The sequence below is a fragment of the Undibacterium sp. WLHG33 genome (assembly GCF_049544815.1).
In the GTDB taxonomy this organism is placed as follows: Bacteria; Pseudomonadota; Gammaproteobacteria; order Burkholderiales; family Burkholderiaceae_D; genus Undibacterium.
In genome coordinates, this window is the sequence record NZ_CP186697.1 from 1725638 (window position 1) to 2187010 (window position 461373).

The 461373-nt window shown below is 49.6% G+C and carries 401 protein-coding genes, 13 tRNA genes, 4 pseudogenes and 2 riboswitches (2 of these 420 only partly in view); of the genes and pseudogenes, 247 read left to right on the forward strand and 171 right to left on the reverse strand.

Going from position 1 to position 461373, the window contains the following annotated elements:
• From gspL to ACOTSW_RS07945, 9 genes are all read left to right on the forward strand, one after another.
• On the forward strand, positions 1-1027 hold the 3' portion of the coding sequence (gspL, locus tag ACOTSW_RS07905) for a type II secretion system protein GspL (RefSeq protein ID WP_423682037.1). 227 nt of this gene lie to the left of the window's left edge; only the last 1027 of its 1254 coding nucleotides appear in the window; the start codon falls outside the window, past its left edge; its stop codon occupies positions 1025-1027.
• The gene (gene gspM, locus ACOTSW_RS07910) at positions 1027-1527 is read left to right on the forward strand and encodes a type II secretion system protein GspM (protein ID WP_423682038.1); all 501 of its coding nucleotides are present in this window, start codon (positions 1027-1029) and stop codon (positions 1525-1527) included. Before gspL ends, gspM begins: the two co-directional genes overlap by 1 nt.
• Positions 1528-2319: a type II secretion system protein N gene (gene gspN / locus ACOTSW_RS07915; protein WP_423682040.1), complete on the forward strand. Its 792-nt coding sequence runs from the start codon at positions 1528-1530 to the stop codon at positions 2317-2319.
• Between the two features lie 38 nt (positions 2320-2357).
• Positions 2358-4493, forward strand: a complete 2136-nt coding sequence (gspD, locus tag ACOTSW_RS07920) for a type II secretion system secretin GspD (RefSeq protein ID WP_423682041.1) — start codon at positions 2358-2360, stop codon at positions 4491-4493.
• A gap of 6 nt (positions 4494-4499) precedes the next feature.
• Entirely contained in the window at positions 4500-5927 is a 1428-nt protein-coding gene (gspE, locus tag ACOTSW_RS07925; RefSeq protein ID WP_423682042.1) for a type II secretion system ATPase GspE, read from the forward strand.
• Between the two features lie 5 nt (positions 5928-5932).
• A complete protein-coding gene (gene gspF / locus ACOTSW_RS07930; RefSeq protein ID WP_423682043.1) occupies positions 5933-7153 on the forward strand; it encodes a type II secretion system inner membrane protein GspF in 1221 nt (406 codons plus the stop codon).
• Between the two features lie 11 nt (positions 7154-7164).
• A complete protein-coding gene (locus tag ACOTSW_RS07935; RefSeq protein WP_423682044.1) occupies positions 7165-7764 on the forward strand; it encodes a type II secretion system protein N in 600 nt (199 codons plus the stop codon).
• A complete protein-coding gene (locus ACOTSW_RS07940) occupies positions 7761-8576 on the forward strand; it encodes a uracil-DNA glycosylase (RefSeq protein WP_423682045.1) in 816 nt (271 codons plus the stop codon). Before ACOTSW_RS07935 ends, ACOTSW_RS07940 begins: the two co-directional genes overlap by 4 nt.
• Positions 8577-8680: 104 nt before the next feature.
• Complete coding sequence (locus ACOTSW_RS07945; protein ID WP_423682046.1) at positions 8681-9913, forward strand: HD-GYP domain-containing protein; 1233 nt, start codon at positions 8681-8683, stop codon at positions 9911-9913.
• 74 nt (positions 9914-9987) lie between these two features.
• Here ACOTSW_RS07945 and ACOTSW_RS07950 read toward each other — a convergent pair whose 3' ends face one another.
• Positions 9988-10968 (reverse strand): NADPH:quinone oxidoreductase family protein, encoded by a 981-nt coding sequence (locus ACOTSW_RS07950; protein ID WP_423682047.1) that lies wholly within the window; start codon positions 10966-10968, stop codon positions 9988-9990.
• A gap of 108 nt (positions 10969-11076) precedes the next feature.
• On the opposite strand from ACOTSW_RS07950, the gene surE reads away from it, so the two are divergent.
• The 21 genes from surE (at position 11077) to ACOTSW_RS08055 (ending at position 32572) form a co-directional block, all read left to right on the forward strand.
• Positions 11077-11814, forward strand: coding sequence for a 5'/3'-nucleotidase SurE (gene surE / locus ACOTSW_RS07955; protein ID WP_423682048.1), 738 nt, complete (start codon positions 11077-11079; stop codon positions 11812-11814).
• Complete coding sequence (locus ACOTSW_RS07960; protein ID WP_423682049.1) at positions 11811-12650, forward strand: protein-L-isoaspartate(D-aspartate) O-methyltransferase; 840 nt, start codon at positions 11811-11813, stop codon at positions 12648-12650. Before surE ends, ACOTSW_RS07960 begins: the two co-directional genes overlap by 4 nt.
• A gap of 45 nt (positions 12651-12695) precedes the next feature.
• Entirely contained in the window at positions 12696-13622 is a 927-nt protein-coding gene (locus tag ACOTSW_RS07965) for a peptidoglycan DD-metalloendopeptidase family protein (RefSeq protein ID WP_423682050.1), read from the forward strand.
• Positions 13623-13754: 132 nt separating this feature from the next.
• The gene (gene rpoS / locus ACOTSW_RS07970; RefSeq protein WP_423682051.1) at positions 13755-14804 is read left to right on the forward strand and encodes an RNA polymerase sigma factor RpoS; all 1050 of its coding nucleotides are present in this window, start codon (positions 13755-13757) and stop codon (positions 14802-14804) included.
• Between the two features lie 130 nt (positions 14805-14934).
• Positions 14935-16272, forward strand: a complete 1338-nt coding sequence (gene rlmD / locus ACOTSW_RS07975) for a 23S rRNA (uracil(1939)-C(5))-methyltransferase RlmD (protein WP_423682053.1) — start codon at positions 14935-14937, stop codon at positions 16270-16272.
• 138 nt (positions 16273-16410) lie between these two features.
• Entirely contained in the window at positions 16411-16836 is a 426-nt protein-coding gene (ndk, locus tag ACOTSW_RS07980; protein ID WP_423682054.1) for a nucleoside-diphosphate kinase, read from the forward strand.
• Between the two features lie 88 nt (positions 16837-16924).
• Entirely contained in the window at positions 16925-18082 is a 1158-nt protein-coding gene (gene rlmN, locus ACOTSW_RS07985) for a 23S rRNA (adenine(2503)-C(2))-methyltransferase RlmN (RefSeq protein WP_423682055.1), read from the forward strand.
• 23 nt (positions 18083-18105) lie between these two features.
• Positions 18106-18885: a type IV pilus biogenesis/stability protein PilW gene (gene pilW / locus ACOTSW_RS07990; RefSeq protein ID WP_423682057.1), complete on the forward strand. Its 780-nt coding sequence runs from the start codon at positions 18106-18108 to the stop codon at positions 18883-18885.
• Positions 18878-19879, forward strand: a complete 1002-nt coding sequence (locus ACOTSW_RS07995) for a helix-turn-helix domain-containing protein (RefSeq protein ID WP_423682058.1) — start codon at positions 18878-18880, stop codon at positions 19877-19879. The genes pilW and ACOTSW_RS07995 overlap by 8 nt, the downstream gene beginning before the upstream one ends.
• A gap of 2 nt (positions 19880-19881) precedes the next feature.
• Complete coding sequence (gene ispG / locus ACOTSW_RS08000) at positions 19882-21156, forward strand: flavodoxin-dependent (E)-4-hydroxy-3-methylbut-2-enyl-diphosphate synthase (RefSeq protein ID WP_423682059.1); 1275 nt, start codon at positions 19882-19884, stop codon at positions 21154-21156.
• Between the two features lie 12 nt (positions 21157-21168).
• On the forward strand, positions 21169-22530 hold the full coding sequence (hisS, locus tag ACOTSW_RS08005; protein ID WP_423682060.1) for a histidine--tRNA ligase: 1362 nt from the start codon (positions 21169-21171) through the stop codon (positions 22528-22530).
• 14 nt (positions 22531-22544) lie between these two features.
• A complete protein-coding gene (locus ACOTSW_RS08010; protein ID WP_423682061.1) occupies positions 22545-23195 on the forward strand; it encodes a YfgM family protein in 651 nt (216 codons plus the stop codon).
• An 11-nt stretch (positions 23196-23206) separates the two neighbouring features.
• Entirely contained in the window at positions 23207-24352 is a 1146-nt protein-coding gene (bamB, locus tag ACOTSW_RS08015; RefSeq protein WP_423682062.1) for an outer membrane protein assembly factor BamB, read from the forward strand.
• 6 nt (positions 24353-24358) lie between these two features.
• Positions 24359-25699, forward strand: coding sequence for a ribosome biogenesis GTPase Der (gene der, locus ACOTSW_RS08020; RefSeq protein WP_423682063.1), 1341 nt, complete (start codon positions 24359-24361; stop codon positions 25697-25699).
• 141 nt (positions 25700-25840) lie between these two features.
• Positions 25841-26077, forward strand: a complete 237-nt coding sequence (hfq, locus tag ACOTSW_RS08025) for an RNA chaperone Hfq (RefSeq protein ID WP_186883535.1) — start codon at positions 25841-25843, stop codon at positions 26075-26077.
• A 38-nt stretch (positions 26078-26115) separates the two neighbouring features.
• Positions 26116-27246, forward strand: coding sequence for a GTPase HflX (gene hflX / locus ACOTSW_RS08030; protein ID WP_423682279.1), 1131 nt, complete (start codon positions 26116-26118; stop codon positions 27244-27246).
• 30 nt (positions 27247-27276) lie between these two features.
• On the forward strand, positions 27277-28530 hold the full coding sequence (hflK, locus tag ACOTSW_RS08035) for an FtsH protease activity modulator HflK (protein WP_423682064.1): 1254 nt from the start codon (positions 27277-27279) through the stop codon (positions 28528-28530).
• Positions 28530-29432 (forward strand): protease modulator HflC, encoded by a 903-nt coding sequence (gene hflC / locus ACOTSW_RS08040; protein WP_423682065.1) that lies wholly within the window; start codon positions 28530-28532, stop codon positions 29430-29432. Before hflK ends, hflC begins: the two co-directional genes overlap by 1 nt.
• A gap of 115 nt (positions 29433-29547) precedes the next feature.
• A complete protein-coding gene (locus ACOTSW_RS08045; protein ID WP_423682066.1) occupies positions 29548-30699 on the forward strand; it encodes an ATP phosphoribosyltransferase regulatory subunit in 1152 nt (383 codons plus the stop codon).
• A gap of 3 nt (positions 30700-30702) precedes the next feature.
• Positions 30703-32016 (forward strand): adenylosuccinate synthase, encoded by a 1314-nt coding sequence (locus ACOTSW_RS08050; protein ID WP_423682068.1) that lies wholly within the window; start codon positions 30703-30705, stop codon positions 32014-32016.
• 13 nt (positions 32017-32029) lie between these two features.
• Positions 32030-32572 (forward strand): phosphoribosyltransferase, encoded by a 543-nt coding sequence (locus tag ACOTSW_RS08055; protein ID WP_423682069.1) that lies wholly within the window; start codon positions 32030-32032, stop codon positions 32570-32572.
• Positions 32573-32698: 126 nt separating this feature from the next.
• Here the strand turns inward: ACOTSW_RS08055 and ACOTSW_RS08060 are convergent.
• Both ACOTSW_RS08060 and ACOTSW_RS08065 read right to left on the reverse strand, forming a co-directional pair.
• Positions 32699-32783: transfer RNA gene (locus ACOTSW_RS08060), tRNA-Leu, on the reverse strand.
• A 150-nt stretch (positions 32784-32933) separates the two neighbouring features.
• A tRNA-Leu gene (locus tag ACOTSW_RS08065) sits at positions 32934-33018 on the reverse strand.
• A gap of 152 nt (positions 33019-33170) precedes the next feature.
• Between ACOTSW_RS08065 and rnr the strand changes: the two genes are divergently transcribed.
• From rnr to cysE, 3 genes are all read left to right on the forward strand, one after another.
• Positions 33171-35642, forward strand: a complete 2472-nt coding sequence (gene rnr, locus ACOTSW_RS08070; protein WP_423682070.1) for a ribonuclease R — start codon at positions 33171-33173, stop codon at positions 35640-35642.
• 21 nt (positions 35643-35663) lie between these two features.
• A complete protein-coding gene (rlmB, locus tag ACOTSW_RS08075; protein ID WP_423682071.1) occupies positions 35664-36407 on the forward strand; it encodes a 23S rRNA (guanosine(2251)-2'-O)-methyltransferase RlmB in 744 nt (247 codons plus the stop codon).
• 93 nt (positions 36408-36500) lie between these two features.
• Entirely contained in the window at positions 36501-37241 is a 741-nt protein-coding gene (cysE, locus tag ACOTSW_RS08080; RefSeq protein ID WP_423682072.1) for a serine O-acetyltransferase, read from the forward strand.
• Between the two features lie 2 nt (positions 37242-37243).
• Here the strand turns inward: cysE and ACOTSW_RS08085 are convergent, their stop codons facing one another.
• From ACOTSW_RS08085 to fliF, 14 genes are all read right to left on the reverse strand, one after another.
• Entirely contained in the window at positions 37244-38773 is a 1530-nt protein-coding gene (locus ACOTSW_RS08085) for an NAD(P)H-hydrate dehydratase (RefSeq protein ID WP_423682073.1), read from the reverse strand.
• Between the two features lie 16 nt (positions 38774-38789).
• Entirely contained in the window at positions 38790-39611 is an 822-nt protein-coding gene (gene fliR, locus ACOTSW_RS08090) for a flagellar biosynthetic protein FliR (RefSeq protein ID WP_423682074.1), read from the reverse strand.
• 10 nt (positions 39612-39621) lie between these two features.
• Positions 39622-39891, reverse strand: coding sequence for a flagellar biosynthesis protein FliQ (gene fliQ, locus ACOTSW_RS08095; RefSeq protein WP_186883524.1), 270 nt, complete (start codon positions 39889-39891; stop codon positions 39622-39624).
• A gap of 8 nt (positions 39892-39899) precedes the next feature.
• Positions 39900-40667 (reverse strand): flagellar type III secretion system pore protein FliP, encoded by a 768-nt coding sequence (gene fliP / locus ACOTSW_RS08100; protein ID WP_423682280.1) that lies wholly within the window; start codon positions 40665-40667, stop codon positions 39900-39902.
• 7 nt (positions 40668-40674) lie between these two features.
• Entirely contained in the window at positions 40675-41109 is a 435-nt protein-coding gene (fliO, locus tag ACOTSW_RS08105) for a flagellar biosynthetic protein FliO (protein ID WP_423682075.1), read from the reverse strand.
• Positions 41109-41549, reverse strand: a complete 441-nt coding sequence (gene fliN, locus ACOTSW_RS08110) for a flagellar motor switch protein FliN (RefSeq protein ID WP_423682077.1) — start codon at positions 41547-41549, stop codon at positions 41109-41111. Before fliN ends, fliO begins: the two co-directional genes overlap by 1 nt.
• Positions 41542-42546 (reverse strand): flagellar motor switch protein FliM, encoded by a 1005-nt coding sequence (gene fliM, locus ACOTSW_RS08115; RefSeq protein ID WP_423682078.1) that lies wholly within the window; start codon positions 42544-42546, stop codon positions 41542-41544. Before fliM ends, fliN begins: the two co-directional genes overlap by 8 nt.
• A 4-nt stretch (positions 42547-42550) precedes the next feature.
• Positions 42551-43054, reverse strand: coding sequence for a flagellar basal body-associated protein FliL (fliL, locus tag ACOTSW_RS08120; RefSeq protein ID WP_423682079.1), 504 nt, complete (start codon positions 43052-43054; stop codon positions 42551-42553).
• A 213-nt stretch (positions 43055-43267) separates the two neighbouring features.
• A complete protein-coding gene (locus ACOTSW_RS08125; protein WP_423682080.1) occupies positions 43268-44605 on the reverse strand; it encodes a flagellar hook-length control protein FliK in 1338 nt (445 codons plus the stop codon).
• Positions 44606-44626: 21 nt separating this feature from the next.
• Positions 44627-45070: a flagellar export protein FliJ gene (gene fliJ, locus ACOTSW_RS08130; RefSeq protein ID WP_423682081.1), complete on the reverse strand. Its 444-nt coding sequence runs from the start codon at positions 45068-45070 to the stop codon at positions 44627-44629.
• Positions 45071-45102: 32 nt separating this feature from the next.
• Entirely contained in the window at positions 45103-46485 is a 1383-nt protein-coding gene (gene fliI / locus ACOTSW_RS08135) for a flagellar protein export ATPase FliI (RefSeq protein ID WP_423682083.1), read from the reverse strand.
• Between the two features lie 5 nt (positions 46486-46490).
• Complete coding sequence (locus tag ACOTSW_RS08140; protein WP_423682084.1) at positions 46491-47180, reverse strand: flagellar assembly protein FliH; 690 nt, start codon at positions 47178-47180, stop codon at positions 46491-46493.
• Positions 47173-48168: a flagellar motor switch protein FliG gene (gene fliG, locus ACOTSW_RS08145; protein WP_423682085.1), complete on the reverse strand. Its 996-nt coding sequence runs from the start codon at positions 48166-48168 to the stop codon at positions 47173-47175. Before fliG ends, ACOTSW_RS08140 begins: the two co-directional genes overlap by 8 nt.
• Positions 48161-49870 (reverse strand): flagellar basal-body MS-ring/collar protein FliF, encoded by a 1710-nt coding sequence (gene fliF, locus ACOTSW_RS08150; RefSeq protein ID WP_423682086.1) that lies wholly within the window; start codon positions 49868-49870, stop codon positions 48161-48163. Before fliF ends, fliG begins: the two co-directional genes overlap by 8 nt.
• Positions 49871-49894: 24 nt before the next feature.
• Here fliF and fliE point away from each other — a divergent pair, with 24 nt between their 5' ends.
• Positions 49895-50428 (forward strand): flagellar hook-basal body complex protein FliE, encoded by a 534-nt coding sequence (gene fliE / locus ACOTSW_RS08155; protein WP_423682087.1) that lies wholly within the window; start codon positions 49895-49897, stop codon positions 50426-50428.
• A gap of 28 nt (positions 50429-50456) precedes the next feature.
• On the opposite strand, the gene ACOTSW_RS08160 is transcribed toward fliE, so the two are convergent.
• From ACOTSW_RS08160 to ACOTSW_RS08195, 8 genes are all read right to left on the reverse strand, one after another.
• Positions 50457-51215: a flagellar brake protein gene (locus ACOTSW_RS08160; protein WP_423682088.1), complete on the reverse strand. Its 759-nt coding sequence runs from the start codon at positions 51213-51215 to the stop codon at positions 50457-50459.
• 21 nt (positions 51216-51236) lie between these two features.
• Positions 51237-51557: an EscU/YscU/HrcU family type III secretion system export apparatus switch protein gene (locus tag ACOTSW_RS08165; RefSeq protein WP_423682281.1), complete on the reverse strand. Its 321-nt coding sequence runs from the start codon at positions 51555-51557 to the stop codon at positions 51237-51239.
• Positions 51544-52707 carry a flagellar hook-length control protein FliK gene (locus tag ACOTSW_RS08170; protein ID WP_423682089.1) on the reverse strand — a complete coding sequence of 388 codons (1164 nt, stop codon included), beginning with the start codon at positions 52705-52707 and terminating at the stop codon, positions 51544-51546. Before ACOTSW_RS08170 ends, ACOTSW_RS08165 begins: the two co-directional genes overlap by 14 nt.
• A gap of 5 nt (positions 52708-52712) precedes the next feature.
• Entirely contained in the window at positions 52713-53048 is a 336-nt protein-coding gene (locus ACOTSW_RS08175) for a flagellar protein FliT (protein WP_423682091.1), read from the reverse strand.
• A gap of 6 nt (positions 53049-53054) precedes the next feature.
• Positions 53055-53525: a flagellar export chaperone FliS gene (fliS, locus tag ACOTSW_RS08180; RefSeq protein WP_423682092.1), complete on the reverse strand. Its 471-nt coding sequence runs from the start codon at positions 53523-53525 to the stop codon at positions 53055-53057.
• Positions 53526-53555: 30 nt separating this feature from the next.
• Positions 53556-55571 carry a flagellar filament capping protein FliD gene (fliD, locus tag ACOTSW_RS08185; protein ID WP_423682093.1) on the reverse strand — a complete coding sequence of 672 codons (2016 nt, stop codon included), beginning with the start codon at positions 55569-55571 and terminating at the stop codon, positions 53556-53558.
• A 102-nt stretch (positions 55572-55673) separates the two neighbouring features.
• Complete coding sequence (locus ACOTSW_RS08190; protein ID WP_423682095.1) at positions 55674-56048, reverse strand: flagellar protein FlaG; 375 nt, start codon at positions 56046-56048, stop codon at positions 55674-55676.
• An 83-nt stretch (positions 56049-56131) separates the two neighbouring features.
• Entirely contained in the window at positions 56132-57619 is a 1488-nt protein-coding gene (locus ACOTSW_RS08195; RefSeq protein ID WP_423682096.1) for a flagellin, read from the reverse strand.
• Positions 57620-57966: 347 nt separating this feature from the next.
• On the opposite strand from ACOTSW_RS08195, the gene ACOTSW_RS08200 reads away from it, so the two are divergent.
• The 8 genes from ACOTSW_RS08200 (at position 57967) to ACOTSW_RS08235 (ending at position 66099) form a co-directional block, all read left to right on the forward strand.
• On the forward strand, positions 57967-60171 hold the full coding sequence (locus ACOTSW_RS08200) for a tetratricopeptide repeat protein (RefSeq protein ID WP_423682097.1): 2205 nt from the start codon (positions 57967-57969) through the stop codon (positions 60169-60171).
• The gene (gene rfbF / locus ACOTSW_RS08205; protein ID WP_423682099.1) at positions 60168-60938 is read left to right on the forward strand and encodes a glucose-1-phosphate cytidylyltransferase; all 771 of its coding nucleotides are present in this window, start codon (positions 60168-60170) and stop codon (positions 60936-60938) included. Before ACOTSW_RS08200 ends, rfbF begins: the two co-directional genes overlap by 4 nt.
• Positions 60902-62032: a CDP-glucose 4,6-dehydratase gene (rfbG, locus tag ACOTSW_RS08210; RefSeq protein WP_423682100.1), complete on the forward strand. Its 1131-nt coding sequence runs from the start codon at positions 60902-60904 to the stop codon at positions 62030-62032. The genes rfbF and rfbG overlap by 37 nt, the downstream gene beginning before the upstream one ends.
• Positions 62033-62245: 213 nt before the next feature.
• Complete coding sequence (locus tag ACOTSW_RS08215) at positions 62246-62809, forward strand: dTDP-4-dehydrorhamnose 3,5-epimerase family protein (RefSeq protein ID WP_423682102.1); 564 nt, start codon at positions 62246-62248, stop codon at positions 62807-62809.
• Complete coding sequence (locus ACOTSW_RS08220; RefSeq protein ID WP_423682104.1) at positions 62806-64032, forward strand: methyltransferase domain-containing protein; 1227 nt, start codon at positions 62806-62808, stop codon at positions 64030-64032. Before ACOTSW_RS08215 ends, ACOTSW_RS08220 begins: the two co-directional genes overlap by 4 nt.
• Before the next feature lie 11 nt (positions 64033-64043).
• A complete protein-coding gene (locus ACOTSW_RS08225; protein WP_423682105.1) occupies positions 64044-64532 on the forward strand; it encodes an acyltransferase in 489 nt (162 codons plus the stop codon).
• Entirely contained in the window at positions 64529-65353 is an 825-nt protein-coding gene (locus tag ACOTSW_RS08230; protein WP_423682107.1) for an NAD-dependent epimerase/dehydratase family protein, read from the forward strand. Before ACOTSW_RS08225 ends, ACOTSW_RS08230 begins: the two co-directional genes overlap by 4 nt.
• Positions 65350-66099 (forward strand): cephalosporin hydroxylase family protein, encoded by a 750-nt coding sequence (locus ACOTSW_RS08235; protein ID WP_423682108.1) that lies wholly within the window; start codon positions 65350-65352, stop codon positions 66097-66099. The genes ACOTSW_RS08230 and ACOTSW_RS08235 overlap by 4 nt, the downstream gene beginning before the upstream one ends.
• A 155-nt stretch (positions 66100-66254) precedes the next feature.
• On the opposite strand, the gene ACOTSW_RS08240 is transcribed toward ACOTSW_RS08235, so the two are convergent.
• Together ACOTSW_RS08240 and ACOTSW_RS08245 are read right to left on the reverse strand one after the other, a co-directional pair.
• Positions 66255-67904, reverse strand: coding sequence for a GGDEF domain-containing protein (locus ACOTSW_RS08240; RefSeq protein ID WP_423682109.1), 1650 nt, complete (start codon positions 67902-67904; stop codon positions 66255-66257).
• Positions 67905-67949: 45 nt separating this feature from the next.
• Positions 67950-68597 (reverse strand): response regulator, encoded by a 648-nt coding sequence (locus tag ACOTSW_RS08245; protein WP_423682110.1) that lies wholly within the window; start codon positions 68595-68597, stop codon positions 67950-67952.
• A gap of 217 nt (positions 68598-68814) precedes the next feature.
• Here ACOTSW_RS08245 and greB point away from each other — a divergent pair, with 217 nt between their 5' ends.
• Both greB and ACOTSW_RS08255 read left to right on the forward strand, forming a co-directional pair.
• Positions 68815-69363, forward strand: a complete 549-nt coding sequence (greB, locus tag ACOTSW_RS08250) for a transcription elongation factor GreB (RefSeq protein WP_423682111.1) — start codon at positions 68815-68817, stop codon at positions 69361-69363.
• 59 nt (positions 69364-69422) lie between these two features.
• Positions 69423-70790 carry a DUF3422 family protein gene (locus ACOTSW_RS08255; protein ID WP_423682112.1) on the forward strand — a complete coding sequence of 456 codons (1368 nt, stop codon included), beginning with the start codon at positions 69423-69425 and terminating at the stop codon, positions 70788-70790.
• A 317-nt stretch (positions 70791-71107) separates the two neighbouring features.
• Here ACOTSW_RS08255 and ACOTSW_RS08260 read toward each other — a convergent pair whose 3' ends face one another.
• From ACOTSW_RS08260 to ACOTSW_RS08275, 4 genes are all read right to left on the reverse strand, one after another.
• Positions 71108-73402 (reverse strand): RelA/SpoT family protein, encoded by a 2295-nt coding sequence (locus ACOTSW_RS08260; protein ID WP_423682113.1) that lies wholly within the window; start codon positions 73400-73402, stop codon positions 71108-71110.
• 54 nt (positions 73403-73456) lie between these two features.
• Positions 73457-73660, reverse strand: coding sequence for a DNA-directed RNA polymerase subunit omega (gene rpoZ / locus ACOTSW_RS08265; RefSeq protein ID WP_423682114.1), 204 nt, complete (start codon positions 73658-73660; stop codon positions 73457-73459).
• A gap of 41 nt (positions 73661-73701) precedes the next feature.
• Entirely contained in the window at positions 73702-74346 is a 645-nt protein-coding gene (gene gmk, locus ACOTSW_RS08270) for a guanylate kinase (protein WP_423682115.1), read from the reverse strand.
• 120 nt (positions 74347-74466) lie between these two features.
• Positions 74467-75369, reverse strand: a complete 903-nt coding sequence (locus tag ACOTSW_RS08275) for a YicC/YloC family endoribonuclease (protein ID WP_423682282.1) — start codon at positions 75367-75369, stop codon at positions 74467-74469.
• 143 nt (positions 75370-75512) lie between these two features.
• Between ACOTSW_RS08275 and ACOTSW_RS08280 the strand changes: the two genes are divergently transcribed.
• From ACOTSW_RS08280 to ACOTSW_RS08320, 9 genes are all read left to right on the forward strand, one after another.
• The gene (locus tag ACOTSW_RS08280) at positions 75513-76526 is read left to right on the forward strand and encodes a serine/threonine protein kinase (RefSeq protein WP_423682116.1); all 1014 of its coding nucleotides are present in this window, start codon (positions 75513-75515) and stop codon (positions 76524-76526) included.
• Between the two features lie 72 nt (positions 76527-76598).
• Positions 76599-77540 (forward strand): PP2C family protein-serine/threonine phosphatase, encoded by a 942-nt coding sequence (locus ACOTSW_RS08285; RefSeq protein ID WP_423682117.1) that lies wholly within the window; start codon positions 76599-76601, stop codon positions 77538-77540.
• Between the two features lie 2 nt (positions 77541-77542).
• Positions 77543-78286, forward strand: a complete 744-nt coding sequence (gene rph / locus ACOTSW_RS08290; RefSeq protein WP_423682118.1) for a ribonuclease PH — start codon at positions 77543-77545, stop codon at positions 78284-78286.
• 10 nt (positions 78287-78296) lie between these two features.
• Positions 78297-78881 carry an RdgB/HAM1 family non-canonical purine NTP pyrophosphatase gene (rdgB, locus tag ACOTSW_RS08295; RefSeq protein WP_423682119.1) on the forward strand — a complete coding sequence of 195 codons (585 nt, stop codon included), beginning with the start codon at positions 78297-78299 and terminating at the stop codon, positions 78879-78881.
• Complete coding sequence (hemW, locus tag ACOTSW_RS08300; protein ID WP_423682120.1) at positions 78882-80141, forward strand: radical SAM family heme chaperone HemW; 1260 nt, start codon at positions 78882-78884, stop codon at positions 80139-80141.
• Positions 80142-80145: 4 nt separating this feature from the next.
• Positions 80146-80904 (forward strand): HDOD domain-containing protein, encoded by a 759-nt coding sequence (locus ACOTSW_RS08305; RefSeq protein ID WP_423682122.1) that lies wholly within the window; start codon positions 80146-80148, stop codon positions 80902-80904.
• A 99-nt stretch (positions 80905-81003) separates the two neighbouring features.
• The gene (locus ACOTSW_RS08310; RefSeq protein WP_423682124.1) at positions 81004-81333 is read left to right on the forward strand and encodes a hypothetical protein; all 330 of its coding nucleotides are present in this window, start codon (positions 81004-81006) and stop codon (positions 81331-81333) included.
• The gene (locus ACOTSW_RS08315; protein WP_423682126.1) at positions 81333-83348 is read left to right on the forward strand and encodes a putative bifunctional diguanylate cyclase/phosphodiesterase; all 2016 of its coding nucleotides are present in this window, start codon (positions 81333-81335) and stop codon (positions 83346-83348) included. The genes ACOTSW_RS08310 and ACOTSW_RS08315 overlap by 1 nt, the downstream gene beginning before the upstream one ends.
• Before the next feature lie 61 nt (positions 83349-83409).
• Positions 83410-83499: transfer RNA gene (locus ACOTSW_RS08320), tRNA-Ser, on the forward strand.
• Positions 83500-83805: 306 nt separating this feature from the next.
• Here ACOTSW_RS08320 and ACOTSW_RS08325 read toward each other — a convergent pair.
• Positions 83806-84504, reverse strand: a complete 699-nt coding sequence (locus tag ACOTSW_RS08325; protein ID WP_423682127.1) for a hypothetical protein — start codon at positions 84502-84504, stop codon at positions 83806-83808.
• Between ACOTSW_RS08325 and ACOTSW_RS08330 the strand changes: the two genes are divergently transcribed.
• The 4 genes from ACOTSW_RS08330 (at position 84496) to ACOTSW_RS08345 (ending at position 90121) form a co-directional block, all read left to right on the forward strand.
• Complete coding sequence (locus tag ACOTSW_RS08330) at positions 84496-86562, forward strand: glycohydrolase toxin TNT-related protein (RefSeq protein WP_423682128.1); 2067 nt, start codon at positions 84496-84498, stop codon at positions 86560-86562. The genes ACOTSW_RS08325 and ACOTSW_RS08330 overlap by 9 nt on opposite strands.
• Before the next feature lie 526 nt (positions 86563-87088).
• The gene (locus tag ACOTSW_RS08335) at positions 87089-88351 is read left to right on the forward strand and encodes an RHS repeat domain-containing protein (RefSeq protein WP_423682129.1); all 1263 of its coding nucleotides are present in this window, start codon (positions 87089-87091) and stop codon (positions 88349-88351) included.
• A gap of 15 nt (positions 88352-88366) precedes the next feature.
• Positions 88367-88972 carry a DUF416 family protein gene (locus tag ACOTSW_RS08340; protein WP_423682130.1) on the forward strand — a complete coding sequence of 202 codons (606 nt, stop codon included), beginning with the start codon at positions 88367-88369 and terminating at the stop codon, positions 88970-88972.
• Between the two features lie 501 nt (positions 88973-89473).
• On the forward strand, positions 89474-90121 hold the full coding sequence (locus ACOTSW_RS08345; RefSeq protein ID WP_423682131.1) for a hypothetical protein: 648 nt from the start codon (positions 89474-89476) through the stop codon (positions 90119-90121).
• Between the two features lie 94 nt (positions 90122-90215).
• On the opposite strand, the gene ACOTSW_RS08350 is transcribed toward ACOTSW_RS08345, so the two are convergent.
• The 10 genes and pseudogenes from ACOTSW_RS08350 to ACOTSW_RS08395 form a co-directional block, all read right to left on the reverse strand.
• Complete coding sequence (locus tag ACOTSW_RS08350) at positions 90216-90413, reverse strand: hypothetical protein (RefSeq protein WP_423682132.1); 198 nt, start codon at positions 90411-90413, stop codon at positions 90216-90218.
• 165 nt (positions 90414-90578) lie between these two features.
• Positions 90579-90824 carry a hypothetical protein gene (locus tag ACOTSW_RS08355; protein ID WP_423682133.1) on the reverse strand — a complete coding sequence of 82 codons (246 nt, stop codon included), beginning with the start codon at positions 90822-90824 and terminating at the stop codon, positions 90579-90581.
• 438 nt (positions 90825-91262) lie between these two features.
• Positions 91263-92453, reverse strand: a complete 1191-nt coding sequence (locus tag ACOTSW_RS08360; protein ID WP_423682134.1) for an ABC transporter permease — start codon at positions 92451-92453, stop codon at positions 91263-91265.
• Positions 92435-93916, reverse strand: a complete 1482-nt coding sequence (locus ACOTSW_RS08365; protein WP_423682135.1) for an efflux transporter outer membrane subunit — start codon at positions 93914-93916, stop codon at positions 92435-92437. The genes ACOTSW_RS08360 and ACOTSW_RS08365 overlap by 19 nt, the downstream gene beginning before the upstream one ends.
• On the reverse strand, positions 93913-94848 hold the full coding sequence (locus tag ACOTSW_RS08370; protein WP_423682136.1) for an efflux RND transporter periplasmic adaptor subunit: 936 nt from the start codon (positions 94846-94848) through the stop codon (positions 93913-93915). Before ACOTSW_RS08370 ends, ACOTSW_RS08365 begins: the two co-directional genes overlap by 4 nt.
• Before the next feature lie 11 nt (positions 94849-94859).
• Positions 94860-95560: pseudogene (locus ACOTSW_RS08375) on the reverse strand (ABC transporter ATP-binding protein).
• Between the two features lie 192 nt (positions 95561-95752).
• Positions 95753-97147, reverse strand: coding sequence for a heavy metal sensor histidine kinase (locus tag ACOTSW_RS08380; protein WP_423682137.1), 1395 nt, complete (start codon positions 97145-97147; stop codon positions 95753-95755).
• A gap of 6 nt (positions 97148-97153) precedes the next feature.
• Complete coding sequence (locus tag ACOTSW_RS08385) at positions 97154-97828, reverse strand: heavy metal response regulator transcription factor (protein WP_423682138.1); 675 nt, start codon at positions 97826-97828, stop codon at positions 97154-97156.
• A 198-nt stretch (positions 97829-98026) separates the two neighbouring features.
• Complete coding sequence (locus ACOTSW_RS08390; RefSeq protein WP_423682139.1) at positions 98027-99151, reverse strand: flavin monoamine oxidase family protein; 1125 nt, start codon at positions 99149-99151, stop codon at positions 98027-98029.
• A complete protein-coding gene (locus tag ACOTSW_RS08395; protein WP_423682141.1) occupies positions 99148-99816 on the reverse strand; it encodes a cupin domain-containing protein in 669 nt (222 codons plus the stop codon). Before ACOTSW_RS08395 ends, ACOTSW_RS08390 begins: the two co-directional genes overlap by 4 nt.
• 249 nt (positions 99817-100065) lie before the next feature.
• Between ACOTSW_RS08395 and gcvA the strand changes: the two genes are divergently transcribed.
• Positions 100066-101001: a transcriptional regulator GcvA gene (gene gcvA, locus ACOTSW_RS08400; protein ID WP_423682142.1), complete on the forward strand. Its 936-nt coding sequence runs from the start codon at positions 100066-100068 to the stop codon at positions 100999-101001.
• A gap of 7 nt (positions 101002-101008) precedes the next feature.
• On the opposite strand, the gene ACOTSW_RS08405 is transcribed toward gcvA, so the two are convergent.
• The 4 genes from ACOTSW_RS08405 to wrbA are packed head-to-tail and all read right to left on the reverse strand — an operon-like array spanning position 101009 to position 103862.
• Positions 101009-101443 (reverse strand): DUF4124 domain-containing protein, encoded by a 435-nt coding sequence (locus ACOTSW_RS08405; protein WP_423682143.1) that lies wholly within the window; start codon positions 101441-101443, stop codon positions 101009-101011.
• A gap of 28 nt (positions 101444-101471) precedes the next feature.
• Positions 101472-102878 (reverse strand): FAD-binding oxidoreductase, encoded by a 1407-nt coding sequence (locus ACOTSW_RS08410; protein ID WP_423682144.1) that lies wholly within the window; start codon positions 102876-102878, stop codon positions 101472-101474.
• Positions 102871-103254 carry a DUF2069 domain-containing protein gene (locus tag ACOTSW_RS08415; RefSeq protein WP_423682145.1) on the reverse strand — a complete coding sequence of 128 codons (384 nt, stop codon included), beginning with the start codon at positions 103252-103254 and terminating at the stop codon, positions 102871-102873. The genes ACOTSW_RS08410 and ACOTSW_RS08415 overlap by 8 nt, the downstream gene beginning before the upstream one ends.
• Positions 103251-103862: an NAD(P)H:quinone oxidoreductase gene (gene wrbA, locus ACOTSW_RS08420; protein ID WP_423682146.1), complete on the reverse strand. Its 612-nt coding sequence runs from the start codon at positions 103860-103862 to the stop codon at positions 103251-103253. The genes ACOTSW_RS08415 and wrbA overlap by 4 nt, the downstream gene beginning before the upstream one ends.
• 76 nt (positions 103863-103938) lie before the next feature.
• On the opposite strand from wrbA, the gene ACOTSW_RS08425 reads away from it, so the two are divergent.
• Entirely contained in the window at positions 103939-105198 is a 1260-nt protein-coding gene (locus tag ACOTSW_RS08425) for a YihY family inner membrane protein (RefSeq protein WP_423682147.1), read from the forward strand.
• On the forward strand, positions 105188-106243 hold the full coding sequence (locus tag ACOTSW_RS08430; RefSeq protein ID WP_423682148.1) for a GNAT family N-acetyltransferase: 1056 nt from the start codon (positions 105188-105190) through the stop codon (positions 106241-106243). Before ACOTSW_RS08425 ends, ACOTSW_RS08430 begins: the two co-directional genes overlap by 11 nt.
• Before the next feature lie 17 nt (positions 106244-106260).
• On the opposite strand, the gene ACOTSW_RS08435 is transcribed toward ACOTSW_RS08430, so the two are convergent.
• Together ACOTSW_RS08435 and ACOTSW_RS08440 are read right to left on the reverse strand one after the other, a co-directional pair.
• Positions 106261-107679, reverse strand: coding sequence for an undecaprenyl-phosphate glucose phosphotransferase (locus tag ACOTSW_RS08435; protein WP_423682149.1), 1419 nt, complete (start codon positions 107677-107679; stop codon positions 106261-106263).
• Between the two features lie 14 nt (positions 107680-107693).
• Complete coding sequence (locus ACOTSW_RS08440; RefSeq protein ID WP_423682150.1) at positions 107694-108650, reverse strand: glycosyltransferase; 957 nt, start codon at positions 108648-108650, stop codon at positions 107694-107696.
• A gap of 234 nt (positions 108651-108884) precedes the next feature.
• On the opposite strand from ACOTSW_RS08440, the gene ACOTSW_RS08445 reads away from it, so the two are divergent.
• From ACOTSW_RS08445 to ACOTSW_RS08465, 5 genes are read left to right on the forward strand one after another with little or no spacing between them, the layout of a single operon-like run.
• On the forward strand, positions 108885-109820 hold the full coding sequence (locus ACOTSW_RS08445; RefSeq protein WP_423682151.1) for an SLBB domain-containing protein: 936 nt from the start codon (positions 108885-108887) through the stop codon (positions 109818-109820).
• On the forward strand, positions 109820-111271 hold the full coding sequence (locus ACOTSW_RS08450) for a Wzz/FepE/Etk N-terminal domain-containing protein (RefSeq protein WP_423682153.1): 1452 nt from the start codon (positions 109820-109822) through the stop codon (positions 111269-111271). The genes ACOTSW_RS08445 and ACOTSW_RS08450 overlap by 1 nt, the downstream gene beginning before the upstream one ends.
• On the forward strand, positions 111264-112202 hold the full coding sequence (locus ACOTSW_RS08455) for a polysaccharide biosynthesis tyrosine autokinase (protein WP_423682154.1): 939 nt from the start codon (positions 111264-111266) through the stop codon (positions 112200-112202). The genes ACOTSW_RS08450 and ACOTSW_RS08455 overlap by 8 nt, the downstream gene beginning before the upstream one ends.
• 19 nt (positions 112203-112221) lie before the next feature.
• Positions 112222-113160, forward strand: a complete 939-nt coding sequence (locus ACOTSW_RS08460; RefSeq protein ID WP_423682155.1) for a glycosyltransferase — start codon at positions 112222-112224, stop codon at positions 113158-113160.
• A gap of 22 nt (positions 113161-113182) precedes the next feature.
• Entirely contained in the window at positions 113183-114232 is a 1050-nt protein-coding gene (locus ACOTSW_RS08465; protein ID WP_423682156.1) for an acyltransferase family protein, read from the forward strand.
• Here the strand turns inward: ACOTSW_RS08465 and ACOTSW_RS08470 are convergent.
• Positions 114229-115548 (reverse strand): O-antigen ligase family protein, encoded by a 1320-nt coding sequence (locus ACOTSW_RS08470; protein ID WP_423682157.1) that lies wholly within the window; start codon positions 115546-115548, stop codon positions 114229-114231. The two genes, ACOTSW_RS08465 and ACOTSW_RS08470, sit on opposite strands and share 4 nt — an antisense overlap.
• A gap of 104 nt (positions 115549-115652) precedes the next feature.
• Between ACOTSW_RS08470 and ACOTSW_RS08475 the strand changes: the two genes are divergently transcribed.
• Positions 115653-118076 carry a hypothetical protein gene (locus ACOTSW_RS08475; protein WP_423682158.1) on the forward strand — a complete coding sequence of 808 codons (2424 nt, stop codon included), beginning with the start codon at positions 115653-115655 and terminating at the stop codon, positions 118074-118076.
• A 41-nt stretch (positions 118077-118117) separates the two neighbouring features.
• Here the strand turns inward: ACOTSW_RS08475 and ACOTSW_RS08480 are convergent, their stop codons facing one another.
• From ACOTSW_RS08480 to ACOTSW_RS08505, 6 genes are all read right to left on the reverse strand, one after another.
• A complete protein-coding gene (locus ACOTSW_RS08480) occupies positions 118118-118621 on the reverse strand; it encodes a hypothetical protein (protein ID WP_423682159.1) in 504 nt (167 codons plus the stop codon).
• A 331-nt stretch (positions 118622-118952) separates the two neighbouring features.
• Positions 118953-120038: a DUF262 domain-containing protein gene (locus ACOTSW_RS08485; RefSeq protein WP_423682160.1), complete on the reverse strand. Its 1086-nt coding sequence runs from the start codon at positions 120036-120038 to the stop codon at positions 118953-118955.
• A 96-nt stretch (positions 120039-120134) separates the two neighbouring features.
• Positions 120135-121883, reverse strand: a complete 1749-nt coding sequence (locus ACOTSW_RS08490; RefSeq protein WP_423682161.1) for a glutamine--tRNA ligase/YqeY domain fusion protein — start codon at positions 121881-121883, stop codon at positions 120135-120137.
• A gap of 472 nt (positions 121884-122355) precedes the next feature.
• Positions 122356-123681, reverse strand: a complete 1326-nt coding sequence (locus ACOTSW_RS08495) for a diguanylate cyclase (RefSeq protein ID WP_423682162.1) — start codon at positions 123679-123681, stop codon at positions 122356-122358.
• Entirely contained in the window at positions 123678-124661 is a 984-nt protein-coding gene (locus ACOTSW_RS08500) for an ABC transporter substrate-binding protein (RefSeq protein ID WP_423682163.1), read from the reverse strand. Before ACOTSW_RS08500 ends, ACOTSW_RS08495 begins: the two co-directional genes overlap by 4 nt.
• A 17-nt stretch (positions 124662-124678) precedes the next feature.
• Complete coding sequence (locus ACOTSW_RS08505) at positions 124679-126724, reverse strand: TonB-dependent receptor plug domain-containing protein (protein ID WP_423682164.1); 2046 nt, start codon at positions 126722-126724, stop codon at positions 124679-124681.
• A 265-nt stretch (positions 126725-126989) separates the two neighbouring features.
• On the opposite strand from ACOTSW_RS08505, the gene dnaE reads away from it, so the two are divergent.
• From dnaE to ACOTSW_RS08535, 6 genes are all read left to right on the forward strand, one after another.
• The gene (gene dnaE / locus ACOTSW_RS08510) at positions 126990-130508 is read left to right on the forward strand and encodes a DNA polymerase III subunit alpha (RefSeq protein WP_423682165.1); all 3519 of its coding nucleotides are present in this window, start codon (positions 126990-126992) and stop codon (positions 130506-130508) included.
• A 4-nt stretch (positions 130509-130512) separates the two neighbouring features.
• The gene (locus ACOTSW_RS08515) at positions 130513-131862 is read left to right on the forward strand and encodes an O-antigen ligase family protein (protein WP_423682166.1); all 1350 of its coding nucleotides are present in this window, start codon (positions 130513-130515) and stop codon (positions 131860-131862) included.
• A 169-nt stretch (positions 131863-132031) separates the two neighbouring features.
• On the forward strand, positions 132032-133777 hold the full coding sequence (gene msbA / locus ACOTSW_RS08520; RefSeq protein ID WP_423682167.1) for a lipid A export permease/ATP-binding protein MsbA: 1746 nt from the start codon (positions 132032-132034) through the stop codon (positions 133775-133777).
• A gap of 156 nt (positions 133778-133933) precedes the next feature.
• Complete coding sequence (waaF, locus tag ACOTSW_RS08525; protein WP_423682168.1) at positions 133934-134989, forward strand: lipopolysaccharide heptosyltransferase II; 1056 nt, start codon at positions 133934-133936, stop codon at positions 134987-134989.
• Positions 134982-135575 (forward strand): Crp/Fnr family transcriptional regulator, encoded by a 594-nt coding sequence (locus ACOTSW_RS08530; RefSeq protein WP_423682170.1) that lies wholly within the window; start codon positions 134982-134984, stop codon positions 135573-135575. The genes waaF and ACOTSW_RS08530 overlap by 8 nt, the downstream gene beginning before the upstream one ends.
• Positions 135576-135682: 107 nt before the next feature.
• Positions 135683-136642, forward strand: coding sequence for a DUF808 domain-containing protein (locus ACOTSW_RS08535; protein WP_423682172.1), 960 nt, complete (start codon positions 135683-135685; stop codon positions 136640-136642).
• A gap of 141 nt (positions 136643-136783) precedes the next feature.
• Here the strand turns inward: ACOTSW_RS08535 and ACOTSW_RS08540 are convergent, their stop codons facing one another.
• Complete coding sequence (locus ACOTSW_RS08540) at positions 136784-138664, reverse strand: PHA/PHB synthase family protein (RefSeq protein ID WP_423682174.1); 1881 nt, start codon at positions 138662-138664, stop codon at positions 136784-136786.
• A 187-nt stretch (positions 138665-138851) separates the two neighbouring features.
• Between ACOTSW_RS08540 and ACOTSW_RS08545 the strand changes: the two genes are divergently transcribed.
• The 8 genes from ACOTSW_RS08545 (at position 138852) to ACOTSW_RS08580 (ending at position 149277) form a co-directional block, all read left to right on the forward strand.
• Positions 138852-140183 (forward strand): TolC family protein, encoded by a 1332-nt coding sequence (locus ACOTSW_RS08545; RefSeq protein WP_423682175.1) that lies wholly within the window; start codon positions 138852-138854, stop codon positions 140181-140183.
• Between the two features lie 119 nt (positions 140184-140302).
• Positions 140303-141415: an HlyD family secretion protein gene (locus ACOTSW_RS08550; RefSeq protein ID WP_423682176.1), complete on the forward strand. Its 1113-nt coding sequence runs from the start codon at positions 140303-140305 to the stop codon at positions 141413-141415.
• A 14-nt stretch (positions 141416-141429) separates the two neighbouring features.
• Positions 141430-143442: an ATP-binding cassette domain-containing protein gene (locus ACOTSW_RS08555; protein ID WP_423682284.1), complete on the forward strand. Its 2013-nt coding sequence runs from the start codon at positions 141430-141432 to the stop codon at positions 143440-143442.
• Entirely contained in the window at positions 143439-144593 is a 1155-nt protein-coding gene (locus tag ACOTSW_RS08560) for an ABC transporter permease (protein ID WP_423682177.1), read from the forward strand. The genes ACOTSW_RS08555 and ACOTSW_RS08560 overlap by 4 nt, the downstream gene beginning before the upstream one ends.
• 17 nt (positions 144594-144610) lie before the next feature.
• Complete coding sequence (locus ACOTSW_RS08565; protein ID WP_423682178.1) at positions 144611-145768, forward strand: ABC transporter permease; 1158 nt, start codon at positions 144611-144613, stop codon at positions 145766-145768.
• Positions 145769-145807: 39 nt separating this feature from the next.
• Complete coding sequence (gene fabI / locus ACOTSW_RS08570) at positions 145808-146587, forward strand: enoyl-ACP reductase FabI (protein WP_423682179.1); 780 nt, start codon at positions 145808-145810, stop codon at positions 146585-146587.
• 60 nt (positions 146588-146647) lie between these two features.
• Positions 146648-148072: a bifunctional enoyl-CoA hydratase/phosphate acetyltransferase gene (locus ACOTSW_RS08575; RefSeq protein WP_423682181.1), complete on the forward strand. Its 1425-nt coding sequence runs from the start codon at positions 146648-146650 to the stop codon at positions 148070-148072.
• Positions 148069-149277 carry an acetate/propionate family kinase gene (locus tag ACOTSW_RS08580; protein WP_423682182.1) on the forward strand — a complete coding sequence of 403 codons (1209 nt, stop codon included), beginning with the start codon at positions 148069-148071 and terminating at the stop codon, positions 149275-149277. The genes ACOTSW_RS08575 and ACOTSW_RS08580 overlap by 4 nt, the downstream gene beginning before the upstream one ends.
• On the opposite strand, the gene ACOTSW_RS08585 is transcribed toward ACOTSW_RS08580, so the two are convergent.
• The 9 genes from ACOTSW_RS08585 to ACOTSW_RS08625 form a co-directional block, all read right to left on the reverse strand.
• Complete coding sequence (locus ACOTSW_RS08585; protein ID WP_423682184.1) at positions 149263-150300, reverse strand: acyltransferase family protein; 1038 nt, start codon at positions 150298-150300, stop codon at positions 149263-149265. The two genes, ACOTSW_RS08580 and ACOTSW_RS08585, sit on opposite strands and share 15 nt — an antisense overlap.
• A 16-nt stretch (positions 150301-150316) precedes the next feature.
• Positions 150317-151783, reverse strand: a complete 1467-nt coding sequence (rng, locus tag ACOTSW_RS08590) for a ribonuclease G (RefSeq protein ID WP_423682186.1) — start codon at positions 151781-151783, stop codon at positions 150317-150319.
• Positions 151784-151795: 12 nt separating this feature from the next.
• On the reverse strand, positions 151796-152413 hold the full coding sequence (locus tag ACOTSW_RS08595) for a Maf family protein (RefSeq protein WP_423682187.1): 618 nt from the start codon (positions 152411-152413) through the stop codon (positions 151796-151798).
• A gap of 18 nt (positions 152414-152431) precedes the next feature.
• Entirely contained in the window at positions 152432-152902 is a 471-nt protein-coding gene (gene rlmH, locus ACOTSW_RS08600) for a 23S rRNA (pseudouridine(1915)-N(3))-methyltransferase RlmH (protein WP_423682189.1), read from the reverse strand.
• An 89-nt stretch (positions 152903-152991) separates the two neighbouring features.
• Positions 152992-153696 (reverse strand): ribosome silencing factor, encoded by a 705-nt coding sequence (rsfS, locus tag ACOTSW_RS08605; RefSeq protein WP_423682190.1) that lies wholly within the window; start codon positions 153694-153696, stop codon positions 152992-152994.
• Positions 153696-154373, reverse strand: coding sequence for a nicotinate-nucleotide adenylyltransferase (locus tag ACOTSW_RS08610; RefSeq protein WP_423682191.1), 678 nt, complete (start codon positions 154371-154373; stop codon positions 153696-153698). Before ACOTSW_RS08610 ends, rsfS begins: the two co-directional genes overlap by 1 nt.
• Entirely contained in the window at positions 154364-155263 is a 900-nt protein-coding gene (gene hemF / locus ACOTSW_RS08615; protein WP_423682192.1) for an oxygen-dependent coproporphyrinogen oxidase, read from the reverse strand. Before hemF ends, ACOTSW_RS08610 begins: the two co-directional genes overlap by 10 nt.
• Positions 155264-155358: 95 nt before the next feature.
• Positions 155359-156633 (reverse strand): phosphoribosylamine--glycine ligase, encoded by a 1275-nt coding sequence (gene purD / locus ACOTSW_RS08620; RefSeq protein WP_423682193.1) that lies wholly within the window; start codon positions 156631-156633, stop codon positions 155359-155361.
• A gap of 1 nt (position 156634) precedes the next feature.
• Complete coding sequence (locus tag ACOTSW_RS08625; RefSeq protein WP_423682194.1) at positions 156635-157360, reverse strand: YebC/PmpR family DNA-binding transcriptional regulator; 726 nt, start codon at positions 157358-157360, stop codon at positions 156635-156637.
• A gap of 497 nt (positions 157361-157857) precedes the next feature.
• Between ACOTSW_RS08625 and ACOTSW_RS08630 the strand changes: the two genes are divergently transcribed.
• The 4 genes from ACOTSW_RS08630 (at position 157858) to ACOTSW_RS08645 (ending at position 162153) form a co-directional block, all read left to right on the forward strand.
• Positions 157858-158769: a DMT family transporter gene (locus tag ACOTSW_RS08630; RefSeq protein WP_423682195.1), complete on the forward strand. Its 912-nt coding sequence runs from the start codon at positions 157858-157860 to the stop codon at positions 158767-158769.
• Between the two features lie 8 nt (positions 158770-158777).
• Positions 158778-159752: a quinone oxidoreductase family protein gene (locus tag ACOTSW_RS08635; RefSeq protein ID WP_423682196.1), complete on the forward strand. Its 975-nt coding sequence runs from the start codon at positions 158778-158780 to the stop codon at positions 159750-159752.
• 10 nt (positions 159753-159762) lie between these two features.
• A complete protein-coding gene (locus ACOTSW_RS08640) occupies positions 159763-159900 on the forward strand; it encodes a hypothetical protein (protein WP_423682197.1) in 138 nt (45 codons plus the stop codon).
• A gap of 75 nt (positions 159901-159975) precedes the next feature.
• Complete coding sequence (locus ACOTSW_RS08645) at positions 159976-162153, forward strand: DUF1631 family protein (protein WP_423682198.1); 2178 nt, start codon at positions 159976-159978, stop codon at positions 162151-162153.
• Positions 162154-162163: 10 nt separating this feature from the next.
• Here the strand turns inward: ACOTSW_RS08645 and ACOTSW_RS08650 are convergent, their stop codons facing one another.
• Positions 162164-162793 (reverse strand): DUF4136 domain-containing protein, encoded by a 630-nt coding sequence (locus ACOTSW_RS08650; RefSeq protein ID WP_423682199.1) that lies wholly within the window; start codon positions 162791-162793, stop codon positions 162164-162166.
• Positions 162794-163091: 298 nt separating this feature from the next.
• Between ACOTSW_RS08650 and pepN the strand changes: the two genes are divergently transcribed.
• From pepN to ACOTSW_RS08700, 10 genes are all read left to right on the forward strand, one after another.
• Complete coding sequence (gene pepN / locus ACOTSW_RS08655) at positions 163092-165770, forward strand: aminopeptidase N (protein ID WP_423682200.1); 2679 nt, start codon at positions 163092-163094, stop codon at positions 165768-165770.
• Between the two features lie 127 nt (positions 165771-165897).
• Positions 165898-166899: a class 1 fructose-bisphosphatase gene (locus ACOTSW_RS08660; RefSeq protein ID WP_423682201.1), complete on the forward strand. Its 1002-nt coding sequence runs from the start codon at positions 165898-165900 to the stop codon at positions 166897-166899.
• Between the two features lie 233 nt (positions 166900-167132).
• Complete coding sequence (tolA, locus tag ACOTSW_RS08665) at positions 167133-168101, forward strand: cell envelope integrity protein TolA (protein ID WP_423682202.1); 969 nt, start codon at positions 167133-167135, stop codon at positions 168099-168101.
• A 9-nt stretch (positions 168102-168110) separates the two neighbouring features.
• Entirely contained in the window at positions 168111-169394 is a 1284-nt protein-coding gene (gene tolB, locus ACOTSW_RS08670; protein WP_423682203.1) for a Tol-Pal system beta propeller repeat protein TolB, read from the forward strand.
• A gap of 33 nt (positions 169395-169427) precedes the next feature.
• On the forward strand, positions 169428-169964 hold the full coding sequence (gene pal / locus ACOTSW_RS08675) for a peptidoglycan-associated lipoprotein Pal (RefSeq protein ID WP_423682204.1): 537 nt from the start codon (positions 169428-169430) through the stop codon (positions 169962-169964).
• 103 nt (positions 169965-170067) lie between these two features.
• The gene (gene ybgF / locus ACOTSW_RS08680) at positions 170068-170841 is read left to right on the forward strand and encodes a tol-pal system protein YbgF (RefSeq protein ID WP_423682205.1); all 774 of its coding nucleotides are present in this window, start codon (positions 170068-170070) and stop codon (positions 170839-170841) included.
• A gap of 71 nt (positions 170842-170912) precedes the next feature.
• A tRNA-Lys gene (locus tag ACOTSW_RS08685) sits at positions 170913-170988 on the forward strand.
• A 54-nt stretch (positions 170989-171042) separates the two neighbouring features.
• Positions 171043-171118: transfer RNA gene (locus tag ACOTSW_RS08690), tRNA-Lys, on the forward strand.
• 155 nt (positions 171119-171273) lie between these two features.
• Positions 171274-172182 (forward strand): class I SAM-dependent methyltransferase, encoded by a 909-nt coding sequence (locus ACOTSW_RS08695; RefSeq protein WP_423682206.1) that lies wholly within the window; start codon positions 171274-171276, stop codon positions 172180-172182.
• A gap of 97 nt (positions 172183-172279) precedes the next feature.
• A complete protein-coding gene (locus ACOTSW_RS08700) occupies positions 172280-173737 on the forward strand; it encodes a Ppx/GppA family phosphatase (RefSeq protein WP_423682207.1) in 1458 nt (485 codons plus the stop codon).
• Between the two features lie 153 nt (positions 173738-173890).
• Here the strand turns inward: ACOTSW_RS08700 and ACOTSW_RS08705 are convergent, their stop codons facing one another.
• The 13 genes from ACOTSW_RS08705 to ACOTSW_RS08765 form a co-directional block, all read right to left on the reverse strand.
• The gene (locus tag ACOTSW_RS08705; RefSeq protein WP_423682208.1) at positions 173891-175624 is read right to left on the reverse strand and encodes a methyl-accepting chemotaxis protein; all 1734 of its coding nucleotides are present in this window, start codon (positions 175622-175624) and stop codon (positions 173891-173893) included.
• A gap of 727 nt (positions 175625-176351) precedes the next feature.
• On the reverse strand, positions 176352-178487 hold the full coding sequence (locus tag ACOTSW_RS08710) for a TonB-dependent siderophore receptor (protein ID WP_423682210.1): 2136 nt from the start codon (positions 178485-178487) through the stop codon (positions 176352-176354).
• A gap of 58 nt (positions 178488-178545) precedes the next feature.
• A riboswitch (TPP riboswitch) is annotated at positions 178546-178644 on the reverse strand.
• 127 nt (positions 178645-178771) lie between these two features.
• Positions 178772-179656 (reverse strand): EamA family transporter RarD, encoded by an 885-nt coding sequence (rarD, locus tag ACOTSW_RS08715; RefSeq protein WP_423682212.1) that lies wholly within the window; start codon positions 179654-179656, stop codon positions 178772-178774.
• Between the two features lie 146 nt (positions 179657-179802).
• On the reverse strand, positions 179803-180690 hold the full coding sequence (locus ACOTSW_RS08720; RefSeq protein ID WP_423682214.1) for a cobalamin-binding protein: 888 nt from the start codon (positions 180688-180690) through the stop codon (positions 179803-179805).
• Positions 180690-181529: a pantoate--beta-alanine ligase gene (panC, locus tag ACOTSW_RS08725; RefSeq protein WP_423682215.1), complete on the reverse strand. Its 840-nt coding sequence runs from the start codon at positions 181527-181529 to the stop codon at positions 180690-180692. The genes ACOTSW_RS08720 and panC overlap by 1 nt, the downstream gene beginning before the upstream one ends.
• A gap of 34 nt (positions 181530-181563) precedes the next feature.
• Complete coding sequence (locus ACOTSW_RS08730; protein WP_423682216.1) at positions 181564-182418, reverse strand: segregation and condensation protein A; 855 nt, start codon at positions 182416-182418, stop codon at positions 181564-181566.
• Positions 182419-182441: 23 nt separating this feature from the next.
• Positions 182442-182651, reverse strand: a complete 210-nt coding sequence (locus ACOTSW_RS08735; protein ID WP_423682217.1) for a DUF3460 family protein — start codon at positions 182649-182651, stop codon at positions 182442-182444.
• Positions 182652-182798: 147 nt separating this feature from the next.
• On the reverse strand, positions 182799-183380 hold the full coding sequence (locus tag ACOTSW_RS08740) for a TIGR00730 family Rossman fold protein (RefSeq protein WP_423682218.1): 582 nt from the start codon (positions 183378-183380) through the stop codon (positions 182799-182801).
• Positions 183377-184048, reverse strand: coding sequence for a TetR/AcrR family transcriptional regulator (locus tag ACOTSW_RS08745; RefSeq protein WP_186885105.1), 672 nt, complete (start codon positions 184046-184048; stop codon positions 183377-183379). The genes ACOTSW_RS08740 and ACOTSW_RS08745 overlap by 4 nt, the downstream gene beginning before the upstream one ends.
• 65 nt (positions 184049-184113) lie before the next feature.
• Entirely contained in the window at positions 184114-184626 is a 513-nt protein-coding gene (locus ACOTSW_RS08750) for an RDD family protein (RefSeq protein WP_423682220.1), read from the reverse strand.
• A gap of 3 nt (positions 184627-184629) precedes the next feature.
• The gene (locus ACOTSW_RS08755; protein ID WP_423682221.1) at positions 184630-185313 is read right to left on the reverse strand and encodes a DUF3106 domain-containing protein; all 684 of its coding nucleotides are present in this window, start codon (positions 185311-185313) and stop codon (positions 184630-184632) included.
• Positions 185314-185315: 2 nt separating this feature from the next.
• Positions 185316-185732, reverse strand: a complete 417-nt coding sequence (locus tag ACOTSW_RS08760) for a DUF3619 family protein (protein WP_423682223.1) — start codon at positions 185730-185732, stop codon at positions 185316-185318.
• Entirely contained in the window at positions 185729-186301 is a 573-nt protein-coding gene (locus ACOTSW_RS08765; RefSeq protein WP_423682224.1) for an RNA polymerase sigma factor, read from the reverse strand. Before ACOTSW_RS08765 ends, ACOTSW_RS08760 begins: the two co-directional genes overlap by 4 nt.
• Positions 186302-186828: 527 nt before the next feature.
• Between ACOTSW_RS08765 and ACOTSW_RS08770 the strand changes: the two genes are divergently transcribed.
• The 28 genes from ACOTSW_RS08770 to ACOTSW_RS08905 all read left to right on the forward strand — a co-directional run bounded on the left by ACOTSW_RS08770 (position 186829) and on the right by ACOTSW_RS08905 (position 215367).
• Complete coding sequence (locus ACOTSW_RS08770; RefSeq protein ID WP_423682225.1) at positions 186829-188544, forward strand: acetolactate synthase 3 catalytic subunit; 1716 nt, start codon at positions 186829-186831, stop codon at positions 188542-188544.
• 1 nt (position 188545) lies between these two features.
• The gene (gene ilvN / locus ACOTSW_RS08775; protein ID WP_423682226.1) at positions 188546-189037 is read left to right on the forward strand and encodes an acetolactate synthase small subunit; all 492 of its coding nucleotides are present in this window, start codon (positions 188546-188548) and stop codon (positions 189035-189037) included.
• Positions 189038-189094: 57 nt separating this feature from the next.
• Positions 189095-190111 (forward strand): ketol-acid reductoisomerase, encoded by a 1017-nt coding sequence (ilvC, locus tag ACOTSW_RS08780; RefSeq protein ID WP_423682227.1) that lies wholly within the window; start codon positions 189095-189097, stop codon positions 190109-190111.
• A gap of 672 nt (positions 190112-190783) precedes the next feature.
• Complete coding sequence (locus ACOTSW_RS08785) at positions 190784-191512, forward strand: SIMPL domain-containing protein (RefSeq protein WP_423678715.1); 729 nt, start codon at positions 190784-190786, stop codon at positions 191510-191512.
• A gap of 113 nt (positions 191513-191625) precedes the next feature.
• Positions 191626-192492 (forward strand): CDP-diacylglycerol--serine O-phosphatidyltransferase, encoded by an 867-nt coding sequence (pssA, locus tag ACOTSW_RS08790; RefSeq protein WP_423678716.1) that lies wholly within the window; start codon positions 191626-191628, stop codon positions 192490-192492.
• Positions 192493-192848: 356 nt separating this feature from the next.
• A complete protein-coding gene (locus ACOTSW_RS08795) occupies positions 192849-194387 on the forward strand; it encodes a 2-isopropylmalate synthase (protein WP_423678717.1) in 1539 nt (512 codons plus the stop codon).
• Positions 194388-194505: 118 nt separating this feature from the next.
• On the forward strand, positions 194506-194775 hold the full coding sequence (gene rpsO / locus ACOTSW_RS08800; RefSeq protein WP_423678718.1) for a 30S ribosomal protein S15: 270 nt from the start codon (positions 194506-194508) through the stop codon (positions 194773-194775).
• 218 nt (positions 194776-194993) lie between these two features.
• Positions 194994-197138 (forward strand): polyribonucleotide nucleotidyltransferase, encoded by a 2145-nt coding sequence (pnp, locus tag ACOTSW_RS08805; protein WP_423678719.1) that lies wholly within the window; start codon positions 194994-194996, stop codon positions 197136-197138.
• A gap of 100 nt (positions 197139-197238) precedes the next feature.
• Positions 197239-198219 (forward strand): NAD(P)H-quinone oxidoreductase, encoded by a 981-nt coding sequence (locus tag ACOTSW_RS08810; RefSeq protein WP_423678720.1) that lies wholly within the window; start codon positions 197239-197241, stop codon positions 198217-198219.
• Positions 198220-198422: 203 nt separating this feature from the next.
• Positions 198423-199172 carry a triose-phosphate isomerase gene (gene tpiA, locus ACOTSW_RS08815; RefSeq protein WP_423678721.1) on the forward strand — a complete coding sequence of 250 codons (750 nt, stop codon included), beginning with the start codon at positions 198423-198425 and terminating at the stop codon, positions 199170-199172.
• A 44-nt stretch (positions 199173-199216) separates the two neighbouring features.
• Positions 199217-199582 carry a preprotein translocase subunit SecG gene (gene secG, locus ACOTSW_RS08820; RefSeq protein ID WP_423678722.1) on the forward strand — a complete coding sequence of 122 codons (366 nt, stop codon included), beginning with the start codon at positions 199217-199219 and terminating at the stop codon, positions 199580-199582.
• Between the two features lie 85 nt (positions 199583-199667).
• Positions 199668-199752 (forward strand) — tRNA-Leu (locus ACOTSW_RS08825).
• A 109-nt stretch (positions 199753-199861) separates the two neighbouring features.
• The gene (locus ACOTSW_RS08830; protein ID WP_186885119.1) at positions 199862-200221 is read left to right on the forward strand and encodes an NADH-quinone oxidoreductase subunit A; all 360 of its coding nucleotides are present in this window, start codon (positions 199862-199864) and stop codon (positions 200219-200221) included.
• Positions 200222-200227: 6 nt separating this feature from the next.
• Positions 200228-200704, forward strand: a complete 477-nt coding sequence (locus ACOTSW_RS08835; protein WP_186885120.1) for a NuoB/complex I 20 kDa subunit family protein — start codon at positions 200228-200230, stop codon at positions 200702-200704.
• Between the two features lie 29 nt (positions 200705-200733).
• On the forward strand, positions 200734-201330 hold the full coding sequence (locus ACOTSW_RS08840; protein WP_423678723.1) for an NADH-quinone oxidoreductase subunit C: 597 nt from the start codon (positions 200734-200736) through the stop codon (positions 201328-201330).
• The gene (locus ACOTSW_RS08845) at positions 201330-202583 is read left to right on the forward strand and encodes an NADH-quinone oxidoreductase subunit D (RefSeq protein WP_423678724.1); all 1254 of its coding nucleotides are present in this window, start codon (positions 201330-201332) and stop codon (positions 202581-202583) included. Before ACOTSW_RS08840 ends, ACOTSW_RS08845 begins: the two co-directional genes overlap by 1 nt.
• Positions 202584-202619: 36 nt before the next feature.
• Complete coding sequence (gene nuoE / locus ACOTSW_RS08850) at positions 202620-203108, forward strand: NADH-quinone oxidoreductase subunit NuoE (protein WP_423678725.1); 489 nt, start codon at positions 202620-202622, stop codon at positions 203106-203108.
• Positions 203108-204403 carry an NADH-quinone oxidoreductase subunit NuoF gene (gene nuoF / locus ACOTSW_RS08855; RefSeq protein WP_423678726.1) on the forward strand — a complete coding sequence of 432 codons (1296 nt, stop codon included), beginning with the start codon at positions 203108-203110 and terminating at the stop codon, positions 204401-204403. Before nuoE ends, nuoF begins: the two co-directional genes overlap by 1 nt.
• Positions 204404-204435: 32 nt before the next feature.
• A complete protein-coding gene (gene nuoG / locus ACOTSW_RS08860) occupies positions 204436-206742 on the forward strand; it encodes an NADH-quinone oxidoreductase subunit NuoG (RefSeq protein WP_423678727.1) in 2307 nt (768 codons plus the stop codon).
• On the forward strand, positions 206742-207812 hold the full coding sequence (nuoH, locus tag ACOTSW_RS08865) for an NADH-quinone oxidoreductase subunit NuoH (protein ID WP_423678728.1): 1071 nt from the start codon (positions 206742-206744) through the stop codon (positions 207810-207812). The genes nuoG and nuoH overlap by 1 nt, the downstream gene beginning before the upstream one ends.
• A 12-nt stretch (positions 207813-207824) precedes the next feature.
• Positions 207825-208313, forward strand: a complete 489-nt coding sequence (nuoI, locus tag ACOTSW_RS08870; protein ID WP_186885127.1) for an NADH-quinone oxidoreductase subunit NuoI — start codon at positions 207825-207827, stop codon at positions 208311-208313.
• Positions 208314-208329: 16 nt separating this feature from the next.
• Positions 208330-208962 (forward strand): NADH-quinone oxidoreductase subunit J, encoded by a 633-nt coding sequence (locus ACOTSW_RS08875; RefSeq protein ID WP_423678729.1) that lies wholly within the window; start codon positions 208330-208332, stop codon positions 208960-208962.
• A gap of 1 nt (position 208963) precedes the next feature.
• A complete protein-coding gene (nuoK, locus tag ACOTSW_RS08880; RefSeq protein ID WP_186885129.1) occupies positions 208964-209272 on the forward strand; it encodes an NADH-quinone oxidoreductase subunit NuoK in 309 nt (102 codons plus the stop codon).
• 84 nt (positions 209273-209356) lie between these two features.
• Positions 209357-211402 carry an NADH-quinone oxidoreductase subunit L gene (gene nuoL, locus ACOTSW_RS08885; protein WP_423678730.1) on the forward strand — a complete coding sequence of 682 codons (2046 nt, stop codon included), beginning with the start codon at positions 209357-209359 and terminating at the stop codon, positions 211400-211402.
• A gap of 26 nt (positions 211403-211428) precedes the next feature.
• Positions 211429-212922, forward strand: a complete 1494-nt coding sequence (locus tag ACOTSW_RS08890) for an NADH-quinone oxidoreductase subunit M (RefSeq protein ID WP_423678731.1) — start codon at positions 211429-211431, stop codon at positions 212920-212922.
• A gap of 86 nt (positions 212923-213008) precedes the next feature.
• A complete protein-coding gene (gene nuoN, locus ACOTSW_RS08895; protein ID WP_423678732.1) occupies positions 213009-214484 on the forward strand; it encodes an NADH-quinone oxidoreductase subunit NuoN in 1476 nt (491 codons plus the stop codon).
• A gap of 12 nt (positions 214485-214496) precedes the next feature.
• The gene (locus tag ACOTSW_RS08900) at positions 214497-214808 is read left to right on the forward strand and encodes a DUF2818 family protein (RefSeq protein WP_423678733.1); all 312 of its coding nucleotides are present in this window, start codon (positions 214497-214499) and stop codon (positions 214806-214808) included.
• The gene (locus tag ACOTSW_RS08905; protein WP_423678734.1) at positions 214801-215367 is read left to right on the forward strand and encodes an NUDIX domain-containing protein; all 567 of its coding nucleotides are present in this window, start codon (positions 214801-214803) and stop codon (positions 215365-215367) included. Before ACOTSW_RS08900 ends, ACOTSW_RS08905 begins: the two co-directional genes overlap by 8 nt.
• Positions 215368-215447: 80 nt before the next feature.
• On the opposite strand, the gene ACOTSW_RS08910 is transcribed toward ACOTSW_RS08905, so the two are convergent.
• Positions 215448-216089: a CoA transferase subunit B gene (locus tag ACOTSW_RS08910; protein WP_423678735.1), complete on the reverse strand. Its 642-nt coding sequence runs from the start codon at positions 216087-216089 to the stop codon at positions 215448-215450.
• Between the two features lie 18 nt (positions 216090-216107).
• The gene (locus tag ACOTSW_RS08915) at positions 216108-216809 is read right to left on the reverse strand and encodes a CoA transferase subunit A (protein WP_423678736.1); all 702 of its coding nucleotides are present in this window, start codon (positions 216807-216809) and stop codon (positions 216108-216110) included.
• A 186-nt stretch (positions 216810-216995) separates the two neighbouring features.
• On the opposite strand from ACOTSW_RS08915, the gene ACOTSW_RS08920 reads away from it, so the two are divergent.
• Complete coding sequence (locus tag ACOTSW_RS08920; protein ID WP_423678737.1) at positions 216996-217556, forward strand: LuxR C-terminal-related transcriptional regulator; 561 nt, start codon at positions 216996-216998, stop codon at positions 217554-217556.
• A 294-nt stretch (positions 217557-217850) separates the two neighbouring features.
• Here ACOTSW_RS08920 and ACOTSW_RS08925 read toward each other — a convergent pair whose 3' ends face one another.
• Positions 217851-218627 carry an SDR family oxidoreductase gene (locus tag ACOTSW_RS08925; protein ID WP_423678738.1) on the reverse strand — a complete coding sequence of 259 codons (777 nt, stop codon included), beginning with the start codon at positions 218625-218627 and terminating at the stop codon, positions 217851-217853.
• 358 nt (positions 218628-218985) lie between these two features.
• Between ACOTSW_RS08925 and ACOTSW_RS08930 the strand changes: the two genes are divergently transcribed.
• The gene (locus ACOTSW_RS08930; protein ID WP_423682285.1) at positions 218986-220614 is read left to right on the forward strand and encodes an electron transfer flavoprotein-ubiquinone oxidoreductase; all 1629 of its coding nucleotides are present in this window, start codon (positions 218986-218988) and stop codon (positions 220612-220614) included.
• Positions 220615-220671: 57 nt separating this feature from the next.
• Here ACOTSW_RS08930 and ACOTSW_RS08935 read toward each other — a convergent pair whose 3' ends face one another.
• Entirely contained in the window at positions 220672-221466 is a 795-nt protein-coding gene (locus tag ACOTSW_RS08935; protein WP_423678739.1) for a 3-hydroxybutyrate dehydrogenase, read from the reverse strand.
• 183 nt (positions 221467-221649) lie between these two features.
• Here ACOTSW_RS08935 and ACOTSW_RS08940 point away from each other — a divergent pair, with 183 nt between their 5' ends.
• The 12 genes from ACOTSW_RS08940 (at position 221650) to ACOTSW_RS08995 (ending at position 233206) form a co-directional block, all read left to right on the forward strand.
• On the forward strand, positions 221650-222474 hold the full coding sequence (locus ACOTSW_RS08940) for an alpha/beta fold hydrolase (protein ID WP_423678740.1): 825 nt from the start codon (positions 221650-221652) through the stop codon (positions 222472-222474).
• Positions 222474-222824, forward strand: a complete 351-nt coding sequence (locus ACOTSW_RS08945) for a RidA family protein (RefSeq protein WP_423678741.1) — start codon at positions 222474-222476, stop codon at positions 222822-222824. The genes ACOTSW_RS08940 and ACOTSW_RS08945 overlap by 1 nt, the downstream gene beginning before the upstream one ends.
• 8 nt (positions 222825-222832) lie before the next feature.
• Positions 222833-225067, forward strand: a complete 2235-nt coding sequence (locus tag ACOTSW_RS08950) for a RelA/SpoT family protein (protein WP_423678742.1) — start codon at positions 222833-222835, stop codon at positions 225065-225067.
• A gap of 146 nt (positions 225068-225213) precedes the next feature.
• Positions 225214-225290, forward strand: a tRNA-Val gene (locus tag ACOTSW_RS08955).
• A 217-nt stretch (positions 225291-225507) separates the two neighbouring features.
• Positions 225508-227418: a threonine--tRNA ligase gene (gene thrS, locus ACOTSW_RS08960; RefSeq protein ID WP_423678743.1), complete on the forward strand. Its 1911-nt coding sequence runs from the start codon at positions 225508-225510 to the stop codon at positions 227416-227418.
• Between the two features lie 70 nt (positions 227419-227488).
• On the forward strand, positions 227489-228010 hold the full coding sequence (gene infC, locus ACOTSW_RS08965; RefSeq protein ID WP_423682286.1) for a translation initiation factor IF-3: 522 nt from the start codon (positions 227489-227491) through the stop codon (positions 228008-228010).
• A gap of 156 nt (positions 228011-228166) precedes the next feature.
• Positions 228167-228364, forward strand: coding sequence for a 50S ribosomal protein L35 (rpmI, locus tag ACOTSW_RS08970; protein WP_038493025.1), 198 nt, complete (start codon positions 228167-228169; stop codon positions 228362-228364).
• Positions 228365-228393: 29 nt separating this feature from the next.
• Positions 228394-228753, forward strand: coding sequence for a 50S ribosomal protein L20 (rplT, locus tag ACOTSW_RS08975; protein WP_186885142.1), 360 nt, complete (start codon positions 228394-228396; stop codon positions 228751-228753).
• A 124-nt stretch (positions 228754-228877) separates the two neighbouring features.
• Entirely contained in the window at positions 228878-229894 is a 1017-nt protein-coding gene (gene pheS, locus ACOTSW_RS08980; RefSeq protein ID WP_186885143.1) for a phenylalanine--tRNA ligase subunit alpha, read from the forward strand.
• Positions 229895-229943: 49 nt separating this feature from the next.
• On the forward strand, positions 229944-232370 hold the full coding sequence (gene pheT / locus ACOTSW_RS08985) for a phenylalanine--tRNA ligase subunit beta (protein WP_423678744.1): 2427 nt from the start codon (positions 229944-229946) through the stop codon (positions 232368-232370).
• A 41-nt stretch (positions 232371-232411) separates the two neighbouring features.
• A complete protein-coding gene (locus ACOTSW_RS08990; RefSeq protein WP_186885145.1) occupies positions 232412-232825 on the forward strand; it encodes an integration host factor subunit alpha in 414 nt (137 codons plus the stop codon).
• A gap of 9 nt (positions 232826-232834) precedes the next feature.
• Positions 232835-233206: a MerR family transcriptional regulator gene (locus ACOTSW_RS08995; protein ID WP_423678745.1), complete on the forward strand. Its 372-nt coding sequence runs from the start codon at positions 232835-232837 to the stop codon at positions 233204-233206.
• Positions 233207-233321: 115 nt separating this feature from the next.
• Here the strand turns inward: ACOTSW_RS08995 and ACOTSW_RS09000 are convergent.
• The 12 genes and pseudogenes from ACOTSW_RS09000 to glyA all read right to left on the reverse strand — a co-directional run.
• Positions 233322-233912, reverse strand: a pseudogene (locus ACOTSW_RS09000) (methyl-accepting chemotaxis protein); the annotation flags it as partial.
• A gap of 1761 nt (positions 233913-235673) precedes the next feature.
• Complete coding sequence (locus ACOTSW_RS09005; RefSeq protein WP_423678746.1) at positions 235674-237551, reverse strand: potassium transporter Kup; 1878 nt, start codon at positions 237549-237551, stop codon at positions 235674-235676.
• A 361-nt stretch (positions 237552-237912) separates the two neighbouring features.
• Positions 237913-238200, reverse strand: a complete 288-nt coding sequence (locus ACOTSW_RS09010) for a hypothetical protein (RefSeq protein WP_423678747.1) — start codon at positions 238198-238200, stop codon at positions 237913-237915.
• 79 nt (positions 238201-238279) lie between these two features.
• On the reverse strand, positions 238280-238780 hold the full coding sequence (locus ACOTSW_RS09015) for a hypothetical protein (protein WP_423678748.1): 501 nt from the start codon (positions 238778-238780) through the stop codon (positions 238280-238282).
• A 429-nt stretch (positions 238781-239209) separates the two neighbouring features.
• Positions 239210-239845 carry a hypothetical protein gene (locus ACOTSW_RS09020; RefSeq protein WP_423678749.1) on the reverse strand — a complete coding sequence of 212 codons (636 nt, stop codon included), beginning with the start codon at positions 239843-239845 and terminating at the stop codon, positions 239210-239212.
• 79 nt (positions 239846-239924) lie between these two features.
• Positions 239925-240428 (reverse strand): gamma-glutamylcyclotransferase family protein, encoded by a 504-nt coding sequence (locus ACOTSW_RS09025; protein ID WP_423678750.1) that lies wholly within the window; start codon positions 240426-240428, stop codon positions 239925-239927.
• A gap of 294 nt (positions 240429-240722) precedes the next feature.
• Positions 240723-241292 (reverse strand): hypothetical protein, encoded by a 570-nt coding sequence (locus ACOTSW_RS09030; RefSeq protein WP_423678751.1) that lies wholly within the window; start codon positions 241290-241292, stop codon positions 240723-240725.
• A gap of 716 nt (positions 241293-242008) precedes the next feature.
• Entirely contained in the window at positions 242009-242695 is a 687-nt protein-coding gene (locus ACOTSW_RS09035; RefSeq protein WP_423678752.1) for a response regulator, read from the reverse strand.
• A complete protein-coding gene (locus ACOTSW_RS09040; RefSeq protein ID WP_423678753.1) occupies positions 242692-244257 on the reverse strand; it encodes a DUF4118 domain-containing protein in 1566 nt (521 codons plus the stop codon). The genes ACOTSW_RS09035 and ACOTSW_RS09040 overlap by 4 nt, the downstream gene beginning before the upstream one ends.
• A 163-nt stretch (positions 244258-244420) precedes the next feature.
• A complete protein-coding gene (locus ACOTSW_RS09045) occupies positions 244421-245176 on the reverse strand; it encodes a sulfite exporter TauE/SafE family protein (protein WP_423678754.1) in 756 nt (251 codons plus the stop codon).
• 8 nt (positions 245177-245184) lie between these two features.
• The gene (nrdR, locus tag ACOTSW_RS09050) at positions 245185-245655 is read right to left on the reverse strand and encodes a transcriptional regulator NrdR (protein WP_423678755.1); all 471 of its coding nucleotides are present in this window, start codon (positions 245653-245655) and stop codon (positions 245185-245187) included.
• Between the two features lie 92 nt (positions 245656-245747).
• On the reverse strand, positions 245748-246998 hold the full coding sequence (gene glyA, locus ACOTSW_RS09055) for a serine hydroxymethyltransferase (RefSeq protein WP_423678756.1): 1251 nt from the start codon (positions 246996-246998) through the stop codon (positions 245748-245750).
• Positions 246999-247128: 130 nt separating this feature from the next.
• Positions 247129-247262: riboswitch (ZMP/ZTP riboswitch) on the reverse strand.
• A gap of 232 nt (positions 247263-247494) precedes the next feature.
• Here glyA and ACOTSW_RS09060 point away from each other — a divergent pair.
• The 11 genes from ACOTSW_RS09060 to ribA all read left to right on the forward strand — a co-directional run bounded on the left by ACOTSW_RS09060 (position 247495) and on the right by ribA (position 263701).
• On the forward strand, positions 247495-248247 hold the full coding sequence (locus ACOTSW_RS09060; protein ID WP_423678757.1) for an SDR family NAD(P)-dependent oxidoreductase: 753 nt from the start codon (positions 247495-247497) through the stop codon (positions 248245-248247).
• Positions 248248-248415: 168 nt separating this feature from the next.
• The gene (ybgC, locus tag ACOTSW_RS09065; protein WP_423678758.1) at positions 248416-248817 is read left to right on the forward strand and encodes a tol-pal system-associated acyl-CoA thioesterase; all 402 of its coding nucleotides are present in this window, start codon (positions 248416-248418) and stop codon (positions 248815-248817) included.
• 78 nt (positions 248818-248895) lie between these two features.
• Positions 248896-249588, forward strand: coding sequence for a protein TolQ (gene tolQ / locus ACOTSW_RS09070; RefSeq protein WP_423678759.1), 693 nt, complete (start codon positions 248896-248898; stop codon positions 249586-249588).
• Positions 249589-249604: 16 nt separating this feature from the next.
• Entirely contained in the window at positions 249605-250048 is a 444-nt protein-coding gene (locus ACOTSW_RS09075) for a biopolymer transporter ExbD (RefSeq protein ID WP_423678760.1), read from the forward strand.
• 6 nt (positions 250049-250054) lie between these two features.
• On the forward strand, positions 250055-251977 hold the full coding sequence (locus tag ACOTSW_RS09080; protein WP_423678761.1) for an autotransporter assembly complex protein TamA: 1923 nt from the start codon (positions 250055-250057) through the stop codon (positions 251975-251977).
• Between the two features lies 1 nt (position 251978).
• Positions 251979-256286 carry a translocation/assembly module TamB domain-containing protein gene (locus ACOTSW_RS09085; RefSeq protein WP_423678762.1) on the forward strand — a complete coding sequence of 1436 codons (4308 nt, stop codon included), beginning with the start codon at positions 251979-251981 and terminating at the stop codon, positions 256284-256286.
• A 344-nt stretch (positions 256287-256630) separates the two neighbouring features.
• A complete protein-coding gene (locus ACOTSW_RS09090; RefSeq protein ID WP_423678763.1) occupies positions 256631-258220 on the forward strand; it encodes a methyl-accepting chemotaxis protein in 1590 nt (529 codons plus the stop codon).
• Positions 258221-258358: 138 nt separating this feature from the next.
• A complete protein-coding gene (gene ilvD, locus ACOTSW_RS09095; protein ID WP_423678764.1) occupies positions 258359-260224 on the forward strand; it encodes a dihydroxy-acid dehydratase in 1866 nt (621 codons plus the stop codon).
• Between the two features lie 789 nt (positions 260225-261013).
• Entirely contained in the window at positions 261014-262045 is a 1032-nt protein-coding gene (locus tag ACOTSW_RS09100) for a SphA family protein (protein WP_423678765.1), read from the forward strand.
• A 42-nt stretch (positions 262046-262087) separates the two neighbouring features.
• Positions 262088-262702: a chalcone isomerase family protein gene (locus tag ACOTSW_RS09105; RefSeq protein ID WP_423678766.1), complete on the forward strand. Its 615-nt coding sequence runs from the start codon at positions 262088-262090 to the stop codon at positions 262700-262702.
• Between the two features lie 366 nt (positions 262703-263068).
• Positions 263069-263701 (forward strand): GTP cyclohydrolase II, encoded by a 633-nt coding sequence (gene ribA / locus ACOTSW_RS09110; protein WP_423678767.1) that lies wholly within the window; start codon positions 263069-263071, stop codon positions 263699-263701.
• Between the two features lie 381 nt (positions 263702-264082).
• Here the strand turns inward: ribA and ACOTSW_RS09115 are convergent, their stop codons facing one another.
• From ACOTSW_RS09115 to zwf, 4 genes are all read right to left on the reverse strand, one after another.
• The gene (locus ACOTSW_RS09115) at positions 264083-264925 is read right to left on the reverse strand and encodes an HDOD domain-containing protein (protein WP_423678768.1); all 843 of its coding nucleotides are present in this window, start codon (positions 264923-264925) and stop codon (positions 264083-264085) included.
• A 187-nt stretch (positions 264926-265112) separates the two neighbouring features.
• A complete protein-coding gene (locus ACOTSW_RS09120; protein WP_423678769.1) occupies positions 265113-266009 on the reverse strand; it encodes an SIS domain-containing protein in 897 nt (298 codons plus the stop codon).
• 13 nt (positions 266010-266022) lie between these two features.
• On the reverse strand, positions 266023-266703 hold the full coding sequence (pgl, locus tag ACOTSW_RS09125) for a 6-phosphogluconolactonase (protein ID WP_423678770.1): 681 nt from the start codon (positions 266701-266703) through the stop codon (positions 266023-266025).
• Positions 266704-266707: 4 nt separating this feature from the next.
• Complete coding sequence (gene zwf / locus ACOTSW_RS09130) at positions 266708-268168, reverse strand: glucose-6-phosphate dehydrogenase (RefSeq protein WP_423678771.1); 1461 nt, start codon at positions 268166-268168, stop codon at positions 266708-266710.
• 390 nt (positions 268169-268558) lie between these two features.
• Between zwf and edd the strand changes: the two genes are divergently transcribed.
• The 4 genes from edd to ppc all read left to right on the forward strand — a co-directional run bounded on the left by edd (position 268559) and on the right by ppc (position 276087).
• Positions 268559-270409, forward strand: coding sequence for a phosphogluconate dehydratase (gene edd, locus ACOTSW_RS09135; RefSeq protein ID WP_423678772.1), 1851 nt, complete (start codon positions 268559-268561; stop codon positions 270407-270409).
• Between the two features lie 122 nt (positions 270410-270531).
• Positions 270532-271191, forward strand: coding sequence for a bifunctional 4-hydroxy-2-oxoglutarate aldolase/2-dehydro-3-deoxy-phosphogluconate aldolase (gene eda, locus ACOTSW_RS09140; RefSeq protein ID WP_423678773.1), 660 nt, complete (start codon positions 270532-270534; stop codon positions 271189-271191).
• 210 nt (positions 271192-271401) lie between these two features.
• A complete protein-coding gene (gene pgi / locus ACOTSW_RS09145) occupies positions 271402-273036 on the forward strand; it encodes a glucose-6-phosphate isomerase (protein WP_423678774.1) in 1635 nt (544 codons plus the stop codon).
• A 294-nt stretch (positions 273037-273330) separates the two neighbouring features.
• The gene (gene ppc / locus ACOTSW_RS09150) at positions 273331-276087 is read left to right on the forward strand and encodes a phosphoenolpyruvate carboxylase (protein WP_423678775.1); all 2757 of its coding nucleotides are present in this window, start codon (positions 273331-273333) and stop codon (positions 276085-276087) included.
• A gap of 117 nt (positions 276088-276204) precedes the next feature.
• Here ppc and ACOTSW_RS09155 read toward each other — a convergent pair whose 3' ends face one another.
• Complete coding sequence (locus ACOTSW_RS09155; protein WP_423678776.1) at positions 276205-277329, reverse strand: ABC transporter substrate-binding protein; 1125 nt, start codon at positions 277327-277329, stop codon at positions 276205-276207.
• A gap of 163 nt (positions 277330-277492) precedes the next feature.
• Here ACOTSW_RS09155 and mobB point away from each other — a divergent pair, with 163 nt between their 5' ends.
• The 3 genes from mobB (at position 277493) to ACOTSW_RS09170 (ending at position 278888) form a co-directional block, all read left to right on the forward strand.
• Positions 277493-278020 (forward strand): molybdopterin-guanine dinucleotide biosynthesis protein B, encoded by a 528-nt coding sequence (gene mobB / locus ACOTSW_RS09160; protein WP_423678777.1) that lies wholly within the window; start codon positions 277493-277495, stop codon positions 278018-278020.
• Positions 278021-278085: 65 nt separating this feature from the next.
• Positions 278086-278286, forward strand: coding sequence for a YjfB family protein (locus ACOTSW_RS09165; protein WP_423678778.1), 201 nt, complete (start codon positions 278086-278088; stop codon positions 278284-278286).
• 164 nt (positions 278287-278450) lie between these two features.
• Positions 278451-278888 carry a hemerythrin domain-containing protein gene (locus ACOTSW_RS09170; protein ID WP_423678779.1) on the forward strand — a complete coding sequence of 146 codons (438 nt, stop codon included), beginning with the start codon at positions 278451-278453 and terminating at the stop codon, positions 278886-278888.
• 6 nt (positions 278889-278894) lie between these two features.
• Here ACOTSW_RS09170 and ACOTSW_RS09175 read toward each other — a convergent pair whose 3' ends face one another.
• Positions 278895-279113, reverse strand: coding sequence for an RNA-binding S4 domain-containing protein (locus ACOTSW_RS09175; RefSeq protein ID WP_190480015.1), 219 nt, complete (start codon positions 279111-279113; stop codon positions 278895-278897).
• Positions 279114-279453: 340 nt separating this feature from the next.
• Between ACOTSW_RS09175 and ACOTSW_RS09180 the strand changes: the two genes are divergently transcribed.
• The 5 genes from ACOTSW_RS09180 (at position 279454) to ACOTSW_RS09200 (ending at position 283868) form a co-directional block, all read left to right on the forward strand.
• Positions 279454-279711: a DUF2282 domain-containing protein gene (locus ACOTSW_RS09180; protein WP_423678780.1), complete on the forward strand. Its 258-nt coding sequence runs from the start codon at positions 279454-279456 to the stop codon at positions 279709-279711.
• A gap of 38 nt (positions 279712-279749) precedes the next feature.
• Entirely contained in the window at positions 279750-280640 is an 891-nt protein-coding gene (locus ACOTSW_RS09185) for a DUF692 domain-containing protein (protein WP_423678781.1), read from the forward strand.
• Positions 280627-281418, forward strand: coding sequence for a putative DNA-binding domain-containing protein (locus ACOTSW_RS09190; protein WP_423678782.1), 792 nt, complete (start codon positions 280627-280629; stop codon positions 281416-281418). Before ACOTSW_RS09185 ends, ACOTSW_RS09190 begins: the two co-directional genes overlap by 14 nt.
• A gap of 237 nt (positions 281419-281655) precedes the next feature.
• The gene (locus ACOTSW_RS09195; protein ID WP_423678783.1) at positions 281656-283182 is read left to right on the forward strand and encodes an alpha/beta hydrolase family protein; all 1527 of its coding nucleotides are present in this window, start codon (positions 281656-281658) and stop codon (positions 283180-283182) included.
• 14 nt (positions 283183-283196) lie between these two features.
• Positions 283197-283868, forward strand: a complete 672-nt coding sequence (locus tag ACOTSW_RS09200; protein WP_423678784.1) for an OmpW/AlkL family protein — start codon at positions 283197-283199, stop codon at positions 283866-283868.
• Between the two features lie 64 nt (positions 283869-283932).
• Here the strand turns inward: ACOTSW_RS09200 and ACOTSW_RS09205 are convergent, their stop codons facing one another.
• From ACOTSW_RS09205 to ACOTSW_RS09215, 3 genes are read right to left on the reverse strand one after another with little or no spacing between them, the layout of a single operon-like run.
• On the reverse strand, positions 283933-284937 hold the full coding sequence (locus ACOTSW_RS09205) for a diguanylate cyclase (RefSeq protein ID WP_423678785.1): 1005 nt from the start codon (positions 284935-284937) through the stop codon (positions 283933-283935).
• Positions 284938-284953: 16 nt separating this feature from the next.
• Positions 284954-285808 carry an HDOD domain-containing protein gene (locus tag ACOTSW_RS09210; protein ID WP_423678786.1) on the reverse strand — a complete coding sequence of 285 codons (855 nt, stop codon included), beginning with the start codon at positions 285806-285808 and terminating at the stop codon, positions 284954-284956.
• A complete protein-coding gene (locus ACOTSW_RS09215; RefSeq protein ID WP_423678787.1) occupies positions 285805-286125 on the reverse strand; it encodes a hypothetical protein in 321 nt (106 codons plus the stop codon). The genes ACOTSW_RS09210 and ACOTSW_RS09215 overlap by 4 nt, the downstream gene beginning before the upstream one ends.
• A gap of 226 nt (positions 286126-286351) precedes the next feature.
• On the opposite strand from ACOTSW_RS09215, the gene ACOTSW_RS09220 reads away from it, so the two are divergent.
• Complete coding sequence (locus ACOTSW_RS09220) at positions 286352-286999, forward strand: DUF1345 domain-containing protein (RefSeq protein ID WP_423678788.1); 648 nt, start codon at positions 286352-286354, stop codon at positions 286997-286999.
• Between the two features lie 8 nt (positions 287000-287007).
• Here ACOTSW_RS09220 and ACOTSW_RS09225 read toward each other — a convergent pair whose 3' ends face one another.
• Entirely contained in the window at positions 287008-287448 is a 441-nt protein-coding gene (locus tag ACOTSW_RS09225; protein ID WP_423678789.1) for a hypothetical protein, read from the reverse strand.
• A gap of 201 nt (positions 287449-287649) precedes the next feature.
• Between ACOTSW_RS09225 and ACOTSW_RS09230 the strand changes: the two genes are divergently transcribed.
• Positions 287650-288888 carry a nucleoside recognition domain-containing protein gene (locus ACOTSW_RS09230; protein ID WP_423678790.1) on the forward strand — a complete coding sequence of 413 codons (1239 nt, stop codon included), beginning with the start codon at positions 287650-287652 and terminating at the stop codon, positions 288886-288888.
• A 51-nt stretch (positions 288889-288939) separates the two neighbouring features.
• Here ACOTSW_RS09230 and ACOTSW_RS09235 read toward each other — a convergent pair whose 3' ends face one another.
• The 3 genes from ACOTSW_RS09235 to ACOTSW_RS09245 form a co-directional block, all read right to left on the reverse strand.
• Positions 288940-290703, reverse strand: a complete 1764-nt coding sequence (locus ACOTSW_RS09235; RefSeq protein WP_423678791.1) for a M14 family metallopeptidase — start codon at positions 290701-290703, stop codon at positions 288940-288942.
• Positions 290704-290825: 122 nt separating this feature from the next.
• The gene (locus tag ACOTSW_RS09240; protein WP_423678792.1) at positions 290826-292139 is read right to left on the reverse strand and encodes a TRZ/ATZ family hydrolase; all 1314 of its coding nucleotides are present in this window, start codon (positions 292137-292139) and stop codon (positions 290826-290828) included.
• Positions 292140-292328: 189 nt separating this feature from the next.
• Complete coding sequence (locus tag ACOTSW_RS09245; RefSeq protein WP_423678793.1) at positions 292329-292973, reverse strand: hypothetical protein; 645 nt, start codon at positions 292971-292973, stop codon at positions 292329-292331.
• 877 nt (positions 292974-293850) lie between these two features.
• Between ACOTSW_RS09245 and ACOTSW_RS09250 the strand changes: the two genes are divergently transcribed.
• Together ACOTSW_RS09250 and ACOTSW_RS09255 are read left to right on the forward strand one after the other, a co-directional pair.
• On the forward strand, positions 293851-295638 hold the full coding sequence (locus ACOTSW_RS09250; protein WP_423678794.1) for a PAS domain-containing sensor histidine kinase: 1788 nt from the start codon (positions 293851-293853) through the stop codon (positions 295636-295638).
• Between the two features lie 134 nt (positions 295639-295772).
• Positions 295773-298007 (forward strand): TonB-dependent receptor plug domain-containing protein, encoded by a 2235-nt coding sequence (locus ACOTSW_RS09255; protein ID WP_423678795.1) that lies wholly within the window; start codon positions 295773-295775, stop codon positions 298005-298007.
• 63 nt (positions 298008-298070) lie between these two features.
• On the opposite strand, the gene ACOTSW_RS09260 is transcribed toward ACOTSW_RS09255, so the two are convergent.
• On the reverse strand, positions 298071-298559 hold the full coding sequence (locus ACOTSW_RS09260; RefSeq protein WP_423678796.1) for a pilin: 489 nt from the start codon (positions 298557-298559) through the stop codon (positions 298071-298073).
• A 168-nt stretch (positions 298560-298727) separates the two neighbouring features.
• Between ACOTSW_RS09260 and pnuC the strand changes: the two genes are divergently transcribed.
• Positions 298728-299318, forward strand: a complete 591-nt coding sequence (pnuC, locus tag ACOTSW_RS09265; RefSeq protein WP_423678797.1) for a nicotinamide riboside transporter PnuC — start codon at positions 298728-298730, stop codon at positions 299316-299318.
• Positions 299306-299842, forward strand: a complete 537-nt coding sequence (locus tag ACOTSW_RS09270; protein ID WP_423678798.1) for an AAA family ATPase — start codon at positions 299306-299308, stop codon at positions 299840-299842. The genes pnuC and ACOTSW_RS09270 overlap by 13 nt, the downstream gene beginning before the upstream one ends.
• Before the next feature lie 71 nt (positions 299843-299913).
• Here the strand turns inward: ACOTSW_RS09270 and rpoD are convergent, their stop codons facing one another.
• A complete protein-coding gene (gene rpoD, locus ACOTSW_RS09275) occupies positions 299914-302805 on the reverse strand; it encodes an RNA polymerase sigma factor RpoD (protein ID WP_423678799.1) in 2892 nt (963 codons plus the stop codon).
• A 482-nt stretch (positions 302806-303287) separates the two neighbouring features.
• On the opposite strand from rpoD, the gene ACOTSW_RS09280 reads away from it, so the two are divergent.
• The 6 genes from ACOTSW_RS09280 to ACOTSW_RS09305 all read left to right on the forward strand — a co-directional run bounded on the left by ACOTSW_RS09280 (position 303288) and on the right by ACOTSW_RS09305 (position 308967).
• Positions 303288-304004, forward strand: coding sequence for a c-type cytochrome (locus ACOTSW_RS09280; protein WP_423678800.1), 717 nt, complete (start codon positions 303288-303290; stop codon positions 304002-304004).
• 199 nt (positions 304005-304203) lie between these two features.
• Positions 304204-305526 (forward strand): c-type cytochrome, encoded by a 1323-nt coding sequence (locus ACOTSW_RS09285; protein WP_423678801.1) that lies wholly within the window; start codon positions 304204-304206, stop codon positions 305524-305526.
• Between the two features lie 100 nt (positions 305527-305626).
• Positions 305627-306523, forward strand: a complete 897-nt coding sequence (locus ACOTSW_RS09290) for a hypothetical protein (protein WP_423678802.1) — start codon at positions 305627-305629, stop codon at positions 306521-306523.
• 188 nt (positions 306524-306711) lie between these two features.
• The gene (locus ACOTSW_RS09295) at positions 306712-307137 is read left to right on the forward strand and encodes a hypothetical protein (RefSeq protein ID WP_423678803.1); all 426 of its coding nucleotides are present in this window, start codon (positions 306712-306714) and stop codon (positions 307135-307137) included.
• Positions 307138-307330: 193 nt separating this feature from the next.
• Positions 307331-308092 (forward strand): GNAT family N-acetyltransferase, encoded by a 762-nt coding sequence (locus tag ACOTSW_RS09300; RefSeq protein WP_423678804.1) that lies wholly within the window; start codon positions 307331-307333, stop codon positions 308090-308092.
• Positions 308093-308097: 5 nt separating this feature from the next.
• Entirely contained in the window at positions 308098-308967 is an 870-nt protein-coding gene (locus ACOTSW_RS09305; protein WP_423678805.1) for a UDP-2,3-diacylglucosamine diphosphatase, read from the forward strand.
• 72 nt (positions 308968-309039) lie between these two features.
• Here ACOTSW_RS09305 and ACOTSW_RS09310 read toward each other — a convergent pair whose 3' ends face one another.
• Both ACOTSW_RS09310 and ppk1 read right to left on the reverse strand, forming a co-directional pair.
• Positions 309040-309519 (reverse strand): SixA phosphatase family protein, encoded by a 480-nt coding sequence (locus ACOTSW_RS09310; protein WP_423678806.1) that lies wholly within the window; start codon positions 309517-309519, stop codon positions 309040-309042.
• Positions 309519-311729, reverse strand: coding sequence for a polyphosphate kinase 1 (gene ppk1 / locus ACOTSW_RS09315; protein ID WP_423678807.1), 2211 nt, complete (start codon positions 311727-311729; stop codon positions 309519-309521). The genes ACOTSW_RS09310 and ppk1 overlap by 1 nt, the downstream gene beginning before the upstream one ends.
• Positions 311730-311927: 198 nt before the next feature.
• Here ppk1 and pstS point away from each other — a divergent pair, with 198 nt between their 5' ends.
• From pstS to ACOTSW_RS09360, 9 genes are all read left to right on the forward strand, one after another.
• Positions 311928-312971 carry a phosphate ABC transporter substrate-binding protein PstS gene (gene pstS, locus ACOTSW_RS09320; protein WP_423678808.1) on the forward strand — a complete coding sequence of 348 codons (1044 nt, stop codon included), beginning with the start codon at positions 311928-311930 and terminating at the stop codon, positions 312969-312971.
• 217 nt (positions 312972-313188) lie between these two features.
• Positions 313189-314133 carry a phosphate ABC transporter permease subunit PstC gene (gene pstC / locus ACOTSW_RS09325; RefSeq protein WP_423682287.1) on the forward strand — a complete coding sequence of 315 codons (945 nt, stop codon included), beginning with the start codon at positions 313189-313191 and terminating at the stop codon, positions 314131-314133.
• Complete coding sequence (pstA, locus tag ACOTSW_RS09330; protein WP_423678809.1) at positions 314133-315005, forward strand: phosphate ABC transporter permease PstA; 873 nt, start codon at positions 314133-314135, stop codon at positions 315003-315005. The genes pstC and pstA overlap by 1 nt, the downstream gene beginning before the upstream one ends.
• Before the next feature lie 13 nt (positions 315006-315018).
• A complete protein-coding gene (gene pstB / locus ACOTSW_RS09335; RefSeq protein ID WP_423678810.1) occupies positions 315019-315798 on the forward strand; it encodes a phosphate ABC transporter ATP-binding protein PstB in 780 nt (259 codons plus the stop codon).
• A gap of 38 nt (positions 315799-315836) precedes the next feature.
• Complete coding sequence (phoU, locus tag ACOTSW_RS09340) at positions 315837-316547, forward strand: phosphate signaling complex protein PhoU (protein WP_423678811.1); 711 nt, start codon at positions 315837-315839, stop codon at positions 316545-316547.
• Between the two features lie 17 nt (positions 316548-316564).
• Entirely contained in the window at positions 316565-317251 is a 687-nt protein-coding gene (phoB, locus tag ACOTSW_RS09345) for a phosphate regulon transcriptional regulator PhoB (protein WP_423678812.1), read from the forward strand.
• Between the two features lie 177 nt (positions 317252-317428).
• A complete protein-coding gene (gene phoR / locus ACOTSW_RS09350; RefSeq protein WP_423678813.1) occupies positions 317429-318724 on the forward strand; it encodes a phosphate regulon sensor histidine kinase PhoR in 1296 nt (431 codons plus the stop codon).
• Between the two features lie 163 nt (positions 318725-318887).
• On the forward strand, positions 318888-319934 hold the full coding sequence (locus ACOTSW_RS09355; RefSeq protein WP_423678814.1) for an HD domain-containing phosphohydrolase: 1047 nt from the start codon (positions 318888-318890) through the stop codon (positions 319932-319934).
• A 158-nt stretch (positions 319935-320092) separates the two neighbouring features.
• Positions 320093-323671, forward strand: a complete 3579-nt coding sequence (locus ACOTSW_RS09360) for a PAS domain S-box protein (protein WP_423678815.1) — start codon at positions 320093-320095, stop codon at positions 323669-323671.
• 1 nt (position 323672) lies between these two features.
• Here the strand turns inward: ACOTSW_RS09360 and ACOTSW_RS09365 are convergent, their stop codons facing one another.
• Positions 323673-324737, reverse strand: coding sequence for a YeiH family protein (locus tag ACOTSW_RS09365; protein WP_423678816.1), 1065 nt, complete (start codon positions 324735-324737; stop codon positions 323673-323675).
• A 129-nt stretch (positions 324738-324866) separates the two neighbouring features.
• On the opposite strand from ACOTSW_RS09365, the gene ACOTSW_RS09370 reads away from it, so the two are divergent.
• On the forward strand, positions 324867-325784 hold the full coding sequence (locus tag ACOTSW_RS09370; RefSeq protein WP_423678817.1) for a LysR family transcriptional regulator: 918 nt from the start codon (positions 324867-324869) through the stop codon (positions 325782-325784).
• A 48-nt stretch (positions 325785-325832) separates the two neighbouring features.
• Here the strand turns inward: ACOTSW_RS09370 and ACOTSW_RS09375 are convergent, their stop codons facing one another.
• The 4 genes from ACOTSW_RS09375 to ACOTSW_RS09390 form a co-directional block, all read right to left on the reverse strand.
• Positions 325833-327671, reverse strand: coding sequence for an aminopeptidase P family protein (locus tag ACOTSW_RS09375; RefSeq protein WP_423678818.1), 1839 nt, complete (start codon positions 327669-327671; stop codon positions 325833-325835).
• A gap of 78 nt (positions 327672-327749) precedes the next feature.
• Positions 327750-328229, reverse strand: coding sequence for a GNAT family N-acetyltransferase (locus ACOTSW_RS09380; RefSeq protein ID WP_423678819.1), 480 nt, complete (start codon positions 328227-328229; stop codon positions 327750-327752).
• A gap of 12 nt (positions 328230-328241) precedes the next feature.
• Positions 328242-330287, reverse strand: coding sequence for a methionine--tRNA ligase (metG, locus tag ACOTSW_RS09385; RefSeq protein ID WP_423678820.1), 2046 nt, complete (start codon positions 330285-330287; stop codon positions 328242-328244).
• A 200-nt stretch (positions 330288-330487) separates the two neighbouring features.
• Positions 330488-331528: a hypothetical protein gene (locus ACOTSW_RS09390; protein WP_423678821.1), complete on the reverse strand. Its 1041-nt coding sequence runs from the start codon at positions 331526-331528 to the stop codon at positions 330488-330490.
• 274 nt (positions 331529-331802) lie between these two features.
• Between ACOTSW_RS09390 and ACOTSW_RS09395 the strand changes: the two genes are divergently transcribed.
• Together ACOTSW_RS09395 and ACOTSW_RS09400 are read left to right on the forward strand one after the other, a co-directional pair.
• Positions 331803-333044, forward strand: a complete 1242-nt coding sequence (locus ACOTSW_RS09395) for a flippase (RefSeq protein ID WP_423678822.1) — start codon at positions 331803-331805, stop codon at positions 333042-333044.
• Between the two features lie 76 nt (positions 333045-333120).
• Positions 333121-334095: a glycosyltransferase family 2 protein gene (locus ACOTSW_RS09400; RefSeq protein ID WP_423678823.1), complete on the forward strand. Its 975-nt coding sequence runs from the start codon at positions 333121-333123 to the stop codon at positions 334093-334095.
• A gap of 37 nt (positions 334096-334132) precedes the next feature.
• On the opposite strand, the gene ACOTSW_RS09405 is transcribed toward ACOTSW_RS09400, so the two are convergent.
• On the reverse strand, positions 334133-334582 hold the full coding sequence (locus tag ACOTSW_RS09405) for a thiol-disulfide oxidoreductase DCC family protein (protein WP_423678824.1): 450 nt from the start codon (positions 334580-334582) through the stop codon (positions 334133-334135).
• A gap of 225 nt (positions 334583-334807) precedes the next feature.
• Between ACOTSW_RS09405 and apbC the strand changes: the two genes are divergently transcribed.
• Together apbC and ribD are read left to right on the forward strand one after the other, a co-directional pair.
• Positions 334808-335896 (forward strand): iron-sulfur cluster carrier protein ApbC, encoded by a 1089-nt coding sequence (apbC, locus tag ACOTSW_RS09410; RefSeq protein WP_423678825.1) that lies wholly within the window; start codon positions 334808-334810, stop codon positions 335894-335896.
• Between the two features lie 18 nt (positions 335897-335914).
• Positions 335915-337024, forward strand: coding sequence for a bifunctional diaminohydroxyphosphoribosylaminopyrimidine deaminase/5-amino-6-(5-phosphoribosylamino)uracil reductase RibD (gene ribD, locus ACOTSW_RS09415; RefSeq protein WP_423678826.1), 1110 nt, complete (start codon positions 335915-335917; stop codon positions 337022-337024).
• 178 nt (positions 337025-337202) lie between these two features.
• Here ribD and ACOTSW_RS09420 read toward each other — a convergent pair.
• The 3 genes from ACOTSW_RS09420 to ACOTSW_RS09430 all read right to left on the reverse strand — a co-directional run bounded on the left by ACOTSW_RS09420 (position 337203) and on the right by ACOTSW_RS09430 (position 338400).
• Positions 337203-337279, reverse strand: a tRNA-Pro gene (locus ACOTSW_RS09420).
• Positions 337280-337366: 87 nt separating this feature from the next.
• A tRNA-Pro gene (locus ACOTSW_RS09425) sits at positions 337367-337443 on the reverse strand.
• 72 nt (positions 337444-337515) lie between these two features.
• Positions 337516-338400 carry a pseudouridine synthase gene (locus ACOTSW_RS09430; RefSeq protein WP_423678827.1) on the reverse strand — a complete coding sequence of 295 codons (885 nt, stop codon included), beginning with the start codon at positions 338398-338400 and terminating at the stop codon, positions 337516-337518.
• 59 nt (positions 338401-338459) lie between these two features.
• Between ACOTSW_RS09430 and ACOTSW_RS09435 the strand changes: the two genes are divergently transcribed.
• The 18 genes from ACOTSW_RS09435 to ACOTSW_RS09520 all read left to right on the forward strand — a co-directional run bounded on the left by ACOTSW_RS09435 (position 338460) and on the right by ACOTSW_RS09520 (position 353675).
• Positions 338460-338987 carry a DUF3305 domain-containing protein gene (locus tag ACOTSW_RS09435; RefSeq protein ID WP_423678828.1) on the forward strand — a complete coding sequence of 176 codons (528 nt, stop codon included), beginning with the start codon at positions 338460-338462 and terminating at the stop codon, positions 338985-338987.
• Between the two features lies 1 nt (position 338988).
• Complete coding sequence (locus ACOTSW_RS09440) at positions 338989-339618, forward strand: DUF3306 domain-containing protein (protein ID WP_423678829.1); 630 nt, start codon at positions 338989-338991, stop codon at positions 339616-339618.
• Positions 339593-341650, forward strand: a complete 2058-nt coding sequence (locus tag ACOTSW_RS09445) for a 4Fe-4S binding protein (protein WP_423678830.1) — start codon at positions 339593-339595, stop codon at positions 341648-341650. Before ACOTSW_RS09440 ends, ACOTSW_RS09445 begins: the two co-directional genes overlap by 26 nt.
• A 42-nt stretch (positions 341651-341692) precedes the next feature.
• On the forward strand, positions 341693-342301 hold the full coding sequence (locus tag ACOTSW_RS09450) for a TorD/DmsD family molecular chaperone (protein WP_423678831.1): 609 nt from the start codon (positions 341693-341695) through the stop codon (positions 342299-342301).
• A 272-nt stretch (positions 342302-342573) separates the two neighbouring features.
• Positions 342574-342765: a hypothetical protein gene (locus ACOTSW_RS09455; RefSeq protein ID WP_423678832.1), complete on the forward strand. Its 192-nt coding sequence runs from the start codon at positions 342574-342576 to the stop codon at positions 342763-342765.
• 15 nt (positions 342766-342780) lie between these two features.
• Positions 342781-345741, forward strand: coding sequence for a formate dehydrogenase subunit alpha (locus ACOTSW_RS09460; RefSeq protein ID WP_423678833.1), 2961 nt, complete (start codon positions 342781-342783; stop codon positions 345739-345741).
• A gap of 17 nt (positions 345742-345758) precedes the next feature.
• Positions 345759-346394: a formate dehydrogenase FDH3 subunit beta gene (gene fdh3B / locus ACOTSW_RS09465; protein ID WP_186898039.1), complete on the forward strand. Its 636-nt coding sequence runs from the start codon at positions 345759-345761 to the stop codon at positions 346392-346394.
• 3 nt (positions 346395-346397) lie between these two features.
• The gene (locus ACOTSW_RS09470; RefSeq protein WP_423678834.1) at positions 346398-346631 is read left to right on the forward strand and encodes a hypothetical protein; all 234 of its coding nucleotides are present in this window, start codon (positions 346398-346400) and stop codon (positions 346629-346631) included.
• A 14-nt stretch (positions 346632-346645) separates the two neighbouring features.
• Complete coding sequence (locus ACOTSW_RS09475; protein WP_423678835.1) at positions 346646-347785, forward strand: formate dehydrogenase subunit gamma; 1140 nt, start codon at positions 346646-346648, stop codon at positions 347783-347785.
• Positions 347786-347802: 17 nt separating this feature from the next.
• Entirely contained in the window at positions 347803-348162 is a 360-nt protein-coding gene (locus ACOTSW_RS09480) for a hypothetical protein (protein ID WP_423678836.1), read from the forward strand.
• Between the two features lie 138 nt (positions 348163-348300).
• On the forward strand, positions 348301-349164 hold the full coding sequence (locus ACOTSW_RS09485) for a formate dehydrogenase accessory sulfurtransferase FdhD (protein WP_423678837.1): 864 nt from the start codon (positions 348301-348303) through the stop codon (positions 349162-349164).
• Positions 349165-349317: 153 nt separating this feature from the next.
• On the forward strand, positions 349318-350718 hold the full coding sequence (gene gltX, locus ACOTSW_RS09490; protein WP_423678838.1) for a glutamate--tRNA ligase: 1401 nt from the start codon (positions 349318-349320) through the stop codon (positions 350716-350718).
• Between the two features lie 72 nt (positions 350719-350790).
• Positions 350791-350866, forward strand: a tRNA-Ala gene (locus ACOTSW_RS09495).
• A 48-nt stretch (positions 350867-350914) separates the two neighbouring features.
• Positions 350915-350990, forward strand: a tRNA-Glu gene (locus ACOTSW_RS09500).
• A 68-nt stretch (positions 350991-351058) separates the two neighbouring features.
• Positions 351059-351134: transfer RNA gene (locus tag ACOTSW_RS09505), tRNA-Glu, on the forward strand.
• Positions 351135-351192: 58 nt separating this feature from the next.
• Positions 351193-351268, forward strand: a tRNA-Glu gene (locus ACOTSW_RS09510).
• A 382-nt stretch (positions 351269-351650) separates the two neighbouring features.
• On the forward strand, positions 351651-353252 hold the full coding sequence (locus tag ACOTSW_RS09515) for a methyl-accepting chemotaxis protein (protein ID WP_423678839.1): 1602 nt from the start codon (positions 351651-351653) through the stop codon (positions 353250-353252).
• A gap of 12 nt (positions 353253-353264) precedes the next feature.
• Positions 353265-353675, forward strand: a complete 411-nt coding sequence (locus tag ACOTSW_RS09520; RefSeq protein ID WP_423678840.1) for a bacteriohemerythrin — start codon at positions 353265-353267, stop codon at positions 353673-353675.
• A 100-nt stretch (positions 353676-353775) separates the two neighbouring features.
• On the opposite strand, the gene ACOTSW_RS09525 is transcribed toward ACOTSW_RS09520, so the two are convergent.
• Positions 353776-354810 carry a sulfate ABC transporter substrate-binding protein gene (locus tag ACOTSW_RS09525; RefSeq protein WP_423678841.1) on the reverse strand — a complete coding sequence of 345 codons (1035 nt, stop codon included), beginning with the start codon at positions 354808-354810 and terminating at the stop codon, positions 353776-353778.
• A 227-nt stretch (positions 354811-355037) separates the two neighbouring features.
• Between ACOTSW_RS09525 and ACOTSW_RS09530 the strand changes: the two genes are divergently transcribed.
• From ACOTSW_RS09530 to ACOTSW_RS09545, 4 genes are all read left to right on the forward strand, one after another.
• Entirely contained in the window at positions 355038-356612 is a 1575-nt protein-coding gene (locus tag ACOTSW_RS09530; protein ID WP_423678842.1) for a thioredoxin family protein, read from the forward strand.
• A gap of 208 nt (positions 356613-356820) precedes the next feature.
• Positions 356821-357843, forward strand: a complete 1023-nt coding sequence (locus ACOTSW_RS09535) for a methionine ABC transporter ATP-binding protein (protein WP_423678843.1) — start codon at positions 356821-356823, stop codon at positions 357841-357843.
• Positions 357843-358502 carry a methionine ABC transporter permease gene (locus ACOTSW_RS09540; protein WP_423678844.1) on the forward strand — a complete coding sequence of 220 codons (660 nt, stop codon included), beginning with the start codon at positions 357843-357845 and terminating at the stop codon, positions 358500-358502. The genes ACOTSW_RS09535 and ACOTSW_RS09540 overlap by 1 nt, the downstream gene beginning before the upstream one ends.
• A 31-nt stretch (positions 358503-358533) precedes the next feature.
• Complete coding sequence (locus ACOTSW_RS09545) at positions 358534-359343, forward strand: MetQ/NlpA family ABC transporter substrate-binding protein (protein WP_423678845.1); 810 nt, start codon at positions 358534-358536, stop codon at positions 359341-359343.
• 113 nt (positions 359344-359456) lie between these two features.
• Here the strand turns inward: ACOTSW_RS09545 and ACOTSW_RS09550 are convergent, their stop codons facing one another.
• From ACOTSW_RS09550 to gloB, 3 genes are all read right to left on the reverse strand, one after another.
• Positions 359457-360032, reverse strand: coding sequence for an elongation factor P (locus ACOTSW_RS09550; RefSeq protein ID WP_423678846.1), 576 nt, complete (start codon positions 360030-360032; stop codon positions 359457-359459).
• A 120-nt stretch (positions 360033-360152) separates the two neighbouring features.
• On the reverse strand, positions 360153-361340 hold the full coding sequence (earP, locus tag ACOTSW_RS09555; RefSeq protein WP_423678847.1) for an elongation factor P maturation arginine rhamnosyltransferase EarP: 1188 nt from the start codon (positions 361338-361340) through the stop codon (positions 360153-360155).
• Between the two features lie 66 nt (positions 361341-361406).
• On the reverse strand, positions 361407-362192 hold the full coding sequence (gene gloB / locus ACOTSW_RS09560; RefSeq protein ID WP_423678848.1) for a hydroxyacylglutathione hydrolase: 786 nt from the start codon (positions 362190-362192) through the stop codon (positions 361407-361409).
• 8 nt (positions 362193-362200) lie between these two features.
• Here gloB and ACOTSW_RS09565 point away from each other — a divergent pair, with 8 nt between their 5' ends.
• Positions 362201-362962: a class I SAM-dependent methyltransferase gene (locus ACOTSW_RS09565; protein WP_423678849.1), complete on the forward strand. Its 762-nt coding sequence runs from the start codon at positions 362201-362203 to the stop codon at positions 362960-362962.
• A gap of 2 nt (positions 362963-362964) precedes the next feature.
• Positions 362965-363411, forward strand: coding sequence for a ribonuclease HI (rnhA, locus tag ACOTSW_RS09570; RefSeq protein ID WP_423678850.1), 447 nt, complete (start codon positions 362965-362967; stop codon positions 363409-363411).
• Positions 363412-363533: 122 nt separating this feature from the next.
• On the opposite strand, the gene ACOTSW_RS09575 is transcribed toward rnhA, so the two are convergent.
• From ACOTSW_RS09575 to ACOTSW_RS09620, 10 genes are all read right to left on the reverse strand, one after another.
• Complete coding sequence (locus ACOTSW_RS09575; protein WP_423678851.1) at positions 363534-364175, reverse strand: CatA-like O-acetyltransferase; 642 nt, start codon at positions 364173-364175, stop codon at positions 363534-363536.
• A 159-nt stretch (positions 364176-364334) separates the two neighbouring features.
• Positions 364335-365270 carry a transaldolase gene (gene tal / locus ACOTSW_RS09580; protein WP_423678852.1) on the reverse strand — a complete coding sequence of 312 codons (936 nt, stop codon included), beginning with the start codon at positions 365268-365270 and terminating at the stop codon, positions 364335-364337.
• A 22-nt stretch (positions 365271-365292) separates the two neighbouring features.
• A complete protein-coding gene (gene selD, locus ACOTSW_RS09585; RefSeq protein WP_423678853.1) occupies positions 365293-366351 on the reverse strand; it encodes a selenide, water dikinase SelD in 1059 nt (352 codons plus the stop codon).
• Between the two features lie 182 nt (positions 366352-366533).
• Entirely contained in the window at positions 366534-367967 is a 1434-nt protein-coding gene (locus tag ACOTSW_RS09590) for a DEAD/DEAH box helicase (RefSeq protein ID WP_423678854.1), read from the reverse strand.
• Between the two features lie 356 nt (positions 367968-368323).
• On the reverse strand, positions 368324-369442 hold the full coding sequence (gene bcsZ, locus ACOTSW_RS09595) for a cellulose synthase complex periplasmic endoglucanase BcsZ (RefSeq protein WP_423678855.1): 1119 nt from the start codon (positions 369440-369442) through the stop codon (positions 368324-368326).
• A 317-nt stretch (positions 369443-369759) separates the two neighbouring features.
• Entirely contained in the window at positions 369760-370554 is a 795-nt protein-coding gene (fabI, locus tag ACOTSW_RS09600) for an enoyl-ACP reductase FabI (protein WP_423678856.1), read from the reverse strand.
• Between the two features lie 613 nt (positions 370555-371167).
• Positions 371168-372883, reverse strand: coding sequence for an ABC transporter ATP-binding protein (locus tag ACOTSW_RS09605; RefSeq protein WP_423678857.1), 1716 nt, complete (start codon positions 372881-372883; stop codon positions 371168-371170).
• A 9-nt stretch (positions 372884-372892) separates the two neighbouring features.
• Positions 372893-373999: an ABC transporter permease gene (locus tag ACOTSW_RS09610; protein WP_423678858.1), complete on the reverse strand. Its 1107-nt coding sequence runs from the start codon at positions 373997-373999 to the stop codon at positions 372893-372895.
• 12 nt (positions 374000-374011) lie between these two features.
• On the reverse strand, positions 374012-374950 hold the full coding sequence (locus ACOTSW_RS09615) for an ABC transporter permease (protein ID WP_423678859.1): 939 nt from the start codon (positions 374948-374950) through the stop codon (positions 374012-374014).
• 34 nt (positions 374951-374984) lie between these two features.
• Complete coding sequence (locus tag ACOTSW_RS09620; protein ID WP_423678860.1) at positions 374985-376841, reverse strand: ABC transporter substrate-binding protein; 1857 nt, start codon at positions 376839-376841, stop codon at positions 374985-374987.
• A gap of 943 nt (positions 376842-377784) precedes the next feature.
• Here ACOTSW_RS09620 and ACOTSW_RS09625 point away from each other — a divergent pair.
• Positions 377785-377928 (forward strand): hypothetical protein, encoded by a 144-nt coding sequence (locus tag ACOTSW_RS09625; RefSeq protein ID WP_423682378.1) that lies wholly within the window; start codon positions 377785-377787, stop codon positions 377926-377928.
• Positions 377892-377987 (forward strand): annotated as a pseudogene (locus ACOTSW_RS09630) (IS5/IS1182 family transposase); the annotation flags it as partial. The gene ACOTSW_RS09625 and the pseudogene ACOTSW_RS09630, both read left to right, overlap by 37 nt.
• Before the next feature lie 4 nt (positions 377988-377991).
• Here ACOTSW_RS09630 and ACOTSW_RS09635 read toward each other — a convergent pair.
• From ACOTSW_RS09635 to ACOTSW_RS09670, 8 genes are all read right to left on the reverse strand, one after another.
• Positions 377992-378279, reverse strand: coding sequence for a hypothetical protein (locus tag ACOTSW_RS09635; RefSeq protein ID WP_423678861.1), 288 nt, complete (start codon positions 378277-378279; stop codon positions 377992-377994).
• 621 nt (positions 378280-378900) lie between these two features.
• Positions 378901-379797 carry a DUF535 family protein gene (locus ACOTSW_RS09640; RefSeq protein ID WP_423678862.1) on the reverse strand — a complete coding sequence of 299 codons (897 nt, stop codon included), beginning with the start codon at positions 379795-379797 and terminating at the stop codon, positions 378901-378903.
• A gap of 470 nt (positions 379798-380267) precedes the next feature.
• Complete coding sequence (locus tag ACOTSW_RS09645; protein WP_423678863.1) at positions 380268-380654, reverse strand: VOC family protein; 387 nt, start codon at positions 380652-380654, stop codon at positions 380268-380270.
• Positions 380655-380806: 152 nt separating this feature from the next.
• On the reverse strand, positions 380807-381106 hold the full coding sequence (locus ACOTSW_RS09650) for a hypothetical protein (protein WP_423678864.1): 300 nt from the start codon (positions 381104-381106) through the stop codon (positions 380807-380809).
• 24 nt (positions 381107-381130) lie between these two features.
• Complete coding sequence (locus ACOTSW_RS09655) at positions 381131-382000, reverse strand: hypothetical protein (protein WP_423678865.1); 870 nt, start codon at positions 381998-382000, stop codon at positions 381131-381133.
• Between the two features lie 231 nt (positions 382001-382231).
• Positions 382232-382591, reverse strand: a complete 360-nt coding sequence (locus ACOTSW_RS09660) for a hypothetical protein (protein WP_423678866.1) — start codon at positions 382589-382591, stop codon at positions 382232-382234.
• 151 nt (positions 382592-382742) lie between these two features.
• Positions 382743-383492, reverse strand: coding sequence for an alpha/beta fold hydrolase (locus ACOTSW_RS09665; protein WP_423678867.1), 750 nt, complete (start codon positions 383490-383492; stop codon positions 382743-382745).
• Positions 383489-384529: a M14 family zinc carboxypeptidase gene (locus ACOTSW_RS09670; protein WP_423678868.1), complete on the reverse strand. Its 1041-nt coding sequence runs from the start codon at positions 384527-384529 to the stop codon at positions 383489-383491. Before ACOTSW_RS09670 ends, ACOTSW_RS09665 begins: the two co-directional genes overlap by 4 nt.
• Positions 384530-384776: 247 nt before the next feature.
• On the opposite strand from ACOTSW_RS09670, the gene ACOTSW_RS09675 reads away from it, so the two are divergent.
• Complete coding sequence (locus ACOTSW_RS09675) at positions 384777-385568, forward strand: TIGR00266 family protein (RefSeq protein WP_423678869.1); 792 nt, start codon at positions 384777-384779, stop codon at positions 385566-385568.
• Positions 385569-385654: 86 nt separating this feature from the next.
• Here ACOTSW_RS09675 and gshA (ACOTSW_RS09680) read toward each other — a convergent pair whose 3' ends face one another.
• A complete protein-coding gene (gene gshA / locus ACOTSW_RS09680; RefSeq protein WP_423678870.1) occupies positions 385655-387247 on the reverse strand; it encodes a glutamate--cysteine ligase in 1593 nt (530 codons plus the stop codon).
• 276 nt (positions 387248-387523) lie between these two features.
• Here gshA (ACOTSW_RS09680) and ACOTSW_RS09685 point away from each other — a divergent pair, with 276 nt between their 5' ends.
• Together ACOTSW_RS09685 and ACOTSW_RS09690 are read left to right on the forward strand one after the other, a co-directional pair.
• On the forward strand, positions 387524-387916 hold the full coding sequence (locus ACOTSW_RS09685; protein WP_423678871.1) for a VOC family protein: 393 nt from the start codon (positions 387524-387526) through the stop codon (positions 387914-387916).
• Positions 387917-388023: 107 nt separating this feature from the next.
• The gene (locus ACOTSW_RS09690) at positions 388024-388527 is read left to right on the forward strand and encodes a hypothetical protein (protein ID WP_423678872.1); all 504 of its coding nucleotides are present in this window, start codon (positions 388024-388026) and stop codon (positions 388525-388527) included.
• Positions 388528-388570: 43 nt separating this feature from the next.
• On the opposite strand, the gene ACOTSW_RS09695 is transcribed toward ACOTSW_RS09690, so the two are convergent.
• The 3 genes and pseudogenes from ACOTSW_RS09695 to ACOTSW_RS09705 form a co-directional block, all read right to left on the reverse strand.
• Positions 388571-393550, reverse strand: a complete 4980-nt coding sequence (locus ACOTSW_RS09695; RefSeq protein ID WP_423678873.1) for a PAS domain S-box protein — start codon at positions 393548-393550, stop codon at positions 388571-388573.
• A 184-nt stretch (positions 393551-393734) separates the two neighbouring features.
• Positions 393735-394436, reverse strand: coding sequence for an HD-GYP domain-containing protein (locus ACOTSW_RS09700; protein ID WP_423682288.1), 702 nt, complete (start codon positions 394434-394436; stop codon positions 393735-393737).
• A 65-nt stretch (positions 394437-394501) separates the two neighbouring features.
• Positions 394502-394907, reverse strand: a pseudogene (locus ACOTSW_RS09705) (response regulator); the annotation flags it as partial.
• Positions 394908-395221: 314 nt separating this feature from the next.
• Here ACOTSW_RS09705 and ACOTSW_RS09710 point away from each other — a divergent pair.
• From ACOTSW_RS09710 to ACOTSW_RS09720, 3 genes are all read left to right on the forward strand, one after another.
• The gene (locus ACOTSW_RS09710; protein ID WP_423678874.1) at positions 395222-395980 is read left to right on the forward strand and encodes a DUF1700 domain-containing protein; all 759 of its coding nucleotides are present in this window, start codon (positions 395222-395224) and stop codon (positions 395978-395980) included.
• Between the two features lie 76 nt (positions 395981-396056).
• Positions 396057-396881 (forward strand): head GIN domain-containing protein, encoded by an 825-nt coding sequence (locus tag ACOTSW_RS09715; RefSeq protein WP_423678875.1) that lies wholly within the window; start codon positions 396057-396059, stop codon positions 396879-396881.
• A 405-nt stretch (positions 396882-397286) separates the two neighbouring features.
• The gene (locus tag ACOTSW_RS09720) at positions 397287-398393 is read left to right on the forward strand and encodes a substrate-binding domain-containing protein (RefSeq protein ID WP_423678876.1); all 1107 of its coding nucleotides are present in this window, start codon (positions 397287-397289) and stop codon (positions 398391-398393) included.
• An 86-nt stretch (positions 398394-398479) separates the two neighbouring features.
• Here ACOTSW_RS09720 and ACOTSW_RS09725 read toward each other — a convergent pair whose 3' ends face one another.
• From ACOTSW_RS09725 to ACOTSW_RS09740, 4 genes are read right to left on the reverse strand one after another with little or no spacing between them, the layout of a single operon-like run.
• On the reverse strand, positions 398480-399754 hold the full coding sequence (locus ACOTSW_RS09725; protein WP_423678877.1) for a TolC family protein: 1275 nt from the start codon (positions 399752-399754) through the stop codon (positions 398480-398482).
• Complete coding sequence (locus tag ACOTSW_RS09730) at positions 399751-400074, reverse strand: DUF3240 family protein (RefSeq protein ID WP_423678878.1); 324 nt, start codon at positions 400072-400074, stop codon at positions 399751-399753. Before ACOTSW_RS09730 ends, ACOTSW_RS09725 begins: the two co-directional genes overlap by 4 nt.
• A gap of 11 nt (positions 400075-400085) precedes the next feature.
• Positions 400086-403166 carry an efflux RND transporter permease subunit gene (locus tag ACOTSW_RS09735; RefSeq protein WP_423678879.1) on the reverse strand — a complete coding sequence of 1027 codons (3081 nt, stop codon included), beginning with the start codon at positions 403164-403166 and terminating at the stop codon, positions 400086-400088.
• Positions 403166-404356, reverse strand: coding sequence for an efflux RND transporter periplasmic adaptor subunit (locus ACOTSW_RS09740; RefSeq protein WP_423678880.1), 1191 nt, complete (start codon positions 404354-404356; stop codon positions 403166-403168). Before ACOTSW_RS09740 ends, ACOTSW_RS09735 begins: the two co-directional genes overlap by 1 nt.
• Before the next feature lie 112 nt (positions 404357-404468).
• On the opposite strand from ACOTSW_RS09740, the gene ACOTSW_RS09745 reads away from it, so the two are divergent.
• The 7 genes from ACOTSW_RS09745 to ACOTSW_RS09775 all read left to right on the forward strand — a co-directional run bounded on the left by ACOTSW_RS09745 (position 404469) and on the right by ACOTSW_RS09775 (position 410158).
• A complete protein-coding gene (locus ACOTSW_RS09745) occupies positions 404469-405155 on the forward strand; it encodes a response regulator (RefSeq protein ID WP_423678881.1) in 687 nt (228 codons plus the stop codon).
• Positions 405152-406585, forward strand: a complete 1434-nt coding sequence (locus tag ACOTSW_RS09750; protein ID WP_423678882.1) for an ATP-binding protein — start codon at positions 405152-405154, stop codon at positions 406583-406585. The genes ACOTSW_RS09745 and ACOTSW_RS09750 overlap by 4 nt, the downstream gene beginning before the upstream one ends.
• Positions 406586-406710: 125 nt before the next feature.
• Complete coding sequence (locus ACOTSW_RS09755; protein ID WP_423678883.1) at positions 406711-407988, forward strand: TIGR03862 family flavoprotein; 1278 nt, start codon at positions 406711-406713, stop codon at positions 407986-407988.
• A gap of 101 nt (positions 407989-408089) precedes the next feature.
• Complete coding sequence (locus tag ACOTSW_RS09760; RefSeq protein ID WP_423678884.1) at positions 408090-408416, forward strand: PilZ domain-containing protein; 327 nt, start codon at positions 408090-408092, stop codon at positions 408414-408416.
• Between the two features lie 99 nt (positions 408417-408515).
• On the forward strand, positions 408516-409013 hold the full coding sequence (locus ACOTSW_RS09765) for a YbaK/EbsC family protein (RefSeq protein WP_423678885.1): 498 nt from the start codon (positions 408516-408518) through the stop codon (positions 409011-409013).
• Complete coding sequence (locus ACOTSW_RS09770; protein ID WP_423678886.1) at positions 409010-409216, forward strand: DUF1289 domain-containing protein; 207 nt, start codon at positions 409010-409012, stop codon at positions 409214-409216. Before ACOTSW_RS09765 ends, ACOTSW_RS09770 begins: the two co-directional genes overlap by 4 nt.
• 21 nt (positions 409217-409237) lie before the next feature.
• The gene (locus tag ACOTSW_RS09775) at positions 409238-410158 is read left to right on the forward strand and encodes an MBL fold metallo-hydrolase (protein ID WP_423678887.1); all 921 of its coding nucleotides are present in this window, start codon (positions 409238-409240) and stop codon (positions 410156-410158) included.
• Between the two features lie 14 nt (positions 410159-410172).
• On the opposite strand, the gene ACOTSW_RS09780 is transcribed toward ACOTSW_RS09775, so the two are convergent.
• Together ACOTSW_RS09780 and ACOTSW_RS09785 are read right to left on the reverse strand one after the other, a co-directional pair.
• Positions 410173-411027: an enoyl-CoA hydratase-related protein gene (locus ACOTSW_RS09780; protein WP_423678888.1), complete on the reverse strand. Its 855-nt coding sequence runs from the start codon at positions 411025-411027 to the stop codon at positions 410173-410175.
• Positions 411024-411683, reverse strand: a complete 660-nt coding sequence (locus ACOTSW_RS09785) for a TetR/AcrR family transcriptional regulator (protein WP_423678889.1) — start codon at positions 411681-411683, stop codon at positions 411024-411026. The genes ACOTSW_RS09780 and ACOTSW_RS09785 overlap by 4 nt, the downstream gene beginning before the upstream one ends.
• 267 nt (positions 411684-411950) lie before the next feature.
• Here ACOTSW_RS09785 and ACOTSW_RS09790 point away from each other — a divergent pair, with 267 nt between their 5' ends.
• Both ACOTSW_RS09790 and ACOTSW_RS09795 read left to right on the forward strand, forming a co-directional pair.
• A complete protein-coding gene (locus tag ACOTSW_RS09790; RefSeq protein ID WP_423678890.1) occupies positions 411951-412928 on the forward strand; it encodes an NAD(P)H-dependent flavin oxidoreductase in 978 nt (325 codons plus the stop codon).
• A 201-nt stretch (positions 412929-413129) separates the two neighbouring features.
• Positions 413130-414188, forward strand: coding sequence for a carbonic anhydrase (locus ACOTSW_RS09795; protein WP_423678891.1), 1059 nt, complete (start codon positions 413130-413132; stop codon positions 414186-414188).
• 276 nt (positions 414189-414464) lie between these two features.
• Here the strand turns inward: ACOTSW_RS09795 and ACOTSW_RS09800 are convergent, their stop codons facing one another.
• Positions 414465-414608: a hypothetical protein gene (locus ACOTSW_RS09800; RefSeq protein ID WP_423678892.1), complete on the reverse strand. Its 144-nt coding sequence runs from the start codon at positions 414606-414608 to the stop codon at positions 414465-414467.
• Between ACOTSW_RS09800 and ACOTSW_RS09805 the strand changes: the two genes are divergently transcribed.
• Positions 414607-415386 carry an EAL domain-containing protein gene (locus tag ACOTSW_RS09805; protein WP_423678893.1) on the forward strand — a complete coding sequence of 260 codons (780 nt, stop codon included), beginning with the start codon at positions 414607-414609 and terminating at the stop codon, positions 415384-415386. The two genes, ACOTSW_RS09800 and ACOTSW_RS09805, sit on opposite strands and share 2 nt — an antisense overlap.
• Positions 415387-415547: 161 nt before the next feature.
• Here ACOTSW_RS09805 and ACOTSW_RS09810 read toward each other — a convergent pair whose 3' ends face one another.
• From ACOTSW_RS09810 to ACOTSW_RS09855, 10 genes are all read right to left on the reverse strand, one after another.
• On the reverse strand, positions 415548-416006 hold the full coding sequence (locus ACOTSW_RS09810) for a cache domain-containing protein (protein ID WP_423678894.1): 459 nt from the start codon (positions 416004-416006) through the stop codon (positions 415548-415550).
• A 299-nt stretch (positions 416007-416305) separates the two neighbouring features.
• Positions 416306-418558, reverse strand: coding sequence for a molybdopterin cofactor-binding domain-containing protein (locus tag ACOTSW_RS09815; RefSeq protein ID WP_423678895.1), 2253 nt, complete (start codon positions 418556-418558; stop codon positions 416306-416308).
• Positions 418559-418571: 13 nt separating this feature from the next.
• Positions 418572-419030: a (2Fe-2S)-binding protein gene (locus ACOTSW_RS09820; RefSeq protein ID WP_423678896.1), complete on the reverse strand. Its 459-nt coding sequence runs from the start codon at positions 419028-419030 to the stop codon at positions 418572-418574.
• A gap of 205 nt (positions 419031-419235) precedes the next feature.
• Positions 419236-420483, reverse strand: a complete 1248-nt coding sequence (locus ACOTSW_RS09825; protein ID WP_423678897.1) for a phenylacetate--CoA ligase family protein — start codon at positions 420481-420483, stop codon at positions 419236-419238.
• Between the two features lie 82 nt (positions 420484-420565).
• Positions 420566-421408: an ABC transporter ATP-binding protein gene (locus ACOTSW_RS09830; protein ID WP_423678898.1), complete on the reverse strand. Its 843-nt coding sequence runs from the start codon at positions 421406-421408 to the stop codon at positions 420566-420568.
• Positions 421409-421477: 69 nt separating this feature from the next.
• Positions 421478-422779 (reverse strand): ABC transporter substrate-binding protein, encoded by a 1302-nt coding sequence (locus tag ACOTSW_RS09835; protein WP_423678899.1) that lies wholly within the window; start codon positions 422777-422779, stop codon positions 421478-421480.
• Between the two features lie 81 nt (positions 422780-422860).
• Entirely contained in the window at positions 422861-423919 is a 1059-nt protein-coding gene (locus tag ACOTSW_RS09840) for a branched-chain amino acid ABC transporter permease (protein WP_423678900.1), read from the reverse strand.
• Between the two features lie 118 nt (positions 423920-424037).
• On the reverse strand, positions 424038-424940 hold the full coding sequence (locus ACOTSW_RS09845; RefSeq protein WP_423678901.1) for a branched-chain amino acid ABC transporter permease: 903 nt from the start codon (positions 424938-424940) through the stop codon (positions 424038-424040).
• A gap of 24 nt (positions 424941-424964) precedes the next feature.
• Complete coding sequence (locus ACOTSW_RS09850) at positions 424965-425753, reverse strand: ABC transporter ATP-binding protein (protein ID WP_423678902.1); 789 nt, start codon at positions 425751-425753, stop codon at positions 424965-424967.
• A 9-nt stretch (positions 425754-425762) separates the two neighbouring features.
• Positions 425763-427709: an AMP-dependent synthetase/ligase gene (locus ACOTSW_RS09855; protein ID WP_423678903.1), complete on the reverse strand. Its 1947-nt coding sequence runs from the start codon at positions 427707-427709 to the stop codon at positions 425763-425765.
• Positions 427710-428174: 465 nt separating this feature from the next.
• Between ACOTSW_RS09855 and ACOTSW_RS09860 the strand changes: the two genes are divergently transcribed.
• On the forward strand, positions 428175-428828 hold the full coding sequence (locus ACOTSW_RS09860) for a Crp/Fnr family transcriptional regulator (RefSeq protein ID WP_423682289.1): 654 nt from the start codon (positions 428175-428177) through the stop codon (positions 428826-428828).
• Positions 428825-429658: a Rossmann-like and DUF2520 domain-containing protein gene (locus ACOTSW_RS09865; RefSeq protein ID WP_423678904.1), complete on the forward strand. Its 834-nt coding sequence runs from the start codon at positions 428825-428827 to the stop codon at positions 429656-429658. The genes ACOTSW_RS09860 and ACOTSW_RS09865 overlap by 4 nt, the downstream gene beginning before the upstream one ends.
• On the opposite strand, the gene ACOTSW_RS09870 is transcribed toward ACOTSW_RS09865, so the two are convergent.
• Both ACOTSW_RS09870 and ACOTSW_RS09875 read right to left on the reverse strand, forming a co-directional pair.
• Positions 429643-431103, reverse strand: coding sequence for a sensor domain-containing diguanylate cyclase (locus ACOTSW_RS09870; RefSeq protein ID WP_423678905.1), 1461 nt, complete (start codon positions 431101-431103; stop codon positions 429643-429645). The genes ACOTSW_RS09865 and ACOTSW_RS09870 overlap by 16 nt on opposite strands.
• Before the next feature lie 186 nt (positions 431104-431289).
• Positions 431290-431811, reverse strand: coding sequence for a glycine zipper 2TM domain-containing protein (locus tag ACOTSW_RS09875; RefSeq protein ID WP_423678906.1), 522 nt, complete (start codon positions 431809-431811; stop codon positions 431290-431292).
• A gap of 363 nt (positions 431812-432174) precedes the next feature.
• Between ACOTSW_RS09875 and ACOTSW_RS09880 the strand changes: the two genes are divergently transcribed.
• The 10 genes from ACOTSW_RS09880 (at position 432175) to ACOTSW_RS09925 (ending at position 441761) form a co-directional block, all read left to right on the forward strand.
• A complete protein-coding gene (locus ACOTSW_RS09880; protein ID WP_423678907.1) occupies positions 432175-433185 on the forward strand; it encodes an AI-2E family transporter in 1011 nt (336 codons plus the stop codon).
• A 71-nt stretch (positions 433186-433256) separates the two neighbouring features.
• The gene (locus ACOTSW_RS09885) at positions 433257-433559 is read left to right on the forward strand and encodes an antibiotic biosynthesis monooxygenase family protein (RefSeq protein WP_423678908.1); all 303 of its coding nucleotides are present in this window, start codon (positions 433257-433259) and stop codon (positions 433557-433559) included.
• A gap of 140 nt (positions 433560-433699) precedes the next feature.
• Positions 433700-434998, forward strand: a complete 1299-nt coding sequence (gshA, locus tag ACOTSW_RS09890; protein ID WP_423678909.1) for a glutamate--cysteine ligase — start codon at positions 433700-433702, stop codon at positions 434996-434998.
• A 50-nt stretch (positions 434999-435048) separates the two neighbouring features.
• Positions 435049-435996: a glutathione synthase gene (gshB, locus tag ACOTSW_RS09895; protein WP_423678910.1), complete on the forward strand. Its 948-nt coding sequence runs from the start codon at positions 435049-435051 to the stop codon at positions 435994-435996.
• An 88-nt stretch (positions 435997-436084) separates the two neighbouring features.
• Positions 436085-436492, forward strand: a complete 408-nt coding sequence (locus ACOTSW_RS09900; RefSeq protein ID WP_423678911.1) for a PTS sugar transporter subunit IIA — start codon at positions 436085-436087, stop codon at positions 436490-436492.
• Positions 436493-436521: 29 nt separating this feature from the next.
• Positions 436522-436791, forward strand: coding sequence for an HPr family phosphocarrier protein (locus ACOTSW_RS09905; protein ID WP_423678912.1), 270 nt, complete (start codon positions 436522-436524; stop codon positions 436789-436791).
• Positions 436792-436915: 124 nt separating this feature from the next.
• Positions 436916-438682: a phosphoenolpyruvate--protein phosphotransferase gene (gene ptsP, locus ACOTSW_RS09910; RefSeq protein ID WP_423678913.1), complete on the forward strand. Its 1767-nt coding sequence runs from the start codon at positions 436916-436918 to the stop codon at positions 438680-438682.
• A 325-nt stretch (positions 438683-439007) separates the two neighbouring features.
• Positions 439008-440159 carry a homoserine O-succinyltransferase MetX gene (gene metX, locus ACOTSW_RS09915; protein ID WP_423678914.1) on the forward strand — a complete coding sequence of 384 codons (1152 nt, stop codon included), beginning with the start codon at positions 439008-439010 and terminating at the stop codon, positions 440157-440159.
• A complete protein-coding gene (metW, locus tag ACOTSW_RS09920; protein ID WP_423678915.1) occupies positions 440156-440764 on the forward strand; it encodes a methionine biosynthesis protein MetW in 609 nt (202 codons plus the stop codon). Before metX ends, metW begins: the two co-directional genes overlap by 4 nt.
• 106 nt (positions 440765-440870) lie before the next feature.
• Positions 440871-441761, forward strand: a complete 891-nt coding sequence (locus ACOTSW_RS09925; protein ID WP_423678916.1) for a M48 family metallopeptidase — start codon at positions 440871-440873, stop codon at positions 441759-441761.
• 20 nt (positions 441762-441781) lie between these two features.
• Here ACOTSW_RS09925 and ACOTSW_RS09930 read toward each other — a convergent pair whose 3' ends face one another.
• The gene (locus ACOTSW_RS09930) at positions 441782-441943 is read right to left on the reverse strand and encodes a hypothetical protein (RefSeq protein ID WP_423678917.1); all 162 of its coding nucleotides are present in this window, start codon (positions 441941-441943) and stop codon (positions 441782-441784) included.
• A gap of 447 nt (positions 441944-442390) precedes the next feature.
• Here ACOTSW_RS09930 and ACOTSW_RS09935 point away from each other — a divergent pair, with 447 nt between their 5' ends.
• Together ACOTSW_RS09935 and ACOTSW_RS09940 are read left to right on the forward strand one after the other, a co-directional pair.
• On the forward strand, positions 442391-444766 hold the full coding sequence (locus tag ACOTSW_RS09935) for a TonB-dependent receptor (protein ID WP_423678918.1): 2376 nt from the start codon (positions 442391-442393) through the stop codon (positions 444764-444766).
• A gap of 108 nt (positions 444767-444874) precedes the next feature.
• Positions 444875-446563: a bifunctional metallophosphatase/5'-nucleotidase gene (locus tag ACOTSW_RS09940; protein WP_423678919.1), complete on the forward strand. Its 1689-nt coding sequence runs from the start codon at positions 444875-444877 to the stop codon at positions 446561-446563.
• Positions 446564-446677: 114 nt separating this feature from the next.
• Here ACOTSW_RS09940 and ACOTSW_RS09945 read toward each other — a convergent pair whose 3' ends face one another.
• Positions 446678-447451 (reverse strand): exodeoxyribonuclease III, encoded by a 774-nt coding sequence (locus tag ACOTSW_RS09945; RefSeq protein ID WP_423678920.1) that lies wholly within the window; start codon positions 447449-447451, stop codon positions 446678-446680.
• Positions 447452-447836: 385 nt separating this feature from the next.
• Here ACOTSW_RS09945 and ACOTSW_RS09950 point away from each other — a divergent pair, with 385 nt between their 5' ends.
• The 6 genes from ACOTSW_RS09950 to ACOTSW_RS09975 all read left to right on the forward strand — a co-directional run bounded on the left by ACOTSW_RS09950 (position 447837) and on the right by ACOTSW_RS09975 (position 458615).
• Entirely contained in the window at positions 447837-448655 is an 819-nt protein-coding gene (locus ACOTSW_RS09950) for an ABC transporter permease (RefSeq protein WP_423682291.1), read from the forward strand.
• The gene (locus tag ACOTSW_RS09955; protein WP_423678921.1) at positions 448645-450039 is read left to right on the forward strand and encodes an ABC transporter ATP-binding protein; all 1395 of its coding nucleotides are present in this window, start codon (positions 448645-448647) and stop codon (positions 450037-450039) included. The genes ACOTSW_RS09950 and ACOTSW_RS09955 overlap by 11 nt, the downstream gene beginning before the upstream one ends.
• Before the next feature lie 24 nt (positions 450040-450063).
• Positions 450064-450666 carry a methyltransferase domain-containing protein gene (locus ACOTSW_RS09960; protein ID WP_423678922.1) on the forward strand — a complete coding sequence of 201 codons (603 nt, stop codon included), beginning with the start codon at positions 450064-450066 and terminating at the stop codon, positions 450664-450666.
• 61 nt (positions 450667-450727) lie between these two features.
• Positions 450728-455536, forward strand: a complete 4809-nt coding sequence (locus ACOTSW_RS09965; RefSeq protein ID WP_423678923.1) for a glycoside hydrolase family 99-like domain-containing protein — start codon at positions 450728-450730, stop codon at positions 455534-455536.
• Positions 455536-456498, forward strand: coding sequence for an NAD-dependent epimerase/dehydratase family protein (locus ACOTSW_RS09970; RefSeq protein ID WP_423678924.1), 963 nt, complete (start codon positions 455536-455538; stop codon positions 456496-456498). Before ACOTSW_RS09965 ends, ACOTSW_RS09970 begins: the two co-directional genes overlap by 1 nt.
• Before the next feature lie 59 nt (positions 456499-456557).
• Positions 456558-458615 (forward strand): acyltransferase family protein, encoded by a 2058-nt coding sequence (locus tag ACOTSW_RS09975; RefSeq protein WP_423678925.1) that lies wholly within the window; start codon positions 456558-456560, stop codon positions 458613-458615.
• A gap of 21 nt (positions 458616-458636) precedes the next feature.
• Here the strand turns inward: ACOTSW_RS09975 and ACOTSW_RS09980 are convergent, their stop codons facing one another.
• From ACOTSW_RS09980 to ACOTSW_RS09990, 3 genes are all read right to left on the reverse strand, one after another.
• On the reverse strand, positions 458637-460325 hold the full coding sequence (locus ACOTSW_RS09980) for a GspE/PulE family protein (protein WP_423678926.1): 1689 nt from the start codon (positions 460323-460325) through the stop codon (positions 458637-458639).
• A gap of 89 nt (positions 460326-460414) precedes the next feature.
• Positions 460415-460930: a hypothetical protein gene (locus ACOTSW_RS09985; protein WP_423678927.1), complete on the reverse strand. Its 516-nt coding sequence runs from the start codon at positions 460928-460930 to the stop codon at positions 460415-460417.
• Positions 460931-461249: 319 nt separating this feature from the next.
• Positions 461250-461373, reverse strand: partial view of a hypothetical protein gene (locus ACOTSW_RS09990; protein WP_423678928.1) — the 3' portion only. The gene runs 1646 nt beyond the window's last position; 124 of the gene's 1770 nt are visible here — the last part of the coding sequence; the start codon falls outside the window, past its right edge — the gene reads right to left on this strand; the stop codon is at positions 461250-461252.

The following is a 461373-nucleotide window of genomic DNA, read 5'->3' on the forward strand; positions in this document are numbered from 1 at the left end:
CATGTCGGCAGCGAAATTTAAATCAGCGTTGCCGAATCTGCTTGAGGAGCAGCTGACTTCAGATCCTGCCGATGTCGCACTGGTGGCGACACCGGTGGTGAATGGTGAGGCGACCGTTGCCGTCGCCGACAGAGCGTGGCTGGAGTTGATTGCGACCAGGGTCAAGGACTGGCCAGTCAAAAAAATCGCTGCTTTTCCATCGCAACTCGGACTGACGCTGCCGCAGCAGGAAAATCAAGTTGCAGCACTGATTGAAAATCGTGACGGCGTATTGGCGCTGACGATCAGACAATCTGAGTCACAGGGCATGGGGCTCAATTTGCCTGAGGCGGATCGTGACAGTGCGATCACCATGCTGAATTTGCTGGTACCGGAAACAGATGTAGGATTGTATGTAGCTGCAGGTGAAGTAGAGCAATATCAGGCGATGTTACAGACCCTGACGCTGAGCGAGCGTTTTCAGGTGCGGGCGATCAGCTGGCAGAACCGTGCTGGCGGCATAGGTGTGAAAACACCAGATCTGATGTCCGATGTCAGTGCTATCCATAAGCCGTCAATCGACTGGGCATCCTGGCGCTGGCCTTTGCGTTTGCTGGCTGCAATCGTAATAGTCAATATCGTGGCCTTAAACACAGAGTGGTTCAGCCTCAAACGCGAAGCCAGGAATTTAAGTGCAGCTCTGATGCAGACGTATAAGAATAGCTTTCCTAAAGAGATGACGATTGCTGATCCTCTGGTGCAGATGAGGCAAAAAGTGGATCTGGCGAAACGCTTGTCCGGTCAGTTTGCGCCGAATGACTTTGCGGTGATGGCGGCGCAGTTCACGCAAGTGTGGGAACGCGTGATGGCGGGCAAGCCAGCCGATGTCGTGTCTGTCGAATATAAAGACCGCGGCCTGAACGTCAAGGTGAAATCGCCGGGTCAGATTCCGCTTGATCAGTTGCGTGCGGCGCTGGCAGAACAGTCTATGCGCATGGAAGCAACACCAGATGGGATATTGCATATCACCGTCGGAGGGAAAAACTGATGATGAAGCAATTAAAGCAAGAGTTTGATCTGTTCTGGGGACAGCGTGATGCACGCGAGCGCCGCATGCTGAGTATCGCAGCAGTGGTCATTGTGCTGGCGCTGGTCTATCAGATTTTTCTTGACCCGGCATTGACAGGGCGGACGAAATTACTGAAGCAGATCCCGGTTTTGCGCCAGCAGGTTGCCGAGATCACCGCACTGAGTGTACAACAATCCAAACTGGCGGCGGGTTTGTCGCAAATGACAGAACCGGTTACACGTGAGAGCGTGGAGGCATCGCTGGCAACTCGCGGCATCAAGGCACAAACCTTAAGTGTATCGGACGATATCGTGCGTTTACAAATTCAGACGGTCGCCTATGCAAATATCATGGAGTGGCTGATGGAAACCCAAAAATCTTCGCGTTTGACGGTCGAGGAAGCACGTTTTACCGCCTTGCCAGAACCGGCGCAGGTGAACGTCAGCCTGACATTAAAGCAGCAACGCGGTGGACTTTGAATGACGTCAGGAAAGTCAGCAGCAGGATTCTGGATATGGGTGGTGACAGGCATCGTCAGTATCACGTTATCCGTCTTGTTTTTTTTGCCTGCCAGTTGGCTTGGTGCTTTACTGGAAAAGCAAACGCAGGGGCGACTCAGTCTCGGTGACGTGCAAGGTTCGTTCTGGCGTGGCTCGGCGTTTGTCGGCGTTGCTTCCGGTGTCAGCGGCCCGGTAACGCCTTTGTTTGCGGGACGCTTTGCGTGGAAAATTTCACCGCTGATCTTGTTGGCACAAGTCGAAGCTGAACTGGATAATCCTGAATCGCTGTCGGCCATCGTCAAGATACAGGGTAATTTTTCGGAGTTGCAGGTGAGTCCGGCAAGTTTGCTCTTGCCGACAGAGCGGTTAGAAGGACTGGGGGCTCCGCTGAATACGATAGGGCCTACCGGGAAATTGCGGATGTCGTGGAATAATTTACGCTTTGCCCGGGATGCTGGCAGACTGAACGGATATGGGCAGTTGCAGCTGGAATTGTCGGAAATGGCATCGCGTCTGTCGCCAGTCAAACCTTTGGGTAGCTACAACATGGCGTTTGATTTACACGGCGCAAATGCCGATCTGCATCTGAATACCTTAAAAGGGCCGATGATGTTGGCCGGCAGCGGTACATTAAACGGCGGCCATTTCCAGTTTTCAGGCAAAGCCTGGGCAGAAGAAGGGCAGCAGGCAAGATTGGCAAATTTATTGAATTTGCTGGGGCAGCGCCGTAAGGACGGCGATCAGGATGTCATCGCTTTAGAGTTTAAATAGTTCAAATGAAAAAATATCCATTAAAAAACAAGGCAGCTATGATCAGCAATTCCTTACGCAAACCGATGCGCCATTTGTCTGTCATGACAGGAGCGGCAGTATTGAGTGCCGGTTGTCTCATCAGTTCTTCGGTGTTGGCACAAAATGCGGCGCAAAATACGGCAGACCTGAATTTTGTCGGTGCCGATATTGAATCTGTTGTTAAAGCGATTGGTCATTACACAGGATCGACTTTCATCATCGATCCACGGGTGAAAGGTCAGGTCACCTTAGTCTCGGAAAAACCGCTGACAAAAGAACAGGCGTTCAAGCTGCTGACGTCGACATTGCGTCTGCAAGGGTATGCGGTTGTGTATGCGGATGGCTATTACAAAGTGGTGCCGGAATCTGACGCCAAACTGCAACCAGGTCCGACGCAGTCTGTGCAGAATGAGAAAGGCGAATCGGTCAGAGGCGATCAGGTGGCAACCCAGATTTACCGACTGAATTACGAATCAGCGACCAATGTTGTGACGATTTTGCGGCCATTGATTTCGCCTAATAATACGATTAATGCGAATCCGGGTAATAACTCGGTGGTGATTACCGATTACGCCGATAACTTAAAACGTCTGAATAAAATTATTGCGTCTTTAGACGTTCCCGCGACGGTGGATATGGACGTGATTCCTATCAAACACGCGATGGCGAGTGATATCGCTGCATTGGTGAGTAAGCTCAGCGATAACGGCGCTGCGACGGAAGGTGGACGTGCAGTCTTGCTGGCCGATCCGCGCACCAATTCTGTGTTGTTACGCGCCCCTTCCGCTGCGCGGGCGAATCTGGTTAAAGAGCTGATTGCCAAACTGGATCAGCCAACGGCATTGCCTGGTAATGTGCATGTGGTTTATCTCAAGAATGCAGAGGCGGTAAAGCTGGCTCAGACTTTACGTTCCATCATTTCCGGCGATACCAGTGCCTTACCTGCCAGTACCGGTTTGTCGAATACCGGTAGTGCTGCGAACGGAACGAATAGTCCGATAGCGTCGAATTCCGCAACGGGTACGACGAATACCGGTGTCACCGGTGGTTTGCCTCCATCGTCCGGTAGCAGTTCTGTAACGGGTAACACTGGCGGTGCAGCGGGTTTCATTCAGGCTGATGCAGCAACGAATACGCTGATTATTACGGCGAGCGAAGCGGTATACAAAAATCTGCGTTCGGTGATCGATCAATTGGATGCTCGGCGAGCGCAGGTGTATGTCGAGGCGCTCATCGTTGAAGTGAATGCAGATAAGGCAAATGAATTCGGCGTGCAGTGGCTGGGTTTATCTGGTGACAGCAATAGTAATTACCGTGTCGGCGGTGGTACGGCTTTCACCACCACGGGGAATAATATTCTCAGTCTCGCCACTGCAGCGACGCCGACGCCAGGTAATGGTTTGTCTATCGGTGTTTTCAAGCAGATCAACGGCAAGCTGGGGCTGGGGGCGCTGGCGCATGTGCTTGAAGGTAGTGGCAATGCGAATATCTTGTCTATGCCGAATCTGGTGACACTGGACAATGAAGAAGCAAAAATCGTGGTCGGTAAAAACGTGCCTTTCATCACCGGTCAGTTCACGACTTCTGCCTCCACCGGCACGGCTGGTGTGAATCCGTTCCAGACCATAGAACGCAAGGAAGTCGGTCTGAAACTGACCGTTAAACCGCAAATTTCCGAAGGCGGTACAGTCAAGCTGGCGATCTATCAGGAAAGCTCGAGTATTGACGATTCTGCGACAGTGACATCGTCTGGCCTGATTACCAAACAACGCTCCATTTCCACCAATGTGCTGGTTGAGGATGGGCAGATTCTGGCGCTCGGTGGCTTGATGGAAGACAGTACTTCTGATTCCGTCGAAAAAGTTACCGGTCTGGGGGATATTCCTGTCATTGGCAATTTGTTCAAATATCAGACGGCCAAGCGCGGTAAAACCAATCTGATGGTGTTTCTGCGTCCGACTGTGATACGTAATGCCGAGCAAAGCAACAGCGTTTCCGTTGATCGCTATGACTATATGCGTACGCAGATCGCACCGAATAAAGAAGGTGTGCCGGCTGCGCAATTACCTGACATGGAAAAAGGCAAGCTGATGGCGACATCAACGTCACTGCCATCGGATAAAGTGAAATCCGCCAGTCAGGAAAGTAAATAAGCCATGATGGAAAATCGCTTATTGCCTTACGGGTTTGCGCGTGACTTTTCAGTGCTCGCCAGTCGTGACAGTGCTGTCGCCGGCGCGCCGGTAGAGTTGTCGGTATCGAATAAAACCAGCCCGGCGGCGATCGCCGAGGTTGGGCGTAAATTTGGCACGATCAAGTTGAATATGCTCAGCCATGAAGCTCTGAGCGACCTGATTGCCAAAGCGTATGCGGGCTCAGGTGGTGATGCTGCAGATGTCGTTGGCGAGGTCGAGTCGGATCTTGATCTGGCGAAGCTGATGCTGGATATGCCAGCGATAGAAGACCTGTTGGAATCGGCTGACGATGCGCCTGTGATTCGTATGATTAATGCGCTGCTGACGCAGGCATTACGCGATGGCGCCTCTGATATTCACATAGAACCATTCGAGCAGATTTCTGTCGTGCGTTTTCGCATTGACGGTTCCCTGCGCGATGTGGTCCGGCCACGTAAAGCGATTCATGCTTCCCTGATTTCGCGTATTAAGATCATGGCGCAACTGGATATCGCCGAAAAGCGTTTACCTCAGGATGGCCGCATTACCTTAAGGATTGGCGGTAAACCCGTTGATGTGCGGGTATCGACGCTGCCGACTGGCCACGGTGAGCGCGCGGTATTGCGTTTGCTGGATAAGGAAGCCGGGCGTCTGGATCTGAGTAATCTTGGTATGAGTCCGGATGTTCTTGAAAATTTTGACAAGCTGATCGCGCAGCCGCATGGCATCGTCCTAGTTACCGGACCGACTGGTTCAGGTAAAACGACGACGCTGTATGCTGCTTTATCCCGTGTGAATGCAGGTACGACTAACATTCTGACGGTGGAAGATCCTATTGAGTATGAATTGGCGGGGGTCGGACAAACGCAGGTCAATGCGAAGATAGACATGACGTTTGCCAAAGCCCTGCGCGCTATTTTGCGCCAGGATCCGGATGTGATCATGATCGGTGAGATCCGCGATCTGGAAACCGCACAAATTGCCGTTCAGGCTTCACTGACGGGCCATCTGGTCTTGGCAACTTTGCATACGAACGATTCGTCCGCCGCAGTGACCCGCTTGCTGGATATGGGGATAGAACCTTTCCTGTTGTCTTCGTCATTACTGGGCGTCGTAGCCCAACGTCTGGTACGCAAACTTTGTACGCATTGCCGTCGTGAAGAGGGCGGGCAATGGCATGCGACCGGCTGTGAACACTGTGGCCACACCGGTTATCAGGGGCGCGTCGGCGTGTATGAACTGTTACAGACAACAGAAGACATCCGTGCGCAGATTCACCATCAGGCATCGGAAGCGGAAATCCGGCTTGCTGCTCAGAAAAATGGCATGAAAACCATGCGCGAGGATGGTGAGCGCTGGGTGAAGAGTGGCGTCACAACGCCTGAAGAATTATTGCGCGTCACTAAGGAATAATTACCGTGCCGGCATTTCGATATGAAGCGATAGACAGTCATGGCAGCAGCAGTACCGGTGTGTTAAACGCCGATAGTGCGAGAGCGGCACGTAGCGATTTACGTGCGCAGGGGCTGGTTCCTGTGTCAGTCGAGGCGATACACAATAATGCTGACGGCGGCGCTCGTCAGCGACGCTCTTTTTTCTCCGAGCGTTTATCCAGCGTCGAGCTTGCTTTGTTCACCCGTCAGCTTGCCAGTTTACTGGAAGCAGGATTGCCGCTCGAACAGTCATTAACAGCATTGCTGGAACAATCTGAGCGTACCTTTATCCGCGACATTATTGCTTCTGTGCGCTCAGAGGTGATGGCGGGAGCAGCCTTATCTGATGCACTGAAACAGCATCCGGATGATTTTGCCGATATCTATTGCGCGCTGGTGGCGTCAGGTGAACAGATTGGTCATCTGGCGCGTGTTTTGTCGCGTCTGGCAGACTATATCGAACGCCGTAATGCGCTGGTGCAGAAGGTGAAACTGGCCTTTACTTATCCGGCAATTGTGACTGTCGTCGCATTTGCAATTGTGATTTTCTTGCTGACTTATGTGGTACCGCAAATTGTTTCTGTGTTTGCCAACACTAAACAAAAGCTACCGTTGCTGACGGTGCTGATGCTGGCCGTGTCAGATTTTGTGCGGGTGTATGGCTGGTTGGTCGCATTGTTTGGTGTGAGCGCTTTTCTGCTCTGGCGCCTTGCCCTGAAAAATCCGGAGATAAAAATGCGCTGGCACCAGTGGCTGTTGACAGCTCCTGTTTATGGCAAATTTGAGCGCAGTTTAAATACGTCCAGGTTTGCCAGCACGCTGGCGATTACAACAGGTTCCGGCGTGCCGATTTTACGTGCTTTGCAGACGAGTCGGGAGACCTTGTCGAACGTCGCGATGCGCGCGCAGGTCGAGGATGCGACAGCAAGTGTACGTGAGGGCGTCAGTCTGGCGCGGGCCTTGTCTGCGCATAAATATTTCCCTCCTATGTTGATCCACATGATCCGTGCCGGTGAGGTGACCGGTGAGTTGCCCGCCATGCTGGAACGTGCATCGAATGCGCAGGAGCAGGATCTGGAACGTAGGGCGCTGACGATCGCCGGTCTGCTGGAGCCGGTACTGATTCTGGCGATGGGCGTGGTGGTGTTGCTGATCGTGCTGGCAGTCCTGATGCCTATTATTGAAATTAATCAGCTGGTACGCTGACAAGGATAGAAATGAAGCGTTTACCTCTTTTGTGTAGTGTGATTGCGTTTGCATTATTGTGCATGACTGTCAGTTTCTGGGGCTTGCGTATCTTTAAGCCGCAGAACCGCAGTGTTGCAGCACCAACGCAGCAGAACAGCATTGAGCCCGGTTCCGGGCAGTGGGGAAGCCTGTTCGGCGCTGCGCCTGCAAGTCAGATGGCAGCCAGCAATTATCAATTGAAAGGCGTGATCATCGCCAAGCGTTCGGCAGAAAGTCTGGCAATCGTCAGCACTAATGGCAAGCCTGCGCAGTCAGTTGCGATCGATATGCAGATTGCGCCCGGTGTTGTCTTGAAGGAAGTGCACGAGCAGTATGTGCTGATTTCAGAAAACGGGGTGACTCGTCGGGTCGATTTGCCACAAAATGCGGTCGTGAATATCGCAGCAAATCCGGTTCGTCCTCCGCCAACAGAGATTATCGGCATTAACCCTGTGGCACCGGTGGCATTTCCTGCGCATCAGGCGCAGCCGGTTCCGCCAGGTGGTCCGGCACCGGTTCCGAGTCCAGTTGTCACTCCGGGGCTTTCTACCGCATCATTGCCTGCCGTAATGCCAGGCGCTGCACAATGAATGTCAGTAGTGGCAATTTGCCAAAACAGATCACGGATTGCATACAGCTCGCCCATCCGTCCTGGCATCCTGCCATCTGTAACGGTTTACAGGCTATGTATGCAGCGGATCCTGATTATTTTGCGAATTTATGCTCTGCTGAATTTTTGCCGACAGAAGGGCGTTTGTTTGCAGCGTTTCAGCAGCCTGTGAGTAATGTTCGTTACGTGCTGATCGGTGAAGGACCTTATCCGCGCGCTGACAGCGCGACCGGCGTTTGTTTTATGGATGGGGCGGTAGATAATTTGTGGGCAGAGGACGGCTCGGGCTTATCAAAAAAAGTCAATCGTGCGACGTCGTTACGCAACTTCATCAAAATGTTACTGGTTGCATCCGGGCATCTGGATGACGAGTACACTGGCGGTGAAGCGATGGCAGTCGTTGCCATGTCGGTTATGCATAATCAGACGACCTTCATTCGTAAGCTCGCTGATTTGCAGGAGAATATGAACAGACAAGGTTTTTTGCTATTGAACGCGACGCTGGTTTTTCGCGACAGCATGGCACCTGCAAAGGATGGAAAGGCCTGGCAGCCGTTTTTGCAAGCCATTTTTTCCTGTTTGTCTGAACAACAGTCTGCCGTGTCACTGCCATCCCTTGTTTTGTGGGGGAAAATTGCGGAACAGTTAAAGCGCATTCCAGAAGCTGCACATTTTCCGCAAATTCTCGCAGAACATCCGTATAACCTGAGTTTTATCAAAAATCGGGAGATGCAGGATTTTTTTCGCCCCATGCAATTACTACATAATTGCACAAAGGAAAACTTTTGTTAGATGCGCGTGCTTGTTGTAGCGCAGTTCCTGCCTTTGTAGAATAATCTAAGCTTGGGTTTATTACAGGCTTTACGTTGTCAGATAAGGTTTCCAATCGCTCCTTTATGTTAAAAAAAATTAAGACATCCGATTTGAGGGTGGGTATGTTTGTCACTGAGTTATGCGGCTCATGGATAGATACGCCATTCTGGAAAAAATCGTTTCTTCTGTCGGATTCCGCTGAATTGCTGGAGATTCAGAAATCAAAGATTCAGGAAGCATGGATCGATACCAGCAAAGGTCTCGATGTTCTTCAGGATGAGCCAGAAGTCAAGCGGGAGCCGCCACCTGCAGCAGAAGTTGTTGTCCCTAAACAGCCGGCTCCGCGTCAGATTGCGCCGGTGTCGATGGAAGATGAGCTGGGCAGAGCGTCCCTGATAGTGAGTAAATCGCGCGCAGCCGTGTTTTCGATGTTCAGTGAAGCGCGCATGGGAAAAGCGGTTGATGTCGGTAATGCGCAGGAAATGGTGGAGGAAATTGCTGACTCCGTGATGCGCAATCCTGGCGCTCTGATCGGTCTTGCCAGATTAAAAACCAAAGATGATTACACTTACATGCATTCGGTTGCTGTCTGTGCATTGATGGTGGCCTTGGGTAAGCAATTAGGTCTGAGTGATGCTGATACCCGTGAAGCGGGACTTGCCGGGTTGTTGCATGACATCGGTAAGATGGGGGTGGATCAGGATATCCTGAATAAACCAGGCAAACTCACCGATGCAGAATTTGTCTCTGTGAAGGAGCATCCTGCCGCCGGATACAAGATGCTGCTGGAGGCAGAGGGCGTCAGTAAAGTGGCTCTGGATGTGTGCTTGCATCATCATGAAAAAATGGATGGCACTGGTTATCCTGATCGTCTGAAAGGCGATGAAATCAGTCTGTTTGCGCGAATGGGGGCGGTATGTGACGTGTATGATGCAATCACTTCTGACCGGCCATATAAACAAGGGTGGTGTCCTGCAGAATCTTTACGCAAAATGGCAGAGTGGAGTAAGGGCCATTTCGATGAGAAAGTATTTCAGGCGTTTGTAAAGAGCATAGGCATCTATCCTGTCGGTACGCTGGTTCGCATGGAATCGGGACGTCTTGGCGTGGTTGTTGAACAGCAGGTTGGTAAGTCTTTGTTAACTCCTAAAGTCAGAGTGTTTTTTTCTGTGAAGTCGCTCGGTTATATCGTTCCTGAGTTACTTGATCTGGCTGGACCAGGATTGCAGGATAAAATTGTGGCGAGAGAAGATGCGTCGAAGTGGGGATTAAAAGACATCAATCGTTATTGGCTTGGTGAAGCAGCGCCGCGTTGAGTAATTGATCATTGGCTGAAATAAAAAAACTCCACGCGCCAGCGTGGAGTTTTTGCATTTACGGGTAATGTATTTTATTTTTCCGGTTGTATGACGACTTTGCCTGTCACTTTGCGGGCAGCGATATCGTTTAAGGCATTGGCGGTTTCATTCAATGCATATCGCGCAGAGATATGCGGCTTGATTTTGCCCTCTCTCAGCCAGCCTATCATTTCACTCATTGCAGCCATATTGGCCTTGGGTTCGCGCTTGGCAAACTCGCCCCAGAATACGCCGACCAGAGATGCACCTTTTAATAATGCCAGATTCAGCGGTAATTTCGGGATTTCGCCATTCGCAAAGCCGACGACCAGATAGCGGCCGCGCCACGCAATAGAGCGAAACGCCGGTTCAGCGTAGATGCCGCCTACCGGATCATAAATCACGTCAGGTCCTTTGCCTCCGGTTGCGCTTTTGATCGCTTCACGTAAATCAGTGTTACTGTAATTGATCGTCACATCGGCACCATGTTGACGGCAGATTTCCAGCTTTTCATCTGTTGAAGCCGCTGCGATGACTTTTGCGCCTATTGCTTTTCCGATTTCAATGGCAGCCAGCCCGACGCCACCTGCTGCACCCAGCACCAGCATGGTTTCGCCAGCTTTTAACTGTGCCCGGTCAACAACTGCATGATGGGATGTGCCATAAGTCAGTGTGATTGCGGCCGCAGTATCAAAATCCATTCCTTCCGGCATCGGAATGACTGCATTGGCCGGCGCTAAAACCTGTTGCGCAAACGCTCCCTGACCTATGAAGGCAATCACTTTGTCGCCCGTTTTGACGTGCTTTACGCCATCTCCGACAGCATAGACCGTTCCTGATAATTCACTGCCCGGGGTGAACGGGAGTTCTGGTTTGAACTGATATTTGTTCTGAATGATGAGAAAGTCCGGAAAATTGACGCCGGCAGCCTTGACGCTGATTGCAACTTCCCCGGGGCCTGGTGTCAGATCGGGAAGTTCCAGTATTTCGAGGGTATCCGGGGTACCCCAGTTTTTACATACAACGGCTTTCATATAAAGTCTCCAGTTTTAAAAATAGTACGACCGTTTAATTTTTTGATTATGCCGTAAAAATTGATAACAGGAGGAATTTGTTTTTCTGCATCGGGTAGAATGTTGCTTATGAAAATTCTAATTAGTAATGACGATGGCTATCTTGCTCCCGGCATCGCTGCCCTGGCGGAAGCACTGACCCCTTTTGCTGATATTACAGTTGTCGCGCCGGACAGCAACCGTTCAGGTACTTCGAACGCCTTAACATTGGATCGTCCCTTGTCAGTTCAGCGCGCGGCAAATGGTTTTTATTTCGTTAATGGCACGCCTTCCGATTGTGTTCATATCGCGTTGACGGCGATTATGACTGAGCGCCCTGATCTGATTGTTTCAGGCATTAATCAGGGGCAGAATATGGGTGACGATACTCTTTATTCTGGTACGGTGGCGGCCGCTACCGAAGGCTATCTGTTCGGCATTCCGGCAATCGCGTTTTCTCAGTTACATAAAGGCTGGGCGCATCTGGATGCCGCGGCTGCGGTTGCAGCAGAACTGGTGCAGCGTGGGTTTCCTGAGTTGTCTTCACCTTACTTGCTGAACGTGAATATTCCGAATGTACCGCGCGTGGACATAAAAGGCATACGCCGGGCACGTCTGGGGAAACGGCATAGTTCCGAGCCAGTGATTCCCATGAGAGATCCGCATGGGCGCGACATTTTCTGGATAGGGCCGCCGGGAGGCGTTCTTGATGGTGGTGAGGGAACCGATTTTGATGTGACGTCGAAAAATTTCGTTTCCGTCACACCTTTGCAAGTTGATCTGACCAATACGCGACAACTGGACATGCTGGCCGTGAATATCAAATGACAACGAAAGAAAAGCGTTTTCCTCTCAGCTTATCGTCTGTCGTTGATCAGCGTGAAACTGCTCGCGGCGATCATTTTGGACGCAGTGCGTCGACCCAGACTGCGACGAAAAATGCGAGACAGGGTGCAAATCTGGGTATCCGTCCCGGTTCTGCGACAAACAATGAAAAAAAATCTGAACAAGCCGCGCCTTTCTCCGGCCCTTTGATTTCTGATGCGGTCCGGCGCGCCATGGTTGCCAGAGTAGAGCAGCAGGGCGTCAGCGATAAACATGTTTTGGCTGCTTTGCAGGCGATTCCACGGCATATGTTTCTGGATTCTGGTCTTGCCAGTCAGGCTTATGTTGATGCCTCACTTCCTATTGGTCATCATCAGACCATTTCGCAGCCTTACATTGTTGGCCGGATGCTGGAAATTTTGTGTAACGGGGCGAAGCTCGATAAGGTGCTTGAAATAGGCACGGGCTGCGGTTATCAGGCTGCAGTTTTGTCGTTGATTGCGAAAGATGTTTATTCGGTTGAGCGTATCAAAGCCTTACATGAGCTGGCAAAGAATAATCTGCGTCCGATGCGTATTGCGAATATCCGTTTGCATTACGGCGATGGCATGCTGGGTATGCCTCAGGTTGCTCCTTTTGACGGTATCATACTGGCAGCTGCAGGGCTGGAAGTGCCTCAGGCGCTACTGATGCAGTTGAAGGTTGGCGGACGTCTGATTGCGCCTGTCGGTGACCGCCATCAGGTGTTGCAATTAATTGAGCGTGTTTCAGCGCATGACTGGAACAGTACTATGGTAGAAAACTGTCACTTTGTTCCTTTGCGGCCCGGTGTCATCTGAGGTTGTGGTGCGGGATCGTAATTCACCTGTAAATTTGTAATGAGAATGAACAAAATCAAAAACCTGAAAAATTTATTGACCGTGGGTTGCTTCGCTTCATTTCTGGTTGCTTGTAGCTCGACGCCGAATAAAGCACCTGTGATTGAGCGTGGCACCTCTTCCTCAAATGAGGTGTATGTACCTCCGCCGGCTCCTAAGCAAGTGGCCAGGCCTGCTGAGCCAGTGCGGGGTAATTATGTGGTTAAGCGTGGTGATACTTTATACAGAATCGCTTTAGATCATGGTCAGAGTTACAGTGATCTGGTTGCGTGGAATAATCTGAAGAATCCGAATGATATCAAGGTTGATCAGATATTGCGTGTAGCGCCTCCTGAAGTTAATGGTGCGCAGCCGGTCGCTCTTGCAACGACGTCGTCAATTGAAGTCAAGCCGCTGTCTGTCAGTTCCGGCAGTACGAAGGTTACGCCTAAGGGGGATAAGCGTCCATATTCAGAAAGTAATCTTGCAGAGCTTCAAAAACCGGATGGCGTAGCTGTTGCGCCAGCCAAAACAGAGTCCGCTGCATTAAAGTCGCCGGATAAAGCTGCCGAGCCGGCTGCCGATGCAGATACTGTTGACTGGATGTGGCCGGTGGACGGCAAATTGTTGGCTGGCTTTGATGATAAGAATAAAGGCCTGGATATTGGCGGTCGGATGGGGCAGGATATTTTTGCAGCAGGTGCAGGCAAGGTCATGTACGCTGGCAGCGGTATCCGCGGCTATGGGAACCTGGTGATTGTGAAGCATAACAACAGCCTCTTGTCTGCCTATGCGCACAACAAGACAATTCTTGTGAAAGAGGGGCAGTCAATCACTAAAGGACAAAAAATAGCGGAGATGGGAAACTCTGACAGTGATAGCGTTAAACTGCACTTTGAAATACGTTTGCAGGGAAAACCTGTTGATCCATCGCGGTATCTGCCTGCGCGTTAGTTATATTTTGGTTTGATCTGGTTTGGATGGTGATGTGTTTTAAAGGGTGTTCCGGGTAATCTTTTTTTCTTGAGGCTGTTCATTTTTTAAAGTTGTCTGTTTCGTATACATATTTTATTCAGATGGAAATCTATGCAAAAAAATACGACCGACCACAAGTTAAATGTTGCCTCATACGAAGATACTGACATCCTTCCGGGGCAATATCTGGACGCTGCTGAGGCAGATGCTATTCCTGATATTGACGCAAACGATGATGCTGAGGGCTCCAGCGGGCGGGAGGTGGATTCGATTTCTCTCATCGTAGCTCCTGTCGATGAACTCAGAACGGTGCTGGCGAGTGAATTATCCACTGACACAACCCAGTATTATCTGAACCAGATTGGCACCCGTCCCTTGTTTAATTCCCGTGAGGAGCTGGAGTTCGCTACCCTGGCAAAACAAGGAGACTTTGACGCACGGCAAAAAATGATAGAGCACAACCTCAGGCTGGTTGTCTCTATCGCCAAGCATTACATAAATCGTGGTGTCGCCCTGCTTGATATGATAGAAGAGGGGAATCTCGGCCTGATGCATGCGATCGATAAATTTGAACCGGAGCGTGGTTTCCGTTTTTCGACTTATGCGACCTGGTGGATACGTCAGAGTATCGAGCGGGCAATTATGAATCAGGCGAGGACGATACGCTTACCGGTGCATGTGGTTCGCGAACTGAATCAGATTCTGCGAGCAAAGTATCACCTCGAGTCGCGGCAGCGTGATGGGCGGGATGCAAAAGCGGAAGATATAGGTTTGCTGGTCGACAGGCCAGCGGATGAGGTACAGGATATTCTGGCCTTGTCCGAACATGCAACTTCTCTTGATATGCCTTTGGATAATGATCCGCAATCAAGTCTGATGGATCTGCTGCCGGGTGATGGTGATACTGCCCCGGATACTCTTGCTGAACATCACGAAATGACCATATTGGTCAGAGACTGGCTTTCAAAGTTGCCGGCTAAGCAGCGTATCGTGATCATCCGGCGTTTCGGCCTCGACAACGATGATCCTGCCACGCTGGAAGCGCTGGCAGATGAAATGGGAATTACCAGGGAGCGTGTTCGTCAGATTCAGCAAGAGGCCTTGATGAAGTTGAAGCGCTCATTTACGTCTCGAGGTCTGGGGCGGGATTCTTTGCTCTGACCGGTGCTGACAGCGGATATTCCCTGCCTTCGTTGTTTATTGTTAGGGTAGAGTCCCCCACTTCTTTTATAATTCCGCTTTTGACATCGATCATTGATATGGCGCAGCCATTGTTCGCGCCGACATTCCCATGAATAAAATTGAAATACGTGCTTTTGATATGGACGCGCGTGGCGTCGGGCATTTGCAAAACGAAGATGGTACGCAGGGTAAGGTAATTTTTGTTGAGGGCGCACTGCCGGGCGAGACGGTTACGTTCAGTAGCTACAAAAAGAAGCCGAGTTGGGAGGTGGCGACGCTGACAGATATCGTTCACGCCTCATCTCAGCGGATTGAGCCTAAGTGTGAATTTTTTGGCACTTGTGGCGGATGCTCCATGCAACATCTGGAGCCGGATGCGCAGGTAGCGATGAAACAGCGTATTCTGGAAGACAATCTCTGGCATATTGGAAAAGTAAAAGCGGAAACCATGTTGCGTCCGATTTATGGGCCTACCTGGGGGTATCGTTATCGTGCCAGGTTATCAGTGCGTCATGTCATCAAAAAAGACAAGGTCCTGGTCGGGTTTCATGAAAAAAAATCCCGCTATGTGGCGGATATGGAAACTTGTCAGATATTACCGCGTCATGTTTCTGCTATGTTGTTGCCGTTGCGCTCCCTGATTGCGTCGCTGTCGATTATTGCGTCATTGCCGCAAATCGAGTTAGCAATAGGTGAAGATGTAACGGCGATGGTATTGCGTATCATGGAACCGTTAACTCCGGATGATGAGGTGAAGCTAAAGGCGTTTGCCGATGAGTATGGTGTCCAGTGGTGGTTGCAGACGAAAGGGCCGGATACTGCGGTGCCTTACTATCCAGCAAAGAGCGATTTGCACTATCTGCTGCCGGAATTCGGTGTGAAGATGCCTTTCAAGCCGACTGATTTTACGCAGGTCAATCATCATATCAATCGCGTACTGGTCGCTCGTGCTTTACGCTTGTTGGATGCGCAGAAGGATGAGCGTATCGCTGATCTGTTTTGTGGATTGGGTAATTTCACGTTGCCGATTGCAACGATGGCCAGAGAGGTTGTGGGTATTGAGGGGAGCGCTGCACTGACAGAGCGTGCAATGGAAAATGCTTTGCATAACGGTTTGGCGGCTAAGACAGCCTTCAGCACGCGGAATCTGTTTGAGGTAACTGCCGATGATTTGATTGCGCTGGGTAAGTTTGATCGTTTTCTGATAGATCCCCCACGCGACGGTGCAATGGCTCTTTGTCAGGCCTTGATTGATCTGACAGAAAAAAATCCTGAATTAAAACCTAAACGGCTGGTCTATGTTTCGTGCAGTCCTTCCACTCTTGCCCGGGATGCGGGCATGCTGGTGATGGATGCGGGATATAAACTGAGTTATGCAGGTGTGGTGAATATGTTTCCGCACACTTCGCATGTTGAGTCGATGGCAGTATTTGATCTGATTAATTAAATCTGGTCATAGCGGTGTGAAGCATTTGGCCGGAGCTTACTCTAAAGACATGTTCTGCTAAGTGTTTCATGCTAGAATCTAAGGTTAGATGAATTCTTGAGTTTTTGTCTTAACCCTTTCTTTTTATTGGAGTTTTTGATGGCTATCGAACGTACATTGTCTATTATTAAACCTGACGCAGTTGCGAAAAACGTCATTGGTCAAATTATCAGCCGTTTTGAAAATGCAGGTCTGAAAGTTGTTGCTGCCCGTCTGACTCAGTTGTCCCGTGCCGAAGCAGAAGGTTTTTATGCTGTTCACGCTGCTCGCCCATTCTTTAAAGATTTGGTTGATTTCATGATCTCCGGTCCTGTATTTGTGCAAGTTCTGGAAGGTGAAGGCGCGATCTTGAAAAATCGTGATCTGATGGGTGCAACTGATCCTAAGAAAGCAGAAAAAGGCACAATCCGTGCTGATTTCGCTGATTCTATTGACGCGAATGCAGTACACGGTTCCGATGCTCCTGAAACAGCTGCAGTCGAAATCGCTTACTTTTTCCCAGCATTAAACGTGTACTCACGTTAATTTGAAGCAGATTGATCAGTAATTAGTATTTAGAAATTAACTCCCTGCACTGCAAGATATTGTGGTGCAGGGTGTGAGAAGGAAGAGCATGACGGCACTCATTAATTTATTGGATTTAGATCCTGCGCAGCTCACTGCATATTGCGGCGAGCTGGGTGAGAAGCCGTTTCGTGCAAAACAATTGCAGCGCTGGATTCATCAGTTTGGTGCGAGCAGTTTTGATGAAATGACTGATCTTGCAAAGTCTTTGCGGGAAAAGTTGGCAACGAGAGCGGTGATTGCTGCGCCCGCCGTCATCAGTGATCACACTTCCTCTGATGGCACCCGCAAGTGGCTGGTGGATGTCGGGCAGGGAAATGCTGTTGAAACAGTGTTTATACCTGAAGAAAACCGTGGAACCTTGTGTATTTCTACGCAAGCTGGGTGTGCGGTTAATTGCCGCTTTTGTTCTACTGGTAAGCAAGGATTTAATCGCAATCTGACCGTCGGAGAAATCATTGGTCAGTTATGGATGGCAGAGTTTGAGCTGCGAAAAACAAAAGGCGTGATTCCGGGTCCGAAGGGTGAGCGTCAGATCACGAATGTTGTGATGATGGGAATGGGCGAACCTTTGTTGAATTTTGAACCCACAGTCGCTGCGTTGCGTCTGATGCTGGATGATAATGCATACGGCTTATCCCGTCGTCGTGTCACGGTATCGACCAGTGGTGTTGTTCCCATGATAGATAAGTTGTCGCAAGAGTGCCCGGTTGCGCTGGCGGTTTCTTTGCATGCGTCGAACGATACTTTGCGCGACAGCTTGATACCGCTAAATAAGAAATATCCGTTAAGTGAATTAATGGCTGCGTGTAAACGTTACCTGGAGTTTGCGCCAAGAGATTTTATTACCTTTGAATATTGCATGCTGGATGGTGTGAACGATACGGATATGCATGCCCGTGAACTGGTTCAGCTGGTGAAAAATGTACCTTGCAAGTTTAATCTTATTCCGTTTAATCCTTTTCCGGAGTCAGGCCTGAAGCGTTCTGCGAATCCGAGAATTAAAGCTTTTGCGCAAGTGTTGATGGACGCTGGTATTGTTACGACGACGCGTAAAACGCGCGGTGATGATATTGATGCGGCGTGTGGTCAGCTTGCAGGTGATGTCAAAGACAGAACGCGTGTGCAGGAGCGCATGCAAAAAATGGCGGAATATCAACAGAAGTTTGGCGAAAATTTTGGCAAGATCGTGGAGATCACACAGTGAAAATTTTTGGATTTAGCTTTCGGATGAAACCGGTATTAATTCTTTCCCTGGTTTTATTTGTTTCTGCTTGCGCGTCAAGACATCTTGATACGCGCGCTGACGATTCTGCAGTGTCAGCGGAGAAACTTGACTTGCAAAAGCGTGCCTCTATTCGCATGCAGTTGGCGGTCGGCTATTACCAGCAGGGGCAGCATAAGGTTGCGCTGGAAGAGATAAGGCAGGCGCTGTTGATTTATCCTGATATGGCTGATGCCTATGCGGTCCGCGCAGTCATTTTTATGGATATCGGCGAGAAGCATTTAGCGGAAGACAATTTCTTGCAGGCGTTAAAACTCTCTCCAGGCAATGTTGACGTTGAAAATAATTACGGCTGGTTTCTCTGTCAGAATGGTCGCGAAAAGCAGGGCTTGGCTTACCTTGACCGCGTGTTAAATAATCCGGCTTATACAAATCCGGGAAAAACCTTTAACAATGCAGGTCTTTGTAGTCTGAAGATGAAAGATCCCACCCGTGCTGAGCGGTATTTTATCGAGGGATTTAAACAGGATCCTGCGAATCCGGGCATTAATGCGAATCTTGCCAAGATTTTCTATGATCGCGGTGAGTACAGTCAGGCACGTTTTTATATCAACAGAGTGATCAAGTTTGACGTGCTGACTGCGGATGTTTTGTGGCTTGCTATTAAAATTGAAAAGCGACTTGGGGATGAGGCTGCGATGAGCGGCTACGCGACGCAATTGCGCCGACGTTATCCCGGCTCGCGTGAGTTTGGCCTTTTGCAGCGGGGATCTTTTGATGAGTGAAGTAGGGTTGAATCCGGCATCAGAGGTATTGCCTTCTGCGGGTGAGGTTAAGCCCGTGCTGAGTGTTGTGCAGACTGCCGGTGGTCTGTTGTCTGATGCCCGTGTATTGGCTGGGCTAAGTGTTGAACAGGTTGCGGGACAGCTTAAATTGTCTCCCCGTCAGATTGTCGCGCTTGAAAAGAATGATTTTGAACAGTTGCCGAAGCTGGTAATCGTCCGGGGATTCGTTCGCTCATACGCTAAGCTGCTAAAGCTTGATCCTGCCGTGATCGTTGCTTATTTGCCTGATGAACAAACTGGCCAGGCGCTCGATGCAGGTTTGCAGCCGACATTAGCAACTCCTTTCCAGGAGTCGCGCTCGCCGTTTTTGGGTAGAACTGAGAATAACAATCGCAAATATCTGCTGGCTGCCGCCTTTTTTGCTGTGGCTGCATTGTTGTTTGTGTCGTATCAATATGTTGAGCAATCCTCATTCGTAAAGAATCTTCTCGCCAAGTCGGCGGTTCAGGCTGATGCAGTGCCTGCTTCCGCGAGTTCTGTCGAGGCGACTGCGGCATCCTTACCTGTCGTTGAAAAAATCAGTGCGGTTTCTGTTCCCTCTTCAATTGGTGCCGAGCTTGTCACTGAGCATAATGCTGCTCGTAGTGATCAGGTCAATACATCAGTCGAGATGACTTCGGCCAGCCATGCTGTTGCTGCAATAGCGACATCCAGTGTCGTCGAAAGTGCACCTCAGGTTCAGCCCGCCACTAACGGTAATGATAAGTTGCGTCTGAAATTTCGCCAGGATTCGTGGGTGCAGGTAAAAAGAGAAAATGGCACCGTCCTGACTTCACATCTGGCAAAAGCCGGAACTGAGGAGATATTTGACGTGAGAGAAACTTTGCAACTGAGACTGGGTAATGCCGCGGGTGTTGACGTCTGGTTGCGTGGTAACACAATGGATATCACGGCAGGCAAAGACTCGAATGTCGTGAATTTGATTATCAAGTAAGTATGGAGTCTCTTTTGTCAGAAATTTTGTCTGGCCCACGCCAGAGACGTCTTAGTCGTGCGGCAAGCGTAGTTTATGGGAAGCGTAAAGTTGTGATCGGCGGTGATGCACCGGTTGTTGTTCAGTCGATGACAAACACAGATACGGCTGACGTGATTGCGACCGCGATTCAGATCAAGGAGCTGGCGCGTGCCGGATCAGAACTGGTACGTATTACAGTCAATAATCCTGAAGCTGCCGCGGCAGTCCCGGCGATTCGTGAGCAACTCGATAAAATGGATATTGACGTCCCATTGGTCGGTGATTTTCACTACAACGGTCACACCCTGCTGCAGGATTTCCCAGATTGCGCGCAAGCCCTGTCGAAGTACAGGATTAATCCGGGTAATGTAGGGCAGGGGGCGAAGCGAGAATCTCAGTTTGCTCAGATGATAGAGTTGGCTTGTCGCTACGATAAGCCAGTCCGGATCGGTGTCAACTGGGGGAGCCTGGATCAAACTCTGCTGGCGAGAATTATGGACGAGAATGCCCGCCGTGCTACACCTTGGTCAGCGCAGTCCGTTATGTACGAAGCATTGATTACGTCTGCGATAGAAAATGCGCAGCGTGCAGAAGAACTGGGGCTCGCTGGCGACAAAATTATTTTGTCCTGCAAAGTTTCCGGTGTGCAGGATTTGATTGCGGTTTATCGTGAACTCTCGACACGTTGTGATTATCCTTTGCACCTCGGTTTAACTGAGGCTGGGATGGGAAGTAAAGGGGTCGTTGCTTCTACTGCAGCGCTCTCCGTATTGTTGCAAGAGGGGATTGGTGACACGATACGGATTTCCCTGACACCAGAGCCTGGTGGTGATCGTTGTCGCGAGGTGATCGTTGGGCAGGAAATTTTGCAAACCATGGGTTTGCGAAAATTTACACCGATGGTGATAGCTTGTCCGGGTTGTGGGCGCACCACTTCTACGGTATTTCAGGAGTTAGCCGACGATATCCAGACTTTTCTGCGAGATCAGATGCCCGTCTGGAAGAAGCAGTATCCAGGTGTTGAGGGTATGAATGTCGCTGTTATGGGATGTATTGTGAATGGTCCAGGTGAGTCAAAGCACGCGAATATCGGCATCAGTCTTCCGGGTACTGGAGAGTCGCCTGCTGCACCGGTCTTTATTGATGGGGTAAAAGCAGTGACTTTACGTGGAGATAAGATCGCCGAAGAATTTCAGACAATTGTGCTCGATTATGTCGCGAAACGTTACAGCCCTGCAGTGGTTGAAAGTAACTGAACTGAGTTTCTTATGTCAGAAAATAAAAAAATAGAAAAAATAGTTGGTGTTAAGGGCATGAATGACTTGCTCCCTGACGATTCCGCGCTCTGGGAACTGTTTGAGAATACGGTTCATTCTGTATTAAAGAGTTACGGATTTCAGCAGATTCGTACGCCTATCGTGGAGCCTACGCCGCTTTTTTCCCGTGGTCTTGGCGAGGTAACTGATATCGTCGAAAAAGAAATGTATTCATTTGAAGATTCAATGAATGGCGATAAGTTGACTTTGCGCCCGGAGGGAACTGCAGGTGTGGTGCGGGCTGCGATTGAACACAATCTTGTTTATGAGGGTCCTAAACGTCTTTGGTATTCAGGGCCTATGTTCCGTCATGAAAAACCTCAACGCGGGCGTTATCGTCAGTTTCATCAGGTCGGAGCTGAGGCCTTAGGTTTCAATGGCCCTGATATTGATGCTGAGCTGATTATGCTATGTCAGCGTCTGTGGGATGATCTCGGTTTGCAAAACGTGCGTCTTGAATTGAATTCTATCGGTGATGCAAATGAGCGGAATTTGCACCGCGCCGCTCTGATCAGCTATTTTGAGAGTCACACTGATATTCTTGACGCCGAAGCTAAGCGACGCCTGTATAGCAATCCTTTGCGGATACTCGATACAAAAAATCCGGCCATGCAAGATATGGTCAATGCTGCGCCAAAATTACTGGATTATCTTGGTGCTGAATCGCTGGCACATTTTGAAGGCGTACAAAAAATACTGCGTCATAACAGTATTCCGTTCACGATTAATCCACGTCTAGTGAGAGGGATGGATTACTACAATCGTACCGTTTTTGAATGGGTGACAAGCGAGCTGGGCTCTCAGGGGACTGTGTGCGCAGGTGGGCGATACGACACACTATTTTCAACATTTGGTGGTAAGCCAACTCCGGCATGTGGTTTTGCGATGGGAATTGAGCGACTGATTGAGTTGATGAAGGTTGCCGGTGAAGTTCGCCAGCCGTCGCAATGTGATGTATATCTGGTTCATCAGACAGAGCAAGGACAAATGCAGTCTTTGGTTCTTGGCGAACGATTGCGTGATGCAGGGCTGGATGTTGTGTTACATTGCGCAACCTCGACCGGAGTAGGAAGTTTTAAATCACAAATGAAGAAGGCTGATGCCAGCGGTTGCGCATATGCTGTGATCATCGGTGAAGATGAGGTTGCCAATAATAATGTCGGCATAAAATCCATGCGATCTGATATCGCGGAAAATAATCAGGTCAGTGTCCCGTTTGATGCTGCGGTGGATTATCTGGTAGATCAGATCGCGGGTGCTGGTGAGGACAGTTCTTGCTGCGATGACCCTAACCATATTCATATTAACCATTAATCTTATAAAAAAACATGGCATACGATCTCGAAGAACAAGAGCAACTCGCAACACTGAAAGCAGCGTGGAAACAATACGGTAATTTAATTACATGGGTTCTGATTATTGCGCTTGCGGCCTATGCGGGATGGGTTCAATGGAATAACTATCAGGCAAACCAGGCGGGACAGGCTTCTCAGCTTTATGAAGAATTGCAAAAAGCCGTGACTGCGAAAGACGCAGCGAAGATTCAGCGTGCAGTGAATGATCTGAAAGAGAAGTTTCCGGCGACTGCGTATGCATCAATGGCGGCACTGGTGTCAGCCAAGGCATCGTTTGATGCTAATGATCTGAAAGCAGCAAAAACTCAGCTCCAATGGGTAATAGATACTGGTAAGGGCGAGGAATACAAAGCTTTAGCCCGGGTTCGTCTCGCTGGAGTTTTGCTTGACGAGAAATTGTTTGACGAAGCGTTGAAGCAGTTGTCGGGCGAATTCCCAGCGGAATTGCAGGCAGACGTCGCAGATAGAAAAGGTGATATTTTTGTCGCGCTGGCTAAACTGGATGAGGCGAAGAAATCCTATCAGCTTGCACTGGATAAGACGACAGAAAAAAATTCAGTCAAACAATTAATTCAAATTAAATTGGATGCCATTGGTGGATCTGTTGAGTCAGTAAGTAAATAACGGGAGTGGTTATGCATTTTTCTGCCAAAATAATTTCGGCGGCTGCATTGTGTGTTCTGGCCGGATGTTCTTCTTGGAATCCATTCTCCTCAAAATCTGAAAAAAACGCACCAGCGCCATTGCTGGAGATAAAGCCGACTCTTTCTGTTAAACAGTTATGGTCTGTTCAGGTTGGTTCGTCTCAGAATTACGTATTTTCGCCGGCAATTGTCGGTCAGCAGCTCTATGTTGCAGCGGCTGACGGAACCTTGCTGAAGATTGATGCCGTTACTGGTCGTGCGGACTGGCGTGTGAATGCCGGAGTGCGTCTGACTGGTGGTGTTGGGGCGAATACGAGAACGGTCGTTGTTGCTGGTGATAAAGGTGGATTGTTTGCGTTCGATAATGAAGGCAAGCTGCGTTGGAAAAATCAGGATTCGACAGAAATTTTATCTGCTCCGGTTTTATCTGAGAACCTGGTGGTTGTTCGTAGTATTGACAACAAGATCAGCGCTTATGATGTTGATACCGGCGCCCGGAAATGGGTAGTTGAGCGCAATTTGCCAGCGTTGACATTGCGAGCGTTCCCGGGCTTAGTTGTTGCTGGCGATCAGGTGATTATTGCTTTACCGGGTGGCCGTATGGCTGCCTTATCGCTGGCGAACGGTGGCTTGCGCTGGGAGGCGGTTGTCGGAGAGCCGAAAGGTGCGACGGAGCTCGAGCGTGTTGCTGATGTGTCGGGCTTTCCAGCGATTGTCGGGCGCGATGTCTGCGCTAGTGCTTATCAGGGTCGGGTCGGTTGTTTTGATCTGAACACGGGCGCGCTTCGTTGGGTAAAGAAAATTTCCAGCGAAGTCGGTGTCGGGGTTGATGAGCGCTTTGTTTTTGCTGCGGATGTCAGTGGTGCCGTGACTGCTTATAATCGCGAATCAGGATCAAGCGCTTGGAAAAATGATAAGCTTACTAACCGTCGCTTATCAGCACCTGTTTCTTTTGGTCGTGCCGTTGCTGTCGGCGACCTAGCGGGTTACGTGCATTTTCTCTCCAGAGAAGATGGTTCTTTCATCGGTAGAGTTTCTACTGATGGTAGTCAGATTTTAGCTGCACCTGTTGTGGTCGGCTCCAATCTGATTGTTCAAACAAAATCAGGATCAGTGGTTGCAATCGCAACCCAGTAATATTAAATGAAGCCGGTTATTGCACTTATAGGTCGACCAAATGTCGGCAAATCCACGCTGTTCAATCGGCTTACCCGTTCACGCGATGCTTTGGTGGCTGACTTGCCAGGGCTGACACGCGATCGTCATTATGGCGAGGGGCGTATTGGTGAAAGACCTTTTCTGGTAATTGATACCGGCGGGTTTGAGCCAGTAGCGAAAGATGGTATCTTGCATGAAATGGCAAAGCAGACCAAGCAAGCAGTTGCTGAAGCTGATATCATTATTTTTATCGTCGACGGACGTCAGGGGCTGACACCGCACGATAAAACTATTACAGATTTTCTGCGTAAGTCAGGTCGCTCGGTGATGTTGGTTGTCAATAAAGCTGAGGGTATGAAATATTCTTCAGTAACAGCAGATTTCTATGAGCTTGGACTTGGTGATCCGTATGTGATTTCAGCCGCTCATGGTGACGGTGTTGCTGACCTGGTGGAAGAGTCGCTGAATATTGCGTTTTCTCAACGTCCACCAGAATCAGAACCATCTGAGGAAGATGTTAAGGGTATCCGGATTGCGATTGTCGGACGTCCGAATGTCGGTAAATCGACTTTGGTAAATACTTTGCTTGGTGAAGACCGTGTGATTGCCTTTGACATGCCCGGGACAACGCGTGATTCGATTGAGATTCCGTTCGAGAGGGATGGAAAACATTATTCATTGATTGATACCGCCGGTATTCGCAGACGTGGTAAGGTTTTCGAAGCAATTGAAAAGTTTTCAGTTGTTAAAACCCTGCAATCTGTTTCTGAGGCAAATGTCGTTTTGTTGTTGCTGGATGCACAGCAGGATATTTCTGAACAAGACGCGCATATTGCGGGATTTATTCTTGAATCAGGCCGGGCCCTGGTTGTTGGAGTGAATAAATGGGATGGCTTGCAAAGTGATAGACGCGATGAAATTAAAATGGACATCGAGCGAAAGTTAAATTTCCTCACTTTCGCTAAATTCCATTTCATTTCCGCGCTGAAATCGACAGGTATTGGCCCATTAATGAAATCGATCGATTCTGCTTACGCTGCTGCGATGGCGAATTTATCTACACCAAAATTGACTCGTGCCCTGATTGAAGCTGTTGAACATCAGCAACCTAAACGCAAGGGCTCGATCAGGCCAAAATTGCGTTATGCTCATCAGGGTGGACAAAATCCGCCGATTATTGTCATTCATGGCAATGCGCTGGAGGCGGTCGGTGATGCATACAAACGATACTTGGAAAAGCATTTCAGGGAAACGTTTTCGTTAGTGGGTACGCCTCTGAGAATAGAAATGCGCTCTGGTAAGAATCCGTTTGATAAAACGAAGTAATTAGTTTAAACGGTCTCGCATGATACAGTACCGTGCGAATTGAACTAAAAAACATTACGGATATCTGTAATGTCGGGTGGATTACTTGAAAAATGCAAGATGATCCCAAACTCCTGATCACAACAACACAATGGAGCTGTTATGAGCAACAAAGGGCAACTGTTACAAGACCCGTTTCTGAACGCACTGCGTAAAGAACATATCCCAGTATCTATTTACCTGGTAAATGGTATTAAGTTACAGGGACATATTGAATCTTTCGATCAATATGTCGTGTTGCTGAGAAATACAGTGACGCAAATGGTTTACAAACACGCTATCTCCACTGTAGTGCCTGCGCGTGCTGTGAGTATAAATTCCGAAGCTGAGGCAGAGTAATCTTTGGCTGCTGATCATTTGGATACATGTCTTTAAATATGCGCGCCGCTTTGGTCGGTGTTGATTTCGGCAAAGAAGGTTTTGCTGACAGTCTCGAAGAGCTTTCACTGCTAGCACAATCTGCCGGAGCGGACGTTGTAACGACAATTACTTGCAAAAGGTCTGGTCCAGATGCAGCTTTGTTTATCGGCTCAGGTAAGGCCGATGAGGTGTATGCTGCTGTTACTGATTCTGAGCTTGATCTCGTTATTTTTAATCACGCTTTATCTCCTGCTCAACAAAGAAATCTGGAGCGTCGTCTCAAGATCCGTGTTATTGATCGTACCAGTCTCATTCTTGATATTTTTGCTCAGAGAGCAAAAAGTCATGAAGGTAAGGTACAGGTTGAGCTGGCACAGCTGCAGCATCTTGCGACGCGGTTGATTCGCGGCTGGACCCACCTTGAAAGGCAAAAGGGCGGTATTGGCTTGCGTGGGCCGGGTGAGACTCAGCTCGAGACAGACAGGCGTCTCTTGGGTGAGCGCGTCAAGATGCTCAAAGCAAAGCTGGATAAGTTACGTCAGCAGCGTGAAACCCAGCGTCGATCACGTGATCGCAGTAAAACATTCTCGGTCTCATTGGTTGGTTACACAAATGCAGGTAAGTCAACATTGTTTAATGCGCTGACAAAAGCCGGTGCTTATGCTGCAAATCAGTTGTTTGCAACCCTGGATACAACATCCAGACGTCTCTACCTTGGCGAGGCTGGGAGCGTTGTTATTTCAGATACGGTTGGCTTCATCCGTGAATTGCCTCATCAACTGGTCGCGGCATTCCGAGCCACTCTGGAAGAAACTATTCACGCTGATTTGCTGGTGCACGTGGTTGATGCAAACAGCCCCGTCAGAACAGAGCAAATTTTTCAGGTGAATCAGGTATTGAAAGAGATTGGTGCGGACCATATTCCTCAACTGATTGTGTTTAATAAGATTGATCTGGCTGGTCTGGAACCGTCGGTTGCCTATAATGAATATGGTAAAATCGATCGGGTTTTTTTGAGTGCCCGCACCAGCGCCGGACTAAGTCTGTTACGCGATGCAATCGCTGATTTCGCCTCTGTGAAAGCGCTGCAAATGTCAGATGAAAAATTAACTCCTCAATTTGACGACGTTCGTTTTAATCTCCAGTAGTTCGAACATTACTCATTGGATATCTGAAGAATGATTGGTTCAATTCTAAAAAAAATTGGTGTTACGTTGTCACTGAACGATCCTCAGTGGGGGCGTGGATCAAACAATAATCAAGGCGGTAAGAAACCTGCCGAAACTCCTCCTGACCTTGAGCAGGTCTGGAAAGATCTGAATCAGCGTTTATCGCGTTTTTTAGGGCAAAAAACCGGTGGTGATGGTGGTGGGTTCAACCCAAATTCCTCGACGGCGAAATTTGGCGTCGGTGCGGTCGCGCTCGTTTTTGTTTTTGTCTGGCTGGTCAGCGGTATCTTTATCGTGCAGGAAGGACAGAACGCCGTTGTGACCACTTTCGGAAAGTACAGCCATGTTAATGGTGCGGGTATGAATTGGCGTTGGCCTTATCCGATTCAGAATCACGAAATTGTGAATGTGTCACAGGTTCGTACGATCGAAGTGGGCTATCGTTCGAATGTTAAGAACAAGCAGGCGCATGAGTCTTTAATGCTGACTGATGATGAGAATATTGTGGACATTCAGTTTGCAGTTCAATACAAATTGAAAAGTGCTGCTGAGTGGCTCTATAACAATCGCGACCAGGATGAAATGATCCGCCAGGTTGCAGAAACGGCGATCCGTGAGATTGTGGGGAAAAGCAAGATGGATTTCGTCCTGTACGAAGGGCGAGAAAAAGTGGCCATGGATGTCGGCACTCTGATGCAACAGATATTGGGGCGCTACAAGGCTGGTGTTCAGATCACGAATATCACAATGCAGGGTGTCCAGCCACCAGAGCAGGTGCAGGCTGCATTCGATGATGCAGTCAAAGCAGGTCAGGATAAAGAGCGGCAAAAAAACGAAGGCCAGGCTTACGCCAATGACGTGATTCCAAAGGCGCGCGGTGAAGCTTCACGCACGTTGCAAGAAGCAGAAGGGTATCGGTCACGGATTGTCGCAAATGCAGAGGGTAATGTGTCCCGCTTTAAGCAGGTATTAAGTGAGTATCAGAAGGCACCTGCAGTGACGAGGGACAGGATGTATCTCGAAACGATGCAACAGATTTTTGCGAGCACGAGTAAAGTTCTGATGGATACAAAGCAAAGTAATAATATGATCTATCTGCCTATTGATAAAATGATGGCCTCTGAATCAAATAGCTCTAAGCCAGTTGTGGCTCAGCCAGCTGCGCCAGCCCCGGCAGAGCAGATTCCTTCTGTGGAGATGCGTTACAACAAAGATGGGCGTACCAGAGATACTCGTGATTCACGTGACAGAGAGGTGCGCTGATGAATAAGCTGATTTCATTTTTTACGGCGTTAGTCGCTGCTCTTCTGGTCGCTTATTCAACGATTTTTATTGTCGATCAGAAATCGCATGCCATTGTATTTGCGTTTGGAGAAGTTAAATCGGTCATCAGCGAGCCCGGTCTGCACTTCAAATTACCTCCGCCATTCCAAAATGTTTTGTTGCTCGATAAGCGTATTTTAACGATTGATTCGGCTGAAGCTGACCGTTTTATCACGGCAGAAAAGAAAAACATTCTTGTCGACTCTTATGTGAAATGGCAAATTACTGCACCAAAGCTGTACTATGTGAGCTTTGGTGGTGACGAGAGAAGGGCAAAAGACCGGCTGTCTCAGATCGTAAAAGCCGCACTGAATGATGAAATTACCAAGCGTACTGTTCGTGAGGTGATTTCAGGAGAGCGCGGAAAAGTCATGGAAGCGATCAAAAGTAAAGTGACCGAAGAAGCCAAGCAAATTGGTGTCGATATCATCGACGTTCGTTTGAAACGCGTTGATTATGTTGAGCAGATTAATAATTCTGTTTATGACCGTATGAAATCTGAGCGTCTGCGCGTGGCGAATGAACTTCGTTCTACGGGTTCGGCCGAATCGGAAAAGATCAGGGCTGATGCGGATCGTCAGCGGGTCGTGATACTCGCCGAAGCTTACCGTGAAGCAGAGCAAATGCGCGGTGCGGGTGATGCTGAAGCCTCAAGAATTTATGCACAGGCATTTAGTCAGAATCCAGAGTTCTATAAATTTTACAGAAGCTTGGAGGCATACAAAGCGAGCTTTAAAAATAAGAGTGATGTTGTTGTCGTTGATCCAAGTTCTGAGTTTTTCAAATATTTTAAAGCCCCCGGCAGTTCTGTTAATGCTGGCTCTGCAGCGAAATCTAAGTAATACTTATACATATTCTGATTAAACAGCGATCTGCGTCATTTGGGCGCAGATCGCTGTTTGCCGGATGAGTACTATAAAGTTCAAACTTTCTTTTTTTAATTTTTGATTGTTTTTCATGCCTAACTGGCTCTTACCTGAAAATATTGCTGACGTCTTGCCCTCCGAGGCTCGCAAGATAGAAGATTTGCGACGTGTTTTTCTCGATCATTTCCGTTTGTATGGTTATGAATTAGTCATGCCTCCGTTGCTGGAGTATATTGAGTCTCTTCTGACTGGCGCTGGTCAGGATATGAACTTACGCACATTCAAACTCGTTGATCAGATGTCTGGCCGTACGATGGGGGTTCGTGCAGATATGACGACCCAGGTTGCGCGCATTGATGCCCATCTTTTAAACCGCAGTTCGGTAACCCGTCTTTGCTACGCCGGTAACGTATTACACACAAAGCCATCCGGTTTACATGCAACACGGGAGCCAATCCAGATTGGTGCTGAAATATACGGACACGCAGGACTTGAGGCTGATGCCGAGATCCAGGAGCTGGTACTTGCGTGTTTAAGGTTGGCTGGCATTGAGCAAGTTCGTCTGGATTTGTGCCACGTAGGCGTGTTGCGCGCCATACTGGAAACGGATCCGCTAGCTAAGCAGCAAGAGAACGTTCTGTTTGCTTTGCTGGAATCTAAAGATATTCCAAGTTTAAAAAATATCAGTGAAGGTTTTTCTCCTGAGGTCAAGCAGGCTTTGCTGGTTTTGCCGACTTTATATGGTGATGTGTCTGTGATCGGCCGGGCGCGACAAGAACTGCCGAACTTGGGCGGCGTTATATCTGCACTTTCTGAGCTCGAGTACCTCGCTAATCTGGTTGGTAACGATAAGGTGACGATCGATCTCGCCGATCTGCGAGGCTATCACTATCACAGTGGCGTTATGTTCAGCGCGTTCGTTCCGGGTTTGCCAAATGCCGTTGCACGTGGCGGGCGTTATGATCATGTTGGTGAGGCTTTCGGTCGTTCCAGGCCCGCAACAGGTTTCTCTTTGGATTTGCGTGAGCTTGCGCGTCTGATGCCGGTTGCAGAGAGAAAAGGGGCGATCCGCGCCCCCTGGAGCCGTGACGCAGGATTATTGCTGAAAATAGCGGCGTTACGCAGTGATGGTGAAGTAGTGATTCAAAGCCTCCCGGGACACGAGAATGAACAAGACGAGTTTGACTGCAATCGCGTAGTCGTATTCGATGGTAAACAATGGATTCTTCAAAATGTAGGTTGAGTAATGTCAAACAATAAAATTGCGAAAAATGTCGTCGTCATTGGTACTCAGTGGGGCGATGAGGGTAAGGGAAAAATTGTTGACTGGCTGACAGATCATGCCCAGGGAGTGGTGCGGTTTCAAGGCGGTCACAATGCCGGTCACACGCTGGTGATTGGTGGGCAAAAGACGGCGCTGCAATTAATTCCCTCCGGAATTATGCGTGAAGGAACGGCTTGCTATATCGGTAATGGCGTAGTCTTGTCTGTTCCTGATCTTTTGCGTGAGATTGATAAATTGCAGGCAAACGGTGTGGAGGTTGTTTCCCGTCTCAAAATCTCTGAGGCATGCCCGGTTATTCTTCCTTACCATGCTGCGCTGGATGCGGCTCGTGAAGCAGCTCGCGGTGCCGCAAAAATTGGTACCACGGGTAAGGGAATTGGTCCTGCCTATGAAGATAAAGTTGCACGTCGTGCAATCCGCGTCGCTGATTTATTAAGTGCCGAGCGTTTTGCTGAGAAGTTGAAGGAAAATCTGGATTATCACAATTTTGTGTTAACGAATTATCTCAAGGCGCCAGCGGTTGATTATCAAAAGACACTGGATGATACGCTAGCTTTGGTGCCTCGGATTCGTCCTATGGTTACTGACGTTTCCAGTGCTTTGTATGCTGCTCATAAGGCTGGTGCAAGCCTGCTGTTTGAGGGAGCGCAAGGGAGCTTGCTGGACGTCGATCACGGCACTTATCCTTTTGTTACATCCAGTAATTGTGTTGCTGGTAATGCTGCTGCGGGTACCGGTGTTGGTCCGAACATGCTGCATTACATCCTCGGTATAACTAAGGCCTATACGACGCGCGTTGGTTCCGGTCCTTTCCCTTCTGAGTTGCCGACGGATCAGGGGGTAGGACAGCATCTGGCGAGTGTAGGGCATGAATTTGGTACGGTGACTGGGCGCGCGCGCCGTTGCGGTTGGTTTGATGCAGCATTGCTGAAGCGGTCTGTGCAAATTAATGGCGTGTCAGGTATGTGCCTGACCAAGCTTGATGTATTGGATGGTGTTGAAACGTTGAAGTTGTGTACTGGTTATAAGCTGGGTGGAAAAATCGTTGATATTTTCCCGGTTGGCGCAGAAGAGGCGGCAATGTGCGAGGCGATTTACGAAGAAATGCCTGGCTGGTCAGAGTCGACGGTCGGTGCAAAGAGTATGGAAGCCTTACCTGAGAATGCCCGCAACTACATTAAGCGCATCGAGGCGCTTGTCGGAGTGCCTGTAGATATGGTCTCTACCGGTCCTGACCGTGAAGAGACTATCGTATTACGCCATCCGTTTATCTAAAGGAAAAATAAAAATGAATACACCTGCTTCTACGGATAAAGATCTATGGGTCTCCTGGGATGCCTACCATCGCTCTATTGAGCAATTGGCTCTCAAAGTGCATGAGTCTGGTTGGAAATTTGACCAGGTTTTGTGTCTTGCCCGTGGTGGTCTGCGACCTGGGGATATTTTTTCCAGAATTTTCGACGTTCCTTTGGCGATTCTTTCGACGAGTTCTTATCGAGAGGATGCGGGTACTGTGCAGGGCTCTCTGGATATCGGTAAGTATATTTCGATGACTAAAGGTTCTTTGCAGGGACGCGTTCTGGTTGTCGATGATCTGGTTGACTCTGGCGTGACACTTGAGCGTGTTCTGCATCACTTACGTGAAAATTTCCCAGCAGTGACTGATGTTAAGTCGGCCGTGATTTGGTACAAAGCGTGTTCTTCGGTGGCACCTGATTTTCATCTTGATTATCTTGCGACAAACCCATGGATCCATCAACCATTTGAAGAATATGACAGTATCAGGCCGCATCAATTGAATGCCTGGCTGAAAAAAGGCGAGACTGCCTAATTTCATAAATAAAAAACGGGAGCGATGCTCCCGTTTTTTATTTGCCAGATTTTGCTCAGCTGCTGATTGAAGTTTTTTCTGGAAAAAGAAAAAGCCCGTTGATAAAATCAACGGGCTTTCAGTATTTGGTGCCCACGGAGGGACTCGAACCCCCACACCTTGCGGCACATGGACCTGAACCATGCGCGTCTACCAATTCCGCCACGTGGGCGACAGAAGGCATTATTATAGAGCAACCGCGATTAATTTGCTATGCCTTCAATTAAAATTTTGAATTAGTTTTTGTGTTCGCATATGTGCGATGAAAATCGCTCTTGGAATGAAGAAAGCCCGTTGATAAAATCAACGGGCTTTCAGTATTTGGTGCCCACGGAGGGACTCGAACCCCCACACCTTGCGGCACATGGACCTGAACCATGCGCGTCTACCAATTCCGCCACGTGGGCGACAGAAGGCGCTTATTATAGATTATTTCTGGATTAAGTCAAGAACCTGGTCTGCTTAACAATCGTTAGCTAAATAACGTGCGCTCCGGTAAACTGCACAGATGTCTTGTATATTCGGGGCATGATTTAACTTTTATAGAAATTGACAACATTTGAACAAGCATTTATACACAATTCCGAGTCGCGAAGATATTTTAGGTGTTTTGCGTACAACTAAAGTAAAGCTGACAGCAAATGCTATTGCAGCCAGGCTGGGTGTAAAAACCGAGGAGCTTGATGGTATGACGCGACGATTAAACGCGATGGAGCGTGATGGTCAGATTGCATCTGATAAGTCCGGGCATTTCGTGCTGGCGAATCAGGACAACTTTATTTCTGGTAAGGTCAGCAGCCATCGGGACGGTTACGGCTTCCTGATTCCTGATGATGGCAGCGAAGATTTATTTTTGCCGGAACGGGAAATGCAGAAGGTATTGCACGGTGATCGTGTGACTGCGAGAGTTACCGGCACCGACAGGCGCGGGCGGCTGGAGGGTAGTATCGTTGAGATACTGGAGCGTGCTAATACGCATGTTATTGGTCGCTTATTAAATGAAAATGGTGTTTGGATTGTTGCACCGGAGGATAAACGTTATAGCCAGGATATTTTGCTCGCAGGTTCACCCGGTAAAGCGAAGGCCGGGCAGGTAGTCAGTATAGAGTTGACTGAGCAACCCACCCGTTACGCACAAGCAGTCGGGAAAATTGTCGAGATTCTGGGGGATATCGACGACCCTGGAATGGAGATAGAAATTGCCGTCAGAAAATTTGGTGTTCCTCACGAGTTTTCGGATGCTGCAAAAAAAATGGCAGCAAAATTGCCATCTGAAGTGCAGGCTAAAGACCTGGAAAACAGAGTTGATCTGCGTGACATTCCACTGGTTACGATTGATGGTGAAGATGCGCGTGACTTTGATGACGCGGTTTACTGTGAACCAGTAAAGATCGGGCGCGCCAATGGCCATCGTCTAATAGTTGCTATTGCTGACGTCAGCCACTATGTGACACCGAATGATGCACTGGATGAAGATGCGCTGTTGCGCAGCACATCCGTTTATTTCCCGCGTCGCGTAATTCCGATGTTGCCTGAAAAACTGTCGAACGGATTGTGCTCATTGAATCCCGATGTGGATAGGCTGACGCTGGTATGCGATATGGTGATCACGCAAGACGGTGAGATTAAGGCTTATCAGTTTTATCCGGCGGTAATTCACTCGGCAGCACGGTTTACCTATACTGAAGTAGCTGAAATTCTCGGGAATACGAAAGGAACAGCTGCTGCCAAGCGTATGTTGTTGGTGCCACACCTGAGCAATTTATACGCCGTGTTTCAGTCCTTGTTGAGAGCCCGTCAGGCGCGTGGTGCGATTGATTTTGAAACTACGGAAACGTACATTATCTGTAATGCCGCGGGCAAGATAGAAAAAATCGTTCCACGCACAAGAAATGACGCACATAAGTTGATCGAAGAATGTATGTTGGCCGCCAACGTATGTGCCGCGAATTTGCTTGAAACCTACAAACACCCCGGTACCTACCGGATACATGCTGGTCCTACCAAGGAAAAGCTTACTCAGGTCAGAAATTTTCTGAAACAGGTCGGTTTATTTCTTGGTGGTGGTGACAGCCCAACTGCATCTGATTATGCAGCGTTGCTGGAGAGGGTTAAAGGACGTCCAGACGCACAACTATTGCAGACGATGTTGCTGCGTTCCATGCAGCAAGCGGTATATAGTCCTGACAATATAGGCCATTTTGGCTTGTCTTATGAGGCGTATGCACATTTCACCAGTCCTATCAGACGTTATCCGGATCTGCTGACGCACAGAGCCATCAAGGCTGTTTTGCAAGGAAAGGTTTACGAACCAAAGGGCATTAACCTTAGTTTGTTGAACACTACAGTTTCAAATGCTGCGCGTAAGCAGCAGGCAGCAGATAAAGCCGCGGGTAAAAAGAAGGCTGAGAAAGATCTCACGATCTGGGACGCGTTGGGAACACATTGCTCTGCAAACGAACGTCGCGCCGACGAAGCATCCAGGGACGTAGAAGCATGGTTGAAATGCTACTTCATTAAAAACAAACTTGGTGAAGAGTTTACGGGCACGATTACCGGCGTGACACAATTCGGTATTTTTGTTCAGTTAGACGATATTTTCATCGAAGGCCTGGTCCATATTACCGAGCTAGGTGCTGATTACTTCCAGTTCGACGAAGCCAGACACGAATTGCGCGGAGAGCGCACTGGGAAGCGTTATCAATTGACCGATAAAGTAAAGGTGCTGGTAAGCCGGGTAGATCTTGATGCCCGTAAAATTGATTTGAGCCTGGTTCAAAATGTTTCCGCTAATGCTGCTGTTAGTCGCGGATCTGGAGCTGACAAAAAAAGAAATGCTTCTTCGTTCCCTGTGCCTGCTGGAAAAGTAGTTTCTGGCACAAGACGGGGATCAGTCATTGAGTCTATGGAATTTGAGCGTCCGTCAGGCTCTCGCCCTGCAAAGTCGTCTAAAAAATCCCTTGTTACCGGTAAAAATAAATCGCCGTCCCACGGTAAGTCTGCAGGGAAAACGGCAAAAAAAAGACGTTAAGTTAATTTAGTAAAGAGCAATATGAAAAGTAAAATGATTTTTGGTTTCCACGCGGTGACTTCACGTATTCGTCACGAAGCATCGTCTGTGGAAGAAATTTATGTTGACTCCGGACGCAGTGACAGGCGCATGCAGGAGCTTTTGCATGCGGCTAAATCTGCGGGAATCCGAATCATCCCTGCAGACGATCAGCGTTTATCTAACATCGTTGGTACCCGTCGCCATCAAGGTGTCGTCGCGAAGGCAGGTGAGTTATCCCTGGCACGGAATCTTGATGAGTTATTGGATGCAATTGATGGTCCGCCATTACTACTGGTGCTTGATGGCATCACTGACCCACATAATCTGGGGGCATGTTTGCGTGTTGCTGATGGTGTCGGCGCGCATGCCGTTATTGCACCAAAAGACCGTGCGGTAGGATTGAATGCAACAGCCGCAAAAGTAGCCAGCGGTGCCGCAGAAACCGTACCTTATATCACTGTGACCAATCTGGCCCGCACATTAAGAGAACTGAAAGAGCGGGACATTTTGCTGGTGGGAACATCGGATGACGTGGATCAGACAATCTACGATGTGAACTTTACAGGTGGCAGCGCTCTGGTGATGGGTTCTGAAGGTGAGGGGATGCGCAGACTGACGAGAGAAACCTGCGACGTTCTGGTCAGTATTCCCATGCTCGGTTCTGTTGAGAGCCTGAATGTTTCCGTTGCGTCCGGTGTTTGTTTATATGAAGCGCGGCGCCAGCGTTTAAGTAAATCAGTTTGAATGCCGACTGATACTCGATGTTTTTAAGTGCGCTTCGGCGCACTTTTTCTGAATAAGCTACTATCCTAGCCTGTCTATTTTTTGCACCGTCACATGTTCAGTCATTTTCGTGAAGATATTGCCAGCATTATTAAGAAAGATCCGGCCGCTCGGAATGCATGGGAGGTGATGACTTGTTACCCCGGTTTTCAGGCGATTGTGATGCATCGCTGGGCAAATTGGTGCTGGGTTCATGGACTCAAGTGGTTGGGACGTTTCATCTCTTATATTGCGCGCGTGGTTACCGGCATTGAAATTCATCCCGGTTCTACCATCGGTCGCCGGGTGTTTATCGATCATGGTTTCGGCGTTGTCATCGGTGAGACTGCAGAAATTGGTGATGACTGTACGATTTATCAGGGCGTGACTTTAGGCGGAACATCTTTATCACGCGGCGCAAAGCGGCATCCAACCCTTGAAGCCGGTGTCATTGTCGGTGCAGGAGCCAAGGTGTTGGGGAGTTTTACGATAGGTGCCGGAGCAAAAATCGGTTCTAACTCTGTTGTGCTGAAGCCTGTTCCTGCGGGGGCAACTGCGGTGGGTAATCCTGCGCATATCGTCAAAAAAGAACCCAGTGCAAATGATACGGTCACCGATAGTTTGTTTTCAGCCTATGGCGTTACGCAGAGCAGTGACGATCCGATTTCTAAAGTGTTACATAAGTTGATTGATCACGCGGTGTCGCAACAAGAACAAATTGAAAAATTAACCGCTGCGATTTCTTGTGCCGGGATTGTTTGTGAGCAGGCGACTGAAAAATTAAATCCAGAACAAATTAACAGTCTGGTTGAGTAAACCTATACCTGACTATGGCGCGAGTGTACTAGTGAGTTAAGGCCATTCCGGATCTCAACCGGCAATTCGCTGGCACATATTCCCAAAGGACCTGTTCCTTTGCTGACCAGTTTGTCGGCGGCATTACCGTGTATCCATGTCGCCAGTTGAGCAGCATTAAAACAGTGAAATCCTTGCGCTAACAAGGCGCCGCAGAGGCCTGCCAGCACATCTCCAGTGCCGCCAGTTGCCAATCCCGGATTGCCGCTTGTATTGATACGCAAAGAACCATCAGGGCTTGCGATGATGCTGCCGGCGCCTTTCAGGATTACGACTGCGTTGAATCTCGACGATAACTGTTTTGTAGCAGACAAACGGTTTTGCTGAATTTCTTTTACGGTGCTCCCTAGAAGACGGGCTGCTTCTAATGGATGCGGAGTAAGAACAGATGCAGTGGTTCTGTTACTGAGCTTTTTCTGAAGCGCGTTATCTGCTGCGATCAGATTAAGTGCGTCGGCATCAAGTACCAATGGCGTGCCTGCGTCTAATATTGCATTCAGAATGTCTCTGGCGGCTTCAGAACTCCCCATGCCCGGGCCCGCAACAACTACCCCTGTTGCATACTCTAAGTCTTTCGCATCCCGGCACATAATTTCCGGGTAAGAAGGGTCGTAACTGATTATTGGCTGAATGAATCCGATAAACACTTTACCCGCACCTGAAAATAGCGCACTTCTCGCAGCGAGTACTCCAGCACCTGTCATGCCGTCGGCACCACCGATAATGATGACGTTGCCGTAGCTTCCCTTATGACTGTTCTGTCTACGTTCAGGCATAACGAACTCGAAACTATTCGGGCAATTTAAAACACAACTGCTAATCGGGTAGATATATTCAGGGAGTTCTAAATGACAAACGATGACTTTGCCCGCGTAGTCTTTACCATCGGCCGTGTGTAACCCAGGTTTGTTTCCTATAAATGTCAGCGTATAGTCCGCACGTATCGCGATGTGCTGCTGACCATGCACCACACCGGTATCTGTATCTAATCCGCTGGGAGTATCGAGTGCCAGTACGAGGATACTATTTTTACTGGACAGGGAATTCAGCCTGACAATGACATCGGCGTAGATACCAGTAATTTCTCTGGTAAGTCCTATGCCGAACAGACCGTCTATGATCAGGCTCCAACTTGTGTTTTGGAGCGCAAGAAACTCTTCAGGTGCAATAATTTTTGCGCCTTTGGTGATCGCGTGTTCAAAACAAAAGTGCGCTTCAGGTAAGTATTTTTGAGGATCAGCGCAAAGCAGAATGCTGACGCTGAATCCGTTTGCAGCTAAATTGGCTGCAGTCTCGCAAGCATCACCTCCATTGTTCCCTGGTCCTGCCACAATCAGAACAGGAGCATCGGTTTGTTTTGATAGGGTCATGGCAAAATCAGCGGCAGCTTTTCCCGCTTTTTGCATCAACGATGTACCAAGGCTTCGCTGATTTCCCAGCGTCTCCAGCTGCCTGATTTGTTCTGAGGAAAAGAGTGTTAAGTAGTCAGGCATTGGTTTATCCGTCACATTATTTGTTGTGGGGAGGTCTTAATTGTGGTGTTGAAGCTGATGTGGCCGATGTTCCTAAAGATTGTATCGTTTCCAAACCTTGCTGAAATAAATTTTCAATCGGCAGCAGAAGATACGGCAATATCAAACCTACCATCAGGAAGCCAACGCCGATCGTGATTGGAAAACCGATACCAAATAAATTTAGTTGAGGCGCGGCACGGGTCAGTATTCCAAGTGCAACGTTAATTACAAGCAGCGCTGCCACAATCGGCAATGCCAGCCTGAGTCCTGTGATGAAAATCTGTTCACCCCAGATCACAAGCTTGTGAACATTGAATCCGCTTTGCAGTGTTGTTGATATCGGTATTGTTTTAAAGCTTTCAATCAATGCGCTGAGTAATGCGAGATGCGCATTTGATGTCAGGAAAATCAAGGTTGCCAGCAATACCAGAAATTGCGCAATAGCAGAGGATCGTCCTTGGCTCAGTGGATCAAAAAAAGTAGCAAAACCCAGTCCCATCGTTAATCCCGATACCTCACCGGCCATTTCGACTGCAGCAAAAACAATGCGTATTACAAACCCCATACCCAGACCGATCACGAGTTGCTGGGCGATGATCATTATCCCCGCGAGCGAGACAGGATCAACATCTGGTTGGACAGAAATTGTAGGTGCAACAATGAGCGCAATCATGACTCCGAGAGCTATTTTAATTTGTACCGGAACCGTGTTATTGCCGAATGGAGGGGTGATGGCAATCATCCCCAGAATTCTCGTCAGAGGCCAGATGAACGACGTGATGAGAGCGATTAACTCATTACTGCCGACGGAAAGCATAGCAGATAGTTTATCCGGCCATCGTTGCGATGCTGGTGAATGCTTGTCTCATGTAATCAGTGAGTATGGTCAGCATCCACGGCCCGGCAATAATCAGCGTGACGAAAATGCCGACCAGCTTTGGAATAAAAGAAAGAGTCGTTTCGTTAATCTGGGTTGCCGCTTGAAAGATACTGACTAACAGACCTATTACCAATGCTACCAGCAGCATAGGTGCTGATACCAGTAAAGTCACTTCAATTGCCTGCCTGCCAAGCATCATTACACTATCGGGGGTCATGTTTGTCCTTAATAAAAGCTTTGCGCCAGAGAGCCTATGATTAACTGCCAGCCATCCACTAAAACAAACAGCATGAGTTTGAACGGCAGTGATACGATGGAGGGGGACACCATCATCATACCCATGGACATCAGGACACTGGCTACGACCATATCAATAATCAGAAATGGAATGAAAATAGCGAAGCTGATTTGAAAAGCTGTTTTCAATTCACTGGTAATAAAAGCCGGAATCAATACTCGCAACGATACTTCTTCAGGTCCCTGCAATTGCGGGGTATTGGATAATTTGACGTACAAGGCGAGATCCGCCTGGCGGGTTTGTTTCATCATGAATTGCTTGAGTGGCGCCGCCCCTTTATCCATCGCTTCCATCATGGAAATTTTATTTTCCGCGAAGGGTGTATAGGCTTCTGCATAAATTTTGTCGAAGACAGGCCCCATTACAAATAAGGTTAAGAACAGTGACAGCCCGACCATCACCTGATTCGGCGGTGCAGACTGCGTTCCCAATGCCTGACGTAGCAACGATAAGACAATGATGATGCGGGTAAAACTAGTCATCATCAGCAGCGCCGCAGGGATGAAACTGAGAGCCGTCAGGAATAGCAGTGTTTGTATGCTCAGCGAGTAATTTTGTCCGCCACCCGCAGCAGGAGTGCTCGTAATTGCCTGTAACGCGCCGTTAGACTGAGCGGCAGCAATATCGGGGAAGATGAGTGCGATCAGAACGAGAATCTGACAACAGTAAAGAAGCGAAGAGCGCAGGATTTTCATGCGGAATTTACGTATTTGCGTCAGTCGGCGTGTTGCCACGCTTTTCTATTGTTCGTTGCAGCCACCCCTGAAAAGAGTTGCTATTTGTTGGTATTGCTTGCAATAACGAGTCTTGTTTTGGGAGAGTCGCTAAATTGGTGATATTTGAAGCTGTGACGCCCAGCACCAGCCATTGATCCCCGACTTCAATCACCATGACACGCTCACGGTTCCCTAGATTCAGTCCGGCCAGTACTTTCATCGGTATCTTGTTTCCTGAGATTGCCGGATTAATTCGTTTGAACGCCCAGGCCACCAAAAACATTAAACCGAGAACGAAAAGCAGTGCCAGACTGATTTGGAGCAATCCAGCTCCGGGTGTTAGCGTTACTGTTTCAGCAGCAAAGGTGTTGCCGGAAACAGCCAGAAAAAATAACGATATGAATTTGCTGTCTGGTTTCATTATTTGTTCAGTTTGCGAATACGTTCTGCTGGTGTGACAATATCGGTCAGACGAATACCGAACTTATCGTTAACGACCACCACTTCACCTTGAGCGATCAGACAGCCATTTACCAGCACATCCATCGGCTCACCAGCCAGGCCGTCGAGCTCTACGACTGAGCCCTGCGCCAGTTGCAGCAGATTTTTAATCGCGATTTTAGTTCTTCCCAGTTCCACCGTCAGTTGTACAGGAATATCGAGAATGAAGTCGATATCATTGTGCGTTTCAGTCGAACTTCCCTTTGCACTGAACTCTTTAAATATCGCTGGGCTTGCTGGTGGTTCAGATTTTTGGTTTGCTGCAGCGGCAGCCGCTGCAGCAGCATCGGCTTTTTCCTGTTCAGCGATCGCTGCGCCCCAATCGTCTTCGCTGATCGGGCTATCGGTATTTTCATCCATGACTTTCTCCTTGTGCTGCTACTTCTTGTACGCTGGAACTGATCAGTTTTTCCACGCGTAACGCATATTGTCCGTTGAATACACCATATTTGCACTCCATCACCGGAGTACCGTCAACCTTGGCAGAGATAACTTCCGGAATATTCAAAGGAATGATGTCTCCCGTTTTCATATTCAGAATATCGCCCAGTGTGACACGGGTTGTGCCTAAATCTGCAACTATTTCCACTTCCGCGATCTGAATCTGTTGCGTCATCAGACGTACCCAGCGTTTGTCCACTTCCAGTGTTTCGCCTTGCAGACTACTGGTCAGAATATCCCTGATAGGCTCAATCGTAGAATAGGGCATGCAAATGTGCATTTCACCACTGACTGGCCCCAATTCTATCGTGAAGGTTGTGGAAACGACTACCTCGTTCGGTGTCGCAATATTGGCAAACTGGGTATTCATTTCGGACCGGATGTATTCAAATTCCACCGGATAAACTGGCTCCCACGACTTTGCATAGGTTTCGAAAATAATTTCCAGAATACGCTGAATAATTCTTTGTTCTGTCTGGGTAAAATCCCGACCCTCAACACGAGTGTGAAAGCGGCCATCACCACCGAACAGATTATCGACCAGAAGAAACACCAGCCCAGGGTCAAGTACAACCAGAGAGGTCCCCCTCAGCGGTTTCATGTGCACCAGATTCAGATTGGTTGGTACAACCAGGTTACGGATGAACTCGCTGTATTTGGATACCCTGACCGTACCAACGGAAACTTCTGCACTGCGTCGCAAAAAGTTAAACAGGCCTATGCGTAAGAGTCGCGCAAATCTCTCGTTAATAATTTCCAGAGTCGGCATGCGACCACGAACAATGCGTTCCTGCGTCGCAAGGTTGTAGGGGCGTACACCCGATGTGTCTTCTTGAGACTGAGAGTCATCTTGATCTCCCGTGACGCCTTTTAAAAGGGCATCAACTTCTTCCTGGGAGAGGAAATTATCTGACATAGTGCTATTGAACTACAAAGGAAGTAAAGAAAACGCCATTTACTTTTTGTGGCTCACCTTTCGCAGTAAAAGGTTGATTAACTTTTTCAATGATCTCTTCTACCAGCTTATCTTTACCTTCAGTAGAGAGGATGTCATTGGCATCTTTGCTCGACAAGAGTAAAAGCAGGCGACTGCGTACCTGGGGCATATTTGCTTTAATCAGGGATGACTGATCTTCACCTTCAACCTGAAGCGTCATCGCGATTTGTAAATATTTATCACCACTGTCCGATTGCAGGTTCACCGTAAATGCGTCCAAGGGAAGAAAAACGGGAGCTTTTGCAGGTTCTTCTTTGTGCTCTTTTTCTTTGGAGGCAGATTTTTTTGATAAAAAGAAAGCAGCACCGCCACCGATACCGCCGAGAAGCAGTACTGCGGCTGCAATGATAATAATGAGCTTTTTCTTTGATTTTGCCGGAGCAGCATCGCCCGTTTCGGGCGCTGCTTTAGCAGGTTTTTTTGCCATGTTTTTCCTCTCAAGCAGCGGTGTTTTTCCGCTATTTTTTATATTATCTTCTAAATAAAGCACGGAATAACAGAAGAAAAGACGGGCAAATACCGCTCATCTTTTCGATTCTGAAAAATAATGCGATCAACATATAAAACAGATGCATTATTCCGGTGAAACGCTTTATTTCTTTATTCTACCTGTTTGAGAGACAAGTTTTACAACTAAGCGCTATGCAAAGGTGTCGACTGCGCCAATGCGGGAGATGATTTTGCTTGCCTTTGCATCCGATATCGGTTGATTGCCAATGTGAATATCGTTCGTGTTATTTGAGACAGTCGATGTCGCCCGATTTGCATGTCCGAATTCGCGACTTTGCTGTCCCTGATGGGATGCTTCAGCGTTGACTGAAAAGCCGGATAGCTGAACCCCGGCATCATCCATCATCTGACGCAATTTCGGCAAAGATGCCTCCAATGCATCCCTGACGTCCGGATGGGCCGAGATAAATGTTGCATTTGCCTGATCGTTTGTGACATTCAAGACGATTTGCAATGGCCCCAGATCAGGTGGATTCAGCGTTAATTCCGCAGACTGCATGCTTGCGCCAACCATCCAGATTACTTTTTGTCCTACTGCTTTATCCCATGCGGAAGTATTCAACGGAGGTGAAATCTGGTTTGCAGAAACGGCACCGGTAATCGTCGCATTCTGCGTGGCGTTCAGCTGTTGTTGTGGCGTAGCTTGCTGGACACTGACCGGGCTGACAGGTTCATCTTTAGGCATGACGAACGCAAGCTTATCAACGGATCGTTCCAATTTTTCGGCAGATAGACTTGTTTTTTGCGCTGCATCCTGTTGAACTCCTGCTTGCAGTTTGACTGGATCGCTTTTTTCAGACTTGACGTTCAATTGATCCGCAAATGAAAGAGGGGCGTCAGCTATGGTTTCTTTGCTTTTAACGGGCGACGATGTATCCGTAGTAACGGGTGTCAGCGTCGCAATATTCGCGGTGCCGGTTTCATTATGTGCTGACAGGGCATTGCTCACAATGACGTCAAAAGCTGCTTCTTTTGATGCTTCAGTCGTAGGCAAGGCATTTTTTTCAGTGAATGGCGGTAATGACAATCCACTGGATGTTGCATCTATACCGGCACTTTTATCACTCTTAATGGTGACGTCACCAACAGATTTCGGTGGTACTGATCTTGAAATGTCATTTAAGGCATTAAAAAGTTGAATCAGTTGTTGATCACTGTCGTTGATATCTTTTTTTTCGGTCTGGTTGTCGTCTTTTTCTGTGTCTTCAGTTTTTTTTGAACCAGTAGTGGCACCGTTTAATTCTTCAGGCGGAGTCGCGGGGTCTTGTTTTGGGGGCTCACTATTTTTTGTAGGTATTTTCCCATTCGTATCCTGTGGCGCTGACGCAGATGTCGCCTTATTGCCGTTGATTTCTTTTTTGAGCAGCTTGTTAAAAGAATTTTCAGCATTCACCACAGGATTGCTCTTGACTGATTTCGCCGCACTATTTGGATTGCTTGGTGCGCTGATAATATTGAGTGTTTGCATAAATTCTGCCGTTTTAAGTTGCTACTCTGATTTGTAAAAATACGCCCGTGCGGCAAAATCGTCGGTTTGTTTCTGATCGGATTTAGCTTCTTTTTTTTGCTGCACCGTTTTTAGTCTGTGATCAAGCGTGTTGTATGACAAACGCTTTTTTTCATTTCCTTGCCAGTCAATCTTTGCAGCCTGAACTTTCGACTCTGCATTGCGTATCACTTCTTTTTGTCCTTCGACTGCGCTATCCAGTTTCGCTAAAAAGCTCATAAAATTTCCATACTGGCTCGCGCTGATGCCGGCAGCGGCGGCCGCCTTAAATTTGCTGTCGTAATCAGCACGATACTGAATCAGCAGATCAAGCTTGCTTTGCGTTTCTTCATGATAACGAATAGCTTGTCCCAGACGCTTAGCCGCGTCATCGGTTTCCCTGTCTGCGATCTCAATTAAGGTATTGATTGGTGATCTCTTTGCCATCTGTAACTAAGTATAGGACGAACTAAAATTATTTATCCTTGGAATAGAGCCCGAAGTCCCTCTAAGCTCTCCGATATGCTGCATTTTTGAGTAATATCCTGCTGCAAAAATGCAATGATCCGCGGATGTAAGCGTATCGCTTCATCAAGCAACGGGTCTGAGCCGGGGGCATACGCGCCGACGCTGATCAGATCGCGGCTGCGTTCATATCGTGAGTAGAGTTGTTTCAATTTTCTGGCAAGTTGCTGGTGCTCCGGCGTCGTAATGCTGTGCATGGCGCGGCTGATTGATTGTTCAATATCAATTGCCGGATAATGTCCGCTCTCAGCTAAGGTCCGGTTTAACACAATATGTCCATCAAGAATTGCTCGAGCCGAGTCTGCAATCGGATCCTGCTGATCATCCCCCTCAGTCAGCACTGTATAAAATGCAGTAATTGAACCTCCGCCTTCTTTCCCGTTACCGGCGCGCTCAACAAGTACGGGCAATTTCGCAAAAACCGAGGGAGGGTAGCCCTTGGTCGCCGGCGGTTCGCCGATCGCCAGCGCGATTTCACGTTGCGCCATCGCATATCGGGTTAGGGAGTCCATGATCAGCAAAACACTATGTCCCTGATCTCTGAAATATTCGGCGATTGTTGTTGCGTACGCAGCGCCTTGCAATCGCAATAGTGGAGGAGCATCTGCCGGTGCCGCGACGACTACTGACCTTGCCAGTCCTTCTTCGCCAAGAATCTGTTCAATAAATTCTTTTACCTCGCGTCCGCGTTCGCCAATCAGTCCGACGACGATAACGTCTGCTGTGGTGAACCTTGCCATCATCCCCAGCAGCACACTTTTACCAACCCCTGAACCCGCAAATAATCCCAGACGTTGTCCTCGTCCGACGCTAAGCATGCTATTGATTGCACGGACGCCGACATCAAGGGTATCAACAATCGGCGCCCGTTCCAGAGGATTGTAAATTCTTGCCGCGAGTGGAGCAGATTCAGTTGTTTTCAGAGGGCCGAGCGTATCTAACGGCCGTCCGTTGCCATCTAGTACCCGTCCTAATAACTGGTAGCCGACCGGAAGCTGGCGGCTCCTGTCGCTGGGCCTTCGCATAGGGTGATTAGATTTAGGTCTTGATTCTTCCGCAAAAACGGGCGCGCCTGGAGTCACGCCTTCCAGATCGCTGTGCGGCATCAGAAAAAGCCGGTCGCCGTCGAATCCCACTACTTCAGCGTCTATTTTTGCGCCGCTCGCCAAATGGATGGAACACGCACTTCCGACCGGTAAGCGCAGACCGACGGCTTCCATGACCAGACCTGTGACTTTAGTGACTCTGCCGGCAATTGGAATTTCGTCATTACCCGACAGTAAATCCTTACCGCCTGTCAGTATTGATTTCCATTGATCTGTGAAAGTGCTTTCCATATTGTTTACTCAGCTTCCGAGGCGTTTTTTCGCAAAATAGCAGTCAACCGCTCCCATCGCGTATCAATGCTTGAATCGATAAGATTTTGCGATGTTTCAATTTTGCAGTCGCCCCGTGACAATTGCTGATCGGGGACGATACGCCAGCCGTTGGCTATCAAGGTGTCACCAAGATTTTTTTTAACGATATTAGCGTCAGCAGGATTCAAGCTGATGCTCGCGTTGACTTGTGCAGATGGCAGTTGAGCGATCGCGTCTTCAACGATGGGAAGGATAATATTCTGATCGAGTTCAACCCTGGTCTTTAAAATTGCGGATGCCAGACTGATGGCAAGATCCAGCAATTCCTTGCCTGTCGTTTTTCCGACTTCTTTCAATTCCGCCGAGAGTTTGTCTAACAGAATATGCATGCTTTGTATGTCGGGCTGCATATTTTCTGCCGCCATCATCTGTCCTGCTTCTTGTCCTTCACGCAGCCCCCGTTCATAAGCCTCCTGATAGCCGACGGCGTAGGCCTCTTGTCGAGCTTTTTCGCGGATTTCCTCCAGTTCTTGTTCTGACACTGTCGGGACTAATCTGGCGGGAACAGGGTCAAGCTTGGGCTCTAGCATATGATGAGGGCGAGTTTCACCAAACGACGCCATTTCCCAGCGTTGGTAGGCTGAGACGTCATCTTTTCGTAAGACACTAGACATAAGCGTCCTCACCTTTTGCACCCAGCATAATCTGACCTTCGTCTGCAAGTCGCCGTACGACGAGCAGAATTTGTTTTTGCTGAGCTTCAACCTCAGACAATCTTACTGGACCTTTAGATTCCAGATCTTCACGCATCATTTCCGCAGCACGCTGAGACATATTTTTAAATATTTTCTCTCGCATATCCTGACTTGCGCCCTTGAGTGCGATGATGAGCGAATCGGATTGGACTTCGCGCAGCAAGAGCTGAATGCCCTTGTCATCGATGTCCATGATGTTGTCGAAGACAAACATTTCATCCATGATTTTTTCTGCCATATCACCGTCATATTTACGCAGATTATCCATGACCGATGCTTCATTTTCACCACTCATGAAGTTCAGTATTTCTGCCGCTGCTCTGACGCCGCCAATCGATTTTTTCTTCAGGCTTTCGTTGCCGGTCAATAATTTGGTCAGAACATCGTTAAGTTCTCTCAGTGCGGCTGGCTGAATACCGTCAAGCGTTGCAATGCGTAAAACAACGTCATTTCGTAAGCGCTCCGAGAAATTATTTAAAATTTCACAAGCCTGATCGCTTTCCAGATGAACCAGGATCGTCGCAACGATCTGAGGGTGTTCATTTTTAATCAGGTCGGCAACAGATGCTGAGTCCATCCATTTCAGACTCTCGATGCCGCTGGCATCTTTACCGCCAAGAATACGATTCAGCAGGGATGACGCCTTATCGTCTCCCAGTGCTTTTGTGAGGACATTGCGGATGTATTCGTCGGAATCCAGGCCGACGGACGAACTCAGGTCTGCGGCAGCTTTGAATTCTTCGAGCACCTTAGCGATGCGCTCGTGAGGGATTGCACCTATTGTCGCCATGGCCGCACCAATTTTCTGTACCTCACGCGGTCCCAGAAATTTCATTACCTCAGCGGCACCGTCCTCACCTAGCGCAAGCATAAAGGTTGCCGCTTTTTGTACTCCATCATCACTCATTGTTAATCCATGTCTTGATTACGTTAGCAACAATTCTCGGGTCATTTTTGGCTAATTCTCTGGCCATATCCATATTTAATTCGTAGGCACTTCCTTGTTTTGCCGCTTGTAATTCTTCTTCACTGGAGAGTTCAACGAAGGTATCTTCCTCTTCGTCTTCATCTTCTGCCTCTTTTTCAGCAGCAAGTTTTTCAGCTTCTTCTGCCTCTTTTTTCGCTTTCTCTGCAGCGACATCTTTCCCCATAATTTTATACAACAGGGGTTTCAGATATCCGAAGAAAAGATAGGCTAATACAGCGGCAATTAATAAATATTTGCCCAGTTCTTTTACTAATTGTATGGTTTCCGGCTGTTTCCAGAATGGTACTTCCACTATAGTTTCTTTTTCCGGACCGGCAAATGGGCTATTAACAACATTCAGCGTGTCACCCCGGTCTTTATTAAATCCCATCGCTTCACGTGCCAGATCGGTAATCTGTGTTTTTTCAATATCCGTTAGCGGTCTTGATATGATTTTTCCGGATTTATCCGTTTCGTTCTTATAGTTCACAACAACCGCTACGGACAGCCGCTTCACGCCTCCCATTCCCTGCTGTGTGTAACGTATGGTTTTATCAACCTCATAGTTGATAGTTGAGTCTTTTTGTACCAGTCCGGTATTGGATGCTGACGTTGATGTTGCTGCGCCGCTGGCTACGATTGGCGCGGTGACGGGCACCGGCGGCTGATTTGTCAGTGAGCCTGGAATACCGGATGCATTGTTATTTTTGCTGTAGCTCTCACTGGATTGCTGACTGCGTATCGTGGATGCTTCGGGCGGTGAATTAGGGCGGTAACTTTCTGCAGCTTGTTCACTTTTGGAAAAATCGATGTCTGCACTTGCCTCTGCGCGGACATTATTGGCGCCGACTATAGGTGAAATAATAGATTCGATGCGTTTGACGATATTTTGTTGGAACTCCTGCACGTATTTAAGCTGCGACGGATCCAGGTTATTGCTCCCGGCTTGCTTATTCATATCCGAAAGCAAATTACCGTTTTGATCGACGATCGATACATTTTTCGTTGACAGTTCCGGAACGCTGCTGGCAACCAGATGCAGAATTGCGCTGACTTGTTGTTGGTCCAGGACCCGGCTGGGATACAAGTTCAATAGCACGGATGCCGTTGGTTTTTGCTGATCACGTATGAAAACAGAAGACTTAGGGATGGCAAGATGTACTCTTGCTGACTGCACAGCAGAGACCGCCTGAATTGAGCGCGCTAATTCACCTTCGAGTGCGCGTTGAAAATTGACTTGCTCAAGAAACTGCGAAATCCCGAGCTTCTGATTTTCCATTAATTCAAAACCAACATTGCCGCCCTTGGGTAAGCCCTGTGACGCGAGTTTCAGACGGGCATCATGTACCTGGCTTGCAGGTACCAGAATTGCGGTACCGCTTTCCGAGTATTTATACGGAACGTTCATTTGCTGCAGAGATGCGACGATAGCGCCGCCATCCCTGTCGTTAAAGTTTGAAAATAAAACTTTATATTCAGGTTGTTGCCCCCACAGCCAGATACCGGCCATGATTGCCAGTATCAGTGCCGCACCTGCTGACAGCATCGCTGTACGGACGCCTGGCGTTTGTGGTATCCCGAATATTTTTTTAGGTTCCGCAAGCTCATCCGGAGCCATGATCATATTTTCAGCGGTCGCCATAAATCACCTGATCAGCATTGAAAAATGAGAAGTCTGTTTGCGTCATGTTATGAAGCCATTTTGGTTTTTTCCTTACTACCGATTTTGCACTGGATTCCAAATTTCAATCAGAGGAGCAAGCATGCATTTGTCCATCTTATTATCGAAATGAAGAATTTTCCAAATGATAAGGTAGATGCCAGATCAATCTTTATTGACGATGGAGAATGTATGAAAATGGCTGGCATTGACAGCAGTCGCATTGATGCAATGGTTGCTCAGTTAAAAGCGACGGCTGCAAAAATGGAGGCGGGGGCAGGCATCCACCGCGCTGAAGAGAGCGATGCGCCTAAGCGCTTAGATTTTGCTGATGCACTCAAAGCGTCCCTGGATCAGGTGAACAAGGTTCAGCTGACGTCGCAACAATTGGGAGAAAAATTTGCGATGGGAGATGATAAAGTCAGTTTGTCTGACGTCATGATCTCTATGCAAAAAGCAAACATTTCATTTCAGACGACTGTACAAGTCAGGAATAAATTAGTCACTGCATATCATGACATCATGAATATGCAGATTTGATCCTGAAAACAACTGAAGTGATGGTGTATCAGCGGATTCCAGTCAATTTGGAATTCCGCTCTCTTTCTAATTTCATGATGTAGCGTTGAACGCTGGTCAGCACAGAATTAGATAAATTTGAAAACTGACAACCAATACGACGATTCGTTTTTCCATTTAATAAAACCAGATCTTGGGAGTTTCTGATTTCCATTGTGACGTCAATCGTACCGATCGTTGGTAATTCCAGTGTGCAATGTTCGTAGATTTTTCCCGGTGTGCAATCAAGTATCTTCCTTTCGTCCAGCACCGCAATACCACCGCAACTGATATCAACCAATGATAATTTTAAGACTTCAGGCTTATTATTCAGTTCGACAGGGAAACCTACTTTTATTGGCGTGGAGACAGGTGTGTTAATCCGGTAATACTCACGCCGTTGCAGTCTGATCAGACTCGATGGAATGCTGAATTGCAAAGCGGGACGATTTTCAAAATTGGCAAGATGTACGCCCGTTGTTGAAAATTGGATACCGATTTTATCTAATAATCCCTCAAATGAAACCCGATGTGCTTCAACTATTCTTTGATTCGCTAATTGCCCGGGAGCAGAGTCAACGGTAACAGTATTATTGCTATCGTCGACGTCCAGAATCGATGTGATAAACACCTCAGCTCCATCATGAATCAACATGCTGATGAACTGGTTGCTATCTTTCAGACCGCGCAACAGGGAGATAATTTCCCGGCGGGAGTCAACCTGGAATGGACTTTGGTTTTCAGTCCCGAGAGAAGGAGGGGATTGCATGTGTTTATTTGCTCTTATCTGTCAAAATTTTGAAATAGCAGGGGCTGAAGCTTGCGTCTGATGAGTGATACCAGACTTTTCGGTGTCGATATGGTAAAGCCAAGCGAGCAGTTCTGCAACCGCGATATACAGAACCGGAGGGATGTTTTCATCGAGATCAACTTTCATTAATAACGATACCAACTCTTTTGATTCGTGTACGTGAACTCCGTGCTCTTTTGCACGGGCGATTATCTCTTCGGCAATGATACCTTTGCCTTTGGCGACAACACGAGGAGCGCTGTCTCCGCTATGGTAGGCGAGGGCGACGGCGTGCTTATCGGTGGGTTTATTTGCTGTCATCTTTTCTGACACTGAGGCTATCCAGAATCGTATCCAAAGAAGAAAGGGAAGATGAAAGTTGTCCTGCGTACGTTCTTAGCGTGTTCACCGTATCTTCTTTTTCTGCATTGATGCTCAGACTCAAATGATTCGCGTGAAAATTAAACGTCGCCGAAACTACGCCCAAAGAGGGTAAATCAAACTTTACTGTGCTTTGCCAGTGAATATTATCCTCGGGTAATGATCCTTTGGTTTGTTCAGAGGGTTTCTCTCTCTTGATTTCCCATTTTATATACTGCCCCGGAAACAGTTCGCCTTGCCAACGAATGCTTTGATCTTCCAGTGTACGTAACTGCTGCTGGATGAGCTGAATGATTTCTTTATTGCCTGAAATAAGACTATTTTCTTCGCCGCTAACATTCTGGCTCAGTGCTGAGAGTACTGACTGAGGCTCGGTTTTCAAATCGCTGATATTCTTTTTCCCGTCTATCCATTCAGCAAGATGAGATTCGTAAAACAGGCCGCTCTGGCTGATTTTTTTTTCTAATAATACGGCTGTTTTTTCGATGTTGTTTAAATCTGATTGTGTGTTTAGTATCGCGGTTTTCCCGACAATAGCACTGCTTTCGGCGTTGTCGTTATCAGCTTGAAGGATAGTACCTATCAGTTTGCTGGCGTTGCTTAATGTGGTAACGCTGCTATCAGTGTGAATGCCGCTGTCCGGAGCAAGAGGGCCGGTAGTGGCCTGGAGGATTGCTTTTGCAGAAACTAACTTGTTAGTCTCTTCCAGTCTTGGCTGGGGTGAAGCAGAAAAATCAGAAAGCGTTTTTTTTCCCGGTGTGTAGGTTTGTTCTGTAATGAAATTTTCTACGCTCTGTTGTCTGCTTTCTAAGGCAAAAGTCGGTCTTGGATCGGTTGAAATTAAGCGCAAGGAGACGGAATCACCTTCATGCACGCCCTCCGGAAGTTGCATGCGAACACTCAGGTTGGCAACCCGGACGTTAAAGCTTCCATCTTTTTGCCGGCTAAGGACTTCTCCGTTGAGTTGTTGACCCACGACGAGCTGCGCGAGTTTTGAGGCAACTTCCTGCCTGAGCGAATTGAGTCCCGCACTTGCCGATGTCGCCTCGATATCGGCAGTCGTGATCGAGTTATCGAGGCGATAAGGCATGTCAGTTACGCTGAATTTGCGACTCCATAAGCATGGTTCAATTTACGTTCGGCACTTGACGCTCTCATCAGATTAGATAATTCGGCCATCCATGGTTCTGTAATGTCACGAATTTCTCTGTCGTCAGCCAGTATTTTTTTGATGACGCGAATTTTTCTTTCTTTGAGTTCAGGGGGGAGTATTGCCGGACTCTCATTATCGCGAATTTTTTGAACCTTGGAGCTGCAATCGTTTTCCAGCTCTGTCAACCGTTCCCAGTCACGGTTACGCGCAGCATTCAACATTTTATCGGTGATAACGGCGATATGTTCGTACAATGTAATAATTTCTATGCTTTCCATTATGAATCAGGCCTCAAAAACGTGAACTTGTCGTGGTTGTAATGGATCGTGTTCGCTGACAGCAGGTGCCGCCGGTTGCTGAGCAACGGGCTCAATGGTTTCCCAAGTTTGCTTCAGATCGCGCAATAAGTTTTGTACTTCCAGTAACTTTCCTTCATCTTTATTCAGATTAGCCAGCAACAGCTGTCTGCTCATATATTCGTACAGCGCATCGAGATTCAACGCGATTTCACCGCCTACCCGCTTATCCAGACTTGCACGCAAGCCGTTATCAATAATAGAAATGGCGTGAGAAATAGACTTTCCTTTCGCGGCGATTTCTCCTTTCTGCATTTGCTGAAGTGCATTTCCAATTGCAGTGATCGCACCGTCAAACAACATGACGATCAGTTTGTGGGGACTGGCAGCTATGACGCCAGTTTCCACACCAATTTTTGTATATGCGCTTGCACCATAGGATTTTGATGAGCCAAACATAGCTAGTCCTTTGAGTATTCTAAATATGAGTTACTTGTTCGTTGTGCCGTTCAATATGCCGATTTGAGCGGTTAAAAAGCTTTGTGTAGCATTTAAATTCGAGATAACGGTGTCCAGTGATGAATATTGTGCTTGTAAGCGAGCCTGGGTTTTAAGCAGACGAGCATTAAGGTCATCCGTCTGTTTTTGCAATGATGTCAGTGTACTGTTAATGCCTTTTGTCGCACTGCTGATCGTACCGGTCGTTCCAAGAAAGCTAGTGACAAGATTGTTCAGTTTGTATGCATAACCCTGGGAGAAACTGACTTTGCCACGGTCACCGGTTGCGCCGCCGTTGACAACAATTTGCAGGCCTTCAGACGGAGATCCTGATGCGCCAGTTAGTATCTGACCTGAGCCTGTTGCAGAAATGCCATTGAATGTGCCGGCAACATTTTTACCGGTTGTTCCCGTGCTGACGGTTCCAGTCAAGGCAGTGATGCTTGTTCCGGCATTACTGGTCAGACTGACATTGGATGCACTGCCGAAACTGCCGGATGTAATGTTAAGAAAGCCATTGCTGTCGATCGAGGTCGTAACCGATACACCTGCGTTAGAAAAACTGGCGGTACCATTAATCGATGACTGTATCATCGAGGCCAGTTGGGTTGCAGTGTAGTCGCCTGCCGCTAGACTCACGGTACCAGAAAGACCGTCAATTTTGACATCGATTTTTGTTCCGGCGGCAATCGTCGTTGGTCCGGCGTTTAAGTTGACATCACCTGTCAGTACGCCTTGAGTCGCGATTTGGGTTACTTTAACAGCATAGTCTCCAGGCTGCGTTGCTGCCGTTGACCCGGACAGACTGGTCAGGCTGTCCGTCGTTTTTCCCATCGCTGCAAATAATCCGCCAACATCATTGAAATTATTTGTTAATGCGGTTTGAAGTTTCGAGGAGTCAACAGCCAAAGAACCGTCTTTTTGAAAGCTGATACCAATCTGTGCCAGGCTTGTGAATCCGCCACCCAGACCATTGACGGCTGTTGATAACGTATTTCGTATCTGATTCTGGATTGCCTGGGTCGTTGGATCGCCAAGTAAAGCCCCTGCAACTTTGGTCGTCGGATTATACGATGTCAGTTGTGAAATGGTACTGTTCAGACTGTTGTAGGCAGAAACAAAAGAGTTAATGCTATTTTGTACCGCAGATGTGTTGGTATTGACCGTAATTGATGTGGTGCCTGTTTTCTGTGCGGTGATAGTCACCCCTTGAATCGCGGTTGCTACCTTATTGCTCGCGCTGGAGACAGCAATACCGTTGACGGTGAGGTTGGCATTCTGACCAGTAGTAACTTCTTTAAAATTTTGAGTTCCGGTAGGATCATAAGCAAGCAGATTTTGCAGATTTGCATCTCCGGAAACGCTGATTTTCAGGCTCGATGTAGCCCCTGTTGATGCTGAACTCAGTACTAAGTGGTAAGGGGTTGCGCTGCCATCGCCAACGATGGACGCGTTCACGCCGATTTTTGCACTATTAATAGCGTCGCGTATACCTTGCAACGAGTTATTCGAGCTATCAATTGTTACGGTACCGGTTGCCTGGCTTGCATCTTGTGTAAATGTCGCGCCGCTATAGATACCGCCGGTCTGAGTTCCACCTGAAATGGTGCCGAACTGAAAACTTAATGTTGTGCTTGCACCGCTTCCGATAGCGGCTGTGGTATTCACCTGACCAGCGCTGGATATCGTCTGAGACTGCGCAAGTTGCGTCACATTGACGTTGTAAGTTCCGACGCTTGCGGTGCTGCTTGCACTGACTGAGGCAACGGCGGTATCACTCGCTGTAGCTGCCAGTGTTTCGAAGGTGGACGCACTGCTCAGTGCAATCAGGGAGGACTGGAAGGAGCTGACTGAGCCACTTAACGCACCTAACGCAGTGACATCCGCCTGATAGCTGGTTTGTTTTTTTTGAATCGATGCTAGCGGCAGACTCTCAATGGCCATGAGCTTGCTGACGATGGTATTTACATCTAGCCCAGAACCTACACCGGTGGATTGTATGGTCACAATAATTCTCCTTTTGAGGTCCTTACTATATCAAATCTGATTCTTGTTCAATTGAGATGAAAGAAGGGTTTTTACCTGCTATTTTAAAAAGATCGTTACTGATTAAGCTTCGTTCTTAATGAGTAATCCCTTTAATTTATCTAAGGATTTAGATATTTCAAGTGCCTCTTCCGTAGGGATCTGGCGTAATACCTGATTGGTTTGTTGATCAATAATTTTGACAACGACACGCTTACTGTCAGTATCAACGCTGAAGCGCAAATCCTGTGAGCGGGTCTGCAACGCATCATTAATATGAGCAATCGCTTTATTAACTTCGGTGCTGTCAAACTTTTTGTTATCAGCCTTGTCGGCGGCAGTTGCCGTAGTCGTGCTGATGTTATTGGCAGGAGGGGCTGAGCGCGTGCTGACGACAGCGCTTTTGTCGCTGATCAATTGCCCCGATTGAGGCGGGTTGCCAATCGATGGGATGTCCATGATCATTTCCTTCAAAGTTAGATTCCCCTGATCATAACTGATCAGGGGAATTATCTACATCAATAGAAAACAGAAGCTATTGATTAACGCAGCAGTGCGAGAACACCGTTAGGTAATGAGTTAGCTTGAGCCAAAATTGCAGTACCAGCTTGTTGCAACACTTGAGCGCGAGTCATATTTGCTGTTTCTGATGCGAAGTCAGCATCTTGAATACGGCTACGTGCAGAAGCCAGGTTCTCTTGTGATGTTTGCAAGCTGTTCACAGCAGAGGTAAAGCGGTTTTGTATCGCACCCAGAGCAGCACGGGAACTATTGACTGATGCAATCGCCGAATCGATGGTCGCCAGAGCTGATTGCGCTCCTGCTGCTGTACTCAGGTTCAGAGAAGATACACCTGCACCAACAGTAACTGCTGCTGAAGTAAAGCCACCTGTCAGGTTTGCCGCTGTCAGACCGGTACCTGTACCGTTTGCCAGAGTGATACCAGCAGAGCTGGTCGACGACAGAGACAGTGTTGATGTTGCAATGTCTGTTGCACCAGTTGCCGATACAGTGATACCTGTATTCGCAGCCGCAGCTGCAGCATTTGTACTAGCTGTCACAGTGATATTGCGTCCGTCAGCAGCTGACAGGGCAACTGCACCAGTCGATGTGTCAAATGTTGCTGTTACGCCTGTTTGAGAGCTGATCGCATTAACAGCAGCAGCAACTTGCGCACCGCGTTGAGCACCGGAAGTCGAGGCGCTCAATGCACCCAGATTGACACCGTTAATTGTGATGTCGCCGGAAGCAATTGCTGTCGCACTGGTAGATGCTGTACCGGCAACTGATGTTGCACCCACTGTTGCAGTGACACCAGTCTGACCGCTGATCGCATTAATTGCCGCTGCTTTAGCGATACCACTACCATCTGCGTTAGAGAAGGAAACACCGTCACTAACAGATTTACCGACTTGGTAACCATTGATGGATAAGTCACCGGATGCCAGCGCTGTTGTAGTTACAGCACCTGCGCCTGCTACGGTTGCTTTGTAGCTGGATGTGGAGCCGACACCAAGAGCCGAAGATTTAGCGCTTGCAATTGATGAGATACTGATTTGATCGTTTGCACTGCCGTTAGCACCAACCTGGAAAGTTTGGTTGGCGAAACTACCGTCCAGCAGATTTACGCCGTTGAAGTTAGAAGAGCTTGCAACACGGTTGATCTCGGAGATCAGCTGGCTGGCTTCGTTATTCAGGGATGCGCGGTCTGATGCACTGTTAGAACCGTTGGCTGCCTGAACTGCCAGGTCACGAATACGTTGTAAGTTGGAACCGATTTGTTGCAGATCGCCCTCAGCTGTCTGAGCCAGGGAAATACCGTCATTTGCATTACGTGCAGCTTGGTTTTGACCATTCAGCTGCGAAGTCATACGTTGGGAAATTGCGAGACCAGCGGAGTCGTCTTTTGCGCTGTTAATACGCAGACCGGATGAGAGACGTTGCATGGATGTTTGCAGTGAGCCTTGAGATGTAGTCAGGCTGCGTTGTGCATTCATGGATGCAATATTGGTATTGATATATGAAGCCATTTTGATACTCCTTACCTAAGTTATTAAATTCGGCGTTAAAACCTCAAACTTCGGTCTGTCTGTTGACTGTTGCACCGCCGTTGTGAAGGGTTACGGACGCGAATCAAAAACTTTTAGCTAGTTTCCGCAAATAAATACTATTTTTTTTGCTTAAGTTTTCTCCCATATTCCGCTCAACGACAGCTTTTAAAATTTCTTGAGGGCTTAATTTAAATATCTTTCACCCCTTTATTCAGGCTTAAGCAATTACTTTTTTCCATTTAAAATGAATTTTAGTAGCCATCATGTCCAAAAACATTATTTTTTAGTCATGTTGTTGGTCTTTGCCACCTTAAAGAGGACACATAATGAGTAAAGCTGGTTTGCATCCGGGAAATGCATTTAAAGAAGCAAAAGCTTTATACAAGGCAAATCAGCCAGAAAAAGCAAAAGCGCTGTGTTTAAGGATAGTGCAGCAATACCCTTTACATCAGGATGCCAATTACTTTCTCGCCAAACTGGCTTTTGAAGCCGGACTCAACGAAGAATCACTGCAGTTTTTGCAAAAAGCGTTTACCGGAGCGCAGCAATTCAATGCAGATAAGCATGCTTATTATCAGGTGCTCAATCGGTATATACAGAGTCGTTCTTTTGAACAATTGGAAGCCGCAAGTCTGTGGCTGACTGCATTTAATCCTAAAGATGGCATTGCCTGGGATTATCTTGGCATCAGCCGTCTGGAGCAGGGAAAATATTCCGAAGCCTACGATGCGCTTCAACATGCGGTCGCGCTATTACCGAACAATCCTCATGTGCTGGCAAATATCGGCAACGCTTTGATATCTCTGGAACGCTGTGCTGAGGCCACCACTTATCTAAAAAAAGCAGTCTCGCTTGATCCGGAAATGGTGGTGGCGCAGAATAATCTCGGTAACGCCTTACGGATGATAGGGCAGACTGAGGCAGCGATTGAGGCATTACAAACCGCCGTACGCCTTAATCCCGGTCTGGCTTATGTTCATAATAATCTGGGGCTGGCTTATCGTGAGAATGCGCAATGTGCCGAGGGGATTAAATGTTTTTATCGCGCGCTGGAATTGCAGCCCGATCTGATTCAGGTGTACCCGAATCTGATTGATGCCCTGAGACAAAATGGTGAGGTACAGCGCGCGATTGAGTGCGGCAATGAAGCGATGGACCGTTGTGCGAATATCCCGGAATTCTGGGGTGGCTACGGCGATGCCCTGCGCGAGGCTAATCATCTTGATCCCGCAATCGAAGCCTACATGCGGGCGCTGTCATTTAAAAAAGACTCCCAGTCGTCGTTTAATCGCAAAATATTCAGTAATTTATTGTTCTGTTTAAATTACCACCCGGATTTGCCGGCGGAAGTGATTTTCGGCGCGTATCAGGATTTCGATCAACGTTTTGGTTTGCCCAATAAGGTCTTCTGGCGTCCTTTTGATAACGTACGCGATCCGAATAAACGTTTGAAGGTAGGGTATGTCGCGCAGGCGTTTTATAACCAGGTCTGTAAATATTTTCTGCTGCCTTTGCTTGAAAAACACGATAAAAGTCAGGTCGAGGTTTATGCCTATGCGAATCCGCCGTTTGAAGATGAAACAACGGAATATTATAAAAAGTCGGTTGACCACTGGATTTACACCCGCGAAATGACCGATGCAGAACTGGCAGAACGTATCCGTGCAGACGGCATTGACGTGTTGATCGACGTTGCCGGACACACAAACAGCAATCGCCTCGGCGTCTTTGCGCGCAAACCTGCACCGGTCTCCCTTCACTGGCTGGAATACGGCTACACCACGGGTTTGACCGCGATTGATTATTACCTGACCGACAAAGCCACTGTCACCGATAACTGTGCCCACCTGTTTTCTGAAAAAGTCTGGTGTCTGGATGGGCCGGCTTATACCTATCGTCCGGATGTCCGTAAAGCAGAGCTGGTGCCGCCACCGGTGCTGGAAACAGGTGTGATTACTTTTGGCAGTCTGTCGCGCTCAGTTCGTATCAATCATAAAGTAGTGAAGGTCTGGTCAGCAATATTAGATGCGATGCCGAATTCCCGACTGATTATCAACAGTGGTGATTTTAAAGACGTCAAAGTGCAGGATGAAATGGCGTCGCGTTTCATGCAATATGGTATCGACCGTTCAAGGCTGGAGATCGGTTTTACCAGCCCGTCATGGGAAGTGTTAAAACAAATCGATATTGGCCTGGACTGTTTTCCGCATAATTCCGGTACAACGCTGCTGGAGAGTGCGTATATGGGAATACCTTTCATCACCCTGGCAGATCGTCCATCGGTCGGCCGTATCGGCGCCAGTGTGTTAAGAGCGCTGGGGCGCGACGAATGGGTAGCGCAAACTGAAATGGAATATGCGCAGAAAGCGCTGATCCTCGCGCATGATATCGATGGCCTTGTGCATTTACGGCAGACATTACGCGCCGAGATGGAAGCCTCCCCTTTGATGGATGAAGAGGGTTTTGCCCGCGATGTGGAGAAAGCCTATCGCGGCATGTGGGAGATCTATTGCAAGGAGAATGCGCAATGAAAGCAGTGATTCTGGCGGGTGGTCTGGGAACGCGGATATCAGAAGAAACCCATCTCAAGCCCAAGCCGATGATAGAAATCGGCGGTCATCCGATTTTGTGGCACATCATGAAGAGCTACTCTGCGCATGGTGTGAATGAATTTGTGATCTGCTGTGGCTACAAGGGCTATCTGATCAAAGAGTATTTTGCGAACTACTTTTTGCATATGTCAGATGTCACCTTCGATATGCAGCACAATCGCATGGAGGTCCACGAAAGACATGCCGAACCCTGGAAGGTCACGCTGGTGGATACAGGCGAAGACACGATGACAGGCGGGCGGCTCAAACGTGTCGCGCGTTACGTACAGGACGAGGAGGCATTTTGCTTCACGTATGGCGATGGTGTTTCTGATCTCGATATCGCTGCCTCGATCGCATTTCATAAAAATCACGGCAAGCTTGCGACTGTAACGGCGGTATTGCCACCAGGGCGCTACGGTGCGCTGGAGCGTGTCGGCGATCAGGTCGCCGGTTTTACGGAAAAACCTCGCGGCGATGGCGGCTGGATCAATGGCGGTTATTTTGTGCTGTCTCCCAAAGTGCTTGATTTTATCGCTGACGACAGCGTCAGCTGGGAAGCGGAACCCTTGGCCAGATTAGCTCAGCAACAGCAACTCATGGCCTACGAACACGCCGGTTTCTGGCAGCCTATGGATACGCTGCGCGAGAAAAATCTGTTGGAAGATTTATGGCAATCAGGGCAGGCGCCATGGCGAACATGGTAAATCGCGACGTAGTTAGTCCCGGGACTATCAGCGCATTTCCTGCACCTGAACCCAGTTTCTGGCAGGGGCGACGGGTCTTGCTGACCGGGCACACTGGTTTTAAAGGCGCCTGGCTGGCTTTCTGGTTGCTGCGCATGGGCGCGACGGTGACTGGTCTGGCGCTGGCACCGCGTACCTCTCCGGATTTATTCGATGCGCTTGGGTTGGCCGGGCGTATGCAAAGTCACATCGGTGACATCCGTGATGCTGCGCTGGTGCGTCAGATCGTGGCCGAAGGTCAGCCGGAAATCGTTTTGCATCTGGCGGCGCAGGCGCTGGTGCGGCCCAGTTATCAAGATCCGCTCGATACCTTTTCAAGCAACGTGATGGGCACCGCCAACGTGCTGGATGCTTTGCGCGGCATCGACAGTGTCCGCTTGGCACTGATGGTGACGACCGACAAAGTCTACCGTAACCGCGAATTACTGACGCCCTATCCGGAAACCGCTGAACTGGGTGGACATGATCCGTACAGCGCGAGTAAAGCGGCGTCTGAGCTGGTAATTGCGAGTTATCGCTCGGCGTTTCTGGCCGAGCAAGGCGTGACGGTGGCGGTTGCCAGAGCGGGCAATGTCATCGGTGGCGGCGACTGGTCGGAAGATCGTTTGCTGCCGGACGCAGTGCGGGCATGGCAAAGGCATCAACGTCTGCAGATACGTCGTCCGGAATCAGTGCGACCATGGCAACATGTACTGGAGCCCGTCTCGGCGTATCTGACCCTGGCGCAACGGGCTTATCATTTACCGGGGCTGGGCGAAGCCTGGAATTTTGGGCCGGACGAAGTCGCCACCGTGCGTGAGGTTGTTGAACTGGCGCAGGGCGCTTATGGCGGCGGAGAGGTCGATTTCGCGCGTGATATCAGCGGGCCACATGAAGCAGGTCTGCTGGCGCTGGATGTCAGCAAGGCGCGGCGGGAATTAGGTATACGCGCACGCTGGGATTTACAGAATGCGGTGCGCCGCACGATGTGCTGGTATCGCGATTTTGAGCAGGGTCTGAGCGCCAGCGATTTGTGCGAGCGCGATCTGGACGCATTTTTACTCGGTACAGAATAAGGATGCGGGCAGAATATCCGGCGCAAAAGTAAGTAGAACGAGGGAAAAAAGCAGGAAAATGGCTTCCTATATACTCCCGGGGGTATATTCCAGGCTCCTTTATTTTCAAGGAGATGAGAGCGGAATTTCTCAAAAGTGGGGGGAGTATATGAAAACAGACAGTTGTAACGCTAAATTAGATAGGGAATGCCGGGCTGATGAAGATAAAAATGTATGGCACAACGATTTGAACTGTTGACGACACCGATCATCGGTTTGTCGCTCTTGCAGCGACGGCCGCTGGCGGATGCGCGCGGCTATTTTCAGCGTCTATTTTGCGCAGACGAACTGGTGGAATTCGGTTGGACGCAAGGTGTCGCGCAAGTGAATCACACTCAGACGCTGGAAAAGGGCAGTGTGCGCGGCTTGCATTTGCAATTGCCCCCTCACGCCGAAATGAAACTGATTACTTGCCTGCAAGGAGCGGTCTGGGATGTCGCCGTCGATCTGCGTAAAGATTCCCCTACGTTTTTGCAATGGCATGCCGAAGTGCTGTCTGCCGAGAATAAGCGCTCATTCCTGATACCACAAGGGTTTGCGCATGGTTTTCAGACACTCACAGATCATGTGGAAATGTTGTATTGCCATAGTCACGCCTATCAGCCGACGGCGGAAATGGGCTTGAATGTGTTTGACGAGCGGCTGGCGATAGGCTGGCCTTTGCCTGTGACGGCGATGTCTGACAAAGACCGGCAGTGGCTGTTGCTGGATGATGATTTTGAGGGAGTGAGCGTATGAAATGTCGGCATTGTGGTCAGGCTCTGACACAGCCTTTTCTGGATCTGGGGAGCGCGCCGCCGTCGAACGCTTACCTGACTGCGGAAGCATTGCATCAGGCTGAAGTCTGGCTGCCATTGACACTGATGGTGTGCGATGCATGCTGGCTGGTACAGACGCTGGATTTTACCGGACGTGAAAATCTGTTTGATGCGGACTATGCCTATTTCAGTTCATGTTCGTCGAGCTGGTTGCGTCATGCTGAACAATTTGTCGCGACCATGCGTGCGCAGCTGGCGCTTGATTCCCAGAGTCTGGTGGTGGAAGTGGCGGCGAATGATGGCTATCTGCTGCAATATGTAAAGGCGGCAGACATTCCTTGTCTGGGTATTGAGCCTACGCACAGCACCGCCAATGCTGCGCGAGCCAAAGGTATTCCGGTAGTTGAGCGCTTTTTCGGGCGTGAGCTTGCCGCAGAACTGGTCGCGCAAGGGCAGTCGGCAGATTTGACTGTGGCGAACAACGTGCTTGCACATGTACCTGATATCAATGACTTCGTCGCCGGATTCGCGCTATTGTTAAAACCCGAGGGCGTGGCTAGTTTTGAGTTTCCGCACCTCTTAAACATGGTGCAGCAAAATCAGTTTGATACCGCGTATCACGAGCATTATTCGTATTTGTCTTTGCATTCAGTGCAAACCATATTCGAGCGCAATGGTTTGCAGATCATTGATGTCCAGGAATGGCCTACACATGGCGGCAGTTTGCGTGTGCTGGCGCAACGCTTAGATGTAAAAGCCAGAGCCGTGCAGCCTGGCGTTGGCGATATTCTCGCTAAAGAACGTGATGCCGGTATGAATGCGCTGCCGTTTTACCGTGATGTGCAAAGCAGGGCGGAGCAGGCGAAATTCGATCTCTTGCAATTCCTGCTCGATTGCCAGCGCCAGAATCTGCGCGTTGCCGCCTACGGTGCTGCTGCCAAAGGAAACACCTTGCTGAATTTTTCCGGCGTCCGGCCTGACTTATTGCCTTATGTGGTGGATATTAATCCGCACAAGCAGGGTAAGTTTCTTCCCGGTAGCCGGATTCCGATTGTCAGTCTGGCGCATTTGCTGGCCGATAAACCTGACAGAATTCTGATTTTGCCGTGGAACCTGCAGGAAGAAATCATGCATGATCTGGCTGCAGTCAAAGAATGGAATGCCCGCTTCGTGGTCGCTATTCCAAAATTGCATCTTCTGTAAAGGAGTTTATTGTGATCGAGATTCATCCCGATGCGCGTATTTCCAGGCTGGCAGATATTGAAGATTCTGTGCGCGGCACCCGCATCGTGATCGGTGCGTTGTCCAGTATCGACAGCTTTGTCAAATTCAAACCCGCCGGCGGCAGCGGTGATGTCGTGATCGGAGAGCGCACCACGATTAATTCCGGTTGCGTGCTTTACACCGGCAATGGCATTCGCATTGGCAACGATGTGGCGATCGCGGCAAACTGTACTTTTGCCCCCGTCAATCATGCGTATCAGGATAAAAACCGACGGATCAATCAGCAGGGCTTTTTGCCAAGCAAGGGCGGCATTGTGATTGAAGATGATGTCTGGATTGGTGCCAATTGCGTGATTCTTGATGGCGCTGTGTTGCGCCAGGGTTGTGTGATTGGTGCGGGCTCAGTTGTGCGCTCTGAGGTGCCAGCCTTTTCGATTAATGTTGGCGTTCCTTTACGTCGGGTCGGGTGGCGTGAATGAGCGTGCCGACCGCAGCGATGCATGCCACCCTGATTGGCGGTCATGGATTTATCGGGCGCCATTTGCAGGCGCAATTGCGCAGTCTTGGCTGGACCTGCGATGTGCCCTTGCGCGATGATGTGAGCTTGTTTCAACGTGATCTTGGACATGTCTTTTACTGCGCTGGTCTGACGGCAGATTTTCGTCAGCGGCCGTATGACACGGTGGAAGCGCATGTCGCATTGTTGTCGAACGTATTGCAACAGGCTTCTTTTCTGAGCTTGACTTACTTATCCAGTACGCGGGTATATGCCGGGGCAAGCACGACGGATGAGGGGGCGGCGTTACAGGTACGCTCCCACGTTTCCGGCGATCTGTACAACATCTCCAAGCTGATGGGAGAAAGCCTGTGTCTGAATAGTCAGCGCGATGTCCGGGTCATTCGTTTATCGAATGTTTATGGACTACATATGCCAGCACAGAATTTTCTGTCTGATGTGCTGACATCGGCAGCGAAAGACAAGTGCGTTGTCTTTCGCAGTTCGCCTGCATCGCAAAAAGACTATATCGCGGTACAGGATGTGGTGCGTTGTCTGCCCGTTATCGCATCGCATGGCACATGCGGAATTTATAATCTGGCCAGCGGCGTCAATGTATCGAATGCCTATATTGCTGCGATCCTGCAAAAACTGGGCGTGCGTTGCGAGTTTCTGGAAAATGCACCGGATATCTCATTTCCAGACATTAATATTGCAAAAACAAGCGCACTTTGTGGCGCGCCTCATCACAAACTGGCAACGGATTTGCCAATACTTTACTCACACTATTGCGAGACACCATGAACCCTATTCAGCAATTTGAAGCCGAACGCGCAGCGCGCATAGAACAACTCGGGCAAGACCATGCGTTTCAGGCGCAGTCCCGCGACTGGCTGGAGCAGAGTATGCGCAAACAGTATGTCTATAATTTTTCGTGGCTCGGTCGTCCGATTATCCAGAACCCCATCGACATACTGGCAATGCAGGAACTGATGTGGACGGTACAACCTGATCTGGTGATTGAGACAGGAATCGCACATGGTGGCTCCATCATCTTCTCCGCATCAATGCTGGAGCTCAATGCTGCCTGCGGAGGAAATCCTGATGCGCATGTACTCGGCATTGATATCGATATCCGTGAACATAACAAACAGGCGATCTTGAAACACCCGATGTCTAAACGCATCACGATGCTGCAAGGTTCCAGCGTGGCACCGGATATTGTTGCGCAAGTACGTGCCGCGGCCGAAGGTAAGCAGCGCATCATGGTTTTTCTTGATTCGAATCATACCCATGAACACGTCCTGGCTGAACTCGAAGCGTATGCGCCGCTCGTCAGCAAGGGTAGCTACTGCGTGGTGTTTGATACCTTTGTCGAAGATGTGCCGGCAGATGTGTTTGATCAACGGCCGTGGGCACCGGGAAACAGTCCAAAAACCGCAGTGCATCAATATATTCAGAATCATCCCGAGTTTGAAATCGACAAAGCGATGCAACATAAGTTGCAGATCACAGTTGCACCGGATGGTTTCCTCAAACGGATTACCTGATAGGTATGACCAGACTCATTACTCTGAGCGGCAACGTTAACAATCTTCGTCGCCAGTATTTCTGAATAGAATCACTGAACGGAATCACCGTATGCAAAAGGCCGCTGTGCAGCGGCCTTTTTTATCGGTGATCTGAACAGGTTGCTTTGTCAGTCTCAGTTAGCTTTTACGACACGATTTTTGCCTGACTGTTTTGCTTCATACATTGCTTTGTCTGCGCGTTTGACCAACGATTCCTGAGATTCATGTGGCATACGAAGGGCAACACCGGCACTGAACGTGATAAACAGGCGTTGTTCATCTGCCGTGAAGAAATGTTTGGTCAGTTCGCGCTGCACTCTGACCATCGCCTGGGCTGCTTCTTCTAAGCCGGTCTCCGGCATGATAATGATGAATTCTTCACCGCCCCAGCGGGCGATAACGTCAATAGAACGCAGGGTTTGTTTCACCACCCGCACCAGATGCACCAGTGCTTCGTCACCGGCGTTGTGGCCGTGAGTATCATTGAGTTTCTTGAAGTTATCGAGATCCAGCATCGCAATGCAAAGCGGTGTGCTGCGGCGATCGGCACGATCCGCTTCACGCTCGAAGATATCTTCCATACCGCGCCGGTTCAGACTACCGGTCAGCTGATCTTCGCGCACCAGTTCACTCATCTGCGCCAGTTTGTTTTCCAGACCTTTAATTTTTTCAGCTGCTTCCGTCACTTCTTTTTGTGCGGCGACGATGATGTCCCGTGAGCGGAGTGTTTCCGACTGGACGACTCGCGTTTCATCCAGAATGTTACTGATGATCAGGCTGACTTCATTAGCGTCACTGGTATTTCTGATTTTGTTGGCATAGGCATCCATCTTGTCCTGATAGACGTCGGTACTATTTGCCATCGCGTTCAATCTGTCGATAAATGCCGTCATCATGTTTTTGACGGAAGTATTCGATTCATCGATGCTGTTTTTGAGCACGCCCTGTTTATAGATCACATCTTTCAGACTGCGGGTTGCTTCCTGCAATGCACGATGATCTATCGGGCCGGAGATCAGATTTTGTACAACTTCAATCTGACCGCGCAACCAGTTGTCGTTGTCGAGCAGGTCGTGAATATTGGTCAGCAACAGGTCAAACAGGCGCAACAATAATTCGTGTTGTTCGCCACTATCACCGCTTTGCAATTCAATCTGAAAGCAAAGTTGTTTCAGGCGAGTCGCAATCTGATTCAATTCTGGTTCATTATTCGCTTCTCTGACTGCCAGACCCAGCGCTTCCGACTCAAGCGCCAGTGGGGGATTCGGTTTGAGCAGGGAACTCAGCGCTAAGGTCAGCGTCCGGTACAGTAAGTCTTTCAGTACGCGCCGGCAAGGGTCTTCTTGTTCCGGTGTGTCGATTAAAGAGACTGACACAGGATTGTTGCTGCCGGATGGCGCCGGATCAACGAGGCTGATCTGATGACCTGACACAGGTCTGTCGATACGTTGCATCAGCAGTTTCAGCCCTTTGCTGTAATCATCCCAGTTACCGGTTTTAACGGCACGGCTGAAGCGATGGCCAAAAGTAGACAAGTCACCTTGCGATGCCTGCAGGCTGCTGGCAAAGCTGGCGAGCAGATTTTCCGCTTCTGATGGCTTATCTGACTCCTGTGTTTCTGTAGCGGTCGTCGCTGTTACTTCGTTGATGCCGGCAACTTCGTTATACAGTTTTCGGTAGGCATCCGGTGTCGGCGCAATTCGCTGTATCGCCAATTGACGGAAGGTCTCACGTGCAATGTCTGAAGGACTTTTGAGTTGTGACGAAGGAGGTTTGGTCGACATGTAGTCTGGTCAGAAACGATAAACGGTAAATAACAAAAATAAATACTAATCGACAAGCTGGTTCTTGATTGCGTAGTGTGTCAGTTCTGCATTGTGCCGTAATTTCATCTTTAACAAAATCCTTGAGCGGTATTCACTGATGGTTTTTACTGACAATGATAATTCTTTGGCAATGTCGCTGACCGATTTACCTGATGCAATCATGGTCAGAGTTTGAAATTCGCGGTCTGACAGGGCTTTATGGGGTTCGTCTTCATGTTCCTGATTCAGGTTGTTGGCTAAGTCCTGCGCCAGTGCCGTGCTGATATATTTCAAACCGTTAGCCACCTGGCGTATCGCAGCGAGGAATTCATCGCTGCTGCAATGTTGATTCAGATAGCCGGATGCGCCCGCTTTCAGACAGCGTATCGCATACTGGTCTTCGCGAAAATTCGAGAACATCAGTACATTCACTTCCGGTTTTTCTGCTTTGATTTGCTTCAGCACTTCGATACCGTTTTTATCCGGTAGTGCGATGTCGAGCACCATGACATGGTAGTCGAGTTTTCTGGATAAGCGCACAGCTTCCAGGCCGTTGGTTGCTTCGCCGACGATCGCAATATCTGAAGTGGCGGCGATGATTCCTTTGATTCCTTCTCTGACCACAACGCGGTCATCCACAATCATTAACTTAATTGACGCATATTCAGCCATGCATATTCCATTTCTCTCTCAGACTTTCGCTATTATGGGAGTTTTGCTTTACAGTGAGAAGTCCCGGTACTTGCCAGAATCCGCGCTCTGACGACTGCTGCCAATGCAGATTCAGTATTGATCAGAACAGCGCGATCGCTTATTTTATAAGGGATGGCAGAGCAGCGGTAAGAAGATAACGATTAATTTGATCTGCTTCGACAGAAGATAAAAATAAATGAGTAAAGCTTTTATAAAAGAAACGGAACAGGAAGACGACGAAGAGATTGGTGCTCCTGCGATTCCCGCCGGCGCAAAAAATTACATGACGCCGGAAGGTCATCAGCGTATGAAAGATGAATTCCTGCGTCTGATTGACGTCGAGCGCCCGGAAGTGGTGAGTATTGTCTCGTGGGCTGCATCAAACGGAGACCGCTCCGAGAACGGTGATTACATTTACGGCAAGCGGCGTCTGCGCGAAATCGACCGCCGCATACGCTTTTTAAGTAAACGTCTGGATATCGCCGAAGTGGTTGATCCGCGCGTGCATCACGGTTCCGATCAGGTGTTTTTCGGTGCGACCGTTGTTTACGAAAATTTAAAAGGCGAAGAAACCACCATCACCATCGTCGGTGTTGATGAGTTTGATCCGTTACAAGGAAAAATCAGCTGGATTTCTCCGGTTGCCCGCGCGCTGACCAAAGCACGCACCGGTGATACTGTGATTCTGAAAACCCCGGCGGGAGTGGATGAACTGACGATACTCGACGTTATTTACCCAGCTTGATCTGTTCCGGGATAAGCGGCGTTCTGCGAATTTAATTGAACACTTTTACGGCATCTATCATGGCGCTCAACTACACCAATATCAATCATCCTTTGCGGATTCCGCTGGCGGCCGAAGTACATTCGCGTCCTTCATTGCGTCTGAATGCACCGGAAGTGCTGACCCATATCGCCGTTTTTGCGAACAATCAGGGTCGCACCGGTGGTGATAATCTGCACCTGCAATTAGAGATACTCAGCCAGTTTTGCGGATATTTCGGCGTTGCCAGTCCCGGCGGTGAAGCGAAATATTTTTTTCATGATTTCGGTCGTTTCCGTCTGAAATGGGAATGTCATACCGAATTTGCGACCTACACATTTCTGGATAATCAGGAAGAGTCCACATTGAATGCCCATACCGCGCCGGATATAGCACAAGTATTCGCGCAGGTACCGTTACGGCATGTGCCCCAACAATGGCTTGCCGGTTTACAGGGGAAAGTCATGGTGGCAGCACACGTGGCTTTGATTCCGGCTGCTGTCCCGCTTGATGTCACGCCTCCGGTCGGTACGGCGGCGATGCGCGGGATGTTTGAAGGCAGTGTGCTGGTCGGCAGTCAGGTGATTGACCGTGGTCAGGTCTGGACTGATTTCCTGATTCAGGCCGATGGCTTCAGTCGTTTCATCGTCAAGGATCAGGGCTTTCTCGATCAGCAGGCGGGACGTACCGTGCAGCGCATACTGGAAATAGAAACCTACCGCATGATTGCTTTGCTGGGGTTGCCACAGGCGCAGGCGGCAGCGCCCGTGCTGAATGCCATTGAAAATGAACTGGTGCAGATCACGTCCACCATGACGCTGGCAAGTGGCATTGATGGAGAGTTGGCGGATACGGACGCGGAGCAGGGCGTTTTACGACAGATCATTGATCTGGCGGCGCGCATAGAAAAGCTGGCGCTGGAAAACAGCTATCGTTTTTCTGCATCCAAAGCGTATTTCAGTCTGGTGAATGCGCGTATCGGTGAGCTGCGCGAATCGCGTATCGACGGCATTCCGACGATAGAAGAATTCATGGAACGTCGCCTTGCGCCGGCGATGCATACCTGTGAGGCGATTGTACGCAGACAGGAAGCGCTGGCGGCCAGAATTGCACATACCAATGATTTATTGCGTACCCGTGTCGGCATCGTACAGGAACAGCAAAACCGCAAGATCCTGCAAAGCCTGAACGCGCGCGCCGCACAGCAGCTGCGCTTGCAGCAGGCCGTCGAAGGTTTGTCTGTCGCCGCGATCAGTTACTACGTCGCCGGTTTATTTTTGTACACCGGCAAAGGTCTGAAGGCGATGGGGCTGGAAATCAATCCTGATCTGCTGACCGGAACCCTGATACCGGTGATTGCGGTCTGTGTCTGGCTGGGTTTGCGCCGCATGCATAAAAAATTGCACTAAGCTTTGCCCGGTAAGCTCTGTTGTATCTGAGCGTATCCGGTGTTGCTGATGCTGTGCGCATGGATTAGTGTGTGTATCTGAGTAAGCCTGTTGCACGCTGATTCTGCAAGTGGCCGCAGCGCTTGCCTGCCCGTGTTCGTTCAGCGCTTAAAATCGATTCAAATATACTCCCCGGGGTATATTTGAAAGCCCAGTCAACTCGCTGGCAATCAGGGAGTTTTCACAAAAAACAGGGGGAGTATATTAAAAAGCGCAGTTTTACGCGGAAAACGGAAGGAAACGTCGGCAGGCAGGATAAATCAGGTGTGTCAGAGTTGTCAGACGCGCACAACGCGGATGACGCCATTCAGATGTTTAATGCTGCGCATGATTTTCGCGAGATGGGTGCGATCTTCGACCTGAATGGTGAAGTGGATATGCGTCATGTCGTTGGCGTCACCATCCTCCATATTCACATAACTGATATTTGCTTCTGACTCGCCTATGCCTGCTGCGATACGTGCGAGTGCGCCGCGTTCATTGTTGACGGTGACGACGATGCGGGTATCAAAACTGCGGTTCAGTTCTTCACCCCAGGTGACATCGATCCAGCGGTCCGGCTCTTTGAAATGCATACGTTTTGCATGCTCGCAGTCATCGGTATGCACCACCAGACCCTGATCGCGTTTCAGCTGACCAATGATATTGTCGCCGGGAATCGGCATACAACACGGCGCCAGCTGCACCGATAAACCTTCGCTGCCGTAAATAATGACAGGCTCGCGCTTGTAGTTTTGCTTGTCGCCGAATTGCTGGAATGGGAAGGGGGCATCGTCTTCAACCAGATCCAGAATGTGCCGCGCCACCAGCGTCGCCATCCGTTTACCTATACCGATGTCGGTATAGATTTCATCCATTTCTTTGGCCGTCGATTCATTCAGTAATTTATCGATCAGCGCGGGTGGAAGTTCCGGATTCAGGTTAACTGCCACCAGTGCCTGAGCGAGTAATTGTTTTCCGAGTTCGGTCGATTCATTCAGGTTGATCGTGCGCAGATAATGGCGGATTGCGGAACGGGCTTTGCCGGTACGGACATACGTCAGCCAGTTCGGCATAGGGCGGGAGCCGGGCGACGTGATGATCTCGATGATGTCTCCATTTTTTAATTCTGAGCGCAATGGTACCGGCTCGTGATTGATACGCGTCGCGATCGCCTGATTGCCGATATCGGTATGAATGTTGTACGCAAAATCGAGCGCCGTGGCGCCGCGTGGCAGGGCGATAATCTTGGATTTCGGTGTGAACACATAGACAGAATCGGGGAACAGATCGATCTTCACGTGTTCTAAAAATTCTGCTGAGTCGCCGGTCTGTTTCTGGATATCGAGCAAAGACTGCAGCCATGCATGTGTACGTTGCTGCAGATCGGTCAGGCTGCCGTCGGAATCTTTGTAGAGCCAGTGCGCTGCCACGCCTGATTCAGCGATCCGGTGCATTTCCTGGGTGCGGATCTGAAACTCAACCGGAGTGCCATACGGACCGATCAGTGTGGTGTGCAGCGATTGATAGCCGTTGGTTTTTGGAATGGCAATATAGTCTTTAAACTTGCCCGGCATAGGCTTGTAGAGCGCATGCAGGGTGCCGAGAGCGTAATAACTCTCGCGGAAATTTTCGACGACGATGCGAAAGCCGTAAATATCAAGCACCTGAGAAAAGCTCAGATGTTTGTCCTGCATTTTCCGGTAAATACCGTACAAGGTTTTTTCGCGGCCATAGACTTCTGCTTTCAGACCTGCTTCTTTCAGCGAATTTTTCACTGCTTCCAGAATTTTACTGACCACCTCGCGCCGATTGCCCCGCGCGGCTTTTACTGCTTTGGACAGGGTACGGTAACGCATCGGATACAGATGCGAGAATGCCAGATCCTGTAATTCGCGGTAAATATTGTTGAGGCCAAGTCTGTGCGCAATAGGCACATAGACATCCATTGTCTCGCGAGAAATGCGGCGTTTTTTTTCCGAGCGCATCACGCCCAGCGTGCGCATATTGTGCAGACGGTCCGCTAATTTGACGAGAATAACGCGTACATCGCGCGCCATCGCCAGCAACATTTTGCGGAAATTTTCTGCCTGCGCCTCAATCTGGCTCTGGAACTCTATCTTTTCAAGTTTCGATAAACCATCTACCAGCGTCGCGACCGGCGCACCGAAGCGCTCGATCAGCTCTTCTTTTTTGACGTCCTGATCTTCCATGACGTCATGCAGCAGTGCCGCCATGATGGCTTGCACATCCAGCTTCCATTCCGCACAGATTTCGGCGACAGCGATGGGATGCGATATATAAGGTTCACCTGATTTGCGCACCTGACCGAGGTGTTTTTCGTCAGAAAAACGATAGGCTTCCTTGATCAGCTTCAGATCGCCCGGCGACATGTATTCTGCCAGACGGGCAGACAGTGCCGTCGTCGAGGCAACGCCGACGACCGGCGCCGGTGTTGATGGCTTTACCGGAGACTCAGGTGTAGTTACAGTGTTTTTTTTTGCGCTGCTCTGCTGAGCAATGGCGGACGGGGGCGCGGCAGTATCAGATTCGGCCGGATTACTCAGAGATGAAGAGGTTTCTGTTGCGTTCATTCTGTTTTTTCCGGCCGATGAAGGTGGTTACTTTGATTCTTCGCGCGATGCGAATTACATAGGAACTTTTTTCAGCATCTCGAGACCGACTTTACCCGCTGCGATTTCACGCAGAGCAACAACAGTCGGCTTATCTTTAGCTTCGACTTTTGGCGTGTGACCTTGCAGCAACTGACGTGCGCGATAGGTCGCACACAGAGTCAGCTGGAAACGGTTAGGGATTTGTTTTAACGCGTCTTCAATGGTAATACGTGCCATGTTTTTTCCTAAATACAAATGATACAAATAATTTTTCTGAATTAATCCGGATTGGCGTGAATGCCAAGCTGGGCAAACAATTCGCTGTTCCGTGCCGCCTGTTGAGTGAATCTGCAGCGGGTCGCTTTAACGATAGCGTTCAATTCAGACAATGCGGTAGTAAAGTCCTGATTGATAATAACATATTCGAACTCAGGCGAGTGCGCCATTTCTCCGCCAGCAGCCAAAATACGGCGTGTAATCACGTGCGGTTCATCCTGCCCCCGTTTCTTGAGGCGTTCTTCGAGAGCCGGAATGGATGGTGGCAAAATGAAGATGCCGACAGCGTCGGGAAATTGTTTGCGTACCTGTTGCGCACCTTGCCAGTCAATCTCCAGCAAAACATCTGTACCAGCCCGCATCTGTTCCTCGATGACCACGCGGGAGGTGCCGTAGTAATTACCGTGAACCTCGGCATGCTCCAGAAATTCACCGGCTTTTTCACGCGCAATAAAGTCTTCAACGGTCGTGAAATGATATTCGCGGCCATCCTGTTCGCCCGGACGCGGAGGACGTGTCGTGGACGAAATGGATAACTTGATTTGTGGTTCCTGCGCCAGTAAAGCATTCACCAGTGTGGATTTGCCGGCACCGGATGGTGCCGCAACAATAAACAGGCTGCCTGCAGTGGATGTAATAGGGCGCATAGAGATCTCAGGATGGTATCGTCGTGAAGTCGGAGTTATAAAAACACAACGGCGGCATTGTGTGCCGCCGGCGTTGTCGCTTCTTAAAATATCGGCGGCAGTATAAGCAAATGTGCCGCGTTATTCAAGGTTTTGTACTTGCTCGCGCATTTGTTCTATCAACAGTTTCAATTCCATGGAGGCATCAGCCAGTTCTTTGAGTGCAGCCTTGGAACCCAGTGTATTCGCTTCGCGGTTGAGTTCCTGCATCATAAAATCCAGGCGTTTACCGACCTGGCCGCCTTTTTTCAGGATGTGGCGGGTTTCTGTCAGGTGAGCGGATAAGCGGGCTAGTTCTTCCGCGACATCAACGCGGATACCGTAAACAGTGACTTCCTGACGAATTCTGTCGAACGCTTCTTCGCGGGTAATGGTCTGGGCGGCGGCGTTGCCATTGGCGGGTTGTGCTAATCCCAGCGCCTCTTCGAGACGTGCAATCGATTTCTGCTGAAATTGCTGCAACATTTGCGGCATCAGCGGCGTGATTCTTTCGACGATTTCTTCCATCGCTGCCACCCGGCTGAGGAGCACCTGTTCCAGCGCTGCGCCTTCACGTTCTCGACTGGTGATGAATGCATCTAATGTGTCGTTTATGCTACGGGTGATCGTATTCTGCAGGCTTTCAGCATTGATTTCCGCTTCCTCAATCACGCCCGGCCAGCGCAATAGTTCATTGACTGTAAATGGGGCTGCATCTGGAAAATGGGTTTTCAGATTATTCTGAAAAGCAGCCAGCTGTCCGAGCACCGTGGTATTGAGTGCTTTATTGCTGGTTTCGTTGGTCTTTTTTCCAAAACTGAAACGACACTCAACTTTGCCACGCGCCAGCTTGCGCGAGATTGCTTCGCGGAACAAGGATTCTACGGAGCGGAAATCGTCATTGATGCGGAACTGCAGATCAAGAAAGCGGGAATTGACGCTCTTGATTTCTATGGTGATCGTGCCCGCATCGGTTTCCTGGGTGCTGGTCGCATAACCAGTCATGCTGTAAATGCTCAAGTTATTTCCTTATAGAGAATATGCTGATAGGCGCAAAAGGGCGTAAGAAGTTGTTACAAACCATTATAGTCTTTACAAACAGTGCGATTATCCACACAATCGCTTTTGTCTAAAGGATGGGAATAACAATGGCAGCACAAAATAACGCGCCTTTGCCAGATGGACTGGAAATCGCCGGTTACCGCATTGTAAAGAAAATTGCTTCCGGCGGCTTCAGTATCGTTTATCTGGCTTCGGATGAAGACGGCAATGCCGTTGCTATCAAAGAGTACCTGCCTAGTTCGCTTGCGTTGCGTCAGCAGGGTGAGCTGGTACCAGCAATTTCAAACGAAAATCTGCCGATTTACCGCATCGGTCTGAAATGCTTTTTCGAAGAAGGCAGGGCGCTGGCACGCATCTCACATCCGAATGTGGTCAGCGTTGTGAATTTTTTCCGTGCGAATGAAACGGTGTATATGGTGATGGCATATGAGTCAGGGAGATCATTGCAGGAGCATATTCTGCGTCGCCGTGACAAGGGAGAAAAGCCGCTGGTTTCCGAGCGCTTTATCCGCCGTATGTTTAATCAGGTAATGAATGGTTTGCGTGAAGTTCACACCAACAAGCTGCTGCATCTTGACCTGAAGCCTGCCAATATTTATCTGCGCCTCGATGGTACACCGATACTGCTCGATTTCGGTGCTGCGCGCCAGACATTAAAAACCGATATTCCGAAACTGTATCCTATGTACACCCCCGGATTTGCTGCGCCGGAGTTATATCAGAAAAACGGCAGCCTCGGCCCGTGGACCGATATCTATAGCATAGGAGCCTCTATTTTTGCCTGCATGATAGGCGCTCCTCCTCAGCCGGCCGATCAGCGCCAGACCAACGACAAGATGGAGGCGCATTACCGTAAGCTGGAAGGGATGTATTCGCCGGAGCTGATAGAAGTTGTTCGCTGGTGTCTGAAACTGGACCCGCTGGAGCGCCCGCAAAGTGTATTTGCGTTGCAAAAAGCGCTGGCGATTAAAGCTCAGCCAGCACCGGAGCTGAGTGCTGTCGAAAAAATAAAATTGAAAATCACAACTTTCTTTAAAAAATATCAGAAAAAAAAGCCAGAGAATGACCATACAACAATACAAGAGAGCACACTGAATTGATTATGTGTGAGCCGGTATAGTCGCGTCAGCTTTTTTTATTCATCATTCTTTTCTTAATAATTACTACTGTTCATGCGCTTTTCCGTTTATCAAGAAAGTCATATTGGCGGCCGCAAGGTCAATCAGGATCGTATGGGTTACAGTTTTACCCGCGATGCGATTTTGCTGCTGCTGGCTGATGGTATGGGTGGTCATATCATGGGCGAGATGGCGGCAGCGATTGCCATGCAGACGATAGGTTCGCTTTTTCAGCAACAGGCGCATCCTTTGGTCGGACGTCCGGAACGATTTCTGGAAGACAGTTTTTTAGCAGCACACCAGGAAATACATCGTTATCACACAACAAATAATTTACCGGAAACACCACGCACGACGATTGTTGCCTGTCTGATTCAGAATGGTTATGCGTATTGGGCGCATTGCGGCGATTCCCGTCTGTACTGGATGCGCCAGGGGCAGATATTATTGCGGACGAAAGATCATTCCCGTCTGGAAACCCTGATTGCCCAGGGAAAAGTTGACCCGGCGGAACGTCATACACATCCCGACCGTAATAAGCTATTTAACTGTCTTGGGGCGCCGAATGCCCCCATCGTTGAACTTTCGCGGCGCGCTGCCCTGCAGCCCGGCGATATCATATTGCTTTGTTCTGATGGTTTCTGGTCTATGTTGCCGGACCATATGCTTGCACAGCGTTTGTACGAGCACACGATCGTTCGTGCAATTCCGGAACTGATCAGGTCTGCGGTCAGTATTGCCGGTAAAAACAGCGACAACACAACAGCGCTGGCGCTGATGTGGGAGGGAGACAACAGGTTGGAGGATTCCTCTATTATCACCACCAATACTTTACCTATCGGTTCTATTACGACTACCATACAGGCCCCTGTTGATCCGGATGTTGCTATGGATAACGCAGAACCCGATATTTTCAATGATGCAGAGATCGAAAAAGCCATTGCTGAAATTCGCAATGCGATCCATAAATCATCCCGTCTTACTTCTAAAGATTAATTATGTCTCAGTTTTATATTCAACGCCCCAGTGGCCGCGCAGCGGAAGCCTTGCGGCCTGTTGTGATCAGCCGTCATTTTACTAAGCATGCAGAGGGCTCAGTACTGATAGAGTTTGGCGATACCCGTGTTATTTGTACTGCCAGCATTGAAGATAAAGTGCCGGGCTTTCTGAAGGGCAAAGGGCAGGGCTGGCTCACTGCTGAATATGGTATGTTGCCAAGATCGACCCATACCCGCATGGATCGCGAAGCGGCAAAGGGCAAGCAATCCGGACGCACTCAGGAAATTCAGCGCCTGATCGGACGTTCTTTGCGTGCTGCATTTGATCTGAATGCGTTTGGCGAACGTACATTGCACCTCGATTGTGATGTGATTCAGGCGGATGGCGGAACGCGTACGGCGGCCATTTCCGGCGCAATGGTCGCTGCTTATGATGCATTCTCTAAACTGGTCGCCAATGGTGTGATTGCTCAGGTTCCTCTGAAACATTTTGTCGCAGCGGTGTCGGTCGGTGTGTATCAGGGTTTGCCTGTGCTCGATCTTGATTATCTTGAGGATTCCAATTGCGATACCGACATGAATGTTGTAATGACGGATGCCGGACATTTTATTGAAGTCCAGGGAACAGCCGAAGGTGCTGCGTTTGATCGGGCAACGATGAATCAATTGCTTGACCTTGCTGAAAGCGGCATCAGTGATTTGATCGCTCTACAAAAGCAGGTGCTTGGTTTGTTGGAAAGCTGAGCAGATTGTAATGACAAAAAAAATCGTACTGGCTTCCAATAATCAGGGAAAGCTGAAAGAGTTTTACCAGATCCTGTCGCCTCTTGGTGTGGATCTGCATTCGCAGTCAGAGTTTAATGTACCGGAAGCGGATGAGCCTTTTTTCACTTTTGTGGAGAATGCGCTTGCCAAAGCGCGTCACGCAGCAAAACTGACAGGTTTACCCGCACTGGCCGATGATTCGGGCATATGCGTGAATGCCTTACAAGGTGCCCCTGGCGTATTTTCCGCCCGATATGCCGGAGAACCGAAATCTGATCTGAGAAATAATCAGAAGCTGATCGCCGATCTGCAACATGAGAGCGATAAATCTGCCTACTATTATTGTGTGCTGGTTCTGGTTCGTTCAGAGCATGATCCGCAGCCGGTGATCGCTGATGGTGTCTGGAATGGTGAGATCATTACCGCGCCGCGTGGTGAAAATGGATTCGGATATGACCCGCATTTCTGGATTCCTTCATTGAACAAGACTGTTGCCGAACTGTCAGCAGAACAAAAAAATCAGTTGTCTCACCGGGGACAGGCGTTGCGTACATTGTTTGAGAAGTTGAAATAAATGATCCCGATAAAACCGGTTTCTGAATTGACTGACAACCTACGTTCAACGGAAGATATCTCACAGATTCCACAAGATGTTGCTGCAAAATTTTTGTCCCCGGGTAGTCTGAATCTGTCGGTGTTGCCGCCGCTGTCTTTGTATATTCATTTCCCCTGGTGCGTCAGGAAGTGCCCTTACTGCGATTTTAATTCGCATGAAGTGAAGGGTAGTTTTGATGAGAATGCCTATCTGACGGCGTTGCGTGCAGACCTGGAAGCTTCATTACCCCTGATCTGGGGCCGGAAAATTTATACGGTATTTATCGGTGGTGGCACACCAAGCCTGATGTCGGCTGCGGGTGTTGACCGGTTGCTGTCTGACCTCCGTTCTTTGCTGCCGCTCGATGGTGCGGCAGAAATAACGCTGGAAGCCAATCCCGGAACTTTTGAAACCGAAAAATTCCGTTCGTTCAGACAAAGCGGAATTAACCGTCTGTCGGTGGGAATACAAAGTTTCAATTCACGCCACCTCGCTGCTCTTGGCCGCATTCACGATGGTGATGAAGCAAAACGCGCAGTCGACATTGCCGCGACGCATTTTGATAATTTCAATCTCGACCTCATGTTTGCATTGCCGGGGCAGACTTTGGCGGAAACTGAACAAGATATTCAGAGCGCGTTATCTTTTGCTCCGCCGCATTTATCCTTGTATCACCTGACGCTGGAGCCGAATACCTATTTCGCCAAATTCCCGCCGGCGATTCCTGACGATGATACCAGTGCTGAAATGCAGGACTTAATACACGCGAAGATGGCTGGCGCCGGATATGTTAACTATGAAGTATCGGCGTATGCGAAACCAGGTAAAGCCTCCCGGCATAATCAGAATTACTGGACTTTTGGTGATTATCTGGGGATTGGCGCCGGAGCGCATTCCAAGCTGTCGTTCCCACATCGGATTATCCGTCAGGCGCGTTACAAACAGCCGAAAGCATTCATTGAAGCAAGTATGGCTGGTAATGCCGTTCAGGAGTCAAATGAGGTCGATGTGCGTGATCTGCCATTCGAATTTATGCTGAATGCCCTGCGCCTGAATCAGGGATTCCCTGTCAATTTATTCCAGGACCGAACCGGTCTGTTGCTCAATTCTATAGAAAAAGAATTACAGCTGGCTGAAAAAAAAGGGCTGATACAGAGAGATCATCAGACTATTTCGCCGACGCCGGCGGGTAGCCTGTTTTTGAATGATCTTCAGGAAATTTTCTTGCGTGACGCGTAATCAGATGTACCAATCAACTATCCCGTCTTTTTTACCCGTCATGAATTCGCAGCAGCAATTGGCTGCGATTTACCCGGATTTCGGCGAAATTGAACAGAGTGCCGTCTTTGCCATGCTGGAGCAATGGCAACTGAGAGGTATTTTCGACAGACTACCTGATATCAGCTATCTGATTTCTGTACAGGATCCGCAGCAGATTCCGGCAGAGCTGCATATGAGTTTGCCCCCTGCTCGGATCGTATTATGTGTGCCTGAAGAACGGTGTGCCATCGAGCCTGTTCAGACTGGTTTGAATAATATTATCAGAGCCGGATTCAGGGTCGTTACTGATCAGTTTAAGGCTCAGACCGAATTGCGCTGGGGCGATACCCGGCACATCGGTGTTGACTGTGCTAACGGCGTACCATTAAGTGGCAAACCCTGGATGACACGCCTCAATAACGGCCAGCACTGGGCTAAACATCTGTCGTCGTCACATGATCTGGAGCAGGCAGTGCAGGCAGGTTTTACTTTATTTTCAGGCGATTACGCATTTCACCCGCCGGCACAAAATAAAGCAGCGGACAGCTCAGCACGAACCCGTTTACTGAAACTGCTCGGACTCGTGTCGCGCGATGCCGACTCGGATGAACTTGAAAATTTGATTAAACAAGACCCCACCTTGTCTTTTATGCTGTTCAAGTTAGTCAGTTCTGCTGCGTTCAGCCAGCAGGTGCGTGTTTCGACTTTTGCTCAGGCGCTCAATTTATTAGGGCGCAGGTAACTGCAGCGGTGGCTGCAGTTACTTCTGTACGCACGTCAGCAGGGCCAGGGCGGCGCCCTTAATCCCCTGATGGTGCGGGCTGCTTTTCGCGCCAGTATGATGGAAGCTGTATTTCTGAGGCTTGGCGCAGCGAAAGACGATCTCGATAGTGCATTCATGGTCGGTATGTTTTCCTTGCTCGATAAATTATTTGGCAGCGAGTTGACCGAGGTATTGCGTCCTTTACACTTGCGAGAGGATATTCTGCAGGCCTTGCTATACAAATCTGGCAGACTGGGGCAGTGTCTTCATCTGGTTGAATTGGCTGACCGCACGAATAGCATCGCTTTGCACGAGCAATCCGCATCGCTGCAGTTGGATGCTGATAGTTACTGCGATTGTGTTTTTGACGCTTATGTGTGGGTCAATCATGTTTGCCGGGATATGTGATGATGAAAACATCTGCGGATCTAGTGAATCTGAGCCTTGGTGTTACTCTGGGGGAGGCGGTTCTCAGTCTGGACGAGAGCGCGTTGGATAACGAAATCAACCGGATTGCGCACACATTATTTTCTGATGGTGCCGTCACTTACGAGCGTGGTCATGTCACATCCGGTATGTCTGAGCAAGGATTTCGCATTTCTGTGTCTCCTGAAACTTATTATCTGCTTGCCGCCAGACAGGGAATTTATTCCGAGGCGGATCTGGAGAAAATGAATGCCCTGGCAGCGCTGACGGCGCGCTTGTTTGCCAAACGTCAGCATCTGTTGCAACAGCAAGATCTGAATTTGCAGCAGCAGATGCTGCAGATGCAGATACTGGATCAGATACATGAATCCGTGATTACGATGGATCTGGCCGGCTTTATACTCAGCTGGAATCGTGGAGCTGAAAAATTATTTGGTTACCGTTCTGACGAAGTTCTTGGAAAAAACATACTGTTTTTATATGACGACGAAGAGTCAGACGATGGTATGTCAGCATTTTTCGATCACTTTCTGGAGCACGGTGGCCGCGAAATGGAAGTGCGTCGTCGCAAAAAATCAGGCGAGGTATTCTGGGCAAGTCTGACTTTGTCTCCGCTGATCAATCCTGACAATCAGCCGGTCGGCATCGTCGGATACCTGAGCGATATCACCCAGCGCAAAGAAGCTGAGAAAAAAATAAATCGTCTTGCTTATTTCGACACGCTGACGCAGCTTCCGAATCGCAGCTTGTTCAAACAACTGGTCGATCAGTCTTTGCAGCAATTGCGACGCAAGCAAACAAGCGGTGCCTTGCTCTTTATCGATTTAAACCGATTCAAGCCGGTAAATGATACATTTGGACGCCAGGTCGGTGATGCTTTGCTGACGCAAGTTGCCAGACGTATCCAGCAGACTTTGCGGAACGAAGACATGATTGCCCGGCTGGGTAGTGATGAATTTGCGGTCGCTTTGACCGATGTGAATCAGTATTATCACGCCAGTCTCGTCGCACAAAAAATTCTTTCTGCGCTTGATGCTGCATTTGATATTGGCATACATGAATTACGCGTCAGTGCCAGCATTGGTATCAGCCTGTTTCCGGAAGACGGAATGGATGCGGACAGCTTATTGCAGCGTGCAGATATTGCGATGTTTAAGGCAAAACGCAACAGCGCAGGTATTTCAGGCAGTTACGCGTTTTACAGTCAGGACATGGATGCACATATTGCCGGCAAATTATTTCTGGAGTCAGGCTTACGCAAGGCGCTTGATCAGCAAGAGTTTTTTCTGGTGTATCAGCCTAAGATTGATGTCCGGTCGCGTACTCTGGTCAGTGTCGAGGTGCTGCTGCGTTGGCAGCATCCTGAACGCGGTTTAATTTCGCCGGTCGAGTTTATTTCGATCGCCGAAGAGTCCGGGCTGATTCTGCAGATTGATGCCTGGGTTTTAAACTCTGCTTGTCGGCAAGCAAAGTCGTGGCAGGATACAGGTCTGACGCCGTTCAGAATTGCGGTGAATCTGTCAGCCAAAGAATTTACCAGCGCTTTGCCATCGAAAATTGAAGCACTGCTGCGGCAGCATCAGATTTCACCCGCCTGGCTGGAACTGGAAATTACCGAAAGCATGTTGATGAACAGCACCGAGAGCGTGATTGCGATTATGGAGCAATTGGTCGCGCTCGGTGTCAGCCTGGCACTGGATGATTTTGGCACTGGCTATTCCAGTCTCTCGTATCTGAAACGCTTTCCAATTTCATCAATTAAAATTGACCGTTCTTTTGTACAGGGTATTCCGGCGGATGCGAGTGACTGTGCGATTGCCAGTGCGATTATTGTCATGGCGCATCAGTTGCAACTGAAGGTCGTCGCAGAAGGGGTTGAAACACCAGAACAGTATCAATTCCTGAGCGCCGCATCTTGCGACGAGGTGCAGGGTTTCTTGTTTTCCCGACCGACATCGCCGCAAGAGATCACGAATTTGATAACCAAAGTCTTTTAAGACAAAAAGTTTCCCTCCAGGCTTGTTTTGCATATCGCTATCAGGATATAATGCGAGGCTCGGAAGCTTGGCAGAGCGGTTGAATGCACCAGTCTTGAAAACTGGCGAGGTGTTAAAGCCTTCGTGAGTTCGAATCTCACAGCTTCCGCCAAAATAAAATGATAAGCCCTTGATTTTTAAGGGTTTTTTCTTTTTCTGGCTTGCTTAGTATGCCATCTGGTATGCCATTTTGGGTTGGAACGGATTCATCCATATTGGACGGCTGTTTGTGATAAATCACTCTTGGAGTGATTTTGAATCCTTGTCTTATCGACGATTGCCAATCGACGGCGAACTCCTTCTTTTTTTGGGGGCGCTAAGAAGGCTGAGATCCAACTTAATAAAATTGGTCTTTTGTAGTAAATGGCTTTCCCACCAAGTCATCAAAAGCCGTCTGGCGCTGTTGCTTATCCCACATTCATTTTGTCCGCGTCTTTTTTTTTGTGTAATCCTTGATGAATTCGCTACGGAAACAGCTGAATTTGACTGCAGTAAATTCAAAGTAAGCAATAAATTTATTCGTATCAATGACGTAGGTTGGGGATATTTTGTTCAGGACTTGCTTCATTTCATTTTTTAGCTCACTTTTACTTAATCTGCGAAGTAGAGGAAACAGTCCTTCTCTGTAAGAATCTCTGTCAAGTTTCATTTCTAGCGCTTCAAAAATTGTAATTGCGCTATAGGGCAAATCAACTTCCAAATGGGGAGTATGTTTTTCTGCTCTCCGGAGAGTCAAATATGGTTCCGATCTTTTGCTTTGGATATCTGTTGTTGCTAATTGCAGCAAATCTTCCATGCTAAGTGGTAGCAGGAGCATCAGCCATATGATTCCATAGAGCTCTAGTTCAATTGGCTCTAGATTTCCACCTGTAAAGCGTCCTCGATTGAGTGGGGCAATTTGATTTAATTCCTTAACGAAGTTTCTAGCGTATTCATAGCTCTTAAAGCACGGAATACGCGGCATTGCCAAGTCTGCGGACAGTTTTTCAATGCCGTTCTTGTGTCTTTCCTTAAGAATTTTTGTACGATATTTTTCAGCTTCTATCCTGGCCTGTTCCTCAGAAAGATCTTTAGCGCTCCCAAGTGATTTTTCATAGGGTGTCCCCTTGTGCATCATTCTAAACTCGGGGAGCAGGTCACTGACACCACGACCCTGTATCTGGACACCACCTACAAAAGTAAAAACGAATACGATGAATGGAGCCGCCTGATCCGCCAGCAATACCAGCGAGGCAACGCCACCCCCAAAATCTTTGATCATCGCTACAACCGCTATGGCTATCTTGACCGTCTGGAAAGACGGAGCCTTGTCTTATGGCGAGCCACCGTCCAGGATGCCTCACAACACGTCCGTCAGGCGAAACTGGGCAATGGCCTGGATGTCAAATACGACTACAACCCCTACACAAGTCGCCTGAAGCAAAGCATTCTTCAAAACAGCCAGGGAAGCGCACTGCTACAAGAAGGCTACACCTACGACGTATTGGGCAATGTAGATCGTCGCAGCCAGTATTGGAACAACAGTGGATACAGCGAAGGCTTTACCTACGACGAACTCAACCGGCTCGAAAGCGCCACCGTTGACGGCCAGACCAGCCAACACTTCCGCTACGACGCCATCGGCAACATCCTCAGCAAAACCGGTGTCGGCATGGGCGACTACATCTACCCCGCCTCCGGCAGCAATAGCGTGCGCCCCCATGCCGTTAAGCAAATCCCCGGAATCGGTGCGCATGAATACGACGACAACGGCAACCTGCTGAGCACCATCCGCAGCAGTCGCTGGGTCAACATCGACTGGACCAGCTTCGACATGCCAAAACGCATCAGCAAAGGCGAGGCCGATAGCAGCCAGTTCACCTACGGACCTGAACACCAGAGAAGCAAACACACCAAAACCAGCCAGCCCAATGGCAACCCGACAGTCACCACCACCTACTATGCCGGAGCACAAGAGGCTGAAGTCAACAATGGTCAGGCGACAGTCAAAACCTACTGGCCGTATGGGCTCGGTGTTGAGATCGACCAACCGGGCAGCAACACCAGCGAACTCAACTGGAGCCATCACGACAGACTGGGCAGCATCATCAGCATCAGCGACAGCAGCGGCAACCTCAAAGAAAAACTGGCCTACGACAGTTGGGGCAAACGCCGAACCACCGATGGCAGCGCGACACCGGATAATCTGGACGGGCAAGTCGACAACAAAGGCTACACCGGCCATGAAATGCTGGATCAGCTTGATCTGGTGCACATGAATGGCAGGATCTACGACCCCCTGATGGCACGGTTTCTGAGTGCTGATCCGATGATTCAGGATCCCGCACATAGCCAGAGCTACAACCGGTATACTTACGTGTGGAACAACCCGACGAATTTGACGGATCCGACGGGATATAAAGCGCAAGATACTTGGATAGATGATGAATTAAAGAGACAAGCGGCAAAAGATCCGTTTGGTAATTGGAGCGTCGTGTATGGAGAGAGAAAGGGGAGTGTTACTGCTACGGTTTTAAATACCGAAAACAAAAATAATAATAGCCTTGATCATTCTGCGAAACCACCGGAAGACGTCGCAAAGATTGGAGTCATGGGGGCTGTTGTTCAAAATGACGCCTTGAAACAAGGTCGATGTTCAACTCCAAGCAACGCTTGTACTGAACAAAATGCGAGATATGAAGCGGCGTTTAAAGCGCGTGCTGAAGGTGATGCAATCAAGCCATTTACCCTCGTCGAGGAAACTGCTGCCAGTATTGTTACGGGGAATTTTGTATTTCGCGGATTGAAGTGGGGCATAGGCGCTATTTTTGCTGGACGCACTACTGAAATAATATTGAGTGAGAGTCGTGCGCTTACTACTTACTATCCTACTAATGACGGTTTTTTGGGGGCCGCCACGCAACTCACGCTGAAAGAGGGGCAAATAATCAATCGTTTTGGTGGTAGCGAGTATTCAAGATTTTTTTCGCCACCGGAAATCTCCGCATTTGCTCGCTCGCTGCCCCCAGGTGTGGCTGAGGAACAGTTGCGAACCTTCCAAGTACTTAAGTCATTTGAGGTTCAATCAGGTACTGTGGCTCCTGCATTCGGTCAATTCGGACTTGGAACACAATATAGATCATCAATGCAACTTGGGGATCTTTTGAAAAATGAATTTCTCAAGGAGATTAAATAATGAATCGTACTTTCCTAGAATTGCCAGGGTGGATATTCGATGTTGATGAGGTGTCTGCTGGAGTGTATCAAGTAGTAGCGAGTGATATAAAAGGACACCGAATTTGCAGAGTAGGGACTGACCCTACTGCACTGATTGAAGAGTGTAGGAGTGAAGCAATCATGTGTTTAGCAAGCGTAGGGAGCGTCACACGCACAAATTAGGCGATATTGATGTCCGTCGGCTGGCTGTCACGTTTAATTGAGGAACGCGGTGTGCGTGTCGCACCCGACGGAGCAGGCACGCTACGCTTGACGACATCGTATCTCACAGGCGGAACCGCAACAGGTTCTGCCTTTTTTATGCCCGCAACGCACAGAAATGGCTTCTGGCATTAAAAATATACTCCCCGGGAGTATATTTGAAAGCCCTTTATTTATAAGGAGATAAAGGCGTTTTTTCCATATACCCCCATAAAAATGCCTGATTGACCGATGTTTTCCGTGTTGCTGCGCCGCATACCGTTTCGCCCGCAGTCAATCTGACAGTGCGCAGCAAACACACCAAAACCAGCCAGCCCAATGGCAACCCGGCAGTCACCACCACCTACTGCGCCGGAGCACAAGAAGCTGAACTCAACAATGGTCAGGCCACCGTCAAAACCTACTGGCCGTATGGGCTCGGTGTTGAGATCGACCAACCAGGCAGCAGCTCCAGCGAACTCAACTGGAGCCATCACGACAGACTGGGCAGCATCATCAGCATCAGCGACAGCAGTGGCAATCTCAAAGAAAAACTGGCCTACGACAGCTGGGGCAAACGCCGAACCACCGATGGCAGCGCGACACCGGATAATCTGGACGGGCAAGTCGACAACAAAGGCTACACCGGCCATGAAATGCTCGATCAGCTCGATCTGGTGCACATGAACGGCAGGATCTACGACCCCCTGATGGCACGGTTTCTGAGTGCTGATCCGATGATTCAGGATCCGCTACATAGCCAGAGCTACAACCGGTATACTTACGTGTGGAACAACCCGACGAATCTGACCGATCCGACGGGGTACAGAACGCAAGATGATTGGATACAGGAGGAATTAAAGAGACAAGCGGCAAAAGATCCGTTTGGTAATTGGAGCGTCACGCCTGCGAGGACGGGGAGTGTTACTGCTACGGTTTTAAATACCGAAAACAAAAATAATAATAGCCTTGATCATTCTGCGAAACCACCGGAAGACGCGGCAAACAACGCAGGCAGCTTTTTAGCGGACGCCAAAGAGTGGGTTCGAGGCCATGTGCAGCAGCTGAAGAATGATCTCAGTTATAACTTGGATCATCCGCTTGAGACATTCGAAAACGCCACCGTGCCTTTCGGAGGTGAAGGTGCAGGTGTTGCAGCGGCTTCAGAAGGAATTTTAAAGGGGGGCGGTAAATTAGTTTCTTGGTTGGGGAAAATCTTTGGCAAAGAAGAGAGTTTGATTGAAACAGCAGCAGAACGAGCCAATCAAATACACTCCGTTTTAGACCCTCGTGCACAGCGTGCTCGGACCACAGCAGTGACTGAAACTGAAGAGGGTGTTCGAGTAGTAAGTTCAAGCGAGCGACGGTTATCTCCAGCTCAACGAGCATTGTTAAAATCCAATGAAGTTGAGGGTGTTGGTGTGGGTCATGCTGAAGTTACTGGAGTTAATGCGGCCAGACAAATGGGGCTGACTCCAACTGGGACTGCAGCAAGTCGTCCTATTTGCAGTGGTTGTGCGAATACACTGCAGGAAGAAAAAATTACCACATTGAGCCCTCTGAAGTGAGGATGATAGGTAAAAATGGAAACTGCATTCAATAGTGATGTTTTGAGGGAGCAACTAAACGAATTAGCTGCTCAATGGCAACTGGCATTTGGTGCATCTTGCTGCGAACGTTTGTTGCCTAACTATTTGGCATTTAATATTGATGCCAAATGGGGCAATTTTGCCCCTATAAGAGAGGCACTAGATTTAGTGTGGTCTTCCTTGGAGGGGCATGCATATGATCGAGATACTGTACAAAAATTAATTACTATATGTGAGAATGTTGCCCCGGATTCTGAAGATTTTACGTCACTATATGTGAGCTTTGCACAGGATGCATGTTTTTCTGTTTGTGGGTTGTTGGATTTTTTGTTGAAAAATGATGTTAAAGAGATTGTACAGGCAGCTACATATGCAATGAGCTCAGTTGATTTGTTCGTACAGGAGCTTGAAAACATGAGGCCTAATGATCCAGACCTTGAGCTGAAAATACTAAGTCATCCCTTGATGCAACGGGAGCTGGAAAAGCAGCGGGTAGACCTTGAACGTATTACAAACACTTCCGTTTTGGATACTGTTTTTTTGTCACAGCTAAGATCAGAATCGGGAAACAATGGGAAAAGCAACTTAAATCTTCCGTGATATGCATGTAAATACAATTGCTTGAGTTGATTTAACTGCTTTTTTAGCGTAAGTGCCATCTGGTGAGAACGCTGTATCACAGCAATGGGCAGGGCGGGTTCGCCGGTTTTGACCCCGAATAGTAATGTGTAATCAGCCATGCACCTAAAATTCAACCCGCCTCGCCCGCATCCCCCGCAGCGAGGCGCATCCCCCAGGCAACCTCATCCTCATGCGTCGTTGCTATGCCCGACAAGGCAAACGACGCCTTCGTTTGCTGCCAATCCTCATCCGCTTGAGCCAGCCCGGCATACCACCGGCGCTGGCGGGCCGCGTCTAAAGAAATCAGCTTGAACGTAGGTTGGTTTTCATTTTTTCAGCCCCAATCAACGCAATAAAAACCAATCCACCATCAACCAATATGACGCCCTCGGTCGACTGATTGCCCGTACCGAGCCAGACCTCATCAGTCGCTGGGATTACGACCAGCGGGCAGACCAGATCGCCAGCCAGGCCAACTGCATGACAAGCAACAGCTGCGGTCAGCTCGTCGAAGCCTACACCCTCGTCAATAACAACAAAGACTATCGCCGCACCCACACCTATGATGCACTGGGACGTCCTGACACCACGACCCAGTATCTGGATACCATCTATAGCAGTAAAAACGCATACGATGAATGGAGCCGCTTGATTCGCCAGCAATACCAGCGAGGCAACGCCACCCCCAAAATCTTTGATCATCGTTACAACCGCTATGGCTATCTTGATCGCCTGGAAAGAGGCAACCTCGTCCTCTGGCGAGCCACCGTCCATGATGCCTCACAACACGTCCGTCAGGCGAAACTGGGCAATGGCCTGGATGTCAAATACGACTACAACCCCTACACAAGTCGCCTGAAGCAAAGCATTCTTCAAAACAGCCAGGGAAACGCACTGCTACAAGAAGGCTACACCTACGACGTATTAGGCAATGTAGATCGTCGCAGCCAGTATTGGAACAACAGTGGATACAGCGAAGGCTTTGCCGCCCAGATGTTTGCCGACATCATATTTCACAGGCGGAACCGCAACAGGTCCTGCCTTTTTTATGCCCGCAACACGCAGAAATGGCTTTTAGGGTTAAAAAAAATACCCCCGGGAGTATATTTAAAAGTCCTTTATTTATAAGGAGATAAAGGCGTTTTTGCCACATACTCCCCTGAAAATGCCTGATTGACCGATGTTTTACGTGTTGCTGCGCCGCATACCGTTTCGCCCGCAGTTAATTTGCCAGAACGCCAGCAAACACATCAAAACCAGCCAGCCAAATGGCAACCCGACAGTCACCACCACCTGCTATGCCGGAGCGCGAGAAGCCAATATCAACAATGCTCAGGCGACAGTCAAAACCTGCTGGCCGTATGGGCTTGGTGTTGAGATCGACCAAGCGGTTAACCGGATACGGCCACATCAGTTCCATGAGGGATTGGTGCCGGCCGTCACCGAAGAAAAACTTAACGTAATGTCTGGGATGAGGTGGCCATTACCAAGCCCAAAGCCAGTCTTTAAAAATGGATGGTATTAAGCGCTGATGTGTTTCTATATTTTTCAGCATCAATGAGTCGTGGCTGATTATGATTTTTGGTCACATGAAGGTCATTTCCAAACCGCTCGTCCTGGCGACGACGTAGGTAAGAAGCCCCAGACCCAGCAGTAATAGCGTGAAGGCGGCGAATACCTTGCTACTGGCGCGCAGAACTGCTCGCGCCTCTTTCGCTGTATTTTTCCCTTTTTTCGCTTTGTCGTAATGCCACTTGATGGCGAAGAACATGCCGGTGCCCAGCACGAGTATCTTAAACGTCACTAAGATTATGGGAATCCATTCCATCATTTTGATTATTTTCCAGACTAAGAATCGGCACTGTCGATAACATCAGAATATATCGTCGGCAGTGTTGCCTTAAAACGCTGCTCCGACAGCGATATGGTATTTTAAATTGTCCATTCCTTGCTGCGCTTGACTCTTCACGATACCTTTCTGCGAAATCAGGAAGGCATTCAAACCGGTGAATTAGCAGATCCAGAAGAAGATATGAACGGTTGCGCCAGGAGGGCAATGTTGTTACAGGGCATAACGCATTCTACTTAAAAGCAATAGCCATAGACAGAGACAAACTGTCCCAGTTGAAAAAACAATAATGCAAAAATAAGGATCTGATTGCCGCAGTGACCTGTGCAGAGTGAGGTTTTTTATCTGTTGCCGATGACGTGTTTTCAGTACTGGCTAAGGATTCGTGAGTGACTCTTCCGGCGCTGGTGATTCAGTATTTTATCGGGCAGCAAATACCTTTGCCGGCTCCAGTTTAAGAACCGGACGTGCACTGACGATTGCTGCGATGACTCCTGTCAGTATAACCATGCCACCACCCGCAAGCGGAGCAAACCACATCATGCGGAAAGGGTAGTCGCTGTTACGCAAAAACAGATCGGCGAGGGCGCACAGACCCGTGCCCATTCCTGCACCCGATAGTCCGCATACCATGGCTTGTAAGAACACCATTTTCAGTAATTGTGAAGGGAGTGTGCCGAGTGCGCTCAGCACGGCATACTGCTGCAGACTTTCGCTGGTGAACATATAGAGCATGACGCCAGTAACGCCGAATCCTACGGCAATCGCCAGAATCAACATGGACATGACATCGCCTACGTCTTCAGAATTACGCAGATACCAGTGTACCGTCTCTGTTTTGAAATCAGCGGCTGTTCGTGCTTTCAGGCCGGTCTGTTGCTCGATGCGCGTAGCGAGTGTCTGCATGCTGTTGTCTGATCCGGCGCGAACCAGGATAAAGCTGATTTGCCTGCGTTCGGAGGGCAAAATATGGCGAGCGTTGGTGAGCGTCATGTACATCAGCGGTTTGGCCGGATAACGAGGATGCGCATTCGATACACCGGCAATGCGTATGCGGTGATCATAGAGTTCCAGCTGATCGTTCCTGGCCAGCCGGCGCATCGCCGCGTTGACGTGTGAACGACCACCGCTCGGCCATGTATCACTGGTATGCAGCGGCGTCACCAGTTTGTCTTCTGTGCCACCGTCATCAACTACGACCTGACCCGGCTGGCGCAGTACAGCATGATCCAGGCCTGCCATTCGCGGAAGACCGGCGAGACTGCTGTCGTCAACGCCGATTACCTGAAATGACTGAAACGAACCGTTCGGAAAGCGGACTTCAGCAGAACTGAGCAGCAGTGGTATGGCGGCGGCAACGCCCGGTACTGAACGGACACGTAACAATGCTGCGTCAGATAGATTCGTTGTCTGCTCAACGGAACTGACTGCCGCGTCCATGACCCAGATATCGCCTTGCGTTTCACTGATCAGTGCAAATCCGCGTGTCATAAAGCCGCAAAAATACGAAACAGCAAAGGTGACCAGAAAGGCGGTAAAGGTTACGCCGAGTATCAGTGTGATGAATTTCGTCCGGTCACCACCCAGCATTTTTAATGCGATGTGATACATGTTGAATTATCCGGTGTCTGTTTCTGAAAACAAGAGTCTGTATCGTTGAGCTGGGATTCTGCCGATGAATGGTAAAGATGGCCGGCAAATGCCTTGTTGATGGCTATCCAGCTCGAAGCGAGGGCGGCGGTACTGCGTATCTGCTCTTGCCGGGTAGTGATCCAGGTATGTCTGGCATGCAGAACTGCGCGATAATCGCTGAGTCCCGCAGCATAATGTGATTCAGCCTGAGTGAGTCGTTTTTGAGCAAGTGTGACATTTTCTGAATATTGAGCTTGCAGTTTTTTTTCCTGCTCATAGCCGGTCAAGCTGTTTTCCACATCTTCTGTAGCCTGTAGAATAGTCTGACGATAAATGATCAGCGCCTGCTGTTGTTCTGCATTACGTACCTGTATGGTGGCAGCGATTTGTCCACCACGCAGCAGGGGCCACGATAAGGATGGACCGATACGCCAGATGCGGCTTGCGCCTTCGGCCAGTTTGCCGAAAACAGAGCTGGCCAGACCGATTTGTCCGAGCAGAGAAAAGCGTGGATACCATTCGGCCTGCGCTGCACCTGCTCTGGCGGATGCTGCTGCCAGAAGTTTTTCTGCAGCCAGAATATCAGGGCGTTGTCGCAGCAGTTCAGACGGCAGGGCGGATGGAAGGGCAACGGGTGTTACCGGTAACTGCTGAAAACGACTGAGTTGCAACTCGCCGGGGTATCTGCCAAGTAAGACACTCAGCCGGTTCAGTGCGACATTCTTCATTACGCGCAGCGGTACGAGCGCCATTTGTGCCGAGCGTAATCCAGTTTCTGCTGTGATCAGATCAGCGCCGCTCGCAAACCCGGCATGACTTCTGGCGCGCACCAGCTCCAGCATATTTCGTGCTGTTTCCTCGTCTTCCTGTGCTGCTGCGATCAGCGCCTCCGCCTTTCTCAGTTCAATGTAATTGCGGGCGACTTCCGCCAGCATCGTTACACTGACATTAGCGAGTCCGGCCAGTGTCGCCTCTGTCTGCGCCAAAGCGGCATCTGAAAGCTGATGGCGCACACCAAAGAAATCCAGCTCCCAGCTTGCATCAAAGCCGAATTGAAACAGACTGTCGGTTTCTCCTGGCTGGCTGAATGTACTGCTATCGATGTTGGCGCTTTCGTGTTCACGCTTCGATAGCGCATTACCCTGAAGTGCAGGATTTCGCATAGCGCTGATGCTCTGGTATTCAGCGCGGGACTTACGCAGCAAAATGCGGGCGCGTTGTATATCCGGATTAAGGTGTTTAGCTTCCGCCATTAACAGATCCAGTTGCGGATCGGCAAACGCTTGCCACCACGGAGCATTATCAGGTAAAGCCGTCGTCTGTTCCGGCATGGTTTGCCATTTTTCCGGTAGCGTGATGACGGGGCGCTGGTAGCCGGAAGGCGTGGAACATGCCGACAACATCAGACAGATCAAGGCACAGATAACAGGTATCAGTTTCATGGTCGTGATGTTTCTGCTCTTACTTGTCTGCCTTTGATGCTGCTCGCTGGCGCAGACCCGGCATCAATAAAGACATCCAGCACTTGACCAATATACAGTGGTATTTCTTTTGTCTCGACACTGTAGATAACTTGCAGAACGCGGGTATCAATCCGTTCTGCGCTTGCTCCGGTCAGAGTTGATTTCGGGCGCAAATACGGCTCTGTCCGTTCAAAACGTAAGGTGAGCGGATGTTCTGTGTCGTTCCGTAAATAAGCGATCGCTGCTGCATCCAGGTGGAAGCGGCGGACATCGTTTTCGTCAATATTGACACGCACCTGACGACGAGCGGCGTCACCCATTAGTATTAATGGAGCACTGTTATCAGCATATTCGCCGCTGTGCAGGCGGATCTGCAATATCTGACCCGATACAGGTGCGCGAATGATACGGCGCTGCATCTCCATTCTGATTTCATCGACGGCAGCTTGTGCGGTGGCGACAAGCGCTTCATCTGTTTTGGCGGCGAACCGCCGGTTGTCAAGTTCTTCTGTGCTGATGGCACGTTTATCCGTTATCTGCTCAGCGCGTTCGCGGGCAAGACGTGACATTGCCAGCCTGGTCTGTGCTTCCTTCACGCGTGCATTAGCTGACGGCAGACGAGCTTGCAGATCGCTGTCATCCAGATACACCAGTGGTGTACCGGCACTGACCGTATTGCCCCAGCTTACGGGTATGCTTTTGATAATCGCAGCCACGGGCGTGCCGACAGCGATATTGCCTCCAAAAGCTTCCGTAATTCCTGTACCAGCGACCTGACTGGAAAATGGCGAGCGGATCTCTGTGCCCGGCGCTTTATCCGGCATGGTGACCTGCTCGTCGCGGATAACGGAAAACACGGCCAGTACGAGGCCGGAGAAGGTCAGTAGAGCCAATACATAATAACGATTCATAACGTCTAATTTCAGGAAGGGGACGTTTCAATGGAAATCACGCGGCCGTCGTCCATATGGGCGATTCGGTCAGCAAAACAAAAAATACGCGGATCGTGTGACACCACCAGCAGCGCTCGTCCGGCAGTTTTCGCAAGCGTGCGCAGGATTTCCATCACGTTTTGTCCTGCATCATGATCGAGACTGGAAGTCGGTTCGTCACAGATGATCATTTGCGGTTCGTGTACCAGCGCACGCGCAATGGCTACCCGCTGTTGCTGACCGCCACTCATACGTAAAGGTGAGTGGTCGGCGCGACTGGCCAGCCCCAGCGACTCCAGCACAATTCTGGCCTGAGCTTCGGCGGCTTGACGCGGAACGCCTTGCAGTAAAAGCGGTACAGAGACATTTTCAACAGCGGTCAGCGCCGGTAATAAATTAAAACTCTGAAAAACAAAACCGATGTGCTGTCCGCGAAAACGTGCCCGCTGCTGCGCGGACATCGTTTTATATCGTTGCCAAGTATTGTGCAATCTCCGCTGTCGGCATCGAGCATACCGCCGATAATCGAGATCAGACTGGTTTTACCGCAGCCTGACGGCCCGGCCAGCATCAGTAATTCGCCATCCTGAATATCGAGATCAACACCGCGCAGGGCAGGGGTCTGCACCTCACCCTGATAGTAGGTTTTATGAATCGCTCGACAGGAGACCAGCGGAGATGCAGAGGACATATTCTGGACAGGTATTCATTCGGAATCTGATTAACCAGAATAACAGTCACGTCTGATAGCAGCATGACGCGAATCTGACGATTTCGTCAGATTCGCCACGGCATTCAATATGCAGAGGAAATAGGTATAGGTCAGTACTGTTCAGCGCTGATGCCTTGTGTGGTGTGGCGATACGGCATCAGGCGGAAATTTTCAGGCAGATGCACTGTGTCGGGATAGATCGTTTGCCGGGAATTGCAGTTTTACCTCGGTGCCCTGACCGGGAGTGCTGCTGAATGTGATCGTGCCACCGTGCAGACGCATGATGGACTGCACGATGGCAAGGCCCAGGCCACTACCCTGACCGAGACGCTGCCTGGATCTGTCTGCAGTATAAAAACGTTCTGTGATGTGTGGCAGATCTTCGGTCGCAATTCCACAACCGGAATCGCTGACGCTAAGCTCGACGTCGCCATCTTGCAGAACGAGGGCGTTCAGTGTCACTGTACCTCCTCTGCCGGTATGTCTCAGTGCGTTATCCACCAGATTTGCGAGAGCGCGCCGTAAAAGTCCCTGATCTGCCGACAGATGGCCGTGCGCCTGCATGTGAAGAGTGATATCAAGCTCGTCCGCCATGGCCTGAAAAAAATGGCAGACAGACTGTAATTCGGCGGACAGATCGAGATTTTTATAATCGAGAGCAGTATCGGCTTGCTCAGCGCGGGCGAGGAACAGCAGAGCATCCACCATACGTGACAGCCTGGCGTATTCATCAAGCCCGGATTCCAGGCATTGCCGGTATTCCGCCGGGGAGCGCTCACGCGATAAGCTCATTTCAGCCTCGCTGCGTAATATCTGCAACGGTGTGCGCAGTTCATGTGCAATGTCTGCGGAAAAACGTGACATACGGGAAAATGCGTCGTCCAGTCGTATCAGAAGTCGGTTGAAATTATCTGCCAGCAGGCGCAATTCTTGTGGCCAGTCGGTTTCGCCGACACGCTGATTCAGCTGCTTTACACTCAGTCCGTCAACCAGAGCGGCCAGACGATGCAGCGGTGCCAGCCCGTAGCGCGCAATCGCGTAACCGGCGAACATGGCGATCAATAACACGGCAGCGACGCCGGTCAGCAGCATATCGCGATAGAAGTTCAGCAAGCGCTGTTCCTTGGCGAGGCGCATGGCTGCGTGTATGGTCAGCTTACCGGTGTGCTGTTGCATCAGGCGGTAACGCGTTCGCTGACGGTCGTACCAGTCTGTTTTTTCTGTTGTCCACGGCATGGCATCGAATATTTCTGACGCAATACCATGTGTATTTTCATTATTGGTATCAGCAATGACAGCATGATGCTCATCAAGAACTCTGACGCGAATATCAGGAAAGGTCTCGCCTTCGTGCTGCAATTCCTCCTGCAGAGCGTCGTAATTTTCCGGGTGCAGGGCGATCACGGCGCGCGCTTCGGAGACTTTACTCAATAAAAAAGTATCGTCTTCGCGCAGCAGCCGGTCAGCCAGCATCCAGTACATTGTGTAACCCACTGATGCGATCAGTGTCGTACTCAGCAATGCGTACCAGACCGTCAGCCGGATGGAAATCGAATTCAGTTTCATCGTCGATCAGTGTCGTACTTCCAGTACGTAGCCGACACCGCGCAAGGTATGGATCAGTTTCGGCTCAAATGGATCGTCCACTTTTTTACGCAGGCGACGGATAGCGGCATCGATCACATTGCTGTCGCCGTCGAAGTTCATATCCCATACCTGTTCCGCAAGATGAGTGCGGGTCAGCACTTCACCTGCATGGTGCATCATATAATCGAGTACCCGGTATTCTTGTGGTGCCAGATCGAGTATCTGCCCGGCACGGGAGACACGGTGTCTTTTTCTGTCCATTTCAAGATCGGCAACCCGGATTAAATCTGATGCTTGTACCGGTGCGCGTCGTAAAACATTACGGATACGTGCCAGCAATTCAGAAAAAGCAAAGGGCTTGACGAGGTAGTCGTCCGCGCCGGCATCGAGTCCTTTGACGCGATCAGATACCGCATCCAGTGCGGTGAGCAGGATAACAGGCAAGTTGGCCCGCTCCGCTTTGAGTGTACGTAAAACAGACCAGCCATCACATTTGGGCAACATGACATCGAGTATGATCAGTCCGTAGCTTTCACTCAGTGCCAGATGCAGACCATCGATGCCGTTCTCAGCGATGTCCGCAGAATAACCTTCCTCCCGCAGGGAGCGAGCCAGCGCAGCGGCAGTCTTAGGTTCATCTTCGATAATGAGAATTTTCATAAAGAGGGGCGTGTGACCGATCAGAAATTCGCGCCATTGTAACGCGAATGACTGTTACCGCTTTGCCCGGATAAACACTGGGGAACTGACGCACGACTTCGTTGCGGCGGTCGGCGGGATGACAGTGAAGCCAGCTGCAACTGAATGTCCCGGAATACGATTTGCCGCGTATTGCGCATGCTGGCCGACACTCAGTCCTCAGGCTGGGAAGGATGCCAGCAGCATATTGACGCCATTCGTTGCGGCTTCTATTGCGCCGGCGACGTAGCCTGGAAACTGTGGTGACCATTCGCTGGCGATACCTGTGATTCTGTTACGCCACGGGCCTTCCGCAACAAAGGAAACAGGCGCACTGGTGTGATGTCCTGACACTTCCAGATCGGCGCTGGTGGCCGTCCAGGGATCGGCAGCCCAGTCTTTGATGAAATCCGCTTTCGGCGTTGATGCTTGCCCACCAAACAGCCGTGACAATTGGGCTCTGCAGTGTGCCCGCAATGCATCTTCACCGACATCGCTGCGGGTACGGGCAGGAATGCCAAAAAAGCCAAAAAGCGCCGCGTTGCCACCGGGTATCGACGCATCATGAATTTCGGCAAGCGGGCCTTTGGCACTGCGCGCTTCGCCGGATAATCCTTGCATACGCCAGAAAGGTTCATCGTAAAGGGCAAGGTACTTGGCATGTGCTGCCATCCAGGTGGAGGTATGACGCCAGGCACGTACCAGTGACTCCGGAAGCAAGGGGGCGAAGTCGATTTTTGCCAGTGCCAGTCGCGGCGGCACAGCCAGCAGCACATGTTCGACCCGAAAGCTGTTGAGTTTGCCTTGCGTATCGAGAGTATCTTTAGTATCGAGTTCGATATGGCCGTCTTCACTGCGCATGCGCAGTATCTGTTGCCCCGGGAGCAGATTTTCTGGCGTTAATTTCAGACGTAAGGCCTCGGTCAGCGAGCGCATTCCTCCTGGCAAGCGCATGGATGCTGGTGTCGATGCGTAACCTCTCATGCGCATGGGGATGGCGTGCTGCGTGTGTTCGACCAGCATATCGCCGTCTTCATATTGGGCGAAACTTTCCAATCCCAGATGCTTGATGAGCTGATCGAGCTGCGGCTGATAAGCAGGCCAGAACCACGTTGGCCCGAGATCAAAGCGATCAAGCGGATGCGTACCTTCGAGGTGTGATGCAGATGCGATTCGGCCGCCCCATACTTTTCGGGCATCCAGAATAATGTAATCATTGATACCGTTCTCTTCCAGCAGATATGCTGCGTACAGGCCGGAAAGGCCTCCTCCTGCGATGGCGACGCGTGCTGTCTGTCTGCTCATATTTCTGTTCCGATTTCCGCGAGGTGACTGATCTTGAGATAAAGGATCGCGCCTTGTGTGCCGGCAACGATATCGGGATAGTGGCCTGCCGGCAGGCGAATCCAGCTGCCGCGCTCATAAGATTTATGATCTGCCACGATATTCCCGCTCAGAATGAATAACTCAGCACGTTGAACCGGTGCGCTGAACAGGGGCTCTCCAGGAGGCAGTCTTTGCAGACTTGTACTCTCGGCTTGGTCCTGATACAAGGGGCAAACATCACGTCCCGCCTCGTTGTGCCAGGATGCAGCTGCATGGGTGTCAATACGTACAGTTTGCGTTTCGTCGGGGCGCATCTGTTGCAGTTTGACGAAAATGACCGCTCCCTCACGGCTGGCGGGCTGATGAGCGGAGCCGGGAGGATTTCGCAAATACCAGCCCTCCGGATAGTGTGTTTCCCCCTCAGAAAAAACACCGGACAGAACCAGAATTTCCTCGCCTCCCGGATGCTGGTGCGGGGGGAACCGCGAACCGGGAGCGTATCGCACGATGCTGGTCGCGCGGGCCTGCTCAGCACCGATACGATCCAGCATAACGCGCTCCACTCCGCTTTGTGGTGATGGCAGCCATTCGTACTGGCTGGGAAGTACAACGGCGGGGCGTGAAAAGTCGGCATTAATCAGCATAGTTATTCCAGAAGTGCGTACGGCAACCTATTGCAGAGACTGGTATGGGGGCATTTATGTTGTCTCTTTGTCTGCACAATGACGCTTTTATTTACGATCAGTGAGCAGTTCACTGGGATTTGTTCTCTATGAAAGAAAATCTATGGTAAATTTTTTTACTACTCTCTCTCAGGAGAAGATTATTCATCGATTTCAGGCGGATAACAAATCAGATAAAGTATCTGTCCGAGAAAGAAAATATTTAATGCTATGAAATTTCCCATCCATCTGAATGCGCTTCGCGCCTTTGAGTCCAGTGCCAGACACCAGAGTTTTTCGGCGGCAGCGCAAGAACTGAATGTCACTCCGGCAGCAGTCGGTCAACTTGTCAGGGGACTGGAAGACTGGTTGGGAAAGCCATTGTTTATCCGCAGCACCAGCGGTAAAGCCAGACTTGTGATGACCGATGCCGCAGCGCGCGCGTTGCCGGATATCCGTGCCGGCCTGAATAAGCTGGCCTCGGGCATGGAACTTCTGAAAGAAGACGAGGCCCGCAATTTGCTGACGGTTACCGTGAGTCCTGCATTTGCCGCTAAGTGGCTGCTCCCGCGGTTTGAGCGATTTCAGGCAATTTGTCCCGACACTGATGTACGCCTGGAGACGCATCTGAAACCAGTCGATTTCATTGCGCAACGGGTGGATGTCGGTGTGCGTTACGGCGCTGGTACCTGGCCGGGCTTGACTGCTGAGAAATTGATGGGTGAGGAGATTTTTCCGGTCTGCTCTCCCGGTTTTTTACGGAAACACCGACGCTTGCACTCGCTGGCAGGGTTAAATTCTGTGACCCTGATTCACGACCTGTCGATGGACGGTCAATCGGGCTTCCCGACCTGGGAAAAGTGGTTTGCAATAGCAAAGCTCTCAGGTATCAACGCTGAGCGGGGGATGGAGATCAATAACTCGGCAGCGGTTCTGCAAGCAGCAATCGAAGGTCGTGGTGTGGCGCTGGCACGCAGCATCATGGCGCATGACGACCTGGCCGCCGGAAGATTGTTACGCTTGTTTCCAGAGATTCAGTTTGATTCAGAACTATCTTATTACGTGGTATATCGGCCTGAGTGCGCAAGTCAGCCACCACTGGCGGCATTCCGGGACTGGCTGATAAGCGAAGCGGCACGCCGCAACGAATTATGTCCTGAGTTCTGAATGCGGATTATTGTTGACACGCGAGTTCTGCTTTTTCTTTTGTACGCCTCAGTTTTTGCCGCGCTTTCGCTTCGGATTTTGGGGAGGCGTTACGCGCATCTTCTTCAGCCCATTTTATTTGCAAACGTGCTCTGTCGCATTGGCTTTTTTGCTTTTCTGTTTTGGCTGCCTGCCGACTGAATTCTTTGTCTCGTTTATCTTCTGTTTTATGCCGCTCACGTTCTAATCTGGCTGCTTCTTTTTTATCCTGCGCTAATTTTTGAATATGATGCTGTGTTTCGTTTGAGTTCTCCGTTGCATCCTGAGTGACTTTTTTTCCTAATGTCTTTTGATCAGGCGTACAAGGTGTCTGGCTGTATTGGATACGCCCGTCTCTTTCACATTGATAAACTTCGGCTGCAGACAGATGTTGAATGCAGGAGCTACTGAGCAACAAAGCCATCAGAAAACGTCTCATCACTTCTCCCTGATCAGATAATTTTTCCCGGATTCATCAGATTATGAGGATCTAAAGCCTGCTTAATCAATCGCATCAGATTCATTTCGATGGGGGATTTATAACGTAGAATTTCTTCTTTCTTTAACGCGCCGAGTCCATGTTCTGCTGAGATCGATCCCTGGAAATGATGAACCTGATCGTGTACCAGCCGGTTAACTGCTTGCTGGTTCTCGATAAACACGTCGGCCGCTTGCCCGGTTGCAGGTGAAATGTTGTAATGCAGATTACCGTCGCCCATGTGGCCGAAACAGACTACTCTGCTTCCGGTGAAATGTCGTGCTAATAATTGATTCGTTGTTGCGATGAAGGCAGGGATACTGGAAATCGGGAGAGAAATATCGTGCTTGATATTTTTACCTTCTTTGGCCTGTGCCACCGAGATGTTTTCCCGCAGACTCCACAAGGCCTTCGCCTGACTGATGTTTTCTGCAAAGACTGCATCGTGTATGTGTCCCAGACTGAACTGGGTTTCCAGAAAGTCTTTAATCAGTGCCGCTGAGAGTTCTGCTGACTGATGCTCTGAGGTTTCTAACAGCACGTAATACGGATATTGCTGTGTGAACGGGTCTGACTGTTGCGGGATATGTTTGATCACCAGTTCCAGGCAAATCCTGGAAATAAATTCAAATCCGGTCAGGGTGGGGCCGAGTTTTTTACTCGCCTCATTCAGTAATAATAAGGCGGCTTCCGGGCTTTCCAGTGCCACCATGGCAGTCATCTTGGCTAATGGTGCCGGATACAATTTGAGGGTCGCGGCGGTAATGATGCCGAGAGTTCCTTCAGCTCCGATAAACAGATCACGCAGATCGTAACCAGTATTATCTTTACGTAATCCTCGCAAGCCATCCCAGATATCGCCGTTTGCCGTGACGACCTCCAGCCCGAGACATAAATCACGTGCGTTGCCATAACGCAGTACGGCGGTACCACCCGCATTCGTTGAAAGATTGCCGCCGATAGTGCAGCTTCCCTCCGATGCGAGCGACAGAGGATAAAGTCGGTCGGCATTTGCCGCCGCTTGCTGTATATCGCTGAGCAGGCAACCGGCTTCAGCAGTCAGTGTGTTGTTGGCCGTATCAATCGTACGCAATTTGTTTAAACGCCTGAGTGATATGACGACCGACTTACCGCTGTTGTCCGGAACGCTGCCTAATACCAGCCCGGTGTTGCCGCCTTGTGGCACGACAGACACGCCGAAGGTGTTACAAAGAGTGATCAGCCCTGCAACCTCTTGCGTTGATGCTGGCCTTAATACTGCAAGGGCATTTCCGGTAAAGCGTTGGCGCCATTCCTGTTCGTACGCGAATGTCTCGTCTTTATCCGTCAGAACATGACTACTGCCAATGGCGTTACAACACTGGCGGATGAATTCATTCATTCTGATTCTTTCTCACTTTTTTTGCTTCCTTTTTAATCGGACGCAAGTAACCCAGAACACCGGTGACGTAAGCGACAGAGAGCATAACTTCCATCCATGCAAGTTTAACTGACAACAGGTTGATGTCGCTGTAGGCACGGACGATACCTTCCGTGAAATACAGCCAGATCAGCATCGACGTCCATTGCATCGTGTAATTATCCTTGCGCAAAACGCCACGTAAAGGAATGAACAAAGGTAATGCTTTCAGTATGAGCCAGAAGCTGCCCGGCCTGACGGGGGCCAGCCAGGCTTCCCATAAAATACACAGCAAAATCAACGCAGTCAGACTGAGACAAGCCAGCAGATGAAATTGTTTCTGGCGCGCCGTAATCATGATCTTGTATTGAGTTTGACTGCCGTTTCAGCCAGACGACGACCCAGCGCGATCGCGAGGCGCCGGCTGTCTTCGGAAATACTGTTTTTACCATCCAGACCGGACCAGTGCGTCGCTCCATAAGGACTGCCGCCGGTGGATGTCGTCATCAGTTCAGCTTCGCTGTACGGCAGACCGGTGATCAGCATGCCGTGATGCAGCAGCGGTAACATCATACTTAATAAAGTTGACTCCTGACCTCCATGCAGACTACCGGTACTGGTGAATACGCAGGCTGGCTTTCCGCACAGTGTTCCTGACAGCCAGTCGGCAGCAGTGCCATCCCAGAAGTACTTCATTGCGGACGCCATATTGCCGAAGCGCGTCGGTGATCCCAGCGCCAAGCCCGCACATTCCTTCAGGTCTACGAGTTCGACATACGGTGCACCGCTGACGGGAATATCGGATTCGCTGGCTTCTGTTGTCGGCGACACCGATGGTACGGTACGCAATCTGGCATCGCAACCGGGCACGCTGTCGATTCCCTGCGCGATAAATTCCGCCATTTTTCGCGTGCTTCCGTGGCGTGAGTAATATAAAACGAGTAGGGTGAGGTTAGTTGTGTTCATATTTATTATTATATGGGGCTTTATTGTGGCGCTCTCAGTAAAATAGAGGACTTGTAATTTTTTATTTAAGAAATGTATGCATGGACCGTTGTGGAAGCATTTGCAGAATTTGTTTCAGTTTGCCCGCAAGCGATTGCGGGAAGGGCAGTTGTCACAGGTGGCAGGCAGCCTGACGTTTACTACGGTACTGGCACTGGTACCGATTCTGACTGTTGCGTTTGCCATATTCACTGCGTTCCCCCTGTTTAATACTTTCAGGACTTCGCTGGAAGCCTATTTCATTCAGAATCTGATGCCGAAAGGGATTGCCAATACTATCCTCGGCTATCTGACTCAGTTTGCAACCAAAGCGACCCGGCTTTCAGCTGTGGGTGGTATTGCCCTGATGATCACCGCGATCGCAACGATGGCGATGATAGACAAGACATTTAATCAGATATGGCAGGTCAAACGGTCTCGTCCTGTTTTTCAACGTATTCTGGTGTACTGGGCGATTATCACACTGGGCCCTTTGCTGATCGGCGCTTCAATTTCTGTGACGTCTTATTTATTCACCGCGACCAGCGGTGTTGTGAAATCGGTTCCGTTTGTCGGAGGAATTTTTTACACCTCGATTTCTATTGTGTTCACAATGGGGGCGTTCACCTTATTGTATCTGGCTGTGCCTTACCGCAAAGTCAATCTGCGCGATGCTGCCTGGGGTGGTTTGTTTGCGGCATGCGTATTTGAAATTTCCAAACGCGGTTTTGCAGCCTTCATCACCCATTTTTCTACATATACCGTAGTTTATGGCGCGCTGGCTGCCGTGCCTATTTTCCTGATCTGGATTTATCTTTCGTGGCTGGTGACTCTGATTGGTGCGGTGATTGCGGCAGCGCTGCCGATAGTGAAATACGAACGCTGGTGGCATGTGCCGACGCCCGGCAGCGCGTTTGAAGATGCGATCAAAATATTGCAGGTATTGTTTTTTGCCCGTCACAGTTCGGATAACGCGATTGTTAATGCGGCGCAGATCCGTGCGCAAACAAGGTTCGGACTGGATGAGATAGAAGGATTGTTGCAGCGTATGCTGGAAGCAGGGTGGGTGGCACAGGTATCATCACCTGCCGTCGGGCCAGCTTCAACTCTGTGGGCGCGTAACAGCGATGGCGGGGATCTGTGGACCATGGTAGCGAACCCGTCTTTATTGAAAATGGCCGACGTTTATAAGGTGTTTGTATTTGAACCTGTGCAAGGCAGCCGTTTATCCGCACTCGTGGAAGAGGTGATAGAAGTGAGTCTGCAAAAAAATCTGCAAGAATATTTTCTGACACAAGAGCAGACAAATGAAGTTTAGTCAGATCATCGCCGCAGAATTAGATACCGCTCTGCTGATGCAATGGGAGCAGTTGCAGTCGGTATCTCCGGTGTACGGCAGCCCTTATTATCATCCGCACTATTCACAGATCATCGCCGCTGCGAGGCCGGACGTGCGTGTTCTGGTCATAGAAGATGCCGGGCAGGTGACGGGTTTTTTGCCGTATCACAAAATAAATCGTTTACGAGCGGATGTCATCGGCGGCGGTCTTACCGATTATCAGGGGCCGGTCTGTTCTTTTCAGAATTCATTGCCCGTTGGCGAGCTGCTGAAAGCCATGGGTGTCGCATACATGGGCTTTAATCATATGCCGCAGGAACGCTCAGATTTTTCTGCTTATGCCTGGAGTCACAGCCGTTCATTGACACTGAATCTGGAAGGTGGTTTTGCAGCCTATGCTCAACGTCTGAATGATAAGCGTGATGCGTCTTTGTTCAAAAAAATTGAAACCAATGAGCGCAGACTTGCGAAGAAATGTGGTGCGCTGTCTTTCACTATGAATTCTGCAAGCAAGGCGGAATTTGAGGCTTTGTTGTCGGGTAAATCGGCGCAATTTATCAGAACACTCGGAGCCGGACACGATATCTTTGCGACCACCTGGATACGTGAAGTTGTACATCACATTTTTTCGCAGAGTGGCCCCGATTTTGGCGGGATATTGTCAAGCCTGTATGCAGGCGACAAGATGGTCGCCGCCCATTTTGGTATGCGTTGCGGCAAGGTTATGCATTATTGGTTTCCGTGGTATGACACGGATTATGCCGAGTTTTCACCGGGTCTGATTTTGCTGGCATTTTGTGCCAGAGAGGCGCAGGCGCATCAGATTGAACTGATTGATCTTGGTCGCGGAGAGCAGGCATATAAGCAGCGTTTTGCAACCGGATTTATACCTCTTTGCGAGGGGGCAGCGTCTGTGCCGGCCGTTATCAGTCAGACGCAGGGTGCGTACTTCTCGGCCCGGATGCGTCTGAAAGAATCCTCTTTGGGGAAAGTTTTCCGCACATGGAAGAATGCTAAAAAATAAGACCTTACAAAGACCACTCAATAAGCATTTTTGTCGCCAAAAACGACTTTCAGCGTACGCCAGATGATGACGATATCCAGCCAGACCGACCAGTGCTGCATATAATAAAGATCGTAATCAACGCGGGCCTGCATTTTTTCCAGCGTTTCTGTTTCTCCCCTGAGTCCGTTGACTTGTGCCCAGCCAGTGATTCCCGGTTTGATCTTATGGCGGAACATGTAGCCAGTCACTAGCTTTCTGTAGAGTTCATTGTGCTCAACGGCATGGGGCCGCGGTCCAACCAGACTCATCTCACCTTTCAGTACATTAAACAACTGCGGCAATTCATCGAGCGATGTTTTCCTGATAAAGCTGCCAAATTTAGTTACTCTGGAATCACCGACTTTGGCCTGAATGACCGGAACATCTTTCGGTGCTGCCTTCATACTGCGAAATTTATAGACGTTGATCGGTCGTCCTGCAATACCGTAGCGCACTTGTTTGAAAAAGACAGGGCCGGGTGAACTGAGGCGTACGCCGATGGCAATCGCCAGGAAAACGGGGGCCAGTAAAATCAGGCCGATCAGAGCGCCGGTAAAATCCAGTATCCTTTTGGGGAGCGCGGCGAGCCCGATAAATGGCGTTTCAGTGGATGCCAGAACTGGCTGACCTGCCAATTCACGCAGCTGTATGCCCGGCATGCCGAAAATTAAGGACTCCGGAACAAAATAGGTCGTCGCTGTGCTGTCATACAGAACCTCAATAATTTCCTCGAGTTCCGGGGATTCTTTGCTGCTCATCCCTATAAAAACGATGTCGACATTCATTTTTCCGGTTTCCTGATCAACGATCCAGTTCACCGCGTCTTCGATATTACCCAGTTTTTTCAGATCAATCGGTGGACGAAACTCATTCCTGTTGTCAAAAAAACCGATCAGATCAATTGCAGCCAGAGGTGAATCTCTTAACGCCCGTACCAAAGATGAAGAAGCTGAATTTGACCAGATCAGCACCGCTTTTCTGCGACGAGCGGGATTGGAATAATAAGCTTTGGCAAGCGACCGTATCAGCATCGCAACGGTCATCAGAACAAAGGGGGTTATCACCAGCCACAAGAACATGACTTTACGGGAGAGTTGTTCTGATGCTTTGTCGATATACGCGGTCAGTAACACAACCATAAAGACGATAAACCAGCGCCAGCTCAGTTTAGGAAATAAAGGGAGCGCATCTTTGGCCTGAAGTGAGTTAAGTAACTGGTGGCTCGAAAATACGATGGTGCTGGTGAAGCCGGCAATAAGGATACGGATACCAAACACATCCGGATCGGTTCCCTCTACATGATGCAGAATGGCAAACAGCGTGGCACAGACCGCGCTACCGAATGCTATCCCCGTCAGCACAGAAAGCAGATGTGCCGGTTGCGATGAGCTAGCATGCGAGTAAGAATTAAACATAAGTGCTGAATCTTTTATCTGGTTTTACTTTTGAAAAATAAATTTTTGATTTGTGCCAGTTGCCATTGATGCAGGTGTTTCCTGAATTCCGGATTGTCGTATCTGGGCGCATTCTTCAATGCTGCCTGCAGATAGCCGGCAATAATCAGCAAACCGCCGATAATAAAGGGCTTTTCGCGCATCCTGAAGACCCCGGACGCAATTGCATATAGTGGGTGGTACCCCATAAACCAGATTCCCCGGCCCCAGCGCAGACGACCACGATACACATTTTTATCTGACGACCCCATCAGCCTGTGATGCATCAGAATCGCTTCCGGATGATAAAAACTCAGCGTATTCCATCCCTTCATTCTGGCGGTGTGCACATCGATTCCGTCCCACAATACTTCTTCGACAAATCCTCCGATCTGCTCGAAAGCCGACCGCCGGTAAAGCTTGAACTGACCTGCAACATGTTCGTCGATGATGATTTCTTCGATTTTCTGACTGCCTTCTTCGCGAAAGACTTTGCCGGAAACGGCGGCTAATTTTTCATCCTTTGCAAACTGATCAAACATCAGCTCGAGGTAGCGCGGGCCGAACGACATGTCGCCATCCAATTTCGCGATGTATTCATAATCCTGGTGTTTGATCTGCGATACGCCGTACTTGAAAGCGGCAACCACGCCGCCGCCGACTTTGCGGAATCCCCGGTCTGGTCTTTGCACCAGACGGATGAAATCATATTTTTCTGCATATTCACGAACGATGTCTGGTGTTGCATCTTGTGATCCGTCATCGACGATGATCCACTCAACAGGACGTATGGTCTGACGCACCATCGAGTCCAACGTTAAACGGATTAAATCTGCTTCGTCGCGGACAGGCGCGATGATGACCAATGGTACGGTCTTGTAGCTGACTGAGCCGGCACTGGTATTTGTATCGAAAAGGGAATGCTGCGGGACTTGCTCTGTTGAGGATGGCACCATAATTTGCTTTCATTCATTTTGTGCAATATTAACGTAGCAAGTGTCGCGCTAACAATTGTTAATGGTTAATAATTGTTATGTTTGTGTTTTCAGTCGCTGCAGTTGACGAGGGATTTTAAACTCACGATATTTTGTGTCTATGACAAAAATTTGCATCTTTATTTACTCTGGCAAGATAAAATAAAACCGTTTTCTCTCTCAGTTCAGGTTTAAATGATTTTTACTTCTATTTTGAAATTCAATACAGGATTTTTCGGGCGCCTATGCGCTGGAATTCTGCTGATTTCAATATTTGCGAATGTTGTTGCGCAGGAGGCTGAGCAGGGTATCAGCGCAAGACTGAAGTTTGAAAACAAATTATCCAATTTACCTCCGGAGAAAACGCCTGCCGCCGGAGAGGAACAGCCTACTGCATCTGCAGTTGAATCTTCTTCAGATCTGGTCGGTGAAGGCGACCAGTTGCTGATTACCGTATTCGGGCAACCTGATCTGAGTGCTGATGTGATTGTTGGCCCGACCGGGATGATTACTTTGCCTCTGGTGGGGACGATCAGCATCAAAGGAAAAACTGCCAATGAGGTTGCCAGTATTTTTTCCGGCAAACTCGAGCAAGGGCAATATTTACTCAATCCCAAAGTATCGGTCAAAATCAATCAGCAGATCAGTCGCAGTTTTTCCGTGATTGGTGAAGTGCTGCGTCCGGGGCGTTTCCCGCTGCAAGGACAGATGAGTATCGTCGAAGCACTGAGTCTCGCGGGTGGGGTGACTCCCAGAGCGGACAAACATCTGCGGGTATTACGCCGCGCAAATCAGGGCGGACAGAATGAGTTGCGCGAATTTACTTCTCTGAAGCTGGATTTTGACGATGAGAAAAGTAATGACAGCCTCATGCAAAAAATTCTTCCGAACGATGTGCTGATTGTTGGGCAGCAAAAGAATTTCTATGTGTACGGTGAAGTCCGCCGGCCAGGTATGTATCCGATGGAAGATGATCTGAATGTCGTGCGCGTCTTGTCTATCGGTGGCGGCATTACTGATCGTGGTTCCGCTTCGCGGATCATCATTCACCGGAAATCAGAGAATGGAGAACTGAAAGAGATTCCGGCAAAAATTTCCGATCCGGTATTGCCAGGGGACGTGGTCATGATCAAAGAACGGATTTTTTAATGACTAAGACGAAAAATCCTTCGGTTGAGTTGATCCTGTCATTTACCCAGATCGGCGCGATGCTGCGTGCCAGGCGCTATTTGATTTTCATCGTGGCGGCGATCGCCGTCGTTGGTGCAGGAATTACCAGCGTTTTACTGCCCAAAACTTATGTTGCGACGGCTGATATTTTTATTGATTACCGTGTCAATGATCCTATCGGCGGCCGCCAGTTTCATCCTTTGCAGGATGAAAGTTATCTGCAAACTCAGTTTGATGTGATTAAAAGTGTGCAAGTGGCAGAGCGCGTGATTGCCCAGTTGCACCTGCAGGATTCTGACGAAAGCCGGCGCCTGATTGCCCGATACGGTGAGCAGGGCGGCTTGCGTGCGCTGGCAGAGTCAATCGCAAAAAATATCGACGTTGCCCCGCACAAGAACAGTCGCGTGATCGGGATACAGTATTCTGCCGGCACTCCTCAGCATGCAAAAGAAGTCGTGAATGCAGTGGTGAAATCCTATATTGATCTTTCATTAGAAATGATGAATGCACCGGCACGCGCGCGCAAAGATCAGTACAACGCGCAATTGGAGACTTTAAGCCGGCAGATGGATGAATTGCAAAAAAAACTGACGGCATATCAGGAAGAATTCCAGATTGTTGATGTAGATGAGCGTGCTGATCTGGAATCCCGTCAGATGGCTGCATTGAGCGCGAAACTGATGGAAACTCAGTTGCAAAAGCTTGAGGCACAGGCCAAACGGCAATCTTTAGAAAAGTTGCTGAAACAGGGTAATCTTAATTCTGATATACCTGAAATTGCCGGTATCGGTCATATATCCGGCCTGAAGGCAGCTCTGATTTCTCTCGATACGCAACTGGCAAATGCGAAGACCACGCTCGGTGCAAGACATCCCCGTTACATCGCGATTCAGGATGAGCGAAAAGCGCTGATGGATAAGCTGGAAAAAGAGTCCGGCACTGCTTTGCAATCCCAGTTGGTTGTCGAGAGCAGACTGGCGCAGCAGGAAAAAGTGATGGAAGCGGAATTAGCTGCCTATCAGAAAAAAACATTTGAAAATAAAAAACACCGCGATGTCATCAGTTCTTATCAGCGTCAATTGGACAGTGTTCAGAAAGTTTATAACGCGGCGATACAGAAATTTGATGAATTGCTGATGACGAGTAACGTTGTAATCTCAAATGCGACAGTCATGCAATGGGCTGAGCTGCCGGAAAGACATGCGAAACCTTTGTTGAAAAATAATCTTATTTTTGGTCTGATCGCCGGACTGATGCTGGGTTTTAGTCTGGCGTTTTTACTGGAGCTGATGCACAGAAAAGTACGTTGCCGCGAAGATCTTGAACGTGAATTCGATGTTCCTGTGATGGCGCAGGTCGGCTTTTATGAAAAGCTGCTGGATAAAGATGAGAGTGCCGGTCGTATTGCTGAGAGGAAGACCCATGCCTGAACTGAATGAGACACCATCAGGCGCAACAAAAATCGGGCGTCTTGGAGAGTTATTTTTACAGAAAGGCTTGCTGACCGAAGCCCAGGTTGAGCAGATATCTGTCGAACAGAGAGAAAAAAAATTGCGTTTTGGTGATGCGGCACTGGCTCTGGGTTTGCTGAGTCAGGCTGAAATTGATTCCGCTCTGGGTGAGCAATTTGGTGCTGGCAGCAAGGATTTATACAACGGTAGCGCAGACAAGAAACTGCGTTTTTTTCATGCGCCTTTTTCTAAAGAATCAGAAGAAATCCGTGGATTGCGGAGCGAATTATTGCTGAAATATGGTGCGCAGGAAAAAATTAAATTTGCGCTGATCAGTCCCGGCACGGGTGAGGGTAAGACGTATATGGCTGCCAGTCTTGCGATTGCGTTGTCGCAGGTTGGTCGAAAAACCTTGCTGATCGATGCAGATTTGCGTACCGGCGATTTACACGAGCTGTTTTCGCTGGGAATCCGTGATGGTCTGTCGTCGGTCCTGGTCGGCCGGCTACCACTCAATGATGCCCTGATTCCGTTGATGCCGAATTTACACATTCTGCCCGCCGGTCCTCGGGCGCCGAATCCTCTGGAAATCTTGCGGGTTCCGAGACTGCGTGATTTGCTGGAATCATGCCACGACCAGTTTGACGCGTTTGTATTTGATACTTGTGCGGCTTCTGAAAGTTCGGATGCCCAGATGGTTGCTCATCAGATTGGCGATGCTTTGCTCGTTGCGCAGAAGGACGTCACCGAATTAAGCGATTTGCGTCAGACCAGAAGCGATATGCAGGCGGCGGGTGTGAATGTGATAGGGACGATATACAACCAGTATTCACCCCGGGCGGGCGCTGGTCTGCGGGTCAGCATCTTGTCTGCCCTGCGCCGGCTGCCATTCTTCCGGCGTACGGCTTAAATTACGGACGATACACCAGATGATCGATGTCAGCGTCTGTATTTGTACTTTTCGTCGCCCTCAGTTATTGCGCCGCTTATTATTTGCTGTTTTTTCGCAGAACATCCCGGATTGCCGGATTGAGGTCGTCGTTGTCGATAATGACCCGCAACAGTCAGCAGCAAGTGCATTGGCGGAATTTAAAGCAGAGCATCACGATCAGTTGATCGTGCTGAATTTAAGTCAGCCGAATATTTCCCTCGCAAGAAATGCAGCCATCCGCGCTTCTCGTGGCGAATGGATATGCATGATCGATGATGACGAGCTTCCCCGGCGTGACTGGTTATTGAATTTGTTCAGCGCGCAAAAAAAATACGCAGCAGACGTCGTGTTTGCACCGGTGTTGCCCGAATATCAGGACGGTGTGCCTGAATGGATCAAAAAAGGTGGCTACTTTGACCGGCGTCGTTTAGCGACTGGAACCGTGATCGATCATCGTGATGCCCGTAGCGGCAATGTGCTTGTTCGTCGCTCGGTACTTACGCAGATAACTCAGACACAAGGCGGTACGGAGGGGCCGTTTGATCCGGCGTTTGGCCGCACTGGTGGCGAGGATTCCATGTTATTCCGTCGTCTTGATGCGTCCGGTAGCCGCATGGTCTGGTGTGACGATGCACCGGCGCTTGAATTTGTGCCTGTGGATCGTGCCAGGGCAAGATGGTTGTTGCAAAGATCGTTTCGCACCGGGCAATTGTTTATGCGGACAGAGTTGGCAATGTGCCCGCCGTCGGCACGTTCAGGGCGTGCGCTCTGGTTGTCTTTCCGTGCGCTTGTGCAGATGACTATCGCGTCAGTTTTAGTGATTGCACTGATGCTGTTCGTTCCTCCGAAAGCGTTTCATTGGGCGCGGGTCGCAGCTTCTCAATTAGGTAAGCTCAGCCATTTCCGTGGCAAGGTATCAGAGGCTTACGGTGGTTAAAAAATAAAGTAGCGGGTTTCTTATGAGTGCTTCGTATCAACAGCGGCTTCTGGCATTAGATGGCCTGCGTGCCGTATCAATCTTGCTGGTGCTGGTGTCACATGCCTGGCTGGGGCACATCGTTCCCGGCGGTTTAGGCGTCACGATTTTTTTCTTTATCAGCGGCTTTATCATTACCCGCCTGATGATTGCCGAGTGGGATAAGACGGGTACGATCAGCATTAAGAAGTTTTATATACGGCGCTTTTTCCGCCTGATGCCAGCATTGATCGTATTTGTTGTTCTCTCACTCATCACGATGCAGTTAGCTCATGTTGACTGGACGTGGACAGAGCTGAGTTCGGTATTTTTTTATTTTGCGAACTATTTTGGTATCTTTATTGGCTTCAGTGGCGAAGTGTTGCCGCCGCCTTTGTCGATTACCTGGTCACTGGCGGTCGAAGAACATTTCTACATGATCTTCCCGGTATTTTTTCTTGCGGTAATTGCCGTACCCAAGCGCTTTTATCGTGTCGCAATTTCTCTGCTGATCGGCGTGCTGCTCTGGCGCATCTATCTGGTCTATGGCGTCGGGCTCGACAATTTGCCGCATTACCGTATTTACAAAGCGACCGATACCCGCGCAGATTCGATCGTGTACGGCACCTGTTTTGCGTTTTTACTCGCACGGACAGAGTGGGCCTTAGAATTTTTCAGTCAAAAGAAAGTGATCATCGCTGGTGCTGCGTTAATGCTGTTGTCGCTGTTGTTTCGTGACGAAAATTTCCGCGAAAGTTTTCGTTACTCGATACAGGGTGTCGCTTTAATGTGCCTGTTTCCGGCATTGGTTTTGAATACCTCCTTGGCTAGTCGCATCCTGAGTACGCCGGTATTTGTGTATATCGGGCGCGTCAGTTATTCGCTTTACCTGTATCACTGGCTGGTTTTTGGCATCATCACCATGTGGCTGCCTGATCTCAGTTTTGCGGTGAAATTTCCAATGATGATCGTGCTCTCGTTCATTCTTGCAGACTTGTCGTGTCGTTGGGTGGAAACTCCGTTTCTGCGCTTGGGGCGCCGGTTTACACATTAAGAAACAGTAGCCTGATTTGATGCTGATTCCGTTTCTGCATCAGGATGCTCTTCATTCTGATTCAGCCTGCGTGTGGACGATGTGACCGCGACCAGTGCAAAGATAAAAAATACATTCTGAAAACCGAATCCGCGGAACAGACTGCTTTCCGTAAAATTCGTCACCACCACAACCAGCAACATCGCGCTCCAGAATGCGGCTTGTGTTCTGTCTTTATGTGATAGCAGAACCAGCATTCTGATCTGCACCAGTAAAGTTAATATACAGAGCGTCAGTCCTGTCAGCCCTTGTTCATTTAAGATATCGAGATAGCCGTTGTGCGATTGCAGGGGAATCCAGTTCAGCGCGTCAATCACGAATTGCGAGAGACTGTCCGGCCCTAACCAGAAAGCGCCGTAACCCAGCCCAAGCACCCAGTGCCGCTCAATTTCCAGCCAGACCAAGTCCCAGATATCAGTGCGCCCGGTCAGATCCGAGCCTTTGCCGAAAATACTTGCGATCGGCGCAGAGATTTCCGGCCAGGTCGGAAAGCGCGATTCCTGCATATAAAAAATATAGACCGCAACCAGACACACGCAAAGCAGACTCAGCAGCACGCGGGTGATCGAGTAATCAGAACTCAAGCGGCGTTTTCTGAGTAAATGAAAAATAGCGCTGGTCGATAAAGTAATGATCATGCTGGTTGAACTCTTACTCATCACCAGCATAAAAAAACTGAACAGAATCACGAATAACAGCAGCTTGAAATCGACCTTTTCCAAACATGCTTTTACTTGCCACAACAAGATAGACATCGCGGCAACCTGGCCTAATTCATTTTTTTGTGAGAGTGCGCCACGCCACGCGCCCCCCAGTTCATAATCAATACCTATGCTGGGCACGGCCACCGCCATCACCAGTGAGAGTGCCAGCATGCTCATCAACGTATAAATTAAACAATTCACAATCAGATACAAAGGGCGTGGTGCAAGCTGTATGCTGAGACCGATCAGAACGATGCCGTAAAGTTGTATTGCCCGTTTGAATGTGACAGCAGGTAAGGGCGACCAGATACTCGACAGCACGCACCAGATCAGTACCAGCACCAGAAAAGGATTCAAAGCACGCAGGTCTTTCAACACCTCCGGCAGATGTTTTGATATGACGAACAAGGCAACCAGAAACAGACTGCCCCATTCTAATTTTGTCGTCAGCGAGCCTTCCATCGTCAAGGAAGATGTGCCAACATAATCCCAGGAAATACCGTAAGGCAGCAAAGAAAAGACCGCAAATAAGACCACCATTGCTCTGATGAGCAGGATTTCATAGTCTTGCATGGGCTTAAATTGTTCTGAAACCGGCGGAATTGTCATTGACTCATATCTTTGTCATTTGTTTGTGCGATATTCTAATGTCTTGCTCTGTTGTCGCGATTTATTTCATGAACTATTTTCTGCTTTTGGCCAAACACGCCTGGCGCTCACTGACTTTTCAGTTAACACTGGCGCTTGCCGTGTTTTCTATTCAGGCAAGTCCTGTCTTTGCCGCAGATGCAGAGTGGTTTCCGTTCAGCGTGAATGAAGATCAGCTCTCTGCGGTGACGGATTTCAGTGCGATGAATAATCCGCTGACGCACAGCGATCGTTTGTTTGTGAAACAGGCACACTTTTATCGCATCGGTGCCGACAACAAAATCAATACCGCAGATGATCAGCGCATACGCCTGTTCGGTATCAGCCTCAGCGGTGCTGCGAATTTTCCACCGGAAGAAGATGCCCCGAAAATCGCACGGCGTTTGCGGCGTCTGGGTTTTAACGCAGTCAGATTACACCATCTCGATTCTGTGCTGAGCGATAGCGACGTACAGCCGCAGGGCATATTAAACAGCGGTGCGTTTCCCAGCTTTAATCCGGTTGCTTTGCAGCGCTTGCATACCCTGATCGAAGCGCTCAGGCAAGAAGGTATTTACGTTAATCTGAATCTGCATGTCGGCTATACCTTTCGTTATGCAGTTGACCGGCTGACGCCGATGTTGCCGGGTGAAACCATGCCTTACGCGAGCCACCCGCTGCACGTATTCGAACCGCGCATGATCGCGTTGCAAGTCGAATATGCGCAGCAGTTGATCCGGCGTTTGCAGCTCAATGATGACCCCGCGCTGGCCATGATAGAAATTAATAACGAATCCTCGCTGGCAGGCGCGTGGCAGCGCAAAGAACTCGATGGTTTATCCGGCGAATACGAACGTTTGTTGCAGCAACAATGGCAGCACTGGATTACGCGCCAGCATGGCAGTCTGAAGCAGGCGTGCGAACTCTGGCGCAGTTGCGGTCTCACCAAACAAGGTGCCTTACTCGTCAAAAGTGATGAGGCGCGTGTTCTGGCGCACGGCGAAGGCTGGTTTGCGCGGTTTAAGTATTTTTTGCAGCGTGTTGCCAGTAAATTAGGTTGGTCTTCGTCTGCGTTCTTTGAGCAAGAGTATGAAATTCATGAGCAGGGTGCCGGTCGTCGCGTCCTGGATTTCACCCGCTTTCTGGTCAAGATGGATAAGCAATATCTGGATGCCATGCGCAAAGCGATACGCGCAGAAGTGGGCCCGAATCTGCCGCTGACCGGCACGCAAGTGTACTTTGGCGGATTACTGAATACCGATGCTCAGCAAGAGATGGATTACGTCGATGAACATTTTTATGTCGATCATTACGATTTCCCGCATCAGGCCTGGGACAGAAATGACTGGCGCATCCGCGATCATTCCGCCATGCGTGAAGGCTGGGAACCCTTGTTGAAAAGGGCGTTTTATCGCGATGCCAGAAAACCATTTGTGGTCAGCGAATTTAATCAGGCGTATCCGAATCGCCAAAGCGCAGAAATTATTCCCGTCATGACCGCGATCGCCAGTGCGCAGGATTGGGATGGATTATTTTTCTTTCACTACGCCGACGGCAATAGCTGGCAAGCCTTGCCGGATAGTTTTGGCCTCAGCGGGCAGAGCGGGCAACTTGCCACGGTGGGCATGTCGGCCGCCATGTTCCGTTATTTTCAGATTCCGGTTTTGCGCGAACAGTTGCGCATACCCATCAGCGCAGAACAGCGGCAACTGTTTGGTGCGCTGGGCGATGGCGTCTCGTCTGCGGCGTACACCGACTATTTGAAAAGCAAACGCAACATCGATATCAAAGAGGCTTTTTCCAAACGCATTACCGTCAGCGATGCGCCGGAGAACAATGAGCAGGCCTCGCAGTCGAAAGAAGAAACCCAGGCATCGTCAACGGATAATCCAGCCGTTTGGTCTGCCGCTGGTGGCGCTATGCAGTTTCATGCTGATGGCCCGAATTTGCGCGTCACGACGCCATATAGCGGTCTGTTTGCCGGGTTTGGTGTGGCAACGGATAAGCCTGTCGCAGAACAATGGATGTCGCCCGTTTTTGCCAAAAATACGCGGCAGTTTGGCGTGATGCTGGCGATGAGCAGAGACGGCAAGCCTTTAAGCGCATCGCGCCGTGTCTTGCTGAGCCTGAGCGGCGCAACGATGGGCAGCCAGCCCGATGAAATACCCACCCGACCAAAAAAACTGGTGCCGTATGCCGGTGACCATCAATGGTGGACGCTGGAGCCGGACAGCCGCAATGCTGGCAAACCCTCAGGCCCGCGCGACGCAATCGGCCCCGTCTGGCAGGAACGGGTTGCTGCGACCATTTTTTATCCGAGCAAGGCACATAAAATTCAGATTTACCCACTCGACGGCCAGGGCCAGCGCCTGAGCGCCATTGCCGCAAACGACATCAGCCGTGTCGCTGGCGGCTTTCATATGAGGCTGGATAAACCGACCGTGTGGTATGAGGTATTGATTGAGGGGCGGTGATGGGTAGTTCCGACTTAAATGGCCGGGTCTAATTTATAGTTTTACTGCTGCGACTTGTTATGTGTTTTATTGAAGCCTGCATTTTTATCAATTTGGCTAATGTCAAAACCCAGCATAAACATAGCTTTATCTAGTTTCCTAAAATTAGTTTGCTCTTGATTACCATATTCTAAGGTACAGATATATCGAAGAAACCAAGAGGCGACCTTATTGGCAACAAAGCTTTGCGTGTTGTTACTTGATTTTAATTTAATACCCAACGCCTCTCTGCGGTCGTGGTTTAAACATCGAGCACGATCTTGCGTTCCAGAAAAAGAAAGCAGCTTTTCAGTTATTGTTTCAAGTTTCTTTTTGTCTTCATCATCAGTTAATGAGTCGTGAAATTTAACTAAAATATAATTGATATACGCAGCAACTCTAGAGTCATAGATTGTAGTCACGTTAAACATAAATGAAAAAATTTTTGTCCAGCCACTAGGGTCTGTTGACGTTTGAACGTAAGCCTTTGAAAAAGAAAGGCAAACTCGTATTGTTAAGGTTTTCACACCGATCCAACACGAGTTTGCCATGCCCCGATTACTGCTCGTATGGTTCTTTCTTTTTGCGAGGTTTTTTCGTGGTCATCGTATCGGTCATGGCAAATCCCTTTCGGTATTATTTCATGACCCCGGTTCACACAGAAATTCTTACAGGCTCCTTTGGGCCGATTCAACGATAAGGTCATCAAACGCTTGTTCTGTCCAACCACATAGTTCTATTAGCGCCAATTTGCAATAGAAATTTACAATTTTGGACGACGAACCCGAACGCGACGCTGCATCGTATAGAGACGAGAGAACAAGGAGAGAATCGTCGATATCTTGAACTGGTAGCATTCTAATTCCCCGAGAAAATCCTCTGGGCATCGTTTAGTCGATTTTCTACTTTATCTTTCCTAGATAAATCATCTTTTAATTCATCCGACGAAAAACTAGGGCTGTCCCTTAGTTTTTCCAGCCTTTTAAGAAGCTCTTCTGTTTTGACCGTTTCTAATGAGGAAACATTTGTTCCTACGCCATGCATTACAGCCTCTAGTATCGTTCTACTCCACTGAGAATCTGCAAGTTCCTGTTTTATCTTTTGCACGATTCGAACTGTCCGGATAAATGTTTCAGTTTTTTGGTCGCTAATATCGGTTGATATATTTCTTAAATCTGCCATGTAGTCATTTAGAAAACCAGATAAGCTCCCGGAATACTTGTCTAGTCTTTCCATAAATCCAAAAAAACGCAATATCTGTTCAATCCATACATATCGAGTTCTGGACGATTTGCTCTGTTTTGTTATGCTGATCCAGTCTTTATTCTTGTTCAGCATTTTTAATAAATCATTGAAAGATCCTTGATAAATGCAGTTTCTGATTTCTTGGTTGTTTAATCGGACACCACCAGTATTGAGACGATGAAATACGGTAAACAGATACGATGTGTGGTCTGGCTTTGAATAATCACAGCGGAGAACTGTGATTGGAATGCTCATGTTTTCGACGCGCTGCAAGTAGGTCTTCAGCGGGCTTTCCGGTTTTCTGAATTCTTCGACCTTAACACCTGAGAGAAGCGGATCAACATCTTTCAATTTGGACAGTGTCCATTCTGAATCCAGATTCAGAAAATCAATAATGCTTGAAAGACGTTGCAATCCATCAATTACTTGCCACTTTTGAGTTTTGTAGTCCAAGCTGAAACACATACTCGGAATAGGTAATTGCTTGATTAATGAATCTATAAAGCGTGTTTTAGCCGGTGGAGACCACACAACATCACGTTGGAAATCTGGTTGAATATTGAGAATTCCTTCTCTATACATACGAACTAAATCGGCACACGAACGTAGTTCGTTATAAGCCACGATATCTGGTGGAGGCACAACGATGGAGTCGTCTATTTCAAATCCTTCAAGTTCCGCGCTTGATATTTTCGCCATACATGCTCCTAATTTATTTTCTTAGTGTCAAATTTTGCGGGTAAAGCTATTCTCCGCGTAAAGATGAAATGATTTGAATCTATCACCAATTTGCTATTACTTCCCCCAACTATCCTTCAACGTCGTCACCCTATTAAACACCGGCTTACCCACGACAGAATCCACACGATCCGCGACAAAATAGCCGTGGCGTTCAAATTGCAAACGCGTATCCGGTGTCACGTCTTTCATGCCTGGTTCTACGTAGGCTTTGACGATTTCTAATGCGTTTGGATTGAGCAGTGCCATGAAGTCTTTGCCGCCTGCATCCGGGTTTGCATCGGTAAACAGGCGATCGTACAGGCGGACTTCGGCTTCAAGGGCATCGGCGGCGTTGACCCAGTGGATGTTGCCTTTGACTTTGTAATTCGCGCTGCCTTCGGTGCCGGATTTGCTGTCGGCGAAGTAGTTGCAATGCACGGCAATCACATTACCGTTTTCATCTTTATCGCAACCGGTGCATTCAACGACGTAGCCGTAACGCAGGCGCACTTTGTTGCCGGGGAACAGGCGGAAGTAACCTTTAACGGGTTCTTCCATGAAGTCTTCCTGCTCTATCCAGAGTTCTTTGCCGATGGTGAATTCGCGGTTGCCGCGTTCCGGGTGGTGCGGGTGAACGGGGGCGCTGCAGGCAATATTTTCGCCTTCAGGGAAGTTGTCGATGATCAGTTTCAACGGGCGCAGCACGGCGGTGGCGCGTGGTGCTTTCGGGTCGAGGTCTTCACGCAGGCAGCCTTCGAGCGTGCTGTAATCGATCCAGCCATCAGAGCGGGTGACGCCTATGCGTTCGCAGAAAAGCTGTATGGATTCTGGTGTGTAGCCACGGCGACGGATGCCGACAATGGTAGGCATGCGCGGGTCGTCCCAACCACTGACGATGTTTTGTTCTACCAGCTGGCGCAGTTTGCGTTTGCTGGTGACGACATAGGTTAAGTTCAGGCGCGCGAATTCGTATTGGCGTGGTACGGGTTGTTTGAAGAAACCGCCTTCGGCTGCGCGGGCGATGATCCAGTCGTAGAACGGACGGTGATCCTGGAATTCCAAAGTACAAATCGAGTGCGTGATGTTTTCGATTGCGTCTTCGAGCGGGTGTGCGTAATCGTACATCGGGTAGATGCACCATTTGTCGCCGGTGTTGTGGTGATGGGCGTGGCGGATGCGGTAGATTGCCGGGTCGCGCATATTCATATTCGGTGACGCCATGTCGATTTTGGCGCGCAGGATGTGGGCGCCATCAGCAAATTCACCGGCTTTCATGCGGCGGAATAAATCCAGCGATTCGCTGGCTGTGCGATCGCGGAAAGGCGAGTTCACGCCTGGCCGTGAGAAATCACCACGATTGGCTGCCATGTCTTCAGGGCTTTGGCTATCGACGTAGGCATGACCGGCATTGATCAGGTATTCGGCAATCGCGTAGAAAGTGTCGAAATAATTGCTGGCGTAATACAGGTGATTGCCGCCGCCGTTTTGTGCGGAGGCTTGCCAGTCAAACCCCAGCCATTTGACGCTGTCCATGATGGTATCGACGTATTCCTGATCTTCTTTTTCTGGATTGGTATCGTCAAAGCGCAGATGGCAAACGCCGTTGTAATCGCGGGCTAAACCGAAATTGAGGCAGATCGATTTGGCATGGCCGATGTGCAGGTAGCCGTTGGGTTCTGGCGGGAAGCGGGTGATGACGGTTGGCATGCCATCGCGCTTGTAAGTGCCTGCGGCGTTGTCGTTATCGATAATGGCGCGTAAAAAATTGGAAACGGGTGCGGCGGTTTCTGCTGCTGCTGCCTTATTTTTGTTGTCGTTGCTCATAAATTAAACCGATAAAAATAAAATGTTGGATACGAGACCGGCGCGCTGGTTCGTTGACAGGCAGGCAGATGGCAGGCGGCGTCTGGTGAATTGCTTTACGCAGGTGATGCGCAATGGGCGCCCAACCTCATCTGTGCTCATGAGCGAACATGCGCTTCAGTGCTTCCATAATGGGATAACAAGCATTTTACCGTAGCGCAGCACAGAAAGCGCATTTGTTTGAGGGCGGTTTGTGGTGTGGGTGTTGGCGTTTGGCCTATCAGTTGCCGGGCGCAGAATCCAGTGGTAACGGCAGGGCAGGGATTGACGATAAAACAGCATGCGCAGGTCAGCTTGTTCTATGCGGGATGACGTGGACATAGTACCGGCATTACCCTGATTTAATTTGCTGATTCAGATATCGATGCCGGCGCAGGGCTGAGATCGCTCAGACATTACCGTTGAAAACTGTCTTTGTGCCTCTTTCACACTCTCAGTCTTCTTTGTATTCGACGCGGTTTCTGCCATTGTGTTTGGCGATATACAGGGCGTTATCTGCGCGCCGTATCATTTCTGAGATATTGTCAGGATGGCGGTAAGCGGCAACGCCAAAGCTGGCGGTGCGTTTGCCTATAGTTTCAAATTCGTAGGCTTCGATCGCAGCACGCAGTTCTTCAGCAACCGCAATCGCGTCTTCTGCGGTAGTTTCGCGGAAGATAACGATAAATTCTTCGCCGCCCCAGCGTCCGACCGCATCGCTGCTGCGCACGTTTTTCTGCAGGATTTTGCCGATGCTGATCAGTACCTGATCGCCGACCTGATGTCCGTAGGTGTCGTTGACGGATTTAAACTTATCGACATCAATAATGGTCAGTGCAAAATCGCTGCCATAGCGCTGACTGCGCAGATGTTCTTCCTCAAGTATTGTTTCGAGTTTGAAGCGATTGTATAAGCCCGTCAGGCGGTCAGTATTGGAAAGATATTCGAGATCCTGATTTTTCAGTTCGAGCTGGCGGGTACGTTCACCGACCATTTTTTCCAGATTGGCGTTGATTTCCAGCATTTCATCGTGGCTGCGCTGAATTTCAGACGCCATATTATTGAATCCGTCTTCAAGTTCCTGAATTTCACCACCGGAATTAGCGACGATGCGGGTACTGAAATCGCCTTGTGCCATGCGGTGTACACCATCAATCAGGCGCGACAGCGGGCGTGTCAGATCATTACTCATCCGCAGCGCCAGTACGGATGCAAAAGCAGTACCGATAATGCCGATCAGCAGGCTGACAATCGCAAACAGGTTTTTACTGCGTTGACTGGAGGCGGTACTGAGCTCCAGATACACATACCCCAGCAACTTGGCATTTTCTGATTTTTCTTTCGTCGTGCTGTCAAATAAATCAAACGCGTCGCCTTCGGTATTGCCCTGGTAAATCGGTGCACCGAAAATCAGACTGCCTTTGCCTTTGGAGATACGGCCTTCCATCGCTGCGCGCTGGTGTTCTGCAGTGAGTGCGTCGGGTTTGCCGCTGATAGCGAGAATATGCCTTTCGGTGTCCGTAATAATCACTGCCTGCGAGTCATCTTCTTTCATGATCGCTTGCGCCATTGATTGCAGCACTTCACGGTTACCCGAAAACACGCCGTATTCGCAGGCGGGAGCGAGGTGTCGGGTAATCAGTGCACCGCGTGCCTTCAGCGCGCCATCGATTTCAGTAACACCAACGACAACGATCAGTATCGTTAGCAGAATCATGATGGCCCAGACAGGCACCAGGGCGATAAAGAGGATACGTTTTGAGAGCTGCCAGTTTTTCATTGTGCCAGCTCCGACAATTGCCTGAGATGGCGTTGAATTTCACTCTCAGAATCGATACTGAGGCCCAGCGAGCGTGCTACTTGTGGATTCGTATTGACGGAAAAATAGCGCGGGTATTGCGGCGCGGGCAGGCTGCTGGCAGAGGATAAATTGCTGATGATTTCTGCCACCTGCTGTCCGATCTGGGCTGGAGAGCTATAGACCGCCGCGAGTGCGCCTGCCTTGACGTAGGATGCGGAGAAACCGAATAAAGGCACTTGCTGACGATAACTGGTCAATAAAATGCTGGAGATATTATTGCGGTTGTAGATCTGCGTATCAGGTACCGCGAGTATCACGTTGCTGCTGCTCAGGAGCCGGCGCAGGGCATTCAGTAAGTCGGCATCATCGTTGACGGTTTCAATATTCAAGGTCACATCGGCTTCTTTTGCGGCGCTCTGCAGGCTAGCAATATGTTCGCTGGATTCTTTGCCCAGCAGTATGCCGACTTTCGGCTTTGTCGGCATTGTCGTGCGTATCAGCCGCAATTGGCGCGTCCACGACTGATCCATATACACGGCTGAGAAACGCCGGTGATCCTGGCTGCGGTTGTATTGCTTTGCCGTCTTGATGAAAGTCGCACGCGGTACCAATACGTTCAATACTGCATTGCTGGCGGGTTTTTGTGCCATCGCCACCATCGCCGGCGTGCCGACGGCGATCACCAGCTGGTTGTTATTGGTACGGGTGAAGTCGTCATTTGCGACATTTTTCAGCGAAACTAATTTGACGGAGGTTTTATTCGCTGGCTGCAGAAGACTGTTGAAATGACTGGCAAATTCTTCGTAGGCTCCGCCTTCATCACTGAGGACGACGGTGATGCTCTCGAGTGTGTATGCCGATGCGCTCATGCCGGAAAATAGCATGAGCGCTGCTCCGAACAGGCCGACCAGCCATGTACGTCGCCAGTCGGCGCTGACCAGAAGGTGCCAGAATCTCATGATGTAATAAGCATGATTCAAAAATCGACCTTCAGTTTCAGTCTGGTTAAGCGTCCTGGAAATTCATTATCGTGGCGATATTCAAAATAATGCGCATTGGCAATGTTTTGTATGATCAGTGCGAGTTCGGCCTGATTGCCGCCCATTTTAAACTGGTAGGCAAGGCGTCCGTCGAAGCGGCGATTGCCGTCGACGTAATAGCCGCGATTCATAACAGGATTGTAATCAGTCGCATTGAATTTGGTTTTTGCTACCTGATAGGCGACCAGACTGCCTTGCCATTGCTCATTGAATTTATGACTGAGCAACAGGCTATGGTTGTATTTAGGTAAAGAGTCGCTGTAAATCACGCCATTCACATCGTCACTTTTGACGGTGCCGCCGGATAAACCATACACAATGCGGGTTGATTCGCCTATCGGCGCTTTGACTTGTAATTCATAGCCACGCATTAATGCACGACCCGCATTTAAATTACCGCTGGCGGCTGATTTTTCTTTACGGACATCTATCAACTCGCTGTAATCATCATAAAAAATACGGAAATCGACATCCGCTCTGGCGATTTTCCCCATATAACCAATTTCTGTAGATTTGACGCGTTCCGTTTGCAGCGGTGGCAGATTAGGGTACATATCGGCACCGCGCCAGTAACCTTCGTACACCTTTTCATACACAGATGGTGAGCGGGTTGCACGTGAATGACTGATTCTGAATGTGTGTTCAGGAGTGGCATGCCAGTTCAGCGCAATCCGCGGAGTGACATCGCTGCCGGTATAGGTATTGCGTTCTGCCATTGCGCCTGCGTTCAAGACCAGATCAGGAGAAAAGCGCCACTCCAGATTGCCGAACAATCTTTGCAGATGATAGGGAAAATCGCCGTAAAGATACTGGTTGTCGCCGACACCAAGGTAATACGGCGCATATGTGTTGTCGTAACGGATACTGCCACCCCAGACCAGGCGGGCATTCTTGAAGGGCGAGAAGGTATGTTGCGCCTCCAGATCGAAACGGCTGAATCTCGCATCACCATCGCTGATGCCATCAGAGTCCTGCAACTTTGCGTTGACTCTTTCCTGGGTGTGAAACGCTTTCACAGATAACTCACCACCAGATTCCAGGGCACGACGCCAGTAAAGCATTTCAAAATGATTTTCAGCTTGCCGGGTAAGAGCTGAGACGTTTTTATATTCGCCGACTTCACGCGGGCCACCATTGTAGCCAAACTGAAACTCCAGCGTGTCGCTGGCGTTGAGCTGATAATCGGTACGCAGATTGAAAATTTGGATTGTCTTGTTATCGTATTTATTCAGCGTCCAGTATTTATCCTGCGAGGTCGGATGCTGGATGAAGGTATTTTCTCCGTCGTCCTTACGCATACTTGCTGTCAGGCGATAGCTGAGGTCACCACTTTTTGCACTGTAACGGAACACTCCCTCAGAGCGGCTGTCGCCATAAGAGAGTGAGACCGATGCGCCGCGCGACTCTGCTGCGTGCTGGGTGATGATGTTGATGACACCAAGATAAGAATTGGCACCATAACTGGCTGAATCCGGGCCGCGTATAACTTCTATGCGTTCAATATCTGCGAGAACAATGGGCACATCGCTCCAGTTGACCCCGCCGAACAGCCCGGAGTACACCGAGCGGCCATCAATCAGTACCTGCATGCGGTCGGAAGTGGTGGTTGTCACCATACCATGATAGGCAACCGTACTGTCTGCGGAGAAATAAGGATCGGCATGATAAGCGACATACATGCCGGGAACCAGACGGAAGATTTCAGACAGATCCCAGGCGCCGGAATCCTTGATCATTTGCTTATCAATGACGGTGACCGCCGCTGGCGCTTCATTAATAGGTTGAGATAAGCGCGAGGCAGATAAAACCACGGGAATATCATCGAGAAAAATCGATTCGCCCCGTTCAGCCGATTCTCCGACAACTGCCGCGTGTGCACTCAGATAAGGAAGAGATAACAAAGCAGCAAACAAATGTCTGTATGTGCAGCGTGATCTGTGATGCAAAAATACAGCATCCGACTTGCTAAAAACGGTAGGCAAAATAAGCTCCAGAAGACATCAGTACTTGATTTGAGCTTATCACAGCACTTACACGCAGATGTCGTGCCGATGCAACTTTGCTGCTTATCTGCCGTGGTTTTTTCATAAAACGGAACAGAGAATTTTCTTAAAAGCAAAATTTTTTGTTTCTTCGGCAAAAGTATGGCTGAACAGAGGTGTTTTCATTATCAGTACATGTCGTCTTATCCATATTTGTCGTGCGTAAATTTGATGTGCCGCAGTAGGCTCGCGGTAGAATAGCGGGATGACTACAGAATTAACACTTTCTCCAGAAGCGAACGCTCAAGCAACATCCGCTGCGCCGTCCGATCCAAAATTTATTCATTTGCGCATCCACTCTGAATATTCGATTGTGGATGGTCTGGTACGTATTGATGACGTGATTAAGGCCGCAGCCAAAGACATGCAGCCAGCAATGGCGATTACCGATCTGGCAAACTTATTTGCCATGGTTAAATTTTATAAGGCGGCCCGGGGCAAAGGGATTAAACCGATTGCCGGCTGCGATGCCTGGATTACCAATGAGACAGACCGTGACAAGCCGACACGTCTGATGTTGCTGGTCAAAAATCGCAAAGGTTATTTGCAACTGTGCGAACTGTTAGCACAGGCGTGGCTGACGAATCAGCATAAAGGACGGGCAGAGATCCGCTTTGAGTGGCTGCAGAAATTACATGAGCAAGACGAGGGCGGCGGGCTGATTGCTTTGTCCGGCGCGCATTTTGGCGATGTCGGTGTGGCCATTGATAATGGCAATCTGGCATTGGCAGAAGAGCATGCGCGCCGTTGGGAAAGTATTTTTCCTGACCATTTCTACATAGAAATTCAACGCGCAGGTCAGCCCAACATGGAAAATCATGTGCGGCATGCGGTGGCGCTGGCAAAAAAATTACGTCTGCCGGTGGTGGCGACGCATCCCGTGCAGTTCCTGAGTAAAGACGACTACATGGCGCACGAAGCGCGTGTCTGTATCGCAGAAGGCGACATGCTGGCAAATGGTAAGCGTGTGCGCCGTTTCAATGATCAGCAATGTTTCAAGACGCAGGCGGAAATGCAGGCATTGTTTGCGGACATGCCTGCCGTTTTACAAAATTCGGTAGAAATTGCCAAGCGCTGCAATCTGACGTTGGAACTCGGTAAGCCAAAGTTGCCTGATTTTCCTACCCCGGATGGTATGGATATCAACGACTTTCTGATCCATGAAGCGAAGCGCGGGCTGGAATTCCGGCTACAGCATTTATTTCCGGATGAGGCAAAACGTGAGAGAGAGCGGCCACGCTATGAAGCGCGTCTCAAATTTGAAACCGATACCATCATCAAGATGGGTTTCCCCGGTTACTTCCTGATTGTTGCCGACTTTATTCAATGGGCAAAAAACAATGGTGTGCCTGTTGGGCCGGGTCGTGGTTCCGGTGCCGGTTCGCTGGTGGCGTATTCGCTGCTGATTACCGACCTTGATCCTTTGCAATATAACTTGCTGTTCGAGCGTTTCTTAAATCCTGAGCGGGTATCGATGCCCGACTTTGATATTGACTTCTGTCAGGAAGGTCGTGACCGCGTGATTCAGTATGTGAAAGACCGCTATGGTAAAGAGGCGGTATCACAGATTGCGACCTTCGGAACGATGGCGGCGAAAGGTGCGATCCGCGACGTCGGGCGCGTACTGGATTTCGGCTATATGTTTTGCGATGGCGTATCGAAACTGATTCCGTTCAAACCGGGTAAGCAGGTCACGATTGCGGAGGCAATCATAGAGGAACCTTTGCTGGCAGAGCGCCAGGAAAATGAAGAGGAAGTCAAAACCCTGCTCGATCTGGCACAACAGGTCGAAGGCATCACGCGTAATATCGGTATGCATGCCGGTGGTGTGCTGATCGCGCCGGGCAAGTTGACCGATTTCTGTCCGCTGTACACGCAAGGCGGCGATTCGGGAGTGGTGTCGCAATACGACAAAGATGATGTCGAAGCTGTCGGTCTGGTGAAGTTCGACTTTTTGGGTTTGACGACATTAACGATACTTGATCGTGCTGTACGTTATATCAAGATGCTCGACCCGGCGATGGCGGAGTTTGACCTTGCCAAACTGCCGCTTGATGATCGCGCGTCCTACGAGTTGCTGACCAAAGCCAAAACAGTCGCTGTCTTCCAGCTTGAAAGTCGCGGCATGCAGGGCATGTTGAAAGATGCGCGTCCCGATCGTTTTGAAGACATTATCGCGCTGGTGGCGTTGTATCGTCCGGGGCCTATGGATCTGATTCCCGATTTCTGTAAGCGTAAGCACGGTGAAAAGTTTGATTATCCTGATCCGCGTACGGAGGGCATTTTGTCCGAAACCTACGGCATTATGGTGTATCAGGAACAGGTGATGCAGATGGCGCAGGTGGTCGGTGGCTACTCACTGGGCGGGGCGGATTTACTGCGCCGTGCGATGGGTAAGAAAAAGGCCGAGGAAATGGCCGAACATCGCAAAATCTTCCGCGAGGGTGCCGGTAAGAATGGCCTGAGCGAAGAAAAAGCCGACGAAATTTTCGATCTGATGGAGAAGTTTGCAGGTTACGGCTTTAACAAATCCCATGCTGCTGCGTACGCGCTGCTGTCGTATTACACCGCCTACCTGAAAGCCCATCATCCCGCCGCGTTTATGGCAGCCAATATGTCGCTGGCCATGGATGATACGGACAAAGTCAAGATTCTGGTTGAGGACGCGATCGATATCTGCAAGCTGAAAATGCTGCCGCCGGATATCAATTTGTCAGACTACCGGTTCGTGCCGGTCAGTGAACCCGGTAAAAAAGCGACGCAGATACGTTACGGTATGGGCGCTGTCAAAGGCTCCGGCCAGAACGCGATAGAAAACATCATGGCAGTGCGCGAAGCCGGCGGCCCGTTCAAAGATTTGTTTGATTTCTGTAAGCGGGTCGATAAGCGGCAGGTTAATCGCCGCACGATAGAATCGCTGATTCGCGCCGGTGCGATGGATTGCCTGGGCAAAGACCGTGCAGTGTTATTAGCGACGGTATCACTGGCGATAGAGGCAGCGGATCAGGCTGAGGCTGCGGCAAATCAGGTCAGCCTGTTCGGTGACGATGATGATCTGATCCCGCCACCGGAATATATTGAGGTTCCGGCCTGGACGGACAAGAAACGGTTGACCGAAGAAAAACTGGCGCTGGGTTTTTATTTATCTGGTCATTTGTTTGATTCGTATGCGCCGGAAGTGCGTCAGTTCATCAAGACGACGTTAGCGAAAGTAGAGCCTTCGCGTGACTTGCGCCTGATTTGCGGCATCATTACCGGCGTACGCACGCAGATGACGCAGCGTGGCAAGCTGCTGATCGTGACGCTGGATGACAGTACGGCTGTGGTCGAAGTCACCGTTTATAGCGAGATCATGGAAGAGTTCAAATCCTTGTTTAAGGAAGATGAATTTCTGGCGGTATTGGGCAAAGTCTCGGAAGACCGTTTCTCCGGTGGTCTGCGGATTTCTGCAGAAAAAGTCATGGACATCGGTCGCGCACGGGTGCAGTTTTCTCAAGGCTTACGTCTGACCTTGCAAGCCAGTACCGATACCAAAAAACTGCAGGAATTGTTGAAGCCGCATCTGAACGCGGATGGTTGTCCGGTGTTGATCAGTTATCAGAACGCTGAGGCGAGTGCCGAATTGTATTTATCCGATCAGTGGCGCGTGAATCCTGACGATCATTTACGTCTGAGTCTGGGCGAATGGTTGTCTCCGAAAAATGTCACGATCGAATACGCCTGATTTCATGCCGACTCATATCCTCGCTATTACTGATACGCCTGCAGCATATCGGAGTACCTCGCCGGAAAAAAATTGGCGTCAGAAACTACCTGAGCAGATACTGATGTGTCTGCCGCTGACTTTGTTTTTCCCGGTCGGTGTGATGTATGCAGGTATCCTCTTTTTTTATCTCGCTGCGATCGCGTCAGGCGATGGCGTCAGGAAACTGGATAATATCCGGCAAAACCCCATGTTGATGCCGGTGCTGCTGCTGACGGCAGTCAGTGTCGTCATCGCGCTGACGCAACAGCGACCGCCTGAGATGGAAAAAGAGTTCTGGCCCGGGCTGATGCATTACCAGACCTATCTGTTGCTGCTGCCGTTTCTGGCGCTTGATGCGGGAGAGTGGCAGCGCAAAGCAGTCTCGGTTTTTTTTGCCGGTGCCGTGATGGCTTCGACCTTATTCGTTGCGAATTTCTTTCATTTCTTGCCGGATAACACGCTGTTCCACAGTTATGTTTTGTATCAGGGGAATAAAGCCATTTTGCTCGGCGTCTTGTTAGCGATCGCGGCGGGCTGGATGCTGCATGAACTGCGTTTGCGACAGAATCATTATCTGTTGCGCATTCTGGCGTTGTTGTACGTGGTGGCGGCATTGGTGTTGCTGTCAAAGACGCGTACCGCGAGCCTGATGTTTTTCCTGATGGCCGGGATGATTTTATTACGCAATCTGCGATGGAATTTACGCAGCCTGTTGTTACCGTTGGTATTGTTGATCACCATCGCAGCTTGCTTGAAATATGTCGCAGACTTACCTCGTCCGGCGAATTGCGTTGTGAGTCAGGTGCAACTGCAGCCGTGGGATATTGCGAAATTACGCGCCGTTTGCACAATACAACAAGTGAACGATTTTGCTCATGGAAAAAAAGCGGCGGATGATGACGGCATGCGTGCTGAGATTTACAGAATTACGGCTGGCATGATTGAGGAAAAACCGTGGAGTGGGCATGGCATTGCATCGTGGATGCCGAATTACCGGCAGCGTTCACAAGGTTTGAGCAGCAACGGCATGACGACACCGCATAATGACTACTTGCTGTATGCAACAGAGTTAGGTATGGCGGGCGTTGCGGCCTTGTTGTGGATCTGGTTCAGTCAGTTCAGAATCGCCAGAAGAATGGCGCTCAGTAAGGATAAGTCAATCAAAGACAAAGCCATGCTGCTGAGCATGTTAACCTTGGCGATGATCACAGGGGCGATGTTCAATGCGATTTTGCGCGATGCGGTGTTCGGTCTGGCCTTCATGATTTTGCTGGCGATTCCACTTGCCGGTTTGCGTCAGAATATGCTCAGAGATAAAGCAAATCAGGCCTGAAGCAATTGGTGCCGGTTGCGTTGTGGCGATAGGCTTGAATGCACAAGGTGTGCTGGAACAGTTTTGATTGGGAATATTTCAGAATGAAAAAGAAATCCCATATATCTGCTGCGCCTGACAGGTCAAAAATGCCTGAAGACCCGCATAAAATATAAGACATTATAAAAATATGAGTTTGATTAATAAAGAAACGATCACAGTATTTCAGCGGCTATGGATATCGGTACAGGCATATCGCTCGCGGATTTTGCTGGCATTGCTGACGATGCTGGGCACCGCGGCGACCGAAGTCATGTTTCCGAAAGTGCTGGGTTATCTGCTCGATCACGGCTTTAAAGGTGAACAATCGCATATGGCTTTATGGAAAATTCCGGTCGCGATTATCGGTATTTTTCTGGTGCGCGGCTTGTGTACCTTTACGACCAGCTATCTGATGAGCTGGATTTCCACCAAATTGCTGAACGAATTACGTGCCAAAATTTTTGATCGTATACTGAACGTGCCGGTCAGTTTTTATCAGGCAGAATCCAGTAGTCGCATCATCAACACCATCATGTTTGAAGCGCAACAGATTGTGGAAATGCTGAAGGTATCGATGACAACCCTGTTCCGCGATTCGCTGACGGTACTGGTATTGCTGCTGGCCTTATTGTGGCGCAACTGGCAACTGACGATCGTCGCGTTGGTGCTGATACCGGTGATGGCGGTGCTGGTGCGCGGCGTCAGCAAGCGCTTGCGTAAGCTGAATCAGAATCAGCTGAATGTGAATAATGAACTGACGCAAGTGATAGAAGAGGCGTCGCGCGCGAATCAGGTAATCCGCATTTTTGGCGGTCAGCAATATGAGCAGCAGCGTTTTGAAGAGAAAAATGAAAAACTCCGTGGCTATGCGATGCGAACCACGGTGGCGGTGGCATCCACCACGCCGCTGACGCAGCTGGCAGCCGCTTTTGCAGTTGCTGTGGTGATTATGATCGCGGTGTCGCAGGCAGCAGCAAATCAGACCACGGCCGGTAATTTTGCGGAATTCTTTACCCTGATGCTGTTGTTGCTGACGCCACTCAAACGTCTGGCGGATTTGAATGGTCCCATGCAGCGCGGGCTTGCCGCATCTGAATCGGTGTTTGGTCTGATTGATACTCCACCGGAAACAGACAGTGGTGAAAACCTGACGGCGCGCGCGCAAGGAAAACTGGAATTCGTGGCGACCAGTTTTGCTTATCCCGGACAAGAACAGCGCGCCTTGAACGATATCAACCTCAGCATACAACCGGGCGAAACCATTGCGCTGGTTGGCATGTCGGGCGGTGGCAAGACTTCGCTCGTGAATCTGGTGCCGCGTTTTTATACGCCTGTGAGTGGCGACATTTTGCTGGATGGACGTTCACTGAGCGCAATCTCGCTCACCAGCCTGCGCCAGCAAATAGCGATGGTGAGTCAGAATGTGGTGCTGTTCGATGATACTGTCGCTGCCAATATTGCGTATGGTGACCCGCAGCCTGATCCGGCGCGCATTGCTGCTGCGGTGCAGGCGGCGCATCTGAGTGATGTCGTGCGTGATTTGCCGGATGGCTTGAATACCACTATCGGTGATAACGGCAATCGCTTATCCGGCGGTCAGCGTCAGCGTCTCGCAATTGCCCGGGCAATCTATAAAGATGCGCCTATCCTGATTCTTGATGAAGCGACTTCTGCACTTGACAGTGAATCAGAGCGTGCTGTACAGGAAGCTCTGGATGAACTGATGCAAGGGCGGACGACGCTGGTGATCGCGCACCGTTTGTCGACGATAGAACGTGCCAGTCGGATTGTGGTTCTGGTGGACGGACAGATTGCTGAAACAGGTACGCATACAGAACTGTTGACCAGAGACGGCGTGTATGCAAACCTGTATCGTTTGCAATTTGCTGATTAAATCAGACAAGGCTTGATATAAAACGCATACCGGCTTGATGAGCTTGCATGCAGCTGGCATCAGTTTTGCGTCATTGTGATGACATATTAGGTACTATGCCGTAAAACATTTTTTGAATCCGGACGATGGGCTCTTTTTCATGGAACAAGTAGCACGATGATGCAATCAGTTTCACCACCAACGCCGCGATTACTGGTGATCGCTCCGAACTGGATAGGTGATGCAGTAATGGCGCAGCCATTGTTGCAACTACTCCGGCAACAATACCCCTTGCATGCAATCGATGTGCTGGCACCGACATGGGTGGCGCCCGTACTGCGCGCCATGCCTGAGGTTGCCACGATCTTGGAAACGCCGTTTAAACATGGCGCATTGCAGTTACGTGAGCGATGGCGCTTTGCCCGCTTATTGCGCAGTCGTGGCTATGATGCTGCCTACGTGTTACCAAATACCCTGAAATTTGCGCTGCTGCCGTGGATGGCAGGAATCAAAAAACGCGTCGGTTACAAAGGTGAAAGCCGTTACGGTCTGATTAATGTGATGCACTTTGACGATAAAGCGCATCCGCGTCCCATGGTAAGGTTTTATGCGGCGCTGGCTTTTGCGCCTTCGCTGCAGTTGCCGCTGAATCTGCCCAGACCGACGCTGACAGTCAGTACCGCGCAACGCGCGGCGGCATTACAGAAGGCCGGTTTATCCGGGGAATACCCTGTGATCTGTTTTGCTCCCGGCGCAGAATTCGGTCCTGCGAAAAGATGGCCAGCCAGCCATTTTTCTGCATTGGCCAACATGGTACTGTCCAGCTGTCCGCAGGCACAGGTAGTACTACTGGGATCGCCGAAAGATGCGCCGGTCTGCGATGAAATACAGGCGGCTTGTCCGCAGGTTCATCATCTGGCAGGAAAAACCTGCCTTGATGATGCAGTGGCCCTGATGTCAACCGCGATCGCGATGGTGGGAAATGATTCGGGACTTTTACATATCGCCTCGGCACTGAATCGCCCGGCATTGGCTATTTACGGGCCGACAGATCCTGATCATGCGCCACCGTTTTCAGATATTGCACACTCTTTTTCCCTGCGTCTAAAATGCGCGCCGTGCAAACAGCGTGAATGTCCACTGGCGCATCACGATTGCATGCAAAAATTAAGCCCTGATATGGTCTGGCCGCCTTTGCAGGCGATTATGAAGGCGGCATTTGAGCGTGGTTAAGGAATTGGGCGAGATGCAGCAAATCAAGGATTTACTCGAACGTGCCGCTGGCAGTACATTGCCGGACTGGGAGGTATTACGTTCATCGTATCAGTTACGTCAGTTCAGTAAAGGCGAAAACATTTTTGGTGCCGGCGAATGGCAACCTTATGTCTATGTCGTCCGTTCCGGCATCGTGAAACTGACTTATCTGAGTGAAGGCGGGCAGGAGTGGATTAAATCATTTATCGGTGAGGCAGATTTTTTTGCCTGCCCGAATGTACTGCTCGCTGGTTTGCGTACGGATTACTTTGCGACGGCGGTTGAGCGTTGCGAGATCGAGCAAGTCGATTATTCCGAAATCAATAAGCTGATCGCACTGCACCCGGACTGGCAACGGGCGGTGCGTCAGTTACTGGAATGGCACATTGTGCGTAAAGAACAGCGCGAGCGTGAACTGTTGACGATGAATCCTGAAGAGCGTTATCAGTCTTTTTTAAAAAGCTATCCTGCGATTGCTTCGCGCATACAGCTGCGAGATGTTGCCCATTATCTGGGCGTGACGCCGGAGGCGCTGAGCCGTATCCGTAAGCGCATACAAACCTGACGTCATTACTGAGGATACTCGGACTGCCAGTGAAAGATTTTTCATGGCAATTGATTGATTCCCATACTTCTGTGGTGATTTGAATTCATTTTTAGAGGACAGGCAATATGGCCGGAGGAAGTTTACTCGCACTGTTTGATGATATCGCCACAGTGCTGGACGATGTCGCGGCGATGACTAAAATTGCTGCGAAAAAGACGACCGGCGTTCTGGGCGATGATCTAGCCCTGAATGCAGAGCAGGTGGCGGGCGTGCGCGCGAATCGTGAACTGCCCGTCGTATGGGCGGTTGCACTGGGTTCTATGAAAAACAAAGTGATACTGGTGCCGCTGGCTTTGTTACTGAATGCACTCGCACCGTGGGCGGTAACGCCTTTGTTAATGCTGGGCGGCGCCTATTTATGTTTTGAGGGATTTGAGAAGCTGGCGCATAAGTATCTGCACAGCTCAGAAGAAGTCAGCAATCAGCAGGAACAGTTACTGGCGGCGGTGGCCCATGATGAAGCAAGTATCATGGCGTTTGAAAAAGAAAAAATCAAAGGCGCAGTCCGTACGGATTTCGTGCTGAGTGCCGAAATCATCATCATTACGCTGGGGACAGTGGCATCTGCTCCGTTTGCATCGCAGTTGACAGTACTGGCGATGATCGCTGTGATCATGACTATCGGTGTTTATGGTCTGGTTGCTGCGATCGTGAAACTGGATGATGTGGGTCTGTATCTGAAACGAAGAAATGTGACCGGTATTGTCAAAGGTTTGTTCAGCGTGACGGGTAATGGCTTGCTGGCATTTGCACCCCGGCTGATGAAATCTTTGACGGTGATCGGCACTGTCGCTATGTTCATGGTGGGTGGCGGCATCCTCACACATGGTATTCATGTGGTGCACGATCTGATACAGAATGTCGCACAAGCCAGCGCAGATCTGCCACTGATAGGCGGCGTGACAGTGGCTATTGCGCCATCTTTGCTGGATATGCTGTTTGGCGTCGTTGCCGGTGGACTGGTTTTAACGCTTGTGAACTTCGCTGAGAAGATCAGAAATAAGTTCAGACGGCATGCCGCCTGAGCACGTGAGCAGGCTGACTGTTAATGCTTGAAATAAGGTGTGGATAGAAAAAAAGAGACAGATTTTACCTGTCTCTCTTTTTATTCAGGTTTTACGGATTGATCCGGACTGATCTGACATCTGACGATCACGCCATCCTGTTCAGGTTTCAAAAATATATTGCCCCGGAGCGTCACCGAGATCAGGATTATGGCGTGGCTGCGAGGCTTTGATTTGTGTTGCTGATGAATGTCTGACCAGCCATTGCTGCCAGTACGTCCACCACGAACCCTGTTCTGTCTGCGCTTCCTTCAGCCAGACATTCGGATCTTCATAACTGGCTCCGTGTCCCTTGCTTGGTAAAAATTGATAACTGCGATGAGCATGACCCGGCTCTGAAACAATACCTGCATTATGTCCGCCGGACGCCAGGACGAAGTCTATGCTGGTATCGGTCAGGACATGAATTTTGTAGACCGAACGCCAGGGTGACACATGGTCTTTTACCGTTCCTACGACAAACATCGGTATTTGTATGTCTCGTAGTGCCACCGCATGTTGATGGACTTCGTAATGGCCTTTTGCGAGGTCATTATGCAGGAATAGATGTTTTAAATATTCGCTGTGCATACGGTAGGGCATACGGGTTGTATCAGCATTCCATGACATCAGATCATTCGGCTTATTGCGCAGCCCGAGCTGATAGTCGCGCATGATTTTTGACCATATCAGATCGCGGGAATTCAGTAACTGGAAAGAACCAGCCATTTGTTTACCATCGAGATAGCCTTGCTTCCACATCAGGGCGTCCAGCATGGCTAACTGGCTTTCATCGATAAATAATCCGAGTTCACCGGGTTCGCTGAAATCGGTCTGCGCAGCGAGCAAAGTGATGCTGCTGACCATGGTGGCGTGCGGCTTTTCACCGTGCATTTTTTGTCCTGCCAGTGCCGCAGCACCAATCGCCAGCAAGGTACCGCCGAGGCAGTAGCCGACTGCGTGCAGTGGTTTTTTGGAAATAGCGTGAACTTCTCTCAATGCAGTAAATAAGCCACTGTCGAGATAATCATCCATACCGAGATCGCGGTCTTCACGCCCCGGGTTACGCCAGGAAATCATGAAGACGGTATGACCCTGCTCAACCAGAAAGCGCACCATGGAATTATGTGGTGACAGATCCAGAATGTAATATTTCATGATCCAGGAGGGAACAATGAAAATGGGTTCTGCATAAACCTTTGGCGTTTGCGGAGAATACTGTATCAGTTCAATCAGGTGATTGCGGAAAACCACTTTACCCGGCGTGACGGCAACGTCCCGCCCGGGTTTAAACGGAGCCTGCTCCTCATCATTATCTTTGTACTCACCGGACGGCAGATTGATGCCGACATCTTCAAGCCAGTGCATGAAACCTGACAGGATATTTTTTCCACCGCTTTGCTGGCTTGCCTCTATGACTTCAGGATTCGCCCAGGGAATATTGGATGGTGATGCCATATCCAGAAACTGTCTAGCCATGAAATTGACGATATCTTCATGATGTGCAGTGACGCCGCGTATGCCGGTAGTCGCGGTGTTCCAGAAATCCTGCGTCTGCAGAAAGGCTTTTGACATCGCATTGAAAGGCCACTGGGTCCAGCCAGCATGAGAGAACCGGGTGTCGGACGTACTCGCCGGTGTAGCATACGTCGGAGTCTCCGTTGTTCCAGTCGTTGCCGCTGCAGTTGTTGCAGTTGCTGCGTTATGATTGAGCACAGTGGTGCGTATGAATGCGGGCCATTCGGCAGCTTGCTTTTGCAGCAGACCGACTAATTCCATCTGTTTGCCCGGTGTCGCTGCCAGATGCATGGCCCAGTCAGCCCACGCCAGATTGACGCTCGCTGGAGAGATTCCACCGGTCAGTTTCGCAATGTGATTTTGCAGTGCCATGTCCATGGGATTAACCGGCGCTTCTTCTCCGGTCAGATAACAAATCTGATCGTGATGCTCTTTCTTTGCTGGCGGGGATGTTATCTTATCCTGGGAGGGTTTATTTGTACTCATCTGACTTTCCTTTAGCGGTAGTTCTGATTGTCACAAACTTCAAACAAAGGGGAATTGATGCAAATCAATTTGATTGTGCACTATTATCAATATACTGCGATGACTATTGTCTGGTGCTAATATGAAACATTCTCTTTTCCATCTTCAATTTTTGCCATTATGCACTTGTCCGGCAAACCAGGGCAGAGTGAAAAAGAGCCTTTATTCGTTAAAAAAACAGTGGCTGACCGTCAGTTTAGTCTGCCTGCAATGGCTGGCGCTGAGCAGTCCGACCTGTGCGGCGGAATCGCTGGAGCAGGCATGGGATATTGCTCTCAAGCGTGATCATGTGCTGGCTTCTGCACAATACAAAGAACAGGCAGCACAACATCAGCTCAGCTCTGCGCAGGCGAATTACCTGCCTAAGCTTGCAGTCGAGGCGGGGTATTTAAGAACAGAATTTGAGCCTGCCGCCAAAATTAATATCCCTGCTTTGCCAATGCTGAAAGGCGCCAGTCTGCCGTTTGCACAAGATTCCGCCTATTTTGGCGGTGTAACGGTGTCCGCACCGCTGTATACCAGCGGTAAAATTTCATCCGGGGTGGCTGCGGCACAGGCGCAGGCCGAGGCCAGCGAAGCCCGGACCAAGCTGACCCGCAGTGAATTAAAACTGGCAATCGCGCAGTCGTATATCGCCGTGCTGCGGGCCGAACACGCGAACGAGGTTGCGAAAAGCCATATCAGCGCGGTGAGCAAGCATGTCAGCGATGTGCAGGAATTGTTCCAGCAAGGCTACGTGGCTAAACATGATTTACTGGCTTCTCAGGTTGCCCTTGCAAATGCGCAGCAACTCGGCTTACAGGCAGCGAATGCACTGGAACTGTCGCGTGCCGCGTACAACCGCTGGATGGGGCGTCCATACGATCAGACCGTGGAGTTGGTCGACATAGGCCTGGCAGGTCAGGCACCGGCTGAAAGTGATCTGAATACCTTATTGCAGACCGCCAATACTCAGCGTAAAGAATTGCAGGAACTGACGATGCAAAGTACTGCTTTGCAAAATCAGGCTGCCAGTGTGCGTGCCGGGCATTTGCCGCAAATCGGTGTCAGCGCCGGCTATAGCAAACTTGAAAATCGTTATCTGGCCGAAGATAAAGCCTGGTGGGTTGGCGTCGTCATGAAATGGGAATTGTTTGACGGCGGGCTGATCAGGAATCAGGCGTCACAACTTGCGGTCAATGCGCAGGCCGTGCGCGAAGCAGAACTCGATGTCCGGGAAAAGATCGCCTTGCAGGTGCGTCAGTCCTGGTTGTCTCAGCAAGAGGCGAACGCCCGCATGCAACTGGTGTCAAAAGCGGTTGAACAGGCCGATGAAACCTTATTGTTGGCGCGGGAACGTTATCGCTCCGGCCTTGCGCCGAACAGTGATGTGCTGGATGCGGAAACGCGTCGTTTGCAGGCTTACTCGAACCGGGATAATGCCTTGTACGACAGAGCCTTTGCGCGTCTGCAATTGCAGCATGCCGCCGGACAGCTTTGATATGAATACGCTTCAGTCGTCGTTCATTCAGGTCCTGATTGCGAGCAGTCGCCGCGCACTACAAGCGCACTCAGGCTCGTCTCTGCCTTGCGCCCCCCTTTATCAATGTGAGAATACAGATGGAAAAAAATCGTAAGTTGATCGGCCCGGCATTGCTGGGTGTTGCCGCCATCGTGATTGGCGTTGGATTTTTTTATTATCTTGCCAGCAGCCGGAAACTACCTGAAGGGCTGATCGCCGCCAGCGGCCGTATCGAAGGTGATCGTATCGTCGCTGCCGCTAAGTACCCCGGCCGTATCAGCAAAATATTCGCCAGAGAAGGGGACACCGTGGCGGCTGGTACGGTGGTCGCTCAGCTGGAAGACACCAGTTTTCAGGCGAAGGCCGAACAGGCAAGGCAGGCGCTGAATGCCACTGATGCGCAATTGAAAGCGGCACAAGCAAATTTGGATATTGCGCAGCGTGAAGTGCCGATGGGCGTCAGTGTTGCTGATGCCGGCGTCAGTCAGGCACAGGCGGTGCTTGCTAAGGCCAGCGCTGTTGAACAGCAGGCACGGCGCGATGCGCAGAGACACAAAGAACTGTTTGAGCGCGGTGTCATAGAACGTCATCGCTACGAGCAGGCTGATCTCGCATGGCAGGTCGCGCAATCGGATGTGAAAGCGGCTCAGGAAGCAGTAAGACGTGCGCAACAAGGTTTATCTCAGGCCGGGCTCGGAACAGATAAAGTCAAAGCCAGACAACAGGAAGTGGAAGCCTTGCGGGCGCAACGCGACAGAGCGGCCGCCGCTGTGACGGAAGCCGATTCTGTGCTCGGTGATTTGCTGATCAAGTCACCTGCAAGTGGCATCGTCCTGACGCGTCTGCGGGAGCCGGGCGAAGTAGTGTTACCAGGCGGTGCAGTCGTGGAAATGGTCAATCTGGATCAGTTGCATTTAAAAGTTTATGTGCCTGAATCAAAAATCGGTCAGTTGCGCCTGGGCTTACCAGTACGTATCTATACCGACGCGCAACCTGATCAGTTTTATGAGGCGACCGTCAGTTATATTTCATCGCGCGCTGAGTTCACTCCTAAAGAAGTGCAGACGACGGATGAGCGCGTGAAACTGGTGTATGCGGTCAAACTCGCGATTGCAAAAAATCCTGAACATAAGCTGATGCCGGGTATTCCAGCCGATGCAGTTATACGCTGGAAAGAGAACGTCACCTGGCAAAAGCCACGCTGGAAATGAATTTGTCTGTGCTAATGAAATCTGATCAGCAGCCAGACGCGGATAGTGCTCCTGCATCTTCTGCATCGTCCGCACCAGTGGTGGATGCGCGCGAACTCGCTAAACGCTATGGTGATACCGTTGCCTTGGATGGCATCAGTCTGCAGGTGCAGGCCGGTGAAATTTACGGTTTGATCGGGCCGGATGGTGCGGGTAAAAGTAGTTTGCTCAAAGCCGTGGCAGGTGTGCTTGCCCATGATGGCGGCGACTTACGGGTATTCGGCTGCCTGATCAATTCTGAAAAATCCAGTGAGCAGATTAAAGACCGCATCGGTCTGATGCCGCAAGGGCTGGGACAGAATTTATATGGCGATTTATCCGTAGAAGAAAATATTGATTACTTTGGCGGCTTGCGTTTACTGAGCCGTGAAGAGCTGCGTACGCGCAAGGAAGCCTTGTTACGCAGCACCCGGCTTGAGCGTTTCCGTGACCGTCCGATGAAGAATCTTTCCGGTGGCATGAAACAAAAGCTGGGTCTGGTCTGTACCCTGATCCACGAGCCGAAACTGGTCATTCTGGATGAGCCGACGACGGGCGTTGACCCGGTGTCCCGACGGGAATTCTGGAGCATTCTCTCCCGGCTGCTGAAGGAAAAAGGAATTACCGCGCTGGTATCAACGGCGTACATGGATGAAGCCAGTCGTTTTCATCGCGTCTCTTTGATGCATGCAGGGAAAATTCTGGCTTCAGGAGAGCCGGAAAAAATCAGAACGCTCGCGCAAGGCGCTATTGTCAGCAGTGTCTGTGCTGATGCCTCGCAGCAGGTGGATGCGGTACATCGTCTGACGCAGACGTTCCCGCAGCTGGAAGTGCTTGGGCAAGATATGCGGATTTTTGTCGATCAGCCAGATCCTGCGTCAGCAAAAGCGGAAGTCGTGTCTTGTCTGCAAGGCATACCGCAGCAGCGGACCGAGGTGCTTGAGCCCGAACTGGAAGATGTGTTTATCGCCTTGCTGAGAAAAAAAGAGCTGGTCGGCAAAGATGAAAAAAGTAACGCAGTACAACCTGCGGCACAACGGCATCCAGATAATGGTCTGGCGATAGAAGCAGTGAATCTGAGTCGGACTTTTGGTGACTTTAAAGCCGTTGATCAGGTCAGTTTTCAGGTGCCGCAAGGCGAAATTTTCGGTTTGCTGGGCGCGAATGGCGCTGGAAAAAGTACCGTCATCAAAATGCTGACTGGAATCCTGAGTCAGACCGATGGCAAGGGGCGGGTCGCTGGTGCTGACATGCGCACTGCCGGGCGCCAGATACGCGAACGTATTGGTTATATGTCGCAGGCATTTTCCCTGTATCTGGATTTATCAGTACTCGAAAACATACGCTTATATGCCGGCATCTATGGTCTGACACGGCAACAAACAGCTGCGCGTATGGATTGGATACTCGACATGGCTGGTTTGCGCCCCTTCGGTAAAGCACTGGCTGCCAGTCTGCCTATGGGCTTGCGGCAACGACTGGCGCTGGGATGCGCGCTGATACACCGGCCACAAGTGCTGTTTCTGGATGAGCCAACGTCGGGTGTGGATCCTATGGGACGACGGGCATTCTGGGATGTGCTGTTCCGTCTTTCGCGCGAAGAGAACGTAACTATTCTGGTCACGACGCATTACATGTCGGAAGCCGAGCATTGTGATCATCTGGCGCTGATGTATGCAGGTCGTATCGTTGCGGATGCTTCCCCCGATGAGTTAAAAGCCGATGTCGAAAAAGAAGCGGGAAAACTTTATGAAATTCACACCGGCGATGCGCAGGCAGCCTTGGATCGTTTGCAGGCCGCAGGTTACTCAAGTGCTGCTTTGTTTGGGTCACGAGTCCATGTACTGATGCCTGACGATGAGCAGGCTTTGCGTCAGATGACGGAAGTGATTGCAGATACCGGCGTGCTGAAAGTAGCACCGAAACGTCTGGCGATGGAAGATGTGTTCGTGCATATCGTGACGCGTCTTGAAGCGGAAGATGCGAAAGCCAGAGGAGAAAAAAAATGAATCTGCGCCGTATCCGGGTTGTCGCATATAAAGAGTGGCGCGAAATCGTTCGTGACAGGCTATTTTTTGCGCTGGCATTTTTTGTACCGTCTTTGCTGATGCTCTTGTTTGGTTATGGCCTGTCGCTGGATGTGGAAAATATTCCGCTGGCGATAGTCGATTACGATCAGTCTATCACTTCGCGTGACTATGCACATCGTTTTACAGATTCCCGTTATTTCTCCTTTCAGGGGTATGCCAGACATGAGAAAGAGGTGGAAAAGCTGGTGATCGATAATACCTTGCGGGCAGTGATTGTGATTCCGCCGCAGTTCGGACAAAACCTGAAAGCCGGGCGTTCAGCAGAAGTTCAGACCTGGATAGACGGGACGTTTCCGTTTCGCGCTTTGACCACCAAAGGCTATGTGACGGCGATCAACGCGGCGATTAATGTGGAAAACTTATCGGCACATTTTTCCGCGATGACGGGTATCAGTCAGGAAAAGATACGCAGCAGTTTGCAACCAGTCAAATTGGAAACACGTTACCTTTACAATCAGGAGGTTAAAAGTATCTGGTCGGTTGCGCCGAAATTAATCATGGTGATCCTGATGTTATCACCGCCATTTCTGACCGCGCTGGGGGTGGTCAGGGAAAAAGAATCCGGCGCGATCTATAACGTGTATTCCTCGACCTTGTCGCGCGGCGAATATCTGATCGGTAAATTGCTGCCGTATGTCGGTATTTCTATCGTCAATGCCTTTGCACTGAGCGGATTTGCGCTGCTGTTATTTGGTGCGCCGTTTAAAGGTGATCCGCTGTTTTTCCTTATCTCCACGATACTGTATGTGATCTGCACAACAGGTATCGGTTTGCTGGTATCGGTGATGGTGAATACGCAGGTAGCAGCGATGGTGGGAACAGCGATAGTGACCGTGGTACCGGCGGTGCTGTATTCGGGAATGATTATTCCTATCCCATCGTTATCGGCCATTGCTGCGGTGATTGCACATCTTTTACCCGGTATGTATTACGCCGAAATTACGATAGGCAGTTTTCTGAAAGGCGTTGGTTTTGCCGCGTTGTGGATGGATTTGCTGATACTGACTCTCTATGCGGCCGCCTTATTTACTGCCGGATTTCTGGCGTTTCACAAACGTCCGGATAATTGAGTAACGAGGAAACTGACATGCTATTTCTGTTTGACCGGGTCTGGTGGAGCCGTTTGCAGGCGATGATCTGGAAAGAGTTATTACAACTCTTACGTGATCCTGTATTGCTGGTGTTTGTGCTGTATGCATTCTCGGCGGATATTTATAACGCGGCTTCCGGCGTTTCGTTTCAGTTGAATAATGCGGCATTGGTGTTGTTTGATCTTGATCGCAGCGCTGCATCACGCGAACTCGCCGGACGCTTTATGCCGCCGGAGTTTCGCTGGGCAGGATCGATCGATCATGCAAAGCAAGGACAGCAGTTGCTTGATGATGGCAAGGCGATGGCTGTGCTCGATATTCCTCCGGGTTTCGGCGCAGCGCTGACGCGCGGTGATAACACTTCTGTGCAATTGCAGATTGATGCGTCGAATTCTGTGCTGGGTTTTTTAGCTGCTGTTGATGCGACCCAGATTGTGGCCCGCTACGGGCTGGAGCAGGCGGCAGGCAATCTTGGTTTCAGTGCTGATTTATCCGCGCTGGATGCGCCGGTGATCAACAATAACAGCCGGGTCTGGTTTAATCCGAATCAGAACGACGCCTGGTTCATGGGTATTTCAGAATTGCTCAACGTGGTGACCTTATTTTCTATGCTGCTACCGGCAGCGGCGATGGTCAGGGAAAAAGAACGCGGAACGATAGAGCAATTGCTTGTCTCACCGTTGTCACCTTTGCAGATTATGATTCCAAAAATTGTGGCGATGGTGGCGGTCTTACTGGGCGGAACAGCACTGGGGTTGTTTGGCATTTTAGTCCCGATCTTTTCTATTCCGGTCAGCGGTAGCCTGCTGTTATTTTTTGCGTTAACCACTCTGTATGTCAGCACGCTGGCGGGCATAGGAATCTGGATTGCAACGCTGACGAACAATATGGCGCAGGCCGGTATGATGGTGATCCTGATACTGGCACCGATGATGTTTTTATCCGGAGCCTGGACGCCGCCCGAAGCGATGCCGACGCTGATGCGCTGGGGAATGTATGTGTCGCCGCTGTATTACTACATCAATGCCAGTTATGGCATTTTGATGAAAGGGGCTGGCATCAACATATTGTGGCCTTTGTTTGCAGGCATTCTTGTCATCGGTTATATTGTCAGCGGTGCGACCATATTACGTTTCAAAAAACAGTTTGGTTAGAACGTATTTGAAGACTTGTGAATAAGAACAGGAATGACGATGATAAATACAGGCGGTAGTTTTTCACTGGCAGGAAAGCGGGGCTTGGTTATCGGCCTCGCCAACGAACACAGTATTGCTTATGGTTGCGCGGCGGTGTTAAAAAAATTGGGTGCCTCGCTGGTTGTCTCCTGTGTCAATGAGAAAGCTCAGACGTTCGTTGCACCTCTGGCGGCAGAGCTGGATGCGCCGCTGATAGTCTGTAATGTTGAGCAGGATGATGCGCTCGAATCTCTTGTAAATGCCAGCGTGAGCCATCTCGGACAAATCGATTTTCTTATCCATTCCATTGCCTGGGCACCGAAAGAAGATTTGCACGGCAGGGTGATCGACAGTTCTGCGACCGGCTTTTTGCAGGCCATGAATATTTCCTGTCACTCTTTCGCCCGCGTGGCGCGTTTATGTGAACCGCATTTAAGCCAGAGTGCGAGCCTGATCACGATGAGTTATCTGGGCGCAGATGAAGCCGTTCCTAACTACGGGCTGATGGGGCCGGTCAAAGCAGCGCTGGAATCGCTGGTACGATATCTGGCGATGGAATTGGGGCAGAACGGTCACCGTGTTCATGCAATGTCACCCGGTCCGGTACCGACCCGTGCCGCATCAGGATTGCAGGATTTTGATGCACTGATGTCCAAAGCTGTGGCACGTTCCCCGTTGCGGCGTTTGGTGAGTCTGGATGAAATCGGGCAGCTTGCCGCATTTCTGGTCAGTGATGCCTCTTCAGGAATGACAGGGCAGACACTGTATGTCGATGCTGGTTATCATATTGTAAATTGATCGTTTCTTGTATCCGTCTGTTTTTTTGTTTCCACGTTTATCTCTTTCTGGAATGCCACTATGAATGACCGCATGAATAGCGATACCAATGTGCCTGACATGATAGTCAATGTGATCTATGACGAATTACAGATCGGTCAGACCGCCAGTGATATCAAGACTTTGAGTAATGCAGATATACAGGCATTTGCAGCGATTTCGGGTGATGTGAATCCTGCACATCTCGATCCTGAGTATGCCGGAAAAACTTTATTCCACGGAGTGATTGCGCATGGTATGTGGGGCGGGGCGCTGATTTCTAGTGTACTCGGTACGCAGTTGCCGGGACCCGGTACGATCTATCTCGAGCAGGATCTGCATTTTGTAAAACCTGTGCGCATCGGCGATACGCTGACGACGACGGTGACGGTAGCCGCTAAAGATGATGAAAAAAAACGCGTTACGCTGAGTTGTGAAATCGTGAATCAGCATGGCGCGCGAGTGGTGTTCGGAAACGCGCTGGTGATCGCACCTGTCGAGCGGGTCAGTCGCCCGCGCGCGCATTTACCTACAGTGACTATGTTCGATCTGGGCGCCCGTCAGCAAAAATTGCTGGACAGTGTGCGCAGCCTGGATCCGGTACGTTGTGCGGTGGTGCATCCGTGTGACGCCGATTCTCTCGCGGGTGCGCTGGACGCCATGAAACAAGGGCTGATCGTGCCAGTGCTGGTCGCACCGTCAGCCAAGTTGAACGAAGTCGCCGAGTTTGCTCAACTCGATATTTCTGGTATCGAAGTGATCGATGTACCGCACAGCCATGCCGCTGCAGAAAAAGCGGTTGCGATGGCTGCCGCAGGTGAGGTGGAAGCCTTAATGAAAGGTAGTCTGCATACCGATGAATTAATGGCCGCTGTTGTTCATTGCCCCGCATTGCGTACTAAGCGGCGGCTGTCTCATGTTTTTCACCTTGATGTTCCCATGTATCACAAGGTCTTATTACTGACCGATGCTGCCTTGAATATTGCTCCTGATCTGCTGGAAAAGGCCGATATTTTACAAAACGTGATTCAGCTCGCGCATGCACTGGGAACGGCCGAACCTAAAGTGGCGATCTTATCGGCCGTCGAGACTGTCAATCCAAAAATTGCCTCGACGCTCGATGCGGCGGCCTTGTGCAAAATGGTGGATCGCCGCCAGATTACCGGTGCGATTGTGGATGGACCACTGGCATTTGATAATGCGATTTCTGCAGATGCAGCGAGGATCAAAGGTATTACGTCTGTGGTCGCTGGTCACGCAGATATTCTGATGGTTCCTGATCTTGAGTCCGGCAACATGCTGGCGAAACAATTTGAATATCTTGCCGGAGCATCGACGTGTGGTGTGGTACTCGGTGCACGGGTACCGATTGCTCTCACCAGCCGTGCTGACGGGCCTGTTGCCCGGGTTGCTTCTGCGGCGCTGGTTAAATTGCTGGCGCATGAATACAGAAAAAACACGCCATGAATAAGAGCGCGATTTTATCGGTGAATTCCGGTTCATCCACCATTAAGTTTGCTCTGTATCCTCTGCACGATAGTCAGGTCGATACTGCCAGTATGTCCGGCATCGTAGAGGGGCTGGAGCCAGGTGGACAGCCCCGTATCCGATTTGATACCGACGGCGTCAGGCAGCAGTTCATGCTGACAGATCTTGAGCCGGATGAGGATGGTGACGCGTTTGCCGCCGTACTCAAAGCCTTGCGGGAATTAATCGACCAGCATAGTGCTGGCATACGTATCTCAGGCGTCGCACACAGGATCGTGCATGGTGGTGCCCGCTACGCGCAGTCAGTGTTGATCGATGATGACGCCATGACTTATCTGCGGACGCTGAATACGCTAGCTCCGTTGCATCAGCCGCACAATCTGGATGGTGTACTGGCGTTTCAGAAAGCCTATCCCGAAGTGCCGCAGATTGCCTGTTTTGATACCGGTTTTCACGCTGATATGCCTCAGACTGAACGCACGATAGCTTTGCCGCAACGCTTACGTGATGAGGGTATTTGTCGTTACGGCTTTCATGGTCTGTCTTACCGTTATGTGGCCGGTCGTCTGCGCCAGAATTCAGAAAAGGCTGACCAGCGCGTATTGATGGCGCATCTGGGCAATGGCGCCAGTATTTGCGCGATGAAAGAGGGTCGTAGTATCGCGACGACGATGGGCTTTTCTGCATTAGACGGACTAATGATGGGAACCCGTTGCGGCGCTCTTGATCCCGGTGTCATCCTGCATTTATTGCAGGCGGGATGGAATGCGAAACAACTGGAAAAGACTCTCTACAAGGAATCCGGGTTGCTGGGCGTTTCCGGTATTTCGGCAGATATGCGAACCTTGCGCAGCAGCGGACAGGCGCAGGCCCAGGCTGCGATAGACTTATTTACGTATCGCGTCATTCGTGAAGCTGGAGCATTAACTGCATGCCTGAACGGCGTCGATGTATTTGCGTTTACCGGCGGTATCGGTGAGCACGATGCGATCTTGCGTCAGCAGGTCGGTGCAGGGCTGGAATATCTTGGTGTCAGGATAGATCTGGATAAAAATCTTGCCGCGCGAGGCGATGAAATCTGCGCGATACATGCGAGTGACAGCCGGGTTGAGATCTGGGTTATCCCAACTGATGAAGGGCGCATTGCTGCTATGGACGCTTTTGCTTTGCTATTTCCCAGCTAAACGTACTTTCAAAGATAAGCCCGCTGGTGGCATGAATAAATAACGTAAGCCGTATAACTCTCTTTTTTTGGTCAACTGATACACGACGACCGGTATCAGTAATCCTGCCAGGCTGCCGGTGATTAAATGTGGGGCTGCGCTTTGTATGTGCAGTAATTTGCTTAACACTATCCTGACGCCGCTGCCGGTCAGGATATGCATCAGATAAATCGGCATTGAGCAGTATCCCAACATCGCCAGCCATGTTATCCACTGTTGATTGCATTGCGCCAGTAACACCGCTGCGCTGCAGATCAATACAATGCCAGCGATTGCCAATGCCAGATTCAACGCAGACTTATCGGTATAGGCCAGATGCAGCTGTGCATGAAACAGATATTCCAGTCCCGTGAAAATCCCTGCTGCGCATAGAGTTGTTGTGAGTGCATGATTTTTGAGTATATCTTTCCAGTGCAAGGCGCGGGTCCCCAATACAAAGAAAATCAGATAACTGGCGATGAAATCCAGAGGGAATGGGAGTTGTACAAATAGCTGTAAAAACCAGGCGGCAAGCGCTGTCAGAGGTAAGACCCAGGTGGGAACAGTTTCGCGGTCGCGATATAGAATTGCCATCAAAACGAAAATAGCAAATAACACATACAGAAACCAGAACTGCGCCCGTGGCTGCCAGAACAGCGATAACACTTCGCCAGTCGTTGTTGAAGACGTGGTATATCCGGATAAAAAAACCTCGATAAAACCCTGCAACAATGACCAGAGAATATAAGGGTACAGCACGCTGTCCACTTTGTCGGCAATTAACCCGGTGCGGCCATATTTTTGCAAGGACGGCAAAAAAAACAGTCCCGACAAAAAGAAAAACAAAGGCATGTGGAAGCTGTAAATGACGCTGTCAACCAGCTTGAACAGCTCTGCATCGACCTCGATGCCAGCATTAAATACACCGCGACTGACATGCCCGTATACCACTAACAGTATGCCCAGGCCTTTGGCGTAATCAACCCATTGATCGCGGTTTTGCATGAAATAAGCAGAAAAATTACATCAGGATGATGTCGTATTGTTCCTGATGGAACACGTTTTCAACCTGCAGTGAAATCGGTTTGCCAATAAAGTCACCGAGCATGGCCAGATGTTGTGATTCCTCTTCAAGGAACATATCGACCACGACCTGCGACGCCATGATACGGAATTCACGCGGATTAAATTGTTTCGCTTCACGTAATAATTCGCGCAAAATTTCGTAGCAAATAGTGCGGGCCGTTTTGACCAGTCCTTTCCCATTGCAGGCAGGGCAGGTTTCACACAATACATGCGCCAGGGATTCACGTGTGCGTTTGCGCGTCACTTCAACCAGACCCAGCGCAGAAAAACCGGACACGGATAATTTGGTGCGGTCACGCGATAAGGCCTTATTCAACTCTGACAGTACGGCTGCTTTATGCTCTTCGTTCTCCATATCGATGATATCGAGAATAATGATGCCGCCCAGATTCCTTAATCGCAGTTGTCTGGCGATTGCGTGCGCTGCTTCCAGATTGGTCTTGAAGATGGTGTCGTCAAAATTGCGTCCAGCGACAAAACTTCCCGTGTTCACATCAATCGTGGTCATGGCTTCTGTCTGATCGACAATCAGATAACCACCAGATTTCAGATCGACACGACGGCCTAAGGCGCGTTCAATCTCTTCTTCTACACCGTACAAATCAAACAGCGGGCGTTCACCTGTGTAGTGTTGAAGCTTGGTCAGCACAGAAGGCATGTAATGCCGCGCGAATTCCTGTAGCATCAGATAATTTTCGCGTGAATCTACCTGAATATTGTCGGTCTCTTCATTGACGAAATCACGCAAGACTCGTTGCGCCAGATTCAGATCCTGATACAGCAAGGTCGTGGGTGGTCTGGTTTTGCCAAGCTGAGTAATCGTGGACCAGGTGCGGCGTAAATAATCAACGTCGGCTTTCAAATCTTCTTCCGACGCGTCTTCCGCCATCGTGCGGACGATGAATCCGCCTTTTTCATCGGGTTGTTGCAGACTCTGTACTTTACTGCGCAGTGCTTCACGCTCTGCTTCATTTTCAATTTTCTGTGAAATACCGATATGTGTGTCCTGCGGCAGAAACACCAGCATGCGACCGGCAATCGAGATCTGGGTGGACAGGCGTGCGCCTTTGGTTCCTATCGGATCTTTAATGACCTGAACGATGATGGCCTGCCCATCGAACAGCAGCTTTTCTATCGGCGTCAGCGGCGCATTCATATTACCTTCCTGCGGTCGCGCATCCCAGATATCGGCAACATGCAAGAAAGCCGCCCGCTCAAGACCGATGTCAATGAACGCCGACTGCATGCCGGGCAGGACGCGTACGACTTTGCCGAGGTAAATATTGCCGACAAGGCCGCGGGATAAGGTTCTTTCTATGTGCAATTCCTGCACAGCACCCTGAAAAATCAGGGCGACGCGGGTTTCTTGCGGAGTGATATTGATGAGGAGATTTTCGCTCATGAAGTTCAGAAATTAAGGGATAAAAATTCCAGACTGACGTAATACCTGGCAAGTCTCAAACAAAGGCAAGCCCATGATGCCAGAATAACTGCCATTGATGTGGGAAATAAAACGTGCTGCAGCACCTTGTATGCCATAGCCACCGGCTTTATCGTAGGGTTCAGGTGTGTCGCAATAAGCCTGGATTTGTTGTTCGCTTAAAGCGGCAAAGCTGACTTCTGACACCTGTGTTGCCGCGATAAGACCATGCTCATGCCGGACCGCTATACTGGTCAGTACTTCGTGCTTCTTACCAGCCAGCAGCGTGAGCATTGAAACGGCTTCATCGCGGCTTGCCGGCTTGCCGAGTATCTGCTGATTGATTACGACGGTGGTGTCTGCTGCCAGCACCGGACGCAGCGCTAGTTTGCGCATAGCCATGACTCTCCATGCCATTTCGGCTTTTTCTTGGGTGACACGGCGGACGTAATCGTGTGGTAATTCTCCGGGTAACACAATTTCAGTGACGTCCGGGCCACGCGGTGGCGCATCTCTGAGCAGAAGCAATTCATACGCTATGCCAACCTGGGTCAGCAACTCGCGGCGGCGCAGGCTTTTTGATGCGAGGTAGATTTTATTTTCTTGTTGCATTGTCTTACTTTACTCAAATTACACCCTATGATACGGGTGATTTTGTGTGATGGACCACGCACGGTAAAGCTGTTCTGCCAGCACGACTCTGACCATACCGTGCGGTAATGTCAGACTGGAAATTCTGATCAGTGTATCTGCTTTTGCTTTGAACTCTGCATCCAGGCCATCAGCTCCGCCGATGACAAATACCACGTCCCGCCCGTCCTGTTGCCATTGACTCAGATTTTGTGAGAGGGCGACGCTGGTCCAGTCTTTACCGCGCTCATCCAGGGCGATGACTCGCGCGTTTTTGGGGATGATGGCTTCGATTTTCGCGCGTTCTAATGCCATGACTGTTTCCGCTGTTTTACTGCCGGAGCGTTCCACAGGCTTGATTTCTTTCAGGTGAATCCGGCACTCAGGCGGCATTCTTTTTGCATATTCCTGAAAAGCCGTTTCTATCCACTCCGGCATTTTATGACCAACTGCAGCGATGATGAGTTGCATGATATTTTTTAAAACTGAGATGAAACGAATAATCTGACCCAAACAAATGGCTGCACAAGGCAGCCATTTGGGGTTCAGAACAGCGCTGATTACTCGGCTGTTTTCTTACGGGCAGGACGTTTGGCCGCGGCTTCTTTTGCCGATGCGACTGCAGTTTTCGTTGCTGCAACTTTGACTCGACCGCCGGTAGGAATTTTGGGGGCTTTCACAGCTCCGCCATCGGCTGCTTTGCTGGCAGCAGGTTTTCGTGCGGGTTTTGTTTCACCATCCGCTGTTTTTACGGTACGGGGTTTGCGTGCCGGCTTTTTCTCGTCATCGATTGTGGTCTGAATCGCCATCATGTCGTGAGTGACTTCCAGCGGTGCTGCTTTGCCCGCAGGTTTGCGTGTGCGTTTGGGCTTTTCTGCAGTGTCAGCAGCGCTTGCTGGTGCTACTGCTTTTGCCGTACGTTTTGCTGCGCCGAGTTTGACCGGTTTGTCGCCCCAGATTTCTTCGAGACGATAGTAGGCGCGGATCGCAGGTTGCATGATATGCACAACCATGTCGCCCAGATCGACCAGTACCCATTCGCCCGTGGTTTCGCCTTCCATGCTGACGATAGTGCCGCCATTTTCTTTGACTTTATCACGCACAGAAGCGGCCAATGCCTTAGTCTGACGATTCGATGTACCTGAAGCGATCAGCACACGGTCAAACAGGCTGGTCAGATGCGTGGTGTCAAACAATTGTATGTCTTGTGCTTTCACATCTTCGAGAGCATCAATGACGAGTGTTTGTAATTTTTTAATATCCATTATTTTTGATAAATTGAATGTTGTTGTATGTAGTCTAGCACCTTGTGAGTGACTAGCAATCTGATTGTCGGGTTATGCTGTTTTAATTCTTTGCGCAGTTCGGTCGCAGATACATCAACCGCCAGACTTGCGTCCAGATATGTTCCACCGGCAGCACTGGTGCGCATTTCTTGTGGACTTATCAATCTTTTCTGCCATTCTCGTGTTACTTCAGGGACGGCGAGGTTGATATCGAATCCGGGACGACTTGCCGCACATAAATGCGCGACGCTGAATAAGTCTTTCCACTGATGCCATGTGTGCAGATTCAGCAATTGATCTGCTCCCATAGCAAAACAGATAGAGGCTTGCGCCCCCAGTTCTGTCCGCAGTTCGCGCAGCGTTTCTATGGTGTAACTGGCGACATGGGCTTCTGCGCGTCGTATTTCCTGCTCATCAATGATCAGCTTACAGTCTGACCATGCTTCAAAAGCCAGTTTCAGCATGCTGACTCTTTGCTCTGATGTAGCCTTCAGAGCGGATTTTTGCCACGGCTGTCCAGCCGGGATTATGCGTAATTCATCCGGTTTAAGTACATTGCACAGATGCTTTGCCAAAGCGATATGGCCAATATGGACAGGATCAAAACTACCACCCAGAACCAAGGCGCAATAAGGATCTCTGCTATTTAAACCCATTCCCTGTGCACCAGAAAATGATTGGTTAATTGCGCCTCTGCACTGTCAGTTTCCGGAGTCCAGTTGTAACGCCATTTCACTACCGGAGGCATGGACATCAGGATCGATTCTGTTCTTCCTCCTGATTGCAGGCCAAAATGTGTACCGCGGTCAAACACCAGATTGAACTCAACATAGCGACCACGACGATATGCCTGGAAATCCCGCTCGCGCTCACCGTAGGAGAGTACTTTGCGTTTTTCAAGAATCGGCAGGTAGGCAGGGATGAAGGCGTTACCGACCGATCTGGTCATCGCAAAACTTTGCGCAAAATCTAACTCGTTGAAATCGTCGTAAAAAATGCCGCCGACACCGCGTGCTTCTTTACGATGTTTTAAATAGAAATACTCGTCACACCATTTTTTGAAGCGCGGATGTAAATCACTACCAAACGGCGTTAATGCGTCTTTACAGGTCTGATGGAAATGGCGGGCATCCTCCTCAAAACCGTAATACGGCGTCAGATCCATACCACCACCGAACCACCATACGGCATCTTTGCCTTCAGCGTGGGTGGTGAAAAAACGCACATTAATGTGTACTGTCGGAGCGTAGGGATTGCGCGGATGTAACACGAGGGAGACACCCATGGCTTCCCATTTTCTGCCTGCCAGTTCCGGGCGGCTGGCAGCCGCCGAGGGCGGCAAATTATTGCCCATGACGTGGGAGAAATTAACCCCGCCACGTTCAAATACCTGACCTTCTTCGATGACGCGGGAAATACCTCCACCTCCATCGGGGCGTTCCCAGCTGTCGCTGATAAACTGACGGCCATCGGCAGCCTCAAGCGCGGCAACAATACTTGCTTGCAAGGACAGTAAATAATTCTTAACGGCTTGTGTATCGGTCATTATTTGTTGAACAGGGTGATCTTCAAAAAGCAAGACGGGCTGGACTTAGTCCAACCCATTCATTGTTACTCAGGGAGTGCTCGCCCGAAGCGGCATTAATGCTTACGGTTCAGTGCACGCCAGCCAATGTCACGACGGTATTGCGCCCCGTCGAAATGAATTTTTTCAACAACATCGTAGGCATGTTTTTGCGCAAGTTTCACCGTGTCACCCAGGCCGACCACACACAAAACCCTGCCGCCATTGGTGCTGAGTACCTTGTCGTTCAACACTGTGCCAGCATGAAATGTAACACTGTCAGGCGTTTCTGCAGGAATACCCGTAATTTTGTCACCTTTACGCGGGGCATCGGGGTAACCGGCGGCGGCCATCACGACGCCCATCGCTGTACGTCTGTCCCACTCAAGTTCGACGGTGTCCAGCGTGCCGTTGACCGCATGTTCCATTACACTGACCAGATCGGTTTTCAGGCGCGCCATGATAGGCTGAGTTTCCGGATCACCCATGCGGCAATTGAATTCCAGTGTTTTCGGTGTGCCGTGCTCATCAATCATCAACCCAGCATACAGGAAACCGGTGAACACGATGCCATCTTTTGCCATGCCCTGTACTGTCGGCACAATGATTTCGCGCATCACACGGGCATGCAATTGTGGCGTAACGATTGGTGCCGGAGAGTACGCACCCATACCGCCAGTATTCGGGCCGTCATCGTTATCCAGCAAGCGTTTATGATCCTGACTGGTTGCCAGCGGCAAAATATTTTTACCGTCCACCATGACGATGAAACTGGCTTCTTCACCGGCTAAAAATTCTTCTATGACCACGCGTGCGCCTGCGTCACCGAGCTTGTTGTCGGACAGCATCATGTCAACAGCGGCATGTGCTTCATCCAGGTTCATCGCTACTACAACCCCTTTACCGGCAGCGAGACCATCAGCCTTGATGACGATAGGTGCGCCTTTGGCTTTGATGTAATCATGCGCAGCCTGAACGTCAGAAAAAGTCTGATATTCAGCGGTTGGGATCTGATGACGATGCATAAACGCTTTAGCAAAGTCTTTCGAGCTTTCCAACTGGGCAGCTTCTTTCGATGGACCAAAAATCTTCAGACCACGATCACGGAAAATATTCACGATACCGGCCGCCAGCGGAACTTCCGGTCCAACGACCGTCAGCTCAATCTGCTCTTGCTGAACAAAATCAGCAAGTGCGGAGGGATCAGTGATGTCGATATTTTTGAGACGGATGTCCGTTGCCGTTCCACCGTTACCAGGGGCAACGAAAATCGTCTGTACCCGCTCAGACTGCGCGAGTTTCCAGGCAAGTGCATGTTCACGGCCACCAGAGCCGACAACCAGAATTTTCATATTATTCTTCTATGATGGCGTTGGTATAAACTTCTTGTACGTCGTCCAGATTTTCAAGTGCATCCAGCAGTTTCTGCATTTTGATCGCATCTTCACCGGTAAAGACGGTTTCTGTCGCAGGCTTCATGGTAACCTCGGCGACTTCTGGTTTAAAGCCCGCTGCTTCGAGTGCGGCGCGTATATCTGACAAGTCAAATGGTGCACACAATACTTCGATACCGCCTTCGTCATCAGTGATGACATCATCGGCACCAGCTTCCAGAGCCGCTTCCATCAGCGCGTCTTCATTTGTTCCCGGTGCAAAAAACATCTGACCGCAGTGTTTGAACAAGAAGGCAACAGAACCTTCTGTGCCCATATTGCCACCATATTTATTGAAAGCATGACGCACTTCTGCGACAGTGCGGACACGATTGTCCGTCATACAGTCAACGATCAGTGCGGCACCGCCGATACCATATCCTTCGTAGCGGACTTCCTCATAGTTTGCGCCTTCCAGAGTTCCCGCACCGCGCTGTATCGCACGCGTGACGTTTTCTTTAGGCATATTGGCATCGGCAGCTTTATCGACGGCGAGGCGCAGGCGTGGATTGGAATCGACATCTTCTCCGCCCATGCGCGCTGCCACGGTAATTTCTTTAATCAGACGCGTCCAGATTTTGCCGCGTTTCGCGTCGGTAGCCGCTTTTTTATGCTTGATATTGGCCCATTTACTGTGTCCTGCCATGGTCGTTCTTCCCTGATTCGGCAATTGCCGATCCATTCGGTCAGCAGTTATGCCTAGCTTAGTTTGATATTAAAGACGCGCATTTTATCATACTGGCATGGCGGAAAATGGCGAAATCGACAGTCCTATCGGCATATAGACACACCCGTTGTCTGCCTGAATAATTCGCGAAAGTAACACTGTCACGACAAGGACATAACACGGAATCTTATGCATGATCAGCTGCGCTGAGTAAACGTTCTCTCAAGCCGAGGCAGGTATTGTCTCTTTTCCGGAATAGTTTTGACTAGCCGAGTAAATCGTCCTGTGTTCACTGCGTAGTTGATATGACCGAAAGATATGAATGCTTTCCATTCCTGCATGCTGTTTCAGTGTTGCAAGTTACCGACAATCAACAAGTCTTTCCTTTTTGAAATTATCGGTAACCCAGTCTGAACGACGTAAATTCAGGATACGGACTTCCTACTATTTCTTCAGATGGCTTTACAATCCGGTTTATGCATCCTCAACAAACGAACACTCATACGCGACGCCATTATCTTGGCGGACTCGCAATCGCCATTGCCGGCGCCATTCTTTTTTCAACCAAAGCCATCGTTGCCAAGCTGATATACCGGTATCAGGTTGATGCTGTGACCCTGATTACATTTCGCATGGCTTTCTCTTTGCCTATTTTCGCAGCGATTGCATTCTGGCAGATGAGGAATTCACCTCCGCTGTCCTCCTCTGACCGCTGGCGGCTGGTAGGACTGGGCCTGGTGGGTTATTACCTGTCGTCGTTTTTAGATTTTCTTGGGCTGCAATACATCACTGCGGGGCTGGAGCGACTGATCCTTTTCCTCACTCCTTCATTTGTGCTACTGATGTCGGCCATGTGGTATCGCCGTAAAGTATCTATGCTGGAATGGGCGGCGTTGATCGTCAGTTACTTTGGTATCGTTCTGGTGTTTCTGCACGATCTTCAATTCGGCGGGGATGATGTCTTGCTCGGGTCGGTAATGGTGCTGGGGGCGGCCGCTTCTTATGCCGTATATCTGATTCAGTCCGGACAAATGGTTCGTACATTGGGTTCTCTGCGACTGGTCTCTTATGCAATGTGCGTCTCCAGTGTCGCCTGCATAGGCCAGTTCTTTGCGTTGCGCCCGGCTTCTATGCTGCTGCAGCCAGCACCTGTCTATTTTTTGTCGATTGTTAATGCAATATTTTGTACAGTACTGCCCGTGTTTATGACGATGATGGCAGTACAGCGTATAGGTGCGGCAACAGCCTCGCAAGCCGGGATGATAGGCCCGGTATCGACCTTGTTTTTAGGTGCGTTTTTTCTTGCGGAACCGATTACCACATGGCAGATGGCTGGCACGGTATTGGTTATGGGGGGGATGTATTTGTTAACCAGAAAAAAAATGTAGGAGGAGATATGGTCAAAGCAATCAGAATGCGCAGTGTAGGCGGCCCCGAAGTGATGGAATATGTGGATGTTGATTTAGGTGTTCCGGGACCGGGTGAAGTTATTGTCCGGCATAAGGCATGCGGTCTTAACTATATCGACGTTTATTTTCGTACAGGTTTATATCCGCACCCCCTTCCTGCTGGTTTGGGGATGGAGGCTGCCGGTATTGTTGAGGCGGTCGGCGCAGGTGTTGTGCACGTAGCAGCAGGTGACAGAGTTGCGTATGCAGGGCGGCCGTTGGGCGCATATTCGGAGGCACGTGTCATGCCGGCTGAACAATTGGTGCGCCTGCCTGACGGCATTTCATTTGAGACTGCGGCGGCCATGATGTTGCAGGGACTCACGGTGCAGTATCTGTTTCACCGTACTTATCCGCTCAAGGGAGGAGAGACAATACTTTTTCATGCTGCGGCCGGAGGCGTGGGCCTGATTGCCTGTCAATGGGCTCGTGCGATCGGAGTCAATATGATAGGCACTGTGGGGTCCGACGAAAAAGGCGAACTGGCGAGAGCACACGGATGTGCCCACGTGATTAATTATAATAAAGAGAATTTTGTCGAGCGGGTAAGAGAAATTACAGGAGGTAAAGGCGTCTCTGTCGTTTATGATTCTATCGGCAAAGACACATTTATTGGTTCTCTCGATAGCCTTGCACCTCTGGGGATGATGGTGAGTTTTGGCAGTGCTTCCGGCCCGGTTCCCGCGTTTTCACTGAGTGAGCTTGCCTCGCGGGGCTCTTTGTTTATTACCCGGCCGAGTCTGATGAACTACACTGCTGACAGAGTTGATCTGGAACAGATGGCGGCGCATTTGTTTGCGATGGTTGAAAGCGGAAAAGTTAAAATCGACATCCGCCAGCGCTATCCCTTAAGTGAAGTTGCCCGTGCGCATCAGGATCTGGAGGCACGCAAAACGACAGGGTCGAGTTTATTGATTCCATAGGCGCTTGAATATGCTTCCGAAAAATAAAGAAATACCACCAACAGATGATGGTCGTCCGAAGTTCGGACGTTTACTGCTGGTTTTGTTCGCTGCTGTCATGGTGATCGTCGTAATCACGCTGGCGACGGAGGCTTACTACACGAATTAATTGCTGGCTGTTGCTGACGTGACGCTTGCTTATCTGAATTTTCTTGCTGTCTTTTTTTACAACTAGTCTCGAATTATGGATACTGTTCCTTTAAATACCGCCAAAACCAGTGAGTTTTCGAGTTCTAGTCGTTTGCTGATGTTGCAAAGTCTGGTGCCTGTCGCCACCAATCTTATCTCGTCTCAATTAGAGGCTTTTTCATCCCGCTTGACGGATGCCTTATTTAAAATCTCTGATCAGACATTGCAACCAGAAGAAGCCGCGCGCAGTTTTGAGGCGTGTCAGTTACTGAAGCGTAATCAGACCACTTTTTATCGTCTGATGGCGTCGCATATCTCTGCGATGCTGATGAAAGAAGTCAGCGTGATTAACACGCGTAAGCGACTCAAAGATAATCACGATATCAAGGATATTTCTCTCGTTACTTTCGAGGAAATGGAAAATAAAGTCCTGACGAATAATCTGACAAAGTCACTCGAAGTTAATAACGCAGAAAAGCTGGTGGAGCTGAATTGCCGTATCGGTTTGGTGATGAAGCGCACGCCGATCACTGTCTCGCAAAATCCTTTTCGGCCAGAAATATTTGTCAATGCGGTATTACAGGCGTGGATGGAGCTTGAATCAACAACAGTGACGCCGCATCTGATCATACGGATCATGCAGCCGGACTTGTTTCTGAACTTAAGCACGGTATATCAGGGACTCAATGATGCGTTGGCCGAACGCGGCATCGTTGTCGATACCGATGCCGTGAAGCGGGAAAGTAAAAAACGTCATGCACCGCTCAAGAGTGAAGATCTGGATGCGCGCGATCCGTATCTGCAAAATAAATTAAGAAATATTTTCTTTCCGCAGGCATCTAAAGACAGGAATCAGCCTGGAAGTATTGGGGCGTTTGCTCAGAGTGGTTCCGGCTCAGCGGGACAAGGTTCATCGTGGTCATACGGAGACGCAGGTGATGTGGCGGACACAGTGACGATAGATCGTCAGTTCTTTGATTATCTGACCGGATTGCAGAAGCAGATACTGCAAAGCCAGCCGGAGCAAGCGGAAGTGCGGTCGCATTTGCGACGCCTGTCACAAGAAGCGCCTCCGGGAGAGTTGACTCACATTGATCAGAATACGATAGAGCTGCTGGCCAGAATTTTTGATTACGTCTTCAGTGATGCCAGTATTCCGGAAGAAATTAAAAGCCTGATCGGACAATTACAGATACCTACGCTGAAGGTCGCTCTGCTCGATAAAGACTTCTTTTTTAAAGAAAATCATCCTGCGCGGGTATTGATCGATACCCTGGCAAAATCCAGCGTGCTGTTGGGCAACGACGCGAGTAACGACGATCCTTTATTTCAGATGATAGAAGGAATTGTTGACCGGGTTCAGCAGGACTTTGATCAGCAGATTGAATTGTTTTCAGATGTGGTTGCCGATCTGGAGGCATTTCTCAAGAGTGAAGAAGAGCAGGCCGAACAGGCAATTTCCGAGCCGGTAGAACAAGCGCTGAAGCAGGAAAAAATGCGCTTGGCACGCGAATTCGCTGAAAATGACGTGGCGATACGTACCGATACGGGAGAAGTTGCCGGGTTTGTTGAAGAGTTTTTGCGTAAGCAGTGGATACGTATTCTCACCATTGCGCACAACGTAAAAGAAGAAAAGCCGAACGCACTGGAAAACGCGCTGCGGACGATGGATGACCTGATCTGGAGTCTGAAGCCAAAAAATACGTCGGAAGAACGTAAAGAGCTGGTGAGCAAATTGCCGGCAATGCTGACTTTGCTGAATGCCTGGTTAAATGCGATCAAATGGGATGAGCCGGACCGCGTCTTGTTTTTTTCCAAGCTGGCGGAGCGTCACGCTGCGATTGCACGCGCGCCTCTGGAATTATCACCTCGCCGTCAACTCGAAATTGCCGTCAATATTGCGCAACGGGCGAGTGAGAAAAGGCTGAACCGCCACATGGTCGATCAGAGTGAACAGGAAACGGATGAGTGGGTACAATTAGTTGAGGAGCTTGAGCGTGGCGTCTGGTTTAACTTTACAACCACTGCAGGTGTCACGAATCGATTCAAACTAGCTTGGGTAAGTCCGAAACGTACCCGTTATATTTTTACGAATCGTCAGGGGCACGATTCATTTTCGATTTCACGTGAAGAGTTGCTGGTACAGTTGCGTAATGGCGATGCAACTGTCGTGTCCGCTGAATCCGTGGTGGATCGCGCATTGGTTGAAGCCTTGCGCGATCCGCCAAATTAAACAGGCTGCTCTATTTTTTCAATGGCAGTTCCACGGTTCTGGTAGTGCCATTGGTTCCCGGGAAATCCTTCAGGGCACTTTCTATCAGATAAGGCATGTGTTCAGAAATCTGTTGCCCTAATTGTTCTGAGCTCACTTTGATGTCAGCCAGTTTCTTTCCATTCTGGAAATCGCTGATGTTTATTTCAAGCTGATGCAGATAGTAACGCCTGACACTGAAATCAAGGTTTCTGCCGATATAGTAGGGGCCGCCGAAATAATACGGTGAATAAGGCCAGAACCGATAACCGCGACTGAAGTGCGTTTGCCAGAAGGGGTCATACATCGCTGGTGCCCACGGCGTTGAGACCTGAATTTCACTCAACGCTGTGCCGTATTGCATACCTATTTTTAATGCCGGCGTCGCGTCGGCCCGGACTTCCTGAAAACCGTGTAAACCTAATTGTTTTCTCAGTTCTTCTTCATACAATTTGTATTCGGGATTGTTTTCCTGAGATGGCGATCTTTCCACGATATAAGACCTTGCCTCTTGGTTTCCTGGCCATTCGTGAAATACACTGACCTGGCTGGTGAATGTGCTGGCACATCCGGTTAGCAATGTACTGATAAAGATGACGCTCCAGGATAAGAAACTTTTCATAACTATGCTCCAAATCTTCCGATGGTTTCATGATAGCGGTGATTCGGCGTCATTGCAGAGATTTTTGTATTGATTTGTATATGAAAAATGTCGCATCCGGATTACGTATGCCAGCTGTTTTTGTCTCCATTTTTTGTGGAAGAGATGGTTGCGCCAGGCATCGGGACAAAAGCAATTTTGTATTTATTGGACTATCTTTGTCCGGTTTAGCGTGCGCTGCTTTTTGTCTTGGTAAAATGTCGGTCTCACAAAGTTCATAAGACTTTGATTTATATAATTTTCGCGAGATTCCAAGGCCATGCGTAACGATACTGTCATCACTCCTCAAGCCATACTTCGTCAAGATTACGTTGCCCCGGGTTACTGGGTTGACACCGTAGAAATGGGTTTTGATCTGGACCTGAAATCTACCGTGGTCGCCAACCGCATGGTCATGCGACGCAATCACGCGAGCAAGGAAAAAGATCTCGTGCTGTCGGGTGAGTCCTTGAAATTAGTACAGTTGCGCATGAACGGCGTGAAGCTGAAGAAAGCGGACTACCAGATTGATGGCGAGACGCTGCGTATCCCCAATGCACCCGATGAGGTCACGCTGGAAATCACGACTCAGATACAGCCTTTGAAAAATACGTCGCTGTCTGGTTTGTATGCGTCCAAAGGAAATCTCATCACGCAGTGTGAAGCTGAAGGATTTCGTAAAATCACCTGGTTTCCTGATCGCCCCGACGTGATGGCCAAATACACAGTCATGCTGCGCGCAGATAAAAAGAAATTTCCTGTATTACTGAGCAATGGCAATCTGATTGATGAGGGAGAGCTTGACGACGGACGTCATTTTGCGAAGTGGGAAGATCCATTTAAAAAGCCCTCTTATCTGTTTGCACTGGTGGCAGGCAAGCTGGTCTGTCAGGAAGAAAAGTTCAAGCTGAAATCGGGACGTAAAGCCTTACTGCAAGTATGGGTGGAAGAGGGTAATCTTGATAAAACCCAGCATGCGATGGACTCGCTGAAAAAAAGCATACGCTGGGACGAAGAACGTTTTGGGCTGGAACTCGATCTCGACCGTTTCATGATAGTCGCTACCGGCGACTTCAATATGGGCGCGATGGAAAACAAGGGCCTGAACATTTTTAATACCAAGTACGTATTGGCGAATTCCAGCATCGCTACTGATGTTGATTATGCCGGTATTGAATCCGTGGTCGGACATGAGTATTTCCATAACTGGACCGGTAACCGGGTCACCTGCCGCGACTGGTTTCAGCTTTCCTTGAAAGAGGGACTGACCGTGTTCCGCGATCAGGAATTTTCGGCTGATCTGGTTGGTACGGCGACAGGGCGTGCCGTTAAGCGCATAGAAGACGTGCGTGTACTGCGGCAGGTGCAGTTTTCAGAAGATGCCGGCCCTATGGCGCATCCGGTACGCCCAGATTCCTTCGTTGAAATCAATAATTTTTATACGGTGACGATTTACGAAAAAGGCGCCGAAGTCGTTCGTATGTATTACACCTTGCTCGGCCATGAAGGCTTCCGTAAAGGAATGGATCTGTACTTTGCGCGCCACGATGGTCAGGCGGTAGAGTGCGATGATTTCCGCGCGGCGATGGCAGATTCCAGCGGCCGCGATCTTACTCAGTTTGAGCGTTGGTACAGTCAGGCTGGTACTCCGCGTGTCAGCGTGGTGACGGCGTATGATGCTGAAGCGCAGACATACGATATCAAGCTGACGCAGTCTTGCCCGGCAACTCCGGGCCAGGAGAAAAAGTTACCGTTCCATATTCCGGTTGCGATGGGTTTGCTTGATACGGAGGGGAAAGATATTCCTTTGTATTGCGATGATTACCCTGAGCAGGCGGGCACCACGAATCTGGTACTTGAACTGACGGCGGCATCACAAACCTTCCGGTTTAATAAAGTCGCCAGAGAGCCTGTGCCATCTTTGTTGCGTAACTTCTCGGCGCCGGTTGTTCTGGATATTGATTACACCGATGAAGAACTGGGATTGTTATTTGCTAGCGATAGCGATCCATTTAACCGTTGGGAAGCCGGGCAGCGCCTCGCGACACGCCGCTTGGTGAAATTGACCAAGGCGATACAGGCGGGCGAAGAACTCTTGCTTGATGATTTGTTCATCAATGCTTTGCGCTCAACACTGAATGATGAATCTCTCGATCCTGCATTCCGCGAGCTCATGCTGACGTTGCCATCCGAAGCGATGATTGCGGAAGCGTTTGAGGTGGTTGATCCGCAGGCGATACATGCCGCCCGTCAGTTTGTGCGTGCGACGATCACCCACCATTTGAAAGCAGATTTGCTGCATGCCTATGAAACTCATCAGACACCGGGTAAGTATCGTCCCGACGCCGTATCGATGGCAAAACGCAGTCTGAAAAATTTGGCACTTTCGTACTTACTCGAATGGGCAGATGAAAGCACTTTCGATCTGGCATATTTGCAGTTTAAAGAAGCTGCAAACATGACAGATCGTCTGGCAGCATTGGCAGCGCTGACAAACTTCAATGGTACTGAAAAGCAAAAGAAAAAATCTGAGAAAGCGCTGCGCCGCTTCTTCAAAGATTTCAAGAAAGAAGATCTGGTGATCGACAAGTGGTTCATGTTGCAGGCAACAGCACATACGACAGACGTGGAAAAAGTAAGAGAATTAATGCAGCATCCGGCTTTCACCTTATCGAATCCAAATCGCGCGCGCAGTCTGGTGTTTAACTTCTGTAATGCCAATCCATCGCAGTTCCATGCAGCTGATGGTAGTGGCTATGCGTTGTGGACTGAATTAGTGATTGCGCTGAATAAAATTAACCCACAGGTGGCGGCACGTCTTGCACGTAGCCTCGACAGATGGAAAAAATATCCGGCTGGCTTGCAGGCGCAAATGAAAGCGGCTTTGCAAAAAGTAGCAGCGACGAAAAAATTATCCAAAGATGTGGCTGAAGTCATCAGTAAAGCATTGGCCGCATAAGCTGCTTTCTGATATCTGGATTACTCACCTCGTCAACATGCGGGCTCTGGGCCGGAAAACAGCCAGAACCCGCATCAAAGCTTCGCTATTTCAATATTGAAATTTAGTTTTTAACATAAGGAACATCATGAAACGTGTCAGTCTGACCCAGTATCTTGTTGAAGAGCAGCGTCTGAACAACTCTATCCCCGCCGAGTTACGCTTACTGATTGAAGTTGTCGCTCGCGCCTGTAAAACCATCAGTCATGCCGTCGGTAAAGGAGCGCTTGGCGAGGTTTTGGGAAGTGCCGGCAGCGAGAATATTCAGGGCGAAGTACAAAAGAAACTCGATATCCTCTCGAATGAGATTTTGCTCGAAGCGAACGAGTGGGGCGGTCACTTAGCCGCAATGGCATCGGAAGAAATGGAAACGATCCACCCGATTCCGAATCGTTATCCTATGGGCGAATACATGCTGTTATTCGATCCGCTTGATGGCTCCAGCAACATCGACGTCAACGTGTCTATTGGCACGATTTTTTCAGTTCTGAAAGCGCCGGAAGGAATGGCCGCGCCGACTGAACAGGATTTTCTGCAGCCGGGTAACAAGCAGGTTGCAGCCGGATATGCGGTATATGGCCCGCAGACTGTGCTGGTGCTGACAACTGGCAATGGCGTCAATTGCTTTACGCTGGATCGTGAAATGGGCTCCTGGGTACTGACCCAAAGGAATATGCAGATTCCGGCGGATACCAAGGAATTTGCCATCAATGCGTCGAACTCGCGTCACTGGTATCCGCCAGTCACGCGTTATGTCGATGAGATGCTGGCTGGTGTGACTGGTCCGCGTGAAAAAGATTTCAATATGCGCTGGATTGCTTCCATGGTGACCGATGTCCACCGTATTCTGTGTCGCGGCGGTATTTTCATGTATCCGGCAGATAAGCGCGATACTGAGAAGCCAGGTAAGTTGCGTCTGATGTACGAAGCGAACCCTATGTCATTCATCGTCGAGCAAGCCGGTGGCGCCTCGACCGATGGCAAACAAAGGATGCTGGATGTGCAGCCGACCGCTTTGCATCAACGTGTTGCAGTTTTTCTGGGCTCTAAAAACGAAGTGGAGCGCGTGACCCGTTATCATCAGGATTAAGCGGTTTTAACTGTGACTATCAGAAAGCGGAGCAATAATATGCTTCGCTTTTTGCTATCACAGTGCTGAAGAATAACGATGTTTATCCGTCAATTTCCTGATTTTTGCAAAAAATAAGGCGAATTTCATGGAGAGGTTTATAATTTCACTATGTGCGGTATCAATTTAATCTTTCGCCCACGAAATCTCAGACTGATTGGAACTAATCCAGTGCTGGCGAATCATAAAAGGTTATGAATCAAGTTTCTACTTCAGCTTACCCGGGAAACATCCACCAATCTGAGGCGGTTAACTGGCGTCCAGTTGTGCTGGCGGCGCTGGTTCACGTTTTACTGTTAGGCTTTTTGTGGATCGGAGTCAGCTGGCAAAATAAAGAATCGACCGCAGTCGAAGCCGAAGTCTGGGATATGACGACGCGTGAAGCTGCACCCGTCGCTGTTGAGATTCCTCCTGCGCCGCAACCAGAACCAGAACCGGTCAAATCTCAAGATATTCCTCCTCCACCTCCCGTAGTAAAAAACGAATTGCCAAAGGAAGATCCTGAGATCGCTTTGCAGCAAGAGAAAAAACGACTGCTCGCGGAAAAGAAAAAAGCCGAAGAACATCAGCGTGCGCTGGCTGAGGAAAAACGTCAGGCAGAGCAAGAGCTGCAGGCGAAAAAAGAGAAAGAGCGTGAGAAATTACGCAAAAAAGAACGTGAGCAGGAAAAAGAGCGTCTGAAAGAAAAAGAGCGCGAAAAAGAGCGAGAAAAAGAAAAAGCCGAGAAACAAAAATTAGCGGATCAAAAAGCGCAGCAGGCAAAAGAAAAAGCCGCCAGCGACAAATTGTTCAAAGAAAATATGCAGCGTTTATCAGCGCAAGCCGGTGTCACCGGTAGCGGAGGCACAGGTACAGCCGCGAAATCGACCGGCAATAATCGTGGCGATCCGAGCTACATGGCAAAAATTGCGGCGAAAGTGCGCTCGAACACAATTTACAGTGGCGTTGAATCTGTTGCTGGTAACCCAACGGTAGAGTATAGAATTGAACTGATTCCTGACGGTTCTTTACGCGGAGCCGTTAAAAAACTGAAGTCGTCCGGTAATCTGGCGTTTGACGAAGCGGTAGCAAAAGGGATAGAAAAATCTGCTCCTTTCCCTAAAGATAAAAACGGTCAGGTCCCGGCAACCCTGGATTTCGCTTACAAAATGAAGGAAGAGTGATAGGTAATGATGTCTTTTTTGAGAAAAATTATTGTTCGTGTCGTACTCGCTTCCGCGACTGGCAGCGCCTTGATTGCACCGGCCAGCGCACAGCTACGTATTGAAATTGCAGGCGTCGGATCGAGCCAGATTCCGGTGGCGATTGCCGCATTTGCGGACGAAGCGATGACTCCGCAACAAATCACCAGCATTATCAAAGACGATCTGAACCGCAGCGGATATTTCAAAATTATCGAGGCTGGTGCCGTCATCACGGAAACCAGTCCGGTCAATTTTGATGAATGGAAAAAGCGTGGTGCCGAAGCACTGGTGGTTGGTAGTGTGCAGCGTCTTGCAGATGGCCGCTTTGATGTTCGCTACAAGTTACTCGATACTATGAAGTCCGCGTCTTTGTCGGGCTTTTCGGTGGCTGCAACACCTGAGAACACGCGTAAGACTGCCCACAGGATCGCGGATGATATTTATGAAAAGCTGACTGGTGTCCGTGGCGTATTCTCAACAAGAATCGCTTATGTGACCAAGGCGGGACGTGAGTATCGTCTGGAAGTCGCTGATGCGGACGGTGAAGGCGTCCGCGTTGCACTGCGTTCAAATGAACCGATTATTTCGCCGTCGTGGTCTGCAGATGGTACTAAGGTTGCCTATGTGTCATTTGAGGCAAAAAAACCTGTGATCTGGGTACAGAATCTGATGACCGGTGAGCGCAGGGTGATTGCGAATTACAAAGGCAGTAACTCGGCTCCGGCCTGGTCGCCGGATGGCTCAAAGTTAGCGATTGCATTGTCACGTGATGGTTTGACGCAGATTTATTCCGTCAATGCCGACGGCTCTGGATTGCAGCGCCTGACCAGCAGTAGCGGTATCGATACTGAACCGCAGTTTTCTGCAGATGGACAGTCGATTTACTTTCTGAGTGATCGTAGCGGTGGTCCCCAGATCTATCGCATGAACAGTAATGGTGGCGAGGCGAAGCGTGTGACGTTCAGCGGGAGTTATAATATTACACCGCGGATTTCGCCGGATGGTCGCACATTAGCTTACATCTCACGCCGTGACGGTAAGTTCCAGTTGTATGCACTTGACCTGGTCAGTGGTCAGGAACAGAGACTGTCAGATACAAGTAAAGACGAATCTCCAAGTTTTTCGCCAAATGGCCGTTACATCATGTACGCAACTGAATCTGGTCGTCGTGGTACTTTGGCCGTAGTTTCAGTTGATGGTAAGGTTAAGCAAAAATTGACGGTGCAAGCCGGAGATATTCGGGAGCCCACCTGGGGTCCTTTCATGAAATAAGTTGTAATCACTTTTTTTTAATCAGGAGAGAAAATGCGCTTCACATCCCAATCCAAAACTCTGGCTATGCTGGTTTCCAGCGTTGTTCTGATGACTGCCTGTGCTTCTAAAGTACCGCTCGAAGACAAAGCAAAAATCGAAGAAAAACCTGTTGCAACAACGCAGACTCCGGCTGATCCTAATGCAGTTAAAACAGTCAATACTGGTTCTGTCGATCCTTTGAATGATCCAAAAGGTGTATTGGCGAAACGCAGTGTTTATTTCGACTTCGACAGCTATGTTGTTAAAGATGAGTACAAGTCCGTTGTTGAAGCGCATTCCAAATATCTGAGCACAAACAAAGGCCGTAAGATCCTGATTCAAGGTAATACGGATGAACGCGGCGGCAGCGAATACAACCTGGCTCTGGGCCAGAAACGTGCTGAAGCTGTTCGTAAATCCATGACTTTGCTGGGCGTTTCTGAAGCGCAGATCGAAGCCGTCTCTTTGGGTAAAGAAAAACCAAAAGCAGAAGGTCACGATGAAGCTGCATGGGCAGAAAACCGCCGTGCTGATATCGTCTATCAGTAATAGCTGCGTAGTTTAAAAGTGCCTTTGATGGTCTTTTGAGCTTATCTGACGCCGGATTCCTTATGCAGGATATCCGGCGTCTTTCATTCTATTTTTGATTCCTATGACATTGATCTCTATTCGTCGTTCTTTCGCTATTGCTGCTATATCTGCGGCTTTTTCTACTGCCTTGATCCCGTCGCTGGCGTCGGCAGGCATTTTTGATGACGATGAAGCGCGTAAAGCGATTCTGGATTTACGTGCCAAAGTAGATGCCCTGAATCTTCGTTTGGATAATAAGCTTGATACCAAGGCAGACAAAGGTACAGCACTGGATCTGGCTAATGACAATGAACAATTGCGTGCCGAAATTGCCAAGTTGCGCGGACAGGTGGAAGTGCTGGCGAATGATGTCGCCAATACTCAGCGTCGCCAGCAGGATTTTTACGTGGATCTGGATAATCGTCTGCGTAAGATTGAACCTAAGCGTCTGACTGTGGACGGTAAAGAGGCGACTGTCGAACCAAATGAGCAGCGTGCTTACGATAATGCACTCAGTTTATTCAAGGCTGGTGATTATAAAAATTCCGTGACCTCGTTCAGCAGCTTTCTGGCAGCGTATCCGCAGTCCGCATTTGCTGGCTCCGCGCAGTACTGGATGGGTAATTCCTATTATGCGCAGCGTGATTGTAAAAACACGATTGTGGCTATGCAACAACTGGTGAAAGTGTATCCGGATCACCCCAAGGCGCCTGATGCATTGTTAAATATTGCTGGTTGCCAGACTGAGATGAAAGATAAAAACGCGGCTAAGAAGACGCTGGAAAGCCTGATTGCGCAATATCCGGAAAGCGAAGCGGCGCATGCGGCGAAGAACCGCATGACATCGGCGAAGTAAGTCTGACAAGGATTTAATCCTGTTCATGCCATTGACAGCGGCCTGAAAACACCATATAATTTCGGTCTTTCGGGTCGTTAGCTCAGCTGGTAGAGCAGCGGACTTTTAATCCGTTGGTCGCAGGTTCGAATCCCGCACGGCCTACCACGAATACAAAAAAGACTTATGTCATGTAAGTCTTTAATTTTTTTAGCAAGTTTTGGGTCGTTAGCTCAGCTGGTAGAGCAGCGGACTTTTAATCCGTTGGTCGCAGGTTCGAATCCCGCACGGCCTACCAAAACAAAAGGACTCAGGTGTATGCCTGAGTCCTTTTTTGTTTTTCCAATCATGACGAGAGAAGCCGTGACCGGCACAATGCAAACTTTTGTATTGTTCTCCCATCGCCTGTGAATTGGAATTATCATTCCTGATTAGCTTAGCGGACAGTCCATCATGAAAAAGCCTGAAGTCAAAAAAAGCAAACAAAACAAATCAGACGGGCAACGCGGGCAGGATGCAACTGATCACAACGAAAAACATGAAATCCGTCCCGGTCAGTCGCTGGAGTTACTCAAAGAGCTGCATATCCTCACGCGCGATGGCAAACTGAATCAGGATAGTCGCCGCAAACTCAAGCAGGTTTATCACTTATATCAATTCATTGAGCCCTTGCTGGAAACCCTGCAAAAAGACCATGCTGATATCAGTTTGGTCGATCACGGGGCGGGTAAGTCTTATCTCGGCTTTATTCTGTATGACCTGTTCTTTAAAGTCGGCCAGTCGCAAAGTAAAGCGCATATCTATGGGATTGAAACCCGCGATGAACTGGTGCAGCGATCGACAGAACTTGCCCGGCGCCTGGATTTTCCCGGAATGTCTTTCCTGACTTTATCCGTAGCAGATTCGATTACCTCAGATCAGTTACCGGATCAGATTGATATCGTCACCGCATTGCATGCATGTGATACCGCAACGGATGATGCGATACAGTTCGCCTTGAAAAAGAAGGCTAAATTCATAGTGCTGGTACCTTGCTGCCAGGCGGAAGTTGCTGCTGAATTGCGCAAAAATAAGGGGGATGCTGTTCGCAATAATCCCTTATCTGAAATGTGGCGTCATCCCATACATACACGCGAGTTCGGCAGCCAGATCACCAATGTGTTGCGTTGCCTGCAGTTAGAAGCGCATGGCTATCAGGTCAGGGTAACTGAACTGGTAGGATGGGAGCATTCAATGAAAAATGAATTAATCATCGCGGAATACAAAGGTCTGCCTGCGAAACGCCCCGCAGAACGGCTGGCAGAAGTGCTCAGGACGACCGGGCTGGAATCGATGCAGCGACGTTTTTTCGTCACACCGTAAATCTGGCGTCACTTGCAGGTCATAAAAAATGATTAATATCATTTTCATTCTGACGTGCTGTACTTTCTCATAGTATTGATAGTAAAGGATAGAAAACATGCTGGCCGCCGTTGACCTTGGTTCCAACAGTTTTCGTTTGCACATCGGTCGTCATGAAGGTGACGTGATCCGTGTTGTTAAAAGTGCGCGTGAGCCGATACGGCTGGCAGCCGGGCTCGATGCCGATGGCAATCTGACGCCGCAGGCGATACAGAATGCGGTAGATTGCCTGGCCCGCTTCCGTGAAATTCTGAATGCTTATCCGATCGATAGTGTCCGTGTTGTTGCAACCAATACGATCCGTATCGCAAAAAATTCTGCGGCGATTTTACCGCGTGCCGAAGCGGCGATCGGTCATCCCATTGATGTGATTTCCGGCGAAGAAGAAGGCCGCCTGATCTACATGGGCGTATCGAATGCAATCCGTGTCCCGGATGAGCGCCGGCTGGTGATGGATATTGGTGGCGGCTCAACGGAAGTGATACTAGGGCGCGGCCATGAGATCATCAAGGTGGAATCGTTCAGCATAGGAACGGTCAAGCACAGCGCCAGTTTTTTCCCGGATGGACGCCTGACGGAAGCTGCTTTTGAAGCGGCTATTTTGTCCGCCCGATCGATGTTTGAAGACGCTGCGCCACCGTATCAGCCGCAGCACTGGCGCAAGGCTTACGGCTCGTCTGGGACGATGCGGGCGATTGCCGATGCCATCATCAATACTGGTCTTGGCGATGGCAGGCTTACCCTGAAGAGTCTGAATGCGCTGAAACAATACTGTATCCGCAGCGGACAACTCAGCGAGCTTGAGTTGAGTGGCATCAAGCCTGAACGTGTCGCGATGGTGATAGGCGGGCTGGCCATACTGATCGGACTGATGGAAGAATTCAACATCGAAGTACTGGCGCCGGTCGAGGCAGGATTACGTATGGGCGTCATGTGGGATCTGTACTTGCGCGCAACCAAGCGCGACCGGCGTGAGGTATCGGTACAGAAAATCGGCCAGCTGTTCCATATTGATATGTCGCGTGCGAATCGCGTTGCGGAAATAGCAAAATCGATATATCAGCAACTCAAACCGGCGAAAGATACCTATCTGCGTCTGCTGTACTGGAGTGCGATTCTGCATGAAGTGGGCATGGTCGTTTCTCACACCGGTTACCACAAGCACGGTGCCTACATGATAGAGAATGCTGATATGGCGGGATTTACCACCAGCGAGCAGAGAATCATGAGCAAGCTGATTCTGAGTCAGAAAGGTAATTTGCGCAAAATCAGTGAAGGTCTGGGTGATACGGATTTTGCCAAAGCGGTGCTGGCATTGCGTCTGGCCGTGATGCTGATGCATTCGCGGGCAGAAATTGACTATGAAGATATTCGCCTCAAAATGAAAAAGAATATCGAACTCGACATGCGTCGCGACTGGGTTTCTCTGCATCCGACGGTGGCTTACTGGTTGCAGAAAGAAACCGAATGCTGGCGTGAGGTGGGCATGGATTTTCTGGTCCGCGCCAATGTCTGATCCGGCAGGTCGCTAAACTGAGCGATAAAGACAGACCGATAAAACAGGCAGTAAAAAAGGCCCGCATTTGCGGGCCTTTTTTTAATGATGTGTTAGCCGTTTTTCGCAGCGACTATGCTGTGTCGTCGTGACGATAAGTGCATGTCTGGATGCTTAAAACTCTTCCCAGTCTGAGTTTTCTTTGTTTGCTGACGGTTTTGCAGTTTCCGCGCGTTTTGTCGTGGCCGCAATTTTTTTCAGCGGTTGTGGCTGACGCGTACCGGCGTTACGCGGTACTGCCTTCGCGGGGGCAGGGCGCGGTGTTGCAAAAGAAGCGCTGACGGCGCTTTGTGACGCATCGAGCTTGAACATGCTGACCACGCTCGCCAGATTTCTTGCCTGCTCTTGCATCGCGGCGGAAGCGGCGGCGGCCTGTTCTACCAGTGCAGCATTTTGTTGTGTAACCTGATCCATCTGGATAATGGCCTGATTTACCTGTTCGATACCGGATTGCTGTTCATGGCTGGCAGCCGTGATTTCGCTCATGACATCGGTGATGCGATTAACACCATTCACAATTTCCTGCAGCGCTGCGCCGGCCTGGCCTACCTGCTGAGAACCCAGCTCTACTTTTTCGACGGAATCGTCAATCAGCGTCTTGATTTCCTTGGCGGCGGCTGCCGAGCGTTGTGCCAGATTGCGGACTTCTGAGGCGACGACGGCAAACCCGCGTCCCTGTTCACCTGCGCGGGCGGCTTCAACAGCCGCATTCAGTGCCAGAATATTGGTCTGGAACGCAATGCCGTCAATCACACTGATGATGTCAACAATTTTCTTGGAGGAGTTGTTAATCTCTCCCATGGTATTGACGACCGTTGTTCCTGCATCGGTACCTTTGGCAGCCATGTCTGCGGTTGACAGCACCAGCTGATTCGCCTGACGTGCATTTTCTGCGTTTTGTTTGACAGTCGATGTCAACTCTTCCATGGACGCCGCTGTTTCTTCGAGTGAACTAGCCTGTTCTTCAGTACGTGCAGACAAGTCCAGATTGCCGGAAGCGATTTCACTGGAAGCAGTTGCGATCATATCGGTACTTTGGCGGACTTCCCCGACCACTTTAGCGAGGCTGTCACGCATTGTCTTCATTGCAAACAGCAGGCTGTCTTTATCGTTTTCGCCGGTTTCCACATTGACCGTCAGATCGCCGGCAGCAATACCTTTGGCGATGTCGGCAGCGTATTCCGGTTCACCACCGATGGCGCGCTCAATATTACGTGCAACAACCACGATGATGAGGCTCAGGACGATACCAATACCGATCAGCAAGATGACGGCACTCCATAAATCCTTGATAAACGCGTCTGTCAGGTCATCGAGGTACAAGCCGGTAATGAAAGTCCAGTCCCACGGTTTGTAAGTCAGAACGTAGGCGCCTTTGGGAAATACCTGCTTAGGATCTGCATTACCTGGTTTGGTCCAGACATATTCTATCCAGCCTTCTCCTGCACCTTTCGCAATGGTGGCGACATTGCGATAGAAAAACTGACCGCCAGGGTCTTTAAAGTCTGTGACATCTTTACCGATGAGTTCGGCTTTGATCGGATGCATAATCACCGTAGGGTGCGAGTTGATCACGGTGTAGTAACCATCTTTGCCATAGCGCATCGCCTTGAGACGTGCCAGCGCCTGTTTCTTGGCTTCTTCCAGCGGCATCGCGCCGGAATCTGCCAGTGCAGCATATTCTTTGACCGTTGACATGCCGACGTCAGTCGCAAAGCGCAATGCAATCTGCCGCTCTTCAAAACGATGTGCTTTATTCTGCAACACGTTGACCGTGCTGATACCGAGCAGGCAAAGCCAACTGATGATGAGTGGTAAATAAAGTTTGCTGCGAAAGCTGAGTTTCATGTCTCTTCCTATCGTGGTAACGGAAATTCTTCTTAAACGAGGTATGGCCAATCCGGGATACTCTGAGTGATCTGAGGTCGCAAGGGTAGAGCACCTCATTGTTCACGAGTTGTACTGACTGATTCAGCTTAAATCAGGACAGCTTTACGCTTGTTTTCGATAAAGATGGGGTAACTTTATCCAAACCGATTCAGACTATCAAACCGATCAATTCAATATCAGACACTATGTTAATATAAAAACCTTGATTTATATCAACATTATGGCAATAACAACAAACACAATTTGTCCGCATTTTTCGCTTTACTTTGGATTTATCGCGCTGAAAAACAGGTGAGCCAGTATTTTCCTGTTTAGTCACTTTGTGCTGTTGATTGAGACTCCGCTATCTTCACATTGGTTTGCGCTCACCCTGCAATCCCTGTACCCGCAGCCTGTGTTTGTATAAAAAACGGGGAGTATGCTGAATTTTCGCTGTTATCTCATTGAATACAGTGGCTGTTAAAAAATACTCCCCCCAGTATTTTTTTGTCAAAAATGCTCTTGGGCCGCCGATGTGAGGCGGGTCATCGTCTATTGAGTCAATCCGGCAGAGAGGTAATCGGTCTGCGAATAAAAAAACGACGATCGCCGTGGCGTATCGTCGTTGTTGTTGCCGGAGATTCTTGGCGCGCTTATTTACCGCGTCAGTGCGGTTCAGGCTGACGCGAAATACAACACCACAGAATCAGAAGTCGAACTGTGCAGACAGTTTGTAAATCCGCGAGGCGCCCGGCAGCAAGTAACCGCCGAGGGACTGCGTGACATCGCGCCAGTAGAATTTATCGAATACATTGTCGATATTGAAGCGCAATGTCGTTGCGGTGCCGCCTACGCTGGTCACATAACGCGCACCCAGATTCACGACCTGGTAGCCGGGCACAATTACTGCGTTGTCGGGGGAATAGGCTTTATTGCCGGAATATTGCCAGCTCGCATTCAGATTCAGACCTTTGATTTGCGCCACGGCGTAGTCGGCATAGATGCTGGATTTCAGCTTAGGTACGTTCAACACGCGCTTGCCATCCAGCGCGGCATTTCCCGTGTCTTGCTGTTTCGCTTCGAGTGCGGTGATGCTGGCGCCGAGGTACAGTTGCGAACTCAGCTTACCCTGCGCTGACAGTTCCAGTCCGGTGTGTTGCGCTTCGCCATTCTGTACATAAACGTTGACACTGTTTGTGTATTCGAGGGGTTTCTGAATGCGGAAAACAGCCGCAGTGATGCTCAGATCGCGGCTCAGATCATTCTTGATCCCGAATTCCAGTTGTTTCGAACGTGCCGGATTTAGCATCACATTCTGATTGCTGGTACCGAAAGGCGCAATGCCGCCATGTTCCAGCCCTTGCGCAAACGAACCGTAGAGAGACATGGTTTGTACAGGCTGATACACCAGCGCTGCATTCGATACCCAGGTATTGCGGTCGTAACCGGGATTATCGAGCTGGCTGCGTGTTATATGCAGGTGACGCACGCCGGCGTGCAGTTTCCAGCTGTCGCTGAGGCTGATAATGTCTTGCGCGAAGACAGACCATTCTTTATCGGTACGACGTAAGCTGGCCGCACCAGGCTGATTTGGCGATGGTGCAACGGCGACCGGCTTATACAGATTGCTGGTGCCAACGAAGTCGTAAATGTAATCGCCAAAATAATCTTTACGGCGCGAAGTCGATAAACCCGCTGCGAATGCATGAGCAAAGACGCCGGTACTAAATTTACCGCTGAGCAGTGCCTGCGTGCCGGTCATCGATTTCGACTCATTCAGGCTGCGATAGTCATACACATCGTAATCGCCGTTCGCGCAGTAACCGGGAAACAGATTGGTAGAACTGCAGCCATACGGAAATGCGGTGTAATCGTCACGTTTGAATTCATGCTGATTGGCGGCAAAGCTGGCGTTCCAGTCAGCGTTAATTTTGTATTCAAAACGCAGGCCCACATTGGTGTTGCGGGTATCGACCGGTTTTGCCCACGGCTGTTGATTCAGCATCATATCGGCGCTGATATTGCGCGGCAGATCGGTGCCATTCGTGAGCTGGAAGCCCGGCACGGAGAGCTGTGATTTGTGCTGGTAATCGAGATCGAGTTGCAGTAAAGCCTGCGACGACAAATGCCAGTCGAACGCACCGGAAATGAACTGACGCTCACCATTCGCTCCTTTGACATACGAGCGCAGGCGTTCGCCGGCGGCATTGATGCGATAACCGAACTGACGGTCGGCGCTCATACCGCCCAGATCGGCACTGCCATACAAGGTGCCGCGTTCAGAGATTTCCGTGGTAATGCTGCGCAGCGCGGAAGCAGTCGGGCGCTTGGTCACGTAATTAATGATGCCGCCCGGCGTGGCAAAGCCAGACTGAAATCCGGAAATACCTTTGAGGATTTCAACGCGTTCTTTATTTTCCAAAGGGATCGAGGCATCGCCCGGAATCGCAAAACCATCTTTGCGATAGCTGCTGGAATTATCCAGCGCAAAACCGCGAATCGAGAATTGCTCGGCATAGCCGACAGCGTTATAGGCATCATTCACACTGGCATCAAATTTCATCGCATCGGTGGTCTGGCGTATGCGCAAATCCTGCATTTGCAGCGTTGTCCATGCGGTGACCGAAAACGGCGTCTCGATCAGTGCGGTATCCAGAAAACCGGCGGCTTTGGTGCGCTCGGCTTTGGCATCGCTGAGGCGGTTGCCGCTGACGACGACTTCCGGTAATTCTTTTTCAGTCGATTGCGCGTGCGCCGTGTTCCATGCGAATGTCTGAGCCACGGCAAGCGCGATCAGCGATAAGCGGCGTGGATGAAGATGATGTGCAGATGGTTTTTTCATGTTGTACTCTCGGTTGCGATGAAGTACAGCGCGGGAGTACACAAAAGGACGTGGCAGAGGCATGAACTTTGCGCTTCCCTTCGCTGGCATTATCCAGATCAGGTATAAGGGACTCTCTCACCCGGAAATAAAATTCCCAGGACCCCTAGCGAAGGCGCTACTTTAACATGAATCGTTTTGCACCATAAAAAAAAGCACACCAGGTGTGCTTTTTTGCCTCAAATATACCGGGGGGAGTATCTTAAAACCCCCAGCAAATACGCTGAGATTTGATGCAAACAGGCTCATACTCCCTGTTTTTTTGCTCCCAAGCTGATCCACATGCCTTCCATCGAATACACCAGCAGCGCCGCCCAGATTGCGATAAAGCCGAGCAGTTTATGGTGATCAAACGCTTCGTGAAATACCCAGATGCCGAGTAAGAGTTGTACGCTGGGGGCGATGTATTGCAGCAGACCGAGTGTCGTCATCGGAATCCGGCGCGCACCGGCTGCAAACAGTAACAGCGGAATCGCCGTGATCGGGCCGCTGAGTGCGATCAGTATCTGCATGTGACTGTTTTGCGTCATAAACGCATTTTGCCCGTGCACAGTCAGCCAGGCCAGATAAGCGAAAGCGAATGGAAACAGTAAAATTGTTTCCAGCGACAAGCCTTCCAGCGCGCCCAGCGCCGAGGTTTTACGCAATAAACCGTAAGTGCCGAAGGTGATCGCCAGCGCTAAGGCGACCCAGGGCAGATGGCCGGTCTGCCAGGTCAGCCAGCCAACGCCGAGCGCGGCAAAGGCAACAGCCAGCCATTGACCGGGACGCAGCCTTTCCCGCAGCACTGCCGAGCCAATCAGAATATTCACCAGCGGCGTGATGAAATAACCCAGACTCGCATCCACCACATGACCATCGTTGACCGCCCAGATATAGATAAACCAGTTGCTCGACAAGAGCAGGGCGCTGAGCGTAAAACCGGCAATCACTTTCGGCTGACGAAAAGCCGCGCTCAGCCATGACCATTGCTGACGCCAGGCGAGCACGCCGGCTAAAAACAGCAGCGACCATAACATGCGATGGATCAAAATTTCTAAAGAGGGAATGCTTTGCAGTGCTTTGAAATACAGTGGAAACAGGCCCCAGACGATATAAGCCGAGCCTGCCAGGAAGATGCCTTTACGCATGTATCATATCCAGAAAAAAACCGCACAGCGGCTGAGCTAAGCATTATCCCCGCAAAGACGGAATCATGCTTGAGAGCAAATTATTTTTGCACACCGACAGAGTACATCGGCTGTCAGCTCGCAGACAAACTTGCCTTCGCAACGTCTTATTTTTCTCTGGCTGCGGCAATGTGTTTGCAGAGTGCCTCGGTACCATCGAGTATGCGCGGCCCGGCGCGGTTCAGCCAGTCGCCATTGACGGCGTACAGATGATTTTTCTTTGCTGCAGTCAGCACAGAAAACTGCCGCCATTCATTCAGGCTGTCGGTGTTGCTGCCACCGGTGATGATCGCGTCCGGGTTTGCTGCCAGCAAAGCTTCCACTGACACGGTGGGACTGATTTCTTTCAGCGCACCAAAAACGTTTTTGCCGCCGCATAAGCGTATAGCTGCCGAGACCATGTGCGTATCATTCAGCGTCATCAGCGGCTTGCGGTTGACCTGATAAAAAACACTGACAGGTTTCTCGCGAGCGCTCTGATATTGTTTCTGAAGGTTGGCGAGCCGCAAACGGAATTGCTCCGCGGCCGCTTTGCCTGCTGCAGGCGTGCCAGCCAGTATCGCCAGTCGTTCCAGCGAGGTGGCTACCATCTCATAATCGCGTGGCTCGCTTTCAAAAACGGTGATGTGATTGTCGCGCAATTTGTTGACCAGCAATTTACCGCTACCTGTGCCCCAGACGACAACGAGATCAGGTTTGAAGGCCAGCAGTTTTTCCAGGTCTAAGGCAAAGACATTGCCTACCGACGGTAATGCTTTTGCGGCCGCCGGAAAATCGCTGTAATCACTGACGGCAACGATGCTTTTTGCTGCGCCAGCTTCAAAAAATAATTCGGTCGCATGCGGCGCCAGACTGATGATTCTTTGCGCCGGTTTGCTGAGTGTGATCGTGCGATCAGCATCATCTTTGACACTGACCGCCGCCACACTGCTGGCGCTGACCAGCAGTGCAGGCAGTATGCAGACGCTGCCTATCAGCATGCGCAGCGATGTCATCAGATTTCCAGATTGTCGATCAGACGGGTATTGCCGAGCTTCGCAGCTGCCAGCACCACCAGCGGCGCGCCTTGCGCGATATCGCCAGCCGACGGTGGCTGCAGATCAGCACGTTTGCGGATCGCGATGTAATCCGGTTTCCAGTGGCGATTTGTGAGGCCGGCCATCGCTTTACGTTCGAGTTCAAACAGATCCAGGTGGCCGCCACGGACTTCTTCTGCAACCTGATTCAACGCCTGATACAGCGCTGGTGCTTCGGCCCGTTCTTCGGCAGACAGATACATATTGCGCGACGATAAGGCAAGGCCGTCCTCGGCACGGAAAGTATCGGCTGCGATAATTTCGGTTGGTAAGGCAAATTGCTTGCTCATATTTCTGACGATCATCAGCTGTTGATAATCTTTCTTACCGAATACGGCAACGCGTGGTTGTACGCAAGAGAATAATTTCAACACCACCGTGGTCACGCCAGTGAAAAAGCCGGGGCGGAATTCGCCTTCGAGAATATTGCCGAGATCGTCCGGTGGACGAACGCGGAATTCCTGCGGTTCCGGATACAGATCTTTTTCTGTCGGTGCGAACAAAATATAGACGCCTTCTTTTTCCAGCTTTTCGACGTCAGCCTGGAAAGTGCGCGGATATTTGTCGAAATCTTCGTTCGGTCCGAATTGCAGACGATTGACGAAAATCGAGGCGACCACCGGGTCGCCGTGTTTTTTCGCCAGTCGCATCAGCGACAGATGACCTTCGTGCAGATTGCCCATGGTAGGCACAAATGCTGTGCGTAACTGACCGCTGAGATGGTCGCGTAATTCTTCAATGGATGAAATGATTTTCATGATGAATGAGTGATGTTTCGGTTATCAACAATACTCAGACTGGCGAATAGGCGAGTCTGACGTAGATGGGCGCGAAGGCTTCGGCCTGCGTGATTTCTATCAGTGTTTCTTTTGCCAGTTCGAGCAGGGCGACAAAATTCACAACCAGCACCGGTGCGCCGCGGGACGGGTCGAACAGTTCGGAAAATTCGACAAATTTAGTCGATTGCAGCTTGCGTAAAATAGCGGACATGTGCTCGCGTACCGATAGTTCCTCGCGGCTGATTTTATGATGGGCGACCAGCGTTGCCCGCTTCATGATGTCGGCCCAGGCGGCTTGTATATCAGCGACTTCCACGTGTGGCCAGTGCAATACCGTGTTCTGCTCGACGAATACCTGCGCATGTAAAAAATCGCGGCCTAACTGCGGAATCGCATTTAAATCGTAAGCGGCCAGTTTCATTTGTTCATATTCGAGCAGACGCCGCACCAATTCCGCACGCGGATCTTCGGCCTCATCGTCGGCATTGCTTTTGGTTGATGGCAGCAACATGCGCGATTTAATCTCGATCAGCATCGCGGCCATCAGCAGGTATTCTGCTGCAAGTTCCAGATTGTGTTCGCGAATCTGATCGACGTACTTCAGATACTGCAAGGTCACTTGCGCCATCGGAATGTCGAGAATATTGAAATTCTGTTTGCGGATCAGATACAGCAATAAATCCAGCGGCCCTTCGAATGCTTCCAGAAAAACTTCCAGCGCATCCGGCGGAATATATAAATCATTCGGCAGCTTGAATAGAGGCTCACCGTACAGTCGCGCAAACGCCATGCCATCAACGACATCGGGCGTGCTATCAACGGCACCGACCAGAGGTAACTCTGTCGAAGGGAGTTCAGAAGTGGTCACAAGCAGGGTGCTCTGACAGGATCTCAGCCTTTGTTTTGGTAAACGTAAGCTTGTTGCGGTACGCGGGATTCCTGATTGCGTTTTTGCATCTCCAGATCAACTGGCGCTTTATCCCACAACAACGCGCGGCCATCACGCTGGCTCTGTTCCAGCTTAGGATTCGCAGTTTTTAAGCTTTTGAGAAAGCTGGTTGCTTCAGATTCGTACAGGGAGAATTGCTTGGAGAATTTCATAGCTTTGAAATAAACACGTAAAGAACGGACGAAGCGGCATTTTACTCTGTATTTCCCGGAAAACCGCATTCGCCAGGGCAAGGATGATAAAGTATTCTCAGTCACAGATACTGTACTGCGTCACATCTGTGACTGAGCAGAGATGGATTACAAGTCCGGCTTATCTACCCATTTGCGTACGTGTACAGGTTGATATGTGCTGAAATGCTGTAATAATTCTGCCGGATCACTGCTGGAATAGAGTAACTCCAGATGTGCGGAGCGCAAGAAACCCTGTTGCTGGGTATTCTTTAAAAATGCCAGCAGACCGTCGTAGAAGCCTTCGACATTCAGTAAGCCTATCGGTTTGTCATGAAAACCCAGTTGTGCCCAGGTCATGACCTCGAACAGTTCTTCGAGTGTACCTATGCCACCTGGCATGGCAATAAAACCATCTGATAATTCAGCCATCATGGCTTTGCGCTCATGCATATTTTTGACGATGTGCAGCTCGCTCAGACCGCGATGACCGACTTCTTTATCCATCAGGGCTTTGGGAATAATGCCGGTGACGTTTCCGCCAAGTCGCATGACTTCGTCGGCGATGATGCCCATCAGGCCGACGTTGCCGCCGCCATAGACCAACCCCAGTTGTTGTTTGACCAGATTTGCTGCCAGTTGTCTGGCACCCGCTGCATAGGCGGGCAGAATACCTGCCGCTGAGCCGCAATAAACGCAGATTGCTTTCATGAGTGATTCATTTTTTGCAGATAATTCTGCGACATTTTTTCAAAAACCTGTTTGGTTTCGCCGCGTAAGTAAGGGCTGATCAGTACTATCACCTGATAACAGCCGCGCGCCAGTGATTCTGACATGGTTTGCAGCTCTGAATATTTACGCGGATTGCGCACATATTCATACGACAGCCAGTAAGTGGCGACTACTACCATGTTGGTCGCGAGTGCATCTATATCCATATCGGTTGCTTCGAATTCACCGTCGGCACGCAAGTCGTGGCAGAGATCAGTGGCGACTTTGATTTTGTGCGACAGGATTTCTTTAAAATTGAGTTCCAGCTTACGGTTGCGCGACAGTAAATCGCTCAGATCGCGGTAGAAAAAACGATAGCGCCAGACCAACTCAAAAGTCAGGTGCAGATAAGTCCAGATATCCTGGATATTGGCTTTTCTGCCTTGGGGGAAGGCGAGCTTTTTATTAATTTCCGCCTCAAACTGCGTAAAAATGGAGTTGACAATATCGTCTTTATTGCGGAAATGGTAGTACAGATTGCCGGGAGAGATGTTCATCTCTTCGGCAATTACCGTAGTCGTGATGTTTGGCTCGCCAAATTCATTGAACAAGCGGAGGGAAAGTTCGAGGATGCGTTCGCGGGTACGGCGAGGAGCTTTGTGTTGCATGTGATTCTTCTCGAAAAATTATTTCATTAGAATAACATCGTTCTGTTTAACAGCAAAACCTCTCTCTACATCGTGGCAATTTTCTCGTTCTCAGTAGAAACGTGGAATAAACGTGTTTTAGCGAGTTTATCGTGTAAGAATTGACCATTTGCATCGAAGCGGGACGTCATAGCCCAGCCGGCGATACCGAGCGCGAGAACGATCACCATCATCCATTCTTTGAGGCCAAGCTGGTAGATGATTGCCATTGCAGGAAGAAACCACATCCATGCCAGGCAATAGCGGACGATCGCCTTGATTAAGGGAAGCCTTTTACCGTCGGTATCCGCGACACGGATGCGCCAGGTTTGCATCGCAAGTGTCTGCCCGCTGCGCGTCCAGCAAAAGACAAAATAGATTCCGATAATGACGAACAGCCAGAGCTGCCGGAGATGACGCAAAGTCAGTGCGTGCTTGCTTTGCGTGATGACATCAAACAAAAAACCCGCAGCAAACACGATGCCGAAGACCAGCAGAGCTTCATAGACCATGCAAATCAAACGGCGACGTAAGGTAGGAGTGGTTAAAGCGTTGTTCACAGATTATTTCGAGATGACCTGGGATGCAGAAACTGCAGCCGGAGCGATGGCAGGTTCACTGACGGCCGGTACGCTGCCGGAAGCCGGCGCTGGTGCGGCGATTACTGCTGCCGATGCCGGCGCAGGCGTTACCGGCTTTGCCGGAGGTTTGGGGCCCAGCTTGATCGGTGCCAGTATCTGTGGATTTTTCACCAGATCAGGCGACAAATTGGTCACGCTTTTTTTCTTTGCATGTTCTTGTGCGAGACGTTGTTTTTCTTCAGCGCTGAGCTGCTGATATTGTTGCCACTGAGCTGATTTCTGCTCAGGCTTCACCAGTGAGCTCTTGGCGAAATTTTCACGTGCTGCCATCCGTTGTTCGGGCGTCAGTTTCAGCCATTCGCGCATTCTTTCCTGAAGCCGGACCTGTTCCTCAGGCTTCATCTTCGCGTAGCGATTACTGATTTCCAGCCATTTTTTCTTACGACTTTCCGGTAATTTGTCCCATTCGCTTGCCAAAGGTGCCAAAGCTTGCTTTTGTGCCGGATTCAGTTCCGACCACAATGGTCTGGCCTGTTCAGCCGGTGCCAAAAGCGCGACGGCCGGCTTTGAGGCCGGAACAACACTGCTACCGCCTGCCAGTGCAAAAGGCAGTCCGGTACCAATAAGCAGGAAAAACGCGCAATGACGTAAGTTGAAAAACGCCACGTTTACTCCTCCGCTTTATTCAGGTAAGCGCTGAAACCAGTATCGACATAGGCTGCGGGAGGTAACTCGTCAACGAGCACAGCGGCATCAATATCCGCTAATTCGCTGATATTTTGTTGCTGTTCATACTCGTAAATACCAAATAATCCGGCAACCAGCGCCAGCATAGGAAGCACTAATCCCACTTTGCCAAACCATGAACCCATGCCTTGCGATGAAAAGCCATTCACCCCGGCGAGGACGTTCTTGACTGCGAACACGCTGACCGTTGCTTCCGGCTTTTTACGGGCAAGAGCCAGCTTGCGCGCTTGCGCCAGCCTCTCCATTGCCGGAGACGGAATGTTTTCTGCTGATTCGTTCAGAGCTCGTTTTACCTTGTAGGCAAAATCCAGATCCCTTGATTCTTTTGAGTAGTTCATAACTGTATTCCTTTAGCCTTGAGGTTGGCGGCCAGTGCGTGGGTTGCACGAGAACAATGCGTTTTGACGCTGCCTTCTGAGCAGCCCATTGCTGCGGCTGTCTCGGCGACATCCATGTCTTCCCAGTAACGCATGAGGAACGCTTCCCGTTGACGCGCAGGCAGCTTTTTTATTTCATCATCAATAATATTCAGAACCTGTTCACGTTCTAATTTATCAGCAGTCGATTCTGCGGCTTCCGTACCTTCTTCTGCAGCATAACTTTCGAGCAAGTCAAAGTTATCATCATCTTTGTTGTTGCCGGGGATAATGCTGGAAAACAGGCTGACCCAGGTATTCCGTACTTTCTCGCGCCGGAAAAAATCCAATATGGTGTTCTGTAATATTCTCTGAAACAGCATAGGCAACTCATTTGCTGGCTTGTCGCCATACTTTTCAGAGAGTTTAATCATTGCTTCCTGGACAATGTCCAGCGCTGATTCTTCGTTCCTGACCGTGTAGACAGCATGCTTGTACGCACGTCTCTCTACATTTTCGAGGAAATTCGATAATTCTTTATCAGCAGCCATTGGTGGCGATATTCATATGGTGATAGTGCTTTTATTTATCAATAGCGGCCTTCGCCGTTAAAAAGCTGCCTGCTTTTAAAATTGCGCATATCCTAGCAAAAATAGCCTTACGTGTCCCAAATTTTGTCATACGACGAATTTTTTAGGATGAAATAGAACGTGGATAAAAACAGAAAGGAATAATTCTGCTTGACCAAAATGCTGCAACGCATTACCGTGTAAGTCCACTTCAAAATCTCGGAGTGTCAAATACTTGTCAGGAATGACCCACAATGTTATTGCCAGCAAGTGCGCTTTAATGAAGCTGTTTGTTCTGACCCATGCCACAAGCGTGAGAAACTTGTCGTTGTAAAGCCTTAACACTGATTGAACGAGTACCTTAAGCATTTTCCGGTACCACGCCCAACGGGGGTGTAAAAGAAAATGTCGCGGCACAAAAAGGAATATCAGCTCGCCGGATTTGCATGTCGGTTTCGCCAGGAAAGAACATCCGATCAATTTCCTATGGACCTTGAAAGGACAACATAATGAGTTCAGAATTAACCGGCGCAGAGATACTGGTCAAGTGTCTTGCCGAAGAAGGTATTGAGCATGTTTTCGGATATCCGGGCGGCGCAGTACTTTATATCTACGATGCAATCTACAAACAAGATAAGTTTCAGCACGTCCTCGTTCGTCACGAACAGGCTGCAATTCACGCTGCTGATGCTTACTCACGTTCCTCGAATAAAGTAGGCGTGGCTCTGGTCACATCCGGACCCGGCGTTACCAATGCGGTGACTGGTCTGGCAACTGCTTACATGGATTCGATTCCTATGGTGGTAATCTCAGGACAGGTGTCTAGTGCTGTTATCGGCCAGGATGCTTTCCAGGAGTGCGACACGGTAGGTATTACACGTCCCTGCGTGAAACATAATTTCCTGGTCAAAGATGTCCGGGATCTGGCAGAGACGATCAAAAAAGCATTTTTCATCGCAACAACCGGACGCCCCGGTCCTGTGCTGGTCGATATTCCTAAAGATATCAGCATGCACAAAACGACTTACAGCTATCCACGTGAAGTTGAAATGCGTTCATACAAACCTGTCGATAAAGGGCACGCTGGACAGATTCGTAAAGCGGTTCAGTTATTGCTGCAGGCAGAACGCCCGATGATCTACACCGGTGGCGGCGTTATTCTGGCGCATGCTTCCCCGGAACTGAACAAGCTGGTGGATGAACTGGGATTCCCTTGCACTAACACGCTGATGGGTCTCGGTGCATATCGCGCCAGTGACGAAAAATTTGTCGGTATGCCCGGCATGCACGGCACTTACGAAGCCAATATGGCGATGCAGCACTGCGACGTGCTGATTGCGATCGGCGCGCGTTTCGATGACCGCGTGATTGGTAATCCTAAGCATTTTGCGTCGAATACGCGCAAAATTATTCATATCGACATTGACCCTTCTTCAATATCCAAGCGCGTGAAAGTGGACATTCCTATTGTTGGTAATGTCAAAGACGTATTGCAAGAGATGTTGTCGCAGTTAAGCGCAGTTGAGACCCGTCCTGATCCCAAGGCACTGGCGGCATGGTGGAAGCAGATCAACGAGTGGCGTGGCCGCGAATGTCTGAAATACACACCGTCTTCTGAGCTGATCAAGCCACAATCTGTGGTTGAAAAAGTCTGGGAAGTAACCAATGGCGATGCCTTTGTGACTTCCGACGTGGGCCAGCACCAGATGTGGGCAGCACAGTACTATCGTTTCGATAAGCCACGTCGCTGGATTAATTCCGGTGGCCTGGGAACGATGGGCGTCGGGCTCCCTTACGCGATGGGCGTACAGATGGCGAATCCGGATGCGACCGTCGCATGTATTACCGGCGAAGCCTCGATACAAATGTGTATTCAGGAATTAGCGACCTGTAAGCAATATCACCTGACACCCAAGATCATCCTGTTGAACAACCGCTTCCTCGGCATGGTCAGACAGTGGCAGCAAATTGATTATGGTTCACGTTATTCCGAGTCTTACATGGATTCACTGCCGGACTTCACCAAACTGGTGGAAGCTTATGGTCACGTCGGCATGAAAATTGAAAATCCTGCAGACGTTGATGGTGCCGTACGTGAGGCGTTCGCAATGAAAGACAGACTGGTGTTCATGAACTTCATTACCGATCAGACTGAAAACGTCTGGCCTATGGTGAAGGCGGGTCAGGGCCTGACTGAAATGCTGCTTGGCTCGGAGGATCTGTGATATGAGACACATTATCTCCATCCTTCTGGAAAATGAAGCCGGTGCTTTGTCCCGTGTGGTCGGATTATTCTCTGCCCGTGGTTACAACATTGAGACGCTGACGGTCGCGCCGACCGAAGACTCGACCTTGTCCCGTATGACTATCGTCACCAGTGGTTCGGACGACATCATCGAGCAGATCACAAAACACCTGAACCGTCTGATCGAAGTGGTGAAGGTGGTTGATCTGACAGAAGGCGCTCATATCGAGCGTGAACTGATGCTAATTAAGGTAAGGGCAGTGGGTAAAGAACGCGAAGAAATGAAGCGTACGGCAGATATTTTCCGCGGCCGCATCATTGACGTGACCGAAAAAACCTACACCATAGAATTGACGGGTAACAAAAGTAAGCTGGATGCATTCATTGATTCCATCGATCGTGCGTCAATTCTGGAGACTGTCAGAACAGGTGGTTCAGGTATAGGACGCGGCGAACGCATCCTCAAGGTATAAGCAAGTATTCATCTGCCTCTGGCATATAAAAATCATTCAAATTAAATAGGATAAAAAATGAAAGTTTTCTACGATAAAGATTGTGATCTGTCCCTGATCAAAGGTAAAAACGTTGCTATCATCGGTTATGGTTCACAAGGCCACGCACACGCTCAAAACCTGAACGACTCCGGTTGTAACGTGACAGTCGCTTTGCGTAAAGGCGGCGCATCATGGTCTAAAGCCGAAGGCGCTGGCCTGAAAGTGGCAGAAGTCAATGAAGCAGTGAAAGCTGCTGACGTCATCATGATTTTGCTGCCGGATGAAAATATCGCTCAGGTGTACAACGAAAACGTTGCACCTTACGCCAAGCAAGGCGCGGTACTTGCGTTTGCACATGGCTTCAACGTTCACTACGGACAAGTTGTGCCACGCGCTGATCTGGACGTCATCATGATCGCTCCGAAAGCACCAGGCCACACCGTACGCGGTACTTATACTCAAGGTGGCGGCGTGCCGCACCTGATCGCTGTCTATCAGGATAAATCCGGCTCTGCCCGCGACATCGCTTTGTCGTATGCAATGGCGAATGGTGGCGGCCGTGCCGGTATCATCGAAACCAACTTCCGCGAAGAGACAGAAACAGACTTGTTCGGTGAACAGGCTGTGTTGTGCGGTGGTGCGGTTGAACTGATTAAGGCTGGTTTCGAAACGCTGGTCGAAGCTGGTTATGCACCTGAAATGGCGTACTTTGAATGCTTGCATGAACTGAAGCTGATCGTTGATCTGATCTATGAAGGCGGTATCGCTAACATGAATTACTCGATTTCTAACAATGCAGAATACGGCGAATACGTGACGGGCCCACGCGTTGTGACTGAAGACACCAAAAATGCGATGCGCCAATGCCTGAAAGATATTCAGACTGGTGAATACGCGAAGAGCTTCATCCTGGAAAACAAAGCAGGCGCGCCTACCTTGATTTCCCGTCGTCGCCTGACTGCAGAACATCAGATCGAAGAAGTCGGCGCAAAACTGCGTGCGATGATGCCTTGGATCGCGAAAAACAAATTGGTTGATCAATCGAAGAACTAATCTTCAAGATCGCCGGGCATCATCCAGCGTGCGCTTGCAAGCGCACTCAGCCCGAAGGCTAAAAGTCGTCCACTGGGACGACTTTTTTTTACGCCTACGAGTGCGCTTGGATTGCGAAAAATAAACTGGTTGATCAAAGCAAAAACTAATTGCTGAGATCGCCGGGTATCATCCAGCGTGCGCTCACAGGCGCACGCAGCTCGAAGTCTAAAAGTCGTCCACTGGGACGACTTTTTTTACGCCTACGAGTGCGCTTGGATTGCTAAAAACAAACTGGTTGATCAAAGCAAAAACTAATCTTCAAGATCGCCGGGCATCATCCAGCGTGCGCTTGCAAGCGCACGCAGCCCGAAGGCTAAAAGTCGTCCATTGGGACGACTTTTTTTCGCCTCAAAATATCTGTTGTTTGTCGCTAAATTGAATAAAACAGGGGAGTATGTTTCATTTTCACCTATATGTCCTAATAAAATAAAGGGGATATAAATATACTGGGGGGAGTATTTTTGTGGCTGAAAACGGGGTGGGAAGCTGATTTAGCTTTGAAACACAAATCCTGTTGGAGTCATTGCAGGAATATTGGATGGGTGAGAACGCTGAAAACAAGGTATCTTAGCAACTTGAATCAAGAAGACTTGTCTGAATCAACAATACCAACATTTCCGGAGAATGATCATGAAAAAATTACTTGGCTTTACTGCGGCTTGTGTGCTGGCAATCCCCGTTGCCGCGCAGACGCTTACCGGTACCGTCATTACCGTCTCAGGATCGGCAGATGTGAAGGCTGACAATGATCAGGCAGTGCTCAATTTTTATATCGAAGAGCAGGATAAAGACAAAACCGTGGCCGCGTCCAGGGTCAATCAGAAAATGAAATCCGGTACTGAGCTGATCAGGAAAGAAGACCCGCAGGCAGAGTTACGCACGCGATCTTATTATTCTTATCCCATCTATGCTGAAACCCCGGTGAACGCAGCAGGGCAGCCAGTCAAGCGCCAGATTACAGGTTGGCGCTCTGGTCAGTATCTGGAAGTGAAAACGACCAATCTTGCGCAGCTGTCCTCGACTGCGGCCGCAGGTCAGAAAGTGCTGGCGCTGAACGGTGTGAATTTCGGTTTGTCTGATGCCGCGATCAAAAAATTCGAAGCCGCGCGGGTTGACGCTGGTTATCGTCAGTTTTCTGAGAAAGTCAAAATGATTGCAGCTACGATGGGAAAAAAACTTGATGATATTGCGATCGAGTCCCTGGATTTCGATAACGCCGGTAGTGAGTTGCGTCAGTTTGAGGCTGCACCCATGATGCTCAAGGCAGCCAGAGCTGATGCGGCGGCAACGGAACCCAGCTTTGAGCCGGGATTTACTTCCCTGAATATAAAAATCACCGGGAAACTGCGCCTGAAATAGACCATACAGTCAGGCTTGCGGGTTTGCCTGACTGATAAACAGGGTTATACTTCCAGCGCAAAGTGCTAGGTTCCGCCCGACATGTTCGGGCTATTTTATTTCTTCAGATTCACATGCCATCTTTTAATCGACGCAAACCCAAAGGTAATTTCAAGCTTTTCCCTAAAGGCGTACGTAAAACGCAGCAAAGAGTCGATGCCGACAGCGTGGCTTTGCCTGTGAAAACGGCGGCGCGCGGACGTGGCATTTATTTGTTACCGAATGCATTTACAACCGCTGCTTTGTTCTGCGGGTTTTACGCCATTGTTATGGCAATGGATCAGCGTTTTTATCAGGCAGCGCTGGCGATTTTTATTGCGATGGTACTGGATAGTCTGGATGGCCGGGTTGCCCGGATGACGAATACCCAAAGTGAATTCGGTGCGCAGTACGACAGTCTGTCAGACATGATTTCTTTTGGTGCTGCACCGGCACTGGTCGTGTATGAATGGTCGTTGCGCGGTATGGATAAACTTGGCTGGCTGGCCGCATTTGTTTATTGTGCCGGCGCCGCGTTGCGACTGGCACGCTTTAATACGAATATCAGTATTGTTGATAAACGTTATTTTCAGGGCTTGCCAAGTCCGGCCGCAGCGGCGCTGGTCGCTGGTTTTGTGCTGTTGATGGATGATTTGCATTTTGCTGGTGGCGATCTGCGCTGGATTGCCTGGGGCATCACCTTGTTTGCGGGTCTGACGATGGTGACGAACGTGCCGTTTTACAGTTTCAAAGATGTGAACCTGAAAAAAAGCGTTCCTTTTATTGCGCCTTTGTTAGTGTTACTGGTGTATGTGGTCGTGGTCAGTGATCCGCCTAAAGTGTTATTTGGTTTGTTTGTGTTGTATGGCTTATCCGGTTACGTTGTGTTGCTGTGGCGCTGGCGCAAAGGTCGGCCGATCAGCATCATCCAGACCAGCGTGGAAACGCACGACGATAAATAAAATTTTGTTTTAACGCAGAATCGCCACAATGTACAAAATGCATTGTGGCTTTTTTTCTTTTCGGATTAATTAAATTAGAAAGATGCTGCTATAAATTCTTGCACTTTTCTGTGTTCGCGCTTATAGTCGAATGCATGAACTTTTCAGTCACATCCCTCACATTAAAAACTGTAGCAGACGCATCCCGTCTGCTATCGCTATTTGCATTTCTGCTAGTGCGGTAACGCGCTAAATCCCCTATACCCACAATTTGAGTAATCTCTTACCCCTGTGTGCGTTGCAAGGGTGGGGCGGAGAATATTCAGCATTTTTATCGATTCATTTTCAATCTCAATCATTCTTTTCAGGAGAAAATCATGGCAGACAAACTCATCATATTTGATACTACTTTGCGCGATGGCGAGCAATCACCGGGCGCATCGATGACGAAAGATGAAAAACTGCGGATTGCGAAACAACTGGAGAGATTGAAAGTCGATGTGATTGAGGCCGGTTTTGCGGCAGCCTCGCCCGGTGATTTTGAATCGATCAAAGCTATTTCTGCGACGATTAAAGATTCCGTGATCTGCTCTTTGTCACGCGCCAATGACCGCGATATTTCCCGTGCAGCGGAAGCCCTGGCTGCTGCGCAGCGCAAGCGTATTCACACTTTTATTGCGACGTCTCCTTTGCACATGGAGAAAAAATTGCGCATGACTCCGGATCAGGTATTGGAACAAGCGATTCAGGCAGTACGTTTTGCGCGAAATTTTACGGACGACGTTGAATTCAGTCCGGAGGACGGCAGCCGCTCGGAGATGGACTTTTTATGCCGCGTGATCGAGGCGGTAATTAAAGAAGGTGCAACGACGATTAACTTCGCTGACACGGTTGGCTACGGGGTGCCGGAGTTATACGGCAATATGCTGAAAACCTTGCGTGAGCGTATTCCGAATTCTGATAAAGCGATCTGGTCGGTGCATTGTCATAATGATCTGGGAATGGCCGTGGCGAACTCGCTTGCGGGTGTGATGATTGGTGGTGCACGTCAGGTGGAATGTACGATTAATGGTCTTGGTGAGCGTGCTGGTAACACTGCGCTCGAAGAAATCGTGATGGCGGTGCGTACGCGTAAAGATTACTTTAATCTCGATCTGGGTATTGATACGACGCAGATTGTTCCGGCATCGAAGCTGGTGTCGCAAATTACCGGCTTTGCAGTGCAGCCAAATAAAGCCGTGGTTGGCGCAAATGCGTTTGCCCATGCGTCCGGCATTCATCAGGATGGCATACTGAAAGCGCGTGATACCTATGAAATCATGCGTGCCGAAGACGTGGGCTGGAGTGCAAATAAAATTGTTCTCGGTAAGCTCTCAGGTCGGAATGCCTTCAAACAGCGCCTCGAAGAGCTTGGCATCATTCTGGAATCTGAAGCAGAAATCAACGCCGCTTTTGCCCGTTTCAAGGAACTGGCTGACCGCAAATCTGAAATTTTTGATGAAGATATCCTTGCTCTGGTGTCAGACGAAGAACAGGCCAATGACAAAGAAGCATACCGCTTTGTTTCGCTGGCCCAGCATTCTGAGACCGGCGAATCACCGAAGGCAAAAGTGGTGTTTGCTTTTGCCGGTAAGGAAGTGACTTGTGAAGCAAAAGGAAATGGACCAGTGGATGCAATCGTGAACGCGATTGAATCCGAGGTTAACAGTGGCGCTGAATTGCTGCTGTTTTCAGTCAATGCAATCACGACCGGCACTCAGTCTCAGGGAGAGGTAACGATGAGGTTGCAAAAATCCGGACGTATCGTCAATGGTGTCGGTGCTGATCCTGATATCGTTGTGGCATCTGCGAAGGCTTACTTGTCAGCGCTGAATAAACTCGAATCCAAGTCAGAAAAGCTGAATCCACAAGTTTGATTCATTGATTATTTCTGTGCTATAGTATCGGCTCCCGTCATTTTGGCGGGAGTTTATTTCACGATAGTGATGGTTTTGTTACTCAACAACTGTTGCTATCGCATGTAAAGGAAAAGTTATGTCTATCGAAAAAAGTACAAAAGCCGCTATCGTAGCGGATAACGCCCGTGGTCAGAACGACACAGGTTCTCCAGAAGTTCAGGTTGCTTTGCTGACAGCCCGTATCAATGATCTGAACGGTCACTTTAAAGCCCACGGTAAAGATCACCATTCCCGTCGTGGTCTGATTATGATGGTTAACCGTCGTAAAAGCCTGTTGTCTTACCTGAAAGGTAAAGACCTGAATCGCTATCGCGCTCTGATCGAAAAACTCGGCTTGCGTAAGTAATTCTTGCTGAATTTAGCAAAAAATTTATAGCAAAAAGCCTGCGTCAGTTGACTGTCGCAGGCTTTTTGTTTATCTGATGTTTTGGTTTTTCGCGAAATTTTTAGCAAAATTTGTTGGAAATAAGTGAAAAACTGGCAAAAGGCAATCCTGACGGATTGCACGTGGTGAGGTGAACGACAGCGCCTGAAAATCTGTCGGCAAAATAGAAAGGACACATTGTGTTTAACAAAATTACGAAAACTTTCCAATATGGTCAACACCAGGTGACATTGGAGACCGGTGAAATCGCACGTCAGGCTTCCGGCGCTGTGATGGTGTCGATAGAAGATACCGTGGTGCTGGCAACGGTTGTTGCAAAAAAAGATGCTAAACCTGGTCAGGACTTTTTTCCTCTGACCGTGGATTATATGGAAAAAACTTACGCTGCAGGCCGCATTCCTGGTGGTTTCTTCAAGCGAGAAGGTCGTCCATCAGAAAAAGAAACATTAACTTCACGTTTGATCGATCGCCCGATTCGCCCATTGTTCCCAGAGGGCTATCTGAATGAAGTTCAGGTGATTGTGCATGTATTGTCCGTCAATCCTGAAATTGATCCGGATATCGCTGCGATGATCGGCGCTTCTGCAGCGATTTCTGTTGCTGGCATTCCTTTTAATGGCCCTGTTGGTGCTGCGCGCGTTGGTTATATTGACGGTCAGTATGTATTGAATCCAACGGCAACGCAGTTGAAATCTTCCAAGCTGGATCTGGTTGTTGCGGGTACAGAGCAAGCTGTGCTGATGGTGGAATCTGAAGCGCAGCAATTGTCTGAAGAAGTCATGCTTGGTGCGGTTGTGTTCGGTCATGAGCAAATGAAAGCCGTGATCGATGCGATTCACGAATTGGTACGTGATGGTGGTAAGCCTGAAGTGCAATGGGCGCCTGCACCGAAAAATGAAGTACTGATTGCTGCTGTTACTGCTGTTGCAGAGCCTTTGTTGCGCGCTGCTTATCAAATCAAAGAAAAGCAAGCTCGTACTGAGCAACTGAAGGCAGCAACTTCTACAGTGACTGCAGCGCTGGCTGAGCAAGCTGCTGCTAAAGGCGAGGCTGCTCCTGACTCTGCTGAAGTCGGTAACATCCTGTTTGATCTGGAAGCGAAAATTGTTCGCTCGCAAATCCTTGAGGGTGAGCCACGTATCGACGGTCGCGATACACGTACCGTACGTCCCATCACTATTCGTACCGGCATTTTGCCACGCACGCACGGTACAGCCTTGTTCACCCGTGGTGAAACTCAGGCGCTGGTGATTGCAACGCTGGGTACTGCCCGTGATGAGCAAAAAATTGACGCGCTCATGGGTGAATACTCTGACCGCTTCATGTTGCATTACAACATGCCTCCGTTTGCTACTGGTGAAACAGGTCGTGTTGGTACGCCTAAGCGTCGTGAAATTGGTCACGGTCGTCTGGCGAAACGCGCTTTGCAGGCTGCATTGCCTGATCCGGAAGATTTCAGCTACTCCGTCCGTCTGGTTTCTGAGATTACTGAATCCAACGGCTCCTCTTCTATGGCATCCGTCTGCGGTGGCTGTCTGGCTTTGATGGATGCGGGTGTGCCGATGAAAGCACATGTTGCAGGTATCGCCATGGGTCTGATCAAAGAAGGCAATAAGTTTGCTGTTCTGACTGATATTCTGGGTGATGAAGATCACCTTGGCGATATGGACTTTAAAGTTGCCGGTACTGCCGAAGGCATCACTGCGTTGCAAATGGATATTAAAATCCAGGGTATCACTAAAGAAATTATGCAGGTTGCTTTGGCGCAGGCGAAAGAAGGTCGCGTCCATATTCTGGGTAAAATGCAAGAGGCGGTTCCGGTTGGTAAGACCGAGTTGTCTGATTTTGCGCCACGCCTGATTACGATCAAGATCAATCCTGAGAAAATCCGTGATGTGATTGGTAAGGGCGGAGCAGTGATCCGCGCGTTGACGGAAGAAACAGGTACTCAGATCGACATCAGCGATGAAGGCGTTGTTACTATCGCTTCTGTTGATGCGGCTGCCGGACAAGAAGCCAAGCGCCGTATTGAAGAGCTGACCGCGGAAGTTGAAGTGGGTAAAATTTACGAAGGTACGGTATTGAAGTTGCTGGACTTCGGCGCGATTGTGCAAATCATGCCAGGTAAAGATGGCTTGCTGCACATCAGTCAGATTGCTAACGAACGCGTTAATGCAGTTGCTGATTATCTTAAAGAGGGGCAGCAAGTGCGTGTCAAAGTGCTGGAAACGGATGATCGTGGCCGCTTCAAGTTGTCCATGAAAGCTGCTGTTGTCGAAGGCGATGCGCAAGCACAATCGCAAGAGCCGCAAGCAGCACAGTAAGCGCTGGCTTTAGTTAAAATGTTGCATTAAAAAACGCCCGTTCAGACGGGCGTTTTTTTATTGGCATACTATGACTTTTTTTATTTAACTGGTGATTTTTATGCGTGCAATTGAAATTACAAAATATGGGGCGCCCGAGGTCCTGCAGTTGTGTGAGCGTGAGGTTCCGCAGCCAAAAGCAGGTGAGATATTAATTAAGGTGCACGCTGCGGGCGTGAATCGTCCTGATGTGTTGCAGCGACTCGGCTATTATCCGGTGCCAAATGGTGCTTCTGATTTGCCGGGTCTGGAGGTTGCGGGGGAAATCGTCGGTGGAGATTTGTCGGGGACTGCGTTTCAGTCAGGTGATGCTGTCTGTGCCCTAGTGCAGGGTGGCGGATATGCTGAATATTGTGTTGCCCCGGCAGCACAATGCTTATCGGTGCCGAAAGGTCTGAGCATGTTGGAGGCGGCTTCATTGCCTGAAACTTATTTCACTGTATGGAGTAATGTCTTCGATCGGGCCAAGCTGAGTGCTGGTGAGACCTTGTTGGTGCAGGGCGGTACATCTGGAATTGGTGTTGCAGCTATTCAAATTGCGAGTGCGCTTGGTCACCGGGTTTTTGCGACGGCTGGTACGGATGAAAAATGCCGAGCAGCTGAAAAGCTTGGTGCTGAGCGGGTCATCAACTATAAGACTGAAAAATTCCCTGAGGTTGTTAAATTACTGACGGCAGGTAAGGGGGTGGATGTGATTCTCGATATGGTGGCAGGAAGTTATATACCGCTGGAGATTGACAGTCTGGCAGATGACGGTCGCATTGCGATTATTGCTTTGCTGGGTGGTAGTCGTGGGGAGTTAGATTTTGGGCAGGTATTACGCCGACGGCTGACCATAACCGGATCAACTTTACGTCCACGTTCAGTTGAGTTTAAAGCGCAAATTTCTGCGCAATTGCAGCAACGTGTCTGGCCCTTACTTGAAGCCGGGAAGATCAGGCCAGTCATTCATCAGGTAATCCCCTTGAGTGATGCGGCGCAGGCACAAGCTTTGATGGAAGATGGTCGTCACATCGGTAAAATTATGCTGCAAGTAGTCTGATTTTCCATGGTCTGAGTGACGAGATTGAGGGAGAGCGGATCTTGGCGTGTCAGTATGATCATCGGTATGCAGGATGAATGAGTGGATATCTGGGTGGATATGATCCTCCTGCTATTTCATGGCTTGTTTGTTTTATGTTGGCTTTGTTTGACCGGGTATTATCAGCGGGATACAATAGACGGTTATTTATATTCTGATCTCTTATGCGACGTACTCTCATTGCTGGTAACTGGAAAATGAATGGCAGCTTCGCTGCTAACCGTTCCTTGTTATCTGAAATCGTAGCCGGTTTATCTGTGTCTCCGGATTGTGATGTGCTGGTATGCGCTCCAGCGCCCTATCTTGCTCAGTGTGCGGAGCTGCTGAATGCAAGCTCTGTCAAGTGGGGTGCGCAAGATGTCTCTGAGCATGCGCAGGGAGCGTTTACCGGTGAAGTTGCTGCTTCGATGCTGGTTGATTGCGGTTGTCGTTATGTGATCGTCGGGCATTCTGAGCGTCGTGCATATCATGCCGAGTCCAATGCTGTCGTTGCAAAAAAAGCGCTGCGTGCCATGTCTGAACAGTTGATTCCGATTGTCTGTGTCGGTGAGACTCTGGAGCAGCGTGAGAGCGGGCAGACTGAAGAGGTGGTTGGTGCGCAATTGCAGGCTGTGCTGGATGTTTTGGATGCGACTCAAATCGCTCGTCTGGTTGTTGCTTATGAGCCTGTGTGGGCGATTGGTACCGGTAAAACAGCAACGCCTCAGATGGCGCAGGATGTTCATGCCTTTTTGCGTCAGCAAATTGCGCTGAAAGACACGGCGGCGGCTGCGACGGTTCAGATACTTTATGGCGGCAGTATGAAGCCGGATAATGCAAAAGATTTGCTGGCGATGGCAGATATTGATGGTGGTCTGATTGGTGGTGCTGCGTTGAAGTCGGCAGATTTTCTCGCCATTGTTGCTGCAGTTTGATTGTTTGACTAAAGATTGAAGATTAATTTTTTTGGGTGTTTTGAATGCAAACTTTTTTTACATTGGTAGTGGTTGTTCAGGTGATCTCTGCATTGGCAATTATCGGCCTGGTTTTGCTGCAGCATGGTAAGGGTGCTGATATGGGCGCTTCTTTTGGTTCGGGGGCATCCGGTAGTCTGTTTGGAGCAACAGGTTCCTCAAATTTCTTGTCCCGTTCTACAGGTATTGCGGCAGCAATATTTTTTGCGGCAACTTTAGCGCTGGGTGTTTTTGGTGGTGAACGCAAACCTGCAGGTGGTGTAATGGATAATTTGCCAGTGACAAAAGCTGCTCCTGTTGCTGTGCAGGCGCCTGCTCCAGCTTCTGCTGCGGCTGCTTCATCGGCGCAGCCAAATCAGATTCCAAAATAAATTTATATTTCCCGGTAAAAATTCTTGAATTTCCTCGATTGTGCGTTGAACAATGAGGTCATTCAGGGTAGAATGCTGGGCTTAGGCCGACGTGGTGAAATTGGTAGACACGCTATCTTGAGGGGGTAGTGGCGAAAGCTGTACGAGTTCGAGTCTCGTCGTCGGCACCAAAAAACAAATCAGTTTTCCTTGCTGGTTTTGTCGAGGAAGCGGTTATTTCTGATGCTGTAATTCAAAAGTAATTTGCTTCATATGGCGTTCAATTACAGGTAGCCTAACGTGAACCTCGAAAATTATTTCCCAGTTCTTCTCTTTATTCTGGTTGGTATCGGAGTTGGTGTGTTGCCTCAGGTTTTGGGGCGAGTCCTCGGTCCGTATAAGCCAGACTCTCAAAAAACATCTGCATACGAGTGCGGCTTCGAAGCATTTGAAGATGCGCGTATGAAATTTGATGTGCGATATTATCTGATCGCGATTCTCTTCATTCTCTTTGATCTTGAAACAGCATTTTTCTTTCCGTGGGGCGTAGCTATGCGTGACCTTGGATGGGCTGGTTTCTTGATCATGCTTGGCTTTGTGCTCGAATTTGCTGTCGGATTCTGGTACATCTGGAAAAAAGGCGCTCTGGATTGGGAGTGATGGAAAATGGCTATTGAAGGTGTGTTGAACGAAGGCTTTGTTACGACAACGGCTGATAAGCTGATTAACTGGACTCGTACCGGGTCGATGTGGCCGATGACGTTCGGTCTGGCTTGCTGTGCAGTTGAAATGATGCATGCAGGTGCGTCGCGCTACGATCTTGATCGTTTTGGTGTTGTGTTTCGTCCTTCGCCGCGTCACTCAGATGTGATGATTGTTGCGGGTACTTTGTGTAATAAGATGGCACCTGCGTTGCGCAAAGTCTACGATCAGATGGCAGAGCCCCGTTGGGTTATTTCTATGGGGTCTTGTGCTAATGGTGGCGGTTATTACCACTATTCCTATTCCGTGGTTCGTGGCTGTGATCGTATCGTTCCAGTTGATATTTATGTGCCTGGTTGTCCGCCGACGGCAGAAGCGTTGCTGTACGGTGTCATTCAGCTGCAAAACAAAATTAAACGTACAAACACCATCGCGCGCTGATTGCGTGATTGCTTAGGCAGCTTTTAACTATGACGATCAAATTAGAAAAACTCGAGCAGGCATTAAAAGCAGTCTTGGGTGAGCGTATTCTTGAGCTGAAAAATGCTCTCGGTGAGTTGACGGTTGTTGTGTCGGCAGCTGAATACTTGCAGGTCATGCGCGATCTGCGCGATCATCCGGAGACATGCTTTGAAGAGTTGATTGACCTGTGTGGTGTTGATTACTCTACTTATGCGGACGGTGCCTGGGATGGTGCTCGTTACGCAGTTGTCTCTCATTTGCTGTCGATTAAAAATAACTGGCGCCTTCGTGTCCGTGTTTTTGCGCCGGACGATGAAATGCCCCTGGTTTCATCTCTGATTGACGTGTGGAACGCTGCCAACTGGTATGAGCGTGAAGCCTTTGATTTGTACGGTATATTGTTTGATGGTCATAACGACTTGCGTCGTATTCTGACCGACTATGGTTTTATTGGTCACCCATTCCGCAAAGATTTCCCTGTATCTGGCTATGTGGAGATGCGTTACGATGCGGAGCAAAAGCGCGTTGTCTATCAACCTGTGACTATTGAGCCACGCGAAAATACGCCACGTATTATTCGTGAAGAAAATTACGGGATGAAATAATGGCTGAGATTAAGAATTACACACTCAACTTTGGTCCTCAGCATCCTGCTGCGCACGGTGTTTTGCGTCTGGTGCTTGAATTGGATGGCGAAGTTATTCAGCGTGCTGACCCGCATATCGGTCTGTTGCATCGCGCGACAGAAAAGCTGGCCGAACAAAAGACATTTTTGCAGTCCGTTCCTTACATGGATAGGCTCGATTATGTGTCGATGATGGCAAACGAGCACGCCTATGTGATGGCTATTGAGAAAATGCTCGGGTTGGAAGTGCCGTTACGCGCCCAATACATACGGGTGATGTTTGATGAAATAACGCGTCTGCTGAATCACTTGTTGTGGATTGGTGCGCATGCGCTTGACGTTGGTGCTATGGCGGTGATGTTGTATGCATTCCGTGAGCGTGAAGATCTGATGGACTGCTATGAGGCGGTGTCCGGTGCGCGTATGCATGCGGCTTACTATCGCCCGGGTGGTGTCTATCGTGATTTGCCTGATGAAATGCCTAAGCATAAAGCATCTTTGCTGAAGAACGAGAAAACAATGCGTTTTCTTAACGAAAATCGCCAGGGTTCTTTGCTTGATTTTATCGAAGATTTTACAAATCGCTTCCCGAAATACGTCGACGAGTACGAAACATTGTTGACGGATAATCGTATCTGGAAGCAGCGTTTGGTCGGTGTTGGCGTCGTGTCGCCTGAGCGCGCGAAAGCGATGGGCTTTACCGGTGCGATGTTGCGTGGCTCTGGCGTTGAATGGGATTTGCGCAAGAAGCAACCATACGAAGTATATGATTTGCTTGATTTCGATATTGCTGTCGGTGTCAATGGTGATTGCTATGACCGATATCTTGTTCGTGTAGAAGAAATGCGCCAATCAAACCGTATTATTAAGCAATGTGTTGAGTGGCTCAGAAATAATCAGGGTCCTGTCATTTCAGATAATCACAAAGTTACCCCGCCGCATCGTGTTGACATGAAGTCGAATATGGAAGATTTGATCCATCACTTCAAGCTGTTCACCGAAGGCTTTCATGTTCCTGTCGGTGAGGCATATGCTGCGGTTGAACATCCAAAGGGTGAGTTTGGTATCTATCTGATGTCTGATGGTGCTAATAAGCCTTACCGTTTGAAGATTCGTGCTCCGGGATACCCTCATTTGCAAGGTCTGGACGAAATGGCGAAGGGTCATATGATTGCCGATGCGGTAACGATTATTGGTACTCAGGATATTGTTTTTGGTGAGATTGACAGATAAAAGAACGTCGTCTGACGTTTATTAGAGGCATTAGCTATGGTGTTATCAGAGCAGGCATTTAAAAAAATTGACCGTGAACTGGCAAAGTTCCCTCCTGATCAGCGGCAGTCTGCTGTGATGGCCGCTTTGGCCATTGCACAGGATGAGACTGGCTGGATCTCCCCGGATGTAATGCAGACTTTAGCTGACTATATTGGTATGCCTGCCGTTGCAGTTCAGGAAGTGGCGACTTTCTACAATATGTACAACACGAAGCCGGTCGGTAAATTCAAAATTACCGTCTGTACCAATTTGCCTTGTGCTTTGTCGGGCGGAGAGCGCGCGGCTCATCATCTGAAACAGAAATTGGGTATTGATTTCAAAGAGACGACCGCTGATGGTCGCTTCACTCTGGTTGAGGGTGAATGCATGGGAGCATGCGGCGATGCGCCTGTTATGTTGGTCAACAACAAGCGTATGTGCAGTTTTATGTCGAACGAAAAAATCGATGGACTGGTGAATGAACTGAAAGAGGCGGGTAAATAATGACGAGTCTGCACAATCGCCATATCAAGCCTTTGATTCTTGCCGGTCTGGACGGCAAAAACTGGCACTTGCAAGATTACGTAGCGCGCGGTGGCTATGCTTCATTAAAACGTATTCTTTCTGAAAAAATTCCGCCTGAGCAGGTTATTGCGGAGCTAAAAGCGTCGTCTTTACGTGGGCGTGGTGGTGCAGGCTTCCCGACTGGTCTGAAATGGAGTTTCATGCCACGTCAGTTTCCAGGACAAAAATATCTTGTCTGTAATACCGATGAGGGCGAACCTGGTACGTTCAAGGATCGCGATATTATTCGTTATAACCCTCATGCTCTGATCGAGGGTATGGCGATCGGTGCCTACGCGATGGGCATTACTGTCGGTTACAACTACATCCACGGCGAAATTTTTGCTGACTATGATCGTTTCGAGGAAGCGATTGAGGAAGCGCGCGCAGCGGGGATGCTTGGTAACAATATTGCGGGCTCTGAATTTAGTTTTCAATTGCATGCGTTCCATGGGTATGGTGCCTATATTTGCGGTGAAGAAACTGCATTGTTAGAATCGCTGGAAGGTAAAAAAGGCCAGCCGCGCTTTAAACCACCGTTCCCGGCCAGTTTCGGCTTGTATGGTAAGCCGACAACAATTAATAACACCGAAACATTTGCCGCAGTACCGTTCATATTTGCCATGGGTGGTGAAAATTATGCTGCCCTTGGTAAGCCAAATAACGGTGGTACAAAGATATTCTCTATTTCAGGTGACGTTGAGCGGCCTGGTAATTATGAGATTCCGTTGGGTACGCCATTTGCCACGTTACTTGAGTTGGCGGGCGGCATGCGTGGCGGAAAGAAAATCAAGGCAGTGATCCCGGGCGGCTCTTCCGCACCGGTGATTGTTGGTGATGTGATGATGAATACGGATCTTGATTATGATTCGATTTCCAAGGCGGGTTCTATGCTTGGATCCGGAGCCGTCATCGTCATGGATGAAACCCGTTGTATGGTCAAATCGCTGGAACGTCTGTCGTATTTTTATTTTGAAGAGTCGTGTGGGCAGTGTACGCCTTGCCGCGAAGGTACAGGCTGGTTGTATCGTCTTGTTCACAGGATAGAAAATGGATTAGGTCGTCCAGAAGATCTGGATATGCTGAATTCCATCGCTGACAACATTCAGGGTAAAACGATTTGTGCGTTAGGCGATGCTGCAGCGATGCCAGTACGTGCGTTCGTGAAGAACTTCCGCGAAGAGTTTGAATATCACATCGAGCATAAGCATTGCTTGGTTCCCACTTACCTGTAAGCCAGCTTCGGTTAGCACACTTAGAGTAGACCATGGTTGAAATCGAAATAGACGGCAAAAAAGTCGAAGTCCAAGAGGGCAGTATGGTGATGGACGCTGCCAATAAGCTTGGCACGTATATCCCGCATTTTTGTTATCACAAAAAATTATCTATCGCGGCCAATTGCCGCATGTGTCTGGTAGAGGTTGAAAAAGCACCTAAACCGTTGCCGGCCTGCGCGACGCCAGTCACACCAGGCATGATCGTGCGCTCTCACAGCGATAAAGCGGTGAAGGCGCAAAAAGCAGTAATGGAATTTCTGTTGATTAACCATCCTCTGGATTGCCCGATTTGCGACCAGGGCGGTGAATGTCAGTTGCAGGATTTGGCGGTTGGTTATGGCGGTACAACTTCTCGCTACGAAGAAGAGAAGCGCGTTGTTTTCCACAAAGACGTCGGCCCGCTGGTGTCGATGGAAGAAATGAGCCGTTGTATTCATTGCACACGCTGTGTTCGCTTTGGTCAGGAAATTGCCGGTGTGATGGAATTGGGTATGCTGAATCGTGGTGAGCATTCCGAAATTACCTCTTTCGTAGGCAAGACTGTTGACTCAGAATTGTCCGGTAACATGATTGATCTGTGCCCGGTTGGTGCGTTGACGTCGAAACCATTCCGCTATTCCGCACGTACTTGGGAGTTGTCCCGTCGTAAATCAGTCAGCGCACATGATGGTTTAGGTTCTAACCTGATTGTTCAGGTCAAAAATAATAAAGTAATGCGCGTTGTTCCTTTCGAAAACGAAGAGATCAACGAGTGCTGGATTTCTGATAAAGACCGCTTCTCTTATGAGGGCGTGAACAGTGCTGAGCGTCTGACTAAACCTATGATCAAGCAAGGCGGTCAATGGCAAGAGACTGATTGGCAGACAGCGCTGGAGTATGTTGCCCATGCCATGCGTAATATTCGCCATGAACACGGTGCTGATTCTGTAGCTGCGGTCGCAGCACCAAATTCTACAGTGGAAGAATTATTCCTGCTGCAACGGATAATCCGCGGCATCGGTTCTGATAATGTTGACTTCCGCTTACGTCAGTCTGATTTTGCACTGAATGGAAGTATTAAACCTTGGCTGGGAACTTCCATAACTAAATTCGCCCAGTTGAAGAATGTATTCGTTATCGGTTCATTCTTGCGTAAAGATCATCCTTTGTTGGCCGCGCGCCTGCGTCAGTCTGTAAAGTCGGGCACGAAACTCAGTGTGTTGAATGCAACCGATGATGATCTGCTGATCAAGTTAGCAAACAAAGCGATTCTGGCACCTTCGTTATGGGCTCAGTTCCTTGCTGAGGTAGCGGTTGCCGTAGCAACTAAAAAAGAGATTGCGAAACCTGTGGGCCTGGAATTTGTCGATGCTGGAGCACTTGCTCAAAGTATCGCGGCGACCCTGTTGTCTGGCGACGCCGGCGTATTTTTAGGCAATACCGCTTCGTATCATCCGGAAGCCTCACGCCTGCACGCGCTTGCACAGTGGATTGCCGAGCAAACTGCTGCAGATTTCGGTTACCTGACGGAAGCTGCAAACACCGTTGGTGGCTATCTTGCAAATGCGATTCCAACTAACAACGCTAAACCAGTATTTAGTGAAGGAAAGAAGGCGTACGTTGTACTTCACGCGGAGCCAGCTTTAGACAGTGCAAATCCGCTTCAGGCAGAGAAAGCCTTGTCCGCGGCTGATATGGTTGTAGTTATGTCACCGTTCAAGCACGGAGCTGAATACGCAGACGTTTTATTGCCAGTCTCTCCATTTACCGAAACGGCGGGTACGTTTGTCAGTTGTGAAGGACGTGTTCAGAGTTTCCATGGTGTAGTCAAGCCACTGGGAGAAACACGCCCAGCATGGAAAGTTCTGCGTGTCTTAGGCAATTTGCTTGGCCTCGATAATTTTGACTACGAAACTTCAGAGGCCATTCGCGATGAAGCTTTGGGTGGTAGCGACGTGATTGAGAAACTGAGTAACACTTCTGCTTTGAAACCTGCGCTGGCGACTGCGTCTGCGGCAGGTCTGGAGCGAGTCGCCGATGTCGCCATTTACAGTACTGACGCTATCGTAAGAAGAGCGGAATCATTGCAAAAAACGGCAGACGCACGTACGCCTCAGGCATGGATCAGCAAGGCACAGGCAGAAAAAATCGGTGTATCTGCCGGTGATATGGTGAAAGTGACGAAGGCCGGAAGTATTCTGTTGAATGTTGGCATCGATGGATCTTTACCTGAAAATGTAGTCCGGGTTTCAGCAGGTTCGGTACTGACTAGTAAGCTGGACGGTATGTTCGGTGCTATTAATGTGGAGCGTGCATAATGAATTGGCTGCTCACTGTACAAACTTTCGGTCAGGGTGTCTTTGGCTACTTCTGGCCTCTGGTCTGGAATCTGATCAAAATTATTTGCGTCGTTGCTCCTATCATGGGTCTCGTTGCCTATCTTACTTTGTGGGAACGTAAGATGATAGGCTGGATGCACATCCGTCTTGGTCCTAACCGCGTCGGACCAGCAGGTCTGTTACAGCCGATTGCTGATGCGGTTAAGTTGCTGCTGAAAGAAATTGTTGTCCCGGCAAAAGCTAATAAGGTACTTTTTATCCTCGCACCTATTATGACGATTATGCCAGCGCTGGCTGCGTGGTCTGTCATTCCTTTCGGCCCTGAAGTCGTGCTCGCGAATGTCAATGCGGGCTTATTGTTGATCATGGCGATCACCTCAGTTGAGGTGTACGGCATTATTATCGCTGGATGGGCATCTAACTCGAAATACTCGTTCTTGGGGGCGATGCGTGCATCCGCTCAGATGATTTCCTACGAAATTGCAATGGGTTTCGTTCTGGTCATCGTACTGATGGTCTCCGGAAGTTTGAATCTGACGGACATCGTTAACTCGCAGACAAAAGGTCATTTTGCTTCGATGGGCTTGAATTTCCTGTCCTGGAACTGGTTGCCATTGCTGCCGATGTTTGTTGTCTATGTTATTTCCGGGATTGCTGAAACGAACCGTCATCCGTTCGACGTGGTCGAAGGCGAATCAGAGATCGTCGCAGGGCACATGGTTGAGTACTCAGGTATGTCTTTCGCCATGTTCTATCTGGCGGAATACGCCAATATGATCCTGATTTCGACAATGGCATCCCTGATGTTCCTGGGTGGTTGGGATGCACCCTTGAATTCCATCGTATTTAACTGGATACCAGGTTGGATCTGGCTCGGTCTGAAAACATTTGTTGTCGTTTCGATGTTTATCTGGGCTCGTGCTTCTTTCCCGAGATACCGTTACGATCAGATCATGCGTTTGGGTTGGAAAGTGTTTATTCCCTTAACCCTGGTGTACCTGGTATTTGTCGCCGCATGGATACAAACTTCATGGAATATTTGGAAGTAAGAGGCTGAAAAGATGGAAGCAATCAAAGATTTTTTTGGCAGCCTGATGCTGCGCGAACTGATAAAAGGACTGGCATTGACAGGTCGCTACATGTTCGCCCGCAAAATTACTGTCCAATTTCCAGAAGAAAAAACGCCGCAGTCACCACGTTTCCGTGGTTTGCATGCATTGCGTCGCTATCCTAATGGAGAAGAACGTTGTATCGCATGTAAATTGTGTGAAGCCGTCTGTCCTGCGATGGCAATTACGATCGAATCTGATCAGCGCGAAGATGGCAGCCGTCGGACGACTCGCTATGACATCGATCTGACCAAGTGTATTTTCTGCGGCTTCTGTGAAGAGTCCTGCCCGGTTGATTCCATCGTCGAGACACATGTATTTGAATATCACGGTGAAAAGCGCGGCGATCTCTATTTTACGAAAGAGATGTTACTGGCAGTAGGTGATCGCTATGAACCACAAATTGCAGCCGCTCGTGCTGCTGACGCTGCATATCGCTAATTAGAACGGTTTCAATATGGAATTTACTACTGCATTATTTTATATTTTCGCAGCGATTCTTGTGCTAGCTGCGACGCAGGTGATTACCGCCCGTAATCCAGTGCATGCTGCATTGTTCTTAGTGCTGTCGTTTTTCTCTGCTGCGGCAATCTGGTTATTGTTGAAAGCCGAGTTTCTGGCCATTGTTTTGGTGTTGGTGTATGTCGGTGCGGTTATGGTTTTATTCTTGTTCGTGGTGATGATGCTGGACATCGATATCGATAAGTTAAGAGCCGGATTCTGGGGACACCTCCCTTTGGCAGCGACAATCGGTGTCGTCATCGTCCTGGAAATGTCTGCTGTTTTATGGCGTGGATTCTTACGTCCGGATAACCATGTACCAGCTGCTGCTGACACCATAGGCAACACAAAAAATCTTGGTATCGAAATTTTTACCCGTTATACATTTGCGTTTGAAATTGCTGCGGCAATTCTATTGCTTGCCATCGTTGCAGCCGTTGCATTGACTTTACGCCGTCGCAAAGACACTAAATATTTTGATCCGGCAAAAGCTGTAAAAGTGAGAAGTGCTGATCGCGTTCGCGTTGTAAAAATGAAAGCAGAATCCGAACGTAATTTAACTTCATCGACAGAAAAGCAAGAGGGCTGATATGGCTTTGACACTGACACACTATCTGATACTTGGCGCTATTCTGTTTGCGATTTCTATCGTTGGTATTTTTTTGAATCGAAAAAATATTATCGTGTTGCTGATGGCGATTGAATTGAATTTGCTGGCAGTGAATATGAATTTCATTGCGTTCTCTCATTATCTGGGTGATGCGGCAGGGCAGATCTTTGTATTTTTTATTCTGACAGTTGCTGCAGCTGAGTCTGCGATTGGACTGGCTATTCTCGTGGTCTTGTTCCGTAATCTGGATACGATTAATGTAGAAGATCTGGACGCTCTCAAAGGATAATGTTTCATGGGGGCGGAAGCAGTATGCATCTTCCTCATCGTTCGCTGGCGATTTAAAAAAGTAATAAGCTAAAAAAGGGTCATCATGGCGGGGCAACTTAACCCACAACTACTATTAGCAGTACCTCTGGCTCCATTGGCAGGATCTGCCATTGCCGGTTTACTGGGCACCAAATTTTTTGGTAACGTCGTAGGGCGTAAAGTTTCACACACCGCGACTATACTCGGTGTGCTGGTTGCATTCATTATTTCGTGCATGACACTGAACGCTTTGATGAATGGTGCGCCAGTTTACAACGCTACCTTGTATCAATGGATGCAGGTAGCTGGTTTGAAACTGGAAGTCGGTTTTCTGGTTGATAATCTGACTGCAATGATGATGTGTGTGGTGACCTTTGTGTCGCTGATGGTGCATATTTATACCGTTGGTTACATGGCCGAAGATGAAGGCTATAACCGCTTTTTCTCGTATATCTCGCTTTTCACTTTCTCCATGCTGATGCTCGTGATGAGCAATAATTTCCTCCAACTGTTTTTCGGTTGGGAAGCTGTCGGTCTGGTATCTTATTTGCTGATCGGTTTCTGGTACACCAAACCGACGGCTGTCTATGCAAACATGAAGGCATTTTTGGTTAACCGTGTCGGTGACTTTGGTTTCATACTTGGTATCGGTTTGTTGCTCGCCTATGCCGGTTCGATGAATTACACAGAAGTTTTCGCGAAAAAAGAAGAACTTGCGAAACTGATTTTCCCTGGAACTGACTGGATGCTGATCACGGTTGCATGCATCTGTTTGTTTATCGGAGCGATGGGTAAATCTGCGCAGTTTCCACTGCATGTATGGCTGCCTGATTCGATGGAAGGTCCAACCCCGATTTCTGCGCTTATTCACGCAGCGACCATGGTTACTGCTGGTATTTTCATGGTTTCTCGTATGTCGCCGTTATTCGAATTGTCGGATACTGCTTTGTCATTTATCTTGGTGATCGGTTCGATAACTGCGCTGTTTATGGGTTTCCTCGGTATTATCCAGAACGACATTAAACGCGTTGTCGCATATTCCACATTGTCGCAGCTCGGTTACATGACAGTTGCATTGGGCGCTTCTGCGTACTCGGTTGCTGTATTTCATTTGATGACACACGCTTTCTTTAAGGCACTTCTGTTCCTTGCTGCCGGCTCTGTCATCATTGGTATGCATCATGATCAGGACATCCGTAACATGGGTGGATTGCGTAAATACATGCCGATTACCTGGCTCACGTCATTGTTAGGCTCGTTAGCGCTGATTGGTACTCCTTTCTTCTCAGGGTTTTACTCCAAAGACAGTATCATCGAGGCGGTTCAGGCGTCTCATATTGCTGGTTCTGGCTTTGCTCAGTTTGCTGTCTTAGCAGGTGTATTTGTCACAGCGTTTTATTCCTTCCGTATGTATTTCCTGGTATTTCATGGAAAAGAAAATTTTGGCCACGCACATGGCCATCATGACGCACATCACGCAGCGGATGATCATGATGAGCATCATCACGGATTAGCTCCGGGTCAAAAACCTCATGAATCACCTTTCGTCGTCTGGTTCCCGCTGGTGATGCTGGCAATTCCATCAGTCGCCATCGGTTTTATAGCAATAGAACCTATGCTCTTCGGCAGTTTCTTTAAAGACGTTATTTTTGTCAACGAAGCTCACCATGCGATGGAAGAGTTAAGACATGAATTCCACGGTCCTGTCGCAATGGCAACTCATGCTTTGACAACAGCTCCATTCTGGCTGGCGTTGGCGGGTGTGGTCACTTCCTATTTCTTCTATATGGTGAAGCCGTCGATACCGGCCGCCATCAAGAAGAATGCAAGTGCTGTCTATACTTTGTTGGATAACAAATACTACATGGATCGCTTTAACGAAATCGTGTTTGCCGGCGGAGCACGTTTCCTTGGGCGCGGGCTGTGGAACGTCGGTGATAAGGGATTGATTGACGGACTGGTCGTGAATGGTAGTGCAAAACTGGTAGGATGGTTTTCGAAGCTTGTTCGCTTATTCCAGAGCGGGTACATCTATCACTATGCTTTTGTAATGATATTAGGCGTGTTGGCATTCCTCGTGTATTTCATGCCATTCCCTTTTGCTAAATAAGTGACCTCGGCTAAAAAAATATAATCATGATGCAGTCAACTTCCTCCTTACTCAGCCTGGCGATCTGGTGTCCAATCGCATTTGGTATTTTTGTTCTGGCTTTTGGCCGCGATAGTAACCGTGGTTTAGTTCGCGGCGTCTCTCTGCTTGGTTCTTTGGCCAGTTTTATCGTCACTGTGCCGCTGATTACTAACTTCAATAATTCAGCACATGGTATGCAGTTTGTTGAAAAGTTTGCCTGGATAGAGAAATTTAATATTTTCTACTCACTTGGTATCGATGGCATCTCTCTGTGGCTGGTGCCATTGACGGCGTTTATTACTGTCATTGTAGTGATTGCTGCGTGGGAAGTTGTCGAGAAACAGGTCGCCCAGTACATGGGGGCTTTTCTGATTCTGTCTGGCCTGATGATCGGTGTTTTCTGTGCTTTAGATGGCATGTTGTTTTACGTGTTCTTTGAAGCGACACTAATTCCGATGTATATCATCGTTGGTGTCTGGGGTGGTCCGAACCGCGTTTATGCGGCGTTCAAGTTCTTCTTGTACACATTGCTTGGTTCTTTACTGACACTGGTTGCTATCATTTATCTTTATATTAAGGCTGGTCATTCATTTGACATCCTGGTCTGGCACAAACTGCCTCTGCCGATGTCGACTCAGATTGCGATCTTCTGCGCGTTCCTGATGGCGTTCGCTGTGAAGGTACCGATGTGGCCAGTGCACACTTGGTTGCCAGATGCACACGTTGAAGCACCGACAGGCGGTTCTGTAGTGTTGGCTGCAATCATGCTCAAGCTTGGTGCTTACGGTTTCCTGCGTTTTTCGTTGCCGATCGCACCGGACGCAAGCCACTATATGGCTGGCTTCATGATCACTTTGTCTCTTGTTGCTGTGATTTATATTGGCCTGGTTGCACTTGTACAAGCGGATATGAAGAAGCTGGTCGCGTATTCATCCATTGCGCACATGGGTTTTGTCACACTGGGTTTTTTCATGTTTAACGACATGTCTGTTCAGGGTGCGATTGTGCAAATGATTTCACATGGTTTTATTTCAGGTGCGATGTTCCTGTGTATCGGTGTGTTGTATGACCGTGTGCATTCGCGTCAGATTGTTGACTACGGTGGTGTTGTCAATACCATGCCTAAATTTGCGGCGCTGTTTGTTCTGTTCTCAATGGCGAACTGCGGCTTGCCAGCAACTTCAGGCTTTGTTGGTGAGTTCATGGTGATTCTTGGCGCAGTAAAGTTTAACTTCTGGATTGGCATGCTGGCCGCAACAGCGTTGATTTTCGGTGCAGCGTATTCTTTGTGGATGGTCAAACGGGTTGTCTTCGGCAAGATTACTAATGATCATGTTGCTCATCTGAGCGATATTAATGCACGTGAATTTTTTATGTTAGGCGTATTGGCGATCGCTGTGATCGTAATGGGATTGTATCCAGCACCATTTACCGACGCGATGCAAGTTTCCGTGACTGATCTTTTGAAGCATGTGGCGACGTCAAAGTTACCGCTTTGATTGAGGATATAGACAAGTAAGCCCGTCGACAATTTTCGTTGCGCTAATTGTGTGACAGCAGATTAATGCTAGTAGAACTGAATAATATGAACTTCACACCACTTTATCCTGAAATATTTTTGCTGCTGGCAATCTGTACTATTTTGCTGGTTGATATGTTTTTGCCTGATAACAAACGTAATCTGACATATGTCATGAGCATACTTGCGTTGTTTGTTTGTGGTGCGCTGACTATCTCGACTTCAAATAGCGACGGCTCAACTTATGTTGCGAATAACATGTTCGTTTCCGATCCAATGTCGACTTTGCTGAAGTTGTGTTCTTACGTAGCAGTGGGTGCAACTTTCATTTATTCGCGTCAATACGTATCCGATCGCGGTATGACAAATGGAAAGTTGGGCGGCGAGTTTTATGTCTTAGCTTTGTTTTCGTTGTTAGGCCAAATGATCATGATCTCGGGGAATAATTTCCTCATCATCTATCTTGGCCTGGAACTGATGTCCTTGTCTCTGTATGCACTGGTGGCGTTGCGCCGTGAACATACTCAATCAACCGAAGCGTCAATGAAATACTTCATTCTGGGTGCACTCGCGTCCGGTTTCATGCTCTACGGTATTTCCATGTTGTACGGTGCGACAGGTTCTTTGGAATTAGCAGAAGTCGCTAAGGTAGCGAGTTCTCCGACTGCAAATAAGACAATTCTGGTATTTGGTATTGTCTTCCTCGTAGCAGGTCTGGCATTTAAGTTAGGCGTTGTTCCGTTCCACATGTGGGTTCCCGATGTATATCAGGGGGCCCCTACGGCAGTGACATTGTTACTGGGTGGTGCGCCGAAATTAGCAGCCTTTGCTATGACATTCAGGTTATTAGTCGAAGGCTTGTTCTCTCAGGCGGTAGATTGGCAGCAAATGTTGGTTGTTCTGGCTGTACTGTCTATGGCAATTGGTAATCTCACTGCTATAGCCCAGACCAATCTGAAGCGTATGCTCGCTTATTCTACGATTTCACATATGGGCTTTTTGCTGTTGGGTCTGTTATCCGGTGTTGCTCACGGCAATACCACTCTTGCTGCGGATGCTTACAGTGCCGCGCTGTTTTACAGCATCACCTATGTGCTCACCACTTTGGGTACCTTTGGCGTGATCATGTTGCTGGCACGCGCAGGTTTTGAGGCAGAAAATCTGGATGATCTGAAAGGGCTGAATAAGCGTTCACCATGGTTCGCTCTGGTTATGTTGTTGTTGATGTTCTCGCTCGCTGGCATCCCGCCATTGATGGGCTTCTACGCAAAGTTATCTGTATTGCAGTCTGTCATGGCAACTGGTCAGGTATGGTTATCAGTCGTCGCTGTGTTGTTCTCTCTGATCGGAGCGTTCTATTATCTTCGTGTTGTTAAACTGATGTACTTTGATGATGCGACTGATAGCGCTTTAATTAGCCCTAGCGTAGATGTCCGCCTCGTACTGAGTCTGAATGGACTGGCTGTTTTGATTCTTGGAATTGTGCCAGGTGGCTTGATGACTGCATGTTTGAATGCAGTTGTAAAGACACTCGCATCATAAGGTTGGTTTCTTTTGACTAGTCTGACTTCCGTCTGGCTCATCGTATTGTTGGCAGTGATCGCTGCCAACATACCCTTTGTGAATGAACGCTGTTTCGCAGTTTTTGCGTTACGGCGTTTTTCTTTTATTAAGCCATTTTGGGTGCGTTTGCTTGAGCTGCTTATTTTCTATTTTTTGATTGGTGCTGTCGGCTTTTTTTTGGAAAGCAGAAGTGGTAATCGCTTCCCGCAAGGATGGGAGTTTTTCGCAATAACCGCTTTTTTATTTCTGGTTTTAGCGTTTCCCGGATTTGTCTTCCGCTATCTGAGGCGGCAGCGTGACTGATAGACTTTCAGGGGAGGCGCATTTGCGTGAGGAAAAGATCAGCGGTGGTCTGGTTTATGCCGGTGATTTTCTGAAGGTCCAGAAGGACACAGTGTCTTTGCCTGATAGCAATGTTGCTACCAGGGAGTTTATACGTCACCCGGGAGCAGTCGTCATCATCCCCGTATTTGATGATGGCAGTGTTTTGCTTGAACGTCAGTTCCGCTATCCGCTGAATCGTGTTTTTATTGAATTTCCAGCAGGTAAAATTGATGCTGGCGAAGATCCATTGATTTGTGCAAAAAGAGAGCTGCGTGAAGAAACTGGTTATAGCGCGACTGATTGGCGGCATATCTTTACTATCCACAATGCAATCGCGTATTCGGATGAAAGGCTGGAGATTTACGTTGCACGTGGATTAACAGCCGGGCAGGCGTCTTTAGATGATGAAGAATTTTTGGAAACCTTTACAGCCACGCCAACGGAAATGCTGAAATGGGTGAGAGAAGGCAAGATTACCGATGTAAAAACAGTGATAGGTACGTTCTGGCTGGAAAAAATACTGAACGATCACTGGTAAATGAATTATCAGGTATCGAAAATAAAAAAAGCCGGCTCAATTCTTGCCGGCTTTTTTCGCTTTTGAATCAGCAGGATTGTTTATTTAAATGCGCTGGTATCGATTCGAGCTTCGGTTTTTGCGACAACTTCGTCTACACTGATACCGTGAGCAAGTTCAATTAACTTGAAGCCGTCAGGCATTACATCAATCACTCCCAGGTCGGTAATAATCCGGTTGACGACGCCAACGCCGGTTAATGGCAGATTGCAGGATTTCAGCAGTTTATGTGCATTGTCTTTTGCGACGTGCTCCATCAAAACCACGACACGACCGACACCAGCGACAAGATCCATCGCCCCACCCATACCCTTGACCATTTTGCCTGGTATCATCCAGTTAGCGAGGTCACCGTTTTCGCTGACCTGCATTGCTCCTAAAATAGCGAGATTGATTTTACCGCCGCGTATCATTCCGAACGAGTCTGCCGAGCTGAAAATCGAAGATCCCGGCAGCGTAGTTACTGTTTGCTTTCCGGCGTTAATCAGATCCGGGTCAACTTCATCTTCGGTTGGAAATGGGCCAATTCCCAACAAACCATTTTCTGATTGCAACCAGACCTCCATGCCCGCTGGCACATGGTTGGCCACCAATGTAGGCAGACCTATGCCGAGATTGACGTAAAATCCATCTTGCAACTCCAACGCTGCGCGCGCAGCCATTTCATCACGATTCCATGCCATATTCGTTCTCCTGGTATTTTATTTAGTCGGACGCACAGTACGTTGTTCGATGCGTTTTTCCGGATGCGCATTGACAACGATACGATGCACAAAAATACCCGGAGTATGAATTTCGTCCGGATCCAGATCGCCTGTTTCTACCAGTACTTCGACTTCCGCAATAGTGACTTTCCCTGCCATGGCAACGTTAGGATTGAAATTACGCGCCGTTTTACGATAGACCAAGTTGCCGGCCTTATCTGCTTTCCAGGCTTTAACTAACGAGACGTCAGCAACCAGGGATCTTTCCATCACATATTTCTGACCATCGAATTCACGAATTTCTTTTCCCTCGGCTACGATAGTACCGACGCCGGTTTTCGTAAAAAATGCTGGGATACCGGAGCCACCAGCGCGCAACTTCTCTGCCAGCGTTCCTTGCGGAGTAAATTCGAGCTCTAATTCACCAGCCAGATACTGGCGTTCAAATTCTTTATTTTCACCGACGTACGACGAGATCATTTTTTTGATCTGGCGTGTTGTCAGTAATTGACCAAGTCCAAAGCCATCGACTCCGGCATTATTAGAGATCGCGGTCAATCCCTTGACACCAGAATCGCGCAAAGCTGCAATCAATGCTTCTGGTATGCCACACAAACCAAAACCACCTACCGCAATCGTCTGCCCATCTTTGACTACATCAGCCAGGGCGGCCTTTGCGTCAGGGTATTCCTTATTCATTATTTGTCTCCTCGCAGATATTCAGTGAAATACTTATCCATTTTTTTTCGCAACAACACGAATAGCGGTTGATTGCATATTACTTTTTTCAGATTAGAGCTCAGCATAAGATGCTGCGCTATACTCCGCAATACCGTAAAACTACCTGAATAAATTTACCTTATCCATCTGAACAAGAATAGCCATATGATAGAGACGCACACGATTGATTTTGAGATTATTTTCCAACAAGCACCGATAGGAATGTGTGTGTCTCAAAACCGTATAATTTGTGCCTGTAATGATGATCTTGCACAGATGTTTAACTATGAGAAAAACGATCTGATCGGGCAGTCTTTCCAGATACTTTATCCCAGTCCTGATGAGTTTGAACGAACCGGCGCACGCATCACACCCATCATGAATGCGAAGGGGTCATATTCTGACGAACGCATCATGAAGAGAGCGAATCAGGAGTTATTCTGGTGCCATGTAACGGGACGAGGGTTGCAAAAAAATGATCCACACGCGGCAGGAATATGGACATTTGAAGACCTGAGTGCAAAGCGCCCTGTAAGCGCGGAACTGACACCAAGAGAAAGAGAGATTGCAGCTCTTCTTGTTGAGGGGAAAACTAGTAAACTGATCGCCAGACAGATATCACTTAGTCCGAGAACCGTTGAAATGCACAGGGCTAAGCTGATGAGAAAATTTTCTGCCGCAACATCAAGTGAGCTCGTGCATAAGCTGTTGGGGATTATGCGTTGACTTACTGTGATGTGTGCTGGATCAGCATCTGCTTAATAGGTGCTGCTTACGTACACTTTCCAGGTGCGGGGAAGGTAGTTTTGAAGTTTTATTCAGCGACCATCGTTTAGCGCTTCGCATGTTGACAATGTATGGGCAGGTTACATCCACTGACAGTATGCTCGTGTCTGAAATGCCCATTTTTGCTATTCCGGTCTCAGTGATGATGTTGAAATTTTTCGACTCATATGGTCAGGAGTGTTGTCCTGCTCATACGAGTTCACTGACAGAGATATAGCCGGTAACCGGTATCGGTTATTGCACACTCATTCCATCATCTGCTGTGACGATTGCGCCGTTCAGGAAGCGCGACTCTTCTGCAGCCAGCAATAACAACAGTCCATCCAGATCTTCTGGTGTTCCGACACGCTTGCGCGGCAGTATGTCTATCAGTTTTTGCCCCTGTTCAGTGTCGAAATATTCCTGATTGATTTCCGTCGAAATATATCCGGGGCAAATCGCATTGACATTAATGCCGTATTTTCCCCATTCAACTGCCATTGCCTTCGTCATGTGTATGACTGCGGCTTTGCTCATGCAGTAGATGCCAATTTGTGGGAGTACGCGCAGCCCCGCGACTGAAGCAATGTTGATAATGCGGTGTTGCTTCCGTTGATCGCCTTTATATCTGGTGATCATCCGTTTCGCGGTTTCCTGTGCTACAAAGAATGAACCCCGTTGATTGGTGTCCATCACATAGTTGTAATCATCTGGTGTGACATCGACCAGACGTTGTGTCGTTGAGACACCTGAGTTATTGATCAGAATGTCGATAGGTCCAGCTTCGGTTTCAGCATGGGCGATCGCTGATTTGATGCTGGCATAATCTGTTACGTCCAATGCGACGACGTGAGCTGCACCGCCATCGGCTTCAATTTCAGCGCGTAATTCTTTCAGTCTTTCGACGCGCCGGGAAGCCAGTACCACTTGCGCACCAGCTTTCGCCAGCACTTTCGCAAAGCGTGCCCCCAAACCGCTGGATGCACCTGTAATCAGTGCGATTTTTCCTTCAAAATTAATTTCTATTCCCATCATGATCTCCTGCAAAATTTTGGATAAGTTCAGTATTCTGTCTGATGCACTATCATGACATACAGTGTCCTGCTGTGTGGCTGAGAATGTAGCGCGCGCCTCTTTTTCATCAATAATCCGAAGAGATTCGTCGTTTTAATTGGTGCGGGCTGAACACTGCTCTGCGATAATTATCTTTCGCCAACACTAAGAGTCAGTTTTTCCGCAATGGATGTCTTCGTCTAATCGCTTGCTTGCGCATTGGCAGTCCAACAGATAACATGCGGTGATTAATTTAGCACGTTCGTTCGAAAAATATTTTAAAGCGATTACAGTCATGACCCAAAACATTCTTGAACAGTACGGTCCCCGCGATGCGATGGAGTACGATGTCGTCATTGTCGGCGGCGGTCCTGCAGGCTTGTCTGCCGCGATCAAACTCAAGCAGCTTGCCGCGGAAAAAGGAAATGAAGTTTCCGTTTGCGTGCTGGAAAAAGGCGGTGAGCTTGGTGCGCATATTCTCTCCGGAGCTGTGATGGACCCGACAGCGCTGGCCGAACTTTTCCCTGACTGGAAAGAACTTGGCGCACCTCTGAATACTGAGGTGACAGAAGACCGGTTTTTATTCTTATCTGAAACTAAAGCGTATAAAACACCGAACTGGATGCTGCCTGCCTGTTTCCAGAATCATGGAAACTATGTAATTTCACTGGCGAACGTAGTGCGCTGGCTGGGACAACAGGCGGAAGCATTGGGCGTCGAGATTTTCCCGGGCTTTCCGGCAGCAGAAATCTTGTATAACGACGACGGATCTGTAAAAGGCGTTGCAACCGGCAATATGGGCGTGAACCGCGAGGGTGAGCCCGGTCCGGCATTCCAGCTCGGCATGGAGTTGCACGCAAAATATACTTTGTTTGCTGAAGGCGCACGCGGACATCTTGGTAAGCAACTGATCGCAAAATATAAGCTGGATGCGGGTAAAGACCCTCAGACTTATGGTATCGGGATTAAAGAGTTGTGGGAAATTGATCCGGCAAAACATCAACCAGGCTTGGTAATTCACACGGCCGGCTGGCCGCTGGATAACGCGACCTACGGCGGTTCTTTCCTGTATCACCTGGAAAATAATCAGGTTGCAGTCGGTTATGTGGTCGGGCTTGGATATGAAAATCCTTACCTTTCTCCGTATGAGGAGTTCCAGCGTTATAAGACTCACCCCGAAATCCGTCAGTTCTTTGAGGGGGGGAAGCGGATTGCTTACGGGGCGCGTGCGATTACAGCCGGTGGTCTGCAGTCATTGCCTAAGCTGACTTTCCCGGGTGGTGCATTAATTGGTTGTGATGCCGGTTTCCTGAACGCCAGCCGCATCAAAGGCAGTCACGCTGCAATCAAGACCGGGATGTTAGCTGCAAATGCGGTATTTGATGCGCTGGGTGAAAATCGCCAATACGATGAAGTTACTGCGTACAGTGCAGCATTTGAAGCCTCCTGGTTGCACGAGGAGTTACACAAAGCACGGAACTTCAAACCGTCCATGAGTAAAGGTCTGGTACTGGGTACGCTGATGGTTGGTATCGATCAGGTCGTTTTTGGCGGTAAAGCACCGTGGACGCTGAGACATACACATGCTGATCACGAATGCCTGCGTCCCGCGTCTGAGTTTAAACCTATTGTTTATCCGAAGCCGGATGGCAAACTGACTTTTGATCGTTTGTCTTCTGTGTTTATCTCTAACACGAATCACGCGGAAGATCAGCCTATCCATCTGACTCTGAAAAATAGTAATGTCCCGGTTGAGGTGAATCTGGCGAAATATGCCGGGCCGGAAGCGCGTTACTGTCCCGCCGGTGTGTACGAATTTACGAAGACCGATGATGGTAAGGATCGTTTGCAGATCAATTCACAGAACTGTGTTCATTGCAAGACCTGTGACATTAAAGATCCGACGCAAAACATCGTGTGGGTGACCCCGGAAGGTGGTGGTGGACCAAATTACCCTAACATGTAAAACTGAAATAGCCGCTGTTTCCTGACAGCGGCTTTTTTTATAAGGGGAAAAAGCTGCTTATTGTGCGGCCCATCCACCATCCATGTTCCAGGCGACGCCTCTGATCTGACTAGCGGCATCGCTACAAAAAAATACTGCCAGAGCACCAAGTTGTTCCGGAGTCACGAATTCTCCTGAAGGCTGCTTTTCTGCTAGCAGCGCTTTTTTTGCTGCTTCATTGCTGATGTTATCCCGCTCGGCGCGGGCATCGACCTGTTTTTGTACTAAGGGTGTCAGTACCCATCCCGGGCAAATCGCGTTACATGTAATTCCCGTTTGCGCGTTTTCGAGCGCTGTTGTCTTTGTCAGTCCGATCAGGCCATGTTTAGCGGCAACATAAGCAGATTTCTGTGCTGACGCAACTAGCCCGTGCACGGACGCTAGGTTAATGATGCGCCCCCAGTTTTTCTCTTTCATATACGGTAATGCCAGCCTTGTCGTATGGAAGCAGGAGGTCAGATTAATCGCAATAATGGCATCCCATTTTTCGACCGGAAAATCCTCAATATTGGCAACATATTGAATGCCCGCATTATTCACCAGTATGTCGACACCACTAAATGTTGTGCTGGCAAATGCCATCAAGGCGGTAATCTCGCTGGCTTTGCTCATATCGGCATTGTGATAAGCCGTTTTGACGCTGAATTTTTCTTCAGTGGCTTTCTGAATTGCCTGAATCTCATTCGGATCACCAAAGCCGTTAAATACAATGTTTGCGCCCGCGGCAGCGAGAGAGTGTGCAATACCCAAGCCGATTCCTGAGGTTGAACCTGTTACCAGGGCTGTTTTCCCGCGTAAAAAAGATGCTTGCATGTTGACTCCTGACATTAGTTATATAAAAAAGCATGCGTAACAAAGCGAATGTGAATGATTTTAAGCTTAACGATCGGTAAAATGTGCGTTACCAGCAGTAGTAAAAATACTATCTCAGAGGAATGCCTCATGCAGCCAAGGCGTAATACCGTTCAATGCTTGTCTCCGTCGGGACTGCATACCATGTCCTACAAAGAGTGGGGTGATCCTGAAAATTCCAACGTACTGATCTGTGTACACGGTGTGACGCGGGTTGCCGATGATTTTGATGCCGTCGCTTTATCTCTGTCTTCCCATTACCGGGTAGTCTGTCCTGATGTTGTTGGGCGTGGCTGTTCTGGCCGCCTACGCAATCCCTTGCACTATCAGTTGCCGCAATATGTCAGTGACATGGTGACTTTGTTAGCACGTTTGCAGGCAACAACTGTCGATTGGCTCGGTACCTCGATGGGCGGGCTGATAGGAATGGGAATTGCTTCGTTGGAAGGTAACCCGATACGTAAGCTGATCTTGAATGATGTTGGGCCTGCGCTAAATCCTGAGGCTTTGTCACGAATCGGCACTTACATTGGTGAGGATTTACAGTTTCGTACTTTCGAAGAGGCTGCTACGTACATTAAAACGATTTCGCTCTCATTTGGTGAGCATACTGAAGCGCAGTGGAGTAAGCTGGTGCGAGATGTGTTGCGACAGACGCCCGATGGTCATTGGCGCAAGCATTATGATTTGTCCTTGGCGGAAGTGTTTAAGGCGACGACGCCGGAAATGATTGCAGCGGGCCAGGCAATGCTCTGGGCTGCGTATGATGCGATTCGTTGTGAAACCTTGCTGGTACGCGGTGCTGAGTCTGATCTGCTGACAGCAGATACTGCGCTTGCAATGACCAAGCGCGGCCCGTGTGCTCAGCTGATTCAAGTGCCTCACGTCGGACATGCACCAACTTTTGTCAGTGAAGAGCAAATCAAACTGGTGCGTGATTTTTTGTTAAATGATAAACAGAGTGAATGATGGAAATAAAGAGATTGCACGTTGGTAAGCGCTTATCTGAAGTGGCGATATGTAATGGCATCGTTTATCTGGCCGGGCAGATACCGGAAGATGTGAGTCAGGGCATCGCCGGGCAGACAAGAGAAGTACTTGGTCACGTTGATCGTCTTTTGTCAGAAGCTGGCAGTGATAAATCTCGGATACTCTCTTGTCAGATTTTTTTGACTGACATCCGTCAGATTGGTGAGATGAACACCGTCTGGGATGAGTGGGTTGCAGAAAATAATTCACCACCACGCGCGACCGTAGAAGCCCGGCTGGCCAATCCTGACTGGTTGATAGAAATCGTTGTAACAGCAGCGCAAAAATAAAGAATTGTATGGTATCGACATCCGTTGCCGCATCAGAATCGCAGTTATTGGAAGGGCTTTCTGAGGCAGAGAAAGACCGCCTCATTTCGGCACTTGAATTTGTCACACCGTCTTACGCGGAAAGAGAGGTTGTGACCGGACAGAATGCGCTGCAGTTTGTTCGCGGGGTTGCCTCCACGCTGGCGATGTTGCGTACTGATATCGATTCTCGTATCGCCGCATTATTATTTGAATTACCTGAATTAAGCCCGGTCGCGGCTGAGCAAATCGAGGCCCGTTATGGTCGCGAGATTGCTGATCTGGTCAGCGGCATCCGGCGTCTGATGAAACTCCGGGAAGCAGCACTGACCCATCATGCTGTCGGTCATGGTAAAGATGCTGCCGAGAAAGCCGCAGCGCAGATGGAGACGCTGCGTAAGATGATGCTGGCAATGGCTACTGACATGCGGGTCGTCCTGATCAGGCTGGCGTCAAGGGTCACAACCCTGCGTTATTTTGCTGAGTGTAAGCGTGAAGACAGCGCGACGCAGCAATATGCCAGCGAAACGATGAACCTGTATGCGCCGCTGGCTAACAGGCTGGGCGTGTGGCAACTGAAGTGGGAACTGGAGGATTTATCGTTCCGCTTTCTTGAACCCGCACAATACAAACGCATTGCCAAGATGCTGGAAGAAAAGCGTGTCGAGCGTGAGAGTTTCGTTGCGACCGCACTGGCGCGTTTAACTTCTGAACTGAAAAATGCAGGGATTAAAGGCGAGGTGTCTGGCCGTCCTAAGCACATTTACAGTATCTGGAAAAAGATGAAGGGTAAGTCAGTTAATTTTGACGAACTCTATGATGTGCGTGCGTTCCGGGTTGTTGTTGACGATATCAAAGACTGTTACACAGTACTTGGACTTGTGCATAACGTCTGGGCACCGATACCGAAAGAATTTGACGATTATATTTCCCGCCCAAAACCCAACGGTTATAAATCCCTGCATACGGTCGTTGTGGTTGAGGATGGCCGGCCACTTGAGGTGCAGATTCGCACGAAAGAGATGCATCAGTTCGCAGAATACGGCGTCGCTGCGCATTGGCGTTATAAAGAGAGTGGCGGCTCTAACTTCACGGCGCAAGAGTATGACGAAAAAATCGCCTGGCTGCGACAGTTACTTGCCTGGAAAAGCGAGGTTGCTGATGCGGTCGTTGAGCATGAAGATATACAAAGAGAGTGGGTGGAAAAACTTAAATCTGCGAGTCTTGATGAGCGGATTTACGTGCTGACACCACAGGCGAGAGTGATCGAGTTGCCGCGTGACGCGACACCGGTAGATTTTGCTTATCAGCTACATACGGATGTTGGCCATCGTTGCCGTGGTGCTAAAGTTGATGGCGTGATGGTGCCTTTGAACACGCGTCTGCAGAATGGGCAGACGGTCGAAATCATCACGCTGAAGGCAGGATCTGCTCAGTCCGGCCCATCGAGAGACTGGCTGCATTCCGAGTATTCTGTCAGTACACGTACCCGTAGCAAAATACGGGCGTGGTTTAATGCGATTGATCAGCAGGAAACCCTGGCATCTGGGCGGGCAATGGTTGAAAAGACTTTGCAGCGTGAAGGTAAAACCGCCGTCAATCTCGAAGAGTTGGCGCGGAAGCTGGGATTTGCCGCGTTAGATGATTTGTTGCTGTCCGTCGGTAAAGAGGAGTTTAGTCTCAGGCAGATAGAAACCGCGCTCAGGGATAGTCCGGTTGAAGCTCCTGTTGATCTGAATATCACGAACAAGAGTCGTGCATCGAGTGTGACGCTGGGTGCAAAGTCCGGTGTGCTGGTCGTCGGCACAGACGGATTAATGACGCAGCTCGCACGGTGTTGTAAGCCTGCACCGCCGGACGATATAGTCGGATTTGTTACGCGTGGTAAGGGTGTTTCGATTCACCGGCTGACCTGCAAAAATTTCGCAGAAATGCGTAATAAGGCACCCGAACGGGTGATACAGACCACCTGGGGTGAACACGGAAAGGACACTGTTTATCCGGTTGATATTTTTGTACTGGCGCAGGACAGGCAGGGTTTGCTGCGCGATATTTCAGAGGTCTTTTCTAAGGAAAAAATTAATGTAGTCGGTGTCAATACGCAGAGTGCAAAATCTCAGGCACGCATGTCATTCACGGCAGAAATAGGCGGAACCTCACAATTACAAAAAGCCTTAGCAACCATTCGCGAAGTGAGTGGTGTGCTTGAAGTCCGGAGGCAATAAAGCTTGAGAGTGATTGCAGGTGCGCTGCACGTGTGTGCTGAGATGGTAAAACAGGTAAAACACACCGATTACTGTCTGCCTCACAGAAAAAGTTAGGTTCAGGACTAGCAATTGTCCGTAGGACTCTGCTATACTTCGGTTTCTTTAGACGCGTAGCTCAGCTGGTTAGAGCACTACCTTGACATGGTAGGGGTCGTTGGTTCGAGTCCAATCGTGTCTACCATCGAATTCAAGAAGTAAAATTATTTTTAGATAAGAGCGAGAAAGGCATCCTGGTTATGACACCGCGAACTACCACGCAAATGGTTTGGGAGCGACTCTAGTCGAGGATCTTTTTCGTCTGTATCAATTTTGAAAAAGCACGGCTAGCCGTGCTTTTTTTTCGTCTTTAATTTTCTCATCGCAAATTTCGGCAAACTTCTGCCACTATGGAGAGTGACATGGTCTCAGTAAAACTTCCTGATGGTTCACAACGTCAATTTGATGCACCTGTAACCGTGGCGCAGGTAGCTGCCAGCATCGGTGCTGGTCTTGCAAAGGCGGCGCTCGCGGGCAGAGTTGATGGTAATCTGGTGGATACCTCATTCCTGATTGAGCGTGATGCTGAGCTGGCTATTGTGACCGACAAAGATGCGGATGGGTTGGATGTGATTCGTCATTCGACGGCGCATTTGCTGGCTTATGCGGTAAAAGAATTATTTCCAGATGCACAGGTGACAATTGGTCCTGTGATCGAAAACGGCTTCTATTATGACTTTTCTTATAAGCGTCCGTTTACGCCGGATGACTTGCTTGCAATAGAAAAGAAAATGACTGAGCTCGCTAAAAAAGATGAGCCGGTTGTTCGCAAGGTGTTGCCGCGGGATGAGGCCGTTGCTTACTTTAAATCGATAGGTGAGGCCTATAAGGCAGAAATTATTGAGTCTATTCCTGTTGATCAGGAGGTTTCTCTTTACACGGAAGGTAAGTTCACCGATTTGTGTCGCGGACCGCACGTGCCTTCGACCGGTAAGCTGAAAGTCTTTAAGCTGATGAAGCTCGCTGGTGCATACTGGCGCGGCGACTCTAAGAATGAGATGCTGCAGCGCATTTACGGTACTGCATTTGCAAAAAAAGAAGATCAGGAACAGTACCTGCACATGCTGGAAGAGGCTGAAAAGCGTGATCACCGTAAGCTAGGGAAGGCGCTTGATTTGTTTCATTTTCAGGATGAGGCACCGGGTTTGGTGTTCTGGCATGCGAAAGGCTGGACTATCTGGCAGCAGGTAGAGCAGTACATGCGTAAGGTTTATCGGGACTGTGGCTACCAAGAAGTGAAAGGGCCACAGATTCTTGATAGTAGTCTGTGGGGAAAAACCGGGCACTGGGATAACTACAAAGACAATATGTTTATCACTGAGTCGGAAAATCGCTCTTACGCGCTGAAACCGATGAATTGTCCGGGGCACGTACAGATTTTCAATTCTGGTATGAAGAGCTACCGCGATCTGCCTCTGCGGTTTGGTGAATTCGGTCAGTGCCATCGCAATGAGCCTTCCGGCGCTCTGCACGGAATTATGCGTGTGCGAGGCTTTACTCAGGATGATGGACATATTTTCTGTACTGAAGAGCAGATTCAGGATGAGGTGATCGCATTTCATCCTCAGGCCATGAAAGTTTATGACGACTTTGGTTTTAAAAATATTGCTATCAAGCTGGCTTTGCGGCCAGAAAATCGTATTGGTAGCGATGAAGTATGGGACACTGCTGAAGAAACGCTGCGCGCCGGCTTGCGCGCCTGCGGTGTGACGGAGTGGGAAGAATTGCCGGGTGAGGGTGCATTCTATGGTCCGAAGATCGAATATCATCTGAAGGACAGCTTGGGACGCCCGTGGCAAGTCGGTACCATGCAAGTTGACTTTTTCATGCCGGGACGTCTGGGCGCTGAATATGTAGCGGATGACAATAGCCGTAAAGTTCCTGTCATGCTGCATCGTGCTATTGTTGGCTCCATGGAGCGCTTCATCGGAATTTTGATTGAAAACCATGCTGGCGCTTTGCCTTTGTGGTTGGCTCCTGTGCAAGTTTCTGTGCTGAACATCTCTGAATCTCAGGCGGAATACGCAAAATCTGTTGCTGAAATCCTGAAGAAACAAGGGTTTAGAGTGAACACGGATTTGCGTAATGAGAAAATTACCTATAAAATACGCGAGCACTCTATACAAAAAATGCCTTACATAGTAGTCGTCGGTGATAAGGAAAGAGATGCAAATACAGTCGCTGTGCGTACGCGTGGCAATCTGGATCTGGGGGTAATGCCTCTTGATGCCTTCATAGCTCGTTTAAATAACGAAGTAGAAAATAAGGTTTAACAGATCAGTCCGCTATCTTGCCTGGGGCGAGATTGCATGGTAAAGATTTAATTTTTTAAAGGAAACTGCAATAGCTACCGAAAGAACACATCGTATCAACGGAGAAGTAACTGCGCCGGAAGTGCGCTTGTCTGGCGTTGATAATGAACCTCTGGGTATCGTTAAACTGAGTGAGGCATTCCGTTTGGCCGAAGAGGCTAATGTGGATTTGGTGGAAATTGCACCCACTGCCCAGCCTCCTGTCTGTCGTTTGATGGATTACGGCAAGTTTAAATATCAGGAACAGAAAAAAGCTCACGAAGCCAAGCTGAAACAAAAAGTTATCTTGGTGAAAGAAGTAAAATTCCGTCCTGGTACAGATGATGGTGATTACAACATCAAGCTGCGTAATCTGATCAAGTTTTTGGACGATGGCGATAAGACAAAGATCACTTTGCGTTTTCGCGGTCGTGAGATGGCGCATCAGGAAATCGGTATGCGTGTGCTTGAACGTCTGAAGCTTGATTTGGAGCCTTACGGCCAGGTAGAGCAGTTTCCAAAAATGGAAGGACGCCAGATGGTTATGATTCTGGCGCCGAAGAAAAAGAAATAAGTATTTTGTAGTACCTGTTTGGTACGGGTATTACGAAAGATCTGTTTCGTCAGGAACAGATCACAATAAGTGAGAAGTAGGCATCCAAGAGCAGCGTTTATTGCTGCCACCTACCATCATATAAAACCGGAGCTGTCGTCAACGACAGATAGTGTTATGCCAAAAATGAAAACAAAGAGCTCTGCTAAGAAGCGCTTTCGTGTACGTCCAGGTGGAACAGTGAAGAGTGGCCACGCTTTCAAGCGTCACATCTTGACTAAAAAGACCACAAAAAACAAACGTCAATTACGTGGTACACGTAACATCAATGCGTCTGATGTGACATCAGTCATGCGCATGATGCCTACCGCTTAACCTCATACTCACTATTTTAAGGAGTTATTATGCCTAGAGTAAAACGTGGGGTTACCGCTCGTGCCCGTCATAAGAAAGTTCTGAACCTTGCTAAAGGTTACCGTGGTCGTCGTAGTAAAGTATTCCGTATTGCTAAGCAAGCAGTTATGCGTGCTGGTCAGTACGCATACCGCGATCGCCGCAACAAAAAACGCGTATTCCGCGCATTGTGGATTACTCGTATTAACGCAGCAACCCGTCAACACGGTATGACCTACAGCGTGTTCATGAACGGCTTGAAAAAAGCTTCCATTGAACTCGACCGTAAAGTACTGGCAGACATGGCTGTGATGGACAAACCAGCATTTGCTGCGATTGTTAATCAAGTAAAAGCCAACCTGGCTGCGTAATCAAAGTAATTTGTAGTCGTTGCGATGTGTTACATCGCTATATCAAGCGGGGCAGAGGTTGAATCCTATGCCCCGTTTTGTTTTCAGCTCATTATTTCAGCTTCAGAGTAAGCGGGAACAACGCATGAACCCATTAGATCAAATCGTCAGCCAGGCATGTGCTGATTTTCTCGCGGCACCGGATGCCGCTGCGCTTGAAAACGCGAAGGCATTGTATCTGGGCAAAAGTGGCCAGATTACCGAACAAATGAAGAGTCTGGGGAAATTGTCTCCGGATGAGCGCAAAGTGCAGGGCGCGGTGATTAACGCAGCTAAAGTCAAAATCGAAAATGCTTTAACTGAGCGCCGTGACGCTTTGGCTGATGCGCAATTGCAGACGCGTTTAAATGCCGAAGCGATCGACGTGACACTGCCTGGGCGTGGCCGTGGTATCGGTGGTATTCACCCTGTGATGCGTACCTGGAAGCGCGTTGAAGAGATTTTCCGCTCAATTGGTTTTGACGTCGCCGATGGTCCTGAAATCGAAACCGACTGGACCAATTTTACTGCTTTGAATAGCCCTGAAAATCATCCAGCCCGCTCTATGCAGGACACGTTCTATATCGATGGCAAGGATAGTCAGGGCAAGCAATTGCTGCTGCGTACGCACACCAGCCCGATGCAGGTGCGATATGCGCGCATGAGCAAACCACCGATCAAAATTATTGCACCTGGCCGCACGTATCGTGTTGACAGTGATGCGACACACTCCCCGATGTTTCATCAGGTTGAGGGCTTATGGATTGCCGAAGATATCAGCTTCGCGGATCTGAAAGGTGTCTATCTGAATTTTGTAAAAGCGTTTTTTGAAACAGACGATTTACAGGTGCGCTTCCGTCCTTCTTATTTTCCATTTACCGAACCATCCGCTGAAATCGATATCGCTTTCGGTAGCGGGCCTTTAAAAGGTCGCTGGCTGGAAGTGTCGGGTTCCGGCCAGGTGCATCCTGCAGTAATCCGCAACATGGGACTCGATCCTGAAAAATACATAGGCTTTGCGTTTGGTTCTGGCCTGGAGCGCCTGACGATGTTGCGTTACGGCGTTAACGATCTGCGTTTGTTCTATGAAGGCGATTTGCGCTTCCTGAAGCAATTCAACTAATTTTTTTGGGCAATCTGAGCCCAAGCATCTAACAATAGACGGCTGAATTATGCAATTTTCTGAAAACTGGCTCCGTACCATGGTCAATCCGAAGATGACTTCGGATGAGTTGTCTCATCTGTTGACCATGTCAGGTTTGGAAGTCGAAGAAGTGGAGCCTGTTGCTCCTCCTTTCAACAATGTCGTGGTTGCGGAGATTCGTGAAATCGTCAAGCATCCCGATGCTGATCGTTTAAATGTGTGCCAGGTTGATGTCGGCACCGGCACATTGTTGAATATTGTTTGCGGAGCGCCGAATGTCCGCGTTGGCATGCGTGTACCTTGTGCAATGGCTGGCGCTGTCTTACCTCCGGGAGCTGATGGCAAGCCTTTCGTGATTAAAGTGGGCAAGTTACGCGGCGTTGAATCACAAGGCATGTTGTGTTCTGCTCGCGAACTGAAATTGTCTGAAGACCATGGCGGCTTGATGGAATTGCCGTCAGATGCGCCAGTGGGCCAGAATTTCCGTGATTACTATGAGTTGAATGATCTGAAGTTTACGATCAAGCTCACACCGAACAAGGCTGACTGCTTATCCGTCTTAGGTGTTGCAAGAGAAGTGTCAGCCCTGACCGGAACGCCTTTGCAGATGCCAGCGACGGACGTCATTGCACCATCCTTACAGGAGGTGTTGCCGGTGAAAGTATCCGCGCCGGATCTGTGTGGCCGTTTCTGTGGGCGGGTGATTCGTGGCGTCAATGCGAAAGCACCGACTCCTGACTGGATGAAACAGCGTCTGGAACGTAGCGGACAGCGTTCTATTTCTGCACTGGTTGATATTTCCAATTATGTGATGCTTGAACTCGGACGTCCATCTCACGTCTTCGATCTCGATAAAATTCATGGCGGACTCAATGTGCGCTGGGGTAAAGCAGGCGAATCGCTGAAACTGTTGAACGGTAATACCGTTGAGGTTGATGAATGGGTTGGCGTGATTGCCGATGAAAAAGAGATCGAGTCCCTGGCTGGCATCATGGGTGGCGATTCAACCTCTGTGTCTCTGGATACGCAAAACATATACCTCGAAGCTGCTTTCTGGTGGCCACAGGCAATTCAGGGCCGCAGCCGCCGTTTTAATTTCTCTACCGATGCCGGTCATCGTTTTGAACGCGGCGTTGATTTTGAAAACATCGTCGAACATATCGAACGTATCAGTGCTTTGATCGTTGAGATTTGTGGTGGCTGCGAACAGGTCAAGCTGGGACCGGTTGATGACCAGATCATTAATCTGCCACAACGTTTACCGGTGAAATTGCGCACTGCACGGGCACAAAAAGTCATTGGCGTACCTTTGACTGATGAAGTGATTGCCGATATTTTCAAACGTCTTGGCTTGCAATTCACGCAGCAGACAGGTGAATTCCTGGTGACGCCACCATCCTATCGTTTCGATATCGAAATCGAAGAAGATCTGATTGAGGAAGTCGCGCGCGTCTATGGTTTTGAGAATATTCCGGCTTTACCGCCCGTTGCCGCTAATTCCATGTTGATCGCGCCGGAAAATCAGCGTTCCCTGTTTGATTTACGCGGGCTGGTCGCTGATATGGATTATCAGGAAGTAGTTAACTACAGCTTCGTTGAGGAAGCCTGGGAAAAAGATTTTGCCGGTAATGATCAGCCTGTGAAGTTACTGAATCCTATCGCCAGCCAGATGAGTGTGATGCGTACCAATCTGATCGGTAGCCTGGTAGCCAATGCCCGCTATAACCTGAACCGTAAAGTCAGCCGTATTCGCGTGTTTGAAATCGGTGCGGTTTACCTGCCGGATTCTTCGGTGCAGGATGGTCCGCTGGAAGTCGCGGGTTACCGTCAACCTAAGCATCTGGGGGGACTCGCTTATGGTCCCGTCGTCGAAGAACAATGGGGCGTCGCAACACGCAATGTTGATTTCTTTGATGTGAAAGCGGATGTGGAGGCCTTGTTTGCGCCAAAAGTTGTGCGTTTCATCAAAAATGAACACGTTGCCTTGCATCCGGGGCGTAGTGCCAGCATAGAATGTGATGGCAACATTGTCGGCTTCATCGGCGAACTGCATCCGCGCTTGCAACAAAAATACGATTTGCCGCTGGCACCAGTGGTGTTTGAAATCAATACAGCCGCTTTGCAATCCGTCAAGGTACCGGTGTATCAGGAAATATCGAAATTCCAGGCAGTGAAGCGCGATCTGGCGCTTGTTGTTAAACAATTCATTTCTGTGCAGGAAATGATCGACGTGTTTAACGCTGAAATAGGCCGGAATGAAGCCTGCAAAATTGTGCAAGCGATTGTTTTGTTTGATGAATATCGCGGTAAGGGGCTGGAGGCTGATGAGAAAAGCCTTGCTTTCCGCTTTAGCTTACAAGATACTCAAGCTACATTGCAGGATGACAAGGTTGAGGCCGCTATGACTGCACTGACTCAGGCCGCAGGCTTGAAGTTCGCTGCCAAGCTGCGCTAAGATGATTGGCTCACGCCCTTATAGACGAGATGAGTTTGATAATGAATGACGTAAATTCCGCAGAATTTCAATCGGTGTTAGATGCCGATTTAAATCGTGCGATGCTGGAAGCAAGGGCGCGTTCTCAGGCGGAAAAAGAGTTACCCACTTTAACTAAAGCGGAGTTGGCCGAACTGTTGTTCGAGCAGGTTGGCCTGAATAAGCGCGAAGCTAAAGATATGGTGGAAACCTTTTTCGATGAAATTCGTGATGCGCTGGAACGTGGCGAAGCGGTGAAGTTGTCTGGCTTCGGTAATTTTCAGTTAAGAGACAAACCTCAGCGTCCGGGACGTAATCCCAAGACCGGCGAAGAAATTGCGATCACTGCCCGTCGTGTCGTCACCTTCCATGCCAGTCAGAAATTGAAGGGCATGGTCGATGATATCAGCGGTCAACCATTGGCTCACGCTGCTTAAAAGATTCTCATGACTGAAATTAAAATCGAAACAGTGACCTTGCCACCGATTCCGGCCAAGCGTTATTTCACGATTGGAGAAGTGAGCGAATTGTGTGGTGTCAAGCCACACGTGCTGCGTTATTGGGAGCAGGAATTTTCACAACTGAAGCCGGTAAAACGCCGGGGCAACCGCCGCTATTACCAGCATCACGAAGTGCTTCTGATACGTCGTATCCGCGAACTTTTATATGAGCAGGGCTTCACGATTAACGGTGCCCGCAATAAACTCGGCAACGCTGCCGGGCGTATCCATGACACGGATGAGGTCGTGGAAGCACCCGTGGATCTGCATTACATCCGTGATGAGTTGCGTTCAATACTGAATTTGCTCGCACCTTAACTCTCACACCTTAACAAATACTCAGGGGGCATTGATAGTGCCCCCTGAGTATTTGTATTCCTGATTGTACGCAAACTTACTACGGCAGATTCCATCCGGGTTTCTGCGGTTTTTTTTAAACCATTTTGCCGCTTCTGTTTTCCAGCTTCAGCCTTTGTTCCTGACCGTGATATGCCGTATCAGGTGCGTCCTGGTAAGTTTTAAAGACACTGACCGCGTCTATCAGTGCAGATGCTTCATCTTCCAGACTTGCGGTTGACTTCGCTCCCTCATCGGCCAGACTGACATTGTGTTGCGTGATCTCGTCAATCGCTGCAATCGCCTCATTCACGCTGGAAATGCCCATGCTTTGCTCACGGCTGACGTCTGCGACGTGCCGGATCAGAGCGGTCACTTGGGCGATATTGTCGGCGATGCCCTGCATCGTTTTTCCTGCCGAATCAATCATGTTGTTACCGTGTTGTACTGCTTCGCTTGATGTGTTGATTAAGGACTTGATTTCTTTCGCCGCATTCGCGCTGCGCTGGGCGAGATTTCTGACTTCACTGGCCACGACCGCAAAGCCACGTCCCTCCTGGCCGGCTCGGGCGGCTTCCACTGCGGCGTTGAGCGCAAGGATATTGGTCTGAAATGCTATACCATCCATCACACCGATAATTTCCGCAATTTTGTGCGTTCCTGAGGTGACCGATTGCATCGATACGATGGCCTTATTCATGACCTGTAAGCCGTGTTGTACGTGTTCTGCGGAAGTATTGGCGAGGCTGCTGGCCTGCGCCAGATTACCGGCATTCTCTTTGACGGTACTGGTCAGTTCCTCAACGGAGGTCGCAGTTTGTTGCAGAGAGCCGGCCTGCGTTTCAGTGCGGCTGGCAAGCTCTGCATTTTCATTATGGATATGATGGGCAATGTTGCTGACGTTTTCCGCGCCGGTGCGGATATTTTGTACAAGATGACTCAAGCCCTGATTCATTTTTGTGACCGCGTTAATCAATTGCGCCAGCTCATCCTGGCCGGTGCGCAGCGGCATCTGTATCAAATCTCCTGATGCGGTTCTCTCGATATTTTCAGTCAGTGTTTTGATATCTCTCGACAGCGCAAAATAGATTCCGAACAAAAAATAACTCGCAATCAGTACCAGCAACATGAGTGCGGAAAACATTTTGGCTATTTTCTGATTCAATTGTTGTGTGTGACGCGTCAGGCGCTGATCAATCAGCGTGGATACGTTATTACTCGCCGCATTCAGATTCGTCAGCGTGTCATCACCGGCTTTTAAAAATGCGTTTCCTGAGCTTTGATTGACGGAAGCCAGCACTTCATCTTTGGCTCTTTCCAGATATTGTTCTGACGTAGCGATCGCGGCTTTTATCGGGCTGAATTGCGTCTGATAAGCGGGATTGCTTTTTTCCAGAGAATCCACTCTCTGACGCAACTGCACTAACTCATATTTCGCCATCAGTTGCAACGAATTGAGCATCACATCTTCGCCAGCTTCAAATAAGCCAGTGTCGATATATGCTGCGCCACGGGCTGACATGACCGCGATTTTCTCTGCGATGGAGGGAATACCGCTCAGATAGATATTCGCCAGTTCATGCGTGACGAAATCGCTGTCGAGAGCGAGCTTGGAGGCATAAGCACGCTCCTGAATCTGCTGATTCAGGCCCTCGGATAATTTTGTGTATTCGGTAAAACTGGCGGCAGATTTTAAGCTTGCTTGCTGCCCGATCAGATCTTGCCAGCGCTTTTTTATATCGTCGCTAACGTCCTGCTTTTTCAGCATCTCAGCAATTTGCTGCTGATTGGTGTTGATCGCGTCGGCAACTTGTTTATTGCCATTGATCTGCAGGTGCTGTAATGCCCTTTGTTTTCTCAACAGCGTCAGCAGGTTCTGGTGTCCGTGTATCTGCTGTATCGCCAGTTGCTTTTCATGTGTGATGCCAACTTCTGTCCGCATTTCGATGAACAGCAGCGTCAGCACGATGAAAAGAGGAATAGAAAAAGCTGCGCCGATGAATGCGACTTTATGTCCGATACGGAAACCTTGCGTCAGACGAACGGCAGGAGAGAGGAGTTTGAGCACGATTTGCTTTAGGAAAGATGCGTGGAGGAAACATTTGACGTGAGAATAGATCTTAAATATGACCTCGTTATGACCTTACTGAAACGCATTCCGCCGCATACGGCTTAGTCTGGCGGGCGTGGTATATCTCTGTGTTCATGAGCTGCACAGCTAAGCGGGCAAGGGGTTTCGGTGGATATGCTGAGTGCACACGATTTTGGATATTTGTGTAGCATCTCTGTGGCGGATGGGGATCTGTGCATCTGCCGGAGTGATAACTTTTCAGCGATTTCCGCACAAACAGATGACGGCCGCGCGGGTAGTTTGCGGGTACTGTCAACAGGGGACAATGACATCTCATCGTCCCCTTGAAACAGACTTTTGTTAAGAAATGTGGCCGGTTTAAATCTGCACCCGGGTGCCCAGTTCGATCACGCAATTATTCGGCAGATGGAAATAATCGACGACACTCAGTGAGTTACGCGACATCAGTGCGAATAAAATTTCCCGCCAGTGCGCCATCCCCGTGCCTTTGGTTGGCACGACGATTTCGCGGCTCAGGAAATACGAAATCTCAAACATATTCAAGGTCAGGCCATGTGCCTTGCATAACTCCAGCGCTTTCGGAATGTCCGGCGTATTTTTAAAGCCATAGTTCAGTTTCACTTTCCAGAAACCCGGTGCTAAAGCTTCGACCTGTACCCGTTCTTCAAACGGCACCCAAGGCACGTCATGAAACTTCACCGTCAAAATAATATTGCGTTCATGCAGCACCTGATTGTGCTTCAGATTATGTAATAAGGCTTGTGGCACCGTATCTGGGTTCGCGACGGCATACACCGCTGTGCGTGATGCGCGCGGCGTGTTGTCACCGGATAAGGCGGTCACGAACGGTAATAACTCAGGGTCACCTTTGCGTATGCTGTCGATCAATAATTCGCGGCCACGTCTCCAGGTCGCCATCACCAGAAAAATCGCAACGCCCATCGCCAGCGGAAACCATCCACCCTGCAGAAATTTCAGCGAACACGCGACGACCAGCAAGATATCCAAAGTTAAAAATACGCCGGTCGCTGTGATAGCCAAAGCGAATGGCATTTTCCAGCCGTGATGAATCACGAAAAAAGTTAAGATGGTCGTAATCATCATCGTCACCGTCACGGCTATCCCGTAGGCAGCTGCCATCGCGGAGGAGCTGCCAAAGCCGACAACGGCAAGCAATACGCCAACGAGCAGCAACCAGTTAACGCCGGGCATATAAATTTGCCCCATTTCTTTCGCCGAAGTGAAGTTCACCTGCATGCGCGGCAGCAGCCCTAACTGAACCGCCTGCTTGGTCATCGAATACGCACCTGAAATAACCGCTTGCGAAGCGATGACAGTGGCGATCGTTGCCAGCACCACGGCGGGTATTAAAAAATGCTCTGGGAATAAGCGGAAAAACGGGTTTTCAATCGCCGACGGATCGCGCATCAGCAAAGCGCCCTGTCCCATGTAGTTGATCGCCAGCGCAGGTAAGACCATGCCTGTCCAGGCTAACTGAATCGGACGTTTTCCAAAGTGCCCCATGTCTGCATACAGCGCTTCGGCACCCGTAAAGGCGAGCACAATCGCACCGATCACAATAAAAATATGCCAGCCTTGCGAGCTTAAAAAACGAATCGCGTTCAGCGGATTCAGTGCAGCAAGAATCGCCGGTTGCACAATGATTTCACTGATTCCCGCAACGGCCAGCACAGCAAACCAGATCACAATCACCGGGCCAAACAGCTTGCCAACCACCGCTGTGCCGTAGCGCTGTACGGCGAATAAAGCAATCAGCACGGCAATCGAGATCGGCAAGACATAGGGCTTGAATCCCATGGAGACCACCTCTAATCCCTCGACCGCGCTGAGTACAGAAATGGCGGGCGTGATAATGCTGTCGCCATAAAATAAAGACGCACCGAATACGCCGGTCAGCAACAGAATTAAACGCCGCTGCCCCGTATCACCAGCCGCTTTCGCAGCTAATGCGGTGAGCGCCATGATGCCGCCTTCACCGCGGTTATCAGCGCGTAATATCAGCAGAACATACTTCAGCGTCACCACCATCATCAAGCCCCAGAAGATAACCGATACCGCACCGATCAGATGCGTGGTATCCAAAGGCACACCCGTCGCGGGGCTGAATACCTCTTTCATGGTGTACAAAGGGCTGGTGCCGATATCGCCATAGACCACGCCCAGCGCACCGAGGGTGAGGGCAGCAATGCTTTCGCGGCCAGAATGTTGACTCATACAATTCCTGAAATTCAATGAACAGGGATGCACTATGCCGCGGCGGGTATCAGGAAAGCATAAGGAAAAATCAGGAATGAATCAGTCGCTGCGTCAGGCGTGCGCTTTTGCAACACAACACAGCCCACATCGCAGCGGAGCAGCTTTGGGCTAGGTGCGCGGATTTGCGCCTGTCAGTCTTTCTTACACCAGCGAGCGGCGCAATGATCAGGCAAATTCCATGTCGGCACGGAACGCAATAGATTCCACATTAGATGCCGGATATACGACTGCTGGCTTATTCCACGCGCCAGAACTATTGATTAATTTCTTGTACTTTGGGGGGAGTCCATATACGAAGGGTTAGGCCATGCTCTGGCCTTCATTGCGCTCTTTCCACCGCCGCGCGGATCTCGCGGACGACCGGCTCAACTGCATCCGTGGCGGAGCCGTACTCAAAGTGCAGGAAGTTGCCGGATTCTGACTCGACAAATATGTACTCAACGTCGCAACAGCCGTTTGGCCAAACACCGATGTTGCTCAAGCACTTGGGGCCATCAACGCGGACTTGCAAACCACTCTCGGCAAGCATGCGAATTTCCAGCAGCGGCAGATGTTGCGCTGGAAGACGGGCAGTGATCGCAGTGTGGAGCTCGGCAATGTCGATCATGAATTGCGTGGCCTAACGTTTGACATGAGAGGCTCGACCCGGCTTGCCGGGGCGAGTCCTCTCGATGGAAGGGTTAGGCCTAAACGCGCCTTGTTTCGATGACGTTTCCATCTTTGTCTCGAATGGTGATCTCGAGGCTCTCGGTAACGTTTAGGTTTACTGTGTCTGAGAACCCAAGACAAACCCGGTTCAGTAACTTCAGAACATAGTCCGTTCGCGTGGAATCTTGATCAAGAAGAACTTCATGAATGCCTGCGCTTGCGGCAACCTTCTTTGCGCCATCTTGAAGACCGATGGGCGAGACGAGGATTCCACCAGAGCCACCTATGTCTTGAATGCTCCATGCCAACGCGCCTGTAATCGCTTGACTGATTCCAGATTTGGTGTGGCGCTTGCACTCAACTACGACAAAGTGACTGCCGTCGGCAGCGCAGCCTTTTGCATCAATTTCCCATTCGGTTCCACTTTGGCCGGCGACGATCTGCTTTCCCTCAAACCGGCCGAGTCCAAAGTGTTCGGCAAACTGGTTGAGAAGATGGGCTGCTACCTCTTCATACGACTCCCATTGCTTCGCGGACATGGAGGCTCCTTTTAGGCCTAACTTGTTTTAAAGTGCAAATTGGCAAAATATCAGATAGGTGAAAAATAAGCAACAAGTTCCAATGCCTCGCAAGCCCTTATCTGGTATAGCTTTTTTTCGTTATACGGATTAAAAATACAGTGCAACAACAGGAGCCTGCCTGCGTTCGTCGCAGGCTCAAATACGTCGAGGCATCACATCAGTTAGGCGCACAGACGCATGGGCCCAAATCCGTGGGGAAAATGCTCTCACTGTACATACTCCCCCCCTGTTTTTAATAAAACACCCTTAATCTCTCCAGAAACATTGGGCTTGTAAACATACTCCGGGGAGTATATTTTTGGCGTTTTGAGGTTGTGAGACGCGGTGGAGTGTGAGCCTGACTCTGGCTGGATAATGCTGGTATCAGTTGATTGGCTTGTGAAATTGTTACATTAGAAGAGCATCAAGAACAATTATCCCACACACCTTTTCCAGAATTCCTTCATTTTCTGGCAACATGCATTTTCTTACGAATTCACGGTAGTCATCTTTTGTTTCAAGTAATACGGCAGACCACTCAATTTTGAAGTCAAAATTTCCGGCTAAACGCCATTCTCTTTCGTGAGACCAGTCGATAATATTTTTTGTATTTGTTAAATCAAACGCAACGAGCCGGAAAAGTTCGCTTTCTTTCAAGTATTTCTTTCCTTCTTCTACACTGTCGTAGATTACAGGGCGACACTTGTTTTGATACAGATAATACTTTGAAAATACTAAGCCACAGCCGGAATATCGATGACGACCACCATTCGCTTCTGTAAGCTCTTTTTCAAATTTAAGATTTTGGGCAATGGAATATAGTAGGGCGTCTTGAAAGCAAACAGCAGTTCGATTTCCACGAATGAACCCTTTTTCAGCCGTACTTCCAATAATTTTTTTATCTCTCAGTATTTTTAGTAAAACGTCAACGGCAGAGAATTTGTTTCCCTCAAGTTCTGCCGGTCTAGTCAGATGTACAAGTGAGGATGATAAATCCTGTCTCTCACTCATTCGCAATTTCCATTTCTTATAGTCGTAGGCCATATTTGGATTCGATTTGACATTCCAGACGAGAGGCGCTGCTAGTTATTTCGCGGCTTCCAGCACGCGAAGGGAGGAATTCTTAGCCATAAATTGCCAGCTCAGTGGCGCGCCTTTTTATATCGTGATCAACAACGCATGCCACGGCCTCGATCAAAGCGACATAGCTCTCAGGAAGACCGATTGCTTTTGCTCCACGCACGACATGTTCTTTGTACCAATCGAATGGGAGCAAAGATGAATCGCACTTGGTTGCTAAGTAGGTTGTTGCCTCTATGTTGCCGAGACTCTCGGTAATCAATAAAACGGATTTTCGATCATATCCAAAGCCTCGGCCTTCGAATGTATCGAGCCGCAGCAATTCACTTTCGAGAATTGAAAATACCGCGCCATACACGCGGTCAGCACTGTTTCCAGTTGATGCGGCATCACACTTTGCCGAACCATCCTTGCTTGGTTTATGAAACTTGAGTGAATGTCCAATAAGCTCACCAATGCACACGAACCGAGCGGATGGCACTCTCGCGCTCAGCCTCTCGGCTGCCATGTTTGAACCATATGCGAAATAGTACGGGCGATTGCTCATGCAGCAAATTTGATTTTAGTTAGTAAGATTGCATCTTAACGTAGCATTGAAAAATTAACCATTCCCTTGTTGCACTTTTCAACTGAAGTCGCACGTATCGGACAAACATGAGCTTTCCTCGGTAATTAGTTCGCCATTAGGTAAATTTCATGCGGCCAGATTCTTTTAATGTTGTTTCCACAGTTATACGTTTGACGGCTATTTCTTTAAACTCGGTTGTACAAGCTTTTTTCGGCATCCTGTTCTTTATTTGTCTTTCCAAAGTGTCGTTGATTTTAAGTCCTCTTTGGTGAACTATTTCTGGTGATTATTTTCGACAAGCTGTTCGTTTTGCATCCTGATGGCTCTATTTTTTAATTGAAACCATTGATCACGATAAAAGCTCGAACGAATAGCTTCTCTTTCTTCGTATGAGAGTCGTTGAACTTCCTCTTGTTCACGTTTACTTTTGTACCACTCTTCAAGTTCAAGTTCCTGCTTCTTGAGCCACTTTTCCTTATGTCCTTCCATGTCCTCGAAATTCACTGGTGGAAACTCTAATGACTTTCGATTTTCGTTCACCAAGGCGCAGTGCATTAGGTACAAGGCATCACCAGAAATCATGAGGTCTGAAAATTTAATGATATTTTCTAAATCAGGAAGATTCTCGATTGAGCCAATTATTGAATTACGTTTTACTTTTGATTCTATTGCACTCTTGTGGAAATCCTTCAGTGCGGCATGCCATGTTTCTATCACCAAAGATAGTGCATCGTCGTCGTAAGGGTCACTAAAATTTTTGGCGCTCAACTCAAAAATATAATTTTTCATCGCGGCCAACAGCAAGTTGGCTTTAGTTTCCTTGATGTCTGAAGACAGTGCCATCGTAGTACCTCAATATTTTTAAAAGAAGTGTTTGTAAATTTCAACTTTGAACAATAAGATTCTCGGTTTTCATTGATTATTCAGGCCATCGAAATCAGCATAACCAGCAGACTATATCGATGGAATCATCGTAACCTAGTAGGTTAAGTTTCTCTCGGAAACACAAGTTCCTGCTTAAGCAAATTGTCTTCTACCAGAATACCGTTCACGAAACTTAGAACTCGCCATTGTTCATAGTATGGTGAATAAATCTTGGATTTTTCTGGCAAATACTTTCCAGCGGGACAGTGTAGATACCCTGTGTACCAACTGGCAGGCACACGTTCTACCCCAAACGAAGCTAGCATATTCGCAGCTTCAGTTTTGCCGAGGGGATTACATTCCTGAGCAACTTCAACAAGGAATAGCTTTCTATCCTCAACTAGCCATGTCGCTACGTATCCGCGTCTGCATGATGTGGTGCGAATAGGGAAGATAGGACGAGTCGCACATGGCAAGAGTATTTCTTCCCATGTGGGGCTAAGTGACTCGAGCGGGTAGTTACGAGAGCCGTATGTACGATCTTCTATCAAAACTCGATCATATGCTTGTGAGGTCATAGTTTAATAATTTACTTAGGTGCCGATGAGGTTACATCGACTTTGAAAAATAGGCTAGCGACGTGTTGGAGTATCTAGATGTACTGGGAAAGGTTGCGTCAGCCAGCAATGCCGGCGCTAGATGGCGGCCAGGCGATAGCCGACGCCGGTTTCTGTCAGCAGGTAGCGGGGTTCGGTCGGGTTGTCTTCGATTTTTGCGCGCAGCTGTGCCATGTAGAGTCGCAGGTAATGCGTGTGGTCGATGAATTCTTCGCCCCAGACATCGACCAGCAGCTGGCGGTGTGTGACGACTTTGCCGCTGCTGCGCACCAGACGTGCGAGTAAGCTGAATTCGGTTTTGGTCAGATGCAGAACCTCACCGTGGCGTTCGACAAGGCGGGTGCTCAGATCGATGTGTAAGCCATCCAGCGTGTACTCGGTCGTGGCGGCGGGCACGTTGGTGCCCCGGTGGCGCAAGGCGACCCGGATGCGCGCCAGCATTTCGCCGACGCTGAATGGCTTGGTCAGATAATCGTCTGCACCGGCATCCAGCAGGGCAATTTTTTCGGTTTCCTGATGTCTGGCTGAAACGATCAGAATCGGCAGATTGCTTTGCTTGCGCACATGGCGTACCAGGTCTGCGCCATTGCCATCGGGCAGGCCCAGATCCAGCACGACGACGTCTGGCAGCGCGTGTTTTAAGATGGCGCTGGCTTCGCTGATAGAGACAGCGGTCTGCACGGTAAAACCTTCGACAGACAACGACGCCTGTATCAGTGAGCGTATCTCTTTGTCGTCTTCCACCACTAACACACGGATGCTCATGACAGCTCTCCTGCGACGATGGGGGGCTGTGCATCCAGCGGTAACTGCAAACTGAATTCGCTGCCGCCTTCCTGCGGTTGGTTCAGCACCAGATTGCCGCCATGCACGGTTGCGATGGCTTTGCAGACGGCGAGCCCGAGTCCTGAGCCGCGCTGGCTGCTGCGATCGGTGTGATCGCCACGCACATAGGGTTCAAAAATACTGAGTTGTTCGTGTGCCGGTATGCCTTTGCCGCTGTCTTTCACCGAGATCCACATCCATTGCTGATGCTGATCGGCATTGTGTTCATCAGAACCTTGTGCGCCCTGAACGCTGACGTGCAGTTGTATGTCGCCATCGGTATATTTCAGGGCGTTTTCCAGCAAATTTGCCAGCAGTTGCGAAATCAACACCGGATCGACTCTGACCAATGGCAGGCCTTTCGGAAGCTGAAGCTGAATGCGTTTGTTTGTGTCATGTTGGCGCACCCGTGCCAGTACGCTGCCGATGATTTCTTCTATGGATTCCCAATCCCGCACCAGTGATTGCGGCGTGTTTTCCAGGCGCACCAGTTGCAGGGTGTTTTCTGTCAGCGCTGATAAATATCCGGCTTCTTTGATGATGCTGTCGAGCAGGTGTTCTTGTTCGGCTGTGCTGAGTTTGGCATGCTGAAGTTGCAGCGCGGATGCGGCACCAACGACGACGGCTAAGGGTGTTCGCAAATCATGCGAGACCGCCGCTAAAAATATGCCCTGTAATTGCTGGCGCTCTGTTTCGCGTTGCGCGGCCAGAATGCTGGCGTTCAGCCGCAAACGCAAGAGCGCCTGCGCCAGTATCGTACAAAGCGCTTCGGCATGCTGACGGCCGCTGCTGTCATCGCGCGCAACGGCTTGTATGCACACGGCGCCCAGCATTTGCCCGTGCGGGTGTTGATCGCCTATGGGTAAATACCACGCATCCAGATCAGACCAACGGTTGGTGCCAGCGCCGATCACGCTGCCTTCTTTCATGCAGCACACCATGCCATCACGGATGGTCGCGGGCAGCTCATCGCGGCAGTGTAAGTTGCCGCTGGCATCGTTCAGGCACAGCAGATTCGGTCCGGCAAACGACGCGTCGAATGCTTGTTGCCCCAGCGCTGAAATATCTTCGGCGGTCTTGCATGCGGCGAGTTGCACCGCCAGATGTTGTAACTGGCGTGCGCGTTGCTCGTTCAGATGCGCGATCTCGGTTTCGCGGCGTAAACCGGATGTCAGATGATGGATCACCAGGGCCAGTACCATCATCGTGATCAGCGCAATCAAATGTTCCGACTGATCGATGCGAAAGGTCCAGCGCGGTGGTACAAAAAAGAAATTCAGCGCAGCGACTGCAGCGAGCGCGCAGCTGACCGAATAAACCCAGCTCAACCGGTATGCCGCAATCACCACCGCCAGCACATAGATCATGGACTGGCTGGTGAGCGAAACATAAGGGTCAATCAGCGCATTGACGCCGCTGGCGGATGCCAGCAGTAAGAGGACGGAAAAACTATCCTTTAACGGAGAATGTGATCGCTGCAGGAGGGCGGTGAGTTTGTTCATTCGTCCAGCGTACCACAGCCGATATTAAGAAAGCATCAGGATTTTTTGCTGTTGACTGTGTCAGTCTCAGCGCTAATTCTTGCGACGGGATTGGCGCAAGCCGGTTTCCGGGCCGAAAAAAATCAGACAGAAGAGGGAGCTGCCGGGCTCAGAAGACGCCGGACTACGCCATCAATCCATCCCACAATAGTTTGACGCCGGATAGCCCGAGTGCGGCGGTTGCGAACAGATAAAACGGACGCTCCGGTATGCGTGTCAGTAATCGCATACCTATCCACACGCCGGCAGGCACCAGCGGCAGTAGTATCGCCGACATCTTCAGTGTGTCGATGCTGAACAGGCCGAGCGCGATGTAAAAAGGCAGCTTCGCCAGATTGATGACGGAAAAGAAAAAGACTGTGGTCGCGACAAAGGTTTCCCGTGGCTGCCGCCATGACAGCAGGTAAATCATCACCGGTGGCCCGCCCGCATGCGCCAGGGTGCTGGTAAAGCCGGCGCCGATGCCGCTGAACCAGCCGAACATGCGTGGCGGACGTTGTTCTGTTGTTGCCTGACCGCGATGACGCAACAGCCGGTCGAGCGTGAAGCCGACGGCGATCAGCCCTATCATTCCTTTGACCAGCCGGTCAGACATGACGCCAAAGGCCAGCGTCCCCAGCACAATGCCGACAATGGCACCCGGTATCAGCACTTTCAGATCGCGCCAGTCGGCTTTGCCACTCCAGGCGCGGATGCCGACCATATCCATCGCGATCAGGATAGGCAGCATGACCGCTGCAGCGTCACGCGGTGAAATCCACAGCGAAAGAAATGGGACAGCCAGGCCGCCCAATGCACCACCCAGCCCGGATTTGGAGATACCGGTGATCAGCACAGCAAAGGCGGCGACCAGCCAGCCGGCGGTGTTCATGTGTTCCATGTATTTTTTTATTTCTTGGCAGTTCTGTTATCGACATTCACTTCCTGTATCGCTTCAGCGAATTCAGAGATGTCTTTAAAACTCTTGTAGACAGACGCAAAACGGATATAGGCGATTTTATCGAGGCGTTTTAATTCATGCATGACCAGCTCGCCCAGATGAACGGACATGATTTCCCGTTCGCCGCTGGAGAGTAGTTTCTCTTCTATGCGCTGAATCGCGCTGTCGATCGCTTCTGCGGAAACCGGGCGTTTGCGCAGCGCAAGCATAAAGCTGGCGCGCAGCTTATTTGATTCATATTCGGTACGGCTGCCATTTTTCTTGACGATGACGGGCATCACCAGTTCCACCCGTTCATATGTGGTGAAACGCTTATCGCAATGTGCGCAGCGACGACGACGACGGATAACATTGCCTTCTTCGGAAACGCGGGTATCGACGACCTGAGTATCAGGATGGTGGCAGTAAGGACATTTCATGAATAGAGCCGTAGTGGTTGAGCTGCGCTGTCAGGCAGCGCAAATTAAAAAAACGCCACTCAGCAGAGTGGCGTTTTAATGACGAGCAGAAATTACTTCGCGTACACAGGGAAAGCGCTGGTCAGTTTTTTCACTTCTGCTTTAACGCGTTCTATGGTAGCCGCATCATGTGGATTATCGAGTACGTCAGCAATCAGATGACCGACTTTGATTGCTTCCGCTTCTTTGAAGCCGCGGGTAGTGAATGCCGGGCTGCCAAGGCGGATACCGGAAGTGATCATCGGTTTTTGCGGATCGTTAGGGATACCGTTTTTGTTGCAGGTCATGTGCGCAGTGCCGAGAATCGCTTCTGCTTCTTTACCTGTCAGACCTTTAGGACGCAGATCCACCAGCATCACATGAGATTCAGTATGACCGGAAACGATGCGCAGACCGCGTTCTGTCAGTGTCTTTGCCAGCGCAGCAGCATTTTTAATCACTTGTTGCTGATATTCTTTGAACTCTGGTGACAGCGCTTCTTTGAACGCCACGGCTTTACCAGCGATCACATGCATCAGCGGGCCACCCTGAATACCAGGGAAAATAGCGGAATTGATTTTCTTGGCGATGGTTTCGTCATTGCTCAGGATGATACCGCCGCGTGGACCGCGCAGGCTCTTATGCGTGGTGGAAGTGACGACGTCAGCAAACGGCACCGGATTCGGATACATGCCAGCGGCGATCAGGCCCGCATAGTGTGCCATATCGACCATGAAATACGCGCCGACTTCTTTGGCGATTTTGCCGAAACGTTCAAAATCAATACGCAGTGCAAATGCAGAAGCACCGGCGATGATCAGTTTTGGTTTGGTTTCGCGCGCCAGCTTTTCCATTGCATCGTAATCGATGTCTTCCTGTGCATTCAGGCCGTAAGACACAACATTGAACCATTTACCCGACATATTCAGCGGCATGCCGTGCGTCAGGTGGCCACCTTCAGCGAGGCTCATGCCCATGATGGTGTCGCCTGGATTTAACAAGGCAAAAAATACGCCCTGATTGGCTTGTGAGCCTGAATTTGGTTGCACGTTGGCGAAGTTGCAGCCGAACAGTTGTTTCAGGCGGTCAATCGCCAGTTGCTCGACGACATCGACGTGTTCGCAACCGCCGTAGTAACGTTTGCCAGGATAGCCTTCGGCATATTTGTTGGTCAGCTGTGAGCCTTGTGCTTCCATCACGGCTGGCGAAGTGTAGTTTTCAGATGCGATCAGCTCAATGTGATCTTCCTGACGCTGATTTTCTAATTGTATCGTCGCGAACAATTCGGGATCGATATTGGCGAGCGTATGGTTTTTTGCAAACATGGTTTTCCTGATTATCGTGAGGGTGAGTCGAACAAGTGAGTAACGAGTTAAACAAACGGGATTGGTGATTGTCTTCAGCGAGGTGTCAGTCTGACGCGGACGAAGAGAGGCAGCCTCACTACTTTTACCATCAGGCTACCCAGGCGCACGGCTGGGGTTAAGTTACATAACAACCCCGACATCTCACGCTTCCCGATGGATCTCCATCTTTTGCCGTTGCCTGTATCAGGATCAACCACAATTTCGCCAGTCACGTGAGACAAAATGGTGCTGAGATTTTACGTGATGCGCTCTGAATGGGCAAGCCACTCATCCGCAGATCAAAGGCATGGTTATTTTGCTAAAAAACGGGCGCTTTCGATTGCCTGAGCACGCGTATGCCCTGACCTGCAGCACAAAAGCACTTAAAATAGATAACTGACAGATATTTGTTTTCAACGACAGTACACACGGCAGACAAGCGCATTTTTTATTCAATGGCATAAAGGATTTCAGCATGATCGTATTAATTACAGGTGCAAGCTCAGGTTTTGGTGAGGAAATGGCGCGTAAATTTGTACGCGAAGGTCATCGGGTCATCGCCGCCGCCCGCCGGCTCGAACGTCTGTCTGTTTTACATGCAGAACTGGGCGACAAGTTATTACCAGTGACGATGGATGTGACGCAAAAGTCGTCGATACTGCAGGCGCTGGCGGATTTGCCTGCGGACTGGAAAACGATCGATGTGCTGATCAATAATGCCGGTCTGGCATTGGGAACCGAACCCGCCCATCTGGCGTCGCAGGAAGAGTGGGAAACCATGATAGACACCAACACCAAAGGTCTGGTCACAGTCACGCGGGCGATTCTGCCGGATATGGTGGCACGTAACAGCGGCATGATCATCAATATCGGCTCCATCGCCGGCTCGACCCCGTATCCGGGCGGCAATGTATACGGCGCGACAAAAGCCTTTGTCGATCAGTTCACCAAAAATCTGCGGGCAGATATGGCGGGTACCGGCGTGCGTACCACGAATATTGCACCGGGCTTATGTGGCGGGACGGAATTTTCGAATGTACGTTTCCGTGGCAACGATGATGCCGCCGCGAAAGTCTATGAAGGCACGGTGCCATTGACCGCGGTTGATATCGCTGAAACGGCATACTGGATCGCCACTTTGCCGGCGCATGTCAATATCAACTATATCGAGATGATGCCGACCTGCCAGGGCTTTGGTCCGTTGAATATCAAGCGCAACCTCGTTTAAGCGGATTTTTGCTGAAATAATACTGGGGGGAGTATATTTTAAAGTCCTTTGTCGATGCTGACGTTAAGGCGAAAAAGGCAGATACTCCCCCTGTTTTGTAAAAATTATGCAGTAAATTGCGTGATAGAAATCACGTCATACGAGAGAAGAAAGCCGAAACGGCGGTTGATGATGAAAAATTTTAACTGGAATGTGCGTGTGTATTACGAAGACACGGACGCTGGCGGTATCGTTTTTTATGCGAATTATCTGAAGTTCTTTGAGCGCGCCCGTACCGAATGGCTGCGCGCCACCGGCATTCACCAGCAGGAACTGAAGCAGACGCATGAGGTAATGTTTGTCGTCAAAGCAAGCACAGTCGAGTATCATGCACCCGCCAGACTCGATGATGAACTCCGTATCACTGCCGTGGTCGAAAAACTGGGACGGGCATCGATCCTGTTTGCGCAGGAAGCCTGGTGCGGCGAGCGTCTGCTGGCCAGCGGTACGATCAAAGTCGGCTGCGTCGGTGCAAACAGCCTGCGGCCCGCAGCGATTCCGGATGTGGTCGTTGAAAAAATCCATACCTGATGCGGTTGACGGCATAGCCCGGCCGGCGGGATAGTTTTTTTACTCTTTGTTATTTGTTGTTCTCAACTGTGATTCATTATGAATGTTACTCAAGACCTTTCTTTTTTCAGCCTGATCAGCAATGCCTCTGTTCTGGTGAAACTGGTGATGCTGATTCTGCTGGGCGTTTCTCTGACCAGCTGGACGTATATCTTCAGCAAAATGTTTGCGATCAAAAAGGCGCGTGCGCAGACCGAGGTGTTTGAGCGGAATTTCTGGTCCGGTGGCAATCTGGTGGAGTTGTATCAGGATGCCACCAGCAATCGTCGCGGCCGTGATAAAACCGGTTCACTCGAACGTATTTTCGAGGCCGGTATGAGTGAATACCACAAAGTCAAAAACGCCAATAAAGCTTCGCTTGATGCCAGCGCGATGCTCGATGGCGCACGGCGTGCGATGCGCGCCGCGTATCAGCGTGAAATGGATATGCTGGAAGCGCATTTATCTTTCCTCGCTTCGGTCGGTTCAGTGTCGCCGTACATTGGTTTGTTCGGTACCGTCTGGGGGATTATGAATTCTTTCCGTGGTCTGGCGAATGTGCAGCAAGCGACGCTGGCAGCCGTGGCACCGGGTATTGCCGAGGCGCTGATTGCGACGGCGATCGGTTTGTTTGCTGCGATTCCGGCGGTACTCGCGTATAACCGTTATTCGCACGACATTGATCGTCTGGCGATTCGCTTTGAAACCTTTATTGAAGAGTTCTCGAATATTCTTCAGCGTCAGTCACGCTAATACAAAGTGAGTCAGCATGAGTTATCTGCGTGGCGAACGTAAACGCAAATTCAAGGCCGAGATTAACGTCGTGCCTTACATCGACGTGATGCTGGTGCTGCTGGTGATTTTCATGGTGTGCGCGCCGATGACAAATCCCAGCGTAATCAATTTGCCGACGGCCGGTCAGTCAACGCAGCCGCCGTCTGAATATATCGAAGTCACTTTGCGGCCGAATGAGCTTGCCACCATCAGCATCAACAGCAAGAACGGCAGCAACGGTAATAATCTTCAGGAAAGCAAAGAGCAGGCGAAAAACCGCCAGCAACTGCTGTTGAAATTACGCGAATATCACGAGGCAAAGCCTGATCTGTCGGTGCTGGTTTCTGCGGATAAAGGCATCATCTATGACGACGTGGTGCAGGTGATTTCCGAGGCAAAAAAACTGGGTATCAACCGCGTCGGGCTCGCAACAAAATAAGTCAGCATGATACCTATTCGCAAATGCCTGGGTTTTTCCGGCTGGCTGCTGTACGCGGCAGCTGCGGCGGCCGCACCTGCTCTGGCGCAGGAGCCAGTAGCGTCTGCGCTCTCACCTGCAGCGCAGGTGCCTGCGGCGACCGCAGGAGCGGAAAATAACAAAGAAAACGAAACGGAACCATTCGTCCGCAGTATCAGCGGACGTTTTCGTTTACAGGCAGCAAAGACTGACTGGGCGGATTTACTGCGCGAGCATATCGCCGAGTTTTCCGGCAACAGCGAAGCGCAGAACATTACGCCCGCGCTGATCCGTCGCTTGCGCCAGGATATCAACGGCATTCTGGCAACCGAAGGTTATTTTTCGCCGAAAACAGAGTTCCGTAATCTGAATCTCGACGATGCTGATAACACTGCCATATCCGCGGATGCGGCAGAGGCAAGCGATGCCGGCGTTGCCGGAAAAATGATCGAAGTGATGGTCGATGCCGGGCAGCGTACGCTGATAGAAAATGTGAATATTACTTTTCAGGGCGACTTTGCCGCGACGCTGGCCGCGGGCGACCCGCGTGCGAAGCAGCGGCATCAGGCACTGATTCAGGACTGGGGACTCGGTGTCGGGCAATTTTTTCGCGAATCCGACTGGCGCGAGGCCAAAACCCAGTTGACCGAAACGCTGCGCTCAGATGTCTATGCGGCTGCGCAGATTACGGAGAGTGCAGCGAATGTCAATGCCGATCAGTACCGCGCTGATTTACAGGTTGACGTTGACAGCGGGCCGCCATTTTTTCTGGGCGAATTAAGGGTCACAGGCCTGCAGCGCTATCCGCAATGGTTACTCGATCGTTACCGGCCACCGCTGCGCGGCGAAGCGTATTCACGCAGCCGCCTGCTTGAGTTTCAGCGTAATTTACAAAACTCACCTTATTTCGGAACGGTAGCCGTATCGATCGATGCCGATCCTGAAAAAGCCAGCGCCGTACCGGTTGATGTGAATCTGATTGAGCGTAAAGCGCGTGACCTCAGTTTCGGTGTCGGTTACAGCAGCAACACCGGTTTTCGTGGTGAAGTTGCTTACCGCGACCGCGACATCCTTGAGCGAGCATGGGATCTGCGCAGTGCGATACGGATAGAGCAGAAACGCCAGCTTGGTTATGCCGATATCTATTTGCCGCCTTACGACAATAAACTTGATTCGTTCGGGGTGATTCTTGACAGGCAGGACGTATCCGGCGTCAATTCCCTGCGCAATGCAGTCGGGATCAAACGTACGAATACCCACGGCCATATCGAACAAAGACTGGCGCTGAAACTGATACGCGAAAGAAAAACAGTGGACGGCGAAGACGATAGCGTCAGCAAGGCACTGGTTGCCAGCGTGGGCTGGACCTGGCGTGATATCGATAATGCGTTTGCACCACGCCGCGGTGAGATTTATCAGTTCGATCTGGATATTTCGGAAAAAGCCTTGTTATCGGATCAGCGTTTTATCCGCAGTTACGGCAAATACCATCGCTGGATACCGGTTGGCCGCAGTGACAGTATTATTCTGCGGGCCGAAGCCGGGCAGGTCTTTTCGCCCAAAAATGAAGGTATTCCGGAAGATTATTTATTCCGTACCGGTGGCAGTTCAACGGTGCGCGGTTATGCCTACCAAAGTCTGGGTGTTCAGCATCCGAGTGCGGTTACCGGTGGTCGTGTGATGGGTGTCGCCAGCGCTGAATATGTGCACTGGCTCAACAGCACCTGGGGTATCGCCGGCTTTGTCGATGCCGGTGACGCTGCTGACAGCTGGAAGGATTTCAGTTTGCGTAAATCGGTCGGTGCCGGTGGCCGTTATCACACACCGGCGGGGCCGATCGCGCTGGATCTTGCTTATGGTCTGCAGACCAGAAAAGCGCGTCTGGATTTTTCTATTGCGATCGCCTTCTGATATGAACGACACCGGACACCAAGAGCCACAGACCCCAGCAGAGCAGACGACTGCAGATACTCAGCCAGCACGCCGGCGGCGTTCATGGTTGTCGCGTCTTTTGGTAACGCTGGTGTTGCTGTTACTGAGCGCTGGTCTGCTACTGACCTGGCTGGTAAAAACTGACAGCGGCAGTCGCAGTCTGTTTGCGCTGATCGATTATGTAAGTCTGGGCAGTTTCAAAGCCAGCGGTGTGCAGGGCAGTATCGGCGACGATATTCAGATTGATGAGTTATCGCTGAAAACCTCAACGCTGGAGATCAGAGCCAGTGGTGTGCAATTACGCTGGCAGCCTGCCGCTTTGTGGCATCAGCAAGTGCTGGTCGATCGCTTACAGGCCAGTTCTTTGCGGGTCGCGACAGCATCGAGCAACACGCCTGTAAGCTTACCCGCTGATCTTGGTTTGCCATTTGCATTGCAGGCGCGTGAGCTGGCGCTGGGGCGTTTGGTGGTGGCCGATATTCTCGCTGGTGGCAAACAAAAAGAAATCGTGACGCTGACCGCGCTGAAGGGAACTTTAGAATTCGTCGCGCAACAGTATCGGGCGCAACTGGCACTGAGTTCGCCGTGGGGAAATGCCAGCGTGACAGACGCAACGATGGCAAGTCTGCGCCCATTTGCAATCAAGGGCAATGCACTAATACAGGGGCAGGTCAGAGCCGACGTACTACCAGTCGCGGCGCAGCTTCAGGTCGCTGGCAGCCTGCAGGAAATACAACTTGCTTTGCAGGCAAAATTACAGGAAAAATCCATTCCGCAGGGACCTGCCAGCGATGCAGAAAAAAAACTACTGACGAATAAAAAGACAGCTCATCTGAATGGCTCCGCCAGGGCTGTGATTGCACCGTTTGATGCGCAGATATTCAAAAGCGCCCACGTCGATATTCAGCATTTCAATCCGGCTGCCTGGGCCAGTGCAGCACCGGCAGCCGATTTACGTCTGCTGGCAGATCTGCGGCCACAGACGGCGCAAAAAGTGCAGCAAAGCACACCTCAGAATACTGAAAAAAATATTGCGGAAGCGAAGGTAAAAAGTAGCATTAAAAAAGACGCAGAAAAAAATATTGCTCCCGCCGCCGACCTTGTGGAAGGCGACGTTTCCATCACCAATGCCGCCGCCGGTCCGCTTAACCGGAATGTGATACCGCTTCGTTCTGTCAGTGCCAGACTGAAATGGCAGGGGACGCATCTCGATGTCAGCCATCTGATGGTGCAAGCCGGTAGTCAGGGCCAGATCCGTGGCGATGCGAGTCTTGAGCTACAGGCGGGAGCCACCCGGGCGCAAGCGCAACTGAGCCTGACGAATATCGATCTGAAACAAATCGATCAGCGCTTGCACAGCACAAACATCAATGGCAGCGCAAAAGTACAGACCGCGCCAGATCAGACCATACTGACGCAGGCGCAACTGACTGATGCTAAAGCAAGGCTGAACACCGAACTCAGCTACGATCTGAATAAATTGGTGCTGAGTCTGAGCAAATTTGAATTGCAGGCGGAAGAATCCCGCCTCGAGGCGAAGGGGGAGATTGCTTTCAGCGGCAATCAGGTATTTCATGTTAAGGGGCATCTCAGCAATTTTGACCCGGCGCGCTGGGTCGCGGCACCTGCCGGACGCTTGCAGGCGGAATTCAGCAGCGATGGACAATTGCAGCCGCGTGTGCAGTTACAGTTCAGAATGCCTGCCTTGCAAGGGCAATATGCAGGACAGCCGGTGCAGGGAAATGTCGATCTGCAATGGCGTCAGGATCAGCAGCTCATGTTGCGGCAGATGGATCTGCGCTGGGGTAAAAATACGTTGAAAGGGCAGGGTGCCTGGGGGGCTGCGGGCGACCTCCTGACGCTGAATCTGGATGCACCGGAATTATCAGAACTCAATAGTCTGAATAGTCTGTTTGGCAGCGGATTACTCGCCTTCGGTGGCAAATTAAAAGCGGATGTGCAATTGCTGGGACGTTTCAACGATCTGGCGGGCAGCGTGAGCACCGATGCAGAGCAACTCAGTTTTTCACACAATAACAAAAATTATACCGTTGCCAGATTATCCGGCAAGCTCAGCCTGAGCAAAGGACTCGACGGTCAGATTGAAGGGGATATCAGTGCACAGCACCTGGGCGGCGATTTGCCTGCGCTGAATGATACCGATCTGACCGGAGTTGTGCAGGCCGAAAAAATACGGCAGTTGCAGCTGCAGCTCAAAGGAAAAAAAGCCGCCCATACTTTGCAGGCGGACATATCGTTCAGCGGCAAACAGCAGTTGCATCTGGCAGCAAATGGCGCGCTCAGCGCAGGCGCTAAAAATGACCTGAGTCATTGGGACTGGAAAGGACAATTGCAGTCGCTGACGCTGGCGGGGAAACCGGATTTGCGTTTAGTGAGTCCCGCCAGTCTGCAGATCACGCCGGATTCGGTGCGTCTCGGCAGTCTGCAGTTACAAAGCGAACTGGCAAAGCTGACCTTGGATCAGTTTGAATGGCTGCCTGGCACGCTGAGCACGAAGGGCAGTATGACCGATGTGCGTCTGCTCGATATCATTCACCTGTTCCGGCCGCAATACACGGTCACCGGAAATCTGAAACTCAATACCAGATGGGATCTGCAACTGAAGGACAGTGTGCGCGGGGATATCCGTATCGAGCGGCAAAGCGGGGATTTGCGCTTCAATGATCCTGACGGTACCGGTACTCCGGTTCCTTTAGGCATACGCAATGTACAGATGCAATTACGCATGGGCGGTCTGGTTGCCGGCACGGATGGCGAACGCCTGCAGCTGTCGGCAACCGCTGATGGTGCCCGTCTCGGACAGTGGGAAATGAACGCGGATTCTTTCCTGAGCAAACAGGATGGGCGCTGGATGATTTCGCCCGGCGCAGCATTGAACGGACGCATCAAGGCTTTGATCCCGGATCTTGAATGGCTGGGGCCATCCATTAATCCGGGACTGGTACTGAAAGGAAAATTAAGCCTCGACGGTGCGCTGGCTGGCACGATGGGTAAACCGCGTTATCGTGCCGATGTCAGCGGGCGCGATCTGGAACTCGCGTTCGCTTCTGAGGGCCTGTTACTGCCTCATGGTTTGCTGGAAGCGCATATCGAAGATAATCGTCTGACGCTCAGTCAGCTGCAATTTTCCAATACAGTGACCATGCTGCCGCCGCATGCACAGTTTAAAGGTACGGACATGCTGGGCAAGCGCGGGGAATTCAATGCCAGCGGCGAGATTGACATCGGTAAAGAAACAGGATCGATACAGGCGCAATGGCAGCAATTCCCTATGCTGCAAAGAAAAGACCGCTGGCTGGTGGTGTCAGGTCAGGCCAGTATCATCGAGTCGAAAAATATCTGGAGTCTGACCGGAAAAGTGCTGGCCGATGGTGCTTATTTCAAATTGCCTAAAATGCCGCCGCCAAGTTTATCGGACGATGTTCATGTCACACGGAAGTCGGATAAACGTGAGGCTAAAGCAACGGATGCCGTACCAGTCAAAAAAGGCCTGAAAACCCGCGTTGATGTCAGCTTTGATATGGGGCCGCGTTTCGTATTCGTCGGTCGCGGGCTGGACACCGGGCTGGCGGGTAGCTTGCGTATGCGCTCAATTGATGGCAGTCCCTTGCAGGCGACCGGAACGATCAACACGGTCAAAGGTGTGTACGAAGGTTACGGACAACAGCTGGCGATTGAGCGTGGCATCCTGAATTTTCAGGGGCCGCCGGCGAATCCAGGCTTGAATATCCGCGCCTTGCGTCAGGGCTTGGCGGTCGAGGCCGGGGTGGAAGTGGTGGGCAGTGTCGCCGCACCGCAAGTGCGGCTGGTATCCGAGCCTGCAGTGCCTGATGCTGAAAAATTATCCTGGCTGGTACTGGGACGCGGTTCTGATCAGCTGGCCGGTGGCGATGCATCTTTGCTGATGTCGGCGGCGACCGCGATTTTTGGGGGCGATGGCAGTCGTAATATCCCGCGCGATATTGTGCAGGGGCTGGGCTTCGATGAATTTTCGATTGGTGCTGCCGGACAGAACTCATCGTCCCACGTTCCGGTTCAGACGGTTGCCGGTGCGACCGGTAGCGGCAATGGTTCTTCCAGTAGCGATCAGGTGGTCAGCGTAGGAAAACGTCTGATGCCCGGTCTTGTGCTTTCCGTCGAACGCGGCCTCGGCGATGCCAGCGGCGCAATTCGTCTCAGCTGGCAACTGACCCGCCGTATCACAGTGATAGGCCGCACGGGCAATGAGTCTGCTGTGGATGTGACTTACACTTTCTCGTTTAATTAAGACTGATTTCAAGCTGCGCTGAAGGCACGGTATGCCGTGCCATCTCCCTGCGGTGCCAGCTCTCAATTTGCCCGGCTGACGTGGGAGGAACTTCAGCTTAAGCATCGCGTTCGCCTGCCGCACATCGGTGGCTTATCTCAGTTCAGTTTTTTTTTACCAGTCCCAATCTTGATCCAGATCCAGTATTCAATAAATAACGTCAGGCTGTTGTTGTAAATTGTTCTGAGCGAACAGCGTGACAACATAAGCTTGAGAATGATCAATGGTGAGCAATTTACGCAATGCCATGATGGCGGGCTATTTTTTTCCCTCTTTCAGTTTTTGTTGCATGTAAAGGTTTGCGTATGTCTGACTATGTTGCACCTGTTGGTAAAGAGTATGTCTTGCAGGATCATGAAACCATCGTCTCTAAAACAGATATGAAAGGCCGGATTACCTATGTGAGCGATGATTTTGTACGCATCAGTGGCTTTTCAGCCGAAGAATTAATCGGTTCTCCGCATAACATCGTTCGCCATCCAGATATGCCGCCAGCGGCTTTTGCCGATTTATGGGCGACGATCAAAAGCGGACGCGCGTGGTCCGGGCTGGTGAAGAACCGCTGTAAAAACGGTGATTATTACTGGGTCGAGGCGACTGCCGCACCCCTGATGCACGATGGCCGGATCGCCGGTTTCACGTCAATAAGGGTGAAGCCCGATCGTGAGCAAGTCCGTACGGCGGAAGCTGCCTACGCGGCGTTAAAGAATGGTGACCAGTCTATCCGCATCAGCGGTGGAGCCGTGGTTCGGGCGCCCTTGTTTAAAGCAGCCGCTTATTTCTCTGGCCTCAGCGTGCGAGCCATACTTAATTTGTATGTGACCGCGATGCTGGTATTGCTAAGTGTGATCACAGTTCTGAGCCTGGCACCGGATTTCAGTGGTACAGATTATCTGATCGCCGGATTAAGTGTGCTGGCAGGCGCTGCGACCATAATGATATTGCAGCGCCTGCGAAAGCAAGTAGTGCAACCTCTGCTGATGCTGGATGAATGCATACAGACCATGACGTCCGGCGATTTATCCGTCACGATCAGGGCTGGTGGTGCGAATGAAGTCGGACGCGTGACGCAGTCATTGCGTGTCCTGCAAACGAATATCAAGTTACTGATAGGCCAGATCAAGCAAACCACCGAGCACGTTCGCAACGGTGCCAGTCAGGTGGCGGCTGGTAATGCCGATTTGTCTTCCCGAACCGAAACGCAGGCCAGTTCGCTCGAAGAAACCGCGTCGTCCATGGAAGAGCTGACTTCCACTGTCAGACAAAACGCCGATAATTCCAAACAAGCCAGCCACATCGTGATGTCTGCTGCGCAAGTGGCGGAAAAAGGCGGTGTCGCAGTGGCGAATGTGGTCAGTACGATGGGCGCGATTAAACAAAGTTCGGGCAAAATAGCGGACATCATTACCGTGATGGACGGCATCGCGTTTCAGACAAATATTCTGGCGTTAAACGCTGCTGTCGAAGCTACCCGCGCCGGTGAGCAGGGGCGCGGCTTTGCCGTGGTTGCCAATGAAGTGCGACAGCTGGCCCACCGCAGTGCTGACGCTGCGAAAGAAATCAAAGATCTGATACAGGATTCGGTGTCTCAGATCGAACAAGGCGCTCGTCTGGTGGATGAGGCCGGGCATACGATGGAGGAAATCGTCAGCAGCGTGAAGCGGGTCGCCGACATCATGCATGAAATTACCAGCGCCAGTCAGGAGCAAAGCGCCGGGATTCATCAGATCAATGATGCCGTGACGCAGATGGATGATATGACGCAGAAAAATGCAGCGCTGGTCGAGCAGGCGGCAGCATCTGCCGATGGTTTGAAAGGGCAGTCTCTGACCTTAATTTCGCTGGTGAATTCATTTAAACTGGTCAAGACCGTCGGGCAAACAGACGCTGCATGAATATGTGGATGCAGCATCCCGGCAGACTCCTTTGATTTATATGATTAAAGTATGAATAATCATCAAATTTAATATTTGACATATATAACGCCGGAGTGCACTCTGGCATTTCCACATCTGATTCTGCAGGAGAAAGCTATGCCGCAATACCGTTCACGTACCACCACACATGGCCGCAATATGGCGGGTGCCCGCGCACTCTGGCGCGCCACTGGCATGAAAGACGGCGATTTTGATAAACCTATCATCGCTGTCGTCAATTCATTTACCCAGTTCGTGCCTGGACATGTGCATCTGAAAGATCTGGGGCAACTGGTTGCGCGTGAAATCGAAGCGGCTGGCGGTGTCGCCAAAGAATTCAATACGATCGCCGTGGATGACGGTATTGCGATGGGCCACGGCGGCATGCTGTATTCATTGCCTTCGCGTGATCTGATTGCCGATTCTGTTGAATACATGGTCAACGCGCACTGCGCCGATGCGATGGTCTGCATTTCCAATTGCGACAAAATCACGCCCGGCATGCTGATGGCAGCGATGCGCATCAATATTCCTGTGGTGTTTATTTCCGGCGGTCCGATGGAAGCGGGCAAAGTGCTGAAGGTGGTGGATGGCGCGAAAAAAGTGATCAAGCTCGATCTGATCGACGCCATGATTAAAGCCGGTGACAGCTCGGTCAGTGATGCGGATGTGGCCGAGATCGAACGTTCAGCGTGTCCGACTTGCGGTTCCTGTTCCGGCATGTTTACCGCGAATTCGATGAACTGCCTGACCGAAGCGCTGGGTCTGGCCTTGCCTGGCAATGGCACTATTGTTGCAACGCATTCGGATCGCAAAGAATTATTTTTACAGGCTGGTCGCCTGATCGTCGATCTGGCGAAACGCTATTACGAGCAGGATGATGCGTCGGTTTTACCGCGCAGCATTGCCTCGAAAGCGGCATTTGAAAACGCGATGGCACTCGATGTATCGATGGGCGGTTCCACCAATACCGTATTGCATTTACTGGCGGCGGCAAATGAGGCCGGTGTGGCATTCACCATGGCAGACATCGACCGTATTTCACGCAAAGTGCCTTGCCTGTGCAAAGTGGCGCCGATGACGGATAAATTCCACATTGAAGACGTGCATCGTGCCGGTGGCATCATCAGTATTCTGGGCGAACTGGCACGTGCCGGTCTGCTTGATACCTCACTGCCGACGATACACAGCAAAACCTTGGGTGACGCGATTGCGAAATACGATATCGCCGTCAGCAAGGATGCAGCGGTTCAGCAATTGTTTCGTGCCGCGCCGGGCGGCGTGCCAACGCAGGTCGCGTTTTCACAATCGGAGCGTTTTGAGCAGAACGACACCGACCGCAGCACAGGTTGTATCCGCGATAAAGCGCATGCCTATTCACAAGATGGTGGCCTCGCGGTGTTGTACGGCAATCTGGCTGAAAAAGGCTGTATCGTTAAAACGGCGGGCGTCGATGAAAGTATTCTGAAATTCACCGGTAAAGCGCGCGTCTTTGAAAGTCAGGATGCGGCTGTTGAAGCGATCCTCGGCGATACGGTGCATGAAGGCGATGTGGTCGTGATTCGTTACGAAGGACCGAAAGGCGGCCCAGGTATGCAGGAAATGCTGTACCCGACTTCGTATATCAAATCCAAAGGTCTGGGCAAAGCCTGCGCTTTGTTTACCGATGGTCGCTTCTCCGGCGGTTCGTCTGGTCTGGTGATCGGTCATGCATCGCCGGAAGCGGCGGAAGGCGGCGCGATCGGTCTGGTCGAAGAGGGCGATATCATCGAGATCAATATTCCTGAACGCACTATCCATCTGCGTGTCAGCGATGCCGATCTCGCCGCCCGTCGCAGTGCAATGGAAGCACGTGGTGATGCGGCATGGTTGCCAGTCAATCGTGACCGCTATGTCTCGCAGGCCTTGCAGGCATATGCGGCACTGGCCACGTCGGCAGATCGGGGTGCGGTGCGTGATTTGTCGCAGTTAAAACGCAAATAAATGTGATGCCAACCGGCTGTAATACGTATTGTCAGACACAGCTTGTATCTGTCCCGTAATGGGGCAGCACCGGAAACAGTGTCGTATGAAAACAGGGTCACAGCCTTTGCTGTTGCCCTGTTTTTTTATCGGATTCATGCGCAGGACATCTTATCCGGTGGTCCGTCTGATGCCGCAGATCCCTCATAACCCTCATAGCCGCCAGGCAGTCCGTTGTAAATTTTCCTCAGATGCCCGTTGGCGCGGATGATTAGAGGAATCGCCCCCAAATGTTTTTAAAAATATCATTTCATGGTATGCCGGAAACGCAATCTATGTTGCCGTCTGGCGCAGACCGCAGATAAATAGCTGCCTCACTATCAACAGGGCGAAATTTGTGCGCTCGGCAGATATTGTTCATAGAATCATTCTTTTTTCTTCTGATATTTTTTTGATAAATCCGGCAGCTACGACGATCTGCCGGTTCACGTTATCATTCGGGTCAGGCAGCACGCCTGTTTGTCTGAACTATTTTTTTTACATCATTTGCATCTGCTTTTCTTTTGCGGAAAAGCACGAACGACTAATCGCGATTTCCGCGATGACACTCACTTCTGCAATTGAGCCGATCCGTATCGGCGACCTGATCTGCGCTTGCATCGTCATGACATCAGGTTCAGTGCACCGAAATAGTTTTTCTGCATGTCGTGTTTGGTATTCCCACAATAAATTCGGATCGATCGTGATGGCTGACTTCAGACCACTCTGAGGCAGCGCATTGGCAATCGGTCGTCGTCATCAGGAGAAAAAATGAAATTTCCTCAGTCCACCATGCGCCGTGTTGTGCTCAGCACCGTCTTGTTTGGCGTGTCAGGCTTTGCTTCGTTAGCGCAGGCGGCAGAAAACAATGAAGTGGCCGTACCTATGGGGTTCTGGAATCTGGACTCGGCGATTCTGCCTTTATCCGGCACTTACGGGCAAGTGTTGCTGGCGAACTATCGTGCCGACAGTGTGAAAGGCAGCGACGGCAATGACATCGCCTTCCATAAAAATATCAGCGGCATTCCGGTGACCGTGAATGGCACAGTCAATGCGAAAATCAAAGTTGATGGCATTATTCCCAAGCTCAATTACATCAGCGAAGAAGCAATACTTGGCGGGCGTTATGGCGCCTATATCGCAATTCCTTTGCTGAAAAAATCGCGCGATGTGGTGGTATCGGTCACAACGCCGCTGCCTGCTGCGCTTCAGCAAAAAATCGGTGCGCAGGCATCCGCAGCGGCCAGTGGCAGCACCAGCGGTCTGGGCGATATCGAACTCGCTGGTTTCATCGGCTGGAAATATGAAAGCCTGTCGATTGTGGCCGCGATGAATGTCGATTTGCCGACCGGTTCCTTTGACAGAAACAGTCAGGTGAATCTGGGCATGAATTCGTATTCATTCCGTCCGTTGGTATCGGCTGCCTGGTCAACCGAATCCGGTTTTGATTTTGCCGCATCCCTGGCTTACAACATCAGCACTGCGAATCGCGATACCGACTATAAATCCGGTCAGTATCTGCATCTCGAATACGTCGGCAGCTACCAGTTTTCCAATAACGTCAAAGCAGGCCTGCACGGCTATTACCTGAAGCAGACGACCTACGATAAAGATCCGAACGGCACCAGCGCGCTGCCACTGATCAATGGCAATAAGGCGCGTGCAGCGTCGTTCGGCCCGGTGATCAGCTATCAGACCGATGATCTGAAAACACAGGTGGAATTCAAGTATCTGAAAGAATTTTCAGCACGTTCACGTCCGCAGGGCGATTTGTTTCTGCTGACGCTTAGCCGGATGTTCTGATCGCCAGCGCTGGCAGAGAATGACTAATCTGAGGAGTAATTCATGAAAGCAGTGAAACACCTGAAGCACATGATGCAGATCGCACGCATGATGCTGATCGTGGCAGGGCTGGCTGGCGGCTTATCGTCAGCGCAGGCGGCCAGCGAAGGCGTGTCGCAGGTATTGGAAGAGTCGGTGCAGATCGACGGACAACGTTTGAATCTGAATGGCAGTGGCACGCACATCATCAAGCGCGTCAAGATTTTCAATATCGGCCTGTACACTACTAAGCCGAGAAACAATACGGCAGATCTGCTGGCGTCACCCGGTCCGGTGCGCCTGAAACTGGTGATGGTGAAAGAAGTGGAAAGTGAATTGATGGGGCGGCGTTTTCTCGCCGACATCCGTTCCAGCACAACCAAAGAAGAACGCAATCAACTCGTTTACCAATTGATGGCAATGGGCGAAGGTTTTGCCAAAATGGGCGACTGGAAAGTCGGCGATGTGATGACGATAGACTGGAGCCAGGGTAAAGGCACCGTGTTCCGCTCAAACAACCGGCAAATCGGCGAAACGCTGAAAGACGACCTGACCATGCACGCGATTCTGAAAATCTGGTTAGGCGATAACGTCGCCGATAACAAACTGAAGCGTTTATTGCTGGGCGATAAAGAGTAAAAAAACTAGAAAAGGCGGCGGTCTGGGCATCGCGTCCAGATCGCCACTATCAGGAATGCATGACGATGATTTGATCGTTGCGCATTCCTGATTTTTTTTGTCATGTGCCGACAGCGCTGCACAACTTGTATTTTTCCACATCATCCCTATTTATTTGAGCAAGCAAAGAACGTCGCTAACGAGAGCCATATCGGGTATGCCAGACGCATCCGCCTCTGGTCGTTTATACTCTTGGTCTTCGCTGTATCAGTAGTTGTATTAATACTGATCGACAGACGCATTTACCGCAACAGGATAAGCGCAATAGACGGCTATTGCGTTGCCCCGCAAGACGGGAATCCACTCAACAGAATTCGCGAGCACTGTATGTCAAGCAACAATCCGCCTGTAGAACAAGAAAAGCTGGCGCTGGAATACGTCGATTCCTGCAACTTACCGACGACCTGGGCAAACTTCCGCATGCATGCGTTTGTCGAACCTGCGACCGGCAAAGAACACATTGCCCTGACGCTGGGCGATGTCGCCGATGGCAAGCCAGTGCTGGCGCGTATCCATTCCGAATGCCTGACCGGCGATGCCTTGTTCAGCCTGCGCTGTGATTGCGGCCCGCAACTCGAAATGGCACTCAAAAAAATTGCCGACGAAGGCCGTGGCGCTTTGCTGTATCTGCGTCAGGAAGGGCGTGGCATAGGCTTGCTGAATAAAGTCCGCGCTTATCATCTGCAAGACGATGGCGCCGATACCGTCGAAGCCAACCAGAAACTGGGCTTCGCCGCCGATCTGCGCAATTACAGCCTCGTTGAACCGATGCTGCAACATCTGGGCATCCATTCCCTGCGCCTGATGACGAACAACCCGCGCAAACTGTCAGCGATGGAAGGATTAAAAGTCACAGTCGCCGAACACGTGCCGCTGATCATCGAACGCAACCCCTACAACGACCGCTACCTGAACACCAAGGTCAGCAAACTCGGGCACATGCTGTCACCGGAACTTTGAACAGCCGGATAAAAAATACAGCGGATAAAAAATACAGTGGATAAATAGCGGTGGATAAAAGACTGCGCCTAAAAAGCAGCTAAAAAGCGCAACTGATCTGCGCTGATTTGAAGTTTGCCGACATCGTATTCCTACGAGCGGAACTGCAACAGGTTCCGCTTTTTTTATGCCTGTAACGCCAGTAGTGCGCAAAAATGGCTTCGGGAGCAAAAAATATACCCCAGGGAGTATATTTAAAAGCCCTTTGTTTCTAAGGAGATGAATGCGTTTTTGGCGCATACTCCCCTGAAAATGCCTTTTTCAGGGGAGTATCGCGGTGATCTTGTGGCGATATTGTGAGTCGCTGTTTTGTGACTGTTTTGTGCGCTGACGCAGGCCTTATCAAACATCAATCTGCTGTTTCAGCTTGTTAAATTCGTCACCGGCTTCCTGCAGCATCTGATCCAGCGCTTCCTGATCCAGCCCGAGGCTGTGCCACGATAGCGCGGTGATTTCGGGGGTGGTGTGATCGGCGCTTTCGGTGACGTTCAGGACGTGGGCGATACCGTTGGCGACGTGCACGATGGTGGCCAGAAAACCCAGCCCCGGTTTGTCCGGCTGGTGATGACCGGCAATCGCGTTTTTCATCTGATCGGAAAAATTCCAGTATATCGCCAGCTCTTCGCCGACGGCGGCGTGATCGATGCCGAGAATTTCTCTTTCGGCGTCAAATTGTGTGCACTGGTGTTCGGTTTGCCAGGCGATGACGTGTTCGTATTCGGCGCTGTGGTAAGTGACCAGCACCAGCGTGCCGATATCGTGCAGCAAGCCTGCGGTGAAGGCGACGTCCAGACTCAGGTTCAGACGTCGTGCGAGAATTTTTGCGACGATGGCGACGGCATTTGAATGACGCCAAAAATCTTTGTGACTAAAGCCCTGACAATTGTTTTCGGGGAAGCAGCCGGTCAGCGCGGCGGTCACGATAATTTGTTTAACGGTGGTCATGCCGAGCAGAGCAATCGCCTGCTGTATGGTGGTGACTTTGAATTGTGTGGCGTAATAGGCGGAATTGGCGAGCCTCAGGGTTTTCGCGGTCAGGGCAATATCGCGTGTGACTTTGTCGGCTAGTTCGTGGGTATCGACATCTTCTTTGTCGATGTTATTCAGTATCTCCATGACGACCGCAGGCAGGGTCGGCAAGTCTTTGACTTCTTCCACAATCTGATGAATAGCTATTCGGTTCATGTCCCGCTCCTTTTTTCGGAGTATTACTCAAAACGACAGGATATGGGCATGCTTGATGCAAAATTTACACATCGTTAGACATGGCGCAAGCGCGTTTCAGCGATGAGCCTGGATGATGTTGCGAGAAACCTTGCCATCCGTGCTTGTGGCGACTACCGCAAAATGGACGCGTGCGGTGGAATAGTATTCAGCCCGCTTTAGGTACAAGACGTTTTTCACTGATGCTGGCTTTGGCCCGTTCCAGCATATCGATAGCCGCCGGGCCGCGCAGTAAAGTGACGGCAACTGCCAGCGCATCGATATAGGTCAGATGGGCGAGGCGGGATGTCATCGGCGTATAGATATCCGGGTCTTCTTCCACGTCCACGCTGATGTGCACGTCTGCCAGCTCTGCCAGCGGGCCGCCACTGGCGCACAGCACCAGTATTTTCGCGCCGGCTTCTTTTGCGAGTTGCACGCTATTGATCAGGTCGCGTGTGCGACCGGTGCGCGAAAATGCGACCACGACACAATCGCTGTTGAGCAGGGTGGCCGATTGCGCCTGCAAATGGGCATCGCAGAAAACTGTGGTGGGTATGCCGAACCGGAAAAACTTGAGTTGTGCATCAATCGCCAGCGCGCCGGAATAGCCTAGCCCGTAACATTCTATCCTGCGGGCTCTGGCAAGTAATTGTACGGCGGCTTCAAAGGTGGTCACGTTCGCATTATTTCTGGCTTCCATCAAAGCGGCGATGGTGCGGTCAAAGACTTTGGGCAACACATCACGCACATGATCAGCCTGATTCACATCCAGATGCAGATACGGAATGCCAGTGGCTAGACTTTTGGCAAACGCCAGTTTGAATGATTTGAACCCATCGAAACCCAGACTTTGCGAAAAACGCGCGACCGTCGGTTCGCTGACATCGCAGGCTTGTGCCAGCACGCGTATCGACATTTCCAGCGCATCATGCGGCTTTTGCAGTAAAAATTCGGCAACCTGACGTTCGGCGCGGCTCAGCGCGGTGCTGGCGACGCGGATGCGGGCCAGCAAACCTTTTTCCGTTGGTGTTATCGAGGAGGGGGGGGTATGTGAATGTGCCATAGTTTTCTATTTTTCAGGGACACCAGAAAACATCAATAGGGCAGCCCGCATCGCGCAATAAGGCGCTGATCGGTAACTGCTGTTGTTCGGCGTCTTCCAGCACGCGGCGTTTTTCTGCACCGCTGATCAGCAGCCAGATCCGCTCAGTATGGAGCAGGCGGGGCAGCGATAATGACATGCGGCTTTGCTGGGTTTGCGGATGCAGGGCAGCGAGGCAGGTGCGCTGATCCTGCTGCACCGGCGCGCCGGGAAACAACGAGGCGATGTGACCATCTGTGCCCATCCCCAGCAATACCGCATTGAAAGTCTGGGGCAATTGTTCACGCAGACGGGCATCAATTGCAGCAGCGGCTGCGGCCGGAGTCGGTGCTGCATTTTTCAGTGACAACAGTTGCCAGTGCTGCTTTGCTGCAGATAAAGGCAGACAGCGACGGAACAAGCCTTCATTGCTTTGCGCATCGTCGTCATCGACCCAGCGTTCATCGGTCGCCACCAGCGTGATTGGTTGGTGCGGTGTTGTGCTTGCGCTCAGCAAAGCATCAAGCCGCCGGTACACCGGTGCCGGCGTGGTGCCGCCTGCCAGCGCAAAACTGAGCGGTGTTGTGGCGCTGTGGATGGCGTCCAGCCATTGCTGGCTCAGACTGGCACTCAGCGTATTGATGTCATCGAAATCGTGGTAACGGATGGTGCTCATGGCTTCAGCTTTCAACGTATTCTTCGCCCCACGCAGCACCGTGCTGCGCCAGCAGGTAACTGGCCGCTGCGGGGCCCCAGCTACCGGCGATATACGATTTCAAGCCTTCGCTATCGTTCTGCCAGGCATTCATGATCGGGTCTATCCATGACCATGCCGCATTGAGTTCATCATCGCGCACAAACAGCGTCAGGTCTCCATGCATGGCATCGAGCAGCAAACGTTCATACGATTCGACGCGGCGTAAATTCGATGCTTCGGCAAAATCCAGATTCAGTGCCACATCGGATAAACGTATGCCTTCGCCGGGTTCTTTGGCCTTCATGAACAACTGCACGCTTTCTTCCGGCTGCAAGGTAATCACCAGACGATTCGAGCGCATAGGCCCTTGCGACTGACCGAAAATCGAATACGGTATCGGTTTGAAATTGATCGTGATTTCAGCGCTGCGGCTTGCCATGCGTTTGCCAGTGCGCAGATAAAACGGCACGCCAGCCCAGCGCCAGTTGTCGATTTCTGCGCGGATCGCGACGAAGGTTTCAGTGCGGGACGCAGGCGGTACACCGGGCTCCGCCTGATAAGCAATGACAGGTTTGCCATCAACCGCGCCGGCGCGATACTGCCCGCGCACGGTTTTTTTGCTGACTTCTTCCGGTGTAAATTTACGCAGTGCGCGCAAGACTTTGACTTTTTCGTCTCGGATCGCATCCGGATTCGCATTCACCGGTGGCTCCATCGCAACGATGGACACCAGTTGCAGCAAATGGTTTTGCACCATGTCACGCAGCGCGCCGGTGTGATCGTAAAAGTCACCGCGCGATTCGACGCCGACTTGCTCTGAAATTGAAATCTGTACGTCCTGTATCCACTTGCGGTTCCACAAAGGTTCGAGGAAGGAATTGGCAAAACGCAGTGCGAGCAGGTTTTGCACCATCTCTTTGCCGAGATAATGGTCGATACGGTAAATCTGATGTTCATCCAGATAATTACGCAGCGACTGGTTAATTTCTCTGGCCGATTGCGCATCGCGCCCCAGCGGTTTTTCGACGACGACGCGCGCGTTGCCTTCCACCAGACCGTGGTTCGATAACTGCTCAACGACAGGAATAAAAATATCCGGGCCGGTCGCCAGATAAAACAGGGTGGCATTGCTTGCCGAGGTATGCAGGCTGTTTTTCAGAATCGCGAAATCTTCAGGTACCCGCGCATCGATTTTGGCGTAATCCGTACAAGCGAGGAAAGCGGCGAGTTTTTCGGCGCTGCCACCGACTACTTTTCCGGCGTACTGGCTGATGCTGTCGCTGACACGCTGACGGAATTCCTCATGCGACAAGGCTTCACGCGCCGCACCGATAAATTTGAATTCGTTGTCGAGCCGGCCATTCACAAAAGCGCTGTACAGCGCTGGAATGATTTTGCGTTTGGCGAGATCGCCGGTGCCGCCAAATAAGACAAAAGTGGTCATGCTGACTCCGTGAGGTGTTCTGATTAGTTGCCTGAATTAATTGCCTGAAATGTGTTGACGCATACTTCGTTGTTCTCATTGTTACCGGTGATGCTGATAAGTTGATGAATGCAGTATGGACAGCCTGATTATGCCAGAAAAGCTACAAAAATGTAGTTTCATTACGTTAATAAAGAACATTTTTCATAAAAAAATGCTTTAAAAATGAAATTATGAAAGTTTGTTACAGAAATTTATGATTTATGGTATCTTTCTACTCATTGTATTCAGGCGGCCTTCTGGTGGTCTTGTGTGTGCGCTGAAGCAGATGCAGAACATCTGCAATGTCACTGCCTCGCTGCCTGATCAGCACGCTTTACTATTACGCCCTCAGGGCATCAGGTGAGTTCAATGACGACATCCTCTTCATCAACATCGATTGCGTTGCATCCGGTTATCGCTCAGGTGACACAACGTATTATTGAACGCAGCAAACCTCTGCGTACTGCCTATCTTGAACAATTGGAAAAAATGCGTGGTCGCGGGCCGCGCCGCGCCAGTTTGTCGTGTGCGAATCAGGCACATGCGAATGCGGCGATGGGCAATGGCACCAAGATCTGGTTGAATCAGGCACAGAAGCCAAACATCGGTATCGTCACTGCCTACAACGATATGTTGTCGGCGCATCAGCCGTATGAAACTTATCCGCAACAGATACGTGAGGCCGCGCTGCGTTACGGCGGCACGGCGCAGGTGGCCGGTGCGGTGCCGGCGATGTGCGATGGCGTGACTCAGGGGCGTCCGGGTATGGAATTGTCCTTGTTTTCGCGCGATGTGATTGCGCAGGCGACAGCCGTGGCCTTGTCGCATGATGCGTTTGACGCGACGCTCTGTCTTGGTATCTGCGACAAAATTGTGCCGGGGCTGCTGATCGGTGCACTGGCCTTTGGGCATTTGCCGACGATTTTTGTGCCAGCCGGGCCTATGGGTTCTGGTTTATCGAATAAAGAAAAAGCCGCTGTGCGCGAACGGTATGCGCAGGGAAAAGCAACGAAAGAAGAATTGCTGGCCGCCGAAAGCGCCGCGTATCACAGTGCCGGCACCTGCACATTTTATGGCACCGCGAACAGCAATCAGATGCTGCTCGAAGCGATGGGCTTGCATTTGCCAGGCGCGGCTTTTGTTCATCCGTCCGATCCTTTGCGCAGTGCGCTGACCGACGCGGCGGTGGAACGGGTGCTGCAACTGACGGAACAAAGCGGCAACTACAAACCTATCGGTCAGCTGGTCAATGAAAAAACCATCGTCAATGCCATCATCGCTTTGCTGGCGACGGGTGGCTCTACGAATCATACCATCCACTGGATTGCGGTGGCACGCGCCGCTGGCATCCTGATCAACTGGCAGGATTTTGATGAGTTGTCTTCCGTGATTCCTTTGTTGACGCGGGTCTATCCGAACGGTACGGCAGATGTGAATGCATTTGAAGATGCCGGTGGCCCGACCTTTGTGATCCGCGAATTATTATCGGCAGGTCTGATGCATGGCGACGTGATGACGGTGTATGGCGAAGAGGGTTTGCATTCACATACCGTGCGCCCGGTGCTGAACGATGCGGGGCAACTCGCATGGCAGGCGCAGCCTGCATTATCGACCGATACATCAGTGGTCAGAAATGTCAGCGAGCCATTCGCCCCGACTGGTGGTTTGCGTCTGCTGCAAGGCAATCTGGGGCGGGCAATTGTGAAAGCATCCGCAGTGCCGGAAGAGGCGTGGATCACCACAGCACCAGCCAAAGTATTTGAATCACAAGAGGCGCTGGTCAGTGCGTATAAAGCCGGCGAGCTGAATATGGATTTTGTGGCCGTCGTGATTTTCCAGGGGCCACAGGCCAATGGTATGCCGGAGCTGCACCATTTCACGCCGGTGCTGGGCAGCCTGATGTCGGCTGGTTACAAGGTGGCGCTGGTGACCGATGGCCGCATGTCCGGCGCGTCCGGCAAAGTACCGGCTGCCCTGCATGTGAGCCCGGAAGTGGCGCAGGGCGGGCCACTGGGTAAGGTGCGTGACGGCGATCTGATCGAGCTGAATGTGCATACCGGCGAATTGCGTGCACTGGTGAGCGAAGACGAGTGGGCGCAACGTACTGCACGTGGCTTGAGCAAAGAAAATATGGCGGGCTATGGTCGCGATCTGTTCGCTGCACAACGCCGTGTGGTGACGGCGCCAGAACACGGCGCTTCGACCATATTCATCGACTGACATTCATAGAAACGAATATCAAAGCTAAGAGATCGCGGTGTGCATTGGTAATGCGTACACCACGCAGACAACACAAACACAACAGCGCGCATCAGCGCCAATGACAATCAGCAGAGGACAACATGAGTTTTTCCAGACAAAGCATCATTGCCCAACTCGCCCAGGTGCGCGTTTTACCGATACTGGTTGCTGATGATGTGGAACAGGCGATCCGTTGCGTGACAACGCTGGCAGAAAACGGTTTGCCCGCCGTTGAAATTACCTTACGCACGCCGAATGCGCTGAACGTGCTGCGCGAAGTCGTGAACGCCTGCCCCGGCGTGACGGTCGGCGCTGGCACGATACTGACTGCTGCACAACTCGCTGCCGTTAAGGAAGCGGGTGCTGCGTTTGGCATCAGCCCCGGCATTACACCTGCCTTAGCCAAAGCCTCCGCAGAATCCGGTTTGCCGTATTTTCCCGGTACCGGCGGTGCAAGCGATGTGATGCTGGCGCTGGAACATGGTTTTGATGTCGTCAAACTGTTTCCGTCAGATGTCGTCGGCAGTACCAAGATGGCGAAAGCACTGGGCGGCCCGTTTCCCGATGTCCGTTTCTGCCTGACTGGTGGCGTCACGCTGGAATCTACGCCAGTGCTGTTGCAGCAGCCGAATGTTTTATGCGTCGGTGGTTCCTGGATGTGTCCGGCGAATCTGATTCAGAGCAGTGACTGGACAGCGATTGCGCAGCTTGCGGCAGCCGCAGCGAAAGCTGCCGGGGCTGGAAAATCTGGCAGCCAGTGATGTTCCCGTCACCGTCTGCGATGCGATTGCTCCGCAGAAGGTGAGACCAGATGCGGCTGTAGCGCTTAATTTAGGCTGCATTTGGTAAAAATATACTGGGGGGAGTATTTTTTAATCGCCTTTGTTTTCAATGATATGAAGGCGAAAATGAGGCATACCCCCTCATTTCTTTGTTTTTCCGGTATCCGCTAAGGTAAAAAAAGCACGCTCATGGCCACTTCTGTTTCCCGCACACCGATCTGGTGTCTATTGCAGCAACGCGCAACGAATCTGCCCAGCCTGAAAGAATTGTTCCGCGCTGATCCGCAACGCTTCAGCCATTTTTCCGCTTCCGCCTGCGGCATTCTGCTCGACTATTCGAAACAGCGCATCGATACCACGGCAAAACTGAATCTGCTGGCACTGGCGCGGCAGCAGGATGTCGAAGCGCGGCGCGATGCGATGTTGCGCGGCGAAGCCATCAATCTCACCGAAAACCGCGCAGTGCTGCATACCGTGTTGCGCCTGCCGAAAGGTGAAAGTTTTTATCTGCATGGCGACAATATTGCTGCCGATGTCCATCAGGTGCTGGCGCAGATGCGCAGTTTCAGCGATGCGGTGCGCGGCGGACACTGGCGTGGTTATAGCGGCAAGGCGATCCGCACGATTGTGAATATCGGCATAGGCGGTTCTGATCTTGGGCCGCAGATGGCATGCATCGCACTCGCGCCTTGGTCACAGAAAAATCTGTCGCTGCATTTTGTGTCGAATGTCGATGGTCGCCATGTGGCTGATGCGCTGGCGAATGCTGATCCGGAAACGACTTTGTTCGTGGTCGCTTCTAAAACATTTACCACGATGGAAACCCTGACCAATGCCCGCACCGCGCGGGAATGGATGCTCGCGCATGGTTGTCCGGCCGAACAGATTCGTCAGCATTTCGTGGCTTTGAGTACGAACGTCAAAGCCGCCGCCGATTTCGGCATTGCGCCGGAAAACGTCTTTCCATTCTGGAACTGGGCCGGCGGACGTTATTCGATGTGGAGCGCGATCGGCTTGTCGATTGCCTTGTATGTCGGCATGGACAGGTTTGAAGAAATGCTGGCCGGTGCGCATGAAATGGATCTGCATTTTGCGCAGGCACCGCTGGAAAAAAATCTGCCGGTGCTGATGGCGCTGATCGGCGTCTGGAATATTAATTTCCTTGGTTTGCATGCCTTGTCGATTGCGCCTTACCACCAGCGCATGACACGTGTGCCAGCGTATCTGCAACAACTGGAAATGGAAAGCAACGGCAAATCGGTGACGCGCGAAGGCCAGCGGGTCGATTACACGACTTCGCCGATTCTGTTCGGCGAAGCGGGTACCAACGGGCAGCACGCATATTTTCAGTTGCTGCATCAGGGCGCGACGATTATCCCGACGGACTTCATTGTCGTTGCCGACGACGATGCCGGCTTACCCGGACACAATCAGGCCTTGCTGGCGAATTGCTTTGCACAATCAAAGGCGATGGCGCTCGGTAAAAATATGGAAGAAGTGCGTGCTGAACTCGGTGATTTACCGGAAAAAATGCTGGCACCGCGCGTGTTTGAAGGCAATCGCCCGACCTCAACCCTGTTGCTCGACAGTCTCACGCCGCGCTCACTGGGCGCGCTGATTGCGTTGTATGAACACAAAGTATTCGTGCAATCGGTGATCTGGGATATCAATGCATTCGACCAGTGGGGCGTTGAACTCGGCAAGTCGCTTGCGCAGCAATTGATCAGCCTTGATCCGGCAGCCGTCAAAGAAGACTACGACAGTTCGACCAAAGGTTTGTTGCAGGCAGTTAAACGCAGTCAGAAGCTCAAAAAAGCTGCCTGAAATCAGTTATGAACGATCTGGCTTAACGCGAGCGGGGCGGTCGCCGCGCTTTCGCTCTGTGAGCGACGACAGACATCGGTGTGTTGTAAGTCTGCCGTCAAGCTCGCTGGGTAAGCTTGATCTAACTGATCCTTTTCTGATGTGTGTTGATATTGTTCAGAAAAGACGACTGTATTGACTATCGGACGCTGCGCATGGCTTCGCACAAAGCTTGCAAGATTTTTCATCTATCGGCTGACCCGGCTCACGTACAATTTTCCCAGCACGCATTTTCACTTCCATTACTAACTCAACATGACTGATAAAGACGATGATAAAGACCAGCGCCTGCGTGACGATATTCGCCGGCTGGGGCGCCTGTTAGGCGATACGGTAAGAAATCAGCACGGCGACGACGCTTTCGAGCTGATAGAACGGGTGCGGCAGAACTCGATACGCTTTCGTCGTGATGCCGATCAGGCCGCACGCGTCGAGCTGGAATCTACCCTGAATACGCTGACCAACGACCAGACCACGCAAGTAATCCGGGCGTTCAGCTATTTTTCACATCTGGTCAATCTGGCCGAGGATCAGCATCATATCCGCCGTTCGCGTGCGCATCAGATCGCCGGTTCGGCGCCGCGTCAGGGTAGTCTTGCGTTCACGATCGACGCTTTGTACAACACTGGTCACAGCACGCAGCAGTTACTGGATTTTTTTGAGCATGCGCAGGTGGCGCCGGTGCTGACTGCACATCCGACTGAGGTGCAACGCAAGAGCATACTGAATTGCCAGATGGTGATTACCCGTTTGCTGGATGAACGTGATCGCATGCAACTGACGCCGGAAGAATCGGGCGCCAATGAGGAAGCGCTGGCTCGCGCCGTGCTCACGCTGTGGCAGACACGCATGCTGCGCATGTCCAAGTTGTCGGTGCTCGACGAGGTGGAAAACGGCCTGAGTTTTTACGACTACACTTTCCTGCGCGAATTGCCGCATCTGTATGCGGGGCTGGAAGATTTGCTGGCATCCAAAGATCCGTCATTGCAGCAAATGGAATTGCCGAGTTTTATGAAAATGGGCAGCTGGATAGGTGGCGACCGCGACGGCAATCCTTTCGTGACCGCCCCCATTCTGGAAAAGACACTGGCAATGCAGGCGACGCGTGCATTCAAGTTTTATCTTGAAGAGATACACACGCTGGGTTCGCAGTTGTCGATGGCAACTTTGCTGGTGAAAGTCTCAGACGATTTGCTGGCGCTGGCCCAGCGTTCTCCCGATCATTCTCCGCATCGTGCCGATGAACCCTATCGCCTGGCGATCAGCGGTATTTATGCGCGTCTGGCAGCGACTTATACACAATTGCTCGGTCTATTGCCGGCGATACCGCCCAGTGGTGACGCGGCGCCGTACGCGTATGCCGAAGAGCTGGCGGCGGATCTCGATATCATTCACCAATCCTTAATCAGCAATGGTTCGGCGGCGATCACCAGAGGCCGTCTGCGCCATCTGCGTCGAGCGGTGCGGGTGTTTGGCTTTTATCTGGCGCCGCTCGATTTGCGCCAGAATTCCGATGTGCATGAACGCGTGGTAGCCGAGTTGTTACAGGCTGCCAATCAGGAAATCGATTACCTGTCTTTGAATGAAGATCAGCGGATTGAGTTGCTGGTGAAAGAGATCAGTTCAGCGCGGCCTCTGGCTTCGCCGTACCTGACTTATTCCGAAGAAACGCAATCGGAACTCGCGATTTACCGCGCTGCTGCGACGGCAAAACAACGTTACGGCGATGGCGCGGTACCGAATTGCATCATCTCAAAAACGGATGGTGTTTCCGATATGCTGGAACTGGCTTTGCTGCTGAAAGAAGCGGGTTTGCTGCATCCGGCAGAAGGGCGTCTCGATGTGAATATTATTCCGCTGTTTGAAACCATCGAGGATTTGCAGAACAGTGCGCCGGTGATGGACAGGCTGTTTGCGATTCCTGCTTATGCGCGTTTGCTCGGTAGTCGGCAGCAAGCACAGGAAGTGATGCTCGGTTATTCCGATAGTAATAAGGACGGCGGCTTCCTGACTTCCGGCTGGGAATTGTATAAAGCGGAACTTGATCTGATTCAGGTCTTTGCGCGGTATCAGGTGCGTTTGCGTTTGTTTCATGGCCGTGGTGGCTCTGTCGGTCGTGGCGGTGGCCCCAGCTATCAGGCAATCCTGGCACAGCCTGCCGGTGCAGTACAAGGGCAGATTCGTCTGACCGAACAAGGCGAAGTCATTACTGCCAAATACGGTAATCCGGAAGTCGGTCGCCGCAATCTGGAGGTGCTGGCGGCCGCGACGATGGAAGCCAGCCTGCTCGCACATCAGGAAGCGCCGCCACGTCCGGAGTTTTTATCGGCAATGGAAGAGCTGTCTGCGCATGCCTTTAAAGCCTACCGCCATCTGGTCTATGAGACTGAAGGTTTTGAGCAGTATTTCTGGGAATCGACGGTGATTTCTGAAATTGCCGGTCTGAACATTGGCAGTCGTCCGGCGTCACGCAAAAAATCGACAGCGATTGAAGATTTGCGGGCGATACCGTGGGTCTTCAGCTGGGCGCAATGTCGTCTGATGCTGCCGGGCTGGTTCGGTTTCGGTGCTGCTGTGCAGGCGTATTTACAGGCACATCCGGATAATGGATTACAGACCTTGCAAGCGATGTTCCGCGACTGGTCTTTCTTCAGCACGGTGTTGTCGAATATGGAAATGGTGCTGGCAAAAAGTGATATCGGCATTGCCAGCCGCTATGCGGAACTGGTGAAGGATGACAGCTTGCGCCAACGGATATTCCCACGCATTCAGGCTGAACATGCTTTAACGATAGAAGTATTGAAGTCGATTTCCGGGCAGGATGAATTGCTGGCCGCGAATCCTTTACTGGCGCGTTCGATACGAAATCGTTTCCCCTATCTGTCGCCACTGAATCACGTACAGGTCGAGTTGCTCGAACGTTTCCGGCAGGGCGATACGGACGAACGGGTGCGCCGTGGCATACATTTATCGATTAATGGTATTGCAGCTGGTTTGAGAAACAGCGGCTGATCCGTTGATCGATGCGGAAATAATGGATGCAAAAAAAAAGCCTCTCGATTTGAGAGGCTTTTTTTATACACTGGCAGCCTGAAAGGCGTAAGTGTCGTATTTGTAACAACACGAAGATCAGAACATCAGACCACCGCCTTTGCGGAACAGGGCGATATCAACATAGCTGGACATCCGGTAGCTGCCATCATGCGGGGTCAGAATGATGCCGCCGAGGTCTATGCTTGACTTCTGATTAGCGATTGTTTGCAGGCCGTCTTTGCCCGGTTTGGATAACTGAATCGCTTTCGCCAGTGTTTTGGCAACGACAAAGCCTTCAAATGTCAGTGACGACAAATCTTCGTCACGGAATTTTTTCATCATATTGCTGTGCTCAAGCTGCACGATGGATTTCTTTCCCTGAGGATTCGGGATTACCTGAGAAAACACTGTCCATTCCAGCGATTTGGCACCGGCAACCTCCGCCAGCGTATCGAGATTCGTCAGCGACATGCCGGCCACGAATGTTCTTGGCGCATGCTTACGGAACTCTTTTAAAAACAGACCGGTACTCAGGGTATCTGCCACGACGATGACGATATTCGGATTCGCTTTCGATAAGGCGACCGATTCACGTTCAATATCGGCAGGAGAATTATTGATATGCACAATACCGCTCAACTGCATCTTGCGTTTTTTAACTTCGTTACTCACGTACTGGAACATATCCTGATTGACACTGTTTTCCTGCACCGCAATACCGACACTTTTGATGCCGAGTTTGTCAAAGTACGAGAAGATATACTGCATTTCCTGCTCAGGACTCGGGCGCCAGAACAGGACGCGGTTACCATAACTTTTAACCGCACCGATCAGTGGTGCAAACAGAGTTTGTCCGCTTTGTGCAAATTTAGGCGAGCTGACGACAGCATCCGTCACAGGTGCACCTATGCCGCCCAGCAAGTATTCTGCTTTATCTTTTTCTAATAATTCAGCGACTGCTTTGACCGATTGCGCCGGGACACCCTGATCATCTCTGGCGAGATATTTGACTTTGCGTCCGTTGATACCACCGCTGCTATTAATACTATCGAAATAGGTGGTGATACCAGCAACATAGTCGCGGCCGATACTGCCGTTCGGACCCGATAAATCAATAGCCTGCCCGATAATAATCTGATTATCCTGAGCATAAGTCACAGAGATGAACAGATTGCAGATAAAAAGAACGAAGATGGCAAGTTTTCCTGAGAAAGTTCTCATATTGATTTTTGTCTATTGTTGCGGTGCACCGAAGTTTGCCACCAAATTGTTACTGTATGACTACATACCCGGTTCGTTATCGTGCTGAGGCGGATCAGCGATGACGTTTTGTTTGTTACAGATATGTTTATACTGGCGACAGGATTATTTCGGGGCGCGGTAAATGTCACAGAACATCATGGGTGTGGTTGGTTGGTCAGGCAGTGGAAAGACGACTCTGCTGGAATTTCTGGTGCGAGAATTGTCTGCTCTTGGTCATCGGGTGAACGTCGTCAAGCATAGTCACCATGACATCATTATTGAGCCGCCACAAAAAGACAGTGCGCGCTTCAGGTCTGCCGGTGCAGCTGAGGTTTTGTTAGTGTCGCCATACCGCTATGTGATTACGCGTGAACTGCGTGCAGAGGATGAGCCAGCGCTGATGGATATTCTGCCAAGATTGTCGGGATCTGATCTGATCTTTGTCGAAGGCTATAAATGGGAACCCATTCCAAAAATCGAGGTGTATCGCCCCGCGCTCGGTAAGCCGGCGATTTTTCCTGATGATCCGCATATTATCGCTGTGGCTTCCGATGCGGCTGCACCGGAGAATATCCGCCCCGGTCTGGTCTGGCTGGACTTAAATAATACGACGGAGATACTTCAATGGATGCTGACAGAACTTCGTCAGAAAAAATTTTCAAGATTTTGAAAATAAAAATTAAAGTAAAGCTTGTCTTCAGCCGTTAAAGAAGATGTTTGATAAGGAGAATTGTCATGGACGTTACAGGTATAGCAAATGTTGCAACGACACTCGCAGATGTTGGTACCAGCCAGGCAGTGAATATTGCTGTATTAAAAAAAGCAATGGATCTCCAGACTGAAAACGCAACTGCGTTAATTCAGGCGATTCCAAATCCAAATAAGGTGCAGAATCTTCCGCCGTATCTTGGTCAGAATATTAATACCACTGCTTAAGTTATCGTATCTGACGTATCGCCCGTTAGTAACTTGCTCAGTTAATACTTTTCTCGAAACAGCGCACTTTTAAGTGCGCTGTTTTCATTTGTAAGATGATCTTTCGCAAGCAAGCTTTGAGCTGATCAGCCATAATCTTGCAACTTCACTGCAATGGAAAAAACATGACACAAAATACCTGGGGTTGGTCAGACCGGCTGAATTTAAGTTATGCACCGATGGATGAGATTCATCATGAATTCGTTGAGTTATGTGCTGCCTTGTCTGAAAATAATCCTGATACATTTATTCGGCGCCTTGACGCACTGATTGCTCATTCAGTTGATCATTTTGAGCAGGAAAATCGCTGGATGGAAGAAACGGCATTTCCACCCGCCGGCTGTCACCGGCAGGAGCATGAAGCGGTACTGGAAGTGATGCGCGAGGTTCGCCGCCGCGTGGAGGAAGAGGGTGATCAGGAGCTGGCGATGCGTCTTGCTGAGGAGCTGCCGCACTGGTTCGAGCATCATGTTGACACGATGGATAATATGCTTGCGCGCTTTATGATGAGTCTGGCGGCAAATTCTGTGCCCGGCGATGTTCAGGAAAAAGTCTCAGTCTGATCAGTCTCAGTCGGCAAGGACACGTATTTCCACGTCACCAAGACGGACAACCTGACCTGCGCGGATCTTGGCTGTTTTCCGCAATTCCTGTTGCCCGTCAACGCTGACATCACCGCTGGCAACGATGACTTTACCAGCGCCGCCGCTTTCGCAGATGCCGACTAATTTCAGTAACTGATTTAATTCCACAAATTCGCCATTCAGGCTGAAACTCAGTTTTTGCATAGGATCTCCGGTGAGGCATTCAAAAAAAGGGCGCAGCATACACTAATTTGATGCGTAGCCGGAAATGCGCCTGATCCGGTAGTATTTGCCACGCACAGCTGAGGTATTGCGCACAACTTCAGGAATTGTACACGTCCGTCAGATATAAAATGCGGACAGTGTCAAACATTGTCGTGATCATGATTTGATTTTACTATTGCCAGAGTTGACGACCTGCACTGAAATTTGATTCAAATATGAGAATTTTTTATTATTTTCAGTCAGGCAAAAAGCTTCAGTTGCCGGATTAATGGCAGCATCCTCCTTAATTCAGAGCGTACTTACTTTTCAGGACATCAGAATGAATAATAAAGCAATAATTACAGCAGCTCTTGCCGGTTTAATCGGTACTTCCGGTGTGACTGCGGCGGAACCTGCGAAGACTGAAAAATGTTACGGCATTGCTAAAGCAGGTCAGAACGATTGTTCGTCGAAATCAGGTACACATTCCTGCGCTGGCCAGGCGAAGAAAGATAATGATCCGGATGAATGGAAAAAAGTACCCGCAGGCACCTGCGAAAAAATGGGGGGTAAAACTGATGCCCCTAAAAACTCTTAATCAGGCATCCGGTTAACTTCGTTAGCGCTGTTGCAGATATGTCGGGAAATTTTTCAGCACCAGATGTTCATCCTCCGGTTGGCGCCGGTATCGGTCTGCGAACGCAGCACTATCAGGAATTTCTGGCAGCACCGGTCAAGGTCCAATGGCTGGAGGTGCATGCGGAAAATTACTTTGGGGATGGCGGTTATGATCGCCATGTTTTACAGCAATTGCGTGAGACATATCCTGTCAGCTTGCATGGTGTCGGTCTTGGACTTGGCTCGGTACATGGATTTCAGCAGGAGCATATTGCAAAACTCAGACGCCTGATCGACGATATTCAGCCCTGCCTGGTGTCCGAGCATCTGTGCTGGGGGGCGACGGCAGGAAGAAGCCTGAATGAACTGTTACCTATGCCTTTGACCTCGGAATCGCTGCATCTGTTTTCTGATCGTGTCGATCATTTACAAAATCAGTTGCAGCGCCGGGTGTTGATTGAAAACGTTTCTGCTTATGTACGCTTTCAGCATGATGCGATGAGCGAGGCGGAGTTTTTGTGCCAGCTGGTCCGGGCTACGGGATGTGGTATTTTGCTCGATATAAATAACCTGTATGTGAATCAGATGAATCACCACGAGAGCGCGATGTCTGCTCTCGAATGCTTTGCCTCATTGCCATCCGGCTCTGTGGGTGAGATACATCTGGCAGGACATTTGCAGGCTGATGACTGCCTGATAGATCATCATGGCTGTTGCGTTGCAGAGCCAGTGTGGCAATTATATGAGAAGGCTTGCGAGATGTTGGGTGCGGATATTCCGGTACTGATCGAGTGGGATACCGACGTCCCTGCTTTGTCTGTTCTGGTCGGTGAAGCTGAAAAAGCAATGCTGATTCAGTCGGAGTCAACCAGGTTATTTCAGACTAATGACAAGTATGAAACCACCTGACCTCGCGAGCTTGCAGGAGCAATTTACATCGGTTCTGTTGCGACAAACAAGCACAGTCAGCGACGAATTACCCTTGTCAGCTTTATCCCAAAGCCGCTTGTCGTACTACCGTGGTAACTTGAATGCAATTTGGTATGCAGCTCTGAAAAACGCTTATCCAGTGTTACACAAACTCGTTGGTGACGATTTTTTCCGGCAGATGGCTCGCGAGTATGGTGAAACATATCCTTCCGGATCAGGCGATCTGAATCAGTTTGGCGCGGAGCTGCCGTCCTATCTGGATATCTCGGAGAGTTGCAGCGATTATCCGTATTTTGTTGATGTTGCAAGGCTGGAGTGGCAACTGCATTGTTCGTATTATGCAGCGAATGTCCCCGTTTTGCGCTTGTCTGAATTGATTACGTCTGCAGCGTCACGCAGCCTGGATTTATCGTCAGTGATATTGCAGAAGCATCCGGCCGTGAGTCTGTATGCCTCTTCCAGATGTGGACTTGATATCTGGCTGGCGCATCAGCAGCCAGGTCCGGTTATTTTTCCATCGCAGACAGACATGCAAAACTACGGTCTGATTGTCAGGCCTGACTGGAAGCCAAAAGCGATCCGCTTGCAAAAGACGGAGTGGATGGTGTTAAGTAAGTTGTTTCTCGGTGAGTGCCTTGAAAATGCATTGGACTATGCTCTTCGGCAAGAGCAGGAATTTCCAATTCAGGCCAGTTTGAACCGTTGGTTTCAGCTGGAAATATTTTCGGCTATTGTCAGCTTTTGTGACGAGGAATGATCATTTTCCCTGGCTGAAGGTCATTATGAATTTATACTGTCATTTCAACTACATCTGTTACCGGTTTTAAGGTGGAAATATTTTAAGAATGTTTCCTCTAGATTTATCAATGTAGCTATTAATACATCAGCACAGATGACATACTACGCGTCTAAGTTTTTAGAACGCTCGTTCCTTTATCTTAACATCGGCGTTTTTAGTAACTTATACACAAATTCTTATAGGAGAGAGACACTCATGCGTCATTATCACATTGCGCTCAGCCTGTTGTCCGCAGCCATTTTATCGGCTTGCGGTGGCAGTGGCAGCGAAGGCCCTGCTATCAACACCTCCGTTGCTCGCGGAACTTTATATGCGAATCCACCGATTCTTGTTCCTATTCCGCAAGAAAATGGACCAGCTGTAACAAAACTGGACCCGGTAGTTTTTAAAGCCATGCTGGAAGCCAAAAAACCCGGTCTGACACAGGTGACGGGCGTTCCGAAGTGTGAAATCTCCACGTACTACATGAAGTATGCAACTGTTGGCGGCGCAAACGAGCCAACTGATGCAACAGGTGCGATCCTGGTGCCATCAGGCAGTGACCCGGCATGTACAGGTCCTCGCCCTGTATTGTTATATGCTCACGGTACAACGGTTGAGAAGTCTTTTAACATGGCAAACCTGAGAGACAACTCCGAAGCTTCTCTGGTTGCTGCAATGTACGCTGCTCAGGGCTTTATCGTTGTAGCATCTAACTTTGCCGGTTACGATGTTTCCTCTCTGCCTTATCATCCTTATTTGAATGCAGATCAACAAGCGGATGATATGGTTGATTCTCTGCGTGCTGCACGTACTGCGTTCCCACGTATCAATGCGCAGGATTCAGGTAAGCTGGTGATCGCTGGTTACTCACAGGGCGGTTATGTAGCGATGGCGACGCAACGTGCCATGCAGCAGAAATATGCATCCGAGTTTAAGGTTACTGCTTTAGCAGGTATGTCTGGTCCATATGCACTCGCTTTGTTGGGTGATGCAGTTTTTGCGGGCAGCCCGAATGCAGGCGGAACCGTATTTTTGCCAATGTTAACAACGGCATGGCAGAAGTCTTACGGCAACGTTTATGCGTCTGCTAATGAAATTTATGAAGACAAATACGCAACTGGAATTGAAACCTTAATTCCTGGTTCATTGACGATGACGGATTTGTTCACCACGGGTAAATTGCCTTCCTTAGCCTTGTTTGCGAAAGATTCCCTGCCTGGTCCTTCAACGCCTGCATTCGGCGGCTTTTTCGGTGACGGCAATCTGATCAAAACGAGCTATCGTAACGCTTACCTCGCTGATGCTCAGAAAAATCCGTGCGGCACCAATCCTGCTGATCCGCTGAACTGCTCCCCAGCAAATGGATTCCGCAAAGCCGGCGTCAAAAACGATTTGCGTAACTATGTTCCAAACGTGCCGGTCATGCTCTGTGGTGGTGGCAGCGATCCTACCGTGTTTTTCGCAAGCACACAGGCAACGGCAGGGTTTTTCCTCGCGAAGGGTTTCCCGAGTGCATATCTGACAACGCTTGACGTGGATACCAATCCAACGAGCGCAGCCGATCCTTTTGCTGCTGCGAAAGTTGGTTTTGCTCAGTCTAAGGCAGGTGTTATTTCTGCAGCGATTGCGGCTAAACAAGATCCGGCTACTGCTGTTGCAAGTGCCTACCACGGTACTCTGGTTCCACCGTTCTGTAACGCTGCAGCGCGTGGTTTCTTCCAACAAGTTCTGGCTAAATAACAGGGAGACTGACCATGAAAAAAACTAAATTGATTGCTGCATTAGCGCTGACGCTGTCTGCTACTTCTGCTTTTGCTTATGACAATACGGTGAAAGCTGGTCTTATCGGGCTCTGGATTCATTCTGATTCACCGGATTTCACAAGTAACGGACCGGCTTATCTGACACCGCAACCAGCAGGTTTAACGGTTGGTGACAGTAAGACCCTGATGTTTGGTTTTACACGTAAGCTGACCGATAATTTTGATCTTGATTTTACTGCCGGTCTGCCTCCTGAGCATAATGTCTATGGTCGTGGAACGATGGCGCGCTACGGCGTTATTGCAAAGGTGAAACAACGGGCGCCAACCCTGTTTGTGAACTATAACTTCGGTGCTCCGTCTGAAAAATTCCGTCCATTCGTAGGGCTTGGTCTGAACTACACGCAGTTTTTTGATGCTACTACCACTGCGTCAAATGATATTGCTACCGGTGGTCCGACAAAACTCAAACTGAAAGAATCATTTGGTCTTGCCGGTCAGATCGGTATCAGATATCAATATGATGACCGCTGGTCTGTTACTGGCGCGATCGTTACTGCAAAAGTAAAGACTGATTTGACGGCGGTAACAGGTAGCATTGAGCGTAAAACGACGATTGATTTCAGACCAGTTGTCGTCACTCTTGGTGTTGGTTACAGCTTCTGATGACGTCAGTGGTTTAAATAAAAAGGGTTCGAACATCGAACCCTTTTTTTCATCTGTAAAAAAGTCAGACGGCGACTTGATTCCGACCTGCATCCTTGGCGCGATACAAAGCGGCATCTGCAACTGAAATCAATTGCAGGAAATCTTGGTCGGCCTCAAGGGTTGCGACGCCAAAAGAGCCTGTAATATGGGGCAACGGCTTTGCGGGATCAGGGAATACTTTTGTTTTGCTTAAGCGCGAGCACAAACGCTGTGCGACCCCTATTGCTGCTTTTTGAGTCGTGCCCGGCAAGATGACCATCATTTCTTCTCCACCATAGCGCGCCGCAAAATCGGTCGGTCTTAATCCCGCATTTAATACCTTGGCTGCCGTCTGTAATGCATCATCGCCCACCAAGTGACCATGTTCATCGTTGAAGCGCTTAAAGTGATCCAGATCGACCAGAATGATACTGAGTGGATTACCGCTGATGTGAGCGTGTTCTATCATCGGCGGCAATTGTGCATTGAGCCATGCTCTGTTATGCAGCCCGGTCAATCCATCGACCATCGATAACTGCCGGTAAAATTCGCCGACCTTTTGTCTGCTGCGGATCTGTGCATTAGCTGTGCGTATTCTAAACGATAACAGTTGCAACAGATTACGTGCCACACCGTTAGACTGATCGATCAGTTGCCATAAGGTATCTGCTTCAATCACAAGCAGGTCGCTGTCTGATAATGCGGAAATTGTCGCGGAGTGAATTTCTTCATCCAGCACCGATATTTCTCCGACACATTCGCCAGGCAGGTACTGTGTGATGGAATTTTCTATATGATTGTTGTCTTCATTGAGCTTGGTGATGCCTAGAGCGCCATTGAGCACAATAAACAGGCGGGAACCAGAACTGTTTGCATCCAGCACAACTTGTCCGGCTCTTGCTTTGACGACTGGGCAATCTTTAATGATGTTGCGGATGAGCTTAAGATGATCATCTGTAATGTCGCGAAATAAATGGATATCTTCAATCCGGTATTTCGCATCCTTAAAATACATCAGTTGTTCCAAAATCGTTTTATCCAGATACATGAGTCGGTTATCGTGTTCAAATTAAAATCTGATTCAGCGCCTCTACCCGCATTTCGGTCTCGCGGAATATGCTGAGGCACTCTGTTTCGCTAAGGGCAAGCGTATCCCAAGCATGGGGCGACAGCAAGGGGACAATGTCATTTTTTTCATCTGCGAGATCGAGTGCATGCACCATAGCATCGGCAACGTGAACGACAGACGCTAACGGATGTATGCCCGGTATATCCGGACGATGGTGCCCCTTGATCGCATGTTGAATTGCTTCTGCAAATAGCCATTGCTGTGCCAGTGCCACGCCCGCATCGACGTGGTCTATGCCCATGATTTCACGTTCCGCATCAAGCAGGTAACAGTCTTTCAGTTGGCGATATCTGATGACTTCGGCGTATTTGTCCGGATAATAGCTGACCAGTACCAAGCGTCCGACATCATGCAAAAGTCCCGCAGTAAATGCGAAATCATGTTTCATATGGAGTGCGCGGGAGATTAATTCAGCACATATCGCGGTTGCGACGCTGTGCTGCCAGAAAGCCTGAAAATTAAATCCCTCGCAATAAGAGACAGAGCTGCGGTTGGAAAGTATCGTCAGACGCACCAGATTTTTAATCTTTTCAACGCCGAGTAAGGCTGTTGCCTGCTGAATAGTCACTACCCTGGAATTAACGCCGAAATGCGACGAATTCACCAGTCGCAATACTTTGGCCGTAATTGCATGGTCCATTGCAATTTTTTCGTTGATCAGATCCAGACTGCTGTTTTCATCCTCCAGAACGGAGACCAGTTCACGTGCAACCGCCGGCAGTATTGGCAGGTCTTTTATACGTTTGATGACGTCAAGCAAAAGCGCATTTTTCTCGGCATCCGTTTTCATGATGCGCCTCCTTCTCGGTAATGCTGTATGTATTGCTGTAGCAAACAGACTGGCTGTTCAGCGGGATACTTACGGAATAACAACTGGATCCGTTCAATCTTCATCTGACGTTCTTTAAGCTCTTCCGGAGTCGGAGTGGCATCTGCCTCTATGCATAACTGACTGACACCGTGTGCCGTCAGGGAACGCAGCATGTTTTCGCTCAGTGCTGTCCCGGCGGGAAGCAGAATATGGCCCACCTTATCAAGCAAATCATCTGCCAGTATCATTCCGGCAGTAACCTTGTTCAGTGTCAGGTAATGACTATGTTTACTCATGTTACAGGCTCCCGATTCAGGTGCTCAACGCATCACATATATTGCCGGATATTCAGGTGCGCTAGACGCTTAGGTTGAAAAAAACCGACATTTGCAACAGGATGGCAATGTTCCTTTTGTGCTCATTCAGACCAATCACTTACCTCACTGGTTATACTACACCTCGTCTGAAAAGTTTCTATTGATAAACGTTCAAAAATAAATATAAAGATAAAGGCTGGAAAGAGTGAGTAATCTTCTGTTACACAGACCGCGCCTGGTGGCTACTTTTCTGATCGCAGCCATCGTATCGGTGGTTTTACCCAACGACTGGGCCTTTTCAACGCGTGCGCTATTTTGCTGGAATAGCGGTGTGTGGTCGTATCTTGCCCTGATGGCGTGGCTGATGACCCGGGCAAAGAACTATCATGTCCGCGAGATAGCGATGCAGGAAGATAACAGTGCGGTCGCAGTACTCGCGTTATTGTCATTTTCAGCGACGATCAGCCTGGTCGCGATAGTGATAGAACTAACGGGTACCCGGGCGCTGGCACCAGACCTGAGGGCGCTGAAATATCTGTTCGCAGGAATTACCGTACTTGGTTCCTGGGCTTTGCTAGGCGTAGTTTTTTGCTTCCATTACGCATTGTTGTTTTACAATTCTCCGGAACAACAGCGGGCATTGCGTTTTCCTGATAATGAGCAAATGCCGGATTATTGGGATTTTCTGTATTTCTCATTCACGATTGCTGTCGCCGCTCAGACTTCTGATGTCTCAGTCTCCTCTCATAGCGCCCGTAAAACGGTGTTAGCGCAATCCGTGCTGAGTTTTTTCTTCAACCTCGCCGTGCTTGGCTTTTCTATCAATGTCGCAGCCGGACTTGCCGGTAACTGAGCCGGATCTCAGTCTTCCCGGTGGTGATGTCGGTGACGTTCTTTCCATTCATGTCGGTCATCGCGATCTGAGCGCCAGTTCTCGTGTTCACGCCATGGACGGCCATAGCGTTGTTCCACATACTGATGATATACATAGGGACGTGCTGAGCTCAGAACTACGGGAATACCGCCGAAACGCGCGTCAATACTGATAAAGTAAGGAAGTCTGTTATTCGCTTCCCAGCCGCGGCCATCTGACCAGTACCATGTTTGTGATTGTGGTGAGAAATATACTTGATGCGATGGGTAGTAAATATAGTTGTAATTCCGGACTGGCTCCGGGTCATATCTGTCGTAATACTCGCGACGCCATCCATGATCGTGAGCTTCCGCAACCTGACTGATACCCGCAATGAGCAAGCTGGCGACAATGGCGGCAATGGCGTTAATCCTGAAGTGAGCAGACATATCATTTCCCTGAAACGAAGATGATCAGAAAACGCACGGCGATACACGTTCGCTGACAAAATAAAATAAATACGCAGGAAAATACTGCAACAAACTGTTACTGCTATACCTGCTACTTATACCCGGATCCGAAAAAATCATTCGTAGCTGATTTGTTTTCATGTTAAAAAGATTTCACTTGTAATCTCAACTTTTGGCGCTATGGCACTTAATTACATTTGGATAGGTTTTTTTCTGATCAGCTTTATCGCCGCTTTAGGGCAGTGGATTTTTCTCGGCGATGTTGAGGTATTCAAACGGATTATCGATGGTACTTTTGACTCTGCGAAAATAGGTGTGATGGAAATCGCCTTACCCTTGGCCGGTGTCATGACCTTGTGGTTAGGGATCATGAATATTGGTGAGAAAGCAGGTGCCATCAATTTATTAGCGAAAATTATCGGACCTTTTTTTGCCAGAATTTTTCCAGGTGTTCCGCAGAGTCATCCGGCTAATGGTCACATGGTGATGAATTTTTCGGCGAATTTGCTCGGTCTCGATAATGCTGCGACGCCGTTTGGTCTGAAAGCGATGGAGAGCCTGCAAACACTCAATCCAAAAAAAGACGAGGCAAGTGACGCGCAAATCATGTTTTTGGTTTTGCATACCTCGGGTCTGACTCTGATTCCTCTGGCGATCATGGCGCAGCGCGCGGTACTCGGAGCAAAAGATCCGTCTGATATTTTTATTCCATGTTTAATTGCGACTTATGTCGCAACTGTCGTCGGTCTGATCGCGGTCGCTATTTGTCAGCGAATCAATTTATTTAACCGGGTAGTGATGTCCTGGCTCGGTGGCATCAGTGCTTTTATTATCGGCATGGTCTGGTATCTGAGTCAGCACATGAGCCGCGCAGAAATTGAGGTTTTCTCCAAGGTCAGCAGTAATTTGCTGTTGTTCTCCATCATTGTGGCGTTCATTCTTGGCGCTATGCGTAAAAAAGTGAATGTATACGAGGCATTTATTGAGGGCGCAAAAGGGGGGATGCAAACGTCGTTGACGATTATCCCTTATCTGGTCGGGATGTTAGTGGCGATCGGAGTGTTGCGAAATTCCGGCGTTTTAGGATTTGTGGTCTCCGGTTTTAACTGGTTTTTTACTCAGATAGGCGTTAATACGGATTTCACGTCTGCATTGCCTACTGCCTTAATGAAACCTTTGAGCGGAAGTGGTTCGCGGGCGATGATGGTCGATGCGATGAAAACCTACGGCGTAGATTCTTTTGTAGGGCGTCTGGCCTGCATTTTCCAGGGATCGGCCGATACCACCTTTTATATCGTAGCGCTGTATTTCGGTTCTGTCGGTATCCGTAAAACCAGATATGCAATTTCGGTGGGATTGATCGCCGATTTAGCAGGTGTCATTGCTGCGATTTTTGTTGCCTATTTATTTTTCCATTAATCTGATCCGCTTCAATGAATGAGGAATGTAAGTCCTCATTCATTTCACGCTTTATTTAGGAAAGGTATTTGTCTTCACGACCGGGTATTGCTGATAGCGCTGATCCCAGGATGAGTGACGACGGGCAAAGAACTCTAAGCGCGCCTGAGGATTTTTCGCAAACTCAGCATCGTCTTTCAGTTTTTTTTCAAAGACGGCCCTGAGTTCAGGATTGGCAGCCAGCTGTTCACGTGCAACATCTTCTGCGACGTACGCTTCCATATATTCTTTTTTCTCGAATGCATTATTAAAGAATCCCCATCTGACGAGCGCATCCGGTGCCTGCGGTTCAAATAATGCGGCGACGAGTGCTGCTTTGGGCTGAGCTGCAGGGACGAATAAAGAACCTTTACCGAATGAAGCCTGATCAGCGGTCCATTCTCCTTGTAACTGCAGGGTTTGATGGCTCTCCGTTGATTGTGGCGACAATGTCGCTTTCGTTGTGCTAAACCGTTGTATTGCCAGATTGTTGACTGCGGTCGTCAGTGTTTGGAATTGTATTCCGTGAACCCGTAATTTCTGAATAACGATTCTGGCATAGGATGCTGGAATTAAATATCCCGCTTGCGGCAGGGAGATGTAGGTATCCGGAATAATTTCGTCGCGCAGTTTAACCTGCCATATTTGTGGCTGGCTTTCATCATATCTTGTCATCAAAGCACCGGAAATATCTGACGGTTTTCTGGTGTAGGCATAACCCCGGAAGTTGATCAGATGCGATTTATCCGTTGTCTTATAAGTCACGGGGATGGCTGTCCCCGCCATTTTTATTGAGCGTGAATCTGCGTCTGTTGCTATTTTTTCCCACTCATTACCATATTGCGCGACTTGCTCCAGGATGGAGCTGATCGTGTTTTTAGTAATTCGGACCCGGGTAGCGTAATTTTTCCAGGAGTGCGTTTCCACCAGGATGCCAAAGCGATTTCTCAATTGAAAATATCCATGTGAAAAGCGCGGAGGTGGCACGCTGTCAACAAAACCTGATACCGGGTCATCTTCCTTTTCAAACGACATATAAAACGGTTGGGGCAGCGAGCCAGTCTTAGCCAGATCAGCGAGCACATTTTCCTGCAGTTTTTTACCCGCCGCTTTTAAACCTTCATCTCCTGCATGCAGGGGTTCCACCTGAATTGAAATATCATGCTCGAATTTTGCGCCATCAGTAACGTGCAGATCAACGCTGATCAAAGGATCCCATTGATTGATGAGGCGCAGCATTGATTGCATTTCGACCGTATCGGCTTTCACGTAATCGCGATTCAGATTGTAGTTTTGTGCGGTGGTACGCCACCCCATCTCTTCCGGACCGCGCTGGTTGGGGCGATTCCATCTTCCAAATCTTTCGTGTCCATCGACGTTGAACACAGGAATAAAAATAAATACCTGCTTATCTAATGTATCTTTCGCTGCCGCATTGTCAAGCATCTCTCTTAAGACCAGAAATCCCGCATCTTTCCCGTCAATTTCTCCCGCATGTATTCCACCCTGAATCAGGGTAACGGGAATATGTTTTTCTTTCGCCAGATACGGGGTGAAAGCATTGGTTTTTGTCGCAATAAGCGCCAGTATCGGACGTCCTTCCGGGGTTCGTCCGAACTCTTGGCAGCGGACAAGTTTAGGATAATTTTTTTGAAAATTGCGACAAAGGATTTCCACTTCATCGTAACGGCCAGTCTTTTGAAAGTTACTCTGCTCCGCAATTGTCATCAGATTTTCTGCTGCAATGCTGATGCTGCTACTGAATAAGAAAGTGAGATAAATTGGTAAACGTTTCATTATGAGCGGGAGTAAAAGATAAGCGGAATGGTTCCTGTGAAAATATGCAGGGGCTCATTTCTCAAAAACACGGAAGAATTCACGTCCGTATTTTTATAATTAACTTGTTTCAGAATAACTGGTCAATCATCGAGTATGCGTGCCTGCCACCACTTTGCTTTTGCGAGTAAATCTGACTCTGCCAGGGTTTTTAATTGACGATTTTCCATTAAGCATTGCCCGTTGACCCAGACATGGCTGACTTGTTCCCGCCCTGCGGCATAAATAATCTGAGAGACCGGGTCGAAAACAGGCTGGGTCTCAATCGACGAGAGATCAATAGCGATAACATCGGCCTGTTTTCCGGCAATCAGACTGCCGATACGGTCTTCCATCCCCAGTGCCTTGGCGCCGGAAAGGGTTGCCATCTCTAGTGCTGAGTGTGCATCCAGCGCGGTCGGGTCATTCGATTGCGCTTTGGCGAGCAACGCTGCCAAGCGAAGATCACCAAGCAAGTCGAGTTTGTTATTGCTGGCAGCACCATCAGTGCCGATTCCAACGTTGATACCTGCTACCCGCATAGCCTGGATACGTGCGAAACCTGACGCCAGTTTTAAATTGCTGGCCGGATTGTGTGCGATGTGAACGCCAGTCTTTGACAGCAGGACAATGTCATCATCGTCAGCATGCACCATATGCGCTGCAATCAGGCGATTACTTAATAAGCCGAGTTGATACAGACGTTGCAGCGGTCTCATACCGTGTTGTTTCAGGCTGTCATTGACTTCATCCGCTGTTTCATGGATGTGGCAGTGAATGCCCATATCATATTTTTCTGAGAGTTCAATAATTTTTCTGAAGGTATCATCTGCAACAGTGTAGGGCGCATGGGGGGCGAGTCGGAAATCAATACCCTCCTGATTCGCAAAAGCGGCTTTTGCTTCAATCGCTTTGATCAGATATTCACCCGCATTTTGAGCAAAGCCTGTCGGAAATTCCAGAACGCTACAGCCAACGATTGTGCGCATTCCTGCTTGCAGCCCCGCTTTCGCAACGGCCTGATGGTGGAAATACATATCATTGACAGTGGTTGTTCCGCCACGAATCATCTCTGCCATTGCATACAATGTTCCGTCAAGCACAAATTCGTCGGAGACATGTTTTTTTTCAGCCGGCCAGATGTGATGATTCAACCAATCCATCAAAACCAGATCATCAGCCAGCCCGCGTAACAGACTCATTGCTGAATGAGCATGCAGATTGATAAACCCGGGAGTCAGTGCATGTTCTTTCAACTCAATGTGAGTGGCATTCTGATAGCGCAGGCGAGCCTCTGCTTCGGGAAGTAAGGCGATGATTTTCCCGCTCTGCATGATCAGGGAATAAGCAACTAATACAGTCGCTTTCGGCTCTACTGGAATCAGGTATTTGGGATGTAAGCAGGTGATAGAATTCATGGCATTCCTCTGAAGGGGAGCGCCATTATATCGGGCGGATAAGCTTCGCTCAATTTCCAAAAGGACGATCTATTTCAAATACGCACAATGAAGTGGTAAAAACCGGCTTGAGGAATACTGAAGTGAACGAGAAAGACGATAAGATAAAAAATGCCGTCAGCAGGACGGCATGTCATTTCAAGAAGATATTTAATTCGGCAACTGCTTTGACGGAATTTTTACATCTGTCAGCGTATCGTTTAAAACAGAAATCAGGAGCGAGCGGGTCAGTTGTGATTTCGTGGTGTATCCGTCAATCGCAAACTGATTACTGACTTTTTCTTCCGGTGCATAGCCCGGCTGACCGGTACGTAAGATAATTCTTATATCATTTTTACCTAATTCACCTCGAATGACTTTGACCAGTTTCAGTCCCGCATCCACGGTTTCCATGACAACATCAAGCAAGATCAGGGACAGATCTTCGTTCTGGACTATCAGTTCGTGAGCCTCTTTGGCAGAGTAAGCATGCAGAAATTCCAGTGGGCGGCCATGAATACGCACACCATTTAACGCAAGGACAGTCGTTTCGTGAACGTTACTGTCATCATCGGTAATCAGTATTTTCCAAGGGTGAACAGCTGCTCCCAAAGAAAAATCTTGTTCATCTTCCTCAAGAAAGTCGATGATGTCGTCCTGAATCGCGTCAGAGGATGAGGCATCTTTTCGCGTGCAATAAGAAATGAAAAAATCAATATTGCATATCGAAAGACGATCTGGCGTCTGCCTGTTGCCCATACCGTAATCGGTGCTATCTTTTCGCAAGCCGGGCATGTGACTGTGATGTTGTTCCATCAGTGCTCTCCCTGGTGCTTGAAAATATCTGTTTCCAGTTCTTATCTTATGTGAAGAGGCGATCTTTATCAATACTCTGATCGGATGATGTTAATTAAGACGGAACATGTTGTAATCAGCCATTTATTTTTCTGGTGTTACATTGCAAATGATAATATGCAAAAGATTTAATACCGATTCAGTGCACCTCGCATCGGCACATTGTGATGACCGCCGGGAAGCTCAGATGGTGTATTCCTGATCTGTATTAAAGGATTGTGACGATCTCAGGGAGGATGCCTAGTATTTTATGTTGCCGACATACATTTTCTCCTTCAATGGCTTCTCAATCATTTTGTTTTTGTTGACGTCGCTGATCCTGATTGTCCCGAAACCATCTTCAACACTGCCGCGTTTTCAGTTGTATTGGTGCGCAGCGTTCATATGCCTTGCCTGTGCTCAGGCATTCAGCTTCTGTCGCACCTTACCAGTGCTTTCCGTCGTTCTTGGGAAAGTTTTTTTATCGGGCTTTTCATTTCTTTTTTATCTGGGGGGGCGTATTTATACGCAGAAAAAAAGCAATGTCTTACCGCTCCTGACCGGAGTTGTTTTTGCTGGCATTTTCCTCTTTTCCTCTCAATTTTATTTGTCATCCCCATTTGCCATCTCGTTGTCAGAAGCTATTTTGCCTGTCTTACTCATGTGTCTGTCAGCCTGGTCACTGCTGGCGATATACCGTCGCTTCCGGCCTGGGGACAGTCAGGGAAAGCTCATCGTATGTTTTTTGTCGGGACTATTTTTTGCGGAGGCCATGCTTTTGCTGAGTTCCGTGTTTTATTCAGGACAGGCAGATCGACAGCTGATAGTTGAGAATGTACTTCTCAGTATTCAGCTTCTAATGGCATTGACGACGATACTACTGCTGTTAAATCAATCTCGTCCGCTAAACGCCAGGGATGAAGATTTACAGTCAGAAATACATCGTAGTTTCGATGGAGGAACGAGATCTCAGAATCCTGCAGCATTGTTTGAAACCGTATTTCAATTGGTTCCGGACACTTTGACAATTACCCGGCTGGATACGGGGCAATACCTTGATGTGAACCGTAACTGGGAGCCGATGTCAGGATACTCGCGCGAAGAAGCCATCGGACGTACTTCGACAGAGCTGAATTTATGGGTGAACCCGGAGCAAAGAAGCGAACTCGTTGCGCGTGTGGCGCATGAGACTGATGTTAGAAATCTTCAGGTGGCATTCCGTCATAAGGACGGACACGTCTTTCAATGTCGTATTTCGGGAGCGCGTTTCAATTTACACGGATGCGACTATCTGATGCTGATCTCTCGTAATATTGACATGGAGATAGAGACGGAAAGTGCGCGTCTGAAAGCCGAAACGCTGTTGCGTGAAAATGAGAAAAAATACACCACGTTATTTCAGTTGTCGCCACTTCCTTTGGGATTAATCGATGTCAGTACACGTCAAATGATGGAGGTGAATGATGCCTGGCTGACGCAATTTAAATTCGCGCCACATCATATTTTCACCGATTCCCAGATGCATGATTTCTGGGGGAGTTCAGAGCAGCCCGATGCTGCGATTCAGTCTCTGCTGAATCAACAGGAAGTCAATCAGATTGAGGTTGTGGTGAAAAACAACCTTGGTACCGAGGTCATCTGTCTGATGTCAGCGCGTCTGCTGGACATGAATGCTAAGACGGTTTTTATTTTTTCTTTAATGGATGTGACGCGGCAGTATCAGGTTGAAAAAGAAATCCGGGAGATGTCAGCTGAATTGGAAATTCGCGTCAGACAGAGAACCAAGAATCTGGAGGATGCGAACGCAGAACTGGCTTCCGCAGTGGAGTCATTGCATCGTGCACAGGAAAAACTGATTCGCTCAGAAAAAATGGCGGCACTCGGTTCCTTAGTTGCAGGCATTGCACATGAGTTGAATACTCCTTTGGGAAACAGCGTCACCGTTGCCAGTACTCTGCAAGATCAGACTACAGAGTTTTCTCAGGCGCTCACCAATGGGCAACTGAAACGTTCGGCACTCAATCAGTACATTGAAGTAGCAACCCACGGAACTGAATTATTAATGCGTAATTTAAGTATCGCTCGTGATCTGATCGCCAGCTTTAAGCAGGTTGCCGTTGATCAATCGAGTAGTCAGCGCAGGGTATTCGATCTGGCTACAGTGCTCAATGAAATTATTGCGACACTGTCTCCTATGTACAAAAAGGGACCTTACATTTTAAAGACGAATTTTGCCGGACAGGTAGAAATGGATAGCTATCCGGGACCGTTAGGGCAGATACTGACTAATTTCGTGACAAATGCGTTGATACATGCGTTCGACCACAGAGATCAAGGTGAGATGTCGATCACTAGCCGTCTGTCCGATGAAAAACATGTTGAGATCGTCTTTGCAGATAATGGTGTTGGTATTTCTGATGCAGACCAGAAGCGTGTTTTTGATCCTTTTTTTACCACCAAGCTCGGACAAGGTGGATCAGGCCTGGGTATGCATATAGTTTATAACCTCGTCACTGACGTCCTCGGTGGTGAAATTCGTCTGCAAAGTACACCGGGCGCAGGCACCAGCTTTACTCTGCGAATCCCCCTCGTCGCCCCTCATATATCACCTGAATCACGTGAAACTGATCTCATTACTAACGTGTGACAGGTATTTATCTGTTTGTGAGCATGCAGTTTAAGACAAAGATATGCAATTTATCTTTGCGCTGAACTTTATTTGTTGATAATGGTCAGAGCAGTACTTTTTTATTTACCGCTTCCTTAATTTTCCCTATTTCTATGCGTACTCCAGGTTTCCCATTAAGCATTATTGCTGTTTCTATTTTGTTAGGTTTTCACACCCTTGCCAGCGGCCAGGAAACTGGTAATGCTGCCCCGGAGTCCGATTCTTCCAGACTGCCTAAAAAAGCACCGGTCAAAGCCCCGGAGGCGCCTGTACAGAAGGTGGAAGTGCAGGGGGCTCGCAATTATGATGAGCGTCGTCAGGATACCGCGACCAAAATCGTCGTCACGCAGGATGACATTGTTCGTTATGGAGATACTACGGTCGGTGATGTGTTGAAACGCTTACCTGGCATCACCGTCGGAGGCGTGCAGGGACGTGGCGGCGAGATCCGCATGCGGGGGCTGGGCTCTGGTTATACCCAGATCATGCTCAACGGAGAACCCAGTCCACCGGGGTTTTCGCTGGATTCGATCTCGCCGGATCTGATCGAACGCATAGAAATTATTCGTGCCGCGACGGCCGAACTCAGTACGCAGGCGATTGCAGGCGCCATCAATATTGTACTGAAGCGTGCGGTGCAGACCGCACAGCGCGAGATTAAGTTTGGCGGATCGGAGGATGGTGGAAAGTTTGCCGAGAATGTGAATCTGCAAATTTCGGATAAATCCGGGCGTTATTCTTATTCTGTATCCGGTAACTTCAATCATGGTCAGTATGAGCGGCCATCGACGATAGTAGAGTCAGGTACGGATGTCAGCGGCAAACCGAATAAGCTGACCAGAACCGATCAGCTGGGGTGGGGAACGTTCAATGGCATAGGCCTGTCGCCGAGAGTGAATATTTCGTTGGCGAATGGGGATACGCTGACCAGTCAGAGCTTTGTGAATGCCAGTCGTTTTGCAGGCTACACCAGCGAGGTAAGTCAGCCTTTACTTGAGAAGTTACCGACTTATTTCAGTGATTTACAGCGTATAGAGTCCGATTTTGCAATGATCCGTAGTGATCTGAACTGGATACACAAACTGGCTGACAGCGCTAAACTTGAAGTGAAATTTGGCGTGAACGTTAACCGCCGTAATTCCGACGTTGGCTTGCTGGGATATGACAGGAATAAAAATCAGATATTGGACAGGAAAAGCACATCCGATGCGTCGGATAAAGGGCTGACTTCGAGTGGTAAATATTCTGCTCCGTTCATTGAAGATCATGCGTTTGTTTTCGGATGGGATGGCGCTTACAGCAAACGTAATGAGCATCGCCTGCAGAAGGATGTCGTTACACCCGGCAGCGGTCTGGTCGCTTTGCCGCTGAATGAAAATTATGATGCAGATGTGACGCGTATAGCCTTGTTTGCACAGGATGAATGGAATGTGACGAAACAATGGTCGGTCTATGCCGGCTTACGCTGGGAGGCAATCGAGACACGAAACGAGGGAACAGGCTACGCTGAAGTTACAAATAAATCGAGTGTGGTAAGCCCGATATTGCAAACTCTGTGGAAAATTCCGGGTAGCAAAAATGATCAGGTACGTTTAGGGCTGACACGTACTTACAAGGCGCCAAGCAGCGGTCAGTTAATTCCACGTCGCTATCAATCCAATAACAATAGCGAGACCAGTCCCGACAGCATCGGTAATCCAAATCTGAAACCTGAGCTGGCATGGGGTATTGACGCTGCGTTTGAACACTACCTCACTGATGGCGGAATGCTGAGTGCCAGCGTTTACATGAGAAAGATTGACGATATTATCCGCACCAAACTGGATCAGATCAATGGGATCTGGTTTACGTCCCCTGCGAATGACGGGCAGGCGACGACAAAGGGAATAGAACTCGATGGTAAGTTTCCATTACGCTCTTTGATCAGCGATGCGCCAGCGATCGATTTCCGTGCCAATCTCTCGCTGAACTGGTCAGATCTGAAAACTGTACCAGGGCCGAATAATCGTCTGGACTCACAAACGCCTGTCAGTGCAAATATCGGGATGGATTACAAATTATCGAAAGTGCCTCTGACTATCGGTGGTAACGCCAGTTATCAGAGCGGCGGAACGGTGCGGGTATCTGCGGAACAGACCAGATACTCTGTGCCCAAGCGGGTACTGGATCTGTATGCGTTATGGAAGTTTGATCCTAAGACCAATTTAAGAATTTCGGTAGCGAACCTGTTGCATCAGGATAACGTTTCATCCAATACAGTGGTTAACCAGTTGAGCGGAACATCACAGCAAATCACATACACGCCAACGACGGTCGCAGTCCGTGCGATGCTCGAGCATAAGTTCTGAGGGCGCTAACGATCTGAATTTGCTTTTGTGGAGAAAAACGCCGGAGTATTTAGTCGGCGTTTTTTATTTTGCTCTACTGCGGCAAATCAGGGGCAGATATTGTGTCGGCAGCGTTGTTTTGTCTGTGCCTTTGACTATCATTTTGTCAGGTGCCTGTGCATTGGCGCACACCCAGGTCACCGGAACGACATGTGCATCTTCAACGACAGCCGGGCGCAAGGAGAGCACCTTACCTTTAATAGAGTTACTGGCACGATTACCGAAGGTGATGTGAACGACACCATCTTCGACACTGACGGCGCTGACGAAATTATTGACGATTTTGTCGGAGGACGGTAAGCCTGCGGCTGCATTATCCGCAGGGAATTTCTGTCCGGCCAGCCATGCCAGTTCTACCGGTTTTTTTGCCACATCAGCCAACGGCATCGCTGCATCGATTTGTTCACGGATGACTTTGTATAAATACGATGGGGCGGCCATCACTGCAAGTATGCCGATGATCGCAACAACGGCCAGAACTTCTAACAAGGTGAAGCCAGATTGTTTTTTCATATTGCATGACAAGAAGGATTTTTCAGCAATATAAAGGAAAAATGCAGATCCGCGTGATGAATTCAAGCCTGATCACGGTATTTTTATGTTTTTGCCTGATCAGCATGACACAAATTTTTCTATCGTTGATAATGCGGGCTCTTATTCATAATGAAGTTTCTCCTGCCTATGAACGACGCTGTGCAGTTTTTTGGTTTGACGACAAGTTTGCTTGAGCTGCTGTCGTTCATCTTGTCGGTGATGACTGTTGTGCTGAACATTCGTCAGATACATTGGGCTTGGTTATTTTCAATCTTATCTTCAGGGTTGTACGCCAGCGTTTTTTTCGAAGCCAGGTTGTACGGAGATATGGGTTTGCAATGGGTCTTTATCATTGTCTCCGTTTGGGGCTGGTTTTTGTGGTGGCGCGGTATTGACGGAAGCAGCGAGTTACCTGTATCTGCGCTGGCGAGTCGTGAGCGCGTGGTTGCGCTGATTGCATGGGGGCTGGGATTCATTGCCTTAGCGTGGTTTTTAAAGAAATTTACGGATACCGATGTTCCTGTGGCGGATGGTTTTCTTACCGCTGGCAGTTTGCTCGGGCAAGTTTTGTTATCCAGAAAAAAAATTGAGAACTGGCTTATCTGGATTATTGTCGACGTCTTGTATGTTGGTTTATACCTATATAAAAATCTGATGCTGACAGCAGCCTTGTATGCGGTCTTTGTCATCATGGCAATCATGGGGCTGCGTGCCTGGAGTAAAACATGTCAGAAGTAAAATCAAAAGTCCAGCGTGTCGCTATCCTGGGGGCAGAATCTTCTGGCAAGTCTGCACTGGCAGAGGCGCTGGCGCAACGCTATCAGACCTTATGGGTACCCGAGTATTTGCGCGAGTTTGTTGAAACTCAGCAGCGCGTTCCGCGTGAAAGTGAACAGATAATGATTGCACGGACGCAACTGGAACGGGAACATGCGATGGCGCTCAAGGCGAATGGCTGGTTGTTTTGCGATACGACGCCGTTAATGACGGCCATCTACAGTGAATACTATTTTTCGGCTGCCGGTGATGATTTGCTGGCACTGACAGATCAGCACTATTATGATTTCACTGTGGTGACCGCACCCGATTTGCCGTGGATTGCTGACGGCTTGCAAAGAGAGTCACCGGCAGTTCGTCAGGCCATTCACGAGCGCGTCTTGGTGGAACTGGAAGAGCGTGACATCTCCCATTTGCTGGTTGAGGGCAGTCTTGCCCAAAGAATAGAACAGGTGGAGTTCGCTTTGACTTTTTTGATGGCATAAAAAATGCCGCTGGTATCAGCGGCATTTTTCCATGTAACGTCTAAGGTATCAGTACCTAAACCAGGTACTACTTACTGATTTTCCATCAGACCTTTCAGGTGTTCGGCTTTTCCGGGATGGCGTAACTTCTTCATTGCCTTTGCCTCGATCTGGCGTATCCGTTCGCGTGTGACTTCAAATTGTTTACCGACTTCTTCCAGGGTAAATTCACTCGCGGTTTCAAGGCCGAAACGCATACGCAATACTTTGGCTTCACGCGGGCTTAATGAGTCCAGTGCTTCTTTCAGTTTTTGCTGTACAGAGGCCTGCATTGCCGCAGCCATCGGTGACATCGTCATACTGTCTTCAATAAAATCGCCGAGCTGTGAGTCACCATCGTCACCGATAGGCACATCCAGAGAAACAGGTTCTTTGGCGATCTTCAGAATCTCGCGTACTTTTACTTCCGGCAAACCCATTTTCTCTGCAATTGCGGCTGGCTCAGGCTCCAGTCCGCTGATTTGCAAGAGCTGACGTCTGACGCGGTTCATCTTGTTGATGGTTTCTATCATGTGTACCGGCACACGTATTGTCCGCGCCTGATCCGCGATGGCACGTGCGATTGCCTGACGTATCCACCAGGTTGCATAAGTGGAAAATTTATAACCGCGGCGGTATTCGAATTTATCCACTGCTTTCAGCAGACCGATATTACCTTCCTGAATCAGATCGAGAAATTGTAAACCTCGGTTCACATATTTCTTTGCGATGGAAATCACCAGACGCAAGTTCGCTTCCGTCATTGCGCGCTTCGCTTCGCTGGAACGTTTTTCACCGGCGATCATCTGTTTATTGATGTCGCGCAGGGAACTCAACGGCAGCTCGACACGCTCTTCCAGTTGAATGAGCTTTTGCTGTAATTCTCGGGCAGCGTGGATGTGACGTGATAAGGCAGTGGCGTATGGCTGGGCCGATTGCATTTCTTGTTCGAGCCAGGCAGTATTGGTTGCATGTGTACGCAGCATCTCGACGAAATACGCACGGGGCATACCGCATTTATTCACCAATAATTCCAGCATCTGCTTTTCAGTATTGCGCAGATCTTTCATTTGCTTACGCAGCGTGTCGCAGAGTTTTTCTGCTGTTTTTACCGTAAAACGCATTCCTTGCAGTTCGCGGGAGATCGCCTGTTGTGCTGTGACATATGCAGCTGAGCCATAGCCGTCTTTGGCTCTCGCTGCCTGCATATCATCAAAGCGCTTCGCCACAACTGTGAATTTTTGCAGCGATCCGGTCTTTAGCTGTTGTAATTGTTCATCGCTGATACCACCAACGTTGTCACTGACAGAGTCATCATCGTCATCGACTTCATCCGTGTCATCGCTATCGTTGATCAACAAGACCGGAGCTTCATTTTCTTCAGGACTGATCAGACCATCAATAATGTCGTCTATCCTTACTTCGTCTTTTTCAATTTTGTCTGCAATCTGCAGAATTTCCTTGATCGTGCCAGGACAAGCGGAAATCGCCTGTACCATGTCTTTCAGGCCGTCTTCTATGCGTTTTGCGATTTCGATTTCACCGGTTCTGGTCAGTAGTTCGACGCCACCCATCTCGCGCATATACATACGAACCGGATCCGTCGTACGACCGAAGTCAGAGTCCACCGTCGCCAGCGCTGCCGCAGCCACTGATTCAGCTTCATCATCACTGACGACGATCGTGACATTATCAGTCAGTAACATCATTTCAGCGTCAGGAGCTTTGTCGTACACCGCAATGCCCATGTCATTGAGCGTGCTGATGACATCTTGAATCATTTCCGGATCAGCGACTTCTTCCGGTAAGTGATCGTTAATTTCAGCATGGGTCAGATATGAACGGTCTTTACCGAGGCGGATTAACTTGGTTAACTGCTTGCGATAATGTTCCAGTTGCTCTTCATTGACAGCACCACCTGATTTTTTACTTTTTGCTCTGGCCGCCCGTTTCAATTCTGCAGACTCAGCAGCATTCAATGCCTGAATTTCATCATTTTCAAACTGAAATTCTGATGGCTTACGCCCCCTCTTTGCAGGTTCTTTGCTGCCGGACAGGACATAAGCTGAGGTATCGATATCGCTGAATGGGGTCGCGGTATTGGCCGCCGGCTCTGATTTTACCGGTGCAGGAGCTGTCGTCGCAGGCCGGACCTGAACCGGTGCTGCAGACACATGAGCCTGACGTACCGGGGACGTTGCGACTCGCGATGCATCAGCTAAGACAGGCTTGTCAGTAATACTGGCTGCGCGCGCAGCAATAGCCACGGGTGCTGGAGCAGGTGCGACGGGCTTCAGTGTTGTGACAGGGGCCGCTGGTGCAAATTTTCCCGAGCCTATGCGTGCTTCGCGTTTGACGGTCGCTACTGCAGGTTTTGTACCGGGCTGATCTGATAGCAGTAACTTCTTTGCGACTTTCGGTTCTGTTTTACGAATGACAGCCGCGCGCGGCTTTGCGATGTCGGCCCCCGATAATGTTTGCAATCCGGCTTTCAAATCAGCACGAATCTCCGTTTTCACTTCTGGCTTTACCGGCGTTTCTGCTGTTTGCCCTGTTTGTTCAGTCAGGGCTTCTGTGTTTTCACTGACGCTCAGTGATTCTGTGACGACGTTCGCGTTATCCGGTGTTGTCTGCGCAGTTTCATCGAAAGGCATATTACTCATCGCCTCGATATCTTCTGCTGTTAAGGCTTTTGCGGGGGCGATAATAGCCTCCGCTATGATGGGTTGCATGCGTGAACGACGTTTCGTCACGACCATGACCGGTACTGCAGTTGCGCTAGTTTGAGGTTCTTCCATTTTTTCCGCTGTTGGCGTCGCGGGCGTGTCTGCGTTGGATGGCGCAGCCGCCGCAGCACGATTCAACTGCAGGGTCTTTTTACCCAGAGTGAGCGTGGCGCCAGTTTTTTGAGCGGGAATAGTTGAGTCAGTTAAGCTGGTTTTCATGTAACAAAGTCGATTGTGACAACAAAATCTTGTCAATAGTGTATGGCGATGGCAACGGTGATAGGCTGTTGATTATCTGCATGGTTAATCAATGGCATCCCGGATGAAAAAGCCCGCTGGTAAAAGCGGGCTACGCTGGTGAAAGCGATTCAATCATGTTTGCTCAAACTGGTTCTCGGAACGAGACGCGAGGGCGAGATTATCCTCGGCTTGGCACCGCTTGACAAGTTTTGTATGCGTTTCCTGAAAATAAAAATGAGGTGCGCATTGTAGCGTTTAATTTGTACATCATGGGGGAGCCTTATGAGTAAAGGCTTTGCGGATGGGTAAATAAAATGAAGAAAGAAAAATCAGACATATTTTTTAATTAATACTGATAATAGAACTGCAGCTTTATGAGGTCTCAGGGCAAGCGGAAATACGAAGTGGCCGGCATGCGGCTTAAGCATAAAAACGATGACTAAACTATTCAGAGATACATCATGTTCAATCACCGGAATTTTTTAAATTGCATTTTGCTGGCGGGAGGAATGGTTTCGTTCTCTTTGCAGGCGCAGAACATTCCCGACACACTTACTCAGCGTTTGAAAGCTTGCACTTCGTGTCATGGAGCACAAGGCAAGGCGACAAGTGATGGCTACTATCCGCGTATCGCCGGAAAGCCAGAAGGATATTTACTGCATCAGCTTAAAAATTTCAGAGACGGCAAACGCCGGTATCCATTGATGAATGCCTTGCTCAGCAACATGAGTGATGATTATTTAAAGGAAATTGCAGCTTTTTTTGCAGATCAGCATCCGCCTTATGCACTTCCGCAGAATACCGATGCCAGCCGGGTATTAATGGCACGCGGACGTGAGCTGGTAATAAGCGGTGATCAGCAGAAAAAGTTACCCGCATGTATGTCGTGTCACGGTGAAAAGCTGACCGGGGTTGCGCCCTATATTCCCGGTGTGCTGGGCTTGCCTCGGGATTATATTGTCGCCCAGCTTGGCGCCTGGCAGACGGGAAGCCGGCGTGCGAAGACGCCGGATTGTATGCAGCAGGTGGCAAACAAACTGACACCGGTTGACATTGCGGCTGTGTCGGCCTGGCTGGCCTCTAAAACGGTGCCGGACAACGGGATTGCGATAAGTGTCGTGAATATTCCTCAGTTTCGCCTGCCGATGCAATGTGGCAGCGTTTCTGATATGCAGTAAATTAAATCCATCCCTCCGCCTGTTGAATTGGTGATTGGCGAACAATGTCGGATTCCGCGTTATGTATCATTGAATGCTAAAAAATACTCAGTGAAATTGTGACTGGTATTGAATATGACAAGATATAGACGAGATAGCTCACTTATTTGCTGATGCGTAATGTTAAAGCTGTCCCGGAGGTCAGATCTGAATGAAGAGAATGTTTATCAGAATTTTTGTTTTCACACTGTTTCTGCTGATCGGAGTCAGCTTATACGCATATTTTTTTGGTTACAGGGTTGATGAGGGGGCGTCGTCACTTTCTGCAGTGAAGACCAGAGATACTGCGTCGGATCAGGCGGCACTCATCAGGCGCGGTGAGTATCTGACCCGCGCTGCAAACTGTTTCGGCTGCCATACAGCCAGAGGTGGCGCAGCCTATGCCGGTGGGCGGATATTGCGTTCGGAATATGGCAATTTTGTTTCGCCGAATATTACCCCGGATATTGTGAGTGGCATCGGAAGCTGGACGGCGGATGACTTCTGGCTTGCTTTGCATTTTGGTAAGGCGAAAGATGGTCGCCTCTTATATCCTGCTTTTCCTTATCCGAATTACACCCAGATACGCAGGCCAGATGCGGATGCGATGTACGCTTATCTGAAAACGATTCCTGCGATCTCTCAGAAAAATCGGGATCATGAATTACGCTTTCCCTATAATCAGCGGCGTTTGCTGGCATTCTGGCGTGCCATGTATTTTAAGCCTGCGGAATTTGCAGAAGACAAAACAAAATCACCGGAGTGGAATCGTGGCGCTTATCTGATACAAGGATTAGGGCATTGCAGTGCATGCCATAGTCAGCGCAATAGTTTCGGGGCAAATGGTGGTACCAGCGATTTTTCCGGTGGAGAGCTCGCACAGATGCAATGGTACGCCCCCTCATTACAGCACGCCAGCGAAGCGCACTTGCTGAACTGGACGCAGAATGAGGCGGCGGCTTTGCTCAAAGCCGGCGTTAATCGCAACGCTGCCATGAGTGGGCCGATGGCAGAAGTGGTTTTTGACAGCCTGCAATATCTGACTGATGCAGATATCAGCGCTATGACCAGTTATTTGCGAGCCATTCCCGTGAAGAAAGCGGGTGAGGACAGCTGGCTTGACCAGATCTTGAGCACGGCGGATAGTAATGAAGCGATGCAAAAGGACATCATACTACAGGGTGGTGTGTTGTATAAAACCCATTGCATGGATTGCCACGGCAGTCAGGGTGAAGGATTTGCTCTAGCTTATCCATCACTCAGAGGTAATCACAGCCTGCAGACGAATTCGATTACTAATTCATTGCGGATTATTCTTGCTGGAGGGTTTGCGCCAGCAACGCAGTTAAATCCCAGGCCTTACAGTATGCCGCCGTTTGGGCCTGTCTTAACGGATGCAGAAATTGCCGCTGTTCTCAGTTATGTAAGGAATAGCTGGGGAAATAAAGGCGCCATTGTGACGTCGTCAGAGGTGAATCATTACAGAACCGTGCCTTTGGATTAAGCATGCCCCCGCATCAATCCTCTGTTGTTTTAATAAAAAGAATGAGACTAAAGAGTATGAAACTGGCGTCTTCACATGAAGTGATTATTGAAAAATGAGTATGCTGCGTTCTTTTCTCTTATTCCTTGCCGTTGTGATCACTGGCATTCCTGTTCTGCATGCGGAAACGGCTGATCAGGTGGGGATCATGCGTTCCAGCGCTGCCGGTAAAGAAATCAGTCTCGATACTACGCTGAATGCTCGCCAGATCGTCAGTGCGATTCCTGCCGAGTTTTTGCGTGAGCGCTTTGAGGTCATTGATACGAAAGGCCATACTATTGCCTACATGGCTTTAACTGAGGGTGATATTGGTGGTTTGATTTTTGTGGACAACAAACTGAGTGCGCAGGTATCCAGACAAGATGCGATGGCATTCTACAGTTGCCGCGGCTATGCAACCGCGGTTCAGCACCATTGGGGCAAGGATGCTGACGGCTGGACGGCAGGTTTGTTGCAGGCCAGTACTCCGGTCAGTACGGTTGAGCTGCATTTCACCGGTAAGTCCAGTCTGCGCAGTATCGTTGAGGTCGTCAATGATCCTACGCTGTCACAGGTAAGTTCTCTGGTGGATATGGGGACTAATCCTCTGAGTATTTTTAAGAAACTAAGTTCAGCCTGGGATTCTTCAGTCGATCGTGAGAATTTTCAAAAGACCTTGTTGCGCTTAAAAAATGTACTGACCGGAGCGACTGAAGCTGAGGTTGCAGAGATTGTGAAACCAGAGGATGTGTCATTTGTAAGCGGAGGACTGGTGATGGCGTATCCTCGATTTTCGCTGGAATATTTTGTCAGTAATGGTGTGGTGAAGGTAGTCCAGCAACCCTCTTTTTATCATTTGTCGAGAACCCAGGCAGCATTGTTTTACGCCCCGAACGTGCGCTGGGAGTTATGTACTCCTGCAGACTGGCGGAAGGCGATGCCTGAATTATCCCTTTCAGAGAGTGGCACAAAAAAATAAGCTGATAATCATGATTAAAGACAGCGACCTTGTTTGTGACTTGTCATCAAAAGAACGCTGATGCCAGCAGTTATCAGACATGTCGCATATCGGTAATGCCCTTGTCATGTCCGGAAGTTATTCTTTACCTTTCTTGTTTAACGATATATTGTTTATATTATTTTTTTAAGTATTTAATGGGGACTGAAATGGCAACGGTTACATCTAAAAAAGCAGTAAGTACTTCGCGAACCTCTGTTACTAAGAAAGTCCCGGTACAAAAGCTCGCTGCCGCAGCGACAGTAAAGAAAGCGGTGAATGTAAAAGCACCCGCAAAAGCAGAAGCGGTAACGCTGCCAGTGAAAAAGCCAGCGACAGCGAAATCGCTACCGCCGGTAGAAGAAAAATTGAAAAAGCCGAAACTGGTACGTGACAGTTTTACCATGCCAGAGGTGGAATACGCCGTGCTCGGTCAGGTTAAAAAAGCCTGTCTGAAGGCTGGTATTGAAGTCAAGAAGAGTCAGTTGTTGAGGATAGGTCTGGTTTTACTCAATAATACCGATATCCCCAGTCTCAGAAAACTGATCAATGATTTATCTCCTTTGAAGGCAGGACGCCCTAAAAAAGAGAAGTAATTTCTGCTTCTGGCGGACGATTTCCCCCTTTTTTCTGAGTTGAGCAGCGCTGAAGATGACAGGTTTGTCTTCAGCGCTGTTGTATTTTTGTCTGTCATAAAACCGACATCTAACTGTCATCTTGTTGAAGTAATCCTCCTCTATTCTTCGTTCGTCGGATGAATGACATCTTGAGACTACACAAGGACGAGGAATGCGATTACTCACGATACCAGCGGATGCTAATCCCAGCTTTTCTAAACTCAATCTGAGTTTGGCGACGACCGCAGAAGAGGTCAAAGAAGTTCAACGTTTGCGTTATAAGGTATTCATTGAAAGCATGGGCTTGTCGGCGTTGTCCAATCCCGAAGGGCTGGATAAAGATGAGTTTGATGCCTATTGCGATCACCTGATTGTTCGTGACAGCAAAACGCTGAAAGTCGTTGGTACATACAGAATTCTTGGCCCAAATGCTGCACGCGAGATGGGACGTTATTACTCCGAAACCGAATTTGATTTATCGCGTTTGCAGCATATCCGCAGCAGTGTTGCAGAAGCCGGGCGCGCCTGTATTCACCCTGACTACCGCAGTGGCGCTGTTATTATGATGTTATGGGCTGGGCTGGCCGCTTATATGCGCCGTGAACGTTGTTCTCATCTGATCGGCTGCGCCAGTATCAGTCTGACTGATGGCGGTCAGAACGCGGCAGCAATTTACCGTAGCTTATCAGCAGGTGATTTCTGCCCGCTTGAATACCGAGTGACTCCGCATGTTCCATTTCCTTTAGATGAAATTGACACCAGCAATGTTGTCGCCAGAATTCCTCCGCTGCTCAAAGGGTATTTGCGGGCAGGTGCGTGGGTATGCGGAGAGCCAGCCTGGGATCCTGATTTCCACAGCGCAGATTTGTTTGTGATGCTGCCATTGTCCAATCTGGATAATCGCTATGCTCGTCACTACGGTACTGAGGAGTAAGCAGATTGAAACCCGCTGACCAGTTCCTGAATAAGAAATTACATCATACGAAAAAGCGTGATATCAAGCATTTCCGCACGATATGGATTTCAGATCTGCATTTGGGAACTAGCGGCTGTCAGGCGGCAAAACTCCTGGAATTTTTAAAAGCGACAGAATCAGAAACACCCTATCTGGTTGGCGACATTATTGATGGCTGGCAGCTGAAACGACGCTGGTACTGGGATCAGACGCACAATAATGTCGTACAGACTGTATTAAAAAAAGCGCGTAAGGGAACAAATGTCATTTTTGTTCCAGGTAATCATGATGAATCTATCCGTCAGTTCATTGATCTGGATTTCGGCGGTATCAAGGTGCGCGACGAACTGGTACATACAACGGCGGATGGCAAACGTATGCTGGTTTTGCATGGCGACAGATTTGACGGTGTGATCGCTTGTGCCAAATGGCTTGCGTATGTTGGCGACAGTTTGTATACAGTGATTTTGAAGTTCAATCAGGTCTATAACAACTGGCGTGCCAGAGCCGGGCTGCCATACTGGTCACTGTCGCAATATCTTAAATTAAAAGTCAAAAACGCGGTAAGTTATATCACTCAGTTTGAAGATGCTCTGGCTGATGAAGCACGCAGAAACGGTGTCGATGGCATTATCTGCGGACATATTCACAAACCAGAAATACGAGATATCGGTGGTATTCTGTATTGTAACGATGGTGATTGGGTTGAGAGCTTATCTGCTTTAGTTGAAGATGCAAAAGGGGAGTTACGCCTGATTACCTGGCATGACGTGATGCATCCGACAGATACTGATGCAGCAGAACATATCGACAATATCCAGCTCGATGTCAGCGTGACGAGTGTAACTGCCTGATGAGCTGAGCGTCGATTGTCGCTGTGATAATTACTGCTTCCCCTCGGGATATTTATTCACTCATCATTTCATTTATTTGACAACCAGATCAGGCGACATGATCGCCTTAAGATAGGTCGTCACTTCTTCTGCTTCACGTTGTTTCTGTGACAGCCACCACACATTTCCTTTTCGTATGCTGTATCCCGGTGAAGTTTGACCCAGTACCTGGCTGACGACTTGGCCCAGACATGGTTGATGAGCGACGATGACGACCGGTTCCCGGCTATTTGGCCAGTTGGCAATACGCAGAATATCCTGCGCTGAAGCCTGTGGCCCTAATTCGGGAATAATCTTGATTTTTCGGCCGCGCGAAACAAGGGCATCGGCAGTATCTCTGGTACGTATGGTCGGGCTGACGAGAATGCGGCTTGTTTCCGGAAGCGTACTATCGAGCCAGTAAGCGATTTTGCCAGCCTGTTTGATCCCTTTGCCTGTCAGTTTTCTGAATTCATCTGTTATTTCTTCAGTCGCCTGTTCGGCTTCTGCGTGACGCCAGAGTATTAAATCCATTATTCATCTTCCGAAGCTGACAATGAACCAAGTTGTTGCATCAGGTATTGTTGCGCACCGAAACTGGCTTGCTTGCCACGTGCCTTTTTGCGTTCATACTGACCGTCAGAGTCAAGTATCCAGGCGTTGGTGTTGTCTTTTAAATAGGGATCAAGTCCCTCTGAAATAACGCGTTTTTTCAGAGATTTTTCCAACACAGGAAATGCAACTTCAATGCGCCGGAATAAATTACGGTTCATCCAGTCGGCGCTGGCGAGGTGAACATCATGCGCGAGGTCGTTACGGAAATAGTAAATCCTGCTGTGTTCAAGAAAACGTCCGATGATGGAGCGAACGCGAATATTCTCCGATAAGCCGGGTACTCCCGGACGCAGTGCGCATGCACCGCGGATAATCAGGTCAATTTTTACGCCATCTGCGGAAGCAGCGTAAAGGGCGCGTATGACAGATTCGTCGAGCAACGCATTCATTTTCGCGATAATGCGCCCCGGCCGGCCTTCGCGTGCAATACGCGCTTCGTTGCGAATGGCTTTGATAATTTGTGGTTGAAGGGCAAATGGTGCCAGCCACAGGTACTCGAGTTTTTTTGGTTTGGTCAGACCTGTCAGGTGAATGAATACTTCGTTCACCTCTGCAGCGATGCCCGGATGCGCAGTCAACAGACCAAAATCAGTATAAAAGCGGGTGGTTGAAGGGTGATAATTGCCTGTCCCTAAATGCGCGTAATGTCTGAGTGTGCCGGCTTCCTCACGACGGATGACCAGAGCCAGTTTTGCGTGCGTTTTTAATCCCACTACGCCGTACACCACCTGCGCGCCCGCACGTTGCAGTTTGTCCGCCCAGTTGATATTCGCTTCTTCATCAAAACGCGCCATTAATTCGACAATGACAGTCACTTCTTTACCTAAACGGGCCGCTGTGATCAGCGACTCCATCAGATCTGAGTTCATGCCGGTACGATAAATGGTTTGCTTGATCGCGACCACATTCGGGTCCAGAGATGCTGAGCGTATAAAATCAATAACAGTCTGGAATGGCTGAAAAGGATGATGCAGCAAAATATCCTGTTTGCGCAGCAAGGTGAAGATATCTGTGTGGGAATACTTACCGATAGCTTTTGCGGAGAATGGCGGAAAGCGCAGACTTGGTTGTTTGACATGATCGACAATTTCTCCCAGGCGAACCATATTCACTGGCCCATCAACAGGGTAAAGCCTGTCATGGTCGAGAGAAAATTGTTCGAGTAAAAAACGCGACAGATCTTCAGGGCAGTTCTTTGCGACTTCCAGCCGAACTGCTGCGCCAAATTGTCTGGTTTGTAACTCGCCCTGTAAGGCCTGACGAAGGTTTTTCACTTCTTCTTCATCTACCCATAAGTCGCTGTCGCGGGTAACTCGGAACTGCGAATAATTGATGACATCTCTGCCATTGAATAAATCCGCAATGTGGGAGTGAATGACGGAAGAAAGCAGACAAAACGACAGTCCATCGACCGACAATTCATCCGGAAGTTTAATAATGCGGGGTAAAACCCGTGGTGCTTTCACGATGGCGATGGCTGTTCCGCGCCCAAACGCGTCTTTGCCTGCCAGCGAGACAATGAAATTCAGACTCTTATTGACGACCTGAGGAAAAGGGTGGGCCGGATCCAGACCTATTGGTGTCAGTAAGGGACGAACTTCACGCTCAAAATAAGATTTCACCCACGCTCTCTGCGCTTCATTGCGCTCGGAGTGGCGAAGCAGATGTACACCTTTTTTGGATAACTGCGGCAGAATTTCCTGATTCAGAAGTTCATACTGCCGCTCAGTTAATTGGTGACATTCGGAACTGATCCGTTTCAGTGTTGACAGAAAAGCAGGGTGCTGGACCAGTTCGCCGTCAATTGTATTTTGTGCCAGCAAACTGGCGACCCTGACTTCAAAGAATTCATCTAAGTTGCTGCCGACAATACATAAATATTTGAGCCGCTCAAGTAATGGAATGCTTTTGTCTTCCGCCTGGGCCAATACACGCCAGTTGAATGCAATCTGCGACATTTCCCGGTCAAGAAAAATCGCGGTTCTGGCAAGTTCAGAAGAGGCGGATTTGCCTGTACGGGCAATCCGGGGCAGTTTTGTACCCGGAGCAGCGTTTTTCAGAGGATTGACTGTACTGGCCTCGTTTGCATCACCGTCATCTGCGGAGTTAATTACATCTTGATTCTGCATGTCGTTTGCATGTCATAAAGACTGTCTTATATATGTAATTTCTGATTCTATTGGAACGGTATTACAAGTTTATGACATAAAATCACTGCGGAATTAAATATTTCAGCGTTATTTTTGTAAGTCATTATCTTGTCATAATTCGATTGTAAAGTCCGTCTCGTAGTAACGAATACCTGTTATTTAACCTTAGAGGTGAACATGCAAATCAATCGTGTCATTAAATCCCTGGTCGCTGCAGTTGGTTTAGCTGCGACATTCTCCGCTGCTCACGCAGCTGATATTACTGGTGCGGGCGCTACATTTCCTTACCCAATTTATGCGAAATGGGCGGAAGCTTACAAAAAAGCGACTGGCGTTGGTCTGAATTATCAGTCCATTGGCTCTGGTGGCGGTATCAAGCAAATCAAGGCAAAAACTGTTGATTTCGGTGCCTCTGATATGCCTTTGAAGCTCGAGGAACTGGACGCAGAAGGTTTGATGCAGTTTCCAGCGATCATCGGTGGTGTTGTGCCTGTCGTGAATATCGACGGTATCGCTCCTGGTAAATTGAAGATGACCGGCGATCTTCTCGCGGGTATCTACATGGGAAAAATTACAAAATGGAATGCGGCTGAAATCGCTGCGGTTAATCCAGGTGTGAAATTGCCAGCGGAAGACATCACAGTCGTTCACCGTTCTGACGGTTCTGGTACTACATTCTTGTGGACTGATTTCCTGAGTAAAGTGAATGCTGAGTTCAAGACCACAGTTGGTTCATCCACTGCAGTTAAATGGCCAGTTGGCTTGGGTGGTAAAGGTAATGAAGGTGTTGCAGCCAACGTTCAGCGTATTAAAAACTCAATCGGTTATGTTGAGTATGCTTATGTGAAAAAGAACAAAATGACTTACACCACATTGAAAAATGCGGAAGGTCAGTTTGCTGAGCCTGATGATGAGAACTTCAAAGCAGCGGCTGCTGGTGCGGACTGGAGTAAAGCGCCAGGTATGTATCTGGTGTTAACAAATCAGCCAGGTAAAATTACATGGCCTATCACTGGCGCATCTTTCATCCTGATGCACAAAACTCAGGCTGACGCAGCCAAAGGCAAAGAAGTGTTGAAATTCTTTGACTGGGCGTTTAAAAACGGTGGTGCAATGGCCGCTGAGCTGGAATATGTTTCTTTGCCAGCGCCGGTTGTTAAGTTGATTGAAGATAGCTGGAAAGCGAAAATCAAAGACGCTTCTGCAAAAGCTATCTGGTAATTTACGCAGTAAATGAAGTAGTTCAGGTTCACTGATTCGGTTGATGAATCAGTGAACTATTTTAAGTGAGGCGATCCTGCTTTTCTGCGGATCGCCTTTCGGTGGAAAGACACCTATGCCTACACCAACGATTTCCGTCAATATGACAGCACCATCATCAAGCCAGAATATATCGAACGCTGAGAGCACTCAACCAGCACAACTGAGTGCAGCAAGAATGGCGGCAGTTATGCGTCGTCAGCGCTGGCAGGATTTTTTCTTTCACAAGTTGACTCTGGGTTTTGCGGCTCTCGTTTTAGTCGTTTTGCTCGGTATTATCGTCTCCTTGTTTTTGCGTGCGATCCCTGCCATGCAGGAATTTGGTTTCGGATTTATCACCACGGTAGAGTGGGATCCTGTGAACGATAAATACGGCGGTCTGATTGCTATCGTCGGAACCCTGGTTACCTCGGTTATTGCGCTGCTGATTGCTTTTCCCGTTAGTTTCGGCATTGCACTGTTCCTCACTGAAATATGTCCTCCATGGCTGAAGCGCCCGCTTGGTACTTCAATTGAACTTCTGGCCGGCGTGCCTAGTATCATTTACGGCATGTGGGGCTTGTTTGTTTTTGCACCTTTGTTTTCCGAATATATACAACCTGCGCTGGCCGCCACTCTCGGTAAATTGCCAGTGATTGGTGTTTTGTTTTCCGGGCCTATGATAGGCCTGGGTATCTTATCTGCCGGTGTCATCCTGGCGATCATGATTATTCCCTTTATTTCTTCCGTGATGCGCGACGTTTTTGAAGTTGTTCCTCCGGTACTGAAAGAGTCAGCATATGGACTCGGATGCACGAAGTGGGAAGTAGTCAGAAAAATCGTTTTGCCTTACACAAAAATCGGCGTTGTCGGCGGTGTTATGCTGGGCTTGGGACGCGCGTTAGGTGAAACGATGGCAGTGACTTTTCTGATCGGTAACGCACATAAACTGTCATGGTCCTTATTTGCCGCTGGTAACAGTATTGCCTCGACGCTGGCGAATGAATTTGCAGAAGCTGAGACAGTTCTGCATACATCCTCTTTATTTCTGTTGGGTTTAATTTTGTTTGTGATTACCTTCATCGTGTTATCTGCTGCTAAATTGATGTTGCTCGGTTTGAGCCGGAAAGAAGGTACAAAATAATGGATATGTCTAAAGCTCAGGCAGCGCAAAATCCTGTCTATCGCCGTCGCTTACTGGTACACCGGCTTGGTATTACCTTGTCTTCCATTGCGATGGTGTTTGGCGTGTTTTTCCTGATGTGGATACTCTTTACATTGTTAATCAAAGGGTTTTCTGCAATTAATCTCCCTATGTTCATCGAGTCCACGCCGGCCCCGGGCAGCGATGGTGGTGGTTTGATGAATGCGATCGTTGGTAGTTTTCTGATGGTTGGTTCGGCAACATTGATATCCACTCCTATTGGTATCCTCGCAGGCATTTACCTTGCTGAATACGGTGATAAGAGCTGGTTTGGCGGTCTTACTCGGTTTGTGACCGACATTATGTTGTCGGCTCCTTCTATCGTGATCGGTCTGTTTGTTTATGCAATTTATGTTGCTAACGTTAAACATTTTTCCGGTTGGGCTGGCAGCGTGGCGATTTCACTGATTGCGATTCCCGTCGTCGTTCGCACTACCGACAATATGCTGGGACTGGTTCCGGCAAGTCTGCGTGAAGCAGCATTCGCACTGGGTGCGCCGCGCTGGAAAGTCGCGCTGCTGGTCAGGCTGCGTGCAGTGAAGGCTGGTGTTGTGACTGGTATTTTGCTTGCTGTGGCCAGGATTTCCGGTGAGACCGCGCCCTTACTTTTCACTGCGTTGAATAACCAGTTTTTCAGTGCCAACATGAACAGTCCGATGGCAAATCTTCCGGTCGTCATTTATTCGTTTGCAATGAGTCCCTACGATAACTGGCGTGAGCTGGCGTGGGGCGGTGCACTGCTGATTACGTTCAGCGTTCTGCTTCTGAATATTTTGTCGCGTACCTTGTTTAACCAAAAGACACAGCATTAATCCGAGTATCGATATGACAACCACTACAGCAAATACACAGAAAAAAGCAATCGAGATCGACGGGCTGAATTTTTACTACGGCGCCACCCGTAGCCTGCGCGATATTAAACTGAATATTTTCGATAAAAAGGTCACTGCATTTATCGGACCTTCCGGTTGTGGCAAATCAACTTTGTTGCGTACATTAAATCGTATGTACGATTTATATCCTGGTCAGCGCGCGGAAGGCAGAATCATTTATAACGGTAAGAATATCCTCGACCCTGATCAGGATATTAATTTGCTGCGCGCTAAAGTTGGCATGGTATTTCAGAAGCCGACTCCTTTTCCCATGTCCGTTTACGACAATATCGCTTTCGGTGTGCGTTTATATGAAAACCTTTCCAAAGGTGAGATGGACGAACGCGTTGAATGGGCTCTGAAAAAAGCGGCGATCTGGACAGAAGTCAAAGATAAGCTGAATAAAAGCGGCTTAAGTCTGTCTGGCGGTCAGCAACAGCGTTTGTGTATCGCACGTGGCGTTTCGGTTAAGCCGGACGTACTCTTACTTGATGAACCAACTTCTGCGCTCGACCCGATCTCAACTGTAAAAATCGAAGAGCTGATCAATGAGTTGAAAGAGGAATACACGATCGCCATCGTTACGCACAACATGCAACAGGCGGCACGCTGTTCCGACTATACCGCATACATGTATCTGGGCGAGTTGGTAGAGTTCGGCGAGACGGATCATATTTTCATGAATCCGGTGAAAAAAGAAACTCAAGACTATATTACCGGTCGTTTCGGTTAATTACATCCATAGCGATTACAAGAATTCAGGAGAAACCTGTGACAGGCGAACACTCTTCAAAACAATATGACAGTGATCTGGAAACAATCCGTTCCAAGGTCTTGTTGATGGGCGGTTTGGTAGAAAGTCATTTCCATGATGCGATATCATGTTTTCGTACAGGCAATGCAGAACAGGCTGAGATCGTGATTCAGTCTGATCTGGAGGTGAATCGCTTAGAGGTTGCACTGGATGATATGTGCAGCCAACTGATTGTGAAGCGTCAGCCTGCGGCAAATGATTTACGTACTGTCGTCGCTACCGGCAAGGTGATTACCGATCTTGAGCGCATTGGTGATGAGTCGACAAAAATCGCCCGCATCGCAAAAGAAGGCCAGCTTAACAGGCGCAGTATTCCTATGTTCAACGGCTATGACACCGTGCGTGTACTGGCGGCCAGCGTTGCGGACATGCTGCATCAGGCGCTTGATGTTTTTGCCCGTCTTGATGGCGAGAAAGCGGTCCAGTTGATCGCTCAGGATGAAATCATTGACAATGATTTCCGCTCCATTATGCGTAATCTGATTACTTTCATGATGGAAGATCCAAGCACAATTTCTTCGGCGCTTGATACTTTGTGGGTCGCAAAAGCGATAGAGCGGATTGCTGATCACGCAAAGAATATTGCTGAATATACGGTCTACATCGTTGAGGGTAAAGATATCCGTCATTCAGACTACGTCGCCGTCAAACAAGATCAGAAAAACTGATAAACAGATTACAAATAATGGCTGCTGATACCACAATATTAATTGTCGAAGACGAACCAGCAATCGTTGAACTTGTCAGCTTTACTTTGCGTGCGGCTGGCTGGAATACTTTTGCCGTCAACAACACAGCTGAAGCTTGGGATTTTATTCAACGCCGGACTCCTCAGTTGATTCTGCTCGACTGGATGCTGCCCGATCAGAGCGGTTTGCGTTTACTTTCCAAAATCCGCTCTGACCGCCAGTTCAATGAGATTCCTGTCATTATGCTGACGGCGAAAAGTATGGAGGAAGATAAGATTGCAGGACTGGATCATGGTGCAGATGATTACATCACAAAGCCATTTTCTCCACGTGAACTGACCGCACGGATGAAGGCCTTGTTGCGTCGCAAGAGCCCTGAGCATGCACAAACCGCGCTGTCAGCAGGTAACGTCGTACTGGATCCGGTCAGTTGTACCGTCAAAATCGATGATCAGAAGGTCGATATCGGTCATGCCGAATATAAATTGCTGAAGTTTTTCATGGCGCATCCCGAACGCGTTTTTTCACGTAGCCAGTTGCTTGACAAAGTCTGGGGTGATCACGTTGTGATTGAGGAGCGTACTGTCGATGTACATGTGCTGCGCCTGCGTAAAGTATTGAAATCTGCGGAATCACTGATTAAAACGGTACGTAGTGTGGGTTACATGCTGTCTGAAAAGTAATATGCTCTTGTTGTGGCAGCAGTACTGAAATATAAAAACAACCACATTCAAGATGTTATGGATGTGGTTTTTTTATGTTCAGATGTATTGGTGTCAGAGATCAGTATACGTTTTGACCGGCTTGAATATTGCTCGCCATAATTTATACCCAAAATTAAAAAAATATCAGGGATTTTCATGTCTCCACGTCTCATCTTCTGGATTTCCAGCTCTGTTCGCGCCTTACTTATTGTGATGGCTACTGGCGTCGCCGCATATCTGTGGGGACCGGTTATTGGATTATTACTCGGCTTTATTGCGATGTCCGGGCTGGTTCTGCTGCAACTGTTTTATCTGCAAAGGCTGGCAGACTGGCTCGATAACCCCAGCAGCTCCCGTTTGCCGGATGGCTGGGGCGCGTGGACGGATATTTTTTCACGACTCTACAAATCACGGCGGGGCGATGAAAAAAATCAGGCAGAGCTGACGGAATGGCTGGCACGTTTTCGTCAGGCGATGACATTGTTACCGGATGGCGTTGTCATTATGGACGACGTTTTATTTCTGGAGTGGTGTAATCCTGCAGCCGAAAATCATCTGGGCCTGAGTCTGGAGAAAGACAAAGGCATGCGTGTTACGAATCTGGTACGCACACCTGAGTTTATGGACTACATTATTCTGGGCCGTTACGAAACGCCGCTGACTTTGTCATTTCGTGACCGCAAGCTGATCGCACATATTATTCCGTTTGAAAACCGTCGCCAGATTCTGGTAACGCATGATATTACCGAATCTGAACGTATTGATATGATGCGTCGCGACTTTATTGCCAATGCATCGCATGAGCTACGCACACCGTTAACTGTCATTAACGGTTTTTTAGAAATCGCTTCTTTACAACCGGATCTGGACATCACGATCCGGCGTTCGCACCTGAAACTGATGACGGAGCAGGGTGAGCGTATGCAGCGTCTGGTTGAGGACATGCTGACGCTGACACGTCTGGAATCGATGGACTATCTGTTACGTGTCGAAACCGTTGATATGCGTGGCTTGCTGGAGCAGATTTTGCAGGAAGCAGAGGCGCTTTCTGCTGGACGCCATCAGATTACGCTGGAAATTGATGGCCCTGATATCCGTGGCAGCAAAGATGAGATACGCAGTGCACTGACCAATCTTGTCACTAACGCGATCCGTTACACACCGGAAAAAGGGACGATTCAAATCAGTTGGATCAACACCCCGCAAGGAGCCAGATTTTCTGTCACGGATAATGGCATAGGCATTAGTCCGGAGCATATTTCCCGTCTGACAGAGCGGTTTTACCGGGTTGATAAAAGCCGCTCGCGTGAAACGCAGGGCACCGGTCTTGGACTCGCTATTGTTAAACATGTATTGTTGCGACACAAAGCGCAACTGCTTATCGATTCCACACCAGGTGCTGGCAGCAAATTCACTGTGCAGTTCCCTGCAAATATCGCCATTGAAGAGTAGCAATCTGTTTGCTTTTGTCGTCTGAATTATTTATCCCGTGAAAGGATAAATTTTGTTATTCCCCATTTGTCCTGAGGACAGATAAGTTAAACTCGTCTGTATTGCTGCTGACATAAGTTTCGCAGAGGGTTTACTGACCAGATATGCTCTGGGGGGATGTTGAATGGAAATGAACGTATTGGTGCTGGATGATGCACAAATCAACGTTACATTGCTGTGCTTGCTATTAAAAAAAATAGATAAATGTAAATCGGTGAGTTTCAGTGAGCCGGAAGCTGCGCTTGCATGGTGTACCAGTAATGTGCCAGACCTGATTATGGTCGACTATATGATGCCGGACATGAATGGCATTGAGTTTATCCGACGTTTTCGTGAGTTGGACGGATGTCACGACATTCCCGTCCTGATGATCACTGCCAACAATGAGCTGGAATTACGCTACCAGGCACTCGATGCCGGAGTGAACGATTTTCTGATCAAGCCGATTGATAAAATAGAATTTCTCGCCAGAACCCGAAATATGCTGGCCTTACGCAAAAGCCAGCGTTTTCTCGAGGATAAAGCGATCTGGCTTGATGAGTCAGTAAAAAAAGCAACCGCTGAAATTCTGGAACGGGAAAGAGAGACGATTTTTCGCTTGTCAAAGGCAGCGGAGTCCCGCGATCCGGAAACTGGTGCACATATTGTCCGTATGGCCAATTACTCGAAAATCATTGCCGAGCAATTAGGTCTTTCTGCGGCTGACCAGCAGCTCATTCTGGAAACGGCACCGATGCACGATGTCGGTAAAGTCGGTATCCCGGACAGCATTTTACTGAAGCCGGGCAAGCTGACAGCAGATGAATTCTCTGTTATGAAACAGCATACCCGTCTTGGTTATGAAATTCTGGCGGGAAGCTCCTCGAACTTATTGACCGCTGGTGCCGAGATAGCATTGGCACATCATGAAAAGTTTGATGGTAGTGGTTATCCCAATGGACTGGCCGGTGAGAATATTCCGCTGTTTGCGCGCATCGTTGCTGTTGCTGACGTCTTCGATGCGTTGACATCTGAGCGTCCGTATAAAAAAGCATGGGGTAACGAACAGGCGCTCGCCCATTTGCGGGAAGGGGCTGGCAAGCATTTCGATCCATTATGTGTCGATGCATTCTTTGCCGGATGGGACAAGATATTAGAGATCAAGAATCTGTATCAGGATGACCAGTATTAGGAATCAATGTTTTTACACGGCCACATGCTCGATGCACAGTTGCATTAAAAATAGCGGTCAATGTTTATTTCAGAAAAATACTGTTCTACCTTTTCAATAAAAATTTCCCGGATCCACAGTCAGATCATGATCAATACGGCTATCGCAGAGAGCATTTGATGCGACATCAATTATCTTTGCTTCAATATAAGAACTCGCTTGGCATACAAAGTGAAGAGCAATTAGAAAAACTGCTGACGGAACTGGAGCAGTTATCGCAACAGTCTGATTCGTCCGTGATGAGTGACAGCACGAGACAGGCATTGCGCGGGATGAGGAATTTATTTACCCAGATTGATCAGGCGTATCAACGCTCAGAGCAGGATTTTTCAGAGTGCAGACGCAGGCTCGCGTCAAGTTCAGAAGCGCTGAAGCTGGCGAATGATCATTTTCATCCGGGGAATGGTGAGCGTGATCATGTGCTGGCAACCCTGAAAGCAACGACAGATCAGCTGCTTTTCTCTCTCGGAAAAACTTCTCAGGAAGAAATTACTCTGGATAAACTGAGTTATTTATTATCCGATCTGGTTTCTGAACTGGTGGCTGCCAGAGCGGATCTGGAATCAGCCCTGGCGAAGCTGCAGAAACAGAAGTTTGCTTTAGATCAGCATGCGATAGTCAGTGTCGCAGATGCGAATGGCGTGATTTTGTACGCCAATGAAAAATTTTGCCAGATCAGCAAATACAGTTCCGCTGAACTGGTCGGGCAAAATCACCGTATCGTGAACTCTGGTCTGCATACCCCCGCTTTTTTTCAGAATATGTGGGATACGATTACCAGTGGCCGTGTCTGGCATGGCGAAGTGCGTAATAAAGCGAAGGATGACAGCTTTTACTGGACGAATGCGACGATTGTTCCTTTTTTGGATAACAGTCAGCAGCCATATCAATATATTTCTATCCGCACTGACATTACAGAACAACGACGCTTACGTGAAAAGATCGAATCCAGTCAGTCTCTGATGGAAAGCATGATGCGTAATATCGGGCAGGGCGTGTACACATTGGATGCGCAAGGAGTGTGCACGTTTCTGAATCCTGAGGGAGAGCGTATTCTCGGACGAAATCTGGTCGATTTAAAAGGAAAAATACTGCACGACCTTGTGCATTCTATACGTCCTGACGGCGCGCATATCAGGAATCACGATTGCCCTATAAATAACGCTATCTTATCCGGTGAAGTTTTTCGTTCTGATCTCGAATACTTCCAGCATCAATCAGGTAGTTTGTTCCCGGTTTCGATTGTTGCCTCTCCGATTGTTGACCAGGGAAAAGTGGTCGGTTCCGTTGCTGTTTTCCAGGATATATCGGAACGTCTGGCAATCGACAGGGCGCTGCGCGACAGCGAGGCAAGGCAAAGAATGTTGCTTGATAACGCCGCCGATGCGGTGTTTGTTGCTAACGCGAATCAGCAATTAGTTTATGTCAATGATCTCGCTTCTGACATGCTGGGCTACTCCAGAGTCGGGCTGCTGGGCAGCAGCATGTATCACTTACTACCTCTGGCGGATCGGGATCTGGCGATGCAGAATTTTTTATGCCATATCCAGGAGGAGAAACGTTTCCGCGCCGAGATTGCCCTGCTGAAAAAAGACGGTGATACCGTTCCTGTTGAATTGAATGCCGCGCTGTTGCCAGATGGCAGCATTTACGGATCTTGTCGTGACATTACTGAGCGATTGCGGTTTGAGACGGATTTACTGCAGGCGAAGAATGATGCGGAGGCAGCGAATAAAGCCAAAGGTGAATTTCTGGCGACCATGAGTCATGAAATCAGGACGCCGATGAATGGCATTATTGGCATGACTGAGCTGACGCTTGATACCGATCTGAGCAGCGAACAGCGGGAATATCTCGAGCTGGTGAAATTATCTTCTCAGTCTCTGATGAGTATCATCAACGATATTCTGGATTTTTCCAAAATTGAATCGGGGAAAATCGAGCTGGAAAAAATCGAGTTTTCTTTGCGGGAATTAATTGCTTCATCCTTGCGCGCACTGTCAGTCAGAGCATCGGAGAAGGGTATAGAGCTTGTTTATAAAATCGATGCAGCAATTCCGGAAATTATCGTGGGAGACCCCGGTCGCTTGCGTCAGATCATGACGAATCTGGTCGGTAATGCGATTAAATTCAGTGAAAAAGGTGAAGTGATCATCGATGTCCAGCTCGCGCATGAGAGCGCAACCCGGCTGGATATTTATTTTGCCGTGACGGATCATGGCATTGGTATTCCAAAGGCAAAGCAAAGCAGTATTTTTGAAGCTTTCAGCCAGGCAGACACATCGACAACACGTAAATACGGAGGCACAGGCCTCGGTCTGACAATTTCTTCCCGGCTGGTACAGTGCATGAACGGTCTGCTGGCACTCAATAGTGAACCCGGAAAAGGCAGTACCTTCTATTTCACGATAGGATTGGCAAGAGCCGAAAAAGACAATTCTGCAAAACGGCCGATGGATTTTTCCGGCGTAACGGCACTGATTGTTGATGATAATGCCGTCAACCGCTTATTTTTTTCCGACACATTAAGAAAATGGAAAATAAAACCAATCGTTGCCACATCTGCCACTGAGGCTCTGCAGTTGCTGTCGCAGATGCAGTCGGACGGGATATACATCGATTTGATTCTTCTCGATGTTTGTATGCCTGGTATGAGCGGATTTGAGTTTCTGAACCGACTGGCCCCGGAACATGAAAAATTAAAGTCAAAAACTGTCTTGCTTTCGTCTGCCGGTTCGCGTGAAGACTTCCTGCATTTGCAGGAACTCGGGATGAAAAATTACGTTTTAAAGCCGGTGAACCAGTCGGAACTCTATGATGCCATTACGACAGTCGTGAGTGGTAAGAAAAAAATAATGACGCATGACACTCAGGTCTGGCCAGATACGCGACAATTTACAGCGGCGTTACGAATCTTGGTCGCAGAGGATAATCCGGTGAATCAGAAACTGATTCTGGCGCTATTGAGTAAGTGGAATCACGTTGCAACTTTGGCGGAAAACGGACTGGACGCGCTTAAGTATTTTTCACGAGAGCCGTTTGATGCCATTCTGATGGATATGCAGATGCCCAAAATGGGAGGTATCGAGGCGACGCAACATATCCGCGAAGCGGAACGTGCGCTGGGCAATGGCAGACGCACGCCGATTATTGCAATGACCGCCAATGCTATGCCAGGCGACTGGGAACGATGTCATGAAGCAGGTATGGATCATTATTTGTCCAAGCCGATCAAGGCAGAGTTATTGCGTGAATTGCTGGAAAAGTTAGCGCAGAATACCGACCTGACCTCAGATGGTCTGAAGCCAACTGCAACGACTGATATGAATAACCCACCTTTAAAGACAGATATGTCGACAGAAAACACATCATTCGATTATTCGGCCGCTTTGCTGAATGCCGACACAGAGATCGTCAGTATTATCGGACATTCTTTTCTTGATGCCTGCGATCAGTATAAGGACGAAATTGCCGATGCGGTGGCGCGGCAGGATAGCGAGTTGCTCTACCGTTCCGCACACACTATGAAGGGGCTTGTTGGTAATTTCTGTGCAGTTCCGGTTGAGACGCTGGCAAGGGAGCTGGAGCATTTCGGTAAGACCAATGATTTGAGTCTGGCCGCAGCAAAGCAAGCGGAATTATTCGTGCAGTTAGAGCAGATGAATGCGGCGCTGAAAAAGTTTCTGGCGTCAAATTAGCCTAAAAAAGCGGAGTACTGTTCACCAGATAGTTGATGGCGGCTCCGCCAGCGACCAGCCACAGCCACAGGCTCATGGCGAGCAACACGGGTTTTATTCCCGCTTGCCGCACGCTGCTGATATTGGTAGTTAAGCCCAGAGCAACCATAGACATTGCAAGTATAAAATTGTCCGTGCTTATCAGCAGGGTTCTGATTTCTGCAGGGATATGTAATGCAGTGTTGAGTAAGGCGGTAGCAATAAAAATGAACGCAAACCAGGGAATCGTGATTTCTGTTGTCTCATCCATGTCTGCTTGCAACGATGGCTTGTCATGACGCTGTTTCAGCAAGCGCATTACCATTGGCAGTAGTAGCAGAAATGGTGCCAGCATCATGACCCTGAGCATTTTTGTGATGACAGCAGCATCGCCCGCAGTATCACTCACCGCCTTGCCGGCCACGATTACTTGTGCAACTTCATGCATAGTTGAACCAACATACATGCCGAAACTGGATGTTGACAGCGGAATGAATTGAACATGCTTGTTCCATTCAAAAACAACCGGATAGAGCAGCATGCTCAGCGTGCCAAATATCATTACCCCGGAGATTGCAATACTTGCGTCATCTGATCTGCTTTTAATTACGGGGCTCGTTGCCATGATTGCTGCTGCACCGCAGACAGAACTGCCTGCGCCTATCAGGATAGTTAATTTATTATCCAGTGCAAAGACTTTTTTACCCAGAAATAAGGCAATAGCAAACGTTGTGCTGAGGACGAGCGCATCAATCGCGACAGCCTTAGTACCAAGCTGTTGAATGTCGTGCAAGCTCAGACGCAGGCCATACAGAATAATTCCTGTTCGTAATAAGGCTTGCTTGGATATCGACATACCATGCTCGAACCGATGATGCTGAAATACAGAATGGCTGTTCCCGGCGATTATACCCAGCAAGATGGCCGTAGTCAGACTGCTGAATCCATGTGTCTGCATCCAGCTGTGTTGGCTGAGTAACATGGAGATGACTGCCAGTAATGCACATAAGAGTAAGCCGGGAAGATAGCGACGCAAAGAAATTTTCATGGACGGGATTGTGGAATTGTAGTGGCTCATCATGTTCTTTTTTTTTGAAGTGAGCGCAGCATATCGATTTTCAATAAACTAATAAAACGAATTAATTTTGTATAATTAAGCAAAAAAACAGGTTAATTTATGAAAATCAGTCTGCGTCAATTACAAGTATTCATTGCTGTCGCCGAACAAGGCAGCACGATGATGGCGGCGAATGTCGTGGCTCTCTCTCAGTCGGCAGCCAGTGCTGCGTTGAATGAACTGGAAAATATACTTGGTACGCAGTTATTTGATCGTATCGGTAAGCGCCTGCTGTTAAACGATAATGGTCGCTTATTATTGCCACAGGCACGCCTGATACTCGATGCCGCACATTCGATAGAACTGCAGTTTTCATCGGCGGACACCAACTGGTCCTGTATCCGGATCGGAGCCAGCACCACGATAGGTAGTTACTGCCTGCCGGCTTTGCTGGCCGCCAGACCTCTGGCAAATATGCAGACATCATCTGCTCATCAGGCGATGTCTCATCCCCAGATGACAATTGCCAATACAGCCGATATCGCCAGCGCTGTAGCGAATTACGATGTTGATTTTGGCTTCATTGAGGGACCATGTCATCGTGCAGACTTGATGGTCGAGCCCTGGTTTGAGGATGAAATGGTAATTGTCTGCTCGCCGCAGCACACGTATGCCCAAAAAGATGGTGACGTCAGCATCAAGGAGTTGCGATCTGCAACCTGGTTGCTGCGGGAACGCGGTTCCGGTACGCGGGAAAATGTCGAGCAGGTGTTACTACCGCATCTGAAAAACTTCAAACTGGCGGGCGAGTTCGGCACATCGGAAGCGATCAAGCATGCCGCTGCTGCGGGTCTTGGCATCGCTTGTCTGTCACGCGTGGTTGTTGCAGACTTGCTGGCGCTGGGCAAGTTGTGTGAATTAAAAACGAAACTTCCGCCATTGAAGCGTCGTTTTTATCTGATTTACAGTCCGCACAAATTACTGTCCCGACATATACAGGATTTTTTGCAGTTTTGCCGTGGTTGGCGACCCGGATAAACGAAGGCCACATCATCTGACGTGGCCTCCATTCTTCATATTCAGGTTTTATTTACTGATTGCCTTGGTGCGCTCTTGCAGCCAGTTGAGCGCCGCACCGGTGACTCTCGATGCCAGTCGCGCATACACCGTCTTATGATAATCATTGAGCCAGTCGATTTCGTCATCACGTAACAAATGAACGAGAATGCAGCGTGTATCGATAGGACATAAAGTCAGGGTTTCAAATTTCAGATACTCCCCGAATTCGGTTGTGATTGCAGGTACGGTCAGTAAGAGATTTTCAATTCGTACACCCCATTGACCTGGACGGTAAATACCCGGTTCGTTGGATGTGATCATGCCGGCTTCCATTGCGGTGTGCGCCTCCGCTAATGCACCTGAAATTGATTGTGGCCCTTCATGCACATTCAGGAAGTAGCCGACTCCGTGACCAGTTCCGTGACCGTAATTGATGCCTTCCCGCCATATCGGTGCGCGCGCGACGGTATCCAGCATAGGGGAGGGCGTACCGCGAGGGAATTGCATTTGCGACAGATTGATCATGCCTTTCAGTACCAGCGTGAAATCACGCTTTTGCGCTTCCGATACCGATCCTATCGGCATCACCCGCGTGATATCCGTAGTGCCATTCAGATATTGCCCGCCTGAGTCAATCAGCAATAAACCATCACCTTTTATTTCAGCATGCGATTCTGCTGTTGCGCGATAGTGCGGCATCGCGCCGTTGGCATTAAAGCCGGCGATCGTACCGAAGCTTGGTGAGATGAAATGGGGCTGACGAGCGCGTGCCGCGCAGATTTGCTCGTCAATCGTGATTTCTGTGATCGTTTGTTTGCCCAGACTGGCTTCGAGCCAACTGAAAAATTCACACAAAGCGGCACCGTCCTGCTCCAAGGCTTCTCTGACGAATTGTGCTTCTTCCGCTGTTTTTCTCGACTTGGCAAACACCGACGGATTAATTGCTTCCACAACGGTGACGGAAGCCGGAATCGCTTCACGGAAGCCATATGTGATACGGCGCGGGTCGATCAGTATGCTGTCTGTTGCAGGTAAATTCCGCAGGGCGTTTTGAGCCTCGGAATATTCTGCAATTTCTATGTGATCAAGCGCCAGAACCGCAGCCAGATCAGGGCTGATCTTTCCGTTAGAAACAAACAAAGTCGCTTTGTCTGTACCGATCAGGGCGTGTGCAACAAACACCGGATTGTAACTGACGTCGGCACCGCGTAAATTGAATATCCAGGCGATATCATCAACCGTGGAGACAAAATGCCAGTCGGCCGCTTTCAATCGCATTTGTTCGCGTATCTGCGTCAGCTTAACTTTACGGCTGATCACAGCAAATGGTGCTTTGTGTTCATATACTTGTGAGAGCGGCAAGGCGGGGCGATCCCGCCAGATTTCTTGCAGCAGGTCTTTGCTAGTATTGAGTCTGATCGCTTTTGCCTGGAGTGCCGACGTCAGCGCACGGGCGGTTGCCAGCCCGAGTACGAAGCCGTCTGCACCGACGGTTTGTCCGCTTGTCAGGTTATTTGCCAGCCACTCAATATGCAAGGCAGACGCGGCAGACGCGATTTTCATCATCTGTATGCCTGTTGGTACCAACTCTTTTTCGGCCTGACTCCAGTAGCGGCTGTCGACCCACAAGCCAGCGAAATCAGCCGTGACCACCAGTGTACCGACAGAACCCGTAAAGCCTGAAAAATAGGTGCGGCTTTGCCAGTGTTCGGGCAGGTATTCGGATAAATGCGGATCGGCAGAAGGGATGATGTAGGCATCGAGACCATTTGCCTTCATAGCGCTACGGAGTTGTTGCAAGCGTGCCGGAACCGGGGAAATTATTGTAGATGCTGGATTGCTGCTTGTGCTGATGATGCTGTTCATGAAGTTATTTCCGGGTAGGGAGATGTATCAAGACATCAGATATTGGTAAAAGTTCTGAATTGGCATAGTTAAACGCGGTCAGCTCTTCAAAAAGCGACGCATGACATAAGGTGCAGGTTCGTTGGGATTCGCATGCGCATAATCGAGTTCAGGTGCCAGCTCGAATTCGTATGCCGTGTACAAATCCAGTAAGCGTGGCTGATCGGTCCTGACGCCTAATCTGAGTTCAGTGACGCCAGCGTTTTGCGCGGCATGAATGACTGCTTCCAGCAGATGTTGTGACAGCGACTGATTGCGAAAGGCAGGCAATATGCCCATACGCCGGATTTCCCATACATTTGTATCGGTATCGAGAGCCGTCCAGCGCACGGAGCCAACTGGATTATGATCGATTAACAGCAAAAAGCCGCCACCATGGCAAAGATCAGCAATTACATCTTCTGTATTTTCATGGTGGCCGGCAGAGCTGACGGCGACTTTATTTGCCCAGCAACTACGGGTCAGATGCGCAATCAGCTGCGCATCTTCTGGAACTGCTTCACGTAGGGCTATATTCATGCTCGCAGAAAATTAACGTACGCGCATTCCTGGTTGAGCGCCCGGCCAGGCTTCAAGAATATACAGACCGGGATTAGCTTTTTCATCAGCCGCTGAAGCTGCCAGCACCATCCCTTCGGAAATACCGAATTTCATTTTTCTTGGCGCAAGATTTGCCACCATGACAGTGAATTTGCCTATCAGTTGTTCTGGCTGATAGGCGGATTTGATGCCGGAAAACACATTGCGGGTACGGCCTTCGCCGACATCGAGCGTCAGTCGCAGTAATTTGTCTGAGCCATCAACGTGTTCGCAATTAACGATTTTAGCGATACGCAGATCCACTTTGGCGAAGTCATCGATCTTGATTTCTTCTGCGAGTGGTTCGATAGCGGATGCGGTGGTGGCGGCATCAGTGGTCGTAGCTGGTGGATCGAACAGGTTGTCGAACACTTTAGGATCAACACGCTGCATCAGGTGTTCATACGGATTGATCTTGTGCTGATCCGGCAGCGGACGGCTGACATCCGCCCATTTCAGCTCGCCGATATTCAGTTGCGCTTCGACCTTCGCCGCCAATGCAGGCAGTACCGGTTTCAGATAAATTGTCAGGATACGGAAGGCTTCCAGCAGGCGGCTGCAGACTTCCTGCAAGCGTGCATTGTTGTCCGGGTTTTTGGCCAGTTCCCACGGTTTGTTGGCGTCCACATAGGCATTGATGTAATCAGCCTGCTCCATCGTGGCGCGCAGGGCGCGACCGTATTCACGGCCTTCATAGTACTGGCGGATATCGGCAGCAGCGCTGCGGACATGGCACAGGAATTCATCGCTGTCGCTTGCCCAGGTGCCTGACACTGCTCCGTCGAAACGCTTGGTGATAAAGCCGGCGGCGCGGCTGGCGATATTGATGTATTTGCCGATCAGATCAGAATTCACGCGTGCTACGAAATCGTCCGGATTCAAATCCAGATCTTCTACCTTGGCATTCAATTTTGCTGCGAAATAGTAGCGCAGCCATTCTGGATTCATGCCGATGTCGAGGTAACGCAAAGGTGAAATACCGGTTCCGCGTGATTTCGACATTTTTTCACCGGAAACAGTGACGAAACCGTGGGCATACACATTATCCGGCGTTTTGTAGCCGGAAAATTTCAGCATCGCAGGCCAGAACAAGGTATGGAAATACGTAATGTCTTTGCCGATGAAATGGATTTGTTCTGTGGTCGGATCGGCCATGAACGCATCGAAATCGCGACCGGTTTTGTCGAAATAATTTTTCAGCGATGCCAGGTAGCCGACTGGCGCATCCAGCCAGACATAGAAATATTTACCCGGCTGATCAGGGATTTCAATCCCGAAATACGGGGCATCACGGCTGATATCCCAGTCACCTAAACCACCATCGCCCTCCAGCCATTCTTTACATTTATTGGCGACCTCCGATTGCAGGCGATTATCTTGCAAAGCCCAGCCACGCAGGAAGTCCACGCATTTTTGATTCGATAACTGAAAGAAAAAGTGCTCGGATGATTTCATCACCGGCGTCGCACCAGTGAGAGTGGAGTATGGGTTTTTCAGTTCAGTCGGCGCATACACAGCACTGCAGACTTCGCAGGAATCGCCGTACTGATCCTTGGCGCCACACTTAGGACATTCGCCTTTGATGTAGCGATCCGGCAAGAACATGTTTTTGACCGGATCATAGAATTGCTCAATAGTTTTGCTGATGATGAAGCCCGCAGCCTTTAGTTTGCGGTAAATGTCCTGTGAAAAAGCATGATTTTCCGGGCCGTCAGTTGAATGCCAGTTATCAAACCGAATATGAAATCCATCGAGATATTGCTTACGACCAGCCGCAATTTTTCCAACGAACTCTTGTGGCGAAATACCGGCTTTTTCTGCCGCAATCATAATCGGCGCACCATGCGCATCGTCAGCACCGACGAAATGCACTTCGTTACCCGACATTCGCTGATGCCTTACCCAGATATCAGCCTGGATGTATTCCATGATGTGACCAAGGTGGAACGGCGCATTTGCGTAAGGAAGGGCGGTGGTAACGAAGAGCTTGCGAGTCATGGTTGATGCACTTTTTTAATTTACGGACAAGGACATTATTCTACCAGCGAAACTCTGGCTGAATGCGGCTTTGCCGGAATGCATACGGAGCCTGAATGTATTTTCGCGTTCGTTTCGCTGCATCCGGGCTTACCGGCATTCTCATTTTCAGCTAATTTTTGCCGAGACGGGCCGCTATTGCTGATTATGTGCCTGCCTGGTCAGACGACCCAGGTGCCATCCCGGTACACCTCCTCATCGCCAAGTCTGACTGATTCGGTAATGGCGAATACGTCAACGTGATGTCGTCCCTCGCCCCGTTTGATATGCGGCTTTGCATAGCTGCCGTGTTTGGAGCCTAAGGAGAGATGAATGCCGCGCATACGTTCATAGGTCCCGATGTCACGTACGGTGCGGTCTTTAGAAAAAGCCGGGTTCATGCCCAGGCCTAACTCTCTGACCCATACTACGCCATCGTCAGCACGTATATTGGCTAATACTCGATCAAATTCCGGCGTGGAGTCAAGCGCATCGATGACCTGACCTTTGTTGATAACGAGCGTGATCGGTTTTTCCGGCCGGTTAACAGTAAATGTGGTGTCTCCGAACACAAAAATCCGCACACGTCCGTTCACGGCTTCGAGATCCACGGATTCCGTGAATACCTCACCGATAGGAAACTGTCCGCCGATATTTTTCATCTCACGGTAGTCGCCGATATTCATTTTTGCTGGTTCAAACTTGCCACTGAAAATAAGTTGTTCGCCACCACTGTCAATCACGCCACCAGCGGCTACGTCAATTTTTGCCTTGAGCGCAGGGCCGACCATCCGGTAATAGCCGGGGTCGTATGCCAGAGAGTCAATGTAATAATCCACTTCTTTACCATCCATGCGTCCCAAGTGCGGATGTTCTATCACTTTCAGCCCTTTTTTAAACAGCTCCACACGCAAACGGTAAGCTTCCAGCCGGAAATTTGTTGATTGAATCAAAATAACCAGATCCGAAGCCTGCAAATGTTCCAGCGTTTCTAAAATAAATGCCGGTGCAACCGCGTCAAAGTTGATGCAGGTTGCCGTTGGCAGGCATGTACGGTAAGCCTCTGTCAGTATGCTTGCGAGGGCGGAGTTATGGTCGTAAACGATGACGGCGGTGTGTGCCGGGGTGTGCTCAAACGCAATGGATAGGATATTTTTTAAGTGGCTGGCAGCGATATTGACAGCGCTAATCAGCGAGAGAGGCAACGTGGACGGAGTAGACATAAATTTGTAGCGACAATCCGGCGCTAATGTGTGCGTCCGGTGTGGTGAGTGCGTATGAATGGCGTATTTTAGCAAGCTGCCTGCATCCTCAGCATTTTTTCCGTTTGCTTTGCAACAAACCGGTGTCAATTATTTCGGGGTAGAAAAAAATCCTGCTTTTTTTGCCGGCGGCAATATTACCGGCACCGTGACAAGGTATGATCACGTCTCTCATGAGACGCTTCTATCTAATATGCCGCGAGGTCGGTGATAGTCCGGTGCGCGAAGCTTAATAATGACATCAATAACAAAAAATATACTTTATCTTGTTTTTGTACAGGGCTTGATTTATCTGGCGCCACTGGTGACTCTTCCTTATCTGACGAGGGTGTTGAGCGTGCCGGATTTTGCAGCTCTGGGTTTTGCGCAGGCAGTCATACAGTATTTTATTTTGATTACCGATTATGGTTTCGGAATCACTGCGACCAGACTGATTGCAATCAACAGTGGTGACAAGTTCACCGTGTCTGGTGTTGTAGCCAATACGCTGGCCGTGAAACTGATTTTGTCTGCCGCAGGTGGCTTGGCTTGTCTGCTGCTGATTCTTATTTTTGCAGACGTGCAGCAGCACGCAGTGTTGTTTCTTGCATGTTTTATCGGCGTTTTAGGCAATGCACTTTTTCCGACCTGGTTATTTCAGGGCTTAGAGAGAATGCGGGCACTCGCCTTGATTACGGCAGCATCGCGCCTGTTGCCTTTGCCACTGGTTTTTATCTTGGTGAAAACCAGCGATGATGTGGTGATCGCGGCTGTACTGCAAAATATCCCCGGCTTGATTGCCGCTCTCATGTCTTTTTACTATGCCCGGCAGACCCAGATTCTGGTTCGTGCCAGAATCAGTCTGAGCAGCATAGGTTCTATGCTGAAAGAGGGCTGGCCCGTCTTTTTGTCGAATATTTCCACCAGCTTTTATACGACGATCAATATCATTTTATTGAAGTTATTTGCCGGTGCCGATCAGGTCGCTTATTTTGCCGCGACCGATAAAATCCGTGTCGCCGCACAAGGATTCATTCAGCCTGTTGCTGCAGCATTATTTCCGCGTATCGCTGCACTGCACCAGGAACCCGGTAAACGTGAAGAGTCGCGCTCACTGATACTACGCGGCTCCTGCATGCTACTGGGAGTACAACTGGCAGGAGGCCTTATCCTGTTTTGTTTTGCCGATGTCATCGCGTTGCGCTATCTTGGGGGCAGCTTTGCGCCGGCAGCAATATATCTGAAAGCACTGGCTTTCCTGCCACTGGTCATTGGCTTTGCGACGATTATTTCGCAGTGGCGTTTTCTGGCGATGGGTGAAAGTCGTGTTCTGAGTAAGATCTACCTGATCGCGGGGCCGCTGCATGCGCTGTATGCCTGCTATCTGACCTATCACTATCAATCGACAGGTTTAATTGCCAGCCTGTATTTAACGGAGATTCTGATCACCGTCGCGATGATAGTCGCAGCGAAAAAAAAGGGCATAGACTTATGGTGATGCTTTTCTTACGGATGCATCGCTGCACCTTAGTCCAGTCGTTGTTTGTTGATTTCACCTCACCCCGCGCCGCCTTATGCCGACGATAGATATTGCTTTAGCTTCTTACAACGGAGAGAAATATATCTCTGCACAGATTGCTTCAATTTTTGACAACGATGTATCCGGTGCGGAAGTCTCGCTCGGCAAACTGATTGTCTCCGATAATGTTTCGACCGATAAAACTGCAGAAATCGTGAGTGACATCTGTTACGCTCACCCTGAGCTGCGATTACACATTAATCACCGGCGTGGTGTCATTCATAATTTCAATTATGCTCTGGCGCAGACGGATGCGGGCTATGTCATGCTGGCAGATCAGGATGATGTCTGGCACAACAATAAAATCGCCCTGAGCTTACAGAAAATGCAGGAACTTGAGCGTCAGTTCGGCACAAACGTACCGCTGCTGGTATTTACTGATCTCGCGGTCACGGATCATCAGCTTACTGTAATTTCATCGTCTTTTTTTGCGTATCAGAAAATTGATCCGGTCGCTTACGTCAGACCTGAGTCCTTGTTTCTGTATAACGTGGCACCGGGTTGTACCATGATGTTGAACCGGCGCTTATTGGAAATGGCTTTGCCTGTACCTGATGGTGCCGTGATGCATGACTGGTGGCTGATGCTGGTGGCGGGCGTTTTCGGACATATCGGCCATGTCGGTCAGGCGACGATGTATTATCGGCAGCACGACAATAACCAGATCGGTGCCAGTGTCAGCAGTTTTTGGGAAAAGCTGTTTTCTCCGCGCAAAAAATTACAACTGGCACAAAAAAATTTACAGGATGCGGTGCGCCAGGCACGGCTGTTCAGCGCGCAATTCCCGGTGATTCCTGTGGAATTTTCATCGACACTCGGATTTCTGACTGAATTTAATCATCTGTCTCGCTGGCGGCGTGTGCGAGGATTGATGCAGGAAAAAATGATCAGCCCGACGTTCTGGGGGCGAGTCTTACTCTATGCAGTAGCGGTATTTTCTCCGGTTCTCAGTCGCGTGTCGCAGCGATGATGCGTTGCATTCAGCTTGCCCGTCTCGTGCCGCTTTGTTATTGCATGTCCTGTTTTACTTCGCATTGATCATTTTTGCAGCGACGGCTGCGTTTTTCCGCACGTCTCGCAGCCATCTCGAATAAGTATCCGGTAGCGCGGTTTGAAAGCCGGTAACGATTGTCTGCAAAGCGGAGATACAGCCAGTCAAATAAGGGCTTCAGCAGTGGCCATCCGGTTGGTGCGATGATCCAGCCCAGCCCGATAGCTTCATAAGCCAGCCGGAACACGGCAACCCCGGTCACGATGCTGTTATCAGGTTTTATGGCGTGGATAATCCGCATTAGTTCTGCCTGTGGTATCCCGTAAGTGCGGGGGTCGAAATCTTTGCCGGAGATATCAACAAATCTCAGCAAATTTTTTTCATTACGTGCTCTCAGATTATCGATTTCGAGTTTGCATAAAGGACAGGATTCATCGTATAGCAAAGTCAGCGGGTAATTGCTCATCGGCTTCTCAGTGAAAACGGATTTGTACTTTAAATGCGCTAAGCATACCCTTGATCAGTTGTATCTGCAGAGCAAGCGCATCTACTCCTTCCTCACGAATTTTTTAAAAGAGTTTTATCTTTAAACGGGATTGGGCAAGAGCGCGAAAACTCAGTCTCTGCGCAGGGCTATCCGCAGTCTTTTCCCGTTTTGCGCTAGACTTGCGGACATTGAATGGAGAATCACATGACACTTACTGTTGAAGATATAAAAAATGCTTTATCAAAAGTTATTGATCCTAATACTCAGCTGGATCTGATCAAAAGCAAATCCGCGAAAAATATCAAGCTTGACGGCGATGCTGTGAGTCTGGATGTGGAGCTCGGCTATCCTGCGAAAAGTCAGTTTGATCTGATACGCAAAAACGTGATTGCTGCGCTGCGTGCGTTGCCGGGCGTAGGGAATGTCAGCGTCAATGTAACATCGAAAATTGTTGCGCACGCGGTTCAGCGCGGTATCAAACTGATGCCGAATGTGAAGAACATTATTGCGGTAGCGTCAGGCAAAGGCGGTGTCGGTAAATCGACAACGGCAGTCAATCTCGCGCTGGCGCTGGCTGCAGAAGGCGCTGCAGTCGGTATTCTGGATGCGGACATTTATGGGCCGTCACAACCGATGATGATGGGGATTAACGGTCGCCCTGAGACGGTGGATGGCAAAACCATGGAGCCTCTGGAGAATCACGGTCTGCAAGTGTCATCCATCGGTTTCATGATTGATCCGGATGAGCCTATGGTCTGGCGCGGCCCTATTGTGACGCAGGCTTTGCAGCAATTGCTGGAGCAGACCAACTGGCGCGATCTGGACTATCTGATTGTCGATATGCCACCAGGTACTGGTGACGTGCAACTGACCTTGTCGCAGAAAGTACCCGTGACCGGAGCCGTGATAGTGACAACACCGCAGGACATCGCGTTGCTGGATGCGCGCAAAGGTTTGAAAATGTTTGAAAAAGTCGGCATTCCAATTCTGGGTATTATCGAAAATATGAGTACGCATATCTGCTCTAATTGCGGACATGCTGAAGCGATTTTTGGTGAAGGTGGCGGGCAAAAAATGTGCGCCGATTACGGTGTTGATTTTCTGGGCGGTCTGCCATTGACGATGGCGATACGCGAACAGGCGGATTCCGGTAAGCCAACTGTGGTTGCTGATCCTGACGGAAAAATCGCGCAGATTTATAAAGAAATCGCCCGTAAGCTGGCCGTGAAAGTCGCTGAAAAGGCGAAAGACATGACCAGTAAATTTCCGAATATCAGCATTCAGCACACCTGATCATATTGGTGACGATGGATGTCTTGTGTAGATAAACAAACTGACAGGTACTGGCTGGAAGTGGCGCTGGATCTTGCTTCCCGCGCCACGATAGAGACTTCGCCGAATCCTAAAGTTGGCTGCGTTATTGTGCGCGACGGTGTTGCCATTGGACGTGGCTGGACGCAACCAGTGGGGCAGGCACATGCAGAAGTGCAGGCCTTACGCGATGCTGCTGCCAATGGCATGGATATTCGCGGTGCGACGGCGTACGTCACGCTGGAGCCTTGCAGTCACTTCGGGCGCACGCCTCCGTGTGCAAATGCGTTGGTTGATGCCGGGCTGGCGCGGGTCGTTGCAGCGATTAGTGATGCCAATCCGCAGGTAGCTGGACGCGGGCTGGCGATCTTGCAGGCTGCGGGCATTGAAGTAGAGTGCGCGACCCACGCTGACTTAGCAAATCGTGCCCGCGAGATGAATATCGGTTTTTTTACACGCATGGAAACTGGCAAGCCTTGGGTGCGCATGAAGGCGGCCGCAAGCCTTGATGGGAAAACAGCATTGCCGAACGGTCAGAGTCAGTGGATTACTGGAACGGAAGCCAGACACGATGGCCATGTCTGGCGTGCTCGGGCAGATGCGATACTGACGGGCATAGGCACGGTATTGAAAGATGATCCCTTACTCAATGTGCGCGGCATTGATACGCCGCGTCAGCCCTTACGCATCGTGCTGGATTCGAATTTAAGAATCCCCGTATCTGCAAAAATATTGCAAGGCGGTGTGCTGGTGATCTGCGCTATCGACGACCTGCCAAAGCGTCTGGCGCTGGAGGCATCGGGAGCGGCAGTGCTTTGTCTGCCAGATTCCAGCGGGCGGATTAGTCTGCCCGCATTGATGCTTGAGCTGGGGCGACGACAAATCAATGAATTGCATGTGGAGGCTGGAGCAACACTCAACGGCGCGATGATTGCGGCCGGTTGTGTTGATGAATTGCTGGTCTATCTGGCGCCCAAATTATTAGGGCAGGGTGCTGCTATGTTTGCGTTGCCGGTGCTGACGCATGTAGATCAGGCATCCCAAATGGTCTTTCATGATGTCAGCAAAGTAGGCAAGGATGTGCGCCTGCTGGTCAGATTTTCAAAATAAGCGCTTACCGCTCAGTTATCTGATTTTGATCTATCGAGAAACTCCGGACCGGGAGTGAATAGCAACTGAGAGTGGTTGTTAATAACGCTGTTTTCAGTTTGCTATTGAGTTTGTAGCTCAATAAAAGCGAAATGCAAAAGAAAAAAGGATCGCCGAAATTCAACGATCCTTTTTTAACTGGTCGGAGTACAAGGATTCGAACCTTGGACCCTCTGCTCCCAAAGCAGATGCGCTACCGGGCTGCGCTACACTCCGAAAAACTGAACTGCATATATCTTTTTGCTGACAGGTTAATATTGTCTGCTTGAAGATGAAAAACCAAATATATGATTTTTAAAATTCTGGTCGGAGTACAAGGATTCGAACCTTGGACCCCCTGGTCCCAAACCAGGTGCGCTACCGGACTGCGCCACACTCCGAAGACCAACATATTAGCCTTGTGACGCCTTGATGTCAATAGATTTGTCCCTGAGAGACTATCCGTTGCATGCTTAAAGTTCTCGATGGCTGAAGAATTCGCGGTGTTCGCCTGTTAGTGGATCATCAAAAGCGATGCTCTTTGCCAGTAATTGCAAAGGTGTAGAGAAATCGTCGCCTTTACATGCTTGTGCAGTCGGATAAAAGCTGTCATTGCAGATCGGTGCTCCCAGGCTTGCCATGTGGACTCTTAGCTGGTGTTTCTTGCCGGTGACTGGCATTAGCCGGTAAAGGTTAATGTCGCCGCGCTGCTCCTCAATGTCGATCAGGGTTTCCGAGTTGATTTCGCCTTCGCTTTCACACATCGTGAAAAAGCGTTCACCCTCTGTCATGCAACTTCGGTGGATCAGAGGAAATGTCAGGGCAGGTAAGGCTGGTGCCAGCGCATGGTAGATCTTTGTGATGCTGCGTTTCTGAAATAGTGACTGATAATGTCCCCGTGTTTCCGGGTTATGAGAAAACAGGATGATGCCAGCGGTTTCCCGGTCGAGCCGGTGAATGGGGGTCAGATGTGCCAAACCGGTCTTCTTTTTTAGCCGGACCAGCAGTGTTTCGTGCAAAAATCGTCCGCCTGGCGTGACCGGTAAAAAATGCGGTTTGTCAACGGCAAGTAAGTGTTCATCCTGATGCAAGATCTGCTCTTCAAATGGAATAATGCTTTCGTTATCGATTTCGCGATAGTAAAAAATACACATTCCACGCTTGGCTGAACTGTTCTTCCGTAATGGGTTACCATGCGCATCGACCACTTCATTTCTTTCCATGCGGGACAGCCAAGTCGCTTCCCCGATATCAGGGAAATGCGAGGTCAGGAAACTGATCATATTACTCCACTGGCCTTCAGGTAACCATAAATAACTTGGCGCGATGCCATCGCGCACGGGGAGTGGTGCTTGCATGGAAGATGATGGGTCTTTATTCTGGAAACTTAACTCTGTTTTTCTATAATACCAGCACGATGGAAAAAAATACCGAGCTACCTTTTACGCTGAGTGTGATCATGCAGCGTGTGCCGATGAATAATCGGTGGCAGCCATATCAATGGAAACCACTGGAAATTCTGGCAGACACTCCGGGCGCCAGAATACATCAGTTGATGAGTGGTGATGGTGAACAGCGCTGGCTGTTTCCAGGTTTTTCCGCAAGCCTGCATGTTGATGAGACACCCGGGTATTTTCTGAATCTCAGTTCTGAAACGCCATGCTGGTTTGTCATGTGGCGCATGGAAGAGATAGATGGTGTCGAGCTGGCTGTGCCTAAATCCGTTTCCCTTTCGTACGATGAGGCTGCGCGCCAGATTGATGGCGGCGAACAGGTAGATATTTTGCCTTTGTCAGAAGATGTGGCCGCCTGGCTAGCAGAATACACGCAACAGTATTTCCGATACGAAGGCAAGAAGCCCCGAAAGCGTCCTTCGTTTGAGGGAGGTGAAGGCGTACAGAAAATGGCTCTTGCGGAAGCGGCTTTGCACAGGAAGGCGAACTGATATGGCAGCCAGCGATTTTTTCAGCCGCTGGAGTAAGCGTGCTGCTGAAAAAGAGGCGCCACAGGAGCCCGCATTGGACGAGCCTGCAGAACAAGTTGTCAGACATCATGACGAGGCCAGTACCGCTGCTAGCATACCTGACAAGGTACCGGATATGGCTGATGTGGCGGCCTTAAGCAATGAATCTGATTTCTCGCGCTTCTTGGCAAAAGATGTGGACGAGTCCGTGCGACGTTCAGCGATGAAAAAACTGTTTTCGAACCCGCATTTCAATATTATGGACGGCCTCGACATTTATATTGATGATTACGGGAAAGCCGATCCTTTGCCGCCAGGCATGCTGGAATCTCTGACCCATGCAAAGACTTTGCTGAATCCTTTGGCGCATCTGGAGCAAGATCTGCAGCGTTTGCTTGATCCTGATCCTGTCGAGGAGGAGGTGGCAGGTGGTGAAGCAGAGAGCGGAGCAAGTGCGTCGGCGGCAGAACCTGTGATTGATGCAGAAAATATCAGATTGCCCCAGTCAGAAGAAATGCCGCAGTTGCGGCAAACCAGCGTTTTAAATCAGCAAAAAGACGCCGTAAAAAATGATGAGAACGATCAGAATGAATCCACAAATAAAAATCTGTAGTTGCAATAAAACCCTGCCTTTAAATTCCACGGCAGCCGCGCATTTGGCGCAGGCAATTGGTGCGGAACATGTGCAGGTCAGTGACATGCTATGCCGCCGCGAAGTGGGAAATTTTTTAAGCGCGGTGGAAGGCGTTGATGACGTGATCGTCGGTTGTACTCAGGAGCGTGCTTTGTTTTCTGAGTTGGCGCAAACCAGTGTTGCACCGATAAAATTTGTGAATTTACGTGAGAGTGCCGGCTGGTCCGAGGAGAGTAAGCAGAGTCTGCCAAAAATGGCCGCCTTGCTGGCGGCGGCCAGCTTACCCGCGCCCGAGCCAGTACCCACTGTCAATTATGAGTCGCAGGGAAATCTGTTGATTATCGGTTCAGCAGATGTTGCTTTGCCTTGGGCGCGTCGCTTGTCTGTTCAAATGGCGGTGAGTGTGTTACTGACAGACGGCGCGGCACATGGTGAGCGACTTGCAGACAGGACATTTCCGGTCTGGTCCGGTAGTTCGATCAAGCTGCGTGGCTTTCTTGGTAAGTTTGAAGTGAGCTGGCAGCAAAGCAATCCGATTGATCTGGAGACCTGTACCCGTTGCAATGCCTGTATTGATGTTTGCCCGGAAAATGCGATCGACTTCAGTTACCAGATCGATCTGGATAAATGCAGTAATCACCGTGATTGCGTCAAGGCTTGCGGTGTCATCGGTGCGATTGACTTTGAGCGTATGGCTGTCACGCGAGATACTGCGTGCGATCTGGTATTGGATTTGTCACGACAAGCCTTGTTGTCAATGTCGGATAAACCGCAAGGATATTTTGCGCCGGGCAACGATGTGGCGGCGCAGTTTGATGCGGCATTGAAATTATCACAGTTGATCGGTGAGTTTGAGAAACCAAAGTTTTTTGTCTATAAAGAAAAACTCTGCGCGCACAGCCGCAGCGGCAAGCTGGGATGTAATGCCTGTCTCGATGTTTGCTCTACGGATGCAATATCGGCTGCGGGCGACAAGGTATCGGTCAATCCTAATTTGTGTGCCGGATGCGGTGCCTGCACCACGGTTTGTCCTACCGGAGCGATGAGCTACGCCTACATGCGGGCGCCGGATACCGGTCTGCACATCAAGACCATGCTGGCAGCGTATACCAAAGCGGGTGGTAAGGAAGCGGCAATCCTTTTTCATAGCAAAGAAGCTGGCGCCGATTTATTGCAGCAGACGGGGCAATCTGTGCAGGCGGGCGGGCGTGGTTTGCCCGCGCGGGTGATTCCTATGGCGTTGCATCATACGGCATCGACAGGCATTGAAGTCTGGTTGTCCGCGATTTGTTATGGCGCGACTTCCATCGTGATTCTGATGACGGATGAAGAAGCGCCGGAATACAGGCTTGCCCTGCAAAAGCAAATACAGATTACGCAGACGATTTTGTCCGAGCTTGGTTATCGGGGGCAGCATATTCATCTGTTGGAAGCAAATACGTTTGCTGAGTTATCGTCGTTTTTGTATGCGTTAAAGCCGGCACAAGTGCCGCCGCCGGCATTATTTAACGTCGCTCAGGATAAGCGGGTCAGTATGGACTTTGCGCTTGATCATTTACTCAAATATGCGCCGGAAGCAGTGCAAGAGGTCGGGTTACCGGCTGGTTCTTTATATGGCTCGGTTGCGATCAATAAGGATGCCTGTACTTTGTGCATGTCATGCGTTGGAGCATGTCCTGCTTCGGCGTTGATGGATAACGCGAATTCTCCACAGATACGTTTTATTGAGCGCAATTGTGTACAGTGTGGCTTATGTGAGGATACCTGTCCGGAAAGTGCGATAACACTGACGCCAAGATTATTGCTGAGCGATGCTGCCAAGCAGGTGCGCGTGTTAAACGAAGCGCAACCATTTCACTGCATACGCTGCAGTAAGCCGTTTGCAACAGCACAGATGATAGAGAATATGCTGCAAAAACTCGGCGCCCATAGCGCATTTGCGGGGCATCTCGATCGTATACGCATGTGCCCGGATTGCCGTGTTATCGATATGATGAAAAATGCTGAATGACAGTGTCCATACTCAACGTGGACGATAAACGGAAATAGATCAATGGAAACACAGATTAAATTTGAAACTGCAGATCAGGGTGAGGAGACAGCGAGAGCTGATTTATACGGCTTGCTCGCGACCCTGATGTATGCGCCGCCATCACAAGATTTACTGCACGTGCTCAGCAACGCAGAAACAAATGGCGAGGGAGTGCTGGGTGAGGCCTGGACGCATTTCATTGAAACTGTAAGAAAGTCCGATGCAGACGAGGTCAGGGATGAATATGAGCAGTTGTTTGTTGGTACAGGCAAGCCTGAGATTTTGCTTTACGGATCCTATTATCTGAGCGGCTTTCTGATGGAAAAGCCGCTGGCGGCATTAAGGACTGATTTACAGAACCTGGGCCTGGAGCGTGCCGAGAATATTGTCGAATCTGAAGATCATATCGCTTCGCTCTGTGAAGTCATGCGTTACCTGATTGCTTCGGACGACATATTGCAGGCAAATCTGGCAACACAAAAACAGTTCTTTGCAACCCATATGCAAAGCTGGGTTGTGACAATGTGCGACATCATTATTGATCATCCACAAGCCGTTTTTTATGCAAGTCTGGCTCAGCTGGCAAAAGTTTTTTTTGATGTGGAGATGCAATCTTTTGATATGGAATAAGGGTTACTACTTATTTTTCTGGTGTAATCAAAAGTTTTTGCGTCACGATTGTTAAATTGTATTAAATATTGATTTTCCTGCCGGGAATCTTTTTTTGGGATAGAGTAGACTACTAAAAGTTCGGAGACGCGCGCACTTCATTTGCTCCAATTCAAAGAGTAAAGAAGCTGCGAAACTGGTTGCAGTATTTTTTACCATACCGGTTTCAGCGATCAGTGTTTGATCGCCTTTCAATCAGTCTCCAGGTTTAGTTGTCGACATCGGAGACGAACATGGATCAAAAAATTAAACGTCGTAGCTTGCTGGGTGGCTTAGGTGTAGCTGCAGCAGGCTTGTTTGTGCTCAAAGCTGCGCCAGTGGTACAGGAAAAGGTCGAAGCGCTTGCTGCTCCGGCTGAGCCTGAAGGCACAGGCTACCGCCTGACCGAGCACGTTAAAAAATACTACCGTACCACGACCATTTAATCCTGAGGTGAAGATATGTTGTTAACTCGTAAAGGCGATGCGGCGACGCGCGCGCAGACACGTTTTTCTTCCGGCCTTGCAGATTCCCTCGCCCGTGCGTTACCTACGATGGACAGACGCGGCTTTCTGAAGCGGTCAGGGATAGGCGTTGGTGCAGGCATTGCGGCATCACAGTTAGGCCTCATTAAAAAAGCCAAAGCATCCGCTTCCGGTGCTGCATCTGGTGGAAAAATTGAAGTGCGCCGCACGGTTTGTACTCACTGTTCCGTTGGCTGTGCAGTCGATGCAGTGGTTGAAAATGGCGTATGGGTCAGACAGAATCCGGTATTCGATTCACCGATTAATCTTGGCGCGCACTGCGCGAAAGGTGCGGCTCTGCGTGAGCATGGTCATGGTGAATATCGCCTGAAATACCCTATGAAGCTGGTCAATGGTAAATATCAGCGTATCAGCTGGGATCAGGCATTGACTGAAATCGCCGACAAATTGCTGGAAGTTAAAAAGACATCCGGTCCGGATTCGACTTTCTTTGTCGGTTCATCGAAACACAACAATGAGCAGGCGATGTTGTTGCGTAAGTTTGTGTCTTTTTACGGTACTAATAACACCGATCATCAGGCGCGTATCTGTCACTCGACGACGGTTGCAGGTGTCTCGAACACCTGGGGCTATGGCGCGATGACCAATAGCTACAACGATATGCAGAATGCCAAGGCTGCGCTGTATATCGGCTCAAATGCGGCAGAAGCGCATCCAGTGTCAATGCTGCATTTGTTGCATGCGAAAGAAAACGGTTGCAAAGTCATCGTAGTCGATCCTCGCTATACCCGCACTGCGGCAAAATCAAATCAATATATCCGCATTCGTTCCGGCTCAGACATTCCGTTTTTGTACGGCATGATGTACCACATTTTCAAAAACGGCTGGGAAGATAAGCAATACATCCATGACCGTGTGTACGGCATGGAAAAAATCAAAGAAGAAGCGCTGAAGTGGACGCCGGAAAAAGTAGAAGAGGCATGCGGCGTACCTGAAGATCAGGTTTACAAAGCGGCGGAAACGATGGCCATGAATCGCCCTTCGACCGTGGTCTGGTGTATGGGGCAGACTCAGCACACTATCGGTAATGCGATCGTGCGCGCATCCTGTTTGCTGCAGCTGGTGTTAGGGAACATCGGTAAGGCTGGTGGCGGTACGAATATTTTCCGTGGCCACGACAACGTGCAGGGTGCGACAGACGTTGGCCCAAATCCAGATTCGTTACCGGGCTATTTTGGTCTCGCAACGGGTGCCTGGAAACACTGGTGTAATGTCTGGGGTGTGGATTACGAATGGGTCAAGAAGCAGTTTGCTTCCCAAGCCATGATGGAAAAATCCGGGACCACGGTATCGCGCTGGATTGATGCGGTTCTGGAAAAAAATGAACTGATCGATCAGGAAAACAACGTCAAAGCAATGGTGTTCTGGGGTCATGCTCCGAACTCCCAGACCCGTGGTCTGGAGATGAAAAAGGCGTTCGATAAGCTGGATCTGCTCGTTGTGATTGATCCTTATCCATCTGCGACTGCTGCGATGGCTGCGATGAAAACGGAAGATCAGCAGCTGAATCCTAAGCGTCAGGTTTATCTGCTGCCAGCAGCAACGCAGTTTGAAACATCGGGCTCTGTCACCGCATCGAACCGTTCGATTCAATGGCGTGAAAAAGTCATCGAACCTCTGTTCGAATCCCGCACTGACCACATGATCATGTATCAGCTGGCAGAAAAACTTGGCTTTGCAAAAGAGCTGGTGGCGAAGCTGAAAATGGTGCCGGGTAAAGGTGGCATGATGGAGCCGGAACCAGAATCCATGTTGCAAGAGATTAACCGAGGAACCTGGACGATAGGTTACACCGGGCAGTCACCTGAACGCTTAAAGGCACACATGCGTAACATGCATCTGTTCGATGTGAAAACGCTCAAATGCAAAGGCGGAAAAGATCCGGTCAGCGGTTACGATATGACGGGCGATTATTTCGGTCTGCCATGGCCGTGTTACGGCACGCCGGAACTCAAACATCCGGGCTCGCCTAATTTGTACGACACGTCCAAGCATGTGATGGATGGCGGCGGTAACTTCCGTGCGAACTTCGGTGTTGAGCGCGAAGGCGTCAGTTTGCTGGCAGAAGATGGTTCACATTCTCTCGGTGCTGAGATCACGACCGGTTACCCGGAATTTGATCACATCCTATTGAAAAAGTTGGGTTGGTGGGATGACCTGACAGAAGCAGAAAAGAAAGCAGCAGAAGGTAAAAACTGGAAAACTGACTTGTCCGGCGGTATTCAGCGTGTGGTCATGAAAGTGCATGGTTGCCATCCTTTCGGTAATGCGAAAGCACGTGCGGTCGTCTGGAATTTCCCCGACCCTGTTCCTCAGCATCGCGAGCCTTTGTTTGGTACGCGTCCTGATCTGGTTGCGAAATATCCTACCCACGATGACAAGAAGGCGTTCTGGCGTATGCCGACGCTGTATAAGTCTGTGCAGCAGAAAAACATTGAAGCAAAACTGTATGAAAAATTCCCTATCATTCTTACTTCAGGTCGTCTGGTGGAGTACGAAGGTGGTGGTGAGGAAACCCGTTCCAATCCGTGGCTGGCTGAGTTGCAACAGGAAAATTTTGTTGAACTCAATCCGAAAGCAGCGGCTGATCGCGGTATCCGTAATGGTGAATATGTGATTGTTTCCACGCCGACAGGTGCGCGCATCAAAGTCAGAGCATTGGTGACACCACGTGTAGATGAGGACACGGCGTTTATTCCATTCCACTTCTCAGGCTGGTGGCAGGGCAAGGATATGAAAGAGTTTTATCCGGAAGGTGCGATGCCTATCGTGCGCGGTGAGGCAGTGAATACAGCAACGACATACGGCTACGATTCGGTCACGATGATGCAGGAAACCAAGACCACGATTTGTAATATCGAACGGTTTGCAGCGTAATTTCACAGGAGAAAAAAATGGCAAGAATGAAATTTATCTGTGATGCAGAGCGCTGTATCGAATGCAACAGCTGCGTGACAGCATGTAAGAATGAACACGAAGTACCATGGGGTGTTAATCGCCGCCGTGTGGTAACGGTTAATGACGGTGTGATTGGTCAGGAAAAATCGATTTCCGTCGCCTGTATGCATTGCTCTGATGCGCCTTGTATGGCGGTATGTCCGGTCGATTGTTTTTACCGTACCGACGAAGGCGTGGTTTTACACAATAAGGATATCTGCATTGGTTGCGGCTACTGTTCTTATGCCTGTCCGTTTGGCGCGCCGCAGTTCCCTTCGAACGGAACTTTTGGTTTGCGCGGCAAAATGGACAAATGTACTTTCTGCTCCGGCGGACCAGAAGAAGACGGCTCTGAAAAAGAGTTTGAAAAATATGGTCGTAATCGTCTGGCTGAAGGTAAGTTGCCTTTATGTGCGGAGATGTGTTCGACCAAAGCCCTGCTTGGTGGCGATGGCGACGTGATTGCCGACATTTTCCGTACCCGTGTGGTCAAGCGTGGCAAAGGCAGTGAAGTCTGGGGTTGGGGCACCGCTTATGGCAAGGGCAATAATCCAGAAGCGAAACCTGAGTTGCAGCCAGCTACGGAGAAATAAATCATGAAAAAAACAGTGATGATTATTTCAGGTTTGCTTGCGCTGATGAGTTTGTCCGCCTGTGGCGAACGTGATCAGGCAAGCACGACCAAACGTGGTCTGGTCGATGAAAAAGCATGGAAGGGTGCGCACAACGAGTTCGTTGTGAAAGAGTGGACTCCCGGCGATAAAACGGCATGGGAAAATCAGATCCGCGCCCGTAATCAATACCAGAACGAGTATGTCAAAACCAATTAAACCAAGGAGTTGACATGAGATCTTTGATTCTTTCGCTGACCTTGGCACTGACAGCAGCAGTAGCATCTGCCCAGACTGCCGGGCAGGCTGCAGCACCGGCAAATGCGGCGGCAACTACGGCGCCGGCAGAAAAATTGCCAGGCGTTGAGTCGGTCGATATCCTGAAACAAAATCAGGCCGAGCGCACGCAAACACAACCCGGCAATCTGGCGCCGACATATCGTCTGGTGGCGGATGGCACCAAGCATTATTCGAGCTTGCCAGCGCTGGAAGCGGGTGTGCTGATACAGGGGAAAACGCAATTTCCCGGTCAGGCACGGGCGACGACAGCAGGTGAGGCTTGGCGCCAATATAGGAATGGCCCGCTGACGATGATAGGCGGTGGCATTTTGCTGGCGGCGTTAGCCGCAGTGGCGGCGATGTATCTGACTCGCGGTCAGATTCGTCTCGATGGCCCGCGCACCGGTCGCCTGATTGAGCGTTTCACACCGACCGAACGCACGTTGCACTGGAGTATGGCACTGAGCTTCGTCACGCTGGCTCTGTCCGGTATTGTGATGCTGTTCGGTAAGCATATCCTGTTACCAGTCTTCGGACTGACGCTGTTTGGCTGGCTGGCCTTTTTATGCAAGAACATTCATAACTTTGTCGGCCCCATTTTCACTGTGTCCATCATTCTGTTTTTTATTAAATTTGCCCGCGACAATTTACCGTCGGCATCTGATATTAAATGGATGTCGAAACTCGGTGGATTGCTGAGTGGTTCACACGTGAGTTCGCATCGTTTTAATGCGGGTGAGAAGATCATTTTCTGGGGTGGTGTGGTCGGCCTTGGTCTGATCGTCAGTGCGTCCGGCTTTGTGCTTGATAAACTGGTACCGGGATTTGAATACACCCGTGCTTACATGCAGATTGCAAGTGTGGTGCACATTGCCGCTGCTATGCTGGCAGCCGGTATGGTGATTGGTCACATCTATCTTGGTACGATAGGGATGGAAGGAGCTTATGAATCCATGCGTACCGGCTATGTTGATGACGTCTGGGCGAAAGAGCATCACGATCTCTGGTATGCCGATATCGAGCAAGGAAAAATTCCGCGCGTGCGCAGTACAACTGCGTCGCCGGAGTCGAAGGCGACCGTGGTTAACGCCTAGTTGAGTGGGAGAGAAAAATGAAGTCAAAGAATGTATTGTCTGTTTCATCGCTCTGCATAGCGCTGCTGCCATGCTTGTTGGCAACGTCCAGCTTCGCTAAATTGCCTGAGCCTTCTGCAGAAGCCAAGGCAAAGGCTGCTGAAGCGAAGGCGAAGACTGCCTGGTCTGATAAAGTGGCTGCATATCAGCTGTGCAAGGCGCAGGATAAAGTCGCTGCAGCTTATCTGAAAGGAAAAGACACCAAGGCGGTGGTGGCAACACCAGCATGTACCGATCCTGGTCCGTATGTGCCGGAAGTTGCTGCGGCTCCAGCCGGAGCATCTGCTGTTGCAACGACAGCGCCTGCAAGCACTGCTCCTGTTGCAGTCAAGAAGTAAGTCCTGCCTTATAAAAAACACATACTCCCCCTCGAAAATGGCATTTAACCCTTAACGTCCTTATAGATGTTGGGCTGCCAGACATACTCCGGGGGAGTATATTTTTACCGATTTATGCCCTCCTGGCCGGAAAAAATAATGTCTGACCATCCGTATATGCCAGTACTGTCCAGATCGTCCGTCGCGCTGACCAAAGAAGTGCAGGTCACCGATGAGCGTGGTCGCGTTAATCTGATCTCCATTCCTGCTGAGCGCCCGTTAACCGTTTATCTTGATAAGCGTGAATTGGTGACGCTGATGACCATGGGCGGCAACCCGGAAGCATTGGTACTTGGTTATTTGCGGAATCAGCGTTTGCTGCGCCGGATCACTGATATCGCCTCGGTACAGGTGGACTGGGAAGTGTCTGCGGCGGCGGTCGTCACGCATACTGGCGTGACCGATATTGAAGAGCGCACATCGAAACGTGTTGTGACGACGGGGTGTGGTCAGGGCACCGTGTTTGGTGGGCTGATGGATGAGGTTGATCAGATTGTGTTGCCGGACCACGCCCGTATCCGCCAGTCCGCACTGTATAAAATCATCGATACCATCCGCACTCAGCAGTCGGTGTATAAAAAAGCCGGCTCGGTTCACGGCTGCGCTTTATTCTCGAATCAGGGTGAACTTTTATACTTTGTCGAAGATGTCGGTCGTCATAATGCAGTCGATGCGATTGCTGGAAAAATGTGGCTGGACAGGGTTGATGGCGGCGACAAAATTTTTTACAGCACCGGTCGTCTGACTTCTGAAATGGTGATTAAAGGAGCGCAGATGGGTATCCCCATTTTATTGTCGCGTTCCGGAACCACAGAGATGGGGCACCAGGTCGCTTCGCAGATAGGCATGAGCTTGTTTTCCCGTTGCTCTGGGCGACATTTCCTGTTGCTGACGCATCCTCATCGCCTTGAGTTCGAGCCGGAATTGTTTGCTGATACAACGCCGGCTCCCATTTCTGCCTGAACCTAAGGCTTCCTCTTCAGTTTTTGAAGCGCGGCGCGGCCGTTGCCGGTATCCTCGTTGCGCTGAAAACGGTAAAATGCTGGTTTTAACTTTATCCGCATACTGGTGTTGCTTCTGCGATCAGCAGATGCTGCACGCGGTGCAATTCATCTCATGACTGTCGTCCGTACCCGTTTTGCTCCCAGCCCGACTGGCTATCTTCACGTTGGCGGTGCCCGTACCGCTTTGTTCAGCTGGGCGTTTGCGCGCCATCATGGCGGCACCTTTGTTTTACGTATTGAAGATACCGATCTTGAACGTTCCACTCCGGAAGCGGTGCAGGCGATTCTGGATGGCATGAACTGGCTGGGTCTGCAGCATGATGAAGGTCCGTTTTATCAGATGCAGCGTATGGAGCGTTATCGTTCAGTGCTGGCGGAAATGCTGGCCAACGGCACAGCCTATTATTGCTATTCCTCACCCGAAGAAGTCGAGGCGATGCGCGAGCGTCAACGTGCTGCCGGCGATAAGCCGCGTTACGACGGTACCTGGCGTCCGGAAGTCGGTAAAACGCTGCCAGCGATACCGGCAGACCGTAAGCCAGTGATCCGTTTTAAAAATCCGCTGGACGGCGAAGTCAGCTGGAATGACGTCGTCAAGGGAACGATCACGATCAGCAATAAAGAGCTGGACGATCTGGTCATTGCGCGTCCGGATGGCACGCCAACTTACAATTTTTGCGTCGCTGTGGATGACTGGGATATGCAGATTACCCACGTCATTCGTGGCGATGATCACGTGAATAACACGCCGCGTCAGATCAATATTCTGAATGCGCTCGGTGCGACACTGCCGCAATACGGGCATGTTCCTATGATTCTGGGGACAGATGGGCAAAAGTTGTCCAAGCGCCGCGATGCGGTCAGCGTGATGGATTACTTCGACAAAGGTTACCTGCCTGAGGCCATGCTGAACTATCTTGCTCGGCTGGGCTGGAGTCATGGCGATGATGAAATTTTCTCGATGGAGCAGATGTGCAGCTGGTTTGATCTGACCCACTTGTCGGGTTCTGCGGCGCAGTTTAATCCTGAAAAACTGGCCTGGATTAATAACCACTACATTAAAGCAGCTGATAATCAGCGCCTTGCTGATTTAATTCGTCCACAGATGGAAAAAGATGGCGCCGTGTTTACTAATGCGCCGGCTTTACCTGCAGTGATTGCCTTGCTGAAAGAGCGCGCGAATACCACGGTAGAGCTGGGGCAGGCAGCGATGCTGTTTTATCGCCAGCCAGCGGCGGACGCTGCTTTAATGGCGCAGCATGTGACTGCTGCAGTATTGCCTGCATTGCGTCAGTATGCGGATGCTTGCAAAACAGTCGAATGGAATAAAGCTGCTTTGTCTGCTGCACTGAAGCAGGTGCTGGCAGATCATGCGCTGAAGATGCCGCAACTTGCGATGCCATTACGTCTGCTGTTAACCGGGCAGTTGCAGACGCCATCCATTGATGCTGTTGTCGAATTGTTTGGTCGCGAAGTTGTTTTGCAGCGTCTTGCTGTGATCGCTGCTGATTAATCGATAGTGAGAGTGGGTGAGGGCTTTACAATAAAGCGTTCATCCCCTATAATCTCGCTTCTATTCTGTGTCGGGGGTATAGCTCAGCTGGGAGAGCGCTTGCATGGCATGCAAGAGGTCAGCGGTTCGATCCCGCTTACCTCCACCAAAAAAGTGCACTGTCATTAGGCAGTATGCGAAACAGAAAATACTTGCTGTCCCCATCGTCTAGAGGCCTAGGACATCACCCTTTCACGGTGAGTACAGGGGTTCGAATCCCCTTGGGGACGCCAATAAATTTAGTATGTTTATTGTGGGCAGCAAGTAAAGCAGTATCAGGTCAGTAACAAGGACAGAATATGTCCCCATCGTCTAGAGGCCTAGGACATCACCCTTTCACGGTGAGTACAGGGGTTCGAATCCCCTTGGGGACGCCAGCTTTAAATCTACTTCCTGTTGTCAGGTAAGTGCGGGTCAGTAACAAGGACAGAATATGTCCCCATCGTCTAGAGGCCTAGGACATCACCCTTTCACGGTGAGTACAGGGGTTCGAATCCCCTTGGGGACGCCAGGTAGAAGCCAGCTTAATCAATTAAGCTGGTTTTTTTTGGAATTTACCTGCACGCTGAAGGTTGGGCGTGCACGGATGAACCGTATCCTCCTCTGTCAAAAAAGTTAGTACGGTTATGTACCTTGGTTTGCATAGTCCACCGCAAACACAACACTGATTCGGCCTTACACCTCCGACATATTCAGTCGCTGTGCGTCAGTATGCTGCGGCATTCCTGCGCGTAGTATCAATCTCCGTCCGGTAAAACAATGTCTGCTTAGTTCAACACATTGTCTATAGTAGTTCTATTGATGTATATCGGGTCCAATCCGGGGTCATTAAAATCATTTTTACAGAATTGAAAATTCCGCCGTGAAACTATCTGGAAAGAAGGAGATAGGTAATGTCCGCATTTGCAAATTTAAAAATAGGTGTTCGTTTGTCGATCGGTTTCGGCTTGCTGATTTTAATGATGCTGGGCATGGGCGCAGCGGGCTTGCAACGTTTTGCAGAAGTCAATGCTGTCAATACCCGAATCATTGAAAAAGATTGGGTAAAAGCCGAGGCAGCGAACGTCATTAATGCCAGTACGCGGGCGAATGCGCGAAACACTATGGAGCTTCTGATCGCTGAGGATGCTACTCAGGCGGGTAGAGTCAAACAATCCATTGAGACGAATAAACAGGTCATCAGCGCGGCGCTCGATACGCTAAGGCTGTTGATTTATTTGCCTGAAGGCAAAGCGTTACTGGCAACTCTGGCGGCGCGGCGCGGGATATATGTTGCGTCGTTTTCTAAAGTACTGAAACAAATTGACGCTGGAGATAAGACCGGTGCAATCCGGACGATGAATACCGAGACATTGCCTGCATTGGATGCACTGCAAGAGCCTATCGTCGCCCTGACAAATTTACAGAAAAAAATTGTGATCAACAGCAGTGCAGAAGTGCGCGATCGTATTGCATCTGCGACGGCAATGCTGACGTTGCTGATCGTTACCGGCCTATTTGCGGGTATTGCGCTGACCTGGTTTATCTCGCGCTCGATTACCCGTCCACTCAGCGAGGCGGTACGGATTGCCCGTACGGTAGCATCCGGCGATTTAACAACAAAAGCACAGACCTGTACAAAAGATGAGTGCGGGCAGTTGCTGCAGTCTATGCAGGAGATGAATGATAGTCTGGTACGCATTGTCAATCAGGTACGTGGCGGCTCTGATCTGATGGCGGCTGCTGCGCATGAAATCGCAGACGGGAATATGGAGTTATCTTCCCGTACCGAAGAACAGGCCAGTGCGCTTGAGGAAACAGCTGCTTCGATGGAGCAACTGGCATCGACAGTAAGAGATAATTTTGAATCGGGTATGCATGCAAACCGGCTTGCCGAGTCGGCCGCTCAGGTTGCTGCAAAAGGTGGTGCTGTTGTTGGTGAGGTGGTGCAGACGATGGAAGCCATCAATGTATCCTCGCGCAAGATTGCGGACATCATCAGCGTCATTGATGGCATTGCGTTCCAGACGAATATACTGGCACTCAACGCGGCAGTTGAGGCCGCCCGCGCGGGTGAGCAGGGGCGAGGCTTTGCGGTAGTGGCATCGGAGGTTCGTTCGCTTGCAGGGCGATCTGCGAATGCCGCAAAGGAAATCAAAGCCCTTATTTCCACCTCAGTGGGAAATGTAAGGGATGGCTGCCGATTGGTGGAGCAGGCTGGCAGCACGATGGATGAAATCGTTGTGCACGTACGCCGTGTGGCCGATCTGATGGGTGAAATCACAATGGCAAGTAAAGAGCAGACGACAGGGATTGAGCAAGTGAATCAGGCCGTTGCCCAGATGGATACGGTGACTCAGCAAAACGCCGCATTAGTGGAAGAGGCTGCAGCAGCAACACAGTCACTGGATCATCAGGCGAAGTCTTTGGTGCAGGCTGTCAGTATTTTTAAGCTGGATGCCTCACATTCTCCGCTTGCTTTTAGAGCAACCTCACCTGCGTTGCTCAACGTTTAGTCTGGATACAATATGGCATATTTTGAATGGGCCGACGATATGGTGATCGATAACGGGCCTATTGATGAAGATCACAAAAAATTAGTTCATCTGGTCAATGAATTGCATACTGCGACCAGCGTAGGGCGTGGTCAGGAGGTAATAGAGGCGATCATGAGTGAGCTGATTACCTATACAAAAGACCATCTTCATCGTGAAGAGCAAATGATGGCCACACTGAAGTTCCCGAATCTGGAGCGCCACAAGGTGGGACATCATCAATTTACGGAAAGACTGAATCAATTGCAGAGCCAGTATGAAGCTGGCAGTATTACCGTAGCATCGCAGTTGTCTGCTGTGTTACGGGACTGGTTATCTATACATATCCGTCGTTCCGACAAAGAAATGAAAGTGTTTCTGCAAAAAAGTAAGAAAAATTCCTGAGGTGTGAACGCGTTGATTTCAGGATATCGCGATGCTTATCACTAAAAAAATAAGCCCTGCTGATGCAGCAGAGCTTATTGGCAAAAATGTGTTTGTTAATTTATTTTTTGCTTTGATAGAGTTTGTCGAATTCAGCGCCATCATCAAAATGCTTTTTCTGTGCCTGTTTCCAGCCACCGAATACTTCGTCGACAGTAAAAAGAGTGATAGGTTTGAAGTTGGCTGCATATTTTTTAGATGCGACTTCGGAGCGCGGGCGGAAGAAGTGTTTGGCTGCAATTTCCTGGCCTTGTTCGCTGTACAAAAATTGCAGATACGCCGTTGCTACTTTGCGTGTACCGAGTTTATCAACAACTTTCTCGACCACGGCAACAGGTGACTCTGCAAGTATCGATATTTTGGGATAAACGACATCATAGTGATCGCCAAATTCCTGTTTAACCAGTTGCACTTCATTTTCAAAAGTGACTAAGACGTCGCCGATTTCTCTTTGCGTAAAAGTAGTGGTCGCGCCGCGCCCGCCGGCATCGAGTACCGGGACATTTTTAAACAGACGATCAACTAACTGTCGCGCTTGTGCTTCGTTGCCACCGCTTTTAATGACAGAGCCCCACGCAGCGAGGTAGGAATAGCGTCCGTTGCCGGAAGTTTTGGGATTGGGAATGATCACTTTGACGCCAGGTTTGCCAAGATCGTCCCAACTGGCGATGCGTTTAGGATTCCCTTTACGCGCCAGGAACACCATGGTCGAATAAAATGGCGCGGAGTTATTGGGGAATGATTTTACCCAGTCTTGCGGAACCAGACCTTTCTCCGCAAGGATATCGATATCGTTTGCCTGATTCATCGTAACTACTGAAGCTGCCAAGCCGTCGATGACAGAGCGTGCCTGCTTGCTGGAGCCGCCATGTGACTGATTAATCGTAATGGCTTCTCCGGTTTTCTTTTTCCATTCTGCGATGAACGCTGGATTAACTTCTTTAAATAATTCACGGGTGACATCGTAAGACGCGTTCAACAGTGGCTCGGCAGCCCGTGCACTAAGTGAGGGCGCAAGCAGGCTGGCACCAAGCATCGCTGCGATTGCGGCTATGCTTAAACGGCGTTGCGCTTGTGAACCGGTATTCGTTTTCATGTGCGATCTCCCAAATATAAGTTACCGCTATCTTCCATAAATTAAGTACGGAAGGAAACGATAGTATTCTTCTTTACTTAGATGAAAAATGCATTTGTCGATGAAGGAGCAATGATTTTTCTGTATATCGTTTCTTGAAAACAATCTAAGTGCTCAGTCTTTTTGAGTCGAATTTGTTCATATTATTTTGCTACACTCAACGCCTCATTTGTATTTTTACTTACTTTATGAAAACAAATTCTTCATTCTCTGTCCGTACGCTGGCCATGCTGATGTCCATTGCGTTGGCTGTACCGCTGGCCGTAGCACAGGAAAAAACCGCAAGTGCCTCTGCGCATGCTGCGCAAGCGGGTGGTATCGAATGGCGCAAAGATAATAATGTGGATGCGGCTTTCGCGTTGGCAAAGTCCAGCAAAAAACCTTTATTTCTCTACTGGGGAGCGGTCTGGTGCCCGCCTTGCAATCAGGTCAAGGCAACGATATTCAATCGCCAGGAATTCATTGATAAGTCAAGGCATTTTATTCCCGTCTATCTGGATGGTGATAGCCCGGGAGCGCAGAAATTCGCTGCACAATTTAAAGTACGCGGCTATCCGACAATGATACTGTTCAGACCGGATGGCACTGAAATCACCCGTTTACCCGGCGAAGTGGATTCTGAACGCTATCTTCAGGTGCTGACGCTGGCATTGAATACCTCGGCATCGGTGGCGGATTCCTTAAAACTGGCATTAGCGGGAAATAAGTCGCTGAAGCAGGATGACTGGAGCCTGTTGGCGGATTATTCATGGGATGATCCTCAGCAAAAGCTGGTGAGCAACAAAGATTTGCCAGCGACGTTATTGCGTTTGTCCGAGTTAAGTCCGGCTGGATTAAATGCAACGCGTCTGTATTTGAAAGCCTTATTTGCGGCTGCCAACGCCAGACCCGGGCAGACAGTTCCTGCCATCGACAAACAGCAGGCAACTGAGCGCTTAATCAAGTCGCTTGCAGATGCGAAAGTTGCGCGTGACAACCTTGATCTTGTCGCTGGTTCGGCGGCGGAGCTGACGGAATTTTTAACTTCCGCAAAATCAGAGCAGCGTGGCAAACTCACTGCTGCATGGAATGTCGCCCTCAGTAAGCTCGCTGACGATAACAGCATATCGAAAACAGACAGACTGAGCGCCATCATTGCGCAGATCGCGCTGGCTAAGCTTGATAATGCTAAACCGTCGGCAGCCTTGCAAAAAGACGTGCAGAAGCGTGTGTCGCAAATCGAGCAGGCCACCAGCGACGCGTATGAGCGGCAATCGGTGGTCAGTTCCGCTGCCTATGCATTAGGCAATGCAGATTTGCTGGATGCATCGGATAGCTTGCTGAAAGCAGAATTAAAACGCTCGCATTCGCCGTATTATTTCATGTCAACCCTGGGCTCGAACGCGAAGAAGCGTGGCGATAAACTGGCTGCAGTGAATTGGTATGAACAGGCATATAACGCAGCAAAAGGGCCTGCAACCCGCTTGCAATGGGGTTCGAATTATGTGGTCGGTCTGATCGAACTGACGCCAGAAGACGATGCGCGTATTGAAAAAGCAGTTTCAAGTGTCTTTTCTGAATTATCGAAAACAGAAAATGCTTTCTATCAGCGAAATCATGCATATCTTGAAAAAATGGGTAAAAAATTAGGCGAGTGGAATAAAGATGGAAAGCATCAGGTGACTTTCCAAAAAGTGCATGCACAGCTGGATAGCATATGTGCAAAATTACCGGCAAACGATGGCCAGAAAGCGACTTGTCAGGGTGTCTTGTCGAAATCCTGATTTTCGTTAATCGCAGAAAAAATGCGGCTGAGGCCGCATTTTTTTTTTTTTGCTACGTTAATCTTGAATAAGAATTTCTGAAGTACTGGAAACACGCGATTGCATCTCTTATACGAATTTTTGTATATACAAGTTACTTTATATGATTGGAGCGAATTTGGTATCTTCGATAAAATCCATCATTCGTTATTTATTGGTTTGAGATTCAGTGATTCATATTGAACAATTAGAAAAGCATTACTACGTTGGTGGGCGCGAAGTGCATGCGCTGCGCAACATACATCTGGCTGTTCGCAAGGGACAGATTTTCGGCATCATCGGACGTTCAGGCGCAGGCAAGAGCACGTTGCTGAGGGCGTTGAATCTTCTTGAGCGACCAAGCAGCGGCAAGGTGCTGATTGAGGGAGAGGACATCACTCAATTTAATTCAGAACAGTTGCACAGCTTACGGCAGCGTATCGGCATGGTGTTTCAGCATTTTAATTTGTTGAACGCAAAAATCATTGCTGAGAATATAGATTTTCCTCTCAAGCTCGCGGGTACTTACAGCAAAGATGCACGTCAGAAGCGCGTCGATGAGTTACTGGAACTGGTCGGGCTGAGTGATCAGCGACATAAATTTCCATCGCAATTATCGGGCGGGCAAAAGCAACGGGTAGGTATTGCCCGTGCGCTGGCAAATTACCCGCATCTTTTGTTGTGTGACGAGGCAACCTCGGCGCTTGACCCTGAAACGACGCAGGCTATTCTGCGCCTGCTGTCAGACATTAATCAGAAACTGGGATTAACGATCGTGCTGATCACGCATGAGATGCAAGTGATACGTACGATCTGCGATCAGGTTGCGGTGATCGATGCGGGTCAGATTGTTGAGAGTGGCGATGTTGCTGACGTGTTCCTGCATCCGCAACATGCGGTGACGCAAAGTCTGGTCGCAGAAAATCAGGCACTTGATCTCGACCTGTTACAGAGAATTCAGCGTCATGATAACAGTCAGTTGCTGCGTCTGACCTACGTCGGAGCAGCAACGCATGAACCGATACTGAGTCGTATCGCGGCCCAGACCAAAGCAGACATCACGATTTTGCAGGGAACAATTTCCCGCATCAAGAACACGCCGTATGGTCAGCTGTTAGTGGAATTGTCGGGAACACCGGATCAAATTGCGGTGGTATTGAATTTGTTGCGCGACCTCGATGTGCGTACAGAAATCATTGAAGGAGCGCACTGATGGATTTTTCAAACATAGACTGGGAAGACATCGCGCAGGCGACACTGGATACCTTGACGATGACGGGTTTCTCTTTATTTTTTACCGTGCTGTTGGGCTTACCTCTGGGGGTATTGCTATTCCTGACCGGTAAAAATCAACTGTTAGAGCAACGCGGTGTTTATGCATTGCTGTCGTTTATCGTCAATATTCTGCGCTCGGTTCCTTTCATCATTTTGCTGATTGTGTTGATCCCGTTCACGCTGTTTCTGGTGGGAACTTCGCTGGGCGTGCCGGGCACGATTCCGCCGCTGGTGATAGGGACTGCACCTTTTTTTGCGCGTCTGGTAGAAAACGTTTTACGTGAAGTCGATCGCGGCATTATTGAGGCCTGTCAGGCGATGGGGGCGAAAACACATCAGATCATTATTCACGCTTTGTTACCCGAAGCCTTGCCTGGTTTGCTGGCTGCTGCAACCGTGACCACAATAACCCTGGTGTCGTATGCCGCGATGTCGGGTGTGATCGGTGGCGGCGGCCTTGGTGATCTGGCTCTGCGTTTTGGATATCAACGATTTCAGACCGATGTGATGGTCGTGACCGTAACGATACTGATCGTGCTGGTGCAGTTATTACAATTCTTCGGAGACAAGTTGGTTTTACGATTTACCCGTAAGTAATTCATTTGTATAAATTTAAGGATAATAAATTATGGCTCTTTCTTTTAAACGTCACTTCTCTGCTCTGCTGGCAACAACGTTCAGCGCAGCCTTGTTTGCTTCCGGCGCAGCATCCGCTGCCGATACTCTGACTATCGCTGCAACACCGGTTCCCCACGCGGAAATTCTCGAATTTGTGAAACCACTGCTGGCGAAAGAAGGTGTGGACTTAAAAGTCAAAGTATTTACTGATTATGTACAGCCTGCCGTTCAGGTCAACGAAAAACATCTGGATGGGAATTTCTTTTTACATCTGCCTTATCTGAATGAGTTTAAAAAGAGCCACAAAAACGACATCGAAGTCGCTGTCGCCAAGGTGCATGTCGAGCCGTTCGCAGCTTATTCTGCCAAATATAAAAAAGTAGCGGATATTCCGAATGGCGCGACTGTTGCAATTCCGAATGACCCGTCCAATTCCGGTCGTGCGTTGTTGTTGCTCGCTAAGCAGGGATTGTTGAAATTAAAAGATCCAGGCAATATTTCTTCGACCAGAAAAGATATAGTCGAAAATCCTAAAAATCTGAAATTTAAAGAATTGGAAGCAGCGACGCTGCCACGTGTGTTGAATCAGGTTGATCTGGCGCTGATCAATACAAACTATGCGATCGAAGCGAAACTCAATCCTGTCAAAGATTCCTTGTTTATCGAAGATGCCAATTCACCATACGCGAATTTGCTGGTGGCCCGCGAAGATAATAAAAACAGCCCGGCATTTAAAAAACTGATTGCGGCTTTAAACTCGCCAGAAGTGAAGAAGTTCATTGAAGAAAAATACAAGGGAGCGATTGTTCCTGCGTTCTGATTTGTGATCTCAGTTTCCTGTGCTGCGTCAATCTAGTCCGGAAGCTGAGAACAGCTGTCTAAGGCGAAAAAAAAGCTACTCAATGAGTAGCTTTTTTTGTGGTTATGACTGAATTAGTTACGAACGATACGTTTGTATTCGTTTGTACGTGTATCGATCTCGATAACGTCATCCTGGCTGACGAACAGCGGTACTTGTACAGTATGCTGATGCGCTTCGATCGCGTTTTCGATCTTCGCTTCTTTCAATACGTTACCGGAAGTATTGCCTTTGACCGCAGGCTCAGAGTACACAACCTGACGTGCAATCGTCGTTGGCAACTCAACAGAGATCGCTTTGCCATCGTAGAACACAGCTTCGCATTCCATGCCGTCTTTCAGGTAATGCAATGCATCGCCCAGATTTTCTTCTTCGATTTCATACTGTTCATAGTCAGCATCCATGAATACATACAATGGATCAGCGAAGTAAGAATAGGTGACTGGTTTTTTGTCGAGAACAACAACGTCGAATTTGTCGTCGCCACGGAAAACGCTTTCCAGTGGGCTGTTTGTCAGAAGATTTTTCATCTTCCATTTGTAAGTAAAGCCAGTACGGCTTGAACCGTTAACATCAGAGCGCAAGACGATCATAGGCTTGCTATCGACCATAATAATGTTGCCAACACGAATTTCTTTTGCAGGTTTCATAGCGAATAATTATAAAAAGTAGGTTGCATAAAAATCATCTGTCGCCTACTGGCAGAATGCCCCGCAAGCCCGTTTGATTCAATTTGAAAAACACACTAAAAAATAACCGCATATTTTACCTTATTTTTGTTCATTATTGACACTTTGCTGATGAACTGTGTGAGCAAACTTCAGTAAATTGGATGTCATGTCGCCATTCGCGATCAATTGTTGTTGCCATTGAAGCGCCAGATCTGCAATTTGTGGCATGTCTGCTGCGAATGCCTGCCATATGCTGTCCCACTGGATAGGGAGGCTTGTCACGCCATTCCACGCAAGCATCATTGCGGCAAGATGTTCTGTATTAGGCGTGTAGCATTTTAAAAATGCATTTAGCTTTACATGATGTAAATTTTCATCTTGTGGGTAAATATGCCAGACAAATGGTTTCGCTGCCCATTGTGCACGGACAAACGAATCTTCTCCGCGGACAAAATTCAGATCGCATGCCCACAGCAGTTTGTCATAGTCAGGTTGCGGTACAAACGGCAGTACGCGTATGGTCAGTGTACCGATGGTGGTAACGCTGCCAGCTTTTGCGGGTTGGCCTGTGAATGCCTGAACCGCTTCCATAGCAACGCCTTCCGGCACCAGGCAGGTGATGGGCGTTGCATTTTTTTTCCATGCCTCAAACAAGGCAGTGACCGGAGCATGTGGGTAGCAGAACAATGAAATTTTCAGCGCGTCAATTTCATTTCTGCTTAATCCTAAACCGGATAGAAACTCCGCGATCGTCGCCGGGTCTGAAACAAATTGCTGACGCTGTTGCTCTAATTCTGACTCTATCAGTAGGCCGCCGGTTTTGCTATTAAAACCTGGGAAGAAAAAATATTTTGTGACCGGAAGTGAGCCGTGAGGCGATGACAGCGTATGGCAGCCTTCCACCCATGCTTCCGCACTTAAGCCCTCCAGATTCAGCCATACCGCACGAGGCTGTCGTTGCGCCATTGCCTGAATGTAGGAGGGGGGGATGTCACAGGCGAAAAATTCAATGACGATGTCGCTGACATCTTCCGGCGTAAATGTACCGTTCTGGTCGCGCCAGTGATGCACGATGACGCCGGCGACGTTCTGTGTATTGATATTCAGTTTCACATCAGGACAAATCCGCTGAAAGCTGCGCAGATCATCGACCCACAAGTGGACGTCGATGTGATGTTCTCGCTCCAGTTGTCTTGCCAGACGCCAGCAGATACCAATGTCGCCGTAATTGTCGACGACCTTACAAAATAAGGTCAGGGATTTTAAGGATTGAACTTGTTCAGACATGAAAAATCAGTAACGTTGTTGAAGCCGCACTGAGTGCTAGATGCGGCTTCTCGATATTGTCGGTAATTATCGGTAATTGTTTTTCCACTCTCGCAATGCGGCAAAAGTGGAAGCATCATCTTGATGGGCAGATATTTTTCCGGTACTCAGTAAGCGTGCAATAACAGCAGGTTCGCGGCTGCGCAAAAACGGATTGCTATACTTTTCCAGTCCTATCTGTCCCGGCACGGTCGGTATGCCTTCGTCTCTTTTGCGTTGTTCGCGGAGTAAGCGTTCTGCGATGGCTGGATTATCTGGTTCAACTTCTTTGGCAAAGCGTAAATTAGACAGAGTGTATTCATGCGCGCAATAAACCGCCGTATCATCGGGTAGGGCAGCCAGTTTATCGAGTGAAGACAACATTTGTGCTGGCGTTCCTTCAAACACGCGCCCGCAACCACCTGCAAACAGTGTATCGCCGGAAAACAACCAATGCTGCGCAGATGCAAAATAGGCGATATGGCCCAGTGTATGTCCCGGCACCGCGATTACTTGCAGCGCCCAGTTCATCTCAGGAATATCAACGATGTCGCCTTCTGCTAATCGATGACTGACAGCCTGAATGCCATCATTTGCAGGGCCATACACTGGCACGTTAAAGTGCTGCAATAACGCAGGAACGCCACCGATATGGTCACTATGATGATGCGTCAGTAAAATGGCTGACAATGTCAGTTGATGTGCTTCAAGAGTCTTTAAGATCGGGGCCGCATCTCCGGGATCCACGACTGCCGCATGTTTGCCGTCGTGGATGACCCACAGATAATTGTCGTCAAAAGCGGGCACAGTCAATATACTCAGGGAATTCGTCATACGCACGTATGGAAGCTGTGGAAAAGAACATTATAGACCTCGATACCTGGCTGGAGTTACCTGCGGGACGGTATATTCGCGACTGGGAAGAAGCCTTGCTGGCGAAAATCACGGTCGATATCTTTGGTTTTAATGCATTACAGATAGGCTTGCCACAAATTAACGCGCTCGCTGCAAGCCGCATGCCGCATCGATGGTGTTCGAATCCTGATTTGACGAATCTGACGAAAGAAAATGCGAGCAGGGTCGTGGTGACGCATGATTTTTCTGAGCTGCCTTTTGAAACGCAGAGCATAGACCTCATCGTTTTGCCGCATGTACTGGAATTTGCTGCTGAACCACATCAGATGTTGCGCGAAGTAGAACGGGTGTTGATTCCTGAAGGCAGGTTGATCGTGACGGGTTTCAATCAGACTAGTTTGTGGGGCGCAAGACAATTTGTCGGGCGTCTGAATAAAAACTATTATCTGCCGCATGAAGGCGAGTTCATTAGTCCCGCCCGTTTGAAAGACTGGCTGAAATTATTAAATATGGAAATCGGGCAAGTGCATTTCGGTTGTTACGCGCCGTCGTGTCGTTCAGAAAAATGGCTGCATCGTTTTAAATTCATGGAAAAAGCCGGACAGCGATGGTGGCCGTATTTCGGTTCAGTCTACGTCATGCAGGCAATTAAGCGGGTGCGCGGTATGCGCATGATAGGACCTGCATTGAAGCAGAAGCGCGTTGTACGCGGTGCCGCTATTCCGGTCGCAAATAAAGCAAAAAAATAAATATGGATAAGATAGAAATTTATACAGATGGTGCTTGTAAGGGCAATCCGGGTGTCGGTGGTTGGGGTGCTTTGTTGGTTGCAGGGACGAAAGAAAAAGAGTTATTCGGCGGCGAACGGGAAACCACCAATAATCGCATGGAGTTGATGGCGGTAATCCGCGCGCTGGGCGCGCTGAAGCGACCATGTCATATCGTTTTGCATACAGATAGTCAGTATGTGTTGAAGGGGATTACAGAGTGGATTACCGGTTGGAAAGCCAAGGGCTGGAAAACCGCATCGAAGGCCCCGGTTAAGAATGTCGATCTTTGGCAGGAACTTGATGCGGCACAGATGACGCATCAGATTGAATGGCGCTGGGTACGTGGACATACCGGTCACCCCGGCAATGAACGCGCTGATCAGTTAGCGAATCGTGGTGTTGATCAGGTCTTGTCTGGTGGGGCTTGAGGCATTTTGCGATCCATCCATTCCCATTCCTGATGTGTCTGTTGAAGCCGGTGCTGGCGGGTACGGGCTTGTGCCTCACAACAGCCCGCATGGAATACAGGCTGTTGTGAGGCATGCCTGAATTATGCCTCTGGTAGTTCGTTCATAGCCTGTTGCAACCGGCTCAGAAATTGATGGATGTGGTAAGCGTCAACTAGTCCGTGATGAACGAAGCTGGCAATAGGCAGCTGCATTTTTCCATTTTGCAGATGACATTTTCCTGCTGATATTTTCGGGACACTATCCATGCCGTCATGACGGCGCGCATGTGTGATGCCCGTAAAATGAATCCAAGGCATCGCAGAAAAATGAATCGCATCGTTGCGTTTGCATTCTTCTGTAAAACATAGTCCCGAACTGTTTTTGACTATCTCCATTGCGCTGCCGGCATGTGTTGAAAATGCCGCGAAATCCTCATCAAACTGTATCGGGCAGAATCCGAATGTATGGTCTTCGCGACTGATAGTGGCGTTCGCGTGTATCTTTGCATACTCAACGACTTGTCCTTCTTCAATGCGATAGCGCATCGCATCAGTATCGTTAATCGCCTGTAAAACGCGGTGCAGATAAAACAGGAAGAAGGACGTTTTTGTCTGCTTGCAATAATGATAGGCAGCGTCACAGTCAATATCGGCGACGATGCCATGGAATGGTTCATCGCAGCGGGAAAAGAAAGCAAAGTGTTCGCGCCGGTTCCAGCTCGTCAGTTCAATGACTTTTTTCATACAGATATCGATATAAAAACAGGGATAGAAAATTCTATCCCTGCGATGGTTTTGTTGCTGTGCTGTAGATCAATAATGAACAAGAGCGCTGCAATAATCATTCAACTTTCGTTCAGCTTTTCGCACGTGCAATACGCATGTTAAAGCGCCGATGTATTTTCAACGTAGCGCCGCAATCATTTGTTCCAGCTTTACCGTATCTGCGCAAAATGCACGTATCCCTTCCGCGAGTTTTTCGGTTGCCATCGCATCTTCATTGAGTTGGAAGCGGAATATTTTTTCATTCATACTGATTTTTTCCAGATCAGAAGAGGCCGCCATTTCTGCGCTCAGCTTTCGTGTGATGACCGAGTTGGTATCAGCCAGCTTTTGCAGCAAATCCGGGCTGATCGTCAGCAAATCGCAACCTGCAAGTTCGAGAATTTGCGAAGTGTTGCGGAAGCTGGCACCCATGACTTCGGTCTTGTAACCAAATTTACGATAGTAAGTGTAGATTTTTTTGACGGATAACACGCCCGGATCATCGGCACCAAAAATTTCCTGACCGGTTTTTGCTTTGTACCAGTCGTAGATACGGCCGACAAATGGTGAAATCAGTTGCGCTCCTGCTTCTGCACAGGCAATCGCTTGTGCCAGTGAAAACAGCAAGGTCATATTGCAGCGTATGCCTTCTTTTTCGAGTATTTCCGCGGCGCGTATACCTTCCCAGGTCGAGGCAATTTTAATCAGTACGCGTTCGCGTGATACGCCAGCGGCTTCATACAACGCGATTAACTGGCGGCCTTTAGCGACGGTTGCTTCGGTATCAAAAGAGAGGCGGGCATCGGTTTCAGTGGAAACACGACCAGGAATTTCGTTCAGAATTTGCAAGCCGAATGCAATCAACAGGTGGTCGATGGTTTCATCGATGGATTTGCCTGCCGTATCTTTGACAGCTTTTTCAAGGAGGTGTTTATATTCCGCTTTTTGAACAGCCTTCAGAATCAGCGATGGATTAGTGGTGGCATCGCGCGGAGTGTAGGCTTTGATTGCCTGAAAATCACCGGTATCGGCAACGACAGTCGTATATTGCTTCAGTTGTTCTAATTGATTCATATTTTCGGGCTATTCAAAAAAATCAGGGGTTAACGTCAACTGCAGGTAAGCCTGCAACAATATCACCAATGACGGCCGCTTCAAAGAAGCCACCTTCACGGAAAATCGTTAAAACCGCATCTACCGCAGCCGCGTCACAAGAGACCAGCAGGCCGCCGGAGGTCTGCGGGTCGGTCAGTAAGGCCTGTTGTGCTGCACTGATGCCGGCATGCAGCCGGACTTCATGCCCGTACGCAGCCCAGTTTCTGGCAGACGCGCCGGTAATAAAACCTTCGGTGGCAAGCCGCTCTACTTTGTTCAGCAGAGGAATGTTCTGCATACTGAGTCTGGCCGTGACATTGGCACCACGGCAGACTTCCAGTAAATGCCCGAGCAGACCAAAGCCTGTGACATCGGTCATCGCGTGTACACCATCGAGCTTCGATAACTCTTGCCCCGGGCGATTCAGTTTGGTGGTGCTGCTGATCATGCTGGCATAACCAGCCTCATCCAGCGCTTGTTTTTTGAGTGCGGCAGACAAGATACCGACACCAAGTGGTTTGCCAAGGATGAGCTTATCGCCAACTTTTGCATCCGCATTGCGTTTCACTTTTGATGGATGTATGAGACCCATGACGACCAGACCGTAAATTGGTTCAACCGAATCTATCGTATGGCCACCGGCAATCGGAATGCCGGCGTCGGCACATACGGATTCTCCACCCTGAATAATTTTGCCGATGACATCAAGCGGCAGTTGGTTGACCGGCATGCCGACCAGTGCCAGTGCCATGATCGGCGTACCACCCATGGCATAGACATCTGAGATGGCATTCGTTGCCGCTATGCGGCCGAAATCAAACGGATCATCGACGATGGGCATAAAAAAATCGGTGGTGGCGATCAGCGCTTGCTCGTCATTCAGCTTATACACAGCCGCATCGTCGGCAGTTTCTATGCCGACCATTAAAGCGGGCGGTACCGGGAACCCACTGGATTTTTTGAGAATTTCAGCAAGCACACCGGGAGCGATTTTGCAGCCACAACCGCCACCGTGAGAAAACGATGTCAGGCGTACAGCAGGTTCATTGTTGGAGGTCATAGATCATCAGAAGAGTGCGTTCATCAAGCCGATGATTATACGCCGGGGGACTCAGTATAAAAAAAGCGACCACCGCAGTGATCGCTTTTTTGTGATATTGCTTATCCGGCAAAAGCTATATCAGATGAAACAGGCAAACGGAGCGCGCTGTTCCCTGATCAGTTTTTTGCGCCAGCCGGTGATTAATAGTCGCCAAATGAGCGACGTGTGCTGCCTTCGGTGGAACGGCTGCCTTTGTAGCCACCGCTGCCTTCTTTGCGTGGGGCGCCAGTGCCTGCACCAGCAGGTTTGCTGAACGAGCGTTGACCTGGTTTGCTGTTACCAAAGCCACCGCCTGATTTGCGGTTATCGCCCGGTTTCCAGCCGCCCGGTTTGCGCGCAGCTGAACGTGGCGCAGATGCTGTTTTCTTAGGTTCAAAACCTTCGATCACATCGACAGGAATCAGTTGTTTTGTGAAGCGCTCGATACGTTTGACATGCATACCTTCCGCGTGGTTGACCAGGGAAATAGCCAGACCTTTGCGACCTGCACGGCCCGTACGGCCAATGCGGTGTACGTAATCTTCAGGAAATTTAGGCAAATCGTAGTTAAACACGTGAGTAATGCCTGGCACGTCGATACCACGGGCGGCAACATCAGTTGCAACCAATACGCGGATCTGACCACGACGCAAGCCGTCGAGTGTGCGGTTACGTGCGCCCTGATGCATATCGCCATGCAGTGCTGCAGCCGCAAAACCAGCGATATTCAGACGATCTGCAATCGTATCTGCATCACGTTTAGTTGCAGTAAACACGACAGCCTGATCCAGCGATTCATCCCGCAGCAAATGGTCGAGCATACGGTTTTTGTGGGACAGATCATCCACGAAATGCACTTTTTGCTGGATGTTTTCATGTTTGCTGGCGGAGCTGGCAATCTGAATCACCATAGGGTCTGTCGTGATGCGTTTTGCCATGTTGCCGACAACGCCGTCGAGCGTCGCAGAGAACAGCATGGTTTGACGAGTTGCCGGAGTGGCAGCAACGATTTTTTCGATATCGTCGATGAAGCCCATGTCCAGCATACGATCTGCTTCGTCAAGAACTAACATTTGCAATTCGGAGAAATCGATCTTGCCGGATTCCATATGGTCGATCAGGCGACCAGGTGTGGCGACCAGGATTTCAGGATTGCGCGACAACAACTGCATCTGTTTCGGGTAAGGCATACCACCCAGAATGGATACGGCTTTGATACGGCGTGAATAGGCGCTGTATTTGTCGGTTGCGGTTGTGACTTGCAAAGCGAGTTCGCGTGTTGGAGTCAACACCAGCATTTTGGGTTTTGCTGCGACGAAACGAGGACGGTCGCCGCGTGAGCGGGCGGATTGGCGTTCCTGATTGGGCGTTTTACCGTTGGTATAGCTGACGACTTCAGCCGTTGCTAATTTGTGCAGCGCAGGCAGCATGAATGCCGCCGTTTTACCAGAACCAGTCTGGGAAGAAACGAGCAGGTCGCGTCCGTTGATCGCAGCAGGAATTGCCTGCTCCTGTACCGGCGTTGGCTTAGTGTAGCCTGCATCAGTCAGGGCGCGGATGATATTGACGTGGAGACCTAATTCTTCAAAACTCATGGAATACTTTCGTAAAAATTTAGCGCGATGAGAAACTAACGCGCGCAAAAATGCAGCGCCAACCAAACGAAATAAACACAGAGAATCCAACAACGGACGACAATGAGATTTCGGCACAAAAGCTTTGCGCCAGGATGATGTCTTTGATGCGACCAGACATGCAGGGCGGGAGGGCTTTTACATGCTAACTCCACTACGGAGATGCACAGGCTTGCGATGCTACAGTTTTATTGACCGCGTTTTATTGCAGTGCAAAAATGAAATGATACATGATTTTACGAAAATTAGCACCCGTTTTTAACAATTCTAGTCGCTGGCCTCTCGTCAGGTTATTAATTTCATGAGGTGCAGGCAACTTATCCTGATTTTTTACAGGCTTTCTGCCATGCCATTTCTGCCTTGCCTTTTGCAGAAAAGACGTAGCGCTTTTCGCGCCATCCCAGCGCGAATAAAGACAGCACTTGATCGTAATACGCATCGGCTTTGATGGCTTGGGCCTGCAGTCGCAGTTCCTGCTGTTGAAGCGCTTTACTCGCCTTGGCTGCCTGCAGGAAGGGCAGCAGCGCAGCGGAAAATCCGGATGAGCCCGGGCCTCTCACTTCGCCACTCTGGATGTTGATGTATTCCGGTGGATAACCCTTGGTCTCAGTCAGTTTTGCCATCGGCAGCAATGTTTTGATTAAGGCGGCGCGATCCGGATCGCGCTCATGCATCATGCCTGCCCATAAATAAACACGGATGGCGTTGTAGCCGCCATCGCCTTTTTCTGCACCGTTGATGTCAGGGGTAAAGCCTTTGTCAGGATGAAACAGTATCCAGTCTGCGGTATAGCCTTTCGGTGACGAGCCGGAAATAATTTGCATGGATGAAGCCAGCAGTTGCTTCCAACGCGGATCTTTCTCTGTGTGATCAAACCAGCGCAAGACTTGTATCGGCAGATAGCTGGCATTGAGTTTCCACGACTTGTCAGCGAGTACAAATCCTGTCGGCGCAGGCAATAGCGTCAAGCCAAGTTTAGGGATATCTGCCGTTTCTTCATTCAGGATACGTTTCGCGAGTAATGCCGAGAGCGCCGTGTAGCGTTTTTCATTCCAGGCATCACCTGCCAGACTGAGTGTGTATGCTAACCATAAATCGGCATCGGATGCCGGGTTTTTGTCAATGATGCCCCAACTGTCATCGGCACGTTTGCCCCATTGCCAGGCGGGCAGATGGGCGGTCAGATCACCATAGGCGAGATTGTTTTCGGTCCAGCGCAGGAGCGAGTCAAAACTGGCTTTGTCGTTGGCAATCAGTGCGAAAAACAGTGCATATGCCTGGGCTTCCGAAACGGTAGGTTTGATGCTGCCACTGTGATCAATCACGCGACCGTCGGCGGTGATAAATGTCTGTTTGAAATTCGACCACGCCGGCCATGCGGGATGACAAGCATCGCTCTGCGCCTGTGCATGATGACTGCTGATAAGGCTGGTCAAGAAAATTATCAGGCTGGTCAGTAACAGAGTCAGTTTTTTTGGAGTCTGAGAGACGGCGCGCATGGTATTGAAGGGATACATTGCGAGTAATGAATAAGGGGACCGCATTGAATCCGGCTAAGTGTAATCGATAGTGAAAGTCTTGTTGAGGTGGATTATCGGTATTTGCTTACCCGGGTGTGCTCTTAACCGAGCGTATGAATCATCACGATATGGCGGACGATAAAAAAGGTGCAGTCATTGCACCTTTTTAAATGTCAGCGAACCTGTCAGCTGAGCGCCTGTAATTGCTTGTTTATAGCAACTACTTCCAGCAATTACAGATGATAAGAATCGGCATTCAGACCCATCACATGCGAGAAGCCGCCATCGACGTAAGTGATTTCACCCGTGATGCCGTTCGCCAGATTCGACAACAGGAATGCTGCCGTATTACCGACATCTTCAATAGTCACATTGCGGCGCAGTGGCGCATGGTCAGCAACGAAGCCCAGCAGCTTACCGAAGTCTTTAATGCCGGATGCTGCCAGCGTTTTGATCGGGCCGGCAGAAATACCATTGACGCGTATGCCTTTTTTGCCGAGATCTTCTGCGAGGTAGCGCACGGAGGCTTCCAGCGATGCTTTAGCCAGACCCATTGTGTTGTAATGCGGGATCGCACGTATCGCACCGAGATAAGACAGCGTCAGCAAGGCTGAATCTTCGCGCAACAGTGGCAGTGCCGCTTTTGCCATTGCCGGGAAACTATAAGCAGAGATGTCATGCGCAATGCGGAAGGCTTCGCGTGAAAAACCGTCGAGGAATTCACCGGCAATCGCTTCGCGCGGTGCAAAGCCGATTGCATGAACCAGACCGTCAAGGCGGTCCCAGTGCTGTGCCAGATCTTTAAAGGTAGCGTCGATTTGTTCGTCGCTGGAGACGTCACAATCGAAAACCAGTTTACTGTCAAATTCTGCTGCGAATTCTGTAATTCTGTCTTTAAAGCGATCGCCGACATAAGTAAATGCGAGTTCCGCGCCTTCGCGTTTGCATGCCTGTGCGATGCCGTAAGCGATAGAACGATTCGACAGTAAGCCGGTGATCAGAATTTTTTTGCCTTGCAGAAATGCCATGTTGACTCCAGGTATTGTCGTAATGCAGATGCGGCTGATAGCCTGAAATGCCCTGAAAGGCCGCATCAATATTACGATGTGGTTTTCGGTCATTTTTAAAAACCTGTTTTTCGTTGAAGCAGGTTTTTAAAAATTTCCCTTTACTGATTGCTGACGCCAGTTTGATAACACTGGCTGTTGTTGTCTTCCCGACAGTGGGCGGTGACAACAGGTCGGAATTGTAGTTGCTTCGCGCGAATCGGGCAAATACTAACTTTCATTCCGCAGATGACAATTGTGTGACAAGGAAGTGCCGGATAAATGTCACGCTGCGTTATCTTGCTCCATGCTGCCTGGGCTTTCTTGCTGCAGTGTAGATAACGTCCCGCTTTCACGCTGCTTCATCAGCAGAGTTTGTGATAACGTCGTCTAACATGCCAGCCTGATGCTGATGGGAAATATATGCCGTCAACGCGTATTTTTGCCGTAATTATACTCCCCCCCAGTATGTTTTTTACCCCCTGTATTTATTCGGACTATTCATCTGTTTTTAAACATACTCCCCAAAAATTCATAATTTACAAGGATGTGCGCTGAAATCTGCCGGGCGTGGCATGGTCACTCAGTCGCCAGATCAGAGGATAGCGTTCGCATGCCCGTGTTGCAGCCCGCGCGGTATCGCTTGCAACAGGGTCTGGGTGTAGGGCTGTTGCGGATGCAGATAAAGTTCGTCCGAATTCGCCAGCTCCACCACCTTGCCTTTATTCATCACCATGACCTGATCGGCGATGTATTTCACGACCGCCAGATCGTGCGAAATAAAGATATACGACAAGCCGAATTCTTCCTGCAAATCCTGTAGCAGATTCAATACCTGCGCCTGTACCGAGACATCCAGCGCCGATACCGATTCATCGCAGATCAGCACTTCGGGTTTCATCGTCAGACAGCGCGCAATCGCAATCCGCTGACGCTGGCCGCCGGAAAACTCATGCGGATAACGATGGAAAGCGGCGGCAGGTAAGCCGACCTTGTCGAGCAACTGCATCGCCATCGCTACTCTTTCATTGTTGTTCGCACCGATCTGATGTATCAGCATCGGCTCCATCAGGATCTGTCCAATCGTAAAGCGCGGATTGAGCGATGCGTAAGGATTCTGAAAGATGATCTGGATCCGGCGCTTGTACGGTAAAAACGCTTTGTCTGACATGGACAGGATATCTTTGCCATCAAAGATGGCTTGTCCGCTGCTGGCCTGATGCAGGCGCATCAGCGTTAATCCGACCGTGGTTTTACCGGAACCGGATTCGCCGACCACGCCCAGCGTTTTACCACGGGCGAGTTTGAATGAGACATTCTCGACGGCTTTGAATTCTTTTTTGCCAAACAGACCTTCTCGGGTATAAAAACTTTTCCCCAGATTGTTAACTTCCAGCACGATATCTTCCGTACCATCAATGCCACGTTTTCGCTCTTTTTGCTCAGGCAAGGCGCCCTGATGGTGGATGAAATCGGCGATCACCGGCAAGCGCCACGGGCGGGTATCGAGCGAAGGGCGGCAATGCAGCAGCGCCTGCGTGTAAGTGTCTTTCGGTTGCTCGAATATCTGTTGCACCGTGCCGGCTTCGCGGATCACGCCATGCTGCATGACGATGACATGATCCGCAATTTCACCGACCAAAGCCAGATCGTGTGTAATAAACAGCACTGACATTTTGTGTTTCACCCGCAGCGTATCGATCAGATCAATGATTTGCTTTTGTATTGTCACATCCAGCGCGGTGGTCGGTTCATCGGCGATCAGTAATTTAGGCTCGCAGGCAATCGCCATCGCGATCATCACGCGTTGTTGCTGACCGCCCGACATCTGGCTGGGATACGCATCGACTTTCGATTGCGGGTCGGGAATGCCGACTTCTTCCAGCAGCGCAATGGCTCTGGCTCGCGCCTGCTTGGCATTCATGCCCATGTGCAGGCGCAGGACTTCGGCAATCTGAAAGCCGACCGTGAAGACCGGATTCAGGGAAGTCATCGGCTCCTGAAAAATCATGGAGATATCTTTGCCGCACAGCTCGCGACGTTGTTCCGTGCTGAGGTTCAGCAGGCTGCGGCCTTCAAACAGAATTTTGCTGTCAGGTGCAATGCTGGAAGTGTCCGGCGGCAGCAAGCCCATGACGGCCAGTGAGCTGACCGATTTGCCGCTGCCCGATTCACCTACCAATGCGACGGTGGCGTTGTGCGGAATCGTAAAGGACACGCCTTTGACGGTTTCCACGCTGTCTTTTTTATTGATGCGAAAAGAAACGCGTAAATTTTCGACCTGAAGTAATGGCGAAGTAGAGTGAGTCATTGTGCTTCCTTATTTCAGCTTAGGATCAAGCGCATCGCGCAGAGCATCGGTGAACATGGAAAATGCCGTCACCAGCACCGCCATTGCGGTCGTCGCCGCCACCAACTGCCACCATTTACCGAGAATCAGTTCATTCTGAGCTTCATTGAGCATGCTGCCCCACGATACGGTGCCGACAGGAACGCCGAAACCGAGGAAGCTCAGTATCACTTCTGATTTGATGAAGCCGACCACCAGTATCGATACCTGTACCAGCGCAACGTGGCTGACATTCGGGAAAATATGGATGAACATTTTGCGGAAATGCGTCGCACCGATGGCATCGGCAGCCCACACGTATTCACGCGCTTTGTGCTTCATGTATTCGGCGCGCATCAGGCGGAAAGGACCAGTCCAGCCGGTGAAGGCCAGAATCAGGATGATGGTGGAAACGCCTTTCTGCTGCAAAACGGCTGCCACCGAAAGTACCAGCAGCAAGTATGGAATAGACGTGAAGATGCTGTAAAACCAGTTAAAGAAGTCGTCAGTGCGTCCGCCGAAATAACCGGCAAATGCACCGAACAAAGTGCCGAGTAAGGTTGCCAGTACAGCCGCAATCAGGCCAACTACGATCGAGGTCTCTGCACCTTTAATTGTTTTCTTGATGATGTCGTGTCCCCATTTATCGGCACCAAATGGCAGAGTATTTGCCCGTTCTGCGACGGTGGTCTTGCCTGATTTTGCCAACTCGGCGTTGATGTCGGCCATCTCCTTTGCCAGCGGATCACTGATGCCGTAGAAATCCAGCGGTTCAGTTTGCCCTGCTGTATTTCCTGCTGCTGTCTGGCGCAATTCACGCAAGACATCCTTTAACGGATCGAGCGGGTTTTCTGTCGGGCTTGCCTGAATCGCGTCCGCTTTTTCTGCTGGTGCATCAGCGCCGATAAAGTGCGGCGGCGCATAGCTGACACCGGTTTCCTGTTCCCAGTCTGCGGCAATCATGCCGCTGGCTGACAAAATGAGCATCAGCAAAAATGCCGCGACGATCGCCAGAGAAACCATGGCAATTTTATCGGCACGTAAGCGATGCCATGCGAGCGTCCATAATCCCGGGGAAGTCTGAGTTTGCATAGTCATCTTGTGTGATCCTTATTTCAACTGCACGCGTGGATCAACCGCCTGGTACAGCAGATCGGTCAGTAAGTTAAAAATCATAGTGGCTGCGGCGACATAAACGGTAATCGCTTTGATGACGGGGAAGTCGCTGCGTTCGACCGCCAGTATCACTTCGCGGCCGATGCCCGGAATCGAGAAAAAACGTTCGATCAGAAACGCGCCTATCAGCAGGGCAGGTAAGTTCGACATGACATGGGTGATGATAGGAATCGAGGCATTCCGCAGCACGTGTACCCATTTCACGCGCCGTTCCGGCACGCCCTTGGCACGTGCGGTACGCACATAATCCTGATTCACTTCGTCGAGAACAAAACTGCGGAATAAGCGCAGATTCGGCGCGACACCGACGGCCAGTGCAATCAGAATCGGCAGGGCAGAGTATTTGAATAAATTTTCGCCAAAGCTGTTACCCCAACCTTGTACCGGAAACAGGCTTAACTGATACGCGAAGAAATACTGGCCGACGATGATGTACACCAGAATACTGATGGACATACCTACCGTGCACGCAATCATGACAGTGCGGTCAGTCAGCGAGCCGCGTTTAAATGCGATTCCCAGTGCGAGGGCTATCGCGATGACGGTTTCCAGGATTGTCAGCGGAATCAGCACTGTCAAAGAAGGCCCGAGGCGACTACCGATAATTGACGATACGGCTTCGCCGGTACTCCAGCTGTTACCGAAATTAAACGTCAGAATTTGTTTGATGAAAATCCAGAGCTGCACGTAGTAAGGCTGGTCTATGCCAAGCTGGGTGCGGATATTCGCAATTTGTTCTACGTTCGACATTTTGCCTGCCAACAAGTAGGCCGGGTCGCCGCCGACCCAGTTAAACAAAAAAAATACCAGCAGAATCACACCCAGCATAGTGGGTGCCATCTGCCATAAGCGGCGCAGGATATAGGCGGTCATAAGATGTCCCGGGAAAACGGATGAGGATGGTGTGTTATTTGTTTTTATCGATGTCGATATAGGTCCATTCGACATGCATTACAGGATGCTTTTTATAGCCGATGACCCGCGCCTGCGAGAGCATATTTCGGTAACGTGCATAGCCGATTCTCTGCGCCGAATAAACTTCCATTACCCGCGCCATTTTGTGATATAGGGCGTCACGTTCTTCACCTGCCGGTAATTTTTGCGATGCTTCATACAGCTTGTCGTATTCAGGAATCGCAGCGCAGCCATTGTTATTCATGTGAATATTCTTGCTGTAAAACAGCTGCATAAAATTATCGCCATCGGGATAATCAGCAATCCATGGCGAAATACGTTGTGTGAGCTGGCATTGCTTTTCTGCTTTCAGAATTTCAGCAAAGGGCCGGAAATCGACTTTCATACGTATGCCAAGGCTGTCGTAAGTTTTTTTCCAGACTTCCGCCTGCAATTTGCCGCGTGATTCGGTTTGTGCTGTATAAGTGATTTCCAGAGGCTGACCATCTGGCAGGGTGCGGTAACCGTCTTTTCCCTTTTTGTAGCCAAATTTGTCGAGCAGGGCGTTTGCTGCTGCCGGGTTATATTGAATGCTGCTGCGGTATTTCGGGTCGTGCCCGACCACACTCGGGGGGATAGGATATTCCAGCGGAACAGCCTCACCGTTATCAACAATGCGGATTTCATCCTCGACTTTATGCGCCATCGCAACGGCGCGACGCAGGGCGATTTTTTCTTTACTCAGACCGCCCCAGACCGGATCCTGCATGTTCCAGTAGTAGATTGTCAGCTCGGGATCGATAATGCGTGAGAGTTGTACGCCTTTTTTTTCAAATTCCGGTTTCAGTTTGCCGTTTTTCATGACTTGCGGCGCAAGTCCGCCGTAAAGCTGGAATAAATCGACTTCATCTTTCTGAAACGCGAGCAAGCGGGACTGATCTTCGAGGATGACGTTGACGATGACTTTGCCGATTTGCGGCATACGCTTACCTTTCATCGCCTTAACAATTCGCTGGTCCGCGGGATCGGCGCTGGCGGCATAGTCCCAATAGACTGAGCGATAGTCCGGATTTGCTTCCAGTACCATTTTCGAGCCGCGCACCCATTCTGTTAACTTATACGGACCGGTACCAACCGGATTGGCCATCGCCAGACCTTGTATGTCCTGATATTTTTCTATGACTTCCCGTGCGACTGCCGACATTGCGGCATACGATAAAATCATCGGTAAATTGAAATCAGGGCGGCTGAGATGAATGCGTAAGGTGTACTTGTCGACGATTTCCAGTCCCGGAATTTTGACGTCGTAGTCGAATTTCCCGGTTTTCTTCGCTTTGGCGGCATAGGCGTCGAGACCAATAATCTTATCTTCCAGTAACCAGCGGTGGCTGGACGCGATTTTCGGATCCATCAGACGCTTGAAAGAGTAAACATAATCCTCCATTGTCAGCTCGCGCTTTTTTCCTTTAAATGCGTCATCCGGCGTGAAGTAAATGCCTTTTTTCAGACGTATCGTGTAGTTTTTTCCATCGGCAGATATTTCCGGCAATTCAGCAGCCGTTTCCGGGACGACTCTGGCCGGGCTGGCGAGGTAGTCGTAACTGAATAAACGTTCGAATACAACTTCGTTAATTGTGTTGGAGTACAAGTCGCGCGTTGCGGCGGGGTCAAATCCGGTCTCGGCAACAGGAAAGATGGTTCTTAGCACTTTTGCCGGGTCGGCGAAGCCTTCGTCTTTGGCCGGCGTAGCGGCGGTGCTGATTTCACAGCTAAGAACAAAGAGAAAAAAACTACCAATGGCGCAAATTCTTTTGCATCTGAGCAGATCAATAGCTACGGCAGATTTAATTTTTGCGAACGTAAATTTCATAAAGCAATGTCTCCGACTTCCAGATATGAGCAACCTGAGCAGCACTGATTCTCGCCACCTGATACAGTGATTTGTTAAAAAGATAAAAAGGCAGAGGAATTTATTTTCAGTGCGCCGTAACCTTATCTTAAGTTTCTGAAAATAAGGAGAAGGGAAGAAAATTTTTATCGCTTTTTATTGCACCTTAATGGTGCAATCTGACTGATTTACGAGCGGTAGTCGTGATTTGGCTGCAGCAGGATAAAAAATTTTTGCTGTTATGCATTAAAAGTCCCACAAAAATTGACGCAACTTTTGTGGGATTTCGGTCCGTATTTGCGGGGAAAGTAAATTTTATTCAGTCGGGACTATTTGCCGGCAAATAATTCTGTGAAAGTTTTTCAGAGGGGAGATGGTGCACTAAATTTATGCTGCGAAGCACAAATTAATGCATTTCCTTTATTTTTCTTTTTTTGGCAGAATAATTGCTGTTGTTTTTCTGTGGAATACTATTTGCTAGCTATTGACAGTTGATGGTGAGAAATGGTTTTATGCGCCTTCGGAAAATTTTGGCGGATAAATTTACATATTTTTCTGTAAAATATAAGTTTATTTACACGAAGTTACCGCAGATAAAAATATTTACATGAAGTTGGCTTTTTTACTTCACAGTCTGATAAATTGATTCATGTAAATGTGTAATATTTTTGAGCAACGGATGCTTGGATAGTCGCAGTAATTCGCTTTATCTGAACGCGGACCTGCAATCGCATAAGTGATCAACCGTAGTGGCGGCAGTTGAAACTGCATAACGGGTTAAAATTCTGGTCTCTATTTTGCTTAAGAAAAATTGAGTACGCCCTGTGTCAGGTCTTATTGGCCACAGGCTGTATTTATAATCGTTTTTGTTTGAACCGTTTTGACGTGAGTCAATAGTAGACCTTGTGGGGTTGGAGGAGTATTAATGGATTTTTCAGATCGCCAGCAAGAGCCGGGCAAGAAGTTCCTGGGCATAGGGCTGGTCATAGCGTTTCACGTAGTGCTGGTGTACGCACTGCTCAATGGCCTGGGTACTATCGGGCGCTGGCAACCCGGTTTGATAAATTGAAGCGAAATTATGAAAGTGTCGTCGCCATGGCCTGTGCTTTTTTATGGCTGCCTATGTGAAACGTCAACAGACCCTAGCAGCATCGTTAGGTTTAGGCATGTAAACAAATACCCAAATTATGTGTCGCTCAACATTAAGGGCTCGTGCATCAACAACCCATCCCTTTAATACGCTAGTTTTAACTTCAACCTTAATTGAACGACCGAGCTTTCCGTCTATGACAAAAACATCGGCACTTTTGCTATTCCCGTAGGTCAATGAGGCCTGTATTTGACGACGACAAAGCTCAGACACAACGCCAAATTCCCCAGATAGTTGCGTGAATTGTTTTTCTTCGTATGATTTAGCCATTTTCAGTAATTGAAAGAGTGTTAATTGTCAAAGTGCCTAACATGATTTAATTTTCATTTTTGAAAGATAACCGACCGCCTAAACAAATGCAATTTTTTTAATCCTTTTGAAGCCTGTACGACGCTTGATTGCTTTTGCTGGTACCTGATCAATAGCAGGTACCAGCAGATCGACAAAAAGTGCAGATCAAATTGTCTCAACACGCATCGTGTCAGCACTGGGCAGGCAGAAAAAAAAGCAGGCAAAGCTATCAGTTCTCATCAAACCAAAAATCAGAATCTGACATTGCCCGGCGTAGGGGGAAACAGAGCTACATCACTCTTCAAATCATGCCATTTTTGAAAAAAGGGGGAGTATCTGCCAAAAACGCCTTAATCTCTGAATAAAATAAAGGGGTTTTAAATATACCCCACCCAGTATATTTTTATCCTCAGCAGGAAAAAAGAGGCAAAAACAGGCAAAGCTGGTCTCAGTGTTCCAGCGATGTCAGCAATTTAGGGACGGGGGAAATGCGGCTTTGGGCGAGTGTGGTTTGTGGCGTGACGCCGATTGACGCGATGCGCGTATGACCGCGGCGATGGCTTGTTTTATGGCGACATTCAGTCGTGCCAGATCGTCCGCTTAATGTGAGGTGTAGCTGTGGGCGCGGTGCAAGTGGTGGCCGTGGGCATGGATGGCGGCGTGTATCTGGGCGCGCATGGCTTCGGTCAGCACGGCGCGGCGGCGATATTCGCTGCGTTTGTTGGATGGCCGCGATTCTATGGGTTTTTCATCCTGCGTATGCGGGATTTCAAAATTCCCTCTCTGATTCTGACTGCCGCCGGCGAGCAGCCACAGCTGGTCGTATTCGGCATGAATACATTTTTTCTGGCGATAGCGCCAGGCGCGGTAGATGTGGTTTTGTTTACTGACACATTCTATTGTCGTGCAATTGATCTGCGCGGCAAGATTGCGTAACACTTCAATCAGCAGCAGGCGCGGCTGAATGCCATGCAAGGCGCTGGTGGCTGTGCGCGCCAGTTGGCGGCAATTACCACGGTTGGATTGTATGCCGCCGACCCTGATTGCATTGCCGTAGCGATTTTTCACGAGGGTAAACGTGACATACAGCAGTGCCTGCTCATTCATGCTCAGTGCCAGTGTGATGCCGCCCTCGCGTTTGAAGGCATCATCGCGCAGCAGATGAATGGTGAAGTGCTCGTCATTTTTCCCGGTGAACTGTGATAGTAAAAAGCGATGACCACTGACAATGTTCGCCGTAGTTTTTGTACCGAGCAGAGTATGCAGTAATTCAAAATGGCAGACGAGCATGTTCACCCGCTCCATGGCGCTGGTGTTGCGGTCAAAGAAAGGGCGATGAATGACGTCGAGCAGGTTGGCATCGTTGCCGACAAGTGGCCGTAAATAGCTGCTTCTGACAAATTGATACCACGATACGCTGGGTTTTAAATTGAGCAGTGTACGTGCGACAAATTTACTTTTTCGTTCCAGGTTGACCGTGTTTGTCACCGACGTCATTTTGTACGCCCATGCCAGGCTCGTTGCGATCTCATTTGTCCACTGACAGCATCGTTTCAGATGGGCAAAAAGACCGGGCGTCAATACAGTGGGAATGTTTCGTTCAACCTGAGGCACAGCGCTACCTATTCATGCAACATAATGCACCTGATTGGAACTCAATGTATCTGCATCGTAATTGGAACCATTCTTCGGTAACGAAGAGAGCGCTGCACAAACCGGTCTGATTTCTGATGATTTAACAATATTTATCTTTTTGAGGCACTTGCGCAGTTGATCAGGGATGCAGCCAGAACACCCCGTATCTGCCCCGGGGCGACCCGCGCCGGCGTCAGCCGGACTTGTTCAGCCGATGGTATCTGCATAAGAAGACAAGCGTGCCGGCGTTTTTGCAACAACGCCGCACGCTGGTTATCTGTGTTGACAGCGGGCAGGTATCCCGCAATTTGAATGTGAAATGACTTGTGCGATTACTGGCCTGGCGGCGGTTGCCACAGTTCGACTTTATTTCCCTCGGGATCAATCACCCAGGCGAATTTTCCATAGTCGGAGTCATCTGTCTGATCAAGCACGTGACAGCCTTCTTCCTTTAAAGCCCTGACTAATGCGTGCAGGTCTTCCACCCGGTAATTCACCATGAACGGGGCAGAACCCGGCGCGAAATGATCGCTGTCTTGCGGATGTATGGCCCATGCCGTAGTGCCAGCAACTGGCTTGCCATCAGCATCTGCCCAGTCAAAAGCTGCGCCGCCCCAGACCTGCACATCGATTCCCAGATGTTGCTTGTACCATGCCTGCAATGCCGGTGCATCTTTGGCTTTGAAGAAAATACCGCCTATGCCTGTGACTCGTTTCATAACAACTCCGCTGTGATGGTTGAAAAAGAAATGGGCTGATGATGGGGGTATCTGAGAAAACAGAAACCTGAACGCAGGGAGAACAGCCATCGGGCGTGTCCAGCCGTTGTGAAGGATACTTGCCGTGCGCTATTTCTGCAACAATACCGCGCTCAGGCGGCAGCAATCAGGGCGACGATTTTTGCGATGGCGATCAGCAAATCCTGGCGGTCGGCATCGTCGCTGATGGCGGTTTGTATGGCTTTCATTTGCGCCAGTTCTGCATCGCTGGTGATGGTGCCTGCTTTCAGCAAACGTGCCTGATAGTCCCCGTAGTCTTGCAGCAGTTCTTTGAGTGGCGTGATCAGCACTGCCTGATCGTCCAGCGTCGCAGCGCGATACCGGATTTGCAGATCGGTGATGGTGTTGCCCATCACGCGCAGCATGTCAGCATCATTGTCTTTGACAGGCATGGTGTCTCTCCCTCTGGCAGCACATTATTTCTGGCTGACGACGGCATCCAGCAAAGGACTGAGCGCCGGGTCATTTTTCAGGTTTGCTTCTACGCGGTTGATACTACTGATAGCGCTTTGTGCTGTGGCCGCTCGGCTGGTGATGCTGCCGTACAGGGCAGAAAATTCTCTGAGTGATTCCAGTAAATCCGCCACTGTCATTTGATCGTAATGGACGCTGGTTTTTGCTAGTTTTTCTCCGAGTACCGTCGCTTTTGCAAACTGGCTGAGGATGAGGTCACGGCTTTGCGCCTCGTTGGTTTGATTCTGCAGGATATCGTCGGCAACGCTGCCGAGCAATGCGGTACGGGCTTTTTCGTCAGCAACGGCCATCGTTTTGCTGTGGGCTTCGATAATGCGGATGCGGGAAATATTATCGCGGCCGGTTGACGGCAATTCAGCAAAGATGTGGCCCAGTCTGGCAAAACGTGCTGTGACATTGACCGCGAGTTTCTGCGCTTTTTTTACATCATCCGCTGCCAGCAGATAGCCACGCGGCAGATCGATGTACATGGCGGCGAGCTGCCGGTGCGCCTCACAGGCCTGATTCAGCGCGCTCAGCGCAGGTGCGTTTGCGCTGTCGGTGATGCTGTTGTCGGCATAGATTAAATCGAGCTCAACAGCGCCAAATTTCTTTGCCTGCGCCAGTGATGTGGCAATGTCTGAGCGGGTAAGTGCTGGCATTGCCACAGCCGCTTGCAAGCTATCGGCACCCATCTTGCAGGCGCGGTCTGCTTCATTACTGAATGTGGTCGTGGCAAGCTGCAAGGCCTGTGCTTTTTCCTGATTGCACGCAGAAAGACAACAAACGGTGAATAAGATCAGGACGCATTTGATCTCTGGCAGGGTATTCACATGTGACTCCTGTTGAGAGAGGTCAGGCGGGCAGAGAATAACTGTTAGCAATGTAGCAGCAGGACTGGGAATGTCAATAATTTAATAATACAGCGGGTATGACGGCATACCAGGCGTCGTCATAAAGCGAAATCCGGCGCAATCAAGCAAGGAAGGCATAGACGTGATGCGCGTTTGCGGCTGAAACGCTGCCAGCAGGCGCATTCTGACTGGGTACGTGTTGAACGCGGTCTATTTTTTTAACGCGGGCAGATTATATTTGGCGCGGCAGGATTGGCGCATTTCCATTTCCTGTTTCAGGGTTTCCTGCAACGGTGTCCGGCTGGCTCCGGGTTGGGATTGTATTGCTCGGGTGAGAAATTTATCGGCAAAACATTTGCAATAATCATCCAGCTTAGGATTGTCTTTGAGGTCACTTTCCCCAGTCGGCATATTGACCGATTTTTTGCACATATCAGCATAAGCATTCGATGCCTGCACGAGTTGTGCGGCGGTCTGCGCGGATACGGTGACACTGAATAATGTGGCGGCAATGCAGGCAGAAATGATGGAAGCGATAGAAGTGAGATGACGAGCTGAAGGGTGGCTCATAAAGTTTCCTGCTGATGTGTTTTGATATGAATAGAAGTTTAATTTTAACAATGCATGCTTTTTATCTCTTATTAAAAGTGTAAGTAAATGTACGTGAGGCGACAGCTCGGCGTGCTGTGTATATCGTGTTGATGCAGAGCTGACGCAATGATTAAGTCAGCGTTTGCTGTATGACCCAGGCGGGATCGTCGAGTGGCAGGTCGTGTCCGGCATCGGGATGAATGCGTAATTCGACCTGCCAGTGGTGAGCCAGAGTGGCGGAGCATTGCGGGCTGACCAGCACGTCCCTGGCGCCGGCCAGCATCAGTAGCGGCACTTGAGGTGCCTGTGCGGGTGCGCGGTAGCGCATCGCGGCAACCAGTTGACGCAGGATATTGCGGCGGCGGATAGGGTATTGCTTCGCGTAATGAACCCAGTCGTTGAGCAGTTGTTCTGCTTGAGGGGCATCGCTCTGATGGCTGGTCAGGCGCAGGATCAGTTGCTCGCGCTGACGCTGTGTTCCTGTCAGCATGGTAGCGATGATGGCGGGGTAATTGGCAGGGCGCAGGCGCTGATAAAACGGGTTGTGCGGCGCGAGGCTGGTGTTGATCAGCACCATGCGTTGCAGCTCTTGCGGATAGCGTTCTGCCCATGCCACCGCGACCATGCCACCGAGCGAGATGGCGAGCAGTTTGATCTTGTCTTCGCTTTGCTGTTGTTGAAGTTGTTGTTGAACTTGCCCACGCGCCTGCTCGACCATCGCGCCTATGCTGGTGGCGCTGGCTTGCTGATATAAAGCGCCATTGCCTGCGAAATCGAGAGTGATGATGTGTTCGTGCGGATGGGCTTGTGCAAACTGTTGCGTGAAGTTGCCCCAATGCCGTTGTTCGCGCATCAGGCCGCGCAGCAGTACCCAGGTCATGGGCGATACCAGCGTTGTACGGCGCGTTCCTGCAGGCGCAGGCGGGTCGGGCCTTGCGCCAGCCATTCCTGATGACCGCAGGTGGCGCGCATTAAAAAATCCAGCCACGAAGTATGCCGCCGCAGCACACGATGCAGGCGATGCTCTGCCACCGGATTGAACATGCCGTGACGCGAAAATAATTGACGCGGATTTTTTTTGACCCACAGCCACGAGCCCATTTCCAGCGTCAGCGGCAGAAAGGTTTTGCCAGGTTGTTCTTGTGATTGCAGGTACAGATAATCCCAGATGTCGCCATGCGTGCGGTATTGCAGGCTTTGCGGCTCAAACAGGTAGCGATGATTCGGATGCGTTTGCTGGAACAGTTCTTCCAGCGACAAAATATCGGCCAGATGCGGAATCGGATGCACGCTGTGCGCATGCGGAAACCAGACGCGGTCGCGCAGACCAAAACCAGAGTGGCAGTCGATGGCGATACTGAACTGACGTGACAATAATTCCTGCTGCACGGTGCGCACCAGCGCCTTGTTTTCAGCTTCCATTTCTGCATTAGCAGGCCCACGATACCACGGCAAGTGTTTGCTGATGCGATGCCCGCCGAGCAGGAACGGTACTTTTTCGGTTGCTTCTACCGGTGCATTGCGCATCAGATCAACACCATTCGGATTAGCACGCGTTGCCTGCCACATGCCACCGGGGTTCACCAGTGGCATGAATACCAGCCGCACTTCATGTAGCATGTGTTGCAGGCTTTTATCCCACTTCAGGCGGGTCAGTAATCCGCGCAGAAAAGACAGCAGCACTTGCGAACCTATGCGTTCCAGTCCGTGTATACCGCCAAAAAAACCGATCGCAGGCAAAGACGGGTCGGGGTTGCCCAGTGCCAGTTTGTAGACTGGAAAGCGCTTGTGCTGGACATCGATTTCGCACAGTACGTCAACCTCCAGTTGCGGCTGTCCGAGTTGAATGATGCGTTCGAGTTCTTTTAATTCAGGCAAGGCGGGCATGGAGATGTGCTTGAAAATGGACTGTGCCATGCTAGGGGAGTGGCGGCAAGAATGCAAGAATATCCTTGCGCAGTGCGCATGGATCAGACGCTGACAGCCGATGGCCGTTGGTGCTCAGAAAAATAGCTGCCGGGCGACGAACTGATGTGTTTTGTATTGCGGTATTTTCTGAAAAATATTACCGGGCGAAAAACTGGCATTTGCATAAGTGTTCTGGCTACAATGCCGCTCGCTGTGTTTTGCACCGGTCAACCTTTTTTCATCAGGAAAATTCATCATGGCAATGGACGTTATTGATTATCAGATTTTCGGCGACGACATGCAGTTTGTCGAAATTGAACTCGACCCGAATGAAGCGGCTGTCGGCGAAGCCGGTGCGATGTTTTACATGGAAGACGACGTCCAGATGGAGACGATCTTCGGTGACGGCTCTGCTGCACAAAGCGGCATTTTCGGTAAATTGCTCGGTGCCGGTAAGCGTCTGGTGACTGGCGAATCCTTGTTCACCACAGTATTCATGAACGGCGGCAGACAAAAACGCAAAGTCGCATTTGGCGCCGCATATCCCGGCAAAATCATTCCTATGGATCTGGCACAACTGGGCGGCACTTTGCTGTGTCAGAAAGATGCTTTCCTGTGCGCAGCAAAAGGTGTGGCGCTCGGTATCGCATTTCAGAAACGTCTGGGTGCCGGGTTCTTTGGCGGTGAAGGTTTTGTGTTGCAAAAACTCGAAGGCGATGGCCTTGCATTTATTCACGCCGGTGGCGCGATCATAGAAAAAACTTTGCAACCCGGCCAGACCTTGCGCGTCGATAGCGGCTGCGTGGTCGCCTTTACGCAAGACATTGATTTCGATATTCAGTTTGTCGGCGGTGTGAAGACCGCCTTGTTTGGTGGTGAGGGCATGTTCTTTGCGACTTTGCGTGGCCCGGGCAAAGTCTGGCTGCAGTCGCTGCCATTATCTCGCCTCGCTAACCGCATCGTCGGTGCTTCCAAAATCGGCGGTGGTAAAGGCGCAGAACAGGGCTCAGTACTTGGTGGCCTGGGTAATCTGTTTGAGGACGAATAAGTCGTTCTGTCTGAATAAAAAAGCCGCCAGCAGTCTCATTTGCTGGCGGCTTTTTTAATATTCATCAAATCAGCATTGCTACATAATCAGCTTTCGCAGCACAACTGACTGGATGTGCGGGAACGGTAATCGGTGATGAATTCATCAAAGCTGCCGGTTTGCGACCGCTCCATTTCTTCCTGTTCGGCGACCGAGGCTTTGGCCAGTTCTTCGAAGTAGCGGCGCTCTTCTGCGCTTGGCGGGCGGGTGCGGAATTGTTCTGCCAGTACCTTGCTTTGTTTCAGAGCAAACTGATAAAACGAATTATTTTCGGCACGAATTGCGGCTAAAACCTGCGCCGATGGCGTCAGATCGGGGTTCTGCAATTTTTCGCGCTGTACCTGCAGCGAATCAGCATGGACATGATCGCCGCGTTGTGCATCCAGCAGTGCGGCTACCGGAGCAATTTTTTCCAGTAATTCCAGCCCCCAGTTTTGCAGGGAAATTTCTTGTCCGCCACGACGCAGCATCAGGCCGGGGCGGCGTCCTTCTTTGACTGTCAGTGCAAAATTACGGGTATTTTCCTCGCCTTCAGCCTGATCGGTGAGCGGGCTTTCATCCAGTGCACAGAATAATAAAAACGCATCCAGAAAACGCGAGGTTTCCAGATTAATCCCCAGCGGGTCAAATGGATTCACATCCATGCAACGCACTTCGACATATTGCACACCACGTGCGCAAAGCGCTTCAATAGGGCGCTCGCCGGTATGGATCACGCGTTTCGGGCGTATGGTCGCGTAAAACTCATTTTCAATTTGCAAAATATTGGTATTGATCTGTACCCATTCGCCATTGATTTTGGTGCCGATTTTTTCGTAAGCAGGATAAGGTTTGCGAACAGCGATGGACAAGCTGCGCATGTAATCCATCAGGCTGTTATACGGCGGAACCAGACCATCCTGCGCATTATTCTGATAACCCAGATCGCTCATACGCAGGCTGGTCGCGTAAGGCAGATACAGCGTATCTTCCGACAGGCTTTGTAACTGATGCGTACGGCCACGCAAAAACGATGTTGCCAGCGCTGGCGAGGCACCGAACAAGTACATCAGCAACCAGCTGTAACGCTTGAAGTTGCGGATCATAGCGATGTAATTTTCCGACTGCACATACATCGCATCGCCGCTGGTGTTTTCTGCTTTTTGCAAAACTTTCCAGATGTTTTCAGAAATCGAGTAGTTGTAATGAATACCGGCAATGCATTGCATGCTCTTGCCATAGCGTAGTGCCAGACCGCGCCGGTACACATGCTTGATCATGCCGATGTGCGAGTTGCCATACCAGGCGATCTGTATGTCTTTTTCGTCCGGCAAAGGGCAGGGCATGGAATGGCTCCACAGCATTTCGTCGCCCAGTTCTGCATAGGTGAATCGGTGAATCTGATCCAGTTTTTCCAATGCCAGCGAGATATCCTGTTCTGCCGGCGTAATGAACTCCATCAGTGACTCGGCATAGTCGGTCGTAATCTGTGGATGGGTCAGCGTTGCACCCAATGCGGCCGGGTGTGGCTTCGGCGACAGGTGGCCGTCTGCATCAACGCGCAGGGTTTCACGTTCGATACCACGCAAGCCCTGTCCGAGCAGAGGGCGGTACGTGTCGTTATCCAGTAGTGCCAGTCGTCGGTTTAACAAGTTGCTCACGAGAATTCCTTCTAAATTACGGTGTTTTGCATCATCTGCATCAATTTCCGAGCAAGCATAGCCGAAATTTGGATTTGGCATCGTGACCCGCATCAGTATTTGCTTTGCAGGCACTGATATACACAAAAAATAAAAGAGCAAAGAATTGTAATTTTGATTATATTGTAATAATGCTGCTCAGAAATTGTACGGTGGATTTATTGCAGCTATATTTTTCCGGACAGAATCTGTTTTTTTTCGCACTAGCTTTATCCCATATTCACGGAGAGTCAGTTGATGCACTTTGCCTACACAATTATTTATGTACCTGAGGTCGCCGCTTCGCTCAGTTTTTTTGAAAAGGCTTTTGGCTGCCGTCGCCGCTTTCTGGATGATTCCGGTATGTATGGCGAACTCGATACAGGTGCGACGACGCTGGCATTTGCAGCGCATGAGATGGGTACATTCAATTATCCCGGTGGGCATGTCGAAGCCCATACCTCTGTAAAACCGCTGGGTTTTGAAGTTGCATTTGTGACCGATGATGTGTTCAAGGCACACGCTCATGCATTGCAGAGCGGTGCCGCCGAGCTCGCAGCGCCGGCACAAAAGCCATGGGGACAGACGGTATCTTATCTGCGCTGTCCCGATGGGATCATGGTTGAGTTATGTACCGCACTGCCAGTCTGAATCAGTGTATATTTCCTGCCCGGGACTGCTTAAAAAACTTGCAGAACTTGGGCGGTAGTACAGAATACATGGTTACCTTTGCCTAACATTTTCAGTCGGAGTCTGCCATGATGACCGTACCTATTGTGATTGCGTTCGAAGCCTCGGGTTTTGGCAGAGGCAGTTATCCGGTTGAAGTCGGTTTTTCTCAACGTCACGGCGAAGGCTGGTGTAGTCTGATCCGGCCAGAACAAGACTGGAATCTGTGGGATGAGATTGCTGCGGGCTTGCACCAGATCCCGCGTGAAATTCTGGTGGCGAATGGTAATCCCGTACGGATGGTGGCTGAACAGCTTAATGCGATGCTTGATGGTTACACCGTCTACACAGATGGCTGGGTCCACGATTACATATTGATGGCCCGATTATTTGAGGCAGCAGCATGTTCGCCGAATTTCCGGCTCGCGGATCTGCGGGAAATCATTTCGCCACAGCAGGAGTCTATGTGGCAGGCAACCAAAATAAAGATCGAGGATGAACTCAATCTGGAGCGCCATCGGGCCAGCAATGAGGCGCGTATTCTGCAATTGACATGGTTACGTACTTTTGATGCCTGTCGCGTACTGCATTAATGAGCGCCAACTTGCAGTGGCGTTCATTAGTCGGTCTTGCGGCTCAGATCTCTATTTTGTGTACAGCCAGTGCTTCTCGCAGCAGATCTGTGGCACGTGAAAAGTTGAAATCGTGTATCGCAGATGCAAGCGCCGTATAGCGCTCTCCGAGTGCTGCCCTCATAAGAGCCTCGTGCTGATCGAAGGTATCGCTGCTGGCAAAATCATCGGCAGCCAGTTCCGCTGCCAGCTGTGTACCTGTCCTGCGCAACTCCTGCAGATCGATATTGGTAGCAGCCTGTACTGACTCTGCTGAAGGAAAGCGCTGATTAATTGCGCTGACGAGTTCTGCCAGAGGACCAGGAATGATTTCCAGTGCCGCTGTTATTTTCTCAGCCGGTTCGCCGTCTCTGATACGCTGCTCCAGAGACTCTGCCATCAGGCGTAAAGCTCCGGCACCGATTTGTCCGCATAAACCCTTGAAGGTATGTGCCAGCCGTTCTGCAGAGACCAGATCATTCTGCTTCATGGCTTCTTCCAGTCGTTCCGGAAAATCTTTCTGACCGTCGCTGAACTTGCGCAGAAATGAGATATACAGTGCTTCTTTTCCCAGCGCGTGATGTAAACCTGCCTTCACATCAAGACCCGCAACAGGCGCTATCGTCACAACCGCAGTTTGCTCAGGTAAAGCCTGGATCACAGCAGACGCAGTCGTTTCCCGCAGGGGTTTAATCCAGCGCCGCAGTGTTTTCCATAACTGATCAGGGTCGATAGGCTTGACGAGGTAATCATTCATACCGGCTTCGATACAGCGATCACGGTCGCTCGCCATCGCATTGGCTGTCATCGCGACCACAGGTAACGCTGACCATTTAGCCTGTTTGCGAATTTCACGTGTCGCAGTGATCCCATCCATGACCGGCATTTGCATATCCATCAGAACCATATCGTAGTTCTGGTCCTGACGGTTCAGCATACTGAGTGCAACCTCACCATTGTCAGCAACATCAACCATAAAACCGGCCTGCTGCAGTAATTCTACGGCGACTTCCTGATTCAATTCATTGTCCTCAACCAGTAAGATCCGGGCCCCGGTCACTGCCGACAGATCCGTTCCCGGGGTAGCGTTTTCTGCAGTGTATAACTGACTGGTCGGCGTTGTACCGAGGATGCGCATCGCCGTGTCAAACAACAAAGACGAGGTTACAGGCTTGATCAGTACATCATCAATTTTGGCGTCGTCTGCTGCTTTCATCACTTCGTCGCGCCCATAGGCTGTGATCATCACCATGTGCGGCGCATTGTTTGGCATACTCTCGCTGATTTTTCTGGCGGTGGCGATGCCGTCCAGAACTGGCATCTGCCAGTCGAGAAACACAATTTCATAGGGCTCTCCAGCATCTGCCGCGCGTGCGATTTCGGAGATACCGGCTAAGCCTGACGATGCGAGCGAAACGACAAACGACATATTGCTCAACATATCACCAATGACCTCGCGCGCGTGATCATTGTCATCCACCACCAGGACACGGCGGCCGCGCAGATCCGGTGCCGGTATCAGTTGTATTTGTTTTTCCTCACGATGACCGAGGGGCACCGTGAACCAGAAAGTGGAGCCAATGCCAAGCTTACTGTCGACACCGACTTCGCCCCCCATCAGGCTGACCAGCTGTCGTGAAATCGCCAGACCCAGACCGGTACCGCCGTATTTACGGGTCGTCGAGGAATCTGCTTGTTCGAAACTCTGAAACAGCCGGCTGCGTTGTTCTTCATCCAGACCAATTCCGGTGTCGCTGACAGAAAAACTGAGAACAAGCTCGCTCGGAGAGGAGCGTTCAACCGCAACCCGGATCGCAATATCTCCCTGCTCTGTGAACTTGACAGCATTATTGGCATAGTTGATCAGCACCTGACCGATACGCAAAGGATCGCCGATCAGACTGTGGGGCACGTCTTTGTCAATTTCTACGATCAGTTCAAGATCTTTGGCGGCTGCTTTTTCAGAAATCAAACCTACGACATTTTGTAATACATGATCCAGTTCAAAGTCGATAGATTCGACAGTCATTTTGCCTGCCTCTATTTTCGACAGATCCAGAATATCGTTAATGATGCCGAGCAAATGCTGACTCGACCACTGTATCTTTTTCATGTAATCACGCTGACGCGGCGTCAGTTCAGTTTTCATCGCCAGATGCGACATGCCTATGATGGCGTTCATAGGTGTACGGATCTCATGACTCATGTTGGCGAGGAAGTCTGATTTCATACGCACGGCGTTCTCAGCCAGAATTCTGGCCGCACGCATTTGCTCTGTGGCAGCGCGTTCGGTGGTGATGTCTTCGAAGACAACGACGTTGCCACGTGTCAGATCAGCAGGGTCAATGGCGCGGCTGAAGGTGCGGCACCAGAATGAGCTGCCATCTTTACGTAACATATTCATTTCACGGACAACGATTTCTCCGTCGGCAATACTCTTATAGATATCCTCACCTGCATTGTTGTAGCTGAGATCATCTGGGAACCAGATGCGGGTCGGTTGCCCGATCTGCTCGCCGAGCGCATACCCGAATATCTCATCCATACGCCGGTTGCAGCGCATGATGATTCTGTCTTTCAACAAGGCAATACCGGTACTCGCCGCGTCGAACAGCGCATCCCGTTCGTGTATCGTGGTATTTAATTCGGCAGTTCTTATCTCGACAAGCTGCTCAAGGTGTTCACGATGACGTTCAAGTTCACCGGCCATCGCTTTTTTCTCGGTGATGTCTTCCTTGATCGCCAGATAGTGAGTAATTTGACCATCGGGTTGACGGATGGGCGTGATTGTGGCGAATTCCACGTATTCGCTGTGGTCTTTACGTCGGTTAATAAGTTCGCCGCGCCAGACCTCGCCTTGTGAAAGTGTTGCCCACATATCGTCATAGATTGCTCTCGGCGTCAGGCCAGACTGCAGGATACGCGGATTGATGCCTATCACTTCTTCGCGGGTATATCCGGTGTTACGATGAAAGGCTTCGTTGACGTATTCGATACGTGCATCGATGTCAGTAATGACGATGCTTTCGGGACTTTGCTCTACCGCAAGAATCAATTTACGTAATTGATTTTCCTGTTGTTTCCTGATCGTAATATCTTCTTTGATCGCGACATAATGAGAGAAGCTGCCGTCCGGTTGTCGCAGCGGCACGATAATCGCCAGCTCAGTCTGCTCTTGCCCGGCTTTATTGCAGTTAATGAATTCGCCGCGCCAGGCTTCGCCGCTTGTCAGGGTTTGCCACATAGACTCATAGACAGCAGGCGGAGTCTTGCCAGATTTGAGTAAGCGTGGGTTTTTGCCCAGTACGTCCTCGCGTTGATAACCTGTATTCCGGGTGAAGGCATCATTCACATACTCGATGTGGCAATCCAGATCGGTGATGATGATGGAATTCGGGCTTTGTTCGATGACCAGCGATAGCTTCCGTATTTCTGCCGACGCCGCATTCTCGGCCGTAATATCGCGCCAGATTGCCACCAGGTAATCGCGCTCTTTCTGACGTATCGCCTGCACGTTGACACGAACATCAAGCATCCTGCCATCCTTACAGCGATGATGATTCTCGAACTCGACGCTGCCGTGGTCTGCGATATTTTTTCTGAGAGCGGCGAACTTCTCATCAGAGTCCAGCATTGTCTGCATATCGGTGACACGCATGTTGAGCATTTCTTCACGCGAATAGCCAAGTAGTCGGCAACTGGTAGCATTTGCTTCGATAAAGTGAAGTGTTTCCATGTCTACGAGTTCAATGGCGTCAGGGGCTTCGGCGATCACAGCATTAATCAGCGCTCGCCGGTCAGCTTCCGCAGCAGCGACGCGGTGTCGTTCGACCGCCGCTGCCATGTGCGTAGCAATGCCTTCGAGCAGGGTCTGTTCCTCAGCAAGGAATGGTGTACCCACATCGGCAGGCAATGCTCCGGTATAGACGATGCTCACCTGTGCATGCTGTCCGTCAATTCCGGTGAAGGAGGCACTCAGCTTTTCACCTTCGGCCAGTTGACCGTAATGTTTGTCGCCGCAATCGATAAATCCGGTGGCAATCTCAGGGAAACGCATAGCTGCCGGCATTCGCGCTGCAACTAAATCAAACATAGCTTCAATACTGATGTCATCACGGACGGTAATGCGCAGAATGTCGAACAGGCAGGAAAGTTCTTTCATGCGCTTGCCAAGGTCATACTGTGCTTTGCTATGCGCCAGAGTAGTTTCATGAAAAGACAGCACGGCTCTCGCCAGATCGCCCAGCAAACTCCCCCTGTTCTGAGCGATTACCCGCACATCGGGCAGCGTTTCCGGACCCATCACACCTTCTGAAAGACGATCCAGAGCCAGGGTTAACATTGACAAACGATTGCTCAGACGCAGTATCACGCGCAGCCAAAGCAGGATCAAGATCAGTAACAAGACGCCACCGGTCACAAGGTTGCGAATCGCATGTTCCTGAAAATTTTTCTCGCGTGTTGCGTTGCGTTCTGCGATTTGTTTGTTGATGCCGGCAGCGATCGTACGCACTTGCTGCGAGATATGGTGTTCGCTGACGGTTGCCAGATAAGCATGACTCATAGCGGAAGATGGATCGGTCACAGCCTGACTGGTTGCGGCAAGAACGGCGCTGCGATAATCCTGAAAGTGTTGTTGCAGATCCAGCAGATTCTCTTTGTCCAGCGCTTCTTCTGCCTGCATCAGCTGTTGGTCCATTTCGCTCAGCTGATTTGCCAGCTGTGAATGAATACGGTCAGCGACAGATTGATCGATCTTCTGCAAGCGTGCTTGCTCCATCAACGCTGCCAGCTGCACCTGAACTGCAGAAATTCCGTTGTTGATATTCCGGTTGAGACTCAGTTTCTTTTGATCGTGTGCTGTCTCGGCAAGCGCAGCCTGATGATCCTTGCTCAGTTCACGGAAGGACAAGAGATTAAGCGTGCCTGCAAGCATTACAAACAGCGCTACCGGCAGGAATATGCCCATCATGTAAGAGACTATCGGGCTACGCAAAAGCTTCATTTGTCATCCTGACGTTCATTGATGAGGTGTCCTGGTTATTGAAATCTCGGCAAATTTTATGCTTTTAATTTCTGGCTGCCTGATCGTATTCATCCAGACCCTGGATGGCCAGACTGTCCGCTGTCGTCAAAGTCATACAGACCAGAAATATTGTCTGACACATGTTCATGAAAATATTCCCAGCTCAGTCGTGCTCCGTTAACGGATCGGCGTAACGCGCAGCAATTTCGGCAAAGCGTTCGCGGCATGCGATAAAAGCGTCAACGACTGCTGGATCGAAGTGCTTACCCCGGCCATCCACGATAATTTTTGTCGCTTCATCGAGTGTCATCGGTGGTTTGTATACACGTCGGGTCATCAGCGCATCAAAAACATCTGCCAGTGCCATCAGCCTTGCCGACACCGGAATCGCATCTCCGGTAAGACCGGCGGGATAACCGCTGCCATCCCATTTTTCCTGATGGCTCAGTGAGATTTCACGCGCCACCTTGAGAAACGCGAAGGCACTACCTGCCACTTCGGTCATCGCATCATCGGCTCCGGCCAGAGCTTGCTCCATCGCTTTGGTAATCGCATCGGCACCGATTGTCGTATGCGTTTTCATAATCTCGAATTCTTCGGGAGTCAGCCGACCTGGTTTGAGGAGGATCGCATCCGGTATGCCAACCTTGCCTAGATCGTGCAGCGGCGCTGCTTTGACAATCATGTTCAGTCTGGAGCCGGCCAGCGCATCGCGGAAACGCTCATGTTCAGCCAGCTTGCGGGCCAGCAATTCGACGTAGATCTGGGTGCGCACGATGTGCTGTCCGGTCTCGTTATCCCGTGCTTCGGCCAGACAAGCGAGAGCCCGTATACTCAGATCCTGTATCAGCAGGTTTTCGCGCATGCGGCGCGCCACCTCGCGCTCAAGCCAGTCGTTTTCATCTGCCAGGCGGTCGCGCGCACGTTTGAGTTCGAGTTGCGTGTGAACACGCGCCAATACTATTGAGGGATTGAAGGGTTTAGTAATGTAATCAACCGCACCGAGTTCCAGACCAAATTCTTCATTTTCCGCAGTTGCCATAGCGGTGATGAAGATGACCGGGATATTTTTTGTATCATTTTCAGCGCGCAGACGGCGTAATACTTCGTAGCCATTCATTCCCGGCATCATCACGTCCAGCAGAATGAGATCAGGGCGTGGATCAGAGTTGGCTGCATGCAAAGCCCGCTCACCGGAGTTGGCTGCGCGGATATGGTAGTCGTGCTTCAGCAGTTCGCCGAGCACCTTGATGTTTTGCGGAGTATCGTCAACGACCAGAATGGTGGTGGGTGGCACAGAGTCCGGAAGGGAACTTTGCGGTATGCTTTCGTGCATGACATTATTCTCTTGTTTCAACCGGCGGTTGAGGGGAGTTTAAGTTCAGTATATCTGAGATACCGTGCTCTGGAAAGCGCTGTTTCCACGGTGTTTTATGGATGTCAGATTGCTTCCGCCGTTCACTCTGACGGCTGTTATTTTCAGCGTATTTTTTCTGACCGGCGTGACTATTTTTCACAATTCCGTCTGCCGTTTCTGCATTTCATTCCCGGCTTTTGACACGCTGTCGCATGGTCATCGTGTCTTGCAGAATAAATCCGTATTCTGCCTCCATCACATCCGGAATAAGAGATCACGGGAGGTAACTGAATATGACAAAAACTGATTACATGAATGCGCTCAGGCTGGCTTTGCAGGATTTGCCGGGAGATATTCAGGAAGAACTTTTGTGGAGCTACGAGGGAAAGTTTATTGACGGCATGGTAGCCGGCAAAAGCGAGCAGGAAATTATCTCTCAGTTACCCGCACCGGCGTTGGTTGCAAGTCAGCAAAAAGCGGCCATGCATTTCCGTCAGTTTAAAAGCAAGGTCAGCGTCGGTAACCTTGCCCGCTTGATCGTCGCCTTATTAGGACTGGCGATTTTTAACCTGCTGATGCTGATTCCCGCGATTGTTTGCTTCGCTATGTTAAGCAGTGCTTTTGTTATGGCATTGTTTTTTTATATTTTCGGTATTTTGCTGACCGCCGGCGGTATTTCAGGTGTCGATGAATTACATATTTATGATGCTCCGCATCGTGTCACTGTCGGGCACTCACCGACGCTTGATAACGGTCAGATAAAGAGGCCGGCGGAGCTGGAGATTTCAGCATCAGGGATAGAGGCGAATGGTCAATCTGTTCCAGAGGGTGGACACCAGGCTGGACGGACGCGGGTCGCAGAACCACTTGATATTCACATCCGCCTTGGTAAACAACAGGGCCTTTACGATGTATTGAAAGGCATCGTCATGATCATAGGATCGATCTTGTTGCTGATGCTGAGTATGTTTCTGAGCAGACTCAGTTTCCGTGGGTTCAGACAATATCTGCGTTGGAATTTTTCCCAGCTCAGACTGACGCCGGTGGCCTGAACTACTGCGACATCTGCTCAATATTATTGATCAATCGCGCGTCACAATTAACCTTAACGACTGAAAGGAATTCCCAATGAAACTGATACTTCGCACCGGAGCGGTCATGCTGGTGCTGGCAATCATCCTGACTGCCGTGTCCGCTATGTTCATGAAAGCGCATGCAGCCGTCATAATGACAGAGGCTGCTGCCGGTCATTTTTTTTCAGGGGACAGCAACGATAACCGCCCGGTGACAGCGCAGGTGACGCAGGTAGTGTTAAGTGGCCCGGTTGATTTATTGCTTCAATCCTCAACGGTACCATCTTTATCGGTGAAAGGCGATCCTAAACTGGCTTCACGGGTGACCACCAGGGTGGACGGCAATACTCTCTACATTGCGACGCGCGGCATTTTCATCTCGTTAGGTAAGTCCGAAGCTATCAGGGTGGAACTGAATTTACCTGTGTTGGAGAAATTGCAGTTATCCGGCAGCGGTGACGCGAATGTTAAAGGCTTTAAGGGAAAGCGGCTGGAGTTCAGCATGCGCGGTTCTGGTGATCTGTTGTTTGATGGTGATTTCAGCCAGATACTGGGAGCGATGAGCGGTAGCGGCGACGCCAATTTATCACTCTCCAATGCCGAGCAGCTTACCTTAACTATGCGGGGATCGGGTGATGCAATTCTCAAAGGTCAGAGTAATGTGCTCAACGTCAGAATGTCGGGCTCAGGGGATTTGTACGCGGAAGCGTTGAAAGTCAAACGGGCACTCATCGAATCCAGCGGCTCTGCAGACAGCAAGATTTTCGCGACAGAAGAAGTGAACGCGCGTCTGACGGGTAGCGGTGATTTGTCTGTAACCGGAAATCCCTTGCGGCGGCATGCTGAACGACTGGGCTCAGGTGACATCATCTGGCAGTAAAAGTTGAAAACATCCGAAAAGTGTTGCAAATTCAACTCAAAAATTGCCTTCTTTTAGTGCAAAACAAAATTTTGATTGGTGCATTGAATTTTACGTAATTCAAAATATTGTTTAGTTGCCTATATGAAAAATTAAATTGTATTTCGTGGAACTTGGTGTTGAAACTCTATTTATCTGGAAAAAATTTCTGCAATAATCGTTTCGGAAATGTAAATATTTGTTTCAATTTAATTGATGCGACAACAAGTAATACAGGAGCCTGACATCTCACGATTGTTTCTTCGCGCAAGAGCAGTTGTTGTGTTGAGTTTTGTATGATCTTCGTTGTTGCCATCCGGAAAAGATGAAATGTCCAGCTGCGTAATAATTGCGCAGTGTCGTTTTTAACCTGACCAACCAAGAACCATGACTGCTAAGCTAAGTAAATGCCTGACCGTGTTGTTTGTTGTGTTTAGTTTCATCACTGGCGCGACAGCCCAAGAGAACCCTGTGCAATTCATGAGCCGTGCCAATGCGAAAGTGGCCCGCGCCGCAGCATTGAAAAATCGCTGGGAAGGCCCGGCAGATGGCCCCCGGATTCACAAGAAAAAGAAAATTATTTTTATCGCTGGCGATATGAGTGATGCTGCGATTGCCGGGGTTTTTCACGGTGTCCGTGAAGCCGGTGCGGCGGGTGCCTGGGAAATTTTATCGATCGATTGCCGCGGCCGCTGTAATCAGGGCGCAGCCATTATTTCTCAGGCAATTGATATGAAAGCAGACGGCATTATTCTGGCGGGTGTCGATGCTGCGACACAGACCAAAGGAATTGCTGCTGCGGCGAAAGCAAAAGTGCCTGTCGTTGGTTGGCATGCTTCGGTCAAGAGTGGCCCTACCGATGGTTTATTCACGAATATCACGTCGAACCCGAAAGAAGCTGCGCAAGTGGCGGCCTTATTTACGGTTGTTGAGTCAAACAGCAAAGCCGGTATTGTTGTGTTCACCGATTCCGGTAATCCTTACTTGGCGGCAAAATCGGCGGCGATGATAGAAACGATCAAGCAATGTGATGGCTGCCGTATTCTGAGTGTGGAAGATGTGCCACTTAGTGACGCCTATCTGAAAATGAAAGGCGTGGTGGAAAATCTGGTCAAACGTCACGGCACCAAATGGACACATGTGATGGCCGTGAATGACTTTTACTTTGATTTGCTGGATGCATCCAGTATCGCACCATTGGTGGCCTCCAATAAACTCAGCGGTATTTCTGCCGGAGATGGTTCTGCGACTGCTTACCGCCGTATCCGTAGTAAAGGAATACAAAGTGGCAGCGTTCCTGAGCCTCTGACTATGCATGCATGGCAACTGGTGGATGAGCTTAACCGGGCATTTTCAGATCAGCCGCCGAGCGGTTTTGTCACACCGGTACATCTGGTGACATCGCAAAATATCGCCTATGACGGTGGCGAGAAAAATACTTTTGATCCTGCCAATGACTATCGCAGTCATTATCAGCATATCTGGGGGAAATAAGCCGCAGATACAGAGGCGCAGTTTCCTTTGTAAATGAAAAAAGGCAGCCGGGGCTGCCTTTTTTTATGCTGCATTTTTTTCTGATATCAGTCAATCGCCCATAACTTGTGGGCATCCAGTTCCAGGCGGGCGTGGGCGAACAAAGCATCGATTTGTGCGGCTTCGGCGGCGAGTGTCGCATCAATCGCATTGCGACGGATTTGCAGCGTATCGCTGAGGGAAACCTCGCCCAGTTTATACGCCGTCAGCGCGGTTGCCGCCTGCGCCTGACTTTGCTGCTGTACCGCGTACATGGTTTTCCAGATGTGATACAGCTTCTGACTTTCCGATACTACACGCTGCGCCTCGCGCGTTACTTTGAGTCGCGTGAACTGGTATTTTTCTTCTGCCATTTTCGATTTCAGTGCCGCGGCACTGGCATCTGCTTTGCGTGCCGTGCCTGATAATGGAATGGAGATACTGATGCCGTAGATACGTTCCTGTCCGCTGCGTTCGCGTGCTGCACGGATACCGACGGTCGGATCCGGCATCGTTTCGGCAGCAACGCGCGATGCCTGCAATTTTGACAGCGCCGCTTCTGCTTCGGCCAGTTCCAGTTCATGATTGTCGTCGAGAATCTGATGCAGCCAGTCAGTCTGACTTTGTTCCGTATTCAGTGGCACCGGCAATTGTGGCAGGTCGATGATTTGTAATCCTGAATACAAAGTTGCCAGCGCCTGCTTCTGCTGTTCTTCACGCAGCTGTGCCTGCTGTAATTGCGCCTCTACCCGTTTTGCTTCGGTATCGGCCAGCATCAGTTCGAGTCTGGCGGCATCACCTGCTTTCACCCGTTTTTCTGCCATACTGCGCAGTTGTGAGGTGATATTGGCTTGTTCCTGCAGACGCTGGCGATAGGCAACAGTGCGCAAGGTATCGAACCAGTCATTAAGCAAGCTGCGACCTGCCTCATGCCAACTGTCGGCATACGCAAGTTGTGCCAGATCGACGGTTTTGTCGCCGATCGCGGCATCTTTACTGGCCTTACCAAACCAGCGCACGGGGCGTTCTATGGCAATTTCCTGATCGCGCAAACTGTCACCGCTTTGTTCGGTACGACGTGCCTGCGATACCCGCATGACCCATTCGTGACTACCCGCTTCCAGGCGTTGCTTGCTGGCTTGTGCCAGTTCTTTATTCAGCGCACCGGAACGCAATTGCGGTAAATTTTCCAGCGTTTTCCGCACCACTTGCTCCGGTGGCAGAACGGCGGCGATATCTGCCGGCGTTGCAGCTGGCAGCGCATTAGTGGCTCCGGCGATTGCTGAATAGCTGGCGATACCGATCAGAGCCAGACGTATGGCAGTAGCTAAGATGTGATTCATGACAGTCTCCCGAATTGCAAAACGGGGGTAATCCAGTAACTGATGTCCTGGCTTTTAATTTCCAGCGACAATTCCTTTAACAGCTGGCGCAGTTTTTCCTGCTCGCCGACGACCAGGAACAGCTTGCGTTTGCAGCGCCCCTGCACTTGTTCCATGGAGCTCAGCAGGTTCGCGCCTTGCCCCATGCCTTGTGCTGCGACGATAGTGAAGCCGCTCGCCAACGCAGGGCGGAGTAATAAGAAGTCAGCAACCTCGTCTTCGAGTGTGACCGGGATCGCCAGATTCAGCAGGGCGTCCATGATTTTTTCAGATTGAGTCATGCCATATCCGTTCAGTTTTGCTTAGCGCGCTTGTCGGCAGGAATGCCGAAACGCTGAAACAGTATCGGTAACAGGATCAGGGTCAGCAGTGTGGCGGACACCAGACCACCGATCACCACGATCGCCAGCGGTTTCTGAATTTCAGAACCGGGGCCGGTCGCCATCAGCAGGGGAATCAGGCCAAAACCGGTGATGCTGGCGGTCATCATGACCGGGCGGAAGCGGCGTAATGCCCCTTCAGAAACCACTTCTTTGAGGGCAATACCGCGCGCCACCAGTTGATTGAAATAGCTGATCATGACCAGACCATTGAGCACCGCAATCCCCATCAGCGCAATGAAGCCGACCGATGCCGGTACCGAAAGATATTCGCCAGTGATGGCCAGCGCAATCACGCCACCCAGCAACGCAAACGGGATATTCACGAATACCAGCAAAGCCTGACGTATGCTGTGCAGGGTAGTAAACAGCAACAGGAAAATCAGTGCCAGTGCGACCGGTACCACAACCGTCAGGCGCGCAGCTGCCCGTTGCTGATTTTCAAATTGCCCGCCCCAGCTCAGGCGATAGCCAGCTGGCAACTTCACCTGTTGCGCCACCTTTGCTTTCGCTTCATCGACGAAGCTGACCAGATCGCGATCACGGACATTGGCTCGGACGACAGTCAGACGGGAAGAATTTTCGCGTTCGACTTTGACCGGCCCTTCAACCGTGCGCAGACTGGCAACTTGTGACAACGGGATAGACAAATTGTCGGTTACTGGCAGACGCAGTTGCTGGAACAGTGACGGTGAAATCTGCATCTGATCGCTGCCCCGTATCAGTAAAGGCAGGCGCTGCCCTTCCTGTATCACAACACCGCTGATCTTACCTTCCACCAGGGTACGCAAGTCATTTTGTATCTGTTCGACACTCAGACCTAAACGGCCTGCGGCTTCGCGGTTAATATCGACTTGCAGGTACTGCACGCCTTCATTTTTGACGCTGAGTACATCCTGACTGCCGCTGATACCCGAGACGACTTTCACGATCTGTTCTGCCAGCCCACCCAGAATCTGAGTATTCGGGCCATAAATTTTAATCGCCAGATCACCGCGCACACCGGACAACATTTCTGAGGTACGCATTTCAATAGGCTGGGTGAAACTGAAGTTCACACCGGAAAATTCTGCTGTGACCTTCCGTAACTGATCGATCAGTTCGTCTTTGCTGTTGACCTTCCAGCTGGCGCGCGGTTTCAGGACCAGAAAGGTATCGGTCTCGTTGAGCCCCATCGGGTCCAGTCCAAGTTCATCGGAACCGGCGCGGGCGACAATGCTGGTCACTTCCGGTACTTTTTCCAGAATACGCTGTTGTACCGCCATGTCGATGCGGGCGGATTCCTGCAGATTGATCGAAGGCAGTTTTTCTATCTGCATAATGATGTCGCCTTCGTCCAGCGTCGGCATGAATGATTTACCGATGAACGGAAACAGACAGGCGGTCAGCAGCAGGGCGGCAACAGAGGCAATGGCGACTTTGCGTCCGTTCGCCAGCGCTTTTGTGAGTATCGCGCGGTATGCCGCTTCCAGTTTCTGTACCAGTTTAGGTGAGCCGCTGTGACCGTCTTTCAGCAGGAAAGAGGACAGCACAGGAATCACCGTCAGCGACAAAATTAATGACGATGCCAGTGCAAAAATAATCGTCAGCGCGACTGGTATAAATAGTTTTCCTTCCAGCCCCTGTAACGATAACAGTGGCAGAAACACGATCATAATCACCAGCATACCGGCGGTTACCGGCACCGCGACTTCCTTCACTGCGCGATAAATCACATGCAGCCGGCCCAGTTTAGGCTGACCGTGATTGCCGCTGTGCGCTTCAATATTCTCGACCACGACAACTGCGGCATCGACCAGCATACCAATCGCGATTGCCAGTCCGCCCAGCGACATCAGATTGGCAGTCAGTCCGAAATTTTGCATCAGCAGGAAAGTACCGAGTGCCGATAAAGGCAGGATGCAGGCTACGACCAGTGCCGAGCGTACGTTACCGAGGAACAGATACAGCAACACAACGACCAGGATGGTTGCTTCAGCGAGTGCTTTGGTGACCGTCGAGACTGCGCGTTCGACCAGATTACCGCGGTCATAAAAAGGCTTGATACTGGTGCCGGCCGGCAGCGTCTGATTGATCGTGACCAGGCGTTCGCGGATATGATCAACAACCTGTTGCGCATTCGCGCCGCGCATCGCCAGTACCAGCGCTTCTACCGCTTCACCTTTACCGTCTTTCGTGACAGTACCGTAGCGCGTCAGCTGGCCTATCCTGACCTGTGCCACATCGCCGACTTTAATCGATATACCATCTCTTTGCGCAATCGCAATCGCCCTGACATCGTCGAGTGTGCGTATATTGCCATCACTGCGCACCAGTAATGATTCTTCACCCGACGACAGACGCCCGGCACCGTCGTTACGGTTATTTGTCTCCAGTGCTGTCTGTAACTGCGCCAGTGAGATACCGCGTGCAATCAGCGCGTCGGGATCCGGGACGATCTCAAAACTCTTGACCATGCCGCCGAGCGAATTCACATCTGCGACACCGGCGATATTACGCAGCTGCGGACGTATCGTCCATTCCAGCAGACTGCGCTTTTCCATCAGCGACAACGGACCTTCGATGGTGAACATGAAAATTTCACCGAGCGGCGTGGTGATCGGTGCCAGACCGCCGCTGACAGATGCCGGCAGATCTTTCATTACATTGCTGAGGCGCTCGCTGACTTGCTGGCGGGCCCAGAACACATCGGTGCCATCCTGAAAATCGAGTGTGATATCGGCAATCGCATATTTGGATTGTGAGCGCAGTATGGCTTGCTTTGGAATACCCAGCAATTCCTGTTCTATCGGCGCGACAATACGTGCTTCGATTTCTTCCGGTGTCATGCCCGGCGCTTTCATGATCAGCTTGACCTGCGTCGTGGACACGTCCGGAAACGCGTCGATAGGTAAGCCCTTAAAGGCCTGATAACCGGCCGCGATCATCAGTATGCTGGCAACGATGATCAGCAGGCGCTGAGCGAGTGAAAATGCAATCAGTCGGGATAACATTATTGAGCTCCGCCTTCATCCGCACCAAGTCCGGCACGTGCGCCTTTGAGCTGAATAATGCCCTGAGTAGCAACCTGGCTGCCGGCTTGCAGTTTCGGATTACTGCTGACCCAGGCATGTTGCCCGACGGTGCTTAACAGCTTGACTTTGACCGCTTCAAATCCCTGCGCATTTTTGACAAACACATAGTGTTCATTTTTGCTCTGGATCAGGGCTTTGGCAGGTACCCCGATGCTATTGACCGGTATCACGCCACTCTGGTGGCGCGCATCGACAAACTGATTGAGTTTCAGACATGGATTGCCATCGATGACCTGTGTGCGTATCAGTGTGGTCTGGTTACCACTCTGAATCTGAGAAGAAATCGCGGTGACTTTGGCACTGGCGCAGTTATTCACCTGTATCAGATCGCCGACACGGATGCTGGATGCCTGCTGTGCCGATGCCTGCAATTCGACCCAGAACGCGCCGTCTTTGCTGATGCTTGCGATTGGTGTTCCGGCTTCTATCCGCTGACCCGGCTTGACATTAATTTCCGTCAGTATGCCGTTCGTGTTGGCGCTGATCCGGACTACCGGAGTCAGGTTCTGATTGCTGAGTAACTGACGAATCTGGGTCTCGCCCATACCCGCGCTGCGCAGCGCCTGATAGCGCTCTCTGGCGGCGACATCGGCCTGTACCGCCGCGGCACGACTGTCTTGCAGACGGCTTTGGGCGATGATGCCTTCATTAAATAAGCCTTCATCCCGTTCGCGTTTTTCTTTCGCCAGTCTGGACTGGGTGGCGAGTTGTACGTATTCGCGCTGCATCTCCATCAGTTGCTGACTGAAGATAGAGACAATCGGGTTACCGCTGCGTATCGGCTGCATAGACTGGTGCTGCACTTCCTGTACAACGCCGCTGACTGTACTGCTGATCATGCTGACCGCATTGGGCGGGGCCACGACCGTACCGGATAAATGCTGACCTTCGGTCGCACTTGTTTTGCTATCGCTTTTGGCGGTATCTGCTGCGATCGCCGCTTCGGTTTTAATCCCTGCCCGCAACAGCTGCTCATTGGTCAGTTTAATCTGGTTACTGGTTTCTGCGACTGCAGCGCCGCTGCTTAACAGCGCTGATAAAGTACAGAGAATCAGTTGTTTGCGGACGCCGCTGCGGTGTTGCATTTGTCGTTCTTTCTTGATCATCATGATGTACCCTTGGCTTGAATAGACGTATTCTGGAATGAATATCTTAAGAACTCCTTAACAACTCGCCGTTACAATGAATCCGACAGTTACAGGAGGCAATAGGAGGCATGCGGTGCGCATATTATTAGTGGAAGATGATCCTCAGTTAGGGCGGGCGACGCAGATCGGTCTGGATCAGTCCGGTTATGCTGTTGACTGGGTGCAGACAGCGGACAGTGCCTTATCGGCGGTAAAGACCCATGAATATGCATGTATTCTGCTCGATCTCGGCTTGCCTCAGGTTGATGGTATGGTTGTTCTCACGCGGCTGCGGGCGTCCGGATTTGCCGGAGCGATACTGATCGTCACGGCACGTGAACAGATTGCTGACCGTGTTGCAGGGCTTGATGCCGGCGCCGATGACTTTATTATAAAACCTTTCGATCTTGATGAGCTCGCGGCGCGCATCCGTTCTGCATCCCGCCGTAGTGGCGGCCGTACCCGCGAAGTGATTCATCATGGTGACATTGTGATGGATATTGCTGCCCGTTCAGTCATGCTTAAAGGTGTTCCTGTTGTCCTCACTGCCAAGGAGTTCCGGGTATTGCTGATATTGTTTGAACATATGGGACGGGTCCTCACCCGCGAACAATTGGAAGAGACGCTGTATAGCTGGGGTGAAGAAATCGAGAGTAATGCGATACAGGTACATATTCATCATCTGCGCAAAAAACTCGGTAAGCATCTGATCCGTACGATACATGCTGTCGGTTATGTGATCGATAAGCCGGGGGCGGGCGGCACTGAGGAACAGCAATGAATATAAGAATGCCCGCGCGCTGGTCTTTACGCCGCACTTTGCTGGCGCTGGTACTGACGCTGACAGTCAGCATCTGGTGTTTCAGTGCAGTGGTTGTGTATCTGGATGCGGATACCGAAAGCCGCGAACTTTTCGATCAGTCATTATCCGAAACCGGACATCTGTTGCTGGCACTGGCCGATCATGAACTCGAAGAACATGTGGACACGGCAGCACCAACGCTGACCGAAGTACACGATGGCAAGCACAGCAAATATCTGTTGTTTCAGATCTGGGACGGAGGCCACCGGCTGATCTACCGCAGCGCCGGTGCGCCGGAAACGGCGTTCACCTCCGTATCGCCGGACAGCGATAATCAGTTTGGCTGGATAAGCATGGGCGGGCAGGAGTGGCGCACCTACAGCAGCTGGAATGCACGTCAGAATATGCAGATACAAGTGGCAGAACCCAGCAGTCACCGCAAGGAGATCAGTGGCCGCTTTGCGTATAAATTAATGTTGTTCGCCTTGTTGGTGGTACCTCTGCTTATCATTGGTCTGTGGTGGAGTGTGAATCGCGTCTTCCGTAGTCTGCAAACCGTCGCGAACGAGGTTTCTCAGCGTATGCCGGGTGATTTGCATCAGTTGAACCTGCGTGGGGCACCGACAGAAATTCACCCTTTGCTGCATGCGATTAACCGATTGTTTGAACGCGTCAGCCAGACGCTGGAACGAGAACAACGATTTACTGCCGATGCGGCACATGAGCTGCGCACGCCGCTGGCTGCCATCAAAACCAATCTGCAAGTCATTCAGCGCGCACGTAACGATGATGAGCGAGCCGAGGCCGCAGCGGGCTTAGGCTCCAGCGTTGATCGTGCGACCCGGCTGGTCGGGCAATTGATGACGCTGGCAAAGCTGGAGCCGCCCTATGACAAAAATCTGGTGTTGCAGGAAACCGATGTGGCACATTTGCTTCAGCCTCAGATGACGGAATGGCAGAAGCAGGCTGAAAAAGCACAGATCAGCTTGACTGCAGATCTGCAGTCCGGCATCGCCCTGTTACATGCGGAAAGCATACTGATTTTATTCCGCAATCTGATGGACAATGCCCTGCGCTATACGCCGGCGGGCGGGCGCGTGCAGGTTACCTGCGGACTGGCAGAACAGGGCATGAGTCTCTGTATTGCCGACAATGGTGCTGGCATACCGGCAGAGATGCGTGAACAGGTATTTCAGCGTTTCGTGCGCTTATCCGACGCAACGATTCCGGGCAGTGGTCTGGGCTTGTCTATCGTCAAAAGCATCGCCGACAGTCACCATGCGACGCTGCGTCTGGCGGAGGGGCTCGATGGCCGGGGCTTAAGTGTGACACTGCTGTTTCCCTTAGCCGCTGCAGCAGCCGGATCTGCAACAGCGGTCACATCACAAGCAGCATCGCAGCAAACATAAGCGTTCGTGCTGCCCGCACACTAATCGTGTTCGCGCAGGCATATCCGGCGTAAAATGTCGCCCCGTTCTACTTTTTATGCGTCGCGGTGTCTGTCTCTAAGACGCCGCGCCTGTTCTGCCCATTCATGTCAATCAGATCTGCTCCTCCTTCCACCAGTTCAACCACCAGCAAGCGGACACCTCATGTGATTGTGATCGGTGGTGGTCCTGCAGGTCTGATGGCGGCAGAAACGCTGTCGCAGTGCGGTGTGCAAGTGGATCTGTATGACGCCATGCCGTCGGTGGGACGCAAATTTTTGCTGGCGGGTAAGGGCGGCATGAACCTGACCCATTCAGAAGAATTTTCTGCGTTTATCCAGCGTTACGGCAGCCGTGCCGCCGATTTGCAGCCACTCTTGCAAGCGTTTGATGCGCAGGCGTTACGCACCTGGGCGCAAGGGCTGGGTGTAGAGACTTTTGTCGGTAGTTCCGGCCGGGTGTTTCCTGTGGATATGAAAGCCGCACCTTTGCTGCGCGCATGGTTGCATCGCTTACGTGAACAGGGCGTGCGGTTTCACATGCGCCATCGCTGGACAGGCTGGGGCGATGCGCCGCAGTCCTTGCGTTTTCAGACGCCTGAGGGTGATTTGAATGTCAGCGCCGATGCAGTGGTACTGGCGCTGGGCGGTGCCAGCTGGGCGCGGCTGGGGTCTGATGGCGCCTGGGTGCCATTATTGCAGCAACGTGGCGTTGAGATTGCAGCTTTGCAGCCGGCCAATTGCGGCTTTGATGTGCCGTGGACAGATTTTCTGAAAAACAAATTTGCCGGTCAGCCTTTGCTGACGGTGGCTGCCCGTGTCCATGATGCCGATGTATCCACCGCCATGCGCAAAGGGCAATTCGTGATCACGACCGGCGGTGTTGAAGGCAGCCTGATTTACGCCTTGTCTGCAGCCTTGCGCGAGCAGATCAATCGTCGCGGGCATGCGGTGCTGGAACTCGATCTGCTGCCCGATACAAGTGCTGAGCGTGTGCTGAGCGAAGTCAGCGCTGGGCGCGGTTCACGCTCATTATCGAGTCATTTGCAGAGCAAGCTCGGGCTCGATGCATTGAAAATCGCCTTACTGCATGAAGTGTTGAGCAAAGAGCAAATGCAACAGGCAGACGTTCTTGCCAGCGCCATTAAACAGCTGCCACTGCGCCTTATTTCACCGCGTCCGATTGATGAAGCCATCAGCACTGCCGGTGGCGTTCGTTTTGAGGCGCTGGATGACAGCGCCATGCTGCGTACCTGTCCCGGTGTTTTCTGCGCCGGTGAAATGCTCGATTGGGAAGCACCGACCGGCGGTTATCTGCTGACCGCCTGTTTCGCCAGTGGTCGCCATGCTGCGCAGGCGGCGTTGCGATATCTCAGCACCCGCTAATACCCTTGTCATTAACAAGGGCGTCGCCAGCTTCTTTCTGATTCATTGTTACAATTCAAAATCATTTCCCAATAGTAATTTTTATATCAGCTGCATTTTTTATGAGTGAAGCCAGAAATACCCCGCGCCTTGTTGTCTCCTGGCGGGCTGCAATTCAAGTTGTTCCAGGTCGTATCGTTCCTGCCAAAGTGGTCAATTTTTCTGCTGCCGGCATACAGTTACAGACAGGCGTGATGCTGAAAGAAAAACAGACGTATCAGATGATGATGGAAGTGCCCAGCACCAAAGATGCATCCAACCGTACCCAGGTCGTCTGCAAAGCGAGTTGCGTGTACACGATACTGAGTGGCGATGCTTATCGTGCCGGTCTGAAGTGCATCGATTATCCGCCCGAACACCGCCATTTACTGGAGAGCTGGGGCGGCTGACAGATTACCCTTGCAACGCATTTCTGCGCGTATACCCGGCAACAGCATTGCCGCTGTGTTATAAACATGGCGTGTGAATGACAGAATTTTTCAGAACCGATGACTATGAGTACAGAGACTTCTCTTCCGGATAGCGCCCAGCGTGTTGCCGGCTTGTTACGCGAATTAGGCCATGATCAGCCGGTCGTGATGTTGCCCGAAAGTGGCAGAACATCCGCCGAAGCGGCAGCCGGATTAGGCTGCAGCGTTGCCGAGATTGCCAAATCTATCGTTTTTCGCCGGGTTGCTGATGATGCTGCGGTGATGGTGGTTGCCAGTGGCAGCAATCGGGTTGACGAGAAAAAAGTGGCTGCAATCGTCGGGCCGCTGGCGAAAGCCGATGCCCGTTTTGTCCGCGAAAAAATCGGTTATGCGATTGGCGGCGTGTGCCCCGTCGGTCATCTGCAAAAAAGCGTGATGCTGATCGATCAGGATTTATTGCAATACCCCAAAGTCTGGGCGGCGGCTGGTCATCCGCATGCGGTATTCAGCCTGACTCCGCAACAATTGCTCGCCATGACCGCCGCACCGGTGGCCGATATCGCTTTGCAAGCATGAGTATTCTGTACGATTACGATCCGGATGCCGCCAGGCCTGAGCAGGCAGTTCCCTCGCCATGCGTCGGTGTTTGCCGCATGGATGAAAAAAATGCCTGGTGTGCCGGTTGCTTTCGCACGTTGGACGAGCTGGCCGGCTGGAGCACCGCCAGCACTACGGTCAAACTGCAGATCTGGCGCCGGGTGAAAGAACGGATGTTTTAAGCCTGCCAGGGAGAGAGTTATATGCCAGACAAGCTGATGCAACTTCCTGTCACTATGCTTGTATTTGAGCGCGGCTGGCTGTCGTCGAACAATATCCTGTTCATGGATGATGATGCGGCCGCGCTGATTGACAGTGGCTACGTGACTCATGCACCGCAAACGCTGGCGTTGTTACAGCATGCTTTGCAAGGGCGCGCACTCGATTTGCTGGTCAATACTCATTTACATTCAGATCATTGCGGCGGCAATGCCTTGCTGCAGCAGACTTACGACTGCCGCACCCTGATTCCCGTTGCCGATATGCCAGCAGTGGCAGCGTGGGATGAGGAGGCACTCACCTACGCCGCAACCGGCCAGCAGTGCGCGCCTTTTCGTTTTGACGGCAGTATCGCGGATGGTGATCAGCTGCGTCTGGGCGGGCTGGACTGGCAGGTAATGGCGGCACCCGGCCATGATCCGCATTCGATGATTCTGTATTGCCCGCAAGAAGGCATACTGATTTCTGCCGACGCATTGTGGGAAAACGGCTTTGGTGTGATTTTTCCTGAGCTCGAAGGTGAATCCGGCTTTGCTGAGCAGGCGGCTATTTTGCAAACCATCAGCGAACTCGATGTGCGGCTGGTGATACCGGGTCATGGTGCGCCATTCTCCGATGTGCAGGGAGCTTTGGAACGCGCCCGTCAGCGGCTGGATTATCTGAGCGCCGACCCGCAGCGTAATGCCCGCAATGCGCTGAAAGTCCTGCTGGCGTTTATTTTGCTCGACACGCAAAAGCTGCACCTGGATCAGGCATTATTGCAATTTAACAGCAACCGTCTGATGCGTTCTGCCGCCCGTCAGCTAGCCATGCCTGCGCAGGAATTGCTGCAACAGATCGCCGCCGAGCTGGTGCGTGCCGGCGTCGCCCGCCTGGAAGACGGACTGTTGCTCAATAATCGCTAAGATCTGAAGCTGACTTATTTCAACTGATAGTTCGCTTCTGTGAATGGATGCAGCGGTGCCAGATCACCAAATTGCGTCGCGCGTCCCTGCTGTTTTGCCATAAACGCCTCCATCAGATTTGCACTTTGCCAGATACCCGATTGCAGCCAGCCCATTTGTTGCAAGGCATCGTGGGTAGAATGATCGCGGGCATAATGTATCGCCTGCTTGCTGCCCCAGATCGCGACCGGTGGCTTTTCAGTAATTTCTTTCGCCATTTGCTGCGCAGCTTCCAGCATCGCTTCCTGCGTATCAAACACCTCGTTTACGAGCCCCACCGCCTGCGCGCGCTGGGCTGGTAAACGGCGTCCGGTGTACGCCATTTCATGCACGATACCTTCCGGGATCAGTTTCGGCAGGCGTTGCAACGTACCCAGATCGGCGGTCATGCCGATATTGATTTCCTGTATGCAGAAGAATGCGTCTTTGCTGGCAAGGCGGATATCGCTGGCGCAGATCAGATCGACACCTCCACCGATACAGCCGCCCTGAATGGCGGTGATGACAGGCATACGCAATTGCTCGATCAGGTTGAATGACTGATGCATATCCTGCAGCACCAGTGCAATATTGGCGCGGCCAATTGCATTGTTATCATCCAGCGTGATGCCGTTACCGGAAAACACATCCAGTGCCATGCCCGCAGTGAAATGCTTACCAGTGGATGAAATAATCAGCACTCGCGCCGACGCTTCTCGCTGTAATTGTTGCAGTATCTCGACCAGCTCGCGGAAAAAAACCGGTTGCATGGTATTGAGGCTGTCGGGGCGATTAAAGCGCAGATGGGCGATTTTCTGATCGATGCTGAAGTCAAAACACTGATAAGTCATAAGAGTTCCTTGTTTGAAGGCTGGGGAGATTGCAGAGAAATCAAAACGGCACTTACAGCAGACTGGAACAGCGCATCAGCATGTTCCTGTTTCAGATAAAACCCTTTCAGTTCCAGGCTGATGACGCCATGCATGGCAGCCCATAACAGACGCGCCGCAGCACTGGGGCTGGATGGCGGCAGGCTACCGGTTTGCATGCAGTGTTCAAATTCGTCTATCAGCGGCGTGAACGATTCCCATGCGGCCTGGCGCGATTCCGGCGGCGGCACAAAACCGGCAATCGCATCGCCAAACATCACCATGTAATAGCTGGGATAACGGCGCGCAAACGCATGATAATTATTCGCATACAGCCATAAGCGCTGTATGCCACGGACTTTCTTTTCTACGGGGAGCGTCGCTTCGTATGCCAGAAATTCCTGCTTAAAGCGCTCAAATCCTTCCAGATACAGCGCATTGGATAAACCGTCCTTGCCACCGAAAATCGAATACAGCAAGGTCGTCGAGCAATTCACCGCTTCGGCTACTTTACGCACCGTCAGCGCGGCAGCGCCTTCGGTTTGCAGCAAATGACTGGCGGCATCCAGCATTCCTTCGCGCAGCGAATGGCGCAGGGCTTCCTGACTCTGGCGGAAATCAACAACTTTCGGTTTCATCGGTATCACTTAATAGCGAATGGGCTTGCTTCTGAGTTGGTTCACGCTGATGCTTGTGAATAACAACGTTTTTTCTGATAACATCATATCAGGCTTATAAAAAAATACCAAAAATAGGACTAGCGCAAAACCGCCCCAGCGGCGTTATGGCTCCTGGCCGTACTATTCGTACTGTCTTCGTCGCCATGCCTTGCCGGCGCAACTTTGTGCCAGTCCTACAAAAAGCAGCAACATATCCACCACGATCTGCTCAACGGAGACCACAGCATGACCAGTACATCTCATCTGCCGAAAGCCTTACAAAATCTGGCTTTACCTGTTATCGCCTCGCCGATGTTTATCGCCAGCGGCCCTAAGCTGGTTGCCGCACAATGTAAAGCGGGTATCGTCGGCTCGTTCCCCGCGCTGAACGCCCGTCCGGCAGAATTGCTTGATACCTGGCTGACTGATCTGCAAAACGAACTGGCTGCCTACAAAGCAGCGAATCCTGATGCGAAAGTTGGCCCGATTGCTGTGAATCAGATCGTGCATCAGTCGAATGACAGGCTCGCGCATGATGTCGAAGTCTGCGTCAAGCATCAGGTTCCTATCATCATTTCGTCACTGCGCGCGCCGCCGAAAGAGATGCTCGATGCGATACACAGCTATGGCGGCATCGTTCTGCATGATGTGATTTCTATTCGTCACGCCCAGAAAGCGCTGGAAGCCGGTGTCGATGGCCTGATTCTGGTGGCGGCCGGTGCTGGTGGTCATGCCGGTGGTTTGTCACCGTTCGCGCTGGTTGGTGAAGTGCGTAAGTTCTTCAAGGGACCGGTTGCATTGTCCGGTTCGATTGCGACCGGCGACGCGATTCTGGCAGCGCAGGCGATGGGCGCGGATTTCGCTTATATCGGTTCACGCTGGCTGGCAACGCAGGAATCGAATGTCGATGATGCTTATCGTCAGGCGATCATCGAGTCGAACGCGGCGGACATTATCTACACCAATCTGTTCACCGGTGTGCACGGCAACTACCTCAGAAAATCCATCGTTGCGGCCGGGCTCGACCCCGATAATCTGCCGGTATCAGATAAATCCAAAATGAATTTCGGTTCCGGTGGTAACAGCAGTGCGAAAGCCTGGCGCGACATCTGGGGCGCTGGTCAGGGGGTCGGTATGATGGACGATGCCCCCAGCGTTGCCGAAGTCGTACAACGCCTGAGCGCCGAGTATCAGGCTGCAAAAGCACGCCTGCTGGCGCTGTAACGCGGTCATCCGGTCACACCAGGCAGATTGCCGTCTGCCTGTTGTGGCGCAGGTGTTGCAGTTGTGGAGGCTCTGGCGGCTGTGGCGGATTGTTAAATTGCCTGAGGGAATTCAAGTTTAAACAGCATGGGCCGTAAACAGACTATCCTGACCTGATACCGTCTAATTATGCGCCGCTGCTCTGCTCTCCTGATTTCCCTGATGCTTGCGATCTCCGCTCAGGCGAATGACGCATCAACACCTCCGTCCAAGCCGATCAAACAGGCATCCGCTTCTGCCAAAGAAGAAGTGTCCGCGCCGAAGGAAAAAGAAAAAGAGACGCGCAAATCTTCCAAAGAAAAAGAGTCGAAAGAAAGCAAAGACGCTGCCAAAGATACCATGGCTGCTGATGAGCTGGCGGTCAAAATTGCAGAACGTCTCGCCCTTTTGCGTAAAGAAAAAGACGATGTGGCACGTGCCTCAACCCGCGCCGTTGTTCGTTCTCCAGCGTATGTCGCGCCTGCCAGAAAAGTCACGCCAACCAAACCAAAAGAAGGAAACGAAACCGGTTCTTCAGCGATTATCGCCGCGATGGGCGGACATGGCGCCTTGCACTGGAGTTATGACGGTGAAGGCGGGCCGGCTAACTGGGGTAAGCTCAATCCGGCAAACGCGAAATGCGATAGTGGCGAGCGCCAGTCTCCAATCGACATCCGTGACGGTATCCGGGTTGACCTCGAACCGATCGCTTTTGATTACAAACCGTCTGGTTTCAGCGTGATTGATAATGGCCATACGATACAGGTGAATGTGGCGGCGGGTAATTACATCAGCATCATGGGCCGCAATTATGAATTACAGCAATTCCATTTCCATAAGCCATCCGAAGAACGTGTCAATGGCCGGAGTTTTGACATGGTCGTGCATTTGATGCACAAAGACGCCGACGGTAAACTGGCGGTGGTCGCCGTATTGTTAGAACGCGGCAAAGCGCAAAACATCGTGCAACAGATCTGGAACAATCTCCCGCTGGAAAAAAACCAGGCGCTGGCTGCACCAACCGCAATCGATATTAATCAGCTCTTGCCAGAGAAGCGCGATTACTACACTTATATGGGCTCGCTCACCACGCCACCTTGCAGCGAAGACGTATTGTGGATGGTGATGAAAGAAGCCGTGGAAATGTCGTCTGAGCAGATCGCGATTTTTGGTCGTCTGTATCCGATGAATGCCCGCCCGCTGCAAAAAACGGCAGGCCGCCTGATTAAAGAATCGCGCTGAAATCAGCATACTCCCCCCTTATTTTAGATAAAACGCCTTTACCTCATTAAGAATAAAGGGCTCTAAAATATACTGGGGGGAGTATATTTAGTGCCGTCCCGCATGTTTCAACTGATAAGCGGGTGGCGGTGGCACCGTTCATGTTCATATCTTTCCCGCCCGGATCCCGTCCATGATGCTCATTTTTAAACCGCGGTCCGCATGCGCAGACCACTGGAACAAGTAAAGCGTGCATGCTACGAATGCTTATTGATGGTGCTCTGCTGAACCCCGTCTTCAAGAACTGGTGTAAGCGGTCTGATTGCCTTGCATGACGGCAGCGCTGAATCGAAGTACCACATTAGCAGTACCATATGGCATCAACGCATTTATCGCCTGATTGTTGCTTTGCCCTTTCTCCAGAAATAATAGGTTAAACATGAATTTGCCTCCTCTTAAGCAGAGTAACTCGACGCCAATTGGTTGCCAGAAATGTAAAGAAGATCAGAAACTCGGCTTCGACATTGCTTTTGCTTACCAGCCCATCGTGAATCTGAGCACCCGCACGATCTTTGCCCACGAGGCGCTGGTGCGCGGGCCGAATGGCGAGTCGGCGTTTTCGGTGTTGTCTCAGGTGACCGATGAAAATCGCTATTCTTTCGATCAGGCATGCCGGGTAGAAGCGATACGGGGCGCAGCAGAACTCGGCATACAGGAATACTTGTCGATCAATTTTCTGCCGAACGCGGTCTATCAGCCCGCGGCCTGCATACGCAGCACGTTTGAAGCAGCGCGGCGCTATCAGTTTCCTATTGAACGCATCATTTTTGAAGTGACAGAAGGTGAGCGCGTGGATGACAGACCGCATCTGGTCAATATTTTCCGTGAATATAGCCGCTTTGGTTGCCGCACCGCCATCGACGATTTCGGTGCTGGTTATGCCGGCCTGAATCTGTTGTCTGAATACCAGCCGGATATTGTGAAGATTGACATGGAGCTGATTCGCGATATTGATACCAGCAAACCTAAGCAAGTGATCGTGAACGGTATCGTGGCGATCTGCGCAGGTCTGAATGTGCGGGTGTTGGCTGAAGGGATAGAAACCAGGGCAGAGCGGGATTTCCTGCGCGCTGCCGGCATCGAATTAATGCAGGGATATTTATTTTGTAAGCCGGCATTCCGGGCGATAGGCGAGATTGATCCTACGGCCTGGGATTAACATTGTTTGCTGCTGATCCGGTTCGTGATCTGATTTGCAGCCACCTGGAAAAAAAGAAGCGGATCGATAAAAAACGGCGCATGACTCAGAGAGTCGATGCGCCGTTTCTTTTTATCTCATCAGCGTTTTACCGCGCGCGAAATATCACCACAAAGATTGGCTTATTTATAAACGCCGCAAGCGAAAACCAGGTCGCCGGCTTTTTCATAATAAGTGGATTTCTGTTCGATTGCCTTGGTAGTCGGATTTGGCCATTTGTAGTCAACCCAGCCTTTGCCCTTGCTTGCAACACCTGCCAATACTTCTTCAATAAATGCCTTGTTATCGACATCACGCAGACTACGCAAATCTTTGCCGACCAGACGCGCATTCGCGCCATGCGCAATTGCTTTGCCGTTCAGTTCAGCAACCCAGATATACAAGTCACGATCAACGAAACTGCCTTTAGGATTATTGAATTCAGCCAGTGCTTTTTCCTGACCATTCGCCTTCAGATAGGCAATCGCTTTTTTAACCAGCGCTTCCGCCTCTTGCGGTGTTCCATGTTCTGCTGCCATGACTGAGTGGCTGATGAACAAAGAAAAAATAGCAAAGTTAAAAAATTTCAATAATGAACGCATAAACTTGTCTCCGGTTTTGAAAATATAAAAATTATTTTTATTTAAAACGCTGTGCTTGTCATCGCGAGCAACAGCGCATGGATGATCTTACTTCATGTCTCGTTGTTATGGCTCTTTTTTTTCCTGATCAATATCAGATTTTAGTAAAGTAAATATGTCACCGGATGGAACTGAATTTAACGTTCAAGGTGTTGGTGATTTCACATAGAAAACGGCGCATCGCTGAGTCAGACGATGCGCCGTTTTTTTGCAGAAATCAGGCGTCGATGCGGTCCGCCTGATATTGATGGAAGTATGCTTTATGCGAGTTTAAAAGGCAGTTCGCGTAAGCGTTTTCCATTCAGGCGTGCCAGTGCATTCGCAAATGCCGGTGCGAGCGGAGGCAGTCCAGGTTCACCCATGCCTGTCGGTGCATCGGCGCTTGGCACGATATGCACGGCAACTTTTGGCATGTCGGTAATCCGTGGTACGACATAATCACCGAAATTACTTTGTTCAACCACGCCGTCTTTGAGTGTGATTGCTGCACCCGGCAGACACATGGACAAGCCCATTAACGCGCCACCCTGTACCTGTGCTTCCACGCTTTTAGGATTGACGGCCAGATTGCAATGCACGCCAGCAGTGGCGGTCAGCAGTTTCGGCACACCGTTTTTGATCGTGGCAGTAACAACATAGGCCACCACGGATTCAAATGATTCATGTACCGCAACGCCCCAGGCCTGACCAGCGGGCAACTTCTTTTTACCATAGCCGGATTTTTCCACCGCCATCTGCAGCGCTGCCTCGTGACGCGGATGTTTGCCTGCCATCAGTTTCAGGCGATAGGCGACCGGGTCTTGTTTTGTGGTGGCAGCGATTTCGTCGATCAGGGTTTCCATTACAAATGCAGTGTGGGTTGAACCGACGCTGCGCCACCACAATACAGGCACATTCTGTTTAGGATGATGCACGGTCAGGCGCATCGGCATGGTGTACGGTTCTTTCATGCCTTCAACCGCGGTGCCATCGATACCGTCTTTGATCATCATGGATTCAAACAGGGTACCGGCAACGATCGATTGTCCGACGATCACATGATCCCAGCCGAGGATATTACCGTTGGCATCAAAGCCCAGATGCGCGGTGTGCAGATGCGCAGGACGGTAGTAGCCGCCTTTGACGTCGTCTTCGCGGCTCCATAAAGTGCGTACGGGTGCTGTCAGACCTGCGCTCTGTGCGGCCTTGGCAACCTGACAGGCTTCGCTGACATAATCGCTGGTGGTGACGCCACGACGACCGAAGCCACCACCTGCCATCAGCGTATGCACCAGCACTTTTTCAGGGGCGATACCGAGTATTTTTGCTGCCGCCAGACCATCGAAACCCGGCATTTGCGTGCCTGTCCACACTTCAGCGCTGTCGCCTTTAATCGCGACGGTGCAGTTCAGCGGCTCCATCGGCGTGTGTGCCAGATAAGGAAAAACGAATTCTGCTTTGATCTGATGCGGCGCGGTTGCCAGCGCAGAAATATCGTCTTTGTATTTCTGATTGCCGGCTTGTTTTGCCAGCGCTTTGTAACTTGCTAATTGCGCCACGCTGTCGACTTTTTCAACTGCGCTGGTATCCCATTCTATTTTCAGCGCATCGCGGCCTTGCTTTGCGGGCCAGTAGCCATTCGCAATGATGGCGACAGATTCGCCACCACGGTCGGCCGGAATACGCAACACTGCCTGCACACCTTTAATTGCTTTGGCTGCACTGTCATCGACAGATTTTATTTTTGCGCCGAAGACGGGTGGGCGGGCGATCAGTGCCGTCAGCATACCTGGCAGATGGACGTCAATACCGTAATCCTGTGTGCCGGTGGACTTGGCTCTCGCATCCAGACGACCGACAGGTTTGCCTATCAGCCGGAATTGTTTCGGGTCTTTCAGTGTCACGGTTTCCGGTACGGCCTGTTGCATCGCTGCTTCAGCGAGTTCGCCGTAGCTGAGTTTTTTACCGCCTGGGCCGATGACGACACCGTTTTCAGTGACCAGACGAGCCGCATCGACTTTCCATTGTGCTGCAGCGGCATTGACCAGCATTGCTTTAGTACGGGCGCCGAGTTCGCGGTACTGGGTGTATGAATGTTTGATCGAAGTTGAGCCACCGGTCAGATGAATACCATAGGCCGGGTCTGCATAAGCCGGGTTATTAGTACCGTGGATGCTGCGTACTTTCGACCAGTCGGCGTCGAGTTCTTCTGCCAGAATCAACGGCAGACCGGTTTGCACGCCCTGACCAAAATCGAGACGATTAATGGTGACGGTGACGATGCCATTTTTGTCTATGCTGACAAAAGCGCCGGGTTGCTGCGTCGGTTTCAGTGTGCTGGCCGCCTGTGTTGCTGCGTCTGTCTTATTATCAGCTGCGCATGCCAGCAATGGATAACAACCGAGCGCAAAGCCGGAAGCGCCGGCCATTTTCAGGAAAGTACGGCGCGGTAAATTGTCACTTGTCGCCTGGTTTTTTTCTGTGAGTGCCAGTAAGTGTTTCGGCAATTCCAGCTGGTGAGATTCAAAATGCATGGTCTTCTCCTGATTAAGCCAGCATGCTGGCAGCATCGTGAATCGCAGCGCGAATACGCACATACGTGCCGCAGCGGCAGATATTACCTGCCATGGCTGCATCAATATCAGCGTCCGCCGGCTTTTTATTGGCTTTGAGCAGAGCGGTGGCGCTCATGATCTGACCGCTCTGGCAGTAGCCACACTGTGCGACATCATGTTTGATCCATGCTGCCTGCACCGCCTTGCCTACCTTATCGTTGGCTATGGCTTCAATTGTCGTGATTTTTTGTCCGGCGACAGCAGATACCGGTGTTACACAAGAACGGGTCGCCTGTCCATTAACGTGGACGGTGCAAGCGCCGCACAGTGCCTGACCGCAACCGAATTTCGTGCCTGTCAGACCCAGTGCGTCACGTAATGCCCACAATACGGGCGTGGATGGATCAACGTCCACCTGATGTTGTTTGCTATTAATATCGAGCGTCGTCATGGAATGTGTCTCCGGCCAGTTGATGGTAGGGAATGTGAAAACGGGCAAAAAAGCGTTCCGTGCGGATGCGCTTTGGGGTGCACTATAGAATATTTTCAACTTTTCTGCGCGGGAGTGAAAAAAAGGGCGCCATTCAGCGCCCAGTACAGGTGAACAATCGGTGTTGTGAGTCTTAAGTCCTGCGTCATCAGCAGTTCAAAGCACCTCATTCATAGCGACGTGTATCGTCGATGACTTTGCCATCATTCGGCAGACTGCCTGCTGCGACAAACAGCACCTCGCCACGCAATTTGGTCACATCGCGCAGACTGGCGACGATACTGGCTTGCAGTGCGTCGCTGTCATCGGCTGCTTCGCAATGGAGGGTCATCACATCGTTTGCCATCTCACCGCTGACGACCAAACGCGCCTTTTGCACTTGCGGATGGCGTTTCACAACTTCCGCGATCTGCGACGGATGAACGAACATGCCTTTGACTTTGGTGGTCTGATCGGCACGTCCCATCCAGCCCTTAATACGTTGATTGGTGCGGCCACAGGGTGAAATGCCGGGCAGGATCGCTGACATATCGCCGGTGGCGAAACGTATCAGCGGGTAATCCGGGTTGAACGAAGTCACGACAATTTCACCGACTTCACCTTCAGCGACCGGATCGCCGGTGCCAGGACGTACGATTTCGAGAATGATCTCTTCATCCAGCACCATACCGGGATTGAGCACACCATCGCTCATGGTTTCATAGGCGATATTGCCGATATCGGCGCTGGCATACATCTGTAAGACATGCGGCACGCCGTGATCTTTCAGCCATTGGCGCAATGAAGGCGGTAAAGCTTCTGCACCGACCAGCGCTTTTTTGATACTGGAAATATCGGTACCGCTGTCGATGGCTTTTTCCAGAATGATTTTTAAAAAACTCGGGGTACCGATATATGCATCCGGACGTAATGCCGCCATCGCCTGCACCTGCATTTCTGTCTGGCCTATGCCCGCCGGAATCACGGTGCAGCCGAGTCTGGTAGCCGCGCTTTCGACCATGAATGCCGCAGGTGTGAAATGATAGGAAAAGCAATTCTGTATCAGATCACCGCTGCGTAAGCCTGCTGCATACATAGGTCGTGCAAAGCGCCACCAGTCCGTCGATGTTCCCTCAGGATCAAAAATCGGGCCGGGTGACATAAAAATCCGGCCGAGTGCGCGAGGCTCTGTCGTTGTCAGGCCACCGAATGGCAACTGTTGCTGCTGCAAGGTTTTGAGGTCGGACTTCCGTGTAACAGGTAACTGCGCGAGTGCCTGCCGTGAGTTGATATCATTTGCCGGCACATCTTTCAGTATCGCTGCCCATCCTGCGGCAGTCTTTGCCTGTGCAATCAATGAAGGCAGCCGCTGCATCAGCGCCTGCTCGCGGCTGTGCGGGGTGCGGGTTTCCAGCGCGTCCAGATATTCCATCATGACGTTCTCTTTGTAATAGGAGTTGGTGAAGCCGGTTTTATGCGATGTGTTGCGACGTATTTGCCGATTGTTGTGATTACAGCTATGCCAGCCAGCGCTTGCGACGGCGATAGAATTTCATGTCGCGGAAACTCTTACGACCCGCACCTGAAACACCGAGATAAAATTCTTTCACGTCTTCATTACTGGAGAGATCACTGGCATCCCCCTCCATCACGACGCGGCCGTTTTCGAGGATGTAACCGAAGTCGGCATAGCGCAGCGCGATATTGGTGTTTTGTTCGGCTAGTAAGAAGGAAACCTGTTCCTGCTGATTCAGGCTTTTGACGATCTCAAAAATTTCTTCCACCAGTTGTGGTGCAATACCCATCGATGGTTCATCCAGCAAAATCATGCTGGGCTTGGCCATCAGTGCGCGGCCGATTGCACACATCTGCTGTTCGCCGCCAGAGGTGTAGCCCGCTTGCGAATGGCGGCGTTCACGCAGGCGCGGGAAGTAGTGATAGACCTTTTCCAGTTCGGCTTTCAGCTCGGTCCGGCTGAGCGCGCGCGTGTATGCGCCTGTCAGCAGATTTTCTTCCACGCTTAAATGGCCGAAACAATGGCGTCCTTCCATCACTTGCGACAGACCACGTTTCACCAGTTCGTTTGGCGTCAGATGATCGACACGTTGTCCCTGAAATGTAATGTCACCCTTGGTGATATCGCCGCGTTCGTTTTTCAGTAAAGTGGAAATAGCCTTCAGCGTGGTCGATTTTCCGGCGCCATTCGCCCCCAGCAGTGCAACGATTTTTCCTTGCGGTACTTGCAGGGAAATGCCTTTCAATACCAGAATCACGTGATCGTAGATCACTTCGATATTGTTGACGCTGAGATAGGCGGGGTTGTTGATGGCGCTCTCAGACGAAATGGAATGTATGCTCATAATATGCCTGTATTGACGGTCGGCGTAACAGAGATATCCGTTGCCGGATATCTCCTGATTCAGGAAAAATTACTTCAGACAAGCCGGAGTGATTTTTTTCTCTGCGGCATATTTGTTTGACGATTCTTCCAGCATCGCGCGGGTCAGCGCTTTATCACCGACGACCCAGTTCGGCGTGATGGCTTTCCACTTATCGCCTGTCCATTGCTGCACTTTGACTGCACCTGAGCCTTCATGGTCTTCGCAAGAAGTTTTCACTGGCGGGAACATACCAAGTGCACCGAGAGCTTTCTGACGTGCTTCATCGACATTCAGATTTTCAAAGCCCCAGCGTATCTGCTCGGAAGTCATCTGTTTGCCTTTACCGTATTTTTCCTGCGCTTTCAGAATCGCTTCTGACCACAAGATCGCGGCAGTCACACCACGCATGTGATAAACAGAACCGATACGGGATTTGTCGCTGAGATTACCTTTACCCGCCGCGTACACCTTACTGCGCAATTCATCGAGTACAGGATAATTGCCCGGCGTGTTAAAGGTCATTGAGGTATAACCTTTTGCTGCATCACCTGCAGGCATTGCATCTTCCTCAGAGCCTGCCCACCATACGCCCAGCATTTTTTCACGCGAATAACCATTACGCTGCGCCGTTTTAATCGCGACCGCATTCATCACGCCCCAGCCCCACAGAATCACATAATCAGGATTAGCCTGACGAATTTGCAGCCACTGTGATTGTTGTTCGTTGCCCGGATGTGCGACCGGGATTTTGATCAGCTCAAAGCCATATTGTTTGGCCTGGGCTTCGAGGACAGGAATCGGTTCTTTACCGAACGCAGAATCGTGATACAGATGAACGATCTTTTTCCCTTTAAGCTTGTCCATTCCACCGGATTTATCACCCAGATATTTCGTCATCGCTGCTGCCTGATTCCAGTAGCTTGTGATCAGCGGGAAAATATACGGAAACACTTTACCGTTAGCAGCATCGGAACGGCCGTAGCCCAACGTGGTCATCGGAATTTTATCTTCGGCAACGCGGTCCAGAATGCCGTAAGCAATGCCGGTGGACAGCGGCTCGACTAATGATGCGCCACCTTGTGCTTTTTTCAGTCGTTCATAGCATTCAACACCACGCGAGGCATTGTATTCAGTCTCGCACTCTTCCCATGTAATCTTGACGCCATTGAGTCCGCCTTTGGCATTGACCAGATTGAAGTAATCAATGACACCGCCGTAAAAGCCGGAGCCACCCGCCGCGTAAGGGCCGACGCGGTATGAGAGCAGTGGAATGTACTGGTCATCTGCCTGTGCCACATTCACCGCACCTATCATTGCCGATGCCAGTAGTATTGATTTCATCAGTTTCATGTTGTCTCCTGTTGGTTGTATGGGTAGAACGACGCCTTCATCATGGCGTTCTGTATTTATAAAAACGACGACAGTAAAAACTTAATGCGGGAAAGGCCATAATCTCAGTTTTTCTTTCGTGATCTGCCACAAACGTGCAAGGCCATGTGGTTCAACAATCAGAAAGAAAATAATCAGCGCGCCGAATACCATCAATTCAAGATTCGACGCGATGTTGGTCGGTAACGATAAAAAATGGGCGATCAGATTCAGAAATACCGGCAGCAAAACGATAAATGCCGAACCAAGAAATGAACCGAGAATAGAGCCGACGCCGCCGATGATGATCATGAACAAAATGCGGAAAGACAGATCGAGGTTATAGGCTTCCGGTTCGACCGTGCCCAGATAAGCATAGGCATATAACGCACCCGCGATGCCGCAGTAAAACGAAGACACGGCAAACGCCAGCAGCTTGGTACGCATCAGCCGGAATCCGATCACTTCTGCGGCAACGTCCATATCACGCACTGCCATCCACGAACGACCAACGTTTGAACGCACCATATTCTTTGCCAGTAAGGCCATCACACAGACGATGCCTAAAGTCAGCAGATATTTTTTGACCGGTGTGTTGAAGCTCATGCCCATGATCTCAATTTCCTGTGCGGTGATTACTCCGGAAGCACTGTAATTGGTGAACCATTGGATTTTAGTCAGACACCAGACCACAAAAAACTGCGTTGCCAGCGTCGCGGCAGCCAGATAAAAACCACGTATGCGCAGCGACGGTAAACCGAAAGCGATACCGACCATTGCCGCTGAAATACCGCCGAGGACAAATGCCAGCAAGATTGGAATACCAGGTATACGCAGCATGAAATTGTAGGAAGCAAACGCACCGACTGCCATGAATGCAGCCGAACCCAGCGACAATTGCCCGGCGTAGCCAGTCAGGATATTTAAGCCCAGTGCCGCCAGTGAAAAAATCAGAAAAGGAATAAAGATCGCGGAAAAAGCATAATCAGAGGCGAGCAATGGTACCGCAAAAAAAGCGGCGCACAGCAACAGGGCAACGCCGATTCTGTCCTGGCGCAGTGGAAATATCTGGTTGTCTGCCTGATAGCTGGTTTTAAATTGTCCTGCTTCACGATAGAACATAGTGTTTCCTTAAGTCTTAATACAAGTCTTAGTGTAAGTCTTCGTATTCATGCGCCTTACCAGCCATTTTTGTCTGGCAAGGCAGAATATGATTGGTGGTTGCTCAGAACAATGTGGTTTAAATCCTGCGTATGATTTTTTCGCCAAACAAACCTTCCGGCCGTACCAGCAGAAACAGCAATGCCAGTACATACGGGAACCAGCCCTCGATACCGCCACCGACCAGAGGGCCGATATACACTTCTGCCAGTTTTTCTGAGGCACCGATAATCAGACCACCAACGATTGCGCCGGGTACCGACGTGAAACCGCCCAGAATCAGCACTGGCAGCGCTTTCAGTGCAACAAACGTCAGTGCAAACTGCACCCCATTACGTGCACCCCACAGCAAACCTGCCACCAGTGCGACAAAACCGGCAACCGCCCAGACGATGCCCCAGATTTGTTGCAACGGAATACCGACTGCCAGCGCGGCCTGATGATCGTCCGCAACTGCCCGCAGCGCGCGTCCGATTTTTGTTTTGGAAAACAGCAGTGCCAGACCGATGACCAGAACAGCACAGATCAGGGCGGCAATCACGTCAAACTGCGACACCAGAATATTGAATTTTTCCATCAGAAATTCGATAGGCACGTCTTCGATCGGTAAGGTCAGCTTGTGCGGTTGTGAACCCCACAGTAATTGCGCCAGCCCTTCGATGAAAAAGGTCAGACCGATGGTGGCCATGAAGAGCGTGATTTCCGGTTGATTAACCAGTGGTCGCAAGACGATTTTTTCGATTGCCAGACCCAGGACGATCATCACTGCCATCGTCAGCGGTATGGCGACCCACATCGACAGATCAAATTTTTCACTGAGACCAACACAGGTCAGGGCGGCAAAAAACACCATCGCCCCTTGCGCGAAATTGAATACGCCGGAGGCTTTGTAGATCAGCACAAAACCTAGTGCAACCAGTGCATACATCACGCCGGACAGCAAGCCACCGATGAGCACTTCAAAGAAAAAACTGAGATTCATTTTGTTTTCCTCAAGACGGTGGTGTCAGTGTGCAACGCCAAGATAGGCATTGATCACTTCCTGATTTGCCAGCACTTCAGCCGGTGTGCCGTCGCCGATTTTTTTACCGTAATCCAAAACGACAACCCGGTCAGAAATATCCATCACGACGCCCATATCATGTTCGATCAGAACAATAGTGGTGCCGAGCTGATCATTCACGTCAAGGATGAAACGGCTCATGTCCTGTTTTTCCTCGACGTTCATACCGGCCATCGGTTCATCCAGCAATAAAATCTCAGGTTCAGCGGCAAGCGCACGACCGAGCTCAACCCGCTTTTGCAAACCGTAAGACAATCGTCCGACCGGCGTTTTGCGGATGTGCTGAATTTCCAGAAAATCGATGATTTCTTCGACTTTTTCACGGTGAGCAATTTCCTCTCTGCGCGCAGGCCCCAGATACAGTGCCTGCATCAGGAAATTGGATTTCATCTTCAGATTTCGCCCCGTCATGATGTTGTCGAGCACGCTCATTCCCTTAAACAGAGCGATGTTCTGAAACGTGCGGGCGATGCCGCTTTTCGCCGCCGCATAGGTATTCATATCTTTGCGCTGGCGGCCACGGTAGGTGATCTGCCCTTCCTGCGGCCGGTACACACCATTGATTACATTCAGCATCGAGCTTTTACCTGCACCGTTTGGGCCGATAATCGCGCGGATTTCGTGTTCTCTGACGTTGAACGAAATATTTGTCAGCGCTTTGACGCCACCAAACGACAAGGAAATGCCTTGCAAATCAAGAATGACTTCACCGGTTTTTCTGTTATTGGTCATTGCTTTTCCTTATGCCGCATGCTGCTGGGCAGCAAATGTCTTGACATCACTGATGTGCAGGTCGGCACTGACAGTGCCCTGGCGACCATCTTCAAATTTGACTTGCGTTTCTATGTATTGCGAGCGTTTGCCTGAATACAGCGCTTCTATCAGTACCGCATATTTTTCTGCAATAAATTTGCGCCGGACTTTGCGTGTACGGGTCAGCTCGTCGTCGTCCGGATCAAGCTCTTTGTGCAGGATCAGGAAGCGATGTATCTGTGTGCCTGCCATTAGGGTTTCATTGGCCAGATCAGCATTCACCTTTTCTATGCACGACATGATGAGCTGATAGGTTTCAGCTTTGGCAGCCAGATCGGTATAACCGGAATAGGCGATGCCGCGGCGTTCTGACCAGTTGCCGACGGCTTCCATATCAATGTTGATGAAGGCGCAGACATGGTCTCTGTCATGACCAAAGGCGACAACCTCTTTGATGAAAGGGAAAAACTTGAGTTTGTTTTCGATGTAGTTCGGTGCAAAGATATCACCATTGGTGAGCTTGCCGACATCCGCGGCGCGGTCGATGATTTTCAGATGCCCTTCTCCGTCAAAGATACCGGCATCACCAGTATGGAAATAGCCCTGTTCATCGATGACTTCGGCGGTCGCATCCGGTCGTTTGTAGTAACCGGTCAGCATGGCGCTCGATTTCACCAGCACTTCACCATTCTCTGCCAGCGTCACTTGCACACCCGGTGCAGCCTGACCGACGCTGTCAAATTTGATGTTGCCATCCGGTTGCAGGCAAACGTAGGCACAGGTTTCGGTGGAGCCATACAACTGCTTCAGATTGATGCCGATAGAGCGATAGAAACGGAACAGATCAGGGCCAATTGCAGCACCCGCGGTATACGCGACTCTGACACGCGATAAGCCGAGTACATTTTTCAGCGGCCCGTAAATCAGAAATTCGCCGATGCGGTAATTGAGTCTGGCGAGGGCTGAAACCGGCTTGCCATCAAGAATGTCGGCACCATACTGCCGTGCGATTTCCATGTAATACTGAAACAGATGCTGTTTGACAGCGCCTGCATCTTCCATGCGTATCATGACGGTGGTCAGCATGTTTTCAAACACGCGTGGCGGTGCGAAATAATAGGTAGGACCAACTTCACGCAAATCAGTCAGCACGGTTTCGCTGGATTCCGGACAGTTGACGGTAAAGCCTGTGACCAGCGCCTGTGCAAATGAAAACAAGTGATCGCCAACCCACGCCATCGGCAGATAGGAAAGTATATCTTCGCCGGCGCTCAGTTGATCAAAACCTGCACCACCGACAGCAGCGGTCATGAATGAGCGATGGCTCTGGCACACGCCTTTGGGCTTACCGGTTGTGCCCGAGGTGTACAGCATGACCGCGGTATCTTCAGGTTGCCCGAGTCCGATCTGCTGTAAGAAAAATTCAGGATGGGTACGGTCATACATGCGCCCGGTTTCCTGCAAAGCTGCATAGGAGATCAGCTCTGGCTGATGATAATGCCGCATGCCGCGTTCATCTTCAAAACAGATGTGCTGTATGCCGGCATAGTGCTGTTTGATGTCGAGTAATTTATCGACCTGCTCCTGATCTTCGACAACGGCAAAAGCAATTTCTGCGTTTTCCAGCACATACGCCATGTCGGCTGCCGGCGCATCCTGATACAAAGGCACCGGAATACCACCGAGGCACTGTGCTGCCATCATCGCCCAGTATAGGCGCGGGCGATTATCACCGATAATCGCGAGGTTCATGCCGCGCTGAAATCCCTGTGCTGCCAGACCACAGGCGAGCGCGCGCACTTCTTCGTTGACCTGTTGCCAGTTCCAGGTTTGCCAGATGCCCAGATCTTTTTCACGGAACGCCGGATGCTGCGGACGTGTTGTTCCGTGTTCCAGCAACAGTCGCGGGAACGTTGTGTTCTCTGTCTTTGTCATGTCTCCACCACCAGCCTTATTTGTTTTGGCCTGTCTGGTCAGCTGTACGATACTCTGATCGTTCAAGCAGCCAGTATGATTGCTTCTTTTTTTATGAGTTTCTGTACTGCGTCTTACATCAGACTTACTGCGGTTGTTATCTGTGGCTACTGCAAGCTGGGTGGCATTGTCGTTACCGTTGAATACGTAAATCGAAACGGTGTTTAAGTGGCTGGATTATGTGTCAGCTCGCTTACAATGTCTCCATCAGGATGACGGTCATGTATTCCGGCGGTCGGTGTATTGAGGCCGGATGATAATCTGTCGATCCTGAATAATTATTTTTGTTGATCAGATACTAGTTGCTTGTATCAGCTGCGGCTGTCGTTTGACTGACAATCTGACGGAATGAACCAACTTTCGGTGGTGCGTTGCACAAATATGGCGAATATAAAAAGTGAACTGAAACAAGGCTTGGCAAAGACAATGTGGGCGCACATGCTGGCGCCGGATCACATGCAAAAAGTCGAGGAAGAGGTGGTGGAGCGCTTTATTCCGGCCGGTGGTTATGTTTGCCGTAAAGGCGATCCTGTCGATCATTGGATGGGCGTGCTCGACGGCTTTCTGAAAATGAGCAGTATTTCGCCGGAAGGAAAAACGGTTACCTTCAGCTGTATGCTGGCGGGCGGCTGGTTCGGCGAAGGCTCCTTATTAAAAACTGAGCCGCGCCGTTATGACGTTGTTGCCTTGCGTGATACCCGCGTCGCGTACATGCCGCGCAGCACCTTCACGTTTTTGCTGGATAACAGCATTCCATTCAATCGCTTTCTTTTGCATCAGTTGAACGAACGGCTGGGCTTGTTTATTTCTCTGGTGGAATATGATCGCATGCTTGATCCTGATACCCGCGTCGCGCGTTGTCTGGCGGCGATGTTTCATCCTTATCTGAATCCCGGCAGCAGTATGCAATTGCAGATATCGCAGGAGGAGATTGGCTATATTTCCAGTGTGTCGCGGCAAAGAGCGAATCAGGCTTTGCAACTGCTCGAAAAGAAGCAATTGCTGTCCGTTGATTATGGCGGCATCACGATACTGAATCTGGAAGGTTTGCGGCGTTATCCTGAACCGGTGGTCGCATGAAGACGATGGCGATAGTCGGTGCCGGCAAAGTCGGTCAGGTATTTGGGCGCTGCTTTCAGCAACAGAACGTATTTTCTGTCACACAGATATTGAACCGGACATCTGCCAGCGCCCAGGCTGCCCGGACGTTTATTGGTGCCGGTGCTGCACTTGCCAACTGGCAGGAATTAGTTGCGGCAGATGTCTGGATGCTGGCGGTCGGCGATGATCATATTTCCGATGTTTGCAATGCTTTAAGTGAACGAGGACTGATCAATGAACATACTATCGTGTTTCATTGCAGCGGCTCGAAGGCATCCACTGAACTTGTTGCGGCTGCCTCATCTGGCGCGGTGGTGGCCAGCGTGCATCCGGTACGCAGCTTCGCAGATCCGCAAGCAGTAGCGGATCATTTTTCCGGAACCATATGCAGTCTCGAAGGTGATCGCCGGGCTCTGGACGTATTATTGCCGGCGATGCAGGCCATCGGTGCGCAAACGGTTGAGATCAGCGCTGAATCGAAATTGTTGTATCACGCAGGTTCGGTGTTTGCCAGCAATTATCTGGTGAGTCTGATGGACGTTGCATTGCGTGCTTATGAGTCGGCTGGGATTCCACCTGAACTGGCGCGGGCAATGGCGCAGCCGCTGGCACGTCAGTCACTGGAGAATGTATTTCAGCTCGGAGCACCCGCAGCACTGACCGGGCCGATCGCGCGCGGCGATATGACAACGGTCAGCCGGCAGCAGGCGGTCGTTTCTCAGTGGGATCAGGCAGCGGGAGAGTTGTATCAGGCGTTTGTCACTCCCACCGTTGAATTAGCGACCCGCAAACATCATTCAGAAAAATAAACACTGTTCCGTCCGTTGGCTTTGGCCTGATACAAAGCCTGATCCGCGCGTTCAAATACGCTATCCTCGGTTTCGCTGGTCCGGCATTCTGCGACACCCATGCTGACTGTGACAGACAGTGGTGTGCGGGTGAGGTCGGTCGTGCGTGAAAAATCGTTATTGGCAATGGTGTTACGTAAGGTTTCAGCGATGGAAGTTGCTTTTTCCAGCGTACAGTTTTTCAGCAAAATCAGGAACTCTTCGCCACCCCAGCGGCAGATAACGTCACTTTCCCGTAAAGAACGTTTAGCGATTGCAGCGATTTCTTTGAGGACGTGATCACCGATCAGATGACCGTGTTTGTCGTTAATTTTTTTGAAGAAATCAATATCCAGCAGAATCGCACACAGAGGCTGGCGTGTGCGCTCGCTGTCGAGCAGACTTTGCTGAAAGACGAAATCAAAAGCATGCCGATTCAGCAGATTTGTCAGGGAATCCGTCGATGCACATTTTTCCAGGCGTTTCTGGTAGCGGCGCACAGTGAGCAGCACCATCACCATGATCAGAATCGTAATGGCAGCGCTGAGACCAATATTGAGCAAAAAAACATTGTGCACGGGTTGCATGCCGGAACTGGCATCCTGTTCTACCAGTAAATGCCAGCCAAGCTCAGGAATATAGCGCGAGTTGACGAGCACCATGCCGTTATTGCCCTGATAGTCCAGGTGCATGGATTCGCTGCTGTGATTCGCCAGAATTTTCGCAGAGATGCTGCCTATGCCATTGATGGTCTGAATATTTTCGCCTTGTTTGCTGAAGTTACTGCCAGCCAGAGTGATTCTGCCTTGCCTGTCAGCAAAGTAAATCTGGCGATCAAAGCGTTTCTGGTAGCTGTCAATCAGATGCTTGAGAGTATTGAGCGTCAGTCCTATGCCGGTGGCGCCGATAAATTGTCCCTGGTAATCAAAAATCCGGTAGTTGACGAAGATCGTGACTGCATCGTGGTTGGCGAGATCCAGATCGACATTGGTTTCGTAGGAAGATTTGAGATTTTTCACACGGAAAAACCAGGCATCACGCGGTTCGCCTTCTTTGACCTGCTTTAACAAACCGTCAGCGTAATAATAGTTGCGGGATTTATCTGAAATCAGAAAACTGGAGATCGCTTTATTTTTGAGTTTGATTTCTTTCAGATATTTGGTGATCTGTTCCTGATCATCTTCGCCGTTGATGATCCAGTCGCGGACAAAAGTGTCATGAGCCATCTGTGAAGACACGAATACCGGCCGCAGTATGTCTTTTTGAATCTCCGAATAAACATTATCCCCGGTGATAGGCAGGGTCTGTTCAGATATCCCCTGTTGTATCGTATCGCGCGAGACGATGTAGCCGGCAACGGTGGTGAAGACAAAACCGGCAATCAGTAACAGAGAAAGCCATACCAGCAGACCGTATTTTTTTAACATGTTTTTCATGGACTGGAGACGGAGCGTATGCATAAAGTTTGGCCGTGATCATACTATAAACCCATGTGATTTCGGCCGGATATGCGCCGGAAAATACTTTCCATGTGGAAATGAAGACGAAAAAAATGCCGCATTTAGCGGCATTTTGTATTCAAGCAACGGTATTTAGCCGTTTCTGATCAATTCTTAAGGACGAGGTGTCAGCGAAACATGTAAGCGCAGACGTGAACCCGGATCATAAGGCATGACCGAGGTATAAGTGCGGCCGTTGTACTCATAAGTGACCGCATAGCCATTGTTGCGGGTCTGCCAGTTGTCAACGGTTCTGCATTGACGAACCGGACGACTATCGTAGCCTTGCTGACCATTGTAGCCATTATTGTCCATACGGTCGCCGACGATAGCGCCGGTCAGCGCACCAGCTGCTGCTGCTGCGATCCGGCCATTACCGCCACCAACCTGACTGCCGAGCAGACCGCCGGCGATACCACCAATGATGCCGCCCGAATTACTGCGTTCTTGCGGACGCTGGATAGTCTCGTATTCAGTCCGGCATTCCTGACGCGGCATATTGACTTGCTCGACTTGTGGGGTGACGTTGATGACGCGTGCATAATCCTCAAAATCTGCAGCCTGTGCGATCGAACCGACGCTGGTGAGCGCCAGCACAGCAGCGGCAGCGGAGAGTTGTTTCTGTGTGAATGTCATATTTACCTCGATGCAAGTGACCATCAATTCAGTTTAGTCCTCATTTAACGCTTCAGGTTCCGATACGGACGACAAGAAAGATGTAAATCTATGTTTCAGCCATGTTTCTGAACTTTGCCACAGACTGCCGCTACTCGCCAGATCGCCTGTGCCGCCGCTGCAAAGGATGTCGCCGGGCTGATAATCAACGCCGATCAAATATCCCTGTTTTTACCGTCGATGTATTTGCCTGCATTATGGTTAAATGTGCGCGTATTGTGGCTGTAACAGCATCAGGTTGTTGGTTGTCTGACTCACGGGGCTGATCACTGTCTGATGTTGATGATGGCAACTGGCCATCTCTTATAAAAAGGAACTCGCGTGATGGTAACTCCCAAACTAAGTGCTTCAGTGTATGCATCGTATATCGTGGCGGCAGTCGGTTTATTTTTAGTGTTGAAAGCGGGCTTATTGCTAGCCTTATTTTCCGGCTTGCTGGTGTACTCGCTGGTACACATGCTGACACCAATGATTGCACACAGGCTCAGTCATCGACAGCCGCGCATGATTGCAGTGGCTTTATTGTCTGCCATTTTAATCATCAGTTTGCTTTTAGCAACCTGGGGTTGTCATGTGTTTTTGCGCAGTGATGCAGGGAATTTGCATAATCTGCTGCAAAGACTGGCTGATATTCTGGAATCATCGCGCAGCCAGGTACCGCAGTGGATGAGTGCCAATATTCCGGAAGATGTTGATGCGTTACAGACGATGATCACACACTGGTTGCGGGAGCACGCGGGGGAAGCAAAGTTGCTGGTGCCGGAAGCAGGCCACCTGATCGTACATTTATTGCTGGGGATGGTTATCGGCAGCATGGTAGCCTTGCGCGATGCCAGTGGCGACACTAACCACAAACCGTTTGCTGCTGCCTTACATCAGCGCGTTGCCGTCTTTGCGCAGATTTTCCATAAAATCGTCTTTGCGCAATTCAAAATCTCTCTGATCAACACCGTATTGACAGCGATTTATCTGCTCGTCATTCTTCCGTTAGCCGGTGTGCATCTGCCACTGACCAAAACCATGATTGCGATTACTTTTCTGGCAGGTCTGATTCCTGTTGCCGGCAATATCATTTCTAATTCTGTGATCGTGATTGTTGCTTTATCGCACTCGCTGAATATGGCAATTGCTTCACTGGTTTTTATGATCGTGATTCATAAAGCTGAATATTTCCTCAATGCCCGCATCATCGGAGAGCAAGTCAATGCGCGGGCCTGGGAGCTGCTGACGGCCATACTGGTGATGGAAACCCTGTTCGGGGTGCCGGGTGTGGTCGCTGCGCCAGTGTTTTACGCCTATGTGAAGCGGGAATTGAGTGAGCGGGGGCTGGTCTGATTTACGCCCGATTGGTGCCATAATAGAACACGCAACAGATATTTCAGACATTCCATTTTAAAGAGCCAAACATGATTCTCGAACTTGCCGACATCCGTATTCATCCAGGACAACAAGAACAATTTGACGCCGCGATTCAGCGCGGGCTGGATGAAGTCATCTCTAAAGCCAAAGGTTTCCGCGGTTTTAAAGTGAATAAGGGAATAGAGTCACCGGAACGCTATGTCCTCATGATTTTTTGGGAAACACTGGAAAATCACACCGTTGACTTCCGTGAGTCGCCTGCCTTTTTGCAATGGCGCGCGATTGTCGGTCCGTTTTTTGCGGCGCCACCAACCGTCGAACATTTCAGCCTGCTGACAAAATCATCCTGAATTCCGTAGGGATATTCACAGGCTTGACTTGATTCTTTTCGTTTCATCCCAATCTAAGAGAGTCTTAAAAAAAGCCGGCACGCTGCCCTGATATTGGCGAAAGTTGCCGGTGACTCAGGCAGCTTATCAAAAAGGTCACTATGGTTCCGCATCTTGTCACGGCTCTCAACGGGCCACTGCACGATCTCGAAAAGAAAATTCTGGAGGCTACGCCTGCCATTGAGCGCTGGTTCCGCCTCGAGTGGCAGGAACACACTCCGCCATTTTATTGTTCCGTCGATTTACGCAATGCGGGGTTTAAATTAGCGCCCGTGGATACCAATCTGTTCCCCGGTGGCTTCAATAATCTGGCGACAGAAATGTTACCCTTGTCCGTGCAGGCAGCGATGGCGGCGATAGAGAAATATTGCCCGGATGCTAAAAACCTGCTGCTGATCCCGGAAACCAATACACGTCATCCCTTTTATCTGCAAAACATTGCCCGCCTGATGCAGATTTTCCGTCAGACTGGTCTGAACGTGCGCCTCGGTTCTTTATCAGCCGACATCACCGAGCCGACGCCGATTGATCTGCCGGATGGTAGTCAGCTGATACTTGAACCGCTGGAGCGTTCGGAAAATGGCCGACGTCTGGTGCTGAAAAATTTTGATCCCTGCACGATTGTTCTCAATAACGATTTGTCGGCAGGCATACCGGCCATACTCGAAGAACTGAATGAACAGACACTGCTGCCGCCATTGCATGCGGGCTGGTCTGTGCGCCGCAAGAGCAATCATTTTTCATCGTATGATGAAGTCGTGAAAAAATTTGCCAAGCTGGTCGATATTGACCCGTGGATGCTTAATCCGTTTTTCACCAAAGTTAACGGCATTAATTTTGACGATGGCACAGGGGAAGATGCGCTGGTGGCCGCGGTCGATACGATACTGGCGAAAATCCGTAAGAAATACAAAGAGTACGGCATTAAAGAAAAACCGTTCGTGATCGTCAAGGCGGATGCCGGAACCTATGGCATGGGCATCATGACGGTGCATCATTCCGACGAAGTGCGTGAGCTGAACCGTAAACAGCGCAACAAAATGTCCGTCAATAAAGACGGGATTGCCGTGACGGATGTGATCGTGCAGGAGGGGGTTTACACCTTTGAGCAGATCAAAGATTCCGTCGCTGAACCGGTCGTCTATATGATCGATCGCTATGTCGTCGGCGGCTTTTACCGTGTGAATGAAGAGCGCGGTACTGACGAAAACCTGAACGCCCCGGGAATGCAGTTTGTACCGCTGGCATTTGCGCAGCAACATGCGGTGCCGGATATGAAGGCAAAACCCGGCACGGCAGCGCCGAATCGTTTTTACATGTATGGTGTGGTGGCGCGGCTGGCATTACTGGCTGCCTCACTGGAACTGGAAAAAACGGATCCTGATCCTGAAGTTTATTAACCGGCATGCCGGCTTACTCCCGGTGTACCGTCATTTTCAAAAAAATTATCATGAAAATCGCCTTTCTGACTGACCCGCTGTCGCAATTCAAGACTTATAAAGATTCCACTTTCGCGATGATGCGCGAAGCAGTCAGACGTGGTTATACGGTGTATGCGTTCGGTCCGGCAGACATGGCGCTGGAAGGTGGCAAAGTCATTGCCAGCATCAGCAAAATCACGCTGACCGGTGACAGTGAAGACTGGTATCGCGCTGATGCGCCGGAAGCGTTGCCGCTGAGCGCCTTTGACGCGGTATTGCAACGCAAAGACCCGCCGTTTGATATGGAATATATCTACGCGACCTATTTGCTGGAAATGGCAGAACAGCAGGGCGCACGCGTTTTCAATAAGCCGGCGGCGATACGTAATCACAACGAAAAACTGAGCATTGCGCAATTCAGTCAGTTCACCGCACCGACGCTGGTGACGCGCGATGAGCAGCGTATCCGTGCTTTTCACCGCGAACATGAGGACATCATTCTGAAGCCGCTTGATGGCATGGGTGGTGCCGGCATTTTCCGGATTCGTGCCGACGGCATGAATCTGGGCTCCGTGATCGAAACCCTGACGCTCAACGGCAGCCGTACCATCATGATCCAGCGTTATATCCCCGAGATCGTCAATGGTGACAAACGTATTTTGCTCATCGGTGGCAAGGTCGTGCCCTATGCGCTGGCGCGGATCCCGCAAAATGGCGAAGTGCGTGGCAATCTGGCCGCGGGTGGGGTTGGCGTGGCGCAGGAATTGTCGGCACGCGATCTTGAGATTGCGCAGACTTTGGCGCCGCAGCTTTATCAAAGAGGCTTGTTGCTGGTAGGATTAGACGTCATTGGCGATTGCCTGACCGAGGTCAACGTGACCAGCCCAACCTGTTTCCAGGAAATTACGCAGCAAAAAGGCGTGGATGTGGCTGCGATGTTTATCGATGCGCTTGAAACGGCAGTTTCCGGGCATTAATATACTCCCCGGGGTATGTTGTAACCCCCTTATAAAATCAAAGGGATTAAGTGTAAATTGACACATACTCCCTCTATTTTGAGAAATTATGGTTGGAATACTGTTAATGACTCACGCGCCTTTAGGCTCGGCATTTATCCAGGCGGCAGCCCATGTTTTCCGCGGTATGCCTGAACGTCTGGAGGCGATAGATGTCATTGCCGACCAGGACACGGACGATGTTCACCGTCTGGCGCTGGCAGCGGTTGAGCGTCTCAATGACGGTTCCGGCGTGCTGGTGATGACGGATATCGTTGGGGGAACGCCATCGAACTGCTGTCGCCAGCTCGGCGAGCCGGATCAGGTCGCCACCATTGCCGGTATCAGCCTGCCGATGTTGTTGCGGGCGATTACTTACCGTAATGACACACTGGATGTGGTCGTCGAAATGGCGCTGGCAGGAGGACAGAATGGCGCGCTGCGGATAGATAACCGTATCCGGCTGGCACCGAATTAATCAGAGAATCAGAGAGTTGAAAGTACAGCATGATCCAACAAGAAATTGAAATTGTGAACAAACTTGGTCTGCATGCGCGTGCATCGGCCAAATTTACGCAACTGGCAAGTAAATTCAAGAGTGAAGTCTGGGTGACCCGCAATGGTCGTCGTGTCAATGGCAAATCCATCATGGGTGTGATGATGCTGGCAGCGGGCAAGGGTAGCAAAATCATGCTGGAAACCGATGGTGCCGATGAGCAGGAATGCTTTGACGCAATCGTCGGCCTCATCAACGACAAATTTGGTGAAGGCGAGTAAAAGGGGCTTTCCGCTCAGACCATAAGCAGCGTTCCGGGTGCGATGGTCTTGCAGCGTTGTCGTCTTCATTCATTTGCCTGCCGGCGTAGTGGATGAAGGCAATCTAGAACATTAGGGACAAGGCATGGCATCATTTACATTGCAAGGTATCCCGGTTTCACGCGGAATCGCGATAGGGCGTGCGCATTTGCTGCGTCCGGCCGCGCTGGATGTGAAACACTATCTGGTTGCGCAGGAATTAATTGAAGCGGAAGTGCAGCGCCTGCAAGACGCAATTGCGCAAGTTCACGTCGAGTTACAGGAGATCTGGGCAGAATTGCCACAGGATGCACCGACTGAGCTCGGAGCATTTCTCGATGTCCATGCCCTGATTTTATCCGACCCCATGGTGTCGGAAGCACCGCTCGATATCATCCGTACTCGTCACTACAACGCCGAATGGGCACTTGTGACGCAGGTCGAGGAACTGTCGGCGCAGTTCGATGAAATTGAAGACGATTATCTGCGCGAACGCAAAGCCGATATTCAGCAGGTTGCCGAGCGGGTGTTGAAAGTGCTGACCGGCTCTTCAAGTCAGGTTCTTTCTTCCGACGGTATTGATGAACGCACCGCTAACATGGTGGTGGTCGCCAGAGACATTTCTCCGGCAGATATGATGCAGTTCCGCGATGTCGCCTTCACAGGATTCGTCACCGATGAAGGCGGGCAGAATTCGCATACCGCCATCGTTTCACGCAGTCTGGGTATTCCCGCTGTTGTCGGCATGGGGAACGCGTCGCAACTGATAGAGCAGGACGACTGGCTGATCATTGACAGCGATGCCGGCGTGGTCATCGTTGCGCCGCCGACGATGGTGCTGGAACAATATCGTGAACGCCAGGCGCAGCTGCTTAAACAACGAAAAAAACTTTCCAAGCTCAAAAAAACACCGGCGGTGACGCAGGACGGTGTTGAAATCACCCTGCTGGCAAACATCGAGTTACCAGGCGATACCGCATCGGCGCTTGAGGCGGGCGCCAGCGGTGTTGGCTTGTTCCGTTCCGAATTCCTGTTTATGGAGCGCAGTGGCGAACAGCATCAGTTGCCAAGCGAAGAAGAGCAGTTTGATGCGTATCGTAAGGCAGTACTTGGCATGAAAGGCCGTCCGGTCACCATCCGCACCTTAGACGTCGGCGCAGACAAACCGCTGGAAGCGGCTGAACACAATATTCTCAATCCTGCCTTAGGTTTGCGCGCGATACGCTATTGTCTGGCCGAGCCGCAGCTGTTTCTGACGCAATTACGGGCCATTTTGCGCGCATCTGCATTTGGCCCGGTGAAAATTCTGATTCCCATGATGGCGCATGGATTTGAAATTGAGCAGACCTTGCAACTGATCGTGCAGGCCAAGAAAGAGCTGACGGCAGAAAAGAAAGAGTTTGATGCGAGCATTCCGGTTGGCGCGATGATAGAAGTTCCTGCAGCGGCGCTGGCGTTGCCGATGTTTGTGAAAAAACTCGACTTTTTGTCTGTCGGCACGAATGATCTGATTCAGTACACGCTGGCAATTGACCGCGCGGATCATGAAGTTGCGCATTTGTATGATGATTTGCATCCGGCGATTTTGCAGCTGTTGCAGATGATCGTCAGTACCGCAGAAAAAGCCGGGATTCCCCTGTCAATTTGTGGCGGTATGGCGGGTGATCTGCGTCTGACCCGTTTATTGGTCGGCATGGGGTTCCGGGAATTATCCATGCCTGCTGCTTTGTTGCCAGAGATTAAACAGGCGATTCTGAATACCCGGTTTGAGAGTTTGCAGCCATACGTGAAAAAGATTCTGCGCAGCTATGATTCTGCTGTCATACAGGAAACTCTGAGCAATATGGAAGCGCTTGGCAAAACGCTGCACTGAATCCTGAACTGGTTTGACGATGAAGCTGGAGTTCGTTATCCTTATCGACTTATTCCAAAGCTCATTAAATACGATAACGTCGTTGCTGTACCCTTGCCGTGCTGAAGCACTGTCTGCGGACACGCGCCTTGTTCTCCTATTTAATCAGAATTGGAATGAAATACAGGCGCCGATTTGAAAATCAGCTTGCGGGCGCGGTCTGGAAAACTTCCGGACAATAAATACGGCTAAAGCGAGCTTGAATGCAGCTTGCCTTCCTTCACATTCAGCCCTTCTTTTAGCCTTCCTTAGTTTTTGAACGAGAATTTTCTCGATGGAAGAGTGTATGTCAGTCTTACCTGGATCCGTTGGTGCTGTGACACCACAGGCGTTTCACTTTGAGGCACCGTTGTCTTTACAGAGTGGCGCATCAATTGCCGGTTATACCTTGATGGTAGAAACCTACGGCAGCTTAAATGCAGACAAATCGAATGCCGTCCTTATTTGTCATGCCTTGAATGCATCTCATCACGTCGCAGGTTACTACGCCGACCAGCCCAAGAATATAGGCTGGTGGGACAACATGGTCGGCCCAGGCAAACCTGTGGATACCAACCGTTTTTTTGTCATCGGCGTCAATAATCTTGGTTCCTGTTTCGGTTCCACTGGCCCCATGCATACGAACCCTGCTACGGGCAAACCCTATGGTGCCGATTTTCCTGTGGTCACCGTAGAGGACTGGGTCAACGCGCAGGCACGTCTGGCAGATGTTCTGGGGATACAGCAATTTGCTGCGGTCATGGGTGGCTCACTGGGTGGCATGCAGGCGCTGGCATGGAGTATTCTGTATCCGGATCGCTTGCGGAACTGCGTGGTCATCGCATCGACCCCCAAACTGTCGGCGCAGAACATCGCCTTTAATGATGTTGCGCGGCAGGCGATACTGACCGATCCGGATTTCCACGGTGGTGATTTCTATGCACATGGCGTCGTTCCGCGCCGTGGCTTACGGGTGGCACGGATGATAGGGCATATCACGTATTTGTCGGATGACGATATGGCCGAAAAATTCGGACGTGATCTGAGGTCGGATGACTACCAGTTTGGCTATGGTGTCGATTTTGAAATTGAATCTTATCTCCGCTATCAGGGCGATAAATTTTCAGATTACTTTGATGCCAATACCTATTTGCTGATCACCAAAGCGCTGGATTATTTTGACCCCGCCCGCCATACCGGTGGCGATCTGACCAAAGCGCTGGCGTCAACCAAAGCACAGTTTTTACTGGCATCATTCACCACCGACTGGCGTTTTGCACCTGAGCGCAGCCGTGAAATAGTGAAAGCCTTAATCAGCAATAAACGTACCGTCAGTTATGCCGAAATTGATGCGCCGCACGGACATGATGCTTTCCTGCTGGACGATTCCCGTTATCTGAATCTGGTCGCCGCGTATTTCGATCGTATTGCGGCAGAACTGAAAGGAGTGTCAGCATGAATTTTGCAGAATTAAACCAGTTGCGCCCCGATCTGGCATTTATTGCCGACTGGATACAGCCACGTTCACAAGTGCTGGATGTAGGCTGCGGCGATGGGGTCATGCTTGATTATCTGCAAACCGATAAGCAATGCAGTGGTTATGGTATCGAAATCGCGGACGACAAAACGCTGGCCTGCGCGAAGCGTCACGTTAATGTGATACAGCAAGACATGGAAAATGGTCTGGGCATGTTTGATGACAATGCTTTTGATACCGTGTTGTGTTTATCGTCGTTACAGATGATGAAACATGTGGAACCTTTGTTGCGTGATATTGCCCGCGTCGGTCGTGAAGCCATCGTCTCTTTTCCGAATTTTGGCTACTGGCCGCACCGTACCGCATTATTGCTGGGAAAAATGCCGGTATCGAAATCCTTGCCGTATCAGTGGTATGACACACCGAATGTCCGTTGTGCAACGATTTATGATTTTGCCGATCTGGCCAATGAAGTCGGTCTGGAAGTGATGCAATGTGTTGCCCTGCACGAGGGACAACCGGTGCACTTCCTGCCCAACTTACGCGGCAGTCTCGCGGTCTTTCGGTTGCGTAAGCGTCAGGCGTAGTTTAATGACCCGGTTTCTGCGACATACAGCATTTTTTATTGCCGTATCTTTAAAACCGGGGGTATGAGTACCATTTCTGCAGGTAACTTGTTCACTGGCTTAGATTATGAAACTGCATACACTTCTGGCTGCTGCTTTTTTCGCGATAACAGGCCCGGTATTGGCACAGAATGGCACTCCGCAAGATGGCGTGAAAATTGGTGGAAATTCGTTTTTAAGTAAACTTGCGCCGGTTGGCTCACTCGAAAATCAGTCGGCAATGCAATATGCACAAACCATGCAACAGGCGGAAAAGCAGCATGCGCTGGGTCCTGATAATCATCCGCAGGTAGTACGTCTGCGAGCAATTGCCAATAAGCTGATTCCCTATTCTTTGAAATGGAATGAGCGGGCGAAGCAGTGGAAGTGGGAAATTAATTTGCTGGGGTCCAAGCAAATCAATGCTTATTGCATGCCCGGCGGCAAGATCGCGTTTTATTCCGGGATTTTGGATACTCTGAAACTCACGGATGACGAAGTTGCGATCGTGATGGGACACGAAATTGCGCACGCCTTGCGTGAACACGGCGCCGAAAGAATGGTGAAGTCGAGTGCGGCCAATCTGTTCGTCAAAGGGGTAGAGATTTTTGCCGGAGCCAAAGGGTATGATCCGAATATCGCTGGCTCGATTGCAGGTGGCGCCGCGAATGTCACCATGCTGAAATTTTCCCGCGATAACGAAACGGAAGCCGATATCGTTGGCCTCGATATTGCTGCACGCGCAGGCTATGACCCTCGCGCCGGTGTTGCTCTTTGGCAAAAAATGGGGATGGTGAATAAAGGTGCACCGCCGCAATGGCTGTCCACACATCCCGCCGGTCAGAACAGAATTGCTGAAATTCGTCGTCATTTGCCGGAAGTGATGCCTTTGTATGCGAAGGCGAAAGGAATTTCTCTGAATGGGATAGCGCCGTATCAGACGAACGTCAAGGGTATTGAGCCAGTTTTTTACCCCTAGCTTCCTGCAAAAGCAATTTGTCACAGCCTTGTTTGCCCTATTTTGAAAGAAAAATTTCTTTCAAAAATATTTTGCAAATAAAAATCAAGCATAATTTCACCCAAAGAACGCATGTTTGCCCAAAAAAAGCGCGTCTGTTGTGCATTTGTGACATTTTCATGCATATAAAACCAAGATGTCATCGTCCTTTCATAATTGGGTGTAACACTTTGTAATGTTGAAAAAATTATGTGATAGACTATTTTCACATATCAATATACCGCTGATTAATCCGAATTTTTCTTGTTCATTCAGCACAAAAATCAACAGTGTTATACAAAAATAGACGTCAGAATATAGCGTCTTTTTTTTGAAGTTCGCAAGAGCAATCGTTTGCGTCTCAGCTGATTTATGATTTTTAGCGTTAGCAATCGATTGCTTTTTGAAATCAGGCATAAAAAATGCATGCCCGCCTCACCGGCAGGCTTTTTATGTGGTGGTTTGCAGCTTGAGTTTTTTATAAAGCCAGCAGGTTGGCGATAAAGTGTGGTGATGGAGATGTCATCAAGCGGTGTTAAATGCTTGAGATGATGAACAGGATTCAGCGCAATTTTTATTTTTTTTACCGTAATTTGATCCGGGAGCAGTCAATGAAACAATCTACGAAGCCTTCAGCGTTTCCGTCACGTTTGTCGATGGTCGCGATTGCATGCCAACTGGCATGTATGGGCATTTCCACTGCGCAAGCACAGGAAGTCAGCAACGAACAAACAAGCTCAACACAAGTGACTATTACCGGCAAAAAAGTCGGTATGGGTCTGATGGTGCAGGAAAATGCGCCAAAAGCACGCAGTACAATTACTGCAGAAGAGCTGGCAAAACAACGTCCTACCGGTAACGCGTACGAAGCGCTGGAGCTGATGCCTGCGGTCAATAGCTATAACTACGACGCAACTGGTTTGTTTGGCGGTGGCCTGACTCTGCGTGGCTTTAACAGCGACCAGATCGGTGCGACAATCAATGGCGTACCTGTCAATGACTCAGGTAACTTCGCTGTTTATCCACAAGAATTCGTCGATCAGGAAAACACTTGCACACAGTTTGTGACACAAGGTTCTACGGACGTTGATTCTCCACAAATCGGTGCGACCGGTGGTAACTTCGGTATCACAACATGCGATCCGTCTAAAACAAAACGTTTCCGCGTAATGCAGACCGTTGGCGGCCTGAATCTGTCTAAAACATACCTGCGTTACGACACCGGTATGTTGTCAGATAACCGTTCCCGTCTGTTTATTTCTTATTCTCATGCTCAGGCCGACAAATGGAAAGGCGAAGGCGGCGCGAAACGTGATCACGTTGATTTCGGTTTCCGTACAGACTTTGATAAATTCAATTCCGTCAGCGGCGTTGTACTGTATAACCGCGCAATCAATCAGAATATCAGTTCGTTCAGGCTGGCTGATCTGAACAAAAACGGTTACTACTATGACTATTCCACGAAGTTCATTGGTCATGTGACACCGACCAAAGGTAAAGCTGACAACGATCCTAGTCAGGCAAACGCAGACTCTTTCTACAAGCTGACACAGAATCCGTTTGAAAACGTGATTGCTTCTGTCACTGGAAAAATGCGTATTGGTGAAAACACAGATGTGAAAGTCATTCCTTACTACTGGTATGGCTACGGTAACGGTGGTGTTCAGCAAAAACTGGTTTCTGAAGCAGGTTTCCTGAATCCAGCAACTGGTAAAAACACAGCTGGCGTTGACCTGAATGGCGATGGCGATACACTGGATAAAGTGATTGTTGCGAATGCGAGCGTGACACGTACAAACCGCCCTGGTATCACAGCGTCCGTTACTCATAACGTGGACAACCATCAGTTGTTAGCCGGTTTCTGGTACGAACGTGCTACACACGAGCAATTCGGACCTATGGTGGCAGTGGATGCCAACGGTAATGCGGTTGATATCTGGCTGAAAGACGGTCGTATTAACCGTCCTGACGGAACGCCATACCAATCCCGTGACTGGAAAACTATCAGTACTGGCTATCAATTCTTTGTACAAGACACCATCAGCCTGTTGAACGACAAATTGCAAGTCAACGTTGGCGTACGTGCACCAACGATGAAGCGTGATTTCACGAACTACGCAAATGAAGGTGCTGGTGTTGGTTACAATATCAGTAAATCCTACTCTGAGGTATTGCCACAGCTGGGTGCCCGCTACCAGATCGATAATAACAATCAGGTCTTTGCAAGTCTGGCGAAAAACATGAAAGCACCGCCAAACTTTGTTTACGCGACATCCGGTAACGTCGTTCTGGTGAACGGTGTGCCAACGATGCCAGTAGATGTAAAAGCTGAAACCTCGTTAAATCTGGATCTTGGCTATCGTCACCAAAGCGATAAGCTGACAGCGCAAGCGACTGTGTACTCTATTGACTTCCGTGATCGTCAGGCAACTGCTTACGATGTCGTCAGCAATACCAGCAGTCTGACTAGCGTTGGTAAAGTAAAGACTAATGGTTTTGAAATTGAGCTGGGTAATACACCAGTCAACGGCTGGTCTTTCTACAGCTCAGTTGGTTACGCTAAGAGCGAAATCAAAGACAACCTGACCGTAAGCAAAACAGCTGTATTGCCAACAGCAGGTAAAGAAATGACACTGACACCAACCTGGAAAGCAGGCCTGAGTGCTCAGTATGAAACAGCAGTATGGTATGCACGTCTGAAAGCGAAATACACAGGCAGCCAATGGGCAACAATGACCAATGATGAATTGGTACCTAGTTACACATTGCTTGGCTTGGATGCAGGTTATCAGTTCGCGAACACCAGCTGGTTGAAAAAACCAACCGTGCGTCTCAGCATCAGTAACCTGACAAATGAGAAATACCGCAATCCGTCCAGCTTCAACGTGACAAATGCTCAGGCATACGGCACAGCGGCTGCGAAGACTGTGTTCTACTACCTCGGTGCTCCACGCTTCACATCTGTTACATTCTCTGCAGATTTCTAATCTCATGAATGTGCAGTTGCTGTAATCGGGCTTTTACAGCAAAGCAAACCAATGCAGACCTGCAACGATTTTTTGTTGCAGGTCTTTTTATTTGATAGTGGCAAATATATGAATAAATTCAAACTCATCAGTCTTGCAGTTCTTGTCGTCATTGGTGGTTGCTCGACAACGTCAGACAAGAATGCACGACTCAGCAACATCACGATCTTCAGTATCAATGACTTTCATGGTAATTTGCAATCCGATCAGCCTGTGCCTTACCTGGCAAGCAAGTCGGATAATGCCAATCCGGGTAAAACGGTAACTGTTCCAGCTGGTGGTTACGCTTATCTGGCAGCGAAGTTGAAAGAGCGTCGCGCAGCGGTGCCGTCCAGCATCCTGGTCGGGAGTGGTGATCTGATGGGGGCATCTCCTATGGGTTCGGCATTGCTGAAAGATGAACCAGTGATCGAAGCCTTGAATCAGCTTGACCTGACGGTGACAGCAGTCGGAAATCACGAATTTGATTCCGGCACGGCTGATTTGATGCGTAAAATCAAAGGCGAATGTGCTTCCTCCGGCTGCGCGTATGCGGATTTTCACGGTGCTAAATATGCGTATCTGGGTGCTAATGTGTATGAGCAGGGCAGTAATACGCCGTGGCTGACACCCTATGTGATACGTCAGGTCGGGGATGTGAAGGTCGGGTTTATCGGTGCGGTGACGTCCGATGTCCCTAATCTGGTGGCTGGTGACGCGATCAAACGTCTGCGTTTTGATGATGAGGCGGCATCCATTAATCGTTATGTGCCTGAGTTACAAAAGCAAGGGGTGAATGCGATTGTTGCATTGATTCATGAAGGCGCAAGTTACAAAGGTGCGGAAAACGATCCGAGTTATCGCTGTGAAGGTCTGCAAGGACCGATTATCGACATCACTAAAAAGCTCGATAAAGCCATATCGTTGGTGGTCTCCGGTCATACTCACCAAGGCTATACGTGCAAAATTGATGGTCGTCTGCTCGTACAAGGCCGTAGCTATGGTGCGTTTCTGACAGAATCCACGCTGACCATAGACCGTAATACCAATGCGGTAGTGAATGCGGTGGCTGTGAATCATCTGATCGATCAGCAGCAGATTAAAGCAGATGCGACCGCCCAGGTGCTGGTTGACAAAGTGGCGACACAAACGGCAGCCATGCGCCAGCGTCCTGTGATCACGATCGACAAACCCATGTTGCGCTCCAGTGAGGCTGGTCGTTTCGACAGCGCGTTAGGGAATATGATTGCCGACGCACAGTTGCATTACGCCCAGCATCATGGTGGCGCTGATATTGCACTGATGAATGCGGGTGGTATCCGCAGCGATTTACCGTCTGGCAGCCAGAAGGCGCCTGTCAATGTCACGTTTGGCGACTTGTATGCGGTGCAGCCATTTGGGAACAATGTTGTGCGAATTACCCTTTCGGGTGCGCAATTATTACAGGTACTGCAGCAGCAATGGGCCGGTGGACGCCCTGCAGAGGAGCCGAAAAAACTGTTTGTCTCGCACGGTCTCAGCTATGTCTGGAATCCTGCAGCGGCGACAGAGCAGCGTATCACCGACGTTAAGATCAAAGGTAAAGCGCTTGATCCGACGCAGCAATATAAGGTGGTCGTGAATAATTTTCTGGCGGATGGCGGCGATGGTTTCAGCGTGCTGAAGCAGGGAACGGATCGCCAGCTGATCGGGCGCGATCTGGATGCATTTGAATCGTATATCCGCGAGCGCGGTGATCGCATTACCGATGTGCAGCTGGATAGGGTGCAACGCCGTTAGTAGAACGGCTACCTAAAGGAGCGTTGCGAGAAGTTTAAACCACTTCTCCTAATATCCGTGCGGGTTCCCAGTCATTATGGCTTGGAAACCCGCATTTTTATTAAGACTATCGAATTAAACGTAGTTGATAATCAGGGGTGAGTGGTCAGAAAAGCGCTGTTCTTTGTATATCGAAGCATTCTGTGCTTTCGCTGCTATGCCCGGTGTTGCGACATGATAGTCAATCCGCCAACCAACGTTATTCGCCCAGGCTTGACCACGATTGCTCCACCAGGTGTACGCCTCGCCTGTTGTATCGGGATGCAGACGACGATAAACATCGATCCAGCCCTGCTCATCAAATAAGCGTGTTAGCCATGCACGTTCCTCTGGCAAAAAGCCGGAATTTTTCTGATTACTTTTCCAGTTTTTTAAATCAATTTCCTTGTGGGCGATATTCCAGTCGCCACAAATCACCAGTTCCCTGCCTTCAGCCATCAGCGTTGCCAGATGTGGAAAAAATTCATCCATAAAGCGGAATTTTGCTTCCTGTCTTTCCGGTGAAGAAGAGCCGGACGGGCAGTAAACCGAGATAACAGAGATATCATCAAAATCACAGCGCACATAACGTCCTTCCGGGTCAAATTCTGCACTGCCGAACCCGATGTGCACGGCATCCGGTTTTTTCTTACTGTACACGCCTGCGCCTGAATAACCCTTTTTCTCAGCGTAGTGAAAATGGCCGTGATATCCGTGTGGATTCAGAAACTCAGTCGTCATGTCCGGTGCCTGTGCTTTTAATTCCTGTACACAAACAAGATCCGGGCTTTCCTTTTCCATCCATTCAAAAAAGCCTTTTTTTGCTGCAGAGCGCACGCCGTTTAAGTTGGCCGAAACGATTTTGGTCATATTGTGACGATCAAATTTTTAAAAATTAAGAAATGAGACCCAGTTTTTTGGAAAAAACTGATGTGAGAATTCCGACGATATGGCTCATGTATAAGACAATCGTACTGTATGTGACAAGATTGCAATGCCCTTTGGAGCATTCTATAAGAGCGAACAGGTATAATTCATGTTCTAAATTACTCGAAATGTTCGTACATATTATCTGGTGGTGTTGATAATTCCAATAGAGCACTAATTAAATAAGAAAATGTAACTTCTCTTGTATGTTTAGTGTTTGGTAAGCACCCTGTTCGATAAATTCGATCATCTGAGTAATGAACCCTATAAAATCGTGCGTTTTGAAAAATATCAGGCCATTTTATTCAAAGCGCGTCTTTACACCTTAATGACTAAATTTCCAATTTCTCCGTTTTTTGCACTGAAATCTCTCTGGTTGCATCGCCGTCTGATTATAGATATGGCGAAGCGCGATGCTTTGGGTAAGTATAAAGGCTCGTTTTTGGGTGTGTTCTGGTCTTTATTAACGCCGGTGTTTATGCTGGCAATCTATACTTTTGTGTTTAGTGAGATTTTCAAGGCGAGGTGGACCGCTGCCAGTACATCAAAGACCGAATTTGCCATCGTTTTATTCGCAGGCATGATCATGTTCAATTTATTTGCCGAGATTGTTAATCGGGCTCCTGGTCTGATTTTAAGTAATCCTAATTTTGTAAAGAAGATCGTTTTTCCTCTAGAAATACTCTCCTGCGTTAATCTGTGTTCAGCGTTATTTCATCTTCTGGTCAGTGTTATCGTTTTACTGATATTTCAATTTATTGTGTTTGGTCAGATTCCATGGACCGTATTAATTCTGCCCGCAGTGATTTTTCCACTGGCACTGATTTGTCTTGGATTGAGCTGGTTTTTGTCGGCTATTGGCGTGTTTCTGCGTGACGTTGGTCAGACCATAGGTATTTTTGTTACTGGTTTGATGTTTCTTTCACCAGTTTTTTTCCCTTTATCAGCAATACCGGCGGATTGGCAGACACTTGCCAATTTGAATCCTATGGTTTTTCCGATTGAGATGGCGCGCCAAATTCTGGTCTGGGGAAACCAGCCTGATTGGTTTAATTGGTTTTTGTACCTGTGCTTATCAATTTGTATAGCGTGGGCGGGTTTTGCCTGTTTCCAAAAAATTCGCCGGGGATTTGCCGATGTCATCTGAGTTTGCTATCAGTGTCAGAGGGGTGAGTAAGTGTTATCAGATTTACGACCAACCGATTGACCGTTTAAAACAAGGAATAATCGGTTTGCTTGCCAAGGTCTGCCCCAGCCGAAAAATCAGAGATCGCCTTTCAGGCTGGGCGCAGAGATATTCCAGGCACTATTGGGCGCTCGAAGATATTAGTTTTGATTTAAAAAAAGGCGAAACCTTCGGTATTGTTGGTCGCAACGGATCTGGTAAAAGTACCTTACTCCAAATTTTGTGCGGAACATTAAGTCCTACTCAAGGCGAAGTGCAGGTCAATGGCCGGGTAGCGGCTTTATTGGAACTTGGGTCGGGTTTTAATCCCGAATATTCTGGCCGGGAAAATATTTATATGAACGGCCAGTTGCTGGGATTGAGCAGACAAGAGGTCGATGAGCGGATTGACGATATTGTCGAATTTGCGGATATTGGTGACTTTATCGATCAACCAGTTAAAACATATTCAAGCGGCATGTATGTACGTGTTGCTTTTGCTGTTATCGCTCATGTGGATGCAGACATATTAGTAATTGATGAGGCATTGGCGGTAGGTGATGCTTTTTTCACGCAAAAATGTATGCGTTTTTTGCGTAAATTTATGAATAGCGGCACCATATTGTTTGTAAGTCATGATACAGCAGCAGTTAAAAACTTATGTCAACGCGCTATTTGGCTGGAAAAAGGGCGAATACAGGCAAGTGGTTCCGCAAAAGAGGTGTCTGAACGTTATTTGCAGGCATTCTATGAAGTGGCGCAGGGAAAAAGTAGCTCAACCAAAATGCTTACAATACCCCCAGTACTTCAGGACGCAAAAACGCCGAAGGAGAAGAGAGATGCACGTTTAGCCTGGATTAATCAGAGTAATTTAAGAAATGACATTCAGGTTTTTGAATTTGATCAAAATGCAAGCAGCTTTGGAACAAAAGAAGCCAAAATCAGTGCAGTTGAATTTTTTGATGAAGACGGTAACCCTCTAAGCTGGATTGTCGGTGGAGAAACAGTTCAATTGCACATCAGTGCGTTTGTGACTCAGGATATTTTCTCCCCCATTATCGGCTTTTATATCAAGGATAAGTTAGGTCAGATTCTGTTTGGCGATAACACCTATCTTACTTACCATGATGCACCACTGAGTGTTGCTGGCGGTAACGAAATAGAGGCTGTGTTTAGTTTCACGATGCCTATTTTGCCAAAAGGCGATTACTCAGTTTGCGCTGCAATCGCCGTTGGCACGAATGAAAACCATACCCAGTTAGAGTGGGTACATGATGCGATGATTTTACGTTCAGAATCGTCGCATGCGACAACAGGTTTGGTTGGTGTGCCCATGCAAGGAATTGAAATTAAAGCAATTTCTTAAAATATATTATTTAAAGTTAAAAATATGCATACAAGTTCAATGGATAAAATGAGGGCATTTAGAGATAAATACCTCGCAGCAAAAAGAAATCAAGAAATCAGTATTCTTGATATTGGTAGTCAGGAAGTTCACATCAATGGCAGCTACAAACCTCTGTTCAGTGACGAGCCGAAATGGAAATATCAAGGCTGTGACATGGTCGCGGGCAACAACGTTGATATTGTTTTGACGGATCCGTACAACTGGAGTCAGATACCATCGAATTCAGCAGACGTCGTCATTTCCGGTCAGGCATTCGAGCACATAGAGTATTTCTGGATCACGATGATGGAAATCGCAAGAGTGCTTAAACCAGGCGGCTATGTTTGTATTATCGCTCCCTCCTCCGGCTACGAACATCGTTATCCGGTTGATTGTTGGCGTTTTTATCCTGACGGCTTTACTGCCTTGGCCAGATACGCCAGATTGAATCCGCTTGAGTCCTATACCCAATGGGAGGATTCTCCGCTCTATGATGAGCATACCAATTGCTGGCATGACTCTGCTTTAATTGCGCAAAAGCCGGCTAGCTCTGCTATCCGGGATGGCTTGAGAAGATTTTTGATTCAACTTAGCCGCAAGTTGTAGAAAAATTCTGCAGATAAGCAAATAACCGATTATGTAAGACGGCCAGATAGATTTAGTGGTAATGGAAAATCATAACAAATACAGCAGAGATGTCATTCCTGACACGGAGGAGTCTCTTTCAAAGATCGTTGCACAAATTCACGCAAACTCTGTTGTGTTGGATATTGGCTGCTCCAGTGGGATGTTGGGGCATTATCTGGTTTTGCAAAAAGAATGTGTGGTCGACGGTGTTGATATTGATCAGGGGGCATTAGAGGTATGCAGTCCCGTTTACCGGAAAGTTACCATCAGGAACCTCGAAACGGATAGTATTACCGGCGATTTCGTTCCTGAGTCTTATGATTACATTATCGTTGCGGACGTCATTGAGCATCTGAATAATCCGGATAAACTTTTGGCACAACTGCGTTTGCTGGTCAAGCCACACGGTGCCATTATTTTCTCTGTACCAAATATCACTCATATTGCCGCATCTTTAGAGTTACTTGCAGGGCAATTTAGCTATACACAAAATGGCTTGCTTGATAACACACATCTGAGATTTTACTCATACCAAAATCTGATCAAGAAATTAGCTGATTCTGGAATTTATTTATGGGCGTTGGATACGGTTCAGCGGAATTTGACTGAAACCGAATTCGCAGACGTGCAGACCAGGCTTTTCCCTAAACAGTGGCTGGATGCGATGATTGAAAGTCGCCCGGACGCGTTGGTATACCAATGGATAGTCACGACCAAAATATATCCAAGTATGCATGCGGTACCGGATATTTCCAGACTCAAAAAAAAGCTGACCAGTCCTATTTTTACGACGGCTTTGTATTGGCAGAGCTCACAAACATCAGGATTCAACGAAACGAATAAGCTCCCTGGATTTAGACACGATAGTGTACTCAACGAATTTGTAGTGGAGTTTCATTTTCCAGCTTTAGAAGATGAGTGTATCAGTAAAATACGCATTGATCCTGCATCGGAAATGAAGTCGATCTGGATTAAGAATGCGTACATCGCTGATGCACAGGGTAGTGTTTTGTGGCAATGGTCAGGGGCAGGTTCTGATGCTGATTTGATCAACGCTTTCTGGAGTGGAATCACTCCGGCTGAAGGCCGTATATTAATGGCGGAAAATAATGACCCTCAATGGTATCCGGATGTGCCATCTGATGTGTTAGCTAGGTTAAATAAGGGCTATAAATTTGCCTTTACTCTTTGCGACGACAGTGCAGCGATAGACGCGCTGCTAGAAATGATTTGGGGACAGCGACTTGAGTTGAGCGCAGAGGAATTAAGGCAGATGTCTGTAAAAGTGTCACAAACGGAAGACTTGGTTTGTAAGCTTGAAAAAAACAATGCACAGAAAGCTCAGGAAATTAATGAACTGACAGAAAGTAATGCTCTGAAAGCTCAGGAAATTACCGGCTTGATCGAAAGTAACGCTCAAAAAACTCTGGAAATTAGTGAGTTAAATCAAAGTAACGTTCAAAGAGCTCAGGAAATTAGTGAGCTTAAACACATATTGAATGAAAAAGAAGCTTACCTGCAATCTATCATTGATAGCAAATCTTGGAAGATAACCAAACCATTGCGATACATCCGGCGAAAAATGAGTACATCAATAATAACAAGAATGCGCCTGTTCACATTTGGTAGTTTCAGGGTTTTTTGGCGAATACTTCCCCTGCCACTGACGTTAAAAAATAAGCTGAAAGCCGCATTGATTAAGAATTTCCCATCGCCGTTTCATCAATACAGCAAATGGATTACTGCCGGCCAGCACAATACTCAGCAAGGTGACTCAGCGTCGGCTTTGTCCATTTATGAACCAGTATCTACAGAAGTGGAAACTGTGCATTATGTTGCGCGCTTGAACGCCACACCTTTAGAAAACAAGCCAGTCAGATTAATTTGCTTTTATTTGCCACAGTTTCACGCGATCCCACAAAATGATGCATGGTGGGGTGAAGGATTTACAGAATGGTCAAATGTCAGACCTGCACAGCCACAGTTTCATAACCACTATCAGCCTCATGTTCCGGGTGAGTTGGGCTACTATGATTTACTTGATACTCAAGTACAGCGTCGTCAGATTGAATTAGCGAAGTTGTATGGAATAGAAGGCTTTTGTTTTTATTTTTATTGGTTTGGTGGCACACGTCTTTTAGAAAAACCCATAGAAAACTACCTGAATGATCGTTCGTTGGACTTGCCATTCTGTCTCTGCTGGGCCAATGAAAACTGGAGCCGTCGTTGGGATGGCTTGGATCACGAAGTTCTGATTGCGCAACAACACAGTCCCGAAGATGATCTTGCATTTATTGAACATGTTGCCAGGTACATGCGTGACCCGCGCTATATCCGCATCAGTGGCAAACCGCTGTTGCTGGTTTATCGTCCAGGATTATTGCCCTCTCCAAAAGAAACAGTAGCCCGCTGGCGCGACTGGTGTCGTCAGAACGGGATTGGCGAAATTTATCTGACGTACACGCAATCCTTTGAGGCGCTTGATCCTGCAACGTATGACTTCGATGCTGCCGTTGAATTTCCACCGAATAATTCGGCGCCGCCAGATGTGACGAATACAGTGACTCCGCTCAGCGCAGATTTTTCCGGCAGGGTATATGACGCGCGTATCTTTGCTGAAAGAAGTGAAAACTATCAGCAGCCTCCTTATACCTTATTCAGAGGAGTATGCCCGTCCTGGGACAATACAGCCCGCAGAAAGAATAAGGGGACGATTTTCCTCCATTCCAGCCCTTTGGTATATCAGCGTTGGTTAGCGAATGCAATCAGGGATACCGTACAACACCGTAGTAATCAGGATGAACGGCTGATCTTTGTGAATGCCTGGAATGAATGGGCGGAAGGTGCGCATCTTGAACCTGATGAACGCTATGGCTACGCTTATTTGCAGGCGACCCGAAATGCGATCACTCGCAGTACCTCATACCCAGGAAAGTCCGTACTTCTTGTTACGCATGATTGTCATCCGCACGGAGCGCAATTTTTGATTTTAGAAACTGCAAAGCAATTGAAGGAATGCGGTTTTGATGTGACGATCATGGCTTTGGATGGAGGAAATTTGTGGGACGACTTTAATCGGGTCGGTAAAACCTTCAACATAAAAAACCGCCATTCTGAAGAGGTGTATGCTTTTTTAGAAAAATTGAATGCAGTGGGAACCGTAGATGCAATTACCAATACTGTCATTTGCGGAAGTGTTTTGCCTTTATTGAAACACACGGGATTTAAAGTGTTAAGCCTGATTCATGAAATGCCAGGTGTTATTCGTGACATGAAGCAAGAGGAAAATGCCAGAACGATTGCACAACTGGCGGATAAAGTCGTATTCCCTGCTGCGTTAGTGCATGAGCTTTTTAATGAAATTGCTCCCGTCAATCCAAATAAGATTGTTATCCGGCCACAAGGCGTATTACGCAAGAACCCATTTAAAGGCCGCCGAGTTGAGGCACATAAAGAAATTTGCGAATTACACCACTTACCGTTGAATTCGCAGATTGTTTTGGCAATCGGATATCTGGATATGCGCAAAGGCGCAGATTTATTTGTCGAAGTTGCTGCAGATGTCATTCGATGCAATCCGAACGTTGTATTTATTTGGGTAGGACATGCAGAAGCTATTTTTGAGCAAAAAGTAAAACTCAGAGTACGTGAATTAAAGCTGACGGATAAAGTGATTTTTGCCGGCTTTGTACGTGATCCTATGGCGTATTATGCCGCGGCATCTGTTTATGCACTTACTTCTCGCGAAGATCCATTTCCCAATGTTGTTTTGGAGTCGGCAGAAGTCAATGTCCCTGTTGTTGCTTTTAAAGGTGCTTCCGGTACGGAAAACCTGATTTTAGAATGTGGTGGGCGCCTGGCGAATTACCTCGAGTCCGGCGATTTTGCAGAGCAGGTGTGTGCCTTGCTCAATACGCCAGTTACAACCCAGAACAAACCTGTTTTATCGCTCAGACAGTATTCGTTAGATCTGATGCATCATCTGAATGCTTGTCCTCGTGTGTCTGTTGTTGTGCCCAATTACAACTATGCACATTATTTAGCTCAGCGCTTGGAAACTGTTTGTACGCAATCATTTCCGATTTATGAGTTGATTATTCTCGATGACAATTCCAGCGACGACAGCGAAGAAGTGGTGCAGTCTTATATGCGGGAGTGTCCGGTAGACTGCACGTTTGTTGTGAACCCTGAAAACTCCGGGTCTGTATTTTTACAGTGGAAAAAAGGAGTGGATCTTGCCAGAGGTGATTTGATCTGGATTGCTGAGGCAGATGATCTGGCCGATAAAAAATTTCTGGAGGCATTAATTCCCGCATTTTTTGACCCATCAGTGGTGCTTGCTTTTACTCAATCAAAGCAAATTGATGAGCATGGGAACCTTGTTGCCGAAAATTATTTGGACTATACAAAAGACATTTCAGATGATTGGAGTCGTAGCTATTGCCGTGATGGTGCCGAAGAAATTGCAAAAGCAATGAGTATAAAAAACACGATTCCAAACGTGAGTGGTGTTCTTTTCAAGCATCAGACCTTGAAAAAGGTATTTGATGAGATGGGTGATAATTTAACCCAATATAAAATTGCAGGTGACTGGCTGATTTATATCCGGGTTTTATTGGAGGGAAAAATCTATTTCAATCAGCATCCCTTGAATTTACACCGCCGTCACACAAACAGCGCGACGAATACTTTGAAAGCCAATCTGCATTTGCAAGAAGTGATCGCCTTGCAAGAGGTCGCGAAATCAGTAGTAACGCCGGGTCAGGACATATTAAACAAAGCTAACCTGTATATAGAGTATTTGCACCATCATTTTGGTTTGCCTTTAAATAAAGAGAAAAACAGTTAATGAGCTTGCCAGCACAAAAATATAAAAAAGCGTTGATACTCGGTGCTGCCGGATTTATTGGCATTAATCTTGTGAAGGAACTGGTGCGCGCGGGATTTGAAGTTGTTTGTTTCGATATAGTGATATCAAAACAGTGGCCTGATGGTGTCCGTGCGATTGTGGGAGACTTTTTGCGACCACCGGCTGAACTGTTGGCTGAAATGGATCAGGCATATATTTTCCATCTGGTCAGCTCCTGCCGTCCTTCGCCGAGCACTACGCAAGCTGCGAATGAGGTCAGCCGGGATTTGGTCTCTACCATTAACTATCTTGAGCACACAAAAGATAAAGATGTCCGCTGGATTTTTTTATCCTCTGGCGGAACCGTTTATGGACAAAAAGATGCGGGACTTATTTCTGAATCCAGTACGACAGATCCCATCAGCTCATACGGGCTGGTGAAGCTGTCTATCGAGCGCTATTTTGATTTATATAGAAAATCATACGACCTCGATTTTATCGTGATCAGGCTAAGCAATCCTTACGGCCCTTGGCAAGATCCTCAGCGGGGGCAGGGGATTGTCGCTGCGCTGATATACAAGGCACTTACGCATCAGACAATTGATATTTGGGGAGATGGCTCTATTGTCAGAGATTACATCTATATAACCGATGCAATAGAAGGCATTTTACAGGCGGGCATTCTTGGCACATCCGGTGACATTTTTAATGTCGGGACGGGGATTGGCACGTCCATCGTTGAGTTGGTAGAAAAGATCAGCCACAGTCTTGGTATACCTATCTCTGTACAACACAGCGCCCCGAGATTCGTTGACGTTCAGAGTAATGTGCTTGATTCACGCAAATTATTATCGAAAACTTCATGGTGTCCTTCGACTAACCTTGATGTCGGGATTTCGTCGACGGCGATGTGGATGAAAAATACTTTTTTGCAGAGTCATTCATCATCTGCTGACCGCTAGCCGGATTCCGCTACGTACATCAGCGATTTCAACTTCAGTTTGTTTTCAGATTTAATTCAATGACACTAAAAGATGTACATTTACCACCTTTGAAATATCGGTCTGACATCGACGGATTGCGGGCCATCGCTGTTATTGCGGTCGTCGTCTTCCACGCATTTCCAGATTTACTTCGTGGTGGCTTCATTGGCGTGGATATTTTTTTTGTTATCTCTGGGTATTTAATATCGACGATTATTTTTGAGAACTTAGAATCAGGAACTTTTCGTTTTTCTGATTTTTATACTCGGCGCATAAGGCGCATCTTTCCTTCGCTTCTTCTTGTGTTATCAGCGTGTTTTGTGTTCGGATGGTTTGCTTTACTGCCAGACGAATATAAACAGCTGGGTAAACACATGGCCGCTGGTGCCGGTTTCATCTCAAATATCGTTTTGCTGGGAGAAGCAGGTTACTTTGATAACGCCGCAGAGACTAAGCCCTTACTGCATTTATGGAGTCTGGGAATAGAAGAGCAGTTTTATATCGTCTGGCCGCTACTGCTGTGGTTTGCATGGAGGCGCAAGTTTAATCTCCTGACGATGACCGTTTTCTTTACCGTCATCTCATTTTTTTTGAATTTCAAGGGCGTCAGACAAGATGCCATCGCAACTTTCTATTCGCCACAAACACGTTTTTGGGAACTGTTGTTTGGCAGTCTTCTGGCATGGCTGATGTTATATCAGAGGCAGAAATTGAGTCATATCGCCAACAAGATTGATGATTTTCTTGTTGCCGTTCTTTATACGGAAAAGCAGAAAACCCAGGGACAAACTCTCGCCAATTGTTCGTCGCTTCTAGGTTTGCTATTGCTCACTTATGGGTTATTACACATAAATAAAGAACTCCGGTTTCCCGGTGAGTGGGCATTGATACCGGTCACCGGCGCGGTGTTATTGCTTGCTGCAGGTCCTGATGCAGTCGTTAATCGAAAAATTTTATCCGCGAGATTACTTGTTTGGTTCGGTTTAATCAGCTTTCCACTGTATTTGTGGCATTGGCCGCTCTTATCTTTTGCCCGGATCGTTGAGAGTGAAGTACCGAGCATTGAAATTCGTTTTCAAGCTGTTGTCTTATCAATAGTACTTGCTTGGCTTACTTATTTTTTGATTGAACGTCCGATGCGTTTCGGAAAATATGGCAGGGCTAAGGTTATTACTCTCGTTTTTCTGATGATTGTTATCGGATATGTCGGGTTCAATACATACCAACGAGATGGATTGAAATTCAGATTGTTAAGCAGTAAAGCCCAAATTGGAAATATAAACTCTGCAGATTTGTTGAACGAATCTATCAATAACTGTCATGCGTATTTCCCTGAATGGGATAAAGTGACTGATAACCCTTGCAGGTTTCAAAGAAAAACCAAGAATACCATCGCAATTATTGGCGATTCCCATGCCGGTCATTTGTATGCTGGATTAAGCGAGTCCGTTGATTCTGGTGATGGAGTCATCGCTTTTGCTGCAAGTTGCGCGGCGCCATATATTGATATCGCAAGCGCCACCAGCGACATCAATGCACGCAAAGTCAGGGAAGGAGCTTATAAGTTAATAAATGCCGCCTACGACTTTGTCATTCATGACCCGGACATTAAAACAGTCATTCTGGCGCATAACCCTCTCTGTTCTTCCGGAGATGTAAAAGACATGGCGAATCCCGGAAACAAGGATGAGAATCGTGTGTTGAAAGACGGGATGATAAGGACTTTTCAGGCTTTAACAAAGGCGAATAAAAAAGTAGTCGTATTATTTGACAATCCTTTTCTGCCATTTGAGCCGAATTTATGTGTTAACCGGCCGTTCCGACTTACTAATAATCGGAACAAATGCTTATTCCCGCGCGAGGAATTTGACTCTCTGACGCCTTTTTCAAATTATAAGTCCGTCGTAAATGCGGCTCTGAAGGAGTTTCCGCAAATTCGTACGTATGATCTTGCCGATCCGTTTTGTGATGCTCAGTATTGTTATCTCGCAAAAAACAATATGCTACTTTACAGGGACAGAGGTCATTTAAACGACAGTGGCTCACGCTACGTTGCTCCTTACATCATGAATATGATTGGAAGCCCTAAGAAGTGAGTACACTGTGTTTATGTTTTCTCAGGCACCTGCCAGACTCAGTACTTCTTCAACGGTGGTGATGCCCTGCCATACTTTAAGCATGCCATCATCGCGTAAGGAGCGTACCTGGTTCTCTCTTAAATATCTGACGATCTCTGCCTCACTCGCATGGGATAAGATCTGATGCTGCAGCGTTGCATCGACCTCGAATAATTCATAGATCGCAACACGTCCTGCAAAGCCGGTATGGTTACAGGCACGGCAACCGACCGGTTGCCGCAACTGTGGTTTCTCCACTAATTTTTCTTTCCAGTGTCTGACGCCTTCTAGTAAAACACGATGCGTTTCCTGACTAATTTCGGCCGGCTGCGCGCACTCTTCGCATAAACACCGTACCAGACGTTGCGCCATCACTCCTTTTAAGCTGGAGCCAAGTAAAAACGGCTCAATACCCATGTCAACCAGTCGTGTTACAGCACCTGCAGCACTGTTCGTATGTAAAGTTGAGAACACCAGATGCCCGGTCAGCGCGGACTGGACAGCGATGGAAGCGGTTTCCTGATCACGGATCTCACCGATCAACACCACATCAGGATCATGCCGCAGGATAGAGCGCAGAGCGGATGCAAAAGTAAAGCCTATATCCGCATTCACCTGTACTTGCGAGATACCTTGCAGACGATATTCAACCGGGTCTTCAACCGTGATAATTTTATTTAAACCATCGTTCCCGATATCGAGTGCCGTGTAGAGCGTGGTGGTTTTACCCGAACCGGTCGGCCCGGTTACCAGCACAATACCATTCGGCATCTTGATCCAGCGTTTAAATAGTGCGGCATGGTCAGGCATCATGCCCAGATCTTCGAGATGATAAGGCTTGCGATCCTGGCGCAGCAAACGCATCACCACAGATTCGCCCATCGCACTAGGCAATACCGAGACACGGACATCAAATACCTCGCTATTGACGCGTGCCGTCATACGGCCATCCTGAGGCAGGCGGCGTTCCGCGATATCGAGTTGCGACAAAATTTTGATACGGCAAACGGTAGCGTCAAATTTATCCAGCGGAAAGCGGCTCAGATCCTGCATCACGCCGTCGACCCGCAGCCGAATCGCGAATTCATATTCGCCCGGTTCGACGTGAATATCAGAAGCACGCCGTGTCACTGCCTGTGATAGCACCGTATTGACCAATTCGATAATCGGGCCTTCTTCGGCCAGTTCACGCAGATGCATGACGTCGCCGCTCATCGCCATCTTTGGTTCGCGGCGTTCCTGTGCGGCGTAGAAAGCCTCAAACGAAGACGGACGCATCAGCGCAAACAGCAAAGGCTTTCCATCTGCAGGTGCTTTTAAACGTAATACCTCCAGCACGCTCGCATTCAACGGCTCTTTGGATGCGCAGCACGTGACGCCGGTTTCTTCGTTATGCCAGATCATCATGCCTTGTGACTGACACCAATGCGGAAGAATTTCCCATTGGGTGATCGTGGCGTGAAATGTCGTTTGCGCCTGATGCAGTTCGTCATCGGTCAGCAGAGGCAAACCGGTGTAATCTGACAGGTGCTGATACAGCACCTCCTCGGATAAAGCGCCCATCCGTACCAGCAGCGCCGGCAGCGGAGTGAATTGCTCAAGCTGAAGCAGGCGGACATTATCGAGCACCTCAGCCGGAACGAGGTGATGGGTTTGTAAATACTGATCGAAAGATAATTTTGTGCTCATGGATCTGAAAGAGGAATACAAGCGGCAAAGGCAACGGGCAGAGATGAAAACGGGCAGCTGATGTGCCTGCCCCGTACTCAACAGGCAGCTTATTTGGTCGCAATTTTGATGTCATTGGCGACGCTGTACCAGCGCCCGCCAGCTTTGACCACCAGAAGTAAATCGGCGTTTTTACTAAATTTGGCCTTGATTTTTGCTTCGGCTTTGCCTATGCCCGGTGTCGAGACGGCGGTGATGAACATCGGCTCTTTATCTGCCGGCGTCTGGTTAAACAGCATGAAAAATTCAGTGCCCGGTATTTCGCTGACCATGCGTATAGTCATGATGCCGGGAAGTGCGATAGTGGGTGAGTCCAGCAGCAGATAGTCGGATTTGATTAATGTGGTTTTACTGACGGGGGGACGCATCATCGCCAGTACGGCATCGACTGTGCCTGCTTTGGTCATTTCCGGTATCAGGTCTTCGATGTTATTCACCACTTTGGTCGGAGCGGTCTGTGCCTGAACAGTCGGAGGAGTGACGCCGGCAAGCATGGAGAGGAAAAACAGGCTTAACGCGCAAATATAGCGGAACAAGCGACGAACAGAAAATTTATGCGCAGACATACGAATCCAGTAGTGAAACAAGAATAAAGCAGCGGTATCAGCAAAATATGACGCAACATACATCAGCCCTAGGCAAGCCAAAGCGAGGCCGCAGCCTGACTTTACAGCATGAATTGCGGTACTGAATCAGTTTCGTCATGAGAAACCGTGATATTGAACAACATATCACAAAGAAAGCCAAGTGTTGAATCTCGGTGTTGAATAATGTGTTGAACTTGATCGCTGATGATGAACTTGCATCATCCGGTATGCGGACATAAAAAAAGGGAGGCTTACGCCTCCCTTTTTAATCAGTAAAACTAATTGGTAATAACCAGAATTACTTAGCCAGACCGCGTTGTGCGTCTTGATCGTTCAATTGAGAATCGTATGCACGATCTGTTGAAGAATCAAAGTCAACACCTTGTGAAGAGGAAGCTTCGAAGAAGTTACCGTTAGTTGTG

Coding starts and splice junctions, on each gene's coding strand:
- ACOTSW_RS08550 (WP_423682176.1), top strand. CDS start 140,303: ATGGAAAAAAATCGTAAGTTGATCGGCCCGGCATTGCTGGGTGTTGCC.
- ACOTSW_RS09750 (WP_423678882.1), top strand. CDS start 405,152: ATGAATATAAGAATGCCCGCGCGCTGGTCTTTACGCCGCACTTTGCTG.
- ACOTSW_RS08315 (WP_423682126.1), top strand. CDS start 81,333: ATGATGAAAACATCTGCGGATCTAGTGAATCTGAGCCTTGGTGTTACT.
- ACOTSW_RS09230 (WP_423678790.1), top strand. CDS start 287,650: ATGGCACTTAATTACATTTGGATAGGTTTTTTTCTGATCAGCTTTATC.
- ACOTSW_RS09550 (WP_423678846.1), bottom strand. CDS start 360,032: ATGAAACCTGCAAAAGAAATTCGTGTTGGCAACATTATTATGGTCGAT.
- ACOTSW_RS09480 (WP_423678836.1), top strand. CDS start 347,803: ATGAAGTCAAAGAATGTATTGTCTGTTTCATCGCTCTGCATAGCGCTG.
- ACOTSW_RS08555 (WP_423682284.1), top strand. CDS start 141,430: ATGAAATCTGATCAGCAGCCAGACGCGGATAGTGCTCCTGCATCTTCT.
- ACOTSW_RS08940 (WP_423678740.1), top strand. CDS start 221,650: ATGTCCTACAAAGAGTGGGGTGATCCTGAAAATTCCAACGTACTGATC.
- apbC (WP_423678825.1), top strand. CDS start 334,808: ATGACACTTACTGTTGAAGATATAAAAAATGCTTTATCAAAAGTTATT.
- ACOTSW_RS09690 (WP_423678872.1), top strand. CDS start 388,024: ATGATGACCGTACCTATTGTGATTGCGTTCGAAGCCTCGGGTTTTGGC.
- wrbA (WP_423682146.1), bottom strand. CDS start 103,862: ATGAACACAACTAACCTCACCCTACTCGTTTTATATTACTCACGCCAC.
- waaF (WP_423682168.1), top strand. CDS start 133,934: ATGATGCAATCAGTTTCACCACCAACGCCGCGATTACTGGTGATCGCT.
- gcvA (WP_423682142.1), top strand. CDS start 100,066: ATGAAATTTCCCATCCATCTGAATGCGCTTCGCGCCTTTGAGTCCAGT.
- ACOTSW_RS07945 (WP_423682046.1), top strand. CDS start 8,681: ATGTTAAAAAAAATTAAGACATCCGATTTGAGGGTGGGTATGTTTGTC.
- ACOTSW_RS08745 (WP_186885105.1), bottom strand. CDS start 184,048: ATGCAACACAAAGCTCCTCGCCGTACCCGCGAACGCATCCTCGAACTT.
- pepN (WP_423682200.1), top strand. CDS start 163,092: ATGCGTAACGATACTGTCATCACTCCTCAAGCCATACTTCGTCAAGAT.
- ACOTSW_RS08845 (WP_423678724.1), top strand. CDS start 201,330: ATGGCTGAGATTAAGAATTACACACTCAACTTTGGTCCTCAGCATCCT.
- ACOTSW_RS09835 (WP_423678899.1), bottom strand. CDS start 422,779: ATGAAACTGATGAAATCAATACTACTGGCATCGGCAATGATAGGTGCG.
- ACOTSW_RS08370 (WP_423682136.1), bottom strand. CDS start 94,848: ATGAATCGTTATTATGTATTGGCTCTACTGACCTTCTCCGGCCTCGTA.
- ACOTSW_RS09675 (WP_423678869.1), top strand. CDS start 384,777: ATGGCAATGGACGTTATTGATTATCAGATTTTCGGCGACGACATGCAG.
- ACOTSW_RS09370 (WP_423678817.1), top strand. CDS start 324,867: ATGAAAATCAGTCTGCGTCAATTACAAGTATTCATTGCTGTCGCCGAA.
- ACOTSW_RS07995 (WP_423682058.1), top strand. CDS start 18,878: ATGAGTGAAGTAGGGTTGAATCCGGCATCAGAGGTATTGCCTTCTGCG.
- ACOTSW_RS09645 (WP_423678863.1), bottom strand. CDS start 380,654: ATGAAACGAGTCACAGGCATAGGCGGTATTTTCTTCAAAGCCAAAGAT.
- ACOTSW_RS08950 (WP_423678742.1), top strand. CDS start 222,833: ATGGTATCGACATCCGTTGCCGCATCAGAATCGCAGTTATTGGAAGGG.
- gshB (WP_423678910.1), top strand. CDS start 435,049: ATGAAAATCGCCTTTCTGACTGACCCGCTGTCGCAATTCAAGACTTAT.
- ACOTSW_RS09880 (WP_423678907.1), top strand. CDS start 432,175: ATGGTAACTCCCAAACTAAGTGCTTCAGTGTATGCATCGTATATCGTG.
- ACOTSW_RS08345 (WP_423682131.1), top strand. CDS start 89,474: ATGACAAGCAACAGCTGCGGTCAGCTCGTCGAAGCCTACACCCTCGTC.
- ACOTSW_RS08340 (WP_423682130.1), top strand. CDS start 88,367: ATGGAAACTGCATTCAATAGTGATGTTTTGAGGGAGCAACTAAACGAA.
- secG (WP_423678722.1), top strand. CDS start 199,217: ATGCAAACTTTTTTTACATTGGTAGTGGTTGTTCAGGTGATCTCTGCA.
- ACOTSW_RS09830 (WP_423678898.1), bottom strand. CDS start 421,408: ATGAGCATACATTCCATTTCGTCTGAGAGCGCCATCAACAACCCCGCC.
- hemF (WP_423682192.1), bottom strand. CDS start 155,263: ATGACCGATACACAAGCCGTTAAGAATTATTTACTGTCCTTGCAAGCA.
- ACOTSW_RS09185 (WP_423678781.1), top strand. CDS start 279,750: ATGTCGGGAAATTTTTCAGCACCAGATGTTCATCCTCCGGTTGGCGCC.
- ACOTSW_RS08835 (WP_186885120.1), top strand. CDS start 200,228: ATGGCTATTGAAGGTGTGTTGAACGAAGGCTTTGTTACGACAACGGCT.
- ACOTSW_RS09825 (WP_423678897.1), bottom strand. CDS start 420,483: ATGATGGAATATCTGGACGCGCTGGAAACCCGCACCCCGCACAGCCGC.
- ACOTSW_RS09115 (WP_423678768.1), bottom strand. CDS start 264,925: ATGAACCGAATAGCTATTCATCAGATTGTGGAAGAAGTCAAAGACTTG.
- ACOTSW_RS08230 (WP_423682107.1), top strand. CDS start 64,529: ATGAGCGTGCCGACCGCAGCGATGCATGCCACCCTGATTGGCGGTCAT.
- ACOTSW_RS08170 (WP_423682089.1), bottom strand. CDS start 52,707: ATGCCTTATCGCCTCGATAACTCGATCACGACTGCCGATATCGAGGCG.
- gspM (WP_423682038.1), top strand. CDS start 1,027: ATGATGAAGCAATTAAAGCAAGAGTTTGATCTGTTCTGGGGACAGCGT.
- ACOTSW_RS08455 (WP_423682154.1), top strand. CDS start 111,264: ATGCCTGAACTGAATGAGACACCATCAGGCGCAACAAAAATCGGGCGT.
- ACOTSW_RS07950 (WP_423682047.1), bottom strand. CDS start 10,968: ATGAAAGCCGTTGTATGTAAAAACTGGGGTACCCCGGATACCCTCGAA.
- ACOTSW_RS08360 (WP_423682134.1), bottom strand. CDS start 92,453: ATGTATCACATCGCATTAAAAATGCTGGGTGGTGACCGGACGAAATTC.
- mobB (WP_423678777.1), top strand. CDS start 277,493: ATGTCACAGAACATCATGGGTGTGGTTGGTTGGTCAGGCAGTGGAAAG.
- fliJ (WP_423682081.1), bottom strand. CDS start 45,070: ATGGCAAAGAGATCACCAATCAATACCTTAATTGAGATCGCAGACAGG.
- ACOTSW_RS08430 (WP_423682148.1), top strand. CDS start 105,188: ATGAAGTTTAGTCAGATCATCGCCGCAGAATTAGATACCGCTCTGCTG.
- ACOTSW_RS09435 (WP_423678828.1), top strand. CDS start 338,460: ATGGAAAAAAATACCGAGCTACCTTTTACGCTGAGTGTGATCATGCAG.
- nuoI (WP_186885127.1), top strand. CDS start 207,825: ATGGAAGCAATCAAAGATTTTTTTGGCAGCCTGATGCTGCGCGAACTG.
- selD (WP_423678853.1), bottom strand. CDS start 366,351: ATGACCTCCAACAATGAACCTGCTGTACGCCTGACATCGTTTTCTCAC.
- ACOTSW_RS08085 (WP_423682073.1), bottom strand. CDS start 38,773: ATGCCTGACTACTTAACACTCTTTTCCTCAGAACAAATCAGGCAGCTG.
- pheT (WP_423678744.1), top strand. CDS start 229,944: ATGCAATTTTCTGAAAACTGGCTCCGTACCATGGTCAATCCGAAGATG.
- fliS (WP_423682092.1), bottom strand. CDS start 53,525: ATGTTTGGCTCATCAAAATCCTATGGTGCAAGCGCATATACAAAAATT.
- ACOTSW_RS08395 (WP_423682141.1), bottom strand. CDS start 99,816: ATGCTGATTAATGCCGACTTTTCACGCCCCGCCGTTGTACTTCCCAGC.
- eda (WP_423678773.1), top strand. CDS start 270,532: ATGAGTTTTTCCAGACAAAGCATCATTGCCCAACTCGCCCAGGTGCGC.
- ACOTSW_RS09740 (WP_423678880.1), bottom strand. CDS start 404,356: ATGATGATCAAGAAAGAACGACAAATGCAACACCGCAGCGGCGTCCGC.
- ACOTSW_RS08625 (WP_423682194.1), bottom strand. CDS start 157,360: ATGGCAGGACACAGTAAATGGGCCAATATCAAGCATAAAAAAGCGGCT.
- nrdR (WP_423678755.1), bottom strand. CDS start 245,655: ATGAAATGTCCTTACTGCCACCATCCTGATACTCAGGTCGTCGATACC.
- ACOTSW_RS09380 (WP_423678819.1), bottom strand. CDS start 328,229: ATGAATATAGCCCTACGTGAAGCAGTTCCAGAAGATGCGCAGCTGATT.
- ACOTSW_RS08785 (WP_423678715.1), top strand. CDS start 190,784: ATGAAAAAATTACTTGGCTTTACTGCGGCTTGTGTGCTGGCAATCCCC.
- ACOTSW_RS08215 (WP_423682102.1), top strand. CDS start 62,246: ATGGCACAACGATTTGAACTGTTGACGACACCGATCATCGGTTTGTCG.
- ACOTSW_RS08450 (WP_423682153.1), top strand. CDS start 109,820: ATGACTAAGACGAAAAATCCTTCGGTTGAGTTGATCCTGTCATTTACC.
- rarD (WP_423682212.1), bottom strand. CDS start 179,656: ATGCGTAAAGGCATCTTCCTGGCAGGCTCGGCTTATATCGTCTGGGGC.
- hfq (WP_186883535.1), top strand. CDS start 25,841: ATGAGCAACAAAGGGCAACTGTTACAAGACCCGTTTCTGAACGCACTG.
- ACOTSW_RS08385 (WP_423682138.1), bottom strand. CDS start 97,828: ATGAAAATTCTCATTATCGAAGATGAACCTAAGACTGCCGCTGCGCTG.
- ACOTSW_RS09395 (WP_423678822.1), top strand. CDS start 331,803: ATGACATCAATAACAAAAAATATACTTTATCTTGTTTTTGTACAGGGC.
- gltX (WP_423678838.1), top strand. CDS start 349,318: ATGACTGTCGTCCGTACCCGTTTTGCTCCCAGCCCGACTGGCTATCTT.
- ACOTSW_RS09090 (WP_423678763.1), top strand. CDS start 256,631: ATGTCTGACTATGTTGCACCTGTTGGTAAAGAGTATGTCTTGCAGGAT.
- tal (WP_423678852.1), bottom strand. CDS start 365,270: ATGAATCAATTAGAACAACTGAAGCAATATACGACTGTCGTTGCCGAT.
- ACOTSW_RS08810 (WP_423678720.1), top strand. CDS start 197,239: ATGCGTGCAATTGAAATTACAAAATATGGGGCGCCCGAGGTCCTGCAG.
- ACOTSW_RS09355 (WP_423678814.1), top strand. CDS start 318,888: ATGGAAATGAACGTATTGGTGCTGGATGATGCACAAATCAACGTTACA.
- ptsP (WP_423678913.1), top strand. CDS start 436,916: ATGGCATCATTTACATTGCAAGGTATCCCGGTTTCACGCGGAATCGCG.
- ACOTSW_RS08710 (WP_423682210.1), bottom strand. CDS start 178,487: ATGAAAAAACCATCTGCACATCATCTTCATCCACGCCGCTTATCGCTG.
- ACOTSW_RS08795 (WP_423678717.1), top strand. CDS start 192,849: ATGGCAGACAAACTCATCATATTTGATACTACTTTGCGCGATGGCGAG.
- ACOTSW_RS08535 (WP_423682172.1), top strand. CDS start 135,683: ATGGCCGGAGGAAGTTTACTCGCACTGTTTGATGATATCGCCACAGTG.
- greB (WP_423682111.1), top strand. CDS start 68,815: ATGAGTAAAGCTTTTATAAAAGAAACGGAACAGGAAGACGACGAAGAG.
- ACOTSW_RS09970 (WP_423678924.1), top strand. CDS start 455,536: ATGAGCTTGCCAGCACAAAAATATAAAAAAGCGTTGATACTCGGTGCT.
- fabI (WP_423678856.1), bottom strand. CDS start 370,554: ATGGCATTTCTGCAAGGCAAAAAAATTCTGATCACCGGCTTACTGTCG.
- ACOTSW_RS09155 (WP_423678776.1), bottom strand. CDS start 277,329: ATGAGAACTTTCTCAGGAAAACTTGCCATCTTCGTTCTTTTTATCTGC.
- ACOTSW_RS08650 (WP_423682199.1), bottom strand. CDS start 162,793: ATGAAAAGTTTCTTATCCTGGAGCGTCATCTTTATCAGTACATTGCTA.
- rpoZ (WP_423682114.1), bottom strand. CDS start 73,660: ATGGCACGTATTACCATTGAAGACGCGTTAAAACAAATCCCTAACCGT.
- ACOTSW_RS09900 (WP_423678911.1), top strand. CDS start 436,085: ATGGTTGGAATACTGTTAATGACTCACGCGCCTTTAGGCTCGGCATTT.
- ACOTSW_RS08165 (WP_423682281.1), bottom strand. CDS start 51,557: ATGACAGCAAATAAACCCACCGATAAGCACGCCGTCGCCCTCGCCTAC.
- rph (WP_423682118.1), top strand. CDS start 77,543: ATGTCTCAGTTTTATATTCAACGCCCCAGTGGCCGCGCAGCGGAAGCC.
- ACOTSW_RS09225 (WP_423678789.1), bottom strand. CDS start 287,448: ATGTCTGCTCACTTCAGGATTAACGCCATTGCCGCCATTGTCGCCAGC.
- ACOTSW_RS08380 (WP_423682137.1), bottom strand. CDS start 97,147: ATGAAACTGAATTCGATTTCCATCCGGCTGACGGTCTGGTACGCATTG.
- ACOTSW_RS09695 (WP_423678873.1), bottom strand. CDS start 393,550: ATGAAGCTTTTGCGTAGCCCGATAGTCTCTTACATGATGGGCATATTC.
- pstS (WP_423678808.1), top strand. CDS start 311,928: ATGCAAATCAATCGTGTCATTAAATCCCTGGTCGCTGCAGTTGGTTTA.
- ACOTSW_RS08410 (WP_423682144.1), bottom strand. CDS start 102,878: ATGAATGAATTCATCCGCCAGTGTTGTAACGCCATTGGCAGTAGTCAT.
- ACOTSW_RS09960 (WP_423678922.1), top strand. CDS start 450,064: ATGCATACAAGTTCAATGGATAAAATGAGGGCATTTAGAGATAAATAC.
- ilvD (WP_423678764.1), top strand. CDS start 258,359: ATGCCGCAATACCGTTCACGTACCACCACACATGGCCGCAATATGGCG.
- ACOTSW_RS09845 (WP_423678901.1), bottom strand. CDS start 424,940: ATGAATCTCAGTTTTTTCTTTGAAGTGCTCATCGGTGGCTTGCTGTCC.
- ACOTSW_RS08575 (WP_423682181.1), top strand. CDS start 146,648: ATGAATGACCGCATGAATAGCGATACCAATGTGCCTGACATGATAGTC.
- pssA (WP_423678716.1), top strand. CDS start 191,626: ATGCCATCTTTTAATCGACGCAAACCCAAAGGTAATTTCAAGCTTTTC.
- ACOTSW_RS09075 (WP_423678760.1), top strand. CDS start 249,605: ATGAGTTATCTGCGTGGCGAACGTAAACGCAAATTCAAGGCCGAGATT.
- ACOTSW_RS08840 (WP_423678723.1), top strand. CDS start 200,734: ATGACGATCAAATTAGAAAAACTCGAGCAGGCATTAAAAGCAGTCTTG.
- rpoS (WP_423682051.1), top strand. CDS start 13,755: ATGCAAAAAAATACGACCGACCACAAGTTAAATGTTGCCTCATACGAA.
- tolA (WP_423682202.1), top strand. CDS start 167,133: ATGAATCAAGTTTCTACTTCAGCTTACCCGGGAAACATCCACCAATCT.
- ACOTSW_RS08010 (WP_423682061.1), top strand. CDS start 22,545: ATGGCATACGATCTCGAAGAACAAGAGCAACTCGCAACACTGAAAGCA.
- ACOTSW_RS09250 (WP_423678794.1), top strand. CDS start 293,851: ATGGCATTGACGACGATACTACTGCTGTTAAATCAATCTCGTCCGCTA.
- ribA (WP_423678767.1), top strand. CDS start 263,069: ATGTCAAGCAACAATCCGCCTGTAGAACAAGAAAAGCTGGCGCTGGAA.
- nuoG (WP_423678727.1), top strand. CDS start 204,436: ATGGTTGAAATCGAAATAGACGGCAAAAAAGTCGAAGTCCAAGAGGGC.
- fliL (WP_423682079.1), bottom strand. CDS start 43,054: ATGGCAAAAAAACCTGCTAAAGCAGCGCCCGAAACGGGCGATGCTGCT.
- ACOTSW_RS09375 (WP_423678818.1), bottom strand. CDS start 327,671: ATGAACAGCATCATCAGCACAAGCAGCAATCCAGCATCTACAATAATT.
- ACOTSW_RS09905 (WP_423678912.1), top strand. CDS start 436,522: ATGATCCAACAAGAAATTGAAATTGTGAACAAACTTGGTCTGCATGCG.
- fdh3B (WP_186898039.1), top strand. CDS start 345,759: ATGGCAAGAATGAAATTTATCTGTGATGCAGAGCGCTGTATCGAATGC.
- ACOTSW_RS09440 (WP_423678829.1), top strand. CDS start 338,989: ATGGCAGCCAGCGATTTTTTCAGCCGCTGGAGTAAGCGTGCTGCTGAA.
- ACOTSW_RS09240 (WP_423678792.1), bottom strand. CDS start 292,139: ATGAATTCTATCACCTGCTTACATCCCAAATACCTGATTCCAGTAGAG.
- earP (WP_423678847.1), bottom strand. CDS start 361,340: ATGTCTGAACAAGTTCAATCCTTAAAATCCCTGACCTTATTTTGTAAG.
- ACOTSW_RS08255 (WP_423682112.1), top strand. CDS start 69,423: ATGGCGCTCAACTACACCAATATCAATCATCCTTTGCGGATTCCGCTG.
- ACOTSW_RS09290 (WP_423678802.1), top strand. CDS start 305,627: ATGCTGCGTTCTTTTCTCTTATTCCTTGCCGTTGTGATCACTGGCATT.
- ACOTSW_RS08260 (WP_423682113.1), bottom strand. CDS start 73,402: ATGAACGCAACAGAAACCTCTTCATCTCTGAGTAATCCGGCCGAATCT.
- ACOTSW_RS08935 (WP_423678739.1), bottom strand. CDS start 221,466: ATGCAAGCATCTTTTTTACGCGGGAAAACAGCCCTGGTAACAGGTTCA.
- gspE (WP_423682042.1), top strand. CDS start 4,500: ATGGAAAATCGCTTATTGCCTTACGGGTTTGCGCGTGACTTTTCAGTG.
- ACOTSW_RS09885 (WP_423678908.1), top strand. CDS start 433,257: ATGATTCTCGAACTTGCCGACATCCGTATTCATCCAGGACAACAAGAA.
- ACOTSW_RS09515 (WP_423678839.1), top strand. CDS start 351,651: ATGTCCGCATTTGCAAATTTAAAAATAGGTGTTCGTTTGTCGATCGGT.
- metG (WP_423678820.1), bottom strand. CDS start 330,287: ATGACTCGCAAGCTCTTCGTTACCACCGCCCTTCCTTACGCAAATGCG.
- ACOTSW_RS09175 (WP_190480015.1), bottom strand. CDS start 279,113: ATGCAAAAACTGAGTTTCAGCCTGAATGGCGAATTTGTGGAATTAAAT.
- ACOTSW_RS09710 (WP_423678874.1), top strand. CDS start 395,222: ATGACAAAAACTGATTACATGAATGCGCTCAGGCTGGCTTTGCAGGAT.
- ACOTSW_RS09965 (WP_423678923.1), top strand. CDS start 450,728: ATGGAAAATCATAACAAATACAGCAGAGATGTCATTCCTGACACGGAG.
- ACOTSW_RS09770 (WP_423678886.1), top strand. CDS start 409,010: ATGAGTATTCTGTACGATTACGATCCGGATGCCGCCAGGCCTGAGCAG.
- ACOTSW_RS08635 (WP_423682196.1), top strand. CDS start 158,778: ATGGTCAAAGCAATCAGAATGCGCAGTGTAGGCGGCCCCGAAGTGATG.
- ACOTSW_RS09015 (WP_423678748.1), bottom strand. CDS start 238,780: ATGTCCGCGAAGCAATGGGAGTCGTATGAAGAGGTAGCAGCCCATCTT.
- ndk (WP_423682054.1), top strand. CDS start 16,411: ATGGCTATCGAACGTACATTGTCTATTATTAAACCTGACGCAGTTGCG.
- ACOTSW_RS09390 (WP_423678821.1), bottom strand. CDS start 331,528: ATGTCTACTCCGTCCACGTTGCCTCTCTCGCTGATTAGCGCTGTCAAT.
- tolB (WP_423682203.1), top strand. CDS start 168,111: ATGTCTTTTTTGAGAAAAATTATTGTTCGTGTCGTACTCGCTTCCGCG.
- rpmI (WP_038493025.1), top strand. CDS start 228,167: ATGCCAAAAATGAAAACAAAGAGCTCTGCTAAGAAGCGCTTTCGTGTA.
- ACOTSW_RS09950 (WP_423682291.1), top strand. CDS start 447,837: ATGACTAAATTTCCAATTTCTCCGTTTTTTGCACTGAAATCTCTCTGG.
- ACOTSW_RS09040 (WP_423678753.1), bottom strand. CDS start 244,257: ATGAACAAACTCACCGCCCTCCTGCAGCGATCACATTCTCCGTTAAAG.
- ACOTSW_RS09260 (WP_423678796.1), bottom strand. CDS start 298,559: ATGAAAAAACAATCTGGCTTCACCTTGTTAGAAGTTCTGGCCGTTGTT.
- ACOTSW_RS09080 (WP_423678761.1), top strand. CDS start 250,055: ATGATACCTATTCGCAAATGCCTGGGTTTTTCCGGCTGGCTGCTGTAC.
- ACOTSW_RS09785 (WP_423678889.1), bottom strand. CDS start 411,683: ATGAAACCGAAAGTTGTTGATTTCCGCCAGAGTCAGGAAGCCCTGCGC.
- ACOTSW_RS09855 (WP_423678903.1), bottom strand. CDS start 427,709: ATGACAAAGACAGAGAACACAACGTTCCCGCGACTGTTGCTGGAACAC.
- ACOTSW_RS09525 (WP_423678841.1), bottom strand. CDS start 354,810: ATGAAAACGAATACCGGTTCACAAGCGCAACGCCGTTTAAGCATAGCC.
- ACOTSW_RS08195 (WP_423682096.1), bottom strand. CDS start 57,619: ATGGCTTCATATATCAATACCAATATTGCATCCATGAATGCACAACGC.
- ACOTSW_RS09035 (WP_423678752.1), bottom strand. CDS start 242,695: ATGAGCATCCGTGTGTTAGTGGTGGAAGACGACAAAGAGATACGCTCA.
- ACOTSW_RS09285 (WP_423678801.1), top strand. CDS start 304,204: ATGTTTATCAGAATTTTTGTTTTCACACTGTTTCTGCTGATCGGAGTC.
- ACOTSW_RS09820 (WP_423678896.1), bottom strand. CDS start 419,030: ATGACGACGCTCGATATTAATAGCAAACAACATCAGGTGGACGTTGAT.
- tpiA (WP_423678721.1), top strand. CDS start 198,423: ATGCGACGTACTCTCATTGCTGGTAACTGGAAAATGAATGGCAGCTTC.
- ACOTSW_RS08390 (WP_423682139.1), bottom strand. CDS start 99,151: ATGAGCAGACAGACAGCACGCGTCGCCATCGCAGGAGGAGGCCTTTCC.
- tolQ (WP_423678759.1), top strand. CDS start 248,896: ATGAATGTTACTCAAGACCTTTCTTTTTTCAGCCTGATCAGCAATGCC.
- ACOTSW_RS09085 (WP_423678762.1), top strand. CDS start 251,979: ATGAACGACACCGGACACCAAGAGCCACAGACCCCAGCAGAGCAGACG.
- ACOTSW_RS09215 (WP_423678787.1), bottom strand. CDS start 286,125: ATGAGTAAACATAGTCATTACCTGACACTGAACAAGGTTACTGCCGGA.
- ACOTSW_RS09620 (WP_423678860.1), bottom strand. CDS start 376,841: ATGAAATTTACGTTCGCAAAAATTAAATCTGCCGTAGCTATTGATCTG.
- ACOTSW_RS08235 (WP_423682108.1), top strand. CDS start 65,350: ATGAACCCTATTCAGCAATTTGAAGCCGAACGCGCAGCGCGCATAGAA.
- ACOTSW_RS09850 (WP_423678902.1), bottom strand. CDS start 425,753: ATGACCAATAACAGAAAAACCGGTGAAGTCATTCTTGATTTGCAAGGC.
- ACOTSW_RS08515 (WP_423682166.1), top strand. CDS start 130,513: ATGCCGACTCATATCCTCGCTATTACTGATACGCCTGCAGCATATCGG.
- ACOTSW_RS09430 (WP_423678827.1), bottom strand. CDS start 338,400: ATGCAAGCACCACTCCCCGTGCGCGATGGCATCGCGCCAAGTTATTTA.
- ACOTSW_RS09235 (WP_423678791.1), bottom strand. CDS start 290,703: ATGAAACGTTTACCAATTTATCTCACTTTCTTATTCAGTAGCAGCATC.
- ACOTSW_RS09605 (WP_423678857.1), bottom strand. CDS start 372,883: ATGACTCACTCTACTTCGCCATTACTTCAGGTCGAAAATTTACGCGTT.
- ACOTSW_RS08765 (WP_423682224.1), bottom strand. CDS start 186,301: ATGGCTGCTGATAAAGAATTATCGAATTTCCTCGAAAATGTAGAGAGA.
- ACOTSW_RS08310 (WP_423682124.1), top strand. CDS start 81,004: ATGGAAGCTGTATTTCTGAGGCTTGGCGCAGCGAAAGACGATCTCGAT.
- purD (WP_423682193.1), bottom strand. CDS start 156,633: ATGAAAATTCTGGTTGTCGGCTCTGGTGGCCGTGAACATGCACTTGCC.
- ACOTSW_RS09865 (WP_423678904.1), top strand. CDS start 428,825: ATGAAGACGATGGCGATAGTCGGTGCCGGCAAAGTCGGTCAGGTATTT.
- ACOTSW_RS09590 (WP_423678854.1), bottom strand. CDS start 367,967: ATGAGTTTTGAAGAATTAGGTCTCCACGTCAATATCATCCGCGCCCTG.
- ACOTSW_RS08365 (WP_423682135.1), bottom strand. CDS start 93,916: ATGAAACTGATACCTGTTATCTGTGCCTTGATCTGTCTGATGTTGTCG.
- ACOTSW_RS08695 (WP_423682206.1), top strand. CDS start 171,274: ATGAAAAAGCCTGAAGTCAAAAAAAGCAAACAAAACAAATCAGACGGG.
- rlmN (WP_423682055.1), top strand. CDS start 16,925: ATGACGGCACTCATTAATTTATTGGATTTAGATCCTGCGCAGCTCACT.
- phoR (WP_423678813.1), top strand. CDS start 317,429: ATGTCTCCACGTCTCATCTTCTGGATTTCCAGCTCTGTTCGCGCCTTA.
- ACOTSW_RS09195 (WP_423678783.1), top strand. CDS start 281,656: ATGCGTCATTATCACATTGCGCTCAGCCTGTTGTCCGCAGCCATTTTA.
- ACOTSW_RS08050 (WP_423682068.1), top strand. CDS start 30,703: ATGTCAAACAATAAAATTGCGAAAAATGTCGTCGTCATTGGTACTCAG.
- nuoH (WP_423678728.1), top strand. CDS start 206,742: ATGAATTGGCTGCTCACTGTACAAACTTTCGGTCAGGGTGTCTTTGGC.
- ACOTSW_RS09445 (WP_423678830.1), top strand. CDS start 339,593: ATGAATCCACAAATAAAAATCTGTAGTTGCAATAAAACCCTGCCTTTA.
- rlmD (WP_423682053.1), top strand. CDS start 14,935: ATGAATAAAATTGAAATACGTGCTTTTGATATGGACGCGCGTGGCGTC.
- ACOTSW_RS07940 (WP_423682045.1), top strand. CDS start 7,761: ATGAATGTCAGTAGTGGCAATTTGCCAAAACAGATCACGGATTGCATA.
- ACOTSW_RS09925 (WP_423678916.1), top strand. CDS start 440,871: ATGAAACTGCATACACTTCTGGCTGCTGCTTTTTTCGCGATAACAGGC.
- ACOTSW_RS08700 (WP_423682207.1), top strand. CDS start 172,280: ATGCTGGCCGCCGTTGACCTTGGTTCCAACAGTTTTCGTTTGCACATC.
- ACOTSW_RS08720 (WP_423682214.1), bottom strand. CDS start 180,690: ATGACATCGCTGCGCATGCTGATAGGCAGCGTCTGCATACTGCCTGCA.
- ACOTSW_RS08245 (WP_423682110.1), bottom strand. CDS start 68,597: ATGGCTGAATATGCGTCAATTAAGTTAATGATTGTGGATGACCGCGTT.
- pilW (WP_423682057.1), top strand. CDS start 18,106: ATGAAACCGGTATTAATTCTTTCCCTGGTTTTATTTGTTTCTGCTTGC.
- ACOTSW_RS08645 (WP_423682198.1), top strand. CDS start 159,976: ATGGATACTGTTCCTTTAAATACCGCCAAAACCAGTGAGTTTTCGAGT.
- ACOTSW_RS09730 (WP_423678878.1), bottom strand. CDS start 400,074: ATGACTCAATCTGAAAAAATCATGGACGCCCTGCTGAATCTGGCGATC.
- fliE (WP_423682087.1), top strand. CDS start 49,895: ATGAGAAGTCTGTTTGCGTCATGTTATGAAGCCATTTTGGTTTTTTCC.
- ACOTSW_RS09575 (WP_423678851.1), bottom strand. CDS start 364,175: ATGAAAAAAGTCATTGAACTGACGAGCTGGAACCGGCGCGAACACTTT.
- ACOTSW_RS09280 (WP_423678800.1), top strand. CDS start 303,288: ATGTTCAATCACCGGAATTTTTTAAATTGCATTTTGCTGGCGGGAGGA.
- ACOTSW_RS09300 (WP_423678804.1), top strand. CDS start 307,331: ATGCGATTACTCACGATACCAGCGGATGCTAATCCCAGCTTTTCTAAA.
- ACOTSW_RS09870 (WP_423678905.1), bottom strand. CDS start 431,103: ATGTTAAAAAAATACGGTCTGCTGGTATGGCTTTCTCTGTTACTGATT.
- ACOTSW_RS08500 (WP_423682163.1), bottom strand. CDS start 124,661: ATGAGATTCTGGCACCTTCTGGTCAGCGCCGACTGGCGACGTACATGG.
- pal (WP_423682204.1), top strand. CDS start 169,428: ATGCGCTTCACATCCCAATCCAAAACTCTGGCTATGCTGGTTTCCAGC.
- ACOTSW_RS09810 (WP_423678894.1), bottom strand. CDS start 416,006: ATGCGTTCATTATTGAAATTTTTTAACTTTGCTATTTTTTCTTTGTTC.
- nuoE (WP_423678725.1), top strand. CDS start 202,620: ATGGTGTTATCAGAGCAGGCATTTAAAAAAATTGACCGTGAACTGGCA.
- ispG (WP_423682059.1), top strand. CDS start 19,882: ATGGAGTCTCTTTTGTCAGAAATTTTGTCTGGCCCACGCCAGAGACGT.
- bamB (WP_423682062.1), top strand. CDS start 23,207: ATGCATTTTTCTGCCAAAATAATTTCGGCGGCTGCATTGTGTGTTCTG.
- pnuC (WP_423678797.1), top strand. CDS start 298,728: ATGAACGACGCTGTGCAGTTTTTTGGTTTGACGACAAGTTTGCTTGAG.
- ACOTSW_RS07960 (WP_423682049.1), top strand. CDS start 11,811: ATGACAACGAAAGAAAAGCGTTTTCCTCTCAGCTTATCGTCTGTCGTT.
- ACOTSW_RS09105 (WP_423678766.1), top strand. CDS start 262,088: ATGAAAGCAGTGAAACACCTGAAGCACATGATGCAGATCGCACGCATG.
- ACOTSW_RS08415 (WP_423682145.1), bottom strand. CDS start 103,254: ATGATTACGGCGCGCCAGAAACAATTTCATCTGCTGGCTTGTCTCAGT.
- hemW (WP_423682120.1), top strand. CDS start 78,882: ATGATCCCGATAAAACCGGTTTCTGAATTGACTGACAACCTACGTTCA.
- nuoL (WP_423678730.1), top strand. CDS start 209,357: ATGGCGGGGCAACTTAACCCACAACTACTATTAGCAGTACCTCTGGCT.
- ACOTSW_RS09625 (WP_423682378.1), top strand. CDS start 377,785: ATGGATTTTTCAGATCGCCAGCAAGAGCCGGGCAAGAAGTTCCTGGGC.
- pgi (WP_423678774.1), top strand. CDS start 271,402: ATGGCCACTTCTGTTTCCCGCACACCGATCTGGTGTCTATTGCAGCAA.
- fliN (WP_423682077.1), bottom strand. CDS start 41,549: ATGGATGAAAATACCGATAGCCCGATCAGCGAAGACGATTGGGGCGCA.
- panC (WP_423682215.1), bottom strand. CDS start 181,529: ATGAAAATCATTTCATCCATTGAAGAATTACGCGACCATCTCAGCGGT.
- ACOTSW_RS08890 (WP_423678731.1), top strand. CDS start 211,429: ATGATGCAGTCAACTTCCTCCTTACTCAGCCTGGCGATCTGGTGTCCA.
- ACOTSW_RS09660 (WP_423678866.1), bottom strand. CDS start 382,591: ATGAGCCACCCTTCAGCTCGTCATCTCACTTCTATCGCTTCCATCATT.
- ACOTSW_RS08585 (WP_423682184.1), bottom strand. CDS start 150,300: ATGCAAAACCGCGATCAATGGGTTGATTACGCCAAAGGCCTGGGCATA.
- fliG (WP_423682085.1), bottom strand. CDS start 48,168: ATGAGTGATGATGGAGTACAAAAAGCGGCAACCTTTATGCTTGCGCTA.
- ACOTSW_RS09545 (WP_423678845.1), top strand. CDS start 358,534: ATGGCTCTTTCTTTTAAACGTCACTTCTCTGCTCTGCTGGCAACAACG.
- fliI (WP_423682083.1), bottom strand. CDS start 46,485: ATGGAAAGCACTTTCACAGATCAATGGAAATCAATACTGACAGGCGGT.
- ACOTSW_RS09615 (WP_423678859.1), bottom strand. CDS start 374,950: ATGACCGCCTATATCCTGCGCCGCTTATGGCAGATGGCACCCACTATG.
- ACOTSW_RS09665 (WP_423678867.1), bottom strand. CDS start 383,492: ATGACCTGGGTACTGCTGCGCGGCCTGATGCGCGAACAACGGCATTGG.
- ACOTSW_RS09485 (WP_423678837.1), top strand. CDS start 348,301: ATGTCTGACCATCCGTATATGCCAGTACTGTCCAGATCGTCCGTCGCG.
- ACOTSW_RS09295 (WP_423678803.1), top strand. CDS start 306,712: ATGGCAACGGTTACATCTAAAAAAGCAGTAAGTACTTCGCGAACCTCT.
- ACOTSW_RS08770 (WP_423682225.1), top strand. CDS start 186,829: ATGAGTTCAGAATTAACCGGCGCAGAGATACTGGTCAAGTGTCTTGCC.
- gspD (WP_423682041.1), top strand. CDS start 2,358: ATGATCAGCAATTCCTTACGCAAACCGATGCGCCATTTGTCTGTCATG.
- fabI (WP_423682179.1), top strand. CDS start 145,808: ATGATAAATACAGGCGGTAGTTTTTCACTGGCAGGAAAGCGGGGCTTG.
- rng (WP_423682186.1), bottom strand. CDS start 151,783: ATGAGCGAAAATCTCCTCATCAATATCACTCCGCAAGAAACCCGCGTC.
- phoB (WP_423678812.1), top strand. CDS start 316,565: ATGGCTGCTGATACCACAATATTAATTGTCGAAGACGAACCAGCAATC.
- ACOTSW_RS09120 (WP_423678769.1), bottom strand. CDS start 266,009: ATGGCACATTCACATACCCCCCCCTCCTCGATAACACCAACGGAAAAA.
- ACOTSW_RS08495 (WP_423682162.1), bottom strand. CDS start 123,681: ATGAAAAACTGGCAGCTCTCAAAACGTATCCTCTTTATCGCCCTGGTG.
- dnaE (WP_423682165.1), top strand. CDS start 126,990: ATGACTACAGAATTAACACTTTCTCCAGAAGCGAACGCTCAAGCAACA.
- ACOTSW_RS08280 (WP_423682116.1), top strand. CDS start 75,513: ATGGCAGCACAAAATAACGCGCCTTTGCCAGATGGACTGGAAATCGCC.
- ACOTSW_RS09170 (WP_423678779.1), top strand. CDS start 278,451: ATGACACAAAATACCTGGGGTTGGTCAGACCGGCTGAATTTAAGTTAT.
- ACOTSW_RS09360 (WP_423678815.1), top strand. CDS start 320,093: ATGCGACATCAATTATCTTTGCTTCAATATAAGAACTCGCTTGGCATA.
- rlmH (WP_423682189.1), bottom strand. CDS start 152,902: ATGCAACTCATCATCGCTGCAGTTGGTCATAAAATGCCGGAGTGGATA.
- ACOTSW_RS08470 (WP_423682157.1), bottom strand. CDS start 115,548: ATGCAAGACTATGAAATCCTGCTCATCAGAGCAATGGTGGTCTTATTT.
- ACOTSW_RS09650 (WP_423678864.1), bottom strand. CDS start 381,106: ATGCCTGTCAAAGACAATGATGCTGACATGCTGCGCGTGATGGGCAAC.
- ACOTSW_RS09610 (WP_423678858.1), bottom strand. CDS start 373,999: ATGACTATGCAAACTCAGACTTCCCCGGGATTATGGACGCTCGCATGG.
- ACOTSW_RS08140 (WP_423682084.1), bottom strand. CDS start 47,180: ATGTCTAGTGTCTTACGAAAAGATGACGTCTCAGCCTACCAACGCTGG.
- ACOTSW_RS09255 (WP_423678795.1), top strand. CDS start 295,773: ATGCGTACTCCAGGTTTCCCATTAAGCATTATTGCTGTTTCTATTTTG.
- ACOTSW_RS09405 (WP_423678824.1), bottom strand. CDS start 334,582: ATGAGCAATTACCCGCTGACTTTGCTATACGATGAATCCTGTCCTTTA.
- ACOTSW_RS09530 (WP_423678842.1), top strand. CDS start 355,038: ATGAAAACAAATTCTTCATTCTCTGTCCGTACGCTGGCCATGCTGATG.
- ACOTSW_RS08220 (WP_423682104.1), top strand. CDS start 62,806: ATGAAATGTCGGCATTGTGGTCAGGCTCTGACACAGCCTTTTCTGGAT.
- ACOTSW_RS08630 (WP_423682195.1), top strand. CDS start 157,858: ATGCATCCTCAACAAACGAACACTCATACGCGACGCCATTATCTTGGC.
- ACOTSW_RS09700 (WP_423682288.1), bottom strand. CDS start 394,436: ATGCGCGAAAACCTGCTGATACAGGATCTGAGTATACGGGCTCTCGCT.
- ACOTSW_RS08565 (WP_423682178.1), top strand. CDS start 144,611: ATGCTATTTCTGTTTGACCGGGTCTGGTGGAGCCGTTTGCAGGCGATG.
- ACOTSW_RS09245 (WP_423678793.1), bottom strand. CDS start 292,973: ATGGAACAACATCACAGTCACATGCCCGGCTTGCGAAAAGATAGCACC.
- ilvN (WP_423682226.1), top strand. CDS start 188,546: ATGAGACACATTATCTCCATCCTTCTGGAAAATGAAGCCGGTGCTTTG.
- ACOTSW_RS09470 (WP_423678834.1), top strand. CDS start 346,398: ATGAAAAAAACAGTGATGATTATTTCAGGTTTGCTTGCGCTGATGAGT.
- ACOTSW_RS09540 (WP_423678844.1), top strand. CDS start 357,843: ATGGATTTTTCAAACATAGACTGGGAAGACATCGCGCAGGCGACACTG.
- ACOTSW_RS09460 (WP_423678833.1), top strand. CDS start 342,781: ATGTTGTTAACTCGTAAAGGCGATGCGGCGACGCGCGCGCAGACACGT.
- ACOTSW_RS09765 (WP_423678885.1), top strand. CDS start 408,516: ATGACTATGAGTACAGAGACTTCTCTTCCGGATAGCGCCCAGCGTGTT.
- ACOTSW_RS08490 (WP_423682161.1), bottom strand. CDS start 121,883: ATGAGCAACGACAACAAAAATAAGGCAGCAGCAGCAGAAACCGCCGCA.
- fliF (WP_423682086.1), bottom strand. CDS start 49,870: ATGGCGACCGCTGAAAATATGATCATGGCTCCGGATGAGCTTGCGGAA.
- rpsO (WP_423678718.1), top strand. CDS start 194,506: ATGTCTATCGAAAAAAGTACAAAAGCCGCTATCGTAGCGGATAACGCC.
- hflK (WP_423682064.1), top strand. CDS start 27,277: ATGATTGGTTCAATTCTAAAAAAAATTGGTGTTACGTTGTCACTGAAC.
- ACOTSW_RS09205 (WP_423678785.1), bottom strand. CDS start 284,937: ATGTATCTGGATAAAACGATTTTGGAACAACTGATGTATTTTAAGGAT.
- ACOTSW_RS08055 (WP_423682069.1), top strand. CDS start 32,030: ATGAATACACCTGCTTCTACGGATAAAGATCTATGGGTCTCCTGGGAT.
- ACOTSW_RS09635 (WP_423678861.1), bottom strand. CDS start 378,279: ATGGCTAAATCATACGAAGAAAAACAATTCACGCAACTATCTGGGGAA.
- ACOTSW_RS09715 (WP_423678875.1), top strand. CDS start 396,057: ATGAAACTGATACTTCGCACCGGAGCGGTCATGCTGGTGCTGGCAATC.
- ACOTSW_RS08355 (WP_423682133.1), bottom strand. CDS start 90,824: ATGATGGAATGGATTCCCATAATCTTAGTGACGTTTAAGATACTCGTG.
- ACOTSW_RS08275 (WP_423682282.1), bottom strand. CDS start 75,369: ATGACTGGTTATGCGACCAGCACCCAGGAAACCGATGCGGGCACGATC.
- ACOTSW_RS09860 (WP_423682289.1), top strand. CDS start 428,175: ATGTGGGCGCACATGCTGGCGCCGGATCACATGCAAAAAGTCGAGGAA.
- pheS (WP_186885143.1), top strand. CDS start 228,878: ATGAACCCATTAGATCAAATCGTCAGCCAGGCATGTGCTGATTTTCTC.
- ACOTSW_RS08190 (WP_423682095.1), bottom strand. CDS start 56,048: ATGGACATCCCATCGATTGGCAACCCGCCTCAATCGGGGCAATTGATC.
- fliO (WP_423682075.1), bottom strand. CDS start 41,109: ATGAAACCAGACAGCAAATTCATATCGTTATTTTTTCTGGCTGTTTCC.
- ACOTSW_RS08475 (WP_423682158.1), top strand. CDS start 115,653: ATGAACTATTTTCTGCTTTTGGCCAAACACGCCTGGCGCTCACTGACT.
- ACOTSW_RS08735 (WP_423682217.1), bottom strand. CDS start 182,651: ATGAAATTCTCCAAGCAATTCTCCCTGTACGAATCTGAAGCAACCAGC.
- gloB (WP_423678848.1), bottom strand. CDS start 362,192: ATGACGAATTCCCTGAGTATATTGACTGTGCCCGCTTTTGACGACAAT.
- ACOTSW_RS09795 (WP_423678891.1), top strand. CDS start 413,130: ATGCTTGCGATCTCCGCTCAGGCGAATGACGCATCAACACCTCCGTCC.
- metW (WP_423678915.1), top strand. CDS start 440,156: ATGAATTTTGCAGAATTAAACCAGTTGCGCCCCGATCTGGCATTTATT.
- ACOTSW_RS09365 (WP_423678816.1), bottom strand. CDS start 324,737: ATGAAAATTTCTTTGCGTCGCTATCTTCCCGGCTTACTCTTATGTGCA.
- ACOTSW_RS08595 (WP_423682187.1), bottom strand. CDS start 152,413: ATGCAACAAGAAAATAAAATCTACCTCGCATCAAAAAGCCTGCGCCGC.
- ACOTSW_RS08925 (WP_423678738.1), bottom strand. CDS start 218,627: ATGGGAATAGAAATTAATTTTGAAGGAAAAATCGCACTGATTACAGGT.
- rfbG (WP_423682100.1), top strand. CDS start 60,902: ATGGCAATCAGGGCAGGCGCCATGGCGAACATGGTAAATCGCGACGTA.
- ppk1 (WP_423678807.1), bottom strand. CDS start 311,729: ATGCAGAATCAAGATGTAATTAACTCCGCAGATGACGGTGATGCAAAC.
- edd (WP_423678772.1), top strand. CDS start 268,559: ATGACGACATCCTCTTCATCAACATCGATTGCGTTGCATCCGGTTATC.
- ACOTSW_RS08425 (WP_423682147.1), top strand. CDS start 103,939: ATGCATGGACCGTTGTGGAAGCATTTGCAGAATTTGTTTCAGTTTGCC.
- rlmB (WP_423682071.1), top strand. CDS start 35,664: ATGAAAAGTAAAATGATTTTTGGTTTCCACGCGGTGACTTCACGTATT.
- ACOTSW_RS09450 (WP_423678831.1), top strand. CDS start 341,693: ATGGAAACACAGATTAAATTTGAAACTGCAGATCAGGGTGAGGAGACA.
- ACOTSW_RS08610 (WP_423682191.1), bottom strand. CDS start 154,373: ATGGGTTTAAATAGCAGAGATCCTTATTGCGCCTTGGTTCTGGGTGGT.
- ybgF (WP_423682205.1), top strand. CDS start 170,068: ATGACATTGATCTCTATTCGTCGTTCTTTCGCTATTGCTGCTATATCT.
- ACOTSW_RS09025 (WP_423678750.1), bottom strand. CDS start 240,428: ATGAGCAATCGCCCGTACTATTTCGCATATGGTTCAAACATGGCAGCC.
- ACOTSW_RS08945 (WP_423678741.1), top strand. CDS start 222,474: ATGGAAATAAAGAGATTGCACGTTGGTAAGCGCTTATCTGAAGTGGCG.
- ACOTSW_RS09640 (WP_423678862.1), bottom strand. CDS start 379,797: ATGACGTCGGTGACAAACACGGTCAACCTGGAACGAAAAAGTAAATTT.
- der (WP_423682063.1), top strand. CDS start 24,359: ATGAAGCCGGTTATTGCACTTATAGGTCGACCAAATGTCGGCAAATCC.
- ACOTSW_RS08325 (WP_423682127.1), bottom strand. CDS start 84,504: ATGATGCACAAGGGGACACCCTATGAAAAATCACTTGGGAGCGCTAAA.
- ACOTSW_RS09060 (WP_423678757.1), top strand. CDS start 247,495: ATGATCGTATTAATTACAGGTGCAAGCTCAGGTTTTGGTGAGGAAATG.
- hisS (WP_423682060.1), top strand. CDS start 21,169: ATGTCAGAAAATAAAAAAATAGAAAAAATAGTTGGTGTTAAGGGCATG.
- ACOTSW_RS09815 (WP_423678895.1), bottom strand. CDS start 418,558: ATGCATTTTGAATCTCACCAGCTGGAATTGCCGAAACACTTACTGGCA.
- ACOTSW_RS08705 (WP_423682208.1), bottom strand. CDS start 175,624: ATGAAACTCAGCTTTCGCAGCAAACTTTATTTACCACTCATCATCAGT.
- ACOTSW_RS09875 (WP_423678906.1), bottom strand. CDS start 431,811: ATGACATTCACACAGAAACAACTCTCCGCTGCCGCTGCTGTGCTGGCG.
- ACOTSW_RS08990 (WP_186885145.1), top strand. CDS start 232,412: ATGAATGACGTAAATTCCGCAGAATTTCAATCGGTGTTAGATGCCGAT.
- pgl (WP_423678770.1), bottom strand. CDS start 266,703: ATGAGCACCATCCGTTACCACGATTTCGATGACATCAATACGCTGAGT.
- ACOTSW_RS08460 (WP_423682155.1), top strand. CDS start 112,222: ATGATCGATGTCAGCGTCTGTATTTGTACTTTTCGTCGCCCTCAGTTA.
- ACOTSW_RS09310 (WP_423678806.1), bottom strand. CDS start 309,519: ATGGATTTAATACTCTGGCGTCACGCAGAAGCCGAACAGGCGACTGAA.
- ppc (WP_423678775.1), top strand. CDS start 273,331: ATGACTGATAAAGACGATGATAAAGACCAGCGCCTGCGTGACGATATT.
- cysE (WP_423682072.1), top strand. CDS start 36,501: ATGTTCAGTCATTTTCGTGAAGATATTGCCAGCATTATTAAGAAAGAT.
- ACOTSW_RS08995 (WP_423678745.1), top strand. CDS start 232,835: ATGACTGAAATTAAAATCGAAACAGTGACCTTGCCACCGATTCCGGCC.
- ACOTSW_RS09800 (WP_423678892.1), bottom strand. CDS start 414,608: ATGTTTAACCTATTATTTCTGGAGAAAGGGCAAAGCAACAATCAGGCG.
- nuoN (WP_423678732.1), top strand. CDS start 213,009: ATGAACTTCACACCACTTTATCCTGAAATATTTTTGCTGCTGGCAATC.
- ACOTSW_RS09755 (WP_423678883.1), top strand. CDS start 406,711: ATGTCAATCAGATCTGCTCCTCCTTCCACCAGTTCAACCACCAGCAAG.
- ACOTSW_RS08930 (WP_423682285.1), top strand. CDS start 218,986: ATGGAGTACGATGTCGTCATTGTCGGCGGCGGTCCTGCAGGCTTGTCT.
- thrS (WP_423678743.1), top strand. CDS start 225,508: ATGGTCTCAGTAAAACTTCCTGATGGTTCACAACGTCAATTTGATGCA.
- ACOTSW_RS09670 (WP_423678868.1), bottom strand. CDS start 384,529: ATGGCACAGTCCATTTTCAAGCACATCTCCATGCCCGCCTTGCCTGAA.
- ACOTSW_RS08910 (WP_423678735.1), bottom strand. CDS start 216,089: ATGGCATGGAATCGTGATGAAATGGCTGCGCGCGCAGCGTTGGAGTTG.
- ACOTSW_RS07935 (WP_423682044.1), top strand. CDS start 7,165: ATGAAGCGTTTACCTCTTTTGTGTAGTGTGATTGCGTTTGCATTATTG.
- ACOTSW_RS09100 (WP_423678765.1), top strand. CDS start 261,014: ATGAAATTTCCTCAGTCCACCATGCGCCGTGTTGTGCTCAGCACCGTC.
- ACOTSW_RS09940 (WP_423678919.1), top strand. CDS start 444,875: ATGAATAAATTCAAACTCATCAGTCTTGCAGTTCTTGTCGTCATTGGT.
- ACOTSW_RS09400 (WP_423678823.1), top strand. CDS start 333,121: ATGCCGACGATAGATATTGCTTTAGCTTCTTACAACGGAGAGAAATAT.
- nuoF (WP_423678726.1), top strand. CDS start 203,108: ATGACGAGTCTGCACAATCGCCATATCAAGCCTTTGATTCTTGCCGGT.
- fliR (WP_423682074.1), bottom strand. CDS start 39,611: ATGCTTTCCGTCGGCAGTAATGAGTTAATCGCTCTCATCACGTCGTTC.
- ACOTSW_RS09780 (WP_423678888.1), bottom strand. CDS start 411,027: ATGACTTATCAGTGTTTTGACTTCAGCATCGATCAGAAAATCGCCCAT.
- ybgC (WP_423678758.1), top strand. CDS start 248,416: ATGATGAAAAATTTTAACTGGAATGTGCGTGTGTATTACGAAGACACG.
- hflC (WP_423682065.1), top strand. CDS start 28,530: ATGAATAAGCTGATTTCATTTTTTACGGCGTTAGTCGCTGCTCTTCTG.
- ACOTSW_RS08045 (WP_423682066.1), top strand. CDS start 29,548: ATGCCTAACTGGCTCTTACCTGAAAATATTGCTGACGTCTTGCCCTCC.
- ACOTSW_RS09980 (WP_423678926.1), bottom strand. CDS start 460,325: ATGAGCACAAAATTATCTTTCGATCAGTATTTACAAACCCATCACCTC.
- ACOTSW_RS08175 (WP_423682091.1), bottom strand. CDS start 53,048: ATGGAAAGCATAGAAATTATTACATTGTACGAACATATCGCCGTTATC.
- ACOTSW_RS09200 (WP_423678784.1), top strand. CDS start 283,197: ATGAAAAAAACTAAATTGATTGCTGCATTAGCGCTGACGCTGTCTGCT.
- ACOTSW_RS08660 (WP_423682201.1), top strand. CDS start 165,898: ATGAAACGTGTCAGTCTGACCCAGTATCTTGTTGAAGAGCAGCGTCTG.
- ACOTSW_RS08240 (WP_423682109.1), bottom strand. CDS start 67,904: ATGTCGACCAAACCTCCTTCGTCACAACTCAAAAGTCCTTCAGACATT.
- ACOTSW_RS09045 (WP_423678754.1), bottom strand. CDS start 245,176: ATGGAACACATGAACACCGCCGGCTGGCTGGTCGCCGCCTTTGCTGTG.
- ACOTSW_RS09030 (WP_423678751.1), bottom strand. CDS start 241,292: ATGGCACTGTCTTCAGACATCAAGGAAACTAAAGCCAACTTGCTGTTG.
- ACOTSW_RS08125 (WP_423682080.1), bottom strand. CDS start 44,605: ATGCAAACACTCAATATTATCAGCGCACCAAGCAATCCAAATAGTGCG.
- ACOTSW_RS08200 (WP_423682097.1), top strand. CDS start 57,967: ATGAGTAAAGCTGGTTTGCATCCGGGAAATGCATTTAAAGAAGCAAAA.
- pstC (WP_423682287.1), top strand. CDS start 313,189: ATGGCGGCAGTTATGCGTCGTCAGCGCTGGCAGGATTTTTTCTTTCAC.
- ribD (WP_423678826.1), top strand. CDS start 335,915: ATGTCTTGTGTAGATAAACAAACTGACAGGTACTGGCTGGAAGTGGCG.
- rplT (WP_186885142.1), top strand. CDS start 228,394: ATGCCTAGAGTAAAACGTGGGGTTACCGCTCGTGCCCGTCATAAGAAA.
- ACOTSW_RS08875 (WP_423678729.1), top strand. CDS start 208,330: ATGGAATTTACTACTGCATTATTTTATATTTTCGCAGCGATTCTTGTG.
- ACOTSW_RS09180 (WP_423678780.1), top strand. CDS start 279,454: ATGAATAATAAAGCAATAATTACAGCAGCTCTTGCCGGTTTAATCGGT.
- ACOTSW_RS08285 (WP_423682117.1), top strand. CDS start 76,599: ATGCGCTTTTCCGTTTATCAAGAAAGTCATATTGGCGGCCGCAAGGTC.
- ACOTSW_RS08920 (WP_423678737.1), top strand. CDS start 216,996: ATGATAGAGACGCACACGATTGATTTTGAGATTATTTTCCAACAAGCA.
- ACOTSW_RS09805 (WP_423678893.1), top strand. CDS start 414,607: ATGAATTTGCCTCCTCTTAAGCAGAGTAACTCGACGCCAATTGGTTGC.
- fliQ (WP_186883524.1), bottom strand. CDS start 39,891: ATGACCCCCGATAGTGTAATGATGCTTGGCAGGCAGGCAATTGAAGTG.
- ACOTSW_RS09840 (WP_423678900.1), bottom strand. CDS start 423,919: ATGTTCTATCGTGAAGCAGGACAATTTAAAACCAGCTATCAGGCAGAC.
- rfbF (WP_423682099.1), top strand. CDS start 60,168: ATGAAAGCAGTGATTCTGGCGGGTGGTCTGGGAACGCGGATATCAGAA.
- ACOTSW_RS09685 (WP_423678871.1), top strand. CDS start 387,524: ATGCACTTTGCCTACACAATTATTTATGTACCTGAGGTCGCCGCTTCG.
- ACOTSW_RS09455 (WP_423678832.1), top strand. CDS start 342,574: ATGGATCAAAAAATTAAACGTCGTAGCTTGCTGGGTGGCTTAGGTGTA.
- ACOTSW_RS09720 (WP_423678876.1), top strand. CDS start 397,287: ATGACTGCTAAGCTAAGTAAATGCCTGACCGTGTTGTTTGTTGTGTTT.
- ACOTSW_RS09985 (WP_423678927.1), bottom strand. CDS start 460,930: ATGTCTGCGCATAAATTTTCTGTTCGTCGCTTGTTCCGCTATATTTGC.
- pstA (WP_423678809.1), top strand. CDS start 314,133: ATGGATATGTCTAAAGCTCAGGCAGCGCAAAATCCTGTCTATCGCCGT.
- ACOTSW_RS09520 (WP_423678840.1), top strand. CDS start 353,265: ATGGCATATTTTGAATGGGCCGACGATATGGTGATCGATAACGGGCCT.
- ACOTSW_RS09760 (WP_423678884.1), top strand. CDS start 408,090: ATGAGTGAAGCCAGAAATACCCCGCGCCTTGTTGTCTCCTGGCGGGCT.
- ACOTSW_RS09790 (WP_423678890.1), top strand. CDS start 411,951: ATGACCAGTACATCTCATCTGCCGAAAGCCTTACAAAATCTGGCTTTA.
- rsfS (WP_423682190.1), bottom strand. CDS start 153,696: ATGGATATTAAAAAATTACAAACACTCGTCATTGATGCTCTCGAAGAT.
- ACOTSW_RS09935 (WP_423678918.1), top strand. CDS start 442,391: ATGAAACAATCTACGAAGCCTTCAGCGTTTCCGTCACGTTTGTCGATG.
- ACOTSW_RS09005 (WP_423678746.1), bottom strand. CDS start 237,551: ATGAGTCAACATTCTGGCCGCGAAAGCATTGCTGCCCTCACCCTCGGT.
- msbA (WP_423682167.1), top strand. CDS start 132,032: ATGAGTTTGATTAATAAAGAAACGATCACAGTATTTCAGCGGCTATGG.
- gmk (WP_423682115.1), bottom strand. CDS start 74,346: ATGCGCCCTATTACATCCACTGCAGGCAGCCTGTTTATTGTTGCGGCA.
- ACOTSW_RS08740 (WP_423682218.1), bottom strand. CDS start 183,380: ATGAAAGCAATCTGCGTTTATTGCGGCTCAGCGGCAGGTATTCTGCCC.
- ACOTSW_RS09945 (WP_423678920.1), bottom strand. CDS start 447,451: ATGACCAAAATCGTTTCGGCCAACTTAAACGGCGTGCGCTCTGCAGCA.
- ACOTSW_RS09975 (WP_423678925.1), top strand. CDS start 456,558: ATGACACTAAAAGATGTACATTTACCACCTTTGAAATATCGGTCTGAC.
- ACOTSW_RS09775 (WP_423678887.1), top strand. CDS start 409,238: ATGCCAGACAAGCTGATGCAACTTCCTGTCACTATGCTTGTATTTGAG.
- ACOTSW_RS08580 (WP_423682182.1), top strand. CDS start 148,069: ATGAATAAGAGCGCGATTTTATCGGTGAATTCCGGTTCATCCACCATT.
- ACOTSW_RS08915 (WP_423678736.1), bottom strand. CDS start 216,809: ATGAATAAGGAATACCCTGACGCAAAGGCCGCCCTGGCTGATGTAGTC.
- ACOTSW_RS09270 (WP_423678798.1), top strand. CDS start 299,306: ATGTCAGAAGTAAAATCAAAAGTCCAGCGTGTCGCTATCCTGGGGGCA.
- ACOTSW_RS09190 (WP_423678782.1), top strand. CDS start 280,627: ATGAAACCACCTGACCTCGCGAGCTTGCAGGAGCAATTTACATCGGTT.
- ACOTSW_RS09735 (WP_423678879.1), bottom strand. CDS start 403,166: ATGTTATCCCGACTGATTGCATTTTCACTCGCTCAGCGCCTGCTGATC.
- zwf (WP_423678771.1), bottom strand. CDS start 268,168: ATGACCACTTTTGTCTTATTTGGCGGCACCGGCGATCTCGCCAAACGC.
- gshA (WP_423678909.1), top strand. CDS start 433,700: ATGGTTCCGCATCTTGTCACGGCTCTCAACGGGCCACTGCACGATCTC.
- fliP (WP_423682280.1), bottom strand. CDS start 40,667: ATGAAAATCCTGCGCTCTTCGCTTCTTTACTGTTGTCAGATTCTCGTT.
- pstB (WP_423678810.1), top strand. CDS start 315,019: ATGACAACCACTACAGCAAATACACAGAAAAAAGCAATCGAGATCGAC.
- ACOTSW_RS07965 (WP_423682050.1), top strand. CDS start 12,696: ATGAACAAAATCAAAAACCTGAAAAATTTATTGACCGTGGGTTGCTTC.
- ACOTSW_RS08305 (WP_423682122.1), top strand. CDS start 80,146: ATGTACCAATCAACTATCCCGTCTTTTTTACCCGTCATGAATTCGCAG.
- hflX (WP_423682279.1), top strand. CDS start 26,116: ATGCGCGCCGCTTTGGTCGGTGTTGATTTCGGCAAAGAAGGTTTTGCT.
- ACOTSW_RS08560 (WP_423682177.1), top strand. CDS start 143,439: ATGAATCTGCGCCGTATCCGGGTTGTCGCATATAAAGAGTGGCGCGAA.
- gspN (WP_423682040.1), top strand. CDS start 1,528: ATGACGTCAGGAAAGTCAGCAGCAGGATTCTGGATATGGGTGGTGACA.
- rpoD (WP_423678799.1), bottom strand. CDS start 302,805: ATGAAAACCAGCTTAACTGACTCAACTATTCCCGCTCAAAAAACTGGC.
- ACOTSW_RS09210 (WP_423678786.1), bottom strand. CDS start 285,808: ATGAAAACGGATGCCGAGAAAAATGCGCTTTTGCTTGACGTCATCAAA.
- ACOTSW_RS09010 (WP_423678747.1), bottom strand. CDS start 238,200: ATGATCGACATTGCCGAGCTCCACACTGCGATCACTGCCCGTCTTCCA.
- ACOTSW_RS09955 (WP_423678921.1), top strand. CDS start 448,645: ATGTCATCTGAGTTTGCTATCAGTGTCAGAGGGGTGAGTAAGTGTTAT.
- ACOTSW_RS09165 (WP_423678778.1), top strand. CDS start 278,086: ATGGACGTTACAGGTATAGCAAATGTTGCAACGACACTCGCAGATGTT.
- ACOTSW_RS09020 (WP_423678749.1), bottom strand. CDS start 239,845: ATGGCCTACGACTATAAGAAATGGAAATTGCGAATGAGTGAGAGACAG.
- ACOTSW_RS08405 (WP_423682143.1), bottom strand. CDS start 101,443: ATGGCTTTGTTGCTCAGTAGCTCCTGCATTCAACATCTGTCTGCAGCC.
- metX (WP_423678914.1), top strand. CDS start 439,008: ATGTCAGTCTTACCTGGATCCGTTGGTGCTGTGACACCACAGGCGTTT.
- ACOTSW_RS08640 (WP_423682197.1), top strand. CDS start 159,763: ATGCTTCCGAAAAATAAAGAAATACCACCAACAGATGATGGTCGTCCG.
- ACOTSW_RS09475 (WP_423678835.1), top strand. CDS start 346,646: ATGAGATCTTTGATTCTTTCGCTGACCTTGGCACTGACAGCAGCAGTA.
- ilvC (WP_423682227.1), top strand. CDS start 189,095: ATGAAAGTTTTCTACGATAAAGATTGTGATCTGTCCCTGATCAAAGGT.
- rnhA (WP_423678850.1), top strand. CDS start 362,965: ATGGATAAGATAGAAATTTATACAGATGGTGCTTGTAAGGGCAATCCG.
- ACOTSW_RS08350 (WP_423682132.1), bottom strand. CDS start 90,413: ATGGAACTGATGTGGCCGTATCCGGTTAACCGCTTGGTCGATCTCAAC.
- ACOTSW_RS08160 (WP_423682088.1), bottom strand. CDS start 51,215: ATGCAATCCCCTCCTTCTCTCGGGACTGAAAACCAAAGTCCATTCCAG.
- nuoK (WP_186885129.1), top strand. CDS start 208,964: ATGGCTTTGACACTGACACACTATCTGATACTTGGCGCTATTCTGTTT.
- ACOTSW_RS08485 (WP_423682160.1), bottom strand. CDS start 120,038: ATGGCGAAAATATCAAGCGCGGAACTTGAAGGATTTGAAATAGACGAC.
- fliM (WP_423682078.1), bottom strand. CDS start 42,546: ATGTCAGATAATTTCCTCTCCCAGGAAGAAGTTGATGCCCTTTTAAAA.
- ACOTSW_RS08465 (WP_423682156.1), top strand. CDS start 113,183: ATGAGTGCTTCGTATCAACAGCGGCTTCTGGCATTAGATGGCCTGCGT.
- rdgB (WP_423682119.1), top strand. CDS start 78,297: ATGACAAAAAAAATCGTACTGGCTTCCAATAATCAGGGAAAGCTGAAA.
- glyA (WP_423678756.1), bottom strand. CDS start 246,998: ATGTTTGCAAAAAACCATACGCTCGCCAATATCGATCCCGAATTGTTC.
- ACOTSW_RS09930 (WP_423678917.1), bottom strand. CDS start 441,943: ATGACATCTTGGTTTTATATGCATGAAAATGTCACAAATGCACAACAG.
- ACOTSW_RS08435 (WP_423682149.1), bottom strand. CDS start 107,679: ATGTTTAATTCTTACTCGCATGCTAGCTCATCGCAACCGGCACATCTG.
- ACOTSW_RS08540 (WP_423682174.1), bottom strand. CDS start 138,664: ATGAGTACAAATAAACCCTCCCAGGATAAGATAACATCCCCGCCAGCA.
- ACOTSW_RS09725 (WP_423678877.1), bottom strand. CDS start 399,754: ATGAATCACATCTTAGCTACTGCCATACGTCTGGCTCTGATCGGTATC.
- ACOTSW_RS08760 (WP_423682223.1), bottom strand. CDS start 185,732: ATGAACTACTCAAAAGAATCAAGGGATCTGGATTTTGCCTACAAGGTA.
- surE (WP_423682048.1), top strand. CDS start 11,077: ATGAAAATTCTAATTAGTAATGACGATGGCTATCTTGCTCCCGGCATC.
- ACOTSW_RS09565 (WP_423678849.1), top strand. CDS start 362,201: ATGGAAGCTGTGGAAAAGAACATTATAGACCTCGATACCTGGCTGGAG.